Source organism: Gilliamella sp. LMG 34361 (assembly GCF_984569075.1).
The window spans coordinates 57,672-519,044 of the sequence record NZ_OZ474903.1; the positions used below are offsets into that span (position 1 = coordinate 57,672).

At 34.9% G+C, this 461,373-nt stretch carries 434 protein-coding genes, 7 tRNA genes, 3 rRNA genes and 13 pseudogenes (1 of these 457 cut by a window edge); 178 read left to right on the forward strand and 279 right to left on the reverse strand.

The annotated features are described in order from the left end of the window. Positions 1-146 precede the first annotated feature (146 nt). The 3 genes from AC5LXI_RS00275 to fmt all read left to right on the forward strand — a co-directional run bounded on the left by AC5LXI_RS00275 (position 147) and on the right by fmt (position 4,400). Positions 147-2,015, forward strand: coding sequence for an SLC13 family permease (locus AC5LXI_RS00275; RefSeq protein WP_493444325.1), 1,869 nt, complete (start codon positions 147-149; stop codon positions 2,013-2,015). A 989-nt stretch (positions 2,016-3,004) separates the two neighbouring features. Beyond that, on the forward strand, positions 3,005-3,307 hold the full coding sequence (locus AC5LXI_RS00280) for a hypothetical protein (protein ID WP_493443031.1): 303 nt from the start codon (positions 3,005-3,007) through the stop codon (positions 3,305-3,307). A 127-nt stretch (positions 3,308-3,434) separates the two neighbouring features. Continuing rightward, positions 3,435-4,400, forward strand: a complete 966-nt coding sequence (gene fmt, locus AC5LXI_RS00285) for a methionyl-tRNA formyltransferase (RefSeq protein WP_493443032.1) — start codon at positions 3,435-3,437, stop codon at positions 4,398-4,400. Positions 4,401-4,437: 37 nt separating this feature from the next. On the opposite strand, the gene tehB is transcribed toward fmt, so the two are convergent. Continuing rightward, on the reverse strand, positions 4,438-5,298 hold the full coding sequence (tehB, locus tag AC5LXI_RS00290; protein WP_493443033.1) for an SAM-dependent methyltransferase TehB: 861 nt from the start codon (positions 5,296-5,298) through the stop codon (positions 4,438-4,440). A gap of 192 nt (positions 5,299-5,490) precedes the next feature. Here tehB and fabI point away from each other — a divergent pair, with 192 nt between their 5' ends. After that, positions 5,491-6,279, forward strand: coding sequence for an enoyl-ACP reductase FabI (fabI, locus tag AC5LXI_RS00295; RefSeq protein WP_493443034.1), 789 nt, complete (start codon positions 5,491-5,493; stop codon positions 6,277-6,279). Positions 6,280-6,385: 106 nt separating this feature from the next. Here the strand turns inward: fabI and ppnP are convergent, their stop codons facing one another. After that, positions 6,386-6,676: a pyrimidine/purine nucleoside phosphorylase gene (gene ppnP, locus AC5LXI_RS00300; protein WP_493443035.1), complete on the reverse strand. Its 291-nt coding sequence runs from the start codon at positions 6,674-6,676 to the stop codon at positions 6,386-6,388. Positions 6,677-6,932: 256 nt separating this feature from the next. On the opposite strand from ppnP, the gene slyD reads away from it, so the two are divergent. The 3 genes from slyD to AC5LXI_RS00315 all read left to right on the forward strand — a co-directional run bounded on the left by slyD (position 6,933) and on the right by AC5LXI_RS00315 (position 8,592). Further along, positions 6,933-7,502 carry a peptidylprolyl isomerase gene (slyD, locus tag AC5LXI_RS00305; RefSeq protein WP_493443036.1) on the forward strand — a complete coding sequence of 190 codons (570 nt, stop codon included), beginning with the start codon at positions 6,933-6,935 and terminating at the stop codon, positions 7,500-7,502. A gap of 166 nt (positions 7,503-7,668) precedes the next feature. Then, positions 7,669-8,340 carry a RadC family protein gene (gene radC, locus AC5LXI_RS00310; RefSeq protein WP_493443037.1) on the forward strand — a complete coding sequence of 224 codons (672 nt, stop codon included), beginning with the start codon at positions 7,669-7,671 and terminating at the stop codon, positions 8,338-8,340. A 48-nt stretch (positions 8,341-8,388) separates the two neighbouring features. Then, entirely contained in the window at positions 8,389-8,592 is a 204-nt protein-coding gene (locus AC5LXI_RS00315) for a SlyX family protein (RefSeq protein WP_034902349.1), read from the forward strand. A gap of 566 nt (positions 8,593-9,158) precedes the next feature. On the opposite strand, the gene rplQ is transcribed toward AC5LXI_RS00315, so the two are convergent. From rplQ to iscR, 35 genes are all read right to left on the reverse strand, one after another. Beyond that, on the reverse strand, positions 9,159-9,545 hold the full coding sequence (gene rplQ / locus AC5LXI_RS00320; protein WP_034884211.1) for a 50S ribosomal protein L17: 387 nt from the start codon (positions 9,543-9,545) through the stop codon (positions 9,159-9,161). Between the two features lie 29 nt (positions 9,546-9,574). Beyond that, positions 9,575-10,564 carry a DNA-directed RNA polymerase subunit alpha gene (locus AC5LXI_RS00325; protein WP_493443038.1) on the reverse strand — a complete coding sequence of 330 codons (990 nt, stop codon included), beginning with the start codon at positions 10,562-10,564 and terminating at the stop codon, positions 9,575-9,577. Positions 10,565-10,589: 25 nt separating this feature from the next. Then, entirely contained in the window at positions 10,590-11,210 is a 621-nt protein-coding gene (rpsD, locus tag AC5LXI_RS00330; protein WP_065577881.1) for a 30S ribosomal protein S4, read from the reverse strand. 46 nt (positions 11,211-11,256) lie between these two features. Continuing rightward, positions 11,257-11,646, reverse strand: a complete 390-nt coding sequence (gene rpsK, locus AC5LXI_RS00335; protein WP_025314405.1) for a 30S ribosomal protein S11 — start codon at positions 11,644-11,646, stop codon at positions 11,257-11,259. Between the two features lie 15 nt (positions 11,647-11,661). Further along, complete coding sequence (gene rpsM / locus AC5LXI_RS00340; RefSeq protein ID WP_034884217.1) at positions 11,662-12,018, reverse strand: 30S ribosomal protein S13; 357 nt, start codon at positions 12,016-12,018, stop codon at positions 11,662-11,664. 171 nt (positions 12,019-12,189) lie between these two features. Then, positions 12,190-12,303 (reverse strand): 50S ribosomal protein L36, encoded by a 114-nt coding sequence (gene rpmJ / locus AC5LXI_RS00345; RefSeq protein ID WP_034884218.1) that lies wholly within the window; start codon positions 12,301-12,303, stop codon positions 12,190-12,192. A 26-nt stretch (positions 12,304-12,329) separates the two neighbouring features. Continuing rightward, the gene (gene secY, locus AC5LXI_RS00350; protein WP_493443039.1) at positions 12,330-13,667 is read right to left on the reverse strand and encodes a preprotein translocase subunit SecY; all 1,338 of its coding nucleotides are present in this window, start codon (positions 13,665-13,667) and stop codon (positions 12,330-12,332) included. 8 nt (positions 13,668-13,675) lie between these two features. Continuing rightward, complete coding sequence (rplO, locus tag AC5LXI_RS00355) at positions 13,676-14,110, reverse strand: 50S ribosomal protein L15 (RefSeq protein ID WP_034902361.1); 435 nt, start codon at positions 14,108-14,110, stop codon at positions 13,676-13,678. A gap of 5 nt (positions 14,111-14,115) precedes the next feature. Beyond that, positions 14,116-14,295, reverse strand: a complete 180-nt coding sequence (rpmD, locus tag AC5LXI_RS00360) for a 50S ribosomal protein L30 (RefSeq protein WP_025314400.1) — start codon at positions 14,293-14,295, stop codon at positions 14,116-14,118. A gap of 6 nt (positions 14,296-14,301) precedes the next feature. Further along, complete coding sequence (gene rpsE / locus AC5LXI_RS00365) at positions 14,302-14,802, reverse strand: 30S ribosomal protein S5 (RefSeq protein ID WP_025314399.1); 501 nt, start codon at positions 14,800-14,802, stop codon at positions 14,302-14,304. A 14-nt stretch (positions 14,803-14,816) separates the two neighbouring features. Beyond that, the gene (rplR, locus tag AC5LXI_RS00370; RefSeq protein WP_025314398.1) at positions 14,817-15,170 is read right to left on the reverse strand and encodes a 50S ribosomal protein L18; all 354 of its coding nucleotides are present in this window, start codon (positions 15,168-15,170) and stop codon (positions 14,817-14,819) included. 9 nt (positions 15,171-15,179) lie between these two features. Further along, positions 15,180-15,713 carry a 50S ribosomal protein L6 gene (gene rplF / locus AC5LXI_RS00375; protein ID WP_493443040.1) on the reverse strand — a complete coding sequence of 178 codons (534 nt, stop codon included), beginning with the start codon at positions 15,711-15,713 and terminating at the stop codon, positions 15,180-15,182. Between the two features lie 11 nt (positions 15,714-15,724). Next, positions 15,725-16,117, reverse strand: coding sequence for a 30S ribosomal protein S8 (rpsH, locus tag AC5LXI_RS00380; protein ID WP_034902370.1), 393 nt, complete (start codon positions 16,115-16,117; stop codon positions 15,725-15,727). Positions 16,118-16,134: 17 nt separating this feature from the next. Continuing rightward, positions 16,135-16,440 carry a 30S ribosomal protein S14 gene (gene rpsN, locus AC5LXI_RS00385; RefSeq protein ID WP_025314395.1) on the reverse strand — a complete coding sequence of 102 codons (306 nt, stop codon included), beginning with the start codon at positions 16,438-16,440 and terminating at the stop codon, positions 16,135-16,137. A gap of 11 nt (positions 16,441-16,451) precedes the next feature. Further along, on the reverse strand, positions 16,452-16,991 hold the full coding sequence (gene rplE / locus AC5LXI_RS00390; RefSeq protein WP_025314394.1) for a 50S ribosomal protein L5: 540 nt from the start codon (positions 16,989-16,991) through the stop codon (positions 16,452-16,454). 17 nt (positions 16,992-17,008) lie between these two features. Beyond that, the gene (gene rplX / locus AC5LXI_RS00395) at positions 17,009-17,323 is read right to left on the reverse strand and encodes a 50S ribosomal protein L24 (protein WP_034884230.1); all 315 of its coding nucleotides are present in this window, start codon (positions 17,321-17,323) and stop codon (positions 17,009-17,011) included. Between the two features lie 10 nt (positions 17,324-17,333). Continuing rightward, positions 17,334-17,705 carry a 50S ribosomal protein L14 gene (rplN, locus tag AC5LXI_RS00400; protein ID WP_025314392.1) on the reverse strand — a complete coding sequence of 124 codons (372 nt, stop codon included), beginning with the start codon at positions 17,703-17,705 and terminating at the stop codon, positions 17,334-17,336. A gap of 196 nt (positions 17,706-17,901) precedes the next feature. After that, positions 17,902-18,162 (reverse strand): 30S ribosomal protein S17, encoded by a 261-nt coding sequence (gene rpsQ, locus AC5LXI_RS00405; protein ID WP_025314391.1) that lies wholly within the window; start codon positions 18,160-18,162, stop codon positions 17,902-17,904. Between the two features lies 1 nt (position 18,163). Continuing rightward, a complete protein-coding gene (rpmC, locus tag AC5LXI_RS00410; RefSeq protein WP_034902373.1) occupies positions 18,164-18,355 on the reverse strand; it encodes a 50S ribosomal protein L29 in 192 nt (63 codons plus the stop codon). Further along, positions 18,356-18,766: a 50S ribosomal protein L16 gene (gene rplP, locus AC5LXI_RS00415; protein ID WP_025314389.1), complete on the reverse strand. Its 411-nt coding sequence runs from the start codon at positions 18,764-18,766 to the stop codon at positions 18,356-18,358. 12 nt (positions 18,767-18,778) lie between these two features. After that, positions 18,779-19,516, reverse strand: coding sequence for a 30S ribosomal protein S3 (rpsC, locus tag AC5LXI_RS00420; RefSeq protein ID WP_025314388.1), 738 nt, complete (start codon positions 19,514-19,516; stop codon positions 18,779-18,781). Positions 19,517-19,530: 14 nt separating this feature from the next. After that, positions 19,531-19,863: a 50S ribosomal protein L22 gene (rplV, locus tag AC5LXI_RS00425; RefSeq protein WP_034884235.1), complete on the reverse strand. Its 333-nt coding sequence runs from the start codon at positions 19,861-19,863 to the stop codon at positions 19,531-19,533. Between the two features lie 13 nt (positions 19,864-19,876). Further along, positions 19,877-20,155: a 30S ribosomal protein S19 gene (gene rpsS / locus AC5LXI_RS00430; protein ID WP_024496505.1), complete on the reverse strand. Its 279-nt coding sequence runs from the start codon at positions 20,153-20,155 to the stop codon at positions 19,877-19,879. A gap of 19 nt (positions 20,156-20,174) precedes the next feature. Next, on the reverse strand, positions 20,175-20,999 hold the full coding sequence (rplB, locus tag AC5LXI_RS00435) for a 50S ribosomal protein L2 (protein ID WP_065561019.1): 825 nt from the start codon (positions 20,997-20,999) through the stop codon (positions 20,175-20,177). 18 nt (positions 21,000-21,017) lie between these two features. Further along, positions 21,018-21,320 (reverse strand): 50S ribosomal protein L23, encoded by a 303-nt coding sequence (gene rplW, locus AC5LXI_RS00440; RefSeq protein WP_034885052.1) that lies wholly within the window; start codon positions 21,318-21,320, stop codon positions 21,018-21,020. Next, on the reverse strand, positions 21,317-21,919 hold the full coding sequence (gene rplD / locus AC5LXI_RS00445; RefSeq protein ID WP_034902381.1) for a 50S ribosomal protein L4: 603 nt from the start codon (positions 21,917-21,919) through the stop codon (positions 21,317-21,319). Before rplD ends, rplW begins: the two co-directional genes overlap by 4 nt. Before the next feature lie 16 nt (positions 21,920-21,935). Beyond that, positions 21,936-22,562 (reverse strand): 50S ribosomal protein L3, encoded by a 627-nt coding sequence (gene rplC, locus AC5LXI_RS00450; RefSeq protein WP_034902384.1) that lies wholly within the window; start codon positions 22,560-22,562, stop codon positions 21,936-21,938. Between the two features lie 31 nt (positions 22,563-22,593). Then, the gene (rpsJ, locus tag AC5LXI_RS00455; RefSeq protein ID WP_006120582.1) at positions 22,594-22,905 is read right to left on the reverse strand and encodes a 30S ribosomal protein S10; all 312 of its coding nucleotides are present in this window, start codon (positions 22,903-22,905) and stop codon (positions 22,594-22,596) included. A 331-nt stretch (positions 22,906-23,236) separates the two neighbouring features. Then, complete coding sequence (gene fdx / locus AC5LXI_RS00460) at positions 23,237-23,575, reverse strand: ISC system 2Fe-2S type ferredoxin (RefSeq protein ID WP_034902394.1); 339 nt, start codon at positions 23,573-23,575, stop codon at positions 23,237-23,239. Between the two features lie 14 nt (positions 23,576-23,589). Continuing rightward, a complete protein-coding gene (gene hscA, locus AC5LXI_RS00465; protein ID WP_493443041.1) occupies positions 23,590-25,449 on the reverse strand; it encodes a Fe-S protein assembly chaperone HscA in 1,860 nt (619 codons plus the stop codon). A gap of 31 nt (positions 25,450-25,480) precedes the next feature. Continuing rightward, positions 25,481-25,999, reverse strand: coding sequence for a co-chaperone HscB (gene hscB / locus AC5LXI_RS00470; RefSeq protein ID WP_493443042.1), 519 nt, complete (start codon positions 25,997-25,999; stop codon positions 25,481-25,483). 13 nt (positions 26,000-26,012) lie between these two features. Beyond that, positions 26,013-26,336 carry an iron-sulfur cluster assembly protein IscA gene (iscA, locus tag AC5LXI_RS00475; protein ID WP_493443043.1) on the reverse strand — a complete coding sequence of 108 codons (324 nt, stop codon included), beginning with the start codon at positions 26,334-26,336 and terminating at the stop codon, positions 26,013-26,015. Next, the gene (gene iscU, locus AC5LXI_RS00480) at positions 26,336-26,722 is read right to left on the reverse strand and encodes a Fe-S cluster assembly scaffold IscU (RefSeq protein WP_493443044.1); all 387 of its coding nucleotides are present in this window, start codon (positions 26,720-26,722) and stop codon (positions 26,336-26,338) included. The genes iscA and iscU overlap by 1 nt, the downstream gene beginning before the upstream one ends. Positions 26,723-26,737: 15 nt before the next feature. Then, on the reverse strand, positions 26,738-27,952 hold the full coding sequence (locus AC5LXI_RS00485; protein WP_493443045.1) for an IscS subfamily cysteine desulfurase: 1,215 nt from the start codon (positions 27,950-27,952) through the stop codon (positions 26,738-26,740). Between the two features lie 41 nt (positions 27,953-27,993). Then, positions 27,994-28,449 carry a Fe-S cluster assembly transcriptional regulator IscR gene (iscR, locus tag AC5LXI_RS00490; RefSeq protein WP_493443046.1) on the reverse strand — a complete coding sequence of 152 codons (456 nt, stop codon included), beginning with the start codon at positions 28,447-28,449 and terminating at the stop codon, positions 27,994-27,996. A gap of 163 nt (positions 28,450-28,612) precedes the next feature. On the opposite strand from iscR, the gene sltY reads away from it, so the two are divergent. Both sltY and trpR read left to right on the forward strand, forming a co-directional pair. Continuing rightward, entirely contained in the window at positions 28,613-30,553 is a 1,941-nt protein-coding gene (gene sltY / locus AC5LXI_RS00495; RefSeq protein ID WP_493443047.1) for a murein transglycosylase, read from the forward strand. An 11-nt stretch (positions 30,554-30,564) separates the two neighbouring features. Beyond that, positions 30,565-30,855 (forward strand): trp operon repressor, encoded by a 291-nt coding sequence (gene trpR, locus AC5LXI_RS00500; RefSeq protein WP_493443048.1) that lies wholly within the window; start codon positions 30,565-30,567, stop codon positions 30,853-30,855. Between the two features lie 31 nt (positions 30,856-30,886). Here the strand turns inward: trpR and robA are convergent, their stop codons facing one another. From robA to AC5LXI_RS00515, 3 genes are all read right to left on the reverse strand, one after another. Beyond that, positions 30,887-31,810 carry an MDR efflux pump AcrAB transcriptional activator RobA gene (gene robA / locus AC5LXI_RS00505; protein ID WP_493443049.1) on the reverse strand — a complete coding sequence of 308 codons (924 nt, stop codon included), beginning with the start codon at positions 31,808-31,810 and terminating at the stop codon, positions 30,887-30,889. Between the two features lie 85 nt (positions 31,811-31,895). Beyond that, a complete protein-coding gene (gene nfuA, locus AC5LXI_RS00510) occupies positions 31,896-32,474 on the reverse strand; it encodes a Fe-S biogenesis protein NfuA (RefSeq protein ID WP_493444326.1) in 579 nt (192 codons plus the stop codon). 102 nt (positions 32,475-32,576) lie between these two features. Continuing rightward, positions 32,577-33,248: a phosphoribosyltransferase family protein gene (locus AC5LXI_RS00515; RefSeq protein WP_493443050.1), complete on the reverse strand. Its 672-nt coding sequence runs from the start codon at positions 33,246-33,248 to the stop codon at positions 32,577-32,579. Positions 33,249-33,490: 242 nt separating this feature from the next. On the opposite strand from AC5LXI_RS00515, the gene AC5LXI_RS00520 reads away from it, so the two are divergent. Next, entirely contained in the window at positions 33,491-34,060 is a 570-nt protein-coding gene (locus AC5LXI_RS00520; RefSeq protein ID WP_493443051.1) for a peptidylprolyl isomerase, read from the forward strand. A gap of 75 nt (positions 34,061-34,135) precedes the next feature. Here the strand turns inward: AC5LXI_RS00520 and AC5LXI_RS00525 are convergent, their stop codons facing one another. After that, complete coding sequence (locus AC5LXI_RS00525; protein WP_493443052.1) at positions 34,136-35,170, reverse strand: SEL1-like repeat protein; 1,035 nt, start codon at positions 35,168-35,170, stop codon at positions 34,136-34,138. Positions 35,171-35,236: 66 nt separating this feature from the next. Next, positions 35,237-36,517: an aminopeptidase PepB gene (gene pepB, locus AC5LXI_RS00530; protein WP_493443053.1), complete on the reverse strand. Its 1,281-nt coding sequence runs from the start codon at positions 36,515-36,517 to the stop codon at positions 35,237-35,239. Positions 36,518-36,618: 101 nt separating this feature from the next. On the opposite strand from pepB, the gene AC5LXI_RS00535 reads away from it, so the two are divergent. Continuing rightward, on the forward strand, positions 36,619-37,383 hold the full coding sequence (locus AC5LXI_RS00535) for a tyrosine-protein phosphatase (RefSeq protein WP_086353756.1): 765 nt from the start codon (positions 36,619-36,621) through the stop codon (positions 37,381-37,383). A gap of 60 nt (positions 37,384-37,443) precedes the next feature. Here the strand turns inward: AC5LXI_RS00535 and AC5LXI_RS00540 are convergent, their stop codons facing one another. Next, positions 37,444-38,061 (reverse strand): 4'-phosphopantetheinyl transferase family protein, encoded by a 618-nt coding sequence (locus AC5LXI_RS00540; protein WP_493443054.1) that lies wholly within the window; start codon positions 38,059-38,061, stop codon positions 37,444-37,446. 97 nt (positions 38,062-38,158) lie between these two features. On the opposite strand from AC5LXI_RS00540, the gene metC reads away from it, so the two are divergent. Further along, positions 38,159-39,376, forward strand: a complete 1,218-nt coding sequence (gene metC, locus AC5LXI_RS00545; protein ID WP_493443055.1) for a cystathionine beta-lyase — start codon at positions 38,159-38,161, stop codon at positions 39,374-39,376. An 11-nt stretch (positions 39,377-39,387) separates the two neighbouring features. Continuing rightward, the gene (gene tilS / locus AC5LXI_RS00550; RefSeq protein WP_493443056.1) at positions 39,388-40,701 is read left to right on the forward strand and encodes a tRNA lysidine(34) synthetase TilS; all 1,314 of its coding nucleotides are present in this window, start codon (positions 39,388-39,390) and stop codon (positions 40,699-40,701) included. 299 nt (positions 40,702-41,000) lie between these two features. Here the strand turns inward: tilS and AC5LXI_RS00555 are convergent, their stop codons facing one another. The 26 genes from AC5LXI_RS00555 to AC5LXI_RS00680 all read right to left on the reverse strand — a co-directional run bounded on the left by AC5LXI_RS00555 (position 41,001) and on the right by AC5LXI_RS00680 (position 64,030). Next, positions 41,001-41,438: a tetratricopeptide repeat protein gene (locus tag AC5LXI_RS00555; protein ID WP_493443057.1), complete on the reverse strand. Its 438-nt coding sequence runs from the start codon at positions 41,436-41,438 to the stop codon at positions 41,001-41,003. Positions 41,439-42,000: 562 nt separating this feature from the next. Continuing rightward, positions 42,001-42,438: a tetratricopeptide repeat protein gene (locus tag AC5LXI_RS00560; RefSeq protein ID WP_493443058.1), complete on the reverse strand. Its 438-nt coding sequence runs from the start codon at positions 42,436-42,438 to the stop codon at positions 42,001-42,003. 561 nt (positions 42,439-42,999) lie between these two features. After that, complete coding sequence (locus AC5LXI_RS00565; RefSeq protein ID WP_493443059.1) at positions 43,000-43,437, reverse strand: tetratricopeptide repeat protein; 438 nt, start codon at positions 43,435-43,437, stop codon at positions 43,000-43,002. Between the two features lie 385 nt (positions 43,438-43,822). Continuing rightward, positions 43,823-44,260: a tetratricopeptide repeat protein gene (locus AC5LXI_RS00570; RefSeq protein WP_493443060.1), complete on the reverse strand. Its 438-nt coding sequence runs from the start codon at positions 44,258-44,260 to the stop codon at positions 43,823-43,825. A 386-nt stretch (positions 44,261-44,646) separates the two neighbouring features. Beyond that, complete coding sequence (locus tag AC5LXI_RS00575; RefSeq protein WP_493443061.1) at positions 44,647-45,084, reverse strand: tetratricopeptide repeat protein; 438 nt, start codon at positions 45,082-45,084, stop codon at positions 44,647-44,649. A 438-nt stretch (positions 45,085-45,522) separates the two neighbouring features. Further along, complete coding sequence (locus tag AC5LXI_RS00580) at positions 45,523-46,152, reverse strand: hypothetical protein (RefSeq protein ID WP_493443062.1); 630 nt, start codon at positions 46,150-46,152, stop codon at positions 45,523-45,525. A 203-nt stretch (positions 46,153-46,355) separates the two neighbouring features. Then, positions 46,356-46,985 carry a hypothetical protein gene (locus tag AC5LXI_RS00585; protein ID WP_493443063.1) on the reverse strand — a complete coding sequence of 210 codons (630 nt, stop codon included), beginning with the start codon at positions 46,983-46,985 and terminating at the stop codon, positions 46,356-46,358. Between the two features lie 203 nt (positions 46,986-47,188). Beyond that, a complete protein-coding gene (locus tag AC5LXI_RS00590; RefSeq protein ID WP_493443064.1) occupies positions 47,189-47,818 on the reverse strand; it encodes a hypothetical protein in 630 nt (209 codons plus the stop codon). A 202-nt stretch (positions 47,819-48,020) separates the two neighbouring features. Beyond that, positions 48,021-48,650 (reverse strand): hypothetical protein, encoded by a 630-nt coding sequence (locus AC5LXI_RS00595; RefSeq protein WP_493443065.1) that lies wholly within the window; start codon positions 48,648-48,650, stop codon positions 48,021-48,023. A 111-nt stretch (positions 48,651-48,761) separates the two neighbouring features. After that, positions 48,762-49,208: a hypothetical protein gene (locus AC5LXI_RS00600; protein ID WP_493443066.1), complete on the reverse strand. Its 447-nt coding sequence runs from the start codon at positions 49,206-49,208 to the stop codon at positions 48,762-48,764. Positions 49,209-49,948: 740 nt separating this feature from the next. Next, on the reverse strand, positions 49,949-50,923 hold the full coding sequence (locus AC5LXI_RS00605; RefSeq protein WP_493443067.1) for a hypothetical protein: 975 nt from the start codon (positions 50,921-50,923) through the stop codon (positions 49,949-49,951). Positions 50,924-51,351: 428 nt separating this feature from the next. Next, positions 51,352-53,196 (reverse strand): hypothetical protein, encoded by a 1,845-nt coding sequence (locus AC5LXI_RS00610; RefSeq protein ID WP_493443068.1) that lies wholly within the window; start codon positions 53,194-53,196, stop codon positions 51,352-51,354. Next, the gene (locus AC5LXI_RS00615; protein WP_493443069.1) at positions 53,196-53,537 is read right to left on the reverse strand and encodes an Imm26 family immunity protein; all 342 of its coding nucleotides are present in this window, start codon (positions 53,535-53,537) and stop codon (positions 53,196-53,198) included. Before AC5LXI_RS00615 ends, AC5LXI_RS00610 begins: the two co-directional genes overlap by 1 nt. 153 nt (positions 53,538-53,690) lie before the next feature. After that, complete coding sequence (locus AC5LXI_RS00620; protein ID WP_493443070.1) at positions 53,691-54,365, reverse strand: hypothetical protein; 675 nt, start codon at positions 54,363-54,365, stop codon at positions 53,691-53,693. Positions 54,366-54,909: 544 nt separating this feature from the next. Then, positions 54,910-55,320, reverse strand: a complete 411-nt coding sequence (locus AC5LXI_RS00625; protein ID WP_493443071.1) for a hypothetical protein — start codon at positions 55,318-55,320, stop codon at positions 54,910-54,912. A 92-nt stretch (positions 55,321-55,412) separates the two neighbouring features. Next, positions 55,413-55,904 (reverse strand): DUF7832 domain-containing protein, encoded by a 492-nt coding sequence (locus AC5LXI_RS00630; RefSeq protein ID WP_493443072.1) that lies wholly within the window; start codon positions 55,902-55,904, stop codon positions 55,413-55,415. Between the two features lie 337 nt (positions 55,905-56,241). Beyond that, positions 56,242-56,379: a hypothetical protein gene (locus AC5LXI_RS00635; RefSeq protein WP_493443073.1), complete on the reverse strand. Its 138-nt coding sequence runs from the start codon at positions 56,377-56,379 to the stop codon at positions 56,242-56,244. A gap of 145 nt (positions 56,380-56,524) precedes the next feature. Then, entirely contained in the window at positions 56,525-57,505 is a 981-nt protein-coding gene (locus tag AC5LXI_RS00640) for an RHS repeat domain-containing protein (RefSeq protein WP_493444327.1), read from the reverse strand. Beyond that, positions 57,498-57,935: a tetratricopeptide repeat protein gene (locus AC5LXI_RS00645; protein ID WP_493443074.1), complete on the reverse strand. Its 438-nt coding sequence runs from the start codon at positions 57,933-57,935 to the stop codon at positions 57,498-57,500. The genes AC5LXI_RS00640 and AC5LXI_RS00645 overlap by 8 nt, the downstream gene beginning before the upstream one ends. 176 nt (positions 57,936-58,111) lie before the next feature. After that, the gene (locus AC5LXI_RS00650) at positions 58,112-58,549 is read right to left on the reverse strand and encodes a tetratricopeptide repeat protein (protein WP_493443075.1); all 438 of its coding nucleotides are present in this window, start codon (positions 58,547-58,549) and stop codon (positions 58,112-58,114) included. Between the two features lie 176 nt (positions 58,550-58,725). Next, positions 58,726-59,163: a tetratricopeptide repeat protein gene (locus tag AC5LXI_RS00655; RefSeq protein ID WP_493443076.1), complete on the reverse strand. Its 438-nt coding sequence runs from the start codon at positions 59,161-59,163 to the stop codon at positions 58,726-58,728. Between the two features lie 12 nt (positions 59,164-59,175). Continuing rightward, positions 59,176-61,443, reverse strand: coding sequence for an RHS repeat-associated core domain-containing protein (locus AC5LXI_RS00660; protein WP_493443077.1), 2,268 nt, complete (start codon positions 61,441-61,443; stop codon positions 59,176-59,178). A 142-nt stretch (positions 61,444-61,585) separates the two neighbouring features. Beyond that, positions 61,586-62,260, reverse strand: a complete 675-nt coding sequence (locus tag AC5LXI_RS00665; protein ID WP_493443078.1) for a hypothetical protein — start codon at positions 62,258-62,260, stop codon at positions 61,586-61,588. A gap of 145 nt (positions 62,261-62,405) precedes the next feature. Then, complete coding sequence (locus AC5LXI_RS00670; RefSeq protein WP_272866961.1) at positions 62,406-62,534, reverse strand: hypothetical protein; 129 nt, start codon at positions 62,532-62,534, stop codon at positions 62,406-62,408. After that, positions 62,504-62,917, reverse strand: coding sequence for a hypothetical protein (locus AC5LXI_RS00675; protein WP_493443079.1), 414 nt, complete (start codon positions 62,915-62,917; stop codon positions 62,504-62,506). Before AC5LXI_RS00675 ends, AC5LXI_RS00670 begins: the two co-directional genes overlap by 31 nt. Before the next feature lie 78 nt (positions 62,918-62,995). Further along, on the reverse strand, positions 62,996-64,030 hold the full coding sequence (locus AC5LXI_RS00680) for an RHS repeat-associated core domain-containing protein (protein ID WP_493443080.1): 1,035 nt from the start codon (positions 64,028-64,030) through the stop codon (positions 62,996-62,998). A 756-nt stretch (positions 64,031-64,786) separates the two neighbouring features. Here AC5LXI_RS00680 and AC5LXI_RS00685 point away from each other — a divergent pair. Next, positions 64,787-64,858: pseudogene (locus AC5LXI_RS00685) on the forward strand (hypothetical protein); the annotation flags it as partial. Positions 64,859-64,917: 59 nt separating this feature from the next. On the opposite strand, the gene AC5LXI_RS00690 reads toward AC5LXI_RS00685, so the two are convergent. The 7 genes and pseudogenes from AC5LXI_RS00690 to AC5LXI_RS00720 form a co-directional block, all read right to left on the reverse strand. Beyond that, positions 64,918-65,547: a hypothetical protein gene (locus AC5LXI_RS00690; protein WP_493443081.1), complete on the reverse strand. Its 630-nt coding sequence runs from the start codon at positions 65,545-65,547 to the stop codon at positions 64,918-64,920. Positions 65,548-65,603: 56 nt separating this feature from the next. Further along, a pseudogene (locus tag AC5LXI_RS00695) lies at positions 65,604-65,855 on the reverse strand (AHH domain-containing protein); the annotation flags it as partial. A 196-nt stretch (positions 65,856-66,051) separates the two neighbouring features. Beyond that, positions 66,052-66,681, reverse strand: coding sequence for a hypothetical protein (locus AC5LXI_RS00700; protein WP_493443082.1), 630 nt, complete (start codon positions 66,679-66,681; stop codon positions 66,052-66,054). A gap of 139 nt (positions 66,682-66,820) precedes the next feature. Then, positions 66,821-67,843 carry a hypothetical protein gene (locus AC5LXI_RS00705; protein ID WP_493443083.1) on the reverse strand — a complete coding sequence of 341 codons (1,023 nt, stop codon included), beginning with the start codon at positions 67,841-67,843 and terminating at the stop codon, positions 66,821-66,823. Positions 67,844-68,008: 165 nt separating this feature from the next. After that, positions 68,009-68,677, reverse strand: a complete 669-nt coding sequence (locus AC5LXI_RS00710; protein ID WP_493443084.1) for a hypothetical protein — start codon at positions 68,675-68,677, stop codon at positions 68,009-68,011. Positions 68,678-69,332: 655 nt separating this feature from the next. Further along, positions 69,333-69,656 carry a hypothetical protein gene (locus AC5LXI_RS00715; protein ID WP_493443085.1) on the reverse strand — a complete coding sequence of 108 codons (324 nt, stop codon included), beginning with the start codon at positions 69,654-69,656 and terminating at the stop codon, positions 69,333-69,335. 732 nt (positions 69,657-70,388) lie between these two features. After that, positions 70,389-72,584: a heavy metal translocating P-type ATPase gene (locus AC5LXI_RS00720; protein ID WP_493443086.1), complete on the reverse strand. Its 2,196-nt coding sequence runs from the start codon at positions 72,582-72,584 to the stop codon at positions 70,389-70,391. A 204-nt stretch (positions 72,585-72,788) separates the two neighbouring features. Between AC5LXI_RS00720 and AC5LXI_RS00725 the strand changes: the two genes are divergently transcribed. Continuing rightward, complete coding sequence (locus AC5LXI_RS00725) at positions 72,789-73,109, forward strand: winged helix-turn-helix transcriptional regulator (RefSeq protein WP_493444328.1); 321 nt, start codon at positions 72,789-72,791, stop codon at positions 73,107-73,109. An 88-nt stretch (positions 73,110-73,197) separates the two neighbouring features. On the opposite strand, the gene suhB is transcribed toward AC5LXI_RS00725, so the two are convergent. Beyond that, on the reverse strand, positions 73,198-74,001 hold the full coding sequence (suhB, locus tag AC5LXI_RS00730) for an inositol-1-monophosphatase (RefSeq protein WP_493443087.1): 804 nt from the start codon (positions 73,999-74,001) through the stop codon (positions 73,198-73,200). Positions 74,002-74,274: 273 nt separating this feature from the next. Between suhB and AC5LXI_RS00735 the strand changes: the two genes are divergently transcribed. The 6 genes from AC5LXI_RS00735 to AC5LXI_RS00760 all read left to right on the forward strand — a co-directional run bounded on the left by AC5LXI_RS00735 (position 74,275) and on the right by AC5LXI_RS00760 (position 77,788). Further along, entirely contained in the window at positions 74,275-74,784 is a 510-nt protein-coding gene (locus AC5LXI_RS00735) for a hypothetical protein (protein WP_493443088.1), read from the forward strand. 47 nt (positions 74,785-74,831) lie between these two features. Further along, the gene (locus tag AC5LXI_RS00740) at positions 74,832-75,713 is read left to right on the forward strand and encodes a VENN motif pre-toxin domain-containing protein (RefSeq protein ID WP_493443089.1); all 882 of its coding nucleotides are present in this window, start codon (positions 74,832-74,834) and stop codon (positions 75,711-75,713) included. 12 nt (positions 75,714-75,725) lie between these two features. Then, a complete protein-coding gene (locus AC5LXI_RS00745) occupies positions 75,726-76,043 on the forward strand; it encodes a hypothetical protein (protein WP_493443090.1) in 318 nt (105 codons plus the stop codon). Positions 76,044-76,370: 327 nt separating this feature from the next. Further along, entirely contained in the window at positions 76,371-76,757 is a 387-nt protein-coding gene (locus AC5LXI_RS00750; RefSeq protein WP_493443091.1) for a hypothetical protein, read from the forward strand. A gap of 446 nt (positions 76,758-77,203) precedes the next feature. Further along, positions 77,204-77,479: a VENN motif pre-toxin domain-containing protein gene (locus AC5LXI_RS00755; protein ID WP_493443092.1), complete on the forward strand. Its 276-nt coding sequence runs from the start codon at positions 77,204-77,206 to the stop codon at positions 77,477-77,479. Positions 77,480-77,497: 18 nt separating this feature from the next. Continuing rightward, positions 77,498-77,788: a hypothetical protein gene (locus AC5LXI_RS00760; protein WP_493443093.1), complete on the forward strand. Its 291-nt coding sequence runs from the start codon at positions 77,498-77,500 to the stop codon at positions 77,786-77,788. Between the two features lie 152 nt (positions 77,789-77,940). Here AC5LXI_RS00760 and AC5LXI_RS00765 read toward each other — a convergent pair whose 3' ends face one another. Next, the gene (locus AC5LXI_RS00765) at positions 77,941-78,165 is read right to left on the reverse strand and encodes a hypothetical protein (protein ID WP_493443094.1); all 225 of its coding nucleotides are present in this window, start codon (positions 78,163-78,165) and stop codon (positions 77,941-77,943) included. Positions 78,166-78,364: 199 nt separating this feature from the next. On the opposite strand from AC5LXI_RS00765, the gene AC5LXI_RS00770 reads away from it, so the two are divergent. From AC5LXI_RS00770 to csdE, 7 genes and pseudogenes are all read left to right on the forward strand, one after another. Beyond that, positions 78,365-78,715: a hypothetical protein gene (locus AC5LXI_RS00770; protein WP_493443095.1), complete on the forward strand. Its 351-nt coding sequence runs from the start codon at positions 78,365-78,367 to the stop codon at positions 78,713-78,715. Positions 78,716-79,280: 565 nt separating this feature from the next. Beyond that, positions 79,281-79,889: pseudogene (locus tag AC5LXI_RS00775) on the forward strand (LysR substrate-binding domain-containing protein). A gap of 422 nt (positions 79,890-80,311) precedes the next feature. Next, complete coding sequence (locus AC5LXI_RS00780) at positions 80,312-80,989, forward strand: hypothetical protein (protein ID WP_493443096.1); 678 nt, start codon at positions 80,312-80,314, stop codon at positions 80,987-80,989. Between the two features lie 224 nt (positions 80,990-81,213). Beyond that, a complete protein-coding gene (gene ubiU / locus AC5LXI_RS00785; protein WP_493443097.1) occupies positions 81,214-82,209 on the forward strand; it encodes a ubiquinone anaerobic biosynthesis protein UbiU in 996 nt (331 codons plus the stop codon). Positions 82,210-82,342: 133 nt separating this feature from the next. Then, positions 82,343-83,221: a U32 family peptidase gene (locus AC5LXI_RS00790; RefSeq protein ID WP_110432298.1), complete on the forward strand. Its 879-nt coding sequence runs from the start codon at positions 82,343-82,345 to the stop codon at positions 83,219-83,221. Then, the gene (csdA, locus tag AC5LXI_RS00795) at positions 83,190-84,398 is read left to right on the forward strand and encodes a cysteine desulfurase CsdA (RefSeq protein WP_493444329.1); all 1,209 of its coding nucleotides are present in this window, start codon (positions 83,190-83,192) and stop codon (positions 84,396-84,398) included. Before AC5LXI_RS00790 ends, csdA begins: the two co-directional genes overlap by 32 nt. Positions 84,399-84,497: 99 nt before the next feature. Beyond that, positions 84,498-84,890, forward strand: coding sequence for a cysteine desulfurase sulfur acceptor subunit CsdE (gene csdE / locus AC5LXI_RS00800; RefSeq protein WP_493443098.1), 393 nt, complete (start codon positions 84,498-84,500; stop codon positions 84,888-84,890). Between the two features lie 46 nt (positions 84,891-84,936). Here csdE and dolP read toward each other — a convergent pair whose 3' ends face one another. After that, positions 84,937-85,509, reverse strand: coding sequence for a division/outer membrane stress-associated lipid-binding lipoprotein (dolP, locus tag AC5LXI_RS00805; RefSeq protein WP_493443099.1), 573 nt, complete (start codon positions 85,507-85,509; stop codon positions 84,937-84,939). A 237-nt stretch (positions 85,510-85,746) separates the two neighbouring features. Here dolP and AC5LXI_RS00810 point away from each other — a divergent pair, with 237 nt between their 5' ends. Together AC5LXI_RS00810 and AC5LXI_RS00815 are read left to right on the forward strand one after the other, a co-directional pair. Beyond that, positions 85,747-86,445, forward strand: coding sequence for a DUF1266 domain-containing protein (locus tag AC5LXI_RS00810; RefSeq protein WP_493443100.1), 699 nt, complete (start codon positions 85,747-85,749; stop codon positions 86,443-86,445). Beyond that, entirely contained in the window at positions 86,442-89,108 is a 2,667-nt protein-coding gene (locus AC5LXI_RS00815; RefSeq protein ID WP_493443101.1) for a hypothetical protein, read from the forward strand. Before AC5LXI_RS00810 ends, AC5LXI_RS00815 begins: the two co-directional genes overlap by 4 nt. A gap of 76 nt (positions 89,109-89,184) precedes the next feature. Here the strand turns inward: AC5LXI_RS00815 and AC5LXI_RS00820 are convergent, their stop codons facing one another. The 3 genes from AC5LXI_RS00820 to xthA all read right to left on the reverse strand — a co-directional run bounded on the left by AC5LXI_RS00820 (position 89,185) and on the right by xthA (position 93,139). After that, the gene (locus AC5LXI_RS00820; RefSeq protein WP_493443102.1) at positions 89,185-90,855 is read right to left on the reverse strand and encodes an Hsp70 family protein; all 1,671 of its coding nucleotides are present in this window, start codon (positions 90,853-90,855) and stop codon (positions 89,185-89,187) included. Positions 90,856-90,964: 109 nt separating this feature from the next. Continuing rightward, positions 90,965-92,308, reverse strand: coding sequence for an exodeoxyribonuclease VII large subunit (gene xseA / locus AC5LXI_RS00825; RefSeq protein WP_493443103.1), 1,344 nt, complete (start codon positions 92,306-92,308; stop codon positions 90,965-90,967). Positions 92,309-92,332: 24 nt separating this feature from the next. Then, positions 92,333-93,139: an exodeoxyribonuclease III gene (gene xthA / locus AC5LXI_RS00830; protein ID WP_493444330.1), complete on the reverse strand. Its 807-nt coding sequence runs from the start codon at positions 93,137-93,139 to the stop codon at positions 92,333-92,335. A 114-nt stretch (positions 93,140-93,253) separates the two neighbouring features. On the opposite strand from xthA, the gene tyrA reads away from it, so the two are divergent. From tyrA to AC5LXI_RS00920, 18 genes are all read left to right on the forward strand, one after another. After that, on the forward strand, positions 93,254-94,375 hold the full coding sequence (tyrA, locus tag AC5LXI_RS00835; RefSeq protein WP_493443104.1) for a bifunctional chorismate mutase/prephenate dehydrogenase: 1,122 nt from the start codon (positions 93,254-93,256) through the stop codon (positions 94,373-94,375). Between the two features lie 86 nt (positions 94,376-94,461). Beyond that, positions 94,462-95,799 (forward strand): phosphoglucosamine mutase, encoded by a 1,338-nt coding sequence (gene glmM / locus AC5LXI_RS00840; RefSeq protein ID WP_493443105.1) that lies wholly within the window; start codon positions 94,462-94,464, stop codon positions 95,797-95,799. A 251-nt stretch (positions 95,800-96,050) separates the two neighbouring features. After that, a complete protein-coding gene (atpB, locus tag AC5LXI_RS00845) occupies positions 96,051-96,833 on the forward strand; it encodes a F0F1 ATP synthase subunit A (protein ID WP_493443106.1) in 783 nt (260 codons plus the stop codon). Between the two features lie 37 nt (positions 96,834-96,870). Continuing rightward, a complete protein-coding gene (gene atpE / locus AC5LXI_RS00850) occupies positions 96,871-97,107 on the forward strand; it encodes a F0F1 ATP synthase subunit C (RefSeq protein WP_065563772.1) in 237 nt (78 codons plus the stop codon). A gap of 24 nt (positions 97,108-97,131) precedes the next feature. Next, complete coding sequence (gene atpF / locus AC5LXI_RS00855; protein ID WP_493443107.1) at positions 97,132-97,602, forward strand: F0F1 ATP synthase subunit B; 471 nt, start codon at positions 97,132-97,134, stop codon at positions 97,600-97,602. Between the two features lie 13 nt (positions 97,603-97,615). After that, entirely contained in the window at positions 97,616-98,149 is a 534-nt protein-coding gene (gene atpH / locus AC5LXI_RS00860) for a F0F1 ATP synthase subunit delta (protein WP_493443108.1), read from the forward strand. Positions 98,150-98,160: 11 nt separating this feature from the next. Next, positions 98,161-99,702, forward strand: a complete 1,542-nt coding sequence (gene atpA, locus AC5LXI_RS00865) for a F0F1 ATP synthase subunit alpha (RefSeq protein WP_493443109.1) — start codon at positions 98,161-98,163, stop codon at positions 99,700-99,702. A 9-nt stretch (positions 99,703-99,711) separates the two neighbouring features. After that, positions 99,712-100,581 (forward strand): F0F1 ATP synthase subunit gamma, encoded by an 870-nt coding sequence (gene atpG / locus AC5LXI_RS00870; protein WP_493443110.1) that lies wholly within the window; start codon positions 99,712-99,714, stop codon positions 100,579-100,581. 47 nt (positions 100,582-100,628) lie between these two features. Then, positions 100,629-102,011 (forward strand): F0F1 ATP synthase subunit beta, encoded by a 1,383-nt coding sequence (gene atpD / locus AC5LXI_RS00875; protein WP_025314341.1) that lies wholly within the window; start codon positions 100,629-100,631, stop codon positions 102,009-102,011. A 26-nt stretch (positions 102,012-102,037) separates the two neighbouring features. Then, positions 102,038-102,463, forward strand: coding sequence for a F0F1 ATP synthase subunit epsilon (locus tag AC5LXI_RS00880; protein ID WP_493443111.1), 426 nt, complete (start codon positions 102,038-102,040; stop codon positions 102,461-102,463). A 283-nt stretch (positions 102,464-102,746) separates the two neighbouring features. Beyond that, positions 102,747-105,950 carry an exodeoxyribonuclease V subunit gamma gene (gene recC / locus AC5LXI_RS00885; protein ID WP_493443112.1) on the forward strand — a complete coding sequence of 1,068 codons (3,204 nt, stop codon included), beginning with the start codon at positions 102,747-102,749 and terminating at the stop codon, positions 105,948-105,950. 8 nt (positions 105,951-105,958) lie between these two features. Next, positions 105,959-106,765, forward strand: a complete 807-nt coding sequence (locus tag AC5LXI_RS00890; protein WP_493443113.1) for a TatD family hydrolase — start codon at positions 105,959-105,961, stop codon at positions 106,763-106,765. A 43-nt stretch (positions 106,766-106,808) separates the two neighbouring features. Further along, on the forward strand, positions 106,809-107,783 hold the full coding sequence (panS, locus tag AC5LXI_RS00895) for a ketopantoate/pantoate/pantothenate transporter PanS (RefSeq protein ID WP_493443114.1): 975 nt from the start codon (positions 106,809-106,811) through the stop codon (positions 107,781-107,783). Between the two features lie 106 nt (positions 107,784-107,889). Beyond that, positions 107,890-109,272, forward strand: a complete 1,383-nt coding sequence (locus tag AC5LXI_RS00900; RefSeq protein ID WP_493443115.1) for an MFS transporter — start codon at positions 107,890-107,892, stop codon at positions 109,270-109,272. 19 nt (positions 109,273-109,291) lie between these two features. Then, on the forward strand, positions 109,292-109,924 hold the full coding sequence (locus AC5LXI_RS00905) for an MBL fold metallo-hydrolase (protein ID WP_493443116.1): 633 nt from the start codon (positions 109,292-109,294) through the stop codon (positions 109,922-109,924). Positions 109,925-110,050: 126 nt separating this feature from the next. After that, entirely contained in the window at positions 110,051-110,635 is a 585-nt protein-coding gene (locus AC5LXI_RS00910) for a biotin transporter BioY (protein WP_493443117.1), read from the forward strand. Then, on the forward strand, positions 110,605-111,189 hold the full coding sequence (locus AC5LXI_RS00915; RefSeq protein WP_493443118.1) for a YiiX/YebB-like N1pC/P60 family cysteine hydrolase: 585 nt from the start codon (positions 110,605-110,607) through the stop codon (positions 111,187-111,189). The genes AC5LXI_RS00910 and AC5LXI_RS00915 overlap by 31 nt, the downstream gene beginning before the upstream one ends. A gap of 107 nt (positions 111,190-111,296) precedes the next feature. Next, positions 111,297-111,372, forward strand: a tRNA-Asn gene (locus AC5LXI_RS00920). A gap of 273 nt (positions 111,373-111,645) precedes the next feature. Here AC5LXI_RS00920 and AC5LXI_RS00925 read toward each other — a convergent pair. From AC5LXI_RS00925 to AC5LXI_RS00960, 8 genes are all read right to left on the reverse strand, one after another. Further along, positions 111,646-111,780 (reverse strand): hypothetical protein, encoded by a 135-nt coding sequence (locus tag AC5LXI_RS00925; protein ID WP_493443119.1) that lies wholly within the window; start codon positions 111,778-111,780, stop codon positions 111,646-111,648. Positions 111,781-111,840: 60 nt separating this feature from the next. After that, on the reverse strand, positions 111,841-112,668 hold the full coding sequence (locus tag AC5LXI_RS00930) for a DUF6708 domain-containing protein (protein ID WP_493443120.1): 828 nt from the start codon (positions 112,666-112,668) through the stop codon (positions 111,841-111,843). Between the two features lie 60 nt (positions 112,669-112,728). Then, entirely contained in the window at positions 112,729-113,550 is an 822-nt protein-coding gene (locus AC5LXI_RS00935; protein ID WP_493443121.1) for a DUF6708 domain-containing protein, read from the reverse strand. Positions 113,551-113,622: 72 nt separating this feature from the next. Next, positions 113,623-114,444, reverse strand: a complete 822-nt coding sequence (locus AC5LXI_RS00940; protein ID WP_493443122.1) for a DUF6708 domain-containing protein — start codon at positions 114,442-114,444, stop codon at positions 113,623-113,625. Positions 114,445-114,498: 54 nt separating this feature from the next. Then, the gene (locus AC5LXI_RS00945; protein ID WP_493443123.1) at positions 114,499-115,332 is read right to left on the reverse strand and encodes a DUF6708 domain-containing protein; all 834 of its coding nucleotides are present in this window, start codon (positions 115,330-115,332) and stop codon (positions 114,499-114,501) included. A 15-nt stretch (positions 115,333-115,347) separates the two neighbouring features. Next, on the reverse strand, positions 115,348-116,847 hold the full coding sequence (locus AC5LXI_RS00950) for a hypothetical protein (RefSeq protein WP_493443124.1): 1,500 nt from the start codon (positions 116,845-116,847) through the stop codon (positions 115,348-115,350). Next, the gene (locus tag AC5LXI_RS00955; protein ID WP_493443125.1) at positions 116,828-119,389 is read right to left on the reverse strand and encodes a toxin VasX; all 2,562 of its coding nucleotides are present in this window, start codon (positions 119,387-119,389) and stop codon (positions 116,828-116,830) included. Before AC5LXI_RS00955 ends, AC5LXI_RS00950 begins: the two co-directional genes overlap by 20 nt. A 24-nt stretch (positions 119,390-119,413) precedes the next feature. Continuing rightward, entirely contained in the window at positions 119,414-120,361 is a 948-nt protein-coding gene (locus tag AC5LXI_RS00960; RefSeq protein WP_493443126.1) for a hypothetical protein, read from the reverse strand. 933 nt (positions 120,362-121,294) lie between these two features. Here AC5LXI_RS00960 and AC5LXI_RS00965 point away from each other — a divergent pair. From AC5LXI_RS00965 to AC5LXI_RS00985, 5 genes are all read left to right on the forward strand, one after another. Then, on the forward strand, positions 121,295-122,035 hold the full coding sequence (locus tag AC5LXI_RS00965; protein ID WP_493443127.1) for a type 1 glutamine amidotransferase: 741 nt from the start codon (positions 121,295-121,297) through the stop codon (positions 122,033-122,035). 136 nt (positions 122,036-122,171) lie between these two features. Then, positions 122,172-122,798 carry a Fe-Mn family superoxide dismutase gene (locus tag AC5LXI_RS00970; RefSeq protein ID WP_493443128.1) on the forward strand — a complete coding sequence of 209 codons (627 nt, stop codon included), beginning with the start codon at positions 122,172-122,174 and terminating at the stop codon, positions 122,796-122,798. Between the two features lie 176 nt (positions 122,799-122,974). Beyond that, a protein-coding gene (gene prfB / locus AC5LXI_RS00975) for a peptide chain release factor 2 (RefSeq protein ID WP_493443129.1) occupies positions 122,975-124,073 on the forward strand; the annotation gives its coding sequence in 2 pieces (ribosomal slippage) (positions 122,975-123,049 and positions 123,051-124,073; 1,098 coding nt in all). A 31-nt stretch (positions 124,074-124,104) separates the two neighbouring features. Further along, positions 124,105-125,619, forward strand: a complete 1,515-nt coding sequence (gene lysS, locus AC5LXI_RS00980) for a lysine--tRNA ligase (RefSeq protein WP_493443130.1) — start codon at positions 124,105-124,107, stop codon at positions 125,617-125,619. A 1,176-nt stretch (positions 125,620-126,795) separates the two neighbouring features. Then, positions 126,796-127,119 carry a hypothetical protein gene (locus AC5LXI_RS00985; protein WP_493443131.1) on the forward strand — a complete coding sequence of 108 codons (324 nt, stop codon included), beginning with the start codon at positions 126,796-126,798 and terminating at the stop codon, positions 127,117-127,119. 806 nt (positions 127,120-127,925) lie between these two features. Here the strand turns inward: AC5LXI_RS00985 and AC5LXI_RS00990 are convergent. The 3 genes from AC5LXI_RS00990 to upp (AC5LXI_RS01000) form a co-directional block, all read right to left on the reverse strand. Continuing rightward, positions 127,926-128,318 carry an IS3 family transposase gene (locus AC5LXI_RS00990; RefSeq protein WP_493443132.1) on the reverse strand — a complete coding sequence of 131 codons (393 nt, stop codon included), beginning with the start codon at positions 128,316-128,318 and terminating at the stop codon, positions 127,926-127,928. Positions 128,319-128,879: 561 nt separating this feature from the next. Beyond that, positions 128,880-130,166: a uracil-xanthine permease family protein gene (locus tag AC5LXI_RS00995; protein WP_493443133.1), complete on the reverse strand. Its 1,287-nt coding sequence runs from the start codon at positions 130,164-130,166 to the stop codon at positions 128,880-128,882. A gap of 70 nt (positions 130,167-130,236) precedes the next feature. Then, entirely contained in the window at positions 130,237-130,863 is a 627-nt protein-coding gene (upp, locus tag AC5LXI_RS01000) for a uracil phosphoribosyltransferase (RefSeq protein WP_493443134.1), read from the reverse strand. A gap of 1,109 nt (positions 130,864-131,972) precedes the next feature. Here upp (AC5LXI_RS01000) and AC5LXI_RS01005 point away from each other — a divergent pair. Further along, positions 131,973-132,323 (forward strand): DUF805 domain-containing protein, encoded by a 351-nt coding sequence (locus tag AC5LXI_RS01005; protein WP_493443135.1) that lies wholly within the window; start codon positions 131,973-131,975, stop codon positions 132,321-132,323. A 280-nt stretch (positions 132,324-132,603) separates the two neighbouring features. On the opposite strand, the pseudogene upp (AC5LXI_RS01010) reads toward AC5LXI_RS01005, so the two are convergent. The 5 genes and pseudogenes from upp (AC5LXI_RS01010) to AC5LXI_RS01030 form a co-directional block, all read right to left on the reverse strand. Next, positions 132,604-132,696 (reverse strand): annotated as a pseudogene (upp, locus tag AC5LXI_RS01010) (uracil phosphoribosyltransferase); the annotation flags it as partial. A 152-nt stretch (positions 132,697-132,848) separates the two neighbouring features. Further along, positions 132,849-133,847: a gluconate operon transcriptional repressor GntR gene (gntR, locus tag AC5LXI_RS01015; RefSeq protein WP_493443136.1), complete on the reverse strand. Its 999-nt coding sequence runs from the start codon at positions 133,845-133,847 to the stop codon at positions 132,849-132,851. After that, positions 133,847-134,533, reverse strand: coding sequence for a uracil-DNA glycosylase (ung, locus tag AC5LXI_RS01020; protein ID WP_493443137.1), 687 nt, complete (start codon positions 134,531-134,533; stop codon positions 133,847-133,849). The genes gntR and ung overlap by 1 nt, the downstream gene beginning before the upstream one ends. Before the next feature lie 96 nt (positions 134,534-134,629). Next, positions 134,630-135,769, reverse strand: coding sequence for a beta-galactosidase BglB (gene bglB, locus AC5LXI_RS01025; protein ID WP_493443138.1), 1,140 nt, complete (start codon positions 135,767-135,769; stop codon positions 134,630-134,632). A gap of 31 nt (positions 135,770-135,800) precedes the next feature. Continuing rightward, a complete protein-coding gene (locus AC5LXI_RS01030) occupies positions 135,801-137,321 on the reverse strand; it encodes an MFS transporter (RefSeq protein ID WP_493443139.1) in 1,521 nt (506 codons plus the stop codon). Positions 137,322-137,563: 242 nt separating this feature from the next. Between AC5LXI_RS01030 and AC5LXI_RS01035 the strand changes: the two genes are divergently transcribed. Next, a complete protein-coding gene (locus tag AC5LXI_RS01035; protein ID WP_493443140.1) occupies positions 137,564-138,130 on the forward strand; it encodes a DJ-1/PfpI family protein in 567 nt (188 codons plus the stop codon). A 174-nt stretch (positions 138,131-138,304) separates the two neighbouring features. After that, entirely contained in the window at positions 138,305-138,688 is a 384-nt protein-coding gene (grcA, locus tag AC5LXI_RS01040) for an autonomous glycyl radical cofactor GrcA (RefSeq protein WP_493443141.1), read from the forward strand. 133 nt (positions 138,689-138,821) lie between these two features. Here the strand turns inward: grcA and AC5LXI_RS01045 are convergent, their stop codons facing one another. The 4 genes from AC5LXI_RS01045 to dnaK all read right to left on the reverse strand — a co-directional run bounded on the left by AC5LXI_RS01045 (position 138,822) and on the right by dnaK (position 143,320). Next, on the reverse strand, positions 138,822-139,457 hold the full coding sequence (locus AC5LXI_RS01045; protein ID WP_493443142.1) for a peroxiredoxin-like family protein: 636 nt from the start codon (positions 139,455-139,457) through the stop codon (positions 138,822-138,824). Continuing rightward, the gene (locus AC5LXI_RS01050; RefSeq protein ID WP_493443143.1) at positions 139,454-139,951 is read right to left on the reverse strand and encodes a MarR family winged helix-turn-helix transcriptional regulator; all 498 of its coding nucleotides are present in this window, start codon (positions 139,949-139,951) and stop codon (positions 139,454-139,456) included. The genes AC5LXI_RS01045 and AC5LXI_RS01050 overlap by 4 nt, the downstream gene beginning before the upstream one ends. Before the next feature lie 193 nt (positions 139,952-140,144). Continuing rightward, entirely contained in the window at positions 140,145-141,275 is a 1,131-nt protein-coding gene (gene dnaJ, locus AC5LXI_RS01055; protein ID WP_493443144.1) for a molecular chaperone DnaJ, read from the reverse strand. 125 nt (positions 141,276-141,400) lie between these two features. Further along, positions 141,401-143,320: a molecular chaperone DnaK gene (gene dnaK / locus AC5LXI_RS01060; RefSeq protein ID WP_493443145.1), complete on the reverse strand. Its 1,920-nt coding sequence runs from the start codon at positions 143,318-143,320 to the stop codon at positions 141,401-141,403. Positions 143,321-143,550: 230 nt separating this feature from the next. On the opposite strand from dnaK, the gene satP reads away from it, so the two are divergent. Continuing rightward, positions 143,551-144,129: an acetate uptake transporter gene (gene satP / locus AC5LXI_RS01065; RefSeq protein WP_493443146.1), complete on the forward strand. Its 579-nt coding sequence runs from the start codon at positions 143,551-143,553 to the stop codon at positions 144,127-144,129. A gap of 86 nt (positions 144,130-144,215) precedes the next feature. Here satP and asnB read toward each other — a convergent pair whose 3' ends face one another. From asnB to polA, 6 genes are all read right to left on the reverse strand, one after another. Further along, positions 144,216-145,889, reverse strand: a complete 1,674-nt coding sequence (asnB, locus tag AC5LXI_RS01070; protein ID WP_493443147.1) for an asparagine synthase B — start codon at positions 145,887-145,889, stop codon at positions 144,216-144,218. 151 nt (positions 145,890-146,040) lie between these two features. Continuing rightward, entirely contained in the window at positions 146,041-146,385 is a 345-nt protein-coding gene (locus AC5LXI_RS01075) for a YdbL family probable chaperone protein (RefSeq protein WP_493443148.1), read from the reverse strand. A 121-nt stretch (positions 146,386-146,506) separates the two neighbouring features. After that, positions 146,507-146,692 (reverse strand): YnbE family lipoprotein, encoded by a 186-nt coding sequence (locus AC5LXI_RS01080; RefSeq protein ID WP_493443149.1) that lies wholly within the window; start codon positions 146,690-146,692, stop codon positions 146,507-146,509. Positions 146,693-146,710: 18 nt separating this feature from the next. Beyond that, positions 146,711-148,315, reverse strand: a complete 1,605-nt coding sequence (locus AC5LXI_RS01085; RefSeq protein WP_493443150.1) for an intermembrane phospholipid transport protein YdbH family protein — start codon at positions 148,313-148,315, stop codon at positions 146,711-146,713. A 51-nt stretch (positions 148,316-148,366) separates the two neighbouring features. Then, positions 148,367-149,797: a glutamate--tRNA ligase gene (gene gltX / locus AC5LXI_RS01090; RefSeq protein ID WP_493443151.1), complete on the reverse strand. Its 1,431-nt coding sequence runs from the start codon at positions 149,795-149,797 to the stop codon at positions 148,367-148,369. A 240-nt stretch (positions 149,798-150,037) separates the two neighbouring features. After that, positions 150,038-152,806, reverse strand: coding sequence for a DNA polymerase I (gene polA, locus AC5LXI_RS01095; RefSeq protein WP_493443152.1), 2,769 nt, complete (start codon positions 152,804-152,806; stop codon positions 150,038-150,040). A 204-nt stretch (positions 152,807-153,010) separates the two neighbouring features. Here polA and folE point away from each other — a divergent pair, with 204 nt between their 5' ends. From folE to ispH, 5 genes are all read left to right on the forward strand, one after another. Continuing rightward, on the forward strand, positions 153,011-153,670 hold the full coding sequence (gene folE, locus AC5LXI_RS01100; RefSeq protein WP_493443153.1) for a GTP cyclohydrolase I FolE: 660 nt from the start codon (positions 153,011-153,013) through the stop codon (positions 153,668-153,670). Between the two features lie 189 nt (positions 153,671-153,859). After that, entirely contained in the window at positions 153,860-154,798 is a 939-nt protein-coding gene (ribF, locus tag AC5LXI_RS01105) for a bifunctional riboflavin kinase/FAD synthetase (RefSeq protein WP_493443154.1), read from the forward strand. Positions 154,799-154,835: 37 nt separating this feature from the next. Beyond that, on the forward strand, positions 154,836-157,643 hold the full coding sequence (ileS, locus tag AC5LXI_RS01110) for an isoleucine--tRNA ligase (RefSeq protein WP_493443155.1): 2,808 nt from the start codon (positions 154,836-154,838) through the stop codon (positions 157,641-157,643). Between the two features lie 118 nt (positions 157,644-157,761). Next, positions 157,762-158,220 carry a signal peptidase II gene (gene lspA / locus AC5LXI_RS01115; RefSeq protein ID WP_493443156.1) on the forward strand — a complete coding sequence of 153 codons (459 nt, stop codon included), beginning with the start codon at positions 157,762-157,764 and terminating at the stop codon, positions 158,218-158,220. A gap of 1 nt (position 158,221) precedes the next feature. Beyond that, positions 158,222-159,172 carry a 4-hydroxy-3-methylbut-2-enyl diphosphate reductase gene (gene ispH / locus AC5LXI_RS01120; protein WP_493443157.1) on the forward strand — a complete coding sequence of 317 codons (951 nt, stop codon included), beginning with the start codon at positions 158,222-158,224 and terminating at the stop codon, positions 159,170-159,172. Here the strand turns inward: ispH and AC5LXI_RS01125 are convergent. From AC5LXI_RS01125 to kdgT, 3 genes are all read right to left on the reverse strand, one after another. Continuing rightward, positions 159,169-159,417 (reverse strand): YfhL family 4Fe-4S dicluster ferredoxin, encoded by a 249-nt coding sequence (locus AC5LXI_RS01125; RefSeq protein ID WP_493443158.1) that lies wholly within the window; start codon positions 159,415-159,417, stop codon positions 159,169-159,171. The two genes, ispH and AC5LXI_RS01125, sit on opposite strands and share 4 nt — an antisense overlap. A 203-nt stretch (positions 159,418-159,620) precedes the next feature. Continuing rightward, positions 159,621-160,055 carry a nuclear transport factor 2 family protein gene (locus AC5LXI_RS01130; protein WP_493443159.1) on the reverse strand — a complete coding sequence of 145 codons (435 nt, stop codon included), beginning with the start codon at positions 160,053-160,055 and terminating at the stop codon, positions 159,621-159,623. Between the two features lie 25 nt (positions 160,056-160,080). Continuing rightward, the gene (gene kdgT / locus AC5LXI_RS01135) at positions 160,081-161,079 is read right to left on the reverse strand and encodes a 2-keto-3-deoxygluconate transporter (RefSeq protein WP_493443160.1); all 999 of its coding nucleotides are present in this window, start codon (positions 161,077-161,079) and stop codon (positions 160,081-160,083) included. Positions 161,080-161,545: 466 nt separating this feature from the next. On the opposite strand from kdgT, the gene AC5LXI_RS01140 reads away from it, so the two are divergent. The 5 genes from AC5LXI_RS01140 to kdgK all read left to right on the forward strand — a co-directional run bounded on the left by AC5LXI_RS01140 (position 161,546) and on the right by kdgK (position 165,877). Further along, positions 161,546-162,490 carry a C-terminal binding protein gene (locus tag AC5LXI_RS01140; protein WP_493443161.1) on the forward strand — a complete coding sequence of 315 codons (945 nt, stop codon included), beginning with the start codon at positions 161,546-161,548 and terminating at the stop codon, positions 162,488-162,490. Positions 162,491-162,519: 29 nt separating this feature from the next. Then, on the forward strand, positions 162,520-163,524 hold the full coding sequence (locus AC5LXI_RS01145) for a zinc-dependent alcohol dehydrogenase (RefSeq protein ID WP_493443162.1): 1,005 nt from the start codon (positions 162,520-162,522) through the stop codon (positions 163,522-163,524). Between the two features lie 28 nt (positions 163,525-163,552). Then, a complete protein-coding gene (locus AC5LXI_RS01150) occupies positions 163,553-164,314 on the forward strand; it encodes an SDR family oxidoreductase (RefSeq protein WP_493443163.1) in 762 nt (253 codons plus the stop codon). A gap of 70 nt (positions 164,315-164,384) precedes the next feature. Further along, entirely contained in the window at positions 164,385-164,849 is a 465-nt protein-coding gene (locus AC5LXI_RS01155) for a NanQ anomerase/TabA/YiaL family protein (protein WP_493443164.1), read from the forward strand. A 95-nt stretch (positions 164,850-164,944) separates the two neighbouring features. After that, entirely contained in the window at positions 164,945-165,877 is a 933-nt protein-coding gene (gene kdgK / locus AC5LXI_RS01160; RefSeq protein ID WP_493443165.1) for a 2-dehydro-3-deoxygluconokinase, read from the forward strand. Between the two features lie 43 nt (positions 165,878-165,920). Here kdgK and AC5LXI_RS01165 read toward each other — a convergent pair whose 3' ends face one another. Both AC5LXI_RS01165 and AC5LXI_RS01170 read right to left on the reverse strand, forming a co-directional pair. Further along, positions 165,921-166,688, reverse strand: coding sequence for an IclR family transcriptional regulator (locus AC5LXI_RS01165; RefSeq protein ID WP_493443166.1), 768 nt, complete (start codon positions 166,686-166,688; stop codon positions 165,921-165,923). Positions 166,689-166,739: 51 nt separating this feature from the next. Continuing rightward, the gene (locus AC5LXI_RS01170) at positions 166,740-167,501 is read right to left on the reverse strand and encodes an IclR family transcriptional regulator (protein WP_493443167.1); all 762 of its coding nucleotides are present in this window, start codon (positions 167,499-167,501) and stop codon (positions 166,740-166,742) included. Between the two features lie 315 nt (positions 167,502-167,816). On the opposite strand from AC5LXI_RS01170, the gene AC5LXI_RS01175 reads away from it, so the two are divergent. Further along, complete coding sequence (locus tag AC5LXI_RS01175; protein WP_493443168.1) at positions 167,817-169,007, forward strand: efflux RND transporter periplasmic adaptor subunit; 1,191 nt, start codon at positions 167,817-167,819, stop codon at positions 169,005-169,007. A 1-nt stretch (position 169,008) separates the two neighbouring features. Continuing rightward, complete coding sequence (locus AC5LXI_RS01180; protein ID WP_493443169.1) at positions 169,009-170,973, forward strand: MacB family efflux pump subunit; 1,965 nt, start codon at positions 169,009-169,011, stop codon at positions 170,971-170,973. A gap of 91 nt (positions 170,974-171,064) precedes the next feature. Here the strand turns inward: AC5LXI_RS01180 and AC5LXI_RS01185 are convergent, their stop codons facing one another. Both AC5LXI_RS01185 and AC5LXI_RS01190 read right to left on the reverse strand, forming a co-directional pair. Further along, positions 171,065-171,799 (reverse strand): DsbA family protein, encoded by a 735-nt coding sequence (locus AC5LXI_RS01185; protein ID WP_493443170.1) that lies wholly within the window; start codon positions 171,797-171,799, stop codon positions 171,065-171,067. Between the two features lie 14 nt (positions 171,800-171,813). Further along, positions 171,814-172,083, reverse strand: coding sequence for a YihD family protein (locus tag AC5LXI_RS01190; protein ID WP_493443171.1), 270 nt, complete (start codon positions 172,081-172,083; stop codon positions 171,814-171,816). Between the two features lie 228 nt (positions 172,084-172,311). Between AC5LXI_RS01190 and mobA the strand changes: the two genes are divergently transcribed. Beyond that, positions 172,312-172,905 carry a molybdenum cofactor guanylyltransferase MobA gene (mobA, locus tag AC5LXI_RS01195; RefSeq protein ID WP_493443172.1) on the forward strand — a complete coding sequence of 198 codons (594 nt, stop codon included), beginning with the start codon at positions 172,312-172,314 and terminating at the stop codon, positions 172,903-172,905. A 212-nt stretch (positions 172,906-173,117) separates the two neighbouring features. On the opposite strand, the gene AC5LXI_RS01200 is transcribed toward mobA, so the two are convergent. Then, positions 173,118-174,149: a threonine aldolase family protein gene (locus AC5LXI_RS01200; protein ID WP_493443173.1), complete on the reverse strand. Its 1,032-nt coding sequence runs from the start codon at positions 174,147-174,149 to the stop codon at positions 173,118-173,120. A 73-nt stretch (positions 174,150-174,222) separates the two neighbouring features. Between AC5LXI_RS01200 and mobB the strand changes: the two genes are divergently transcribed. Both mobB and mtgA read left to right on the forward strand, forming a co-directional pair. Continuing rightward, positions 174,223-174,717 carry a molybdopterin-guanine dinucleotide biosynthesis protein B gene (mobB, locus tag AC5LXI_RS01205; RefSeq protein WP_493443174.1) on the forward strand — a complete coding sequence of 165 codons (495 nt, stop codon included), beginning with the start codon at positions 174,223-174,225 and terminating at the stop codon, positions 174,715-174,717. A gap of 57 nt (positions 174,718-174,774) precedes the next feature. Continuing rightward, a complete protein-coding gene (gene mtgA, locus AC5LXI_RS01210; RefSeq protein ID WP_493443175.1) occupies positions 174,775-175,467 on the forward strand; it encodes a monofunctional biosynthetic peptidoglycan transglycosylase in 693 nt (230 codons plus the stop codon). Positions 175,468-175,469: 2 nt separating this feature from the next. On the opposite strand, the gene cobB is transcribed toward mtgA, so the two are convergent. Both cobB and AC5LXI_RS01220 read right to left on the reverse strand, forming a co-directional pair. Beyond that, positions 175,470-176,159 carry a Sir2 family NAD+-dependent deacetylase gene (gene cobB, locus AC5LXI_RS01215; protein ID WP_493443176.1) on the reverse strand — a complete coding sequence of 230 codons (690 nt, stop codon included), beginning with the start codon at positions 176,157-176,159 and terminating at the stop codon, positions 175,470-175,472. Positions 176,160-176,184: 25 nt separating this feature from the next. Then, positions 176,185-176,994, reverse strand: coding sequence for a hypothetical protein (locus tag AC5LXI_RS01220; RefSeq protein ID WP_493443177.1), 810 nt, complete (start codon positions 176,992-176,994; stop codon positions 176,185-176,187). A 128-nt stretch (positions 176,995-177,122) separates the two neighbouring features. Here AC5LXI_RS01220 and AC5LXI_RS01225 point away from each other — a divergent pair, with 128 nt between their 5' ends. Next, complete coding sequence (locus tag AC5LXI_RS01225; protein WP_493443178.1) at positions 177,123-177,815, forward strand: aspartate/glutamate racemase family protein; 693 nt, start codon at positions 177,123-177,125, stop codon at positions 177,813-177,815. A gap of 9 nt (positions 177,816-177,824) precedes the next feature. Here the strand turns inward: AC5LXI_RS01225 and AC5LXI_RS01230 are convergent. The 21 genes and pseudogenes from AC5LXI_RS01230 to tsaE all read right to left on the reverse strand — a co-directional run. Next, positions 177,825-177,908 (reverse strand): annotated as a pseudogene (locus tag AC5LXI_RS01230) (hypothetical protein); the annotation flags it as partial. 78 nt (positions 177,909-177,986) lie between these two features. Then, positions 177,987-178,847, reverse strand: coding sequence for an RNA polymerase sigma factor RpoH (rpoH, locus tag AC5LXI_RS01235; RefSeq protein WP_493443179.1), 861 nt, complete (start codon positions 178,845-178,847; stop codon positions 177,987-177,989). A 162-nt stretch (positions 178,848-179,009) separates the two neighbouring features. Further along, the gene (gene ftsX, locus AC5LXI_RS01240; protein WP_493443180.1) at positions 179,010-179,984 is read right to left on the reverse strand and encodes a permease-like cell division protein FtsX; all 975 of its coding nucleotides are present in this window, start codon (positions 179,982-179,984) and stop codon (positions 179,010-179,012) included. Next, a complete protein-coding gene (gene ftsE, locus AC5LXI_RS01245; protein ID WP_493443181.1) occupies positions 179,984-180,643 on the reverse strand; it encodes a cell division ATP-binding protein FtsE in 660 nt (219 codons plus the stop codon). The genes ftsX and ftsE overlap by 1 nt, the downstream gene beginning before the upstream one ends. 9 nt (positions 180,644-180,652) lie before the next feature. Continuing rightward, a pseudogene (gene ftsY / locus AC5LXI_RS01250) lies at positions 180,653-181,576 on the reverse strand (signal recognition particle-docking protein FtsY); the annotation flags it as partial. A 162-nt stretch (positions 181,577-181,738) separates the two neighbouring features. Further along, positions 181,739-182,305: a pseudouridine synthase gene (locus tag AC5LXI_RS01255; RefSeq protein WP_493443182.1), complete on the reverse strand. Its 567-nt coding sequence runs from the start codon at positions 182,303-182,305 to the stop codon at positions 181,739-181,741. Between the two features lie 78 nt (positions 182,306-182,383). Beyond that, positions 182,384-182,499, reverse strand: a 5S ribosomal RNA gene (gene rrf / locus AC5LXI_RS01260). A gap of 134 nt (positions 182,500-182,633) precedes the next feature. Next, positions 182,634-185,532, reverse strand: a 23S ribosomal RNA gene (locus AC5LXI_RS01265). 208 nt (positions 185,533-185,740) lie between these two features. Beyond that, positions 185,741-185,816: transfer RNA gene (locus AC5LXI_RS01270), tRNA-Ala, on the reverse strand. Positions 185,817-185,869: 53 nt separating this feature from the next. Beyond that, positions 185,870-185,946: transfer RNA gene (locus tag AC5LXI_RS01275), tRNA-Ile, on the reverse strand. Positions 185,947-186,001: 55 nt separating this feature from the next. After that, positions 186,002-187,539, reverse strand: a 16S ribosomal RNA gene (locus AC5LXI_RS01280). Together the 16S, 23S and 5S rRNA genes with 2 tRNA genes alongside form the textbook arrangement of a ribosomal RNA operon. Before the next feature lie 301 nt (positions 187,540-187,840). Next, positions 187,841-189,022, reverse strand: coding sequence for a formate-dependent phosphoribosylglycinamide formyltransferase (gene purT / locus AC5LXI_RS01285; protein WP_493443183.1), 1,182 nt, complete (start codon positions 189,020-189,022; stop codon positions 187,841-187,843). Positions 189,023-189,115: 93 nt separating this feature from the next. Next, entirely contained in the window at positions 189,116-190,414 is a 1,299-nt protein-coding gene (locus tag AC5LXI_RS01290; protein ID WP_493443184.1) for an adenylosuccinate synthase, read from the reverse strand. A gap of 19 nt (positions 190,415-190,433) precedes the next feature. Then, on the reverse strand, positions 190,434-191,396 hold the full coding sequence (gene hflC / locus AC5LXI_RS01295) for a protease modulator HflC (RefSeq protein ID WP_493443185.1): 963 nt from the start codon (positions 191,394-191,396) through the stop codon (positions 190,434-190,436). 11 nt (positions 191,397-191,407) lie between these two features. After that, entirely contained in the window at positions 191,408-192,625 is a 1,218-nt protein-coding gene (gene hflK / locus AC5LXI_RS01300) for an FtsH protease activity modulator HflK (protein ID WP_493443186.1), read from the reverse strand. A gap of 16 nt (positions 192,626-192,641) precedes the next feature. Continuing rightward, positions 192,642-193,943, reverse strand: a complete 1,302-nt coding sequence (gene hflX / locus AC5LXI_RS01305; RefSeq protein WP_493443187.1) for a ribosome rescue GTPase HflX — start codon at positions 193,941-193,943, stop codon at positions 192,642-192,644. Between the two features lie 21 nt (positions 193,944-193,964). After that, positions 193,965-194,210: an RNA chaperone Hfq gene (hfq, locus tag AC5LXI_RS01310; protein ID WP_065590789.1), complete on the reverse strand. Its 246-nt coding sequence runs from the start codon at positions 194,208-194,210 to the stop codon at positions 193,965-193,967. 311 nt (positions 194,211-194,521) lie between these two features. Then, on the reverse strand, positions 194,522-195,433 hold the full coding sequence (gene miaA, locus AC5LXI_RS01315; RefSeq protein WP_493443188.1) for a tRNA (adenosine(37)-N6)-dimethylallyltransferase MiaA: 912 nt from the start codon (positions 195,431-195,433) through the stop codon (positions 194,522-194,524). Beyond that, a complete protein-coding gene (mutL, locus tag AC5LXI_RS01320) occupies positions 195,430-197,289 on the reverse strand; it encodes a DNA mismatch repair endonuclease MutL (protein ID WP_493443189.1) in 1,860 nt (619 codons plus the stop codon). Before mutL ends, miaA begins: the two co-directional genes overlap by 4 nt. A gap of 20 nt (positions 197,290-197,309) precedes the next feature. After that, a pseudogene (locus AC5LXI_RS01325) lies at positions 197,310-198,002 on the reverse strand (N-acetylmuramoyl-L-alanine amidase); the annotation flags it as partial. A 72-nt stretch (positions 198,003-198,074) separates the two neighbouring features. After that, positions 198,075-198,548 (reverse strand): tRNA (adenosine(37)-N6)-threonylcarbamoyltransferase complex ATPase subunit type 1 TsaE, encoded by a 474-nt coding sequence (gene tsaE, locus AC5LXI_RS01330; RefSeq protein WP_493443190.1) that lies wholly within the window; start codon positions 198,546-198,548, stop codon positions 198,075-198,077. 143 nt (positions 198,549-198,691) lie between these two features. On the opposite strand from tsaE, the gene tusB reads away from it, so the two are divergent. From tusB to AC5LXI_RS01345, 3 genes are all read left to right on the forward strand, one after another. Continuing rightward, the gene (gene tusB, locus AC5LXI_RS01335; protein ID WP_493443191.1) at positions 198,692-198,973 is read left to right on the forward strand and encodes a sulfurtransferase complex subunit TusB; all 282 of its coding nucleotides are present in this window, start codon (positions 198,692-198,694) and stop codon (positions 198,971-198,973) included. Positions 198,974-199,089: 116 nt separating this feature from the next. Then, positions 199,090-199,653, forward strand: a complete 564-nt coding sequence (gene tsaC, locus AC5LXI_RS01340) for an L-threonylcarbamoyladenylate synthase type 1 TsaC (RefSeq protein WP_493443192.1) — start codon at positions 199,090-199,092, stop codon at positions 199,651-199,653. Between the two features lie 4 nt (positions 199,654-199,657). After that, entirely contained in the window at positions 199,658-200,767 is a 1,110-nt protein-coding gene (locus tag AC5LXI_RS01345; RefSeq protein WP_493443193.1) for an anhydro-N-acetylmuramic acid kinase, read from the forward strand. A gap of 6 nt (positions 200,768-200,773) precedes the next feature. On the opposite strand, the gene kdgR is transcribed toward AC5LXI_RS01345, so the two are convergent. From kdgR to AC5LXI_RS01365, 4 genes are all read right to left on the reverse strand, one after another. Further along, entirely contained in the window at positions 200,774-201,568 is a 795-nt protein-coding gene (gene kdgR, locus AC5LXI_RS01350; protein ID WP_493443194.1) for a DNA-binding transcriptional regulator KdgR, read from the reverse strand. Between the two features lie 111 nt (positions 201,569-201,679). After that, positions 201,680-202,000, reverse strand: a complete 321-nt coding sequence (locus AC5LXI_RS01355) for a cupin domain-containing protein (protein WP_493443195.1) — start codon at positions 201,998-202,000, stop codon at positions 201,680-201,682. Between the two features lie 90 nt (positions 202,001-202,090). Then, positions 202,091-202,885: a gluconate 5-dehydrogenase gene (locus AC5LXI_RS01360; RefSeq protein WP_110432229.1), complete on the reverse strand. Its 795-nt coding sequence runs from the start codon at positions 202,883-202,885 to the stop codon at positions 202,091-202,093. A gap of 49 nt (positions 202,886-202,934) precedes the next feature. Next, on the reverse strand, positions 202,935-204,107 hold the full coding sequence (locus AC5LXI_RS01365; protein WP_493443196.1) for an oligogalacturonate lyase family protein: 1,173 nt from the start codon (positions 204,105-204,107) through the stop codon (positions 202,935-202,937). 247 nt (positions 204,108-204,354) lie between these two features. Between AC5LXI_RS01365 and AC5LXI_RS01370 the strand changes: the two genes are divergently transcribed. Further along, positions 204,355-204,990: an RpiB/LacA/LacB family sugar-phosphate isomerase gene (locus AC5LXI_RS01370; RefSeq protein WP_493443197.1), complete on the forward strand. Its 636-nt coding sequence runs from the start codon at positions 204,355-204,357 to the stop codon at positions 204,988-204,990. 279 nt (positions 204,991-205,269) lie between these two features. Here the strand turns inward: AC5LXI_RS01370 and AC5LXI_RS01375 are convergent, their stop codons facing one another. The 4 genes from AC5LXI_RS01375 to AC5LXI_RS01390 are packed head-to-tail and all read right to left on the reverse strand — an operon-like array spanning position 205,270 to position 211,904. Continuing rightward, complete coding sequence (locus AC5LXI_RS01375; protein ID WP_493443198.1) at positions 205,270-207,513, reverse strand: right-handed parallel beta-helix repeat-containing protein; 2,244 nt, start codon at positions 207,511-207,513, stop codon at positions 205,270-205,272. 35 nt (positions 207,514-207,548) lie between these two features. Further along, the gene (locus AC5LXI_RS01380) at positions 207,549-208,715 is read right to left on the reverse strand and encodes a pectate lyase family protein (RefSeq protein WP_493443199.1); all 1,167 of its coding nucleotides are present in this window, start codon (positions 208,713-208,715) and stop codon (positions 207,549-207,551) included. Positions 208,716-208,736: 21 nt separating this feature from the next. Then, positions 208,737-210,308, reverse strand: coding sequence for an SGNH/GDSL hydrolase family protein (locus AC5LXI_RS01385; RefSeq protein WP_493443200.1), 1,572 nt, complete (start codon positions 210,306-210,308; stop codon positions 208,737-208,739). A gap of 33 nt (positions 210,309-210,341) precedes the next feature. Next, the gene (locus AC5LXI_RS01390) at positions 210,342-211,904 is read right to left on the reverse strand and encodes an oligogalacturonate-specific porin KdgM family protein (RefSeq protein ID WP_493443201.1); all 1,563 of its coding nucleotides are present in this window, start codon (positions 211,902-211,904) and stop codon (positions 210,342-210,344) included. A 301-nt stretch (positions 211,905-212,205) separates the two neighbouring features. Between AC5LXI_RS01390 and AC5LXI_RS01395 the strand changes: the two genes are divergently transcribed. Next, complete coding sequence (locus tag AC5LXI_RS01395) at positions 212,206-213,711, forward strand: MFS transporter (protein WP_493443202.1); 1,506 nt, start codon at positions 212,206-212,208, stop codon at positions 213,709-213,711. 63 nt (positions 213,712-213,774) lie between these two features. On the opposite strand, the gene AC5LXI_RS01400 is transcribed toward AC5LXI_RS01395, so the two are convergent. The 4 genes from AC5LXI_RS01400 to AC5LXI_RS01415 form a co-directional block, all read right to left on the reverse strand. Beyond that, entirely contained in the window at positions 213,775-214,554 is a 780-nt protein-coding gene (locus AC5LXI_RS01400; RefSeq protein ID WP_493443203.1) for a Cof-type HAD-IIB family hydrolase, read from the reverse strand. A gap of 1 nt (position 214,555) precedes the next feature. Next, positions 214,556-215,239: a DnaA inactivator Hda gene (gene hda, locus AC5LXI_RS01405; protein ID WP_493444226.1), complete on the reverse strand. Its 684-nt coding sequence runs from the start codon at positions 215,237-215,239 to the stop codon at positions 214,556-214,558. A gap of 202 nt (positions 215,240-215,441) precedes the next feature. Further along, positions 215,442-215,657, reverse strand: a complete 216-nt coding sequence (locus AC5LXI_RS01410) for a hypothetical protein (protein WP_493443204.1) — start codon at positions 215,655-215,657, stop codon at positions 215,442-215,444. A 225-nt stretch (positions 215,658-215,882) separates the two neighbouring features. Next, positions 215,883-216,005, reverse strand: a complete 123-nt coding sequence (locus AC5LXI_RS01415; RefSeq protein ID WP_493443205.1) for a hypothetical protein — start codon at positions 216,003-216,005, stop codon at positions 215,883-215,885. A gap of 813 nt (positions 216,006-216,818) precedes the next feature. Between AC5LXI_RS01415 and mnmG the strand changes: the two genes are divergently transcribed. Beyond that, positions 216,819-218,711, forward strand: coding sequence for a tRNA uridine-5-carboxymethylaminomethyl(34) synthesis enzyme MnmG (mnmG, locus tag AC5LXI_RS01420; RefSeq protein ID WP_493443206.1), 1,893 nt, complete (start codon positions 216,819-216,821; stop codon positions 218,709-218,711). Continuing rightward, positions 218,689-219,288, forward strand: coding sequence for a 16S rRNA (guanine(527)-N(7))-methyltransferase RsmG (rsmG, locus tag AC5LXI_RS01425; RefSeq protein WP_493443207.1), 600 nt, complete (start codon positions 218,689-218,691; stop codon positions 219,286-219,288). The genes mnmG and rsmG overlap by 23 nt, the downstream gene beginning before the upstream one ends. 29 nt (positions 219,289-219,317) lie before the next feature. On the opposite strand, the gene AC5LXI_RS01430 is transcribed toward rsmG, so the two are convergent. Continuing rightward, entirely contained in the window at positions 219,318-220,550 is a 1,233-nt protein-coding gene (locus tag AC5LXI_RS01430; RefSeq protein WP_493443208.1) for an N-acetylmuramoyl-L-alanine amidase, read from the reverse strand. A gap of 254 nt (positions 220,551-220,804) precedes the next feature. Here AC5LXI_RS01430 and miaB point away from each other — a divergent pair, with 254 nt between their 5' ends. The 6 genes from miaB (at position 220,805) to AC5LXI_RS01460 (ending at position 228,101) form a co-directional block, all read left to right on the forward strand. Continuing rightward, entirely contained in the window at positions 220,805-222,232 is a 1,428-nt protein-coding gene (miaB, locus tag AC5LXI_RS01435) for a tRNA (N6-isopentenyl adenosine(37)-C2)-methylthiotransferase MiaB (RefSeq protein ID WP_493443209.1), read from the forward strand. Positions 222,233-222,296: 64 nt separating this feature from the next. After that, positions 222,297-222,776 carry a zinc-ribbon domain-containing protein gene (locus AC5LXI_RS01440; RefSeq protein WP_493443210.1) on the forward strand — a complete coding sequence of 160 codons (480 nt, stop codon included), beginning with the start codon at positions 222,297-222,299 and terminating at the stop codon, positions 222,774-222,776. Between the two features lie 24 nt (positions 222,777-222,800). Further along, the gene (locus tag AC5LXI_RS01445) at positions 222,801-223,835 is read left to right on the forward strand and encodes a PhoH family protein (protein WP_493443211.1); all 1,035 of its coding nucleotides are present in this window, start codon (positions 222,801-222,803) and stop codon (positions 223,833-223,835) included. Positions 223,836-223,858: 23 nt separating this feature from the next. Further along, on the forward strand, positions 223,859-225,796 hold the full coding sequence (gene mrdA / locus AC5LXI_RS01450) for a penicillin-binding protein 2 (protein WP_493444227.1): 1,938 nt from the start codon (positions 223,859-223,861) through the stop codon (positions 225,794-225,796). A gap of 2 nt (positions 225,797-225,798) precedes the next feature. Next, entirely contained in the window at positions 225,799-226,905 is a 1,107-nt protein-coding gene (mrdB, locus tag AC5LXI_RS01455) for a peptidoglycan glycosyltransferase MrdB (protein ID WP_493443212.1), read from the forward strand. Between the two features lie 14 nt (positions 226,906-226,919). Then, entirely contained in the window at positions 226,920-228,101 is a 1,182-nt protein-coding gene (locus AC5LXI_RS01460) for a serine hydrolase (protein ID WP_493443213.1), read from the forward strand. Between the two features lie 170 nt (positions 228,102-228,271). On the opposite strand, the gene fliR is transcribed toward AC5LXI_RS01460, so the two are convergent. The 13 genes from fliR to fliF all read right to left on the reverse strand — a co-directional run bounded on the left by fliR (position 228,272) and on the right by fliF (position 239,171). Then, positions 228,272-229,075: a flagellar biosynthetic protein FliR gene (gene fliR / locus AC5LXI_RS01465; protein ID WP_493443214.1), complete on the reverse strand. Its 804-nt coding sequence runs from the start codon at positions 229,073-229,075 to the stop codon at positions 228,272-228,274. Between the two features lie 5 nt (positions 229,076-229,080). Further along, complete coding sequence (fliQ, locus tag AC5LXI_RS01470) at positions 229,081-229,350, reverse strand: flagellar biosynthesis protein FliQ (RefSeq protein ID WP_493443215.1); 270 nt, start codon at positions 229,348-229,350, stop codon at positions 229,081-229,083. Positions 229,351-229,371: 21 nt separating this feature from the next. Beyond that, positions 229,372-230,115 (reverse strand): flagellar type III secretion system pore protein FliP, encoded by a 744-nt coding sequence (gene fliP, locus AC5LXI_RS01475; protein ID WP_493443216.1) that lies wholly within the window; start codon positions 230,113-230,115, stop codon positions 229,372-229,374. Positions 230,116-230,121: 6 nt separating this feature from the next. After that, the gene (fliO, locus tag AC5LXI_RS01480) at positions 230,122-230,523 is read right to left on the reverse strand and encodes a flagellar biosynthetic protein FliO (RefSeq protein WP_493443217.1); all 402 of its coding nucleotides are present in this window, start codon (positions 230,521-230,523) and stop codon (positions 230,122-230,124) included. Between the two features lie 20 nt (positions 230,524-230,543). Then, positions 230,544-230,927 carry a flagellar motor switch protein FliN gene (gene fliN, locus AC5LXI_RS01485; RefSeq protein WP_493443218.1) on the reverse strand — a complete coding sequence of 128 codons (384 nt, stop codon included), beginning with the start codon at positions 230,925-230,927 and terminating at the stop codon, positions 230,544-230,546. After that, entirely contained in the window at positions 230,924-231,997 is a 1,074-nt protein-coding gene (fliM, locus tag AC5LXI_RS01490) for a flagellar motor switch protein FliM (protein WP_493443219.1), read from the reverse strand. Before fliM ends, fliN begins: the two co-directional genes overlap by 4 nt. Before the next feature lie 5 nt (positions 231,998-232,002). After that, positions 232,003-232,473, reverse strand: a complete 471-nt coding sequence (locus tag AC5LXI_RS01495) for a flagellar basal body-associated FliL family protein (RefSeq protein WP_493443220.1) — start codon at positions 232,471-232,473, stop codon at positions 232,003-232,005. Between the two features lie 181 nt (positions 232,474-232,654). Beyond that, positions 232,655-233,884, reverse strand: a complete 1,230-nt coding sequence (locus tag AC5LXI_RS01500) for a flagellar hook-length control protein FliK (protein WP_493443221.1) — start codon at positions 233,882-233,884, stop codon at positions 232,655-232,657. Next, the gene (fliJ, locus tag AC5LXI_RS01505) at positions 233,874-234,338 is read right to left on the reverse strand and encodes a flagellar export protein FliJ (RefSeq protein WP_493443222.1); all 465 of its coding nucleotides are present in this window, start codon (positions 234,336-234,338) and stop codon (positions 233,874-233,876) included. The genes AC5LXI_RS01500 and fliJ overlap by 11 nt, the downstream gene beginning before the upstream one ends. After that, positions 234,338-235,720, reverse strand: coding sequence for a flagellar protein export ATPase FliI (fliI, locus tag AC5LXI_RS01510; RefSeq protein ID WP_493443223.1), 1,383 nt, complete (start codon positions 235,718-235,720; stop codon positions 234,338-234,340). Before fliI ends, fliJ begins: the two co-directional genes overlap by 1 nt. A gap of 1 nt (position 235,721) precedes the next feature. Then, on the reverse strand, positions 235,722-236,492 hold the full coding sequence (locus AC5LXI_RS01515) for a flagellar assembly protein FliH (RefSeq protein ID WP_493443224.1): 771 nt from the start codon (positions 236,490-236,492) through the stop codon (positions 235,722-235,724). Next, positions 236,479-237,477, reverse strand: a complete 999-nt coding sequence (fliG, locus tag AC5LXI_RS01520; protein ID WP_493443225.1) for a flagellar motor switch protein FliG — start codon at positions 237,475-237,477, stop codon at positions 236,479-236,481. The genes AC5LXI_RS01515 and fliG overlap by 14 nt, the downstream gene beginning before the upstream one ends. Further along, the gene (gene fliF, locus AC5LXI_RS01525) at positions 237,474-239,171 is read right to left on the reverse strand and encodes a flagellar basal-body MS-ring/collar protein FliF (RefSeq protein ID WP_493443226.1); all 1,698 of its coding nucleotides are present in this window, start codon (positions 239,169-239,171) and stop codon (positions 237,474-237,476) included. The genes fliG and fliF overlap by 4 nt, the downstream gene beginning before the upstream one ends. 178 nt (positions 239,172-239,349) lie before the next feature. On the opposite strand from fliF, the gene fliE reads away from it, so the two are divergent. Beyond that, on the forward strand, positions 239,350-239,661 hold the full coding sequence (fliE, locus tag AC5LXI_RS01530) for a flagellar hook-basal body complex protein FliE (protein ID WP_493443227.1): 312 nt from the start codon (positions 239,350-239,352) through the stop codon (positions 239,659-239,661). A 170-nt stretch (positions 239,662-239,831) separates the two neighbouring features. On the opposite strand, the gene fliT is transcribed toward fliE, so the two are convergent. Genes fliT through fliD form a run of 3 tightly spaced genes read right to left on the reverse strand, consistent with a single transcriptional unit; the run spans position 239,832 to position 242,020 of the window. Next, the gene (gene fliT, locus AC5LXI_RS01535) at positions 239,832-240,197 is read right to left on the reverse strand and encodes a flagellar protein FliT (RefSeq protein WP_493443228.1); all 366 of its coding nucleotides are present in this window, start codon (positions 240,195-240,197) and stop codon (positions 239,832-239,834) included. After that, positions 240,197-240,577 (reverse strand): flagellar export chaperone FliS, encoded by a 381-nt coding sequence (fliS, locus tag AC5LXI_RS01540; RefSeq protein WP_493443229.1) that lies wholly within the window; start codon positions 240,575-240,577, stop codon positions 240,197-240,199. Before fliS ends, fliT begins: the two co-directional genes overlap by 1 nt. A 9-nt stretch (positions 240,578-240,586) precedes the next feature. Beyond that, the gene (gene fliD, locus AC5LXI_RS01545; RefSeq protein ID WP_493443230.1) at positions 240,587-242,020 is read right to left on the reverse strand and encodes a flagellar filament capping protein FliD; all 1,434 of its coding nucleotides are present in this window, start codon (positions 242,018-242,020) and stop codon (positions 240,587-240,589) included. 840 nt (positions 242,021-242,860) lie between these two features. Here fliD and AC5LXI_RS01550 point away from each other — a divergent pair. The 10 genes from AC5LXI_RS01550 to AC5LXI_RS01595 all read left to right on the forward strand — a co-directional run bounded on the left by AC5LXI_RS01550 (position 242,861) and on the right by AC5LXI_RS01595 (position 251,446). Continuing rightward, positions 242,861-243,724, forward strand: coding sequence for a flagellin N-terminal helical domain-containing protein (locus AC5LXI_RS01550; RefSeq protein ID WP_493443231.1), 864 nt, complete (start codon positions 242,861-242,863; stop codon positions 243,722-243,724). A 176-nt stretch (positions 243,725-243,900) separates the two neighbouring features. Next, positions 243,901-244,617 (forward strand): RNA polymerase sigma factor FliA, encoded by a 717-nt coding sequence (locus tag AC5LXI_RS01555; protein ID WP_493443232.1) that lies wholly within the window; start codon positions 243,901-243,903, stop codon positions 244,615-244,617. 203 nt (positions 244,618-244,820) lie between these two features. Further along, positions 244,821-245,126 carry a flagellar transcriptional regulator FlhD gene (gene flhD, locus AC5LXI_RS01560; protein ID WP_493444228.1) on the forward strand — a complete coding sequence of 102 codons (306 nt, stop codon included), beginning with the start codon at positions 244,821-244,823 and terminating at the stop codon, positions 245,124-245,126. A gap of 12 nt (positions 245,127-245,138) precedes the next feature. After that, positions 245,139-245,744, forward strand: coding sequence for a flagellar transcriptional regulator FlhC (gene flhC / locus AC5LXI_RS01565; RefSeq protein ID WP_493443233.1), 606 nt, complete (start codon positions 245,139-245,141; stop codon positions 245,742-245,744). Between the two features lie 56 nt (positions 245,745-245,800). Beyond that, the gene (gene motA / locus AC5LXI_RS01570) at positions 245,801-246,688 is read left to right on the forward strand and encodes a flagellar motor stator protein MotA (protein ID WP_493443234.1); all 888 of its coding nucleotides are present in this window, start codon (positions 245,801-245,803) and stop codon (positions 246,686-246,688) included. Between the two features lie 6 nt (positions 246,689-246,694). Continuing rightward, complete coding sequence (gene motB / locus AC5LXI_RS01575) at positions 246,695-247,825, forward strand: flagellar motor protein MotB (protein WP_493443235.1); 1,131 nt, start codon at positions 246,695-246,697, stop codon at positions 247,823-247,825. Positions 247,826-247,981: 156 nt separating this feature from the next. Continuing rightward, complete coding sequence (flgK, locus tag AC5LXI_RS01580) at positions 247,982-249,625, forward strand: flagellar hook-associated protein FlgK (RefSeq protein WP_493443236.1); 1,644 nt, start codon at positions 247,982-247,984, stop codon at positions 249,623-249,625. Between the two features lie 15 nt (positions 249,626-249,640). After that, entirely contained in the window at positions 249,641-250,567 is a 927-nt protein-coding gene (flgL, locus tag AC5LXI_RS01585; protein WP_493443237.1) for a flagellar hook-associated protein FlgL, read from the forward strand. Between the two features lie 277 nt (positions 250,568-250,844). Next, the gene (locus tag AC5LXI_RS01590) at positions 250,845-251,009 is read left to right on the forward strand and encodes a flagellin (protein ID WP_493443238.1); all 165 of its coding nucleotides are present in this window, start codon (positions 250,845-250,847) and stop codon (positions 251,007-251,009) included. A 203-nt stretch (positions 251,010-251,212) separates the two neighbouring features. Continuing rightward, on the forward strand, positions 251,213-251,446 hold the full coding sequence (locus AC5LXI_RS01595; protein WP_493444229.1) for a flagellin: 234 nt from the start codon (positions 251,213-251,215) through the stop codon (positions 251,444-251,446). Between the two features lie 72 nt (positions 251,447-251,518). On the opposite strand, the gene flgJ is transcribed toward AC5LXI_RS01595, so the two are convergent. The 9 genes from flgJ to flgB are packed head-to-tail and all read right to left on the reverse strand — an operon-like array spanning position 251,519 to position 258,727. Next, on the reverse strand, positions 251,519-252,544 hold the full coding sequence (flgJ, locus tag AC5LXI_RS01600) for a flagellar assembly peptidoglycan hydrolase FlgJ (RefSeq protein ID WP_493443239.1): 1,026 nt from the start codon (positions 252,542-252,544) through the stop codon (positions 251,519-251,521). A 15-nt stretch (positions 252,545-252,559) separates the two neighbouring features. Beyond that, positions 252,560-253,663 carry a flagellar basal body P-ring protein FlgI gene (locus tag AC5LXI_RS01605; protein ID WP_493443240.1) on the reverse strand — a complete coding sequence of 368 codons (1,104 nt, stop codon included), beginning with the start codon at positions 253,661-253,663 and terminating at the stop codon, positions 252,560-252,562. Between the two features lie 11 nt (positions 253,664-253,674). Beyond that, positions 253,675-254,352 (reverse strand): flagellar basal body L-ring protein FlgH, encoded by a 678-nt coding sequence (locus AC5LXI_RS01610; protein ID WP_493443241.1) that lies wholly within the window; start codon positions 254,350-254,352, stop codon positions 253,675-253,677. A 22-nt stretch (positions 254,353-254,374) separates the two neighbouring features. Next, complete coding sequence (flgG, locus tag AC5LXI_RS01615; RefSeq protein WP_493443242.1) at positions 254,375-255,157, reverse strand: flagellar basal-body rod protein FlgG; 783 nt, start codon at positions 255,155-255,157, stop codon at positions 254,375-254,377. A gap of 18 nt (positions 255,158-255,175) precedes the next feature. After that, a complete protein-coding gene (locus tag AC5LXI_RS01620) occupies positions 255,176-255,931 on the reverse strand; it encodes a flagellar basal body rod protein FlgF (RefSeq protein WP_493443243.1) in 756 nt (251 codons plus the stop codon). 14 nt (positions 255,932-255,945) lie between these two features. After that, a complete protein-coding gene (gene flgE / locus AC5LXI_RS01625; RefSeq protein WP_493443244.1) occupies positions 255,946-257,157 on the reverse strand; it encodes a flagellar hook protein FlgE in 1,212 nt (403 codons plus the stop codon). 16 nt (positions 257,158-257,173) lie between these two features. After that, the gene (gene flgD / locus AC5LXI_RS01630) at positions 257,174-257,893 is read right to left on the reverse strand and encodes a flagellar hook assembly protein FlgD (protein WP_493443245.1); all 720 of its coding nucleotides are present in this window, start codon (positions 257,891-257,893) and stop codon (positions 257,174-257,176) included. A gap of 13 nt (positions 257,894-257,906) precedes the next feature. Next, positions 257,907-258,311: a flagellar basal body rod protein FlgC gene (flgC, locus tag AC5LXI_RS01635; protein ID WP_493443246.1), complete on the reverse strand. Its 405-nt coding sequence runs from the start codon at positions 258,309-258,311 to the stop codon at positions 257,907-257,909. A 5-nt stretch (positions 258,312-258,316) separates the two neighbouring features. Continuing rightward, on the reverse strand, positions 258,317-258,727 hold the full coding sequence (gene flgB, locus AC5LXI_RS01640) for a flagellar basal body rod protein FlgB (protein WP_493443247.1): 411 nt from the start codon (positions 258,725-258,727) through the stop codon (positions 258,317-258,319). Positions 258,728-258,883: 156 nt separating this feature from the next. Here flgB and flgA point away from each other — a divergent pair, with 156 nt between their 5' ends. The 5 genes from flgA (at position 258,884) to flhA (ending at position 263,759) form a co-directional block, all read left to right on the forward strand. Continuing rightward, positions 258,884-259,549 carry a flagellar basal body P-ring formation chaperone FlgA gene (gene flgA, locus AC5LXI_RS01645; protein WP_493443248.1) on the forward strand — a complete coding sequence of 222 codons (666 nt, stop codon included), beginning with the start codon at positions 258,884-258,886 and terminating at the stop codon, positions 259,547-259,549. A 79-nt stretch (positions 259,550-259,628) separates the two neighbouring features. After that, entirely contained in the window at positions 259,629-259,913 is a 285-nt protein-coding gene (gene flgM, locus AC5LXI_RS01650; protein ID WP_493443249.1) for a flagellar biosynthesis anti-sigma factor FlgM, read from the forward strand. Between the two features lie 35 nt (positions 259,914-259,948). Further along, positions 259,949-260,383 (forward strand): flagella synthesis protein FlgN, encoded by a 435-nt coding sequence (locus AC5LXI_RS01655; RefSeq protein WP_493443250.1) that lies wholly within the window; start codon positions 259,949-259,951, stop codon positions 260,381-260,383. Positions 260,384-260,525: 142 nt separating this feature from the next. After that, complete coding sequence (flhB, locus tag AC5LXI_RS01660; RefSeq protein ID WP_493443251.1) at positions 260,526-261,656, forward strand: flagellar biosynthesis protein FlhB; 1,131 nt, start codon at positions 260,526-260,528, stop codon at positions 261,654-261,656. Between the two features lie 15 nt (positions 261,657-261,671). After that, positions 261,672-263,759 carry a flagellar biosynthesis protein FlhA gene (gene flhA / locus AC5LXI_RS01665; RefSeq protein WP_493443252.1) on the forward strand — a complete coding sequence of 696 codons (2,088 nt, stop codon included), beginning with the start codon at positions 261,672-261,674 and terminating at the stop codon, positions 263,757-263,759. Between the two features lie 38 nt (positions 263,760-263,797). On the opposite strand, the gene AC5LXI_RS01670 is transcribed toward flhA, so the two are convergent. From AC5LXI_RS01670 to AC5LXI_RS01680, 3 genes are all read right to left on the reverse strand, one after another. Next, the gene (locus AC5LXI_RS01670; protein ID WP_493443253.1) at positions 263,798-265,174 is read right to left on the reverse strand and encodes an NCS1 family transporter; all 1,377 of its coding nucleotides are present in this window, start codon (positions 265,172-265,174) and stop codon (positions 263,798-263,800) included. Between the two features lie 43 nt (positions 265,175-265,217). Further along, positions 265,218-266,585 carry an allantoinase AllB gene (gene allB, locus AC5LXI_RS01675; RefSeq protein WP_493443254.1) on the reverse strand — a complete coding sequence of 456 codons (1,368 nt, stop codon included), beginning with the start codon at positions 266,583-266,585 and terminating at the stop codon, positions 265,218-265,220. 336 nt (positions 266,586-266,921) lie between these two features. Further along, a complete protein-coding gene (locus AC5LXI_RS01680; protein WP_493443255.1) occupies positions 266,922-267,557 on the reverse strand; it encodes an NAD(P)-dependent oxidoreductase in 636 nt (211 codons plus the stop codon). A gap of 134 nt (positions 267,558-267,691) precedes the next feature. On the opposite strand from AC5LXI_RS01680, the gene AC5LXI_RS01685 reads away from it, so the two are divergent. The 4 genes from AC5LXI_RS01685 (at position 267,692) to treC (ending at position 272,441) form a co-directional block, all read left to right on the forward strand. Continuing rightward, entirely contained in the window at positions 267,692-268,021 is a 330-nt protein-coding gene (locus AC5LXI_RS01685; protein WP_493443256.1) for a winged helix-turn-helix transcriptional regulator, read from the forward strand. A gap of 99 nt (positions 268,022-268,120) precedes the next feature. Beyond that, positions 268,121-269,083, forward strand: coding sequence for a trehalose operon repressor TreR (gene treR, locus AC5LXI_RS01690; RefSeq protein ID WP_493443257.1), 963 nt, complete (start codon positions 268,121-268,123; stop codon positions 269,081-269,083). Positions 269,084-269,258: 175 nt separating this feature from the next. After that, complete coding sequence (gene treB / locus AC5LXI_RS01695; RefSeq protein WP_493443258.1) at positions 269,259-270,686, forward strand: PTS trehalose transporter subunit IIBC; 1,428 nt, start codon at positions 269,259-269,261, stop codon at positions 270,684-270,686. Between the two features lie 78 nt (positions 270,687-270,764). Then, positions 270,765-272,441, forward strand: a complete 1,677-nt coding sequence (gene treC / locus AC5LXI_RS01700; protein ID WP_493443259.1) for an alpha,alpha-phosphotrehalase — start codon at positions 270,765-270,767, stop codon at positions 272,439-272,441. A 65-nt stretch (positions 272,442-272,506) separates the two neighbouring features. On the opposite strand, the gene AC5LXI_RS01705 is transcribed toward treC, so the two are convergent. From AC5LXI_RS01705 to AC5LXI_RS01735, 7 genes are all read right to left on the reverse strand, one after another. Next, positions 272,507-273,568 carry a nucleotidyltransferase domain-containing protein gene (locus AC5LXI_RS01705; RefSeq protein WP_493443260.1) on the reverse strand — a complete coding sequence of 354 codons (1,062 nt, stop codon included), beginning with the start codon at positions 273,566-273,568 and terminating at the stop codon, positions 272,507-272,509. 15 nt (positions 273,569-273,583) lie between these two features. Then, on the reverse strand, positions 273,584-274,339 hold the full coding sequence (locus AC5LXI_RS01710; RefSeq protein WP_493443261.1) for a nucleotidyltransferase domain-containing protein: 756 nt from the start codon (positions 274,337-274,339) through the stop codon (positions 273,584-273,586). A gap of 111 nt (positions 274,340-274,450) precedes the next feature. Beyond that, positions 274,451-274,762: a hypothetical protein gene (locus AC5LXI_RS01715; protein WP_493443262.1), complete on the reverse strand. Its 312-nt coding sequence runs from the start codon at positions 274,760-274,762 to the stop codon at positions 274,451-274,453. Positions 274,763-274,771: 9 nt separating this feature from the next. Beyond that, entirely contained in the window at positions 274,772-274,903 is a 132-nt protein-coding gene (locus tag AC5LXI_RS01720) for a hypothetical protein (protein ID WP_493443263.1), read from the reverse strand. Between the two features lie 159 nt (positions 274,904-275,062). Next, entirely contained in the window at positions 275,063-275,296 is a 234-nt protein-coding gene (locus AC5LXI_RS01725; RefSeq protein ID WP_493443264.1) for a hypothetical protein, read from the reverse strand. Continuing rightward, positions 275,297-275,962 (reverse strand): hypothetical protein, encoded by a 666-nt coding sequence (locus AC5LXI_RS01730; RefSeq protein ID WP_493443265.1) that lies wholly within the window; start codon positions 275,960-275,962, stop codon positions 275,297-275,299. Positions 275,963-276,083: 121 nt separating this feature from the next. Beyond that, positions 276,084-277,304, reverse strand: coding sequence for an RtcB family protein (locus AC5LXI_RS01735; RefSeq protein WP_493443266.1), 1,221 nt, complete (start codon positions 277,302-277,304; stop codon positions 276,084-276,086). A 263-nt stretch (positions 277,305-277,567) separates the two neighbouring features. Between AC5LXI_RS01735 and rtcR the strand changes: the two genes are divergently transcribed. From rtcR to AC5LXI_RS01760, 5 genes are all read left to right on the forward strand, one after another. Then, positions 277,568-279,190, forward strand: a complete 1,623-nt coding sequence (rtcR, locus tag AC5LXI_RS01740) for an RNA repair transcriptional activator RtcR (RefSeq protein ID WP_493443267.1) — start codon at positions 277,568-277,570, stop codon at positions 279,188-279,190. A 146-nt stretch (positions 279,191-279,336) separates the two neighbouring features. After that, a complete protein-coding gene (locus AC5LXI_RS01745; RefSeq protein WP_493443268.1) occupies positions 279,337-280,734 on the forward strand; it encodes an RtcB family protein in 1,398 nt (465 codons plus the stop codon). Between the two features lie 560 nt (positions 280,735-281,294). Continuing rightward, the gene (locus AC5LXI_RS01750) at positions 281,295-282,272 is read left to right on the forward strand and encodes an ABC-three component system protein (RefSeq protein ID WP_464320117.1); all 978 of its coding nucleotides are present in this window, start codon (positions 281,295-281,297) and stop codon (positions 282,270-282,272) included. Beyond that, positions 282,256-282,504 carry an ABC-three component system middle component 8 gene (locus AC5LXI_RS01755; protein ID WP_493443269.1) on the forward strand — a complete coding sequence of 83 codons (249 nt, stop codon included), beginning with the start codon at positions 282,256-282,258 and terminating at the stop codon, positions 282,502-282,504. Before AC5LXI_RS01750 ends, AC5LXI_RS01755 begins: the two co-directional genes overlap by 17 nt. Beyond that, on the forward strand, positions 282,491-284,272 hold the full coding sequence (locus tag AC5LXI_RS01760) for a DUF2326 domain-containing protein (RefSeq protein WP_493443270.1): 1,782 nt from the start codon (positions 282,491-282,493) through the stop codon (positions 284,270-284,272). Before AC5LXI_RS01755 ends, AC5LXI_RS01760 begins: the two co-directional genes overlap by 14 nt. 12 nt (positions 284,273-284,284) lie before the next feature. Here AC5LXI_RS01760 and AC5LXI_RS01765 read toward each other — a convergent pair whose 3' ends face one another. The 10 genes from AC5LXI_RS01765 to AC5LXI_RS01810 all read right to left on the reverse strand — a co-directional run bounded on the left by AC5LXI_RS01765 (position 284,285) and on the right by AC5LXI_RS01810 (position 294,160). Beyond that, positions 284,285-284,602: a helix-turn-helix domain-containing protein gene (locus AC5LXI_RS01765; protein WP_493443271.1), complete on the reverse strand. Its 318-nt coding sequence runs from the start codon at positions 284,600-284,602 to the stop codon at positions 284,285-284,287. Between the two features lie 56 nt (positions 284,603-284,658). Continuing rightward, positions 284,659-285,360: a transposase gene (locus tag AC5LXI_RS01770; protein ID WP_493443272.1), complete on the reverse strand. Its 702-nt coding sequence runs from the start codon at positions 285,358-285,360 to the stop codon at positions 284,659-284,661. Between the two features lie 232 nt (positions 285,361-285,592). Next, entirely contained in the window at positions 285,593-286,189 is a 597-nt protein-coding gene (locus AC5LXI_RS01775; RefSeq protein ID WP_493443273.1) for a hypothetical protein, read from the reverse strand. A gap of 12 nt (positions 286,190-286,201) precedes the next feature. Beyond that, a complete protein-coding gene (locus AC5LXI_RS01780) occupies positions 286,202-286,969 on the reverse strand; it encodes a PDDEXK-like family protein (protein ID WP_493443274.1) in 768 nt (255 codons plus the stop codon). A 111-nt stretch (positions 286,970-287,080) separates the two neighbouring features. Beyond that, positions 287,081-287,548: an STY0301 family protein gene (locus AC5LXI_RS01785; RefSeq protein WP_493443275.1), complete on the reverse strand. Its 468-nt coding sequence runs from the start codon at positions 287,546-287,548 to the stop codon at positions 287,081-287,083. A gap of 97 nt (positions 287,549-287,645) precedes the next feature. After that, positions 287,646-288,509: a pyridoxal kinase PdxY gene (pdxY, locus tag AC5LXI_RS01790; RefSeq protein ID WP_493443276.1), complete on the reverse strand. Its 864-nt coding sequence runs from the start codon at positions 288,507-288,509 to the stop codon at positions 287,646-287,648. A gap of 14 nt (positions 288,510-288,523) precedes the next feature. Continuing rightward, positions 288,524-289,804 (reverse strand): MFS transporter, encoded by a 1,281-nt coding sequence (locus AC5LXI_RS01795; protein ID WP_493443277.1) that lies wholly within the window; start codon positions 289,802-289,804, stop codon positions 288,524-288,526. A gap of 163 nt (positions 289,805-289,967) precedes the next feature. Then, positions 289,968-290,804, reverse strand: coding sequence for a PRD domain-containing protein (locus tag AC5LXI_RS01800; protein WP_493443278.1), 837 nt, complete (start codon positions 290,802-290,804; stop codon positions 289,968-289,970). Positions 290,805-290,818: 14 nt separating this feature from the next. Then, positions 290,819-292,285, reverse strand: coding sequence for a glycoside hydrolase family 1 protein (locus AC5LXI_RS01805; protein WP_493443279.1), 1,467 nt, complete (start codon positions 292,283-292,285; stop codon positions 290,819-290,821). Between the two features lie 12 nt (positions 292,286-292,297). Then, the gene (locus AC5LXI_RS01810) at positions 292,298-294,160 is read right to left on the reverse strand and encodes a beta-glucoside-specific PTS transporter subunit IIABC (RefSeq protein WP_493443280.1); all 1,863 of its coding nucleotides are present in this window, start codon (positions 294,158-294,160) and stop codon (positions 292,298-292,300) included. A gap of 801 nt (positions 294,161-294,961) precedes the next feature. On the opposite strand from AC5LXI_RS01810, the gene AC5LXI_RS01815 reads away from it, so the two are divergent. Genes AC5LXI_RS01815 through AC5LXI_RS01825 form a run of 3 tightly spaced genes read left to right on the forward strand, consistent with a single transcriptional unit; the run spans position 294,962 to position 299,122 of the window. After that, entirely contained in the window at positions 294,962-296,866 is a 1,905-nt protein-coding gene (locus AC5LXI_RS01815; RefSeq protein ID WP_493443281.1) for a beta-glucoside-specific PTS transporter subunit IIABC, read from the forward strand. After that, positions 296,856-298,277 (forward strand): glycoside hydrolase family 1 protein, encoded by a 1,422-nt coding sequence (locus tag AC5LXI_RS01820; RefSeq protein WP_493443282.1) that lies wholly within the window; start codon positions 296,856-296,858, stop codon positions 298,275-298,277. The genes AC5LXI_RS01815 and AC5LXI_RS01820 overlap by 11 nt, the downstream gene beginning before the upstream one ends. Positions 298,278-298,282: 5 nt before the next feature. Then, on the forward strand, positions 298,283-299,122 hold the full coding sequence (locus AC5LXI_RS01825; protein ID WP_034901038.1) for a PRD domain-containing protein: 840 nt from the start codon (positions 298,283-298,285) through the stop codon (positions 299,120-299,122). Positions 299,123-299,841: 719 nt separating this feature from the next. On the opposite strand, the gene AC5LXI_RS01830 is transcribed toward AC5LXI_RS01825, so the two are convergent. The 5 genes from AC5LXI_RS01830 to AC5LXI_RS01850 form a co-directional block, all read right to left on the reverse strand. Further along, complete coding sequence (locus AC5LXI_RS01830) at positions 299,842-300,384, reverse strand: D-lyxose/D-mannose family sugar isomerase (RefSeq protein ID WP_493443283.1); 543 nt, start codon at positions 300,382-300,384, stop codon at positions 299,842-299,844. 92 nt (positions 300,385-300,476) lie between these two features. Continuing rightward, positions 300,477-301,571 carry a PTS fructose transporter subunit IIC gene (locus AC5LXI_RS01835; protein WP_493443284.1) on the reverse strand — a complete coding sequence of 365 codons (1,095 nt, stop codon included), beginning with the start codon at positions 301,569-301,571 and terminating at the stop codon, positions 300,477-300,479. A 20-nt stretch (positions 301,572-301,591) separates the two neighbouring features. After that, the gene (locus AC5LXI_RS01840; RefSeq protein WP_493443285.1) at positions 301,592-301,903 is read right to left on the reverse strand and encodes a PTS fructose transporter subunit IIB; all 312 of its coding nucleotides are present in this window, start codon (positions 301,901-301,903) and stop codon (positions 301,592-301,594) included. 47 nt (positions 301,904-301,950) lie between these two features. Continuing rightward, the gene (locus AC5LXI_RS01845; RefSeq protein WP_493443286.1) at positions 301,951-302,406 is read right to left on the reverse strand and encodes a PTS sugar transporter subunit IIA; all 456 of its coding nucleotides are present in this window, start codon (positions 302,404-302,406) and stop codon (positions 301,951-301,953) included. 126 nt (positions 302,407-302,532) lie between these two features. Then, on the reverse strand, positions 302,533-303,405 hold the full coding sequence (locus AC5LXI_RS01850; RefSeq protein ID WP_493443287.1) for a ketose-bisphosphate aldolase: 873 nt from the start codon (positions 303,403-303,405) through the stop codon (positions 302,533-302,535). A 214-nt stretch (positions 303,406-303,619) separates the two neighbouring features. Here AC5LXI_RS01850 and AC5LXI_RS01855 point away from each other — a divergent pair, with 214 nt between their 5' ends. The 4 genes and pseudogenes from AC5LXI_RS01855 to AC5LXI_RS01870 all read left to right on the forward strand — a co-directional run bounded on the left by AC5LXI_RS01855 (position 303,620) and on the right by AC5LXI_RS01870 (position 308,429). After that, positions 303,620-304,384, forward strand: coding sequence for a DeoR/GlpR family DNA-binding transcription regulator (locus AC5LXI_RS01855; RefSeq protein ID WP_493443288.1), 765 nt, complete (start codon positions 303,620-303,622; stop codon positions 304,382-304,384). A gap of 367 nt (positions 304,385-304,751) precedes the next feature. Continuing rightward, positions 304,752-305,621, forward strand: a complete 870-nt coding sequence (scrK, locus tag AC5LXI_RS01860) for a fructokinase ScrK (RefSeq protein WP_493444230.1) — start codon at positions 304,752-304,754, stop codon at positions 305,619-305,621. Between the two features lie 786 nt (positions 305,622-306,407). Further along, complete coding sequence (locus AC5LXI_RS01865) at positions 306,408-306,743, forward strand: hypothetical protein (protein ID WP_493443289.1); 336 nt, start codon at positions 306,408-306,410, stop codon at positions 306,741-306,743. 611 nt (positions 306,744-307,354) lie between these two features. Beyond that, positions 307,355-308,429: pseudogene (locus AC5LXI_RS01870) on the forward strand (IS3 family transposase). A 218-nt stretch (positions 308,430-308,647) separates the two neighbouring features. On the opposite strand, the gene AC5LXI_RS01875 reads toward AC5LXI_RS01870, so the two are convergent. Then, positions 308,648-308,908: a BsuBI/PstI family type II restriction endonuclease gene (locus tag AC5LXI_RS01875; protein WP_493444231.1), complete on the reverse strand. Its 261-nt coding sequence runs from the start codon at positions 308,906-308,908 to the stop codon at positions 308,648-308,650. Between the two features lie 387 nt (positions 308,909-309,295). Between AC5LXI_RS01875 and AC5LXI_RS01880 the strand changes: the two genes are divergently transcribed. Genes AC5LXI_RS01880 through AC5LXI_RS01900 form a run of 5 tightly spaced genes read left to right on the forward strand, consistent with a single transcriptional unit; the run spans position 309,296 to position 317,174 of the window. Then, positions 309,296-312,067 (forward strand): type VI secretion system Vgr family protein, encoded by a 2,772-nt coding sequence (locus AC5LXI_RS01880; RefSeq protein WP_493443290.1) that lies wholly within the window; start codon positions 309,296-309,298, stop codon positions 312,065-312,067. Positions 312,068-312,086: 19 nt separating this feature from the next. Then, on the forward strand, positions 312,087-315,395 hold the full coding sequence (locus AC5LXI_RS01885) for a M23 family metallopeptidase (RefSeq protein ID WP_493443291.1): 3,309 nt from the start codon (positions 312,087-312,089) through the stop codon (positions 315,393-315,395). A gap of 10 nt (positions 315,396-315,405) precedes the next feature. Continuing rightward, on the forward strand, positions 315,406-316,428 hold the full coding sequence (locus AC5LXI_RS01890; RefSeq protein WP_493443292.1) for a hypothetical protein: 1,023 nt from the start codon (positions 315,406-315,408) through the stop codon (positions 316,426-316,428). A 60-nt stretch (positions 316,429-316,488) separates the two neighbouring features. Next, on the forward strand, positions 316,489-316,716 hold the full coding sequence (locus AC5LXI_RS01895; protein WP_493443293.1) for a hypothetical protein: 228 nt from the start codon (positions 316,489-316,491) through the stop codon (positions 316,714-316,716). Further along, positions 316,704-317,174, forward strand: a complete 471-nt coding sequence (locus AC5LXI_RS01900; protein ID WP_493443294.1) for a hypothetical protein — start codon at positions 316,704-316,706, stop codon at positions 317,172-317,174. The genes AC5LXI_RS01895 and AC5LXI_RS01900 overlap by 13 nt, the downstream gene beginning before the upstream one ends. A 991-nt stretch (positions 317,175-318,165) precedes the next feature. Here the strand turns inward: AC5LXI_RS01900 and AC5LXI_RS01905 are convergent. From AC5LXI_RS01905 to AC5LXI_RS01925, 5 genes and pseudogenes are all read right to left on the reverse strand, one after another. Next, positions 318,166-319,240, reverse strand: a pseudogene (locus tag AC5LXI_RS01905) (IS3 family transposase). Between the two features lie 166 nt (positions 319,241-319,406). Next, a complete protein-coding gene (mngB, locus tag AC5LXI_RS01910; protein ID WP_493444232.1) occupies positions 319,407-322,115 on the reverse strand; it encodes a mannosylglycerate hydrolase in 2,709 nt (902 codons plus the stop codon). Between the two features lie 26 nt (positions 322,116-322,141). Then, entirely contained in the window at positions 322,142-323,239 is a 1,098-nt protein-coding gene (locus AC5LXI_RS01915) for a PTS fructose transporter subunit IIC (RefSeq protein ID WP_493443295.1), read from the reverse strand. A gap of 20 nt (positions 323,240-323,259) precedes the next feature. Next, complete coding sequence (locus AC5LXI_RS01920) at positions 323,260-323,577, reverse strand: PTS fructose transporter subunit IIB (RefSeq protein ID WP_110434806.1); 318 nt, start codon at positions 323,575-323,577, stop codon at positions 323,260-323,262. Beyond that, positions 323,574-324,035, reverse strand: coding sequence for a PTS sugar transporter subunit IIA (locus tag AC5LXI_RS01925; protein WP_493443296.1), 462 nt, complete (start codon positions 324,033-324,035; stop codon positions 323,574-323,576). Before AC5LXI_RS01925 ends, AC5LXI_RS01920 begins: the two co-directional genes overlap by 4 nt. 170 nt (positions 324,036-324,205) lie before the next feature. Here AC5LXI_RS01925 and AC5LXI_RS01930 point away from each other — a divergent pair, with 170 nt between their 5' ends. After that, a complete protein-coding gene (locus tag AC5LXI_RS01930; protein ID WP_493443297.1) occupies positions 324,206-326,134 on the forward strand; it encodes a BglG family transcription antiterminator in 1,929 nt (642 codons plus the stop codon). A gap of 1,361 nt (positions 326,135-327,495) precedes the next feature. Here the strand turns inward: AC5LXI_RS01930 and AC5LXI_RS01935 are convergent. The 17 genes from AC5LXI_RS01935 to AC5LXI_RS02015 all read right to left on the reverse strand — a co-directional run bounded on the left by AC5LXI_RS01935 (position 327,496) and on the right by AC5LXI_RS02015 (position 347,027). Continuing rightward, on the reverse strand, positions 327,496-329,334 hold the full coding sequence (locus AC5LXI_RS01935) for a GmrSD restriction endonuclease domain-containing protein (RefSeq protein WP_493443298.1): 1,839 nt from the start codon (positions 329,332-329,334) through the stop codon (positions 327,496-327,498). Positions 329,335-330,082: 748 nt separating this feature from the next. Beyond that, complete coding sequence (locus tag AC5LXI_RS01940) at positions 330,083-331,180, reverse strand: hypothetical protein (RefSeq protein WP_493443299.1); 1,098 nt, start codon at positions 331,178-331,180, stop codon at positions 330,083-330,085. 1,522 nt (positions 331,181-332,702) lie between these two features. Continuing rightward, positions 332,703-334,547, reverse strand: coding sequence for an Eco57I restriction-modification methylase domain-containing protein (locus AC5LXI_RS01945; RefSeq protein ID WP_493443300.1), 1,845 nt, complete (start codon positions 334,545-334,547; stop codon positions 332,703-332,705). Positions 334,548-334,593: 46 nt separating this feature from the next. Next, the gene (locus AC5LXI_RS01950; protein WP_493443301.1) at positions 334,594-335,217 is read right to left on the reverse strand and encodes an HNH endonuclease; all 624 of its coding nucleotides are present in this window, start codon (positions 335,215-335,217) and stop codon (positions 334,594-334,596) included. Next, positions 335,218-335,865 carry a hypothetical protein gene (locus tag AC5LXI_RS01955; protein WP_493443302.1) on the reverse strand — a complete coding sequence of 216 codons (648 nt, stop codon included), beginning with the start codon at positions 335,863-335,865 and terminating at the stop codon, positions 335,218-335,220. Between the two features lie 11 nt (positions 335,866-335,876). Continuing rightward, positions 335,877-338,447: a sensor histidine kinase gene (locus AC5LXI_RS01960; RefSeq protein WP_493443303.1), complete on the reverse strand. Its 2,571-nt coding sequence runs from the start codon at positions 338,445-338,447 to the stop codon at positions 335,877-335,879. A 401-nt stretch (positions 338,448-338,848) separates the two neighbouring features. Beyond that, the gene (locus AC5LXI_RS01965; RefSeq protein ID WP_493443304.1) at positions 338,849-339,322 is read right to left on the reverse strand and encodes an antirestriction protein ArdA; all 474 of its coding nucleotides are present in this window, start codon (positions 339,320-339,322) and stop codon (positions 338,849-338,851) included. A gap of 65 nt (positions 339,323-339,387) precedes the next feature. Beyond that, positions 339,388-340,635 carry a tyrosine-type recombinase/integrase gene (locus tag AC5LXI_RS01970; protein ID WP_493443305.1) on the reverse strand — a complete coding sequence of 416 codons (1,248 nt, stop codon included), beginning with the start codon at positions 340,633-340,635 and terminating at the stop codon, positions 339,388-339,390. An 83-nt stretch (positions 340,636-340,718) separates the two neighbouring features. Then, positions 340,719-340,928 carry a helix-turn-helix transcriptional regulator gene (locus AC5LXI_RS01975; RefSeq protein ID WP_493440144.1) on the reverse strand — a complete coding sequence of 70 codons (210 nt, stop codon included), beginning with the start codon at positions 340,926-340,928 and terminating at the stop codon, positions 340,719-340,721. A gap of 209 nt (positions 340,929-341,137) precedes the next feature. Continuing rightward, positions 341,138-341,683 carry a hypothetical protein gene (locus tag AC5LXI_RS01980; protein WP_493443306.1) on the reverse strand — a complete coding sequence of 182 codons (546 nt, stop codon included), beginning with the start codon at positions 341,681-341,683 and terminating at the stop codon, positions 341,138-341,140. A gap of 54 nt (positions 341,684-341,737) precedes the next feature. After that, positions 341,738-342,364: a hypothetical protein gene (locus tag AC5LXI_RS01985; protein ID WP_493443307.1), complete on the reverse strand. Its 627-nt coding sequence runs from the start codon at positions 342,362-342,364 to the stop codon at positions 341,738-341,740. Positions 342,365-342,421: 57 nt separating this feature from the next. Further along, positions 342,422-342,721, reverse strand: a complete 300-nt coding sequence (locus AC5LXI_RS01990; protein ID WP_493443308.1) for a hypothetical protein — start codon at positions 342,719-342,721, stop codon at positions 342,422-342,424. Positions 342,722-342,730: 9 nt separating this feature from the next. Continuing rightward, positions 342,731-342,880, reverse strand: coding sequence for a hypothetical protein (locus AC5LXI_RS01995; RefSeq protein WP_493443309.1), 150 nt, complete (start codon positions 342,878-342,880; stop codon positions 342,731-342,733). A gap of 22 nt (positions 342,881-342,902) precedes the next feature. After that, entirely contained in the window at positions 342,903-344,084 is a 1,182-nt protein-coding gene (locus AC5LXI_RS02000; RefSeq protein ID WP_493443310.1) for a tudor domain-containing protein, read from the reverse strand. 571 nt (positions 344,085-344,655) lie between these two features. Next, on the reverse strand, positions 344,656-345,231 hold the full coding sequence (locus AC5LXI_RS02005) for an EcsC family protein (RefSeq protein ID WP_493443311.1): 576 nt from the start codon (positions 345,229-345,231) through the stop codon (positions 344,656-344,658). A gap of 412 nt (positions 345,232-345,643) precedes the next feature. Next, on the reverse strand, positions 345,644-346,243 hold the full coding sequence (locus AC5LXI_RS02010; protein WP_034884930.1) for a YagK/YfjJ domain-containing protein: 600 nt from the start codon (positions 346,241-346,243) through the stop codon (positions 345,644-345,646). A 529-nt stretch (positions 346,244-346,772) separates the two neighbouring features. After that, a complete protein-coding gene (locus tag AC5LXI_RS02015; RefSeq protein WP_493443312.1) occupies positions 346,773-347,027 on the reverse strand; it encodes a hypothetical protein in 255 nt (84 codons plus the stop codon). 259 nt (positions 347,028-347,286) lie between these two features. Between AC5LXI_RS02015 and AC5LXI_RS02020 the strand changes: the two are divergent. The 7 genes and pseudogenes from AC5LXI_RS02020 to AC5LXI_RS02050 all read left to right on the forward strand — a co-directional run. Further along, positions 347,287-347,562 (forward strand): annotated as a pseudogene (locus AC5LXI_RS02020) (PTS sugar transporter subunit IIC); the annotation flags it as partial. Position 347,563: 1 nt separating this feature from the next. Further along, positions 347,564-348,100: pseudogene (locus AC5LXI_RS02025) on the forward strand (PTS system mannose/fructose/sorbose family transporter subunit IID); the annotation flags it as partial. A gap of 4 nt (positions 348,101-348,104) precedes the next feature. Continuing rightward, positions 348,105-348,317 (forward strand): annotated as a pseudogene (locus tag AC5LXI_RS02030) (KDGP aldolase); the annotation flags it as partial. 469 nt (positions 348,318-348,786) lie between these two features. Next, positions 348,787-349,689, forward strand: a complete 903-nt coding sequence (gene ttdA, locus AC5LXI_RS02035; RefSeq protein ID WP_086326586.1) for a L(+)-tartrate dehydratase subunit alpha — start codon at positions 348,787-348,789, stop codon at positions 349,687-349,689. Beyond that, positions 349,686-350,300, forward strand: coding sequence for a L(+)-tartrate dehydratase subunit beta (gene ttdB / locus AC5LXI_RS02040; RefSeq protein WP_034884698.1), 615 nt, complete (start codon positions 349,686-349,688; stop codon positions 350,298-350,300). Before ttdA ends, ttdB begins: the two co-directional genes overlap by 4 nt. A gap of 104 nt (positions 350,301-350,404) precedes the next feature. Continuing rightward, complete coding sequence (locus tag AC5LXI_RS02045; RefSeq protein ID WP_493443313.1) at positions 350,405-351,688, forward strand: MFS transporter; 1,284 nt, start codon at positions 350,405-350,407, stop codon at positions 351,686-351,688. Positions 351,689-351,765: 77 nt separating this feature from the next. Further along, a complete protein-coding gene (locus AC5LXI_RS02050; protein WP_086326589.1) occupies positions 351,766-352,608 on the forward strand; it encodes a fumarylacetoacetate hydrolase family protein in 843 nt (280 codons plus the stop codon). A gap of 42 nt (positions 352,609-352,650) precedes the next feature. Here the strand turns inward: AC5LXI_RS02050 and AC5LXI_RS02055 are convergent, their stop codons facing one another. The 3 genes from AC5LXI_RS02055 to AC5LXI_RS02065 form a co-directional block, all read right to left on the reverse strand. Beyond that, complete coding sequence (locus tag AC5LXI_RS02055; RefSeq protein ID WP_086326590.1) at positions 352,651-353,292, reverse strand: GntR family transcriptional regulator; 642 nt, start codon at positions 353,290-353,292, stop codon at positions 352,651-352,653. A 5-nt stretch (positions 353,293-353,297) separates the two neighbouring features. Then, positions 353,298-353,894 (reverse strand): GntR family transcriptional regulator, encoded by a 597-nt coding sequence (locus AC5LXI_RS02060; RefSeq protein WP_110434845.1) that lies wholly within the window; start codon positions 353,892-353,894, stop codon positions 353,298-353,300. Between the two features lie 491 nt (positions 353,895-354,385). Next, positions 354,386-355,849: an MvaI/BcnI family restriction endonuclease gene (locus tag AC5LXI_RS02065; protein ID WP_493443314.1), complete on the reverse strand. Its 1,464-nt coding sequence runs from the start codon at positions 355,847-355,849 to the stop codon at positions 354,386-354,388. A gap of 270 nt (positions 355,850-356,119) precedes the next feature. On the opposite strand from AC5LXI_RS02065, the gene AC5LXI_RS02070 reads away from it, so the two are divergent. Continuing rightward, the gene (locus AC5LXI_RS02070; protein ID WP_110448775.1) at positions 356,120-357,724 is read left to right on the forward strand and encodes a DNA cytosine methyltransferase; all 1,605 of its coding nucleotides are present in this window, start codon (positions 356,120-356,122) and stop codon (positions 357,722-357,724) included. Positions 357,725-358,117: 393 nt separating this feature from the next. Here AC5LXI_RS02070 and AC5LXI_RS02075 read toward each other — a convergent pair whose 3' ends face one another. The 3 genes from AC5LXI_RS02075 to AC5LXI_RS02085 all read right to left on the reverse strand — a co-directional run bounded on the left by AC5LXI_RS02075 (position 358,118) and on the right by AC5LXI_RS02085 (position 360,390). After that, positions 358,118-359,077, reverse strand: coding sequence for a hypothetical protein (locus AC5LXI_RS02075; RefSeq protein WP_493443315.1), 960 nt, complete (start codon positions 359,075-359,077; stop codon positions 358,118-358,120). Positions 359,078-359,097: 20 nt separating this feature from the next. Further along, a complete protein-coding gene (locus AC5LXI_RS02080) occupies positions 359,098-359,970 on the reverse strand; it encodes a phosphorothioated DNA-binding restriction endonuclease (RefSeq protein WP_493443316.1) in 873 nt (290 codons plus the stop codon). Between the two features lie 344 nt (positions 359,971-360,314). Continuing rightward, a tRNA-Phe gene (locus AC5LXI_RS02085) sits at positions 360,315-360,390 on the reverse strand. 161 nt (positions 360,391-360,551) lie between these two features. Here AC5LXI_RS02085 and AC5LXI_RS02090 point away from each other — a divergent pair. The 3 genes from AC5LXI_RS02090 to groL all read left to right on the forward strand — a co-directional run bounded on the left by AC5LXI_RS02090 (position 360,552) and on the right by groL (position 363,122). After that, complete coding sequence (locus AC5LXI_RS02090; protein ID WP_493443317.1) at positions 360,552-360,989, forward strand: FxsA family protein; 438 nt, start codon at positions 360,552-360,554, stop codon at positions 360,987-360,989. Positions 360,990-361,134: 145 nt separating this feature from the next. Further along, a complete protein-coding gene (locus AC5LXI_RS02095; RefSeq protein WP_034884480.1) occupies positions 361,135-361,428 on the forward strand; it encodes a co-chaperone GroES in 294 nt (97 codons plus the stop codon). Positions 361,429-361,475: 47 nt separating this feature from the next. Next, complete coding sequence (gene groL / locus AC5LXI_RS02100) at positions 361,476-363,122, forward strand: chaperonin GroEL (protein WP_493443318.1); 1,647 nt, start codon at positions 361,476-361,478, stop codon at positions 363,120-363,122. A gap of 71 nt (positions 363,123-363,193) precedes the next feature. Here groL and AC5LXI_RS02105 read toward each other — a convergent pair whose 3' ends face one another. From AC5LXI_RS02105 to rlmN, 3 genes are read right to left on the reverse strand one after another with little or no spacing between them, the layout of a single operon-like run. Beyond that, positions 363,194-363,772, reverse strand: a complete 579-nt coding sequence (locus tag AC5LXI_RS02105; RefSeq protein WP_493443319.1) for a manganese efflux pump MntP — start codon at positions 363,770-363,772, stop codon at positions 363,194-363,196. Positions 363,773-363,822: 50 nt separating this feature from the next. After that, a complete protein-coding gene (locus AC5LXI_RS02110; protein WP_493443320.1) occupies positions 363,823-364,437 on the reverse strand; it encodes a hypothetical protein in 615 nt (204 codons plus the stop codon). A gap of 19 nt (positions 364,438-364,456) precedes the next feature. Beyond that, positions 364,457-365,635, reverse strand: a complete 1,179-nt coding sequence (rlmN, locus tag AC5LXI_RS02115; protein ID WP_493443321.1) for a dual-specificity RNA methyltransferase RlmN — start codon at positions 365,633-365,635, stop codon at positions 364,457-364,459. A gap of 103 nt (positions 365,636-365,738) precedes the next feature. Here rlmN and AC5LXI_RS02120 point away from each other — a divergent pair, with 103 nt between their 5' ends. Beyond that, positions 365,739-366,488, forward strand: coding sequence for a M15 family metallopeptidase (locus tag AC5LXI_RS02120; protein WP_493443322.1), 750 nt, complete (start codon positions 365,739-365,741; stop codon positions 366,486-366,488). Here the strand turns inward: AC5LXI_RS02120 and AC5LXI_RS02125 are convergent. Together AC5LXI_RS02125 and AC5LXI_RS02130 are read right to left on the reverse strand one after the other, a co-directional pair. Then, positions 366,485-367,789, reverse strand: a complete 1,305-nt coding sequence (locus tag AC5LXI_RS02125) for an ATP-binding protein (protein WP_493443323.1) — start codon at positions 367,787-367,789, stop codon at positions 366,485-366,487. The genes AC5LXI_RS02120 and AC5LXI_RS02125 overlap by 4 nt on opposite strands. Positions 367,790-367,807: 18 nt before the next feature. Further along, a complete protein-coding gene (locus AC5LXI_RS02130; protein WP_110424620.1) occupies positions 367,808-368,488 on the reverse strand; it encodes a response regulator transcription factor in 681 nt (226 codons plus the stop codon). A 376-nt stretch (positions 368,489-368,864) separates the two neighbouring features. Here AC5LXI_RS02130 and AC5LXI_RS02135 point away from each other — a divergent pair, with 376 nt between their 5' ends. The 4 genes from AC5LXI_RS02135 to AC5LXI_RS02150 all read left to right on the forward strand — a co-directional run bounded on the left by AC5LXI_RS02135 (position 368,865) and on the right by AC5LXI_RS02150 (position 370,726). After that, complete coding sequence (locus AC5LXI_RS02135; protein ID WP_493443324.1) at positions 368,865-370,154, forward strand: L-cysteine desulfidase family protein; 1,290 nt, start codon at positions 368,865-368,867, stop codon at positions 370,152-370,154. A gap of 123 nt (positions 370,155-370,277) precedes the next feature. After that, positions 370,278-370,353, forward strand: a tRNA-His gene (locus tag AC5LXI_RS02140). Positions 370,354-370,381: 28 nt separating this feature from the next. Next, positions 370,382-370,458, forward strand: a tRNA-Pro gene (locus AC5LXI_RS02145). Between the two features lie 130 nt (positions 370,459-370,588). Continuing rightward, positions 370,589-370,726, forward strand: a complete 138-nt coding sequence (locus AC5LXI_RS02150; RefSeq protein ID WP_493443325.1) for a hypothetical protein — start codon at positions 370,589-370,591, stop codon at positions 370,724-370,726. Positions 370,727-370,798: 72 nt separating this feature from the next. Here AC5LXI_RS02150 and AC5LXI_RS02155 read toward each other — a convergent pair whose 3' ends face one another. Genes AC5LXI_RS02155 through AC5LXI_RS02165 form a run of 3 tightly spaced genes read right to left on the reverse strand, consistent with a single transcriptional unit; the run spans position 370,799 to position 376,378 of the window. Continuing rightward, positions 370,799-372,604 carry an ABC transporter ATP-binding protein gene (locus tag AC5LXI_RS02155; protein WP_493443326.1) on the reverse strand — a complete coding sequence of 602 codons (1,806 nt, stop codon included), beginning with the start codon at positions 372,602-372,604 and terminating at the stop codon, positions 370,799-370,801. Further along, positions 372,594-374,348, reverse strand: coding sequence for an ABC transporter ATP-binding protein (locus tag AC5LXI_RS02160; RefSeq protein ID WP_493443327.1), 1,755 nt, complete (start codon positions 374,346-374,348; stop codon positions 372,594-372,596). Before AC5LXI_RS02160 ends, AC5LXI_RS02155 begins: the two co-directional genes overlap by 11 nt. Positions 374,349-374,377: 29 nt before the next feature. Next, positions 374,378-376,378, reverse strand: a complete 2,001-nt coding sequence (locus tag AC5LXI_RS02165; protein ID WP_493443328.1) for a TonB-dependent siderophore receptor — start codon at positions 376,376-376,378, stop codon at positions 374,378-374,380. A gap of 145 nt (positions 376,379-376,523) precedes the next feature. Between AC5LXI_RS02165 and AC5LXI_RS02170 the strand changes: the two genes are divergently transcribed. Beyond that, entirely contained in the window at positions 376,524-377,456 is a 933-nt protein-coding gene (locus tag AC5LXI_RS02170) for a helix-turn-helix domain-containing protein (protein ID WP_493443329.1), read from the forward strand. Positions 377,457-377,464: 8 nt separating this feature from the next. Here AC5LXI_RS02170 and AC5LXI_RS02175 read toward each other — a convergent pair whose 3' ends face one another. Together AC5LXI_RS02175 and AC5LXI_RS02180 are read right to left on the reverse strand one after the other, a co-directional pair. Beyond that, positions 377,465-378,652, reverse strand: coding sequence for an MFS transporter (locus tag AC5LXI_RS02175; RefSeq protein ID WP_493443330.1), 1,188 nt, complete (start codon positions 378,650-378,652; stop codon positions 377,465-377,467). A gap of 778 nt (positions 378,653-379,430) precedes the next feature. Continuing rightward, complete coding sequence (locus tag AC5LXI_RS02180) at positions 379,431-380,798, reverse strand: MFS transporter (protein WP_493443331.1); 1,368 nt, start codon at positions 380,796-380,798, stop codon at positions 379,431-379,433. 320 nt (positions 380,799-381,118) lie between these two features. Here AC5LXI_RS02180 and AC5LXI_RS02185 point away from each other — a divergent pair, with 320 nt between their 5' ends. From AC5LXI_RS02185 to asd, 11 genes and pseudogenes are all read left to right on the forward strand, one after another. Then, positions 381,119-381,910 carry an AraC family transcriptional regulator gene (locus AC5LXI_RS02185; RefSeq protein WP_493443332.1) on the forward strand — a complete coding sequence of 264 codons (792 nt, stop codon included), beginning with the start codon at positions 381,119-381,121 and terminating at the stop codon, positions 381,908-381,910. A 458-nt stretch (positions 381,911-382,368) separates the two neighbouring features. Continuing rightward, positions 382,369-383,088, forward strand: a complete 720-nt coding sequence (locus AC5LXI_RS02190) for a GntR family transcriptional regulator (protein ID WP_493443333.1) — start codon at positions 382,369-382,371, stop codon at positions 383,086-383,088. Continuing rightward, complete coding sequence (locus AC5LXI_RS02195) at positions 383,088-383,771, forward strand: GntR family transcriptional regulator (protein ID WP_493443334.1); 684 nt, start codon at positions 383,088-383,090, stop codon at positions 383,769-383,771. Before AC5LXI_RS02190 ends, AC5LXI_RS02195 begins: the two co-directional genes overlap by 1 nt. 12 nt (positions 383,772-383,783) lie before the next feature. Then, positions 383,784-384,251: a PTS sugar transporter subunit IIB gene (locus tag AC5LXI_RS02200; protein WP_065579086.1), complete on the forward strand. Its 468-nt coding sequence runs from the start codon at positions 383,784-383,786 to the stop codon at positions 384,249-384,251. 17 nt (positions 384,252-384,268) lie between these two features. Further along, positions 384,269-385,103, forward strand: a pseudogene (locus AC5LXI_RS02205) (PTS mannose/fructose/sorbose/N-acetylgalactosamine transporter subunit IIC). After that, positions 385,084-385,905 (forward strand): PTS system mannose/fructose/sorbose family transporter subunit IID, encoded by an 822-nt coding sequence (locus AC5LXI_RS02210; protein WP_065652021.1) that lies wholly within the window; start codon positions 385,084-385,086, stop codon positions 385,903-385,905. The pseudogene AC5LXI_RS02205 and the gene AC5LXI_RS02210 overlap by 20 nt, the downstream one beginning before the upstream one ends. A 16-nt stretch (positions 385,906-385,921) precedes the next feature. Next, positions 385,922-387,001: an SIS domain-containing protein gene (locus tag AC5LXI_RS02215; protein WP_493443335.1), complete on the forward strand. Its 1,080-nt coding sequence runs from the start codon at positions 385,922-385,924 to the stop codon at positions 386,999-387,001. 2 nt (positions 387,002-387,003) lie between these two features. Then, the gene (locus AC5LXI_RS02220; RefSeq protein ID WP_493443336.1) at positions 387,004-388,002 is read left to right on the forward strand and encodes an SIS domain-containing protein; all 999 of its coding nucleotides are present in this window, start codon (positions 387,004-387,006) and stop codon (positions 388,000-388,002) included. A 17-nt stretch (positions 388,003-388,019) separates the two neighbouring features. Beyond that, positions 388,020-388,451 carry a PTS sugar transporter subunit IIA gene (locus AC5LXI_RS02225; protein WP_493443337.1) on the forward strand — a complete coding sequence of 144 codons (432 nt, stop codon included), beginning with the start codon at positions 388,020-388,022 and terminating at the stop codon, positions 388,449-388,451. 214 nt (positions 388,452-388,665) lie between these two features. Next, positions 388,666-390,729: a prolyl oligopeptidase family serine peptidase gene (locus AC5LXI_RS02230; RefSeq protein WP_493443338.1), complete on the forward strand. Its 2,064-nt coding sequence runs from the start codon at positions 388,666-388,668 to the stop codon at positions 390,727-390,729. 178 nt (positions 390,730-390,907) lie between these two features. After that, positions 390,908-392,011, forward strand: coding sequence for an aspartate-semialdehyde dehydrogenase (asd, locus tag AC5LXI_RS02235; protein ID WP_110434768.1), 1,104 nt, complete (start codon positions 390,908-390,910; stop codon positions 392,009-392,011). Positions 392,012-392,075: 64 nt separating this feature from the next. On the opposite strand, the gene AC5LXI_RS02240 is transcribed toward asd, so the two are convergent. From AC5LXI_RS02240 to nagB, 3 genes are read right to left on the reverse strand one after another with little or no spacing between them, the layout of a single operon-like run. Then, complete coding sequence (locus tag AC5LXI_RS02240; RefSeq protein ID WP_493443339.1) at positions 392,076-393,299, reverse strand: ROK family protein; 1,224 nt, start codon at positions 393,297-393,299, stop codon at positions 392,076-392,078. Between the two features lie 36 nt (positions 393,300-393,335). Next, positions 393,336-394,478, reverse strand: coding sequence for an N-acetylglucosamine-6-phosphate deacetylase (gene nagA, locus AC5LXI_RS02245; RefSeq protein WP_493443340.1), 1,143 nt, complete (start codon positions 394,476-394,478; stop codon positions 393,336-393,338). 11 nt (positions 394,479-394,489) lie between these two features. Beyond that, positions 394,490-395,296 carry a glucosamine-6-phosphate deaminase gene (gene nagB, locus AC5LXI_RS02250; protein WP_493443341.1) on the reverse strand — a complete coding sequence of 269 codons (807 nt, stop codon included), beginning with the start codon at positions 395,294-395,296 and terminating at the stop codon, positions 394,490-394,492. Between the two features lie 249 nt (positions 395,297-395,545). Between nagB and nagE the strand changes: the two genes are divergently transcribed. Next, entirely contained in the window at positions 395,546-397,027 is a 1,482-nt protein-coding gene (gene nagE, locus AC5LXI_RS02255; protein ID WP_493443342.1) for an N-acetylglucosamine-specific PTS transporter subunit IIBC, read from the forward strand. Positions 397,028-397,179: 152 nt separating this feature from the next. Here nagE and tusC read toward each other — a convergent pair whose 3' ends face one another. Genes tusC through fkpA form a run of 3 tightly spaced genes read right to left on the reverse strand, consistent with a single transcriptional unit; the run spans position 397,180 to position 398,853 of the window. After that, positions 397,180-397,533: a sulfurtransferase complex subunit TusC gene (gene tusC / locus AC5LXI_RS02260; protein WP_493443343.1), complete on the reverse strand. Its 354-nt coding sequence runs from the start codon at positions 397,531-397,533 to the stop codon at positions 397,180-397,182. Positions 397,534-397,547: 14 nt separating this feature from the next. Then, positions 397,548-397,913: a sulfurtransferase complex subunit TusD gene (tusD, locus tag AC5LXI_RS02265; protein ID WP_493443344.1), complete on the reverse strand. Its 366-nt coding sequence runs from the start codon at positions 397,911-397,913 to the stop codon at positions 397,548-397,550. 4 nt (positions 397,914-397,917) lie between these two features. Further along, complete coding sequence (gene fkpA, locus AC5LXI_RS02270) at positions 397,918-398,853, reverse strand: FKBP-type peptidyl-prolyl cis-trans isomerase (RefSeq protein ID WP_493443345.1); 936 nt, start codon at positions 398,851-398,853, stop codon at positions 397,918-397,920. Between the two features lie 226 nt (positions 398,854-399,079). On the opposite strand from fkpA, the gene fabZ reads away from it, so the two are divergent. From fabZ to rnhB, 4 genes are read left to right on the forward strand one after another with little or no spacing between them, the layout of a single operon-like run. After that, entirely contained in the window at positions 399,080-399,526 is a 447-nt protein-coding gene (gene fabZ / locus AC5LXI_RS02275; protein ID WP_034882348.1) for a 3-hydroxyacyl-ACP dehydratase FabZ, read from the forward strand. A 41-nt stretch (positions 399,527-399,567) separates the two neighbouring features. After that, complete coding sequence (lpxA, locus tag AC5LXI_RS02280) at positions 399,568-400,347, forward strand: acyl-ACP--UDP-N-acetylglucosamine O-acyltransferase (protein ID WP_493443346.1); 780 nt, start codon at positions 399,568-399,570, stop codon at positions 400,345-400,347. After that, positions 400,347-401,498: a lipid-A-disaccharide synthase gene (lpxB, locus tag AC5LXI_RS02285; protein ID WP_493443347.1), complete on the forward strand. Its 1,152-nt coding sequence runs from the start codon at positions 400,347-400,349 to the stop codon at positions 401,496-401,498. Before lpxA ends, lpxB begins: the two co-directional genes overlap by 1 nt. Continuing rightward, entirely contained in the window at positions 401,498-402,085 is a 588-nt protein-coding gene (rnhB, locus tag AC5LXI_RS02290; RefSeq protein WP_493444233.1) for a ribonuclease HII, read from the forward strand. The genes lpxB and rnhB overlap by 1 nt, the downstream gene beginning before the upstream one ends. 2 nt (positions 402,086-402,087) lie before the next feature. Here the strand turns inward: rnhB and AC5LXI_RS02295 are convergent, their stop codons facing one another. Both AC5LXI_RS02295 and AC5LXI_RS02300 read right to left on the reverse strand, forming a co-directional pair. Further along, on the reverse strand, positions 402,088-402,687 hold the full coding sequence (locus AC5LXI_RS02295) for a YiiX family permuted papain-like enzyme (protein ID WP_493443348.1): 600 nt from the start codon (positions 402,685-402,687) through the stop codon (positions 402,088-402,090). A gap of 100 nt (positions 402,688-402,787) precedes the next feature. Continuing rightward, entirely contained in the window at positions 402,788-404,077 is a 1,290-nt protein-coding gene (locus AC5LXI_RS02300) for an NAD(P)/FAD-dependent oxidoreductase (protein WP_493443349.1), read from the reverse strand. Between the two features lie 340 nt (positions 404,078-404,417). On the opposite strand from AC5LXI_RS02300, the gene AC5LXI_RS02305 reads away from it, so the two are divergent. The 5 genes from AC5LXI_RS02305 to rraA all read left to right on the forward strand — a co-directional run bounded on the left by AC5LXI_RS02305 (position 404,418) and on the right by rraA (position 409,268). Further along, positions 404,418-405,389, forward strand: coding sequence for an HlyD family secretion protein (locus AC5LXI_RS02305; RefSeq protein WP_493443350.1), 972 nt, complete (start codon positions 404,418-404,420; stop codon positions 405,387-405,389). After that, positions 405,371-406,510 carry an ABC transporter permease gene (locus tag AC5LXI_RS02310; RefSeq protein ID WP_493443351.1) on the forward strand — a complete coding sequence of 380 codons (1,140 nt, stop codon included), beginning with the start codon at positions 405,371-405,373 and terminating at the stop codon, positions 406,508-406,510. Before AC5LXI_RS02305 ends, AC5LXI_RS02310 begins: the two co-directional genes overlap by 19 nt. Positions 406,511-406,524: 14 nt before the next feature. Then, complete coding sequence (locus tag AC5LXI_RS02315; protein ID WP_493443352.1) at positions 406,525-407,712, forward strand: ABC transporter permease; 1,188 nt, start codon at positions 406,525-406,527, stop codon at positions 407,710-407,712. A 72-nt stretch (positions 407,713-407,784) separates the two neighbouring features. Continuing rightward, entirely contained in the window at positions 407,785-408,687 is a 903-nt protein-coding gene (locus AC5LXI_RS02320) for a 1,4-dihydroxy-2-naphthoate polyprenyltransferase (protein ID WP_493443353.1), read from the forward strand. Between the two features lie 89 nt (positions 408,688-408,776). Further along, a complete protein-coding gene (gene rraA / locus AC5LXI_RS02325) occupies positions 408,777-409,268 on the forward strand; it encodes a ribonuclease E activity regulator RraA (protein ID WP_493443354.1) in 492 nt (163 codons plus the stop codon). Positions 409,269-409,387: 119 nt separating this feature from the next. On the opposite strand, the gene dprA is transcribed toward rraA, so the two are convergent. After that, the gene (gene dprA, locus AC5LXI_RS02330) at positions 409,388-410,488 is read right to left on the reverse strand and encodes a DNA-processing protein DprA (protein ID WP_493443355.1); all 1,101 of its coding nucleotides are present in this window, start codon (positions 410,486-410,488) and stop codon (positions 409,388-409,390) included. 159 nt (positions 410,489-410,647) lie between these two features. Here dprA and def point away from each other — a divergent pair, with 159 nt between their 5' ends. Continuing rightward, the gene (gene def, locus AC5LXI_RS02335; protein WP_493443356.1) at positions 410,648-411,160 is read left to right on the forward strand and encodes a peptide deformylase; all 513 of its coding nucleotides are present in this window, start codon (positions 410,648-410,650) and stop codon (positions 411,158-411,160) included. Between the two features lie 44 nt (positions 411,161-411,204). Here the strand turns inward: def and grpE are convergent, their stop codons facing one another. Then, positions 411,205-411,789: a nucleotide exchange factor GrpE gene (gene grpE / locus AC5LXI_RS02340; protein ID WP_493443357.1), complete on the reverse strand. Its 585-nt coding sequence runs from the start codon at positions 411,787-411,789 to the stop codon at positions 411,205-411,207. 156 nt (positions 411,790-411,945) lie between these two features. Here grpE and nadK point away from each other — a divergent pair, with 156 nt between their 5' ends. Then, positions 411,946-412,824 carry an NAD(+) kinase gene (nadK, locus tag AC5LXI_RS02345; protein ID WP_493443358.1) on the forward strand — a complete coding sequence of 293 codons (879 nt, stop codon included), beginning with the start codon at positions 411,946-411,948 and terminating at the stop codon, positions 412,822-412,824. Positions 412,825-412,873: 49 nt separating this feature from the next. Here nadK and AC5LXI_RS02350 read toward each other — a convergent pair whose 3' ends face one another. Continuing rightward, positions 412,874-413,374, reverse strand: a complete 501-nt coding sequence (locus tag AC5LXI_RS02350; RefSeq protein WP_493443359.1) for a phosphatidylglycerophosphatase A family protein — start codon at positions 413,372-413,374, stop codon at positions 412,874-412,876. A gap of 96 nt (positions 413,375-413,470) precedes the next feature. After that, entirely contained in the window at positions 413,471-414,481 is a 1,011-nt protein-coding gene (gene argF / locus AC5LXI_RS02355; protein WP_493443360.1) for an ornithine carbamoyltransferase, read from the reverse strand. Positions 414,482-414,748: 267 nt separating this feature from the next. Between argF and carA the strand changes: the two genes are divergently transcribed. Together carA and carB are read left to right on the forward strand one after the other, a co-directional pair. After that, entirely contained in the window at positions 414,749-415,903 is a 1,155-nt protein-coding gene (gene carA / locus AC5LXI_RS02360; RefSeq protein WP_493443361.1) for a glutamine-hydrolyzing carbamoyl-phosphate synthase small subunit, read from the forward strand. Position 415,904: 1 nt separating this feature from the next. Next, entirely contained in the window at positions 415,905-419,120 is a 3,216-nt protein-coding gene (carB, locus tag AC5LXI_RS02365) for a carbamoyl-phosphate synthase large subunit (RefSeq protein WP_493443362.1), read from the forward strand. A gap of 59 nt (positions 419,121-419,179) precedes the next feature. Here the strand turns inward: carB and AC5LXI_RS02370 are convergent, their stop codons facing one another. After that, the gene (locus tag AC5LXI_RS02370; RefSeq protein ID WP_025316813.1) at positions 419,180-419,599 is read right to left on the reverse strand and encodes a GFA family protein; all 420 of its coding nucleotides are present in this window, start codon (positions 419,597-419,599) and stop codon (positions 419,180-419,182) included. 341 nt (positions 419,600-419,940) lie between these two features. On the opposite strand from AC5LXI_RS02370, the gene AC5LXI_RS02375 reads away from it, so the two are divergent. Continuing rightward, positions 419,941-420,017 (forward strand) — tRNA-Met (locus AC5LXI_RS02375). A 38-nt stretch (positions 420,018-420,055) separates the two neighbouring features. Here the strand turns inward: AC5LXI_RS02375 and metF are convergent. From metF to AC5LXI_RS02390, 3 genes are all read right to left on the reverse strand, one after another. Next, complete coding sequence (metF, locus tag AC5LXI_RS02380) at positions 420,056-420,931, reverse strand: methylenetetrahydrofolate reductase [NAD(P)H] (protein WP_493443363.1); 876 nt, start codon at positions 420,929-420,931, stop codon at positions 420,056-420,058. A gap of 90 nt (positions 420,932-421,021) precedes the next feature. After that, on the reverse strand, positions 421,022-423,295 hold the full coding sequence (gene metE / locus AC5LXI_RS02385; RefSeq protein ID WP_493443364.1) for a 5-methyltetrahydropteroyltriglutamate--homocysteine S-methyltransferase: 2,274 nt from the start codon (positions 423,293-423,295) through the stop codon (positions 421,022-421,024). Between the two features lie 636 nt (positions 423,296-423,931). Then, a complete protein-coding gene (locus tag AC5LXI_RS02390) occupies positions 423,932-424,483 on the reverse strand; it encodes a YagU family protein (protein WP_493443365.1) in 552 nt (183 codons plus the stop codon). Positions 424,484-424,825: 342 nt separating this feature from the next. On the opposite strand from AC5LXI_RS02390, the gene AC5LXI_RS02395 reads away from it, so the two are divergent. The 6 genes from AC5LXI_RS02395 (at position 424,826) to AC5LXI_RS02420 (ending at position 431,310) form a co-directional block, all read left to right on the forward strand. Then, positions 424,826-426,178 (forward strand): Nramp family divalent metal transporter, encoded by a 1,353-nt coding sequence (locus AC5LXI_RS02395; RefSeq protein WP_493443366.1) that lies wholly within the window; start codon positions 424,826-424,828, stop codon positions 426,176-426,178. Positions 426,179-426,436: 258 nt separating this feature from the next. Beyond that, positions 426,437-428,101, forward strand: coding sequence for a DNA repair protein RecN (gene recN, locus AC5LXI_RS02400; protein ID WP_493443367.1), 1,665 nt, complete (start codon positions 426,437-426,439; stop codon positions 428,099-428,101). Between the two features lie 49 nt (positions 428,102-428,150). After that, positions 428,151-429,380 (forward strand): bifunctional phosphopantothenoylcysteine decarboxylase/phosphopantothenate--cysteine ligase CoaBC, encoded by a 1,230-nt coding sequence (coaBC, locus tag AC5LXI_RS02405; RefSeq protein ID WP_493444234.1) that lies wholly within the window; start codon positions 428,151-428,153, stop codon positions 429,378-429,380. Next, a complete protein-coding gene (gene dut / locus AC5LXI_RS02410; RefSeq protein WP_493443368.1) occupies positions 429,364-429,822 on the forward strand; it encodes a dUTP diphosphatase in 459 nt (152 codons plus the stop codon). The genes coaBC and dut overlap by 17 nt, the downstream gene beginning before the upstream one ends. A 2-nt stretch (positions 429,823-429,824) precedes the next feature. Beyond that, the gene (gene slmA / locus AC5LXI_RS02415; protein WP_493443369.1) at positions 429,825-430,412 is read left to right on the forward strand and encodes a nucleoid occlusion factor SlmA; all 588 of its coding nucleotides are present in this window, start codon (positions 429,825-429,827) and stop codon (positions 430,410-430,412) included. Positions 430,413-430,473: 61 nt separating this feature from the next. Then, the gene (locus AC5LXI_RS02420; protein ID WP_493443370.1) at positions 430,474-431,310 is read left to right on the forward strand and encodes a mechanosensitive ion channel domain-containing protein; all 837 of its coding nucleotides are present in this window, start codon (positions 430,474-430,476) and stop codon (positions 431,308-431,310) included. A gap of 50 nt (positions 431,311-431,360) precedes the next feature. Here the strand turns inward: AC5LXI_RS02420 and cysE are convergent, their stop codons facing one another. Both cysE and AC5LXI_RS02430 read right to left on the reverse strand, forming a co-directional pair. Beyond that, the gene (gene cysE / locus AC5LXI_RS02425; protein ID WP_493444235.1) at positions 431,361-432,122 is read right to left on the reverse strand and encodes a serine O-acetyltransferase; all 762 of its coding nucleotides are present in this window, start codon (positions 432,120-432,122) and stop codon (positions 431,361-431,363) included. 179 nt (positions 432,123-432,301) lie between these two features. Then, positions 432,302-433,537, reverse strand: a complete 1,236-nt coding sequence (locus AC5LXI_RS02430) for an oligosaccharide MFS transporter (protein WP_493443371.1) — start codon at positions 433,535-433,537, stop codon at positions 432,302-432,304. A gap of 195 nt (positions 433,538-433,732) precedes the next feature. Between AC5LXI_RS02430 and AC5LXI_RS02435 the strand changes: the two genes are divergently transcribed. Beyond that, positions 433,733-434,737, forward strand: coding sequence for a LacI family DNA-binding transcriptional regulator (locus AC5LXI_RS02435; protein WP_493443372.1), 1,005 nt, complete (start codon positions 433,733-433,735; stop codon positions 434,735-434,737). 35 nt (positions 434,738-434,772) lie between these two features. Here the strand turns inward: AC5LXI_RS02435 and AC5LXI_RS02440 are convergent, their stop codons facing one another. After that, positions 434,773-436,242 (reverse strand): glycoside hydrolase family 32 protein, encoded by a 1,470-nt coding sequence (locus tag AC5LXI_RS02440; RefSeq protein ID WP_493443373.1) that lies wholly within the window; start codon positions 436,240-436,242, stop codon positions 434,773-434,775. A gap of 267 nt (positions 436,243-436,509) precedes the next feature. Between AC5LXI_RS02440 and AC5LXI_RS02445 the strand changes: the two genes are divergently transcribed. After that, entirely contained in the window at positions 436,510-437,469 is a 960-nt protein-coding gene (locus AC5LXI_RS02445) for a PfkB family carbohydrate kinase (protein ID WP_493443374.1), read from the forward strand. 4 nt (positions 437,470-437,473) lie between these two features. After that, positions 437,474-438,034: a sugar O-acetyltransferase gene (locus AC5LXI_RS02450; protein WP_493443375.1), complete on the forward strand. Its 561-nt coding sequence runs from the start codon at positions 437,474-437,476 to the stop codon at positions 438,032-438,034. A 21-nt stretch (positions 438,035-438,055) separates the two neighbouring features. Here AC5LXI_RS02450 and ispC read toward each other — a convergent pair whose 3' ends face one another. The 10 genes from ispC to AC5LXI_RS02500 form a co-directional block, all read right to left on the reverse strand. Further along, positions 438,056-439,234 (reverse strand): 1-deoxy-D-xylulose-5-phosphate reductoisomerase, encoded by a 1,179-nt coding sequence (ispC, locus tag AC5LXI_RS02455; protein ID WP_493443376.1) that lies wholly within the window; start codon positions 439,232-439,234, stop codon positions 438,056-438,058. A gap of 1 nt (position 439,235) precedes the next feature. After that, the gene (gene deoR / locus AC5LXI_RS02460) at positions 439,236-439,997 is read right to left on the reverse strand and encodes a DNA-binding transcriptional repressor DeoR (RefSeq protein ID WP_065613725.1); all 762 of its coding nucleotides are present in this window, start codon (positions 439,995-439,997) and stop codon (positions 439,236-439,238) included. A 59-nt stretch (positions 439,998-440,056) separates the two neighbouring features. After that, the gene (gene deoC / locus AC5LXI_RS02465) at positions 440,057-440,722 is read right to left on the reverse strand and encodes a deoxyribose-phosphate aldolase (RefSeq protein ID WP_493443377.1); all 666 of its coding nucleotides are present in this window, start codon (positions 440,720-440,722) and stop codon (positions 440,057-440,059) included. Between the two features lie 235 nt (positions 440,723-440,957). Beyond that, positions 440,958-441,515: a ribosome recycling factor gene (frr, locus tag AC5LXI_RS02470; RefSeq protein WP_493443378.1), complete on the reverse strand. Its 558-nt coding sequence runs from the start codon at positions 441,513-441,515 to the stop codon at positions 440,958-440,960. Between the two features lie 27 nt (positions 441,516-441,542). Next, positions 441,543-442,277 carry a UMP kinase gene (gene pyrH / locus AC5LXI_RS02475; protein WP_493443379.1) on the reverse strand — a complete coding sequence of 245 codons (735 nt, stop codon included), beginning with the start codon at positions 442,275-442,277 and terminating at the stop codon, positions 441,543-441,545. A gap of 118 nt (positions 442,278-442,395) precedes the next feature. Then, positions 442,396-443,256: a translation elongation factor Ts gene (gene tsf, locus AC5LXI_RS02480; protein WP_493443380.1), complete on the reverse strand. Its 861-nt coding sequence runs from the start codon at positions 443,254-443,256 to the stop codon at positions 442,396-442,398. Between the two features lie 84 nt (positions 443,257-443,340). Beyond that, complete coding sequence (rpsB, locus tag AC5LXI_RS02485; RefSeq protein WP_065579133.1) at positions 443,341-444,078, reverse strand: 30S ribosomal protein S2; 738 nt, start codon at positions 444,076-444,078, stop codon at positions 443,341-443,343. Positions 444,079-444,434: 356 nt separating this feature from the next. After that, entirely contained in the window at positions 444,435-444,770 is a 336-nt protein-coding gene (locus AC5LXI_RS02490) for a zinc ribbon domain-containing protein YjdM (RefSeq protein WP_493443381.1), read from the reverse strand. Between the two features lie 95 nt (positions 444,771-444,865). Then, positions 444,866-445,636: a class I SAM-dependent methyltransferase gene (locus tag AC5LXI_RS02495; RefSeq protein ID WP_493443382.1), complete on the reverse strand. Its 771-nt coding sequence runs from the start codon at positions 445,634-445,636 to the stop codon at positions 444,866-444,868. A gap of 14 nt (positions 445,637-445,650) precedes the next feature. Next, positions 445,651-445,998, reverse strand: coding sequence for a cupin domain-containing protein (locus AC5LXI_RS02500; protein WP_065579136.1), 348 nt, complete (start codon positions 445,996-445,998; stop codon positions 445,651-445,653). Positions 445,999-446,213: 215 nt separating this feature from the next. Between AC5LXI_RS02500 and AC5LXI_RS02505 the strand changes: the two genes are divergently transcribed. Continuing rightward, complete coding sequence (locus AC5LXI_RS02505) at positions 446,214-446,927, forward strand: Crp/Fnr family transcriptional regulator (RefSeq protein WP_493443383.1); 714 nt, start codon at positions 446,214-446,216, stop codon at positions 446,925-446,927. A gap of 39 nt (positions 446,928-446,966) precedes the next feature. On the opposite strand, the gene AC5LXI_RS02510 is transcribed toward AC5LXI_RS02505, so the two are convergent. The 5 genes from AC5LXI_RS02510 to rpsL all read right to left on the reverse strand — a co-directional run bounded on the left by AC5LXI_RS02510 (position 446,967) and on the right by rpsL (position 453,800). Then, entirely contained in the window at positions 446,967-449,024 is a 2,058-nt protein-coding gene (locus AC5LXI_RS02510; protein WP_493443384.1) for a TonB-dependent receptor family protein, read from the reverse strand. 369 nt (positions 449,025-449,393) lie between these two features. Beyond that, positions 449,394-450,578, reverse strand: coding sequence for an elongation factor Tu (gene tuf / locus AC5LXI_RS02515; protein WP_034900851.1), 1,185 nt, complete (start codon positions 450,576-450,578; stop codon positions 449,394-449,396). 65 nt (positions 450,579-450,643) lie between these two features. After that, positions 450,644-452,746: an elongation factor G gene (gene fusA, locus AC5LXI_RS02520; protein WP_493443385.1), complete on the reverse strand. Its 2,103-nt coding sequence runs from the start codon at positions 452,744-452,746 to the stop codon at positions 450,644-450,646. Between the two features lie 108 nt (positions 452,747-452,854). Continuing rightward, a complete protein-coding gene (gene rpsG / locus AC5LXI_RS02525) occupies positions 452,855-453,325 on the reverse strand; it encodes a 30S ribosomal protein S7 (RefSeq protein WP_034883788.1) in 471 nt (156 codons plus the stop codon). 100 nt (positions 453,326-453,425) lie between these two features. Next, a complete protein-coding gene (gene rpsL / locus AC5LXI_RS02530) occupies positions 453,426-453,800 on the reverse strand; it encodes a 30S ribosomal protein S12 (protein WP_034883792.1) in 375 nt (124 codons plus the stop codon). Between the two features lie 378 nt (positions 453,801-454,178). Here rpsL and AC5LXI_RS02535 point away from each other — a divergent pair, with 378 nt between their 5' ends. Next, positions 454,179-455,378, forward strand: a complete 1,200-nt coding sequence (locus tag AC5LXI_RS02535; RefSeq protein ID WP_493444236.1) for a XylR family transcriptional regulator — start codon at positions 454,179-454,181, stop codon at positions 455,376-455,378. A gap of 75 nt (positions 455,379-455,453) precedes the next feature. Here the strand turns inward: AC5LXI_RS02535 and AC5LXI_RS02540 are convergent, their stop codons facing one another. The 4 genes from AC5LXI_RS02540 to xylA all read right to left on the reverse strand — a co-directional run. Then, complete coding sequence (locus AC5LXI_RS02540) at positions 455,454-456,689, reverse strand: MFS transporter (protein WP_493443386.1); 1,236 nt, start codon at positions 456,687-456,689, stop codon at positions 455,454-455,456. 16 nt (positions 456,690-456,705) lie between these two features. Further along, positions 456,706-458,355: a glycoside hydrolase family 43 protein gene (locus tag AC5LXI_RS02545; protein WP_493443387.1), complete on the reverse strand. Its 1,650-nt coding sequence runs from the start codon at positions 458,353-458,355 to the stop codon at positions 456,706-456,708. Positions 458,356-458,645: 290 nt separating this feature from the next. Beyond that, positions 458,646-460,103, reverse strand: coding sequence for a xylulokinase (gene xylB, locus AC5LXI_RS02550; RefSeq protein WP_493443388.1), 1,458 nt, complete (start codon positions 460,101-460,103; stop codon positions 458,646-458,648). A gap of 72 nt (positions 460,104-460,175) precedes the next feature. Next, positions 460,176-461,373: the 3' portion of a xylose isomerase gene (gene xylA / locus AC5LXI_RS02555; RefSeq protein WP_493443389.1), read on the reverse strand. 122 nt of this gene lie beyond the right edge of the window; only the last 1,198 of its 1,320 coding nucleotides appear in the window; the start codon falls outside the window, past its right edge — the gene reads right to left on this strand; it ends in the stop codon at positions 460,176-460,178.

Here is a 461,373-nt window from a genome sequence, read left to right on the forward strand (position 1 = left end):
ATATTAACCAGAGGTAGCTAGCAATAATCTTTATTTCAAAATATTCCCTATTACAATAAACCAAGGTATTATGTCGAAAATCCAATCAACTTCATGAGCTACCTTTTGTGGAACATTCGTCATCTGGGCATAGTTTTTTATCATTAATGTCTACTTATTTACCTAATTATATCATCGAATATTATCCACTCATTACTGTCTGTTTTTTGCTTTTTATAGCTATTATATTGTTTTCATTCAGTAAATTAAGAATGGATATTATTGCGCTACTGACGATAGCCGCAATCACCGTCACTGGTGTATTAACGCCTGCTGAAGCGCTTTCGGGATTTAGTGACCCCAATATTATTCTCATTGCCTTATTATTCGTGATAGGAGAGAGCTTAGTCAGAACAGGCATCTCTTATAAAATGAGTGAATATATCTTAAAAGCAGCCGGTAAAAATGATATACGGATAATTACATTCATTATGTTAGGGGTGGCTTTATTGGGCTCCATCATGAGCTCAACAGGGGTTGTTGCAATTTTTATTCCTGTCGCTATCAGTATTGCTAACCATACAGGTATTCATGTTAAAAAACTCATGATGCCACTGTGCATTGCTGCCCTAATTAGTGGTATGATGACCCTTGTCGCCACAGCACCAAACCTAGTAGTAAATAGTGAACTTAGCCGAGCAGCATTAACTGAATTTGGTTTCTTTTCAATTACCCCAATTGGCCTAGGAGTATTAATTGTAGGGGTGGGTTATTGCTTATTAACCCGTAATTGGTTACTAACCGCTGACCAAGTTACCGCCAACAATAGTCAACCGCAACGACGTAAAATTACCGATTTAATTAGAGATTATAAATTAATTGGCCGAGCGCATCGAGCCCAAATTCTTGCCGGCTCACCTTTTGTTGGGCGAACCATTGATGGGTTACATTTACGCAGTGAACATGGTGTAAATGTCATTGGTATCGAACGTTGGCGAAAATTTCAAAAAGTACTTATCCCAGTTAATGGTAATACCGAATTTCGGGAAAACGATATTCTTTTGTTGGACATGTCGCATTCTGAAGCTGACTATCGTACCTTCCTAACCACCAACAACCTTGAACCAAAGGTATTACGTGGTGAATATTTTTCAGAACAAGTCAAAGAAGTTGGCATGGCCGAAGTTGCATTACTACCAGAATCATCATTATGTGGAAAAACACTCAATGAAATTGATTTTAGGGAAAAATATTTTCTGACGGTTATTGGAATCTGGCGCAATCATGCCCCCGTTGAAACCAATAATTTATTCCAAGAACGGTTAGAAATGAGTGACACACTTTTGGTGTGTGGAGATTGGGGATCAATACAAAAACTACAAACCCGTACTAGTGATTTTGTAGTGTTAGATTATCCATCAGACATTGATGATGTTGCACCAGCAAGCTCCCAAGCTTTTATCGCACTATTCAATCTAGCGGTAATGATTATTTTAATGGTTACTGGTCTTGTCCCAAATGTCGTTGCTGCACTTATTGCTTGTTTATTAATGGGCGCGACCCGCTGCATCGATATGGCTAATGCCTATAAATCGATTCATTGGCCAACGTTAATTCTCATTATCGGAATGATGCCTTTTGCAGTTGCGCTAAATAAAACGGGAGGGATTTCGCTCATATCACAATGGCTTGAAATCCATTTACGTCCATTTGGACCTTATATGGTTTTAACTTTCATCTTTTTATTATGTTCAACGGTAGGATTATTTATTTCCAATACCGCAACAGCAATTTTAATTGCACCCATTGCGATTGATTTAGCGATAAAATTTGGTTATTCACCCTATCCGTTTGCAATGACTGTTGCGATTGCAACATCGGCTTCGTTTATTACACCGGTTTCATCACCTGTTAAAACAATGGTCGTTGCACCGGGAGGGTATAGCTTTAGTGATTTTGTCAAAGTGGGAGTACCATTAACCTTTTTGGTTATGATGGTAGATATAGCGTTAGTGCCACTATTTTTCCCATTTTGAATAAAATAAACAGAATTTTTATAATTAACTGATTATATTAAGTAACTCAGATTCAGGAATTAGAAAATGAGTGACACTTAACAATTTTTCATGTTTATAGGCATAATGACATGTCTAATTGGCGCTTTTAGTTTATTTATATATTAACTCTGTTACATACATTATTGGTAAAAACTCAATAAATAATGGTAAAACGCCCGATGAAAGATTAATCAAGTTATATAATGATACGAAAAATACTATAGATAATAAATCCAAAATTATCATAACAGCTGTTGTTATGGGCATATTTTGTGGCGGAATTATTGGTGGATTTTTTAACTATTATTTTATCAAAAAAATTTTTACCAACTCTTACGAGATTTACAAAAACGCTATGATTCAACGTAACTTACCTATATAACCAGCCAAATCCTTTATACCAAACAAAATTGATATCCATTATCGGTACAGATTTTGTAGTATAGGATTATTCATCAAATATTAACGATATTGCTCAAGCTTATATATTAATGGAACCAACTCATTGTATCGTATCGACATACCCCTAGTGCCTATAAATCGCTCCATTGACCAATTCTAATTATAGGTATTGATACCTTTCGAAGTTATTTTGAATAAAATCAGTAGAATTTCACTATTTCTAAAAGGTCTAACATCCATTTATACCAGTTTGGGCTTTATAAAACGCTAGACTTTATCTTTTTATTTGGTTCAACGTTAGTATTATTTATTTCAAGTATTACAACATCGGCTTCATTTATTACTTATTTTTTATCGTCAGTAAAAAGAATGATTATTGCGCTAGGTGGATATAACTTTAGTAGTCTAGTTTATCATCAACCTTTTTTATTATCATGTTGGTATGATGGCAATACTATTCCATTTTAAATATATAATATTTTTCATAGTTGAAAATAATGTTATAATCATTTCGCTTCAAAAACTAAAAATATCAATGGGGATATAAGATAAAGGATACACAAGAAATGTCTATGTTATTACAACTTATAACTGCAATTTTATTTGTAATATTTATTTACTTTTTAATGTCTCTATATGTGGGTTTATTAGGTAAATGGTCATATAAGCGCGTGTCAAAAAAAATCCAATCTGGAAAGATGAGCGATAAGGCTCTTATTCGTAATTATAATAAATTTAAAAAATCAAAAGATAGTAAGATTATAGCTATTTTGATTTGTGGAATATTTTTTAAATCGTTTATTAAATTACAAAATTGTACCTTTGATGCTTATAAAGAAGGAATGATTCAACGAAATCTACCACTATAGCCTATCAAATACCCTTCATAAAATACAAAAGTGATATCAATTAAGGATACACTTTTGTGTATTAAAGATTCTTAATTTAATTTAAAGTATAATATCCATAATATTTTTGATTATGGATATATTGCACATGTCACAAACTACTAACTCCTTAAATATTATTTTTGCAGGTACACCTGATTTTGCGGCCACACATTTAAAAGCCTTAATTGACTCAAACCATAATGTCATCGCCGTCTTTAGTCAACCAGATAGGCCTGCCGGTCGAGGAAATAAGTTAACGGCAAGCCCTGTAAAACAATTAGCAATCGAAAATAATCTTCCCGTTTATCAACCAACCACACTCAAAACAGAAGAAAATCAGCGGATCATTGCCAATCTTAATGCCGATATTATGATTGTGGTTGCTTATGGATTGATTTTACCTCAAGCTGTGCTTGATATGCCAAAACTAGGATGCTTAAATGTTCACGGTTCTTTATTACCTCGATGGCGAGGTGCAGCACCAATTCAGCGCGCCTGTTGGGCTGGTGATAGCGAAACCGGCATCACCATTATGCAAATGGATGCCGGACTTGATACTGGTGATATGCTTTATAAGTTAGCATGCCCAATTGAATCGTCTGACACCAGTGCAACATTATATGAAAAGTTGGCTAAATTAGGGCCACAAGCGTTACTTGAGACACTAACACTGATTAACCAAGGAAAAATAAAACCTGAAAAGCAACAACAATCACAAGCCACTTATGCCGAAAAATTATCTAAACAAGAGGCTAAATTAGATTGGAATTTATCAGCGAAACAATTGGAACGATGTGTGCGGGCATTTAACCCGTGGCCAGTTAGTTACTTTGAAGTAAATGGTGAATCCGTAAAAGTTTGGCAAGCTCAAGTTATTACAATTCAACATAATCAACCCGTCGGTACTATTTTGCAAGCTGATAAAAAAGGCATCTGCATTGCCACCAGCAATGGGGCATTAAATATGACAATATTACAACCAGCAGGTAAAAAACCAATGTCAGCCCAAGACCTACTAAACTCTCGTAAATCTTGGTTTGAAGTGGGTAAAATACTAGGTAGTAATCAATAGTCAAAAATAAAATATTACAGGATGGTATCCTGTAATATTATCGTTTTTTTGCCAATAAAGTCGCAAAACGAAGCTTTATTCGGTTACCATTAATATCCGTCTTATGCAATTCACCAACATCTTCATTATATTTTAGAATATCCCAATGTTGATAATAATTACGTAATTTATTCTCTTTAAACGTAAATGAAAACCCGACGGCACAAGGAAAATCGTCAGTTGACATGGCACATACAATTAAATTATAACCGCCCGTTTTGGTTATAGTTTGCATATTATCAATAATATCAGGAATTCTATCTGGTTGTAGAAACATCATTACAACTGTTGAAATAATTAAATCGTAATTACCTTTAAGATTAGCTTGGTTTATATCATAAATAGATGCATTGATATGCGCTAAATGATCGTTTGCAATAATTTGTTGTAAATTATTGATACTCATCTCTGATTTATCAACAGCATCAACATCAAAACCAAGAAGCTGTAAATAAAGTGAATTACGGCCGGCTCCACACCCCAAATCTAACACTTTTCCGGCCTGAATAATTTGACAAATTTCTAATACGTCAGAATGGGTTTTAGTCATTTGATATTTTTTATGTGTATAATCTTCAGGTTGGCAATAAAAAGCCAGTTGGCACTGTAAATCATCGGATACTTGAGTTATTCGATGCCATTGTTGAGGCTGAATAAATGGTGGTTGATGATTAACATCAAATACATATTGAGAAATAATCTCGGCCTGCTCGGTTAACATGTCAAAATTCACATAACCTTTAATAATGTTCAATTTTGCCCATGTACCTATTTGCGTATTATGCTTTTCACAAAACAATTTCGGTAACGTCTTTGCATCCCAAACCGGTAGCGTTTTATAGCAAACTAAATTGTCCATCATTAAGTACCAATAAAGCCATCTAATAGTTGACTATTATAGTCAACTATTAGGCAAATAAACAACTTCTTTTTTAGAAGTAAAATGATAATTAAATAGGTAAAAATGAATTTATAGTAGCGAAGTTAACTATATCAACATATAATCATCAACATTCTAGGCTATATGGTAAAAATATTAGAGGAATAATTTATGGGATTTTTAACAGGTAAACGCATACTAGTTACCGGCGTTGCAAGTAATCGTTCTATTGCTTACGGTATTGCAAAAGCGATGCACCGTGAAGGCGCAGAATTAGCTTTTACTTACCAAAGCGAAAAATTAAAAGGCCGTGTTGAAGAGTTTGCTGCTGATTTTAATTCTAAAATCGTTTTACCGTGCGATGTTGGACATGATGAAAGCATCACAGCATTATTTACCGAACTTGCTAAAACGTGGGATAAATTCGATGGTTTTGTACACGCTATTGCTTTTGCTCCTGGAGATCAATTAGATGGTGATTATGTTAATGCGGTAACTCGTGAAGGTTTTGCTATTGCCCACGATATTAGCTCTTATAGCTTTGTTGCGATGGCTAAAGCATGTCGTTCAATGCTTAATCCTGATTCAGCTTTAGTTACGCTTTCTTACTTAGGTGCTGAGCGTGCAATTCCTAACTATAATGTTATGGGTCTTGCTAAAGCATCTTTAGAAGCAAATGTACGTTATATGGCAAATGCTATGGGCCCAGAAGGTATCCGAGTAAATGCAATTTCTGCCGGCCCTATTCGAACCTTAGCAGCATCAGGTATCAAAGATTTTAAAAAGATGTTATCACATTGCGAGTCAGTTACCCCTATTCGTCGTACAGTAACGATCGAAGACGTAGGTAATTCAGCTGCATTTTTATGCTCAAACTTATCTTCAGGTATTACTGGTGAAGTCATTCATGTTGATGGCGGATTTAGCATCGCGGCGATGAATGAATTAGAACTTAAATAATCGTTTAGAACATTTTTTAATAAAGGGCTAATTGTGAAATTAGCCCTTTTTGTTGCATAAATGCTGATGTATGAATAATGATATTTTTTGAATATTAAATTCATTTCTATTTTACTAAATAACGACACAAATAAGCCGTTGGTTCGACTACTTGCACATCAAATTGACTCTCTTTAGCGACATGAAAAACTTGCCCCGCTTCGAAAATTTGCCAGTCAGTTGCGGTAGGTAACAAAACTTTGAAAGAACCGGTAATAATGGTCATTTCTTCTGGGTTATTGGTGCTAAAAACATATTCGCCCGGCATCATTACACCAACAGAAACATTACCTGTAGAGCTATTTTCAAAGCCTATCGACTTCACTTTTCCATCAAAATATTCATTAATTTTCAACATAAAAACTCCTTTCCTCAAAATTTTTTATATGCATTAAAAGAGCGTTATATACCAAAACTATGCATCATAAGCTTAATTGATTTCAATTAGCTATCCAACCTTTATTTATAATTAAAGCTATCTTTTAAACCAAAATCACAGTAGATAATAAGACAATATTAAAACTTTCTAAATTACAAAGAAAATAGCATACAGATGCATTTTTTTCCGTTAAAATTTAGCATTATTTGCTCAGTAACAGTTTGTTGGAGAAAACATGAAAATAGCAAAAAATACAGTGGTAAGTTTAGCGTATAAAGTTCGCACCAAAGATGGTGTCTTAGTTGATGAAGCAACGACCGTTGCACCACTTGAATATTTACAAGGTGCGGGAAACTTATTACAAGATCTTGAAAATGCCTTAGAAGGCCATCAAATTGGTGATAAATTTGATGTTGAATTAGTTAATCCTTATGGTGATTTTAACGATTCACTTGTACAAAATGTATCTCGTGACGTTTTTGTCGGCGTTGATGATCTTGAAGTCGGTATGCGTTTTTTTGCTGATACAGACCAAGGGTCATTACCTGTTGAAATCACTGCAATTGATGGCGATACCGTCACTATTGATGGTAATCATATGCTAGCAGGCCAAGATCTAAACTTTAATGTTGAAGTGTTAGCAATTCGTGAAGCAACACCTGATGAAATATCTCATGGTCATATTCATGGTGCACACGATCATGGACATGGTGGCTGTGGATGTGGTGGTCATGGACACGATCATGAAGATGAAGAAGATAGTGGTTGTTGTGGTGGTGGTCACGGCAGTTGTGGATGCCATTAAAATTTAGATATATCATAATTTCAAAAGCGCTGATTAGCGCTTTTTTATTTTTTGTAAAAAAGCCATCATCTTTGCGAGTCATTTCACAACTTTTCACCTTTTTGATTATGAATTAATAAAAATTAATCAATAATCTCATTTTTTAGTTAATGAGTATACTCTAATTATGTCAACACAAACTACATCTTTAATGCCCCGAGAAAAATTATTACAATTTGGTGTTGAAGCATTGTCAGATGCTGAATTGCTTGCGCTTTTTTTGCGTACAGGTACCCGTAATTTACCGGTATTAAAATTATCCCAAAAATTATTAAACGAATTCGGTTCCTTTTACAACTTAATAAATGCAAGCTATGATGAGTTTTGTAAAAAGCAAGGACTTGGAACAGCAAAATATACCCAATTAAAAGCGGTAGTTGAACTGTCTCACCGGTATTTAAAAGTTAAAGTGACTAATGAAAATTACCTTACTTCGCCAACATTAACTCATCACTATTTAGCCAATCGCTTAATGGATAAAGATCGTGAAATTTTTATGGTGATATTTTTAGATAACCAAAATCATGTGATTAATTCTGAGGAGATGTTTGTCGGAACATATAATTGTGTGGAAGTACATCCTAGAGAAGTAGCCAGACGAGCATTACAATATAATGCAGCAGCATTAATTTTAGCACATAATCATCCTTCAGGCCTAGCTGAACCAAGTCAAGCTGATCGGGTAATAACGAAAAAAATCGAACAAGTTTGTGAATTAATAGATGTTCGTATTGTCGATCATCTCGTCATTGGTAAAGGTGAATATGTTTCTTTTGCCGAACGAGGATGGATTTTATAATGACTTTTACTTACAATATAAAGTCAACTAGCCATTAAGTAAAAGACTATGAACCAACAATTAGAATTATTAGAAACAAAAGTTGCATTTCAAGAGATGACCATTGAAGAATTAAATCAAATGGTGGTTAATCTACAAGCCGATATTAGCAAACTTAAAGAACAACTAATGCTATTGTCACAAAAATTACAAGCAACGCAAACTTCAAATATTGCTAATTTATCTGAAGAAACACCACCGCCGCATTATTAAACCAATATTAATCGTTCAAAAGGTTAAACATAAATTCGCTTGGGCAAATTCATCAAAGTTGTATAAAACTATATCAACATCTCAATTTCGCAAATCATGAAAAATGAGTAACGCGGTATAGACTCCTCAATTATTTTTACAAGTCCATTACCTAAACCAAAGTAACAGTTATTTAAAAAAATATATAAACAACCGAAACAATTACGGATAGTGATGATTACTATATTTATGTAGGAAACAATAGTGATTTAAACAGCCAGTCATGGCTTCTTTAGCGATTTTCACTCATTTTATTTATGATTGGTTTCATCAAATCCAAATATTTATATAATAACCTAATGGTCAGATATATATCTATCTTAAGTTGAGCATACACTTAGTTAATTTATGTAAAACTGAGATTGGTAATTTTAAATTTATAATTTAGATGAATAGATATGAATAATAAATTATCTCATCATTTAAAGATATATAAAAATACACCTGATAGTTAAATTAAGATTAACAATATTTAGCTAATAAAAAAACCGGCTTATTAGCCGGTTTTTATACTGAGCTTTAACTATTTATTCAGCTGCTGCTTCTGCTTCTACTGCAGGGCGATCAACTAATTCAATATAAGCCATTGGAGCATTATCCCCATCACGGAAACCACATTTTAAAATGCGAACATAGCCACCTGGACGGGTAGCAAAACGTGGGCCTAAATCTGAAAATAATTTTTTTACTGTATCTTTATCACGGATACGAGCGAAAGCCAGACGGCGATTAGCTACGCTATCACTTTTGGCTAACGTAATTAACGGCTCAACAACACGACGCAACTCTTTAGCTTTAGGCAATGTTGTTTTGATGATTTCATGTTCAACTAATGAACTTGTCATGTTACGAAACATTGCTTGACGATGGCTGCTATTTCGGTTCAGTTGACGACCACTTTTACGATGGCGCATAACTTTATCCTTCTTATATAAATTTTATCTTAGTCTTCAACAATACTTGCTGGTGGCCAGTTCTCAAGACGCATGCCTAAAGATAAACCACGAGAGGCGAGCACGTCCTTAATTTCAGTAAGTGATTTTTTACCAAGATTAGGGGTTTTAAGTAACTCGACTTCAGTACGTTGTACTAAATCACCAATATAATGAACTGCTTCTGCTTTTAAGCAATTAGCAGACCGAACAGTTAATTCCAAATCATCTACTGGGCGTAAGAGAATTGGATCAAATTCCGGTTTATCTTCTTTGACTTCTGGTTGACGTACATCACGTAAATCAACAAAAGCTTCAAGTTGTTCAGCCAAAATTGTTGATGCGCGACGAATAGATTCTTCTGGATCGATAGTACCATTGGTTTCCATATCGATGACTAGTTTATCTAAGTCGGTACGTTGTTCCACACGAGCAGCATCGACAGAATAGGCAATACGCTCAACTGGACTATAACATGCATCAACTAATAGACGACCAATTGGTCGTTCTTCATCTTCTGACTTAACTCGAGCAGAAGCAGGGACATAACCACGTCCTCGTTGTACACGAATACGCATACTAATTGAAGCATTGGCATCAGTAAGATGACAGATTACTAAATCAGGATTAACAATTTCAACATCACCATCGTGAGTGATATCTGATGCGGTTACTGCACCTACGCCTGATTTGGTTAATGTCAGCATAACATCATCTTTAGTATGTACACGTACTGCTAATTTTTTCAAATTAAGCAGCATATCAAGCACATCTTCTTGAACGCCTTCTTTAGTACTATACTCATGCAGAACACCGTCAATCTCAACTTCGGTTACTGCATGTCCTGGCATAGATGATAATAAAATGCGGCGTAGTGCATTACCTAAAGTATGTCCAAAACCACGCTCAAGTGGCTCTAAAGTCACTTTTGCATGAGTTGGGCTATATTGAACAACGTCAACTAGGTGAGGTTTTAAAAACTCTGTTACAGAACCCTGCATTATGTCCTCTCTTAAGTGCTAAACTTTACTTAGAGTAAAGTTCGACGATCAAATGTTCGTTGATGTCAGCAGATAAATCTGAACGTTCTGGTAAGCGTTTAAATACACCTTCCATTTTGCTAGCATCAACTTCTAACCATGTTGGTTTTTCACGTTGTTCAGCTAACTCTAAAGCGGCTTTAATACGTGCTTGTTTTTTAGATTTCTCACGAACACTAATTACATCTTCAGGCGAAACTTGATAAGATGCGATGTTCACAACGTGACCATTAACAAGAACAGCTTTATGACTAACTAATTGACGAGCTTCGGCGCGAGTTGCACCAAATCCCATACGATAAACAACGTTATCTAAGCGACGTTCTAAAAGAGCAAGTAGGTTTTCACCTGTATTACCTTTGATACGTGCTGCATTTTTGTAGTAATTACGGAATTGACGCTCTAGAATTCCATAAATACGTCTAACTTTTTGTTTTTCGCGTAACTGAACACCATAATCTGATAAACGCGGTTTACGCGCACCATGTTGTCCAGGAGCTTGTTCTAACTTACATTTACTATCAACCGCTCGGACGCCAGATTTAAGGAATAAATCTGTACCTTCACGACGACTTAATTTGAGCTTTGGTCCCAAATATCTTGCCATTTTTTTTCTCCAATAATCCTATAAACATTCAATGTTTAATAAAAAATTAAACACGACGTTTCTTTGGTGGACGACAACCGTTATGAGGAATCGGAGTAACATCAGTAATATTAGTGATGCGATAACCCGCTGCATTTAATGCACGAATTGTTGACTCACGACCAGGACCAGGTCCTTTAACCATAACTTCCAGATTCTTAATTCCGTAGTCTTTTACAGCTTCAGCGCAACGTTCTGCTGCTACTTGAGCTGCAAACGGAGTTGACTTACGAGAGCCGCGGAAACCAGAACCACCAGCGGTTGCCCAACCCAACGCATTACCTTGACGATCGGTAATTGTTACGATTGTATTGTTAAATGATGCATGAATATGAGCTATACCATCAGAAACTTGCTTTTTAACACGTTTACGTGTACGAACAGGTGTCTTTGCCATTTATTATCACCTCAATTATTTCTTGATTGGCTTACGCGGTCCCTTACGGGTACGAGCGTTAGTCTTAGTGCGTTGACCACGGACAGGAAGTCCACGACGATGACGCACACCACGATAACAACCAAGGTCTAATAAACGCTTGATACTCATAGTTACTTCACGACGTAAATCACCTTCAACGGTGAATTTAGCGACTTGTTCACGTAACTTTTCAATCTGATCTTCAGATAGTTCTCTGATCTTAACATGTTCAGGAATACCCGCTTCAGCACAAATTGTCTTAGCACGAGTATTACCGATACCGTAAATTGCTTGTAACGCAATCACAGTATGTTGTTGATCAGGAATGTTAATGCCTGCTATACGGGCCACTATGCACTCCTTTATTGTTAATGTTGAGCAGATCCATCATACTGAAAAGCCCGTTTTCAGGATACTCAAACGATGGATCTACAAAAAAATTTTAGGCTGGCTATTCTAGCCAGCTTTATTATACTTTGGCAAGTAAAATATGCAAAAGTTCAATTTCGCAGTTAAATAATATTAACCTTGACGTTGTTTGTGTTTACCTTCAATGCAAATAACACGAACAATGCCATTGCGTTTGATGATTTTACAATTTCTGCATAATTTCTTGACTGAAGCACGAACTTTCATTTTTTTCTCCGTAACTTCTGGCTAACTTATCGGCCGTAGCCTTTAAGGTTCGCTTTCTTTAACACTGACTCATAACGATTTGGCATCATTAAAGTCTGTACTTGTGCCATAAAATCCATGATTACAACAACTACAATTAATAATGATGTTCCACCAAATTGAACTGGAACATTCATCGCACTTGTCATAAACATTGGTACCAAACATACAAAAGTAATGTAAATAGCGCCAATTAACGTTAAACGAGTCATTACTTTGTCAATATACTTTGATGTTTGTTCACCTGGACGGATACCTGGAATAAATGCACCTGATTTTTTTAACTGATCTGCCGTTTCTCTAGGATTGAAAACCAATGCTGTATAGAAGAAACAGAAGAAAATAATCGCTACTGCAAAAAAGATTATGTATAACGGTTGACCATGAGAGAAATATTGTCCTATAAGAAGAAAAATATGTCTCCATCCCTCACCATTTCCTTGAAACCAAGAAGCCATCATTGATGGTAACATAACAATTGTTGAAGCAAATATTGCAGGAATAACACCTGCCATATTAATTTTTAATGGTAAATGTGTGCTTTGTGCGGCATACACACGACGACCTTGTTGTCTTTGTGCGTAATTAACAACGATACGTCGTTGCCCACGTTCAACAAAAACAACAAAGTAAGTCACACCAACCACTAATGCTGCGACGACTAATAATAAAATCGGATGCAAATTACCAGAACGAGCTTGTTCAATTGTTTCATATATTGCATGAGGAAGACTTGCCACAATACCAGCAAAGATAATGATAGAAATACCATTACCTACACCGCGTTCCGTGATTTGCTCACCCAACCACATAAGAAACATAGTGCCAGTAACTAAGCTAATCGATGCAATAAAATAGAAAGAAAACCCTGGGTTAATAACAACTTTCTCATAACCAGGAATATTCGGTAAACCAGTCGCAATACCAATCGCTTGTACTATTGCTAAAGCTAATGTGCCATAGCGCGTATACTGGCTGATTTTTTTACGACCTGATTCACCTTCTTTCTTCAATTCTGCTAATTTAGGGTTAATTGCCGTTAATAACTGCACAATAATAGATGAAGAAATATAAGGCATTATCCCTAAAGCAAAAACTGAAGCACGGCTTAAAGCACCACCAGAGAACATATTGAACATACCTACAATACCATTAGATGATTTTGCTAGTAAGTCCGCTAACTCTTTAGTATCAATACCAGGAACCGGAACGTAAGAACCAAGACGAAAAACAATAAGCGCTAAAAGCACAAACAATAAACGTCTCTTAAGCTCACCACTACCGCCTCGTGTGCTTTGAAAATCTAATCCTGGTTGCTTTGCCATCTTTCTAATTATTCCTCAATTTTTCCGCCAGCAGCTTCAATTGCAGCTTTAGCACCTTTAGTTACTCGAATACCACGAACGGTTACTGGTTTAGTCACTTCTCCAGATAACATGATTTTTGCATATTCGATTTGTGAATTAATCACATTAGCAACTTTCAAGCTATTTAAGTCAACAATATCACCTTCAACTTTCATTAAATCTGAAAGACGAACTTGCGCTGTTACCATAGCTTTACGTGAGGTAAAACCAAATTTCGGTAAACGACGATATAAAGGCATTTGACCACCTTCAAAGCCACGACGAACGCCGCCACCTGAACGTGATTTTTGACCTTTGATACCACGAGTACCAGTTTTACCTAGCCCTGAACCGATTCCTCGGCCCACGCGCTTAGATGCATGCTTTGAACCTTCAGCAGGAGATAAAGTATTTAAACGCATTACTATTACTCCTCAACTTTAACCATGTAATAAACTTGGTTTACCATACCGCGGATTGCTGGTGTATCTTCGCGCTCAACAGTATGACCAATACGACGTAATCCTAGACCAACTAACGTTGCTTTATGCTTCGGTAGACGACCAATAGAACTACGAGTTTGTGTAATTTTAATTGTCTTTGCCATGGCTAATTACCCCAAAATTTCTTCGACGGTTTTACCACGCTTAGCAGCAACCATTTCTGGAGATTTCATATTTTCTAAGCCATCAATCGTTGCACGAACCACGTTAATTGGGTTAGTAGAACCATATGCTTTAGCTAGAACGTTACGAACACCAGCAACTTCTAATACAGCACGCATTGCACCACCGGCGATAATACCAGTACCTTCTGATGCTGGTTGCATATAAACACGAGAACCTGTATGAGCTCCTTTAACTGGATGCTGTAAAGTATCGTTATTTAACGCAACGTTAATCATATTACGACGTGCTTTTTCCATTGCTTTTTGGATTGCTGCTGGCACTTCACGTGCTTTACCATATCCAAAACCAACGCGGCCATTACCGTCACCAACCACTGTTAGTGCAGAAAAACTAAAAATACGACCACCTTTTACGGTTTTAGAAACTCGGTTAACTGCGATTAGTTTTTCCTGCAGTTCACCAGCTTGTTTTTCGATGTTTGACATCTTTAACTCCTACCTTAGAACTGTAGGCCAGCTTCGCGAGCAGCATCTGCTAGCGCCTGAACTCGACCATGATATTGGAAACCTGAACGATCAAAAGAAACTTCTTTGATATCTTTCGCTAATGCGCGTTCTGCGATTGCTTTACCAACTGCTGCTGCTGCATCTTTGTTTCCAGTGTATTTTAAACTTTCACTGATAGCTTTTTCTAATGTTGAAGCCGCTGCCAGTACTTCTGATCCGTTTGGTGCGATAATCTGCGCATAAATATGACGCGGAGTACGGTGAACCACTAAGCGAGTTGCAAGTAGTTCATGCATCTTACGACGCGCTTTAGTTGCACGACGGATACGAGCTGATTTCTTATCCATAGTGTTACCTTACTTTTTCTTAGCTTCTTTAGTACGCACAACTTCATCTGCGTAACGAACACCTTTACCTTTATAAGGTTCAGGACGACGATAAGCACGGATATCAGCAGCTACTTGTCCAATTAACTGTTTATCAGCACTTTTCAGAACGATTTCAGTTTGCGAAGGACATTCAGCTGTTACACCTGCAGGTAACTCATGATCAATTGGATGTGAATAACCAAGAGATAAACCAATTGTATTACCTTTAACTTGTGCACGATAACCGACACCAACTAGCTGAAGTTTTTTAGTAAAACCTTCAGTAACACCAATAACCATTGCATTAATCAATGCACGAGCAGTACCTGCTTGCGCCCAAGCGTCAGCAAAACCGTCACGAGGCGCAAACGTAATTTGGCCTTCTGCTTGATTAATAACAACAGCTTTATTTATTTCACGAGATAACTCGCCATTTTTACCTTTAATCGTAATTACCTGACCATTGAGTTTTACCTCTACGCCAGCAGGAACAACGACAGGTGCTTTTGCAACACGAGACATTTTTTTCTCCCTTACGCTACGTAGCAGATAATTTCACCACCAAGGCCTGCTTGGCGTGCTGCACGATCAGTCATAACACCTTTAGAAGTAGAAACAACTGCAATACCTAATCCAGCCATTACTTTTGGTAATTCATCTTTACGTTTATAAATACGTAAACCTGGACGGCTAACACGTTTAATACTCTCTACTACAGCCTTACCTTGGAAATATTTTAAAGTGATTTCCAATTCTGGTTTAGTGTCACCAACTACTTTATAGTCCCCGATATAACCTTCTTCTTTTAGCACATTGGCAATTGCCACTTTTAGCTTAGAGGAAGGCATGGTGACTGCAACTTTATTCGCAGCTTGACCGTTACGAATGCGGGTCAACATATCTGCTATAGGATCTTGCATGCTCATCTATAACACTCCCCTGATTACCAACTTGCCTTTTTAAGACCAGGAATCTCACCACGCATGGCTGATTCACGAACCTTAATACGGCTTAAACCAAACTTACGAAGGACGCCATGAGGACGACCGGTTTGACGACAACGACGACGTTGACGTGATGGACTAGAATCACGAGGAAGCGTTTGCAATTTAAGCACTGCATTCCAACGATCTTCATCTGATGCATTAAGATCAGAGATAATCGCTTTTAATTCTTGACGCTTTGCAAAATATTTTTCTGCTAGCTTTACGCGTTTCTTATCGCGTTCAATCATTGATTGTTTAGCCATTATGCCCTACCTTACTTACGAAATGGGAAGTTAAAGGCAGATAATAAAGCTCGGCCTTCTTCATCTGATTGTGCTGTTGTTGTGATAGTGATATCTAAACCACGAACACGATCAACTTTATCATAATCGATTTCAGGGAAAACGATTTGTTCACGAACACCCATGCTATAGTTACCACGACCGTCGAATGATTTTGCGCTTAAACCACGAAAATCTCGAGTACGAGGAAGAGCAATATAAACTAGACGTTCAAAAAATTCCCACATACGTTCGCCACGTAAAGTGACTTTACAACCAATAGGATACCCTTGACGGATTTTAAAACCAGCAACTGATTTGCGTGCTTTAGTGACTAGTGGTTTTTGACCACTGATTGCTGCTAAATCTGCAACCGCATTATCTAATAATTTCTTATCAGTAATTGCTTCACCCACACCCATATTCAAGGTGATCTTTTCGATCCGAGGGACTTGCATGACAGATTTGTAGCCAAACTGTTCTTGCAGTTTATTTACTACCTGTGCTTTGTAGTAATCATGCAGTTTCGCCATCGTACACTCCAAATTACTTAATTGATTAATTTATTAGTAGACTTATAAAAACGGACTTTTTTACCGTCTTCAAAACGAAAGCCTACGCGATCTGCTTTGCCTGTATCTTGGTTAAAAATTGCTACGTTAGAAACGTTAATTGGCGCTTCTTTCTCAACAATTCCACCTTCTTGATTTAATGCAGGTACTGGTTTTTGGTGTTTTTTCACCAAATTGATACCTTCAACAATCACTTTGCCAGTAGACAAAACACTTTTTACCTTACCGCGTTTACCTTTATCTTTACCGGCTAACACGATAACTTCATCTTCTCGACGGATTTTAGCTGCCATTACCCGCTCCTTACAGTACTTCTGGTGCTAATGAAATGATCTTCATAAACTTCTCAGAACGAAGTTCACGAGTGACCGGTCCAAAAATACGCGTACCAATCGGTTGCTCACTGTTATTATTTAAAATAACACAAGCATTGCGATCGAAACGAATGACAGATCCATCAGGACGACGAACACCTTTTCGAGTGCGCACCACCACAGCTTTAAGTACATCACCTTTTTTAACTTTACCACGTGGAATAGCTTCTTTAATGGTAACTTTGATGATATCACCTACCGCTGCATAACGACGATGCGATCCACCGAGAACCTTGATACACATTACGCTACGTGCGCCAGAGTTATCAGCAACATCGAGCCTAGTCTGTTCTTGGATCATTTTAATGCTCCGTATAAATTAATTATTGTCTAATCTACCTTCATCCACCTCAACTACCATGGATAAGAATAGACAACCAAAAACCCACTTACGTGAGGGCGCATAGTATAACACCACTCAAATGAAATGGATAGCATAAAATAAACGGCTGGTAGAAGCCGTTTATTATATTATGTACAGTTTTTAATCAAAAAGATTAGCTAACTGCTTTTTCAACGATTCGAACAAGAGTCCAAGATTTGGTTTTTGATAATGGACGACACTCTTTAATTTCAACAGTATCACCAATACCACACTCGTTGTTTTCATCATGTACATGCAATTTAGTCGTACGTTTAATGAACTTACCATATAACGGATGCTTCACTTTACGTTCAATAGCTACAGTAATAGATTTATCCATTTTGTCGCTAATAACACGACCTTGCTGAGTACGAATTTTTACTTCAGTAGTCATATTACGCACCCGCCTTCTCAGTTAATAACGTTTTAACTCGTGCAATATTACGACGCACTTGTTTTAACATATGAGTTTGTGTTAACTGACCTCCAGCTAATTGCATACGTAAGTTAAATTGCTCACGTAATAAATTAAGAAGTTCAGTATTTAACTCTTCAACGCTTTTTTCGCGTAGCTCTTTTGCTTTCATTTACATCACCGTCTTAATCACAAAGGTGGTTTTAATTGGCAGTTTTGCAGCTGCCAACGCAAATGCTTCACGAGCAACTTCTTCCGGTACACCGTCCATTTCATAAAGGACTTTACCTGGTTGAATCTGAGCAACCCAGTATTCAACGTTACCCTTACCTTTACCCATACGCACTTCAAGTGGTTTTTCAGTAATTGGTTTATCAGGGAAAACTCGAATCCAGATTTTACCTTGACGCTTAACTGCACGAGTCATTGCACGACGTGCTGCTTCGATCTGGCGCGCAGTCAAACGACCGCGACCCACAGCCTTAAGACCGAATGTACCGAAACTTACATCAGTACTCACAGCAAGACCACGATTGCGGCCCTTGTGCACTTTACGGAATTTTGTACGCTTTGGTTGTAACATCAGCGACGCTCCTTATTGTTTTCGGCCTTTGCGCTGCTTTTTCGGTTGAGCAGCAGGTTGTTTTTCTGCTTGTTCAACGGCAGCCATACCACCAAGGATCTCACCTTTGAAGATCCACACTTTAACACCAATAATACCATAGGTAGTCAATGCTTCTGATAAACCATAGTCGATGTCCGCTCTTAATGTATGTAATGGTACGCGACCTTCACGATACCACTCACTACGAGCAATTTCAGCGCCGCCTAAACGACCACTTACTTCAACTTTGATACCTTTAGCACCCGCCTTCATTGCATTTTGTACCGCACGTTTCATTGCACGACGGAACATAACACGGCGTTCTAACTGAGAGGTAATACTGTCAGCAACTAATTTAGCGTCTAGTTCTGGTTTACGAACTTCAGCAATATTAATTTGTACTGCAACATCACGTTTCTCTCTTTTGTCTTTATATTTATTGACAATAGAAGCTACGGCATTACGTAATTTTTCAACGTCTTCACCTTTTTTACCAATCACAATACCTGGACGAGCAGTGTGAATAGTAATGCGAACGTTAGTTTCTGCTGAACGGTCGATTACAATTTTAGAGATTGATGCTTGTGCTAATTCTTTATTTAAGAATTCACGCACTCTAAAATCACTTTCTAAATTATCAGCGAATGTCTTTGTACCCGAATACCATGTAGATGTCCAAGGCTTGACGATGCCTAGTCGGATACCATTTGGATTTACTTTTTGACCCATTGCTATTCTCCAGCCTAGCGATCAGAGACGATCACGGTGATGTGACTCGTACGCTTCAAAATTCGATCTGCACGACCTTTCGCACGAGGCATAATACGCTTCATGGTTGGGCCTTCGTCTACGAAAATTTTCGCAACTTTCAGATCATCAATATCAGCACCATCGTTATGCTCTGCATTAGCAATAGCAGACTCTAATACTTTTTTAACTAGTACAGCCGCTTTTTTATTGGTGTACGTTAAAATATCAAGTGCCTGAGACACTTTCTTACCGCGAACAAGATCTGCAACTAAGCGAACTTTTTGTGCAGAAGAACGAGCGTGGCGGTACTTTGCAATTGTTTCCATCTCTTTCTCCTACTTATTTCTTCTTAGCTTTCTTATCCGCAGCGTGGCCGCGATAAGTACGAGTCGGCGCGAATTCACCCAATTTATGACCAACCATTTCGTCGGAAACATAAACTGGAACGTGCTGACGACCATTATGGACAGCGATGGTCAATCCGATCATGTTAGGAAAGATCGTTGAACGACGGGACCAAGTACGAATTGGTTTCTTGTCCCCGCTTTCCACCGCTTTCTCTACCTTCTTCAGCAAGTGTAGGTCAATAAAAGGACCTTTCTTGAGAGAACGTGGCATAGCTAATCCTCTATATTAATTATTTCTTATTGCGACGGCGAACAATATACTTATCAGTACGTTTGTTGCTGCGCGTTTTCAATCCTTTGGCTTTTTGACCCCATGGAGACACAGGATGTTTACCAAAGTTACGACCTTCACCACCACCATGTGGATGGTCTACCGGGTTCATTGCTGTACCACGAACAGTAGGACGAACACCACGCCAACGCGTTGCACCCGCTTTACCTAGTACGCGAAGCATATGTTCTGAGTTACCCACTTCACCAATAGTGGCGCGGCAATCAGATAATACTTTACGCATTTCACCTGAACGTAGACGTAATGTTACATAAGCACCATCACGAGCAACGATTTGAACATAGCTACCAGCTGAGCGAGCAAGTTGTCCGCCTTTACCTGGTTTCATTTCAATATTATGCACGGTAGAACCTACTGGAATATTGCGCATTGGTAAACAGTTACCTGTTTTAATCGCTGCATCAACACCAGATTGGATCTGATCACCTGCTTTTAAGCCTTTAGGCGCTAAAATATAACGACGTTCACCGTCTTTATATAGAACCAATGCAATATTTGCACTACGGTTCGGATCATATTCCAAACGTTCAACAACTGCTGGAATACCATCTTTATTACGCTTAAAGTCGACAATACGATAATGTTGTTTATGACCACCACCGATATGACGGGTAGTGATACGACCATTATTATTGCGACCACCAGTTTTGCTTTTTGAATCAAGCAACGGTGCATAAGGCTTACCTTTATGCAACTCTGGGTTAACCACTTTAACAACGTGGCGACGACCCGGAGATGTAGGTTTACACTTAACAACTGCCATTGTTCTTACTCCTCCGAATTACTCAGCGACGCCAGCAAGGTCTAAGTTTTGACCTTCTGCTAAAGTAACGTAAGCTTTTTTCCAGTCGCTACGGCGACCGATTTGTTGACCACGACGTTTTACTTTGCCTTTAACAACAAGAGTATTCACGTCATCTACTTTAACTTCAAATAGTTGTTCAACTGCGGCTTTAATCTCTCTCTTAGTAGCATCTTTAGCAACTTTCAATACTAATGTATTTGTTTTTTCCATTGAAATAGATGCTTTTTCAGAAACATGTGGTGCTCGCAGGACTTTAAGCAGACGCTCTTCACGAATCATGCTAACATCTCCTCTACTTGTTTAACGGCATCAACAGTGATAACCACTTTGTCAAATGCAATCAAACTAACTGGATCAATACCTGCCACATCACGCACATCAACTTTATATAAGTTACGTGCTGCTAAGAAAAGATTTTCATCAACTTCAGAAGTAATGATTAGCACATCTTTTAGATTCATATCATTTAATTTCTGAGTTAATAATTTAGTCTTAGGTGCTTCAACAGTAAATGTTTCAACCACGATTAAACGTTCTTGACGCACTAATTCAGAGAAAATACTCTTTAATGCACCACGATACATTTTACGGTTAACTTTTTGGCTATGATCTTGTGGTTTTGCTGCAAATGTTACACCACCACTACGCCAGATTGGGCTCTTAATAGAACCTGAACGAGCACGACCGGTGCCTTTTTGACGCCATGGTTTTTTGCCTGAACCAGCGATTTCTGCACGAGTTTTTTGTGCGCGAGAGCCTTGACGAGCAGCAGATGCATAAGCAACAACTACTTGGTGAACTAACGCTTCATTAAACTCACGTCCGAAGGTAGTTTCGGAAACAGAAAGCGCTTGCGCGTCTTTTACTACTAATTCCATCTCTATCTCCTCGACGTTAAGCCTTGATTGCCGGTTTAACAATTACGTCACTATTGATTGCGCCTGGTACTGCACCTTTAATTAATAAAAGGTTACGTTCAGCATCAACACGTACAATATCTAAGTTTTGAACAGTTACACGTTCATTACCTAGGTGACCTGCCATTTTACGACCTTTGAACACTTTACCTGGAGTTTGGTTTTGACCAATTGAGCCATGACCACGGTGTGCCAAAGAGTTACCATGAGTAGCATCTTGAGTACGGAAATTCCAACGTTTAGTTACGCCAGCAAAACCTTTACCTTTAGATGTTCCAGTAACATCAACTTTTTTAACGTCTGTAAAAATATCAACGTTAATGCTTTGACCTACAGTATATTCGCCTTCTTCAAAACGGAATTCCCATAGACCACGACCAGCTTCAACGCCAGCCTTAGCGAAATGACCTGCTTCAGGTTTATTTACGCGGCTTGCTTTTTTGCTGCCAGTAGTAACCTGAATAGCTTGATAACCATCATTTTCAAGTGTTTTAACTTGAGTAACGCGGTTGCTTTGAACTTCAACTACGGTGACAGGAATAGAAACACCCTCTTCGGTGAAGATTCGTGTCATTCCTACTTTACGACCGATTAAACCAATCATTGTTTCGACCTCTCAATCATTCAGCTTAGGATTAACCTAAACTGATCTGCACATCAACACCGGCAGCAAGATCTAGACGCATTAAAGCATCAACTGTTTTTTCAGTTGGCTCAACAATATCAACTAGACGTTTATGAGTACGAATCTCATATTGATCACGCGCATCTTTATTAACGTGCGGAGAAATCAATACTGTGAAACGCTCTTTGCGTGTCGGTAATGGAATAGGACCACGAACTTGTGCGCCAGTGCGCTTCGCAGTTTCTACAATTTCAGCAGTTGATTGATCAATCAAACGATGATCAAACGCTTTTAACCGGATACGGATTCTTTGGTTCGACATGAGACCAGAGCTCCACTATTTAAAAGTTATAACAAAAGATTACTCCTCTTGCCCTGTTTCGATTGACAGGAGAGTGTAATCCGTTCTTTTCGTAATCCCCAAATCGGGAATATTGTTGATATAATTCGATATTTTTACATAAAGATTATATCTTTTTACGCATTTGCTTACATAAAGACAATAAACAAAGTGGCGGGATTATACCCCGTTGGTTAACCAACATCAAGTATTAATTATCATATAGATAGAGAAAATATGATAAATTAATAATTATAAAAAAAGTTGAGGAACGGGGTTTTTTACAGAATTATGTCGCCATCAAGATGACTGATTAATGATCTTCTTTGGCGTGATTTAGACTATATCTTGGTATTTCTACTTCAAGATCTTCATCGGCTACTCGAGCTTGGCAACTTAAGCGACTATGAGGCTCGACACCCCAAGCTTTATCTAGCATATCATCTTCTTGTTCATCACTTTCTTCAAGTGAGTCAAATCCTTTTCGAACAATACAATGACAAGTTGAACATGCACAAGACATTTCACAAGCATGCTCTATTTCGATATCATTGCGCAAAGCGACATCTAATATCGATTCGCCTTCTTCAGCCTCAACAGTTTTTCCTTCAGGACAAAGATCAGCATTTGGTAAAAAGGTAATTTTTGGCATAATAATCTCATTGGTTAAATATCATCAACGCTATGCCCGGTTAAGGCATCACGTATTGATCTATTCATACGTTTAGCAGCAAAGGTTTGCGTTGCGTCATCAACAATCTTTATTCGTTGCTCAATCAAAGAGCAATCATTAGATTCCGTTGCTTGTTGCAATTGTTGTTTAGCATTCAAGATAAGATTAAGTTCCTCTTCATCTAATAAATCGGCGTCTTTATCTAGTGCAGATTGTAATGTTTCAAGTACTCTGGCTGCCTCTACTTTCTGTTCGGCAAGCTTTCTTAATTGTTTATCTTGATTTGCATAATTGATTGAATCTTGAATCATGCTAGCAATTTCATTTTCTGACAATCCATAAGAAGGCTTTACTTGAATCGCCGCTTCAACACCTGTCGATTTTTCCATTGCAGTGACACTCAATAAACCATCAGCATCGACTTGAAAGGTAACTCGAATATGCGCACCACCTGCTGGCATAGGAGGGATCCCTCGCAAAGTAAATTTTGCTAACGAACGGCAATCGGCAACACTTTCTCGTTCACCTTGCAAAACATGAATCATCATCGCCGTTTGGCCATCTTTAAATGTGGTAAACTCTTGTGCTCGAGCGCATGGAATTGTGCTATTACGAGGAATAATTTTTTCAACTAATTCTCCCATAGTTTCAATTCCTAAAGATAAAGGAATAACATCCAACAATAACATGTCTGAATCAGGTTTATTGCCAACCAATATATCAGCTTGAATTGCTGCACCAATAGCAACGACTTTATCTGGATCAATTGAAGTTAAAGGTTCTGTTTTAAAATAGTGACCAACTAATTGCCTAACTAATGGCACCCTAGTCGAACCGCCTACCATCACGACTTCACTGACTTCATCAAAATCAATCTGTGCATCTTTTAATGCTCGACGACAAACTGCCAATGTTCGTTTAACTAAAGGTTCAATTAAGTCTTCAAATTGTTTACGAGTTATTGTGAAAGACTGCCCTTCTATATTAACTAAAGCAGAATCTTGCTGACTTAGTGCAATTTTAATTTCAACAGCTTCATCGATAATTTTCTGGTTTATATATGGGTCAGAATTGTTATTTAAACCTAACTGTGTTTTTAAATAATCAGCAAGTAATCGGTCAAAATCATCACCACCAAGTGCTGAATCACCTCCAGTTGCTAAAACTTCAAATACACCTTTATGTAGGCGTAAAATAGAGATATCAAATGTTCCACCACCTAAATCATAAACAGCAATAACACCTTCTTTACCTGAATCTAAGCCATAAGCGATAGCAGCAGCTGTTGGTTCATTCAGTAATCTTAAAACATGTAATCCAGCTAATTTAGCCGCATCCTTAGTTGCTTGTCTTTGCGCATCATCAAAATAAGCTGGTACTGTTATTACTGCACCATCAATCTCACCATCTAAGCTTTGTTTTGCTCGATCAACCAAAGCAATCAAAATCTCAGCTGAAACTTGTACTGGATTAACTTGTTGATTAGGTAAATTTAATAAAGGAACACCATTATCAGTTTGTGAAAAAGTATAGGGAAAGCGTGAACTATCAATATCAGTTAAGCTTCTTCCCATTAAGCGTTTTATTGAACTAACCGTATTCAATGGATCATTGGCTGCATTAGTTTTAGCATTTTTACCGACAGTAATAATAGTATTATCATCATGGTCAAGGCCATAATACACAACAGATGGTAATAATGCATTACCATCTAAATCTGGCAAAACTTCTGCTTGCCCACTACGAACTGTTGCGACTAAAGAATTAGTTGTCCCTAGATCTATGCCAATAGCTAATCGACGTTGATGAGGTTCTGGTGTTTGTCCCGGTTCACTAATTTGTAATAATACCATTTGATCTATCTCTAATTGACTTAATCTTAAATTATAAAGCAAATTGCTTTTCTTGTAACTTTTCGATCTGTTCAATCAACCTAGCCAGATAGCGGATTTTATAGATTTGATTAACTGCGCTTTGCCAATCTTGCTGCGAAATATAGTCCATTAATTGTTGATAGACGTTTTTTTTTCGTTGTGTTATCACCGAATGAAAATCATCTAGAAGATCAACATTATTTTGGCTTTCAATATCATCCAATTTCTCACGCAAACTAAATTGTTCCATTAAAAAATCGGCATCGTGAATAATATTTTGTTCGGTAGCAACATCAAAACCCTGCAAAGATAGCAAATACTCAGCCGCTTTTATTGGATTTTTTAGGGTTTGATAACCATCATTGATCATTGCCGATTTTTGAATAATTGCTACTTTTTCATTATCAGTTGCACCGGCAAAGTTATCGGGATGATATTGTCGTTGTAGCTGTTGATAGTTGGCCGTTAACTGACCACTATCAATAGGTAATTGGATTGGTAATTGAAATAATTCAAAGTAATTAATCACAATTCATGTCCCATTAAACATTAAAGCTTTCACCACAACCACATTCGTTTTGAGCGTTAGGGTTATTGAATTTAAAACCTTCATTTAGACCTTCTTTGACAAAATCAAGCTCAGTTCCATCAATATAAACCAAGCTCTTTTTATCAACGATAACTTTGACATCTTTATCTTCAAAAACGCTATCATCGTCATTAATAGCATCAGCAAATTCTAAAACATAAGCCATACCCGAGCAGCCAGAAGTTTTAACGCCTAACCGAAGCCCGACACCTTTACCTCTATTAGCTAAAAAAGCCTGAACTCGATTTGCTGCGCTATCAGTTAATGTAATTGCCATTAACGTTGTCCTTTCTTAGCTTTATAATCATCGATTGCCGCTTTAATTGCATCTTCGGCTAAAATCGAACAGTGAATTTTAACCGGTGGCAATGCGAGCTCTTTAGCGATATCGGTATTTTTAATCGCTTCCGCCTCATCTAAAGATTTACCTTTAATCCATTCGGTAACTAACGAGCTTGAAGCAATGGCGCTACCACAACCGTAAGTTTTGAATTTGGCGTCTTCAATAATACCATCGTCATTAACTTTGATTTGTAATCGCATAACATCACCACACGCTGGAGCGCCAACCATTCCACTACCAACATTAGGATCATTCTGATCGAAAGAACCAACATTGCGCGGGTTTTCATAATGATCAACGACTTTTTCACTGTATGCCATAATTTGCTCCTAATATTAATGGGCTGACCATTTAATTTTTGTTAGGTCAACTCCATCTTTAAACATTTCCCAAAGCGGAGAAAGCTCTCTTAATTTACCGATAGAATCTTTAATTAACTTAATCACATAATCCACTTCCTCTTCGGTACTAAATCGTCCAAATGAGAATCGAATCGAGCTGTGTGCTAGTTCATCGTTAAGTCCTAATGCTCGTAGTACATAAGATGGTTCTAAACTTGCAGATGTACATGCCGAACCTGATGATACCGCTAAATCTTTTAGCGCCATCATAAGTGATTCACCTTCAATATAAGCAAAGCTTACATTCAAGATATTAGCCACACTATGTTCTAATGAACCATTAAGGTAAACTTCTTCGATATCTTTTAAGCCATTCCATAAACGGTTTTTTAATGCCAAAAGACGCGGCATTTCTGTAGCCATTTCTTCTTTTGCTATACGATATGCTTCACCCATACCCACAATTTGATGAACTGGTAACGTACCAGAGCGCATACCTCGTTCATGCCCACCACCATGCATTTGGGCTTCAATACGCACTCTAGGTTTACGTCTAACATAAAGTCCACCAATGCCTTTTGGTCCATAAATCTTATGTCCAGAAAATGACATAAGATCGACTTTTAATTTGCTTAGGTCAATCGGTAATTTACCAACACTTTGGGTTGCATCAACATGAAATACAATACCCCTTTCACGGCACATTTCACCGATTTTTTCGATATCTTGAATAACACCGGTTTCGTTATTAACGTGCATAATTGATACAACAGTTGTGTCGCTACGCATCGCCGCAGCCAGTTTATCAAGAGCAAGAATACCATTTGATTCTGGTGCTAAATAAGTTACTTCATAACCTTCTCGTTCTAATTGACGACAAGTATCAAGAACTGCTTTATGTTCAGTTTTACAGGTAATAATATGTTTACCTTTAGCATGATTAAAATGAGCCGCACCTTTAATGGCTAAGTTATCGGCTTCTGTCGCACCAGAAGTAAATACAATTTCACGTGAATCCGCGCCAATTAAGTCAGCAATTTGATTTCGTGCGATATCAACAGCTTCCTCTGCTTGCCAACCAAATTTATGTGAACGAGAAGCGGGATTACCAAAAACACCACCTGGTGTTAAATACTGCATCATTTTTTCAGCTACTCTAGGATCTACAGGTGTTGTTGCTGCATAATCCATATAAATAGGTAATTTCATTAATTACTCCCAATTAAAAATTCTGTATTTTATTTACTTTTTTAATTAATTCTGCTGTGATGGAGATGACTTTGTCGATTTGCGACGGCTCTCACTTCTTGATTATTGACTAATTCGCTTAATGTGATGCCAGTCAAAAAATCGTTGATTCTTTCGCTTAAATCATTCCATAAACTGTGAGTAAGGCATCTTACCCCTTTTTGACATCCAGTATGTCCATGGCATTTAGTTGCATGAACGGTTTCGTCAACAGCTTTTACAATTGAACTAATCGCAATTTGATCCATACTACGACCAAGTACATAACCGCCACCAGGACCTCTAACACTTGATACTAAACCATTTTTACGCAACCGAGAAAATAGTTGTTCTAAATAAGATAGTGAGATTTCCTGACGTTCTGAAATATCAGCAAGTGATACAGGGCCTGAACCTGAATGTAGTGCTACATCTAACATAGCTGTAACAGCATAACGCCCTTTTGATGTCAATTTCATTAATCATTCCCCTATATTTAATCATAAATATTTTATATATCCTTCAATTTTAGTCAAGTATTTAGTTGACTATTTTAGTGGGATTTAAGTTGTCTGTTCTTCATCGACGAAATATAACTGAATATGCTAATCTAGTAAGCTAATTTAATACAGGAGTTAAGGAATGAATTTAGCAATACGTTGGTGTTTGATACTAAGCACTTTATTAGCAAACATGGTACTTGCAGACGAATCGCAAAATGATTTACGACAAAATTATAAAAAATGGCAAAACACTTATCAATCATTAAGCTTTGATGAGCAACAAGCATTACTAAAACAATTAAAGAACTATTCTCTTTATCCATATGCTGCTGTACAATTTTTTCAAAACAATATTAAAAAAGTATCACCACAATCAGTGAGTGAGTTTGTAAAAAAATATGATGACTTTCCATTAACTTCATCATTAACCCAAGCTTATTTAAACGAACTATCTAATCGCCAAGATTGGGATGCCATTGTCTCTTTTCCTAAAGACAATTCAATTACTGCTAATTGTCAATATCAATACGCCAAATTACAAAAAAATGACGACAAATCGGTATTAGATAACGTCGAATCCATATGGTTAACAGGAAAAGAGTTACCTTCAGCCTGTGATCCATTATTGGATGCATGGTCAAAAAGTGGAAAACTCACATCAGATCTTATTTTGTTACGCGTTGAACTGGTGCTTGAAAACAATAATGTAAAACTCGCTCGTTATTTAACCAACTTATTAGATGATAATTATAAAACAACCAAGAATCATCTATTAGCCGTTTTTGATAACCCACGAAAACTTAAAGAATTTTCAAAAAATATTAAAACCAGTTCATTTACCAAAAAAATTGTCTTAGCATCTTACCCTCGCTTAATTAAAGCAGACAAAAATTTTGCATCAACATTACTACCACAACTAATAAAGCAACAGAACCTAACTAATGAAGAGCAAAACAGATTAAAAAGTCGCTTAGCCAATAGCTACTTTAGCGATTCAGTAACCACAGAACAGAGCAAATGGCGAGATAATTACCTAACCAAAAGCCATGACACAGCATTAGTTGAAAAACGTATTCGTATGGCTATTGATGCGAATAACGACAAAGACATTGAGCATTGGATAAAACAATTAACACCAGAAGACCAATTAAAAGAAGAGTGGCAATACTGGCATGCTCGAGTATTACTTAATAGCAAGAAAACCAATGAAGCGAAAAATATCCTAAAAACTTTAACCAACAAACGCGGTTTTTATGGAATGGTCAGTGCTCAAACACTTAATCAACCATACAGCATTAATAATTTATCTAAAAAAATGCCAACTGCAGAAATAAGCTCATTAAAAACCAAATATGATCAACAACCATTTGTCATTAGAATTAAAGAGTTAAGATTTCAAGGCATGTTGGCGGAATCAAAACAAGAATGGCGCTATATACTAAAAAAACAGGCACAAGATAACGAATATCTAGATTTAGCCAAATACGCCTATCATAACGGTTGGGGCGATCTTAGTATTCAAGCAACGATATCAGGCAAACTATGGGATAATTGGACTGAACGCCTACCTATTATGTACCAAAAATTATATAATGAAGCCTTAAAAGATAAAGCAATTCCGTTATCTTATGCTTTAGCTATCACTCGGCAAGAAAGTGCATTTGACACCACAATACAATCGCCTGTTGGTGCAAGTGGTTTAATGCAATTAATGCCTGCAACAGCAAAAGAAACGGCCAAAAAAGTCACCAACATTAGCTATAACTCACCAAACCAACTATTTGAACCTGCAACTAATGTTTATTTAGGTACTTATTTTTTAAATAGCGTATATTTACAAAATGACAGCAACCGTATTTTATCCTCAGCAGCCTATAATGCCGGCCCAAACCGAGTAAAAAAATGGTTGAATAACAGTAATGGAAAACTTGATGCGGTGGCATTTATTGAAAGCATTCCTTTCAATGAAACCCGAAACTATGTCAAAAGTGTATTGGTATATGATTACATTTATCAGCACATTTTAGGGAATAAAAACCCTCATATACTAACAACAAACGAATTTAACAGACAATACTAATGGTGCATTACATGAAAACTAAAGAATGGAACCAAACGGTTGAAATATTACACCAAGCATTTAATAGTGGTTATTCACTAGATATTTTAAAACTACTGATGACATCTGATGAACGTGATGCTTTAATTACAAGAGTCAAAATTGTACGCTCATTACTCGATGGATCAATAAACCAACGTCAACTTAAAGATCAACTAAAAATCGGTATTGCAACGGTCACTAGAGGATCGAACAGTTTAAAAGAAGCTACACCCGAATTTAAAGCATGGTTAGAAAAGATTCTATTGAAATCGAGTAATTAGAATATTGTCAATATTCATGACGATAGGATCGCTATAACGATAAATTTGATTGAATATTGACTTCTTCATCAGCTACTATAGGGACACAATAATCACATTCCATACTATGGATATCTTCAAAACATTTAATAGTATTATCATGATGATTGTGATGAATTTCAATTAAACAGCTTGAGCTACGTAACCTTACTTTTAATGCCGGCATTGCTGCCAAATGAACTTGAGAAATAAAATCGCTAAAATCTTCCGGTGATCCAATATATTTAAAACAAAGATACAAACCGCCTTCGCTAACAATTGGCTCAATATGCTCAAGATTATTATTGTGCTCTAAAGCAATTGTATATAAAAGTTCTTGTTCATTGGCGTTATCTTTACTTTTTAAAATACGACTAAAAGCAAAAATTTTGTCTGGCAAACTATCACTATTATGTTCATAATGGGATAAATAATTATGAAAAAACTGCGATCTTAATTTATTTTCTTCGTCTAAAATTTGACTCAAATTACAATTATTTTTATATGAAATTCCCCAAAATGTTTGCTTTGGCATATTAACAAATTTAGGTTCAGGTAAAGAAAGTCGATTTTTATTTAATTCGATAGCTGGAGTTAACCCGGTAGGATCCCAAAATTCACCGCGGCGATAACTTGCCGGTGTTTCATTGAATTGCTTTTTAAAAGATCGAGTAAAAGTTTGTTGTGAATCAAAACGATATTGCATAGCAATATCTAAAATAGGTTTACTTGTCATTCGCAAAGATAATGCCGCATAAGTTAATCTACGGTGACGAATATAAGTACCGAGCACTTGACCGGTTACTTCTTTAAACATCCGTTGTAAATGCCACTTAGAATAACCTGATTTTTGGGCAACATTATCAATAGATAAAGGCTGCTCCAAATTTTTTTCAATCCAAACGATAAGATCTGAAATAATACTAACTTGATTCATAAAACCCCATCATAAAGTGAATTGGCAGACATCATGCGATTATGACTTAATCCCAGCAATAAGCAAGGTTTAAATCGAAAATTTTTTAACAATAAGAATGGCTTCCCGCTTGATGTTCAGTAATATCTTTAACGCCTGCCAGTTCTGGGAATTGTGCAAGCAATTGCTTTTCAATACCTTCTTTTAAAGTAAAATCAACCATTGAACAACCATTACAACCACCACCAAATTGCAATATCGCATAGTTATCCTCAGTCAATTCCACCAAACTAACATGACCTCCATGACTAGCTAATTGAGGATTCACTTGTGCTTGAATTACGTAATTTACTCGTTCAATTAACGGCGCATCATCTGCAACCCTTCTCATTTTTGAGTTAGGTGCTTTTAAAGTTAATTGTGAACCTAATTCATCAGTGACATAATCAATCACTGTTTCTTCTAAAAAAGGTGCGCTAATTTCATCAATATAGACAGAAAAATCGGCTTGTTGTGCTTCTTCAATATCACTATCTTCAATAGTATCGGCAGGACAATAGGAAACCCCACATTCAGCAGATGGTGTGCCAGGATTAATAACAAAAACCCGAATTTGAGTACCATCAGGCTGATTAGCAAGCAATTTTTTAAAATGTTGTTGCGCTGATTCAGAAATGGTAATAATAGACATAATCCCTCACTTAGACACGATTGATATTAATTCTAAATAACATCATCGATAATAGTTGACTAACTCTGTTGGTTATTATAGGGAGTGTTTTGGATTTTACAAGACTGTCCGACACAAACAAACGACCTGCACATGGGCAGCACCACAGGCTTTTAATTGCTGGCAAATGACATTTACCGTATTACCGGTAGTAACAATATCATCAATAAGCATTACCGATTGATTGGTTAAATCGAAATGACATCTAAAAATTGTTTCAACATTACTCATTCGCTGCTTAAGCGATAAGTTTTTTTGATCACGAGCAGCAAATTTTCTCGACAATAGATATGGCTGAAAATCTCGATTTAGCCATCTAGCTATTGGCTTAGCTAATAATGCCGCTTGATTAAATCCCCTAGACCAATAACGGAAATGGTGTAAAGGAACACAAGTCACTAAATCAGGTTTAGCAAGACCACGGCTCAATCGCCGTTGATACCATGCTAAAAACATCAATCTTGCTAACGCATTAGTTAGCTCGACTTTACTATGAAATTTTAAATGTTGGATCAATTTTTTTAATGGATCGACATATTCTGTTGCGGCAACCATTTCATCCCAATAAGGCCTCTTCTCTCGACATCGGTAGCACTCATTTGTTAATAATGAATGAGGAAGGCAGCATTGATGGCATACTTTATTAAATTTAGGTAAGTTTTCAACACATTGACTACAAATACCATGGTGAGTCAGCACTAAAGGCATATTACATAAAAAACAACGCATTTATCCCCCAAAAAAGTTGAGGAGCAGGGTTTTTGGGCTAAATATTGAATTAAAAATTATCATCAAATAGAATATAAACTTAATAACATCCTAAATTACATTGAATAAAATTATTCCTAACTGCTTAAGAAAATTATTGCGATCCGCCACATAAAATTTTAGCTAATTTTGCATATTAATGATTTCAATTAAACCAATATTCGGTATAATTTACCGACAATGTGATAATAAGGATTTATAAGATGGAAAAGATCAAACTATTATTTATAGGAATAATATTAAGCCTTTTTGCAACCATTACTTTAGCTGATACTAAAGTATTAATGCAAACCAGCATGGGCGATATTGAAGTTGAGTTAGATAGTCAACATGCACCAATTACCACTAAAAACTTTCTTGATTATGTCAACAGTGGTTATTATGAAAACCTAACCTTCCATCGAGTCATTCCTGGATTTATGGTTCAAGGCGGTGGAGCTGATGATCAATTAAAATTCAAAGAGGCGAAACAACCAATCAAAAATGAAGCTGATAACGGTTTGAAAAACGATCGCGGAACTATCGCAATGGCAAGAACCAATGCAGTAGATAGCGCAACTAGTCAATTTTTTATTAATGTTGTAAATAATGATTTTCTTAACTACCAATCACCAGACAAATATGGTTATGCTGTTTTTGGTAAAGTCATTAAAGGAATGGATGTCGTAGATAAAATTGTTAACGTAGCTACCAAACGCATGGGGCCACATCAAAATGTCCCTGTTGAACCAATCTATATTAAAAAAGCAACAGTGATCGAAGATAAACAATAAGTTGTTGTAAAATTAATAAACACTTCAAGCAAACCACCTTGGTGATTTAAGGTGGTTTTTTATTAAATCATAGGATTATATTTTTAATTCATCACAAGCAAGTTTATGACCTTGGCTACAAGACTGTTTTAAATAATTTTTAGCTAAAGATTTATTTTGCTTTATGCCATCACCGTACTTATACATAAGCGCTAAATTGTATTGCGCGCTGGAGTAACCTTGCTCCGCTGCTTTTGTATACCAATATACCGCCTTCTGTTTATCCTGTTTTATGCCATCACCTTGATTATACATAAGTGCTAAATTATATTGTGCGTAGGATATACCTTGTTTTGCTGCTTTTGTATACCAAAAGAAAGCTTTATGTTTATCTTGCTTTATACCTTCATCGTCATCATACATAAGCCCTAAGTTATATTGTGCGTAGGAATAACCTTGCTCCGCTGCTTTTGTATACCAATATACCGCCATCTGTTTATCCTGCTTTATACCATCACCTTTATCATGCATAAGTGCTAAATTATATTGTGCAATGGATACACCTTGCTCTGCTGCTTTTGTATACCAAAAGAAAGCTTTAAGTTTATCCTGCTTTATGCCATCACCTATATCATACATAACTGCTAAATTATTTTGTGCTTTGGAGTCACCTTGCTCTGCTGCTTTTGTATACCAATATACCGCCTTTTGTTTATTCTGCTCTATACCTTCACCTTTCTCATACATAACTGCTAAATTATATTGTGCTGTGGAGAGATTTTGTTCTGCTGCTTTTTCAAACCAATATGCTGCTTTAAGTTTATCTTGCTCTATTCCTTCATCGTCATAATATATAACCGCTAAATCATTTTGTGCGGTAGAATCTCCTTGCTCCGCTGCTTTTGTATACCAATACACCGCCTTTTGTTTATCTTGTTCTATTCCTTCACCATCATCATACATACGAGCTAGATTATATTGTGCCACTTTGTCATTTTCTTCTGCTTCTTGTGTACATTCAACAAGTGCCTTTTCATAATTTTTATTTTCAAATTCTGTTGCACAATCCCTCGCATAAGTAGCAAAAGAAAACAAGAGGGGCATAACTAATAGTAACTTTTTTATATTCATGATATTCCTTATATATTTATCAACTTTTTTAAAATTCTATTTAATGCATCATAAAATCATTACTAATCATTTTAATATAGTTAACAAATTAGCCAGCGTTCTTACCCCGATCCCTGTTGCACCAGTTGCCCATAAAGCGGTGGCACTTTTGCGGAATGTCGCTGAACAGTCAATGTGTAGCCAATTTTGTTTATAATTTTTAATAAAATGAGATAAAAATGCCGCGGCAGTGCTGGCACCAGCGGTATTGGGTAATCCTGAATTGGCTATATCCGCAAACGATGATGGAAATTGGCTACGATGAAAATCAGCTAATGGTAATCGCCAAAAAGCTTCATGTTCCGCTTGGCTACTTGCCAATAATTGATTAGCAAATTTGTCATCAAATGAGAGTAATGATTGATAATCGTTACCTACTGCAACTTTTGCTGCTCCAGTAAGGGTTGCGCAATCAATAATATAGTGAGGCTTATCACTGTCAGCACTAATTAACCCGTCAGCTAAAACTAATCGTCCTTCCGCATCGGTATTATCCACTTCAACTGTTTTACCATTACGATATCGAATAATATCACCCAGTTTAAATGACTTACCACTCACCAAGTTATCAGCGCAACATAGATAAAGTTTAATACGATGTTTGGCTCCTCGGGCAATAGCAAGTGCCAGAGCACCAGTTACTAATGCCGCGCCCCCCATATCCGATCGCATTGATTCCATAAAACTGCTTGGCTTTAAGCTATAACCACCAGAATCAAAGGTAATACCTTTACCAACCAAACAAGCAACAATTGGCGCTTTAGGATTTTTAGTCGGATTATAATCAAGCTCAAGTAACGCTGCCGGTCGATCTGATCCTTTGCCAACTGTATAAATTCCCATATAATCCTGTTCTTTTAATGCTTCGCCGGAAATAATGTTATAGGTAATATCTGAGGAATAATTGCTGATTAAGTTTGCACTTTGCGTGGCCAATTCTAGAGGACTTAATGTTTCTGCTTGTTGATTAACGATATCTCGACACCAATCAATAATCGCTAAGCGATATTTTAGTTCTTGTTTATCTTGGCTATTAAGTTTTGCCCAACTCACCTTATTATTATTTTTGGCATTACGATAACCGAGCCAAAAATGCCAACACGATTCTAGATCCCAATTATCACCACTAAGTTTAACCGACTTAATACCTTGATTATCTAATTTTCTTGCTGCTCGCTGAATGGCGCCATGTCGATGATCCGGTTGATAATGAATGGTAACAGCATCATCTGAAAAACTAAGTAACGCCTCTTTTCCCCACTTTGATGGTGCAGGTTTTTCCGAAAGTAATATAGATAAACTCGACATAATAAATTCCTCAAGCAATAAAAATGCAAAAACGATGAATCAATTCTAATCAGAAACATGTTAAGATAGCAAGCAAAGTTAAGCGTAAATAAGGACCAATAATGACATCAGTTGTACCAATCCAAAATGGCATCAATTTTCGTGACTTAGGTGGCATTAAAACCAGTGATGGTCGCCAAATTCGAACAGGAATGTTGTATCGTTCAGGTGAATTTTCACGTCTTAATGATAGTGAAAAAAACTTTTTATCTGATGAGCTTAATTTGCATTATGTATTAGATTATCGTGATCAACATGAAATTGATCGTCATCCCGATAATCTTTGGAATAACAGTCAATATATTAATGTGCCAGCAAACCCATTAAGTGATGAAATTACAGCAAGCCTAACCAGTGATGATATTTTCGTTATGAAAAAATATTCACCGTTTGATTTTATGATTAAACTTTATCAATTATTACCTTTTAATAATCTTGCTTATAAAAAGTTAACATCACTACTACTTAGTGCTAATGGAAAACCCTTAGTGCAACATTGTGCAGTAGGTAAAGATAGAACTGGTGTTGGCGTAGCTTTAACCCTATTTGCATTGGGGGTAAGTGAAGACGTAGTTATGCAAGATTACTTACTTACCGAGCGCCATTTAAATGATTATCGTCAAGCCATACTCAGCCAAAATGAAAGTAAATTATCGGCTGAAGAGTTTGAGAAACAGAAAATCATTTTTGCGGCTAAACAAGAGTTTTTAACCGCAGCTCTTGATGAAATCAAAAAACGCTATACCACCATCGACGATTGGTTAACTAAAGAGTATCAATTGGATGATAAAAACAGGAAAATTCTGCAAGATATTTATTTAATTTAATTTAATTAATCTAAGTGTATGGATAATCACCATACACTTATGATCAATTTGTCCGTAACATTAAGATTGTAAGATAAAATCGGTGATAGGTTTATTCTGATTTACAGCAAGATGAACCGATGCCACTTGCTGATATTGATAATAAAAATCCTGTCCAAATGGCGCAGTAATCAACTGGTTTGCGACATCAACTTTTACCGATTTCATTTGCCAAACGCCTTTGGCATATAATTTAAGAGCTGACTCTTTTAATGTCCAAAGTTGCCAAAATGCCGCTAATGTATCCGATTGTTTTAATATCCATTGATATTCTTCATTAGCAAAATAATTTTTGGCGACATTCAGATAATTTTTACGCTGCCTAGCAACTTCAATATCAATACCAACCCTACCATTTAAGGATATGGCAACCGCCATCCAATCTTTACTATGACTGATATTAAAATCAGGCAGATTATGTTGTAAAAAACAAGGACGGCTATTATCACCAATAATGATGGGAGGCAAACTATCAATATGACAATACTGTTTAAGTAAACTCGCTAAAATTGAACGACAGACTAAAAACTGTTTTTTTCGTGAACCACTTAATGACTCTGCATCATTAATGATTTGTGGTGATAATAGTGAATAGTTCACTTCCGCCGTATCTAAATGAGTAAGTTGAGCAATTAACATTTTATGTAAGCCAATTTAAACAAAAATTATTTTTTACTATTTTAACAGCATGCTATGCTAACTGTTATCGAAATTATTAGATCACTAAGGATGCATCATGTCATTACAAACAAAATTAGTTCATGCTGGTCGAAAAAAACGTTATACCCAAGGTGCAGTGAATTCAGTTATTCAGCGAGCATCATCGCTGGTTTTTGATTCAATTGAGGCAAAAAAAGAAGCGATGGAAAATCGCACTAAAGGAGCACTATTTTACGGTCGTCGCGGCACTTTAACTCATTTTGCCCTACAAGATGCCATGGTGGAAATTGAAGGTGGTGCTGGTTGCTATCTCTATCCTTGCGGTGCGGCCGCCATTGCGAATGCTATCTTAGCTTTTGTCAAATCAGGTGATCATATTTTGGTTTCAGAAGCCAGTTACGAACCAACGCAAGAATTTTGTGAACATATACTCAAAGATTTTGGTGTGGAAACCGATTATTTTTCTCCGCTAATTGGTCGTTATATCACGAATCATATTAAACCAAATACCAAAGTGGTATTTCTTGAATCACCAAGCTCAATCACTATGGAACTGCATGATGTGCCAGCAATTGTTAAAGCGATTCGCAAGGTAAATCCGGAAATTGTCATTATGATGGACAACACTTGGAGTGCTGGCGTTTTATTCAAAGCATTAGATCACGATGTTGATATCTCCATTCAAGCAGGTACTAAGTACTTAATCGGCCACTCCGATGCCATGTTAGGAACTGCTGTTGCTAATCAACGTTGTTGGGATCAATTACGTGAACGTTCTTATCTAATGGGACAAATGTGTGATGCCGATACCGCTTATATGGCAGCACGCGGATTACGAACCTTAGCGGTTAGATTAAAACAACATCACGAAAGTAGCTTAAAAGTGGCAAACTGGTTAGCTAATCATCCTAAAGTGGCAACTGTTAATCATCCGGCTTTGGCAAGTTGTAAGGGGCATGAGTTTTTTAAACGTGATTTTAGTGGTGCTAGTGGTCTATTTTCGTTTGTACTTAAAGATCATTTAAGCGATGTGCAACTATCTGATTTCTTGGATAATATGACTCACTTTTCAATGGCGTATTCATGGGGTGGATTTGAATCATTAATTTTAGCCAATCAACCTGAAGATCTTGCGAAAATACGCCCGGTATCAGGTGTGGATTTCACGGGTACATTAATTCGATTACATATTGGCCTTGAAGATCCTGATGATTTAATCGCCGATCTTGCCGCTGGCTTAGATAGAATTAAATTGCATAAAAACAAAGTGAATGCATTACAAAGTTTAGTATAAATGGATAACCGATGAGTCATCAAAATCAAGCTAAGACTAAAAGTATTATTGAACAAACAATCTTACAACATCTAAACGGTCGACAATCGCTACTGGTTGCTTTTAGTGGTGGTGTCGATTCGACTGTTTTACTGCAAGCATTAGTCAACTTGAGACAAAAGTTACAAAATTTACAACTTAGAGCCATTTATATTCATCACGGTTTAAGTAAAAACGCCGATAATTGGGCGGAACATTGCCAGCAACAATGCCAAACTTGGCGAGTGCCATTGATTATTGAAAAAGTCAAACTTGATAAAGCGGCGGGCAATATTGAAGAACAAGCAAGAGAAGCTCGCTACCAAGCTATTTATCGACATTTAAAAAGTGATGAGTTGTTATGTACTGCCCAGCACCTTGACGATCAATGTGAAACTTTCTTCCTAGCCTTAAAACGTGGTAGTGGCCCAACAGGATTATCCGCTATGCCTCTTGAAAGTGGTCAACATCTTCGGCCATTATTAACGATCTCGCGTGAAGAAATTGAACAATATGCCAATCAACATCTATTAAGTTGGATTGAAGATGAAAGTAATCAAGACGACCATTATGACCGTAACTTTTTACGCTTAAAGGTACTGCCAATACTTAATCGGCGTTGGCCACATTTCTCGCAAATGGTCGCTCGTAGTGCCGAGTTATGTCAACAGCAAGAAGCATTAATCCATGAGCTTTTATCGACAGAATTTAAGCAAATTACTGGCAATGCCAAACAACTTAATATTCAATCACTACGTAATTATTCAGATTATAAACGTAATGCAATATTGCGGATGTGGTTTAAAGAACAACATATCGGCATGCCAAGTCAAAAGCAACTCGCACTAATTTGGCAAACCGTTATTCAAGCGAAAGAAGATGCTAATCCACAATTTATTTTGCATAATCGACAGATTCGCCGCTATCAAAACCAACTTTATTTATTGCCTCTATATCAAGATATTGAACAGCAAATCTTGCCTTGGGATCTAAATACTTCGCTAAGCTTGCCGGATAATTTAGGCATATTACAGTCCAATTATCAAACCAAGTTAACTTGTCGTTTACCACAAAAAGAGGAAACCGTTTCGGTGCGTTTTCATGCCCAAGGTCAATTTCAAATTGTGCAGCGCAAAGGATCACGATCAATAAAAAAATTGTGGCAAGAACACCATATTCCACCTTGGATGCGTACCCGTATTCCTTTAATTTATTATAATGAACAGTTGATTAGTGCCGTCGGGGTATTTGTTACTGAACAAGGTAAGGGCTCACAAATTAGCTTTAATCTAAAACAAATTGTGTAAATAAAAGGGGATTTAACAATTAGACAATAAAAAGACGGAAAAAGTTAATTTCTTACTCGGCTATTTTATTTATATGGCAACCATAATTCAGTCAGGCAATTTATTAGGTGCCCAAACTAATTGTTTCCATTGCATAGCATTATTACTTAAGATCCCCTTTATATGATTTTCAAAACACCACTTATCATCTTTATAGGGGTAGCTTAAGTTTAAATGCCTGTTCTATCTTAGTAAATAATTCGTCAAATGAATCATCATAATCGTAGTGGTAACCATTGGATAATGATCGTTTCAGTTTGTCAGTTATGTTTTATCTTTTTCTTATTTAAATAAAAGTCCAAATATTTTCTAGGTATTCCTCTAAATGCTCGAGCTTGGCCTAAATTATATGCCTCACCAAAATATTTGTATGATTCGTCGTATTGACCTAATTCATAGCACACCATTCCCATATCAATCGCTACCGATGTATCAATATCAGATCCGCTTGTCTGTAGTGCTATTTCTGCCCAATTTTTAGCATTGGAAAAATCTGTCATGTCAAAATAAGCACTATATATACATGAAGAAATCCAGCGAGCAAATACCCAGTCTAACTTTGGTTCAGGAATTAATTTCCAAGCTTGATTATATTTATTTAAAGCACTAGAAAAATCATTTTTGTTATGGTCTCTATTGCCACTTTCTACTATAGATATTATTTCTTTCTCAAGTTTATTATCAATAGGTGTTTTCATGCTTATACTCCTTTAATTAAAAAATACGCAGCTAAAAATAAGCCGGAAAGGATTGAAATAAAACCGTTCCAGTTTTCCTTTTTAAAGATGCATTTTAATCATATTAATTAGTTCGTAAAGTTCCTTTTTCAAATCTTGATTTTTATAAAATAGTAATTTTTTTCTAAATAACTGATCAACTCATAACTAGGGTTATTACTTAATAATAAACTAGTTGTATCAAATATCTCATATTTACCAACTAACTCATCGTCTAAAATTCTTCAATGTACCGACTGCTTTATCAAACCAAAACGTTGATAAATATCGGTATGCATCTTAATTTCATCAGTCATAAGGTGATCTAGTTGGCTTCATTGGAATATGAACATCAGCAGCATGATTTGAATTTGGGGTGATTAAGCGATGTTGTAAACTCTCAACCCTCGCTTCTATAAGTTGATGTTCATGGTTATAACTAAACCACTGCGTGATGTTTTCAGCCGGTCGTTGCCGTTTAATCAGTCGACCAAAACCATCATAATCGTAGTGGTAACCATTGGATAATAGCCGTTTCAGTTTGTCAGTTATGTTTTATCTTTTTCTTATTTAAATAAAAGTCCAAATATTTTTTAGGCCTTTCTTTAAATGCTCGAGTTTGGCCTAAATTATATGCCTCACCAAAATATTTGTATGATTCGTCGTATTGACCTAATTCATAGCACGCCATTCCCATATCAATCGCTCGCGATGTATCAATATTAGATCCGCTTGTCTGTAGTGCTATTTCTGCCCAATTTTTAGCATTAGAAAAATCTGTCATGTCAAAATAAACACTATACATACATGAGCAAATCCAACGAGTCATTTCCCAGTCTAACTTTGGTTCAGGAATTAATTTCCAAGCTTGATGATATTTATTTAAAGCACTAGAAAAATCTTTTTTGATATGGTCTATATTGCCACTTTCTACTATAGATATTATTTCTTTCTCAAGTTTATTATCAATAGGTGTTTTCATGCTTATACTCCTTTAATTAAAAATACGCAGCTAAAAATAAGCCGGAAAGGATTGAAATAAAACCGTTCCAGTTTTCCTTTTTAAAGATGCATTTTAATCATATTAATTAGTTCGTAAAGATCCTTTTTCAAATCTTGATTTTTATAAAATAGTAATTTATTTCTAAATAACTGATAAACTCATTACTAGGATTATTACTTAATAATAAACCAGTTGTATCAAATATCACATATTTACCAACTAACTCATCGTCTAAAATTCTTCAATGTACTGACTGCTTTATCAAAGCAAAACGTTGATAAATATCGGTATGCATCTTAATTTCATCAGTCATAAGGAGATCTAATTGGCTTCATTGGAATATGAACATCAGCAGCATGATTTGAATTTGGGGCGATTAAGCGATGTTGTAAACTCTCAACCCTCGCTTCTATAAGTTGATGTTCATGGTTATAACTAAACCACTGCGTGATGTTTTCAGCCGGTCGTTGCCGTTTAATCAGTCGACCAAAACCATCATAATCGTAGTGGTAACCATTGGATAATGGCCGTTCCAGTTTGTCAGTTATGTTTTATCTTTTTCTTATTTAAATAAAAGTCCAAATATTTTTTAGGTATTCCTCTAAATGCTCGAGCTTGGCCTAAATTATATGCCTCACTAAAATATTTATATGATTCGTCGTATTGACCTAATTCATAGCACACCATTCCCATATCAATCGCTACCGATGTATCAATATCAGATCCGCTTGTCTGTAGTGCTATTTCTGCCCAATTTTTAGCATTGGAAAAATCTGTCATCTCAAAATAAACTCTATACATACATGAGCAAATCCAACGAGTCATTTCCCAGTCTAACTTTGGTTCAGGAATTAATTTCCAAGCTTGATTATATTTATTTAAAGCACTAGAAAAATCTTTTTTGATACGATCTAAATTGCCACTTTCTACTATAGATATTATTTCATCCTCAAGTTTATTATCAATAGGTGTTTTCATGCTCATACTCCTTTAATTAAAAATACGCAACTAAAAATAAGCCGGAAAGGATTGAAATAAAACCGTTCCAGTTTTCCTTTTTAAAGATGCATTTTAATCATATTAATTAGTTCGTAAAGTTCCTTTTTCAAATCTTGATTTTTATAAAATAGTAATTTTTTTCTAAATAACTGATCAATTCATAACTAGGGTTATTACTTAATAATAAACTAGTTGTATCAAATATCTCATATTTACCAATTAACTCATCGTCTAAAATTCTTCAATGTACCGACTGCTTTATCAAATCAAAACGTTGATAAATATCGGTATGCATCTTAATTTCATCAGTCATAAGGAGATCTAATTGGCTTCATTGGAATTGGATAATGGCCGTTTCAGTTTGTCAGTTATGTTTTATCTTTTTCTTATTTAAATAAAAGTCCAAATATTTTTTAGGTATTTCTTTAAATGGTCGAGCTTGACCTAAATTATATGCCTCACCAAAATATTTGTATGATTCGTCGTATTGACCTAATTCATAGCACACCATTCCCAGATTAATCGCTGGTCCTACATCAATATCAGATCCGCTTGTCAGTAGTGATATTTCTGCCCAATTTTTAGCATTGGAAAAATCTGTCATGTCAAAATAAGCACTATATATACATGAAGAAATCCAGCGAGCAAATACCCAGTCTAACTTTGGTTCAGGAATTAATTTCCAAGCTTGATTATATTTATTTAAAGCACTAGAAAAATCTTTTTTGATATGGTCGCTATTGCCACTTTCTACTATAGATATTATTTCTTTCTCAAGTTTATTATCAGTAAGTGTATTCATGCTTATACTCCTTTAATTAAAAAATACGCAGCTAGAAATAAGCCGGAAAGGATTGAAATAAAACCGTTCCAGTTTTCCTTTTTAAAGATGCATTTTAATCATATTAATTAGTTCGTAAAGTTCCTTTTTCAAATCTTGATTTTTATAAAATAGTAATTTTTTTCTAAATAACTGATCAATTCATAACTAGGGTTATTACTTAATAATAAACTAGTTGTATCAAATATCTCATATTTACCAATTAACTCATCGTCTAAAATTCTTCAATGTACCGACTGCTTTATCAAATCAAAACGTTGATAAATATCGGTATGCATCTTAATTTCATCAGTCATAAGGAGATCTAATTGGCTTCATTGGAATTGGATAATGGCCGTTTCAGTTTGTCAGTTATGTTTTATCTTTTTCTTATTTAAATAAAAGTCCAAATATTTTTTAGGTATTTCTTTAAATGGTCGAGCTTGACCTAAATTATATGCCTCACCAAAATATTTGTATGATTCGTCGTATTGACCTAATTCATAGCACACCATTCCCAGATTAATCGCTGGTCCTACATCAATATCAGATCCGCTTGTCAGTAGTGATATTTCTGCCCAATTTTTAGCATTGGAAAAATCTGTCATCTCAAAATAAGCACTATATATACATGAAGAAATCCAACGAGTCATTTCCCAGTCTAACTTTGGTTCAGGAATTAATTTCCAAGCTTGATTATATTTATTTAAAGCACTAGAAAAATCTTTTTTGATACGATCTAAATTGCCACTTTCTACTATAGATATTATTTCATCCTCAAGTTTATTATCAATAGGTGTTTTCATGCTTATACTCCTTTAATTAAAAAATACGCAGCTAAAAATAAGCCGGAAAGGATTGAAATAAAACCGTTCCAGTTTTCCTTTTTAAAGATGCATTTTAATCATATTAATTAGTTCGTAAAGTTCCTTTTTCAAATCTTGATTTTTATAAAATAGTAATTTTTTCTAAATAACTGATAAACTCATTACTAGGATTATTACTTAATAATAAACCAGTTGTATCAAATATCACATATTTACCAATTAACTCATCGTCTAAAATTCTTCAATGTACCGACTGCTTTATCAAACCAAAACGTTGATAAATATCGGTATGCATCTTAATTTCATCAGTCATAAGGAGATCTAATTGGCTTTATTGGAATATGAACATCAGCAGCATGATTTGAATTTGATTCCTTATTAGATAATATCGTTTTTTCTGTCATTTTCCCGATAAAATTAATTACTTGGATATATCTGAATAAGACCTTTCGGTGTATTTTCAGTGATTTTTAGCGTTGGTTCAGTTTCTATATTATAATAGTGTTCAATATATGTACCCAACCACAGACGTTCTTCTATGTTAGTGATAACATTATCTTTGTAAAGATATCTCCTTGCTGAAAAGTTATTATCATCTGAGTAAGTATAAGAATCAGTTATTATACCGTCATCTAATTTCACTAAAATCACATGATTTAGATTGGCATTATCTTTATTCTCAAAAGCGCTTCCAAATATCAAACCAATTATCTCATTGTTTTTTATAAAATAAAATTCTCTTGATACAATCCATTCTCTTCTCCAAACTGAGAATTCATTGTATATTACCATTCCAATAATATTATTATTAATATCCATAAAATATTTATGTCTATTAACTGCTGGAGAGCAGTCCTTTTTTTTAAGCATCCTTCCAGATTTAGACCCCAGTAATTCACAGTTATATGGTTCTAAAGAGTAAGCTGGCATTACTCCCATTCCCCATGATTGGCTGACAGCATTATCGCTTAACCAGATTTTCAACTCTGAATATTTGCTTTTGTATTCATTAAATATGTCAATTAGATAATCTTTCATGTTTTTCATTCTCTATTCCTTATTTTTTATTCACTGTGCTTAAGCTGGTCTGAACTGCTCGCCCTATGGATCAGTGATGATAAAGCTTATGAGATTAAATAGGCAGTGAACAAAATCCATAACGCATTAGATGAGGCAGACATTGCGTCATGATAGCAGCAAATAAAACCGGAAGGAGCAAAAGGTGATCTTCCGGTTTCTTTCAGGTAAAATCAATTACTTGGATATATCTGAATAAGACCTTCCGATGTATTTTCAGTGATTTTTAGCGTTGGTTCAGTTTCTATATTATAATAGCGTTCAATATATGTACCCAACCACATACGGAGTTCTATGTTCGTGATAACATTATCTTTGTAAAGATATTTCTTTGCTGTAAACCTATTATCATCTGAGTAAGTATAAGAATCAGTTATTATATCGCCATCTAATTTTACTAAAATCACATGATTTAGATTGGCATTATCTTTATTCTCTAAAGCACTTCCAAATATCAAACCAATTACTTCATTGTCTTTTCTAAAATAAAATTCCCTATATACAATCCATTCTTTATGCACATCTACGAATTTAGCGTATCTTACCACTCCAATAATATTCTTATTAATATCCATAAAATATCTTTGTCTATGAGCTGCTGGAGAGCAGTCCTTTTTCTTAAGCATCCTTCCAGGTTTATACCCCAATAATTCACAACGATATGGTTCTAACGAGTAAGCTGACAATACTCCCATTCCCCATGATTGGCTGACAGCATTATCGCTCAACCAAATTTTCAATTCTGGATATTTGCTTTTGTATTCATTAAATATCTCAATTAGATAATCTTTCATGTTTTTCATTCTCTATTCCTTATTTTTTATTCACTGTGCTTAAGCTGGTCTGAACTGCTCGCCCTATGGATCAGCGATAATGAAGCTTATGAGATTAAATACGCAGTGAACAAAATCCATAACGCATTGGTTGAGGCAGACATTGCGTCATGATAGCAGCAAATAAAACCGGAAGGAGCAAAAGGTGATCTTTCGGTTTCTTTCAAATAAAATTAATCACTTGGATATATTTGAATAAGACCTTTCGGCGTATTTTCAGTGATTTTTAGTGTTGGTTCAGTTTCTATATTATAATAGCGTTCAATATATGTACCCAACCACATACGGAGTTCTATGTTCGTGATAACATTATCTTTGTAAAGATATTTCTTTGCTGTAAACCTATTATCATCTGAGTAAGTATAAGAATCAGTTATTATATCGCCATCTAATTTCACTAAAATCACCCTATTTAGATTGGCATTATCTTTATTCTCTAAAGCACTTCCAAATATCAAACCAATTACCTCATTGTCTTTTCTAAAATAAAATTCCCTATATACAATCCATTCTTTATGCACATCTACGAGGTCAGCGTATATTACTATTCCAATAATATTATTATTAATATCCATAAAATATTTATGTCTATTAACTGCTGGAGAGCAGTCCTTTTTTTTAAGCATCCTTCCAGATTTAGACCCCAGTAATTCACAGCTATATGGTTCTAAAGAGTAAGCTGGCATTACTCCCATTCCCCATGATTGGCTGACAGCATTATCGCTTAACCAAATTTTCAATTCTGGATATTTGCTTTTGTATTCATTAAATATCTCAATTAGATAATCTTTCATGTTTTTCATTCTCTATTCCTTATTTTTTATTCACTGTGCTTAAGCTGGTCTGAACTGCTCGCCCTATGGATCAGCGATAATGAAGCTTATGAGATTAAATACGCAGTGAACAAAATCCATAACGCATTGGTTGAGGCAGACATTGCGTCATGATAGCAGCAATAAAACCGGAAGAAGCAAAAGGTGATCTTCCGGTTTCTTTCAGATAAAATTAACTACTTGGATATATCTGAATAAGACCTTTCGGCGTATTTTCAGTGATTTTTAGCGTTGGTTCAGTTTCTATATTATAATAGTGTTCAATATATGTACCCAACCACAGACGTTCTTCTATGTTTGTGATAACATTATCTTTGTAAAGATATCTCCTTGCTGCAAACCTATTATCATATGAGTAAGTATAAGAATCAGTTATTATACCGTCATCTAATTTCACTAAAACTACCTTATTTAGATTGGCATCATCATCATTCTCGCCAGTACTTCCAAATATTAATCCAATTACCTCATTGTCTTTTCTAAAGTAAAATTCCCTGTATACAATCCATTCTTTATGCACATCTACGAATTTAGCGTATCTTACCACTCCAATAATATTATTATTAATATCCATAAAATATCTTTGTCTATGAGCTGCTGGAGAGCAGTCCTTTTTTTTAAGCATCCTTCCAGGTTTATACCCCAATAATTCACAACGATATGGTTGTAAAGAGTAAGCTGACAATACTCCCATCCCCCATGATTGGCTGACAGCATTATCACTCAACCAAATTTTCAACTCTGAATATTTGCTTTTGTATTCATTAAATATGTCAATTAGATAATCTTTTATGTTTTTCATTCTCTATTCCTTATTTTTTATTCACTGTGCCTTGGGGAATTTCATTTCCCATCCTCTTTCCTATTTGATAGCAGATAAAAAAATAATCGGAAGAGATCTTTCCGGCTTTATTTAGATGTCTTTTAAATTAATAACCCGCTGCCACCATTGTTTATTTTCGATATCACTTGTTACAATGTTCCAGCCCAATTTTTTATATTTTTTTAGGAAAAATACCATATCCACATCAGACTTTTCTATCACATCATGAGATACATTAATCCCCAAACAAAAGAAAATATTTATTGAGTCAAATAAATGGAGAACTTTTAAAAACTCTTCATAGAGTAACTCTCCATCAGCGTAAATTAATCTGCTCATATAGTCATAAGTAATTTCAACAATATTACTGTACTTAGAGGTAACCACACTATTGATAAAATCGTTAACTATATTTTTACATATTAACTCATTGTATTCTGATGAATAATATATTTCGCAAGCTACCACTTCAATATCATGCGGCAATCTATACCCCTTTTTTATTAACTGAATAATATGATTCACTTTATTTTTCATTTAATTTCTCTCACTAATTAGACACTGAAAAACCAGGCAATTTTCTCTGGTTTTCCCTAGTTTCAGGGAAGTGAGTTAATTTAGTTGGTTTTTACCTGTTTAGTTTGACACTGTAAACAAATCCAGAGGAGCTACCTAGGTTAATGAATTTAGGTGGCTTGTAGCGTAAATAGTCCACAGTTAGGAGCATAATAACGCAACATGTTGAAATATAAAAATGTAAACTCTTGACAACGGCCACCTCAATCATGGTGAGGCGATTGGTAAGTGTGATCACCCAGTGCATACACTTCTTCAACAAAGGAACTCCATTTTTAACTTAGTTTTCATGAGGTAGTTAAATACTTATAGAAGCAAATAAGCGCATTATCTTTTACTTTTTCATTCTATATTAAACATTAGTGGCTTATTCTATTGTTTGTTGGTTATATTCAATTTTATGCGTTGCACCATAGGGAGGTCTGGATTCAATAGTATATCCTTTCGTATATTTCAACGCCTATGGTGAGTATTGTTTTGACTCGTAACTATTGGAAGTCAACAGAACCGAATTCGCTTTAATTTTATAACCGCCGTATTTACAAATTGGATATGGTTTTTTCCATTTTATTGATTGTCCGGTCTATTGCATCGTTCTAATTAGATGATTGTTTCGACACAATGGACCTTTATTAAATATGTTTTTCCCAATTATATGTATTAGGCTTTCTATGGTTTCGAAAACTATTTTTTGATTTTAATTAATCTCTATCTATTATGTACTTTTTACTGGTGTCAATTTCAAGATTTTTATAACGTTCCTCTTCTTCAAAATTAGCAATTCTATGGGATGGAACATGACCATATGTAACTTCAATTATATTTCCTTCTTTATCAAGGTGAACAATTCTACTATTACCAACACTGGGAGTATAAAAGATCTCCGTTTTGTCACCTTGCTCATTAAATAATGTGGTTTCAGAAAAATATTCATTTCCTTTGGGATAGGATTTTCTTATACTTATCGGTTTATTATTTTGGTTTTTAGTTACCGATATTAATGGCTGATCCTTTTCACCCTCTTCGTCATATTCCACATTTAAAGATTGCAATATGGTTTTCTTATCAATAGCATACTTAAAATATCGTAAATAATGGAGCTTAGCACTGTGTGGCCAGTATTCATATTCCCATTTGCTGATGGAAAGTAAGGGTTTTTTTTCAATCGCTACAATTTTATCCATCTCTTTTGTTACTTTTATATAATTAGGTAAGGTAATCGCGTTTTCAATGGTAATAGGTTGCAATTGTAAATCGTCATTTAAAATAAAAAAATGTGAACCATTTCCCAATTCTTTTAAACTGGCTTGTTGTTGATTATTAAGTAAAATATATTGGGGTTTACGTTCATAACTCCAACGTATTTTAAATTGATAATTGTCACCGACTTCGTTAATTTTAAGTTTTGTACTGAACGGATTATTAACCCGATAAGGTGCATTTTCTGCCTGTTCAAGAGTAATTGGTGAAAAATCAGGATAATTATTAGGAGTTCGGTAATGATTGAAAATAGTTTTGGTGGAACCATAATAGGGTACATGAGGTTTAATACCCATGGTGCGAATTTCAATACATTTAGCTACATCAAATGGATTAATTAAACCTGTCATCATAGCTCCTAATAAATATATTAACAATGTCAACACCATTAAGGTTAATGTCACTTTTTTTTTCATTGTTATCATCCTTATCTCGAAAATAACCGCAATCACTATTCAGGCATCCAACTACAGTAAAAGAGTTTGAAAAGGTTACTGGCTCTTGAGGATACCAGCCATAACTTTCAATAAACAGTTCACTACCGTCCATTTTGCTTAAATCGTTGATAATTTCGATCCAGTAATGACCTGATGGTGATTTAGTATCCACTTCAACACGACCGCCAAGTAATAAAGTCGGTAGTCGGCATATCCTAATTCGGGTTAATTCTTTAACACAGTTACTACTTTTTGTTCATAACTGGCCCCTTTAGAGCTATAAGGAATGGTATTTCCTATAACTGCTTTACCAAGATTTTCCCAATTAATCATATTCATCCTTATTTGTTATAAGTAATTATGTAAAATGTATTTTTACATAAAAACGATAAGCCAATCGAGTTTTATTACTTCTTATTCATGTTTAAATAGGCATTAAATATTTGTTGAATCAATTTATCCGAATAAAGCGGTAATTCATCATAAGGTTGTGGATCATTTTCATTAGTCAAATCATCTGTAATAAATAGCGTATTCCCCGCTTTGTCTAAATGACGATTTTCAATACGGGTATTACGATAAATAGTAATATGATTCGTTTTCTCCTCTTTCCGATTAAATCGCTCAATCACGCCATAAATATTATTATCATTAAATTTTGAAAAAACAGCAATTCGTTTGTTTTGACTATCTTTGATCGTTTGTGATACGACAAAAACACCAATATCATCATAGATTGTTTCAACGGTTAGTAATGGCATGCTAGGACTTTCTAACACCGTTAAAATCTCTTTGTGCATTTGGTTATTTTCGTTGTATTCATAAGCCTGTTGCGTTTTTTGGATTCGTGTTTTTTGAAGTATTGAAGCAATTTTACCCATAACTTTTTCGACTCGCACGTAGCTAGGCAATATAATTGCCTGTTCAATATCTTCTAATGGTATTAATTGACCTTGCTTATCTAGAGTAAAAAAATAGGTGCCATTTTTTAATGATTTAAATTGTTCATGTGGTATTGATAACGGGGCTTGTAGCCATTTTTCTCTGGAAATAGTTTGATATTGATAATTGTCACCGACTGTTACTTTGACTAAGTCAACATATTGTTCTTTGGGGTGTTGATATTCAGCTTGAGATAATGTCATAGTTAATTGGTGAGGATAATTTTTATAACGATCTTTTCCCCATTGTGGGAAGGGGGTTGGATGATAATAAGTACTATTTGATTGTATACCTAGAAATTTTGCTCGTGTGACAGCTTCTTGGTCAGCTAAGGTATAATTGTCCTTAGATGCCATTTGTTCAATCAGTTTGCCTACATGGGATGGATGTACTCGTAACAGATCCATCGGGATAGGTTGATAAATCGCGGATTGTGGTAAATGTGCATCTGTTGATAAGTTTGGCTCAAAATTGCTGGTATGTATAATTTGTCCAGACTCATCTAAATATTGGCTTTCCACATTACCTAATTGATCATAAAAAATTGTATGATTAACCTTAATCCCTTTCTCATTAAAAATATCCATTAATGCATAAACGTCTTGCGTGTATAAATAAGTCATAACCACTTTAGAGTGGGTTATAAAGTTATCTTCTAATAATTTTATTCTTTGTCCTGTTTGATCATATTCAATTTCATCATGAACAAGCACATTATTATTCAAATCTAGCTTTTCACTGATTTCTTGTTGTTTATTACCATTTGACCAATATGAAAATACTGTTTTGGTAATATATGTTAAGGGGCGTTTTTGCATTTTGACAACTTTCCCTTTTTCAATCACTATTTTGAGATAGCAGTCTTGTTTCCAAGCTTCTTCAACTGAATTTAAATGATGGAGTTGGTATTTTTCATCAAGAGTAAAGAAATGTTCACCATCTGAATAATCGTCAAATAAGGCAATGGGAAACAATATATCAATTAGATCTCTTTCCTTCTCAACAATATATTTATATTGATAATTATCATCTAGCTCAAAAAATTGAATGATATTATTTGAATCATTGGGAAATTTTTTTTCAGCCTCAAATAATGTTAAAAATGGTTTTGTTGGAAAATTCTTATATTTACTGTAGATATCTCCAGAGTGAATATAAGTAACATGCGGTTTAATGCCTTGTGACTTGAGTTGATTAACGATGTTATGATCGGATAAGTTCTCTTTTTGTATTGCTAATCCTAATGTTGAATAAAATACTAGCGCTAATAAACTTAAAAAATAAATGAAACTTTGACATTTTAATCTCATTAATAATGACCTTTTTTGATTATTATAGGTATATAATCATTCTGATGTCCTATAATCCGCCAATCCGCTTCTTTTTCGGCTTTCCGATCAAATAATAGCGTATAACTATCTAATACTATTGGTGCGAACATTCTCTTGGATGAAGAGATGTATTCGACCTTTATTTCGGGCGTTGATGATACATAGTTAAAAATCTCTGCAACACGACAAAAAAATAATTTTGAAATAATTCTGCCGAAAATATATTTTTTATCATTCAGTTTGACACAAAATATATCACCTGGTTTTATGAAACGTAACATTATCCTAGGTTTTATCCCATCCCCAAAATTTAAAATCATTCATTAACATTGCCTTTTTACTCTGCTATTGTAATTCCCTTTAAACAAAGTTGCCCTAGAGTCAGTTCGATTGTGTTAAAAAGAGTTATATTTATTACCTTGAGTATTTTGATAATCTATAATCTGGAAATTACTCCATTTTTAACTTAGTTTTTATGATGCTGTTAAATATTTATAAAAGCACATAAGCTCATTTTTATAATTGTTTCCCTTTAACAAATAATTATATTTTTCATTTAATTCGATAATTCGGTTTTGTTTTTTCAAAAGGTACAGAGCTGGGTACGCTGTATGGTTAATTATCCATTGTTCTGGATTAGATTGAATATCCGAAACCCATTTTTCAGTAAATAAAACACTTTGCACTAGTTGCGCTTTCCAATTAGGGATTTCATTAATATCATCAAAGACACACATCCAAATAGAAAATCGATCCCTAAAGTCAGACAAAGATTCATTTTCCTCTTTAAAATCGCGCCAATCAGTTAACATTCTTAACCTAAAATTGCTAAGTCTTAGCTTCATTGCGTATTTTATCATTTCATCACTACTGTCTTCTAGACGAATAAAATCTTCATCTAACCATACTTTTTTAAGTACTTCATTCACTTCTTTCATAAATGGTTTATTCAATAAATTTAGGCGTAAATGCAGTGAAAAATAGCCCTTCCTTTTCGAAAGACGTATTTCATATTGATATATATTTTTAGTGTTACTATCATGAAATTCAAATATATTTTTCTTTTGCACAAATCCTTTTTGTTCAAACAAAGGGCCAATTACTTTAGCCATATCTAATATAACTTCATCTTTTGGTGTTTTATTCATTTTTCCCTAACTCTTATGGCAATACTTGTATTACTTTAACGATGTTACCTTTTGTTTTTTTAGTTGCAAGTAGATTTCCATCTTTATCTTTTGGTACATTTTTCCTAAATATTCCCTATCTTTTTTCCATTTTTGCGTCCCTTACCACTCAAGCGATTGAGCTGCTACTCGCCTAAAATCAGACCGTGATTAAGATATTTTTAGATGCTTTACTGACTAAAAAGCAGATTAAGCTGCTGGGTAAATAATATCAATCTACCACTAGGACAAACGGACTTTACCGTGATACCTAAAACCGCTAACCACAACTAACTAATATGGAATTAATTATGGCTAAGCCACATTCTAAGTTACAACTCATCACAGATTGATATTAAAGGCCGCTGGCTGGAACAGTTATGATTTTTTCCGGTCTGGCTATTACCGTCACCATTGAGGAGGGCAAGCTGATTATTCAGCCTGAGATACAGATTTAATTAATCACAAAAAGAATAAGACCAGAATTCTGGTTTTCCTCAACTTAGTTGTTAAACTTATTATTAATTCACCAAGTTCTAGTTCTCATTGCTGTGGTGAATTTATTTGACACTCCGTCAAAATAAACTGTTATATTATTTTTAATAAGTAATATTTTTTGATTATCTATATACTCTTCTTCTTCATATTCAACTTTAATTTGTTTCAGATATCCTTTGAACTCATCATAATTAGTATTCTCTGTAATCTTATTTTTATTTATGTAAACTTGTTTAAGACGATCAATTTCAAATTGTATTAAACATAATTCATTCATATCAAATAGATATTCTATTCCTTGTGAATACACACCGTATAACTTATCTTCTTTACTGAGCAAATATACTTGGGGGTATTCAAGTTTAGAAATAACCGTATTTAGATCTTCACCAAAAGTAACAGGGAATGTTTCCCCTTTTAAGAATTTTTCAAAAATCATTTTATTTCTTCTTCTATTTCCGCTAATATTTTCTAAAATCTTTCTAAGCCATGTTTATTTTTTTATTTTTCTAAAGTCATAATTAAAATTATTTAATAATTAATTTTCTTCCATTCTTTGTATCTATTTTCAATAATATTTTTAATCTTTTCATAATTTTCCCAATTATCAGATTCATGGAAAATAGTTTCATTATTATCATTACAAGCATTAGCATAATCATCATAATATTGTCCTGATTCATAATATTTTTCAGCAAAACGATTAGCTTCTTCATTTAAATCATCAGATATTAATTTATAATCACAACATTCCTTAATAAATTGAGCTCCTGTTATATTTCGTTCTCTAAATTTATAAAGCTCATTACTACAATCTTCTTTTAAAAACTCACTTTCAAATCCTTTATCAATAACCCAGCCTATGAACATTCCCATATGAGTTAATGCAGCTTCTTCAGATAAATCTGAAGGGAAAGAATCATTTATATGCCAACTATAATCGTCATATTTTATTACTTTTGCTATATCGGATATAACTTCGTCTTTTGGTGTTTTATTCATTTTATTCATTTCCATTTCCATTTCCATTTCCATAGTAGAAGATGCATTTTTTAATAATTGACGACAATGAAGAGCACCCAATAATTCATTGTCTTACTTGAGTCGAAACTCTCTGTTTCGCTTAGCTTTTACGATTTAGTTAAAAATAGAAGAAATTACCATACTTAAGCAGAAATTGCTAGTTCTTACCTTCATTGCGTATTTTATCATTTCATCATTACGGCCATCTAGACGAATAAAATCCTCATCTAACCATACTTTTTTAGCTACTTTATTCACTTCTTTCATAAATGGTTTATTCAATAATTTTAGGCGTAAATATAGTGAAAAATAGCCCCTTCTTTTCGAAAGAAGTATTTCATATTGATATATTGTTAGTGTTACTATCATGAAATTCAAATATGTTTTTCTTTTGCACAAAACCTTTTTGTTCAAACAAAGGCACAATTACTTTAGCCATATCTAATATAACTTCATCTCTTGTTATCTTAACCATTCTGCTAATTCCTCTGATGATACTTTTATTACTTTAACGGTAATACTCTCTATTTTTTTACCACCAAGTGAAGTTCCATTTTTATCTGGTGGCGCATTTTCCCAAATATACCTTTCCCTTTTTCCATTCCTATATCCTTTGCCTCTTAAGGTGGTGATCTCATAGCGCCATTATATTTAACCTTGATAGCTTTTATTTTCCCTGTATTTAAATCTTGAATAAGAATATCAATCTTTCGCCCTCTACCTAGACCCAGAGTTTTTACATAAACTTGAGTACCTAAAACTTTAATATTAGTTTTTTTACCTAGTTTTTCTAAAATATATCTTTCAGCAGCATCTCCATTAGCCCTATTATCGGCTAATTGCTCTGTGCTACACTTCAATCCCCACGGGTCAATCCAAGAAAGTGTATTAGGCGCATATTGGTATAGATTAATTCCGCCCGCCAGTCCAATCGGGTCTTGTTGAGTAAATCGTCCGCAGTTAGGGTCATAATAACGCAACGTGTTGTAATGTAAACCCGTTTCTTGGTCATAATATTGCCCCGCAAAGCGCAAGTTTTGCTCTGTCTTATCCGGACTATACCACCGGTCTCGGTTGCGCTGGTGTTTCAATTGCCCAAATAACGTATATTCCCCTAACCAAATTATTTCACCTTCCTCATTGGTTAGTTCCGTCGGTAAGCTGTTAGCTAACGTATGAAAATACTCAATCTGGTAGTGAACATCTGATGTCTTAGGGTAACGGTCACTTATCACCCTAGCAATTGGCTCATAATCTTGTTCGTTATAAAGATAGCGAATTTGTTGTTGCGCATTGGCTTCACCACTTAACCGCATTCCCTGCCAACTAAAATCGGTGCCTGTTGTGGTATACCGCTGACTATACTTATCGTAATGCTCCGTCGTCTTATTAATTCGTCGACCCAGCGCATCATATTGGTAGCGGGTGATTGAGCGGTGTTGTAAACTCTCAACCCTCGCTTCTATAAGTTGATGTTCATGGTTATAACTGAACCACTGCGTGATGTTTTCAGCCGGTCGTTGCCGTTTAATCAGTCGACCAAAACCATCATAATCGTAGTGGTAACCATTGGATAATAGCCGTTTCAGTTTGTCAGTTATGTTTTATCTTTTTCTTATTTAAATAAAAGTCCAAATATTTTTTAGGTGTTCCTTTAAATGCTCGAGTTTGGCCTAAATTATATGCCTCACTAAAATATTTATATGATTCGTCGTATTGACCTAATTCATAGCACGCCATTCCCATATTAATCGCTCGCGATGTATCAATATCAGATCCGCTTGTCTGTAGTGCTATTTCTGCCCAATTTTTAGCATTGGAAAAATCTGTCATCTCAAAATAAACTCTATATATACATGAAGAAATCCAACGAGCTATTTCCCAGTCTAACTTTGGTTCAGGAATTAATTTCCAAGCTTGATTATATTTATTTAAAGCACTAGAAAAATCTTTTTTAATACGATCTAAATTGCCACTTTCTACTATAGATGTTATTTCATCCTCAAGTTTATTATCAATAAGTGTATTCATGCTTATCCTCCTTTAATCATAATTTTCTGGTTTTATCGGTGATCTGATAGAATCCTCAGGGGGCAGATATGTAACTCCTATGCGTGATGTTTTCAGCCGGTCGTTGCCGTTTAATCAGTCGACCAAAACCATCATAATCGTAGTGGTAACCATTGGATAATGGTCGTTTCAGTTTGTCAGTTATGTTTTATCTTTTTCTTATTTAAATAAAAGTCCAAATATTTTTTAGGCCTTTCTTTAAATGCTCGAGTTTGGCCTAAATTATATGCCTCACCAAAATATTTATATGATTCGTCGTATTGACCTAATTCATAGCACACCATTCCCATATTAATCGCTAGCGATGTATCAATATCAGATCCGCTTGTCTGTAGTGCTATTTCTGCCCAATTTTTAGCATTGGAAAAATCTGTCATCTGAAAATAAGCACTATATATACATGAAGAAACCCAACGAGCTATTTCCCAGTCTAACTTTGGTTCAGGAATTAATTTCCAAGCTTGATGATATTTATTTAAAGCACTAGAAAAATCATTTTTGATATGGTCTAAATTGCCACTTTCTACTATAGATACTATTTCTTTCTCAAGTTTATTATCAATAAGTGTATTCATGCTTATCCTCCTTTAATCATAATTTTCTGGTTTTATCTGTGGTCTGATAGAATCCTCAGGGGTCAGATATGTAACTCCTATGCGTGATGTTTTCAGCCGGTCGTTGCCGTTTAATCAGTCGACCAAAACCATCATAATCGTAGTGGTAACCATTGGATAATGGTCGTTTCAGTTTGTCAGTTATGTTTTATCTTTTTCTTATTTAAATAAAAGTCCAAATATTTTTTAGGTGTTTCTTTAAATGCTCGAGTTTGGCCTAAATTATATGCCTCACTAAAATATTTATATGATTCGTCGTATTGACCTAATTCATAGCACACCATTCCCATATCAATCGCTCGCGATGTATCAATATTAGATCCGCTTGTCTGTAGTGCTATTTCTGCCCAATTTTTAGCATTGGAAAAATCTGTCATGTCAAAATAAGCACTATATATACATGAAGAAACCCAACGAGCTATTTCCCAGTCTAACTTTGGTTCAGGAATTAATTTCCAAGCTTGATGATATTTATTTAAAGCACTAGAAAAATCATTTTTGATATGGTCTAAATTGCCACTTTCTACTATAGATATTATTTCATCCTCAAGTTTATTATCAATAAGTGTATTCATGCTTATCCTCCTTTAATCATAATTTTCTGGTTTTATCGGTGATCTGATAGAATCCTCAGGGGGCAGATATGTAATTCCTAATTTCGCCCCTTGAGAACGGTTATGCGAATAATGTTCCAATACATAGTTTTTATCATCTTTCATAAAATCTCTAACTTCCTTAGATTTAGCCCCGTACTTTCTACCTGTTTGATTCCACCATACAACCGCATCAGTTATATGAGCCATATCTGCATCTTTAATAGGATACCATTTACCATCAGTTGGACTTTTAAACTTCATATCATCACCGTAACCTGTAACAAGTTTTTGGTTACGCAATCGATCTATAACTTTTCGGCCTGTTGAACTATTAAATTTACCAGGAGTCTTTCCCATGTATTTTAGGCGACAACTTATTAACCCCCACGGGTCAATCCAAGAGAGTGTATTAGGCGCATATTGGTAAAGGTTAATCCCGCCCGCCAGTCCAATCGGGTCTTGTTGAGTAAATCGTCCGCAGTTGGGATCATAATAACGCAATGTGTTGTAATGTAAACCCGTTTCTTGGTCATAATATTGCCCCGCAAAGCGCAAATTTTGCTCTGTCTTATCTGAACTATACCACCGGTCTCGATTGCGTTGGTGTTTCAATTGCCCAAATAACGTATATTCCCCTAACCAAATTATTTCACCTTCCTCATTGGTTAGCTCCGTCGGTAAGTTGTTAGCTAACGTATGAAAATACTCAATCTGGTAGTGAACATCTGATGTCTTAGGGTAACGGTCACTTATCGCTCTGGCAATTGGCTCATAACCTTGTCCATTATAAAGATAGCGAATTTGTTGTTGCTCATTGGCTTCACCACTTAACCGCATTCCCTGCCAACTAAAATCGGTGCCTGTTGTGGTATATCGCTGACTATATTTATCGTAATGCTCCGTCGTCTTATTAATTCGTCGCCCCAGCGCATCATATTGGTATCGGGTGATTGAGCGGTGTTGTAAACTCTCAACCCTCGCTTCTATAAGTTGATGTTCATGGTTATAACTGAACCATTGCGTGATGTTTTCAGCCGGTCGTTGCCGTTTAATCAGTCGACCAAAACCATCATAATCATAGTGGTAACCATTGTATTGTCGCAACTGATTAGCCCGGCATACGTCACCTTGCTCATTGAATAAATTACCCGCTGGGTCATATACAAAATGCTGCTGGTTTGTATATTCGCGCTGCATCACCACTTGTTGCGCTGCATCATACTCATAACGTTGACTGTAACGGGCTCTACTATCTAGCGTCTGTGCCGGATAGTTACCGTAACCGTTAACTTGTTGTATTAAATTTCCCACTTTGTCATAGTCAAAGCGTTTGTCTATCAGCGGTAATGCATGACTACCTAAATCATTAAATGCCGTGCGTTTACTGGTCATTTGCCCCAAAGCATCAAACGTGATGCGCTGGGTCAGTTTACCTTGTCGACGACTAATCTCACGATGTAACCGGTCTCGCTCATACTCTGCAATATCATACATGGCTGTCGGCGTCTTAAAGTTCAATTGACTTAAATGACCCGAGCCATAATAGAGGTATCCTAACTGATTACCATCCGGTAAAGTGTGATTGATTACATTACCTAATGCATCATAGCTGTATTGGTGTAAACCTTCATGATTTTGTTTTGTGATGAGTAACCCTAATTCGTCAGTGGTGAAGCTTAAGGTCTGCTGTTTATCGGCACTGACCGTTTGCCCCGCTAATTGTGCAGTAGCCCAATCGTATAATTCACTGCGTGTTAGCGTGGCTTGGTTCGGTTGATAGTGATATTCAGTGACATAATCTGGACTACGACGACGAGTTAGTCGTCCTATACTATCATACTGGTAATCATAGATAATTGGATTAAGGTGTGATTCCTGATGGTTTTCAGACTCAAAATGTAGATTATGTGGATAATGATATTGGCGAATTACCCGTCCTAATCGGTCATAATCATAACATTTACGTTGTCCGGTTAAGTCAGTTGAACTGATTAACTGATGATTGATATCATAACTAAAACGGTATGCTTCATCCTTCTCATTGTACAGTGCCACCAAACGCCCAAATCCATCATAATGGTAGCGAAGGCGTTTATTGTCAGGGGATAATCTTTCTTGTAACTGTCCGCGTCCGTTATAATGATACCTAGTCACCGTGCCATCAAAATCGTGTACCGCTTTCACTAAGCCAGCTTGATTATAAATGTACTGTTGACAACTACCATCCACCCGCTCAATCATGGTGAGAAGATTAGCCACTGATAAGTGTGACTATCCAGTGCATCCACTTCTTCAATAGGGTTACAATATTTGCGCTAACACCGGTTTAAAAAGTGAAAGTTAATCATAAAGTACTTTGATAATTTATCATCTGGAAACTATTCCATTTTTAACTTAATTTTCATGAGGCAGTTAAATACTTATAAAAGAAAATAAGCTCATTATTAGATTTATATAGTGTTAAAGAATAATTATATTTTTCATTTAACTCAATAATTCGGTTTTGTTTTTTCAAAAGGTACAAAGCTTGGTATATTGTATGGTCAATTATCCATTGTTCCGGATTAGATTGAATATCCGAAACCCATTTTTCAGTAAATAAAACACTTTGCACTAGTTGCGCTTTCCAATTAGGAATTTCATTGATATCATCAAAAACAGAAAACCAAATAGAAAATCGATCATTAAAGTCAGACAAAGGTTCTTTTTCCTCTTTGAAATCACGCCAATCAGTTACCATTCCTAAATTATAATCGCTAAGTCTTACCTTCATTGCGTATTTTATCATTTCATCACTAAGGCCATCTAGACGAATAAAATCCTCATCTAACCATACTTTTTTAGTTATTTTATTCACTTCTTTCATAAATGGTTTATTCAATAATTTTAGGCGTAAATGTAGTGAAAAATAGCCCTTCCTTTTCGAAAGAAGTATTTCATATTGATATATATTGTTAGTGTTACTATCATGAAATTCAAATATGTTTTTCTTTTGCACAAAACCTTTTTGTTCAAACAAAGGACCAATTACTTTAGCTATATCTAATATAACTTCATCTCTTGTTATCTTAACCATTCTGATAATTCCTCTGATGATAATTTTATTACTTTAACGGTGATACTCTCTATTTTTTTACCACCAAGTAAAGTTCCATTTTTATCTGGTGGCGCATTTTCCCAAATATACCTTTCCCTTTTTCCATTCCTATATCCTTTGCTTCTTAAGGTGGTGATCTCATAGCGCCATTATATTTATCCTTGATAGCTGTTAATTCTCCTGTTTTCTTATTTTGAATAAGAATATCAATATACCTTCCACCTATAACTTCATCTTTTGTTGTCTTAACCATTTTGCTAATTCCTTTGGTGATACTTTTATTTCTTGAACGGTGATACTCTCTATTTTTTTCCTTCCAAGTGAAATTCCATTTTTATCTGGTGGCGCATTTTTCCCAAATATGCCTTTTCCATTTTGCATTCCTATATCCTTTGCCTTTTGAGCCGCTGATCTCTTAGCGCCATTATATTTAACCTCGATAGCTGTTAATTCTCCTGTTTTCTTATTTTGAATAAGAATATCAATATACCTTCCACCTTCTCCTTCTACTTTTACATAAACTTGACGACCTAAAACTTTAACATCAGAATCCTGTAATTGTTTCCAGTGAATATAATCTTCAGCTTTTTTTCCATTACGCCTATTTTTGGCTAATTGCTTTGGGCTACACTCCAATCCCCACGGGTCAATCCAAGAAAGTGTATTAGGCGCATATTGGTATAGATTAATTCCGCCCGCCAGTCCAATCGGATCTTATTGGGTAAATCGTCCGCAATTGGGATCATAATAACGCAATGTGTTGTAATGTAAACCCGTTTCTTGGTCATAATATTGCCCCGCAAAGCGCAAGTTTTGTTCTGTCTTATCTGAACTATACCACCGGTCTCGATTGCGTTGGTGTTTTAATTGCCCAAATAACGTATATTCCCCTAACCAAATTATTTCACCTTCCTCATTAGTTAGCTCCGTTGGTAAGCTGTTAGCTAACGTATGAAAATACTCAATCTGGTAGTGAACATCTGATGTCTTAGGGTGACGGTCACTTATCACCCTAGCAATTGGCTCATAATCTTGTTCGTTATAAAGATAGCGAATTTGTTGTTGCGCATTGGCCTCACCACTTAACCGCATCCCCTGCCAACTAAAATCAGTGCCTGTTGTGGTATACCGCTGACTATATTTATCGTAACGCTCCGTCGTCTTATTAATTCGTCGACCTAGCGCATCATATTGGTATCGGGTGATTGAGCGGTGTTGTAAACTCTCAACCCTCGCTTCTATAAGTTGATGTTCATGGTTATAACTGAACCACTGCGTGATGTTTTCAGCCGGTCGTTGCCGTTTAATCAGTCGACCAAAACCATCATAATCGTAGTGGTAACCATTGTATTGTCGCAACTGATTCGCTCGGCACACGTCACCTTGCTCATTGAATAAATTACCTGCCGGGTCATACACAAAATGCTGCTGGTTTGTATATTCGCGCTGCATCACCACTTGTTGCGCTGCATCATACTCATAACGTTGACTGTAACGGGCTCTACTATCTAGCGTCTGTGCCGGATAGTTACCGTAACCGTTAACTTGTTGTATTAAATTTCCCACTTTGTCATAGTCAAAGCGTTTGTCTATCAGCGGTAATGCATGACTACCTAAATCATTAAATGCCGTGCGTTTACTAGTCATTTGCCCCAAAGCATCAAACGTGATGCGCTGGGTCAGTTTACCTTGTCGACGACTAATCTCACGATGTAACCGGTCTCGCTCATACTCTGCAATATCATACATGGCTGTCGGCGTCTTAAAGTTCAATTGACTTAAATGACCCGAGCCATAATAGAGGTATCCTAACTGATTACCATCCGGTAAAGTGTGATTGATGACATTACCTAATGCATCATAGCTGTATTGGTGTAAACCTTCATGATTTTGTTCTGCGATGAGTAACCCTAATTCGTCAGTAGTGAAGCTTAGAGTCTGTTGTTTATCGGCACTGACCGTTTGCCCCGCTAATTGTGCAGCCGCCCAATCGTATAATTCACTGCGTGTTAGCGTGGCTTGGTTCGGTTGGTAGTGATATTCAGTGACATAATCTGGACTACGACGGCGAGTTAGTCGTCCTATACTGTCATACTGGTAATCATAGATAATTGGATTAAAGTGTGATTCCTGATGGTTTTCAGACTCAAAATGCAGATTGATAACAGTATTAATTGCCGATTCGCCATTCAGTTGAATCTCTGTCTTTATCTTAGACTGTTTAGATAGCTTAGCTATAAGAGTTAGGCTTCTTTTACGGTCGGGTTATTACTGTTTAGAACGGTAAGTTAATTATTGAATTCAAGTTAAAATGTTAAACAACAAGCACACAATTATCACTTTACCTATTATTTACCCTGATAAACTTGCGGTTATTACCATGAAGATTTCAATTATCGATTTACACGACATTAATTTAACCCACTTCAATGCAATACTATTAATCCAGTCGGTCAAGCGCCTCAGTTAGACTGAACTGCTCGTCTATGAGTCAGTGATGATAATGAAGCTTATGAGATTAAACACGCAGTGAACAAAATCCATAACGCATTGGCTGAGGCAGGTCTTGCATCATGATAGCAACAAATAAAACCGGAAGGAGCAGAAGGTGATCTTCCGGTTTCTTTCAGGTAAAATCAATTACTTGGATATATCTGAATAAGACCTTCCGATGTATTTTCAGTGATTTTTAGAGTTGGTTCAGTTTCTATATTATAATAGTGTTCAATATATGTACTCAACCACAGACGTTCTTCTATGTTCGTGATAACATTATCTTTATAAAGATATCTCCTTGCTGAAAAGTTATTATCATCTGAGTAAGTATAAGAATCAGTTATTATATCGCCATCTAATTTTACTAAAATCACATGATTTAGATTGGCATCATCATCATTCTCGCCAGTACTTCCAAATAATAATCCAATTATCTCATTGTCTTTTCTAAAGTAAAATTCCCTGTATACAATCCATTCTTTATGCACATCTACGAATTCAGCGTATCTTATCATTCCAATAATATTATTATTAATATCCATAAAATATCTTTGTCTACGAACTGCTGGAGAGCAGTCCTTTTTTTTAAGCATCCTTCCAGGTTTATACCCCAATAATTCACTACGATATGGTTGTAAAGAGTAAGCTGACAATGCTCCCATCCCCCATGATTGGCTGACAGCATTATCGCTTAACCAAATTTTCAACTCTGGATATTTGCTTTTGTATTCATTAAATATGTCAATTAGATAATCTTTCATGTTTTTCATTGATCGTACCTCATTCATTAAATATATCAATCAGATAACCTTTTATATTTTTATATTCACCGTGCCTTGCGGAAGGTCTTTCCATTTTCAAGCGCATCTTTAATGGCGGCTAGACCTGCTTCAAACTGTTCTTTAGTTTTGGCATCTTTCAATGTATCCCAGACATACTCTTTATACTTATTTCCATGGACACCCTCACCACCATGAGCAGTATTTTTTGTATTAGGTGATCTAGATTTTGCGTTTTTCGGCAACCAAATTCCATTCTCTTTCGAATTAATATCAATTTTTAACTTTTCCATTTTCCTTCTTAACCAATGATTAAGTGGTTAAGAAGGTCTGAACTGTGCATCTATAAGTCAGTGATGATAATGAAGCTTATGAGATTAAACACGTAGTGAACAAAATCCATAACGCATTGGCTGAGGCAGACATTGCGTCATGATAGCAGCAAATAAAACCGGAAGAAGCAAAAGGTGATCTTCTGGTATCTTTCAGATAAAATCAATCACTTGGATATATTTGAACAAGACCTTCCGGTGTATTTTCAGTGATTTTTAGCGTTGGTTCAGTTTCTATATTATAATAGTGTTCAATATATGTACTCAACCACAGACGTTCTTCTATGTTTGTGATAACATTATCTTTGTAAAGATATCTCCTTGCTGAAAAGTTATTATCATCTGAGTAAGTATAAGAATCAGTTATTATATCGCCATCTAATTTCACTAAAATCACATGATTTAGATTGGCATTATCTTTATTCTCTAAAGCACTTCCAAATATCAAACCAATTACCTCATTGTCTTTTCTAAAGTAAAATTCCCTGTATACAATCCATTCTTTATGCACATCTACGAATTCAGCGTATCTTATCATTCCAATAATATTATTATTAATATCCATAAAATATCTTTGTCTACGAACTGCTGGAGAGCAGTCCTTTTTTTTAAGCATCCTTCCAGGTTTATACCCCAATAATTCACTACGATATGGTTGTAAAGAGTAAGCTGACAATGCTCCCATCCCCCATGATTGGCTGACAGCATTATCGCTTAACCAAATTTTCAACTCTGGATATTTGCTTTTGTATTCATTAAATATGTCAATTAGATAATCTTTCATGTTTTTCATTGATCGTACCTCATTCATTAAATATATCAATTAGATAATCTTTTATATTTTTATATTTACCGTGCCTTGCGGAAGGTCTTTCCATTTTCAAGCGCATTTTTAATGGTGGCTAGACCTGCTTCAAACTGTTCTTTTAACGTTAACTGTAACGAGCTCTACTATCTAGCGTCTGTGCCGGATAGTTACCGTAACCGTTAACTTGTTGTATTAAATTCCCCACTTTGTCATAGTCAAAGCGTTTGTCTATCAGCGGTAATGCATGACTACCTAAATCATTAAATGCCGTGCGTTTACTGGTCATTCGTCCCAAAGCATCAAACGTGATGCGCTGGGTCAATTTACCTTGTCGACGACTAATCTCACGATGTAACCGGTCTCGCTCATACTCGGCAATATCATACATGGCTGTCGGCGTCTTAAAGTTCAATTGACTTAAATGACCCGAGCCATAATAGAGGTATCCTAACTGATTACCATCCGGTAAGGTGTGATTGATTACATTACCTAATGCATCATAGCTGTATTGGTGTAAACCTTCATGATTTTGTTCTGCGATGAGTAACCCTAATTCGTCAGTGGTAAAGCTTAGGGTCTGTTGTTTATCGGCACTAACCGTTTGCCCCGCCAATTGTGCAGTAGCCCAATCGTATAATTCACTGCGTGTTAGCGTGGTCTGGTTCGGTTGATAGTGATATTCAGTGACATAATCTGGACTACGACGACGAGTTAGTCGTCCTATACTGTCATACTGGTAATCATAGATAATTGGATTAAGGTGTGATTCTTGATTGTATTCAGAATTGTATTCAGACTCAAAATGTAGATTATGTGGATAATGATATTGGCGAATTACCCGTCCTAATCGGTCATAATCATAACATTTACGTTGTCCCGTTAAGTCAGTTGAACTGATTAACTGATGATTGATATCATAACTAAAACGGTATGCTTCATCCTTCTCATTGTACAGTGCCACCAAACGCCCAAATCCGTCATAATGGTAGCGAAGGCGTTTATTGTCAGGCGATAATCTTTCTTGTAACAGTCCGCGTCCGTTATAATGATACCTAGTCACCGTGCCATCAAAATCGTGTACCGCTTTCACTAAGCCAGCTTGATTATAAATGTACTGTTGACAACTGCCATCCACCCGCTCAATCATGGTGAGAAGATTAGCGACTGATAAGTGTGATTACCCAGCGCATCCACTTATTCAATAAGGCACAATATTTGCGCTAACACCAATTTAAAAAGTGAAAGTTAATCACAAAGTACTTTGATAATTTATAATCTGACTTTGGAAACTACTCCATTTTTAATTTAGTTTTTATGATGCTGTTAAATGCTTATAAAAGTACATAAGCTCATCTTTATAATTGCTTCCCTTTAACAAATAATTATATTTTTCATTTAATTCGATAATTCGGTTTTGCTTTTTCAAGAGGTACAGCGCTGGGTATGCTGTATGGTTAATTATCCATTGTTCCGGATTAGATTGAATATCCGAAATCCATTTTTCAGTAAATAAAACACTTTGCACTAGTTGCGCTTTCCAATTAGGGATTTCATTAATATCATCAAAGAAACACATCCAAATAGAAAATCGATCCCTAAAGTCAGACAAAGATTCATTTTCCTCTTTAAAATCGCGCCAATCTGTTACCATCCCTAAAATAAAATCTCTAAGTCTTGATTTTATTGTACTTTTTATTGATTTATCATCCCAACCTTTAAGATAATCATAATCCTTATCTAATAATACCTTTTCAAGAACTTTATTCACTTCTTTCATAAATGGTTTATTCAATAAATTTAGGCGTAAATGTAGTGAAAAATAGCCCTTCCTTTTCGAAAGTAGTATTTCATATTGATATATAGTGTTACTATCATGAAATTCAAATATATTTTTCTTTTGCACAAATCCTTTTTGTTCAAACAAAGGGCCAATTACTTTAGCCATATCTAATATAACTTCATCTTTTGGTGTTTTATTCATTTTCCTAACTTCCATAGCGATACATGTGTTTTACTAATAATCAATTGTATATTGTTCTGAAACAGACGAGCCATCAATTTTTATTATCTCTCTTTTCCAGAGCGAGTAACTTTATCTTTTAATATTTGAGTCTTTGTTTCGTTAGCGTAACCCTATTTAACCTCAATAGTTATTATTTTTTCCTGTTTTTTTACATAAAATTAGATGAAAAAACCTCAACATTAGGATTTTTTGATAACTTGTTAAAAATATGTTTTTCAGCATCGTTTTCATTTGTCCTATTTAAGACATTAATGTTGCACTATATCCAAATCCCGATTGCTTCGGTTTTTTCCTTTATGGAGTTGCAGCGTTTTTCACCTAAAATACTATATATTAATTACGGTTAAGTCAAAATTTAATTTAAAATCATGTGTTTGCAAAAATAAGTCACTGCAACTCACTGAACTATTTTCCATCATTGGTTACACGCCCTAAGGGATAAAATCCAACCCCAGATCACCGTATTAGAGGATACTTATTTGAGCTGATAGGCTTTTATGTTGGGAAAGCGGTTGTCGCCAAAATTGAAGATAATCCGTTAATTATTAAACTTGTAATGCAGATCTAGGAATAAATAAAAATAAAATCCTTAATAATTAGGTCACAATTGACTTCAGTCATCAGGCCAAATTAATCCATCATTAAATTTTTCATACCAATATCTTCTTGAATGAATATCATCTCGATCAAAATGATAGACAAAGTCTTTTAAACGATCGTTTAAATTAAATTCATATTTATACATAGCTATCGATAATTTTTGTTGAATATCATACAATTTATTAAAGAGTTCCTGACTCTCATCAAAAGTCTCTTCTTTCATCTTTAAAATAAGTTCTGAACACTCAACCTCATATTTCATCAATATTTTTCTAATAGACGAAGATAAATCACGATATCTAGTTAATTCATTTTCTAAAATAGGCCAAATTTCCACAATTACCTCTTATTCTTATCTTACCGTTACATATTTTTCGTAAATGGCATCAATTTCTTTTTTAGTTCTTCGGTATAATCAACTTCTGGATTCGCATACTGTAACCCACATCAATAGCTTTCCCGCTTATTCATTTCTGTTTAAAACAGTTTTAATACTTTTTAAGCTTGCTCTGTTGAATTTATTTATTTTCCCTAATTTTAAAAACATCAAAAAGAACTCGTTTCCCATTAGTAAATACATCATAGCCTATTCTAGTTTAGTTAATCATCCACAGTTTGGTTCATAATTATTAAACATGTTGTAGTGTAAACACTCAACAACTTCCATTCGTCGGCGCAATCATAGTGAGGTGATTGGCTGCTCAATAGTGGTAATGCTTGCTTTGACTAGTGCATTTGCTTTAATTTTATGCATCTACATTCATCATAATTCCAATAATGGCTACAACCAAAGCAGTCAACAAATCACCTAAAATAACCATTTGCTGTATAGTAAGTATGATCACCTCGTGCATTCTCTTCCGCAACCGAGGTACTCTATTTGATAAAACTGATTTAAGGAATGCTAAGACTCTACTCTCTAGAAAGTAGAGATGCAAATTGTCATTATCTTTAATTTAGAAAGATGTGCCATCATTCCATCAATGCAGATAATATTTGAATTGATGGCATGTTTTAAGATCTGTTTTATCACCATAAAGCATTTATGGCGCATTCATTCAAAAGAAAACTATTTTGCTTCAGAACGTGCTTGCCACCGCTTTAATAATAAAGCATTAGTCACTACACTTACACTGCTAAGTGCCATAGCCGCACCGGCTATCATTGGATTTAAGAAGCCGAAGGCAGCGAGTGGAATGCCAATTAAATTGTAGAAAAATGCCCAAAATAAGTTTTGTTTAATTTTATTGTAGGTTCTTCTTGAGATATCAATGGCATCAGCAATTAAAAATAGATTGCCGCGCATCAAGGTTATACTTGCTGCATGCATCGCGACATCAGTCCCCGTTCCCATAGCAATACCAATATCAGCCGCAGCTAACGCTGGCGCATCATTAATACCGTCACCCACCATTGCCACTTTATGATTGCTATTGCTAAGGTTTTGGCTCTCTTTTTGTAATTGATAAATATAATTGGCTTTATCTTGTGGTAAAACCTCAGCAATAACTTTATCTAAATGTAATTGCTGTGCTACATAATTAGCCGCTTGTTGATTGTCGCCGGTTAACATAACCGTATTTACGTTGAGTTGATGTAATGCATCAATGGCGCTTTTCGCTTCCGATTTAATCACATCGGCAAAACCAAATAAGGCTAATATCACAACACCATTTTCCGATTGCTGTTTGGCTAAAAATGAGATTGTATAGCCTTTTTGGGTAAGCTCATTAATTTTATCCTGCATATCCACAAAATAGGCATTTAACGATTTCATCCAACGTAAACTACCTAAATAATATTCATGATTGTCAATGGTTGCCATTACTCCTGAACCAGCAACCGAAGTAATATTCTGCGCATAATTATACGATTTAGCCTTCGCTAAAATCGCTTTAGCGAGTGGATGCTCACTTCCGGCTTGCATTGATGCCGCTAGTGCGAGAATTTGATCGGCAGTTTCTGTGCCCATTACATCCAGTTCAACTAATTCTGGTTTACCAATGGTTAATGTGCCAGTTTTATCAAATGCTACCGTATTAATGTTATGTAAGGTTTCAAGCGCCTCGGCATCTTTAATCAAAATACCATGGCGAGCAGCAACCCCCGTACCAACCATTATCGCCGTTGGTGTCGCCAGTCCCAACGCACATGGGCAAGCAATCACTAACACGGCGACCGCATGTAGTAAAGCTTGCTGCCAATCATGAGAAATAACCCCCCAAGCAAGCAGTGTAATCAGCGCAATCAATAAAATCACGGGAACAAAAATAGCACTAATCCGATCCACAATACGCTGAATTGGCGCTTTTTTCGCTTGAGCAGACTCGACCATAGCTATAATCTTAGACAAAGTCGAATCAGCTTGAACGGCCGTGGTTTTTACCATTAATAACCCTTCGCCATTAATCGTACCACCGGTTACGATACTATTGAGGGTTTTACTAACCGGGAAACTTTCCCCCGTCAACATCGATTCATCACAACTCGATGCGCCGTCAATAACCACACCATCTACCGGAATTCGTTCACCAGGTTTGATCACAACCACATCATCGACCTTAACCTGACTTATCGGCAAACTTACTTCTTGATCGCCTTGTCGAACTAACGCGACTTCAGGGCGAAGTGCAGAAAGTGCCTCAATCGCTTGGGTCGTTTGATGTTTGGCTCTTGACTCTAACCATTTACCAATCAAGATTAACGTAATAATAACCACCGACGACTCGAAATAGAGATGATCGTCATTACCGATAATAAGCTGATAAAGTGACAATCCATAAGCAGCACTGGTACCAATAGCCACTAACAGATCCATATTACCAGACAACGCCTTGGCAGCATTAAAACCACTACGATAAAATTTTGCACCAAGCCCAAATTGCACAACCGAGGCAATCACTAATTGCAACCAAGCTGGCATCATCCAATGAATGCCAAATGGCTCAAGTAACATCGGCAACACAAAAGGAATCGCTAAGATAACCGAGATAATAATCGGCCAGAGTGACGCTTGCTTATTTATATCTTTGGCGTGAATTTCCGGCTCGCTAATCTTTACCGCGTGGTAACCGGCTTTATCGACTGCTGCCATTAAGGTTTCTATTTGCACATTCGTATTGGCTTCAACTGTTGCCTTTTCTGTCGCAAGGTTAACACTAACATCAATCACGCCATCAATCTTTTTTAATGCTTTTTCAACACGACTAACGCATGATGCGCAGCTCATCTCTTCCACAAAAAAACTATATTCGACGGTTTTCATTTGATGTTTCCCTTGGTTTTTGATGTGATTTATATAGCTATTGTAATATTAATTATCCTTTTAACAAGAATGCACTTTTTTGATATATACTACCCCAAAAGATACTATTGAGATAATAATGTGAAAAATAATCCGATTAATACCACTTGTTGTGGAAAAGAACATCAACCTATCACCTGTTGTCCAGTTGATGCCACAATTAATATGATTGGTGGTAAATATAAATCGCTCATTTTATGGAAACTGATGACCGAAACCACCTTGAGATTTTCGCAATTACAGAAAGAAATTCCAACCGCTACCCCGAAAATGTTAACCCAACAGCTACGTGAACTTGAAGCAAATGGCCTAATTCATCGACACGTTTATCCCGTCGTACCACCTAAAGTAGAATATTCTTTAACCAACTTTGGCAAAAGTATCAAACCAGTCCTCGAATCAATGTATGTCTGGGGTAGTGACTATTTAAACAATCAAGGCTTACAAGTTAATTGTTCCATGACAGCAATAACTGATCTACAATGACCAATAGCAAATTTATTTTTTTTGATAAACGGTATAAAGACAAAATGCAGGGATAAGACAGCCCCGCATTTAGATAAAGAAAGTAAAATTAATTACGTAAATTTTCTGGCCAATCATTTTGAGTAGAAACAAGCAGATCTTTAACGATTCTTGGATTTCCAGCCACAATATTACCAGAGACCATATAGTTATTACCGCCCGCAAAATCGGTAACCACACCACCCGCTTCACGTAAAATCAATTCACCTGCGGCAATATCCCATGGTTTTAAGCCAATTTCAAAAAAGCCATCTAAGCGCCCTGATGCGACATAAGCTAGATCTAACGCGGCTGAACCTGTACGACGAAAATCACCACACTTAGTAAATAACTTTTGCAATACCGCGAAATAACAATTACTGTGTTGTTTAGCTTTAAAAGGAAAAGCTGTTGCAAGCACACTACCCTCTAAATCTTTCGCATTACTTACTCGAATACGGTAACCATTTAACTGCGCACCTTTACCGCGAGCAGCCGTGAAGAGTTCATTACTCATCGGATTATAAACGACAGCAACTTCAGTTTTACCTTTAACACGAGCTGCGATAGAAACCGCAAAATGAGGAATATTCTTAATAAAATTGGTGGTACCATCAATTGGGTCGATAATCCATTGCGTGTCAGCATCATTACCTTTAGCCAGTCCGCTTTCTTCAGCAATAATCGTATGATCAGGATACGCTTTTTTGATTGTTTCAATAATTAAAGCTTCAGCAGCACGATCGGCGTTAGTAGCAAAATCGTTAGCACCTTTAGTGTCAATTTCGATTGAAGTTGGATTTTCATAAGCCTTAATGGCCACATTACCTGCTTTACGAGCAGCACGAATAGCAATATTCAGCATCGGATGCATAATTTTCTTCCAATTGATGATGTTAAAGAACGGGTTGATTTAGCAACACAGCAAGTATTACTAAAAATTGTCGCATAGTATAAAGGTTTTATACTTACTTTGCCAGCCGAGCGACGATAAATTGAAAAATAGACACAATTAATGCAAAAAAATCAGGTTATATCAATGCCCTAATAACTATCATGGTATAGACTTCTCAATTATTTTTACAAAATAAACCTAAATAAAGCAACTCAAAATAACCATTATCTAAAAAATAATTAACCAATTAGAATGGTTGTTGGTAGTAATGTTTTTTCACCGACCAGTGGCCAACCAACCATTTATTACCACAACGATGAAGCTGCGAATATTACCCACGCGGCAATCAGTGACGGTGAGTTAATCATTCGTGACCAAGATAAACAAACACAAGATATTAATGAACTCAGTCATGATACCGAAAATGCCCATAGCAAACTCAAACCAATCTTTAATAAAGAGGATGAACAGACCAGATTAAACATTGTTACTAGCTTAAAAGAGTTAGGGGAACAGGTTAAAGAGCTCGAACGCACTATTCATAAAGATGCCGGTAAAGACTCCCAAGATGGCAAAATGGGCAATGACTTTAGTAAAGGCGTTGACTCAGCCGTATCAATTATTACCGGCATTATCACCGGCGATATGACCGGCGGCCTAGCTGGCGCCAGTGTACCATGGTTAGCTGAGCAGATAAAGATACAAGCCGGTGATAACGAAACCGCGAGGTTAGAGTTGCCCATGCAATACTTGGTGCAGTAGTCGCTGAGCTACAAGGCAACTCAGGACTTGCCGGTGGAGCCGGTGCAGTGGCCGGTGAAGTTGCAGCAGATATCATCCGCAAACAACTGTATGGCAAAGAAGTCAAAGATTTAACCGAAGAAGAAAAACAAACCATCAGCGCACTATCACAGTTAGCGGCAGGTCTGGCGGTAGCTGCCGGCGGTGGTAATATTGGTGATGCCAGTGCGGCTATTAGTAGTAGTAAAAATGCGGTGGAAAATAACTATCTCTGGCTTATACGATTGGTAATACCTAGCCGTGAGCTAAGTAGTGGAATGTTACCAATCGCAATCCAATCACCGCAATTGGCAGCTCAATTATTATTAGTTTCTGAATTGCAATTAGATACTGAGAGTGCAAAGCAATTTGTTCAATCGCTACCACCAGGTGTTCTAGATAATATAGTAACAGAATATAGAGATGAGATTTTCAAAGAAGATATGAAAGGTTTCTCTCAAGCTATAATTGCATTGTATAATGAATCATCAGAAACTGAACACAATAACAACCATCCATTAGCTAGTGGTGGGAGTGCTGCGATCGGTGGAGATCCGGGATTACCGCCTGATGATGATAAAGAGAAGTCTAAAAGAGATGATAATTCTCAATCCTCTAATTCATCAAGAGATAATGAACAGTTTCGTCAAGATACTCAGGATTTTTGGGATAAAGGAAGTTTTGATTCACCGGAAGGATCACTAGATTACCATTTTAATAAACATGGAAAAGAGGTTGGAGCCACAACTCCTCAGCAATATCTTCGTAAAGCAATAGAATTTGCTAAAAATCTGAAGGGGGCTAAAAAAGTTGATATTAAAGGCGCAACAGAAAATGTAACAAGATATTATAAAAATGGTAAATATATTGATATGTTAGGTAAAAAAATAATCTCATTTGGAAAACAATAAAAGGTATGATATATGTGGCGTAATTTAAAATTAGATAGTGTGGAAATTGAAAAACTTGTTGCAGAATTTATTGTTTGGATGCCTGTATTGCCCTATGCAAAAATGAAAGTAAAAATTTATGAAAACCAGTCAGGAAGATTTTCAGGAACTACAGATTTACGTATAAAACGGAAATTCGATAGTTGTCCAGAAAGTGCTTTAGGGACAGGTAATACAATTGAAGAAACATTAAAAAATACCATCAAATGTTTCAATGATATACTAAAAGAAGATGGTTTTGAGGAATTAACACCTGAAGATATTGAATATTCAGAGTGGTCTGATTTTTAGTATTCACTAAAAAGGATCCCAACCTAAAAGTTGGGATCTTTTAAATTTGTGTTTTGCTTATCAGAACTGAAGTAACTATTTATCCACTCTGCGTTTTATTTCGCAATTTCAATAATCAATTTACTTTTTTAGTGGTAATGATGACAGGCTTACCTGTGGTGAAGCCGAGTTGATTTAAACAATTGCCCTTAACGGTAAATTGTTGAATAGAAACTACTTTACCAAGGTTATGGTTATAACCAACGGGGTAATTGAATGGTTAATATTTAGGTTTTACTTTTTTGCGTAAAATAAAATTTAAATATAATAAATACTACATTTATTATTGTGCTTAATAGTCCAAAAGTAGTAGAACGTAATGAATTATTAACTTTAGTTGGAATTAATACTGATAATATTAGTGATGAAGTTCTGGTTCAAAATGCAGATCAAATTGGAACAATGGTTGCTAGCGTTGTTATGACTGGCGGTGGTGTTAAAAGTAATGCAGAAAAAAATAAAAATGTGCAACAAGGTCCAATGTTGGGAGCTAATGGAGTACAAGTTGCAAGTAAAACAATATGGAAAGGTAAAGAACGAATAGATGTGGAAAATCCTAATTCAGGTCAAAGAACTGGGCAGATTCATTATCAAAATAATAAATATTATTATGACCCAAAGAGGTTTCTTATATTGATATTGATAAATTGGACAATTTTGATGAGCCAATTTTAGTCATAAGGAACCAATTTTCTCTAACTCTGCGATTTCCATCGCAGAACTGAACTAACTATTTATCCACTCAGCGATCTAGTTCGCAAGTTAGACAATTAACTTACATTTTTTAGTGGTAATGGTGACAAATTGTCATGTAGTGAATCCAAGTTCATTTAGTTCATTGCTTTTGATAGTACTTTTAAAAGTTATATTGATAAGGTTGCGGATGTTTGAAAAACATGGGGTAAAAGGTGTAACTATTCATAATTTTGTTAGAAGTCCGCCAGAAGGAACTCTAAAAAGTTAGAAAAAATGGAGATACTTTATATTACAATCCAAAAACAAATATATTTGCTATAAAAAATGCAGATGGTATTGCCAGCAACTTAATTGCTCATGCAATACTTGGTGCGGTAGTAGCTGAGCTACAAGGCAACTCAGCATTATCTGGTGGAGCGGGTGCAGTGGTCGGTGAAGTTGCGGCAGATATCATCTGCAAACAACTGTATGGAAAAGAAGTCAAAGATTTAACCGAAGAAGAAAAACAAACCATCAGTGCACTATCGCAGTTAGCAACAGGTCTTGCCGCTGGCGGTGGTAGTGTTGGTGATGCTGGCGCAGTTATTAGTAGTAGTAAAAATGCGGTTGAGAATAATAATTTTGGTTTAGCTATTGTTAAAGCCGCACAAGCGGCATGTAACGGAGATACGGCTTGTGAACAGCAGGTTATCAAGGAATGAATAGATAGTTATAATGAAATGATAATAGAAGGTGATAAGCCACAAGTAATAGTTTTGGGTGTGCTTATTGTCTCTCCAGCCGCTATTGCAACAGCAGAAGCGGGAATGGCAGCTTGTTCCGTTAATCCAGTATTATGTGCAAATCAAGTAGCAATTTGGGTGATGGAAACTATTGGCGCAGAAGCAATGCCTGCTGCCGGGTTGGGAATGAGTGCGGCTGAATTAGCTAAGTCATTATCTAAAGCGCAATTAAAAGAACTATTAGCGTTAATGGCATTGGAAAACAGTGGGGAACTTAGGGTCACTTAAGAAATAATCAAAGACGTAAAGAAATTTCTTAATGAAACACCAGAAACAAAGAGAATTTATAATCAAATAGAAAATACTGTTGTAGCTAATCTTGAACCTGGTAATAAGGCTAGTACAAGCATTATCAGGAATGGTGAACGCTTAGTCTTAAATCAAGGTAATTTACCTACTTGTGGAGCTAATTCATGTGCGATGGTATTAGATACAGCAGGTATTGAATATGATCTGAATAAGCTTATGATTGATTCAAAAGTGGGATCTGATGGAGCACGAATGACTGATTTGATTTCAGCTTTAAATAAATAAGGTCTAAATGATGCTAGGTTTATTTCAAAGGCATCAATAGAAACACTTTCATCCGTAACTTCTAATGGCAATCCAGCTATTGTAGCGATGAAATTAGATAGAGGTTATCACGCTGTTGTTGTTGATGGAATAACAGTCAGAAATGGACAGCCCGTTATAGCAATCAGAGATCCAGCAGGAGGCCCCAATATTTTACTCCAATAGCTGAATTTAAAAGTAAATTCACAGGACAGACAATTTTTACTAATTCTAAATGAAAATAGGGGGGACATGTTATTGTCAATTGAGGATGCCATTTTAAAGAAAATCAATGGTTTTATTGAATTAAAAGCTTATTTTTATATTTTAGGTGGTATAAATGAGATGGCTTTTTTAAGTGATAACAATGATGGTGATTTTGGAAAGATAATAACCTTACCAAAAGATATTATTCCTAAAGTAATAGAACAAGATGAAACTTTTGGGATTTTAGTTGGAGGAAAATATGCTTATTATGCTATGAAGGCTATTGTTAAGGGAATTATTGTTATTGTGAATGATCAACAATTTTTTAGTAAAGTAGATGAATTAACCTTGATAGAAAATGATCGACGTCAGGTTTTTACATTTAGCATCAGTTGATTGTCATTAAATACCATTAGTTTATATGTGTAATACATACTTTATTAGCTTACCTCTAATACCCTTTTCCCTCAAAATTTTAAGGAAAGGGGGGGATAGATATTATTACTGATTTTAATTTCACATTAATGTTGCATTATTTAGTTCGTTTAGTCTAGTATTTCCAATATCCTGATGTCTAAAATTATTTTCAGCGACTTATTATTGCTTTATTACCTGCCAACTCATACTCAAATATCAATAAGACGGTATACACTCCTCAATTATTTTTACAAATACATCTCAATAAACCAAATAAGAATAACCATTATCTAAAAAAATAATTAACCAATTAGAATAGTTGTTGGTAGCAGTGTTTTTTCACCAACAAGTGGCCAACCAACCATTTATTACCACAACGATGAAGCCTCGAATATTACCTATGCGGCAATTAGTGACGGTGAGTTAATCATTCGTGACCCACGATAAGCAAACTGAGAGATATAAAGGTCGTTTACAAGGTTTAACCCCTACCGGTGAGCTTTTTTACGAACAAGTTCAAAAACTAATTACTCAATATAACGATATGTTGACTGTCATTCGTAAGGGTGCCGGTCAATTGAAAGGTAAAGTAAGAATAGGTATTCCGCCATTAATTTTAGGTGTGATGTCTTCTTCAGTGATCGCTGATTTAATTATTAATCATCCCAATATAGAAGTTGAAATTATCGAAAAAGCCGCTTATCAATTAAGTCAAACGTGTATGGTTGATGAGCTTGATTTTGCTATTTTGCTCGACCCCACTAATATTAGTTCAACTATCATTGATGAACACCTTATACAGCAAAGTGAGTTATCTGTCTTTTTTAATCACGAGCATCCCCTTGCATAAAAGCAGACGCTAACATGGTCAGATTTAAATGATCAAATGTTAGCAATTTTTGAACCAAGTTTTATGATCCATCATAAATTAATGAAAGAATTTAGCGAATATAATATTCAGCCACAAAAATATACGATGTTTGCATCTTGGGACTTTTTATTACTTTTAGCAACCAATTCTAAATTTATAACTATTTTACCATCACCAATCTTAGATATTTACTCTAACCAAAATATTGTTGAACGTCGTTTTGATGATCCAATTTATTGGAAAGTCTTACTCTGTCATACTAAAAAAACAGCGTTATTCTAGGTTGCATCAGTTTGTCTTTAACTATATTTTAAGTCATTTTGAGGATAAAAAATAAATTCACAATATTATGACGCCAACCTAGTTGACAAAATTTGGAGGCAAATTTTTACTTTAAACAAATCTGGACATATAAGTCGATTACCATAATAATGTATAACTCCATTATTAAACAATAGTTTATTCATTATAATTCTTATAACTTTAGCAAATGGAGAATAGGAAAAATATCTATACCAACTTTACCTATTGGGTAAGCAATGAGATCGGTAACAATAAAACCGAAACAGTGATGTCAATAATCAAGTATCGATTTAACTTATGGGAATAATTTAAAAGGTACGAGATGAAAATAAGTAATCTTGCTTTTTATGAAGTTTCGATTTTTATATATACAACAAAATAATTTATGAAGGGTAATACTAATGAGATCTTTTTTGTTAATAGTAAGTTTGTTTTTCTTAGCCTCGTGTTCTAACCGTTTACCTAGATCAGCAATTGTTAATACGGATACCATTGTTTTAAATAATGGCTCAAAGATCACTATTTTAACTGAGCATGCGATTAATGGTGATGTCGTTTACGATACAAACAACCATTTAAATGTTGTAACCAGGGGCGATACTGCACAAGTTGTGGGATTAAAAGTGGCTCAATTTGCGATAGGATTATTTGGAGGCGTTGGCGGTTCGGTTAATGGATTTACCAAAGAGGATTTAAAAGGTACCTATATAACATCGGTTCCTAATCAAACAATGGATATATTAAAACCACAGTTCTATGTAATTTTAAAAAAATTAAAAGCGAATAAACAAAAAGAAAATACCATAACCATTCGACCGTATAAATTTAAGCTAATTTATGACGGGTTAACTGATAATAAATATAATTTTATCTATAACACAACTATCCGTTCTGATCATTACAGTTTTGAATGTTCTAGTGATGATCTTGTTGAAGACGATAAATCAAAACCATATACTGACTGGGAAGAGAATAATTACCAGTTAGTACAAGATGTGACGTCCAAAGCGATAACTGCTTGTATGAATCGTTTAAAATCAAGTAAAAACATCAGTGATCTTGAAAGAGCATTAAATTAATTTTCTAACCTAAGCCAAAGTATTATGAAAATTGATACTTTGGTTTATCAAATTACTAACGATTTTCCATCTGTTATCTAAATTATATCTTTCAATTTATTTGTATTATGTAATTGTTCAAATTTCCATTAGTTTTTTGCTTTCACAAACTGCTTTCTATTCGCATTAAAACAAGAATTATTGCATAATACATAACGAATAATGCAGAATCTAAAGGTATAAATATGGAACTTCTTTGCCCTGCCGGCTCGTTACCATCATTAAAAATAGCAATCGATAACGGTGCTGATGCCGTTTATATTGGTTTGAAAGATGATACCAATGCTCGTCATTTTGCTGGTTTAAATTTTAATGAAAAGCGACTAGTTGAAGCATCAGACTATGTTCATAAACGCGGTAAAAAGTTACACATAGCCATTAATACTTTTGCTCACCCGGAAAACTTCGAACGTTGGCAATATGCCGTTGATACCGCTGCCAATATTGGTGCTGATGCATTAATCATTGCCGATTTGGCGATGCTTGATTACGCTGCTCAAAAGCATCCAAATCTTGAACGCCATGTATCGGTGCAAGCTTCTTCAACTAATGAAGAATCAATTAAGTTTTATCATAATAACTTTCAAGTGCATCGTATTGTGTTACCTCGGGTGTTATCTATGCATCAAGTAAAACAATTATCACAGGTTTCGCCTGTGCCTTTGGAAGTTTTTGCATTTGGTAGTTTATGTATTATGGCTGAAGGTCGCTGCTATCTATCGTCATACTTAACCGGCGAATCACCCAATACCGTTGGCGCTTGCTCGCCAGCCAAGTTTGTCCGTTGGGAAGAGACCGATAAAGGACTTGAATCAAGACTCAACAATGTTTTAATCGATTGTCATAAAAAAGGGGAAAATGCCGGCTATCCAACCCTTTGTAAAGGGCGCTATTTTGTTGGCGATGCGCTTTATCATCCGATTGAAGAGCCAACCAGTTTAAATACCATTGAACTGTTACCAGACCTATTTGCGGCCAATATTGCTTCGGTTAAAATTGAAGGAAGACAACGCAGCCCGGCTTATGTTGAACAGGTCACGAAAGTATGGCGACAAGCTATTGATCGCTATAAAGCGAATCCTCAAGCCTTCCAAGCTGAAAAAAAATGGATGGATACTTTAGGATCTGTTTCCGAAGGGACCCAAACAACATTAGGTGCTTATCACCGTAAATGGCAATAATTGACCAGCTTTAATATTAAAATTTACAACCAAAATAAAACTCGATACTCATCTAGGTGATTTTTCACATTAGTATCAGAGATTAGCTATAAAAAATTGACTATTTAGAAATTTAAATATAGTGAGCAAAACTATGAAATACGCATTAGGACCAATACTTTATTATTGGCCTAAAATCGAAACCGAAGCCTTTTATCAAGCCGCTAAGGAAAGTGAAGCGGATATTATTTATATGGGCGAAACAGTTTGTACCAAACGCCGTGAAATGAAAGTACCTAATTGGCTAGATTTAGCTAAAGAAATTGCTAAGTCAGGTAAGCAAGTGGTACTTTCTACTCTTGCGTTACTTGAAGCGCCTTCAGAGCTGACTGATTTAAGACAGTTAGTCAATAATGGGGACTTTCTAGTTGAAGCGAATGATTTGGCAGCAATTAATATTGCCCATGATAATAACTTACCGTTTGTCGCCGGTCCAGCTATAAACTGTTATAACGCATTAACGCTGAAATTATTACAAAAACAAGGTATGGTGCGTTGGTGTATGCCTGTTGAACTGTCTCGTGATTGGCTGAGTAATGTGCTAAAACAATTTGATTCCTTAAAAATTGATCGTAATTTTGAGGTCGAAGTATTTAGTTATGGCTATTTACCCTTAGCTTACTCTGCGCGCTGCTTTACCGCCAGATCAGAAGATAGACCAAAAGATAAATGTGAAACTTGTTGTATTAAATATCCAGTTGGACGAGAAGTGTTTTCGCAAGAACAACAGAAAGTGTTTGTATTAAACGGTATTCAAACTCAAAGTGGTTATTGTTACAATTTAGGAAACAATCTAAAGGATATGCATGGCTTAGTCGATATTGTGCGTATTTCACCACTTGGTATTCAGACGCTTGATATCGTGAAACAATTTAGAGCCAATGAAGATGGCACAAACCCACTACATATTGAACATAAACGAGACTGTAATGGTTATTGGAATGGGATTGCAGGACTTGAACTTACACAATAAACATCCGCTAGCTGAAATTTTTAGAGCGGATTTTCCCGCTCTAGATAACAATGTGTATCTTGATTCGGCCGCTACTGCGTTAAAACCGCAAATCATGATCGATGCAACCATTGAGTATTATGCACATAACACTGCAACAGCTCAGCGCAGTTTACACCAAGACGCCTTAAAAGTGACGGCTACTATTAATGAGGCTAGGCAAAATGTTGCCGATTTAATTCATAGCCAATCAAGCCATCAAATTGTCTGGACACGTGGAACTACTGAATCAATAAATATAATTGCTCAAAGCTATGCAAGGCCTTTACTGCAAGTTGATGATGAAATTATTGTCAGTGAATTAGAGCACCATAGCAATCTATTACCTTGGCTCATCGTCGCGAAACAAACTGGGGCAAAACTCATTAAATGGTCTGCTGAAGTTAATGAACTTTCATCATTACTATCAAGCAAAACCAAAATTGTAGCTATCACCCAAATGTCTAATGTCACAGGTTTTTGTCCTGATTTAGCGAAAATTAGTCAGTTAGTCCACCGATATAATGCGATTTTAGTGGTAGATGGTGCACAAGGCGTGGTACATCAGCCAATTGATGTTACCGCATTAAATATCGATTTTTACGCTTTTTCTGCCCATAAGTTATATGGCCCAACGGGACTTGGCGTACTATACGGAAAACAACATTTGCTTGAGCAGATGGACGTTTGGCAAGGTGGCGGTAAAATGTTGAAAAATGCTTCATTTTTAGGATTTGAAGTCGAACAACTGCCTTATAAATTCGAAGCCGGCACGCAAAATATCGCCGGAATTCTCGGCTTTCAAGCAACATTATCATGGTTAAAAAAATGGGATGAAGCACAATTAGATTGTTATTTAAAACAGTTGGTAAATTATGCCGAATCAAAATTAGCGCAATTAAAACATATCGAGTTCTACCAAGTTAAAAATAGCCCAATAATAAGCTTTACTATAGAAAATATTCACCATAATGATATCGCTATTTTATTAAGCGAACAAAATATTGCCATCCGAACCGGTGAATTATGTGCCAAGCCACTGATGGATAAACTTGGTTGTCATGGGGTTATACGCATTTCACTAATGCCATATAATAATCAGCAAGATATTGATAGTTTTATTAGCGCACTGCAAAATGCTATTGAGTTATTAACATAGCTTCATATGTTAGTCGTTAACGATTATCTTATAATAACGACTATATATTAATAACTATTATCTTTAAACCAAATCTCCAACTTATAACTGGTTTTAATTATGCTATCACAACAAACACTATTTGAATTATTCTCCAAACAACATAACTGGCAAGATCGTTATCGACAATTGATAGCTTTAGCAAAACAATTACCGGATTTTGCTGATGAAAAAAAAATTGAGGCTAATCAAGTTTATGGTTGTGAAAACCGAGTATGGCTAACGGCCAATAAACAATCTGATAATACTTTTATTTTTCAAGGTGATAGTGAGGGTAGAATTATTAAAGGACTACTCGCAGTTTTAATTATTATTGCCAATAATAAAACAGCAGAACAGATTAAAGCGCTTGATTTTCATGCGATATTAAAGCAGTTAAAAATCACTGATGAATTGAGCCAATCTAGGTTACAAGGGCTGGATAAATTGATTGAACGAATTAAGAGTCAATGATATAGAAAAGGGAGAATTAATTCTCCCTATTAACAAATCTAAATAATTACCGTTGGGTAAATAATGTCACCACTTTCCTCACACCAGCAACTTTACTTGCCAACGATGCGGCTTCTTGCCCTTCTTCACTGTTTACAATACCGATTAAAAATACTTCGCCATTTTCCGTAACGACTTTGATATTACGTGCTTTTGTTTTGGAATTTAGTGTAAGTTGGGATTTAACTTTGGTGGTTATCCACATATCATTGGCGATAGTCCCTGCACCAACCGGCTCTCCGGTACGAATTTGGTTATAAACTTTCTTTACACCTACAACATCATAAGCAAGACGCTCAGCCTTCTCAATTTGTTCGGCATTCGCTTGGCCAGTTAAAATAATGTTACCATTATAAGTACTTGAAGAAATACGAGAGCCTATAAAGAAAGGACCATTTTCACTTAACTTATTATTCATTCTGGTATTGAGTGTTGTATCATCAACTTGCGTTCCAGCTGTACGCGGATCAGTAACCACTTTTGCTGTAGCGCCAGCACCGACACCAAGAACAGCAGCAACACACCCCTGTAGCATTAAAGCACTTGATGCTAATACGGCAATTAAGACAACTTTTTTCATTATTACTCCTTTTATTTACAGCTAAGTCAAGTTCAAATACTGATGAATACTTTTTATTATGCCTTGTAGATAATGATTTGCAAAATAATTTTCTGTAATGTAAAAATTACATAATTGTTTTTAATTAACATAATATCAATAAAGAAATTACTCCATTTGCTAGTACAAACATTTATTTTTTTTAAAAATCTGCTATCTTTTAATAGAAAGTCATATAAAAATTAATGGAATAAAACTATGAATCAAGATTATATCGATTGGTTATATGGTCTATCGGCACCAATGGTTGCCTTAAATAAAGAGTGTGGCGCAAGTTATACATCACCCTTTTTTTTTCCTGAGGATAAATATACCGATTTGAAAAAAGACTGGGACATTGATTCGCGAGAAACGCTATTAGCAATGGTCTTTAATATGGTCGACGATGGTCATGCACCAGCTTTATCTAAACATTACTTTATGTATCCTCGTCTATCAGCAATCGACTGGTTAAAATATACCGAGAAACATACCGATTACCAAAAAGTCTTACTAGAATTTGTTGAAAAGAGCTATTTAGAATGTGGTTTTGGTGGCATTCGTAGTTGGGATTATGCTCGTATGGGCTATATATTACGTAATGGCACCACTAATAAATTTATTACTGAACAAGAAGCCCTTTGGATTTTTTATCGAATTGCACTGCGCGCACAATACTATTATTCGTCCTGGCAAAGTTATTTTTCTGGCTGGTTTATTGGTTATCAATATTGGAAATCGCTCTCTAACAAAGAAGATTTAGAAAGATTACGTTGTGACTTATGCCGTTCATCGCAAACATGGGCTATGACTAATTTATATAACAATGAAGATTCCCCTTATCATCACCTGCCTTGGCATATTGAGATAGAAGAATTGGAAAAACCAGAATCATTAATGGAGTATGCTTGGTCATGAATAACAATTTTTGGCAATTATTAGCAATTGAGAAAACTACTGATATAACGGTGATTCGACAAGCTTATCGAGCAAAACTACCAGAATATCATCCGGAAACCGATCCTGATGGTTTTAAAGCACTACGCGAAGCTTATGAATTAGCTATGCAGTATGCAAAATCACCAGAGTCAATGGCTGATGAGTTAAATCAAGAACACCCTGCTGAAGAAATTGTAAAACCACTTACAGAAGAAGAACGGCAAGTCAAAGAAATCTGTGATAATTATCAAGCGTTACTTGATGATCCTGCTCGATGTCATAATGTTAATGAGTGGCACAAATTTATTGCGTCATTTTATGATTACCCAATGTCCATTCTGGAGATTGCTAAATGGAAGATGTTAGACATCAGTTACGACACACTAACGATATCACTATCTTGTGTAAAGATATTAGCAGATAATCTACGCTGGCGTCAGGAAGTAATTAATCATTCTCCCAACAACGCTGATATATATGAGAATTTTTTCGAACATATTGATCATGGTGACTTTTTTGATTATGACAGCTTACCAAAAACGAATAAAGCCTTACAAAATGTAACCATAGATTATGCCCATTGTGCTAGACGGATTTTTTGGGAAAAAACATCAGTTGAGTTAAACATATATTTATCTATTCATACCGTAGTTTACTTACCTGATAATCCAGAGTTTATGCAAGAGCTAGCCAATTGGTATTATTTTGCTAAAATGCCAAATAGAGGATTATTAGACTATGCTTTAACTTGTATAGCAGATCCAAATCAAGATCAGCAGATACAAGAACAATGGAAAGCGATCGCCGCAATGCAATATTCCCTGCTTGAAGACGAACAAAATGCCTTATTGCTTTGGTTAGAACTCTATCATCTACCACAATATCAAGAAAAAAGCATCAATTGGTTAATATTATGGTGTGCCAAAAATCAGTCTGATTATCTACCATTATTAATTCTAGCATTAAACCAATCTTATTGTTTAACGCCAGAAAGCCATGAAAATTACGTATATAGTATTCCGCAACTTACACCATTAACAATTTCTCGACTACTCAAATTAAGAAAAGAAAATTACAGCAATGAAATTGCAGCTATTATAACCTGGGCACTAGATAATAACTGGAATTATCGTCAAGTGTTACATGCATTATTATGTGATGATGGTAACAGTCGGTTATATCGCTTATATCGACATGCGATCATGCTACGTCACGGAAATAAAACACTATTGCAAGAAATCTTAGCTGAATCAAGTGAAGATAAATTTGAACAATTTATTTTACAAAATCTGCAACGTCAAGCTAAACAACACCTTGAATGGCTAACCAATCTACCACCAGTACAAGAATTCAAAGAGTGGTTGTACCAAAGCGATGAAAACGCAATTATTCCGGCTAAATTTGATCCGGATGATGAAGAGGAGAATCAGTTTTTTTATAGCCGGTTATGGCTCGATAGATTCGATGATATCCCATTTGTCGCTAAATTACATTTATATAACAATGTAGCTTACCAAAATATGGAGATGTTTGATTGGCCAGTATATTGTCAATTCAGAGGAAATTACAATTTACCCAAATCACCTGCTCAATCAATTATTGCTACTGATAAAAATGCTTATTGGCATTGGTATCGTTACTGTCTATTAGTCATCACCATTGCTAATTCACCAATTAAAGCAGCCAACTTTATTCGAGAAAAAAATAGCTTATTTTTACTTCCTAGAAATGATCCGCTTACATCGCTTATAGATACATTTAAGTCTAACGAATGGCAAAATGATATTGAATTATATAATCTTATTGATAGTGATCTGATTGGTAGTCTCTTGATTAATTATCCAAATTCAATTGAGGCTTTTATCAACTTACCCGCGGAGGTTAATTGGGATGAAATTGAACAAATAGTAGAACAAAGATGGGCAAATAAACTAGCAAACAAATCTGTCGCTGGTTTAATGTTACTGTATTCAATTGTTTTTGACAAAGCCAATCAAAAAACAAAACTAAAAGAAATACTACAAAAGCTAGCTGGTGATAATACCCAGTTACAAAAAATCGTCGAATCATTTAGGTTAAAAATATCCATTCCATCATCTCTCAAAAAAAATAATGATGAATTGCAAAAAATAGACACCTTAAAAAATTTAAATCAAAAACTCAATAAAGATGATGCGATATATGAAAAAGAAGATATCGAAACACTTGTAGAAATTAAACAAAATAATGATATTACACTTAAATTATGCTCAACATTGCTTTTAGCCAAAAATATGGATCACCAGAAAAAACTTAAATCTAAAGCGTTTCCACCCAATAAGTGGTGGCAAATTTGGCGTTGGAATGGTCGAACCAATTTAATTGGCTTCTTAAAACAGATGGGCTTTTCTTGTTTACTTCTTCTTTTACTACTAATAAGTGCAAGCCAAACAAATTTAGATAATTCTATTATTGATATATTATGGGGAGTTGCAATAATCAATATTAGCTTTGCGATAAAACGACGCTTAAATGACTGTTATTATAATAGTGGCATCTATTTTTTTGTATCAGCCTCACTTGTACTACCAATTCTATTGTTGCCGTGTTGGCTCCCTTCTGCCGATGAGACCAACCGTTACGGACCACCAATAACAGAATAAGAAGAAAAGATAAATCATCTCAATATCCCCTTTACAATGCTATTTTCTAATTATTAAAGGGGATAATTTTACAAAACTATCGATTAAGCTCGCTAAGATTTACCTCTATTTCGCTACGTATTTGCTCGATTTCTTCTGGATTTTGCTGTTCCAAGACTTCCATAAAAACTTGGATATATGAGCCGATGAGTAGTCGCTCATCACCCAATGACTGAGCCCATGCTTGCTCTAATCGTGCTAATAAAGTACGATTTGGCATTTCATCACGCGGATGAATTTTAAGTGCAGCTAATCTATCATGGCTTTCTTGTTTTTGTTTATCGGTTAATCCAATCGGACTATGATCAATTACTTTGCCATGAAATGTACCGGTTTCCAATAACACAACATCAACTTCAAGCAACCCATTTAAATCATAACTAAAGCGAACATCAATCCCTTGAATTTTATCCATAGGAGTTAATGGCACTTCAAATTTATCAATTAGAACATTATTTTCAACTCGAGGATTTTCACCCTGATAAACCGAAAGTATAATATTTTTCTGCTGTGGGCTTAAAGTATAAAACCTTTTTACTTTTGAAGTTGGCACAATCGTATTGCGTTCAATAATCGGTGAGAACAAACCATTAATATTGCCAGAACTACTTTCGATTCCAAGTGTATATGGACAGACATCGGTTAAAATAACCTCTTCGACATCAGCATCACGCAAACGGCAAGCAGCCTGAACGGCGGCACCTTGTGCCACAATAGTCGTTGGATTGATATGACGATAAGGGAGTTTGCCAAATAATTTTGTCACTAACTCACGAACCACCCCCAATTGTGATGACCCGCCAACTAAGACAATATGTTCAAGTTCATTAGGTTTTAAGCGAGCATCACTTAATGCCTGTTCTACAGGTGCCCGTAAACGATTAAGTAAAGGTAACCAAATTGATTTAGCTCTTACTTCATTTAATGAAAATTGCCATTGCTTATCTTGCCAAGACCAGGTCAAATTATGCATTTGTTCACTATTTAGCTTACATTTTAATTGTTCAGCCAAATCCCATAAACGCGCATAATCATCAACTGGAATATCTGGTTGTTTAAGTTCCCATTCACTTAAACAAGCTTTAACAAGTTCATGGGTAAAATCTTCACCACCTAAGTAATTATCACCTGCTGATGCATGCACTTCAATGATAGGCATTGCATATTCCAATACAGTGACATCAAATGTACCACCACCTAAATCAAAAACTAAGGTATTTCCGGATTGTTCTTCATGTAATCCATACGCCATAGCAGCAGCGGTTGGTTCATTAATTAAACGCACAGCATTTAAGCCAGCTAGCTCAGCGGCAAAGCGAGTCTGTTTACGCTGCTCATCATTAAAATAAGCAGGTACAGATATTACTACATCACGAATTTGTTGTTTTAAGAAAGCTTCGGCATCGGCTTTTAGTGATTTTAAAACTAATGCAGAAAGTTCGGTTGGGGTAAATTTTTGATCGCCTAACGCAATAACTTTACTTGAGCCTAAAAAACGTTTGAATGCCGCTGTGCTACAACTAGGATGAGTGGTTAAACGAGATAAAGCAGCATGACCAACTAAAATAGAATTATCCTCATCAACACTGACGGCTGAAGGTGTAACAACTTCACCTATCGAGTTAGGAATAAGCGTTGAGCGACCATTTTGCCAAACACAAATTAAACTGTTGGTAGTACCTAAATCAATACCTATTGGAGGATGCATAACCACTTTATTCTCTTAGTATTTTTTAACAAATTTGTCAGATATTATAGCCTTAATACTAATTGAGGTGCAATTTATCTTCACTGAACTTTTTTGAAAAAAGCGATTTTTAATTCGTTTTTTTATCAATCTGAACAATTTGGCTTATTAATTTGCCGGTTTTAAGTTGTGTTAAAATAAAGTCACCGATTGATACCTGGTCAAGGGTTCTTATTACTTTTTGTTGCTGATCAATCGTTACTGAATAACCACGATCTAAAGTAGCTAGTGGGCTTACACTATTAAGCTGTGACGCTTTTAATATAAATTGATGCTTAGCATCGGTTAATCTTTTTTGCATCAGATTAATCAGTTGCAGCTGTCTTTTCTCTAGGTTTTGACCACAATAGATTACATTATGTTGTGGCGAGACACGTAACAAACGTTTATCAAGTAAATTATGAAGATAAGATTGCCTTGATAAATATTGTTGCATATTTTCAAATAAAGCATGGCGACTGGTTAATAGACGATTTAATTGTTTCGATAGTTTGGTTTGAGGATGCTGTGATTGTAATCGTTGATAGGGCTTATTTAATAATTCTCGTCGACGCATTAAATAGTAATCAATTGCCATACATAAGTATTGCTCTTGAACTTGTAAACTTTTTAGCTGTTCTAACTTATCACGACTAACCAGCTCAGCTGCTGCCGACGGTGTAGCTGCACGTACATCTGCAACAAAATCAGCAATAGTAAAATCAACTTCATGACCAACAGCACTGACAATCGGTAACTGACTTGCAAAAATAGCTCTTGCAACAACCTCTTCATTAAATGCCCAAAGATCTTCAAGTGCCCCCCCACCTCGACCAACAATTAATACATCACATTCTTGGCGAACATTGGCAATTTGGATCATCTTAGCTATTTGGGCGGGCGCTTCGTTACCTTGTACGGATGTCGGATAAATAATCAAATTTAAACTTGGATCACGTCGGTTTAATATCTGACAAATATCATATAGTGCAGCACCTGTTGATGAAGTAATAATGCCAACCGTACGAATATTATCAGGCAATTCCTTTTTATAAATTGGATCAAATAATCCTTCTTCTGACAGTTTTTGTTTTAGTTGCTCAAATTTTTGTTGTAACAATCCAGCACCAGCAAGTTGCAATTGATTAATAACTAATTGATATTCACCGCGAGCTTCATAAAGTGTTACCGATGCATTAACTAAAACTTGTTGACCATTTTGCGGCGTAAACCCAGTACGATAATTATTATTACGAAACATGGCACAACGCACTTGCGCAATATCATCTTTTAACGTGAAATACCAATGTCCAGAAGTTGGGCGAGAAAAATTTGAAATCTCGCCTACCAACCAAATTTGTCCAATAGCATCAGAAAGCAGATCTTTAACTATTTGGTTAAGATCTTTTACCGATAAAATCGAATTATTCTGCATACTATTATCCTCATGGTAAAAATTTTAATTTAAATTAAAATCGGCCCAAATTGGCGCATGATCAGAAGGTTTTTGCATACCTCTAATATCGTAATCAATTCCTGTTTTTTCACAATATTGCATCAACTTTTGACTAGCCAGAATAAGATCGATTCTTAATCCAGTTTTTGCACTAAAACCTCTGGAACGATAATCAAACCAAGAAAACCTTTGAGTATCTGGATTGGCATCACGGTACGTATCAGTATAACCTGCTGCCATTAAATTATTTATCCATTCGCGCTCTTCAGGTAAGAAAGAGCATTTTCCAGCATTTAACCAGCGTTTCTGATTATTTTCATTGATACCAATATCTAAATCAGTTGGGCAAATATTCATATCCCCCATAATAAGGGATAATTGATTATTAAGTTGGCGAGTTTGTACATAATCAATTAAATCTTGATAAAATTTGCGTTTAGCGGGATATTTTATTTCATGATGTAAACTATCACCTTGCGGAAAATAACCATTAATTACCGTTAAATTACCTTGACTAGTTGGAAACTCAGCCGTAATTAATCGACACTGCGCACTATCTTCATCTGTTGGAAAGCCACATTCTACTGACAACGGTTTTTGCTTAGTCAGCAATGCTACGCCATAATGCCCTTTTTGACCGTGATAATATAAACGATAACCGAATTGTTCAAGTTCTCCGACTGGAAATTGGTCATTATGAACTTTAGTCTCTTGTAAACCAATTATATCGGGTTGGTGTTTTTCAATGATTGCGGCTAATTGATGGATACGAATACGAATACTATTAATATTAAATGAGATAAGTTTAATCATAAATTTATTGTATTTGATTTAATTTTGCAATTAACCCATGCTATCAAAAATACGTTATACTGTTAAGCAATTACAGCGAAAGCTATCTTTTGTGATTAAAGGATCAACAATATGCCTAAGGAATTACTTTCATTGCGTGATAAAATTGATGAAATCGACAAATCAATTTTATCTTTAATTAGTCAACGGCTAGCATTAGTTGCCCAAGTTGGTGAAGTAAAAAGCGAGCATGGAATTCCTATTTATGATCCTAAACGTGAAGCCGATATGTTAGCTAAACGTAAACAAGAAGCCGAAAATGTAGGCATATCACCCGCTTTAATTGAAGATATTTTACGCCGCTTAATGCGTGAATCTTATATAAGTGAAAACGACAAAGGTTTTAAAAAAGTTTACAGCGGCAAAGGCTCGATTGTCATCATTGGTGGTAATGGACAAATGGGTAGATTATTTACCAGATTATTTACCCTATCAGGTTATAAAGTCAAAACCCTAGGTTCAAAAACCATGCATCAAGCAGCCGAAGTTGTCGCTGATGCAGCAGCCGTTATTGTTACGGTACCTATCAACAAAACATGTGAAATTATCGAGCAATTACCACCTCTACCTAAAGATTGTATTTTGACGGATTTTACCTCAATCAAAGTCAAACCATTACAAGCAATGTTAACTAAACATAATGGTCCTGTCGTTGGATTACATCCAATGTTTGGACCTGATGTACCGAATTTAGCCAAACAAGTTATTGTCTACTGTCAAGGTCGATATCCTGAACATTACCAATGGTTAATTGAACAGATGCGAATTTGGGGGGCCAATTTGTGTGCGATTGATGCCAAAGAGCATGACAAATGTATGTCGTTTATCCAAGCATTACGTCATTTTACCTCATTTTCATATGGCGTTAATTTGCAACGGGAGCACGCTGATTTAGAACAATTAATTACCCTTTCATCGCCTATCTATCGACTTGAATTGATGATGGTAGGTCGCTTATTTGCTCAAGATCCAGTTCTTTACGCTGATATCATCATGGCGTCTGATGATAATATCGAATTAATCAAACGTTATTACCAATGTTTTGGGGAAATGGTTAAATTAATTGAACAAAGAGATAAAGCAAAATTCATTGACAATTTTAATGAAGTTACTAAATGGTTTGGCAGTTATGCCGAACGTTTTATTAAAGAGAGCCAAGTACTGTTAAAGTTTGCTAATGACAATCGAGAATAATTTTACTTTGCTCGCTTTGTTAAAATAAAAATTACTTTATTAGTAAGGCAATTGGTCAATAAAAAATGTCAAAATGAGGAAATAACATGTCTAATCGGAAATATTTTGGGACAGATGGTATTCGCGGAAAAGTTGGAGAGTTTCCTATCACTCCTGATTTTGCGCTCAAATTAGGCTGGGCAGCAGGACGAGTACTAGCTAAAGATGGTGTTAAAAAAGTCATCATCGGTAAAGATACCCGTATTTCAGGTTATATGCTTGAATCGGCATTAGAAGCCGGGTTTGCCTCAGCTGGGGTTGCAGCTGCTTTTACAGGACCAATGCCAACACCTGCTATTGCTTATCTAACTCGCACATTTCGTGCTGATGCTGGCGTGGTTATATCAGCTTCCCATAATCCTTTTTATGACAATGGCATTAAATTTTTCTCAACTGAAGGGCGAAAACTCGATGATGCTATTGAGTTAGAAATTGAAGCTCAGCTCGAAAAACAGATCGACTGTGTTGAATCAAAACAACTTGGCCGTGCCAGCCGAATCACTGATGCCGCTGGTCGATATATCGAATTTTGTAAAAGTACCTTTGATCACTCTTTAAGTTTAGCTGGATTAAAAATTGTGGTCGATTGTGCCAACGGTGCCACCTATCATATCGCACCAAAAGTACTACGCGAACTTGGTGCAACAGTAATAAAAATTGGTTGTGATCCTGATGGCGTTAATATTAATCAAAATTGTGGTGCAACTGATGTTAAAGCGTTAACCAAACGTGTTCTTGAAGAAAAAGCTGACTTAGGTTTTGCTCTTGATGGTGATGGTGATCGCATTATTATGGTTGATAACGAAGGGAATAAAGTTGACGGTGATTTAATTATTTACATCATTGCCCGCGAGGCTTTGAGGCAAGGTCAGCTTAAAGGTGGTGTTGTCGGAACCTTAATGAGTAATATGGGGCTGGAAATTGCCCTTAAAAATCTTGGTATTCCGTTTATAAGAGCAAAAGTTGGCGACCGCTATGTACTTGAAATGCTAGTTGAAAAAAACTGGCGATTAGGGGCAGAAAACTCAGGCCATGTCCTATTACTTGATAAAACCACCACTGGTGATGGAATTGTTGCGGGACTACAAGTTCTTGCCGCAATGATAAGAAATAACATGTCACTTGCTGATTTATGTCAAGGCATGACAATGCTGCCACAGATATTAATTAACGTCCGTTTTGCAGGCAAGTATGACCCATTAACCAATGTAGCGGTAAAATCTGCAATTGAACAGGCAGAAAATCAACTCGGCAATGAAGGTCGGGTATTGATCCGCAAATCAGGCACTGAACCGCTTATCCGTGTAATGGTTGAAGGAAGCAATCAATCTCAAGTGCAAAAATTAGCGGAACAAATTGCCAATGCCGTTGAAGCATCAAATTAGCCTATTTTTTCTTCATTAATTAGGCTATTAATGAACAATATTTCTAATATAATATTTGGCTGAGCTATTATTCTTTACACAAAATTAGTAAAGTGTGTCTAAATTCTTTATTTTTTTAATCAGTTGTTGACTTATTATAGGGAATTAGGTTTAAAATAATAGCTTCGGTTATTGCAGTGATTGTTTATATTTTTTTAAGTTAAAGCAAAACATCTGTAATGTTCATTTCTAGAAATAGGTAAGAGGGTTATATGGCAGTTTCCTCTCCAGCTTCACCGCAAGCTTATATAAAACACCATCTGGAGAACTTGCAAGTCGGTTCTGGTTTTTGGACCTTTAATCTTGATTCCCTGTTCTTCTCCATTTTACTTGGTGTACTTTTCTTGTGGATCTTCCATCGTGTAGCAAGAAAAGCGACAAGTGGTGTACCAAGTAAACTCCAATGTGCGGTAGAGATGATCTTTGAATTTGTCAATAATACCGTCAAAGACATGTTCACTGGTCAAAATAAACTCATTGCCCCTTTAGCACTTACTGTGTTTATCTGGGTATTCTTAATGAACTTAATGGATCTTATCCCGGTTGATTTTCTACCTTACGCAGGGCAATATTTAGGTCTATCGCATTTAAGAGTCGTACCGACAGCTGACGTTAGTATCACAATGTCAATGTCACTAGGTGTATTTGCACTCATCATTATTTATTCAATTAAATATAAAGGGATATCTGGGTTTATTAAAGAATATACCCTGCATCCATTTAATCATTGGGCATTTGCACCGATCAACTTAGTCCTTGAGCTTGTTAGCTTATTAGCAAAACCTGTTTCGTTAGGATTACGGCTCTTCGGTAATATGTATGCTGGTGAACTTATCTTCATCTTAATCGCCGCATTATTACCTTGGTGGTCACAATGGGTATTATCACTTCCGTGGGCTATCTTCCATATTTTGATAATCACCTTACAAGCATTTATTTTTATGGTGTTGACTATTGTCTATTTAGCGATGGCCTCAACAATAGAAGATCATTAATTTTAACTTTTCTTTAGATAATAAACTGGAGTATATAATGGATAGTATGAGTATGTTATTTGTAGCCGCTGGCATAATGATGGGATTAGCTGCAATCGGTGGTGCAGTTGGTATTGGTCTATTAGGTGGTAAATTCTTAGAAGGTGCTGCTCGCCAACCAGAATTAATGCCTATGTTACGTACACAATTCTTTATCGTTATGGGCTTAGTTGATGCGATCCCTATGATTTGTGTGGGTATTGCGCTATATGTCATTTTTGCTGTTGCTGGTTAATAATAATTTAAGAGGAATTGTCTCATGAATATGAACGCAACTCTCCTCGGCCAAGCAATTACATTTGTATTGTTTGTTTGGTTCTGTATGAAGTTTGTTTGGCCTCCGGTTATCCGTGCGATTGAAAAACGCCAAAAAGAGATAGCAGAAGGACTTGCTTCAGCAGAAACAGCAAAAAAAGATTTGGAATTAGCCAAAGCAAATACATCTGACATAATGCAACAGGCTAAGGTTGAGGCTAATGCAATTATTGAGCAAGCGAACAAACGCAAAGCAGCCATTCTTGAAGAAGCGCAACAAGAAGCTTCTCGTGAAAAAGAAAGGATCGTTGCTCAAGGACTTGCTGAAGTTGAAGCTGAGCGTAAACGCGCTAGAGAAGAGCTTAAACAACAAGTCGCTACACTCGCTATTGCCGGTGCAGAAAAAATTATTGAACGTTCTGTTAATGAAGCCGCTAACGGCGACATCATTGATAAACTCGTAGCTGAACTATAAGGAGAATAGAGCAATGGCTGACTTAATTACGATTGCTCGCCCTTATGCTAAAGCTGCTTTCGACTTTGCTGTTGAAAAAAATAGCATCGAATCATGGCATAAAATGTTAGTGTTAAGCGCTGAAGTGAGCAAAGATGCTCAAATCAGAAGTGTTTTAACATCTGACATGAAAACCGATTCAGTGGCTAACTTACTCATCAATATCTGTAAAGATGTACTTGATGAGTATAGCACTAATTTTATTAAGGTTATGGCTGAAAACAAACGCTTATCGCTTCTTCCTGAAGTGTTAACGTTGTTTGAACAATACTGTTTAGATAAAGAAGCACAAGCAGACGTTGATGTAATTTCTGCCAATGAGCTAACCGAAGAACAACTTAATAAAATTTCTGTCGCTGTCGAAAAACGTTTATCACGAAAAGTAAAACTAAATTGTCATATTGATAAATCGCTAATTTCTGGTTTTATTATTCGTACGGGCGATATGGTTATTGATAGTAGTATCAGAGGGCGTCTAAATCGACTAAATGACGTTCTACAGTCTTAAGGGGACTGATAATGCAGCTAAATTCAACTGAAATAAGTGAACTAATTAAAGAGCGGATAGCTCAGTTCAATATTGTGAGCGATGCTCACAATGAAGGAACAATCATCTCAGTAAGTGATGGTATCCTTCGAATCCACGGATTAACTGATGTAATGCAAGGCGAAATGATTGCTTTACCAGGTAACCGATATGCAATGGCATTAAACCTTGAAAGAGATTCTGTTGGTGCAGTGGTCATGGGACCATACGAAGATTTATCTGAAGGGATGAAAGTGCAATGTACTGGTCGTATTTTACAGGTACCAGTAGGCGATGGTTTATTAGGCCGTGTTATCAATACACTTGGTGAGCCAATTGATGGTAAAGGTTCGATTCAACATGACGGGTTCTCACCTGTTGAAGTTGTTGCTCCAGGCGTTATCGACCGTCAATCAGTTGACCAAGCGTTACAAACTGGTTATAAGGCAGTTGACTCAATGATTCCAATCGGTCGTGGTCAACGTGAACTTATCATCGGTGACCGTCAAACCGGTAAAACTGCATTAGCAATTGATGCCATTATTAATCAACGTGATTCTGGCGTTAAATGTATCTATGTAGCAATCGGTCAAAAACAATCAACTATTGCTAACGTAGTGCGTAAACTTGAAGAGCATGGTGCGCTAAAAAATACCATTGTGGTGGTTGCATCAGCATCTGAATCAGCAGCGTTACAATACTTAGCGCCATACGCTGGTTGTGCAATGGGCGAATACTTCCGTGATCGAGGTCAAGACGCGCTTATCGTTTATGATGATTTATCAAAACAAGCCGTTGCTTATCGTCAAATTTCATTATTACTTCGTCGTCCACCTGGACGTGAAGCTTATCCGGGTGACGTATTCTATCTTCACTCTCGTTTACTTGAACGTGCTGCTCGGGTTAACGAAACTTATGTTGAAGAGTTCACTAAAGGTGAAGTAAAAGGTAAAACTGGTTCATTAACGGCGTTACCAATTATCGAAACCCAAGCGGGTGACGTTTCAGCGTTCGTACCAACTAACGTAATTTCGATTACTGATGGTCAGATCTTCCTTGAAACTAGCTTATTTAACTCAGGTATTCGCCCAGCGGTAAACCCAGGTATTTCGGTTTCTCGTGTTGGTGGTGCTGCGCAAACTAAAATAATGAAAAAGTTATCAGGTGGTATTCGTACCGCACTTGCCCAATATCGTGAATTGGCCGCTTTCTCACAATTTGCCTCTGACTTAGATGAAGCAACAAGAAACCAATTAAGCCACGGTGAAAAAGTAACTGAATTACTCAAACAAAAGCAATACTCACCAATGACTGTTGCCGAGCAATCAATTGTACTTTATGCCGCTGAACGTGGTTATCTAGAAGATGTTGAACTTGCAAAAGTATTATCATTTGAAACAGCACTTCTATCTTACGCCCATAGTCAATATGCCGATTTTGTAAAACAAATCGATGAGACAGGCAATTACAACGATGAGATTGAAAGTAAGTTAAAAGCAATGCTTGAAAGCTTTAAATCAACTCAAACTTGGTAAGGGTGACAAATGGCTAATGCAAAAGAGATTAGAACGAAAATTGCCAGTATCCAAAGTACGCAAAAGATCACTAAAGCGATGGAAATGGTAGCCAATTCTAAAATGCGTAAAACGCAGGACAGAATGGCAGCTAGCCGTCCATACGCTGAAATGATTCGTGAAGTAATTGGACATTTAGCGTTAGCTCAAATAGGCGCCAAACATCCCTATTTAGAAGAAAGGGATGTTAAGCGAGTTGGCTATCTTATCATTTCGACCGATCGTGGTTTATGTGGTGGATTAAATATCAATCTTTTCAAAACCGTCATTGCTGACATGTCAGCATGGCAAGAGAAAGGTGTTGAAGCCGATGTGGCTTTAATTGGTTCACGCGGAGTGTCGTTTTTCTCTTCAGTAAAAACGAATATTTTAACCCAAGTAACTAATTTAGGTGACGAACCAACTTTATCTGATCTAATTGGTCCGGTAAAAACCATGCTAGAGGCATATGACAACGGTAAAATTGATAAATTATATATTGTAACTAATAAATTTATTAATACCATGTCGCAAAAGCCGACAATACAGCAGTTATTACCATTACCACCTTCAGAGGATAAAGAACTTAAAGCTTCATCGTGGGATTATATTTATGAGCCAGATGCAAAATCACTATTAGATGTGATTTTACGTCGTTATATTGAATCACAAGTCTATCAAGCGGTGGTTGACAATTTAGCGAGTGAACAAGCAGCAAGAATGGTGGCCATGAAGGCAGCAACAGATAATGGTGCAAATTTAATTAATGAATTACAAATTGTGTATAACAAAGCCCGTCAAGGTGCTATCACAAATGAATTGATTGATATTGTATCTGGTGCAGCTGCTGTTTCAGGTTAGTGCTAAATATTGGCTTATAGTTAAGAAAAAGACGTAGAGGAATAAAAATGGCTACTGGAAAGATTGTCCAGATCATCGGTGCGGTGGTTGATGTCGAATTCCCAGAAGATGCAGTACCAAAGGTATATGATGCATTAGAAGTGGAAACTGGCACTGAAAAATTAGTTCTGGAAGTTCAGCAACAATTAGGTGGTGGCGTTGTATGTTGTATTGCAATGGGCTCATCTGATGGTTTAAGACGTGGACTTAAAGTAGTAAATACAGGTCACGGCATTGAAGTTCCTGTTGGAACAAAAACACTTGGCCGTATTATGAACGTACTTGGTGATCCTGTTGATAAAGCAGGTCCAATTGGTGAAGAAGAGCGTTGGGCGATTCACCGTGCGGCACCAACATACGAAGAGTTGGCTAACTCAACAGAATTACTTGAAACTGGTATCAAAGTTATCGACTTAATTTGCCCATTTGCAAAAGGTGGTAAAGTTGGTCTATTTGGTGGTGCCGGTGTTGGTAAAACCGTAAACATGATGGAACTAATTCGTAACATCGCCATCGAGCACTCAGGTTATTCAGTATTTACTGGTGTGGGTGAACGTACTCGTGAAGGTAACGACTTCTATCATGAAATGAAAGAATCAAACGTACTGGATAAAGTATCGTTAGTTTATGGTCAGATGAATGAGCCACCAGGAAACCGTTTACGCGTAGCGTTAACTGGTTTAACTATGGCGGAAAAATTCCGTGATGAAGGTAAAGACGTACTATTATTTATCGATAATATATACCGTTATACCTTAGCCGGTACTGAAGTATCTGCACTATTAGGTCGTATGCCATCTGCGGTAGGTTACCAACCAACATTAGCAGAAGAAATGGGGTTATTACAAGAACGTATCACCTCAACTAAAACTGGTTCAATTACCTCAATCCAAGCAGTATATGTACCTGCCGATGACTTAACTGACCCATCACCGGCAACTACCTTTGCTCACTTGGATGCAACAATCGTATTAAGTCGTCAAATCGCATCATTAGGTATTTACCCAGCGGTTGACCCACTTGACTCAACCAGTCGTCAGTTAGATCCTCTTGTTGTTGGGCAAGAACATTACGATTGTGCTCGTGGCGTACAGTCAATTCTTCAACGTTATCAAGAATTAAAAGATATTATTGCGATTCTTGGTATGGATGAATTATCAGAAGACGATAAATTAACTGTTGCTCGCGCACGTAAGATTCAACGTTTCTTATCTCAACCATTCTTCGTTGCGGAAGTGTTCACAGGTTCACCGGGTAAATACGTACCATTAAAAGATACCATCAGTGCATTTAAAGGTATTATGAACGGTGATTATGACCATATTCCTGAACAGGCATTTTATATGGTTGGTTCAATCGACGAAGCGATTGAAAAAGCAAAATCTCTCTAAGAGATTTATAGAACGGAGAGAGCATTATGGCACTAACTTCCTATCAATTAGAAGTTGTTAGTGCTGAATCTCACCTTTTTTCAGGTGATGTTCAGCGAATCAGAGTCACAGGACGGGAAGGTGAACTTGGGATTTATCCAGGTCACACTCCGTTACTGACAACCATTAAGCCGGGAATGGTCGGGATTGTAAAAGCAGATGGTGAAGAAGAGTTTATCTATCTATCTGGTGGTATTTTAGAAGTTCAACCTACTATAGTAACAATCTTAGCTGATACCGCGATTCGTGGTGAAGACTTAGATGAAGCAAGGGCGCAAGAAGCAGTAAGACAAGCACAAGAACACATTAATCATCCTAGCGATGATATGTCTTTTGCTCAAGCATCTGCTGAACTTTCAAAAGCCTTAGCAAAAATACGCGTTATTGAATTAACTCGTCGTATGGGTCAATAGAATATGCGTTTGATCACTAAGTAAAGCAATAAAGGTTACAACTGAATAAATTGTAGCCTTTTTTATTAAAAGGCTTAACAATATTGTCTAATATCGAGATCTAAAAAACACAGCTTTTACCCTCAAAAACCCCGTTCCTCAACTTTTTTTAAAACCTATCTGGATTTTATAAAAATAATCGCACTATAAAAAGCACGACCGATTGGTAGCTGGATTTATTAATAGTAATCAGCGATAATCAATCCAATTAGATTAATACTACTGTAACTATGTTTATGTGACTATGTTTACTATTTATCATTCAAATCAAGTCGATTTACTCAAATCAATAGTTAGTGAGTTAATGCGCAGAGAGCCATTAGAACAGGTGTTTACACCTGAAATGGTAATTGTGCAAAGTCAAGGCATGGCGCAGTGGTTACAAATTGAATTGGCCAACGATCTTGGTATTGTGGCTAATGTCGATTTTCCCTTTCCGAGTCAATTTATTTGGCAGTTATATCAAACCCTTCTGCCTGAGGCACCGATTGAAAATAGCTATGATGTTGAATCAATGACTTGGCGTTTATATTATCTATTACCGAAAATTATTGAGCGACCTGAATTTGATACCATCAAACATTATCTTAATATTGATAAAGAAGAACGAAAACAGTACCAATTAGCAACGCGCATAGCTCGATTATTTGACCAATATTTAGTCTATCGACCTGACTGGCTTGCCAAATGGGAAGCTAATCAAACGGTAATGGAATTAAACAATCATCCAGATGAAAAATGGCAAGCAGAATTATGGCGTCAACTCATTTCAATCAGTCAACTTTATCATCGAGCCAATATTTATCAACAGATGCTTGATATTATGTTAGATAGTCATTTTGATAGCTCACGATTGAACCATTTACCTAAGCGGGTTTACATTTTTGGCATAACCTCATTACCACCTATCTATCTGTCATTATTATCCGCACTTGGGCAACATATTGATGTCCATTTAATGTTTAACAACCCTTGCAAATGGTATTGGGGTGATATTGTTGAAAAACAGTTATCTGATATGCAAAATAGCCCCGACAATATTCCCAACCCACTATTAACATCATGGGGAAAATTGGGGCGAGATAACCTATTTTTTTTGCAAGAGTTCAATAATAAACAAGATATTGATATCTTTGTCGACAATGAACGCCAATGCCTACTACAGGCTATTCAGCAAGATATTTTAGAACTCTACCAAACCAATGAAACCAAAACAGCAATAGACAAAACAGATAGATCGATAACATTTCATGCCTGCCATAGCGAACAGCGTGAAGTCGAAGTGCTTTATGATTATCTCTTATCGGCCTTCGATGCCGATCCAACACTGGAACTACGTGATTGTATTGTCATGGTTTCAGATATTGATAAGTATATTCCTTACATTCGGTCGGTATTTGGTAATGCCGAAGGACAACGTTATTTACCGTTCACGATTTCCGATCAAAAAGCCCGCAACATTGATCCAATCGTGCAAGGATTTTTTGCTATTTTAAACTTCACGACAAGCCGTTTTACCGCCGAAGAGCTATTTAATCTATTAGAAATCCCTGCCATTGCGGAGAAATTTGCCATAAGTGAGCCACAACTAACCTTATTACATACTTGGATTATAGAGTCTGGTATTCGCTTTGGTCTAGAAAATTCCCACAGTTGGCTATTTGGCCTTGAGCGTTTATTACTCGGTTATACCATGAATAGCGAACAAGGTGGTTGGCAGCAGATTTTACCTTATGATGGTGCAACCGGATTAGATGCCGAATTAATCGGTCAATTAGCTGAATTTATAAAATCAGTGCGTAAATGGTTAACTATTTTAAGTGAAGACAAACCGTTATCAGAATGGCAAAGTTGCTGTATTGAGCTTATCAATGACTTTTTTGTTAGCGATGCTTCGCGCGAGTCAATTTTGCTAATGATTCAAGAAGAGTGGCAAAAACTGATCAGTAGTGGTTTAAATGCCAATTTTACCGATCAAATTTCAATAACTATTTTACATGATGCAATGCAATCACGCTTGGAACAAAATCACTTAGCCCATCGATTCTTAGTCGGTAAAATAAACTTTTGTACCATGATGCCAATGCGCTCTATTCCGTTTAAATTGGTTTGCTTGTTAGGTATGAATGATGGTGATTATCCAAGAACCTCTTTGCCTTTAGATTTTGATTTAATAGCGCAAAATCCAAGACGAGGCGATCGTAGCCGACGTATTGATGACCGTTACCTATTTTTAGAAGCGATCTTATCAGCACAAAATCAACTCTATATCAGTTATATTGGTCGGGATATGAAAGATGATAGCGAGCGTTACCCGTCGGTATTAGTCGATGAACTTTGGGATTATATTGTGCAGTATTATGCTACTGATATAGACAGCAATAAACAAACTCAGCTAATTGATGGCTTAAGAACATTGCATACCCGCACACCATTTAATCCACAAAATTTTTTAAATGAACCAAAAAGTTATGCCGATGAATGGTTACCAGCCGCGTTAAAATCAGGGGCTAGCCAATCGTTTATCAGTGATATTAGCAATATAGTTATTGATAGTATTAATCTGGATGAATTGAAGCGTTTTTATCAACATTCTATTCGATTCTTTTTACAAAAACGCTTTAATTTTTATGTCAATTATTTAGATGAAACGTTGCCCGATGCTGAAAACTTTAGTTTGGATAACTTAAAACGCTATCAACTCAATTTACAGATTTTAAATGAAATGATCACCAAAGAGTCGCAAGGCTCTGATAATTTCTATCAACGCCTTACACTAACGGGTGAATTACCGGATGGTGCTTTTGGTGAGATTATTTATGATGAACTATGCGAATCATTACAACCGTTAGCCGATAAAATTCTCAAAGAGAGAATCAATCCGTCAACATTAGAGGTGAATTTAACTATTCCGATAGATGGCCAACATTATCCATTACAAGGATGGTTAACCCATATTCAAGAAGATGGAATTTTAACTTGGCGACCAGCCAACCTTTCTATTCGTGATGGTATGTCATTATGGATCGACCACTTAATTTACTGTATTTTAAATTGGGATAAAACCGAAAGCCAAAGTCGGCTATATGGGCGAGAAGATAACCAATGGCGTTTTTTACATATTGATGCTAAGCAAGCTTTAACTATATTGACCGATTTAGTTAAAGGCTATATACAAGGTATTAATCAACCGCTGTTAATACCATTACAAAGTGCATGGAGCTGGTTAATTACCGCATATAATCCCAAAACAGCAGAAATTGAGCCTAGCGAAAAAGCCATCAGCAAATTATTAAATACTTGGCAAGGTGGGCAATTCCACTCGGCTGAATGTGACAGCTATTACGCCAGGCTATATCCAGAATTGAACGATTCATTAATTGAGCAAATAACCCATTTTGCGCAGCGCTTTTTACTGCCGATATTAATACATCAAGTCGAACAATAGGAGGCACTATGTTTATCGATACGCATTGCCATTTTAATTTTCCTACTTTTGTTACCGATTTAGATAATTCAATCAACCATATTCGACAAGCTAAGATTACTGGTCTAATAATTCCTGCGGTATTAGCCGACCATTTTAATGAAATTTTACAACTCGCAGAGCAGTACAATGAACTTTATGCAGCACTTGGCTTACACCCTATTTATCAACACACTGCTGCTGATCTTGAAAAGTTAGTGGCAATCGTAAGTGAAGTTAGTACTCACCCTACAAAGCTGATTGCTATTGGCGAAATCGGTTTAGATCGTTATGACCAATCTGTTGAGTGGCAACAACAGCTTGCGTTTTTTCGAGGGCAATTGGCTATCGCCAAACGTTATGATTTACCGGTCTTAATTCATTCACGCAAAACTCACGATGTTATCTATCATGAATTACATCAAGCAAATTTGCCGTGTCGTGGCGTGATCCACGGTTTTTCTGGCAGCTATGAGCAAGCCATGCAGTTTATTAAATTGGGCTATTATATTGGTGTCGGTGGGGTAATAAGTTATGCCAGAGCCAATAAAACTCGTCATACCATCGCCAAATTACCTCTCGAAAGTTTAGTGTTAGAAACCGATGCACCTGACATGCCGTTAAGTGGACGGCAAGGACAAATCAATAGGCCGGAAAACATTGTCGATATTTTTAATATTCTTTGTCAATTACGCAGCGAAGATCCTCTGCTAATACGCGACACAATACTAACAAATACCTTGACGCTATTTAGTAGAATCAATAAAATGGAAATTCCAAATCCAATAAAAAGATAAATATATAATAATTAATAATTTATCAAGCCACAAGGTGGTACTTATGTCGCAACGCTATAGTCAACTTTTTGTGCAATCCCTTATTTCTCTTACGCGATTATTTCCATTATGGGCAATTCTTTGTGCGATAGTCGCCTATTTTTCACCTAACGTCTTCCTTTCGGTTAGTCCATATACCTCACAATTATTAATGTTTGTCATGTTTACTATGGGGGTAACGTTAAGTATTGATGATTTTAAACGCGTCGTCACCAAACCTAAAGCAGTAATAATTTGTACCCTACTGCATTATATTGTTATGCCACTGACTGCTTTAATCTTATCTAAATTATTTACTATGCGACCGGAATTATTAGTCGGCATGGTTTTAGTCGGCAGCGTCGCCAGCGGTACCGCCTCGAATGTGATGATTTATCTCGCTAAGGGGGATGTCGCGTTATCGGTCACCATCTCATCGGTATCAACCCTAGTTGGCGTTGTGGTAACCCCTATTCTTACGCTTTTACTCGTCGGTACCACCGTTGAAGTGCCGGTCTGGAAGATGTTAGTGCACATTATCCAAATTGTACTCATTCCAATTGTTTTAGGCTTAATGGTTCACCACTTTTTATATTCAGTGGTAAAAAAATGTGAACGCTTTTTACCATTATTATCCATGTTATGTATTTTATTAATTATTTGCATTGTTGTTGCGGGTAGTCATGATCGCATTGCACAAGTGGGGATAACGGTGATTTTTGCGGTAATCATCCATAATGGTATTGGTTTGCTTGGTGGTTATTGGGGAGGGCGTTTATTCGGATTTGATGAATCGACTTGCCGAACCATGTCACTAGAAGTGGGAATGCAAAATTCTGCATTAGCCGCAACACTTGGTAACACCTATTTTTCAGCCTTATCTGCACTGCCGGCAGCCGTGTTTTCTGTTTGGCACAATATTTCAGGCTCACTATTGGCCGGTTATTGGCAAGGAAAACCGGTTAAAAATAAGCAAAAAGCAAATAATCAGTCATCGTAATCTAGCATTCATCAATTCTCTTACCTCATAATAAAAGGGTAAGAGAATATAAACTTAGCACTAAGCACATCGTGTGTGCATATTAATCAATATTAGGCTGAATACCATGAATAGCAAATTACCACCTTTTGTCTATCGAATATTACCTTGGATTGCAGCATTTGCTTTTTTTATGCAATCACTTGATACCTCGATTTTAAATACTGCACTACCAACCATGGCTAAAGATCTTAATGAATCGCCATTAAATATGCAATCAGCGGTAATCTGCTATGCGTTAACCTTGGCGCTGTTTATCCCGGTAAGTGGCTATTTATCTGATAAATTTGGTACTAAAAACATCTTCGTTATGGCTGTATCGCTTTTTACATTAGGATCATTACTGTGTGCTTTATCCAATTCCCTAATATTCTTAGATATATCTAGGGTAATCCAAGGTATTGGTGGCTCAATGATGGTGCCCGTTTCACGTTTGGTGTTGATTAAGGCATTTAAGCGGAATGAGTTTTTAGCCGCATTAAATACCGCAACTATTCCGGGGCTAATTGGGCCGGTACTCGGGCCGGTATTAGGGGGTTATCTGGTTGATATGGTAAGTTGGCATTGGGTCTTTTTGATTAATTTGCCAATTGGTATTTTAGGAGTGCTTGTCAGCTTAAAATATATGCCAAACCTAAAAGGTGAACGTCTACCTTTTGATTCATTTGGATTTATTTTTATTGTTATTACCTTTGTCAGCGCGACGCTAAGTATTGAATGTTTAAATCAAGGCCAACAATATTATTTGCCATTAGCACTGGCTATTATTAGCTTAATATTTCTATTTATTTATCGCCTCTATGCAAAAAAGAGACAAGCACCACTGTTTCCACTCTCATTATTTACTATCCGCACCTTTAAAATCGGCATTATCGGTAACTTAGTCTGTCGCTTGGGTATTTCAGGCGTACCTTTTCTAATTCCACTATTTTTACAAGTTGGTTTTGGCTATTCGGCGATGTTTGCCGGAATGATGTTAATGCCAATGGCAATCGCTTCAATTTTTACCCGATTCTTTATTACTAAAGTACTTGCTCGGTTAGGTTATCGTTTTGTACTGGTGGCAAATACTATTTTGGCAGGAATTTTGATCCTTCTCATGTCATTATTAAATCTAGCGACACCACTTACCGTATTAGGGGTATTGCTATTTTGTATTGGTGGCGTTAATTCTATGCAGTTTACCTCAATGAATAGTATAACTTTAGCTAACTTACAAGGTGAAAGCACCAGCAGTGGCAATAGTTTGATGGCTGTTAATCAACAATTAGCCATCAGTTTTGGTACTGGTTTTGGTGCGGTATTAGTAAGATTATTTAGCAATTCAACAACTACCATTCACGCATTTCAATTAACCTTTGTTATACTAGGCATCGTAACTATGCTATCAAGTATAATCTTTGCGCAATTAAACCAAGAAGATGGGCAAAATTTAACAGCTCGGCACTAAGCAACAAGGAGAAAACACTATGTTTCAGTATCAAATCATTCCAGTTACCCATTTTCAGGAAAACTGTAGCATTATTTGGTGTGATGAAACAAAGGAAGCCGCATTTATCGATCCGGGTGGCGAAGCTGAACTACTTAAAAAAGCAGTTGAAAAGCTTGGTGTTAACATCAAACAAATACTCCTAACTCATGGCCATTTAGATCATGTTGGCGCAGCGATTGAATTAGCGAAACATTATAATGTTGAGATCCTTGGCCCTAGCCAAGAAGATGAATTTTTATTGTCAAGCTTACCACAACAGTGCATGCAATTTGGGTTTCCATATATTGACAGCTTTTTACCGGATCGTTGGTTAAAGGAAGGTGAACAAGTGAAAGTCGGCAATATCACTTTAGATATTCTATTCTGTCCCGGCCACACTCCCGGTCATATCGTATTTATTAATGCTAAAGATAAAATTGCTTTTGTTGGTGACGTATTATTCAAAAGCAGTATTGGGCGAACCGACTTTCCTCGTGGTAATCATGCAGATCTCATCTCATCAATTACCCATAAACTCTTTCCTTTGGGGGATGATTTTATCTTTGTTTCCGGTCATGGGCCTATGTCGAGCTTTGGTAATGAACGGATGACCAATCCTTTCTTAGTGTAACACCGCTATTCATTTAAATGATAACCAAGGAACTTTTAATGTAAACCTTTTTATCAATAAATAGTTTACATTATAAATCTTTGTATTATCATGGCACTACTATTTATATTTTAATGGTAGAAAATAATGAAATTAACAACTTTTTATCCAACTTATCTCAACACACTAGTTAACTTAACATCCTGGCAACGCAAACTGTGTGCAACCACAGGGGCGGCACTACTACTTGGGCTTGCAGCGAATATCAGCATTCCCACCTACCCAGTACCATTTACCCTTCAATCGTTAGCCGTTTTATTAATTGGCGCTTTTTTAGGACGTAAACTAGGTGCATTAGCCATCGTACAATACCTCTTTTTAGGTGCAATGGGATTACCACTATTCGCCAATGGTAGCGGCGGCATTATGGCACTAATCTCACCATCATCAGGTTATTTATATGGTTATGTATTTAGTGCCTATTTAGCCGGATTTGCGGCAGAAAAAGGTTACGATCGCCGCTTTATTCTTGGCTTAATCGCCTTCGCTTGTGCACACCAACTATTATTTGTTTTTGGTGTCCTCTACCTAATGAGTTATTTGCATATTTCACTTATTGAAGCGCTACAAGTGGGCTATTTGCCTTTTGTCGGTGTGGATGCACTTAAGTTTATTATTGCAACTTGCGTTATGTTCTCATTATGGCGCCATCACGCAAAAAAACATCAATAACAATGCAAATTGGCGATATTATTTTCCAATCCCAGAATGAAGCAAGCGAATTCAATAGCGCGATTATCCATTCTGGTGCTCACGCTGATGACATTATCAATCGGATAAGCCATGTTGGGTTATATATTGGCAATAATATCGTCATTGAAGCCACCCAAAAGCATGGAGTGATTCAACAACCGCTTAACGACTTTTTAGCTAACACTCAATATAATCTGCTCGCAACCATCTATGATGATACCGTCATCAAAAACGCATTAACGCGAGTTAAAACCTGCCTAGGGTTGCCTTATAACCATAGTTTTCGTGAGGATGATGAAGGCTTTTACTGTAGTGAACTAATTACTTATGCCTTCAAATACCCATCTGGTAAAGACTATTTTCAGCTCTATCCAATGAATTTTAACGATTTAGCTACAGATCAAATTCTTCCTTATTGGATCGAATATTACCGAAAACTCAAAGCTCCCATTCCTCAAGGTGAACTCGGCTCACATCCACAACAGTTATTAAGACAAAAAGAACTTTTTAAGACAATCCTGACACTTAAATAATATCAAATGACGATAATTAGTTAAAAATTAAACAAAAAAAGCAAGTTCAGATAATTAACTATTGACACCGCGCCATTAAGTCTATAATATGCGCGCTACATTTCGGTTCCTCCATAGTTCAGTCGGTAGAACGGCGGACTGTTAATCCGTATGTCACAGGTTCAAGTCCTGTTGGAGGAGCCAACTTCTCACATAATGTTATCTGCCATAGAAACGCTAGTTTTCGATTATTATTCTAACTTTTCACTATTAATCAATATTTCAGAAATAATAAATAAACGAGTAAATAAAAATTACTGACTCCACACTATAGTTACATTTATTCAATATGTTAAAAATAGATGGATCTGCATAATTTATCATTTTTATCAGTTTTGTGTCCAATATGGCAATTTTTTGCTTAATCTAACCCTGATTGTTTTATTCAGATCACAGAGCAAATCTTAGTTATAACCATTATATTTTACCAAGAAAAGCGCAATAGTTATCGTTGGCATACAGTAAGTGATCATCAGCACCTGAAAAGTAATTCGTACCTTTACCTAAATCCCCTATCCAGCCTAATATTTGTGGGCGATATTGTGATGGCATAATTGCTCCTAATTATTCCTTTTCCTCTTCCATTTGCTTTGTTTTTATTGGCTAATCTGGTTATTGCACATGATATTTTTGTTTAATCTCTGCCAGATGTTCCGGCGATAGGGCGTTAAACGCTTCAACCATCCATTCCGGCCAACCTTGACCTTGAATGATATCCTTTTTAAAAGGTGTTTCTTGCTCCCAGCTATATTTTCCGTCGTTTAAACTAATTAAATCGTTAAAGCACATAAAATTATTGACCCATCCCCAGACCAGATAACTACCAATACCGTAACGCAGTGGATCTAATAGCACATGGTCAATGGTTTTATGTGTGCCCGGTTCACACACCATTAAAATAGTGGTACAGAGTGGATAGGTGGAAAAGTTATGCACCACAACCCCATGTAAATCGGCCCAATCATACTCTTTTATCCGCTTTTTATTGGGGTGTAAAAAATGAATCGGATTTTTAAACGAGGTAAAATTAAAGAAATAGCTTTCATTAATATACACTTTCTTGGTTTTACGATTAAGAATTATTGGACTACCTTTCCGTGTAAAAAGATTTTGGTATAATTCGGGAATCATTAAATATAGAGTAATAACAAAGCAAATAACAATAATATACGGAATCAGAAATATAGCCATATGATTAATAGAATCTATTTTTATTAATGTAAGTAAATATATTGATATTGGTATAACGAAAATCAATAAAATTGTAATAATCCCACTAACACATAAATAAAAAATCTGATCAGATGAGGTTTTACGAAGAAAAGCACAGTAGTTATCGTTGGCATACAGTAAGCGATCATCGGGACCTGAAAAGTAATTCGTACCTTTACCTAAATCCCCTATCCAGCCTAATATTTGTGGGCGATATTGTGATGGCATAATTGCTCCTAATTATTCCTTTTCCTCTTCCTTTTGCTTTGTTTTTATTGGCTAATCTGGTTATTGCACATGATATTTTTGTTTAATCTCTGCCAGATGTTCCGGCGATAGGGCATTAAACGCTTCAACCATCCATTCCGGCCAACCTTGACCTTGAATGATATCCTTTTTAAAAGGTGTTTCTTGCTCCCAGGTATATTTTCCGTCGTTTAAACTAATTAAATCGTTAAAGCACATAAAATTATTGACCCATCCCCAGACCAGATAACTACCAACACCATAACGCAGTGGATCTAATAGCACATGGTCAATGGTTTTATACGTGCCCGGTTCACACACCATTAAAATAGTGGTACTGAGTGGATAGGTGGAAAAGTTATGCACCACAACCCCATGTAAATCGGCCCAATCATACTCTTTTATCCGTTTTTTATTGGGGTGTAAAAAATGAATCGGATTTTTAAACGAGGTAAAATTAAAGAAATAGCTTTCATTAATATACACTTTCTTGGTTTTACGATTAAGGATTATTGGACTACCTTTTCGTGTAAAAAGATTTTGGTATAACTCAGGAATACAAATGTATAAAGCTAAAATACAAGTAATAAATAAAATGAGAAAAGTAATAAATAAAAAACTTTCAGTTTCGGGATTAAACTCAAAAAGTAACAGAAAAGATATATAAATCGCTGGAAATGAACATATAATGACAATTGTAGAAACACATAAATAAAAAATCTGATCAGATGAGGTTTTACGAAGAAAAGCGCAATAGTTATCGTTGGCATACAGTAAACGATCATCAGCATCTGAAAAGTAATTCGTACCTTTACCTAAATCCCCTATCCAGCCTAATATTTGTGGGCGATATTGTGATGGCATAGTTGCTCCTAATTATTCCTTTTCCTTTTCCTTTTCTTATTCCATTTGCTTTGTTTTTATTGGCTAATCTGGTTATTGCACATGATATTTTTGTTTAATCTCTGCCAGATGTTCCGGCGATAGGGCGTTAAACGCTTCAACCATCCATTCCGGCCAACCTTGACCTTGAATGATATCCTTTTTAAAAGGTGTTTCTTGCTCCCAGGTATATTTTCCGTCGTTTAAACTAATTAAATCGTTAAAGCACATAAAATTATTAACCCATCCCCAGACCAGATAACTACCAACACCATAACGCAGTGGATCTAATAGCACATGGTCAATGGTTTTATACGTGCCCGGTTCACACACCATTAAAATAGTGGTACTGAGTGGATAGGTGGAAAAGTTATGCACCACAACCCCATGTAAATCGGCCCAATCATACTCTTTTATCCGTTTTTTATTGGGGTGTAAAAAATGAATCGGATTTTTAAACGAGGTAAAATTAAAGAAATAGCTTTCATTAATATATACTTTCTTGGTTTTACGATTAAGGATTATTGGACTACCTTTTCGTGTAAAAAGATTTTGGTATAACTCAGGAATACAAATGTATAATGCTAAAATACTTGCAATAAATGAAATGAGAACAGTAATAAATATAAAACTTTCAGTTTCGGGATTAAACTCAAAAAGTAACAGAAAAGATATATAAATCGCTGGAAATGAACATATAATGACAATTGTAGAAACACATAAATAAAAAATCTGATCAGATGAGGTTTTACGAAGAAAAGCGCAATAGTTATCGTTAGCATACAGTAAGCGATCATCGGGACCTGAAAGGTAATTCTTACCTTTATCTAAATCATCTATCCAGCCTAATATTTGTGGGCGATATTGTGATGGCATTGTTGCTCCTAATTATTCCTTTTCCTTTTGCTTTGTTTTTATTGGCTAATTTGGTTATTGCACATGATATTTTTGTTTAATCTCTATCAGATGTTCCGGCGATAGGGCATTAAACGCTTCAACCATCCATTCCGGCCAACCTTGACCTTGAATGATATCCTTTTTAAAAGGTGTTTCTTGCTCCCAGGTATATTTTCCGTCGTTTAAACTAATTAAATCGTTAAAGCACATAAAATTATTGACCCATCCCCAGACCTGATAACTACCAATACCGTAACGCAGTGGATCTAATAGCACATGGTCAATGGTTTTATGTGTGCCCGGTTCACACACCATTAAAATAGTGGTACAGAGTGGATAGGTGGAAAAATTATGCACCACAATCCCATGTAAATCTTCCCAATCATACTCTTTTATCCGTTTTTTATTGGGGTGTAAAAAATGAATCGGATTTTTAAACGAGGTAAAATTAAAGAAATAGCTTTCATTAATATACACTTTCTTGGTTTTACGATTAAGGATTATTGGGCATCCTCGCCGTGTAAAAATATTGTGATAAATTTCGGGAATAGATATATATAATCCAAGAATAGAAGCAATAAAAAAAACAATAAAAATGATAAATGCTAAAGTGTCTTCATCAGAATCAAAATCTAAATCTAAATCTAAAATTGCAATTATAGATATAGACATTAAAACTATTGAAAGAATAAAAGCAATAGTAAAAATGCATAAATAAAAAATCTGATCAGATGAGGTTTTACGAAGAAAAGCGCAATAGTTATCGTTGGCATACAGTAAACGATCATCGGGACCTGTAAAGTAATTCGTACCTTTACCTAAATCCCCTATCCAACCTAATATTTGTGGGCGATATTGTGATGGCATAACTGCTCCTTTTCGTTAATTAATTTTCTTAGACTTTTTGGTAATGATTAGTGGGACTGCTTCACGGTTATTATACTCAATGATTATTTGGTATTTTTCTATACCAATACCATTCATTGTGCCTGCAATCCATTTATTAATAATCAACCCATCTCTATCAATACTATCATCTTGTTTAACCATAACATTTTCAACATCACTAAATTTTGGTTCGCTTTCGATCACTATTGTTCCATCTTCTAGAGTATGTGTTAATTGAAATTCAACTGGCTCATGGATATGACTCTGGCCAGCTAGGGAAGGAGAGTTACTTTTCATTGCCGGCAGTTCATATTTATTGAAAAACATTTTTTTATCAGTGCAAATATCTTTGTCGGTTTCAGGACCATTTTTAATCTCTAAAACTTCAATACCATTGGTTGATACGCGGTATTTTAAATCGATATATTTATCGGTTATTACAGTTGATTGGTTTGTAGGAGGTTGCCAGTTTTTACGATATAAACGAATGGAAACCGTTAGCACTTCGTTAGAATCGGCTTTAGCAAAATCAGGAATATCCAGATAAAAATAGAGATGATTCTGGAAAACGCGGACAGAACTTTCTATTAAAGATCCATCAGGGCCAACATTATAAAGCGGTATCTTACGAATAAAGGTTTGGATGCCATAGATGGCAATAGTATAGTCATTGAGCGCTAAACCAAAACCACTGTGTGAACGGCGATCATCTTCATGATAAGCGTCATAACCTAAATGTTCGAACTCTGCGTGTTTGCCAAAATAGCAACGATTTAACCAATGCTGAATAGGCGTGTATTTATCATACTTTTTACTAAACAAAATGGCAAATCCACCTGCAACCATAAAAATAACACCGATAATAATGGTGATTAAGGTACCGATTAAAGCTATGGCTGCACCAATAATTAAACCAATAGAACCAAGAAATCTATAAGTAGCATAAGTTTTATCTTCCATATCCAACATATCAAACGCACTATTTAACTCAGTAATAGCATCAAGGACGGTGATTATTGTTGTTACTCTGGTAACAGTTTTACTAATTAGAGTATTTAATTTTAATTGGCTATTGATGGCTTGAGTATTAGCATTGATAACCATAGCGTCTTTTAACTTCATCAAGAGTTTAATATTATGGTATTGATTAATTATATCAACCCCCAGCGTTGCCAGATATACCACATCTTTTATTAATTGTACTTTTACTTGTTGTTCGCCACTGCCCTCTTTTGCAACGCCCCACTCTTTAAGCGTGTCGTTTATATTCATCAAAGTGATAACACCTGATATCGAATTCACTGTCAGATTAATGGCAAAAGTTATTTTTCTAACATTGATTTCGTTATTAACGTTTCCTAACACAATTTCATTATTGGTATTTTCTAAATCAATTTTAGTTTTGTTTGAAACATTTTCTATATTTTCTTTTTCTTGATTTATTTTTATGATTTCATTGTTACGATTTCTTGAACTAATTTTTATTTTTTTCATCTTGGGTTGACTTCATGCCTTCGGCTGCATTACCAAGCTGAGCTCGAAGGTTTTTTTGTTTATAAATTAGCTTAAAATAGTCTTTATACGCATTTTCAACAAATTCTTTTAATTTGCGGGGGCTTAATATCCCATTGGTTTGCTTAATAAAATCGACAAATAAGCTTTTTGTTATTTTGTCTGGAAAACAGAGCGTAAATTTGGCTTTTTGGGTTTTTATTGTACCTGTTTTGGTCACCTCTTCATCAAGGTCAAAATTTTGCAAAAACTCCAGTTCATGCGGATGATAGATACCTCGATTAAAAAAACCTCGCTGCATTTGGGTTAATAAATTTTGGATTTTAGCGTAATTTTTTGGTCTTATTTGTATAGTAATTTCAACTGGCATCGCTCCGATTCTGGCTAGTTGATCAAAAGCGTTAAGTCGCATCCACGGTGATTTGGCGGTATGTAATTTATCTTTAATTAGTGCTGCCTGCTTTCCTAGGGCGGTGCTATTTAATAAATGTTTTATATTAGCGCTATGGCCTGAGTTTGACGTTTTTGATTGAGCTATTTCTGACATCTGTTGATTGACTTTTTCAAGCTCTTTATTTAATTTTTGAATTTCAGCCTTGTATTTGCTTTTGTCCTTTATCAATTTTTTAGTTTCAGTTTTAGCTTTCTCATTGTCTGAATTTTTCGCATTTTCTTTTTTCAGTTCTTCTATTTTTTGCTGATTGCTTTTAATTTTAGCTTCATAATTTGCTTTATGCTGTTCTAATATATGTAGTTTTCTTTTTAGTTCTACTTCGCTTACTTCTTCAATTGCTCTAGATATGATTGCTCCAACTCTTAATGCATTTGATATAATATCTCTGGGTTTTAGTAGTCGATTATCCGCCAGATCAACATACACTTCTTCATCACGATCAATACCTTTAGGGTTATTATAGTCAATAATGTAATAGATGCTTTCTGGATTGCTAAGCAGTTCATCCCACAAGGCAGTATCAGCACCTAACTTTATTTCTGAATGGGTTGAGTCTAATAGTATTTGCGTAACTTCATTTATATGCGCTATCGAGGTTGTTTCAACTGAAAAATCAAATTCACGTTGCCAAAAATGGACTGGGTTAAAACTGCTTGGTTTTACTTGATCAAAGTCCGATATAAACTCTGGCTTACCAAACAACCAGCGGACATAAGTAAAATAATCTTGTGACCATTCTTTACAATAATCAACGACTTCGTTATAAGCTGCCTCTAATTCGGTATTAAAGTTCTTAACTGTTTGTTGATTAACACAATCATCAAAATCGTCTAATGCTTGCTTTTTGTCTGACTTTATTTGACTTATTTTAGTGTACATTTTTGTTGATGGAGGGATCTCGTAATAACCAACTTTATCCTTACCAGAATTTTTAAGTTTTTCAATTTCTTCCTTTACTTTATCAATTTCACGATCATAATACATTACAATTGACTGACGGTACTGCGTCATTAATTCAAATATCATCCGTTTTTTTAACATTCCAGCATCATAATATTTAAAACGTTGCTGCAATTTTGGATTGACTGTTTTGAGCATATTTTTGGCGCGTTGTTCATAAATTTTAGTTTCTTTATCGATGTCATCCAAATTATCAATAACTTCTTCAGCAAGTTTTAGTTCGTCATCAGTCAGAGGTTTTTCATTAAATATATGCAAATGTGAAAGCCGCTGAGAGTTTAGCTCTTCAGCAATACCAAAAGTGTCTTCCACAACGACACCACATGAAGAACCTGATAATGGATTGACGTGGTAGGCAAATGAACGTTTTTGATCATAAAGACTGATAAAAGGATGTGCCGATTGGAAGTTTGGCAACAGGTCTTTTTTTATTCTAAATTCAAGTACGTTACTGACACTTTCGGTATCATCTGCTTTGCCAAAAATATCCACAAAAGGTACTGCTCGATTGTTGGTTGCTTGATCGGGATCGTCTTTCAATTTGGTTATGTCAATGTGGGTAAAACGAGATAGCGCCAGTTTGTCTTGTTCATTAATATATTGATCAATTGTTTCGCTAGACCAAGGTTGTGAAACATATGCTACCCATGCATTGGTAAAGATTCGATCATCCAAATTAATAAATGAGGCTGGAATGGAGTGGCAGGCATTGTAACATGCTTTTGATAATGGTCTTGGTTCTGTACCACTTAAACTATAAGCATCTTTTAAACGTAATACACCATTAAAACACTCATAAGCTTCAAGCATTCGTGTATTAATATCATCTCCTTTTTGTTGCATCACATAAACATAACCTTTGCGCAGAGTACGCAAAATATAGCCATAATCTTTTAACTGTTCGTCAGGCATGCGATTTTTAAAGTTTATTTTTTGTGCATAATTAGCTAACGATTGATAATCTACATCACTTTTTGCGCCTTTAAACGGCGCTAATTTAATAACCGCCTGACGCAATAAAAACACCGGAATACCTTTTCGTTCACATGCAGGACATTTTCCAGCCGCTTGTCTTTTGTTTTGATTGCCTATATTTATTTCTTTTTCCATGTTGGTTATTCCTTATTATTTTATTTATCTAATTTCCTTAATGTTTGTACTTTCAATAGCAATATTGGCATTATTAATTTGTGTTGATAGTGTTCCAGGTGTTTTTTTAGCAAGCTCAATTAGCATTAAAACTTTGGGATTTTGGGTAAAGGCTTGATGGTGCCTTAAACCACAAATTCCCCAAAATAAGATATCACCAGCGTCAACTAAGCCTAATTGTATAGCTTGCTTAACCAATTGTGTCGCCTCGGCGATAATATCTTTTGATAGTGGTAAAGATTGTTGCTCTTCAAATTGTAATCGGTTATTTGCCCAAGCATTAACCAAAGTACGAACTATTCGAATATTTTTAATAAGCAGATTGTCATCAATATCCCAACTTTTTTCTGGCATGGGTTCGTTTTTAGCAGTAAATTGAACAAATTTACCATTATGAATTGAAGGATAATAATAGTTGTAAATTTGAGAAAATTGCGCTTTTAACCACGCTTTACTTTGATTGGAACCCACTTCATCCAAAAATTGCATCCGAAAAGGCTCAAAAAAAGGATAATATGGTTCTTTTAAAGTCCGACCAATTGAATTGCCGATATTAACTAATTGTTTTGCCAATGCTGAGGGTTTTTGGTCACTAACCAGATAAGCACAGATATAACGTTGTGACCAAAAACACTCTAATGCCGCTTGTCGGCTAATGTCATCAATTATGACATCATCGGTCAATATACTTGGCTCAGCCAATTGAATCAATGTCGGGCAAACACTTGGATCGTAATCCAGATCAGTACGTAATACTGTTGTTAGTTTTTTTTCACCAAAAGCTTTATTTTCACCAAAAGCTTTATTTTCACCAAATTGATACGTTAGTTTTTCAAGTGATAACGGACTTGCCCAATGAAGTACAACTCTATTATCAATTAACAGATAACGATATCGTCTAAAATTCTCGAACTCATTTAATTCCTCGAACATTTTTAACCTTTTTTCCTACCGCGTTTATCATTAATTTCACTCATCTTTAGTAAAATAGTTATTTTTTGTTAACGCCTGTTTTCTCATAGCATTACATTTTAAGTAGACTTCATCGACGAGGCCCCTAATCAATGACCTTTTCGTTGATTTTAATAAATGAATTACTTTGATCTAATATTGGGTTGAACGATAGCTTTTGGTAGCTGAAAGTGGAAATAATTGAATAATCGCAAAGTTGATTTAATTGTTCATCTATTGAAGCTAGATAAATAACAATCAATCTATTGTTTATAATATCAATTCTAAGCGAATAACGATTTTTTAAAACCGTTTTAGAGATTGCGTTAACACTGGCTAATGTTATTTTTAAAACGATGTTTCCATTACTTCCTTACATATCCTAACAAGCTAAATTCTATTTATTATTTTTATAAATTAAGTACTTACCAACATTATCCTTAATATAAGTAAGTTACATTTAGTTTAAAGAATATAATTTATTTGTATGATTTTCAACCTGTTATTGTGTTTTTTAACTTAATTATGGGTTCTTTTTTATCAATTTATAGTCAAATAACCATTATTAGCATGATTAAAATTACTCTTAGCAAGCTAAATAAGGGAGACAAAATATCAATTACATTTATTCATTTAATTTTAAGGTTAGAAATTAGCATTTATTAAAAATAATGTTGCAGATTAATTTATATAAAAAGGATAACGTTACTTCTCTTATCTCAAAATAATATGATTGAAGATGACTATAATGGCATAAATTGAAATTATCATTACAATTGACAATGATTGAAATACTAATATTTTGTTTTTATAACTGTTATTGCTTACTATATTGTTAAGTGTTTTTGAGATAATTAATACTGAATTTATTGTTTATTAATCTAATAAATTTAACACACTAGGAATTAGGAACCTATGCATATACATTTTATTATCCACGAAGATTTCGAAGCACCTGGCGCCTATGAACAATGGGCAAAAATGCACCATCATACCATCAGCTATTCTCGAGTTTATCTTGGTGAACCACTTCCCGATAAGATAGATAAAATTGATATGTTAATTATTATGGGCGGCCCTCAATCGCCAGCTACCAGCAAACGAGAGTGCCCGTATTTTGATTCGTTAGCAGAGCAAGCTGTCATATTATCGGCAATCAAATCGAAAAAAATCGTTATTGGCGTCTGTCTTGGTTCGCAACTAATCGGTGAGGCATTAGGTGCACCGCATGGCCATAGTCCGGAAAAAGAGATCGGTAAATTCCCTATCACCTTAACTGAAATTGGCCAAAATCATCCCCTCTTTGCCGATTTTGGCAATAGTCTAGCCGTCGGTCATTGGCATAATGATATGCCGGGTTTAACTAAAGAGGCACAAATTATTGCTTATAGTGAAGGTTGTCCACGACAAATCGTTGCTTATGATCAATTAGTATATGGTTTTCAATGCCATATGGAGTTAACCCATGCGGTGATTGAACAACTTATTGCTCATTCTGAAAAGGATCTTAAAGAGGCCACAAAATACCGTTTTGTAGATACGCCAGATCAACTTCGTTCTCATGACTATTATGAAATGAACCAAAAACTGTTTGGATTTTTAGACAAATTAAGTGTTAATTATCTATCACAGATAAAAAACAATAATTATAAATGACCCGTATTTTATTCTAAAACCTAAATTAGGATAGCCATCGACTATCCAAGTAATAGTTTGAGAGATGTATCGATAGTTCGTATACTCGATAGTATAATGTAGTTAACAATTCCTAATAGATGAAAGGAGCAATCTCATGGCTTATACACTACCTTCACTACCTTATGCTTATGATGCATTAGAGCCTTATATTGATACTCAAACCATGCATCTTCACCATGATAAACATCATCAAACTTATGTAAATAATGCTAACGCACTATTAGAAACTCTACCTAGAGAATTGAATGAATTTTGTCCCGAAACGTTACTAAAAAATCTAGATAAAGTCCCTGCAGAGAAAGTGACTGGTGTAAAAAACAATGTTGGTGGTCATGTCAATCACACTCTTTTCTGGGAATTGCTTAAAGTCGGAACTGAACTTAAAGGTGAACTAAAAACTGCCATTGAAAAAGATTTTGGTTCGGTTGATGCGTTTAAAGAAAAATTCTCAGCCGCCGCTGCAACTCGTTTTGGCTCAGGTTGGGCTTGGTTAGTACTAAAAAACGGCAAACTTGAAGTGGTTTCAACCGCCAATCAAGACACCCCAATTATGGGCGAGAAGTTTGCCGGTGTTTCAGGTACACCAATTTTAACCCTTGATGTTTGGGAACACGCTTACTACTTAAAATACCAAAACCGTCGTGCCGATTATATTGGGGCGTTTTGGAATGTCATTAACTGGGACAAAGTTGCGGAATTATACGCAGCAGCAAAAAAATAATCATCGCAAATTAGCCTAAAAAATGACGCATAAAGCGTCATTTTTTATTTTTGTGCATTTCTATAATTCACCGTATTTACTTAAATGGCGCAAGCAAAATAATTGCTAAGTTATACTTAAATCCGTTACAATGTAGGATTAGTTAAAAAACTTAAAAATCAACAAAACAGCGCAATATGTTTGAAATTAATCCTATCAAATCGAAAATAGCCGAATTAACCGAGCGAACAGATGTGATTCGGAGGTATCTTTGACTACGATCTCAAGAAAGAACGTCTTGAGGAAGTCAATGCCGAATTAGAACAATCGGAAGTTTGGGCTGATCCTGAAAAAGCACAAGCGTTAGGTAAAGAACGCGTTACGCTTGAAGAGATCATCAATACCATCGACTCTTTAGACCAAGGTCTAGACGACGTTGAAGGTCTACTTGAACTTGCTATAGAAGCAGAAGATCAAGATACTTTTGACGAGGCCAATCAAGAATTAGAACAACTAGAAAAAAAACTAGCCGGTCTTGAATTCCGCCGCATGTTCTCAGGTGATTATGATAGTGCTGATTGTTATTTAGATATCCAATCTGGATCAGGTGGCACTGAAGCACAAGATTGGGCGGAAATGCTACTTAGAATGTATTTACGTTGGGCTGAATCGAAAGGGTTTAGCACCGAAGTAATGGAAGTATCAGACGGTGATGTGGCCGGTATAAAATCTGCCACAATTAAAATATCTGGTGATTATGCTTATGGTTGGTTACGTACCGAAACCGGCGTCCATCGCTTAGTACGTAAAAGTCCATTTGATTCAGGAAATCGACGTCATACATCATTTGCATCAGTATTTGTCTATCCAGAAATTGATGATAATATTGATATTGATATCAACCCTGCCGATCTACGTATTGATGTTTATCGCGCATCTGGTGCTGGTGGTCAGCATGTTAATAAAACCGAATCTGCTGTTCGTATTACCCATGTGCCAACAGGGATTGTGACTCAATGTCAAAACAATCGCTCTCAACATAGTAATAAAGATCAAGCGATGAAGCAGCTCAAAGCGAAACTTTATGAGCTGGAAATGCAGAAAAAGAATGCCGAAAAACAGCAGATGGAAGAAAATAAATCCGATATTGGTTGGGGTAGTCAGATCCGTTCATATGTACTTGACGACTCAAGAATTAAAGATTTACGTACCGGCGTCGAAACCCGTAATACTCAAGCCGTTTTAGACGGTGATTTAGATCAATTTATTGAAGAAAGCTTAAAAGCAGGTTTATAACCCTGTTTGGTGATAAATAAAAGGTAATATTATGTCAACACAGCAAGAGCAACAAAACCATATTGAAGAGTTAAACAACGAGCTTACAATACGTCGTGAAAAGCTGGCTGCAATTCGCGAACAAGGTATTGCTTTCCCAAACGATTTTCGTCGTGACGCAATCTCAAGCGATCTTCATAAATTGTATGATGATAAAACTAACGAAGAGCTAATCGAAAATAAAATTACCGTAACAGTTGCTGGTCGCATGATGATGCGCCGGATTATGGGTAAAGCTTCATTTGTATCACTACAAGATGTGACTGGACAAATCCAACTTTATGTCACTCGTGATGATCTACCAGAAAATTACTATAACGAACAGTTTAAAAAATGGGATCTTGGTGATATTGTTGGTGCTAAAGGTTATTTATTCAAAACCAAAACAGGTGAGCTTTCAATCCATTGTCAAGAAATTCGCTTATTAACAAAAGCACTACGTCCATTACCAGATAAATTCCACGGCTTAGCTGACCAAGAAATGCGCTATCGTCAACGTTATCTTGATTTAATTACTAATCAACAATCTCGAGATACCTTTATTGCCCGTTCAAAAGTGGTGACTGAAATTCGCAACTTTATGCTTGAAAACCACTTTATGGAAGTTGAAACACCAATGATGCAAGTGATTCCTGGTGGGGCATCAGCTAAACCATTTATCACTCATCATAATGCGCTAGATTTAGATATGTATTTACGAATTGCGCCAGAACTTTACTTAAAACGTTTAGTTGTTGGTGGATTTGAACGAGTATTTGAAATCAATCGTAACTTCCGTAACGAAGGGGTATCACCACGACATAATCCAGAATTCACAATGATGGAAATGTATATGGCTTATGCCGACTATAAAGATCTGATTGTATTAACCGAAGCTTTATTCCGTCGCTTAGCTATCGCAGTAACGGGTGATGCAGTTGTACAGTATGGCGAACATTCTTTTGATTTTGGAAAACCATTTATCAAAATGACGATGCGTGAAGCAATTTGTCATTATCGCCCAGAAACGAATAATGCCGATTTAGATGATTTTGATAAAGCATGTGCGATTGCCAAAGATGTGGGCATCAAAGTAGAAAAAGGCTGGGGATTAGGTCGAGTTATAACTGAAATTTTCGAAGAAGTTGCTGAAGCTAACTTAATACAACCAACTTTTATCACCGAATATCCAGCTGAAGTATCACCACTGGCTCGTCGTAATGATGAAAACCCGTTTGTCACTGACCGCTTTGAATTTTTCATCGGTGGTCGAGAAATTGGTAATGGATTCTCCGAACTTAATGATGCCGAAGATCAGGCGCAACGTTTTGCCGATCAAGTATCACAAAAAGATGCTGGTGATGATGAAGCAATGTTCTATGATGAAGATTACATCACAGCACTAGAACATGGTTTACCGCCAACAGCAGGACTAGGGATTGGTATTGACCGAACTGTAATGTTATTTACCAATAGTCATACTATTCGTGATGTGATTTTATTCCCGACAATGCGACCTGTTAAATAGTCATTACTAATTTAATAAAACTCACTTATTTTTTAATAAGTGAGTTTTTTAGTTTCACAAACCTCATTCCGCAACTTTCTTAAAATCTATTCAACGTTTAACACTACCTCGCAATGACGTTTATGCCAGCATATATAGATTATGATGTTATTAGTAATAAATAATCATTAACTCCAATTGGTAAATTAACATATGGATAAGAGGCTTTTTAGCAAAGTTGTTACTTACTGGCTTAATTAAGAAACCAGATATTGAACGACAAAAACGGCGTTTCTCAATTTTTTGCTATAAAAAATTGCCTTAAAATAAACCTGAGTAGTTGGGGCTGGTGGTTGAGGCTAGGCTAAAAATCACTTTTTATTATCCTTTTCGTCAGTTTGGTTGACTCTATGAGTCAACCATGTCTCTAGCAAACTTACTCTATTTTCTTGTCTATAATTTTGTTGTATGAAAAAGTGTAGACTTTCCAGTATTAATTGGCATGATCATACTAATATCAACAAAAGTTTCACCTACTGTAGGCAGTTCAATTGGATTTGTCATACTAGAACTATTAGTGGTGGGGGGGTAAATCTTGTGCCATCTGAAAGGGTTATAGTGTAGAGAAATAACCGAACGTATAACGCCCACGCAAAAGCGTAATTAATGAATTTGATAACTCATTATTAACTAACTATTTTCCAAAAAATTATATATTTATTGCAATCCTTCATACCCAATTGTAAAATCTGAACGTTCAAAAAAATTTGCTAAATCAAGATTAAATGAAGTAACAAAAAAAGAGGCAACAAGAAAAATCAGTATTTTTTAGATCGTTTCCCAATAATATTCATGATTTAGCGATGTGTGATGATCGGGGGGAGAAATGACCGAACATTAGTTTATAATATAGCATTACGAATGTTCTGTAAGTTATTTAAAATTAATACAGTTGTTCATCTGGTAAAATTCACTAGAGGCAATTTTGATGTTAATCAACAGGGTCATGTATTAAGTAGGAAAATATTATTACTAAATTGTATAATGAAGATATAGATAAACTTCATCAAACTAATATTAATGATAAGTATCAATTTGCTACAGATCTAAAAGCCGCATTATCATAGTTTTATGAATTATCTGATGAAGTTAAATTTAAAAAAATTGAAAACAATATAAATTAAATTGGAGAAAATAATGATGTTAAGAAAAGTAATTGCAGTTTGCCTTTTTTCTGTTGCCCTAGTTGGTTGTAATGATAATGTATCAGGAAAATTTTCCGGGACGTGGGTTGAGCCTAATGCTAACTCTAAGTCGAGTATAGTTACAATTACAGCAAAAGGGGATCATTATGAGGTCAATCATGTCGCCCCTATGATAAATAGAAATTCAACATTTGATGTAAAAGAAGATTCTAATTATTTAAGAGCTACAAATAGTAATCGTATCGAATACACGTTAATTTCACCAAATGAACTGGCGTTCGGTAATAATAAAAAAGTGAAGTGGATCAAGAAGTAGAGTAAGTATTTTCAAGTCGAATAATAATTGTGTTCATAAATGGTACTTGTTACTATTTATGAGTAACTAAATTATTAATAAAAATTTGTTACAATCACCACAAATTAACCTTGCTGTATGTTTAGCCCATGCATTTTGTCCGCAATCTGGACATGTAAACTTACTTCTGGTTCCTGTGCTTTTAACCATCGGTTTTTTAATTGTTATTGTGTTCTCTTCATTCGACATTTAAATTTCGTTACCATTTACTGTTTATATTAATTTATTAATTCGATGTTATCTGCTAGTGTACTGGTTATCTAGTCTATTAGTATGTCATGATTAGCTTTTGATATCGAGGGCACTTTCTGAATATTTATCATTGGAATGTCTACACTTTTTCATACAACAAAATTAAGGGGTAACTGTTTATTAAATGCCATCGGCGTCAAATAATCTAATGATGAATGCAGCCGATTGTTCTAGTACCAATATGCATAAACAGAAAAACGTTGTCTAGGTTCATTGTTTTAGCTCATTAGTATTGGTGAATATCTCATTTTTGACAAATTCAGTTTTAATTGTCTTGAATGTCGCTTCAGCAACGGCATTATCGTAAGGATATTCTTTATGGCTCAATGAGCGAGTGATATCAAATACCTCAAAACAACTATCGAGTAATTGATTATCAAACTCTTTTCATTGGTCTGAATGAAATATAGTGCGATTGAAGATAATGGTGCTTTAATTTGGCTTAATGCTTGCATAACAAGCTCGGCTGTTTTGTGGTGTCCGACACTGAATCCGACTATCTTTCGTGGTGAGAGTTATAGTAATAAACACAGATAATTCCATTTTTGCCCCACTTTTATATAAGTCAAATCAGTGACAATATTATTTGCTTTTACGTCCACGGTAAAATTTCGCTGTAATACCTTGGCAATTGCTACTGAATTAACTTCTTTAGAACGGTTTTTATACCATTTTAAGGTATATTTTGATTTCAATGATAATGCCTTCATGACTTTAGCCACATCACAACGCGATACGATTATACCTTGATTTGACAACGCTTTTCGTATCCTTCGCGTACCATAAGATTGATAGCTACAATTAAAAATAGATTGAATCTCTTGTGCATACTTTAAAACTTTTTTCTCAAGGCGCGTTTTGCACTGATAATAAAAGTAATGCCTTGATATACCTAAACATCGACACAACCTGAATGGCGATGTCGATTTGATTGTATCACTGCGATTTTCGTCCCATTATCAGTGCGGCTTGCTTTAGGATTTCGTTTTCCATCAATAACTGTTTATTCTCTTTGCGCAGGGCGAGTAACTCATTATCTTCAGTACTTCGATTATCTTTAGTTTTGAATGAACCCGTTGTGGAGTATTGTGTTATCCATCTATCTAATGCTGATGGCGTTAACTCATATTGTAAAACTAATTCACTGCGGGTTTTAACTTGTTGCTATAGCGTTACCATCTGCTGTTTGAAATCATCTGTATAGGTTCGTCTTTCTCGTCGTTTTATTTTCTTCGTATTTTCCTTTTTTTGGGTAGTGTATCTTATCCCTTAAAAAAGTTGTACGAATTAGTGTAGCCTATCCAAATTTATCGTTATTCGAAAGGGTTATCCCGAGCAGATCTTCGAGGTTAGTCAAACGTGTGCGACCACCATCAATGGCAAAAACGGTATGGCGCAATTTTTTTGAGAAACGTCATCTACACTTTTAGCCGTTAATCAATTTAATGATTAACGGCCACTTGACTTAATTAGTCAGCTGATTTGGTTTTATGAGGTAAGATTAAATTTAACACAATCGCTAAAATTCCACATAAGCTTATACCTTGCAGTGCATAAGATCCAAAGTCAAAAATCATGCCACCAATACCAAATACTAGTACTAACGAGACGATACACATATTCCGTGATACAGAAAGATCAACTTTATGTTTAACTAAAATATTAATACCAACCGAAGCAATTGAACCAAATAGTAGCACCATGATTCCCCCCATTACGACAGTTGGAATTGAGCTTAAAAATGCCCCTATTTTACCAATGAAAGACATTAAGATTGCCCAGATTGCTGCCCATGTCATTACTTGAGTTTTGAAATTTCGAGTTAAGGTAACCGCGCCAATCACTTCAGCATAAGTTATGCATGGCGGTCCACCTAAGAATCCAGCTGTGGTTGTAGCTAGTCCGTCGCCTAATAATGTACGTTGTAAGCCTGGATCGCGGGTATAATCTCTACCTGTCACCGCTCCAATTGCCATAATGTCACCCACATGTTCGATGGTCGGTGCAATAACAATTGGGATCATGTATAAAATAGCTTGCCATTGAAAATCAGGAAAGGTGAAATCTGGTATCTTAAACCATGGAGCATCAATTACTGGTTGAAAATTAACAATACCAAAAGTGCAAGAGAGCGTGTATCCAACCACAATACCGGCAATAATCGGTACCAGCCTAAAAAAGCCTTTTGCCCAGATAGCGACAATTAGCGTAGTTAATAAAGATCCCATTGAGATAATAATAAGTTGGTAATTTTCGGCTTGAAGTCCACTGTTTTTACCCATTGCCATCCCAACTGCAACTGGCGCTAGTGATAATCCGATTACCATAATAATTGGTCCAGTTACTACCGGTGGTAAGATCCGGTCAATGACATTGTTACCATTAATTTTTACTAAAAAAGCAAAAAACATAAACACTAAACCTGCTGCCACTAATCCACCTAAAGTTGCAGGTATCCCCCATTGGGCTACCCCAAAAGATATTGGGGCAATAAAAGCGAACGAAGAAGCTAAAAATACCGGTACTTTATTTTTGGTTGCTAATTGAAATAATAGCGTACCTGCACCAGCAGTAAATAGTGCTACGTTTGGATTTAATCCTGTTAGTAGTGGTACTAAAACTAAGGCGCCAAATGCCACAAATAGCATTTGCGCACCAGTGAAAATATCTTGCCAAGACGGTTTTAGTTGCGAAATATCTTTTTGTATATCATCATCAGTGTTTTTAGCCACGTTATCCCCTCTTTTGAATTCCATCTTTAATATTATGTCATTGTTAACTAGCAGACATAAAAAAACCGGATAAACCGGTCTAAAATTTGAGATTTTATTTAGTGCCAAATATCTTGTCGCCAGCGTCACCAAGTCCGGGCAGGATATAACCTTTATCGTTTAGTCGTTCATCAATTGATGCGGTATAGAGTTCAACATCAGGATGGGCTTGTTCTAATACTTTAATACCTTCTGGCGCAGCAACTAATACAAGTACTTTGATATTTTTACAACCAGCTTTTTTAAGCAGGTCAATAGTTGCAACCATTGAGCCACCAGTTGCCAGCATTGGATCAACAACTAACGCCATGCGTTCTTCAATATCAGAAGTCAGTTTTTGGAAATAAGGAACAGGTTCGAGAGTTTCTTCGTTACGATAGAAACCAACAACACTAATTCTTGCACTTGGTATATGTTCTAAAACACCATCCATCATACCTAAACCTGCACGTAAAATAGGAACAACGGTAATTTTTTTACCTTTAATTCGTTCGACTTCAACTGGTCCACACCAACCTTCAATTGTAACTTTTTCCGTCGGTAAGTTAGCTGTTGCTTCATAGGTCAATAAACTACCAACTTCACTGGCAAGGTCTCGGAAATCTTTTGTGCTAATATCGTGTTCACGCATTAAGCCAATTTTATGGCGAACTAGAGGGTGTTTTACTTCAACAATTTTCATGGGGAGCCTCAGTGTTATTCTTTGATGATCTAATTAGTAGGTATAAATAACCACTGAGAGCTAATTATAGCAGAGATATCAAATCATGAAAACCTGAAAACAACAAGAACGCTTATAAGGTAACCATATAAATTAAAAAAAGAAAAACTAATTTCAATGATAAAAATCAGTTTTATTTTCACTTTTTTTATAAAAAATCAAATCTAAAGGTTTTTTTCTAATTACATTAAAAAAGATTATGTAATTTTTAATGGAAGAGCTTGTCGAAAATAGTATTGGATGTATATTATATTTACTATCATTGTTACTTTTTTTAAAATAATGCTTGATATTTCTTTGGAACTTGATTCAATTGTGACTACGGTATATGCATTAGCAATAATACTTCCACTTTACTATTTAAGTAAGATGCTTACATGATATAAAAAATCAGGTTGGTGGTTATTGCTGAAATTAGTTTCATTTGGCAGTATTATATTACTCATTTTTTTCTTAATGGACTCGACTTCAGGTTTCAACTAATAAAGCCAATATCCCAAAAAATTACGATTAACCCGTGCTCTGTAATCTCATTACCAAATGTAATGAAGTTAACTAATTTTCAGTGTTATCTAATATGTTATTAAATACGTTCCCCGTCTAAATAATCAACTAGAAAATCAATTTGTTGAAATACATCTTTCATCATAATTAATCTTTCACGCAAAATTGAAAATATAGAAATTTTTTTCTTTCGGTACCGACTATTTGCAGAATCACATCAGTTTTCAATAATTACAATCTAAATCGAGGTATTTGTAGCTGCTTCTGTAGGTGAATAAGCAACCAACTTAATTAACAAATATCGAAAATTTTTTCATGATAAAATCATGTTTACTCATTAAGCTATTATTATTTCTATGACATTCAAAAAGATATTTTACTTATATAATTTGCATAAGTTTTATTTTATGAAAACCTAAAATCAACATAAATGTCAATAATATAAGTATCAATTACAAAAATAATGGGCTTAATGATTAAAATCTGTTTTATTATTGTTTTTTTTCATTAAAATAGCTAACTCAAATTTTAGTTTCATTATTTAAATTATAAAGGAATACATAAGGATGAATTGGTTTATTGATTGTATTACAAAAAATTATGCAAATTTTAGTGGAAGAGCTCGTCGGAAAGAGTATTGGATGTTTGTTTTATTTAGCGTTATTTTAGGCATTATTACAGTAATCATTGATATGATGATTAGGGGGGCATTCATAGTCACTATGATCTTTTCCTTGGCAATATTCCTTCCTAATTTAGCTGTTACTGTACGACGCTTACATGATACAGATAAATCAGGTTGGTGGGTGTTATTACAATTTATTCCATACTTAGGTGGTATTATAATACTTATCTTTTGTTTAATAGATTCGACACCAGGTACTAACCAATACGGTGAAAATCCTAAGGAACTATAATTTGTCATTAACCTCATTACCAGATGTAATGAGGTTAATTCAACTTCAGAATTATCTACTATTTTATTTAATACTTTCGTCGCCTAAATACTCAACTATAAAATCAATTTGTAGAAAAACATCATTCATCATAATTAATCCTGCACACAAAATTGGAAGTATAGAAATTTTTTCTTTTAATGCCGACTACTTACAGGATCACATCAATTTTTAATGGTTACAATCTTAATCGAGAAATTTACACTTGCTTCAATAGGTAAATGGGTAACCAACTTAATTAACAAATATCGAAATCTTTTGTGCTAATATCATGTTCACGCATTAAACCAATTTTATGGCGAACTAGAGGGTGTTTTACTTCAACAATTTTCATGGGGAGTCTCAGTGTTATTCTTTGATGATCTAATTAGTAGGTATAAATAACCACTGAGAGCTAATTATAGCAAAGATATCAAATCATGAAAACCTGAAATCCCAACAAAGCGAATCGATGATGAAGATTTTTAAAATTAAGGTTTTACTTTTTTATAAGCTTCCACCTTCAAGGTATTCAACAGGTAAATCGATCACCTTTTGGGCTATCTTTTCACCATTGATGCGTTTTAGGAGTAATTCGGCAGCAATTTTGCCCATTTCGATTCTTGGCGTTTGTATGGAGGCTAACTTTGGATTCATATATTGGCCAATTTTATGTCCATGGAATCCGACTATAGCTATCTGTTTAGGTATTTCAATACCAATACGTTGACATTCAAGTAATACCCCCAAAGCCAAATCATCATTAGTACTAAAAATACCATCAACGCTTGGGTTTTCTTCTAAAACTTGGTGTAAAAATCTTGCGCCTAGTTCATAAGATGATGCTTCTTTTGTCGCTAATGTTTTTGGCGTTAAGCCTGCCTCTTGCATGGCTTTCTCATAACCTTGCTGACGGATGATGCTTCGCTGATCTTGTCTGGCACTAAAATAGACTATATTGCGTCGGCCTTTATTTATCATATGATGGATCATATTTTTGGTGGCAGTGAAATTATCAAAACCAACGGCCATATCTATGCAGGGCGAAACACTGTCCATAATTTCAACTACCGGTACCTCTGATATTTCGATCATTTTGAGTGTGGCTGGGTTGTGTATTCTTTCGGTCAATATCAGTCCATCAATATTGTAAGATAGTAATGAACGTACCCGTAATTCTTCTTTATCGGCGCTGTATCCGGTATGAGTGATCATGGTTTGGTACCCTTTTACATCCGTGACCATTTCGATACCTTTTAAAATATCAGCAAATACTTGGTTGGTTAACGAGGGTAATACTACACCAATGGCATAACTTTTAGCATTTGATAGCATATCAGGCGCTTTGTTAGGAATATAGCCCAGTTTATCAATAGCAGATGAGATTTTTAAACGTAATGATTCAGATACTAGGTTAGGATCTCGTAAAAAGCGACTAACTGTCATTTTACTGATGCCAATTAAGTTGGCGATTTCTTGTAAGCCTGGACGACGTTTTTTATTCATTACTTGTTTTCCGGTAATCTTGGTTGCCAATCGATAGGCGTTTTACCATGCTGTAAAATGAAATCATTCGCTTTTGAGAAGTGTTTACATCCAAAAAATCCACGATGAGCAGATAATGGCGAAGGATGTACAGCGGTTAATACGTGGTGTTTTTGGCGATCAATAAATTGCCCTTTTTTTTGTGCCGGCGAGCCCCAAAGTAAAAATACTACACCTTGTAAATGTTTATCTATCGCTTCAATAACATGATCGGTAAAAGTTTCCCAACCTATTTTGGCATGAGAATGTGCCTGACCAGCCTCGACGGTTAATACATTGTTTAGTAGAAGTACCCCTTGGGTTGCCCAGTAACCTAAATAACCATGATTTGGAATCGTAAAACCTTCAATATCAGTTGAGAGTTCTTTGTAGATGTTCAATAGCGATGGAGGCGGTTTAATTCCCGGTAAAACAGAAAAGGATAAGCCATGAGCTTGACTTGGACCATGATAAGGATCTTGCCCTAAAATCACAACTTTAATGTTATTAAATGCTGTGAAACGAAAAGCATTAAACACATCGCGCTGAGGTGGATAGATGGTTTTACCTTCAGCACGCTGTGCGGCAACAAACTGCATTATATGTTGAAAATAAGGCTTCTCTTTTTCAGAGCCAATAACATCGTTCCATGTTAATTGATTACTCATATTTTACCTTTACTATTATTCTTACTAGTATTGAGATGATAATAATTATACCTAAAAATAATAATAAACCTAATGCTAATCAATAGTTAGACTATATTAAATAAAAACCCTTAAATATTCAGTTAAACACAAAATCGCCATGGATTGACCATATGGCATCGATGTTAACGGAATATTTTTATAATATTCCAAATTGCTTCCCATTGCGGTGCCAAATGAAACATTTAAGAGTGTTCCTTTATCGTCAATATTTGTCATCACGCCTTTGATTGCTTTTTCTGCCATTAATGCATAATCTACCGAGATATAACGTTTTCTTATTGATTTTAAAATACCATAAGCAAAACCAGCCGTTGCCGATGTTTCTAGGTAAGAATCGGAATCATCTATAATGGTATGCCATAATCCACTTTCATCTTGGTATTTAGCAAGTGATTCTATTTGCGCATTGAGTACTTCAATAAGTAATTTTCTAAAAGGGTCATTTTGCTCAAGTTCAAGTAATTCAATAAATTCCGGAATGACAATTGTCAACCAACTATTTCCCCTTGCCCATCTTGCCTTAGCAAAATTATGGTTACCTTCAAATGTCCATCCATGAAACCAAAGTCCAGTTTGGCGATCCATTAAATATTGGATATGAATGAGTATTTGATAAATTGCTTCTTGTATATATTCAGGTTTGTTAAGTAATTTACCAATTTTGGCGATAGGTAATACACTCATCATGAGGGTATCATCCCAAAGTTGTTGGTGATTTTCATTGTTATAAACGATGTGTTGTAAACCACCAAATTTGGTTCTTGGCATTTCATACATTACCCAATCAGCCCAGCGTTCCAAATAGGGTCGGAAAACCGGATTTTTGGTTTCTTCATATCGATAAGCTAAGGTTAAAAATGGGCAAACCGTATTAACATTTTTGGTTGGTGTCCCTTCTGATAAACGCTGTATAAACCATTCGTCAATAATGTCGAGAGTCGGTTTATCACCAGTTTGTTGATAAAATTGATACATACCATAAAGTCCAATCCCATGAGTCCATTCCCATCCATTCCAGCCTTTGGTATCAATTACGCGCCCATCATCTAATCGTAGTAAAAATTCACCTGTTTCATCTTTAATATTAATGAGATTATTAACAATTTTATGAATCAGTTGTTTCAAATCAGAACGCGAAATTATATATTCGGGTTTGCATAGTAATTTGCTATGTTTTACAGGAAATATCTGCATTTTTTACCTCTACTAATCGTTAAAAACGAATTTATTTATTTTTATAACCTATATTGTTATTTCCCCAAAGTTGGGAAACCGGCATGCCCGTTAACATTTCAACAACAGGTTTACCTTCATCACTAATTCGTTTTTCAGAACTAGAACCAATACCTTTTATATTATTAATTTCATTGATTAAAATTTTGTGAGTTGTTAAATTCAATTTGAATTTTAATGAAATTAAGAATCCTAATGAGAGAACAAATATTGTTCCAATCACTAATAAAAATAAGATTATTAGTGAAACTTGTTCTGGTTGTTGATTTTGACCACTAACAAAACCAGACCATTGTAAACACACACCAATCAACATTACCGCACCAGCTTGTGACGCTTTACGTGTGAAAGTCATTACGCCAGCAAAAATACCTTCACGGCGTTTACCAGTGATAATTTCATCAACATCGGAAATATAGGTATAGATATTCCAAGGAACGTAATTAATACCGCCTCGACCTAGGCCTGCAATGGCTGAGATAGTAACGAGTAAGGTATGAACATGGCTTAAGTTGTAATACCAAATAATGCCATACGATAGGCAGCTTAGCCCAAAGATAGTAATGACAGCTCGGTATGCCGGTGCTGGACCATATTTAATGCATAATGGCATCATACAAAGTACAGCAACGAATTGTGTGATAGACATTGTTCCAATTAGCATTGAGGCCACGGTTGGTTCTTGTAATAGGACAAAAATTACATAATAGGTGAATACCGCATTAAAAACATCCTGCGCAATATATCCACCTAAGTACATACCTAAATGCTGTCTAAAGATTTTTATTTTGAATGTAGATAATAATTCAATGACTAAATGACGGATACTTTCTTTAAATGGTAATGAAGCAGCGAGTTGTTCGGCAAGTAACGCTTCTTTTGATTTGAGTTCATTCGGTCTTTCCCAAGTAAATAAGTATACCATGCAAAGAGCAAATGAACATAAGATTGCGAACACTAAACTGGCATAAAAGAATGATATTGCATTATCTTTACCGAAATAGTTGAGCAAAATACCGGGTAAGAATCCAGCTAATATTGCCGACAATTGTGCCATTGAAATTCTGGCACCAGAGAATTTTGTCTTTTGTTTAAAATCATCAGTCATTTCAGGAACTAAGGTTTCGTAAGGAACAAGCACCATGGTGTATACCATGTCGAAGAAAAGGTAGGTGATTAAGTAGTAGAGATAATTCATGCCAGGCGCCCACATCACGCTATAGCTGAATATGAGAGGGATACCAAGCAATATGAAGAATTTACGACGACCAAAGCGTTTACCTAAACGAGTTCGACCAAAGTTATCGGTTAAATACCCCATTAATGGACTAATTACCGCATCAAGAACCCTTGCTGCTGCGAAAATAAATGTGGCTTCAATCGGCGTTAGCCCACAAAAATTGGTATAAAAATATAATAACCACACCGCTGTCAATGCTGTTGTGCCCGCACCCAAAAAATCACCCGCACCATAGGCTAAGTAATTTTTTAATCCTATCACTCTTTTTTTCATAATTTCCCCACTCATTTTTCCTTATTTCAAAAGATAAATATCTCTTTTAATCACTGTAACTAGTCTATGGTGGGTGCTTTGCTTAAACTTTAATATACATGCCAACTTTTTATAAAAATGGCAAAATTTTGAAAGTCGATGTGATTTTGTTCACATATATTTTATTTTTATAAAATAAATTCCATTTTCAAAAAAAATTTATGAAACAATGATTCAAACTTCAACCGTTATTGTGAGTATTTATGATGAATGTCCCAAAAGTAGCCATTTTGTTAGCTGAAGGTTTTGAAGAGGCCGAAGCCATTATTATTTATGACGCGCTTTGCCGAGTGAAAATAGATGTACATCTGTTAGCTTGCGAAAATAATATTAAGGTAAAAAGCTACCATGGTATTGAAATGAGATCTCATGGGTTACTTAAGGATAAACAAAACACACTATACGATGCGGTGATTTTACCGGGTGGTCCTGATGGTACGGTTAATTTGGGTAATAATATCAATGTGATTGATTTCATTAAACACCACGATAAAGAAAATAAGTGGATTTGCCCGATATGTTCAGCAGCAGCAAAGGTTTTGAGTAAGAACAATTTATTAAATGGTCGAAAATATGTCTGTTCAGGTGATTTATATAAAAACGTGCAGGATGGTATTTTTGTTGATCAAGATGTTGTCTGTGATGCTAACCTTTTTAGTGGTAAAGGATTGGGCATGGCATTTAAATTTGCTTTTACGCTCGCAGAATTATTGAAATTAGATGAAGAAGAGATACGCTTTCAAGCCAAACATATTTATATCGATTATTAAATACCTGATAATTTCTATTTTGATATTTATACCGATTAGTTCATAAAAAGTTAATCAACGGTAAAACTTATCGGATTAATAGCTTTTTTTGACTTTAATCAAATTTTGAAAGTGCTATATTAATCTTAAATAGTTTAGGACAATAAGGTCCCAATCCATTAGGAGGATTTAAAAATGATTACAGGCATCCAAATTACTAAAGCTGACAACCAAGCACTACTTAACTCATTTTGGTTATTAGATGATTCAACAAAAGAAGCACGTTGCGTCGCTGCTAAATCAGTTTATAAAGAAGATCAAGTTATCCCAACTGCTGAACTTGGTCAAATCGAGTATCGTGAAATTCCATTAGATGTCGCTCCAACAATTAAAGTTGAAGGTGGTCAACATTTAAATGTAAATGTACTTCGTCGTGAAACTTTAGAAGATGCTGTACAACATCCAGAAAAATATCCACAATTAACAATTCGTGTTTCTGGTTATGCAGTTCGTTTTAACTCACTAACAGCTGAACAACAACGCGACGTTATTGCTCGTACCTTTACGACTAAAATGTAAGTTTATACGTTTAAATAAATTTAATACTAAAAAGGATAATATATAATATTATCCTTTTTTCATGTTATTAATAAATTCAAATCTTTCTATATTATTAAGTATATTTAATACGAAATTATGCGCCAAGTTTATCTTAGTTTATTACATTTATTAATTCAGATATATCAGCTCGTTCCATATAATTAGCATTAACATAAGCAAAATGAATTTTTTTATCCTGCCCAATTAAATAAGTTGCTGGTATTGGCAATGTATAGCTATCATCATCATTAAAATCCAATAAATTAGCACCTAAACTCTTATATAATTCCCTCACTTTTTCAGGTAATGTGAATACTAAACCAAATTTATTAGCTATGTTGTTTTTAGTATCAGTTAGTATCGTTATTGACATTGATTTTTCTTTTTTTAACTGTGCACTAATTGAAGATTTCTGCGGTGAAATAGCAATGAAATGTGCATTTTTTTGAATCAATTCTAAATTATTTTGAAAATGTTCCAATTCTTTTACACAAAACGGACACCAACTACCTCGAAAGAAACTAATGATTACCGGTTGAGTTTCCAGTAATTGGTATAAATTAATTTTTTCATTGTCAGTTGATATTAATGAAAAGTCAGGTGCAATATCGCCACATTGTAAAGCATGACTATCTAGTTTTTCATTTAACATATCAGTTAATGAGTTATTTAACATATTTAGTACATCTGGGGGTAATTGTGTTAATAGATCTTGTCTTAATATTTTTAAGTCTTCAATTACTTTCATTTAATAATTTCCTTTTTTGATACATTTTCATGAATTTGGCTTAGTACTTTTCTGAATATAGCAACATCATTATCAGATAAGTTATTAGTGATTTTTTCGATCCAAGCACTGTGTTCGTTTAACGTTTCCGTTAATAAATCCATTCCTGCTGGGGTTAAACAAATGATTGAAATTCTTTTATCATTTTCATCATTTCTCTTTAACACTAGCTCATCACTAATTAAAGAGCTGACAAGTGTGGTTGTCGAAGCTTTAGTTATTCCTAATAATTTGGCAATTTCTTGCAAAGACAATTCTTGGTATTCTTTCAGTAAAACTAAAATAATTAATCGACTTTCTGAAAGATGATATTTATCAAGACGTTTAGCACACTCTATATCGATCAGATTAGCAACAGATAATAATGTAAAGCATGTTCTAATCTTTTCTAAATCAATCGTATTTTGTTTTTTCAAAATATTGCAAAAAGATAAATAGCGATTTTCGAGCTGCATGTATTATCCTCCAAATTAGTTAGCCCCCTTACTAATTAGGTATATTAAATATTATATGACTTAATGTCAAATTATGAATATTTAATAATAAAAGGAAAATTCAAGATAACTGTAGTGAACTTATTAAAATATCAATAAGATAAAAAAATTGAGCCTTGATCATAAGGCTCGATTGTATTATTAACGATTTATGTTATCCAAAAAACTTCTTCACTTTATCAAAGAAACTTTTTTCTTTTGGACTATGTTTTGCGTTTTTATCGGCTTTAAAACTGTCACCTAACTCTTTGAGTAACTCTTTTTGTTTGCCAGTTAAGTTTACTGGGGTCTCAACCACGACATGGCAATACAAATCACCTACTGCGCCACCTCGTAATGATTTAATACCTTTTCCACGTAATCTAAACATTTTACCGGTTTGCGTTTCTGCCGGTATGGTTAAACTAACTTTACCATTTAGAGTTGGCACTTCAACTTCCCCACCAAGGGATGCTAACACAATATTAATTGGTATTTCACAATGTAAGTTAGTACCATCTCGCTCAAAAATTGCATGTGGTTTTACTTGTACCTGAACATATAAATCACCCGCTGGTGCGCCATTTAGTCCAGCTTCACCCTCACCTGAAAGTCGAATACGGTTTCCTGTATCAACCCCGGCTGGAATAGTAACGGATAACGTTTTCGTTTTTTGGATTCGTCCTTCACCACGACATTTTTTACATGGATTTTTAACAGTTTTTCCACGACCGTGACAGGTTGGACACTCTTGCTGCACAGCAAAAAAGCCTTGCCGCATTTGGACAACACCAGCACCATGACAAGTGTCACAGGTTACCACGTCAGACGATTTTTCAGTCCCTTGTCCATGACAGACATCACAAGTTACCCATGTTGGTACTTTGATCTCTTTACTTACGCCACTTGCTGCCTCTTCTAGCGTTAAGGAGATATTGTATTGTAAGTCATTGCCTCGTGACGCTGTTTGCCCTCGTCCTCGACCACCGCCGAAGAAATCACTGAAGATATCATCAAATGCCGAACCGCCACCAAAACCGCCAAAACCACCGAACCCTCCAGCACCTCCGTGCCCTTGTTCAAAAGCAGCGTGGCCATACTGATCATAAGCGGCTTTCTTTTGCGGATCGGTTAAGATTTCATAAGCTTCTTTGATTTCTTTAAATTTTGCTTCAGCTTCTGCTTTATTATCCTGATTTTTATCCGGATGATATTTCATGGCTAGGCGTTTGTAGACTTTTTTTATCTCAGCTTCAGTGGCACTTTTACTTACACCTAATGTTTCGTAATAATCTTTCTTCGCCATAATTAACCTTTACTTTAATCATTATATAAACAACTAAACGGGCTTGAGTTACCTCGCGCCCGTTTGATGTTTTACATGTTTAAAACTCGTTGAAATAACTCATTAGAAAACATATTAGTTAATGCTTATTTTTTCTCGTCATCAACTTCTTTGAAGTCAGCATCCACAACATCATCTTGCCCTGCTGAACTTCCGCTATTTGCTTGACCAGCAGATTGATCAGCTTGAGCTTGTTGTTGTGCTAACTCAAGTAATTTTTTTGACGCTTCCATTAATGCATTAATTTTAGCTTCGATCTCTGCTTTATCTTCACCGCGGGCAGCATTTTCTAAATCACTTACCGCGCTTTCGATAGCAGTTTTGTCATCAGCTGATAATTTATCGCCAGCTTCAGTCACTTGTTTACGAGTTGAGTGAACAAGGTGATCCGCTTGGTTACGAATTTGTGCTAACTCTTCAAATTTACGGTCAGTATCGGCATTTGCTTCCGCATCATTTATCATTTTTTGGATCTCTTCTTCACTTAATCCTGAAGAAGCTTTAATGGTAATGTTTTGCTCACGACCAGTATTTTTATCTTTTGCAGATACATGCAGAAGACCATCAACATCGATATCAAAGGTTACTTCAATTTGTGGCATACCGCGTGGTGCAGCTTGAATACCATCAAGGTTAAATTGACCCAATGATTTGTTATCACTTGCACGCTTACGTTCACCTTGTAACACATGAATAGTTACCGCGGATTGATTATCTTCAGCAGTTGAAAACACTTGACTATGATAAGTTGGAATAGCTGAGTTTTTCTCAATCAAGGTAGTCATGACACCACCCATGGTTTCAATACCTAATGATAATGGTGTTACGTCAAGTAATAATACGTCTTTAACATCACCACCTAATACACCACCTTGCACTGCAGCACCAACAGCTACTGCTTCGTCAGGGTTAACATCTTTACGTGGCTCTTTACCAAAGAAATCGGCAACGGCTTTTTGTACCATTGGCATACGTGTTTGGCCACCAACTAAGATCACATCTTTAATATCAGAAACAGAAAGACCTGCATCTTTTAATGCTGTTTTAACTGGTTCCATTGAACGTTTAACTAAATCTTCAACTAATGATTCAAGTTTAGCGCGAGTCACTTTGATATTTAAGTGTTTTGGTCCAGTTGCATCAGCTGTGATATAAGGTAAGTTAATATCAGTTTGTTGAGCTGATGATAATTCGATTTTCGCTTTTTCAGCCGCTTCTTTTAAACGTTGCATCGCTAGTGGATCATTTTTAAGATCGAAACCTTGTTCACGTTTAAATTCATCAACTAAGTAGTTAATTAAGCGTGAGTCAAAGTCTTCACCACCTAAGTGAGTATCACCATTAGTTGCTAATACTTCAAATAATTTTTCACCATCAACTTCATAAATTTCGATAATTGAAATATCGAAAGTACCACCACCAAGGTCATATACGACAATACGATGGTTATCCACATCTTTATCTAGGCCATAAGCAAGTGCGGCAGCTGTTGGTTCGTTGATGATACGTTTTACATCTAAACCAGCAATACGACCAGCATCTTTGGTTGCTTGACGTTGTGCGTCATTAAAGTAAGCTGGAACAGTAATAACTGCTTCAGTAACCGGTTCACCAAGATAATCTTCTGCGGTTTTTTTCATTTTCTTTAAAACTTCAGCAGAAATTTGTGGTGGCGCAATTTTTTGACCTTTAACATCAACCCAAGCATCGCCATTATCTGCTTTAACAATTTTATATGGCATAATACCAACATCACGTTGTACTTCAGCGTCTTCATAACGACGACCGATTAAACGTTTAATTGCAAATAATGTATTTTGTGGATTTGTTACTGCCTGACGTTTAGCTGGTTGACCAACTAGAATTTCGCCATCTTGTGTGTAAGCAATAATCGATGGGGTTGTGCGATCACCCTCGGCATTTTCTAATACTTTTGCTTGACCGTTATCCATTACTGCAACACATGAATTTGTTGTACCTAAGTCGATACCAATAATTTTACCCATAATCGTTTCTCCTCAAACCTGTATTTTATTCTCTGTATATAAGTCTTAAATATTCAATTTCAAGCCCTTATTTTGACAAAGATATGTAATTGTTTTCACATAAATGGGAACATTATTGTTAATATCAAGGGGGCAAATAAAAATAATTTTTTTATAGACCTTGATTCCAATAATCTCACCTCTTATTATTGCAATCCATTTTTATCATTGTGTTTAACAATAGGAAATATATGCAGCAAACTAAACTTGCCAATCCAGGACCATTGGGGCTTATGGGATTTGGTATGACAACAATTTTATTAAATATTCATAATGCAGGCTTTTTTTCGGTTACCACAGCCATTGTTGCTATGGGTATTTTTTATGGTGGACTGGCTCAAGTGATCGCCGGAATTTTAGAATTCCGTAAAGGCAATACCTTTGGCACCACAGCTTTTACTTCATATGGTTTTTTCTGGATAGCATTAGTCGGTATTTGGTATTTACCCACTTCATCAGCAACGGTAAACACGGATGCAACTTTTTTAGGTATTTTTCTAGCACTGTGGGGAATTTTTACCGCCTTTATGTTTATCGGCACTTTAAAAGCAAATCGTGCATTGCAATTTGTTTTTGCTAGCTTAACGGTTTTATTTGCTTTATTAGCAATCGGTAACATCTCTGGTAACCATGACATTATTCATATTGCCGGCTTTGAAGGCATTATTTGTGGTGCAAGTGCAATTTACCTTGCTATGGCTGAAGTGCTCAATGAGCAATACGGCCGTACAATTCTACCAATTGGCGCGGCAAAAGGCGCAACACATTAAGCAATACCCTTTTGTGATGATAGCATTGTGAGCATAAAAAAACGGGGAAATATCCCCGTTTTTTTTATTTTTCTTTATGATACTATTTATTTTTTATAAGCATCATTATGGACACCAACTGCTGCACGACCAGAAGGATCATTTAGATTTTTAAATGACTCATCCCATTCGATCGCTTTAGCTGTTGAACAAGCTACTGTTGGACCACCAGGTACGCAATGTGCCGCACTTTCAACTGGGAATAATTCGTCAAAAATCTCGCGATACATATACGCTTCTTTTGAGGTTGGTGTATTGTATGGGAAGCGGAATTTTGCGTTTTCTAGCTGTTGATCAGTAATTTTGCTTTCAGCAATCTCTTTTAAAGTATCGATCCAACTATAACCTACACCGTCAGAGAATTGCTCTTTTTGACGCCATACTACTGAGGCAGGTAAGTAAGATTCAAATGCTTCACGAACAATGTGTTTTTCCATTTTACCGTTACTGCCACACATTTTATCCTTAGGATTAATGCGCATTGCAACATCTAAGAATTTTTTATCTAAGAATGGTACGCGTGCTTCTACACCCCAAGCAGCCATAGCTTTATTAGCACGAGCACAATCATACATATGAAGCGCAGCTAATTTACGTACGGTTTCTTCATGGAACTCTTTGGCATTTGGTGCTTTGTGGAAATAGAGATAACCACCAAATACTTCATCCGCACCTTCACCCGATAACACCATTTTGATTCCCATTGCTTTAATTTTTCTTGCCATTAAATACATTGGAGTTGAAGCACGGATGGTTGTTACATCGTAAGTTTCGATGTAATAAATAACATCACGAATCGCATCAATACCTTCCTGAATGGTGAAGTTAATTTCGTGATGAACGGTACCTAAATGGTCAGCAACGGCTTGTGCTGCTTTAAGATCCGGCGCTCCTTTTAGACCAACCGCAAAAGAGTGCAATTGTGGCCACCATGCTGCTGATTTTTCATGATCTTCAACACGACGAGCTGAGAATTTTTTTGTAATCGCTGAAATGACTGAAGAATCAAGTCCACCTGATAATAAAACCCCATAAGGCACATCAGACATAAGGTGGCTTTTAACAGACTCTTCTAATGCAACACGAAGTTCATTGATATCAGTTTTGTTATCTTTAACATTATCGTACTGCATCCAATCGCGTTTGTAATAGGTTTTAATTTCACCTTCAGTACTAGATAAATAACAACCAGGAGGGAAAGCCTCAATTGTTTTACAAACTGGAACTAGTGCTTTCATTTCAGAGGCAACATAAAATGTGCCATTTTCATCATATCCCATATACATCGGAATAATACCGATATGATCACGACCAATAAAATAAGTACCTTTATTAATGTCATAAAGGATAAACGCGAACATACCTTGTAAGTCATCAAGACAGTGAATACCTTTTTCTTGGTATAAAGCTAAGATCACTTCACAGTCAGATCCGGTCTGAAATTCATAACGATCTTTATACTGATTTCGGAGTTCTTGATGATTATAGATTTCGCCATTAACCGCTAAAACTAGCGTTTTGTCTTTATTATAAAGCGGCTGAGATCCTGTATTAACATCTACAATTGATAGACGTTCATGAGCTAAAATAGCTTTATCAGAAGCAAAAATGCCAGACCAATCAGGGCCACGATGACGTTGCAGGCTTGATAGCTCTAACGCTTTTGTTCGTAGCTGTTCCGGATCTGATTTAATATCAAGAATACCTAAAATCGAACACATTGAATTTCTCCATTTAAATTCGCTAAAACGAAACTATTTACTAATAAAATTTATTTTAAATATTATTGCAAGCAAATCACAAAAATAACAGGATACACATTATTGATTAACAATTAAAGTACAATATCGGTTATCCTGTAAAAGATAGCTTTTATTTTTTTATCCATTGTCCTTGCTGTTTTATATACTGCCCAGCAGGTGTTTTTTCTTGTGCTTTAGTTCCTGCCCTGTTTTGAACTTCAACTAGTGGCACATTACTTTGAGCTGATACTTTTTGATACTCTTGTTTACGAGCCTGATTAATTAACTGAGCAATTTCGCTAGCATTACCTTCATTTTTTACAACACCTAAATAACCATCGGCTTGTTCTCCCACTAAACCATTGGCTTTGGCTTGGCCTAATGAATTAATCGCTTGATCTAAATTTAAAGCAAATACAGGCAAAGCTAATAAGATTGACAATAATGTTACTGTTGCTTTTTTATAGATATTCATGACAGACTCCTTATTAAATGCATCATATTAAGATGAATTGAATATGTGTAAAAACGGTTAAAAATTAAATCTTTTGCTGTAAAAGTCATTTTTATGCGCTCATACTAATAATATCAGTAATTTAATATAAACCTGATTTATTGATAATATTATCTAGCGCTTTATCTACTTTGATATTAATTTCATGATCAATCTTAACATTCAAATTGATATTGATTGGTTCATTAGGCGCTTGTACCTTAACCGTTGGCGTACACCCCATTAATACAGCACTACACACCATAATGGTAATAATATTTTTAAGCATAGAATAACCTCTTATCTATCAAGATTTCCTTTTTAAATACGCTTCAATACGTTTTCGAATAGGTTCGTTAATTTGATCGGAAAGTTGTAAACTCATTAATAATTTTGCAATATTTTCTTCAAGATTAATATTTAAATTCACTGCTTTACCATTCTCAACATCACGGTTACTACCTTGGATGTTTAATCCTAATTTAGCAATTTCATTAGCATAATTAACGGTACCAGATAATTTAGTATAATGAAAATTCTTGATAATATCAGTGAGAATTTTCATATTAGGGTTGGCTTGCGCATAATTTTTTAGCGCTGAGTTCTCAAACTGCAAATATCCTTCGTTAACAGTCACTAATTGACCGTTTTTTATAATGATTTCAGTTAAAGCTGTCCCTTTTTTACTTGATGGTAATACTGTTATCGGCAAAATTCCATCAATAGCGCCATATCCAGCCAGACCTTCAGCTGGGTATTTATCAAAGATATCCTTTAATTGTATCTTTTTTAACCTTAAATTAAATTGTTGGGGTAATTTTGCTAAATTCAATTGCCCTTTATCAAGAGAAACAGAGCCAGAAAAAATAGTGGCTTGTGCTAATTGCCATTTTACAACTCCTTTATTTGGCGCAGCTAAAGATGCTGAATAACTTCCAGCTAATTTTATTTTTTCAAAAATAACACCAATATTCACTTGTTGAATGGTTAATGCTGAAGTTGTAACAGTAAATTGATTATTGTTAAATAAAAGATTTATATCCCCCAAGGCGGATTTAAATTCGCTAGCTTTATATATGCCGTCAAATTTATTAATTGTTAATGTTGATTTGACATTAACTTGATTTGTTTTAAATGGGATAGGCAATGCTGCATCAAGAGTTAATTTTCCGATCAATGGTTTAATAATTAAATCATCAGAGAAGTTCGCTTTTTCAATATTAACTAGTGCATTATCGGTACTTTTTAGAGTAAATAGCTTATCGGTTAAAACACCGCTGAATGGTAAAGTTAAACTACCTTTTTCAAAACCAAAATACGATAAGGAAATGGTCAAAACACCATTTTCAATTTCAACCGATGAATTTGATTGATTAAATGAGATATCAGCAGCAAGCGTTGCCATATCCTGAGAATTACTGGCTAGATTGAGTTGCAAAGTATTTTGATTTTTAACCACTGCAACTTTCAGATTAAATAATTCACTATCTTGCTGGTGTAATGTTAAATGTTCAATGTTAATATTTGTTGGTAACCAGGCAATGATAGTCGAGATCAATGAAGGTTCAAAAGTAGATTGATCAAGTTGTTGTAATTGATCATCAGCAACCTTTGCTACTGCTTGTGTATTGGTTAAATCGGCTTTTTGCCAATAGATATCGATATTTTTAGCGCTTAGCTGTGACCATGATATTTTCACATCGCTGGCCGTTACTGATAATTGTGATTGCTGAGCAATATTTAGTTCAGCAAAAGATAAACCATCCCAGCCGATGTTGATACCTTGCCAGTCTATCGAAAGATTATATTCATCCTTAAATGCTATCCAATATCGCCAACCATATAAGCTCACTATCACTATAATAAGTAATATAATGGCTGGAATCCAATAACGTTTCTTTAAGCGAGTCATTATAAACTCTCTATAAATGAATCGCCGAATAATATCGGCGATTGAATGATATTATGCTTGGACTTGTTCTCTGTTAGCAATATAATCCAATGCTTTGTCAATTCTAGCTAATGTCCGTTTTTTTCCAACGGCGTAAACCGTTGCATCAACAGAAGGAGATTGACCGATTCCTGTTACGGCAACACGAAGTGGCATACCAACTTTTCCCATACCTACTTCAAGTTCGGTGGCTGTTACCTCAATAGCCTGATGAATTTTATCAATTTGCCAATCAAAATCGGAAATCGATTCAATTTTGGCTTTGATTGCTTCTAAAGGTTCTTTGGCAACCGGTCGCAAATGCTTTTTAGCGGCGTCAGCATCAAACTCATCAAAATCTTGATAGCAATAATTACATGATTCAGCCATTTCTTTTAATGTCTTACAGCGTTCACCAAATAGTTTAACGATAGTAATCAAATCTGGACCGTGGGTTAAATCATAACCTTGCTGATTCATATGCCAAACTAAATGTTGAGCGACATAATCAGCATCTAAATGGTTAATATAATGATGATTTAACCAGAGTAATTTTTCAGTATTAAATGCACTCGCTGATTTGCTTACTGCATCTAACGAGAAGAAATCTATCATTTCTTGTACTGAAAATATCTCCTGATCCCCATGAGACCAACCAAGACGAACTAAATAATTAAGCAAGGCTTCTGGCAAATAGCCATCATCACGATATTGCATCACGCTCACTGCGCCATGACGTTTCGAGAGTTTCTGACCATCATCACCTAAAATCATCGATACATGACCATATTCAGGCAGTGGTGCACCTAATGCTTTAAGAATGTTAATTTGACGAGGCGTGTTGTTGATATGATCCTCACCGCGAATCACATGGGTGATTTCCATATCCCAGTCATCAACAACGACACAAAAGTTATAAGTTGGAGAACCGTCAGTACGACGAATGATGAGATCATCAAGCTCTTTATTGGCAATTTCAATTGGTCCTCGAATTAAATCGTTGAAAACGACAACGCCATCAATCGGATTAGCAAAACGAACAACATGCGGTTCGCTATGGGAATGTTGTTTTTGTACTTCATCACAACGACAATGGCCGTCATAACGCGCTTTTTCGCCTTTAGCCATTTGCTCTTCACGCAATTTTTCTAAGCGCTCTTTTGAGCAATAACAACGATAAGCCGTTCCATTCGCCAACATTTCGTCAATAACTTGATTGTAACGATCAAAGCGTTTAGTTTGAAAATAAGGGCCTTCATCCCATGATAATTTTAACCAATTCATACCTTCCATAATCGCGTCAATCGCTTCTGGTGTTGAACGTTCAAGGTCGGTATCTTCAATACGCAATACAAAGGCGCCATGCGCATGGCGGGTATAAAGCCAAGAATAAAGCGCAGTACGAGCACCACCAACATGTAAGTAACCTGTTGGGCTTGGCGCAAAACGGGTTTTAATTTTCATGAAATAATCCTATTAATAAAGAACATAAAAACGTCAATTCGTCACTCACGCTCTTTTTTTATATAACCGCTTTCCACAAAATTAGGAAAGACTATTGCAATAAATTCAATTTATCTACTTATTTTAGCACGCCAAAAGGTTTCGGCAAGCCATCAGTAATAGACAAAATTAACGACTAATTTAATTAGTTATTCAATGTATGATTGTATATAAAAATCAAAGCATAAATGTTCAAAATGATTAGTGAGCTTCATCCCAATTATTACCAATACCGACATCCACTTTTAATGGTACTGAAAGTTGGTAACAATTTTCCATAATGGATTTAATAGATACACTATATTCACTAACAAATTCTTCTTTAACCTCAAATATTAGCTCATCGTGTACTTGCATTAACATTCTGATATTACCGCTAGGCTGGTTTTTAATCCATTCACTCATCTTGATCATCGCTGTTTTGATAATATCTGCTGCGGTACCTTGCATTGGTGCGTTAATTGCCGCACGTTCAGCACCTCGTTTTTCATTAACTCTCGATGACGTTATTTTTGGTAGATATAACCGTCTTCCCGATAAGGTCTCAACATAGCCTTGGGTCGATGCTTGATTACGAATTTTTTCCATATAGGTTTGTACGCCAGGATAACGTTCAAAATAACGATCAATATAGAATGTTGCCTCTTTTCGAGGTATATTAATTTGTTTAGATAACCCAAAAGCACTCATACCATAAATCAATCCAAAATTTACGGCTTTAGCTCGTCTTCGTTCTTCAGAAGTAACTTCTGACTCTGGTTTACTTAAAATTTCGCTAGCTGTTACTCGATGAATGTCTTTATCATGGGCAAACGCATTTAACAGACTTTTATCCTGCGATAAATGCGCCATAATACGAAGCTCTATTTGTGAATAATCAGCTGAAATGACTTTATAACCTTTCGGCGCAATAAACGCTTGACGAATACGACGTCCTTCCTCGGTACGAACAGGGATATTTTGTAAATTAGGGTCATTTGATGACAATCGTCCTGTTACCGTACCAATTTGGTTATAGTTGGTATGAATTCGGTGATCGATTGGACTAATCATCAATGGTAATTTATCTGTATAAGTATTTTTTAATTTCGCTAACCCTCGATAATGTAAAATTTTACGAGGTAATACATACGTATTGGCTAGTTCGCTTAATACTTCTTCACTGGTTGAAGGATCACCTTTAGGTGTTTTCTTTAACACAGGTAATTGATGTTTATCAAATAAAATAGCTTGAATTTGTTTTGGGGAACCTGGATTAAATTTCTCACCAGCAAGAAATTGCAGCTCATCTTCGGTATCTTTCAATATTTTACTAAGTTCTTTTGAATAGTCATTTAACTGTTTAGCATCAACAAGAACACCTGTTCTTTCCATATCAGCTAAGATAAGCGCCAGAGGCATTTCGATGTCTGAAAATAATTTTGTCAGTTTTTCATTTTTTTCGAGCTCTGGCCATAATTTTTGGTGCAATTGGAGAGTAATATCTGCATCTTCAGCGGCATATTGTGTCGTTTTTTCAACGTCAATGGCATCAATACTTAATTGGCTTCTATTAACTTTAGTTAATTCATCATAGGTAATCGTATGATATTTCAAATAACGTTTTGCCATACTATCCATATCATGTCGCTCAGTACTATTTAATATATAGGACTCTAACATGGTGTCATAAGCGATACCTTGTACTTGAATACCATAATTAGCCAATACACTGTAATCAAATTTAGCATTTTGGGCAATTTTTTTGATTTTGGGATTTTCTAATATTGGTTTTAATTTGGCCAATACATCATTAATTGGTAACTGTTCTGGAACACCGAGATATTGATGCGCTATAGGAATATAAGCGGCTTGATGTGGCGCAACACTTAGTGATATCCCAACAAGTTTAGCATGGACATGATCGATATTGTTAGTTTCAGTATCAAATGCAAATGCTTCACAACGAGTTAATTTAGCAATCCATTCATCTAATTGCGTATTAGTTAAAATGCAATGATAATCCTTTTCGTCTAATTTACTCGCTGGCTCTGCTTGGCTTGATAATTTCTCATCAATATCGATAGAAATTTGACCTTGTTGATTTAAAAAATTGCCTGTAATTAAGTCTTTTTGCCAACGATGGAAATCGTAATAATCAAATAATTCAACCAATTTTTTTGCATCAATATCACCAATAAGCAACTGTTCAGTCGTAAAATCTAATGGAACATCTGTTTTGATGGTTGCTAATAAATAACAAAGATCCGCTTCTTTTTTATGATCGACTAATTTTTGTTTTAATGATTTAGCACCACGAATTGGCAATTTTTCGATCTCATCTAGGTGACTATAAATATCATTTAAACTATCAAAATGCGTTAATAAATTTAGTGCTGTTTTTTCACCAATGCCCGGAACACCCGGAATGTTATCGGATGTATCACCTCTTAACGCTAAGTAATCAATCATTTTTCTAGGCGGCACACCAAATTTTTCCATTACACCTTTCGGATCAAGGATCGTGTTATTCATAGTATTAATTAGCGTGATTTTATCACTCACTAATTGTGCCATGTCTTTATCACCAGTACTGATTAATACCTCAAGATTTTCTTTTTCTGCTTGTTTAGCTAATGTGCCTATCACATCGTCAGCCTCGACACCGTCTACGCAAAGCAGCGGTAATCCCATTGCTTTTAAAATAGTGTGAATTGGTTCAATTTGCGGCCGTAAATTTTCAGGCATTTCTTGACGAGTAGCTTTATATTCACTATAAATTTCATTACGAAAAGATCCACCGCTAGCATCAAAAACAACAGCAATATGTGTAGGATCATATTGATTGATTAAACTGCGTATCATATTAACAACACCAATAATAGCCCCTGTAGGCTCTCCTTTGGCATTAGTTAACGGAGGACATGCAAAAAAAGCACGATAAAGATAAGAAGAGCCATCAATTAGAATAATTGGCGTATTATTTGGCATTTATAGTTACCCAAATGTTATTTAATACAATTATTATCAGTATAACCTAATTAGAAACAATATTCTTGTGAACACCGATAATATAGTGTAAAAATATTCGATACAGCATATATTTTTAACCTAAATTGATTTGTTAAAAATACTATATGTCGTTATATCTGTATTATATAATACGGTATCTATTTCAGTCTGAGTATTAAATAAATGACAGAATTAAGTCTTGCTGCGCAAGAAGTCAAAAAAGCACTAGCAGCTAAAAATCTTGAAACCCCATCATGTCGTTTACCTATGGATAGTTGCGAGCGGAAAACCAAAATTGAAGAACATTTCCAAGAAATAATGAAACTTATGGAATTAGATTTGAGTGATGATAGCCTTAGCGAAACACCACATCGTGTTGCAAAAATGTATGTTGATGAGATCTTTTCCGGACTTAACTATCATAACTTTCCCAAAATCACCCTGATTGAAAACAAAATGCAGGTTGATGAAATGATTACCGTTCGGGATATTACTTTAACCAGCGTTTGTGAACACCATTTTGTAACAATCGATGGAAAAGCCACCGTTTCTTATATCCCTAAAGATAAAGTGATCGGTTTATCGAAAATTAATCGGATTGTTGAATTTTTCTCCCAGCGTCCGCAAGTGCAAGAAAGATTAACGCAACAAATTTTGGTTGCTTTGCAAACATTATTAGGAACAGTCAATGTTGCCGTTTCGATTGACGCTACCCACTATTGTGTTAAAGCGCGTGGTATTAAAGATTCCAATAGTTTAACCACCACAACCGCATTAGGTGGGGGATTTAAAACGAATCCTAGCACTCGACAAGAATTTTTAAGAGCGCTAAAACACTATTAATAAAATCATCAGAAACATACAGTAGTAAAAATACAAAAACGCTTGGTATCCACATCAAGCGTTTTCAATTTACACATCACAAAATATTCCTTATCTAAAAGCCCTATTGATATTAGGTGCATCTTTGCGAAAGATTGGTATAATTCACAGCTATTTAAGTTAAAACATCACAATTAATAACACGCTTTCATGAAGATAATCCGCGGTATAGCTAATTTAAACAATCAATTTTCTCAATGTGTACTTACATTGGGAAACTTTGATGGCGTGCATTTAGGACACCAACAATTAATTAACCATTTAATAGAGCAAGGTAAGCGATTGAATTTGCCAACAGTTGTGATGTTATTTGAACCTCAACCTTTAGAGTTTTTGGGCAAGAAAAATGCTCCAGCAAGATTAACATCATTTAAAGAAAAGACGCAGTTAATTGAAAAACTCGGTATCGATTATATTATTGCTGTCCCATTTACTCTTACCTTTGCCAATATGTCAGCCCCAGATTTTATTCAAGATTGGTTGATAAATAAATTACAAGCTAAATATATTGTTATTGGTGATGATTTCCGATTTGGCTGTGAGCGTAAAGGTGATATCAAACTTTTACAAATGTATGCTCATAATTATCAATTTATAGTTGAAAGTATGCCAACGTTTGTATGGAACGATTTAAGAATCAGCAGCACAGCGGTTCGTGAAGCATTATTTAATAGCGATTTTAAATTAGCTCATTACCTTTTAGGCCGCGATTATGCCATTCAAGGGAAAGTCGTTCACGGAAATGCATTGGCAAGACAGTTAGGTTTTCCAACAGCCAATATTCATTTAAATCGAAGTAAACCTGCCTTGCAAGGCGTCTATTTGGTTAAAGTCAGGAATTGTTGTTATGATCAACATTATCATGGCATTGCCAATATCGGTATCAGACCAACTATTCAAGGCAAAAAAGCCATTTTAGAGGTGAATCTATTTGACTTTTCAGGTGATATTTATGGACAATATTTAGACGTTACCTTTGTTCATAAATTACGCGACGAGAAAAAATTTGATTCTCTAACTGATTTAAAACAACAAATTGCACAAGATGTTTGCACTGCGAAACAGATCAGTGCAAAATTAACCAATTAAAAAGTAGTATCAACAAAATTAACTGGAATAAATTAGCATGACAGACTATAAAAATACATTGAATTTACCGGAAACCGGATTCCCTATGCGAGGCGATCTTGCTAAACGTGAACCGGCGATGTTGCAAAATTGGTATGATAAAGAACTTTATCGCAAAATCCGTCAAGTAAAAAAAGGCAAAAAGGCTTTTATTTTGCATGATGGACCTCCTTATGCAAACGGAAAACTTCATATCGGTCATGCCGTTAATAAAATAATTAAAGATATTATCATTAAATCTAAAGGTTTAAGTGGTTATGACTCCCCGTATATTCCAGGATGGGATTGTCATGGTTTGCCGATTGAGCAAAAAGTTGAAGAACAAGTTGGTAAACCTGGCGTAAAAGTAACACCGGCCGAGTTTCGCCAGATTTGCCGCGATTACGCTGCTTCACAAGTTGAACTACAAAAAGCTGATTTTATTCGTATGGGTGTACTTGGCGATTGGCAAAATCCATATCGTACAATGAACTATGATACTGAAGCGAATATTATTCGGGCTTTAGGTAGAGTAATTGAAAATGGTCATTTGATCAAAGGGGCTAAACCAGTTTATTGGTGTACCGACTGTATGTCAGCCTTAGCGGAAGCCGAAGTTGAATATTATGATAAATCATCACCGGCAATTGATGTCAAATTTAAAGCAACTGACAATCAAGCAGTAGCAAACAAATTCGGGATTAATACTGATTTAACTATTTATGCGGTTATCTGGACCACCACACCATGGACATTACCAGCTAGCCGAGGAATTGCACTTAATGCAACGGTAGAATATCAATTAGTCCAAATCAACGATAAAGAGTGCTTAATTTTAGCTGCTGATTTAGTTGAATCAGTTATGAAACGTGCTGATATCACTGATTGGAAAATCTTAGGTTCTTGCCAAGGTGATGCGCTTGAATTATTACGTTTCAAACATCCGTTCCTCGATTTTGATGAGCCAATTGTACTTGGTGAACACGTTACTGTTGATGCGGGTACTGGTGCTGTTCATACCGCTCCAGGTCACGGTGCTGAAGACTTTATCGTTGGCCAAAAATATGGCCTTGAAGTCGCCAACCCAGTTGGAGGTAATGGTTGTTATTTACCAGGAACAGGCGCTGGTTTAGATGGTTTATTCGTTTTTAAAGCCAATAAAGTAGTTATTGAGCTATTAAAAGAACACAATGCACTATTACACTTTGAAAATATTGAACATAGTTACCCGTGCTGTTGGCGACATAAAACACCTGTTATCTACCGTGCAACACCACAATGGTTTATCAGCATGGATAAACAAGGTTTACGTGCCCAATCATTAAAAGAGATTAAACAAGTTCGTTGGATCCCTGATTGGGGTCAAGCTCGAATTGAAACCATGGTGGCAAATCGTCCTGATTGGTGTATTTCACGTCAACGTACATGGGGTGTACCAATGACGTTATTTGTACACAAAGAAACTGAAGAGTTACATCCAGACACACTACAATTAGTCGAAAAAGTCGCTAAATTAGTTGAGAAAAATGGTATTCAAGCATGGTGGGATGCCGATATTAAAGATCTATTAGGTCCCGATGCCGATGATTATCGTAAAGTACCAGACACGCTAGATGTATGGTTTGATTCAGGTTCAACATTCTACTCAGTTGTTGGCGTACGTCCTGAGTTTGAAGGACATGAAGCGGATATGTATTTAGAAGGTTCAGATCAACATCGGGGTTGGTTTATGTCTTCGTTAATGTTATCAACTGCAATTGATAACAAAGCACCATATAAACAAGTATTAACACATGGCTTTGTGGTCGATGGACAAGGTCGTAAAATGTCTAAATCGCTAGGTAATATCGTTACACCACAAGAGGTAATGAATAAATTAGGAGCCGATATTCTACGATTATGGATTGCTTCAACCGATTATTCAGGTGAAATGAGCTATTCAGATGAAATCATCAAACGTGCAGCTGATAGCTATCGTCGTATCCGTAATACTGCGCGTTTCTTATTGGCTAACTTAAATGGTTTCGATCCAGTAAAAGATATGGTTAAACCTGAAGATATGGTGGTACTCGATCGCTGGGCGGTTAGCGTGGCGAAAGAAGCACAAGAACAAATTATTCAAGCCTATGAAAACTACGATTTCCATAGAGTGGTACAACGCATAATGCAATTCTGCTCAATTGAAATGGGATCATTCTATTTAGATATTATCAAAGATCGTCAATATACGGCGAAAAGTGACAGTATTGCCCGTCATAGCTGTCAAACAGCGTTATACCATATTGCGCAAGCAATGGTTCGTTGGATTGCACCTGTTTTATCATTTACTGCAGATGAAATTTGGCAATATCTACCGGCAACAGAAAAATCAGAATTTGTGTTTGAAGATGAATGGTACACATCACTATTTAGCCTGTCTGAGAGTGAAACACTAAATAGCGCTTACTGGGCACAAATTTTAACTATTCGTAGTGAAGTGAACAAAGTGTTAGAGCAAGGTCGTAATGATAAAGTCATTGGTGGCTCGCTCGAAGCAGCAGTTACACTTTATGCCAATATCGAAATTGCCACAGCACTTGCGAAATTAGAAAACGAATTACGTTTTGTATTATTGACGTCACAAGCAAGTGTTAAACCGTTAGACAATGCATCACAACAAGCAGTACAAAGTGATATTCAAGGTCTTAAAATTGAGCTTGCTAAAGCACAAGGCGATAAATGCCCTCGCTGCTGGCATTATACTGTTGATAACAATCCAACCACTCACTTATGTAAACGCTGTGAAGAAAATATTCATGGCAATGGTGAAGTAAGACATTTTGCTTAACCACTAACAGTTAGTGTTAGGTATAGAAAAGAGCTATAAAAATAATCTTATAGCAATTAACTAAGTACATTTACCGCCGACGATTGTCGGCGGTATTATAATTATGAGCATAGACTATATGAAAAAAGATAACGGACTTTACTGGTTAATATTAGCGGTTGTGGTTTTTGTTATAGATATCGCAAGTAAATTTTGGATTGTGAATAACTTTTTCCTTTTTGAATCAGTAAATTTACTACCCTTCTTCTCGATCACTTATGTCCGTAATATTGGTGCCGCTTTTAGTATATTTGAAGGCCAACGCTGGATATTGGCAGCAATTGCTTTTATTGTCAGCACGGTAATTGTTTATTTGCTATATCGCAATAAACAAAAATTAGAAAACGTTTCATTAGCATTCATTTTAGGTGGTGCATTAGGAAACCTTTTTGACCGACTTTATCATGGCTTTGTTGTCGACTTTCTAGATGTCAATTTTGGCGATTGGCATTATCCGACTTTTAATATTGCTGATTGTGCGATTTGTTTAGGTATTGGATTATTCATTCTAAGCAATTATGCAAAAAAGACCACCTAACATGCAGATTATATTAGCTAATCCTCGCGGCTTTTGTGCCGGCGTTGATCGAGCTATTACAATCGTTGAACGTGCATTGGAACTATTTGGTTCTCCGGTTTATGTTCGCCACGAGGTTGTGCATAACCGTTACGTGGTTAACCGTTTAAAAGAGCTAGGCGCAATATTCATTGAAGAAATCAATGAAGTACCTGACGACAGTATCCTTATTTTTTCTGCCCATGGCGTATCTAAAGCCGTTCGTGATGAAGCAAAACGTCGTCAACTACGCATATTCGATGCAACATGCCCTTTAGTAACCAAAGTTCATATGGAAGTCGCCAGAGCAAGCTATCGAGGTGAAGAAGTTATTCTTATAGGCCATGCTGGCCACATTGAAGTTGATGGTACGATGGGGCAATACAGTAACCCAGCAGGTGGCATTTATTTAGTTGAATCAATTGAGGATGTACAAAAATTACAAGTCAAAAACGACAATCATCTCTGTTTTACAACACAAACCACCTTATCGGTTGATGATACAGCAGAGATCATTGAAGCGTTAAAAAATCGATTTCCCCATATTCGTAGTCCACGTAAAAACGACATCTGTTACGCTACCACCAATCGTCAGCAGGCGGTTAAACAGTTATCATCACAAGCCGATATTGTTTTAGTTGTTGGATCTAAAAATTCGTCAAACTCAAACCGATTGGCTGAACTTGCACAGCGAAACAGCAAAAATGCCTACTTAATTGATTATGCATCTGACATTAACCTTGAATGGTTAGAGAATGTTAGAACAATTGGCGTAACCGCTGGCGCATCTGCGCCAGATATTTTAGTTAAACAAGTTATTGATCATCTAAAAAGTCTAGGTTGTACATCGATGATTGAAACCGAAGGTATTACTGAAAATATTACTTTTGAAATTCCTAAAGAGTTACGTATAGAAGTTAAAACAACATACTAAGAAGACAGTTGTTTAAATTTTTCCAATAACTCTTCTTGGCTTTCGACATGGTCAGGATCAGCGATAATCGCATTTTGAATCGGACAAACGCGTTGACAAGTTGAATGATCATAATAACCTACGCATTCTGTGCATTTATTGGGATCAATTTCATATGTATCAAACCCCATCGAGATGGCCTCATTTGGACACTCTGGTTCACACATATCACAATTAATACACTTATCAGTTATTTTTAACGCCATTGCTTAATATCTTTAACGAGTAAAAAATTTGCGCCATTATAGCGCAATAGCGAATAAATCCTAATATGGATCTACGTTAACATTGAGCATTGACCAAATTTTTGCAAAAAATTTTGAGGAACGGGGTTTTTGAAGTTCTAAAATTGAACAAAATAAGCGTTACTAATCAAACAAATATAGATCGTAACGCTCATTGATATTTATTATTGTGGAAGTTTATAGGCTTGACGTGCAAGTAGTTTCCAATCACTATCAACTTTTTTGAAGACTAACATCACACCAATTTTTACTTTACCGATTTTACCACTATTGTTGGTATCAGCAGAAAAAACGTGTCTAACAATGGCGGTATCACCTTCAGTCGTTATGGTTTGGTCTTGAAATTCTAGCGTGGTAAAACCAGAACGTCCACTGACTATTGCATCAACAAATTCTGCTTTATTCTCAATCACAGCACTAGAATGGCCATAAGTTAATGAAGGTAATGCAACATTTTCTAACTGTGCTTTATCGGCACTAAGCATGGCTAATCGCATAGTTTCTACAGCTTGTTCTACCGTGCTTTGGTTTGGAGTAGCGGCATAACTACTGCCAATTGATAACACGATAATTAACATAAAACTTAAAATTTTTTTCATACTATTTCTCCTTAATTACTTTTGTTTATTCACTTTTTGTTGAAAGAACTAACTCTTCTTCATTTTTAATTGAATTTGGATTGAATTTTTTTGCCCAAATTGAAGTGATAATTGGTACAACAACTGATGTAACAATCACACTTGTGGCAACCATTGCCGTTGCCGCAGAAGCAACAGGAGCAAATTCAGGCACCATCTCAGCAATCAATAAGGGTGTTGCCACAGCGGCCCCCGCAGAACTTGAGGCGGCAACCCCTGCGGTACCATTTCCTTTACCAAGAAATTTATCAGATAAGATAAGTGGAATACCGGTAATAACGATGACTAATAAGCCTAATAAAATTCCGGCTACACCTGTTTCAAAAATAACCTGTAGTTTTATGCTATTACCTAGTGCAAAAGCAAAGAACGGAATTAATGTCTGTACCGCGTTACCAAATAATTTTCGAAGATCAGAGTCTAAATTTCCAAGCATAAAACCAATTAAAAAAGGTAATACGGCACCAATAAATAATCTTGGTTCAAATGAAGCAACGCCAGAAGTCCCCAAAATGACCATTGTCATCAAAGGGCCTGATTCTAAAGACATTAATACAAAAGCACCGGCTTCTTCTTTTGAACCATACTGATTCATCAAAGCCGCATATAAACCACCATTAGTCATATCCATTGAAGCAACTAAGGCAAGAATTGAGAAACCAGCAAATATTCCGCCTTCTACCATATAACCATTGGTCCAAAAAGTACCAGCAATAAGGGCTACAAACCATGCGGTCGCGATTTTAGTTACCACTAATACACCTGATTTTCTCAACATCATGCCGGTTGCTTTAAGCTCAATAGAAGCTCCCATACAAAAAAACCAAACGGCTAATATAGGCACTGTTCCTGAAATTAAACCATTAGAAAAAGATCCTAAATATTTTCCTCCACCAGGAAAAATCGTATTACATAAGGCGCCAAGAAAAAGAGGAATTAACATTAATCCTCCTGGGACTTTATCAATAAACTTTTTTATTTTCATTTATACATTCCTAAAAATTAACAATATGATTTAAATAAATTAATTTAACTTATATAAAAAACACTTTAAGCAAAATTATATATTCGGAATACCATTCCTTTTTTGAATATACAAAATAATAAAATAAAATCAATTTTGATTCTTAATTTTGTGATAAATATCACCAATTAAAAATCAAACCTATATTTTTTAATATTATTTTTTTCATTGATAAATTGACTAAATTAACAAACTAGATTGAATATTGTTTATAAAGGATAGCGATAGAAAAAATAGTAAAAAAACACCAAACAATAAAATATATAAATAAAAATAAAATAAACAAATAGTTAATATTTATGATGTTAATAATGGATTAAAATTTTATGTGACGCAGATCACAATAAATAATAAATGAAATATCATTCTTTTAAATTCTTAATTATGATTCTTTCGGAATGATATTCCATTTAATAGAGGTAAACGAATGAAGATTTATATTACAGATTGTGACCATGAATCCATGGACATTGAAAAAAAGACTTTTACTAAAGAGGGTGTGGATTTTGAAATCTTAAACGTCACACAACCCGAAGATATTATCCGAGCTTGTCACAATGCAGATGCATTGATTTTACAATATGCGACTATTTCCGATAACGTACTGAGTTCTTTAAAAAATTTAAAAGGTGTTGTTCGTTATGGTGTTGGTGTTAATACCATTGATATTGAGTCAGCAACTAAAAATAACGTAGCGGTTTGTAATGTTCCTGATTATGGAACAAATGAAGTTGCTGATCACGCCTTGGCACTTATTATGGCTTTAGCCAGAAAGTTACCATTATTGATAAAAGATACAAAAAGCAATATTTGGGCATATGAAAAAGCTATTCCTATTTATCGATTACAAGAACAAACTGCTGGCATTATTGGTTTAGGAAGAATTGGCTTGTCATTAGCCAAAAAACTTCATGGCATTGGATTAAAAGTTATTGGTTTTGACCCGTTAGCTAAAAAAGAGCAACTTCCAGATTATATCAACTTTGTTAGTTTAGACGAGTTATTAAGCCACTCAGATATTATTTCGCTTAATTTACCATTAACAAAGAGCACCGAGAACTTAATTGATAGTAAAGCGTTCTCAAAAATGAAAAGCAATTGCTATTTAGTTAATACCGCAAGAGGCGGCATTGTAAATGAAGAAGCGCTTTATCAAGCATTATTAAATCATACCATTGCTGGTGCTGCGCTTGATGTATTTAAGCAAGAACCGCCAACAGATAGAAAATTATTCAGCTTAGATAATTTCATTGCAACGCCTCATGCAGCTTGGTATTCAGAACAATCTCAACAAGATTTAAAAAGAAAAGCGGCTGAAGAAGCAATCCGCTTAGCAAAAGGTGAAAAACCACTCTATTGTTTAAACAAATAAGAATATCTATCAATTACAGGATATAAAACATGAAAGCAATAATTTATAAAGGTCCAAATGATGTAGTTTGTGAGCAAACCGTTGAACCGGTAGTTAATGAAAATGAAGTATTAATAAAAGTAAGTCATGCGGGAATTTGTGGTTCAGATCTTAATATTTATTTAGGCGTACATCCTAGAGCCAAAGCACCATTAGTATTAGGTCATGAATTTTCAGGTTATGTCGTTAATGGCGATGAGCAATTACCAACTGGAACTAAAGTATGTGTACGCCCACTTATTTCTTGCGGTAAATGTTCTGCTTGTGAATCAGGTAATAGTCATGTCTGTAAAACACTTAATCTTTATGGCATTGATACCGCTGGGGGGATGGCTGAATATGTGAAAGTAGATAGAAGTAAAATTCATGTTTTACCAAATGATTTTCCGATGGATTTGGGGGCATTTGTTGAACCATTAGCTGTCGGTATTCACGCTGTAGCAAGAACACCTTTTAAAATAGGTGATAGCGTTGTTGTGTTTGGTGCAGGCACAATTGGCCTTTGTGTAGCAAGTGTTCTGAAACTAGCCGGCGCCAAACAAGTGATTATTATTGAAACCAATGATTTTCGCATTAATTTAGCTAAAGATCTCGGTTTTACGGTGATCAACCCGCAAAAAGATGATGTATTAAATACAGTATTAAAATTAACCAATCAAGTCGGTGCTGATATTGTTTATGACTGTGCTGCGCACCCAACTGTTGCTTTGCAATTAACTGATTTAGTCAGAGTTCAAGGTACGATTGAAATTGTTGGTTCATATAAAAAACCTACAGAATTTAAATTACTCGACATTGAGTTTAAAGAACTCAACATCATTGGTACTAGAGTGTATGAAGCAAGGGATTTTGAAACTGCAATCCAATTCATACAACAAGATTTCCCATATAAAAAATTACTCACCATATTGCCTCCAGAGGAAGCAAAACAAGGATTTGCTAATGCTTTAACCGGTGAAAACGTAATTAAAACAATATTTAAATTTTCTGATTAATAAGATTATAAATTTAAGGTATACCATTATGAAAAATAAAAACCCTTTTGACTTAACCGGTAAAAACGCCATAGTGACAGGAGCCTCTCGCGGAATAGGTAAATCTCTAGCAATGAGCTTAGCTAATGCCGGCGCTAATATTATTATCATTGATGTTGCTCGTGATGAACAAACTGAGTTAGCAATAAAACAATATAACGTATCTTGTGAAACGATTATATTTGACCTAGCTAACTTTGATAAATATGAAAATCTTATTTCAGATATCATAAAAAAATATCAACATATTGATATTTTAATCAATAATGCTGGTATACAGCGTCGTCACCCTTCCGTTGATTTTCCGAAAAATGATTGGGATCTCGTCATTAATATTAATATGAATGCAGTATTTTTTATGTGTCAACAAGTGGGTAAACACATGATTGAGCGAGGTTACGGAAAAATAGTCAATATTGCATCTTTACTGGCTTTCCAAGGCGGTTATACCATCCCGGCTTATACAGCTGCTAAATCGGCAGTGGCTGGTTTTTCAAAATCACTATCCAATGAATGGGCATCTAAGGGGATTACCATCAATTGTATCGCCCCTGGTTATATTGCTACAGAAATGAATACGGCATTGATGAATGACGAAACGCGTAATCGTCAAATTCTAGAGCGGATTCCAGCCGGACGATGGGGAAATCCTGAGGATTTAGGAGGTACCGCAGTATTCTTATCCTCTAGTGCATCTGATTATATCAATGGTTTTACCATTGCTGTTGATGGTGGATGGTTAGGTAGATAGTCGCTTTTTTAAATTAATTTTATCTTAATTATTGATTAACAACAATAATTAAGATGTCTAGGAGGACATTATGATTATTGGCAATATTGAACATCTTGAGTTAATCCCTTACTTACCAAATAAACTCAAACATGCAATAGAAACAGTAAAAAAAGAGGTCAATGATAATACAGAAAATGGACGTTATACCATTGATGGTGATGATGTTTTTTACATGGTTTCAGAAACCTTATCGAGAACTCAAGAAGAAGGTAAATATGAATATCATGCTAAATATATTGATATTCAAATTGTATTGTCTGGACAAGAAGGTATGGCAATATCTACGCTTCCACCTCATTCTGAGGTAATTGAAGATAAACTAATTAATGGGGATATTGCATTTGTAAAAGCGCCAGTAGAAGAAACAATGTTTGTTATGCAACCTAAGGATTTTGTCATTTTTTATCCTAAAGAAGTACATAAACCACTGTGTATTGTTGGTGGTAAAGCAGAAAAAATTCGTAAAGTGGTTGTTAAAGTCGCTATAAATTGACTTGTAACTAATTGTAACAATAACTAAAACAGGTTCATATGACTTCACCTGATTTGGTTATTTAGATTATCAACAATACCTGATAAGGAATAGTGATGAGTATAAATATCGCGGTAATCGGAGAGTGCATGATTGAACTCTCAATTAAAGATAATTTAACAACTAGAAGTTTTGGTGGAGATACTTTAAACACCTCTGTTTATTTGTCTCGTTTATTTCCCAATGATCAAACCGCTATTCATTATGTCACCGGGCTTGGTATTGATCCATTTAGCCAAGAGATGTTAGAACAATGGCAAAAAGAGAACATCAAAACCAATCTTATTCAACGATTAGATAATAAAATACCGGGATTGTACGCCATTATGACTGATAGTAATGGTGAGCGATCATTCTATTATTGGCGTAATGATGCTGCGGCAAAGTTTTGGTTAAAAACGGAACAAACTGAACAGATCTGTGAAGAAATAACCACATTTAATTATATTTACTTAAGTGGAATTAGTATTGCCATTTTAGATGAATACAGCATAGATAGACTGATTGAATTATTGGAAAAATTTAAAGCCAATGGCGGTAAAGTGATTTTTGATAATAACTATCGCCCTCGATTATGGCGTAGTCAGGAATATGCCCAAAATGTTTATTCTAAAATTCTTTCTTATACCGATATAGCATTTTTGACTCAGGATGATGAGCAGATGCTTTGGGGCAATACCCACTATCAAGATAGTATTATTCGTAGTAAAAAGTTGAATGTTTCTGAAATTATTATCAAAAGGGGAAGTGAAAGCTGTATAGTCGAAACCTTAAATGAACGTGTAGAAGTACCAGCTAATATTATTACTAAAGATAAAATCGTTGATACTACCGCCGCCGGCGATTCATTTAGTGCCGGTTATTTATCCGTTCGATTAAAAGGTGGAACAATTGAAGATGCGATCCAAAAAGGTCACGATTTAGCGGGAACCGTTATTCAACATCGAGGAGCCATCATTCCTCCTGAAGCTATGAATAATTTAATTTAAACGATAAACGTTTTAACAATAAAATGAAAACCACCTAATCAGGTTATTTGGTTGCAATATATCCTAATCTGGAAGAAATTGAATTAGTCGTCTCTTTTAATAAAGAGGCGCATTTTTTCATTTGGTTTTGCATCCGATGACTTGGGCCAGTAATACTTAATGCTGCAACGACATCATTGCTGTAATTAAAAATACCTGATGCTACGCAAATAAGTCCTTCTTCAACCTCTTCCCAATCATAAGCAATATTTTCTCGGCGAACTTCATCTAAAATATCATAAAGCTTTTGGGTATCTGTTATGGTGTTTTTAGTATGTTTTAATAGTGGAGAAAGCAATACCCTATCGATCTCTTGTTGAGATTGATGTGAAAGTAATATTCGACCTAATCCGGTACAGTATGCTGGGCGCATATGGCCTAAATTGGAGCTGGTGTGAATAGCATTATTCCCTTCACTCTTATATAAATAGACAACATTACCGCTATTATAGACCCCTAAAAAACAGGTTTCATTTATTGTATTTGAAAGTGATTTGATAAATGGAATAACAACATCAACAATATTAACATTTACTAAACCTGATATACCTAGTTCAAGTGATTTGAACCCTAATGTATATTTATCTGATTTTTCATCAAAAAAAACATATTCTCGATCAAGTAATGTTTTTAATATCTTCTTAATAATAATTTTGTTTAGTTTGGTTGCTTCAATGATTTCATTAATTGTCACACCTGCAGCGCAATTACTGATCACATCTAAAACAGAAATAGCCTTATCAATTGCTGATGTTGCTTCTTTTTGAATCATAATTTTAAACCTTTATAAAATAGCCACCAATTAATCCACATGTCGATCACATTAATTTTTCTCTTTTAGTTCAATGGAAATTAATGATGAAATATTTTTTAACTCATTAATAATTAGCTCTTTTTTCTGTATAATTCTAAAAGAAGACCCCGCAACACTAATTGCCCCAACAACTTTATTTTGTTTTATGAAAATAGGAACTGCAATACAAGTTAATCCTTCTTCCACTTCTTCATCATCCATGGAATAACCGTCAATACATACTTTGGCTAAACTGTTGTGAATCATTTCACGATCGATAATGGTTTTGTCTGTAAATTGAACTAAGGGACGGCTCAACACTTTATTAATTTCAACTAATGGTTGGTAAGCTAATAATGATTTGCCAAGTCCTGTACAATAAACTGGCATCCGGCTTCCTATATGTGAGTTAGTTTTAACAGCAAGCTCTCCCTCTGCTTTATATAAATAAATAACACTTCCGTCATGATAGACGGCAAGAAAACACGTTTCATTAATTTTTGAAGCCAATTTTTTTAAAAAAGGAATTGATATACCGACCAGAGAGATATTCATTAATCCCTTTACACCTAATTCAAAAGCTTTGACATCTAAAGAATATTTTTCAGTATTCGCATCATAACTAAGATATTGTCTTTTTTTGAGAGTATCTAAAATTCTAAATACTGTTGTTTTTGCCATTCTGCTTAATTTGACAATTTCAGCTAAAGAAATGCCTGATGAATAATGGCTAACTATTTCAAGCAAAGTTAAGGCATTATCTAAAGTGGATTGTTGTTTTTGAAATGACATTTATTAAACTCCACACCATAATATTATCTATCCAATAGATTGATTAAAAACAATACAGTAAATAATTAAGATGCACTTTAAAAAGGGAATTTTTAGAATACAGTTTTTATCTAATTATATGTATACATTAAGCTTCGCGGCTACATATTACTAGAATAATCATTTTTTTTCTATTAATTCAAAAACATCTTTAGTATTTTGTATAATTAATAAATTTTCATAAAAATTACAATTTATTATCTTTAGTTATCATTGCAAATTTAATTAATGCGATACAATGCTCAAAAAATAACAAAAAAAGAAAGGAAGAAAAGATTGGCAAAATTCTTTAGATTCAAATATATCGTTAGCTCGATTGCCATTTTAGTTGTGCTTTATATTGGAAAGTTAATTTTTTTTCCTTCACAGCAGGCTATTAATTATATTACGTCACCAGTAACTAAAGGAAATGTCGAGAAAACAGTTCTTGCTGATGGCACTATAAGTGCTTTTAAACAAGTTAGCGTAGGTGCGCAGGTTTCTGGACAAATTAAAAAACTGTATGTTGAACTTGGCGATGAAGTTAAACAAGGTGATATGATTGCTGAGATTGATGATCTTAAGCAAAGCAATGATCTTAAACAATCCGAAGCGTCGCTTAATAGCCTAGAAGCACAGCGAACGTCAAAGAGAGCTAAATTAGTCAATTATCAATTAACTTATGAACGCCAATTAAAGTTGGTTAAAAAAGGAGTTGGTGTCCAATCAGATTTAGATTCTGCAAAAGCCGATCTTGATGCGATTAAAGCCGATATTGCAGCCCTTGATGCTGATATTGTTAGTGCTCAAGTGGCAGTTGATACAGCAAAAGTCAATTTAGGTTATACCAAAATACGGTCGCCTATTGATGGTGTTATTGTCGCCATTCCAGTAGATCAGGGACAAACGGTAAACTCGGTACAAAGTGCGCCGACTATCGTTAAAGTGGCCCAACTGGATAAAATGACCATTGAAGCGCAAATTTCAGAAGCCGACGTTATTGGTGTTAAAAAAGGTATGCCGGTTTATTTCACAATTTTGGGACAACCCAATAAGCGTTTTGATGGATTAACATTGAGAGCGATAGAACCGGCACCAGATTCAATTAATACTGAAAGTTCGACTTCAACCTCATCATCTACCACCAAAAGTGCAATTTACTATAATGGATTGTTGGATGTTGATAATCCTGATCATATTTTACGAATTTCAATGACGGCTCAAGTGTATATTGTTTTAGCTGAAGCGAAAGATGTACTCAATATTCCTTCCCAAGCCATTCAAAAAAATATAGACAATAATAAAGCCATTGTTTATGTGATTGATAAATCCAATAATATTGAAGAACGTGAGGTTAATTTAGGTATTAATAATAATATTAATGTTGAAATTAAATCTGGTTTGAAAGAAGGCGAAGTTGTCGTTGTTAGTAGCGCAAATGGCGCAACATTTAATCCAAATAGTAAAGGACCAAGGATAAGATTCTAAAATGACCAATACGCCATTAATAAAACTCGAGAATATAATTCGCGAATTTCCTGCTGGAGATTCTACAATACAAGTTCTTAAAGGTATCAATTTAACCATCAATGCTGGTGAAATGGTAGCAATTATTGGTGCTTCTGGCTCAGGTAAATCGACATTAATGAATATTCTTGGCTGTCTAGATAAGCCATCTAGAGGAACTTATTCAATAAATGGGCGAAGCACCAGTCAATTATCACCGGATGAATTAGCCGAGTTACGTCGTGAACATTTTGGTTTTATCTTTCAACGTTATCATTTATTAACTGCATTAACTGCACAAGGTAATGTAGAAATACCCGCAATCTATGCCGGCGTTACCAATGAACAACGGCAAGGCCGAGCAGCTAACATATTAGCACGTTTAGGCCTCGCTGATAAAATAAATAATAAACCTAATCAATTATCTGGTGGACAACAACAACGAGTCAGTATTGGCCGCGCGTTAATTAATGGCGGACAAATTATCTTAGCTGATGAGCCAACGGGTGCGCTTGATCGTAAAAGTGGTCTAGAAGTCATGGCTATTTTACGAGAGCTGCACCAACAAGGTCATACTGTCATTATTGTTACTCATGATCCAAACATTGCTCAAAGTGCCGAGAGGATTATTGAAATTAGTGATGGTAATATTATTTCTGATTCAATTAATCCCAATTACTCACCTGATCAAGTTGCTAATCGACAAGTTAAGCAAATCGAAATAACCAAAACTCAAGATAATTTTTCAGCTAAGTATTACCGTTTTCGTGATGCGTTTAAAATGGCAATATTATCTATGTTGTCACAACGATTACGAACGTTTTTGACTATGCTTGGGATTATTATTGGTATTGCCTCTGTGGTATCAATGGTTGCTTTAGGCGAAGGAACAAAACAGAAAATACTATCCAATATTAATTCGTTAGGCACAAGTACCTTAGAAATTTATGCTGGTAGCGGTTTTGGTGATCGTAACGCAGATAAAATCACGACATTACGTTCCTCAGATGCTGATTTTCTTGCGCAACAAAGCTTTGTTCATAGTACGACCCCAAATCTTTCCACTAGCGTCTATTTTCGAATAGATAATTTAGCCGTAACCGGAACGGTAAATGGTGTAGGTGAACAATTTTTTGCCGTACGAGGCTATACCATTAGTCAAGGAATAGCCTTTAATCAAGAGGCAGTAAACGCATCAGCTCAAGAAGCCGTAATTGATGAGAACACCGTTAAAAGGCTGTTTAGCGATCAAAATCCAGTAGGCAAAATTCTCATGGTTGGTCAATTACCGGTTAGAATCATCGGAGTTGCCACTAAACAACAGCAAGGATTTGGTAATAACGAAAGTCTTAATATTTGGTTACCTTACACCACAGTGATAAATCGTATGGTAGGGCAAACATCATTAAAAAGTATTACCGTTCGAATAAATGATAATATTGATTTAAGTATAGCGGAACAAGCGATTAATAAAATTATGCTGCAACGCCATGGAACTAAAGATTTCTTTATTTTTAATTCCGATAGTATCCGAGAAACCGTCAATTCATCAGCTTGGGTTTTAACTTTGCTGATCTCAACTATTGCTTTAATTTCTCTTGTTGTTGGTGGTATTGGGGTAATGAATATTATGCTGGTATCAGTAACAGAAAGAACGCGAGAAATTGGTGTTCGTATGGCAGTTGGTGCTCGTTCGAGTGATATTTTGCAACAATTTCTTATTGAGGCGGTGTTAGTTTGTTTAATTGGTGGTACATTAGGGATTATTTTGTCATTTGCGATCGGTTTTATTTTTAATTATTTAGTTACCGCATTTGCCATGAGTTTTTCTATCGTTTCTATTATCGCTGCATTTAGTTGTTCAACTATGATTGGTATTATTTTTGGCTATGTTCCAGCAAAACGAGCAGCAAAACTTGATCCAATTTATGCACTAGAAAGAGAATAAAAAAACTTCGTTAAAAATAAAATCCCTTTGTGCTATTAACTACAAAGGGATTTTCAATTTTTCTTAATAAACGGTTAAAAACTTGAACGGCTTATTTTTTTGCTTCGCCTTCAGTTTCTTTATTATTCTCTATCTTAATATTCGGATCTAAATCCACTAAATAGGCTGTTACTCTCGCATAATCGTTTACATAATCAGTGGAATTATCGGTATTAAGGCCACGGGAATTCACAAAAAACTTACGATTAACAAAAACTGTAGGAATTGATCCAGGACGTAATTGCTTAATTGCATCAGATTGTTGAGCCATAAACGCCTTAAATAAGAAATTTTGTTTAGTTTTATCGAACTTTTCGGCATCAACACCTAAGTCAGCAAAGACGGCTTTGATATCATCAGCGGTTTTTATTTTACGTTCGGTTTGTATCGCTTTATAAAGTGCATCAGATACTTTATCTTCAATACCTAAAATGTTAGCAACCGCCCATGCTTCAGCTAGCTCTTTCGCTAAAGGACCAAAATCTTCTAAATGATAACGTCTAAATTTCGTATCCTTTGGTAATGCTTTAGCAATCGCATCTGGTGCATGATATTCGCTTTCAAATTTAAAACAACTAGGGCAGTTAAATGAGAAAAATTCTACAACTTCTTTATCTGGAGAGGGTTCTAATGGTAAAGCAAAATATTGTTTATCTAGTTCAATTGGCGCTGCTTGAGGGGCTGTACTTGCTGTGGTCGTATTATTTTTAGTATCTGCTGGTGCTTCTTGCGCAAAACAAGTTATAGAGCTTAGTAATACTCCAATAGCAATAAGCGTTTTTTTCATTTAGTTCATTCTCCTTATTCTTTAATAATTCCGCGAGCTTTCAATAATGCTGATTTAAAATCATCTTCATAATCTTTCTTTAATCCAGGTATGGCTTCATTTTTATCTGAATTACGCATTTTTAAATGATAAATTAAAACTTCATCACTTAGATCTTTTAAATCACCATCAAAACCAGCTTCTTTACCCAATTTATCTAATAGCTGTAATAAATTGAGATCGGAATCGTTTTCCCAAGCTGGTTGTAATAACTCGATTAACTCATCAATACGATGACATTTCATAATAACTACCTTTTTAATTATTCAACTAAATTGAAGATGATGATATAAACCTTTATGTTAATCCTAACATTGCAATATATATTAAAAAGCTTCTAATATATACTCGGCTTTAATTCTAAATAGTGCATTTAGAAAGATTCATAAACGAATATATTTTATGCCTAAAAAATAACTTTGCTATATAGTAATGTTATTTTGTTTTTTGGCAATGTAAAAGAGGAAGAATTTATGGAAAAACTGCCTATTACTGCCATTATTTTAGCGGGTGGGCAAAGTAACCGTATGAATGGTGTGGATAAAGGGTTGATGTTATTAGCTGGAAAACCACTTTTTCAACATGTCATTAATCGAATTAAACCACAAGTCGATTTGTTAATGGTTAATTGTAACCGTCATGTTGATCAATATCACTCGCTAGGTTATCCAGTATTTTGTGATGATTTGAAGGGATTCTTAGGACCTCTTTCCGGAATTTATAGTGGTTTATTACGCAGCACTACCACTTGGAATTTATTTGTTAGTTGTGATACTCCTTTTTTACCCAATGATCTTATCGTTCGTTTAGTAAAATTTACCGCAACTCATCAAGCTATCTATCCGTTTGATGGGGGAAAGGACCACCCAACCATTTTATTAATTAATAAATCCATTACCCCACAATTAAAAAATTATTTAGAAGAGGGCAATCGCAAACTGATGTTATTTTTACAGCAAATTAATTCAATTGCTGTTGATTTTAGTGACAAACCAGCTAGTTTTACCAATATTAATACCGTTGAAATGCTCGAAAGTGCCAGTTTTGCAATTAAAGCCAATATTTGAGACTTAAAAAAACATCTAAAGTAGTAATAAATCGATGATTTTGAGAATTAAAAACCCTGTTCCTCAACTTTTTTATATTACTGTTTAGTTTTTCTGATTAGATCGTTGCAAAACTAAGCAGATGTAAGTGGGATTTTCAGTGATTTTATGCTTCAAAAACCCCATTCCTCAATTTTTAGCTCATAAATCAATTGCTAAATAAAAACGTGCTATTATTTGTTAAGCAATTTCTTTAGCTGTTTAGCAAAGTTGTCTATTTCAACGTCCTGTGTTGACCATGAAGTACAAAAGCGTAAACAAATGTGGGCTGGATCACTTTGTCCTAAATTATCCACGGCATAAAGCGAAATAATTTTTTTGGCTAGTTGATTTGGTAGATTAACAAATAGTTGATTGGTTTGTGGTTTTGCTGCAAAGGTAAATCCTTCGTGTTCAAATAAGCTACTTAGTTTTTCAGCCATAGCATTACTATGTTTACCTAATGAAAGATAGAGATCATTTTGCATAAACGCTTTAAACTGTACGGCTATAATCCAACTTTTTGCTAGTATCGCTCCTTTTTGCTTCATATTAAACCGGAAGTCATGATTGATAGCGTGATTATTAAATACCAACGCCTCACCTGCAAAAGCACCAACTTTAGTACCACCAATATAAAATACATCAGTATATTTAGCTAAGTCAGGGAAAGTAATATCATTATCTTTCGCACTTAATGCCATTGCTAAACGTGCACCATCCAAATAGAGATAAAGCTGATTATTTTGACAAAATTGATACAGTTTTTTCAGTTCTTGCTTGCTATATATAGTACCTAATTCGGTGGTATTAGAAATATAAACTAATTTCGGTTGAACCATATGTTCGTCACAATGATAATCTAAAACGGGTTTTATTAATTCCGGCGTTAATTTACCATCTTCGGTTTTAACTGTTATCACTTTATGCCCTGTCGCCTCAATAGCACCGGTTTCATGCACATTGATATGTCCGGTCTCGGCTGCAATCACTGCTTGATATGGTTTTAAAATATGGGAAATTGCCGTTAAATTGGTAATAGTTCCTCCTGCCATAAAATGGATATCGGCATCCGGTGATTTTAATATTTGCCTAATATGATTGATGGCATCATTACAACAGTCATCTAAGCCATAACCACTCAATTTTTCATTATTGATATCGATAAACTCTTTTAATAATTGAGGGTGAACCGTTTGGTTATAATCATTTAAAAAATCGTACATACCATTACCTTTAATCTTGTATAAAATGATGTAATATTTGCACTTAAATATAACATGATAATGTTGAAAATCTATGAATAGTAAAAAAATTATTGGTATTACTGGATATAGCGGATGTGGTAAAACAACTTTACTAAAAAAGATCATCCCATTAATGGTTTTGCAAAATATTAAGGTAGGTTCATTAAAACATGCCCATCACGATATTGAGTTAGATATCCCAGGTAAAGATAGCTATGAGTTACGCAAAGCGGGAGCACAACAAACGATTATTGCCTGTGATAAGCGTTATGCATTGATTAAGGAAACACCAGATATTCCTACCGATTTAAAAACCTTGATTAATCAATTTACCGATGTTGATGTCATTTTGGTTGAAGGATTTAAAGATGAACAAATGCCTAAAATTATGTGTCATCGAGAAAAAAACCAAAAACCATTATTTGTTGATGATTTTACCATCGCCATTGCTAGTGATGAGCCATTAATAACATCTTTGCCAGTATTAGATATCAATCAGCCAGAACAAATTGTGAATTTTATAAATAGTTATTTATTTAAATGTTAATATATCGTATCTTAATTAACTATTTTTTAACTAAAATTTCTAACTCATATTATCATTATGAAATTAACACTAAGAAAAACACTAAGCGTCACCGTAAAAATCCTGATAGGATTAATGCTTCTCTCTGTTTTTCTTGTTCTCATAATGCGATGGATTAATCCTTTTGGTACTATGTTAATGGTGGAAAGGAAGATCACCCACTGGAATACTACTCAACAGCGGACATGGAAGGATTGGGATCAGATTTCAGATAATATTAAAATTGCTGTTATTGCCGCTGAAGATCAAAAGTTTGCTGATCACTGGGGCTTTGATTTTAAAGCCATTAACCGCGCATTAATTCATAATCAAAAAAATAAAAAAATCCGTGGCGCCAGCACCATAACTCAACAGGTGGCAAAAAATATTTTTTTATGGCCATCGCGAAGTTGGATCCGTAAAGGTATTGAGTCATGGTTTACGGTTTGGATTGAGCTTATTTGGTCAAAACAACGCACACTTGAGATTTATTTAAATAGCGTTGAATGGGGGGAAGGGATCTTTGGCATTGAAGCAGCCTCTCGTCGCTATTTTAATGTCAGTGCAAATCAATTAACGCCATATCAAGCGAGTTTACTAGCCGCGACACTTCCAAATCCAAGAAAATGGAGCCCTATCAATCCGGATGATAGGATACAAAAAAGAGCCGAATGGATTAGGGGACAGATGTCCAATTTAGGTGGCCAAAACTACCTTAAACAGCTAAAATAATATTATTGAATAAATTGTTTAATATATTCTGGTACCACTTGGCTGGCTGGGCCGTAAATTTTAGTTTGAAATAAATTTTCACCTAAACTTGGCTCTAAATTGAGTTCAACAGTTTTTACACCAAATTGATTCGCCATTTGCACAAAACCAGCCGCTGGGTAAACATTTCCTGATGTACCAATTGAAATAAAATAATCAGCATTAGAAAGTGCATCATAGATTTCATCCATCTGTAATGGCATTTCTCCAAACCAAACAATATGTGGGCGGATTAGTTTGTTTTGTCCATAATTTACGTTCTTATAACAATCAAAAATCTGCCCTGTTTTTTCGTTGCGCACCTTTAATAAGTCACCATGCATGTGGATGATACTTTGAGAACCAGCTTTTTCATGAAGATTATCCACATTTTGAGTAACAATTAGCACATTATCGGTACCCAATTTCTGTTCTAACTGCGCTAGGGCCAAATGAGCAGCATTAGGTTTTACCTCAGGATTTTGTAGTTTATTGCGTAACATATTATAAAAATTATGCACGGCAATCGGATCGCGCAAATAACCTTCGTAAGTCGCAATATCATTCACATCATGCCCTTCCCACAATCCATTTTGCGCGCGGAATGTTGATAACCCTGATTCTGCAGAAATACCTGCACCAGTTAAGATGACTATTTTTGGTGTTTTCAACATATTAATTTGCCTTTTTATTAATAAGTTATTGGCTATATTCGGTAGTAAATATATGTAAGGCTGGTTTGTTTAGCTTTTGATATTGGCTGTAAGCACTAGCTACTTTAAGCCTTATTTCATCTTTTGATTCACCATCCAACCAACTGTTTATCATAGCATGAATACTATAAGCTTCGGGCGCCATACGGTGCGAAGTTAAAATCAATGGATTGATACCTAAACGAGATAATGGCGGTGTGAAATATTTCTGACTTTTACAGGCAAATACCGCCGCATAGCGTGATTTTTGTTTTTCTTGCGCTTCTTGAGGCAAGGTATCCCAACGTAAACTATCGGGCAAATAATTACGCCAAGACCACTCCATTAAGGAGTCATGACCAATATAAACAACTAAATTGGCTTTTCCTCCAGCAGCTATTTGGGTTTTATCGCTAAAAAACAGTGCTTCTTTTTTTCCAGCCGAATAACTTAAAAAATCATTAACTGTATCATCGATATACTTACCATCATATGCCTGGGCAACAAGATAGACATCCTTGCTTTGATGTTTATAAATTATTTCTTCTAAGATTTTTCCTTTGGTCGGTTTATTAACTTGAACCACTTGCCACTCTTTTTGCTTAGCAAAATAGGTTTTAAAGCCATAAGCGGCACCCCAATAAAGATTATTTTTAGGGTCTTGCCCATTACCAATTGCTGCAGGGACTGGTGCAATTGCCTGATACTTATTATCACATAATGCAACAAGGACATGGATCACCTTCGGTTCAGCTAAGCACGAAAATGATAAAAATCCAAATAAGAGAAAACATAAATAATTTCTGTATTTTTTCATTAATAATAAATTTCCATTTAATAACAAATTAATTTCAATATTCGATGATATTTTATTCTAATTTAGTATCATTACATACTAATAATTAACGATGAATTAGTAGTGAAAGATATTATGGAGCATTAATAATGAGAACAATTGGATTAATTGGTGGCATGAGCTGGGAAAGTACCGTTACTTACTATCAAATCATTAATCAATTTATTAGCAAATCACTTGGTGGATTAAATTCGGCTAAAATACTATTATATAGCGTCAATTTTCAGGAAATAGAAAGTTGCCAAGCCAATAATGAATGGGATAAAAGCGCCATTATTTTAACTGATGCAGCTAAGAGATTAGAATTGGCAGGTGCTGATTTTATTATTATTTGTACTAACACTATGCATAAGGTTGCAGACCAAATTCAAAAAGCAATTACAATTCCTATCATTCATATCGCCGACGTGACCGCCAAACATTTGATCAAAAATAAAATAAAATCGGTTGCTTTATTTGGTACTAAGTACACCATGGAACAAGACTTTTATAAATCAAAATTAATTGAAAAAGGTTTACATGTTTTAATTCCTAATGAACAAGATAGAATCATCATCAACGATATTATTTATGATGAACTTTGTCTTGGGCAAATTAAAGCAGAATCTAAGCAAGCTTATCTCAATATTATCGATAAACTAGTTAAGCAAGGTGCTGAAGGGGTGATTTTAGGCTGTACTGAAATTGGTTTATTGATATCCCAACAAGATTACCCCATTCCTTTTTTTGATACAGCCCTATTACATGCCCAAGAAGCTGCATGGTTAGCGATTAATTCGTAACCTATTCCTTTATATATTCCAATATATACTAGGTTGGCAATCTAAATAGTTACAGATTATCTCTAGTGTTGCTAGCCTAAATTCTTTTAATTTATCTTGTTTAAGTAAATCAGGTTATAAAAAAGCCCCACTTTAACTAAAGTAGGGCTTATATATTATTAATAAAAGCAATTATGCTTCAATCGCGACGCGTAATTTTTTCATTGCATTTTTTTCAAGTTGACGAATACGTTCAGCAGAAACGCTGTATTTATCGGCCAATACTTGTAATGTTGATTTACTGTCATCTGCATCTAACCAACGTGCTTTGATAATATCTTGGCTACGTTCGTCTAATTGAGACAAGGCATCATGTAACTTGTCAGTTGCGTCATTTTCCCAATTATCGTTTTCGATCGATTTTGAAAAATCAGAATTACCATCTTCTAAATAAAGCGCTGGTGCGACAATTGAATTATCATCGTCATCATTATCAATATCGAATGACATATCTTGGGCTGACATACGTGATTCCATCTCTAAGACGTCTTTACGACTTACACCTAGTTCATCAGCAACCATATCGACTTCAGCACTATTAAACCAACCTAAACGTTGTTTATTTTTTCTTAAATTAAAAAATAATTTTCTTTGTGCTTTGGTGGTCGCAACTTTAACAATCCGCCAATTTTTTAGTACGTATTCATGAATTTCAGCCTTTATCCAATGTACGGCAAAAGAGACTAAACGCACACCCATTCCGGGATTAAAACGACGTACCGCTTTCATTAGACCAATGTTACCTTCTTGAATCAAATCAGCTTGTGGTAAACCATAACCAGAATATCCGCGTGCAATATGCGCAACAAAGCGTAAATGAGACAAAATTAATTGTCTTGCCGCATCTACATCATCATGATAATAAAGTCTTTCACCTAGAGACTTTTCCTCCTCAGCAGTTAGCATCGGATAAGTATTTATCATGCGAAGATAAGATTCTATATTTCCTTGTGGGATTAAAGCACCTGCTTGCATTTTTAAATCAGTAGTCATTTAATTCCCCCTTAAATTAAACTAATTTTGCTACACGCTATTAATGTAGCTATTTAAAATCTTTCTGTTTAGTTAGACCACCAAAATGTGATTTAGTTCACATTTTTATCATTATATTTGCAGTAAAGCATCCAATAAAAATCGTAGATAATTAATTTACAATTAGGAAGCTATCACCATTTTATTCAAATATTTTTTAGTGGCAATAAATGCTGAAAACCAGCCTATAATCATCGAGAATAAAATAATCAATAAGCTTTCATCCCATGAAAGACCTTTTATATTAATTATTGTTCCAAAAACATCCGATACATGCAACATGGTTGAATCTATTTGAAGGATAAATACTTTCGATAGAATCAAAGCCAAAATAGCACTAATTAGCCCAGTAAAAATACCATTGTATAAAAAAGGTCGTAAAATAAAACCTTCCGTTGCCCCAATTAGTTGCATAACAACAATCGTCTGCCTACGTGCAAAGATATTTAATCGAATACTATTCCCTATTACTAGTGATACGGCAATAATCATAAAGATTGAAATCGTCCATACTATGGATTTTACCATATGGGTTAATGCTGTTAATCGAGTAAACCAACTGTCATCAAGTTGCACATCATCAACACCATCTATTTTACGTAATTGTGATTGTAGATCGTGTAATTTTTTAGTTTGTTTAGCTTCTTCAATTGGAAAGATAATTGCAACTGCGGGTAATGGATTTTCATCGAGTAGGTCAAGAGCATCATCAAATCCAGACCAAGTTTTAAACTCTTCTCGTGTATCTTCACGAGAAAGATAAGTCACATTTTCAACTTCAGCAATGGCCTTAAATTTATCAATTAAATCGTTAGTTTGTTCTAAATCTAAAGTTTTATTAATATAAACTGTTAAATTAGGCGTCGGATACCACTGTTCCGCCGCTTGATTGGCGTTTTTCAATAATAAATAGCCTATAGTCGGCAAAGTAATTGATATAGCAATAACTAAAATTGTCAGCAAAGAGGCAAATATATTTTGGTAAAAATAGTTAAACACATTATGCCATGCGTAGCTGATCTGCCTTTGCCAGCGGCCCAAAAAGCTATTATTGTTTTTGGTTTTTTGTTTAGATGGTTTAACCTTCGCATTTATCATCAACTTTTAACCTCTAAACGTCCTTGATTTAAATTTAGTATTCGATGATGTTTTCGACGAATAAGCCCCATGTTATGGGTTGCCATTAATACAGTTACACCGGTTTGATTAAACTCTTCAAATAATTTCAAAATATCTTCTGAGAGTTTGTCATCTAAATTACCAGTTGGTTCATCAGCAAGTAAAACCGTTGGTCGATTGACGATTGCTCGAGCTATCCCTACTCGTTGCTGTTCACCGCCAGATAGCTGTATTGGATAAAATTTCATTTTATCAATCAAACCAACTTTATCTAATGCCGCAGAAACTCGTCTTTTAATTTCTTCAACAGGTTTACCTAAGATAATTAATGGAAAAGCAACATTATCATAAACAGTATGATCAAGTAATAGTTGATGATCTTGGAAAATCATACCAATGGTACGACGCAGAAAAGGCATTTGATGTTTTTTCAAACTGGAAACATCAACGTCATTCAGTAATACCTTGCCGTCATTTGCTTTTTCTAATCCACAAATCAAACGCATTAACGTGCTTTTACCCGCGCCGGAATGACCGGTTAAAAAGGCCATTTCTCCTTGCGCTAAAGTAAATGTTATATTTTGTAAAGCTGGTTTACCACCCGAATAAACTTTACTAACGCGTTGAAATTGGATCATGATTTATCTCTATTCTTCCGTTTCGTCAAATAGGGCATTAATAAAATCATCAGCAATAAAAGGTCTTAAATCTTCAATTTTTTCACCTACGCCGATATAGCGGATCGGAATATTAAATTGATCAGCTATGCTAAATATAATGCCACCTTTTGCGGTACCATCTAACTTAGTTAATGTCATCCCTGTTACACCGACAGCTTCATTAAATAATTTCGTTTGACTAATGGCATTTTGACCAGTTCCAGCATCAATAGTTAGCATAATTTCGTGTGGCGCAGTTTCATCTTGCTTTTTAATTACTCTGACTATTTTTTTCAATTCGTCCATTAAATGAGATTTATTTTGCAAACGACCAGCAGTATCTGCAATTAAAACATCGATATTTTTTGCTTTTGCAGCCTGAATAGCATCGAAAATTACCGATGCAGAGTCAGCATTAATATGCTGAGCAATAACAGGAATGTTATTACGTTCACCCCAGACTTGCAATTGTTCAACCGCGGCAGCACGAAAGGTATCGCCAGCGGCAAGCATCACTGATTTGCCTTGTTGTTGAAATTGACGTGCTAATTTACCAATGGTTGTCGTTTTCCCAACACCATTGACGCCAACCATCAAAATTACAAAAGGTTTATGACTTTCTATATTAAGTGGTTGCTGAGCACCATCTAAAATAGATTTCATTTCATTTTTTAATAGATCATGTAATGCATCCGCATCTTTTAATTCTTTTCTTGAAGCTTGTTGTGTTAACGAACTAATCAATCTTTGTGTGGTATCGAAACCGACATCAGCAATGATCAACTGTTCTTCTAATTCTTCAAACAACTCATCATCGATCTTTTTGCCTTTAAATAAGCTTAGAAAACCAGATCCAATATTTTGTTTAGTTTTAAAAAGACCTTTCTTTAAACGAGAAAAAAAACCTTCTTTCTTTTGTTCAACCATAAATAATCTATCCTACGATCAATATTAATGATCATTTTATCTTATTTTACAATAAAGCCCAAAGGATTCGATCAAAGAGAATCATATAATTGATCCTTTTGATCTTTCAAAAAATATAATTCTTTTAGAATTGTCTGTTAAATGAGGTTAGCGGAGATAAAGATCACCAATAGCAATCGAACGCCATTCGCCTAACGGTAACTGATGAGTGAATAAATTATATTTGCCAATCTGAACACGAACTAAGCGTAAACACGGGAATCCAACCGCAGCACACATTCTTCTAACCTGTCGATTTTTTCCTTCTGTTATGGTAATACTTATCCATGAAGTAGGAATAGTTTTGCGTTCTCTAATAGGGGGTATTCGTTGCCATAAATTAGTTGGCTCTGCAAGTGATATCACGATTGCTGGAGCAGTATGAAACTCTTTCAATTGCACACCACTAGTTAATTTATCTATGGCTTGTCGATTTATTAATCCTTCTACCTGCACCCAATAAGTTTTAGGTAATTTAAATTTTGGTGAGCTAATTTTTGCTTGTAGTTTACCGTCATTAGTAAGCAGCAATAAACCTTCACTATCGGTGTCTAAACGACCAGCAGGGTAAAAACCAGGTAAAGCCATATAATCTTTTAATGTTTGATATTTTTCATGTGCAGAAAATTGTGTCACAACATTAAACGGTTTATTAAAAGCGATTAATGAATTCATCTCACCCTCAGAAGAATTTTTAACTATTCTTAGAATGCAAAAAAGCCCAGCATTGCTGCTGGGCTCGTATATTTAAAAGTCTGGCGGCACCCTACTCTCACATGGGTAATACCCACACTACCATCGGCACTACGGCGTTTCACTTCTGAGTTCGGCATGGGGTCAGGTGGGACCACCGCGCTATTACCGCCAGACATATTCTGTCTTCTCTTCTCTCAATTGCTGTGCATTATCTCATATCCACAACAATCCCTCAATCCGGAACAAACTGTTCGAGTATCTATTAATCTATCTCTACCTTCGCGTATCCAAAACAACTCCGAGTTGTAAGGTTAAGACTCTCGGTTCATTAGTATCAGTTAGCTCAATGTATCACTACACTTACACACCTGACCTATCTACGTCTTAGTCTCAAACGGACCTTACTGATTCTCATCAGGGAAAACTCATCTCGAGGCTAGTTTCGTACTTAGATGCTTTCAGCACTTATCTATTCCGCACGTAGCTACCGGGCAATGCAATTGGCATCACAACCCGTACACCAGCGGTGCGTTCACTTCGGTCCTCTCGTACTAGAAGCAAACCCTCTCAATTTTCCTACGCCCATGGCAGATAGGGACCGAACTGTCTCACGACGTTCTAAACCCAGCTCGCGTACCACTTTAAACGGCGAACAGCCGTACCCTTGGGACCTACTTCAGCCCCAGGATGTGATGAGCCGACATCGAGGTGCCAAACACCGCCGTCGATATGAACTCTTGGGCGGTATCAGCCTGTTATCCCCGGAGTACCTTTTATCCGTTGAGCGATGGCCCTTCCATTCAGAACCACCGGATCACTATGACCTACTTTCGTACCTGCTCGAGCCGTCACTCTCGCAGTCAAGCTAGCTTTTGCCATTGCACTAACCTCCTGATGTCCGACCAGGATTAGCTAACCTTCGTGCTCCTCCGTTACTCTTTGGGAGGAGACCGCCCCAGTCAAACTACCCACCAGACAGTGTCCCTTACCTCGATTCAGAAGTATAGGTTAGAACATCAAACATTAAAGGGTGGTATTTCAAGGTTGACTCCACACACACTGGCGTGCATGCTTCTTAGTCTCCCACCTATCCTACACATTAAGGCTCAATGTTCACTGTCAAGCTATAGTAAAGGTTCACGGGGTCTTTCCGTCTTGCCACGGGTACACCGCATCTTCACGGCAAGTTCAATTTCACTGAGTCTCGGGTGGAGACAGCCTGGCCATCATTACGCCATTCGTGCAGGTCGGAACTTACCCGACAAGGAATTTCGCTACCTTAGGACCGTTATAGTTACGGCCGCCGTTTACTGGGGCTTCGATCAAGAGCTTCTGCTTACGCATAACCCCATCAATTAACCTTCCAGCACCGGGCAGGCGTCACACCGTATACGTCCACTTTCGTGTTTGCACAGTGCTGTGTTTTTATTAAACAGTTGCAGCCAGCTGGTATCTTCGACTGATTTCACCTCCATCCGCATGGGACTTCAATTACCATCAGCGTGCCTTCTCCCGAAGTTACGGCACCATTTTGCCTAGTTCCTTCACCCGAGTTCTCTCAAGCGCCTTAGTATTCTCTACCTGACCACCTGTGTCGGTTTCGGGTACGATTAACTATAACCTGAAGCTTAGAGGATTTTCCTGGAAGCAGGGCATCAATTACTTCAGCACCTTAGTGCCTCGTCATCACGCCTCAGAGTTTCAGTGACCGGATTTGCCTAATCACACCCCTACACGCTTAACCCACCATCCAATAGGTGGTAAACCTAGCCTTCTTCGTCCCCCCATCGCAGTTATAGCCAGTACGGGAATATTAACCCGTTTCCCATCAGATACGCCCTTCGGCCTCTCCTTAGGGGTCGACTCACCCTGCCCCGATTAACGTTGGACAGGAACCCTTGGTCTTCCGGCGAGCGGGCTTTTCACCCGCTTTATCGTTACTTATGTCAGCATTCGCACTTCTGATACCTCCAGCACACCTCACAGTGCACCTTCTACGGCTTACAGAACGCTCCCCTACCCAACGTATTTACATACGCTGCCGCAGCTTCGGTGCATAGTTTTAGCCCCGTTACATCTTCCGCGCAGGCCGACTCGACTAGTGAGCTATTACGCTTTCTTTAAATGATGGCTGCTTCTAAGCCAACATCCTAGCTGTCTAAGCCTTCCCACTTCGTTTCCCACTTAACTATGACTTTGGGACCTTAGCTGGCGGTCTGGGTTGTTTCCCTCTTCACGACGAACGTTAGCACCCGCCGTGTGTCTCCCATGATTAAACTTGTCAGTATTCGGAGTTTGCATCGGGTTGGTAAGCCGGGATGGCCCCCTAGCCGAAACAGTGCTCTACCCCCAACAGTTACTCATGAGGCGCTACCTAAATAGCTTTCGGGGAGAACCAGCTATCTCCCGGTTTGATTGGCCTTTCACCCCCAGCCACAGGTCATCCGCTAATTTTTCAACATTAGTCGGTTCGGTCCTCCAGTTAGTGTTAACCAACCTTCAACCTGCCCATGGCTAGATCACCGGGTTTCGGGTCTATACCCTGCAACTTTACGCACAGTTAATACTCGGTTTCCCTTCGGCTCCCCTATTCGGTTAACCTTGCTACAGAATATAAGTCGCTGACCCATTATACAAAAGGTACGCAGTCACTATTACCCAACGGCAACAGCTCCCACTGATTGTACGTACACGGTTTCAGGTTCTATTTCACTCCCCTCCCGGGGTTCTTTTCGCCTTTCCCTCACGGTACTGGTTCACTATCGGTCAATCAGGAGTATTTAGCCTTGGAGGATGGTCCCCCCATCTTCAGACAGGATATCACGTGTCCCGCCCTACTCTATAAGCTTCCACATAACGCATCTTCGTGTACGGGACTTTCACCCTCTATCGTGCGACTTTCCAGACGCTTCCACTAATACATTATGCTACCCGCTTGGGCTACTCCCCTTTCGCTCGCCGCTACTTAGGGAATCTCGGTTGATTTCTTTTCCTCGGGGTACTTAGATGTTTCAGTTCTCCCGGTTCGCCTCATCTGACTATGGATTCATCAGATGATAGTGTAGTCACCTACACTGGGTTTCCCCATTCGGACATCAACGGTTATAGCGCCTTTTATCGGCTTACCGTCGCTTTTCGCAGATTAACACGTCCTTCATCGCCTCTGATTGCCTAGGCATCCACCGTGTACGCTTAATTTCTTAACCTTACAACTCACAGTTGTCTTGGTTTTCATTACGCTTTTTTCTCTTTCTTATCTCAATCCAATATACTTTCATATATCAGCTTGCCATAAAAACGAGAACTCGTTTCTTTCAGCTTGTTCCTAATTGTTAAAGAGCTTTATCTTTCTATTCATTCGAATATCAAATAAATACAAACATAATTTTTTATAGATAAAAGAGATTTCTTTAATGGTGGAGCTAAGCGGGATCGAACCGCTGGCCTCCTGCGTGCAAGGCAGGCGCTCTCCCAGCTGAGCTATAGCCCCATTGTCTCACTTCATCAACCAATCAAGCCAACAATCAGCTTAAGCAGTCGAATTGGTGGGTCTGAGTGGACTTGAACCACCGACCTCACCCTTATCAGGGGTGCGCTCTAACCACCTGAGCTACAGACCCAATAAAGTGACTCTTTCTAAACAAACAATCTGTGTGAACACTTACGAGCACTTCGTAAGGAGGTGATCCAACCGCAGGTTCCCCTACGGTTACCTTGTTACGACTTCACCCCAGTCATGAATCACACCGTGGTAAACGCCCTCCCGAAGGTTAAGCTATCTACTTCTGGTGCAACCCACTCCCATGGTGTGACGGGCGGTGTGTACAAGGCCCGGGAACGTATTCACCGTGACATTCTGATTCACGATTACTAGCGATTCCGACTTCATGGAGTCGAGTTGCAGACTCCAATCCGGACTTAGACGTACTTTGTGAGGTCCGCTTGCTCTCGCGAGGTCGCCTCCCTTTGTATACGCCATTGTAGCACGTGTGTAGCCCTGGTCGTAAGGGCCATGATGACTTGACGTCGTCCCCACCTTCCTCCGCTTTATCAACGGCAGTCTCCTTTGAGTTCCCGGCCGAACCGCTGGCAACAAAGGATAAGGGTTGCGCTCGTTGCGGGACTTAACCCAACATTTCACAACACGAGCTGACGACAGCCATGCAGCACCTGTCTCACAGTTCCCGAAGGCACTCTCGCATCTCTGCAAGATTCTGTGGATGTCAAGACCAGGTAAGGTTCTTCGCGTTGCATCGAATTAAACCACATGCTCCACCGCTTGTGCGGGCCCCCGTCAATTCATTTGAGTTTTAACCTTGCGGCCGTACTCCCCAGGCGGTCGATTTATCGCGTTAGCTTCGGAGCCCATCACTCAGGGCAACAAACTCCAAATCGACATCGTTTACAGCGTGGACTACCAGGGTATCTAATCCTGTTTGCTCCCCACGCTTTCGCATCTCAGCGTCAGTATCTGTCCAGAAGGCCGCCTTCGCCACCGGTATTCCTCCACATCTCTACGCATTTCACCGCTACACGTGGAATTCTACCTTCCTCTACAATACTCTAGTTAACCAGTTTTAAGTGCAATTCCTAGGTTGAGCCCAGGGCTTTCACACCTAACTTAATTATCCGCCTACATGCCCTTTACGCCCAGTCATTCCGATTAACGCTCGCACCCTCCGTATTACCGCGGCTGCTGGCACGGAGTTAGCCGGTGCTTCTTCTGTAATTAACGTCAATTGATGCACCTATTAGATACACCACCTTCCTCATTACCGAAAGTACTTTACAACCCGAAGGCCTTCTTCATACACGCGGCATGGCTGCATCAGGGTTCCCCCCATTGTGCAATATTCCCCACTGCTGCCTCCCGTAGGAGTCTGGACCGTGTCTCAGTTCCAGTGTGGCTGGTCATCCTCTCAGACCAGCTAGAGATCGTCGCCTTGGTAAGCCTTTACCCTACCAACTAGCTAATCCCATATGGGTTCATCAAATGGCGCATGGCCCGAAAGTCCCATGCTTTGGTTTCTCAACATTATGCGGTATTAGCAGTCGTTTCCAACTGTTGTCCCCCTCCATTCGGCAGATCCCCATACCTTACTCACCCGTCCGCCACTCGTCATCAAGTGCAGGCACTCATGTTACCGTTCGACTTGCATGTGTTAAGCCTGCCGCCAGCGTTCAATCTGAGCCATGATCAAACTCTTCAATTTAAAGTTTGATGCTCAATAACTGTCTCTGACATATTCAAATGAATCTTCAGTGTCACTTATCAAGACTTAATTTTTTGAGTCCGTAGACTTTTAATTTTTCGTCTCGCAAGTGCCCACACAGATTGTCTGTTTCTTCTTTTTAAAGAGCTGACAGCGTTTTAATTTACTTCACAATTGCTTGTTTTAGTTTGCTGTCTCAAGGGTTGCGTATGTTACGCATTTCACTTGCCTACGTCAACCCCTATTTTACAAAATTTGCTTTTTTTTCTTCAACCGATTGCTTTTTAATCAAAAAGGCTATTTAAAAGGTTATTTTTAGCTGTTTAATAGCATTAACAGCCTTTTCAACCGCTTTTTCTACAGTTGGTGCTTTAGCTAATACAACCCCCATTCTTCTTATACCTTTTACTTCAGGTTTACCAAATAAACGTAGATCAGTGCCTGCTTCACTTAGTACTTTATCTAAATTCGAGAATGTAACCTTGTCAGAATCACCATTTGCAATTAATACCGCTGATGCACTAGCACCATATTGTTCTATTAAAGGTATAGGTAACCCTAAAATCGCTCTAGCATGTAATGCAAACTCAGAAAGATTTTGTGATATTAATGTTACGATGCCGGTATCATGTGGTCGCGGAGATACTTCGCTAAACCAGACTTGATCACCTTTAACAAACAATTCAACGCCAAATAATCCATAACCACCTAAAGCTTCGGTTATTTTGGTAGCAATATCTTTCGCTAAAGACAATGCATTAGATGACATTGGCTGAGGTTGCCATGATTCTCGATAATCACCATTTTCTTGCCGATGACCAATAGGCTGGCAATATGAAACACCACTAATATGTCTAACGGTTAATAACGTTATTTCATAATCGAAGTCAACAAAGCCTTCAATAATAACTTTACCACTTCCGGCACGACCGCCTTCTTGAGCATATTTCCATGAAGATTCAATATCAGCTTCACTTCTTAATAAAGATTGCCCTTTACCAGAAGAGCTCATAACCGGTTTAACTAAGCAAGGAAAACCGATTTCCTTAACCGCAAGTTTATATTCGCTTTCAGTTGCAGCAAACCGATATGGAGAGGTTGGTAATTTAAGTTCTTCAGCAGCAAGACGACGAATACCTTCACGACTCATGGTTAATTGCGTCGCTTTAGCGGTAGGGATAACAGTAAAACCTTCTTTTTCTAATTCTACTAGGGTGTCAGTAGCAATTGCTTCTATTTCAGGAACAATATAATCCGGCTTTTCTACTTCAATTATTTTTCTTAGCTCATTTCCATCTAGCATATTAATAATATGACAACGATGGGCTACTTGCATAGCAGGTGCATTAGCATAACGATCAACAGCAATAACTTCACAGCCAAAACGCTGCAATTCAATAACAACTTCTTTGGCTAATTCACCTGCACCACAGAGTAATACTTTTGTTGCACTAGGTGATAACGGTGTCCCTATTTTTGCCATAATATCCTCTTATAGGTTTAAATCATTATACTTTATTAATAAGCTTAAAATAAAAAAATCGGGATAGTTTTCCCGATTTTTCTTAATTTAAAATTATACTGAATATGGATCACGTAGAATCATAGTTTCACTTCGATCTGGTCCAGTTGATATAATGTCAATTGGTGTTTCAGTTAATTCTTCAATTCGCTTAATATAAGCTTTAGCTGCAGGTGGCAATGCGTCATAACTTTTGACACCAAAAGTTGATTCACTCCAGCCAGGCATTGTTTCATATACTGGTTTGACTAAACTCCAATCTTCAGCGGCAGCCGGTGCATTTTTAATCACATCACCATTTGGTAAATGATAACCAACACAAATTTTTACCTCTTTAAGACCATCTAAAACATCAAGCTTAGTTAAACAGAAGCCTGAAACTGAATTAAGTTGTACCGCTTTGCGTACCGCAACAGCATCAAGCCATCCAGTACGGCGACGACGACCGGTGGTTGCCCCAAATTCATTACCTTGTTTACAAAGATATTCACCTACATCATCAAATAATTCCGTTGGGAAAGGGCCGGCACCAACACGAGTTGAATAAGCTTTAACAATACCTAATACATAACCAACATAACGAGGCCCAAAACCTGAACCTGTTGCTACACCACCAGCAGTGGTATTTGAAGAAGTAACAAAAGGATAAGTACCATGATCGATATCAAGCAAAGTACCTTGTGCACCTTCAAACATGATTCTTTCGCCTTTTTTACGAGCATCTTCTAAAAGAGTCGGAATATCGGCAATCATCGCCACTAAAATATCGGCAATCGATAAAGTTTCATCAAGAACTTTCTGATAATCAACAGCTTCTGATTTGTAGTAATTAACTAATTGGAAGTTATGATACTCCATGACTTCCTTCAATTTTTCAGCAAATGCTTGGCGATCACGTAAATCACCAACACGTAATCCACGACGAGCCACTTTGTCTTCATATGCAGGACCAATACCACGACCAGTGGTACCAATTGCCTTATCACCACGAGCTTTTTCTCGGGCTTGGTCTAATGCTATATGATAAGGCAAAATTAAAGGACATGATTCTGAAATAAGAAGTCTCTCTTTAACCGGAATACCATTATCCTCTAGCTCTTTCATCTCTTTCATAAGTGCATCTGGGCAAAGCACAACACCATTAGCAATGATACTAATAACATCATTACGCAAAATACCCGATGGAATCAAATGTAATACTGTTTTTTCACCATTAATAACTAAGGTATGACCAGCATTATGTCCACCTTGATAACGTACTACATATTTTGCTTTTTCTGTGAGTAAATCAACAACTTTACCTTTGCCTTCATCACCCCATTGTGTACCTAGCACGACAACATTATTACTCATAGTTTATTTACTCATTGTATTATTTGTTAGACTTTAGTTTCATGTATTGAAAAAATTCACTATCAGGACTAATGACCATAACATCATTACCTGTAAAGCTTTGTTCATAAGCTTTTAAGCTGCGAATAAAGCTGAAAAACTCAATATCTTTACCAAAAGCATCTGCATAAAGTTTAGCTGCATTTGCATCACCTTCACCACGAATAGAACGAGCTTGGCGCTCTGCTTCTGATATAATTTTAGTTTTCTCAAATGTAGCTTCTGCTCTTATTTCTTCGGCCGTTTTTTTGCCTTCATAACGCTTTTCACGAGCTATAACACCACGTTCAGCTCGCATGTTAGCATAAATTGATTCTGATACTTCAGCAGGGAAATTAATTTGTTTGATTCGAACATCAATCACAACTACCCCGAAAGCCCTTAAACTGGTTTTACTATTTTCAGGATCTTTTTTCGCATCAGTGACTAATTTATCAATAGGTAAATTTTCGTCAACATCTTGAAGTGAGCCATTTAATGCATCTTTAACACTTGTCATCAACGAATTTCTTGATTTAGTATCAGCGTTAGAATCATTAATGATATCTCGGTTACTTAATTTACCAATTTCAGAACGCAAACGGCCATTTAAACGAGCCAAGATTAAGTCATTGACATCATTACCACCAGCAATAGTTTCATAATAGCGATTAAAATCAACAATTTTCCATTGCACAAAATAGTCAACAATTAACTCTTTCTTTTGAACATTAAAAAAGCGCTTTTCATTATTATTATTTGAACTATTAGTAGTTTGTATTTTAGCGTCAATGGTTTTAATACTATCAACCAGTGGCATTTTAAAATGCAAACCAGGTTCTGATAACCCAATAATCTTATTAAAACGTAAAACAACACCGCGCGTGCCTTCCTCAATAACATAAACACTTGAATAAAGCCCAACAATTAAAAATAAAACTATAGGAATCAATAATTTTCGCATCTTTTTTCTCCTTATCGCCCCATAGTTCGTGTACTACGTTTAATAGAACTGTTATTATCAGTTGGTCGGTTTTGTGCTTCATTATTATTTTGAGATGCACTACCAACTTCCTCTGGTGTAGTGGTTGGTGGAGTTATATAATCACTATCTAAATTTGAGACGTTAGCTGATTCAGGTGATTGTTCGCTTTTATTTTTCATTAATTGCTCTAACGGTAATACTAATAAATTACCACTCTTATCATTAACAATAACTTTTTGGGTTTTAGTTAATACTTTTTCCATCGTTTCAATATATAAACGATCTTTAGTAATTTCAGGCGCGGCTTTATATTGCGGTAATAATTTTTCAAATCGTGCAACATCACCAACAGCCTCTAATTCAACTTTGACTTTATAAGCATTTGCATCAGCTAAAATAGTGGCAGAACGACCTTCGGCTTGCTGAACTAACTGAACTTTATCGGCTTTAGCTTGTTTTATTTCTCGTTCACTATCATTTTGAGCTCGAATAGCATCAGCGTAAGCATCTTGTACTTCCACTGGAGGACGAGCTACTTGGAAGTTAAGATCAACAATAGTAATGCCCATATCATAATGAGAAATAACATTGATAAGTTCTTCTTTAGTACTGTTCTCTAAAACTGAACGTCCATCTGAAATAATTGCATCAATATTAGAACTCCCAATAGATGTTCTAAGCGCACTATCTGCGGCTTGGCGTAAACTATCCTCAACATTAGTTACATTAAATAAATACTTGATAGGATCGCCGATTCGATATTGTACATTCATTTCAACAAAAACTAAGTTTTCACCTTTATCATTAGTAGTAATGATATCGCCATGCACATTAAAATTATAAGTACCTTGAGTATCGACTTTATAAACTGTATCAATAAATGATGGATTCCAATTTAAGCCTGGTTGGATAATTTCTGGTTGGACTTGCCCAAAACGAGTTATTACACCTCGTTGATTTTGGTTAATGGTATAAAAACCACTTACTCCCCAAATTAGGATAAGCACAAAAATCACAGACATAATGATTTTTGAGAAACTCATCGGCAGTTTAATATCTGAAGAACCTCGATTATTTCCTGAATTCCCTTTTTTTAAGAGATCCTTGATTTGATCGAGTAACCCTCCCGACGAAGAATTGGAAGGTTTTTTGTTATTTCCCCATGGGTCGTTATCTTGTCCGTTATTTCCGGGCTGATTCCACGCCATATTTTATATGCTCCATTTAACAATTAGTTGTTATTCGCGTATTGATTAAGTATAACAGATCTGGCTCTTGTTTACAGAGGCGATTCCATTCAATTAGAGGTATTCTTATATTTAGACGAAAACTTCCGTCTTCTTCAATAACTTCATTTTCCACCGCATTTAAGTTATATAACCTGCCTCTCAGCTTAGCTAAATAGGGAGGTAAGTTTAATTGACAAACTTGAATTTGCCCTGCAAGTCTCTCTTTTAATGCGGTAAATAAGAGGTTTAATCCTAAACTATCTTGAGCTGAAATCCAAACCCGAATTGGTACTCCATTCTCATCCCGATCAATACTTGGCTGCTTACCTTCTATTAAATCAATTTTATTCATTACTAACAAAGTAGGAATATTATGTGCATCAATTTCCAGTAAAACTTCATCAACAGCTTGAATATTATCTAATAAATTAGGATCAGAAGCATCAACGACATGTAATAGCAACGATGCTTCTTGTGTTTCAAGTAAAGTGGCTTTAAAAGCAGCAATAAGATCATGAGGTAAATGACGAATAAATCCGACGGTATCTGCTAAAACAACTTCCCCAACATCTTCAACATTAATTCGTCTTAAAGTCGGATCAAGAGTTGCGAACAATTGATCTGCAGCATAAACTTCAGCATTAGTTAGCGCATTAAATAGTGTCGATTTACCCGCATTGGTATAGCCAACTAGCGATACTGTTGATAAATCTGCCTTTTGTCTAGATTGACGATTTTGGTTGCGTTGTTTTTCAACTTTCGTAAGTCTTGATAAGATTAACTGAATACGATGACGAATTAATCGTCTATCGGTTTCTAGCTGAGTTTCCCCAGGACCTCGTAAGCCTATACCACCTTTTTGACGTTCTAAGTGAGTCCAACCTCGAACTAAACGTGTTGACAGATATTGTAATTGCGCTAATTCAACTTGCAACTTACCTTCATGGGTTCGAGCACGTTGAGCAAAAATATCCAGAATCAATCCTGTTCTATCCACTACACGACATTCACATAGTTGTTCTAAATTTCGTTCTTGAGTTGGGGTTAAGGTATGATTGACTAGAATAACTGAAGCATTCAGTTCTTTTACTTTATCGGCAATTTCTAACGCTTTTCCTTCACCAATAAAATATTTAGCTTGCGGAGACTTTCTTGAGGTTGTCACAACATCGAGAATTTCAATTTGAGCAGAAGAAACAAGTACTTCAAACTCTTTTAAATCCTCGATATCGTTTTCTTGAGGGAAGAATACATGGACTAATAAGGCAGCCTCGCCACCTTTATATCGCTCAAACAATCACATTCTCCACTCAAATAATTAGCTTTCGCTTTCCTCTTCAGATTGAGATACCAATCCAGAAATTGGTCTTGAAGGTACCACTGTTGAGATTGCATGCTTATACACCATTTGGCTAACAGTATTTTTTAATAAAATAACAAACTGATCAAATGACTCAATTTGCCCTTGTAATTTAATACCATTAACTAAATAGATTGATACTGGAATATGCTCGCGACGAAGCAAATTTAAATAAGGATCTTGTAATGACTGCCCTTTTGACATGAGTTTATCCTTTAAGATGAAATAAAAATATAAAGATAAAATAAATTTGCAATCATCATAATAATTTAGCTGATTGCAACATAAAATACTTATGTAGTGCTTATCAAAATAACATAAAAAACCCAGCTCTTAAACTAATCAACGGCAATTTATGCACAAATAACTAAAAATTTAATAATTTAACGAAATTTATACAAACAAGCAACCTTAAGCATTAAAATAAGCTGAAAGTTATTTTAGGAATGAAAAACTTTAGTCTATTATTATAACCAATAGAAAAAATATCAAAAGCTATTACTACAATTTATAACTTATAAAATCTGATCAAAAACTGATTCCATATTATCATTATTTATCCAAGTTATCGATTGTTTCCAACCTCTAAGCCAAGTAATTTGCCGTTTTGCTAATTGGCGAGTTGCACAAATTCCTTTGAAAACCATTTCATCATAACTGGTATCGCCATTTAAATACTCCCACATTTGACGATACCCAACACAACGAATGGAAGGTAGATTCAAATGAAGATCGGCTCGCTGCATAAGCTTCTTCACTTCATCTTCAAAACCTTGATCTAACATTTGTAAAAAGCGTCGCTCAATACGTTGGTGCAATTCGGCTCTATCTTCCGGCATAATGGCTAATTGTATTATATCATAAGGTAGTACTTCACCACTTTGTTGAGTTAATTCGGTTAAACTTTTGCCAGAAATAAGATAAACCTCTAATGCTCGATTAAGACGTTGTGGATCATTAGGGTGGATTCGCTCAGCTGACACAGGATCAACCTTTTTTAACTCTTCATGAATCGCTTGCCAACCTAATCTATTGGCTTTTTCCTCGATTTGTTGGCGAATATCACTATTGGCAGCCGGTAACGGCGAAAGCCCCTCAATTAACGCTTTAAAATATAACATTGTTCCACCAACTAATAATGGTATTCGATCATTAATTAACGATTTTTCAATTTCTACAATGGCATCATGCCGAAAATTAGCCGCAGAATAACTCTCTGCTGGATCACAAATATCAATGAGTTTATGTGGGTATTTCAGTTGTTCTTCTTTCGTTGGCTTAGCACTGCCAATATCCATACCTCGATAAATAAGTGCTGAATCAACACTGATAATATCAATTGGATATTTGTCATAAAGGGCCATCGCAAAAGCGGTTTTACCCGATGCCGTTGGCCCCATTAACGAAATAACTTTTGGTTTATTCATGATAAAATTGATTGTGAAAACGATTTAAGATCAATCGGATATAAAAAAATATCTTGCTGTAATAAATTATTATCTATCTGCTCCAATTGCGCTAATAACTCAATAGTTTTGGCTATACTCCAATTTTCAGCATAATTATCGTCACCATTTTCAACTAACCAGGTTGCGATTTGCGTCGGGTCAAGTACATCTTTGCCTGATGATAAAAGCAACACAATTAACATGGGTAATAATTTTTGCCAATTTGTGGTTCGTAACATTTTCGGTACATTATGCAAATGTAGTTTGGCTTTATCAATATAAAAATCAAAACCTAAAAACTTCAATTGCTCTTGATAATCATTTAATGCTTTTTGTTCTTTCTTGTTAACTAAAATTGTTAAAGGAATAAGTAATTTTTCAGACTCATGAGATAATAATTTAATGGCATTCACTTTTTGTTGAGCAACCGACAACTTCATCAAAACAAAGTGTTGTTGATTATTTTCAGTCTTCTCAAGTAAAGCTATATCAGGTTGAATGACCGTTAATACTCGACCAAATTGTATTAATGACGAACTATCAACTTGCTGATGCAGTGTTTGTAATGGTACATTTCGTTTAGGAAACAACCCCTCAATAACCGCCTGTTGTGGCGCGGTTATTGAACTATCCTCATCAGCTAATTCAAGTGATTTTAAAAGCGTTTTTTCGATTGAATCTTTTAGCTTTGTATCAACCAACTTGCCATAAAGTGCATTTTCTTTAACATGGTTAGTTGGTTTTTTAGGTAATTCGCTAGTTGGTGAATAAATTTTATGCTCAGCGTGTTTTTTTTGATTAAAAATATTCTCACCAGCAGCTTGTCGATTAGGAATCATTACCGTTTTTTCTTCATCCGCAAGTTGTTGGCTAGATTCAAGAGCCATTACAATGGCTTGATATACAAAGTCATGAACTAATCTTGCTTCATGAAAACGCACTTCATGCTTAGCAGGATGAACATTTACATCGACTTGTTTAGGGTCAATCTGTAAAAAAACCACATAACTCTGTTGTTCATTGGTTCGGCTACTATAAGCTTGACGCAAAGCATGATTGATTAATTTATCTTTTATTACTCGACCATTAACATAAAAATATTGTAGTTCACTCACTTCACTACTACTAACCCACCCTTGGATTAGCAAATCATTATGCTGCCAATCTAATTTTATTGCTTTTTGAACAAATGCACGACCACAAACTAATTCAACCCGTTTTTCAAGTGGGGATTGACGATACTGTTTGACGAGTTTGCCATTATGCTGCAAATTAAAAGTGACGTCAGGGCGAGCAAGGGCAATACGTCGAACAAATTCCTCGATATGCATAAACTCTGTTTTATCGGTCTTGAGGAAGCGACGTCTAGCTGGTGTGTTATAAAATAGATCAAGAACTTCAACAGTCGTTCCAACCGGGTGCGCGGCTGGCTTAATCGTTGGTTTCATATCTCGACCTTCAGCATAAACTTGCCATGCTTCAGATTGATCGGCAGTGCGAGAAGTTAGCGTTAACCGAGCAACAGAGCTAATACTTGCTAGCGCTTCACCACGAAAGCCTAAGCTCATTATGCTATCTAAATCATCTAATGTATTAATTTTGCTCGTTGCATGGCGAGCTAAAGCTAATGCTAATTCAGCTTTAGCAATACCACTACCATTATCGCGAATACGGATTAATTTACTACCACCTTGTTCAACATCAATATCAATTTGAGAACTACCAGCATCAAGACTGTTTTCAACTAACTCTTTGATCACCGAAACCGGCCGTTCTACCACTTCACCAGCAGCGATTTGGTTAGCTAATTGAGGTGATAGAATATGAATTGCCATTAATGATGCTCCCCAAATTTAGGATTCTGTCTGACATAATTTTTTATACCTTGATAAATCAATTTAGCAATTTTATCTTGATGGGCATTACTTGCTAACAAACTTTCTTCAGTTTCATTAGTAATAAATCCAACTTCGATTAATATCGAAGGAATATCAGGTGAGCGCAATACACCCAAACTTGCATGTTCAGGTCTATTCTTATGCAATTTAATAACTCCTTTCATCTCTTTTAATACCTGAGTTGCTAATTCATAACCAACTCGCTGAGAATAAGAAAATTGTAAATCTAAAACCGCCTGACTCAAATTCTGATCATGATCATCACTTAATGCATCACCCGCACCACCTAATAATTGCGATTGCTTTTCATCTTGTTCCAACCAGCGACCCAATTCTGTATCGGCTCGCTTAGTTGATAATACCCAAACTGATGCGCCAGACGCACTACGATTAGGTGCGGCATCAGCATGGATAGAAATTAGTAAGTTTGCTTTATTTTTACGAGCAATATCTGAGCGCTGATGAACAGAAATAAAATTGTCCGTACTACGAGTTAATACTCCCTTAAAATTAGGATCTTTATTTAATAAATTAGTTAACTTTTTCGCTATTGAAATAGTGACATTCTTTTCATATAACTTAGTTTTACCAACTGCACCCGAATCCTTACCGCCATGGCCGGCATCAACGGCAATGACAACTTTCGATGCATAAACTGAGTTACATAGCATTAATAATATAAAAAAAGTAAGTATTTTCTTCATAGTTTTTCTGCTAATTTTTTATTGTAATTGGTTAATAATAGCTTGCCCTTTTTCACTATTTACTTGCACACAAACAGTACGTTCAAGCGCTAAATAAGCCAAATGAATTTCAATATCGGCAGTGGGCAAAATACCTTTAGCCTGCATAGGCCACTCAATCAAACAAATTGATTTCGAAGAAAAATATTCACGAATTCCCATAAATTCTAACTCTTCTGGATCACCAAGGCGATATAAATCAAAATGATAAACGAAAAATGTATCAAATTGATAAGGTTCAACTAAAGTATAAGTTGGACTTTTAACATTGCCAACATGGCCTAATTGTTGCAAAAAACCACGACTAAACGTGGTTTTACCCGCACCAAGATCACCTATCAAATAAATGACTATTGCATTATCATGATTTGACAAATAATTTAAACACTGTGTTGCCAATTGTTTACCAAACAAAATTGTCTCTTGTTCATTGGCTAAAATAATTGGTTTCATAATGAATTCTTTGCTCAATAAATAGTCCTTATTATATACTAATAACCATTAAAGATGTACCAACTAAGATTAACTTGAATTTTTGTCAAAAAAAGTTGAGGAACGGTGTTTTTGAGGGTTAATTTAAGGGTAAAAAGGGAAAAATGTTACATACCATCGCAACAGCTAATCAATCAACAATCGATCCAAAGCTTATTTCAGCACAAGACGCAGTGCTATTTTGGCAAAATGGCGTAATTATAGCCTGCCAAAATAACCCTATATTAAATGCGATTTTGCAAAATTCGCAAAATTGTTATGTGCTTGATAATGATATTAACGCTCGTGGTTTAGGCGAACTAATCGATTCACGAGTCAAGATTATTAATATGCGACAGGTTGTTGATTTAACCGTTAACTATTTTCCTCAAATGAATTGGGAGTAATTTGGCGGATTATCTCAAACCAATACCTATTACCATTTTCATCATCGTCAATTTGCAAATAGGCCGACCTCAGTTTAATATAATTTTTAACAATAGTTGGTGAACAGACAAATTTGATGGCAAACTTATTAACTCAATTAGAAATCAATCAATTATTAAAAAAAGGTGAAGTCGTTGCTTATCCAACTGAAGCCGTTTTTGGTATAGGTTGTGATCCTGACAATGAATCAGCTGTGTATAAACTATTAAATCTAAAACAACGTTCAGTTGATAAAGGCTTAATTTTAATTGCCAGTCATTATCAACAATTAATCCCTTATATTGATCGATCGGTAGTTACGAAAGAACAAATACAAATGGCTTTTAACAGTTGGCCAGGACCCAACACATGGGTTTTTCCCAAAAATGTTAACACTCCATATTTTTTGAGCGGAAAACATCATTCGATTGCCGTTCGAGTTACCGATCATCCCTTAGTATGTCAACTTTGTGACTTATTTGGTAAACCATTAGTTTCGACCAGTGCAAACCTTTCTGGTCATCCATCTTGTAAAACAGCAATTGAAGTAGCTAACCAATTTGGTAAGAGTTTTCCAATTTTAGATGGTAAAACTGGAAAGCGCTTACAACCATCAATCATTCGCGATGTCCAAACTGGTACAATCATTCGGCAAGGATAATATTATGCAAAATTTATATATAGGCGTAATGTCAGGTACCAGTATGGATGGTGTTGATATTGCATTAGTTGATATCACTGATGGAATCATTACTTCAATTGCTAGTGATTGTTATCCAATGCCAACCGAAATTAAAACCCAATTATTAATGCTTTGTAATAGTAAACAAACTACATTACAAGATTTGGGTGAGCTTGATCATCAACTTGGTATGCTTTATGCAAAAAGCATCAATCAGTTTATAAAGCAAAATCATATTGATAAAAAACAAATTAACGCTATTGGTTGCCATGGGCAAACCATTTATCATTCACCCAATGGTGATAATCCTTTTACTATGCAAATTGGCGATGCCAATATTATTGCAGCTCAAACAGGCATTACAACCATTGCCGACTTTCGTCGTAAAGATATGGCTTATGGAGGTCAAGGTGCACCATTAGTACCCGCTTTTCATAAAGCAATATTCTTAAATCCAGCAATTAACTGTGTTGTTTTAAATATTGGCGGAATCAGTAATATTTCAGTTTTAATTCCTGATCAACCGGTAATTGGTTATGACACAGGGCCTGGTAATGTTTTACTTGATAGTTGGATAAATAAAAATCTAGCAAAAAATTACGATAAAGATGGTTTATGGGCCAAATCAGGAAAAGTAAATCAAACCTTATTAAGTACGTTATTATGTAATGAAGATTATTTCCAGCTACCAGCGCCCAAAAGCACCGGTAGGGAACTATTTAATTTAACTTGGTTAACTCAAAAATTAACTGACTTTGCTTTAAGTGCCGAAGATATTCAAGCAACATTGGTTGAATTTACTGCTACCACAATTGCCCATGAGATTAATAAATTATCAATAAAAATGCATTTACCATGTCAATTGTTAGTCTGTGGAGGTGGCGCAAAAAACCCACTCATTATGGAACGCTTATCAGTATTATTACCCAAATGGCAAGTTTTAACGACTGATGTTAAAGGGGTGAACAGTGATGATATGGAAGCGATTGCTTTTGCTTGGCTTGCTTATTGTAGAATGAATAATATTCCATCCAATATCCCAGAAGTAACCGGCGCAAACCAAGCAGTAAGCTTAGGGGTTATTTACCAATAATAACCTTTAATCTGATGATTTTGATTGCTTATTATAACCAATTAATTCAGATATTTTATCGGCAGCTTGACTAATTTCTCCGACAAGTTTAGCTTCATCTTCGGCTGTGCTACATCTAAAAATAGAAGTTGATAAGCTTAAGGCTGCAATAATGTTACCTAAACGATTATAAATTGGTACCGCAAAACAACGCAAACCAAGTTCTGATTCTTCATCATCTTTGCCATAACCTAAACGTTTAACTTCATCAAGTTCAGCAAAAAAAGCTTCTTTACTGGTAATGGTTTTAGGTGTGTATCGAACAAAATTAATGCCGTTTACTAAGCTTTTTTGACTTTCATCATCTAACCAAGCCAATAAAACCTTACCTAATCCACTTGCATGTACCGTCGCTTGATTACCGATTTTAGAGGTTAAGCAAAGACTATACTGTTCCGATGCCACTTTATTAATATAGATAATTTGGTCACCTTCACGAACGGCTAAATGGATCGTTTCTTTCGTTTTATCTCTTAGCTTTCTCATTTCTAAATCAGCAATAGCTAAGAAATTTTGGTGATAAAGCACACGGTTGCCTAAATCAAGCAATTTTAAATTAAGAGAATATTTATCTGAATCTTCTTCTTGATTGACATAACCTAATGATTTCATGGTTTGTAAAAAACGATAGGCAGTGCTTTTGGGCATCATTACTTTTTGGGATAATTCTGATATAGCAATGTCTTTAGATTCAGATAAAGCTTCTAAAATTCCGAAAACCTTTAAAACCGAAGCGACAGATTCTGGTGAGCTATCATTCATGATTAGCGCATCTCCTTACTAAAAAATAGTCATTATTCTATTATTAAATGATCACTTAGAACAAATAAAAACTATCGAAAGTATATCATAATTAATAATGAACTAGCTATTTTATAAAAAATCTAATCGTTGCGGAGTAAACATATCAAGCAAAACGCCAGCTTGTTTACAAACACAACCATGTTCAATATTAGGTTTTTTATATAATGTATCACCAGCGCGAACAATTTTAGTCTCGTCACCAATAGTAAATTCAAATTCACCAGATAAAACATAAGTAAGTTGTTCATGTGGATGATGATGCTTTGTACCAATAGCACCAGTTTCAAAATGAACTTCAACCGCCATCATATTACCATCATGAGCTAAAACTTTACGTTTAACTCCATTCCCTAAATCAATTAATTCAATATCTGAATTAAAACAGAACATGACATCACTCCTAAATTTATAAAATAAGATAATAAAAAAATCCCTTTATTTTATTATCTCTTAAATCATTTAATTTTTAATCTTAGTTTATTAAGGTTGTTTACCAATATAAGCTAAGATACCACCATCAACATAAAGAATATGGCCATTAACAAAATTTGAAGCTTCCGATGCTAAAAATACTGCTGCGCCCGCTAAATCATCAGGTGTACCCCAACGTCCTGCCGGTGTTTTAGCAATAATGAACTGATCAAATGGATGACGAGAACCATCTGCTTGTTTTTCACGTAATGGGGCAGTTTGCGGTGTTGCAATATAACCTGGGCCAATACCGTTACATTGAATATTGGCATGACCAAATTCTGAACAGATATTTTTGGTTAACATTTTTAAGCCGCCTTTAGCTGATGCGTATCCAACAACAGTTTCACGACCAAGCTCACTCATCATTGAACAAATGTTAATAATTTTACCGCTACCTTTTTTGATCATTGAAGGAAGCACCGCTTTTGCCATAATAAATTGACCTGTAAGGTCGATATCAATAATTTTTCGATAATCTGCAGCACTGGTCTCCAACATTGATTTACGTTGAATAATACCCGCATTGTTAACTAAAATATCAATTACACCATGTTCTTTTTCAATTTGGGCAATGGATTTTTCAACAGTAGCTTCATCTGTAATATCAAATAAATAGCCATGAGCATCAATGCCAGCGGCTTTATAAGCTTCAAGTCCTTTTTGTAAATTTTCAGGCACGACATCATTAAATACGATTTTCGCTCCTGCACCAGCTAACGATTTTGCTATTTCAAAGCCGATGCCATAAGAAGCGCCGGTTACCAGCGCTATTTTATTGTTGAGTGAAAATTTATTTAAAATCGACATAATTATATTCTCCGTTCTAGTTATGATAGACAAAACGGGTCTATCACATTTCTTCTAATATGTTAGCTGGCACTCTAGTTAAATAAAGTGCGGGTTCATCTTGTGCATCACATGAGTATAAAACGTATTTATTATCAGGCGAAAACGATGGATGAGGATGAGTAACTTGACGATCACCATCTAAAACTCGCCAAGTACTATTATGCTTAACCAGCTTATGCGCTGTTTTGGTCTTAGGTGCTAAAATATAAAGCCATGGATCATTCTCTATTTTATAACCACTAGTATCAATAACGTCAACTGGGCTTCCTGTCCCATCACCAATATAGAGCGTACCATCAAAATTACTCATTAAGTGAGAGCACGCTGGCATTTCCATGATCTCTTTATCTTCATTAGTTACTGGATTATAAAGGCGAATATAACGTTCTTGTTGACCTTTCATATAAGATACATAAGCTAATCCTGAACCATCTGGTACCCAAAATTCATGAGTACAACTTTCACCAGGTAAGTTATCATGCGCTTTACGCTCATTTTTACCATCACGATCGACTAACCAAATTCTGGCATCAACTAAATCATGAGGTCCTTCATGACAAAAAGCGATAGTATTATCATCAAAAGGTCTAAAGATTGGGTGACCTAACCATACATTTTGATCAATAACCGTTTTAGCTACGCCGGTTTCAATATCAATTTTGATTAAACGACAGTGCGGGTTTTTATCATAAAATGCTTTAAATATTGTCCAATCAGTAAGTGGCGTCCAATCTTTTTTATCAATCTCAATACCAACAATTTCGTTACAATCACTATTAGCAACCCATGTTCCATAACCAACCCATTCATCTGGAACAGTATAAACATTTTTTTCTTCTAACGTTTCAAGATTAACTTGTTGTAAGTTGCGTTCATTTTTAACGTAGTACAAAAATTTATCATCTGGTGATAAAAAGCCACCAAAAGTATTATCACCGGGTCCTTCAGTAAGTTGTTTTGCTGTTTGGTTTTCAATATCGAGTAAATAATAGTTGCGATTAGTATCAAATTCACCAGCAAAAAGTAGCTTTTGACCATCATTAGTAAAACATTTTTGATAAAAATAATTACGATGACATAAAATACCTTCTGGCGTTAACCGAATAATTTCATTTTTTGAATCTTCATCAGTAAATGATGAATAAGATAGCTTTACGATATTTCCCTTAGCCATATAAAACTCCCTGCATATAAATATTATTAAATGTTTAAAAGATGTTAATTTATTAAATATAGTAATATAAAAACCAAGACAATTTTGTGACTTTCATCACATTGCAACAAATTTATTAAAACATCGTTTTATTTTAGTTAAAAAAATTGATATATTTTTTTGCGGGCTTATAATGAATAATGTATGTAACAGATACTAATAACCATCATGTGTTTGGTTATTATTTCACACAAAATAGAGGGAAATCATGAAAATAGCACTAATGAACGAATTTAGCCAAGCAGCTAAAAATCCAATTATTTTAAATGAATTAAAAAACGCAACTGAGAAATATGGACATACTATTTTTAACGTCGGCATGGATGGCGACAATGATAAAAAATTAACTTATGTTCATTTAGGTATTATTAGCGCTATTTTATTAAACAGCAAAGCAGTTGATTTTGTTATCACCGGTTGTGGAACAGGCCAAGGCGCTTTAATGGCGTTAAACGCATTCCCGGGCGTTAACTGTGGTTATTGTATCGAACCTACTGATGCTTATTTATTTGCACAAGTAAATAATGGTAATGCGTTATCACTTGCTTTTGCTAAAGGCTTTGGTTGGGGCGCTGAACTTAATGCGCGTTATATTTTTGAAAAAGCATTTGATGGCGAAAAAGGATTAGGCTATCCACCTGAGCGTCGTGAATCGCAAAATGCTAATGCGGTAATATTAAATGATATGAAAAACGCAGCAGGAAAGAGTTTAATCGAAGCATTGAAATCAATTGATCAATCATTACTTAAAGATGCGATCCGAGGTGAACGTTTCCAAAAATGTTTATTTGAAAACAGCCAAGACCCAGAAATCACAGCTTATATCAAAAGTCTGTTAGCTTAATTTAGTATCTACACCTTCAACAAAACTTGTGTTATTTCAGCTTAATTGATGAAATAACACATTTCATTACTTCTAATAATTGCTATTCAATAAATAAAAGTTATCTTTAAATATAATTTTTTAACTGCAATATATTTCTCAACAACATATTATTAAACAAACATAATAATGTATTGGCAATCAAAATTGAGTAATAAGAGTTGAAAACATAAATTGCAAAGATGAGTTGTAAAGATGAAAAGCGCTAAATCTAATAAGATTTAGCGCGTTATTATTTAATTATTTAACTTTATTTTTTTCAATTAATGTTTGTAATTCTTTTGGTAACACAATATTACCGTTTTTATCTCGAGTGATTTTAAAGTCAACATTGCCCTGCCATAATTTATTACTGGTCACTGATTTAAAATCTATACTTTTAATTTGTGGCCCAAATGAATCATCTATTGCTGAATCCCAACTATCTCGAATAGAATAATTATGTTCAAAAGTAACCTCTGGTTTTAAAAACTCATAAGGGTTAGCTCGTAAAATATAATTATATCGCGCACTATTAATTGATATATTATTGCTCATGATATAAGAACCCGTATTAAAGTTATCAGTAAATCCATCCATATTATTGTTTAATGAAATTGAGTTGATAATTTTATGATTTACCGGTTGCCCTTCAGCACCTAATTTAAAGCCATTACCAATACTTCCCTTAGCAATATTAGGTTTTGAGAAAGGAAAACCATTTGAATATGTTACGGAACTATCAATTAATACCGGGTCATTCGGGCCATCTTCAATCTTGTTATAAAGATCAAAACCGTCATCGGTATTATTATGGGCAATACATCCTCTAAAGACATTTCCTTTACCCACCCCTAACTTAGCAGCAAAACCATCGGCATTTTTTCCTGATTTATCCATATTATTATATGAATCAGAATTAATAATTAAGTTATAAGATGGCCAGTAAATACGATTTTGATTTTTCTTTTTTGCTGATATTGCCAGTCCAGTATCACTATTATTACGAGTAATCACTTGATCAATCATATTATGACTACCAGAAATTCTTAAATAAGCGGGCTTATTGTCTTTATTATCAATATTTCCATCAAAGATGACGTGTTTAATAGACCAATAATGGCTATTTAAATTAAACGTAGTGTTGATAAAAATTGCTTTATGCTTATTAATGGCTTGTATCGTTTTTAATTTACCCGGTAAACCACTTAATTGCTCAGGTAGGGTAACACCATTATAATAACCATCCATCAAATAAATAACCCCACCAGGCTCAACACTATTAACCGCGGTCTCAAAATCAACCGGTGATTGATTAGTACCTTTATTATCCTTTTTACCTTCTGGTGAAACGACAATTTTAGATAAATTTTTAATCGATGATTTATTTAGATTAATGGTAAAAGTTTGGGTACTAATATTTGCTTTATCTTTAAACTCAACAGTAAAGGTATTACTTCCGTCTTTTAACTGAGTTGGAAACTGTAATAATTTACCAACTTCGGCATTCAACGTTTTATTAATTTCCTTAACCAATACGGTACCAGAAGTATTTGGGAAAAATTGTAATGTATAGTCTTTACTATAGGCATTTTGCGGTGAGGACAAAATTAATGTTGGTTTAATATCCACTATTACTTCTGGTTTAGCGGGTAATTTATCATAATTAACTTTTTCATCCTTGAGCGTTAAGGTAGAATTTTTAAACTCAACTTTCGCGTTTCTCGAAGCAAAAAAGCCAACATAAATATTTTGATTATCTTGTTGATTTAAAAATCCAGAATAATCATTAGTTGCCCACTGTTTCTCTTCACCTGTGGCATTATTTTTCATCGATAAGATAAATTGATCTGCCGTTCTAGTCATTGTTAAATGCATACTTTTTACATCAACATAATTAACATTTTCAACATAAGCAACTTTCTCAATGGATATACCTTCATTCCCCCATGCTTTTTTAACCCCATCACGCACTAAGCCGGTTACTTTTACTAAATTATCATTTTTCTGATTTTGCGTAATTAACGCATTCATAATAACATTTGAAGCATTTGGAAATTCTTCATAACCAGCAGGTTGTGGTTCACTTCGAGCAATACCAATAGTATCACGAGCAAATAAACCAACCGCTTCTTGAGCAGCAGGGGTTTTACCATCAACTTCCGGCCCTATTTGTTCTAAGGTAACATCACTTTCTAAAGTAAATGTTTGATTAACGGGTAATTGGGTATAAAGCACCACCATTCCATCATGCGAGTTAGCAATTTTACCACCTCGACTTTCTAGGTAGAAATCTGATGGTAATGGATAAGGTTGATTTGAAACTAAAAAATCTTTTTGCCCGGCAATCCATGCATTATTGGTCCCCACTTTTTCTGGTTTGATAAGTGAGGCAAAATTTAAGTCTGTCGATTGGCCAAATGCTATCGCTTTCCACTCTTGTGCGGAAGCTGCGCTAACATAAAGCGTAGATAGACAAAGTATTGAAGTTAATATTTTTTTCATTATAGACCCTAACATTTTTGTTTATTTCAATAATTCTAAAGTTTTCCACTACCAACTAATCGGCTGTAACTTTTACTAAATTGTTTAATATCATCCACGCTATATTGATAAGGGACAGACCAATTCAAGTTATCATCTAAATTACATGATGATAATTTCAACTTAGATTGATTAAATAGAGAGTTTTTATCTAAAAAATTATTACCTTTAAATTGTTTAGTCACTTTGCAATTATCTTTTAGATCATCAATCAAAAATAGATTATTTTCGGAAAGCACGCTGCCTTTGTAGCCTAAGCCAATAGAGTATTGATATGGATATATTGTTTTAGATTTATTTACAGTCCCTTTAAAAAGGTTGTTATACATGTGGATTTTACCAAACCTTACCCTTGGCGCGCGTTGAGTGATATCAGTGAAGACATTATGATGAAGGGTAATATTTAATTTATTCTCATCCTGATCAGCATTTTTATCACTGTGACCAATTAACATTGTCTTATCATGGTTTTCAAATAGACAATAAGAGATAGTAATAAAATCACTACCGCGCTTAATATCTAACAAACCATCATGTTGCACATATTTCCAGCCATCTTTTTCATGATACATATTGTCGGTAAATGCACCATCAGTTAAAGTGACGTGATCAACCCAAACATAAGTTGAGGAGATAATGTTGATACCATCCCATTCAGCATTCCATCCATCACCCTCTTCAAATTTTGGTTCAACATCAATTGGGGCTTCAATTTTTAAATTACGAATAATGACATTATTTACTTTAGATAACATTATTGAACCATTGATAAAACCAGCATTATCGCCAACACCGATCAATGTAGTATTACTAGGAATTTTGATTAACGAGCGTGATTTTTGATCATCAAAGTTTTTGTAAGGTTTGTTTTCACTAATATCAATCACCCCTGAAACTTGAATAATACGAGGTTGATCTTTATTTATATTAATAGCTTCTAAAAGATCTTTCTTATTGTTAACTAAAAAGATCATCTCTTTTTTAGCTTTTGACCCACCTGTTGTTCCACTGTTGGTAGCTAAATTGAAACCAGCAAAACCATTTGCAGGCGCAACATCAAGTGCCTGTTTTATTTTTATTGGTGCTGGTGATAACGCATAGCTTGTAAAACTATATGAGTTAATGGCTAATGGAATTAACAGCGCTATTAGTCGTTTTTTCATTTTAATTGATACCTTAATTTTTTATTGACGAATTTTATTAAGATCAACAATATCTTGTTTTATATCAGGATGATTGCTGATTGCTATGGCTATAATTTCAGCTATCGCTAGCGCGCCTTTTTCTTGAAAATGCGTTGCGTCAGGATTACCTATCACACCTGAAGATTGCTTTTTATAATAGGGATATTTAGGATCATTAGGATCAACAACTAACCAGTAAGACTGCCAGTCATCTTTATGCTGATTAGCAAAATCAATACTCAAGGATTCCAAATCAATTAAAGCAACTTGGTTAACTTTAGCGGTATGTTTGATGGTATTGGAATAATCTCCCCAATAAGCAAAACCTGATTTATTTGTGGTGTAATGAAGATGGCTAACAGGATTTTTATTCTGATCTTGATAAGCTATTTTATTATTGTGATCTTTATAACGGGTGACAGGAGTCATTAAAATTGGTGTCATATCTAACTCTTTCGCAACAGCTAGGTAACTTTCTAATGAAGCTTGAAATGACATATTTTCTTGTTTTGATGGATATTGTTTTTGATTATTATCATCATTCGGATAGGTACATAAATTAGCCACATCCACTTTACCGCGTTTTGGATTGCTACCATCACATTTTTCATCATTATGCCCAAAAGCGATGATCATATAATCGCCTTTTTTCATAAAAGGCTTCATCAAATGAAACCAACCTTCCGTTTTGAAACTACGGCTTGAGCGGCCAGATTGCGCACCATTAATGACAACGATATCAGCCTTATCATTAATAAAGCGATCAAAAACTTGCCCCCATCCCATTCTTGGATAAACTTTTTTATCATAATTAGAGGCAGTCGAATCGCCTAAAATAAAAATACGTTGTTTAGCATTTATATTTTTTTCTTGTTGCTTAACCGCTTGGGAATAATTAAAAGGCGAATCTTGGCTAATTGGTATTAAACGCATATCAAACAATACGGTTCCACTCACTTTACCAGTAGATGAATCGTAACCTCGATTAAAGAGCATCACATTAAGTAGCTGGTTGATATCTTGATTAACTGTGGTAACTGGATCAAACGATTTAGCGATAATGCCTACTTGAGGTAATGCATTATCAAACAATAAATGAAATTTTCTATAAGCATTGCTTAATGCAGCATCGTTTATTAAAAAAGGAAATTGATTATTAACAAACTCTTCTGGACCTAAAAGATTTACTTGTTTAGCTAATTCACTAGCCAAAAAATCAGTTAATGGATTAATATTAACGGTATTTTGCTGATCGTTTTGTAAACTATGAACGTATGAAACCAAACAATTACCGTTACAAGTCTGGGCGCTATCCCCTGTTCGCACTAGTGAGTTTTCATTACTAAAAACAATTAGTGGTGGAGTCAGTTCAGAAACATCTTGTTGATAAAACCCTTCGCTATTGGTTATAGTTTTTAAAAATTTGTTATTAGCATCACGGATTATTACCGATGAAATAATAGGTTTATTTACATAAATATAACCTTGTATAACCGTACTTGCCATTACTAAACTGGTTGGCGAGACAACCAATAAAAGTCCGAAAATAGTTTTCTTTATTTTCTTTAACATGTTTCCACCACTTTTAACATCTTTCTTTATTGATTAAAATTGATAAGATAATCCTAGTGCTAACTTAGCTTCACGTGCGTCAGAGTGGAGACTTTTCGCCACATCCTCAGCAGCCAAGTTAACCTGCCAAGCTTTAGTTGCTTGCCAATTTATATCTAATTCTTGTTGATAATCATGCTTTTTATCATTATGTAATACATAATTTCCTTTTAAATATGAGAAGCGATAGCCAACATTCCAATCTGGAGATAAATTAATATCAGTACCTATATCAAAACGATTACGCGCTCGGTTATCAACATAACCTTGGACACTATCTTCACGTTTACTTCTTGAAACTTTGCGATATTCAAACCGATATTGACTATAAAACGATACATCATCACTTTGTAACCAAGTCAATTTTAAAGCTGGAGAATAACGAACACCTGGACGTTGTGAGTCACTCACATCACCCAACTGATAATGAGGTAAGTTTTCTTCACTTTTTGCTTTATAACCACCACCAGAATAGAATCTAACTTCCATATTTGGAGTCAGTACCCACTGATCAGCCAAATAAAAATTGTAACCACCATATAGTTGATAATGGCTTGAAACAACATCATCAAAAAATAATCTATTTTTCAATTGGTTATAGGTATTTACACTAATACCAACATAACCTTTTTTATCAAAATCAGTATATAAACCAAAGCTATCGCCATGATAATGCGAGCTTAAACCATAATGATGCGCATATTTAAAATAGGTTTTGTAAGCAAAATCAGAATTTTTACTATTTGATTGACCAAAAGCATAATTGAAACCGACTTTAAACTTAGCTTGTCTTGTATCTGTGGTTTTATTTTTTGACACATCAGAAATAGAAAAATAAGGACGGAATAATTTGGAGTAATTATAGGTAATTTTAAATTCTTGCTCATAATCCGTTTTTTTATTGTTATAAGCTTTATATTCATTTTTAGAAAAACCTTTCTTCAAGGCCTTATAAGAATTGTTGGTATAATCACCAATATAATAATTAAAGGTATAATTAAAGTTAAATGCCTTAATGCCAGAATATATTAATGCCCAATCTAAACGGTTCCTTCCTGTATTGCTACTTGCAACATATTTAACTTTTTGACCAGATACTTTCGCTGTTTTATAACGTTCAGCATGAGATATTTTTTTCCATTCATAGCGATAACGTAAACTTGTCGACCAATCATTATTAATTTTATAACTATATTTTAATCCAGGTTGATAAAGCGTTGAATCTTTACTAAATCCTAATTCTAATGATGGAATAATTGAACCCCAGCCGTCTTCAAGCGTAAACGTTTTTTGAACGACAACACCGCCCGAACCACCTTGCATATCATCATACAAAACATCACGTTTATTTCCACCACCTTCTGTAACACCAAATTTGAATTCATATTGCCAACTATCATCGGTCTTATGAATTAACTTAATAGTATCACCATGAATTCTATCCATTGATTTCCAGTTATGTTCATACTGAAATGTTGTTTGACCAGCAAAGGAATAAATAGGGAAGCTAGACAGAAGCATTAAAAGCGGTATTTTTTTTAATTTAAATTGACGCATTATTGTTTTCCTAAATTTTAAAAATTATTTTTTGAAATCATGTTTTATATTTTTTATTTTTTTATTATTTTTTTCTGTTAATAAGATCACAAATTCAGAAAACAATTCAAAAAAAACAATATATATTTGATATTTATCATTTTATTTAAAATAATATTAATATATTTAACTTATAAAGCAAAATAATTTGTTACCAACGTCACATTTCTTAAAAAAAATTAAAATAAACTTGTATAAATTTAGTATTATTTCGATAATAATTTTAAAACAGTATTTCATAATTATTAAAGGAAATAAATTTATGGCTGATAATCAGAAAAAAATAACCACACTAACTCGATTTTCGTATGGTAGTGGTAATTTGATAGGTAGTGGTGCTCTAGCAATTAGTGCGGCTTGGTTATTATACTTTTATACAACTTTTTGTGGACTTTCGGCTTTTCAAGCAACATTAATTTTTTCTATTGCAACTTATCTAGATGTTATCTTAAATCCGTTAATGGGATTTATTACTGATAACTTTAATCATACAAAACTAGGACGTCGTTTTGGTCGCCGTCGATTCTTCATCTTATTTGCTATCCCATGTATGATTATTTACCCATTACTTTGGGTAGATGGCATGAATTTCTGGTACTACTTAACTACCTATATTTTATTTGAATTCATCTATACCATGATTATGATCCCATATAATACTTTACCGGTAGAGATGACCAAAAACTTCGATCAACGAACTTATTTAGCGGGTTCAAAAGCGATGTTTGGTAAAGTAGCTAACTTCTTAGCTGCCGCTATCCCAGGTGTATTTTTCTACCTATTTGATGGTAAAGACTCACCACTACCATTCTTATTAACAGGTATTACTTATGCATCTATCATGGCGATTGCATTGATTCTACTTTACTTAAACAGTTGGGAAAAATCAGTTGATGAAATTGAAGATGAAACAACCTCTGGTCTTCTAGAAAGTATTGTTAAATTATTCTCTGATGTCTTTTCAACCTTCCGTTTAAAAACATTTAGAAATCATTTAGGAATGTACCTATTTGGCTTTGGTGCTGAATGGTTATTTGCGGCAACATTTACTTATTTCGTGGTATTTAATTTAGGACAACCAAAAACCTTTGTTTCACAAATGAATAGTTTAAGTAGTATCTGCCAATTAATTTCAACTGCTTTCTTTATGGCTTGGTGTGTAAAACGTGGATTCAAAAGACCATTTGTAATTGCAATATTAATCGTAATATCCTCGGTAATCGGCTATATCGGTGTCTACTACTTTAACATGCCACATGTTACCTGGATTGTTATTGGTATTACTATTTGGTTCGGATTAGGAACTGGTGGTGTTTATTATATTCCTTGGAGCGTATACACCTTCTTAGCAGATATCGATGAGGTACTAACAGGAAGACGTCGCGAAGGTATCTATGCTGGTGCCATGACCATGGCTGGTAAATTAATGCGTGCAACTATCGTCTTTGTCTTAGGTATTGTATTGAAATACTCTGGTTTTGTATCTGGTGTAGATGCTGTTCAACCAGAAAGTACGGTTACTGCAATTAACTTAGTATTAGTCTTTGGTGTATGTGGAATGGCATTATTAGGTATCTTCTTCACTTACCGAATGAAATTAGACAAATCGACTCATGCACTTATTATTCAAGAAATTGATAGATTAAAAAATGGTGGTAAAAAAGAAGACGCAACACCAGAAATAAGAAGTTTAGTTAAAGAGTTAACTGGATTTGACTATGACAATTGCTTTGGTAACAACAATGTTGGTTTTAAACAACACCACTAAATAAAAATAATATAATCAAACTTAAAATCATCTAATCTAAACAATTAGATGATTTTTTTATCTTTAAATTAATCCAAATTTCTTTAATGCTTTAGCTATACCATCATTATTATTGTTATCAGTGACATATTCAGCTTCATTTTTTAAGGCATCAACGGCATTATCCATAGCAATTGGATGATCAACAGTTAAGAACATTTCAAAATCATTCATACCATCACCAAATGCATAAGTAGGTACATCCTCAAAACCTTTAGTTTTTAATAATTCATTAATCCCTTTACCTTTAGATCCACCATGATTAAAAACATCAACACAGTAAGGTGTGTTACGAATAAATGTTAATTCAGGAAAGACTTCTCGATAAGGTGATTCTCCTTGCTCACAAAGCAATAACAACATTTGAATAGGTTCTTTTAAATAGATTTGATCATCAACAGGTGGAACATCTTGTTTTAAATGGTGATAAAATTTTTGTGCAGGTTGACCATTTTCAGATACTCGCATCATTTTATAATTATAAAAAGCCAAAGGAATATTATTTTCCCTTATTGAATATTCATACAATCGAGTAATAACATTTTTATCTATATTATTAGTAAAAACGACTTCCTTTTCATAAATAACAACTTGGCCATTCATACCAATAATTGAATCTATACCCGTATCTCTCATCAAACCAACAACTTCAGGTGGTGTCCTACCTGTTGCAATCATTGGTATAATATTATTTTGTTTCAGCTTTCTAATTGCATCATAAGAACTAGGTAACACATCTACATCTTTATTGAATAAAGTGCCATCTAAATCGAAAAAAACGATAGCTTCAGGTTTTTTTATCATTTCATAAATCCAAAATATGTTTAATAAAAGGAATGGTTAATTTACGTTGTTGAGCTAACGTTGCAACTTCAAACTTTTCCATCAAAGAAAACAAAGTACGCATATCACGATTAACACGTTTTAACAAAAATAAACCAACTTCTGTTGATAACTCAAATCCACTTAATTTTGCTCTAAGTTGTAAAGCTTTTAGCTTATCCTCATCGTTTAACTCTTTTAACTGATAAACTTGTCCCCACGTTAATCTAGATGCTAAATCAGGTAATATAAAAGGAATTTGTTTCGGAGGTGCACTAGCAGTTATCAATAATTTACTAACGCTCTTTTCAGTTAAACGATTAAATAGATCAAATATAGCTTCTTCCCAGTCACGATGACCTGCTATTGCATCAATATCATCTAAACAAACCAAATCGTAATTATCTAAACCTTGTAAAATCTCAGGTACTAATAAAAAATGTTGTTTTAAAGGAATATAACTGGCTAATTTATTTTGGCTTGAAGCATGTAATAGATGCGTACGACCAGCAGCACTTGCTGACCATATATAAAAGACATTAAAACCTTTCCTATCAAGTAAGGTTTGCAGAGAATCAAACAATAGCTGATTATCACCTACATAGAAACTATCAAACGTTTCGTTATTAGGTAATATAAAAGGTAAGGGCAACTGTGAAAGAGTAATAAAATAACCTCACAATAAAAATACAATCGTACTAAGTATAAATTTGCTTTCACAAAAATCAATCACTTTTATAGAGAACTAAACAAGCTAGCAAAAGCAACTATTAAAAATCGATATATAAAAACTAGTTAACCTACAAAAAACCGAATAGTAACATAGCTAAAATGCTATTTAGGTATAAACTTTAACTTATTATTATTCATTAATAATAAAATAAATTATTTTCATCTTTTCCAGGATAGAACATTTTAGAAGGTTTCATACAATTATGCTGCTTTTTTTGTTTTAATTTAGCGACTTTTTTATTAGTAAAACGTCTTAAATCCATTCTAGCTATTTTCGGCAGATTTAAAATTTTAAAAATTTTCTCGGCTATTTTTGCTTTTTTATTAAAATTAGGTATAGATTCAATAATCATACAAATACAACAAAAAATACTACTACCAAAAAATATAGGTTTCATTAAAAGAGATATATTTAGCTGTTAAATGAAGTAGTTGATAGACACTGCCCCAAGCTAACATATAAAGAATATTAAAAAAATCATAAAAAAAGGATAATAAATAATGTCGATTTAGCTTGATGGATTAAATAAGCTATTCGCACTTTACTGCAATTAGGACATATACTAATAATCCTTTCGTCAGGTATAAAGTTCATAATGATCTTCTTGCCACTGCGCTATAACAGCGACTTCTTCACCCGCTTGAAAAGAGCAATCATCTATCCAACCTCGATAAATAACACCATCAATTTGAACATTCACAAAATTAGCCTTAATTAAAAAAGGATTAATTTCTTTTGCTAAGACGTGTTTTTTTAAATCCTCAAAATTAGAATAATGATGTACAACATGAGTATGAGCACTAATTATACTATTATACTATGTTCAGTTGCACTTTGAGAAACAAATTCAAAATAATCATACTCTTCTTCTAAATCTATACACTCAATTATTCCCTTAGTGCTGACAAATTCAGTCTCCCAACTCGGTAGAACAGGATAAGTTGGTTTATGGCGCCAAGTTCGACCGACTATCTTATTTTGAATTTTGTAAAACTATTTAATACTCATAACAATATTTCTATCTATACAACTTTTACTATTATAAATTGTTTATAACTAAGATCCTCTAATTAACTCAAGTAAGCATGCTTAATTTATAAACAATAAAAGATAAAAATTTAGGCAAACAAACTTATTTTTTGTGGATAACTCTGTGATAAACAACGATCATAAGCTGTTATGATCGCATTAATAACTTTAATTGAAATAAATACTGTGGATAAATAAGATAGTTATAAACAAGTTTAATAAAAAAAAGATCCGATCAATTAACAGCATTAGACGATCGATAAGATCCTATAAAATAATCACAAAAAATGGTTATCAACAAAAAAGATCCGATCTAATAATAGTAAAAATAAAAAGATCATATAAAAGATCTTATTTTATTTAGATCGTGATCAAAATAGATCATTTGACGTAATAAAAAAGATGAGTACAATTCCTTACGCTAAATAGAACTAAATCGCTTGATCAAAATAATGATCATCTAAAATGAAAAACGAGGCTTTATATGTTTTACCCAGATCTTTTTGATGTCATCGTTGTTGGTGGCGGTCATGCTGGAACTGAAGCAGCAATGGCGTCAGCTAGAATCGGCAGAAAAACATTACTTTTAACTCATAATATCAATACGTTAGGACAAATGTCATGTAATCCTGCTATTGGTGGGATAGGTAAAGGACATTTAGTCAAAGAAATTGATGCTATGGGTGGATTGATGGCTCATGCTATTGATCTTTCAGGGATCCAATTTAGGATCTTAAACAGCAGTAAAGGTCCAGCTGTAAGAGCTACTCGTGCTCAAGCGGATCGATCTTTATATCGTAAAGTAATAAGAACAGCACTTGAAAACCAAGAAAACCTAATGTTATTTCAACAATCAGTTGAAGATCTGATCATTGAAAACGATCAGATCATCGGTGTTGTTACCCAAATGGGCGTCTCTTTTAAAGCAAAAGCTGTCGTACTTACAACAGGTACCTTTTTAGATGGTAAGATCCATATAGGTTTAGATAATTATAGTGGTGGTAGAACCGGCGATCCCGCTTCGATCGGTTTGTCCAAATCTTTACATCAATATCCATTTAGAATGGGACGATTAAAGACAGGAACACCACCACGTATTGATGCCAGAACAATAGACTTTTCGAAATTAGGCACTCAATATGGTGATGATCCAGTGCCTGTATTTTCATTTTTAGGCGATGCTAAGCAGCATCCTAGACAGATCCCTTGTTATATAACAAGTACTAATGAAACAACCCATGAGATCATTCGAAATAGCTTAGATCGTAGTCCTATGTACACAGGTGTGATTGAAGGTGTTGGCCCTCGATATTGTCCGTCTATTGAAGATAAAATAATGCGTTTTGCTGATCGTAATTCTCATCAGATCTATTTAGAACCAGAAGGATTAGATAGTAATGAGATTTATCCTAATGGGATCTCGACCAGTTTACCGTTTGATACGCAATTAGCCTTTGTCCGTAGTATGAAAGGACTCGAAAATGCGAATATAGTAAGACCTGGTTATGCTATTGAGTATGATTATTTTGATCCGCGTGATCTTAAACCAACTTTAGAAAGCAAAGTGATCAAAGGTTTATTTTTAGCGGGTCAAATAAATGGCACTACCGGCTATGAAGAGGCTGCTGCTCAAGGTATGTTAGCAGGTTTAAATGCGGCAAGATTTGTATATGATCAAGATCAATGGTTCCCTACTCGCGATCAAGCTTATTTAGGGGTGCTAGTTGATGATCTTTGTACTTTAGGCACAAATGAACCTTACCGTATGTTTACTTCGCGTGCTGAATATCGCTTAATGTTACGTGAAGATAATGCCGATATTCGTTTAACTGAAATAGGCCGACAATTAGGCATGGTTGATGATTATCGTTGGCAACGATTTAATGAAAAATTTGAAGCTATTGAACAAGAAAGAGCACGCCTTCGTGATATTTGGGTTCACCCTCATATTGAAACCATTGACGAAGTCAATGCTGTTTTAAGTGCTAATCTCACCAAAGAAGCCAATGGTGAAGAATTACTGAAACGCCCTGAAATGAGCTATAAAACACTACAATCATTATCGCTTTTTGCGCCTGGTTTAACTGATACTCAAGCCGCTGAACAAGTTGAGATACAAGTAAAATATGATGGTTATATAAAATTACAGATTGAAGAAATTGAAAGACAAAAACGAAACGAAGAAACCCTTATACCTGAGCACATTGATTATACAGAAATATCAGGGTTATCTAATGAAGTCGTTGCTAAATTAAAACAGCATAAACCTGTTTCAATTGGCCAAGCTTCACGTATTTCTGGCATTACGCCAGCGGCAATTTCAATGTTATTAGTTTATTTAAAAAAGAAAAACTATGTTAAAAAAGAAACTCATTAATCTTATTGATCAAACGGATCTTTCGATCACTTCACAGCAAATTGATCTGCTGATCGATTATGTTGAAATGCTTAATAAATGGAATAAAGCTTACAATTTAACCGCAGTGCGCGATCCTAGTGAAATGTTAATTAAACATATTATGGATAGTTTAGTTGTTTCACCTTATTTGGTTGGCAATACTTTTATTGATGTGGGAACTGGCCCTGGATTACCTGGGATCCCTTTAGCAATAATTAATCCAGATAAACAATTTGATCTGGTGGATAGTTTAGGTAAAAGAATTCGTTTTTTAAAACAAGTTCAATTTGAATTAAAATTAACTAATATTCAACCTATTCAAAGCCGTATAGAAGAATATAATGAGAAAAAATTTGATGGAGTCATCAGCCGGGCATTTGCTTCTTTGCAAGATATGCTAACTTGGTGTAAACATCTTCCTAACCAGCAAGGATCATTTTACGCATTAAAAGGTAGCGATCTTGATGCGATCCCTGAAGGGTTTACTCTTAAACAAAATATTAAACTGACTATTCCGGAATTAAATGCTGAACGACAATTAATGATCATTGAGTAAAGGTAAAATTGATCTAAAAAATTATTAGATCAATTTTTACGACGTTTTAAATAATCTTTAATACCATCAACTATTGCTTTAGATACTTGATTTTGGAAAGAAGCGGTCTTAAGTTTTTGCTCTTCATTGATATTACTAATAAAGGCTGTTTCAACTAAAACTGATGGGATATCTGGCGCTTTTAATACCGCAAAACCCGCTTTTTCAATCGATGGTTTGTGTAGTTTATTCACGTTTTTCATTCGATTTAAAATAGCTGAACCTAATAATACCCCATTAGATAACGTTGTTTTTTGTACTAAATCTAAAATCGTATTATCTAAATATTTATCACCACTTCTACTCACCCCACCTATTTGGTCGGCATCATTTTGGGTTTGTGCTAAATAACTGGCTGCTGAACTACTGGCACCACGGGTTGATAAAGCAAATACCGATGAGCCTTTAACAGAGCGATTAGCAAAAGCATCTGCATGAATCGAAATAAATAGATCTGCATGTAAAGATCGCGCTTTCGCTACGCGAACTTTTAAAGGTATAAATACATCTTCATTACGAGTCATATATACTTTGATATTGGGTTCTTTTTTTAGCAAATTGTAAGTGCGTCGAGCAATTTGCAACACAATATCTTTTTCTCTAGTCTTTTTATAACCAATAGCGCCAGGATCTTCACCACCATGACCCGGATCAAGCATAACAATAATGGGTGAATTTTTCTTCTTATTGGATGGTGATTTTATTTGAGATTGTTTTTTATTGAGATCGCCTTTTTGATACTCTTCTAAGAGTGCTAAAAGGGGATCATCATCAGTTATAGCTGGTTTAGATGGATAAAGATCAACGACTAATCGATGTTTGAATTCAGCAATTGGTGGTAGTGTAAATGTATTTGGATCAATACCTTGTTTTAATTCAATCATCAAACGAACAGTTTTCGGATCTAACTGCAACGCACGAATAGATTTAATAAAAGGATCTCGGCTTAGTACTTTTGTTGAAATCGTTTTTAGAGTTGGATTTAAATTAAGATTATTAATATCAATAACAATACGATCGGGATTGTACAAATTTGCGTGTTTATAGTTAAGTTTAGCGTTTGATTCTAACGTTATTCGTGTATAAGTTGATGATGGCCAAACACGTACAGCAATAACCTGAGCCATTGCCGCAGCAAAGCCAACTCGAGTGACAGACAATAAACAAGTCGCAATAATGCCTTTAATTAAAAAGCGCTTTGTTGGACTAAATGTTTTTGACATACCTAAATACTTATATTGTTAAAAATATTAATAAGGCGAGAATAATAACATAAAATAAACAGAATGATTATCATAATCAGTTGTTTTTTCGATAAATATATTACTAATTGTTTATTTTTTATATATAAAGCAATAAATATAGTTTTTTATATTTATTATAGACCCTACAATCACAAAGGATTACAATATGGCTCGCTAAAATCGCGGATTTAAACCCGTTTTCATTTTAACAATTAAATATAGCTGAGTTATTGATGAGCAAAAAATTACATATCAAAACTTGGGGCTGCCAAATGAACGAATATGATTCAACCAAAATGGCAGATCTCCTTGAATCCACTCATGGTTTAACCTTAACAGAAAATGCTGAAGAAGCGGATATTTTACTTTTAAATACTTGCTCTATTCGAGAAAAAGCCCAAGAAAAAGTTTTTCATCAACTAGGCCGTTGGAAGAATTTAAAACAGCATAATCCTAATATTATTATTGGTGTTGGTGGTTGTGTGGCATCACAAGAAGGTGCCCATATTCGTAAACGTGCGCCTTTTGTTGATATTATTTTTGGACCACAAACCTTTCACCGTTTACCAGAAATGATCGAACAAATTCGCAGTGGTAATGGCCAACATGTGGTTGATGTGAGTTTTCCTGAAATTGAAAAATTTGACCGTCTACCCGAACCACGTAGTGAAGGCCCAACGGCATTTGTATCCATAATGGAAGGATGTAACAAATACTGTACTTATTGTGTAGTACCTTATACCCGAGGAGAGGAGGTAAGTCGACCTTGTGATGATGTTATTTATGAAATAGCTCAACTTGCTGAACAAGGTGTTCGTGAAGTGAATTTATTAGGACAAAACGTAAATGCCTATCGCGGACCAACCTTTGATGGTGATATCTGTTCTTTTGCTGAATTATTACGTTTAGTTGCTGCTATTGATGGTATTGATCGTATTCGTTTTACCACTAGCCATCCAATTGAATTTACAGATGACATTATTGATGTTTATCGTGATACGCCAGAACTGGTTAACTTTTTACATTTACCGGTACAAAGTGGTTCTGATCGAGTTTTAAATTTAATGAAACGAACTCATACGGCAATTGAATATAAATCAATTATTCGCAAATTACGTAAAGTTCGCCCTGACATTCAAATTAGTTCAGATTTTATAGTTGGATTCCCAGGTGAAACTCAAGAAGATTTTGAGCAAACCATGAAATTAATCGCTGATGTTAATTTTGACTTAAGTTATAGCTTTGTCTATTCAGCTCGCCCAGGTACACCAGCTGCTGAAATGGAAGATAATGTCTGTGAAGATGAGAAAAAACAAAGACTCTACATTCTTCAAGAACGAATCAATCAACAAGCCATGCAATTTAGTCGTCGTATGTTAAATACCGTACAACGTATTTTAGTTGAAGGCCCATCTAAAAAGGATCTTATGGAGTTAACTGGTCGAACAGAAAATAATCGTATTGTTAATTTTGAAGGTCATCCAGATATGATTGGTAAATTTGTTGATGTTGAAATTACCGATGTTTATCCTAACTCGTTGCGTGGTAAAGTAGTGAGAACGGAAGATCAAATGGATTTACGGATAAGTGAATCACCAATATCGGTTATATCACGTACTCGTAAAGAAAATAATTTAGGCGTTGGTATTTATCAACCATAATTATAAAAAGTAGAGTAATTAAAATAATAATAAAAGATGATAATGGATAAGTAAGGAAAAGAAAATGTTTATTATATTTGGTAACAAAGGACGTGAAGTCACTGAAAATACAGGGCAATTTAATTGTCCAAACTGTTGTGCACAACAAAATATTACGGGTGATGAAAAGCAGCATCAATATACACAAATAAAAGTAGCTAAATATTTTACGCTATTTTTCATACCTATTTTTGATTATAAAACTTTAGGTCGATATATTAAGTGCCAACATTGTAATACAGATTATAATGAAAAGGTTTTAGATTATATCCCGCCAACATTTGAACAGCAAGTTGCCTCTTATATTGAACAAGAGTTAAAAAGTGGGACGCCGATTTCTATGCTAGTAAATAAATTGAAAAGCCAAGGATTAGATAACGACCAAGCAACTAGCGCGGTGGATAATGTCGTTAGTGGCAATATTGTTACTTGCCATAATTGCAATATGGATTTCCTAAAAGGTGTTGAAAAATGTCCTTTATGTGAAGGGCGTATTGGTAATTAAAATAAACAATTTGAGGACATATCTTTGAATATTATGACATATGAAACAATGCTTGAACCAGCAGACAATCAGCGGCTTAATAGTCTTTGTGGTCCTTATGATGACAATATCAAACAACTTGAACGCCGATTGGGTATTGAAATAAACCATCGTGGCAATCTATTTGCTATTACTGGCGATGCAATTTGTGCCAAAGCGGTAACAGAAATTTTACAATCGCTTTATAAGCAAACTAAAGTAAAAGATAAGATTGTCGATATCGAGCCGGAACAGATTCATTTAGCAATCAAAGAATCAGGTGTACTAGAAAAAGCTAATGAGCACTTACCTTCCTATGTTGATTTGTATGGCAGTAAACAAGTGATGATAAAGACTAAGCGAGGTGTAATAAAACCACGCACGCCTAATCAAGCACAATATATTGCCCATGTATTAGATTATGACATTTCATTTGGTATTGGTCCGGCTGGTACGGGGAAAACCTATTTAGCGGTAGCTGCAGCAGTTGATGCACTGGAAAAACAGCAAGTTCGACGAATTGTGCTAACACGTCCAGCGGTTGAAGCTGGTGAAAAACTGGGTTTTTTACCAGGTGATTTAAGTCAAAAGGTCGATCCTTATTTACGTCCACTTTACGATGCTTTATTTGAAATGCTTGGTTTTGAAAAAGTTGAAAAACTGATTGAAAAAAGTGTAATAGAAGTTGCACCGTTAGCCTATATGCGTGGGCGTACACTTAATGATGCATTTATTATTCTAGATGAGAGCCAAAACACAACAATAGAACAGATGAAGATGTTTTTAACACGCATTGGTTTTAATTCTAAAGCTGTCATAACTGGTGATATCACCCAAATAGATTTACCACGTCATCAAAAATCGGGATTACGCCACGCGATAGAAGTATTAAGCGATGTTGATGATATTAGTTTTAATTTTTTCAAGAGTGAAGATGTGGTTCGCCATCCTGTCGTGGCTAGAATTGTTAATGCTTATGAAAAATGGGAACAAAAAGAACATAAAGAACATAAAGAACATAAAGAACACAAGCAACCATAATTTAGAGGAGCTAGATTATCTCTATTTCAGGTGAAACAAAAAAAGGCAATATTCGCGATCACTCGGCAGAAACAAACTTATTTTTGCGTAGAGCGCTGTTTGCATTTGTGGTAATTATTTTATTAATCTTTGTATTAATAGCCAATTTAGCTGATTTACAAATATCAAACTTTAGTTATTATAGTACCAAATCAAACAACAATCGGATCGAAATTATCCCTATTCCGCCTAGTCGTGGAATGATTTATGATCGTAATGGTACGCCATTGGCGATAAATAATATTACCTATCAATTAAATATTGTTCCTGATAAAACCAAAAACCTTAACGAACAGTTTGAACAATTAAAAAAAATTGTTGATTTAACTGATGAAGATATTGAGAATTTCCAAAAGGAACGCCGTAATTATCGAGCTCATCGACCCGTACCACTAAAAGAAAATCTAACCGAAAAACAAATAGCGCGTTTTATTGTAGATCAGCATCGCTTCCCGTTTGTATCGATTGTTAAAATTCAACATCGATATTACCCATATGGCGCGTCGCTTACCCATATTCTTGGTTATATATCTAAAATAAATACTCAAGATAAACAACGCCTAGAAGAAGAAAATAAAGCTAGTGATTACGTGGCTACATTCAACATTGGTAAAATGGGGATTGAGCGTTATTACGAAGATGTATTACACGGTACGGCAGGTAACGAAAAAGTTGAAGTAAATAGCCGAGGCCGTATTGTTCGTTTACTTGAACAACACCCACCTCAAGCAGGTGAAGATATCTATTTATCTATTAACCTTAAATTACAACTCTATATTGAATCTCTGCTTGCAGGACGTAAAGCATCAGTCGTTGCTATTGATCCTAATAATGGTGAAATATTAGCAATGGTATCAAGCCCAAGTTATGATTCAAACGATTTTGTCGATGGTATTTCCAGTAAAAAATATAGCGAATTACTTAATGATCCAAGTAAACCTCTCTATAACCGGGCCTTACTCGGTGCCTACCCGCCTGCTTCAACGGTTAAACCATTTATTTCGATAGCAGCATTAAGTGAAGGCGTTGTTTCACCGAAAAGCGTAATTAATGATCCGGGTTGGTGGCAACTGCCAGGTACAGAAAGACGTTATCGAGATTGGCTAAAATGGGGGCACGGCCATGTAGATGTATTACGAGCGATTGAAGAATCGGTTGATACCTATTTTTACCAAGTTGCTTATGATATGGGCATAGATCGCTTAAATTCATGGATGACCAAGTTTGGCTATGGTGAGCGAACCGGTATTGATATTTCGCCAAGTGAAGAAACGCGAGCAGTCATGCCTAGTCGTGAATGGAAAATGAAACGCCATAAAAAATCTTGGTTACTAGGCGACACTATTCCGGTTGGTATTGGTCAAGGTTATTGGACAGCAACACCAATGCAAATGGTTAAAGCATTAACGACACTAATTAATAACGGTAAAACCTTTACACCACATTTTTTATTATATAAAAAGAGCGATATTATCAATACCAACCAAAACCAACCAACGATTGATCCGTCTAAATATGTTGAAAAAAACAGTTTAGTCGATGTTAATCCGGCCTATTGGACATTAGCAAAAGAAGGTATGCATCGAGTAATGTTTGGTGCGCGAGGTACAGCTCGTAAAGTTTTTGCGGGGGCAAAATATCAAGCCGCCGGTAAATCAGGTACCGCTCAAGTTTATAGTTTAAAAGTAAACGAAACCTATAACGCGCATAGAATACCAGAACATCTACGTGACCATGCTTTGTTTATTGCTTACGCACCTTATGATAAACCGAAAATAGCCTTAGCTATTGTACTTGAAAACGGTGGTGGAGGAAGCTCCAATGGTGGTGCGGTTGCACGTAAAATACTTGATTATTATCTTGAAGGAATTAACTCAACAGAATTAGATGATGGATCATCCAATACAGGACATGAAGATTAATTATGAATAATATTAAGAGATCTTTTTGGCAAAAGATACATATTGATCCGCTTTTTTGCTTATTTATAACCTTACTCCTTGGTTATAGTCTTTATATTTTATGGAGTGCTAGTGGTCAAGATATTGATATGATGCAAAAAAGGGTGATTCAAATATTACTTGGTTTTTTTGTAATGATTGTCTTTGCCCAATTTTCACCACGAAGTTATGAAAAGTGGGCTCCTTCACTCTATATTGTCTGCATTGTTATATTGCTATTAGTTGATATTTTTGGCTATACCAGTAAAGGTGCTCAGCGCTGGTTAGATTTAGGTGTTATTCGCTTTCAACCGTCCGAAATCGCTAAAATTGCCGTTCCTCTAATGGTAGCCAAATTTATTCATCGTGATGGCTGTCCTCCACCACTAAAAACCACTTTGCAAACATTAGCAATTATTGGTGTGCCAACACTATTGGTGGCCATGCAACCAGATTTAGGTACTGCTATTTTAATTGTTATGTCAGGTATTTTTATTATCTTCTTGGCTGGAATTAATTGGCGATTTATCGTTGTTGCGTTGATATTGATGGCCATATTCTTACCGATTATGTGGTTTTACCTAATGCACGATTATCAGCGTGAACGAGTATTAACTTTATTTAATCCAGAACGCGATCCTAATGGTACAGGCTATCATATTATCCAATCTAAAACCGCAATAGGATCGGGTGGAATATGGGGCAAAGGCTGGCTTAAAGGTACTCAATCACAGCTAGAATTTTTGCCTGAACGGCATACCGATTTCATCTTTTCAGTTATTGCTGAAGAGTTTGGTTTTATTGGCTCTATTATCTTACTAGTCTTATTCTTATGCTTAATTGTTCGTGGCTTGATTATTGCCTCCCAAGCACAAACGACCTTTGGTCGAATCCTTTCTGGAGGCTTGATTTTGGTCTTTTTTGTTTATGTATTTATTAATATCGGTATGGTCAGTGGAATCTTGCCAGTAGTTGGTGTACCATTACCATTAATAAGTTATGGTGGCTCATCATTAGTCGTTTTAATGGCAAGTTTTGGCATTATGATGTCTATTCACACTCATCGATACATGTTATCTAAAAACATTTAACGGAATTTTTATAAATGAAAAAGAAATTTAAATTATCTTTTGGCTTGTTGGTGCTCGCAATATGTTCTTCTGCCTCTGCAGAGATGGCTTTTCCTATTCCAGCTATCCCACAATTAGATGCTGAAGCATACATCTTAATTGATGCCAAATCTGGCGAAATTTTAGCGCAATATAATGCTGAACAACAACGTGATCCAGCAAGTTTAACAAAAATGATGACAAGTTATGTTGTTGGTCAAGCATTAGCATCAGGCCGAATTAAAAATGACGATATGGTACTGATCAGTAAAGATGCTTGGGCAACAGGCAACCCGGTATTAAAAGGCTCGTCATTAATGTTTTTAGAAGTAGGTAAAACTGTTTCAGTGTCTGATTTAAATAAAGGTATCATTATTCAATCGGGTAATGATGCATGTATTGCCATGGCCGAACATGTTGCTGGTAGCCAAGGTGCATTTGTTAATTTGATGAATGAATATGCGAAAAAAATTGGATTACAACACACTCATTTTGAAACCGTACACGGGCTTGATGCACCAGGTCAGTATACCACCGCTAAAGATATGGCATTATTAGGTCAAGCGTTAGTCCGTGACTTACCAAAAGAATATGCGATTTATAAAGAAAAAGAATTTACCTACAATCTTTCTAAACCACAAATGAACCGTAATGGATTACTTTGGGATACTACATTAAATGTAGATGGCATCAAAACCGGACATACTAATGCAGCTGGTTATAACCTTGTTGCATCAGCGGTTGATGGTAATACTCGTTTAATTTCAGCCGTGCTTGGTGGTCGAACATTTAAAGGTCGTGAAGAAGAGAGTAAAAAATTACTTACTTGGGGATTCCGATTTTTTGAAACGGCAAATCCTGTTAAACCAAATGATCCATTAGCTATTGAGTCAATTTGGTATGGTGATGAAAATAAAGTTAAGTTAGGTGCAATTAATGGTGCATATATCACAGTACCAAAAGGTCGCTCAGCAGATGTTAAAGTACAATACACCATTGATGATTATATTTATGCACCAATTACCAAAGGAACTGCAGTGGGTAAAATCCAATTTTTATTGGATGATAAAGTTATCAATGAACTACCTTTAGTAGCACTTGAAAATGTTGAAGAAACAGGATTCTTCGGCGGAATTTGGGATTGGATAGGCTTACAATTCCATAAATTATTTAATTAACTTTTTCTTAATAACCGCTGTGTAACTTTAGTTTACGCAGCGGTTTTTTTATTGGCTATAAGCAAATTTTAAATCTATGAAGCGTCAATTAAGGTTAATTTAGGCATTAAAAAACCCCATTCCTCAACTTTTTTATTAAAAATTATAGATAGCCATTAAGAATTATTTTGCTAAGAAGAAGTATCACCAAGATAGAGTAAAATTTGTGAAATAGATGAAAATATCTGCTCTAAAATAAATTCAATAAACGAAGGTAAAGACGAGATTAAGTAACTTAACATTATTAACCCACAGAACAATGTAAGTGGATAGCCGACTACGAAAATAGAGAGTTGTGGAGTGATTCTGTTTAACAAGCCTAACGATAGATTAATAATAAGCAATAGTGTCATTAATGGTAATGCCAACATAATACCATTAGTAAACAGTAAACCACTTATCTCAATTAATTCTAAATAGCCATTTTGTCTTAAAGGATAAAGACTTATAGGGATAATATTAAAACTGTTAGCTAAACCATAAAGTAACCATAAATGGCCATCTAAACTGAGAAATATTAATAATGCGATAATATTTATTAAACGCGATAACACCGAAGTAGACGGTCCTCCAATAGGATCATAAAAAGTAGCCATACCTAATCCCATTTGCATACCAATTAACTCGCCTGAAAATCTAACCGCCATAAATGTAAGTTGTATGGTAAAACCAATTATGATACCAATCATTATTTGTTGAGCAATAATCCAAATGCCCATTAACGAATAGATAGTAAGATTATTGTCTAACTGAGGTAAAGGTAAAACTATGACTATTAGTATGGCTAAACCTATTTTTATGCGACTAGGGACCTCTTTTTCGCCGGTAATAGGTGCGACCATAATTAGAGCAAAAATACGAACAAAAGGAAGGAAACTTGATCGAACCCAAGCAAAAAAATCAATATTAAACAGTTCTTGAATAGCTAAATCCATTAAAGTTAACTAGTTAAGTTTGGAATAGAGGTAATGACAAAACGTATATAGTCGGTCATTGTTGTAAGCATAGATGGACCTAAAATAATTAATACCACAATAACAGCTAAAATTTTCGGAATAAAAGATAAGGTCATCTCATTAATCTGTGTTGCTGCTTGTAGCAAACTGATAATTAATCCGGTCACTAACGCTGCTAATAATAAAGGGCCAGCAAGTGATGCCGCCACTTTGATGGCTTGCATCGCGAAATGACTAATATATTCTGACTCCATATAATTCCTTAACTTTTCAAGTTAACTAAAAAAGCTTTGCGCTAATGAGCCTAACAATAAATGCCATCCATCAGCCATTACAAATAACATAATTTTAAATGGAAGTGATACTGTTGCTGGGGGTACCATCATCATCCCTAATGCCATTAAAGTACTAGCGACAACTAAATCAATGACTAAAAAAGGAATAAACAGCGTAAAACCAATTTGAAAAGCCGTTTTTAGTTCACTAACTACAAACGCAGGGACTAAAACTCGCAAAGGGATCTCTTCTCGAGTTTGAATATCATCAGTATGTGACATATTTACAAATAATGCCAAATCGCTTTCTCGAGTTTGAGTTAACATAAATTCACGAAGCGGTTTAGTTGCATTATCTAAACCCTCTTGCATAGTAATTTTTTCTTGCGAATAAGGAACATAAGCATCTTGATATATTTTATCAATTGTAGGTGACATAATGAAAAACGTCATAAATAATGCAATGCCTAATATGACTTGGTTCGGTGGTGCAGATTGAGTGCCAAGTGCGCTGCGCAATAAGCCTAATACTATAATGATCCGAGTAAAGCTCGTCATTAATAATAAAATAATAGGGATAAAAGTTAGTAGAGTTAAAAAAACTAAAGTTTCAACAGGTAACGACCAACTTTGACCATCTTCAAGAGGTGTTTGAGTAACAACCGTCAACGGTGATAATGCGGCAAAACTATATTGGCCAACAAACAAGAGGCCTAGTAATATAATGAGTTTTAACCGCAGCATGATGAATTACTCCTTCTTGTTGGTATTTAACACAGACTGCAACAGCTGCTTAAAAAGATTATTTTTTGATATTTGTTCAACATCAACTCGATCATTTAATAACATTTCCGTTTTTTGTTCACTTATAGTATGTAGTAACGTCATTTGTTGGGCGGTAACGCCAACTACCAATAATTGGTTATCTACATGAACTAGTAAAATACGTTCTTTGGCACTTATGTTATATATTGCTTTAATTTCAATAAATTGTTTGCTAGATTTTTTCCAACCTATCCGTTTTATTATCCATCCTAAACATAAAATAATAGCAATTACACTAAAAAATGCCATACCAAGTTGGCTATATATACTAGATGTTGAGTTAGACGAGAATGTCTGTACACTGTCGGTTATAGTTGGAACGGTCATTATTGTCTCATTAATTACAGTTAACGACTTAATCTACGTACACGTTCTGAAGGGGTAATAATATCGGTAATTCTTACACCATAATTATCACCAACAACAACGATTTCACCTTGTGCAATTAAGTAACCATTAATGAGAATGTCTAATGGTTCACCGGCTAAACCATCTAAGGAAATAACTGATCCTTGAGTTAAATTTAAGAGATCTTTAATGGCCATTTTGGTTCGACCAAGTTCAACGCTTAAATTAACTGGAATATCCAAAATAAGATTAATATCTTGTTTTTTTACATCAGTTGATTCTGGTGATAAGGTTTCGAAAATAACCTCTTTAGTCAAAGATTCATCATCAACTACTACATCGTTTGGTTGGCTATCGTCATTATTATTTAGGCTATCACTCATTGATTGAACTCCCCTTCATTCAATTGTTCTAATACAGGACTACTTATTTGCTCTACTTGAATTGCATATTGTTTATTCATACTACCGTAACGGCCTTTTAACACCGGTACACCACCAATGGTAACATCAATGCTAGTGGGTTTTTCGATATCCAAAATATCGTTTACTTTTAATGCTAATAATTTGGCAACTGTAGTTTGAATGTCAGCAAAATTAGCGACTAATTCGACGGTTGATTGTTTAATACCACTAGTAAGTGAACTAATCCAGACATTATCATCTTTATAAGATTGAGCTTCGATAGGTGGTTTAATTAATAGCTCTTTGATTGGTTCAACCATTGTATAAGGAATGCAAATAGAAAAATTTGCTTTTAAGCTACCAACTTCAACCGTAAATGATGAAACTAAAACAACATCATCAGGTGAACTAGTAATATTAGTAAATTTGCTCTCTACTTCAGAACGAACGTATTCGGTTTCAATACTGTAAACATCATTCCAAGAATTTTGATACGCGTGTAAGGCAATATTTAATACACGTCTAATAATTTCTTGTTCGGTATGGGTAAATTCTCGGCCTTCAGATCCAACATTGATAGTATGACCATCGCCGCCAAAAAGGGTATCAACAACAATAAATATTAGTTCGGGTGAAAATGAAAATAAACAACTACCTCGTAGAGGGTTAAGATGGACTAAATTTAAATGGTTGTTTATCGAAGTTTGAGAAAACTCTTTAAACGTTTTAGGTTCAATGACAGATGTAATAATATCAGTATTATGGCGTAGTAAGTTAAATAACCCAATTCTAAATTGACGCGCAAAGCGTTCGTTAATAATCTCTAAAGCGGTTAATCGTTCAGGAATAAAGCTATGTTTAACTGATATATCATAAGGTTTAACTTCTGTTCGTTTATTTAACGGTGGTTGATAACTTTGTTCTGCTTCTTCTGTATTATTAGTAGATTTAGTATCTATCTCAATATCCGTATCTATGACTGAAGCATCTAGTGGATCCTTAACTAGAGGATCACTTGTATCGGTATTAGATTGAAGCTTATCTGACATAATAATTACCTTACAATGAAATCGGTGAATAACACTTCATCAATTTTTATTGAATGTTTTGCATCGTATTGACGAGATAATGCTGCTTTTATTTGTTCTTTTAATTCAAGCTTGCCGGACTCTGTCTTTAAATTATTAATATACTGTTTTGATGTTAACAACAATATATCACTTCTTATTTCTGGTAGATATTCTAACAATACGCTTTTTTGTTCTTCGTCTGCAATTCGTAATACCATACCAATATATAGAACTTTATTTGCCTCTAAATTATTTTCAGAAGGTGGTAGTGAAAGGGTAAATGGTTTTAATGTTAAAAAGACTGGAGCTAACACTTCCGGCTCCTCTTTTTTTATCTCAGCCGTCTTGTTAGGTTGCTTGTTAAACCATAAATAAGCAGCGAAACCGATTGCTAATAATGCAATTAGAATAAGTATTAAATTTAAAATACTTATTTTTTTTTTGTTAGTTGGCATATTTATTATCGTCTCAGTGAAATTAAATGAAATGGCTATAGCTGTTTGAATAGCCAAAAAACGTAAAAATGATAAATCATCGTTTAAGAATTAATTCAATGAATAGGCAATAAAAACAGTACTTATTCAATCTTTTTAATTCTCAATTATCAACCCTTCGCATCATTGTCATAACTATTATTTAGGCAAAAATACTTAATCCTGATTGAATAACATCCGTATTATGGCTAGATTCTTGTTTAGCTTGTTTTTCGTCATCTAAAAATAGTTCAGGTTCAAATTGTTGTTTTTGCCTATAAGATGTCGACTGTTTGGAATCATCCATCATTGAAGAATCACTAATATTTGTTTGTTGTAATGTAATGCCCTGTTCTTCAAGTGAAGTTCTTAATTGTGGCAAAGCTAATTCTAAAACGCTTTTAACCACATTATGAGCAACGGTCATATGAAGATCCATTTTCTCATCTATCATTGCTAACTTAATATGTAATGAGCCTAATTCTTCCGGGTGTAATTTTATTTCCGCATTTTGAATACCCTGCCGAGTAATTAAACTAATTTGTTCATTTAATGACGCTTGCCATTTAGCAATATCCATTGGCATGGGTAAAGTCATATTTAATTGAGCAACAGCTACTGATGGTGAAGAGGGCGATGGAACCTGGCCGTTTACTACAGTTGTTAATAACGTCGATTCTTGATGAGAATTAGTAATATTACTATCAGATTGATTATCATTGATAGATTGTTCTAAAACTGTATTAACAACACTTGTCTCGATATTTTTAGGATGACTTTCTTGCGAAATTTGTTCAGTTTTTACCGTTTCGAATAAATTTGTACTTTTGGTTGTTTGATGTTCAATATTTTTAGTCGGTAGCAAATTGTTGTCGTTATGTTCATTTGTTTTGGTGATTAATTGTTCACTATTATTAATTGAGGTAAGAATTTCTGAGGCTTTGTTATCAAAAGCAATATCGCGATCAATATCAATAAGTTGCTTATCCGCCTCAGATGGATTGACCTCTAATAGTCTATCAATTTTTTTTAGATTAGTTTCCAATAAAGGTTTGTTATTATCTATTTGCTCAGTTTGCTCAGTTAATTGCTCCTTTGCTATCAACAACGTGGATGGTTGTTCAAGTTGTGAATTTAACAATGGTGGAACAAACAACGTAATTAATGCATCACTATCGTTTTTATCTTCTTTATTGGATTTTTCCTCTTTAAGCGTTGGGAGTAAGTCAGCTACATCTTCGTTATCTTGCTTGTCTAATTGTGGTTTTTCATTGTCATTGAATTGTAATAACTGTTGAAAAAAGTCACTCTCAATAACCGATAAATTATTATCATTTAATTCTAATAATTGAGATGATATCAATGGAGTAATGCTAAACGGATTAATATTCATTCTGTATTTTCCTTGCAAATTGCTGCTGAGCAAACTCGTCCGTTAGTTTTTGTTGTAAACGATTTTGCTGTACTAAATGCGCTTTATGTTGTTTATCTAGCAAAGTAGTATAAGTATTGAGACTTTTTTGTGATTGATTAAGCTCATTAGTAAGTTGTTTTTGTTTTATATCCAAAGTTAATAATAACTTTTTCTGTTGTACTATACCTTGCTCTATGGCGTTAATGAAGGCGTTAAAATTACTAAGTTCAGATCCTTTAATGCCATTTGTTAGTGCGTTATTTAGGCGTTGCTGGTATTCGTTATAGTAATTATTTAAAACATCTAGTTGTGATTGCGTATTAAGCTTATTATCATGCATACGTTTTAATTTAATCAAATTGTCATCGACTGATTTTTCAGCTAGCTTTTTTAATGTTAAAAAGGCTAATTTACCATTATATTGATTAACCATTATTCTTTCCTAACTTCTCCGTTTTGATCAACAATATTAACTAATTGTTGATAAGCATCTTGATAACTACAATGCTCATTAATTCCTTGTTGTAAAAATTGCTGCATAGCAGGAAAAAGTAATATCGCTTTATCTAATAAAGGATCGGTTCCTGCTACATAAGCGCCAACATTAATCAAGTCACGATTTCGCTGGAAACTTGAAAATAATTGTTTAAATAATCGTGATTTTTTTTCATCCTCAGGTTTAGTTAAATCTGTCATTACACGACTTATTGATGCTTCAATATCAATAGCGGGATAATGACCCGATTCAGCAAGAGAACGGGATAAAACAATATGACCGTCAAGAATCGCTCTTGCCGAATCAGCAATAGGATCTTGTTGATCATCACCTTCGGTTAGTACGGTATAAAAAGCGGTAATTGCTCCTTTACCTGTTGCGTCATTACCTGCTCGTTCAACTAATGCGGGTAATTTTGCAAATACTGAGGGTGGATATCCTTTAGTGGCTGGCGGTTCACCAATTGCTAAAGCTATTTCACGTTGTGCCATGGCGTATCGCGTTAATGAATCCATGATAAGTAACACATTAAATCCTTGGTCGCGAAAATTTTCGGCGATCTTAGTTGCGTATGCCGCGCCTTGCAGACGCAATAATGGCGATACATCCGCTGGTGCGGCAACGACAACCGAACGAGCTAGGCCTTGTTCACCTAGAATATTTTCGATAAAATCCTTTACTTCCCGACCTCGTTCACCGATTAAACCAACCACGATAATATCGGCTTTGGTATATCGAGCCATCATACCTAATAACACACTTTTACCGACCCCAGAGCCGGCAAAAAGCCCCATTCGTTGACCTTGACCGACAGTTAATAAGGCATTAATAGCTCGAATACCAACATCTAAAACTTGATGAATTGGAGTACGAGCTAGAGGGTTTAATGATTTATTGATTAATCCCTCAAATTCAATATGTTCCGGTAATGGTTTACCATCAAGAGGTTTGCCCATTGCATCGACAACTCGACCTAATAAACCAATGCCAATGGGTAGAACTTTATGGCTAAAATGGGTTAAATCATACTGTGATGTATACACTCTAGCATCTAATAATATGCCATCAGTGGATTCAAATGGCATTAGATATAAGGTTTTTCCATTAAAACCGATAACCTCACACTCAACGGCTTGGATTTTACCTTCTAATTGCCGTTCAACAAAACAATTAGAACCTAAAGGCAGTTTTAAACCGACGGCTTCTAAAACTAGTCCAGATGCTTTAACCAATCGACCATATTGACGAATTAATGATACTGGTTGTAATTTTTGAATCGCATTATCTATTTTAGTTGACCACTGCCTACAAAATTCCACCTTAACTCTCATCTCCATGCACACTATCTGAAATAATTTGCCAGTGATTATTGACACTTGCATCGATCTCATTAGTTTGAGTAAATATTTTGCAACCACCCAATTCAATACTTGCATCGGCGATAAACTGCCACTCATTTCGCTCAATTTCATCATTCAGCAGTGGTTCAAGCCATACAAAGTCATTTGGATTTAATCGAATCGTCATTGGCGGATCGACGATTAGCGTTTGTTCAATAACTGCTTTAATGGTATGCATCAATTGTTTTTGTTTTACATTCGGTAGTGAACCAACCGTCTTTTCGGCAGCAAGTAAAGCTAAATCGAACAATTTTGGAGTAACAGTTTCATTAATTTGATTAACTGATTGCATAAAGCTATTTGCTAGCTTTTTGATTGAATTTGCACTATTTAACTTTTCTTCATTTAATTGTTGTTCTATTTTTTCAAGACCTTCTTGCTTGCCTATTGCTAATCCTTCCTCATAACCTGCTTGTTTACCAATATTAAAACCTTCTTCTTTACCCTGATTAAATCCTTCCTGGTAGGCTTGTTCTCTTGCTTGTTGTTTAATATTTTCGAGTTCTAAAGCAATTTTAGGATCGTCAGTATTAATACTAATCTTATCTTCTTCTTGCTCGGATTGCTGCTTATTTTCCTGCAAGTCTTCCAACTCAGATTGACTTGCTAATGGTGATAATTCCATCCGCGCCAATTCTTGAAAATGTAATGGTTTCCAACCCAATGTATGGGGTTGATTACACATATTCATCATCACCACCATTTATGATTATCTCACCTGCCTCGGCTAAACGTCGTGCAATAACCACAATTTTCTTTTGTTCGGTTTCGACTTGCGACATGCGCACTGGTGGTCTATTTTGTAAATCTTCACGCATTATTGAAGCAGCACGTTGTGACATATTGGACAAGAGTTTCTCGCGTAATTCTTCTGATGCACCTTTCATCGCAATGATCAAGGTTTCATTATCTATCTCTTTAAGAAGACGTTGAATACTTCTGTCATCCACTTCAATAAGTGTTTCAAATAAGAACATTTCATCAATGATTTTTTGTGCCAGATCGTTGTCATAATCTCGTAACGCATTGATAACAAGCTCTTCTTGTTGTGATTTCATTAAATTAATGATTTCTGCAGCGGTACGAACACCACCCATATTATTAAGTTTAATATTTTGTCCATGCAATAAAGTTGATAACGATGTCGATAGGACGTCTAACGCGGAAGGCTCTATTCCTTTGAAAGTAGCAATACGCAGTGTAACATCATTACGTAAATCGTCATCAAATAGATTTAAAATTTCGGCGGCTAAATCACGATTTAAATGAATTAGTATGGTGGCAATAATTTGTGGATGCTCTTTTTTGATTAAATCAACTGCTCGAGCCGCATCGACAAAGTTAAGCATTTTTAAACCATCAGTTGTATCCTCTTCATAGGTATCTAATAGTTCATCAAGCAGGCGAGCGGCCCTATCACTACCTATAGACTTTTCTAGAACGGATCGCAAATAACTATTGGTATCTGTGTTTAATACCGCACAATGATCAAGCGTTGTTCTACATTCACCAAGAACATTTTTAAGATCCTCTTGCGTTAACTGAGGTAACCCTACCATGGCGCTACTAATTTGTTGAACTTCTCTACTATTTAATAATTGCATAACTTGCGCAGCGAGCTCTTCGCCCAAGACCATTATAATTGTTGCTGCTTTTTGTGCGTCGGTAAAATTCATTTTTTCTTATCCTTTTTACTCATCCAACCACGTATAATAAGTGCCATTACGCGAGGATCTTTTCCAACAATTTCACGGATACGTTGCTGTTGTTGTACATTATCTTCAGTGGTTAAGACAATCTCAGATGGCTTACTATCAGGTTCTTTTTTGTCAAAAATCTTCAAATATTCAGCTTTTAATCTCATCCACAATGGACGTAGTACTTTGCGCCATGCATACCATGCTACTAAAATGTAAATTAAATATTTAAGACCTGTTTTTACCATATCGTATAATTCATGTTTTTCCCAAAATAGTATTTTGTCACTTCCTTCATCTAAAATTTGATCGGTAAATTTCAAATTAGCTACGGTTAAAGAATCACCTCGTGCATCTGAAAATCCCATAGCTTGGCGCGCAAGCGCTTCAATATTAGCAAGTTCTTCTTGATCGAGTTTTACCCATTTTTCAGTTGTGTTATTATCTTTATCCTCATTATTTGAACTTTCTTCATTTGAAGATTGTGTTTCATTGGTTGTGACAAATTTATAATTAACTAAAATCGCCACCGATAAGCGCTTGATGCGTCCCTCTGGAATCTTGCTATGAATTACCTGACGATTAACTTCATAATTTAATGTACTATTCGATTGCAAATGATACATTTTTTGCTGTTCGTCTTTATCGTTATCTTTTGGTTCATTTTCACCATCAATTGGTGCACTAGGGGTTGGAACAGGTTGATTCGTTAAAGCACCTGGTACACCACTACTAGTATCGCTTGATGTTAATTGACGATTATCAACTTCTTGTTTGCTACGAATCGTTTGATTGGCAACATCACTATTAGGATCATAGATTTCCGCTGTTGATTCTTGCCGACTAAAGTCAATGTCTGCATTAACTTGCACTTTAACATTTTGCTTACCTAATATAGGTATGATAATCCTTTCGACGCGTTCACGCGTTGAATTTTCTATTCGTTCACCATACTCCAATTGGGCAATATTAATGCTATTGTCACGGAATTGCTCACCAGTCAGTAAATTACCTTTTTGATCAATAATCGTTACTTTATCTGCTTGTAATTCCGGTACACTGCTCGAAATCAAGTGAATAATAGCGTCAATTTGGCCTTGAGATAAACTACGACCAGGTAATAACGTTAATGCGACAGATGCAGAAGGGAATTTTCTTTCTCTAACAAATAAAGAAGGTTTAGGCATGGCTAAATGCACTCGGGCTTCATCAACACTGCTAATAATCGAAATGGTCCTCGATAATTCGCCTTCTAAAGCTCGTTGATAGTTAATTTGTTCATTGAATTGACTCATACCGAAACTTTCTTTGTCGAGCAACTCAAAACCAATAGATCCGCCTTTTGGTAAACCCTGTTGGGCCATTTTCAAGCGAGTATCATAAATTTTGTCATCCGGAATCAAGATGGTCGTGCCAGCGGAAGAAAATTTATAAGGGATGTTCATCTTTTCAAGTTGGCTGATGATTTCACCACCATCTTTATCATTTAAATTACTATATAGTACGCCGTAATTATCATTTTTAATCCATAAATAGATAATACTACTAATAGCAATTATAATTACTCCTAAAATAAGGAGTAGCATTTTACGATTTTGTTTTAATTGATTGATAAAAGGTAACTTATCTAATACTGATTCGCCTTTGTTGTTACCCGCAGTTTGGCTATCCATATATATCCTAATTCTAAACAGGCTAGATTAATTCTATAGTCTATTATCTGTCCATTTAAAAAAATCAATAGCTAAAAAAGCACACGCTTTACCCTTTAGTTATCGCTTTTAGATAATTATCTTTATGATAATTTAATTTTCAATTTAATTAAAAAGATGAAAATAGGCCTTTATTATTATGGACAGCATTAATGCCTTTAGTAGCGCAACATTAGCTAAATTAGACTTTCCAGAACAGCAGTTGAATAATCAACCAATAAACAAAGAACCGAGTTTTATAGCCGAATTTAAAATGGCATTAGATAAAATCAACCAAGTTCAATTACAGGCTAGCAAACAGGCTCAAGCCTTCGAGATGGGTGAACCTAACATCTCGTTGAATGAAGTGATGGTGAATATGCAAAAGTCATCTATTTCATTACAATTTGGTATTCAATTTCGTAATAAATTAGTGGCTGCATATCAAGAAATCATGAATATGAATATTTAAACAGCTTTTAAAGTTAACTTATCAATTAACTATTTTAGTTAAAAAGCACAGTATTTTAGGGATTAATTTACAGCAGATTAGCTTAATTGGTCCCTACAACTTAGCAGTATAATTAATTGTCGTTTAGATTTTAGATAGCAAAGAAAGCTAAATGACATTTAATGCTCTATTCAAATTAAATTCGCGATTTCATGATAGCTAGCAATTTTAGTTTGATAATCCACCTGTTCGCCAATGACTTTGCTCAGTTCGACATGTCGAGTACGAATCAATTGTTGTAATTGTTGCTGATAAGTAAGGATATTATTGATATACATTTGAATGGTATCATGTTGTGGCAATGATATATCATCAATATCAGTAGTTATATCATCAGTTAATCGAATATCTTCTGCTAATTGATGATATTTAACTTGCCAACTGATTAATGACTCCCAATTTCCTTGTTGAGCATCAACTAACATTTGTTTAACAATCTCATCAAGTTGTGCATATTGCCCTAACAACGAAGACGTTTTCAAAGTTGAAACTCCCATTATTCTGCTATTTCACGCCATGCTTGGGCAATATTATCAAGTAAATCAAAACAAGTTTGCAGTTTTTTGCTATCATTATGCAAATTAGCCAAAACAAGTTGCTGGCTAATATATTGATAAAGTTGATCCAGATTTTCGGCAATTTCACCGCCTTGATTTAAATCAAGGCTGCTTTTAAGTCCATTATCAATGATATTAATAGCTTTCGAAATCGCTTTACCTTTATCAGGAATATTACCTTTTTGCATATGTAAATCAGCTAAACGAATAGCATTAAGCGCCCCATCGAATAATAACACAATTAATTGATGAGGCGATGCTTGACTAACACTAGTTTCTAAATTCACTTGCTTATAAGCGTTAGAACCTACTTTATACATAACTGTCCCTTATTTCTTCTTTAAATTTGCCATCATTTCAAATTGGGTAGTTAGGTAAGTACTTGTGCTATTTAATTCATTGACTAATATATCCAGTCTAGTAAATTGTGCTCGATAACGATCAATGGTTTGTTCAATAGAGTCGCTAATTTGATCATAACGCTTATCTAATGATCTTAACGTTGTATTTAAACCTTTTGTTGCTGTATCAATTGCACCATTACTATCAATAAAGCTACTTACTTTAGCAAATACTTCGTTAGCAATACCGGTCGTTTCACCATCCCCAGTAAACAAAACTGCGACAGCTTCATTGTTTTCGCTAAGCGCTTTTTTCAGCTCATTTTCATTAATCGTTAACGTACCTTCTTTAGTCATATTAATGCCGATTTGTGATAGTACGGAAAATTCTCCTGATTGACCTTTAGAAAAAATAGAACGAATGCTCTGATCGACATTACGCAGTGTTGAATTACCAATTAGTGGGCCATTACTATTATTTGAGCTACTAGAACTACTATCACTGACCGTGTATTTGGTTAATTCCGATATTGTTGATTGTAATTGATTAAATGCATCGACCCATTCTTTAAGTGCTTCTTGAGTTTTTTCATTATCAGCACCGATGGTTAAATTCTGTGTCGTAGTCGTAACGGCTTTTAGAGTAATATCTACGCCCGGAATAATATCCTTAACTGTGTTCGATGCATTTTCGATGGCAATACCATTAAAGGTAAATTTCGCGCTCTGTGCTCTGCTTACCTCATGCATTGGCGATGATGCGTTATTAATATTAAAGCCAATGGCCGAATTTAACGCATCATCATCATCGGATGAAATCGACGTAATGGTTTGTTGTTCACCCGTTTCCTTTGATGTAATAACTAATTGATAGCTGTCTGCACCAGAACGGACAATAGTCGCATTTACGGTTGAATCGCTGATTGAGCCATCTGGATTAGTGATTTTAGCTTGATTTATTGCATTAGCGATAGATTCCAACGATGTCTCGTTTTGTGACAAAGTGACATCTAACTTTTGCCCATTAGCTTGCTCAATCGAAAGCGTGCGGGTTGCGTTGTTATTACCTAATGCGGTTGTTTTGTTAAAATTGTTAGTTGCAACGCTATGAGCGGTAGCTAGTTGCTCAACATTAATAGTGTAATTCCCCAATTGAGCATTACTACTTACCTTTGTGGTAAAATAGTTGTCATTCCCTACTACCGTGCGCGGTTGGAAGATCTCTTTTTTTTGGAGTTTTGCTGTTGCACTATTAAACGTCGATAACGCGCTCTTTAATTTGCCAAAACCACTTATTTTGTCATTTACGGCTTTTTGTTGCGCTTTGATTGGCGTAAGACGATTTCTTTCAACTGCTTCTAAATTATCTAATACTTCATTCAAATCAATACCGGAACCAATTCCTAATATACTCATTCCCATGATAGTTATCCTAATATAAATTAATCCATCTGTTATATTATCGACCAATTTAATAAAAAGTTTAAGTATTTTTAATTTAATCTCTGTTTATAAATAATTGGGGTTTGGCAATGAGAATTTCGTCATCTATTTTATCTATTAAAAAGTAAGTTAGTTTAAAAAGTAAGTTAATTATCCTATGATAAATGATGTAGTCAATAAATCGTCGTATTAATCGTTTGAGCTATGATAATGACAGTAACGATATAACCAAGCTGTAGAATTACTCATTATTAAATAGATGAGGGATTATTGAAAATAAAGTGCTTTTTATTAGCACAATCAAAGTGATTATTAACAAAATTAATGAAATTCTTGAGCCGGTTAATCATCATTATTTTGCTTATATAATCTGTTTTTATGCGTTCAACCATAAAGACTATTATCTTTACAAGCATCAGCAATTATTGATTTGTTTTATGCAAACTCGCCACAAGGCTTTACTTATTTTAATAATAATAGCTGTCTTTTGCGTAGTTTATAATCAACAATATCACTAATATTGATTCATGAGGAAATGTATCTTAATTAAGTAGGGACAAGCTCCTTGTCGCCATTTGAAAGAAGGCTACCAACTGCCCTATTCAGCGATATATCAACGACTATAAATATGTATTATGATCTTTAATCGTTTTGATCAAACAGTTTAGCTACTTGGTTTAATTTGACGACATAAAATAAAAATTCAAAAAAAATTAAAGTTTCGGTTTTTACTTCCGATAATTAGACCATCAGTAACAATATTGAATATATCTTCAATATCAGGCTGATGTTGCTAATAATATAAAAAAGGAGATAAAAATGGCACAAGTTATTAATACTAATACTATGTCTTTGGTGACACGAAACAATCTTAACAAATCACAAGGTGTTCTTGGTACAGCAATCGAGCGTCTATCATCTGGCTTACGTATCAATACAGCAAAAGATGATGCTGCTGGTCAAGCGATTGCAAACCGTTTTTCATCGCAAATTCGCGGTTTAAATCAAGCTTCACGTAATGCTAATGATGGGATTTCAATTGCTCAAACAGCAGAAGGTGCATTAAGCGAAATGAATACTAACGTGCAACGTATCCGTGAACTAACTGTTCAAGCATTGAACGATACTAACTCAGCAAGTGATCGTGTTTCAATACAAGCTGAAATTACAGAACGAATAGGGGAAATCAATCGTATCTCAAAACAGACTGATTTTAATGGTACTAAAGTATTGATGGGTACAGCTGATCTCAATGATCCTAATGCTATTGCGGTAGGTACTGCTAAACTTCGTATTCAGGTAGGTGCAAACGATACTGAGTTTCTCACCATTGAGATTAAAGGGATAGATGCAGCTTCGTTAGGTATTGCTAGTTTGGATGTTGCTAAGCCGCATGCGGAAGATATAAGTGCAGGTGTGTTACATACCATTGATGATGCATTAGGAATGATTGATACGGCTCGTGGCGCACTTGGTGCATTACAAAATCGTTTTGAATCAACTGTTAATAATCTTAACAACACTTCAAATAACTTAAGTGCAGCTCGTAGCCGTATTGAAGATGCAGATTATGCTGAAGAAGTATCTAACATGACTCGCGGTCAAATCTTGCAACAAGCTGGTACCTCAGTATTAGCACAAGCTAACCAAGTACCGCAATCTGTTTTATCTTTATTACAATAAGTATATAAATTAGATTATTCGGTCACTCTAATTTTGTTCTTTAGCAATAATGGCGTTTCTAACGTCATTATTGCTAATTATATTAATTACCTATTTTTTAGTTCCTTATTCTTGCCATTAATTTAGGTAATTATTGCAATAATATGCGCTAGCATTTTTTCAACATCGGGTCAGAAATGAGTGATAGCCTGTATAACTCTCAAGGTGTAGTAAATCGAATTGATTGGCAACAGTATATCTATTTAGTTCGTAATGAAGCGCTAAAATTGGCGGTTCGTTTACCAACTACCGTTCAATTAGATGACTTGTTACAAGTTGGTTACATTGGTTTGTTAGACACCATAAAACGTTATGATGCGTCACAAGGTTATACGTTCACTACCTTTGCCATTCCTCGCATAAAAGGTGCAATGTTAGATGAGCTGCGTAGCCGAGATTGGCTACCAAGACAAACACGTAAAAAGATCAAAGATGTGGCAAATGCTATTAACGAATTAGAACAAAATCTTGGCGTTCCCCCTAATGATCATCAGATTGCTACGCATTTGCACTTATCACTTGATGAGTATCGTAAAGTGTTACTAGATTCCAATTACGGTCAAATCTGCTCTTTCGATGAGATACAAACCAAATTAGGCGACAATGTGGACGCGTTGATCGATTCTGATACGGACAATAACCCATTTTCATCGCTTATTAACGATGAAACTCGCGATATTATTGTTCAACAAATTAGTAAATTACCAGAAAAAGAAAAAATGGTTTTAACCCTCTATTATCAAGAAGAGTTAAATCTAAAAGAGATTGGAAAAGTGATGGGTATCAGTGAGTCTCGAATTAGTCAATTGCATAGCCAAGCAATTAAACGAATTCAAAGTAAAATTGATCTATAACTTAGAATAAAAGCAGTAAATTATATATAAATAAATTGAAAATAAATAGAAATTATTTTTTAGTTGACCTTTAGCTTTTAAAAATGTAACTTTAATTAAAAAAGCAAGCATAATCTGGTTTTTATTAAATTTGCGTTTATTTATCAATCGCAAGCAAATTATGGATAGTGGTGGTTAAATTGGGAAATATACAAGATGATGATATGTTGAAGTGTATCCATCATTTAAATCTTTCAGCGCTTTTATTAAGCCAGCGAATGATTGAGAAAGATAAAGTGATGGCAATGTATCGATTGGGAATTGATGAAAAAACAGCTGATATCTTGAGTAATTTAAGTGCTTCTCAAATGTTAGTTTTGTCTGAAACAAATCAACTAACGTTTCAGTTTCGTTTTAAAAATTCGGCAATGATGGAAAAATTGACTGAAGAGTCTCGCGTAAGTGATATAAAACAGATGCATACAGGGATCCTTTTATCAAGTTTACTTTTAGATTCAATTAATAAGTAGGTAGTGATAAAAATGAGTAGCGAAAGCATCATTCAAACGTATAAAGAAGTTCAGTTAGCCATTCGATTAATTGAACTCGGTGCTAGAATTCAAATGTTGGAAAGTGAAACCAACCTAAGCCGAGGCAAGTTAATCAAATTATATAAAGAGATACAAGGATGTCCCCCCCCAAAAGGTCTACTGCCGTTTTCAACCACGTGGTTTATGACTTGGGAACCCAATATCCATTCAAGTATATTTTATAATGCCTACTATTATTTAGTTAAACATGGTACTAAATCTGGTGTTCAAGCCATTGTAAAAGCTTACCAACTTTATTTAGAGCAATGTTCTTTATCTAAAGATGAAGAACCAGTATTAGGGTTGACTCGCGCGTGGATCTTAGTCAAATTTGTTGAAAGCAAGGTTATGCAACAATCGTGCTGTAAGGTATGTAAAGGTCGATTTATTACCCATGCTTATCATCCACACAATAGCTTTGTTTGCAGCTTATGCCAACCGCCTTCAAGAGCAGAAAAAAATAATAAAACGCATAAAGATAGCCAAGCAAAATGCTTACAAGTTTTATCAATACCTAGTGCATTTAATTTAGTTACGGCAAATCAGCTAAAGGTTTAGTGATAGTAACAAAAAAGAACAATTTTAATTATATTTAAGGAGACAAAGGAAAGCCAATGTTAATAATTATAGGATATATTGTGGTTATCGCTTCTGCCTTATTGGGCTATGTATTAAGTGGAGGATTTCTAGCAGTACTTTTTCAGCCGTTAGAGTTTCTTATCATTGGTGGTACAGCTATTGGTGCTTTCATTGTAAGTAATGAAAAAAAAGCAATAAAATCAACACTTAAATCATTAGGCGGTTTATTTAAAACCTCAAAATATAACAAAACCCTTTATCTAACATTAATTAATTTAATGTTTACTCTTTTAACTAAAGTGCGCCAAAATGGTGGATTATCTATCGAAGAAGATATTGATAATCCTAAAGAAAGTGAATTATTCAAACGATATCCCCTCATTTTAGCCAATCCTCAAATCTGTGATTTTATTACTGACTATTTACGCTTGATCATTAGTGGCAATATGGAAGTGTACGAAATTGAGGCATTAATGGATGAAGAAATCGAAACTTGTACTCATGAACTGGAAAAGCCAGCCGATGCGGTTTCAAATGTTGGTGATGGGCTACCTGCTTTTGGGATCGTAGCGGCGGTTATGGGCGTGATTAATACGTTAGCGCAAGCAGATAGGCCAGCAAGTGAATTGGGTGAGCTTATTGCTCATGCTATGGTTGGGACATTTTTAGGAATTTTGCTGGCTTATGGCTTCGTTTCGCCACTGGCTGCTTTGTTGAGACAAAAAAATGCGGATAGAGTAAAAATTCTAGAATGTACTAAGGTCATTTTAGTGGCAAGTATGCATGGTTATGCACCACAAATTTGTATTGAATTTGGCCGAAAAACGATTTTTTCACATGAACGTCCTTCTTTCTTTGAATTAGAAAAATATATTCAAGAAGTGAAAGATAAAAATGCTAATGCAAAACAAAATAATGAATAATAAAAAATGAATGATAAGTCAGTAAGGATAATTGTTTCCAAAAAAAAATCAGGGCATGGAGGTGGTCATCATGGCGGTTCATGGAAGATTGCTTATGCTGATTTCATGACCGCAATGATGGCACTTTTTTTAGTTATGTGGTTGATTTCTAAATCAACACCACAAGAATTAAAGAGCATTGCTGAATATTTTAGAACACCTTTGATATTGGGTTTAAATGGTGGCAATAATTTGAGTGATAGTAACAGCGCTATACCTGGTGGTGGTGATGATGCTAGTAAAAGCGAGGGGGAAGAAAAAGACACGATAATAAATGAAATACAGATAAAATCTGATCCTAACGAAATTGAAAAAGCGCAACTTAATGAGACTGCACGTAAAATTAAAGAGATGTTTGAAATTGATCCGAGACTCAAGAAATTTGCGGCTAATCTTATTATTGAACTTACCGAGATGGGTTTAAGAATTCAAATTTTAGCAACTGATGATAAACCAATGTTTGATGTAGGGAGCGCTAAAGTTCATCCAAATATGCAAGAAATCTTATATGCGTTAGCACCAATTATCAATTCATTACCCAATAAAATGACGTTATCTGGTCATACCGATGAGCGTCAGTATATAACAGGTGATCGCGGTTATAGTAATTGGGAATTGTCTGCTGATCGAGCAAATTCGTCAAGACGAGAGCTTATTGCCGGTGGATTAGATTCAAACAAAATCATTCGAATTATTGGATTAGCTGATACTGTTGGTTTAAATAATCCTAATTACTCTGAAGATGCCAATCGACGTATTAGTATTTTAATCTTAAATAAAGTAGCCCAACAATATATTGAAAATGAAAATATGATGACGGGAACTGAATTTTTAAAACAATTACAATCAATTGAGTTAGAACCAGCAGAATCAGAACCAGTAGGGCCGATAAAACCAGTAGAAGAAGTGAAACCAGTAGAAGAAGTAAAATCAGTAGATGAAGTAAAACCAGCAGAAGAAGTAAAATCAGTAGAAGAAGTAAAACCGGCAGAAGAAGTAAAATCAGTAGAAGAAGTAAAACCAGTAGAACCTGTGGGCCCTGAACAGCCAGCAGTACAGCCGGTAGAAACAATACAACAATCTACTGGGTCAGAATAATTTCAGCACAGATAAATTGATTGGAATAATTAAAACTAACAAAATTTAATTATTATTGAGAAAAACTAAAGTTTGGTACTTTTTGGTCGATACATAAGAATAACTTTTTTATTTTATTATTATTGACTGAAATTATATTTAGGATTAGGAGCTTTTATGTCAAATTCATTGATGAATACGGGTATTAGTGGATTAAATGCAGCACAAAATATGCTTAATGTAATAAGCAATAATATAACGAATGCACATACGGCTGGTTATAATCGTCAGCAGCAAATTTTGAGTCAAGCAAATGGCACTAAATATAACTTTGGTTTTGTTGGTAACGGTGTATTAGTTTCATCTGTTAATCGAGTTTATAATAATTTTGTGGTTGGTCAACTACGCCAAGCACAATCACAAAATGGATCGATAAAGACTTATTATAATGAACTGTCGAAAGTCGATAATTTATTAGCAGAAGACGAGAGTAGTATTTCCTCACAATTAAGTAATCTGTTTGCCAGCTTAAATAAGCTTAGTTCGAATGCTGGCGATGCAGCGATAAAACAGAATGTTGTTAATGATCTTAGTGCTTTAGTTAGTCAATTCAATAAAACAGAATTAAATCTGAAAAATCAGATGGCTAATATCAATACTGAAATTGTTGACAATGTTAATATGGTCAACTCTTATACAAAACAAATTGCTGAACTTAATCAAAAAATTTCAAGATTACAGGCTGTAAGTGGTGGTCAAGAACCTAATGCACTACTTGACGAACGAGATCAATTAGTTAATGAATTAAGTGAAATCATTGGAATAACTGTTACTGAGCAAAATGGACAATATAATATTTCGCTCCCTAATGGTTTGACCTTAGTGCAAGGGACGTCTACTAACCAGCTATCTGTACAACCATCTACAGAAGATCAATTTCTAAATACCATTATTTACACACATCCTTCTGGCGCAACTCAGGAATTGACAAGCCAGAATATTGCATCAGGTCGTTTAAATGGATTATTAACTTTTCGTGAAGGACCTCTTCTTGAGGCGCGTAATCAATTAGGTTTACTTGCTCTAAATTTAGCAGAGCGCTTTAATGAAGTCCATATGTCAGGAATTGATATTAACGGCGATGTAGGTGGACCATTATTTGATTACAATCATCCTAGTAGTATAGCTAATGCCAAAAATCGAGGTGATGCAACGGCTACAATTAATTATCAATCTGTGACAGACATGAAAGCGTCTGATTATAAAATTGAGTTTAATGGTAGCGATTGGGTGGTAACAAGATTGTCTGATAATCAAGAAGTTACCCCACAGGTTATAGGTGGTAGTCTAGTTTTTGATGGGTTATCTATTGAAATAAACGGTTCCCCCGCCGCTGGTGACAGTATTTTACTTAAGCCTGTTGCTGATGTTGCTTCATCTTTACAATTATTAGTTAAAGATGTTAATAAATTAGCAACAGGTATCGATGATGCTGAAAATGGTAACGGTGATAATCGCAATGTCGCAAAATTGCTTGATATTCAAAATGAAAAATTGGTTAATGGTACAAAGACGTTAAGTAGTGCCTATACTGCATTAGTTAGTTATGTCGGCGGTGAAACACAAACAGCGAAAATTTCAGCACAGTCTAGTCAAAATATTACTCAAGAAATCAATGATCAAAATCAATCGATATCGGGTGTTAATATTGAAGAAGAATATATTTCTATGCAAGTTTATATGCAGTATTATCAAGCCAATGCAAAGATCATCGATGTTGCAACGACAATATTCGATACCATTTTAGGTTTAGCCAAATGATAAAAGGATTTTAATATGCGTCTTAGTACTAATTCAATGTATCAAAAAAATTTAAATAGTATTTTAAACACCAATACTAAATGGCAAAAATCAGGACTACAGTTGGCTACCGGTAAAAGAATACTATCGCCTTCTGATGATCCTATGGGTACAGCACAAGCATTAATATTAAAACAAACTCAATCAAGAAATAATCAGTTCCAGGCTGCACGTGAAAGTGTTGATATATCATTAGGTCACCAAGATACTGTTCTTAAAGAAGCAAATACGGTTATGCAGTCGATTAAAGAGACGTTAGTTTATGCGGGTAATGAGACGTTAAGCGATGGAAATAGACGAGATTTAGCCAATACCTTGCAAGGATTAAAAGATCAGTTAGTCTCTTTAGCTAATGCGCAAGATACTGATGGTAATTACCTTTTTGCTGGTAATAAAAATGATACGCCTCCGTTTGTTGTTGATCCGACCGGTAAGGTTAATTATGTTGGCGGTTCGACAACAATAAATGTTTTTATTGATGAAACACGTGAAGTGGCATTAAGTTCTACTGGTGATAAGGTTTTTTTGTCGGGTTATAATACAAATGCAGAAACGGATGTATTTGCTAGTATTGATTATGCAATTGAAGTACTAGCTCCTAGTAGTCCTATTACGATTGAACAATTTAGAGATGGTTTATCTAAAGCTAGTCAAGGTGTTGATAATTCGTTTGATAACATATCGACGGTTAGAGCGACTGGAGGCAATGTATTAAATGAGGTTGAACGACTAATTGCACACGGTAAAACACTGGACATCGAATATGAAACGCAAATTGGGCAAATCGAAGATGTTGATTGGTACGAGGCTATTTCAAATTATGTAATGTTACAGGCTAATTTGCAGGCTGCACAATATACTTTTATGAGTATGCAAAACATGTCATTATTTCAGATGAAATAATTTATCATTTAAAAAAATATAGGGGGGGTTAACCCCCCTTTTTATTAATCAATTTCGTAATTTGTTCGATTATATTATTTATAGGCAATTTGCCTAAAACCTGAATTTACTAGTATTGATTATGCAATTGAAGTACTAGCTCCTAGTAGTCCTATTACAACTGAACAATTTAGAGATGGTTTATCTAAAGCTAGTCAGAGTGTTGATAATTCGTTTGATAACATATCGACGGTTAGAGCGACTGGAGGCAATGTATTAAATGAGGTTGAACGACTAATTGCACGAAACACTGGACATCGAATATGAAACGCAAATTGGGCAAATCGAAGATGTTGATTGGTACGAGGCTATTTCAAATTATGTAATGTTACAGGCTAATTTGCAGGCTGCACAATATACTTTTATGAGTATGCAAAACATGTCATTGTTTCAAATGAAATAATTTATCATTTAAAAAAATATAGGGGGGGGTTAACCCCCCCTTTTTATTAGTCAATTTCGTAATTTGTTCGATTATATTATTTATAGGCAATTTGCCTAAAACCTGAATTTGCTAGTATTGATTATGCAATTGAAGTACTAGCTCCTAGTAGCCCTATTACGACTGAACAATTTAGAGATGGTTTATCTAAAGCTAGTCAGGGTATTGATAATTCGTTTGATAACATATCGACGGTTAGAGCGACTGGAGGCAATGTATTAAATGAGGTTGAACGACTAATTGCACGAAACAATGGACATGAAACGCAAATTGGGCAAATCGAAGATGTTGATTGGTACGAGGCTATTTCAAATTATGTAATGTTACAGGCTAATTTGCAGGCTGCACAATATACTTTTATGAGTATGCAAAATATGTCATTGTTTCAAATGAAATAATTTATCATTTAAAAAAATATAGGGGGGTTAACCCCCCTTTTTTGTTAATCAATTTCATAATTTGTTCGATTATTATTTATAGGCAATTTGCCTAAAACCTGATATTGTTTTTTGCGGTGTATTTTTAGCAATTTCTTCGATGCGACTTATAATTTGAATCAGTTTTTCACTATAATTAGGATCAGTTGCATATTGCGCGTCTTGTAATGCCTTAGCGGCTGTTCTTGCATCTGGTGCATTGATAACAGCACGATAGCGAGGACTTTTGGTTAGTAAATTAAGATAATCAGCTAATGCATGTTGCTTACTGTTATAAACTCTAAATTGATCTTGAATTTTAACCATTCTGTTATTTAAAAATTCTTGAGTAGTCAACCGAGTAGCGTTGCCATTCCATGATGATGTGGCTTTTATACCAAAATAGTTATAACTTGGTTGATTGTCTGCTGTTTTTATCTGCTTTTTACCCCAACCTGATTCCAAAGCGGCTTGAGCGATAATAACTTCGTAAGGTATACCGGAAACTTTAGCGGCTTGTTTAGCTGGTTCAATCCATTCACTTATAAATTGCGTAATATCATCTTTATCAATGTTATTCAATAGTGCTTTCTGTGATAGTTCATTGATATTAGTTTTGGTTAGATTATTTGCTTTATGTTGTTGATAGAGCATTTGACCTAATGCTGCTGGTGATATACTTGATGAGTTATCACTAAATAATGATTCTGCCAATTTTATGTTTGTTTGACTATTATTTACTTGAGATTGCGCATTAATATTCATCGAAGAATGAGTCTGATTATTTAATTGCTTAGCAATAACATTGGCAAGCCCTAATCCTTTTCCAGCAGTTTGTTGAGCAATTTGCTGATCAAACATCGAGGTAAATAATTGCATTGCAGATTGATTAAATAAACCGCCATTAGGAATGGTTTTGCGCATCGATTGCATCATCATATTGACAAATAGTGTTTCAAACTGGTCAGCAACTTGTTTGATGCTTTCAGTTGATCCACTAATTGCATTACGCCTTAATTGGTTAATGCTTGAAAAATCATAAGCAAAGCGATTAATAGACTGGTTTATTAGATTTTTCATATCATGATTTCTGCTCTAGATAGTTTCCAATGCGGCATGTAGACAACCTGCAGTTTTTAATGCTTCAAGTATCGACATTAATTCTGTAGGATTTGCGCCTAACAAATTAAGTGAATTGATAACTCTATTTAAATCAGTACCTTGAGCTAAATTATGTAGTGTGCCGCCATTTTGTTCAATACTAACTTCATTTTCTGGTACGACAACAGTGTTGCCACCCGCCAATGGTGTATCGGGTTGACTAACGTTTAATTTATTATTTACCACAACTGATAAATTGCCATGGGCAACAGCACAATTGTCTAACTGAACCCTTTGGTTCATGACGACAACGCCTGTGCGAGTATTTATCACGACTTTCGCCGAAATTGGGGTGGCACTAATTTGTAAATTTTGAATTTTAGATAATAATTGAACTCTTGCTTGGCTATCTTTAGGCATGTTTAATTTAACGGTCATGCCATCTAAGGCGATAGCTGTATTTTTTTTGGTTTTGTTTATTGTGTCGGCTATTTTTGATGCTAAAGTAAAGTCAAAGTGATTAAGGTGTAAGTCAATAGCGTTATTTTCATCTAAACGTACAGCTAATTCTCGTTCAATTGTCGCGCCATTAGGAATGGTAGCACCTGCCAATTGGTTTACTGCTACACTGCTACCTCCACTACTGGCCCCCATTCCACCAACAAAGAGATTTCCTTGTGCAATAGCATAGACTTGGTTATCTGCCCCTTTTAGTGGTGTCATAACTAACGTACCACCACGTAAGCTTTTGGCGTTACCTAATGAAGAGACAACTACATCAACTTGCTGTCCAATTCGTGCATAGGAAGGTAATTTTGCGGTTACCATTACTGCAGCAACATTTTTTAATTGCATGTTACTACCTGTCGGAACGGTGATACCTAATTGTGATAGCATATTAGTTATACTTTGAATAGTAAAAGGCGTTTGTGAGGTTTGATCCCCTGTACCATCAAGACCAACAACAATACCGTATCCAACTAATGCGTTTTCGCGAACACCTTGAATAGTAACTAAATCTCGTATTCGCTCTGCATAGCTATAAGGTACAACTATTATCATCAATAACACGATGAAAGTACGTAATTTATTAAGCATAATCAGACTCATTAAAATGGTGAAAGATTGAAAAATAAACGTTGTAACCACCCCATAGTTTGCGCTTCATCAATGTAACCATTACCTACATATTCAATACGCGCATCGGCAACTTGGGTTGATATAACAGTATTGTTACCGCTGATTGTTCTTGGGTTAACAACGCCTGAAAATCGAATAAATTCGGTTCCCTGATTTATTGCAATTTGTTTCTCCCCAATCACTTTTAAATTGCCATTAACCATAACGTCTTGGACGGTGACAGTGATGGTGCCACTAAATGTGTTTTTTGCATTAGCACCACCAGAACCTTTAAAATCATTACTGCCTGAGATATCAGTATCTACCTTGCCACGACCAACCAGTCCATCTAAAAAATGAGGAACAGTTTTTACCCCCAAATTTACGTCACCATTACGGCCGGCATTAATTGATGAACTTTTGCTAGCACTAACATTTTCTTGTAATACAATAGTTAGTACGTCACCAATGTGACGCGGCCGACGATCTTCGAACATTGGTTGATAACCATAGCTACTTGGTTGTGTGGCTTGATAAATGGAGCCACTTGAATTAACAATTACTGGCATTTGTGGAACAATACTCGTTTGCCCTTCTACTAATGCTTTTTTAGGTAATTGACTACAACCAACTAACAACAACGTTATGAAAATATAAAGATATTTCATTATATCCATCACTCTGTTAGATTTATAATTGATTTAACCGTTGTAACATTTGGTCAGAGGTGGATATGGCTTTACTATTAATTTCGTAAGCACGCTGAACTTGAATCATGTTAACCAGCTCTTCTGCAACATTGACATTAGACGTTTCAATATAACCTTGATATAACAAACCGGCACCATTTAAACCTGGGGTGTTTTCAGTCGGTGCACCTGAACTTTCGGTTTCTAAATATAGATTTTCACCAACACTTTCTAGTCCCGTATCATTGATAAATGTATGTAATGTCAATTGACCAACTTGCACTTGGGTTGATTGATTGGCTAAGGTAACATTGACGATGCCATCTCTTGCTACGGTCATTTTTATCGCATTTGATGGAATGTTAATTGTTGGTTGAATTTCATAACCCGCAGCCGTTACTAACTGACCATTTTGGTTAACTTGGAAAGCACCACTTCGAGTATAAGCTTGCGTTCCATCAGGCATCAGAACTTGGAAAAAACCTTGTCCGTTAATGGCAATGTCACTGCTATTGTCAGTTAATTCTAAGTTACCTTGGCTATGAATTCGTTCAGTAGCAACTGGTCTTACGCCGGTACCAATTTGTAATCCTGAAGGTAATGTTGTTTGTTCTGATGATTGAGCGCCAGGTTGACGAATGGTTTGGTATAATAAATCCTCAAAAACAGCGCGTTGGCGTTTAAATCCACCGGTACTTACGTTGGCTAAATTATTGGATATAATATCCATATTCATTTGTTGCGCAGTTAAACCGGTTTTTGCAATCCATAATGATTTAATCATTGCTAATTCCTTTTTTAATTAAGTTAACGATAATATTTGATTTGCTTTTTGAGCATTTTCATCAGCTGTACTAATTTGCTTCATCTGCATTTCAAATTGGCGAGAGTGACTAATTAAATTCACCATTGCAGTAACAGGATTAACATTACTGCCTTCTAATACCCCAGACATTATTTTTGCGTTAGGATTATCCGGTAATACAGCACCGCGATCATTAAGTGTATCTTGCGTTGCATGAAAAAAACCATCATCGCCACGTATAATTTCGTTACGTTCAAGGTGAACTTTTTTTATTTTTCCCACCTGCGCAATGGTTGTGCGTTTATCACCAGCACCTAAAGCGGAAAGTGTACCATCTGCACTGATGCTAACTTGAGATCGTTGCGGAACTGTTAATACGCCGTTATCACCAAGCAAAGGATAACCTTGGATATTAAGTGTACCGTCTTCATCAATTTCAATTGCACCATTTCGAGTATAGCCCTCACTACCATCGGCTAACTGTACAGCTAACCAATCATCTTGAGATAAGGCAACGTCTAAATCTCGCCCAGTGTAATTAAATGCACCCATTGTTGAGTCATAAGTAGGTGTTGTTGCCGTGACCATGGTTCTTGTTGGCATACTATTACCTACAATGGGAACGGCTTTCATTGCCATTAATTGAGCACGAAAGCCTACCGTTGATACATTTGCTAAGTTATGGCTGGTTATGGATTGTTGAATCAATGTTTGGCTTGCACCAGACATTGCAGTATAAATAACGCGATCCATAAGTATTCCTTAAATTATCTTAAATTCACTAATGTATTAAGTATTTGATCTTGAGTTTTAATTGTTTGGGAATTAGATTGATAATTACGCTGGGCAACAATCATGTTAACTAATTCTTGACTCATATCGACGTTGGATGATTCAACCGCACCACTCGTTAGTGATCCAAACGTTCCTGTATTGGCTGAACCTAATACCTCTGCACCAGAATTAAGTGTAGAACGCCAGTTATTGTTACCAGCTGATTCCAATCCATTCGCGTTGGCAAAATCAGCCATGACTATTTGACCTAACAACATGGTTTGTTGATTAGAATAAACGCCATGAATGGTGCCATCATCGTTAATAGTATAACCAACCAGATCACCTGGTGCATAACCATCAACGATAGGGGTTTTAATGCTACCGACTTCTTTACCCATATTTTGTTGAGTACTATTTGCTAATGATAATGTGAAGCTATTATTTGCTGAACCATTTAACCCATTAATATTAATTGTCATATTTGGCTCGCTAATTAATTTGCCTGATGAATCAAATTCCATTGCCCCTAATCGTTGTAGCGTAGCGCTAGGATCACTGCTATCAAGATAGTGAACATCCCATTGATTATCGGCTGTTTTAACGTAAAAAAGTTGAACATTACGCTGATTGCCTAAAGAATCATAAGTTGTGATAGTCGTTGAATAGTTGAATGTATCTGCATCGGTTGCATTAACAGGAGTTCTTGATGGTATAGTACTATTTGAATTTAAATTTGTTTGTAAAGATGCTTTACTCGTTGCTGTCGCATTTAGCATTTCTTGCGATATCTTTAATGGGCCTGGTGCGGTACCTTGTTGGATTTCCGGTGGATTGCCTGTTGCAAGATAGCCTGTTAACTGCAAACCATCAACAGATATAATATTACGTTCAGCATCTAATTGAAATTGGCCGTTACGGGTATAATAAACTTGTCCACTACTATCAACTAATCTGAAAAATCCATTGCCTGAAATCGCTACATCTAAACTATTATTGGTTGAGGTTGTTGTGCCATCATTAAAATTTTGCATAACAGCAGCTACTTTAACGCCCATTCCTACTTTTGAACCGGCATAAATATCAGCAAATGAGATGCTAGCACTTTTAAAGCCCACTGTTGCAGAATTGGCAATATTATTACCAATAACATCTAATTGTTTTGAAGCGGCATTCATGCCGGTAATTGCTTGAGAAAATCCCATATAAACTTATTCCCCTTTAAAGAATTTGACGCACTTCGTCAATACTAATTGAACCGAGTATTCCTAAATCAAGTAATACTTTATTATTAACTTTACTATTAATTACTCCGTATACAAGCGAGTAAGATAATGATGTTGATGACACTTTTTGCCCGTCATAAGTGGCATTAACTGAAAACGTGTAGCTGCCATCTGGCGCTAGTGTTCCGTCGTTTAGCTCGCCATCCCAAGTAAAAGAGCTGACTCCAGCAGGAATCGAACCGAGATCAACCTCACGCACAACGTTACCGTTTTCATCTTTTATAGTGATAACGACTGAATCAGCATCACGCACAAGTTCAAAACCAAATGGTGTGGTAACGGTCTCTTTTTCACTTTCTGAACCTTCAACTTCTGATGTGGCGACTAAAATTTTGTTACCAGGAACCATAACACCTTTACCAATCATATTGCTTGCGTTGACTGATAAGCTATCGTCCATTTGACCAGAAACCATGCCTAATGTGGTATTAAGTCGTTCAATACCCGCTAAGGTATTAATTTGAGCAAGTTGAGTGGTTAACTGGCTATTGTCCATTGGATTAGTCGGATCCTGATTTTTCATTTGGGCAATGAGTAATTTCAAGAAGTTATCTTGTAATTCTTGACTAGAGTTACCATCAGATGCCGCTTTTTTTACCATTTGTGGGTTTGTTACATTTGATGGTTCTGATACCGCTACATTTGAAATACCCATGAATTACACCCTTTTATTGACCTAAAGTAAGTGTTTTTAGCATTAAACTTTTCGCGGTATTAATGACCTCGACATTCGCTTGGTAACTACGAGATGCTGAAATGGTATTGACCATCTCTGCTACTACATCAACATTGGGTTTTTGAATGTAACCATTTTCATCGGCTAAAGGATGACTCGGTTCATAAACTAAATTCATTGGCGCGGGGTCTTCAATAACCTGTGATACTTTTACGCCTGCGATGCTATTTGGATAACCATTATCATCAACTTTAAAAACAACTTGTTTGGCTCGATAAGCTTGGCCAGAAGTACTAGTAACACTATCTGCATTAGCTAAATTACTAGCACTAACATTCATTCGTTGTGTTTGAGCCATTAAGGCTGAACCAGAAATAGAAAAAATAGAAAAGCTCATAACGGTTATCCTTGCTGTAATACGGCGATTAGATTTTTAAATTGTTCACCCAAAAATGTTAAACTACTTTGATAGTGGATACTGTTGTCCATAAAAGCGGTTCGTTCTTGATCCATTTCAACAGTATTGCCATCTGCAGACGATTGATAGGGGATACGATAAAGAAGATTATAATTTGTAGATCCCATAGCATTTAATTGAAAATGATTCGGTGATGTGGCATTTAGCTTTATATTATTGAAAGCATGTTGACTATTGATAGCTTTATTTAATTCTACTTTAAAGTCAATATCCCTAGCTTGATAGTTAGGTGTATCACTGTTAGCAATATTTGCTGCAAGTATGTTTTGTCGATTTTCACGAACATTCAATGCTTGTTGGTGAAAATTAACGAAGGTGTCTAATTTGTTAAGCATAAAATTATCCCATCTTTTTTAATGAGGACAATTTTAAGCATATTCAAAAAAAATCATCGTATAAATAACGATAAAAATAGCCCTTATTTCAACATTCAACCTTTTAGTAAGTAAAGTACAATCTAGTCATAATTTCAGTTATTAAATTGTTTAAACATGTCTCAACTTATTAAATTAATATGTCTTTTTTGTGTATTGTGTAGTTCTAAAGTAATTTATGCAAACGCGCTAGAAAAGCAAATTAATGATCTAATCTATCAACAATTAAGCGATATTGCTGTGAATGATGATGTTGAGATTAATTATCGTACTTTAAAATCTAATTTAAACTGTAATTCACCTACCTTAACTGTACTAAATAAAAATAAACTATGGGGTAATTTAACGATTACTGCCAAATGTGAAAATATGACTAAATATCTGCAAGTTTATGTAGCAGTTAAAGGTAATTATGTCGTTGCTAATCAGTCAATTAGTGCTGGAACTGTAATTACAGAACAACTAATAAAAACACAATCAGGCCAATTAGATAAATTACCATCAACTATCATTTTAAATAAATCTGAGGTTATCAATCATATTGCTTTACGTAATATTAACAATGGTGAACCAATAAAAAATTCGATGTTACAGAAAAACTGGTATATTAAAGCAGGCCAAACTGTAAAGGTCATAATTGATGGTGAAGGTTATTCAGTGACATCTAATGGTAAAGCGCTTACCAATGGGGCTTTGGGTGAATCGATTAATATCAAGTTAAATAATGGCAATATTATCGAGGGTGTTGTTAGCGTAGAAGGCATCACAATTTTAAATAAATAAAAGTTAATGTTTTTTGATTTTTGCCGATAATTAGAATAAACTTACATTATAAACCTTGACATTGAATTGAAGGATTCTTATGAGTATCGATGCAACAGAATTGATTACAACAGTATCAGGATTACTTAGTCGTGATGTGATGAATGAGCAAAATAAAAAAATTAAAGCATCTGTGCAGCTCTCAAGTAACTTTAATTCGGACAGTAATGTTAATTTAAGCCAAAATATCGCATTGTTACATTCAACTGAGAATGACATTGATATGGGTAAAATTGAAAAAATAAAACAGGCTATTGCTGATGGAAAATTAGTCATCAATCCTGATAAAATTGCAGATGAAATTATTAAGCAAGTTCTTAGATAATATTGAAGGCTAGTTGATCTTGAGGGAATGTCGTCATGTTAGAATTAGATAGTATTTTTGATAATGTAGCGGTTATGTTGCAAACCCTTTCAGATATTTTAGAATCTGAGCAACGAATATTAATTGAAAATAATTCTATTAGTCATCTAAATGAAATTATAAACCAAAAAAGCCAATTGCTTATTGAATTGAAATTACTTGATGAAAAACGGTTAAAAACAGGTAAACAATACAATATTCAACCACCCTATAATGAAGATCCACAGTTAATGTTGAAATGGCAAGCAATTACAAATACCACTCAGCGATTAGCGCAGCTCAATCGAGAGAACGGTATAATTATTCAAAATCGTATGAATATGACTCAACAATCGATTGACTATTTAAAAAGTATCAATAATCCCGCTGTTTATACTTATAACGGTTACCAACAATCTGAAACAATTTCATCCAAACGCGCTAAAGTCTAATTATTTTGCTGTTGTCTTACAGTAAACGAGATAAATAACTATTAAATTAGGGTCTAATTAAGCCAATGACTTTATTAAGTTGAGTTCATACTGTGTTACTAACGTAAACAGTAATTAGACGATGAATTGGTTTAATTAAGATATGGCTGATGACAGTGATCTAGATAAAAGCGAGCACCCTACCGAAAGTAAATTAAAAAAGGCTAAGGAAAAAGGGGAGATCCCTCGATCTCGCGAATTAACGTCGTTAATCATATTGCTGGTTGGTATCCTATTGTTTTGGTTAATGGGCGCTAATTTTGTTGCTAATTTAAAAACAATTATTCAGCAGGCTATGTCTGTTTCATATAGAACGGATGACGATAAACAGATTATCTTCAATTTTATTAATTTATTAACAGCAGGATTTTGGGCGATCGTGCCTATTTTTCTCGGATTAGTGATTATTGCTATTATTGCGCCACTTGCTATTGGTGGTTTGCTTTTTAGTTTACAATCACTTAAACCAAATTTCCAAAAACTAAATCCTATCAGTGGATTCAAGCGGTTATTTGGCGTTCGGATTCTTTCGGAACTATTCAAAGGTGTTCTTAAAGTTAGCTTGATCTTTTTTACTGCAGCACTTTTTTTAATTCATCAATTCCCAAATATGCTTTCGCTTCCAACCATGCATTTAAATAATGCGTTATTCAATGCTATGCAAATGATTATTTATTCTGGTTTATTAATGGTTTTAGCTTTAATTCCGATGGTTGGATTTGATATTTTTTATCAAATTTGGAGCAATTTGAAAAAATTGAAAATGTCCAAACAAGAAGTTAAAGATGAATTTAAAGAGCAAGAAGGTGATCCTCAAATTAAAGGGCGTATTCGCCAAATGCAACAAGCAATTGCAAGACGTCGAATGATGGCTGATGTACCTAAGGCAAATGTTATTATAACCAATCCAACCCATTATGCAGTTGCCTTACAATATGATGAAAAAACTATGTCTGCCCCTAAATTGTTAGCTAAAGGAACCGATAATATTGCTATTAGAATTAAAGAAATTGCCAAAGAATATCGTATTCCACAGTTAGAGGCGCCTCCTCTAGCTCGTGCATTATATCGCCATGGTGAAATTGGCAAAGCGATACCCACTGAACTTTATACTGCTGTAGCACAAATTTTAGCTTGGGTTTATCAGTTAAAACGTTGGCATAAATATGGCGGTGATAAACCGCAAAAACCAACAAATATATCGATTCCCGAATCTTTATCTATGAATAAATAAAAGTAAAACACTATTATGAAATCAAAATTTACTAATTTGCTATCAATAAATGTATTAAAAAATGGACAATATCGAATTTTAACGGGTCCATTACTTATTTTATTGATTCTTTCAATGATGGTATTACCTTTGCCAGCATTTGTTTTGGATCTGTTTTTTACTTTCAATATTGCATTATCAATTATCATTCTAATTGTTGCACTGTTTACTAAGCGAGTTTTGGATTTTGCCGCATTTCCTACCGTTTTGCTTTTTGCAACATTATTGCGATTGTCACTTAATGTTGCCTCAACTAGAATTGTGTTACTAAAAGGGCATACAGGTAGTGATGCTGCTGGTCGAGTTATTGAGGCTTTTGGGCATTTTTTGGTGGGTGGTAATTTTGCTATTGGTATCGTTGTCTTTGTTATTTTAGTTATTATCAACTTTATGGTAATCACTAAAGGTGCAGGCAGGATAGCTGAAGTTGGTGCTCGCTTCGCGCTAGACGGTATGCCCGGTAAGCAGATGGCAATTGATGCAGATCTTAATGCTGGATTGATTGGTGAAGAGGAAGCCAAAGCACGTCGAGCAGAAGTCACGCAAGAAGCTGATTTTTATGGTTCAATGGATGGCGCGAGTAAATTTGTGCGTGGTGATGCTATCGCAGGTCTACTAATTATGGCCATTACCATTGTTGGTGGTTTAATAGTTGGAGTAATGCAGCATGGTATGACGTTATCAGATGCGAGTAAAACTTATGTGCTATTGACTATCGGTGATGGTTTAGTTGCACAAATTCCTTCACTAATTATCTCAACTGCCGCAGGTGTTATCGTGACTCGTGTTACCTCACAAGAAAACATCAGTGATCAGATGCTTAAACAGTTATTTAATAATCCACAAGTGTTAATATTAACTGCGGTTGTTATTGGTTTACTTGGACTTATTCCTGGTATGCCAAACATGGTGTTTTTGATGTTTACAGCTGTACTGGCAGTAATTTCTTGGTGGTTAACTAAACAAAAGAAAGCAGAAAAATCGGCTACTACCCCTCAAAATAATGTACAAGCCACTAAACCAGCAAACATTGAAGCTTCATGGTCTGATGTTAATATTGAAGATATTTTAGCGATGGAAGTTGGATACGGATTAATTCCTATGGTTGACCAAACCCAAAATGGTGAATTACTTGGACGGATTCGTAGCTTGCGCAAAAAGTTTGCTCAAACGTTAGGTTTTTTACCGCCTCAAGTTCATATTCGCGATAATCTTTCTTTGCTTCCTTATCAATATAAGTTTTTTATAAAAGGGGGCGAAGTAGGTCAAGGAGAGATCTTAAATAATAAATGGTTAGCGATTAATCCTGGCACTGTGACCGAAACAATTGAAGGTGTCGTAACCACAGAACCAGCTTTCGGTCTACCTGCTGTTTGGATAGATAAGAATAATATTGAAAATGCGCAAATATTGGGTTATACCGTTGTTGATACCAGTACCATGATTGCCACCCATTTTAATCATCTGTTACAACAATTTGCTAGTGATTTATTGGGACGATTAGAAACACAAGAATTACTGGATCGAATCAAACAGGATATTCCTAAATTAGTTGAGGATTTTATTCCTGACGTTGTGCCTTTAACCACTTTTCATAAAATTCTACAAAATTTGTTAGCTGAAAAAGTATCTATTCGTGATATGCGCACTATTATTGAAACAATTTGTGAACAAGCGCCTAATCAAAATGATCCATACCATTTACTCAGTATTGTTAGAATAGCCTTGGGTCGAGTGATCACTCAACAGTGGTTCCCAGGAACAGAGCCTATAAAAGTTATAGGATTAAATATCAATTTAGAACGTATATTATTACAAGCTTTGCAAAATACTAGTAATGTTGAGCCGGGGTTGGCGGAACATATACTTGAACAACTTAAACAAGCGCTTAATCAGCAAGACGCGATAGGTGCACCGCCAGTTTTATTAGTTAATCACACATTAAGAGCTATGCTCGCCCAGTTTTTACGACCTAATTTTCCACAATTAGCGGTGTTATCAAATTTAGAAATTACGGATAATCGAGAAATTAAAGTGACATGTCAAATAGGCAGTGAATCATGATAAATTTACTGCCTAATTTTGATTGTGATTTAATTAATCTATTTGTTTTCAAAGATAGTCCCTTTTTTGAAAGGAGAGTCTTTAAATGAGAATTTAGTTAATAAGATATAACTTATTCCACCAACAACAAAGCCGACAATCCATGTTAGGCTTACTTCATAAAATGCAGCCGCCGAGCCAATAAGCATTGCTAAAATCGCAGCTGGGTTAAAGCCAGCAAATTGACCATTATTATCATATAGCGTATTAACATCAATTTTTTGACGACGTAACAGATAATATTCCACCAATAAGATTGCCACAATCGGACCTAAAAAAGCGGAGTAAATTAGAATAAATAAACCTAATCCTTTTGCTGACGTATCTTGAACTAAGACCCAAGGAAAAGAAGCGATAGCTAATAACCCGGTAATGGTCACCGCCACTTTATATTTAGCTTTTGTTAATAACGTAATTACGTAAGCTGGCGGGATGATGTTAGCAACGATATTTACGGCAACAGTACCCAACACAATGAAAGATGATACCACAATGGTGATATATGGATTATTTACTACAATTGCAAAGGCTTTAACTGGATTAGAGTTACCTGTAACTGACGCCAACATTACACCAATAGTAATAATAAAGCCGTAAGCGACAAAAATAGGTAAGAAGTAGAGAAGACCTCTTTTGCGATTGCTAAAACCAGTTTTTAGTTCTCGCGAATAATCTGCGGCACTTAGGAAGATTGCGGCGTAATTACCTAAGAACATCATAATAAATCCGCAAAATGGTAATCCCCAAGTTCCTTCGGCATTTACCCATTTATCGATAATAATCTCTTGGTGATTGTTGAGTAATAGAATAAAGACATAAACTAATGCACAAAGAATCACCACTGAAATTAGGGTTTCGACCCATTTAATGGCATGAAATCCATATAGTGATAAAGCGATTTGGAAAAATTGTAAAATAAGGAAACAGATAAATACATTATCAAAATCACCATTAGATAATATTTTAACAATCTCATTGAGTGCAGTTGCACCGATCCAACTTTGAAAACCATACCAAACAATAGCAGGAATACCGCGGAGCAATGAAGAAATAATAGCACCTTTTATCCCAAATGACATGCGCAGTTGTACCACGTAAGGAATACCTGTGCGATACCCTAAACGATCATTAAAGACAAAAATGGTAGTAATAATCAATATGGCAATAAATGTTGCGGCGAACGTTTGGAAAATATTCATGGTGGCGACACCGGCGACTACTAAGCTTGCACCTAAGGTCATATTACCCAAATTCATACCATCACCAATCCACATAAAAGAATAGGCCAAAGGATTCATAGTTCTATCTTTGCTAGATTTGGGTAATAGCGAACTATCAATCTGCGTAGTTGATGATTGTGCAGTGTTGTTCTTCATGGTTTTCCTTTCCTACTTATTTTTTATCGTTTTAATGTAATGATTAACGTCGAATAAATGTACCTCTTGGTATTGAATCAATACCTGAATCTATCTGATAAATGGTTTCACCTCGTAATAATGTTTGCACAACTTGAGCACCAATTTTTCGTCCTACATAAGGGCTAAATTTATTACGATACTCAAGATCTTGTTCTTTTAATACATAGTTTGAATGAGGTTTAATAAAGATAATGTCAGCGTCTTTACCAACTTGAATTGAACCTTTGGTTGGTAAGTTGTATCTTTCAGCTGGATTTTTAGCGATGATGTCGGCAAATTGTTTTAATGACATACCCCGTTTTTGTACGGCTTCATCAAACATGATATCGACATTATTTTGCACACCAGAAATTCCGCCCCAAGCATCAAAAGCATTGGTTTTATCTTTTAGATCATAAGTACATGGAGAATGGTCAGATACGGCTGTGATAATGTGACCAGCAAAGAGATACTTCCATAATCCTTCTTGAGCTTGTTGATCACGAATGGGTGGAGAGCATTTTGCAATTGGTCCAATGGCATCTAACTGGTCAGTGGTAAAATAGAGGTAATGAATACAGGTTTCACAAGTGACATTAACGCCTTCTTGACGTGCTTTTATTACTTCTTCAACCCCTTCTGGACAAGCTACGTGGCAAATATGAATTGGGCAACCGGTTTGTTTGGCAAAAAAGATAGCTCGTCGAATAGCTTCTACTTCAGTGAATGCTGGACGAGTTGCTACGTATTGTGATAATGTGCTTTCGCCTCGCGCTTTAGCTTGTTGTCCTAAAATATCAGTAATTGCGGCATTTTCTGCATGAATGGCTAACACTTTACCGGTTTTAGCAATTTGGCGCATCCCTTCCCATAAGGCATAATCATTTACATTAGCAAAATCACCATCAAGATTGGGATCCCCACAGGTTGCCATAAAGCATTTAAATGCCGCGACGCCTTCTTCAACTTGTTCGGCAATACCATTATTAATCAGGTTATAAGGTACTAATCCACCATAAGAAGCAACATCGACATAGAGTTTTCCTTCACCGGCTGCATATTTAGTGCGAAGTGTTTCACCACTGGTTGTTGCAGGAAGTTGATTCAGTGGCATTTCAACAAAGGTTGTTACTCCCCCTTTTGCACATGCTTTGGTTCCTGTGACATAGCCTTCCCATTCGTGACGTACACCACCCGGTTCACTAATATGAACATGAATATCAACCATTCCGGGACTAACAATCAAACCGTCAGCATCAATAATTTTATTGGCTTGCACTAAATTAGGGCCAATTGCTGCAATTTTGCCTTTTTTTATTGCAACATCGCTATAGATCTCGCCAGATTCAAGAATAACGAGACCATTTTTAATAATTAGATCGTACGGCATAATAGTTTTCCCAAGTAAAATGATTATAAATTGAACGCATAATAATTTATATTATCAATGTTATTTGTTTTATCAAATTTTCATAATAATCTTTGATTTATGCAATAAACGTGCCAATAAATAAGCAACTAAGTAATAACAGGTATGATTTTATTTTCTTTGATTGATGATGCACTAAAATGATCCATTAAAATCTATTTGGTTAATTTTTTTGCACCATTTTGGCTAATTAGGAAGGAAAATCAAATTAGACATTGAAAAGATTAAATTATGTGCCTTACATCAAAACTAACCATTTGGTTATCGGCCCTTTTAATGTAAGGCTTGATAAAAATATTATTCAGTAGCTACAGTAAAACGTTGTTTAACGTGTTTAGCTTGTTCTGCCTCGTCAATCATCGCAATCGCATAGTCAGCGTAGCTGATTTGACTTTTACCTTGGCTGTTAACTAAGAATTGCTCACCACCGACAATATAATGACCAGTTCTTGCTCCATCAGCAATAAACTCAATGGCTGGGCTTAAATAGGTCCATTGTACGTCGTTACAAGTTCTTAATTGATCTAAAGCTTTCGCCATATTATTCGCTAGTGGTTTAAATTCATCAGGGAAATCAGGTGAATCAACTAAACGAACAGTATGTTCTGGATTGACATATAAGCTGCCTGCACCACCAACAACTAATAAACGATTAGGTTTACCGCTTAAAATATCGGTTAAATGTTTTAGACTAGTTTGATGTAATGGTAGTGATTCAGGTGTCCATGTACCAAATGCATCAATGATCACATCAAATGGTTTTAAATCGTCATAAGTTAATTGAAACAGATCTTTAACTAATACCTTCGCTTTTGCGTCGCTATTTGAACTTGGTTTACGTACGATAGCTGTGACATCATACCCTCGTGATAATGCTTCTTTAACCAATAGTTGTCCTGATTTACCATTTGCACCAATTACTGCAATTTTCATCTTATTCTCCTTATTACTATCTAGATAAATTAATTTTTTTAGCTTAGTATCCTAAGTTTCTATTGTAAAGTAGGTACTAAGTAGTAATATAGTTACTATTTAGATACTATTGTTGAAATTAAAGGAAATTTATTATGCCGGCAATTGAAAATTTACCGCCATGTCCCGTTGAAACTACCCTATTATTAATGGGTGACAAATGGAAAGTGCTAATTGTGCGAGATTTACTGACAGGTACCAAACGTTTTGGTGAACTGAAAAAATCACTCAACGGCATCTCACAAAAAGTTCTCACTTCGCATTTAAGAACGATGGAAAAAAATGGCCTAATCACTCGCAAAGTGTATGCCCAAGTGCCACCTAAAGTGGAATATACCTTAACCGAGGTTGGACAAAGCTTAAAACAAGTGCATGATGCGATGTTAGATTGGGGAAGTATCTACAAATTAAAATATAGCAAATAAAATCTGAATTAGCGATGATCTTATCATTGATATGATTATCGCTATTTTCTTCAATCTATATTACTATGATTTAATTGATATTCATTGTGTAAATTGATTATGAGCAAACCGTCAACGAATTTAACCATTAAAGATATCGCTAAATTGAGTGGTGTTAGTAAATCCACTGTTTCGCGAGTCATTAATCACGATCCAATGGTGAAGGAGTCAACTCGCGATAAAGTGATGGCAATTGTTGAACAATATCAATTTACGCCATCGAAATCGGCTAGAGCAATGCGTGGTTATGGCAATAAAGTGATAGGCATTATTGTCACTCGCCTCGATTCCATCTCTGAAAATCATGCTGTTCGAAGTATGTTACCGATTTTTTATGCTAATGGTTATGATCCGATCATTATTGAGAACCAATTTAGTGCCAAAAAAGTTGAAGAACACTTAACGATGTTAAAAGAAAAACAAGCTGACGGAGTAGTGGTTTTCGCTTTTACTGGATTGGATAGTACGCTATTGTCATTTTGGCAAGATAAATGTGTGGTTATTGCAAGACCTTTTTCTGAGTATTCTTGTATTTGTTATGATGATATAGGGGCAGTAAACAAAGCACTAACCTATTTATATCAAAAAGAAAAGCACCAAAAAATTGGCTATATCGGTATTACTAAACAAGATCAAACCACAGGTGAATTACGTTATCAGGCCTATACTGATTTTTGTCATACCCATAAACTTAAGCCGAATGCGGTACTTGGCAAATTAAGTTACTATTCAGGTTATGAACTTGCCGAATCAGTATTGCTTAACTCACCAACAGCGATCGTTTGTGCCACCGATTCAATTGCTTTAGGCCTAAATAGATATTTATCTGAAAAAAATATTAATAATATTGTTGTTATTAGCATCGGTAGTAGCGATCTGCTTAATTTCTTATTTGCCAAAACGATTACAGTCGATCTTGGTTTTGATAAAGCTGGTACTTATGCCGCCAATGAACTTTTGCAAATGCTGCAAAGTGAAGTAAAACCACAAATAATTACGGTGCCTTCACAAATACTCAATTAACTATTTTTTATCTTTTAGCGCTATATTGCCGCAAAACTGTGAGGTTTATCACAAAAAGGGAACGTTCCCATTTATTTAAATAGTCATTCCATTTATACTTAATCTCTATCAAATTAGGCTCGAAATAATTTAACTAAAAAATATTGGCTAAAATTGAAAATAAGGAGACTTAACAATGGCAAAGGCACCTAAAGTTTCAACAAAATCAATTATACAATTGATTGAACTTATTGGAGGAAAAGAAAACATTGCTAGTGTAACCCATTGTTTGACAAGATTAAGGTTTGCGCTAGCTAATCCAAAATTGGCCAATGTTGATGCCATTGAGGAACTCCCTTTTGTCAAAGGTTGTTTTAATAATGCTGGGCAATTTCAAGTTATCATCGGTACAGATGTTGATAATTATTACAAATTATTGATTGAACAATTAAATATTGATGAAGCGACTAAAGAGCAAACCAAAGCCGCAGCTAAACAAAATATGTCATGGTTTGAACGGTTAATTTCAAACTTAGCTGAAATCTTTGTGCCATTATTACCCGCACTTATTGCGGGTGGTTTACTACTTGGCTTACGTAATGTGATTGGTGAAATGCCAACCATTGACAATCAACCACTGACACACACTTTTAGTTGGCTGATACCAATTAACGATTTCCTATGGTTACCGTGTGAAGCTATCTTTCACTTCTTACCGGTAGCTATTTGCTGGTCTACGGTGAAAAAAATGGGCGGATCACCGGTTTTAGGCATTGTATTAGGCATCACATTAGTTTCACCACAACTGATGAATGCTTATGATTTGGGTAAGGCCATTCCCAAAGTATGGGATTTTGGTTGGTTTACCATTGCTAAAGTTGGCTATCAAGCACAAGTTATACCGTCAATTTTTGCCGGTTTAGCGTTAGGATGGATTGAAACGCGTCTTCGCAAAATTGTACCTGATTATTTAAATCTAGTTATCGTGCCAATCGTTGCCTTAATGGTATCAGTCGTCTTAGCTCACTTTGTTTTAGGGCCAATTGGCCGTATGCTTGGTGATGGTATTGCTTATGTGGTTAAGTATTTAATGACCGGTGATTATGCCTTTATTGGCTCTGCTATTTTTGGCTTCTTCTATGCTCCTTTGGTTATTACAGGTATTCACCACACCACATTAGCTATCGATATGCAGATGACCGAAAGCATGGGTGGCACACCTATTTGGCCAATTATTGCTTTATCCAATATCGCCCAAGCATCAGCGGTGGTTGGTATCATCTTAATAAGTAAAAAACATAATGAACGAGAAGTATCTATTCCTGCGGCAATATCTGGTTATCTCGGTGTGACAGAGCCAGCGATGTATGGTATCAATTTACGCTATAAATTCCCGATGTTTTGCGCCATGATTGGTGCCGCTTGTGCTGGATTAATCTGTGGTTTATATGGGGTATTATCTAATGGTATCGGCGTCGGTGGATTACCCGGTATCCTATCGATAAAACCAGTCTTCTGGTCAATTTATGCCTTAGCAATGTTGGTAGCGATTGTAGTACCAATAGTATTAACCGTCATTGTTTACAAAATAAAACAGAAAAAAGGCACGTTAAATATCCGATAACGGTTATAAATAGGGGATTCACCACGGTTTTGACCGCTGGTGAATTTGAATCTACTGATTAAAAATAAAGAGCGAGCAATGAATAAAATAGCTATTCCATGGTGGCAAAACGGTACTATTTATCAAATCTATCCTAAAAGTTTTCAAGCCAGTCAAGATCAGGCAACCGGTGATTTGTTAGGTATTATCCGTCGCTTAGATTATCTAAAAAAACTCGGCATTAGTGCAATTTGGTTAACGCCGATCTACCCATCACCGCAAATAGATAACGGCTACGATGTTGCCGATTATTACGATATCGATCCGGCTTATGGCTCAATGGCGGATTTTGAATTATTAGTCAAACAGGCGCATGAACGTGGAATCCGCATTATGATGGATATGGTGTTTAACCATACCTCAACCGAGCATCCATGGTTTAAATCAGCCTTAGATAAATCTAGCCCTTATCGCTCATTTTATATCTGGAAAGATGCTAAAGCCGACGGCAGTGAACCCAATAACTGGCGATCCAAATTCGGCGGTAAAGCGTGGCAATGGCATGAACAGTCAGGGCAGTATTACTTACACTTATTTGCCAAAGAGCAGGCGGACCTTAATTGGGAAAATCCGCAAGTTCGCTTTGAAATTAAAAAAGTGTGTCAGTTTTGGTCAGACAAAGGCGTGGATGCCTTAAGGCTAGATGTGATTAATTTAGTCTCCAAACAACAAGATTTTGCCGATGATAAAAACGGGGATGGTCGCTGCTTTTACACTGACGGGCCTAAAATCCACGAGTTTTTACAAGAAATGAGCCGAGATGCCTTTCAACCCAATGATCTAAAAACGGTGGGGGAAATGTCTTCGACCTCGTTAGCTAACTGCTTAAAATATGCCTCGTTAGACGGAAAAGAGCTAACTATGACATTTAATTTCCACCATTTAAAAGTCGATTATCCAAATGGCTATAAATGGGCATTAGCCAAACCTGATCGACTCCAGTTAAAAAATATTATCGGCGAGTGGCAAACCGGGATGCATAATAAAGCTTGGAATGCTATTTTCTGGTGTAATCACGACCAACCGCGAATTGTGTCGCGCTTAGGCAATGAAAGCCAATATCACACAGAATCCGCCAAAATGCTTGCCATGTTGCTATATGGATTACAGGGTACGCCATACCTTTATCAAGGCGAAGAGATCGGCATGACCAATCCACATTTTGATAATATTAATCAGTATCGTGATGTTGAAAGCCTAAATATCTACCACGAAAAAATAGCCGAAGGTATGGATAAAGCGGAAATCTTAGCCATATTAGCGAGCAAATCGCGCGACAATAGCCGAACACCTATGCAATGGGATGATAGCTTAAATGCCGGTTTCACTAAAGGTAAACCATGGATCGAAGTGGCAGGTAATTATCAACAAATCAATGTCAAAGCAGCACTTGAAGACCCTAATTCTATCTTTTACTGCTATCAAACGTTAATTAAATTACGCCAAGAATACCCAATATTTATTTTAGGTGATTATCAGGATTTAACCGCCAATGTTGCTGATTATTGGTGCTACCTACGCCGTTGGAACAATCAACAATTATTAGTCATCATTAATCTAACTGAACAACCCGTTAACTGGCAGTTACCAAAAACCTTACAAGGTACTAATTGGCAAAGATTATTGAGTAATTATCAGCAAGCAACAGCGTTCGACGCTGAAATCCAATTAAGACCATACGAAGCATTATATTTATTGGCTGGTGATGATGAATAATAAGCTTTAGTAAAATTGAATGTAAAAAAGCGCCGTTATTAAAATGAGCGCTTTTTTAATAATCATTATGATTGATATAAGTGATTACGCATAGTTAGTAGAACCGCTAATGCTTTTTGGCGATTAGCTTGGTCAGGTAATCGCGATGATAATGATGCGGTTTCGATTTTTGCTAATAGTGATTCAGCAAGTTGCATAATCTCATCATAACTTAATTTACCCTGCTTAATGGCTAACAGTTCGTCGCGATTAGGTCGTTTATTGGTAATGGTTCCTTTTGTCATGATTTCGTAGGCAACTTGCAATAACCGAATAGTATGCATCATGTTTTTAGCATCAAAGTCATTGCCATTTTCAATATTATTTTTATAACGTTGTTGATTACGATTGGCGACCCATTGCCAATACGCTTTATAGTCACGGCAATGCGATGAGAAGCCATCACGATTAAAACTCAAATAAGCCATTACAGGGGTATCGATTTTCACCGAAGATAAACAGAGTTCCGTTGAATCTTCATGCTGAATAATGCCATGATAACCACAACTACCTGACTCATCATAGAAAAGGGCATATAAATCCTTACCATGAGGTATATTAACTAAACCACAACACTGTTGCTGTAAACCATTTTTTGTTAACCAGTTGGTCATTGGATAAGTATGTTGCCCTTGAATAATATAACAAAAATCCAGTACTGTTTTTCGTTTAACTTCTACTGGATTATTGATTTTTTTATTCAACCCTTTAGCTTTTTTTATTTGCGATATTGCATAGTGAGCAAATGTTTGTTCGGTTTGTTTAGATAAAAAAAGATCGAGGGTCAACTGCTGCATAATCGGATGTTGATATAAAATACATTCCGAGCTGGAAGCTAACACTTCTAATATATTAGGGTTATTTTTAAGCAGTAATTCAACAAACCGGCCTAATTCATAATAGACAATATCATTCGAGGCATTACTAATTTGCGGAATGTATTCAAGTCCATAAAATTTTTCTTTTGGTAGGTAAAATACCCCTTTGATATCAGTATCGGATGTTTCAGTGGCTAATCCAAAAGCACGGCTACCACTGATAACTTCAAATAAGATTAAATTTTGCCTTTTTAAATCATCAATTGTCATTTGATATTCTTTTCCCTATTGCAAATCCATCAATGTTTTTATGAAAAATTGATCTAATTTAGCCGGTTTAAAATGCCGCTCTGTTATTGGTGTAACCTGTTGCAAGATATCATTCATCGATTGTTCAATAAATAGTAATATTTCAGGATCGATAGCGATAAGTTGTGATTCAGCCATGGTTGCTTTTTGATCAATAATCTTATTGATTTTGTTACGTAAATTTTCGGGCAATAGCGTCAATAATGGTGCTATTGCCATCGGCGCGATTTGCTGTTTTTCCAAACACCATTTAGCACATAATAGTGGTCTTAACACATAAAATAACTTTTTGACACCAATTTGTTGCCCTTCACTACTTTGCCAAGCACTTTTCGCTATACCTAAATAGTGAAAAATATTACCGCGGGGATTAAAAAATTCTGCGCATAATTGCCATAATGGCTCAGCAATTGCAGCATTTTGCTGATAAATAATTGGTGACTGCAACCACTCAAATGGCGTAGTATTGGATTTGCGAATTAACTGTAATGTTTTTTTCAAATCCCACCCATGTAAATCCAACTCATCGTCGATTGGGAAAGTCAGATGAGAAGCAGGATTATCAATTGATAAATATTTATCAAGTGGATGAATATAAATAAAACGAACATCATAATCACTATTTGGTGAGGGAAATCCCCATGCTCGGCTACCAGATTCACAGGCAAAAATGATGTTAATGTTATATTGTTGTTCTAATTCAATAAGTTTTTCTTGTATACGGTTTTGCATTTTCAATAACATCCTTATTAATTTTTATAATAACCATCAATTGAACAAAATTTTTAATCATTCATTTCAGCTATTAATGCGGCTAAATCTTCTTTAATCTCGTCATCAGGTTCAATGATTACCAGTTCTTGTATTGCCGTTTTGATCTTGGCTGACCATAATGGACTGTTCCCAAGCTTTTATAGCATTTAATGCCATAGTTCGATGTCGTATTAGCGGGCTTTTTAAAGCGACTAATAATAAATCTTCACCAACCTCAGGAAAACAAACAAGTTCTTGTAATATCAGTAATAATATATAATGTGCAGCATCTTCGCCGAATCCATCATCCAATGTAGGTCCGGTTGCGAGTTTAGCAAAATCATATTGTTGATTAGCTAATTGAATAACTTGTTGGATTCTTGATATTGAATCACTTTTCATCAAATCATTCTACTGATCACCATTATATTTTTTCTGATATTTGAATCGTGCTGGCCATGCATCAAAACCATATTGAGAATAAAGTTCTGCTGCTAGCGAAAATTGCTTCTCATTGTCAGCCGTTAGGTTTTCTTCAATCAACTCTAGCCATTTATCTTGTTGAATAAATTAATTAGCTTTTTCGATTATTTTATTTTTTATTTGTTCTTGCCAGTTAGGCGTATTTTCATCTAGCTCTTTAGCAACAAAATTATGTATTAATTTGACCGTTCGTAATATATTCAGATCGACTAAGTTTGGTTATTTAAGTAGATGAGTTAAATAATAGGCACAAACTTGAGCACCAACATCATAACAATATATATCCTCAGCAGACCCACCGTTAATTAATGCTGCTAGAATTTCACCGATTGAGCTAATTAATTCATTATCAATACTCTCTTGCTCTAATACCTTATCTAATTCACCAGCTACTGCGCAGGTATAAGCAAGATATTCATGCATAATACTATTTTGATAACCGGCTCTTAACAATCAATCTTTGCTTGCTGGTGATAATGGATAGTTGGTTAACCGCTCGATGATTTGAATACGTCCCCAACCATCAACTTTTTCGGCTAGTTTTATTAAGGTATTTTCAATATCACTTTCAGATGATAATGTATTTTCTAATGCAATAGCAGAATATAAGCTAAACTCATTATGCATACCGAATAACGTAAATAGTTTGGTTTGTTCGGTGGTAAAAGATCCCAATATAGCAATACTAAATTTAATGATTTCACGATCAGGGCTATTAATGGCTAACCAATAGACAAACTCATATAATTTATCAACATCAATGTTCGGTATTGCTGCAGCTAAATCATCAATAAAGCTTAATGTCCGTTCAGTGGTGACTAAATTATACAGTTGCTCGATATCTGACTGATTAGGTTGTATTGTTATTTGTTGAAGCAACATTAGCATATTTTCTGCACAATTTTGTTCTGTCGATGCGCCGTGATGATTGATAACACCATCCATTGCTCCTGCTGCCCATTTTAATTCGTTATTATCTAAAGATTCATCAGGAAGCGTTTGCGTTATCTCTGGTAATTTATCAGCATTTTGATAAGGGAGTAAAAACTGATAAATACTGATTCTATCCCATACTATTGGGAATGGTTGCTCAGTTGTTGTGTTTAAATTCGTTGTCATTGTTTATCTTTAAAATATCTTATCGTGAATGATTAATTGTTTATATAAAAATGCTATAAGTAATCATTAGTTATTACATTATTACCATTATGATCATCGAGGAAGTTATCCTCGATATCATTTATCCTTTCACACACACCACTTGTCGTAGTTGATGAACAATCTCAACTAATTCATTTTGTGCCGTCATTACTGCATCAATATCTTTATATGCCATTGGAATTTCATCAATCACATTGGCATCTTTACGACATTCAACATGTGCAGTTGCTTTAATTTGATCTGCGATGGTAAATTTCTTTTTCGCTTCAGTGCGACTCATAACCCGTCCCGCACCATGAGAACAAGAGCAAAAGCTTTCTTCATTCCCTAGTCCGCGAACAATGTAGCTTTTCGCACCCATTGATCCTGGAATAATCCCTAATTCCCCTTTACGGGCTGAAACCGCTCCTTTACGAGTAACAAAGATCTCTTCACCAAAATGATGCTCTTTTTGCACATAATTATGGTGACAGTTAATTGCCGACATATGGGTTGTAAATGGTTTAGTAATGATTTTACGCATAGCTAAAATTACATTGGTCATCATTGCTTCACGGTTAAGTCGAGCAAACTCTTGTGCCCAATGAACGGCATCGACATAATCCTGAAAATGTTCAGTACCTTCTTTTAAGTAAGCTAAATCTCTATCTGGTAGATTTTTTATATGGACTTCCATATCTTTCCTCGCCATCTCAATAAAAAAGCGACCAATGGCATTACCGACACCACGTGATCCACTATGCAACATGATCCAAACTCGGTCGGCTTCATCTAAACAGATTTCGATAAAATGGTTACCTGTACCAAGTGTTCCTAGATGTCGATAGTTATTGGTATTTTCCAAATGAGGATACTTGTCAATTAGCTTCTGAAAACCTGGTAATAATTGTTGCCAATATTGGTCGATCAAAGCCGGTGGATTATGCCAACTACCATTATCTCGTTTATGATTTTTTGGCGCGATACCATGAGGAACTGCCTTTTCTATTTCGGTTCTTAACGGTAATAAATTATCTGGTAAATCTGTTGCCATTAATGATGTTTGTACGGCTATCATCCCACAACCAATATCCACACCGACGGCAGCAGGAATAATGGCGCCCATTGTTGGTATTACACTACCAATAGTCGAACCTTTACCAACATGAACATCTGGCATTACAGCAATATGTTTAAAAATAAAAGGAAGTTGTGCAGTTTTGCTTAATTGCTCTTTAGCTCCTAGCTCCACAGGTACTCCTTCTGTCCACATCTTAATAGGTTTGGCATTTTCGGTTTGTAATAAATGATATTGAGTCATTTTTAATTCCTTTTCTCTTTTTCATCTCATTTAACAAGTTATCACTTGCTAATAAATTTAGTTTTATAAAAATATTTTTTGCATCAATATATTAATTACTGCGAAAAGTGTGCCAATTAATAAAAAAAACTAAAATTATTTTTTAATTATATGTTTTTAAATGAAATAAAATAATTTCTTCAAGATTAATTAAAATTCGCATAGTATTTTTAAATAGTATTTTTTATAATTTTAAATATTAATTTATAAAAATAGATAAATTTATGAAAAAGAATGTGGTGTTTGGTTTTCTCGGAAATGTCCTTGATCAACGAGGCAAAGGTAAACGACGTTGGAGGCATTGGCGACCAACTATTGCTTTATGTCATCATGCCGATAAACCGATTACTCGTTTAGAGTTACTTTATTATCAAAATGATTATCATCTGCTTTGTGAAATTATTAAAGATATTAAACTGTTATCACCACAGACTGAAGTTCGACCAATAGTCATAGACATAGCCGATCCGTGGGATTTTGAGCAAGTCTACACCTGCTTATTTGATATTGCCGGAAAATATACCTTCGAACCTGATAAAGAAGAATATTATGTTCATATTACTACTGGGACACATGTTGCGCAGATTTGCTGGTTTTTATTGACTGAATCACGCTACTTTCCGGCCAAATTGCTCCAAATGTCACCACCACAACCAAAAGATATTAGCGCTAGCAATAATGAGTTAAATGATGATGACATATTGGCAATGACTCCTCGTGGCACAATGAATCAGATCGATTTGAATCTACATCGATATGATAAGATTTTGACTCGTTTCCAACACTATGCATCTCAGGCCACCGATCTTTTAAAGTCGGGTATTGCCACCCGTAATCAGCAATTTAATCAGATCATAGCCGAAATAGAACAAGTGGCGAGTCGTTCCCATGCGCCTATTTTATTATGTGGACCAACGGGGGCCGGTAAATCATTTTTGGCAAAACAGATTTATTTACTCAAACAAACCAATCATCAGTTCAAAGGACAATTTGTTGAAATCAATTGCGCCACTCTACGCGGTGATAGTGCAATGTCAACCTTGTTTGGCCATGTTAAAGGCGCCTTTACCGGCGCCAATCTTGCGCGCACTGGATTACTTAAAAATGCCGATGGTGGCTTACTGTTTTTAGATGAAATTGGCGAACTGGGACTTGATGAGCAAGCAATGTTATTAAAGGCCATTGAAGAAAAACAATTTTATCCTTATGGTAGTGACAAACCGATTCAAAGCAATTTTCAATTAATTGCCGGTACTAATAAAGATCTTAAACAGGCTATAGCACAAGGCGAGTTTCGTGAAGATCTGTTTGCTCGAATCAATTTATGGAGTTATCAACTGCCGGGCTTAGTGGATAGAAAAGAGGATATCGAACCCAATATAGATTTTGAGCTAGCCCGTTATGCCAAAGAATACGGCATTATGCCACGCTTTAATCAACAATCCCGTAATGCTTATCTGAAATTTGCCACCTCACCACAAGCCTTATGGCAAGGTAACTTTCGAGAATTAAATAGCTCAATTATTCGCATGGCAACCTTAGCACCGCAAGCTAACATTACCATTGAACAGGTCGAACAGGAAATTAAACGGCTAAATCAAAATTGGACTTCTACCCAAAATAGTTATGATGACTTAATACCTGTAGAAATTGATGAATTTGACCGTTATCAACTGGAAAAAGTGCTCGAAATCTGCCAAAAAAGTAATAGCTTATCCGAAGCAGGGCGACAATTATTTGCCATATCCCGAACCAAAAAACAACGCAGCAACGATGCCGATCGCTTAAAAAAATATTTAGCTAAATTTGGGTTGAGTTGGGAAATCATACACAGCAAGAACGGATGATCTAATAAAAAATGATTTATCCGTTTACATCTTAATAAACTTTGGTCTAGAATACGCCCACTTTCCTGAATAGTGCTGCTGCAGGAAACAGTAATTATCCTCTCAAATTGAGAGGACGGTATTTTATTGTTTTCTAGGTGGCTATTATGTCTACATTTACCCGTTTGCAAAAACGTTTATCCCGAAGTGGGATTGAAACTCATTTTAATAATGATATTTACACATTTAATAAACAAGATATTACAGCGCAAGTATTATTACCCAATCCATTACCTTTAGAAGAAAAAGCAGTTGAGCAGTTACTTGATTTTGCATCGGTAACAATGCCCAATAGTGATGGCAAAGTTTGCGCGGCAAGGGCTACACCGGACTTTCATCCTGGTGCGATTGCACCCGTTGGGAGTATTGTTGCCACTACCCCTAATTTAATTATTCCCGCAGCGGTTGGCACGGATATTAATTGTGGTATGCGCCTGTTTACGACAGGTTTAAGTCTTAATGAGGTGGATGAACAAAAATCAAGACTCATTGCACAATTGAAACAGGTGTTATTGCATGATGAGCGCGATGTACCGGTTACACCCACATCTTTTCAGGCGCTCTTTGATGAAGGTCTTACCGCTTGGTTGAGTGCTTTACCGCAACAAGGGTTATGGAATAGTGTCAATTTTGATCGACTAACGCATGAGATTAGTAAAATTTCTGGCAATGATTTACTTTCAGCGGATAGCCAGTATGCTCCCGAAGCCTTTTTTGAAAAACGAGCGATTATTCGTCCGTCAAGTTTAGGCACAGTAGGTTCCGGTAACCATTTTGTTGAATTACAAATTGTTGATGAAATTATTGATCGCCATACCGCTTATCAATTAGGTTTAAAGAAAGATGCTATTGTGGTTATGATCCATACTGGATCACGTGATGTCGGTTTTTATATTGGCAAGCGTTGGCAAGATAAAGCCAAAGCATTATGGCCTGCTGATCAAAAATATCCTAAATCAGGTTTATTTGCTTTGACTGACAATCATGCTCAAGAGTATTTGCAAGCGATGGGCGTTGCTGCGCGTTATGCTTGGATAAATCGCATTGTGATCACAGAGCTGGTGCGTAAAACCTTTAACACACTCTTTAAGCAGGATGCGAGTCAATTATTGGTCGATATATCACACAATGTTATTTTTCCTGAAAATGGCATGAATATTCATCGTAAAGGCGCAACGCCGGCACACTTAGGTGAAATCGCGTTAATACCCGGTTCTATGGGTGATTATTCTTATGTTGCAATAGGAAAAGGTCATCCTGATTGGTTATGGTCTTGTTCGCATGGTGCTGGACGAGCAGAAAAAAGGCAAACGATGCGCAGTAAGAAATTGGCTTCTGATAACGCTTTATTGCCATGGCAATGCGTTACTTTGAAACAAGAGCGACTATTTGAGGAAGCGCCTGCTGCATATAAACCTATTACGCCGGTCATTCAAGCGCAAGAAAATGCCGGTTTGATCCAAACCGCAGTCAAACTTAAACCTTGGATAACGTTTAAAGTATGATGTAAAAAAGATGTCAGTTTCTCCAAAAATTGGCATCGCTATAGAGAGTAAATAAAGATAATGGCTGATGTCATTATCTTTATTATGTTAGTTCTATTATTGCTGATTTGATCTCTTATTTTCATCAATCATCAATAATCCGCAGCTAAGCCATCACCACGAGGATCGGTTGCACGCATTAATCTGTGATTATCACCAGTAATTAAAATTGCTCAACATAACCTTATTGTGTTTTATCGCATCTATTTTCTTATTAAAAAATTAAGACGGTATAGACTCCTCAATATTTTTTACAAAAATTTGGGGGAAGGTAAAGGACTGGTAGAGGGATATTATGCTTAAATGTTTGATTGAAAACTATCTTAGTTTAGATTGTACTAGAGAAATTCTTAAGATATTTAATCAAAATATCGAAAAAACGAATTAGATAAAATTATTAAAAAATAAAAGAAAAGTAATTTTTAAATTTGTGAGATAGATCTTAACATAGTTAACTTACTATTGTTATGTATATAAACACAGCTATAATGTTTGAAATTTTAGCACTAAGGAATACGTACATGGCAGTATATAGTTATGAAAATATGAGTGATGATCAATTTGAAAAATTAGTTGTTGTTATTTGCCAATGTATTTTTGGTAAATCTGCTCAAGGATTTGCCAAAGGTCCTGATGGAGGCCGAGATGCTAAATTTATTGGGAAAGCTGAATTATTTCCAAGTAAAAGTTCTCCTTGGGATGGAATAACAATTATTCAAGCTAAGCACACCAATGGCTATAATCGTAATTGCTCTGAATCTGATTTTTATAATAAAGAAAATAAACATAATCCAAACTCGGTTATTGGTGCTGAACTTATTCGTATTAAGAAGCTAAGAGATAATAATGAGCTAGATAATTATGCTTTATTTACTAACCGTCGCTTAACAGGTAATGCAGAAAGTGAAATATGTAAAACGATTTCAGAATATATTAATGTTAATATTGCTTCAGTAAAAATTATAGATATTAATCAAATTGAACTTTACCTGAAATGGTACCCAGAAATAGTTAAAGTTGCTGATCTGGATCCTATCGATAGTCCTTTAATTGTTAGTCCTGATGATTTAGCTGAGGTTATACAAGCTTTTGCTAATCAAGCTAGTTCTGTAATAAAAAAAATTTCTGATAAAGATATTAAACGCACTTCTTATGCTAGAAAAAATGAACTAAATAATATGACTGAGGCGTATTCTAATGAACTAAAACGGCGTTACCTAAAAGATGTTGATGAAATTGAATCTTTTCTATCCGCACCTGAAAATAGTGAATTACGTGAGCGTTATAATTTAGCTGCAGAAGAATTTTGTTTAAATATTATTTCAAAAAGAAAACATTATCAAACTTTTGATGAGGTAATGAATTATTTATCAAAACTTTTAGTTGATAGAGATCCAATCTTAAAGCAAACTAAACACAAACGATTAGTTAATACTATGTTATTTTTTATGTATTGGAGTTGTGATATCGGTGAGAATGAAGATGTTGAGACCAAATAAACATACGCACCCAGATAAAACTATCATTAATATGTCTTTTTTGTTGCTTTCTTATATTAAGAAAAAGAGACTAGAAAAGTATGATAGTTTATTGGAATATGCTAAGAAATCTATTGAAGGTGGTCACGTTTTATTTTTACCAGCTCTTAATCTTCTTTTTCTATTAGGCTTAGTTGAGTATCACGCCAAAACTGATTCAATTGAATATGTGGGAATAAATGAAACTATCTAAATTATATTCAAATAAACCCGATTTGTTTGAAACAATTTTTTTTTCATCAGGCTTGAATGTCATTCAAGGCGAGATTCGTTTACCTGAAAATAAGGGAAAAGATACCCATAATCTAGGTAAATCGATATTAGGTAAATTACTTGATTTTTGTTTTTTATCCAAAAAAAATGCTAACTTTTTTTTATTTAAACATAAACAATTGTTTAACCAATTTGTGTTTTTTTTAGAATTGGAATTAGAAGATAAATCTTATATTACTATTCGACGAAGTGTCTCTAATGCAACTCGTATCAATATAAAGAAACATAACGATTCACATCAAGATTTCACTCAATTAACGCATTGGGATCACGAAAATTTGCCATTCGAAAAAGCGAAAGGGATTTTAGATAGTATACTGAATTTTTATTGTTTAAAACCATGGCATTATCGCAATATTCTAGGCTATCTATTACGATCTCAAGATGATTACCGTGATGTTTTTCAATTAGAAAAATTCGCATCTAAACATAAACACTGGAAACCCATTCTTGCTCATATTCTTGGTTTTAATTCTGATTTAATAGAAAAACATTATGAACTCGAATCTCAACTTAACGATGCACAAAATAGAGAAAAATTAGTAGAACAAGAATTGGGTGGCTCAATTGAAGACATTAGTCAGATTGATGGGCTTTTATTATTAAAACAACAAGATGTTAATGAGCGACAACGACTATTAGATAAATTTGATTTTCACTCAGTTGATCAAGCAAAAACAAAAAAGATAATTGATGAATTAGATTTAGAAATAGCTACATTGAATAAAAAACGATATTCATTAGAGTTCAATCGAAAAAAAATAGAATTATCTTTAAAGAAACAACAGATATTATTTGATCCTAATGAGGCTGAAAACTTATATAGAGAAGCGGGTATACTTTTTCCAAAGCAGTTAAAAAAAGATTTTGATCAACTTATCACATTTAACCGCGCTATTACAGAAGAACGAAATAAATATTTAAAAGAAGAACTATCATCCATAAAAAATGAGTTAAAAAACATTAATCAGACCTTATTGCAATTAGGAGAGGAGAGAATACAAACTTTATCATTTTTATGTGAAACAGATGTTTTTGATAAATATAAACAAATATCCAATGAGTTAATTACTTTGAAAGCTGATATCAGCTTTTTAGAAAGACAAAGAGAATTTATTCATAAGTTGCAAGTCTTGAGGTCTGAAATTAGGCAAATAAGAGAACAATATCAAAACATTCAAATTGATATAGAAAGAGATTTAGAAGAGCAGAATAAAAAAGAGACAAGTTTGTTTTCAGAAGTAAGGCTGTATTTTAGTCGTATTGTTGAAGATGTTATTTCTCGAAAAGCATTACTTAATGTCAAAATTAATCAAGAAGGTCATCTAGACTTTAGTGCTGATATTTTAGATGAAGCCGGTCGCTCAACAAGTGCTGATGATGGTCATACTTATAAAAAGTTATTATGTGTAGCTTTTGATTTAGCTATATTGCGTGCTCATCTTAAAGATAATTTCCCGCGTTTTGTTTATCATGATGGAATATTTGAATCTTTAGATGATAGAAAAAAGGTTAATCTTCTTAATGTGATAAGGCAGTATTCTGATTTTGGCCTCCAACAAATTATTACTGTGATTGATTCAGATATTCCACTTGATAATGATATCTTTTTTAATAACAATGACATCGTATTGGTATTACATGATGAAGGGATGCAGGGAAGGTTATTTAAATTACCTTCTTGGTAATTAAATACTTTATTATGAGCTTAAATGTCTCTCTTGATGATTATTGTTAAAGCAATCTATCGAGTTAGTATGATTGTTGTTTTGTTGGGATATTAAGGCTCGTTTGGGTTCTGATGGTTTTAATCCAAAACTGGATAAACAGGTGCGACTAAAACGTGCCGCGTCGGCAAATCCCATATCATTGGCTAATGTGGTTAGATTGAATTTTGTATCAAGATGATTAATGACATCTCGTAGTCTTTTCCATAAAAGATAACCATGAAAATTAATACCTAAATTAGCACGAAATATATGTAAAAAATGGCTTTCTGAAAGATAAACTTTTGCCACAAGTTCTTTCGATGAAATTATAGATGTTGCCTTTATTTTTTACAATTATATTAATATTATTTTGCATTAATATCTAACCAGGTTTGACGATAACGCTGGCGTCGCTTTGTTCGGCAATAGTTAACTAAAAGTGTAAATCCTTGTTCTTCCATCAATGTAAAAAAATAGCGCTGCCATTTAGCTGCGGTATTGGTATTAATGTCTAATTGTTGCTGAATGGTTTTATATGTTTCACCTTGGAGTAATAAATCAATAAACGGCAACCATCGTTCATGGTGAGATAACTTATTAAGTTGATATTTTTTCAGTGGATTAAAGGTTCGTCGACAGGTTTTACAACGGAAATTAAGCCGATGGCCAATGCGAATAGTATTCAAAGAGTGGCAATAATCGCAAGGCATGACAGACGTCTTAAGTAGTCCAGTAAGCCACGACTTAAAAGCCTTAGCTTGCTGAAAAACTTCTGTTGGTTTTGCTTGAGCAAGGTTAAGAATCGCTTGATAAAGATCTGGTTCATATTGTGCTAACAACTGACGAATAACATTATCCCACCGCCGTGCTGCTCGTGCTGAAAGGTTAAACTTATCTGCAATAAAGCTATGTGGTTGATTGCTTAACGTCATTGGCGCAATATTTATGAATAATGAAGCTGGTTTAAAACGTCGACATAAAGGCGTTGTCGCCACCAAATCCGGCAATGCTAGCAAAAAACGCTCAGCGGCAAGATGTTGCTCAATCGGTAATAGAGAATGATACATTATCGTTGTCCTTTTGATGGCATAGACTCCTTAATTATTTTTACAAATAATATGGTTGAAGGTACTGCAAAGTCTAAAAGATTTTATTTAAAAATAAGAATCGTCACTAAAGCGATTATACCAATTGTGCTTTATTCCTATTTAATCTACACACTAAACTAATACATATTATATAGCCTTGTATATTAATATATCGCTAGAGTTTTTAATTATATTGATAACTTAAATTAAATCAGTTTATTAGTTCTTTGTATATTTTATCTATAGCTGGGAAAATATTATTTAAACAATTTAATGCTTCATTGATAGGATCTTCAAGAACAGTATCCATATCATTAGGATAATTCGCTACTAATTCATTTATATTTTGCGTTATAGGTATAAATAAATTTCGACCATTATAAACAATTTTTGTATTATTTTTTTCAAATAAACTTCGATTATTGTCATAATGTTTTTTAAGTTCTCTTTGCCATTCTTGCCGTTTATATTTATTGCCGTAAGAAAAATACCAGAAAAGCCCTAATTTTGTATGTTCAGTACCATTTAAATAAGATAACCAACTGATATTTTCATTCTTTATATCATCATCTAAATCAAACGTAAAATAGGAAAGAGCTTTATCCCAATTTTCTGGGTAAAATATTTGAGATTTTGTACTCCAAAATTTACCTTCACACTGCCAACGGTTTTGGTTTGCCCAATCAAGAATATACTTATCTATACGATTAAATATAGTTTCCTGAATTTCATCTAATATACCGTTTGTTTGCTCAATCATTTTTAAATTTTTAATGATTAATTGATAAACTCCATTATTTTCTGACATTATTGCCTCCGTTTATTGAAACATTCTTTTTATATAAATACAGTATTGATTGAGAACTTTTTGTAGAAATGGGCGTGAGTTTTGGATGGCTGAAAATCGCCTTAGTAATACGGCGATTTCTTGCCACGATAAACAAATCACTTTATTTAACATTGAGTTATAATCATCATCTTGTTGATCCTTAGGTTGTCTACCATCTTTGGTTAGAAAGATTAATTCCCAAGGTTTATTTTTATTCTGCGCAGATTCTTTTTTGCCTAATCTATAATATCTAATTAATTGGTTATTGGTTTCGGATGCTTGCACTTTTGCTTCTATAAAAATCAGAAAGCGTTCATTTGCTATTTTAATATCAACGCGACTACTTTTTTCATCTTCATCACTTTTATAATGTACTTCAGTAGAGGTATAGTAAGGAATATTGATATCGTCTTTCGTTATAGTGAATTGAAATTTCGAGCGATTATATAAATAATCGATAAAGTAGTGGAAAAATTCATTACCAAAACCGTGCGATCCTTTATCATCTAATAACCATGATAGAACATTGCAGTGTTTTACTTCATCAAAGCCAATACAACAAATATCCCAAATATTAATTGCATAACCTTCATTTAAATAGGTTTTATAATGTGATTCAAATTGCTCGGTAAACGCAATAAACTCATTGCTATTAATAGTAGGTTTTATTGTTACATTAGGATGATATTTTAGTTTCTTCCATTCGTTAAAATAGTTAACTAAATGATTGTATAAATGTTTATTTGATGCAGTATTCAACTACTATTCCTTCCATTTCTATCCAATTTTCTTTTTTAGCTAAAATTAGTATTATTTCTTATTACAATTGTATTTAAATAAGTTAAAGCGCTTAATATTAAACAGTGGAACTTACTCCACTGTTTGCAATTTGCTGGTACTACAGATAAGTTTGGCTGTTATGTGTTGATTTTTATCATTTAAATAATCCGCCCAGCAACTTTTCATCGATGGATCGATTTTTTTTACTAATTGGACTTCATCGCCATTATAGCTACAACTAACGTAGTTTCCATTTTCATCATAGGCTGAATTGATTTGCCAAGTAAGGTCATGTTTTTTGCCATCAATAATGCCAATTTCAGGTTTTAATTGAAATAATTTAACTGGCTCATCGGAATAAACACCAATACCACTGAGTAGTAAACTACGGTTTTTTTTCATTGAAACTTGCCAACCCTCAGGAGTTGCTTCAAGTTCGGGATGATCGGATTTAATATTGATTCGGGTTGGGCAATCAAGTTCATAAGCAGTAGCTACTCCAATAGTTGCCAACCACGCTATTACAATCAAACTAATATTTATTCGGTAACCTTTCATATCATACATCCTGTTTATATGGCATATTAATCTATTATTAGCGCTTTTAATTAATTATGCCAATAATCTAGATCAAATTATTTTTAAAATGCTGTTTTTATAATAATGGTGTTGCTCGATACTGTAAATCAGGTTTTTTTAGCCAGTCTTGTGAATCAATAATCGCTAGTTCTCTAGCCTCTTTTTGTTTGGTAACAGCTAATACGTGATTCGCTGCATTGGCGGCTAGTTCAAATGCATTTAATTGTGATTTGCCATTAATTAAATGAGCAGTGAACAAACTACAGATTAAATCGCCAACACCTAATGGGCGATAAGGAAAGTCATATAATGGTCGTGCAAGATGATAGTTTTGCGATTTGGTCGCCAAAATCATCTCAAACAACTCTGTGGTTTTGCCAGCATGAACTAGATTTTTAACTAATACCGCTCGGATAGGTTGATTTTGCAGTTTTTTAATTGCTGTTTGTACATCGCTAAAGGTTTTAATTTCGATATTCGATAATATCTGTAATTCTAATAAATTCGGCGTAATATAGTCTGCGTGTTTAATCGCTTGCTTAGTGAAAAAATCAATAATATTTTGCGGTAGCGAACTCCCTTTATTAATATCTCCGCCCATAACCGGATCGCACACATAAATGGCGTTAGGGTTATAATATTTTATCTTTTTTACTGCTTCGATAATTTCTTCACCTTGTTCGGCAAGGCCAATGTAACCTGATATGACGGCATCAATTGATTTTAAAACGCCAATTTTTTCGAGACTATTTACGATCCGTGTAATTTGCTGAGCCCCTAATACAATACCATCATAATCGGGATAAACCGTGTTACTCGATAGTTGTACTGTGTGGATCGGCATGACTTCAACGCCTTGTAATTGCATGGCTAATGTGGCAACTTTGTTGCCTGCATAGCCATAAACAACATTAGATTGAATTGATAAAACGGTTTTCATAAGTAGTTGCCTTTTTATTCATCATAATAGTGGTAATGGCTTAAAAGATAGATGCTGATAATGGATAGCACTGCTAATCCGCAATAAAATAGCGCTAATGGTAACCAATAAGTTTGGTAGGTAAAGATAATATAACCCCCGATCAATGGAATAAGGCTACCAAAAATAGCTGCGCAACCTTGATAGCTCATGGATAAGCCGGTATAGCGAATTCTAGCAGGAAAAATTCGGCTTAAATAACCCGCTATTACGCCATAGAAACCACTGTAACAGATCACATTTAATGAAATACCAATAATAAAACTGGTTTTTGTTCCTGCTTGAATAATTGGGAATAACAAAAATACGGATGCCATCGCTAATATTGCTGAAATAATTAAAAAGCGTGTTGCTGAAAACTTTTCTGAAAAATAAGAGATAAATGGTTGCGCAATAAAGTGTACCATTGCAATCCAAAATAGTGCATCAACGATGATCTTCTTCTCAACCCCTAGTGCCATTGTGGTATAACCAATCATTAGCGTATTAGAAAAAATACCACTAAATGACAGTACATTGGCGCATATAGCTAATACCAGTATTGGCGTTGCCCGTTTAAATACCTCAATAATTGGCACAGACTCTTTTTGTTTCAAGCTAGCTTGCTTTTTAGCTGATTCGATAAATACGGGTGACTCGGTTAAGGTAATTCTGGCAATAATTCCAACAATTAATAAAACAAAACTGACTAAAAATGGGATGCGCCAATAACCGCTATCTATAAGTATATCAGTAGGCAAACTAATGATATAAGAAAAAACCAATAATGCGAGGATATTACCAGCCGGACTACCCCACTGAGCAAACGATGAGAAGAAGTTTTTTAAGCCTTTGGGAGCATGTTCATTGGCCATTAATACTGCGCCACCCCATTCACCACCGACAGCAATACCTTGTAAAATACGTAATCCAACTAACAGTATCGGTGCGATGATTCCTGCTTGTTGATAAGAGGGTAACAAACCAACACACGTTGTAGCAATCCCCATTAACAGCAAGGTGATAATTAGCGATTTTTTTCGCCCTAATCGATCGCCAATATGACCAAAAATTATTGCGCCTAATGGTCGAGATAAAAAACCAACTGCAAATGAGGCAAACGCCCCTAAAACTTGCACAAATTGATTATCAGAAGGAAAGAAAAGCTGACCAAAAATTAAGACTGATGCTAACGCATAGATATAAAAATCATACCATTCAATGGTAGTACCAATAAAAGCAGCAAAAGCAACTTTTTTAGCAGATGAATTGGGCATAGTTAGACCTTGGCAAAGCCAATAATGAATGTAGTTAGTTGAGACAAAGAAACTAACACAAAACCATTAATATCACAATTTGTTATCTGATAAGATAAGAAAAATTATCTAAAAAGGATTGCTTACTTTAGCGTAACCTGTTTAGATAAAAATCAAAGACTATTCATTTGGTATTGCGTATTAGTCTATTAATATGGATCCCCAAATAGACCACCTCATCATCAGATATTGAGCTATGATAAGTTTGATCGATGTACTGTTTTACTTTTTCTGCAATATGCATCGCATAAGGATAAAGCGAGGATATTTGTTGATAAAGATCATTATTATCTTCTTGTAATTGATTATTGGCATAAAATCGTTCTACAAAAAATTTAATATGGGTAATAAAACGGCTATAGTGAATTGATGAGGTATCTATTGGCACGCCGACGGAATACTTCACCAAATTCACTATTGAATTTATCATTTTGGCATATTGAAACGTATTAAGATTTTGCGTGGTCGTGGTTTGAGCGTTAATGAGATGAAATGCAATATTACTCGCTTCTTCTTCGGGAAAAGCGAGATCATATCTGGCATTGAGTAACTCAATAGCTTGCTTAGCGATATTAAACTCTTGCGGATAATAATTTTTTATTTCCCAATATAATTTATTGGGTATAAACAGACCTTGCTTAACTCGTTCAACCGCAAAGTAAATATGATCTGTCAGTGTTAAATAAATATTATTATTCAGTTTTCTGTTTAAGTTGTTTTCAGCTAATGTGATAATTTCTTTGGTTATCTGAAAAAATTGAAAAGGGACTTCTTTCGCTAAATCGGTGATATAGGAAAGTTTAATATTTTTTTCTAAAAATATTTTATCCACTCGCTCATCATCAATGGTATCACCAGGCTTTTTACCAAAACCAATGCCTTTCCCTAATACGATTTTTTCGATACCCTCTTCTTCAACTAAAACGACACTAGAATTTAATACTTTTACCACCAAAATCATTATTCACACTCCAGCTATTTGTCGTAAATAGCTTTACCATTGGTTTCAATCACTTTTTTATACCAATAAAATGATTCCTTTTTATATCTAGTTAAGGTGCCATTACCTTCATCATCTTGATCTACGTAGATAAAACCATAACGTTTGGACATCTGCGAAGTACTGGCGCTGATTAAATCTATTGGTGCCCAACTGGTATAAGCGATTAAATCCACGCCTTCATCAATGGCTTCTTTCATTTGTTTAAAATGTTCTTTAAAGTATTCGATTCGATAATGGTCATGAACGGTGTCGCCCTCTAACTTATCAACCGCGCCAATCCCATTTTCGACGATCATCATTGGAATATTATAGCGGTCATAGAGTTCAATTAGTGAAATTTTTAACCCTTTAGGATCGATTTGCCAGCCCCACTCTGTGGATTTTAAGTAAGGATTTTTAACACCGATAATTGTATTACCGGGTATACGGTCAGCATCAGGATTTGTCGATTCAGCTTTTGACATATAGTAACTAAAAGATAAGAAATCGACGGTATTTTGTTTAAGAAGTTGCTTATCGCCCTCTTCAAACTTAATATCAATTCCTTTTTGTTTTAAATTGGTCAATATCAGTTTTGGATATTCGCCTTTAATTTGCACATCTGTATAAAAGTAATTGTCTAAGGTTTTTTGCAACGTCAATTCCACATCCTCTGGCTTACACGTCAATGGATAAGTGGTTAATTTAGTGAGCATACAGCCTATTTTACAATCTGGGATTTTTTCATGGGCGATTTTGGTAACCAGTGCACTTGCTACAAATTGATGATGTAAAGCTTGATAGATATCTTGTTCAAGCTGCCCGTCTTTACATTTATCCGGAATAATTCCGGCTGTGGTAAATGGGTGTCGATAAATACTATCTATTTCATTAAAGGTTAACCAATATTTTACATAAGCGCCAAACTGGTCAAAACAAACGGTAGAAAAACGGACAAAATCATCAATTACTGAACGTTTTACCCAACCATTATATTTAATACTTAATGCTACTGGCATTTCATAGTGCGATAACGTAACGATTGGCTCTATTGAAAGTCGTTTCATCTCTTTAAAGACATTTTTATAAAATTCAATTCCTTTAGGATTAGGTGTAAGTTCCTCACCAGTAGGAAACAGCCTTGTCCAAGCAATGGATAAGCGTAATGTCTTAAATCCCATTTCAGCAAAAAGCGCTAAATCTTCTTTATAACGATGATAAAAATCAATACCTCGTCGTTTAGGGTAATTTTTATCAGAAAGATCGTTTATCGCAGCCATTACACCTTCACTAGTTACCGCCACATGCGCAACATAATCTTTGACATCAACATTTGGTTTATACGTTGCCATATCCGCAACAGAAAGTCCTTTGCCGTCAATATTCCATGCGCCTTCAATCTGATTGGCGGCTATCGCTCCGCCCCATAAGAAATTATCTGGAAATGCTAAATTCTTCATATGTTACTCTCCTTAGCTTAATATCTTTGGCTTAATTTCTAAAATAGTATCGTCGTTAGTGACTTGTTTATTTTCATTAAAAGTAGAAATAGTATAGTCTTCTGGATTGGTGATTAAAAATATTACAGTAGGATCTAGTTGTTTATTTTTGATGATGTTGATATCAAATTTAATTAAATCATCACCAATATCGACAATATCGCCAACATTAACCAGTGTCTCAAAGCCATCTCCATTGAGTTGTACCGTATCGATTCCTATATGAAAAAGCAGATCAGCACCATTATTTAATTTAATACTCAATGCATGTTTAGTATGGAATATCATAGCGATAACCCCTTTACAGGGTGATTTTAAAACGCCATCATTGGGAATAATACCGATACCTTGACCAACAATACCAGTAGAGAAAACATTATCGTTAATTTCCGTCATTGGTATCACTTTACCCTTAATCGGGCTTCTAATTTGGATAACTTCATCTTTAGTCATATTTTTAGTGTTGTTATTTATCTTTTCATCATCAATCTCAACACTATCTTTGAATAGTATGGCGGAAAGAATAAATGCCACTAAAAACGATATCCCTAAAGTCACAAATGCCCAGACTATGTTCATCGCATTGTCTTTATCAATGTACATGGTCATACTGGCTAAACCTGGACCTACCAGAACAAATGCTTTTAATAAAATAATGCCAGCAAAAGCGCCACCAATTAAACCAGCGGTCATCACGCTATAAAGAATTTTTTTATTTACAATTGTCACACCATATAACGCAGGTTCGGTAATACCAAAAAGAGCCGATAATCCGGCAGATAAAGCAATCGATTTTAATTTACTATTTTTAGTTTTAATACTTACGCCAAAACAAGCACCTGACTCGGCAATATTATGTGCTAAAGAAGCCGGCATATATAACATTTCACATCCAGTTTTACCCATTGCATCAATGGCATAAGGCAGCATTGCTTTATGCATGCCGGCAACAACCATAAATGGGAGTACCGCGGCTAATAATCCGGTGGTAATCCATGAAAAATGGGTATAAAAAAATATAATAAATTTAGAAAATATCACACCGGCGTTATAGCCAAGGGGACCAAGTAACAGTAGTGAGACCGGTACTGTTATGATTAAACTCATCATTGGCACAAAGAACAGACGAATAACTTTAAATGAATATTTCGTGAAAAATTTTTCAACAACAGAATAAAAAAGGATGGTTAAAATGGCTGGAAATATTTGAAACGCATAATTGATATTCTCTAAAGGCAAAGAGAAGAGGGTGCTGTCTTTTTGTAGTAGAGCTACCATATCAGGAAGGATTAATGCACTTACCGCGGATGCCGCTACTAATGGATTCGCTTTTAGTTTATTCGCGGTGGTAAATGCGACCAGTATCGGTAAAAAATATAAGGGCGCACTACCAATTAATTGCAAAATTTTATAGTTCGATCCATTCTCATCAATCAATCCGAGCATGGCAAACAGTATTACAAAAGATTTCAACAGACCGCCGCCAGCAATTGCTGGAATTAATGGTTGAAAAATTGAAACAAGAAAATCGAGTAAAATAGCACTTATTTTTTTCTTGCTATTAGGCTGATGGTTAACGCTATTTTCGTTAATGTTGCCAATTAATTTAATTATTTCGTTATAAACTTCAAACACATCATTACCAATAATTATTTGGCATTGAACGTTTTGCCGTACGCCTATAACACCCTCAATTTTTTCTAAAGCCGGAATATTAATCAGGTTATCATCTTTTAAGGTAAATCTTAGCCTTGTTGCACAATGTTCTAAATGCGCGATGTTACTTTTGCCACCAATATTATCTAGAATGGTTTCCGCTATTTTTTGATAATCCATTACTATCTCCTATTGCTTTTGTTAGTGGTAAAAAAAAAGCAGAACCTAATAAAATGCTGTTTTACCTACGCAATTTATTAAGGTCCTGCCTGCTCTACCAGTCACATGCCTGTTTAATAGCATACAAACATACAATTGGCGTTGAGTCAATTTTGATTTAGAAGAACTGTGAACTAGATCTCAATCACTACCGCAGAATAACTGTTAAGTTAACTAATTGTTTTAATTTATTAAGATATGAAGTAAATAAACTATAAAAGAATCATTTACGAAGTTAAAAATAAAGGACAGAAGATTAAAGATAGAATCTGTCCATTTTAGGTTTTGATTGGAGTAGAGGATCTTGGTTACTTAGATATTAATATACTGGTTCCGGTAAAGGGTATTCAACACCATTATAACGTAATGTGTATTTTCTTTTTGCTGATTTAGTTATCTCTTCAATACATTCCCCTAAAGATGATTAGTGATTATTCACAGTGGATTATTTGGGTTATTTTATTCAATAAAGAGTTCAATTGATTGTACAAAACTGAAATTGAAAGCACCTTAAAAATTAGTAAAAATATTAAAGTTCACGGTTAATTAACGTATAGCAATGTAATTATTTAAGTTGTATAAAATAAGATATAGATCACATTTCTTGAATTTTAATTTGAAATAAATATTAGTTATATATACTATCGGATCCATTAAGGCATGTTACTGATTTAATTCAGGCAGGACCAAAACAAAAACTTATCTAGAAGGTGAGTTTTTGTTTTGGTCTTTTTTTTTGGATCTTTTAGAGTGAGTGTATATATGGATTATCAACAGTTAGGAATACAAATTTTGCGGTTAGTTGGGGGAAAAGGTAATGTTAATTCCTTGACTCATTGTGCAACTCGTTTACGGTTTGATCTTTTTGATAAAAATATCGTTGATTGTGATGCAATCATGAAATTGACTGGTGTTATTAGTATTGTAGATAGTGGTGGGCAGTTCCAAGTAGTGATTGGTAACGAAGTCCAACAAGTGTATCAAGCTATTAGTCAGAATTTATCTAACCAAGAACATGGCAAGGTAAGAAGCAAAAAGAAAGAAGGGATACTTTCATATATTATTGGCATTATATCCACTTCATTTACTCCTGTAATTCCTGCATTAACTGGTGCGGGGATGATTAAAGCGTTATTAGCTATATGTAAGTTAATGGGGGTGTTATCGCCAGATAGCCATACCTATTATTTGTTGGATATGTTGGCTGATGCGGCATTTTTCTTTATGCCTATTTTGTTAGCCTATGGTGCTGCAAGTAAATTTTCGTGTAATCCTATTTTAGCTATGACTATTGCAGGTGCAATGTTACACCCCAATTTAGGAAAATTAATGGCGTTGGGTCAAGATGTTTCTTTTATCGGTATCCCGGTTAAATTAGCCGATTATGCAGGTTCTGTATTACCTATCATTATTACCGTATGGGCAATGTCTTATATTGAGCGCTTTGCTGAAAAAGTGACTCCATCAATGATAAAATTTTTTATCAAACCAATGATTATTCTATTGATAGCAGGGCCATTAGCATTAGTAATTATTGGTCCATTTGGCATCTTACTAAATGATTTAGTTGCACAAGGGGCGGGTTATATAAATAGTAAAGCTAGTTGGTTAATTCCAATGTTAATGGGCGGATTACAGCCATTTTTAATTATTACCGGTACAGCTTGGGCAATGACACCAATTGCAACAGGACAATTAAGCCGTAATGGTTCTGAAATGATTAATGGCCCTGGTATGCTAGCCTCAAATATAGCACAAGGTGCAGCTACATTATGTGTAGCAATCAAAACTAAAAATAAAAATCTAAAACAACTTGGGTATTCTGCTGGTTTCACCGCATTATTAGGTATTACTGAACCATCATTGTATGGCGTAACCTTAAAGCTAAAACGCCCATTAATCGCTTCAATGATAGGTGGTGGAGTTGCTGGCGTTTATGCAGGGGTATCTGGATTATTACGTTATGCTTTTGTATCACCAGGATTAGCTGGTTTACCTGCTTTTATAGGCGATAATCCGATGAATATTGTTCATGCTCTGGTGACATGTTGTATTGCGATAGTCGTAACATTTGTATTGACATGGTTTATGGGATTTGATGATCCAATTGATGAGGATGATTTGATTAAAACTATTGATACAGAATCAACATTATCTTCAACAAATAACCCTGTCGCTGCTGATTTGAGTAATGTTATCTTAAGCAGTCCTTTAACAGGAAAAGTAATACCATTATCAGAAGTAAAAGATGATGTTTTTTCAAAAAATTTGATAGGTGATGGTATAGCCATTGAGCCTAATCAAGGTAAAGTTGTTGCACCAATTAGTGGTAAGGTTGTTAGTTTACTTGAATCAAAACATGCGATCGGTATAAAAAGTGATCAGGGTATTGAAATTTTGATCCATATAGGACTAGATACCGTTAAGTTAGGTGGCCAATTTTTTACAGCTAAAGTTGAACAAGGTCAGCGGGTTAATATTGGTGATGAGTTAATTGAATTTGATTTAGCTGCTATCAATCAAGCTGGTTATATGACAACTACCCCAATAATTATTTTACATTCAGATCAGTATTTTGTTGAAAATTTTAAGAAAAATATGGTGGCAATAGGTGATGATCTGATATTAGTTAAAAAAGCAAATCAAGGTGATAATCATGCTCTATAAAACATTAAAACCGTTTCCTCAAAATTTTTTATGGGGAGGATCAACATCGGCTTATCAGTTTGAAGGGGCATGGGATGAAGATGGAAAATCTCCGTCAATTGTCGATATGTATTGTCATCCTGAAGATGTAGCCGATTTTAAAGTAGCAAGTGATCACTATCATCATTATAAAGAAGATGTACGGCTTTTTGCCGAATTAGGCTTAAAAGCCTATCGTTTTTCTATTGCTTGGACGCGTATTATTCCAGATGGTATTGGTGACGTTAATCAACAAGGATTAGATTTTTATCATAACTTAATTGATGAACTTAAACGTTATGATATTGAACCGATAGTAACTCTATATCATTTTGATTTACCCTATAAATTGGACAAACAAGGTGGATGGAGCGAACGCTCAACCATTGATGCTTTTGTCCGATATACTGAAGTTCTATTCCAAAATTTTGGTAAAAAAGTTAAATATTGGTTAACAATTAATGAACAAAACACCATGATTCTTCATCCTGGTGCAATTGGTGTTCCTGAAAATGGTAAATTACCAGATAAGAAAACACTTTATCAACAAAATCACCATATGTTTATCGCTCAGGCTAAAGCTATGCAGCTATGCCACACTCTTTGTCCCAATGCTAAAATTGGGCCAGCATTAAATATTACTTCAATGTATGCTGAAACTTGCCGACCTGAAGATGCTATTGCTGCTCATAATTGGGAAACTATTCGATGTTGGAGTTTCCTCGATACCGCTATTTTGGGGCGTTATAATGCGTTATTTTTAAGTTATTTACAGGATAGAGGACTTTGCCCAACAATTTTGGCAGAGGATCTCGTTGTATTAAAAAATGCTCAACCTGATTTTATTGCCATAAATTATTATTCAACAGCAACAATTGCCGCCAGTAAAGGAAATGCTTCCGATATATCAGCCAGAGCTGGCGATCAACAAATCATGCTGGGTGAACAGGGCGTTTATCGAGCAGCGGAAAATCCTTTTGTCGACAAAACGGCTTATGGATGGGTAATTGATCCTGTTGGGTTAAGATTAACCTTAAGAAAAGTTTATGAACGTTACAATTTACCCATTCTAATTACTGAAAATGGCATTGGTGCTCCAGATAAACTTAATGCAGATAATACTGTTAACGATGATTATCGCATCGACTTTATTAGCCAACATATAACCCAAATGCAATTGGCTATCACTGATGGTGTTGAACTTATTGGTTACTGCCCATGGTCTGTTATTGATGTGGTAAGTACTCATCAAGGTTATGGTAAGCGTTATGGTTTTATCTATGTAAATCGTGGCGAATTTGATTTAAAAGATATGAAACGTATCAAGAAAAAGAGTTATTTTTGGTATCAGAAGTTAATTAAGGCTAATGGGCAGTTGGATAAATTGACGTAACCGTTATGATAACATTTAAAGTTGATAAAATTTTAAATAACAGCCTAGTATTATCCAAAAATAGTGATAATAACGAGGTGATCCTGATGGGAAAAGGGATCGGTTTTAATGCTAAAGTTGGTGATCTGCTTGATGCTGAGCAGATTGAGAAATGTTTTGTTTTACAACAAATAACAGATATTCAAGGTTATCTTAACTTAATTGAATCATTACCTGATGATTACATCGAGTTAACGAGATTTTTGTTAGACTATGCGAGCAAAACATTACAAACTACCTTTAGAGAAACGCTATTTTTTACCTTATTAGATCACCTCAATTATGCTATTGAAAGATATTATTCAGGAGTGGTTATTCAAAATCGCTTGTTATACGAAGTGAAAAGCTTTTATCCTAAAGAGTTTGAAGTTGCAAAGTACGGCATAACCTATATAAACCAACGTCTTAATATTAGTTTACCTGAGGAGGAAGCCGGTAACATAGCCTTTCATTTAGTTAACGGCCAATCACATCAACAAACTATGCAGCACACGTTATTGTCCGTTAAAATGTTGAAGGATATATTCAATATTATTCAATTTAATTTTGCAATTCGAATAGATAAACAATCGTTACATTATTCACGCTTTTTAACTCATATGCAGTTTTTTATTCAGCGTATTTTTGAGCAGAAGCAGCTACAATCTGATAATGATTTTGTTTTTCAACAGGTGATTAGGCAATATCCAGATGAGTTTAAATGTGCAAATGTCATTAAAAAATATTTAATCAATCAGCTTAATATCACGATTTCAAATGAAGAAATCCTCTATTTAATACTACATATCATTCGTATTGTACATTAAATCAAGCAAACAAAAGTCAGCTTTAATGTGTATATCGATAATTAATACCAAAATGAAAGATTATTGCTAATAATCGTTGTGCAACTTTATCATTTGCTTTTAATATTCGATGGTTAATTGTTCATTTAGATCTGTTTCAATATTCTGCAAATATGAAACAATCGGTAAATCAGCTTCAGCCCAATCAAGATTATTTAGTTCATTAATATCTAGCCAACAAATTTTATTATGTTCTAAACATATTGGATCATTATTAATTAGCTGACAAAGAAAATTTGTTGGAAGGTAGCTTTAAAAATGTTTTTCAATACTATCAAAAAATAAATAGGTATATACCTTTCGAATAATAATTAAAGAAGTTTTTTAAACAGTTTAAACTGGCTACCAATAGGATAACGTTTTAATTTGATTAGATTTTACAGATACAATGTTGTTAATATGATTTATCGGTAGTTATTTTTTTAACACAGCAGTACTTTTAATCTGGATTGCTTGTCTTTTGTTTTTAGATTGATTGCTTAATGTAATTGTTAATAGTCAATAGTCAGATTTAGTTAGTAGCTAATGTTATTAATCTGTTGGTTACCTAATGTGTATAGGGTCTATTTAATCTTATTTTTACGGATAATTATGATAAATAAACCCTTTATTATGGTTGTTCTTAGGTTGCTTTATAGTACGGTAAAATTTAAGTCATTATCATGACATGTTCATTTCACTTATGTGATTTGGTCTTGGCAAACTCTATTGATATTTGGGTTGGTAAAAATATCAAATTCATCATAACTGGTTGATGAGAATTCACTTATTACAGCACCTTCAGGCCCAGCTTTAAACCAATGTTTAATATTTGGGTCGATGGTATATTGCTCACCAGGGAGTAATTCAATCTCTTGGCGAGCAGTGTAGTATTGTTGATTACCACCCTGTGGTAAAGTACAAGATATACTGCCTTTATTTTCACCTTCAACATATAAATATACTTTACCCCATCGACAACGAAATGTTTCTTGTTTTCCTCTGCTGTCGTTGATGTCAGGATGTCGATGTTCAGGGCAGGTTTGGTTAGGTAGTAATACCATTTCTTTGGCACAATATCGGTCAGTATTAATATAAATAATTAAATTTAAACCTTCATTTTCAATATTATTTAAACCGAAATCAGCAAACTCTATATTATTTAACTCTTGTTCAGTTAGAATAAGTTGAGATTTTTTATATAACTCTTTGACATTATTCTTATAATCTTCACTAACTAACATAATACACCTCATATAACTAAGTCTATATTTAGTATTTAGATGGCTATGGTTTAATCGATAATGTCTTGCATAACCATCCAATTTTTATAGATTTAGCTGATTTTTATTGAATCTAAGTCAATATCTTTCTCGTCATCAATAGTGAGTTCGTTATTATCATCTAGATTGACTCGTTTTTTCAGTACAAATAATATAATTGCGGTAGCAAGTGAGCCAGCCATTAAGGCAATAAACCATTGGATAGGATTGACCATTGTCACCATTGCAAATAGCCCACCAGCAGGTGCTGGTGTCGCACTACCACATGCCATACTAATTGCACCACCAACAGCACCACCAACGCCAGTTGCTATTAAACATCTGAGTAAGTCATTAAAGATAATCGGATAACAACCTTCTGTGATTTGGCAGACCCCCATTGGAAATGCCGCTTTTAATGTTTCAACTTCATTGTTGGTATAAATATTTTTAGAAAATATTTTTTGCATAAAGTAAGCGATTGTCATACCAAAAGGCGTTACCATTGAGGCTAAAATCATAACCGCCATTGGTTCATAACCATTTGGACCTAATGAAAGTAAAAACATGACCACGGTTTTATTGATTGGGCCACCATAATCAATTCCTGAAAGAACACCAATAATTAATCCATATACAATTTTTTCACTCGTATTAAGATTTTTTAAGTAGTCCATAAGTAATTCAGTGAATGCAGCAATTGGGGTGCCGACAACGTAGTACATTATGAGACCCATGGCAAACGCCGATAATAAAGGAATAATTAAAACTGGTCTTAGCCCTTCCGCCCAATGTGGTACTTTAATTTTCTCTCTGAGAAGTAAAGCAATATAACCAGCAATATAGCCACCGATAAAACCACCGATAAAGCCTGCGCCGATATTAATCGCAATTAGTCCGGTCAAAAAACCGGGAGCAATACCTGGTTTATCAGCGATTGAATAAGATATACCCGTAGATATAACCACCGGTAACATTCCAAGAACCAGAACCCCCATTGTTGAAAGCGCATCAACTAATCGGAAATCATCATGGAAACTATTCATTACTTGCCCACCAAATAAACTACCTATAGCAAGACAAAAACCAGCACTGACAACAATGGGTATTAAATATGATATAGCTGTTAGAGCATGACGCTTTAACTCTATTAATTTGAACATCTTCATGTGCAACCTCACCTGTAAGATTATTGAGAAATAGCTTCTTCGATCTTCTTAATTAATTTATTGGGGGACTTTATGGCAATTTCTGTGGGGACCTCAATGATTTTTTTGTTGGCAAATCGTTCTCTTCCAGATACTTTTACATCAATAGCTAATATAACAATATCAGCACTTTGAATTAACTCATCGGGAATTTCATCTTGTACGCCTATCGTACCTTGAGTTTCAATATGTATGTTATGCCCAGCATTTTTGGCGGCAGTGATTAATTTTTCCTTTGCAATATAAGTATGTGCAATTCCTGCGGTACAGGCAGCGATTCCAATAATATTCATAGCCTTTGTCCTATTTTTATTACAATTCCTTGTTGATAAATTTGTTATTAGTAACTAGTGAAAATTTGTTTAATTTCCTGACTATCATTTGCTTCTAACAATCTATCAATAACATCATCATTACCAAGCTTACCGGCTAGTTGTGCTAACAACATGAGATGTTCATTCGCACCGTCATTATTAGCGCTGACCGAAAATAAAAATATTAATTTAACTCCTTTATCATCAAGAGTTTCCCATTCAATTTCTTGGTTGAATTTCCCGATAGCAATACCATTTCGTAGTACGCTATTGCTTTGACCATGAGGAATTGCAATATAATTACCTATACCTGTTGCTCCCAATGATTCTCTATAATAGATATCTTCCAGAAATGAACTAATATCATTAATATAGCCAGCATTAAGTAGTTTCTCTGATAAAATCAGTAATGCTTCATTTTTATTTTTTGCATCAATATTTGTGGCAATGACTTGTTCATCTAAAATTTTATTTAATGACATAAACTCTTCCTCTTATTAAATGTAATAATCCGTTGCTTGTTGCCGGTCGACAATTAACCGGCTTTTAGCTTACATTTATTAATATGAACAAGCATTTAGCTATTTGTTCTTATATAGTCTTAAAACTTATCGATAATATAATGATGCTTTATTATCTGCTTTAAATAATTTAATTTTTTGCTCCGCGACTTTTTGCGTTTCTAGCATGCAAGGTGGGAATAAAACATTAGGCTCTCTAATCTCGTTATTGCCTCCATTTAACATCTCGCGTAATTTATTAGCAAAACAGATTTTTATATCACTAGAGATGTTTATTTTGGCAATGCCTAAATCTAGCGAAGCAGCAAGTTCATCATCAGCATTACTAGACCCCCCATGAAGTACTAATGGGATTGAGACCAGCTTATAAATTTCTTCTAGAATATCTAAACGTAATTTAGGAACTAAGTGTTTTGGATAAATACCATGTGATGTACCAATGGCTACCGCAAGAGAATCAATTTTTGTTTCTTCAACAAATTCTTTGGCTTTTAGTGGATCGGTGTAGATAATTTCACTGGCTCCCCCTTCCACGGTAGAACCGGTGTCACCAATGGTGCCTAACTCTGCTTCCACTGACACGCCAACGCTATGTGCTAATTTTACGACTTCTTTAGTAATTCTAATATTTTCATCAAATGGTTGATGTGAACTGTCTATCATTACTGAGGTGAAACCCAATTGAATGGCATGGGCGACTTGTTGCATGTTGGCGCCATGATCTAAGTGAATACAAATAGGGATTTTACTGTGATTAGCTTCATAAATAACTTGACTGATAAAACTATCTTTTAAGAAAGCAAGTTCATCAGGGTGAATAGCCATTATAAATGGTGCGTTAAGGCGTTCAGCCGTTTCCATGACTGCGGTAAGTAATTGCCCACTACCCGCATTAAAAGCTGGAACAGAAAATTTATTTTTTCTTGCTATATTTAGCATTTGTTTACCAGTGATTAACATAAACTACTCCTTAAATTGCTATTATTAACATTTTTCTTTTTTTCTTTTTCTTCTCTTTCTTTTATTATTTTATTCTTTCTTATCGGTGTCAATTGTTTTTTTTATTTTCTTTTTATGGCTGTTTTGTTTTCTTATGTTTATTGGTTTTTTTTGTTTTATTTTATTTTGTTTTTTGTGTATTATTCAGATAAATCAAAATTTAAGGTAACTAATTATGTTTGCTGAAGAAAGACAACAGATTATTTTGAAAACAGTAATAGAAAATAAATCGATTACTGTTAAAGAGTTAGCCGCGTTATTAGACGTATCAATGCCGACTATACGTAGTGATATTGATATAATTTGTGCAAATTTTCCTGATATAGAGCGAACACATGGCGGGATTGTGTTATCGAATAAATTTATACATCAAACACCTTATGAAGAAAGAAAAGCTCTCAATTTGAAGGAAAAACAGAGCATTGCTAATTTAGCGATATCTTTAATTAAACACAAAGATACAATTCTTATTGATTCTAGTTCAACAAGTAATGAAATCGCCAATAAATTAATAAATATTAATATCAAAATTACGATTATTACTACCGGTATCAATATCGCAATTAAGTTAAAAGAAAATCCGAATTTAACGGTTATTATCATTGGCGGTGTTTTAAAACCAAAATCAAATACCATACAAAACTCTTTTGATGATAGCGTTATTAATGCTTTTAATATTGATAAGTTTTTCTTTTCAGCTTCAGGTGTTTCACTAAAAAACGGGTTCTCTGATTATAATTACAATGAAGTTGTCGACAAAAAAAGATTTTTAGCTAAATGCCAACAATCTATTGCGCTAATTGATTCAAGTAAATTTAATATTGATTCAAAATCTAGCTTTGCTCAATTGAAAGAGGTCGATTATTTAATAACAACTCAAGCTGTCGATAAAATGGTTATTGACCAATATAAAAAGTATGTAAAAGTTCTAACAGCTTGAAGATAAAGAGAGTTTAAGATGGTTTGGTTTAACAATATGAGGGCTAAAGAGCTGCTCTGCTATGTTGGTGATATTAAAAAAATTGTTGGCGTAATGAGAGCCATTTTAGTCGAATCAATTTGCTGAAAATAAATATATTCTCGATATTCAACCTGATTTAGGCTGACCAATGAATAAGCAAAAAGGTGGATTGATTTAAGTACCATTAGAGAGCTTTATCTGGTGGCTCTATTTTGATGTAGCTAATATATAATATACAAAAATAATGTAAGGTATTTTGATGATTACTAGGATGAAAAATTTACATTTTAATTTAGTTAGCTGCTAGTTCTAATTGAATGTAATGAATAATATTTAATGGAGATAAATAATGAAACGATATGGTAGTGTTGAGGCGGGAGGCACCAAATTTATTTGTGCTGTTGGTAATGAAAATAATGAGATCATTATTAGTGAGGTTATACCAACCACAACTTATGAAGAAACAATAAAAAAGGTCATTGTGTTTTTTGAAAAAAATCGCGTTGATGCTTTAGCGATAGGTAGTTTTGGGCCAGTAGATCTTGATATTTCTAGTGAGCAGTATGGATGTATATTAAATACCCCAAAACAGGGTTGGACTAATGTAAATATTGTTTTACCAATACAGAAAGAACTCAATATACCTATCTTTTTCACAACGGATGTTAACTCAAGCGCTTATGGTGAAATGTATTTAAACTCATGTAATAATTTGGTTTATTACACAATTGGCACTGGAATTGGAGGAAGCGCTATTCAAAATGGTATATTTATAGGTGGTGTCGGTCACCCAGAAATGGGGCATCAATTAATAAAAAAACATTCGTTAGATGTCAATTTTAAAGGTGTTTGTCCATTACATGGTGATTGTTTAGAAGGGCTGGCATCAGGACCAAGTATTGAAGCAAGAACGGGTAAAAAAGGCCAAGAATTAGATGCTAGTTCAGATGTTTGGGATATTCAAGCATACTATATTGCTCAAGCTATTTTGAATACGACCTTAGTGATTAGACCTGAGTTAGTCATTGTTGGTGGCGGAGTAATGAGCCAACATCACATGCTAGATCGAATAAAAATGCATTTTAAAAAATTGTTAAATAATTATGTTACCATTGAAAATATTGATAAATATGTAAAAACCCCGTCAGTTGAAAATAATGGTAGTGCAACAATAGGTAACTTTTTACTCGCCAAAAACTTATTAATTAAAAATTAAATTATTCGCATTATATATAATTAGGTTGTTATTTCTTCAGGAATAACAACCAACTAAGTAATATTGTCATCTTCTCCTTTAATTATCCACCTTCACTAGGCTACGACTAGCAATGTTATTAGCTAAATTAGCTTTAAATGATTATACTGGTGAATTAAACGCATCCTTAAATTGAGTATTTATAAAATTAGTTTAAATGAAATATTTTATGCTAAAACATAGAGCATTCGAGGAAATTACAGCAACAATCTGATTTATTTATAGGATCTATTACTGTAACTATTATCAACATATCTAAAATTATATCTTTGGATGAAACGAGTTGTATGCCAAACAAAATAATTAATCTCAATAATAAGTTATATAAAGATGAGCAATTGAATCGTGACTATCAGGTTACTGATATTTCAGAAAGCAACATAAGAAAACAATTGCCTGAAATATTCAACATATTATTAATTGATAGAACGAATCTACAGCCGATGAGATAAATAATATTATTTGGGCCAATGATAATTATAGCCAATATAACCATATAGCCTATGCACCATCTGCTCAGATAAGACCTGAGTTAATCACCGGTAACATGGCAAAAATCATCATGCCACGGGCGTTAAAACCGCGAGAGCAGCAAAAAAACGAACGAAATCAAAAGCGGAAGTATTTACACCAATTTGGGTTGTGCAAAAACAAAATGATATTCTTGACAAAGAATACGCTAATGATGATTTGGACACTTATATTAAGCGAAAATAGTTAGAAATATCATGTGGTGAAGCGCCGTATATGGTTACTCGCTATGATATGAATTCTGGGCAAATGATACCACTGCAAAAAAGAGTAGGTTTTGTTGATAGGAAACTAAAACGTATCAATGCCGAAATAAATTTGTCTTTAGATATATACACCAGAATTTTTATCAATGACAAAGTAACAACAGATGATGGCAAAAAAGTCTTTATCGGTTATCTATTGGGATATGTTTTAGGGTATCAGTTTTATGAAAATCTTAAAATTATGAACTTTCCTTCTAAAAAATCTAGCAAAGCGATTTATGTCACTTATCCAATCTCAAATACAACAAGTTTTAACCGCTTATTTGATGATAAAAAACTGTGGTAAATACAACAAATTGTAGTCAAAATCCCTGAAACTTTGTTGTATTGTTACTTATGATACCGCTTGAATCCTTAGCTTCTCGACAATGAAAATAGAGCAACAGAAGTAACTTCATATACACCAATATTACCTATTATTTATATCACTACAATCGCATTGGATTTAACTTTTTAGTTAATAGTGTTAAATAATCACTATTGTTGATTATTTAGTCAGTTAGAAACCTCAATGCTTATCGTCAAGATTATAAGCGTCTTGATAAAGTTTTAACGGATTAAATTAGTTAACAATATTTATAGATACACGCCATTATCGAACCAAATGTATCCGGGTTTGTATCCGATTTTACACTTCATATGGAGGGAATCTCAGTTGATGTTTGACAAAGAAAATTCTTTGAAAGGTAGCTTTGAAAAGGAGTTAGACATAAAAAAACAGCTTTAAGCTGGTATCTTTTTTGGAATTGGTGCTAGGACGTGGAATCGAAATAAAACTATAACAAATTAATATTAAATAACTTTAATTTAAATAAAAGCTATCTTGTAACTATCCCCTAAAATAGTACAGCAAAAAAGTAGAAAGTTCTCTATGATAAAAGTAAAGGGGATTTAATTATGAAAAAAATGACTGAACATCAAATAGTAGCTATTTTAAAAGAAGCTGAAGCAGGTATTCCTGTCAAAAAGCTCTGTCGTAAATATGGCATGGGTAATTCAACTTTCTATAAATGGCGGGAAAAATATGGCGGAATGGAAACATCGGATATCAAACGCTTAAAGGAGCTTGAGGCTGAAAACCGTAAGCTTAAGCAGATGTTTGCCGAACTGAGCTTAAAATCCCAGCTTCAGGAAGAAATTATAAAAAAGCTTTAGTGCCCACAAAAGCACGTAAAACGTGGGCACAGCAACTACAACAAAATCATTCTATTAGTATTGCTATGAGTTGTGCCATTGTTGGCTTAAGCCGTTGTGCTTACTATTATCAACCTAAGTTACTGGATGATTCGGTGATTGTTTCGGTGTTGAATGCTATCACAGACCGGCATTTACGCTGGGGCTTTCCTAAATGCTTTAATCGTATCAGAAAGCTCGGCTATAAATGGAATCATAAACGAGTATATCGGGTGTATTGTGAATTAAAGCTTAATCTCAGGGTAAAGCGTAAAAAACGCATTCCTCCACGAACCCCAGAAAGGCTATCAGCACCCAATAAACAAGGTGAATGTTGGTCAATGGATTTTATGAATGACAGTAGTTGTAATCAACGTCACTTTAGGACATTCAATGTCATCGATGACTTTAATCGTGAGGCGCTAGGCATTGATATTGCTGTAAGCTTACCAGCAGGGAGAGTTACTTAGATAAATTGGCTGAATATCATGGGTATCCATTAAAAATACGAGTCGATAATGGGCCAGAATTTACAGGAAAAACCTTTATAAACTGGGCTAAATCCCATGATATAGCCATTGATTATATCCAGCCCGGTAGTCCTTATCAAAATGGCTATATTGAACGATTTAATCGTACCTATCGTACTGAAGTACTCGATTTATATCTTTTTAACAACTTAGCACAAGCAAGGAGAATAACCGAAGAATGGTTAACGATTTATAATACCGAAAGACCGCATGAGGCATTAAATAACATGACACCGATTGAGTATAAAACACTAAAACAAGCAGCATGATTTTCTACTTGAATCTTGTACTAGGTTTGGGGTATTTACATTTATCTTATCCCTTAAAAAAGTTGTACGAATTAGTGTAGCCTATCCAAATTAATAATTTCACCTATAGACATACTTAAATTATCAGTTTTTATTTATTTGCGAGCTACTTCAACTTCTGCTGTCAACTGTACATTTTGATCTTGAATTCTCTTTTCCAGCATATATTTTCCCTTATATTAATCATGAGGAGCTAAAAATCTATCACCATTAAAATGAATCATATGTGTAGGTGCTTCGGCAATCCAAACTTCTGTTCCCCAAGAAATTTCACATAAATATTTACTCATAATTTTTCTATCAGGGAAAGCTGTAACAAGAAAAACAACCGAAGAGTGGTTAAAGATATATAACACAGAAAGACTGCATGAAGCATTAAATAATATGACACCAATAGAAACATGAAACCAATAGCATGATTTTCTATCTGGTTTGTGCACTAACAATGGGGGTATTTACAGATTTTTATAGATATAACTTTTAATAAAAATATTCAATAAAAAATCTAAAAAAGTAAAATTTTGTTAATCCTTGCTTGAACATGTTTAGGTAACAAGTTTTTAATACTATTTTATTTATTAACAGTATCACCGAGTTATCTATTTAATTGAAATTCAAAGAAATGTAAAGCATATTGAAAAATACGCACAACAGTGTATTTTATATTCATATTTAGATTATTTTTTTAATGTAAATTCATTAAATCGTTTTACTTATAATAATAAATCCTTAGTGAAAAATTACACTAAATAACTATTAATAACCTTAAAATAATTCAATAAAACACAGTTGTATTTGCTATATACATAAAATATATTGAGGATAACATGGATAAAGGATTAACCAATTTGATTAGTCAGTTGGGCAATGATTTAAGTCGTGGTCGAAAGCATGGTTTAGTTAATGGAGCAGGTCACAATCGTTATACATTAAATATTGATGGTTTATCGGCTGAGCTTTCAGTCTTGCAGGTTGAAGGGAATGAGCAACTTAACCAGCCTTGGCATTATACCATTACCTTCACTAGCTCGAATAAACATCTGTCTGTTGCGTCATTTCTTAATCAAAATGCCCATTTAATTTTTAACCCGGCTATTCCCAACAATTTAAGTGGTTTTGCTAATAAAGGACTTAAGGCACTTAACTCTCTTTCCTCTCTCTCCTCCGTTAATCCTTTAGATGCACTAAAACCGCCTGAGTCATTAAAGCAGCTAGATAAATTTCTACCATCCAATCCACTTGATTCAATTAACTCTTTAACCCAACTCAACCCGCTCAATTTATTAAACTCACTCTTCTCTCAAGGTGGCTCACGCACGCTGTATGGTGTGATAACCCAGTTCAGTCAATTATCAGTCAGTAAAGATGAGGCGCGTTATCAAGTTGTTTTGTCCTCGCGATTGGCCAAACTGGCATTAAGTCATAACTGTGCCATTTTTCAAAATCAAAGCGTTATTAGTGTGGTTGAAGAGGTGTTGCGTGGTCATGGTTATACAGGGATTGATTATCATTTAGCGCTTAAAGAGCAATATCCGGAGCGAGAGTTTATCACCCAGTGGCAGGAGAGTGACCTTGAGTTTATTCAAAGGCTGCTTGCTGATGTGGGGGTCTATTTCCGCTTTGAAGCACATGGTGAACACAATTGTGATGTGATGGTTATCAGTGATTATGAACAAGGTTATCAGCAGGTGGCGGATATTGTCTGCAAACAACCGAGTGACACACTGGATAACGGCGTTGAAAGTGTCTGGGATATGTCATTACACAGTCAAATGGTGGAAACTTCGGTAAAAGTACAGGAGTATAACTATCGAGATGCATCGGCGAATTTACTGGGTGAAGTTAACAGTCAACTGAAAGATAACACCACTTATGGCACCGATTATCGTTATGATGAGCACTATAAAGGGTTAAATAGCAATGGTAACAGCAATAATAGAATTGATAGTGCCCCTCTAAATAATGATGACGATGATGAAAACAGTGACAATATCGATACCGACGACAGTCAAGACAGTAACGACAATAATAACGATAATAGTCGTTCTATTAGCACTAGTTTTGTTAGTGCAAGTAATACGGATAGTATAGGTAATATAGGTAAGGCGGGTAAGAGCGTTGAAAGTGGTGAATGGTATGCCCGTATTCGTCATGAGCGAGCAATAAGCCGTCAAATTCTTATCCGGGGTAAGAGTAACCAAGCCAATTTAGCGCCGGGACAACATATTCGCATCAAAGGCAGTACCATTGCCGGAATAGATGAAGGGATAATGATATTGACGGTGCAAGGTCAGGGAAACCGCAGTGATGCATATGAACTGAGTTTTACCGCCATACCTTACCAGCCATCAAAATCTTACCGCCCGGAGCCAATTCCTTTCCCGACCATTGATGGCACCTTACCGGCACGGGTGACCAGTCCGGATAATGACACGTATGGTTATATTGATACCCAAGGGCGCTATCGGGTTAAATTTAACTTTGACTTAAAAGAGTGGCGAAACGGTAAAGAGAGCTTATGGCTAAGGCTAGCTAAACCGTATGCCGGTAGTACTTATGGTTTTCACTTTCCATTGATTGACGGTACAGAAGTTGCGGTTGCCTTTACTAATGGTAATCCTGACCGACCTTATATCGCGCATGCGATGCATGACAGCACTCACCCTGACCATGTGACCACCATAAACAAACATCGTAATGTGATTCGCACACCGGCGAATAATAAGTTACGGATGGATGATAAGCGCGGACAAGAGCACATCAAGTTAGCCACCGAATATGGTAAATCTCAGCTTAATATCGGGCATTTAGTTGACCAAAACAAAATCCGACGTGGTGAAGGGTTTGAGCTGCGTACTGATGAATGGGGGGCGATTGCTGCCAATAAAGGCTTATACCTAACCAGTCAGACCACGCCTAAGGCACAGGGCAAACAGCTTGATATGCAAGCAGCCATTACTCAGCTGGAAAATGCGCTATCGATTGCCAAAGCCTTACAAAATGCCGCCACCGAATCTGAAGCCCATGGTGCGGATACCGACAGTCAAGAGCAACTTAAAGCGACATTAACCCAGTTATCCCAAAGTGGCATTATAGCTTATGCACAAGAGGGGATAGCTTTAACCAGTCCGGAAAACATCCAACTGTCAACCTCGAACAGTGTATCGGTAGCCAGTGAAAACCAAACTGACATTAATGCATTAAAAAATATCACCATCTCGTCAGGTGAATCCATCGGTCTATTTGCCCATAAATCAGGAATGAAAATCTTTGCCAATCAGGGCGATGTTGAGGTACAGGCACAAAATGCCGACCTGAATATGGCTGCCAAACAAGATATTCAAATAGACAGTGTTGATGGAGAAATGACAATTACCGCCAGTGAAAAAATCACATTAATCTGCGGTGGTTCATATATCAAAATCAGCAGTTCCGGGATTGAGCTGGGCACGGCTGATAATGTTTATATAAAAAGTAATGCATTGCAGAAAATGGGGCCTACTACACAAGATAACGAGAAGCGTAATTTTACCAAAAATGAACTAGAAGTGTCTATAGTACGCTTAATAAACAGTCATTATGTTAATTTTTCGGGATAATTAATAAAGGAATAATAAAATGTCCATAAAAAAAACAACGAAATTCATTTTTCCAGTAGGTGAAAAAGAATTAAGCCAAGATACCTATTATAGGGCATTATCCGAAGCTGATCATGGTTTTTATCCATTTGGAGAAAATGGTTTATGGCATGGCGGCATTCATCTTGATAAAAAAGTGTTAAACAAACTTGGTAATGATGAGCAATTACATTGCATGGCTAACGGTGAAGTCATTGCCTATCGTATAAATGATGTTTACCCTAAAATAACTTATCCAGAAGAAAATTTAATTTTTGCCAAGCTAGAAAAAGTTTCTTATTTTTCCACTGGTTTCACATTAGTCAGACACCTATTACAAATGCCAAAAGCAATTGATGCAAAAGATGAGCCTCCGGCAATAACCTTATACAGTTTGTATATGCATCAGCTCGATTGGTATGGTTATCAGAGAAAAATGAAAGATGAAACAACAAACGTACAATATCCTCACTATTGGGACCTTGAATCAGGAAAAGCTGACGAGAATAAGGGGGATACGGTTTGTGGTAGTGTAATTAGAACCGATGGCAAAGGAACCGAAGTGGTTGGTCTGTTGTTAAAAGGGAGTAAAATTCGTTTAGGTGAAAAACACAGAAAAGCAGGCTGGTATAAAATTGTTTCGATATCAAAAGGGACATTGGTAACCACAACCGAATTTAAACAACAATTAGGTAATATTACCGGTTATGTTTGGCATAAGGACCTATCGCCGCTACCAACCGGAAACACAGCAGATGCCAATCAAGATTATGAAGTTTTAAAAGAAGACAATAACACTGTTGGTAAGTCAAATGTGCAGGTAAAGGGCATAGCGGTATATGAAACTGCTGATGATAAACAAAAATTGACTTATTTACCACTAACGGCAACATTTGAATTAGATGGCCAAGAAAACGGCTACGCTAAAATTCGTAAAATTGAAGGATGTGAAGTTCCAGACCTATTAAAAAAAGAAGATGGCAGTGAAGATGCACCGCATAAAGGTTATGTCAAAGTGACCTCACTGACTTCATTCACGTTTAAACCTGAAAAATTCAATGATATTGTGGTATTAAAATCACCGATTGCGATTTCAAGTGGCGATTTTATCGGTTATATTGGGCATAATCAACGCCAAAAAGACCATATTGAGGCATTAAAAAGCTTACCGATACCAAAGTTAAAACGGCCATCAGATAAAAAATTACCGCCTTTGTTACATGTTGAATTATTTACCTGTGATGATTTACCAACATTTATTACCAAAACACGAGAATTAGCCGATAGTTTACCGGAAAGTGAAAAAAATCTAGTTCTAGTTGAAAAAAAGGCAAGATTGATAAAAGAATCAAAAGCAAATGGTAACTTAAATTCAGGATTAGGGATAAAGTTTATTAGTGATAAAGATAATTATTACGTTAAAATTAATCTGGAATATACTTTAAATTCAAAGGAATACTATGCTGAAAATAATCTAATAACACAACGATATAGATTGATAAATATTGAAGAACTTGCGGGCTCGTTGTCGAATAAGAATGAAGAAATTAATTTAACTGCCGACCAAAGATATTGGTTAAAAAATAGATATAATGACATTTATCCGCAGTTAACCATTTCAGATATTCCAGATAAGGTTGAACTGATTGAAATTGATCACACTAGCTCATCTGTCAAAATACGTTTTTGTGTGGAAACTAAACATTATTGGGTAACGTCAAAAGATGTCTCTCACTTATTTGGACAAATTGGAATATTCAATAACGCTATTCCTTTTTGGAATAATTTTCCATTATCACTTGATAATCTACCTCCTGCAACCAAAGATAACACAGTACATTATCCACGGACGGTGTCATTAAATTCATTAAGTAATGAGAATTTAATCGCTATAGAAGATGAAAGCACGGGTTCAATATGGGTAAATGTGACCGCAGGAAATGAAGAGGGTATGCCAATAAAAGGTTGGGTAAACATCAAAAAAGATGCTCAAGAGCACGTTAAACGAATCAGCCCCTGGCATTGGCAAGGATTTGAGACAGTAATCGAAAAAGCTGCTGTGGGAGAATTTTATACTAAAGTCAACGACAACCGAGCAGCAACATTGGATATTGAAGATTATACCGATTCAATGAAGAAGCTGCATAAAATATTGACTCAATCCCTTTTATATTCTGTTCAGCGAAAAAAAGCACTGCCGCCTTTTACTGTTGAATATCTGAAAGACGGTCTTCGCAACAGTTGGACAGCTGAAATGATAGGTCACTTAATAATAAAATATGAAAGTGAATGGTATGCAGACGAAGCGCTAACCAAATGGAATGAAATAGATGATTTATTTGAGGAGGAAAAACAAAAACAAAGAAATTTAATTGAAAAACAGTTAGATGAAAATAACATAACGATACCTTATAAGCGAGATTATGCCTTAAACATGGTGGATGACGTGCATGAGAAAACTAATTCAATTTGGCAGTTGGAAAAAGAGCAACGTATTAAACCCTCCCTTTGGTGGCGAGAAGTAGCACAATCCCAGCAAGCCCAATCATCAAACAACCAAGCCCCACAAACACCTGAACTAAGCAATCTTTCTGCTGATGGTAAAGCATGGTTTATACACCCGATAATGTTAATTAACTATTTTAAGATTAAAACCAGCCCTTGGCATGAACCTTTAAAAAATCCGCAACGGACTCTTTATAACAATTATAAAAACCAAAGAGCTTGGAATGGTGCTTTTGGACTTGTCAGAAATAACGGTTATAAATCTCATGCTGGTTTAGATATATTTGCCCGTCTTGGTACACCATGTTTTGCTTGTTTAGATGGTGAAATTGTTCAAGATAAGAGCGAAAGTGGTTATGGCAATGTCATTGTATTAAAAGTCAAAGGTGATGATTTACGTGCATCAAGAAATAATTATACATTAGAGTTTTCGGGTAAAGATAAAAATGAAATAGTCCAAGCCGATAATTTTGATATTGATAGTGATTATTTTTATATTAGATATTGTCATTTACATGATACTAAAAAAGTATCAGGAATAAAAGTTGGTTGCAAGGTTAAAGCAGGTGATCATATTGGATATACATCTGACACAGGTAATGCAAAAGACCTTCCAAATACACATTTGCATTTAGAAATCGCCATGAAAATTACTGGTAATAAAACTGAGAATGAAACAAATACAGAAATAAGAAGATTAGGTTATAAAATAAACCCCGCTTTCTTTGTCAACCTAAATCCAATAGATGAAACAGATCAAAAAGACGCAGTAATAAAAGGTAATAAATTTTATAAACAAAACTAAAGGCAAGGATATGAACATTGTAAAATCTTTATTAATAATTATGTTTCTTATTCCGCATGTAACAGAGGCAATCTATAGAGTTTACAGCGGAAATATGGGAGAAAATAAAGTTGAATTTTATTTGTTTGCCACATACGATAGTATCTTTGATATTATTTATATTGAAGATAAAACATATGAAGTTGGATATATTGGAGCACCTCAAAAAAAAGAAAACGATTATCATTTTAAAGACTTTACAACAATTGATACAGTTAGTGATAAAGATATTTTAATTATTAAAAATTTTGATTTTAGCTTAAACAAGGTGAAATCAGAAAGTAATTATTTATTTGGGTATTCAGAGACATTTGGTGATTTTAAATTAAAAAAAGAATTTGAATATAATGTTGTTAGTGAAAACGGTTATGGGAGAAATCAAGTAGAATCTAAAACGTTATTTGATAATACTGAGTTTAAAAATATCGAATTTTTACAAAGAAGCTCAACCAAAGATTTTTATTTTAAAGTTATATTATCCAAAAAGAAAAAAGAAGATATTAAAATTACTGGCATCAATGTTTACAGTAAAAAAAGTGGCGAGCTATTACAAACCATAAAGAATTCAAAAGGGTATATTTTCTATACTTTTCATGCTGTACAAATTGGTGATTTTGATTTTGATGGTAATGAAAATGATTTTTTTCTTCAGGGTGCCGAGTCCTTCGCCCCCAATGTTCCGCAAATATATTACATCTATGATGAGTCACAAAATAAATATATTGAAGCGAATTTAGAAGGATATTCAATTAAGTTCGATCCAGAAAATAAAATAGCAACCAGTACAAAAACATGTGGTGATGTAGTTCTTTATTCATATAATGTTTTATTAAAAAAATTATATTATTTTAATAAAAAAGAAAAAAAATTTACTTATATAGATAAGTACTGTGAATCCATTCCAGATGGTGATGATTATTATTTAAGGCAGTGTACCAAAAAAGAAAGATTGGATTGCGAAAAAGCTGTAGTAGAGGTTGGAGATGAGCCTTAAAACAAATAATTAACTTGTTTAAGGTGGATAAATTGTTAAAAAACTAAGATAAATATCATAATGAATACAATAAAATATATAATGATAATAGTTTTTCTTATTCCGCAAGTAACAGAAGCAGTCTATCGTGTCTACAGCGGAAATATGGGAGAAAATAAAGTTGAATTTTATTTGTTTGCCACGTACGATAGTATCTTTGATATTATTTATATTGAAGATAAAACATATGAAGTTGGATATATTGGAGCACCTCAAAAAAAAGAAAGCAATTATCATTGTTTAAGCTAAAATCAGAAAGTAATTATTTATTTGGGTATTCAGAGACATTTGGTGATTTTAAATTAAAAAAAGAATTTGAATTTAATGTTGTTAGTGAAAACGGTTATGGGATAAATCAAGTAGAATCTAAAACGTTATTTGATAATACTGAGTTTAAAAATATCGAATTTTTACAAAGAAGCTCAACCAAAGATTTTTATTTTAAAGTTATATTATCCAAAAAGAAAAAAGAAGATATTAAAATTACTGGCATCAATGTTTACAGTAAAAAAAGTGGCGAGCTATTACAAACCATAAAGAATTCAAAAGGGTATATTTTTTATACTTTTCATGCTGTACAAATTGGTGATTTTGATGGTAATGAAAATGATTTTTTCTTCAGGGTGCCGAGGCCTTCGCCCCCAATGTTCCGCAAATATATTACATCTATGATGAGTCACAAAATAAATATATTGAAGCGAATTTAGAAGGATATTCGATTCAGTTTGATCCAGAAAATAAAATAGCAACTAATACAAAAACATGTGGTGATGTAATTACTTATTCATCTAATGTTTTATTAAAAAAATTATATTATTTTAATAATAAAGAAAAAAAATATACTTATATAGATAAGTACTGTGAATCCATTCCAGATGATGATTATTATTATTTAAGGCAATGTACCAAAAAAGAAAGACTGGATTGCGAAAAAGCTGTAGTAGAGGTTGGAGATGAGTTTTAAAAAAACATCTTATTTGTTTAAGATAATTAAATAATATGTGCTTCAATAAAATTGTGATTGATCACATTATAAGCTAGGTAAATACATAAGAAATAGAAGAAAGATATAAGCGTACTGCATAGCATTAGACTGATAATGATCAGCCAAAACTAGAAGCAGTTAATCAACTTTGTCCCATCAAAAAAATAATCTTATATAGAATTGTTTGAATGATGAATATTAAAAATATTATTTATATAGTGAATTTTAAAATAAATAAGCTATGCAAATATTTAACCAGAAAAATTGATAAATACCTTAATTAAGTTCAAATACATATTGGCTTCACTGTTCCGCTATTGATGCTTGTGTCTCAGATTAATAAAAAAACTCGAACGACAAGATAAATTTTTAAAGTTAACTTATTGCAAATCCGAATTTGGTTGTTGCAAAAGATTGTTTATTATTAGGTGTTTATTTCTGGTTATCTAATACCATTTATAAACAAGCAGATAAGGGTAACAAAGGCGAAAATGTTGATAATGTAATAAAAAAATCAATTTGGTGACTAATTCTTATGCCGAATGACGAACAAATTTTGAGAAAATAAATAAAGCAAAAGCATTTAATTCGGTTTCTTTCAAATAAGGTTGATGCAATGAAATATAAAATAGTACTGTTTATGTTATTAAGTTTAATTTTTACCATGTCAAATTGTAAATACCCCAAACCTAGTACAAGATTCAAGTAGAAAATCATGCTGCTTGTTTTAGTGTTTTATACTCAATCGGTGTCATGTTATTTAATGCCTCATGCGGTCTTTCGGTATTATAAATCGTTAACCATTCTTCGGTTATTCTCCTTGCTTGTGCTAAGTTGTTAAAAAGATATAAATCGAGTACTTCAGTACGATAGGTACGATTAAATCGTTCAATATAGCCATTTTGATAAGGACTACCGGGCTGGATATAATCAATGGCTATATCATGGGATTTAGCCCAGTTTATAAAGGTTTTTCCTGTAAATTCTGGCCCATTATCGACTCGTATTTTTAATGGATACCCATGATATTCAGCCAATTTATCTAAGTAACTCTCCCTGCTGGTAAGCTTACAGCAATATCAATGCCTAGCGCCTCACGATTAAAGTCATCGATGACATTGAATGTCCTAAAGTGACGTTGATTACAACTACTGTCATTCATAAAATCCATTGACCAACATTCACCTTGTTTATTGGGTGCTGATAGCCTTTCTGGGGTTCGTGGAGGAATGCGTTTTTTGCGCTTTACCCTGAGATTAAGCTTTAATTCACAATACACCCGATATACTCGTTTATGATTCCATTTATAGCCGAGCTTTCTGATACGATTAAAGCATTTAGGAAAGCCCCAGCGTAAATGCCGGTCTGTGATAGCATTCAACACCGAAACAATCACCGAATCATCCAGTAACTTAGGTTGATAATAGTAAGCACAACGGCTTAAGCCAACAATGGCACAACTCATAGCAATACTAATAGAATGATTTTGTTGTAGTTGCTGTGCCCACGTTTTACGTGCTTTTGTGGGCACTAAAGCTTTTTTATAATTTCTTCCTGAAGCTGGGATTTTAAGCTCAGTTCGGCAAACATCTGCTTAAGCTTACGGTTTTCAGCCTCAAGCTCCTTTAAGCGTTTGATATCCGATGTTTCCATTCCGCCATATTTTTCCCGCCATTTATAGAAAGTTGAATTACCCATGCCATATTTACGACAGAGCTCTTTGACAGGAATACCCGCTTCAGCTTCTTTTAAAATAGCTACTATTTGATGTTCAGTCATTTTTTTCATAATTAAATCCCCTTTACTTTTATCATAGAGAATTTTCTACTTTTTTGCTGTACTATTTTAGGGGATAGTTACAAAATAAATTCAATATCATAAATAAACTTATTATGATTTATATTATTTTAGATAATATATATATAAATAATTTAGCCAACATCATCCATATTGGCTAAATTTTATTCGCTTTATTAAATTTATTTTCAAATTCGATATAAATCGTAACAAACTTAGCATGCTCAATACCTTTAATATCAATACTATTATTAAATATATCTATATTATCTAAGCAATGTTCTTGAAGATTAACTTTTTCAGCTAGTTTAATTTTATGCTTAAACTTAATTGTTGAATGACTAATCTGTTTATATTTACCATTATAAAATCTTAAAATATAACCCGGTCTCTCTTCAGCTTTTTTTATAACACTTAAAATTAAATCTCCACTGGTTTCCAGCATACTAAAAGTAACAGGAAGTGTTTTATCTACATCTGATAATGTAAATATTAATCTTGAGTTTAAAAAATCTGTTATTTGGTAAACTTGAACTGGTGATAATATCTGTTTTGCTAATTCCGCAACATTTGAAGAGTTAAATGATTCAGAATAATAAAAAACCGAAAACGAATATGTCATATATTTATGGCATTGGGCATCAGGAGTTTTAATAGTTGTTTCACCAGAAGCTCGTCCTGGTCTGTACATTAAATTCTCTTTTCCCATAAAACCATATGTTCTAAATATAGTTAATCGGATAATACTGTAATCATCGCCAATGATTTCATATTCTCGAACACCTTTGGGTACGACTGCAACCCCTTTATTTTCATCAGATAAAGTTACAAAAGTTTGGCAAGTTTCGATTGCTATAGGTTGCTCACTCCAAGAGTTTTTATTTTGCTCCCATAAGCTCATTTCTTTTTCAAATAGAACCGGTCTTTTTATTACACCAAATTGATGATCTGCCGTTGAAAATTTAGATGCAATACTTGTATCAAAAGATACACATACTCGATGGCTATCAACTAATGTATTATCTACTTGTAATGAAAAATCAATTACAGGAGAGTCTTTTTTAATGGTTAAATTTAATGTGATTGGTAATAAAGTTGTACATTTTCTTTGTGATCTTTCTTGTAGATTTTTAGGTACTAACATTTCAAAATCTATACAAACCATACTAACGATATCTGATTCTTTTATCGTTATCGTAGGTGAAAAATCTGTAGAATAAACAACTAAGTCGTTAACCGGAGGCGAATAATTAAAGGAATCCCCATTATCACCATTATCTTCTATAATAGCTTGATTTTTATAGGTTACATTTGATTTTTTATCTAAAATGTCTAAAGAACCATTGTTATTCACAGTAATTTTATAGTAAGTATTTTCAATTACATTAGTAGATTTTTGTTTGATTTTTTTATGTGTACTACCATTCAAATCTAGCGTTAGTTGGTTATAACCTAAGCCAGGTAGATTAGATGATTCTAACGCAATTTTTGCTTTATATACTTTCTCTGGAATATATATTTTTTTACTTGGGTTAAGAATATTTCCTTGATTAAGAACATATTTTGTCTGATCTACTAATTCTAAAATTGTATAGGGAATCTCCATACCTTGCTGATCTAATATTCTAAAATCTTCTTGTGGTAAATAAACATCTGCTTCAATAATTCCACTTCTAGATTTATTAAAAGTATTAAATACAGTTAGAGTGATTTCTTTACCAGAAAAATTATCAATTCTCATCGATATATTTCTCATTGTAAGCTCTATCAAGTTCTCCGAAATATCCCTAATTTGTTTGTAGCGCATATAGATATCTTCATTAGCCGAATCAGATACACACGAACCTATCGAATCATGCGCAGCGTTTTCAAACATCAATTTCCATATTTCACGAACTGTTTCTACTGGATATTCGAAACCTAATGACATAGAAATACTTAAAATAGGTTCCATTATATTAACAAGATAGTTTTGAGTTTGTGTATTTAACTGTTTTAAATCTGATCTTGAAGAAAAAATAGTTTTATGAATTCTCATTAATTTTCCATTAATTAATTCACCACTAATTTCTTCTAAGTCCGGATTTTCATTTTTTATAGCATTTATATAGTTTTCTATAGTAGATATTTCTAATTCAAACTCATCTTTATATAATTCATTCATTCTAGCTATTAATTCTAATAGATTTTCTCTTGGTGGAGCTTGATCAAATCCATTAGGGAAAAAAACATGATTAGTTGAACTTCTTGCCCATGTTTTTTTAAAAGGATCTTGTTTCAAATAAGTTGCTAGTTCTTGCGAATCCTCAGGAATAGCTCCGCCAATGTAATAACCACTAGGAATTTGGAATACATTTACAATTGAACCATCTTCTCCTTTCCATCTATACTCTGTTTTTTTGACTTCATCATCACTAACTCCGCGCCAAAACATTGTATCTTTAATGCCGAATTCTAAGTAAATTTGAGGCATGCTTGACGATTGACCAAATGAATCTGGAACATAACCAACTGGCATATATCCACCAAATTCACTACAAATTCTCATACCATATTGCATATTTCTGATAATACTTTCACCAGATATCACTAACTGATCTGTTTGAGTATACCAAGGACCTATAATTAACTTACCTTTTTTTACTAGTGATTCTATTCTATGTTTATCTTGTGGTCTCCATTTGAGATAATCATCTAAAAGAGATGCTTGACCATCTAATAAAAATGAATCATATCCATTTTCATCTTCTAATAATTCAATGACTCTTTTAAAATCATGCATCAAATATACTTTAGAGCGACTAGTTGTGAAATACCACTCTCTATCCCAATGAGTATGTGGAACTACATGTACTTTTTTCATTATCTTGGCCTATTTAATTTAAATTAAGTTTAATTTTCAATGCTGATCTCAATATCATCAATATCTATTAATTCTTGCTCATCATCTCTTTTAAAGTTAACAAACAATGGCGCAAAAAAACCGATGAAAGCAGCACCAACAAATAGACCTAGTAAATATGCCCAGCCATTTCCGACAGTAAAGAAACCATAAACACCGCCAACAGGTGGCATCTTGTCAAACATCCCTAATAAAACCCCTAAACCTGATGCTATAGCTCCACCAATAATATTAATTGGTACTAACTTTAATGGGTTTACTAAAGTAAATGGTATTGCACCTTCGGTAATACCAATAAATCCCATCACAAAATTATTCCGGCCTGCATCTAATAATTCAGCATTAAATTTTTTCTTATGGAATAATGTTGCAAAAGCATATCCCATAGGAACAGCACAAATAGCAATATTAACCATGATTGCTGGCATATAAATCTGTTCAATTAATAACACATTTCCTGCCATCCATGCAGCTTTATTAATTGGGCCACCTAAATCTGAAGCAATCATTCCCCCAAGAATAATAGCTAATAATAATTGGCTGACATCATTCGCTATCATACTTCTGATCCAATTAACTAATCCTGTATTAATCAAAGATAATGGTTCAGATAAAACAGCTCCCATAATGATAGCTACAGATAAAGTAGCAATTAAAGGTAGAATAACCAGTGGCATTACGCCTGAAAATGAAGCTGGTAGATGAATTTTATTTTTTGCCAATTTAACTAAATAGCCAGCTAAAAATCCAGCAATCACCGCACCTAAAAATCCAGCATTAGTTGAACTAGCAACAGCTCCACCAATAAATCCAGCACCAATTGCAGCCTTATCACCAATAGAATATGCAATAAAACCAGCTAATACTGTATTTATTAATGCTATACCTACCCAACCGACTTGTTCTATCAAATAAAGAGAGTGCTCAAAACCAGAACTATCTTTAAAAATATCTAGACTAGTAATACCCATAGATAATGCTATCATTTTGGGAATAGCAATTACTAAAGAAGCTCCGATAATTAATGGTAGAACAAAACTAATGCCACTCATCAAATGCCCTTTCAACTCAAACATTATTTTTTTCATATTAATTTTCTCTTATTTAGTTATTTTCTACTTTCTATGATATTCACACATTTTTTTAAAACTGCTTCAGGAGCTTTAATACAAGTGGCAATACTAACTTTTAATTGAGGCTTATCTTTAAATCTATCCATATCTATTACTTTTTGATCGGTTGCTATTAAAACAAAATCAGCTTCATCAACTTCAGCTTGTGAAATTTTATTAACTTGCCCTAAAGATCCTTGTTGCTCAATTTTTACATCATAACCTAATTTTTTACCTGCATTCTCTAATGCTTTAGCTGCCATAGGTGTGTGCGCTAGTCCTGCTGGGCAGGCTGAAATACCAACAATTTTCATACTAATACCTCGCTTGTCATTTCCTTACTGATTAGTGATATAATTTTATTTATATCTGTTGAAGCTTTTATTTCATTTTTAAAATCATCTTCCATTAAAGCAGTAGCTAGTTTACTTATCATCATAATATGGGTAGTGCCAGCCTCATTTTTAGGCACGAATAAGGCAAAAACATATTGAACATTACTCTCATCAAATGTTTCCCATTCTATCGGTTTAGCTAATTTTGCAAAAAATACAGTTGGAGTAATAACAGCGTCATCTTTTGCATGAGGAATTGCAAATCCATCAATCAATCCTGTCGATGATTCTTTTTCTCTATCGATAAATGCTTCCATAGTTTTTTTAATATCATTGACGTAATTATGTTTAAAAGCATTACTTGATAAAAAATCAAATAACTCATCTCTACTTTCTACGTTTAAATTCAAAAAAATATTATTTTCTGAAAGATTCATTACCTTAGTACCTTTAATTAAATAAAATGGATTAATTAATATAATAAGAGATGTTATGAAAAAGCATATCCATACATTTTCATTTTATTTTGGAAAATTAATGTACTATCTTTTTTTCTAGAAGTAATATCATATTGGTAGTGATTTTTTAAATGAGGTCTCTTATTACTATGAGTAAATTTTCGTACCAACGGTTAGATGATTTATTTGATTTTTTTTTACTTAAAAAAGAGCCCATCTTAATTAAAGATATTGCGTCGACAATTAATGTGTCTGAACGAACTATTCGCACGGACATTTCTAACCTAAATGATTATTTAATTGATAAAAATGCCAAAATAAAATTAATAAGACAAAAAGGTTATATCTTAGATTGTGAAGATGAAAAAAAAATCATCGACTGGTGGGGTAATTTTAATAAAACTGAAGGCTATAGTTTATTAGGCTCTTTAGAAGAACGTCAGAATTATTTATTCGCTTTATTATTGAATGAGCTAAAATATTATTCCGTTTATGAATTAATGGAACATTTATGTATAAGCAAAAATACATTATATATGTACTTGAAAAATATACGTAAAACATTATCAAACTATAATTTAAAACTAATTAATAATACAAATACTGGATTTAAAGTTATTGGCACAGAATACGATAAACGAAAAGCTATATTAGATTTATTTTTGATTAACGATTTACAATCTTATTTGGTTGGATTCACGGACTTAGAAAAGTTATTTTTAACAAATATTGATTTAGATTTATTAAATACATTAGAATCAAAACACTTATATTCTCTACAATTATTGGACTCTGATTTTTATCATAAAAATATAATATCGACTATTGCATTGGCGATAGCTAGAGTAAAAGAAGGGTTAACAATTAATGAAATATCCATTGAAGTTCCAAAGTTAATGGATCATGCATTAGATGCAATATATTCATTTCTTAAGGAAATAGAAAACGCATTCTCAATCACATTACCCATTAATGAAATCAACTATTTTATTCTAACTTTATCCATTAATGTACCTAGATTAATCAAAAACCCTAAAAATCACCCATCTGAATCGTCGATCATCGTTGATGAATTATTAACATCAATATATGAGACATCTAATCTTAATTGGACAAAAGATGAGATCTTATTTGAAGATTTAGTTAACCATATTGAGAATTTTATTAAAATTAGTTCAATAGATAAAGAAAGAAAAAATCCAATACTCACTACAATAATAAATTCTTTCCCATTTGCCTATAGTTTAAGTTTAACCCATCTAGGCGTAATTGGTAAAAAATACAATATCTTTTTTTCTGAAGATGAAGTCGGATATATAGCACTACACATAGCTGGCGCCATTGAAAGACATAAAGCAAAAACTCAACAGCTTAATGTGATTATCGTCTGTGGTGGTGGCTTTGCGATGAGTAAAATTATAGAATCAAAAATAAATAAAAAATTCCCAAATAAATTTAATATAAAAAAAACATACTCCTATGCTGAATTTCAATTAGCAAATATAAGTGACATAGATCTAACAATTACCACACTTCCATTTACTCAAGAAAATACTCCCACTGCTTACATTGATATGTCAAATATAGATAAGGCAATTGATGATTTAAAATATTATCTAACCGATGATCAAATTAATAATAATGTTATGCAACTTTTTAATCCTGAAAATTTTTATTACTTTGACACTGATAAATTATCTAAAAAAGACTTATTAGTAAAAATGACAGTTGATCTAGAAAAACAAAATATTGTCTCAGCGGATTTTGTGTCTAGTGTGTTAGAAAGAGAGAGCTTACAGACAACATTGATTAATGATGTCATTGCTATACCTCATTCTATGACAATGAGTGCAAACAGATCAAGAGTATCAGTTGCTATATTTCCGAATGGGATACAATGGGAGAAAGATAAAAAATGTAATTTTATATTTTTACTTGCAATATCGAAAACTGATAATGAAATTACAGATAATTTATATGATCTAATATTAAATTTAATTGATGATAAAGCCATGACAAAACAATTATTAAAAGCTTATACATTCCATGAATTTAAAAATTTACTAAGTATTTTATAGGTTAATTATAATTCATTGTGAATGGACTTTATTGTAACCATCAATATTTTATTACGATGGGTCAACACGTTGGACTAGATGAAAATCTGGCCAGAGGAATGTTTATTGAGTTTAAATCGCTCATGCCTAGTGTTATTTCACAGATCAAATCTCTCTTACCAAACCATCACCCTTTACATATTAGTGATGCAATTTTTAGTGGCCTTGCAAAACAAGCTAAAAAGATCCCGGATTTTTAAAAGAAGTTTTCTATATTAAGAGATACTTTATTTTATCTATTCCCGTATACGGTATAGATAATAAACTTTAACCTATTGCTATAAAATAATTAATTATTAATCAATAAGATATTTTTATCTGGGGTTGTATCCGATTTTGCACTTGATATGGGTAATCTCAGTTGATGTCTGTTGACAAAGAAAATTCCTTGAAAGGTAGTTTGGAAAAGGTTTTAGACATAAAAAACTAGGCTTTAAGCTGGTGTCTTTTTTGGAATTAGCACCTGGACGCGGAATCGAATAAACATTTCAATTTATTGATCTATATAAGTATATAATAAAATAAAAAGCTAATTATCCTATATTTTTCCTTTTTTCCTCTAACTAAGAGCTGTATGACTTTCGCTTGTTTTAGTAGAATTAGGTGTTAAGCTCTTGTCTAGCACATGTAGGTTAAATGGCAAAATATTAACTATCGAATCAGAGCTTGCTTCAGGACTTCAACTGCAAATTAAAGTGAATATGCTATTCAACAAGGCGTTCTCACTTTCAATACGGTGCAAAAGTTAACGAGGCATTGTCAATAAGCAGCTAGTTAACCTCTGTCCCACTTTTAGAGCTTAAATTGCTTTTTGAGTTTACCTAAACGGATTAATCAATCCAAAAGTAGTTTAATAATTAAACTACCTTTACAGCTCTGTTTATTAATATTTGAGAGCTCTAGTGAGCCAAAAACTTGCAAGATGAAGTGAAATTGATTTTGAACATAAAACATGAACTATTCTTGCTGAAAAAGCTTGGTAGTTTAGCTAAATGCTTTGATTTTAAAAATATAGACATAATATTGCCTTTCAACAAGGTGGTACTTTATGTTCTTATGTTTATGATACTAGTGAGTAGTTTGTTGAAGATTATAATGGAAGCTCTATAACTAATGAATACAGTATGTTAAGTAATTTATAAACCTTGAATAATTAGTTAATAACTCTACAAAGTTTTAATGTAAACTTTGTAGAGTGAATTTATTGATGAGTTCCTTTTGTTGGTAATTTACAATAGTGATTAACTTAAGTTAACAGATAATATACTTACCTAAATTTAAAAACGGATTTCAAAATATGCAAACACATTCTTATTATATTTTTAAAACTGACCATTCCAGATACGCTCACAAATAGTTTGGTATAGTTTTTGACGAGCATCTATATCAGCTTTTTTAAATTGATCATGTGGCTTAAATGGTAAATGGTATTCTGTTATCAATTTAGTGAAATTAGGGTTATTTTCATACGTTTTTTCACATAAAGATTTTGCTAATAAATTTTCTTTTAAATAGTGAGGCATTTTCTGTTCAAATTCCATATCACTATAGGATTGATTTGTTCCTTTAGGCAATAAAATTAAATCGCCTAACTTATTGCGATAGTTTTCAAATTCATATTCTTGTGCAAACTCATCTTGATGTTGTGTAAATTGTTTAGCCCAAATATGCTCAATTTCAAAAGATTTCCCTTGTTCTGGAAAACAATATGTTTCCAAAGTTGTATTTATCCCAGCGAGATTATCTATATACGCAGTAATACGAGATAGCAAAAATTTAATAAAGTTTCTATTATTATAAAGGCCTACATTATAAAAATTTTCAAATTTTTCTGGAATTTCTTTTGCTTTTTGACTTAAAATGAGCTTAAGTTCCGATAATGATTTCCCTCTAATCTCTTTCACCAAAGTATACATTGTGTAACGGATTGAGCTAGCTGCAAATCGACGATTATTTAAAGTACGTAGTACAGCAAACAGTTCGATATAACGAGCTACTAAATCTATTTTTTTTCGCACAACATCAGAAGAATCATCTAGTAGTAAAGGAGCTAACATTAAAGGATAGCTTAATGTTGGTGCAATTCCCCAGCAATCAATATAATAAACATGCTGTAGTGCCGGAGTAAAAGTCCATTGGGCAGCTAAAATTTCTAGGTAAGCCCGCAAGTAAAACTGAAATTCTTGCTCAATAAAGCGTTCAAAACTGGTATGATCTTTTGGGTCTAAATTCATAATTGCCAGATTATCACGAACCCAACTATGAAACCGAGTGCCAATTTTTTCAAAATCCTCATTTTGAGCGCCTACCTGCCCTTGACGAATTGTCTGAGCGTATCGAGCTCTAAGTAATGCCTGAAAGAAACGTAAATCTTCATCTTTTTCGTATTCATGCAAACGTAACATCGATTGACGCCAAAGATCATCCGCTTTTTTTCGTTTATCTGTATTTTTATAATGAGATAGCAAGAAACCTTTAAGCATATCTGATGGCGTTAAATTTAGTCCTCTATCATTCATAGTTTCAAAAATGGTATAAGCATTTTCATCAGAATAAGCAATAATTTCGACCATAATGACGTTGTATTTGAGCCAGTCAATAAAAAAAGAGAATGCCTCATTTTTTAATTCATCAGGGAATATTTCAACAATATTTTGATAACGCTGAGCCATATTACAGACTGAAGCATCATCATTATCTTGTATCGTATACATTCCTGTAGTGAAGAGATTATTAAGACAAGTGATACGCTCATCAACCGTAATATTAAAAGACTTGTCCCCACGGTGCTCAGAAAAAATCATAGGCTCTATTTTTTCTTCTATATTTAACTCTTTTTGTAAATTATTCAGATAAATCAGTAATAGTGTCAGTGAGGTGAGTCGTTGTTGCCCATCAATAATACTACGTTTACCACCTTCTTTAATGCTGACTACAAAAGGGCCCAAATAATAGTTATTATAATTGGTACCGTCAGAACGACTATCACCCTTAGTATATTCATTCATAAATGCTGTAGTTAAGTCGGTCACCAGTTGCTCAATATGCTTTTGTTCCCAGCTATATTCACGCTGAAAATAATCAACAGTATATTTTTGGGCATTGAGTACATCAAATAAACAGCGGTGCTGTGCTTCTATTTTGTTTTCCAGCTTACTCATAACTATCTCCTTACATATGTCATTCCGATTAAAGCTTATTATAAGAGAATCTGCAAAACATTTATATTCAAATTATTTATTGCTTATTGAATCAGAGATTACTCCCTACATTAAAAAATCTAGCGATTGATGTAGATACACCAATTAAGCAATCGATTTTAAAAAGTGTTTATGAAGTTACTTTGATAGAGAGTCTAAACAAACATACCAATGCTCAGCATGTTAGTTATGAGGATGCCGATGTACCACCAAAGATGATAATTATTATTTACAAATAAAACCAAGTATGAATAACTTAATGATTAACATTTATTATGATTTTGATACCGGAACTAACTTTAATCTGTATGTATCATTGGATGTTGGCGCAGTATATACAATATTAACGTATGGAGTTAATTGTCAATGGAGATAACTCAGACGGCTGATATGGAATCTAACAGCAAAAACCGCAGCTAATGCTGGTATATCTTATAAAATAATTGAAATTGGGTTGCTGATGTAATGGCTCGTTATATTTATGGTGGTAAAATCAATGTTACAACTGTAGATGATAATACTATGTCTGAATTGAAATTCATTACAATGGACTGATTGATCGGTGTTTGTTATAATTTTTAACCAATAAAAAGGCAGAAAGCCTTATTATCTGATTTCCTTAAGTATTGATGTTCGCATTTTAACATCTTTAATTATTAACCAAATCATATAAACAAGATAATTGGTTTAAAAGGAATTATCTATCTAATTATTTTTCATTAGTGTTATCAAAATAGCTTGATAATTCGTTTTCAATAAAATTTACAGCCACATCTATACATTCAGTAAAATTTGAGGGAGTACCTTTAGTTGATTGTTCTCTGAATCCAAGCACATCTAGAGCAAGACGATCGACATTTTTCCAATAGGGAAATGCTGAAAGTTCATCTTCTCTAACTGTACTTAGTCTTTTCATTGTTGCACCCTCATGATATATATGATAAATATCCTTTGCTATATGGTATAATTTAAGATCATTAGTCCCTAGCCAATTCTCTACAGGAAATTTTTTGTCTCCAATGATAATATCTAAGTTAATATCCTCTGATAAATTTGCTCCTGTTAACCAATGCAGATCCATCGCAGCATCAAAAGCATGATTGCGACATTTTTCTAAACTACTTCCATTTCTCAAAAAATTTTTCTTTATATATTGTCGCCGTTGTTTGATTTTTTCTGGTAACTTATTAATAGTGTTCGAATCAATACTCCAGAAAGCATATTTAGCAATTTCGAGATCATAAGCACTAACAATACCAATGAAATTAATAATACTATAAAGGTATGTCTCAAATTTTTTTTCAGGGCTAAAACACTTGTAATTTAATCTGATATTTTGTATCTGAAGCATGGACACATAATGAAAACCATAAACTGTTCTAGAATCATCTGGTAAACTTTTAAAAATAACTTTATTTTTCTCAGGATCAGAAGAGTAATCTCTAAACGTTGCTTCTGGATCATCAACATGACTTGGCCAAAATAGGCGACAAAAATTTTGATAAGCTTTGATGGATTTTTCAACCCATGAATCAGGCATTTCATTCAATCCAATTGCAGTTAAACATACTGGTGCTGTGTTTAATAATTTAACTAATGGTAAAAGCCCAACTCTTTGTACATCATCCAAAGTAGCAGTTGATGACAACTTTTCCATCCTCTGTAAGGAACAGTTATCTAAGTTAATTTGAACTATTTTATTTTCTTTAAAAAACAGCTGTGATGCGTACTCAGGTGTAAGTATTTTTTCATCTTCATATCTAGAACGACAAGGGCGTATAAATACAATATCAGAACATTTATCCATTTGCAGATCTCACTTATAAAGTACCGTTTAGGATTAAATTAAACAATTTAATCAACAGAAATTATTTAATTTTCTTTCTAAAATAAAGCATACTAATACTTGAAAAAATTCAGATAAAATAGTCAATTTATATTTCTATATGCTAGATTATATAGCCAATTTTTTTGATAAACCAAACTTTATGTTATCCTTCATAAAGGATAACATAAAATGACTGAATGACAATTTCTCTATGATTTTTTTGTCCAAATTCAGTTAGTTTTAGGTAAAACAATGACAAAATCAAAATCACGAATAAACTATACCAATAAAGCTCATTTAAAACTCATTTAAAGCTTTATTAGGGGATGAAATAATTATCAATAGTCATTTTACTTTATCAAAACACAATACTCCTCTATTTAGGTTTAGGTGTAAAGGCATAAAACGTAGCTGGGATTGTTGGAGTCAGGATGGAAAAATTAGGTCTTTTTTAGTTTGTTAAGTCGAAGGCTTGTTTAATATTTAGTAATAGATGAATCTATTACTGCTGATTTATTTAATATATTATTGAAACTTATTATATTAATCTTCACGAGGTTAATTAAGTTAAACTTAATAGGATTATTGCTAGTATTTTCTTTGTTGCTATAGTAATCAGGTGAATGTCTTCTCCTATATTTACTTAATGATGTATTTTACACGATAAAAGCGTAACGCTACAGATTATAACCAGTAGTCAATTCTTTATGTTATAACTTGTCTGACGTTTCCTATTTTTGTCGGTAAAATACTTGATGCTGACGGCGCTTTCTCTTTATATATTGCTATGTTTATTTTTACATTGATATTCAAAGCTTACATTAAATATTTGATACAAAATACACATCACGATTTATTTAGTTTGTAGATTTATAGATTGTTATCTTCAAATATCTGCTTTATTTTCCTTGTATATGTTTAATTTTTTAATAGTTAAAATAAAAAACTAAGCAATTCTTTTAAAATTTTTGTAAATAAAAACTTTAAAGTCATTCTATGAAAACACGCCATTATTGAACTAAATATATCCTTTTTTCTTGAATTGGGGTAATTTTAGTTGAACTAGGGAAGTAGTGAAATAAGTTTAAAGGCTTATCTAAAAAAGCTTTAGACATAAAAACCTGCTAGAAGCAGGTCTTAAAATTTGGTGATTGGTGCCCGGACGCGGAATCGAAGAGACAGCTTAAGGTATTGGTATTATTGGGCTGGGGGATTTGAGGTTGGCAGATGTATCCGTGTTTTTATCCATGATTATACTTATTTGCTTTAATTCACACTTCATCCATCACTTTTATGATTATTAAATAGTTACTAATTATAATGTCAGTTATATTCTAAGGGTACATACTTTTTGATATAAAATATAATGTAAATTTGTTTATTAGCACAAGTTAATGCTTATAATTGGCACAGATTTAGTACCATAGCATGCCATATAACACAGCTTAGTCTTCAGGAATTATTTACTAGTTTTTTGCCTTATTCTTAACTAAATTAATTACTAAAGTTGAATACCGTATTTATTTTCAATAAATAGATCTAACTTTTTTTGATTCTTTTCTTTTAAAATATAATTGATTTCTTCATCTGAGAAATTGTAGACTCCAAAGTTATTAATATAGTTTCCATTTAATGAATAATAATCAGAAGAATAGGGTTTACTTGTTGTTTTGATATAGTACCAAAATAATCTTGATTCAATAATACGTTTTATAAGTAACATTTCTTTTTCAGTATGTCCGACTATTGCTATTCCATTATAGAATAAAAGATCCTTATCGGTTGAGATAATACTGCATGGGGTCTTATTAGACATTTTAGGGAGAAATAATTTATTACCAATTACATTTAGTGACTGTGTTCTACCAAACGCGAACCAATCTTCATACTTACCTGCACCTTTATCTCTTTTAGCAAGAATATCTTTTTTACTCAAAAGGTATCGATAAGCTTCTGGATATTTTGTCTTCAATATATTTTCTTTAATTAATTTTGCACTAGAGTGTGTATCTCTATTATAGGGAAATATTATTTTTTCTTCTAAATCTTTTAATGAATATGAGCTACTTAATTTATTTGAATTAATAATACTTTTGCATAATTCTTTTTCTATTTTGTAATCTTTATCTTTATTAAAATAATAATATTTTGCATCCTCATAAATAGGTTTAAAAATATATATATCATTTTTTAATGTTGCTAATCCATGACTAGTTTTATATTTTTCACCAAAAGGGCTTCCTATTGCTTCAATCTTAGAGATTATATCTGTATCTTTCAAATTCCATCCTTTTTTAGAATTTAAGAGAGAGTATTTTATTTTATTGAATTGTTTTTTATCATTTAAATTATTACTTTCTGATTTGTAATATTCTAAATAGCTAGAAATTTTATTTTTAATAAAACATATACATGTATAAGTATTTCTAGATCGAAAAATTTGCTCACAACCAAAATCAATAATTTGAAAGTTCAATTGTTTATTTTGGAAATATTCACGTAATGCACGCCCATTCAAACTTTTGAAAAAAGTATTCATTGTAATATAACCAAGAATACCTTCTGATGCTAAATTTTCGATCGCAATTTGAAAGAAAGGTATATATAAATCAGAATTTCCTGTGGAGCTTACTGACCAGTTTTTTAATAATTTTTTAGTTTCAATATTTAAGTTACGGGCACAAACATAGGGGGGATTTCCTAAGATAATATTAAAACCAGAAAAATCACTAATATAGTCATTCCAGTTAAATATTAATGCATCACCAACAAATAAATTAAATTTGAATTCAGGTATATCTTCACCATTTATTAATGCTAAAAGAGAAAGTAATAATTTTGTTCTTTGTATTGAATATTCTTGAATATCTAAACCAAAAATATTTTTTTCAAAAATATTTTTATAGGTTTCATTAGTTAATTTTTTTAAATTTTGTGCTGCATTAAACAAAAAACCGCCACAACCACAAGATATATCAGCTATTTTTATAGTGGAAAGATCTTTTCTCTTTTTAAGGGCTGTATTGGTAATGTATGTTCGAATATTTTCGGGGGTATATACTGCACCGTTAACAATTCTATCTGAAGGAGATATGACATATTCAAAAAGCTTGATTAGTTCTTCAAAATTATAATCATTAATTTCTTTATTTATTAATTCAATAAGATCTCTAAGAATAATAGTCATTTGTGAATCATCAGTACCAATTAAATATTTTTTAATTAATATATTATTTTTAATAAAAAAATTGTTACTAATAATAAATGAAGAAATTAGTAATTTATCAACATCAATAGGGTTTGTAATTTTTTTATTTTTTAAATAAGATACAATTTTTTTTTTCATGGATATAGTTGATATTGATAAAGTTTTGTGTTGTATTACTTTTAAGCTATTTATCTAAAACTTTTAAAGCATCATAATACTTATTTCTGAATATTTCTAATTTAGAGATTATCTTCTTTATTTCCCAAAAAATTGGTAAGCTAGCATCATCCATTCTATCAAAATGTTGCTTTAATTTATTCAATATTTCATTTAAATATTCAAACAACCAAAATACTTCATGCCTTTTCAATGAAAATTTTAGTCGCTTATGCATATAAATTCCTACGGAATAATTAGGATGATTTTCTGAAACGCAAATTCTACCATAAGTGTCACGATAAAATATATCATCATATGTGCTATCACGTGGGTTTATAAAACCTTTTCCATTTAGATAACAAACTTTGGCATCTGAGCTGCACCAGTCATCACTTTTTGCTTTGTTACATATAGGACATGAATAAATTAAATTATTATAATCACATTCTAACGCAGGGAATTTTGATTTAGGGGCAAAATGATCTATGTGAAAACCATCTCTATGTCCAAAAAACATATGATGTATTCCACAATATCCACAAGAATAATAAAAATCACTAGCCAAAGAAGTTTTATATTTAGTATAATTTTTATAATTTTCTGTTCGCTTTTCTCTTTTCGGTGTGTGTTTTCTTATTGGATGCTTCATCTATTGTAACTCGTTAAGTAAACGTTGTACTTCATCTATTAATTGTTTTAATTCTTTATTATGGTTTTCTGTTTTTAAAATTCGCGGAGTAACAGACGGAATCCCTAGGTTAGCTTCTATAAATTCATCGGATAAAAGAAGAGAATTCTCTTCTTCAATTGACAAATTTTCTCTATTATTCAATTCGTTAATTGTATTCTCGGCTTCATTTAATTGATTTATGTACTTTTCTATACTTTTTTTAATTTTTTTAAAAAATATATCACCATCATCTTGTCCTGATTGAGCAGTGATAATTTCTTTATCATAAACTATATGAGAATCTAAAGAATAATCTAGAGCCTCATATGGATGAGAGGTGAGAAGAATACAAGGGAAATCCCTTCTTTTTTGATGTAAATAATCTATTAAATCAGAACCCTGATAATTTATATTTGAATATTCATTCAAACGGTAATCAACAACCAATATATCTAATTTTTCATTATTGATTTTTTGGTATAATTCATCAATTGTTTCACTTTCTGGTATGAAATCTATTACTTCAATAACGGAGTCATACTTATCCATAAAGTCATGAAAATAAACAATATCATTCTTAAATTCATCAACATAACCTACTCTATATTTTCTCTCAGCAATATTCATAGTTTTTTAACCTAATTTAGGGATGGAAAATCCATTTCAACTGCAAATCCACTACAATTATCAATAATATTAATACCAGCGTCATAAGCGTCTAATGATTTTTTAACAAGCCACATTCCTAATCCAGTACCAATTTGTTTTCCATGTTTATCTCTTTTTGTTGAAAAATTCAGTTTAAAAATATCCTCCCTATTATCTATATCTTTATTTAATCCAGGGCCTTTGTCTGAGTAAATAATTTTAAATCTATCATCTAATTTATTTAGTTCAATATTTATAACTTTACTTTCATAATCAGCATTTTTTTGATTAAATGCTTCACAAGAATTAATAATTAAATTATTAAATATACAATCTAAATCAATCTCAAAGACTTTTAATCTATATGATTCAGTATTACTTATTATGTTGAGCTCAATCTTTCTTTCTCTTAACGTTACTAACCAATTTGTTCTTAACTCTTTTAAATATTCTACAAAATCAATCAGTTTTATTGTTCTTCTATCTCTTCTTATTGTTCTTAAACTATATTGTAACCAGCTCTTCATCTTAATATCTTCTTGGGCTATGAGCTCTAATCTATAATAAGGATTTTTTGAATCTTCTTTAACAAAAGAAGATGAAGATATATAATTTTCTAAAATGTTGGTAATAGCTTTAAAACGATTTTCTCCTAGTTTTATTTCAAGGTTACGTAATTCATGAGCAAACGCAGCAATAGTTATTCCACTTGAGGCAAAAACTCTTAATAGAGAATTTTGTTCTTTCATTTCTATTAACTCTTGAAACATACCTTCTTTTTCTGCCTTTTCTTTTAATAAGGATAGAGAAAGAAGTTCTTCATTAGATTTATTTTTATCAACAATATTAGTATTTTTTTGCTTTTCTTTATAAGTATTATAGAGTTGATTGGCTAAGTATTCCGCCTTTTTTTGTTCTTTGTTGGATAAATCATTTTCTTTAGGGGTTTTACTATTATCTCTAAAAAAGCTATCTAATTTAGAATAGATATCACTACGATCATCTTCAAATATTTTAATTAAAGCAATAATTAATTCTTTAAATATAAGAAAAGTATCATTTTCTTGTAAACCTTCTCGGCTAGATTTATCAACTAAAAAACCATTATTCAATCTTGATATATTAATAATGCCAGATATATTATGAGGAGTGACTTTCCACTGTCCTTTTCTACTTACTTGTGCTGGATTTTTTGCATAACGATCTCCTAAACCTAACCAATCCCAGCTACTATTATTAATTTCTCCATATGGCCTTACTCTAAAATAATCTCTGAAAATTTTTATTCCACTATTGTTATCTAACCAATTACTCCTATTAGAAAAATCATGATTTTTCTGATAATATTTTTTTTGATCCTCTTTTTTTGATGCTAGTTTCTTTAAAAAATATAGTGAAAAAGAAAAATCACCAATTGAAGAAATATCGCTATTTACATCAGAAATTCCTGGTAATATTTGTCCCAATTTTCTGATAAAGCTAATAGATGTATTTAATCCATTAGGAAAATATTTTTTCATACATTCTAATGGAATTTTATCAATATCAAATTCATTTCTATGTAATTGAATGTGAAACTCATCATCTCTTGTATTGATATCTAATTTATAATCATAATTATCACAAACAGAAGGACTTAATAAACCATCTAAACTTTCTTTTTTATTGTTGAACAAAAAGATTTGGAATGAATCATCTTCCGAAGGAGGAACCAAAGTTTCTAAACTATCTTTTAATTTTGTTAATAAGCTATCATCCCAATTATCCCTAATATATGAAGCTTTGATAACAGAACCGTGACTAAAATATTCATTATCATTCAAATTAATACTTTTTTCTCTATTTAAAAGAGCATTGGATAAAGTATCCCACTGTTTTGGTGAAAGAACATTCTTTACTATTTCTTTTAAATTGAAATCATCATAATGAATAGTTGCTTTAATATCATTAATTGTTTTGTTTTTTTGACTAAAAATTTCCCAATCAACAGACCATATAATTCCTAAGTTATCATCTTTTTTTGACCATAGTTGACATGTTTCCCCTAAACGATCAAGTGCAAAACGCCCTATTCCTTTTGCTCCTGATTTTGTTCTTTTCTTATTACTTAAATAATCATCTACTTTATTATCCGTCCCGATGGTCATCCAATGTTTTTTGATTATTTCAGAATTCATTCCATGACCATTATCAATGATATATATATTAGTAAAAGAACAAAATAATCTATCAAGCTGTTTTTCACTAAAATTAATATTGTTTTTAATTATATTCGAATTATTTTTATACCAAATATTATTCTTTATGCTATAAAAATCAGTAAGAAGTATTCCATGCCTTTGCGCTTTACTATTTATAAGCAAAAATTCATTATTAGATAATGAGGTAGGGGATTCAATATAAGGTATATCAAAATAGATAACACAAAAATCTGAATCTGCGTCATAAGTATTCTTGACCAACTCAATTATTGCACCTTCAGCAGAAGCAACATTTTCTCGTCCAATAAGTCGAGCAGTTCTAGCTGAAACATTAAAACTTAACTCTTCATTTTGTATCATTATGACGCCCTATTTACTTATAATTAGGATAGATAAAAATTTATTTGTATTATTTTTATAATAAGTATATTTAATTATTTATTATAAATACATAGAACAATATTATTAATAATTGGTAAAAAATCAATATAAATTCAAAAAATAAAATCAGTAACAAAATACTCCAATAAAACATTTAATTAAATGTTTTATTGGAGTATTAACTACTAATCAAATGAATTATTTTAAAGTATTTAAAACACAATACTCTTCAGGAATACTTTCACCATCGTAATCGGAACTAAAAGTTTCACCTGTATAATAGATGTAATTACCAGAATAAAATGTACCACTTTGTTCAAGTGCAATATCATGGCCATATCGTTCGTAATCAAAGTAATTAGCTAAGTTACCAAGTTCTTTTAAACTATTTCAGCAATCCAGTAGAAACCTAAATCATATTCATTGCTGATGTTATATAGACATTGAAAGCAATCTAGATTATCTGCTAGGTTAATTAAATCAGCAATTGAATTAACGTATCCGCCAATATCAATTGCTGCTTCATAGATTTCCATTTCATCATGACTTAATTCGTCAAGTTTATAGGCTAAATAATTTAGTTCATTAAGATTGCTATTTTCAGAGATATAATTTGTTATGCCATATATAGACGATTTGTAACCACTTAAAAAGAACTCTTTGTAATTAACACTATCAATGCCAATTTGTTTAAAGCATTGTTTTACTTTTTCTGGTGTTGTTGGTAGCTCTAGCCATTCACCGATCAATTTTCCTTCGTTATATTTTTCTAAATTGGTGATAAATACTGAGATCATACCAGAACCCACCGTAGTGGATTTTAGGCATGATGATACACTAGGTAATGTTTGCATAAACAATTCCTTAATTTTTTGATATTAATTGATATTGAGAAATGAATTAAACAGTGAGGTGTTTTTTAATTTGTTTTGAACTCATAAGGCATAATAAACTCAGTGCGGATTGAATCTAAGTAATCAGCCCACCACTGAATCATTTTTGTCCGTTCAATAATGTGCTGTGCTTTATGAATATAAGCAGCCCTTACGCCATTACGTTCTTGATGACTCATCTGGCGTTCCACTGCATCTCGTGACCAGAGATTAGATTCAACCAAAGCACTACAGGCCATTGTTCTAAACCCATGCCCACAAAGTTCTGTTTTGGTATCATAGCCAATAGAACGTAATGCTTTGTTTATTGTGTTTTCGCTCATTGGCTTTCTTGCTGAGTGATCCCCAATAAATACTAGTTCGTACATGCCACTAATTTCATGAATCTGTTTTAAGATTTCAATTGCTTGATCACTTAGTGGAATTAAATGAGGTGTTCTCATTTTGGAACCTCGTTGAGAATGAGGTACACCATCAATTTCTTCCCTTTCAGCAGGAATAGTCCAAATCTTTTTATCGAAATCAATTTCTAACCAACGAGCAAACCGTAGCTCACTAGAACGAATAAATATAAGTAGAGAGAGTTTTATTGCTAATTTGGTTAACTCTCGTCCTTTAAAATTATCAATGCGTTCTAAAAGTTCAGGTATTTTTTCGAGTTCAAGTGCAGGCCGATGATTCACTTTTACTTTACTCACTACCCCTTTTAGATCTTGAGCAGGATTATAAGAGATGTAACCATTTTGCACTGCATAGCGCATTATTGCTGAAGTACGTTGCTGTAATCGGCTAGCGACTTCAAACCGACCATTTTCTTCAACAGCTTTAATTGGAACAATTAACTGACGGGTAGTTAATGCTGAAATAGAATAAGCTCCAATTTTAGGAAATAAATACAATTCTAATGTTCGTAGTACTTTTGCTCTATGTAGCTCAGACCAAGTTTTGTTATTGGTACACCATTTACGTGCAACTTGCTCAAAAGTAACTTGTATTTCATCTTCAAACTGTTTTGCTTTCTTTTCTACCTGCGGGTCAACATTTCTAGCTAGTAATGATTTGGCTTCATTTCGTATCTTTCTAGCTTCGCTTAATAAAACATTAGGATATTGGCCTATAGACATTAATTTTTCTTTACCATTGAAATAATAGCGAAAACGCCAATATTTAGAACCATTTGAATGAACAAGTAAGAATAAACCATCACCATCAGAAAGTTTATATTGTTTATTGTATGGTTTGGCGGATTTGATTTTTAAATCGGTCAAGGACATAACGAATTCCTCAATTATAAAAATTTAGATATAAAAAAAGCCACATATTTGACTATGTGGCTTGGGTGATAGAAATTTAACTGTTAATTAGTTTTAGTCTTTATCCATGCTTCAACTTCTTTTAGGCGCCAACGCGAGGATCTTCCTAGTTTTATAGGGAGTGGAAATTTATTCTGCTTTATCAAAGTATAAAACCATTTATCAGTCATGCCTGTAAGTGTGGTGATATATTTCATATCAACTAGGTAATCAGGATGTATTTGTGCATCCAAAGGGGGTAAGAATGTTGACATTGTTGTACCTCTATTGAGTGATGTGGATTAATTACATTCAATAGATAGGTATCAACAATATTTTTTTACTATTTGATAATAAGAATATCCATTAATGGCTTTAATTGATGTGCAAAACAGGAATACATTATTTACCACGTAATAATAGGATTGTATTTATAATAATTTTTTTCAAGGTCACTTAGTCCTTATCTAAAAATTAAGTAAGATTAATAATTATTTATAAGTTTTTCATCTGGATATAAGTTAGGATCGGTAATGGTGAATTTTTCGTAAGATACTAAAATGGGTTGAAAACCAATCACATAGGCGGGTGTATTATTTTTCTTAAAATAATTTTTAGCTAGATTGGTATAATTGTAAACCATTTCACGAGTTTCACTATAGCCAACGGTTATATCAGTATCACCATCTGCGTCAAATCTTTCTTTAATATAATTTGTTAAACCATCGATGACTTCAGACTCCCAAGCTTTAAGTGAGCCATCTTTTGATTTTTCTTCCCAAAACTTATCTTTTTGTTCTTTATTTAAAAAGCCATAACGTAATTCAAATATAACTGTAACAATATCAGCATTATTATAATAGTCACGTATCCCATTAAACTTAACAGGAACAAGTATAGTATCAACTCCATTTTTGATAACCGCTAAATGTCGATTTAATCTTTCTTGTTTAATATCATCGTTGTTTTGTGCATTTGCTATACTAATTGAAAATACAATAGATAAAAGTAATATAATTAAATGTTTCATAATTTTGTTCTATTATTCTGTTTTTATTAATTTAGTAAATTTAAATAACCAAGATTAAAAAGGGCTTTTCTCGTATTGGTTTGCATCATCTACTCTAGATAACCCTGGTTCAGTATATTTATAAGTTATATATTCAACTTTTGTTGGTTGTAGGCCAACAACGTAAAATGGCGCATCTTTATACCATTTCCTAGCTTCTAAAGTTAAAGCAAATACATGATCACGACTTGAACGAATTGGAAGCCCATGAGTGTTTAACCAGCTATCAAGATCGTCTTCAATAATATCAATAAATGCATCTCGTCTATCAGTATTATCCATATCCCATAGTCGAACATCTTTTTCGGTTTTACCATCAATAAGAACATAACTAAGATCGAACTCCAATCTAACAACTACTTTTTTAGGTTCACATAACCCTCCTTCATCAACATCAATACATTGAACGTGGTCTAAAGTAATCTTTTTATGTTGTATTTCCCTTTTAAGTAATTCATTAAAAGTTTTTAAACGTTCAGGATAGACTGGAACATAATTATATTGTGGTATTGGTTGCATGTTACTTAATTGAGATTCATTCGTATATATTTCGCTATCATGGTAAGGATTGTTATTTGCTAATGAACTTCCTGCAAATAGTAGAGATATAGCTATGAGTAAATTTGAGAATATTTTAGACATTTTGTTATTCCTTTCATCTTCTGTAGATTATAATTAGCTAAGTAATACTTTTTAAAATTAGTATTGGCATTTTGATTCTAAATTTTTTCCTGTTATTTTTGAAAAAATTTCTTGAACGTGTATAAGATCTTGTTGTGTAAATTTATTGGTTGCTTTATTAAATATTTCAATTTCTTCTTCGTTTAATTGAGAAACTGAATTCTCAGCTGTACATTCACAATATTTAATTGAACGATTTGAATAATCGGTTGCAAGAATACAACCATCTTTCATATTTTTGATAGCATCTGATTTTGGATCAGAACATCCTTGCAATAGCAAACAGGATAAAATGATTATTAGAATTATTTTTTTCATTTTATACCTTTAAAATAACCTGAATAACCACGAAATTCCTTTTGCTGATGCAACTCCAAGCATATAAGGAGTGTTACCATTAGAAGGAAGAGTAAAGTAGTTATAAATCGCAACTAAGAAAGCAATAACAAGATAAGCGAAAATAATTTTTTTAAACATTTTTTATTCCTTATTCTAAAAATTAATAATAATTAAATGTGTTAAATATTTGACTAACAAAATTTGAAATTTGATTAGTCGACTGATTAATTAAACTGCTAAATTCTGGATCAAGATTTGAAGATAAAGTAATAAGGCTCTTTTCGATTTCAGTATCTGTATAATGTTCTTTAATGCTTGATAAATCAGAAAGTGATTTTTCTAGCAAATTAGTAAAAGTCAAACGGACAATAAATTTAAAAATAATTTCTTCTTCTTCATTGATATCGTCATATGTTTGGATAATAGATAAAAAATGTTGTGAGTATCGTCTATTATTCATACTTGGCAATGATCTTATACTTTCATTAGCTATTTGTTGACATAGCCTTTCATCAACACCTCGATATCGAATATTAAAGATAATTAAAAAACAAGCAAAAGCTTGCATTTCAATGGTAGCAATATCATTTTTTAATTCTCTAATTTGTTTTTTTTCTATAATTTTATTTCTAAATTGTTTTATAAATGAAACAACAATACTTATAAATTCATTACAAATGTAAGTATGAGGGCTTTCTCTTTTATCTAAAAAAAAGATTGTTGAAATTGAGCTGATTAATTTTATCTTACATAATAAATTATAGATTTCATCGGATGGAATATACTTGAATGTTACATCTTTATCTATTTGATTTAATGAATCTTTAGTGGATTTTTCAATCTCATTAGATTCAATGGTAGAGTTTGTATAGCTTTTATTATTTATATATTGGCAGTTTTGATCGGAAAAAATTGTTGTTTGTGAAGTGTCTAGTGATTCTTCTTGTTTTTCATTTTGTTGTTCAATAAATAATTGTAACAGTAAACATAAACGGTAAATATCGGCTGCACTAGGCATTGATAAAGAGATTAACTTAGAACCATTAATAAATATATTAGATTTTTCTGAGTAAATTTTTTTTATATCAGAAAAATTTATTCTAATAGGAGATTCAAAAGGTTCTTTAAAAATTATTTGATCATTTGTAATTAATACACCATCTTTAGCTCCACCAAATACAGTATTATCAATTAATATATAAATTTCTTCAGCCCTTAATCCTTGACCATAACAAGATAGTGCATTTGATAACTTTGTATTTGGTATTGTTGGTGCTAAATAAATTTTTTCAGTACCATAAAAATTATTTTTAGTTAAAAACTCCAGCAAGGTATTTTTCATAATAAAAATACTCTCCATTATCAATTTTTTATTCAAAAATATTTCAATTTAGTTTTTTTAATTTTTACTGATCGTTACACTAAAGTCATATCGTTTAAACAGATCAATAAGATCTTATTGATCGTTAAAAACGATCAATAAATCTTCAAAAATTACCCTTTCACTTGTTATGCAAAATAAAAATACGATCACGAACTGATCTAATATTCGGATATTAACGATATTTAATATTTTTGTTAACTTTTGATTGATATTACAAACTGCATTACTAGATTACGATTTACCTGATGGATGGTTATGGAAAAAATAACAGCTACTGCATTATACTTAAGTACTTGCTTAATTATTTCTCAGTGATGGATTTACACAGAGTTAACTGTACTCATAAAATGGTTACTATTTTAATTAACTGATGTTGATTATTTAGATACCTAGCAACAAAGAGTACTCTTTCATTTTTCTCCTGTTAAGTTTGGTTAAAGCATGATTTCTTTATGTAAAAAACGAAAATGAATCAGATAAATTCATAATTAGATGAATTTTTGCATAAATAATTATTAGTGTTATTTTTCTAATTGAATTGATTAAATTGATTTTTAGCAAATTGGCCAATACGATGAACTACAGCTCCCATCACACCACCAAAAATCGGGATTACTTTAATTAACTTTAAGCTATGCTTTACACTTATAATACTAATAAGCTGTTTAATGACTGATAGGCTTATTTTACGGATTACTTCATTTGGCTGTTTCATTAATGTAGCTAAACAAAACTGCTGTAATTTTGACTTACTTGCCATCACACATAATGATAAGAAAATTAAGATTTTGATTCTTTCATCATACACATCATGACTTTGCAATATAGCAATGGTTGTAACGAGCCTCATTTGAATAAACAAGACACTTAAGTCGTTTGTTGGGAAAGTTATAGGTAAACTTAGAACTCTTCCTAACCCTGTGATAAAACCTGTAACTATTGCTTTGTCTGCTTCATCTTTGATAAGTTTATTTAGATTATCTGAATGTAGCGGAAAATTGGCTTTATGTTGCTCAGCTAAGGTATAAGCAGATGAAAAACCATAACCACCGGTCAAACAAAGCTGAAAGAGTTTATCAAATAGTAAAGGTAATTCATTTGACATATCATAATTCCTTATTTGTCGACTTAAATAAATAATGAAAATGATTGTAATAAGGCCCTGATAAATAAAATAAGGTATTTTGTAATATTTGACGATCTAACATGATACTCTCCTTATAAAAATGTTAATTGAACGAACATATTGGTGTGTTCAATTAATAATATCTATCTAAAATTATTTATAATAAGAGTGTAGTTAATATATTGGAGAAGTATGATGCATACATTATAAATGAGTTTGCCTTACGAATAAGATTAACGATTATTGTTGTTACTTCTTCTTTTTTCCATAACATATAAATAACGATTTATCATGAGCTTTTAGCTTATTTAGTATTAGAGCATAATATTTATCTATTTTTTGATTCCTCTATATGAATTGGAACTATATCAATGAGCCTGTTTTTGTATTATTAAATAGAGAGAGGTATTAAAAATTTACTTACACCAAGTGTTCTTGGTTTTCCACGATGGCTAGGTGGAGGAACTTCACTTAAAAAGAGACAATCACTATAACGTTTTTTAAATGGCTCTTTTTGTTCTGTTTTAGCTAAATAACTTAGCATATAACAAGCCGAACGAAATGCTTCATGATCATGATGGTTTATCATTTTTAACCCATTTATACAATAATTATTGCGTTGACAGTCATATAAGTAACCATTAGTCAGTTCATGCCATGCACGTTCTAGTTCAACATAAACAGGATAGTATTTTTGTCTTTTTTGACCATTTACATAAAAAATAGCATGGAAATGAATATGTTTATTTTGATTGAACTCCATAACAACAGCATACCCTACAATATCTAGCTCAAATTGCATTGCTTGAAAAAGTAAGCATGTGATTTCTTGTTTAGCGATATGAATATTTGTATTGAATTTATCATCCTTAGCATAATGAATGTCGATTCGAATCGGTAAAATTTTTGAGTATCTATCTTGTAATTTATTTAGGTGTGTCATTAGTTGCTGATTGAGTTGGGTATGAATAGTAAAGTTTTTATTTTTCATGTGATGGCTCTTATCAAATTAGAATCATTTGATAAGAGCTAAAATTATTTTTTTACTGTTTTAGTAACTGATGGTTTACTCAGATAAGGGGGTATTGGTGTTATTTATCTAATAATTTTCTTTTATATAATAATATTAATTAACCTTTAATGATTATTTTTTTATCTTATCTTTAGCCTTAATAAAACATCGAAAACATTTGATAGAAATTAATATTTTAAATTGCAAAATAGTGAAACGCTAATGTAATAATATTATTGTCATAAAACGATCAATCCATCAGAATATGAATGGATGAAGATGAATAGTGCATAATTCTTTTATGATTAAACAACCGGTGTAATGTAAATAAATATTTACAAAAAGAATAAAGTAGTAACGGTATCAATTGAAAGTAACAGTACAAATAATGAATACATAATCATTTGGCAAGCAATTCTCTATAGCCCTTGCAAATAAAGGCTTTAAAGTTATTTCTAGGATACACGTCATTATCGAACCAAATGTATCGGTTCCCAATGATGAGTTATCAATTTACTACTTTGCGTATCAACAAGTAATACATCAAGATCATATAAAATAGAATCCTATGATCCACCAGGAAGCGGTAAAACCACAATTGTTTTACTTTCATCAGTAGGCATATTTTACAAACCGGCATATCACTTTCACGAGAAGAGTGGTATTTTTCAAGTAATTGATCAATCCATTTTTCACAATCAGCACTACTTACCATAGGCAAACAAAGCGTAATGAGTAGTAGTAATTTTTTTATGTTTTTCATTGGGGGGATCCTTAATTTTATATCAACTGATTTTAAGTTATTCCATTAACCTTTATTTTTATCAAGAAGTTTGCGAATGGTTACGTGTACCACAATACTGTATTTTATTTCTATAATATTATCATTTACTATAAAATCACTGTAGATTTCTATATTATTTGTAGCTATCTTATTGTGAAAATTGAAAATAAAATCCAGTTAAAAAATATTATCACCCACTTTATTCGCAATATCAATTCGAATTGCTTTACTGTTGTTTTTTGCAGCGAATTTCTTTGGTTAGCCAGTAGTAGAAAAATTCTTAAGTTTAATGCCGACATGGTTAACCCACTCCTTTGAAATTATCGGTGGAATTTTACCTGCGTTAGGTTTTGCTATCACCATCATGGTTATCGGTAAGAAGAGTTTATTACCTTATTTTATTGGTGGTTTTTTCGCTGTTCTTTACTTAAAAGTTGATGTAATGGCTATGGCTATATTTGGAACCTGCTTAGCATTTTTAATTAAAGGTTTCGCAAATAAAGAGGATGTATAAGATGAATGGAAATCAAGTTAGTTCTGGTACTATGCAAAATGAATTGATTGAAAAAGCTAAACAAAGTAGTCGTTTAACTAAAAATGATATTCGTAAAGCTTGGCTTATCTACTATTTAGGTGCTGAGTTATCAAGTTTTTATGAACGTTTACAAAGTTTAATATTTTGTGCATCGATGACACCAATTATTAAAAAACTCTATCACACCAAAGAAGAGCAAGCAGAAGCATTAAAACGTCATTTGAACTTTTTTAATACTGAAGCAACGTTTGGCTCAATGATTCAAGGCATTGCTATTGCAATGGAAGAGCAAAAAAGTTTGGGTGAGAATATATCTGATAGTTCAATAACCGGCATCAAAACAGGATTAATGGGACCGCTTGCTGGTATTGGTGATTCTATTATTTGGGCTGCTATTATGCCTCTTTTAATTGCACTATTTATCCCTTTTGCCGCTAATGGTAGTGCAATGGGGGGAATTATGCCATTAATTCTATATCCGGCAATTACCTTAATTTTGAGCTATGGTTTGATTAATATATGTAGCAAAATGTTGTGCTGAACTTAATTTTGCTCTTGAACCGACTGGCGGAATTGACTTAAACAATTATGCCACCATTTTAAAAATAGCCTTAGATGCTGGGGTTAAAAAAGTGATTCCTCATATTTATAGCTCAATTATTGATAAAAACAGTGGAAAAACAAAGCCTCAAGATGTAAAAACATTAATGGATATGACAAGAGAGTTGTTATAAATGCTAAAATTAACTTAACAGTATTGACTGTTAAGTTAAGTCCACTTTAAACCTAAAATTCAATAAAATAACCTCATTTAATAAAAAATCACTCATAGCAAAATCTGTCAATTTTAGTTTTATGGCTATGTTAGCCTGATAATAAATCCAATAAATTCAATAAAGTAAACTCAAATTAAGCATTAGAAATTAATAACTGAAATTCCATCGGAAACTAATTTGGTGAGAACTTGCTCACAAATAATTGGATACATTATTAAATACATTGAATTAAAAATAAAATTTATATAATTTAATAATGACTAAGTAATTGGGTCAATAATTCTCATATTACTTAGTGTTAGGAGATTAAAAATATTAGATGGAAGCATGTTCTTTTAGGAAAACACCTCATAGATAGGCAATTAATTTTCTCAGAATATATTTTTCTAAATATCTAAATCTATCACCATCAACTAGGAGATAATTTATGTCAGATAAAGATAAACTTGTGACTAATATGACCGAAATAATGAGCAAGTTTGTAGCCCTTGTAGGTAAGAAATTACCTGACGATGTTGAAAATAAACTTCAAGATCTAAGCAAAAAGGAGACAAGTCAATTAGCAAAAGTCATCTATAGCACTATGCAGGAAAATCAAAATCTTGCGATGAAATTGAATCGGCCGTGTTGCCAAGATACGGGCGTTTTACAGTTTTCGGTAAGATGTGGTACGAATTTTCCTCTTATTGGTGAATTAGAAAACATTTTAACTAATGCAGTATTTCAAGCCACAATTACCGCCCCTCTTAGACACAACTGTGTTGAAACATTTGATGAAAAAAACACTGGCAAAAATATAGGTACAAATGCGCCTTATATTTTTTGGGATATTATTCCTGATAGTGATGTCGTTGAAATTGATACTTACATGGCTGGAGGCGGATGTACTTTGCCAGGTAAAGCAATGGTACTCATGCCTGGTGCTGGTTATGAAGGGGTAACTAAATTTGTTTTAGATGTAATGACCAGCTATGGATTAAATGCTTGTCCTCCGCTACTTGTTGGTGTTGGTGTGGCTACTTCAGTAGAAACAGCAGCACTTTTTTCCAAAAAAGCGCTTATGCGCCCAATCGGTTCTCGAAATGCCAATGAAAAAGCCGCTAAATTTGAACAGCTGCTTGAAGATGGTATAAATAAAATAGGATTAGGTCCTCAAGGTATGTCTGGTAAATATTCAGTTATGGGAGTCCATGTTGAAAATGGTGCACGTCATCCATCGGCGATTGGTGTGGCAGTAAATGTTGGTTGTTGGTCTCACCGTAGAGGAACAATTGTATTTGATAAAGAGTTGAATTACCAAACGATAAGTCACAAAGGAGTAACACTATGAGCCAAAAGAAAATATTAACCACCCCAATAAAATCTGAGGATTTAGAAGGAATTAAAGCTGGGGATATCGTTTACCTAACTGGCTATATTGTAACTTGTCGTGATGTGGCTCACCGTCGATTAATTGAACAAGGATTAGATTTACCGGTTGATATAAATGGTGGTGCAATTTTTCATGCAGGACCAATAGTTAAAGCATTATCTGATAATGAATTTCAAATGATATCTATTGGACCAACAACCTCCATGAGAATGGAAAAATTTGAGAAAGAATTTATTGAACAAACAGGCGTGAAATTAATAGTTGGTAAAGGTGGAATGGGGCCAAATACTGAAGAGGGTTGTAAAAAATATAAAGCAATTCATGTCGTTTTCCCGGCTGGATGTGCTGTTGTTGCTGCAACACAAGTTGAAAAAATAGTTGATGCTAAATGGCGAGATCTTGGTATGCCTGAAACATTGTGGGTATGTAAAGTAAAAGAATTAGGTCCTTTGATTGTATCAATTGATACCGAAGGGAATAACTTATTTGAAAATAACAAAATCATTTTCAATCAACGCAAGGAAGAAGTTTATCAAGAAATTATTCCGCAAGTCAGGTTTATTAAATAACGGTAACTATCCATAAGTAACATCAAAATTATAAAGGTTAACGTTATGTTGGAAGTTTTAATAAAAGACAAAAAATTTGTCTTTAGTGAGAAGGATGAAATGTAATGAAACAAAATTTAGAGCAAACAGCATTAAGAAAAATCACATTACGAATAGTTCCTTATGTCATGCTAGTCTATTTCATTGGGTTTTTCGATAGAATAAATATTGGTTTTGCTGCTTTAACGATGAATCAGGAGTTGGGATTTTCTGATGCCGTTTTTGGACTTGGGGCTGGACTTTTTTTTCTTGGTTATTTTATTACTGATGTCCCATCTAATATTATTTTGCAAAAGGTGGGACCTCGTATTTGGTTAGCTAGAATATTGCTAAGTTGGGCTGTAATCACAGCATGTATGATTTATGTTGAAACAGTTACTGGTTTTTATATTATTCGTTTTTTATTAGGAGTAGCTGAGGCAGGCTCTTTTTCTGGAATCATATTGTATTTATCCACATGGTTTCCAATAAAGAAACGCGCTCAAATGATAGCGTTCTTTATGGCTGCGGCACCAATTTCAGCCATGATTGGTTCACCTTTAGCCGGAATCATTATGAGTTTACACGGCGCATTTGGATTTAAAGGATGGCAATTAATGTTTTTAATGTGTTCGATTGCTGCCGCGGTAATGGGGATATTTACATTATTTTATGTTAATGACAAACCAGAAAAAAATAGCTGGCTAACAGAAGACGAAACTAAATGGTTAGTCGATACTCTTGCAAAAGAGAAACAAGGGGAAAAAGCAGTAATAAAAACCAGTATATGGAAAGGATTAACTGATATTAGGGTATTAACCTTAGCGATTGTTTATTTTGGTACTTCTGCTGGACTTTATTCGATCAATATTTGGTCTCCAATGTTTTTTAAATCTTTTGGCTTATCCACAATTCAAGTCGGTTATATTAATTCCATACCACCGGCATTAGCTGCAATCACGATGATCCTGTGGGCGAAACATTCGGATAAAACAAATGAACGAACCTGGCATGTTATTTGTGCGTGTTTACTTGCGTGCGTTGGTTTCATTATTGCCGGCCTTGCTACAGCGTTAATTATTGCAACCATTGCCTTAGTTATGGCTAATATTGGTATATCATCTTGCAAACCACCATTGTGGAGTATTCCATCTCAATTTTTAAATGGACCAGCTATTGCTGCCGGATTAGCGGCGATAAATGCCATAGGTAATTTAGGTGGATTTGCTGGACCGGCATTAATTGGTTGGTTAAAACAGGCAACGGGTGATTTTTCTTATGCACTTTATTTTGTTGCCGGAATGTTAATGATTTCAGCCTTTTTAACGTTAATTATTGGTATCAATAATAAAAAACGACAAGCTCAATAACAAAATTGTTATATGAATTTAAATAAAAATGCCACTTTAGTCAGAAGTGGCAATTAAATTTGAAAAAGGAATTTATTATGAAGCTATTAAGCTTTTTGTCGCCACTAACACATGAAAAAACATGGGGTTGTGTTAAAAATGACAATGTATATGACTTGAAAAAACAGTTAGGTGACAACTATCCAGATCTAAAATCAGCCATTTCTAACAATATTTTAAGTGAATTAAAACAATTGAAATTGGAGCATCCAGATTATGCGCTAAATGAAATTCATTTCTTACCTGTTATTGATAATCCAAATAAAATAATTTGTGTGGGAATGAATTATCCAGAAAAAAGAAAGGAATTTGAACAATCTACTAATGCCCCAACACTTTTTATTCGATTTCCTGATTCGCTTGTTGCACATAATGAATTCATGCATAAACCCAATTCAACAAATGAATTTGATTATGAAGGTGAATTAGCAGTAATTATTGGTAAAACGACCAGTAATGTATCAAAGGAAAATGCTCTAGAGCATGTTGCTGGTTATAGCTGTTTTATGGATGGTTCCGTCAGAGATATGCAATATACTTGGTTTACTTCAGGTAAAAATTGGCCAAAAACGGGTGGGTTTGGGCCTTGGCTAGTCACATCTGATGAAATTACTGATCCGCAAAAACTGCACATTACAACTTCATTAAATGGACTCCAAGTTCAAAGTGAATCTACAGGAAATATGATCTACTCTATTTCTTATTTAATTGAGTACATCTCAAGATTCAGTAAACTTGAAGCCGGTGATGTTATCATAACAGGTTCACCAGGAGGCGTTGGCAAAAAAAGAACCCCCCCGCTGTTTATGAAAGAAGGAGATATTATTGAAGTTGAAATTAGTCAAATTGGTAAATTAAAAAATAAAATTTTGGACTGTTAACCTAAACTTCTGTTTTTCCTTACTTATGTAAAAAATTAAAATTTAAAAACGTGTTAGCATATCTTCCATGCTGCGAATGATATGCTGATACATAAGATTTTTTGCCAATTCTGCATCATATTCAATCATTGCATTCAAAATATTACCGTGTTCTTTAGATGAAAGAATAGCGTATTCTTGTTCAGAAATATTCGAACCTAATGATAATCCATTCCACATTTCCGATAAGATAGAATTAATTTTATTATTGCCACATGCGGCCCAAATTGCCATATGAAATGCTTGATTATAATTGGTATAATCAACGTAATTATCATTTTCAATAGCATTTTTTCCACATTGATAAGCATCAATAATTTCGGATAGATCGGCTTTATTTTGGCAAACTTCAGCGACAGCTTCGCGTTCTAAAACTGCGCGAGTCACATAGTGATCTTTGATAAATTTCTTAGTAATTCCTAAAACTTCTGCCCCTTTATTATGGCGCAATTTAATAAAACCATCTCTAGCCAAAATCTGAAAAGCTTCTCTGACTGGGGTATTTGAAACTTCCAATTGCGATGCAACACCATCAAGCGTCACAATTGTGCCTTCTTGTATCTCTCTGGTTAAAATGGCTTTGCGTAAAACCGAAGCTATTCGTTCTCTCATTGGTAGTAACTTCAGTGGTTGCAATTGATTCATCTAGGTTAACTCCTATTTAACTTTTTTGTTAAACTATCAGCTAATGAAAAATAATATTTGTATACAAATTTGGCTATTGCTTTTAATTCATGTGTCTGAATTGATGTTATTAAACTATTATGTAAATCTTCATCACTAGATTTTTTTTCAATATTATCCCAAACATATTGTGGATAACCCACTAATAATCTTGAATAATTTTCTTTAATAAAATAATTGTCGATTTCGGTTAATAAAACTTGTCGAAATTGTTTGGCATCTGCAACAAGTATATTTCTTATATCTTTTTTTGAATTTAACAATATTTTGATAATTTGGATCTCAACCGATGCGATTAATTCAAAAATATCTTTTAACAAATCAATCTTCGGACCTACTACTAATACGTGTCGATTAGGTAATCGCGATAAAAATCCTTCTAATTCTAATATAAGAAACGCTTCTCTAACGGGAATCCTAGATGTATTAAGATATTGGGCTATCTGTTCTTGAGTGAGCTGTTCACCATTTTTGAACCTACCAGATATGATCTCCTGCCGCAATATCTTTGCTATTCGATCTTTGGTTTGAGTGTTATCCAGCTTTGGTAAAATATTATCCATTATATTATCGGTTTCAAATAAAATTAGAACAGAGATTATTCCTTAGATTATCTGTTAGTACAAGCCTTCAAATTCTAAAATAATTTTTAAAAAGTATAAATATAAGATTATTTTTACAATTAAATATAATTAAAAAATCATATTTAATTAAATTATTAAAAATACTTAATCAATCTCAAGTTACGTTAAAAATAACCAAATATGCTTTTATTATATATGTTTCATTATTTATGGCGTTATTTATAAATTTAAAGTAATAAGTTAAATAGTTTACTTAGTAGTTATTAATATATTTATTTTGAAATGCAAGAATAAACTTTATTGTTACTAAAAAGTGTGGATAACGATAATTAACTATAATGGAGAGAATAACTGATACAAGTTTGTATAGACAGAGAAACTAACACAAAAATAATAGTATAAAAACTAAAGTCAAATAATAATTTGAACAATAGTTTTTATTAATTAATAGAACAATAATATTGCTAAAGTTAATTTAAATCATACTTTATAGGTTTTGGAAATAGTAACTCTAAATTGCGTTTATCTATTTTAAACAATGGTCCTTTTTCTGAAACACGATTATTTTTGGCATTTCTTTTAATTAGGTGATCCATTGTAATTACTCCATTCTCAATTAAAGGCATTAATTGATTTAATAATGGCATTTTAGTATGAATTACTGATTTGAGATTAAAATACTCTTCACCATTTATAAAAGTGCTCTCGGCTTCAATCCAGAATGTTTCTGAATGTTTTTCATGTAATCTAGAGCGTAATGTTGAACCATTCCAAATCGCTACATCTTGTTTTTTTATTTCACAACCTTTTGGAGAAATATATTCGTGTATTTCGCATAATAAATCATCTCGTATTTCAAATTTTAAACCTTGACTATTTTTTTGCTGAGTACTTAATGTGCAGTATAGTTTAAAATCTTTTTCCCTTTGGTAGCCATATTTATCTAAGATTTCGGCACTGCTTTTACAATGACTATTTGACCAATTAGCCACTTGAGCAAAAAGTGTAGTACGAGTTTTATTTTTATTTCCTCTACCGGATTTTAGTTCAATACCTTTATAATCAGGTTGCCTACTTGAGTTAGGCGGGATGCCAAGCGCACATTCAATTGACATTCCTATAGTAGTATCACCATGTCCGATCGCTTTTATAGGCTTTTTCGCGAGTTCCTTTAACTTAGCTAATAATTCATCTGCAATGGTATTTGTCTGTTTTGTATATTCACAAATAAAGCCATTAATTTTACTTTTAAATTCTTGTAATTCATTATCTAGATTAATTTTACTTAGGTTTAGTAAGTAAGGAACTTGATTAAAAATAATGATAGCAATTTGATCACCGGCCTCAGCAAAAGTACCTAAAGCAGTAAACCACATTCTTGGGTCACCTTTTTTCGTCACTGGTCGATATAAACTCATTTTGGTTTCACGAACAGTCGAGGAAGATAAAAAGAACGCTGTAGATATTTTCTTATAATCTATTCCTTGTTGCTGTTTAGAGTAGTCATGAAACTTTGCGAGTTCAAAATGGGTTCTCACTGGTTGTGTTGCATCAAGAATTGATTTTTTCAATCCTGTTTTTGTTGGTTCAAAAATAGAATAATCAATAGAATGGAAAGCCAATGTTTTTTTGTTCTGTAATACATTAAGTTTGATCTCTGATGAAAGTTCATCTTTACGCTCTTCAGCTAATAATTCATAATCGTCTTCATCAAGCTCAATATCATCACTTTCAACAAAAGTTGTTGAAACTTTAGCTGTTGGCGTTTTTATCTTTTGAGTTTTATCGAACTCTCTAAGTAAAGCGGTCCAATTGGAGTGGCCTTCTTGTTTTGCTATTTCATCTAATGCTCTTGCACTAATAATATTTTTTTGTTTTTTAAGTATCTTGGCTTGTTTTTTTAAGCGAGCAATATAAGGATGTTCTTTAGGCATGTTTTCCCCTCTGTAATAAAAATTTTCAAAGAAATACATGCACTAAACTTACTGCCCACAAATAAGTTAAAAGTGCAAACGAAAAAATTTTTATTACAGAGAGGACGAATGAGTCTTTACGAGCGTGGGCTGGCGGCTTCTCTCTAAGCCTTGTTTTTAAGAATATCGAGATAACTCGCAAAAGTCAAATTCTATATTGTTAAGCCCTGGACTTTTGTTCTTTTCTAGTTTAGAATTCACCCCTAATATATTTTTATCTAGGTATTGCAATTGAAGTCTCAAAAAAAGTTTAATCATATTGAATTATTTGCCGGATGCGGAGGTCTATCATTAGGCTTAGATAAAGCTGGGTTTAAACTCACGCTGGCTAATGAGCTATCGCCAATGGCAGCAGAAACATTTGCTTATAACTTTTTTAATGAAAACTTTGAACAACTAGCAAAAAAAAATAAAAAGCCTAAAAAAGCCTTCTGGCTTTCAAGTCAATTTGATACCTTAACTGAACGCTTGAGAGAGAATCCTTTTAATTATCCCTCTCTTCATAAAGGGTTCAGTGACATCCCAAATAATAAAAAGCAATTAGAAAACTCCCTTATCATTGGTAATATCATTGAATTAAATCATTTGATTGAACAAGATAACGAGCTTTTACTCGCATTAAAATCAGCATTTAATAATACTGAGGTTGATTTAATCTCTGGTGGTCCTCCATGCCAAAGCTTTAGTATGGCTGGTTTACGTGAGAAAGATAGTGACAAAAATACCCTTCCTTGGGAATTTGCTAACTTTGTTGCCAAAATTCAACCTAAAATTGTTTTACTTGAAAATGTCACAGGTATTTTACGTGCATTTAAGGATAAAGATGGTTCTCTATATCACGCTTGGTTTGAAGTCGCTAAAGTATTCGCTACCCAAAAATACATTCCACTTTGCCTACATGTAAATGCAAGATTTGCAGGTGTACCACAAAACCGACCACGCTTTATCATGTTAGCTATACGTCATGATGTTTTCCTAAAATTGACACCATTTTTTAAAAAAGGAAGTGCAGAAGAAACATTATTTGCACCTTCTCTTAATTTTTATACTTTAGTTCAAAAAAACGTCAAAAAAGTAGCTTGGGGTTCTCTCCCATATTTTGATGTATCAATTGAAGAACATTTTAATTTATTTAAAAATTCTTTTTTAAAACACTTGGTTAATCAAAAGGAAGTTAATGTGAAATCAGCTATTGATGATCTTAAAATAAATAATCCATCGTATCCTTCCCTTTTTGTTAGGAATTTAAATGATAAATTTAAAAATATTTTAGCAACAAGAAAAGAAATTTATAATCATGACTTACGTAATAATAGTCAGCTCGTAAAATGCCGATTTCGTATTTACCAGATATTACAGCAATGTGATAGGCGTGATATTACAAATGCTGTATTTGATATTTTAAAAGGTAAAGAAGATAGGTTGCCTGAAGATATTTGGAATGTACTGAAAAAATTTGAATATCTACAAGACGATAACCAGATGAAAGTATTTGAACACAAAATTGAGTTTGAAGAATTTTTAAAATTACATCCAACCAAAAAGCAAACCCAAAAAGCTTTAAATAAAGATTGTCCTGCTCCAGCCGCACTTTCTATTCCAGATGATGCTTGTCATTATGATGAAAAAGAATTGCGAGTTTTGACTGTTAGAGAAATGGCAAGAATACAATCATTTCCAGATAACTTTGTGTTTCGCTCTAAAATTACAACTGGTGGACAGATGCGAAAATTTGAGGTGCCCCAATATACTCAAGTAGGAAATGCTGTCCCTCCACTACTTGGTTTGGCGTTAGGAAAATCTGTTACTGAGTTATTAAGATTACTCGAAAAATGAGTTAATACTACCATTTTAGCAGTTTAAATCTGCATAATATAAAAAACATATTCTGAATTATGAGCAATAAAATTTTACCCTTTTCAAACATAATTCAGAACTTTCATTTCTACTAGTTAGAAATGAATTATTTGACGAAAATTCAAGTGATTTTGTAACATACTCATCCTCTAACTTACCGAAATCAAATCCTTCAGATTTCTGAGTTGTATGTCCAATTAATTTAACAATGGCTTGGTTTAAGCAAGAAAAATAGTTTAATTTTGTATTTGTTTACAACTTGGAATGTTATTGTTTATCAATATGAATATTTTTTCCAAGACTCATTTTTGAACTGGATTTTATTCCTTATTCCTAAAAGATCATTGGTTTTTATATTTTTTTTATAATTAATTATGTTTTAGGTTCAACAATCAAAAAGAAATTCTTCAACTGATTAATTTCAATCTGATAACTCTTATAACCTTTCCCATTCTCATATAATTCAATTTTGTCAGGAATAAAATAGACCGTAATATAACGAATATCATCTCTGCTAAGTTCCATATCAAAGTAACGACGATAACGATATTTTTCCATTTTCTCTTTTGAGATATACAAAATAACATCACAGTCATTAATTTTATCGTAAAAGGTCATACGAAAACCTAGTCCATAACGCTTAAAATCAGGTTTGACACCACCATACATAACACCAAAATGCTCAGTATTCCAAGCATAATTAAAACGTTTAAAATAGTTACATAATTTTAATTTTCCTATTCCTACAACATTAAGTTTTAATTGTTCGAATTCTTTTTTGGGTAACTTATTCTTTGCTTCCCTCCAAGTCTCAATTAAACGACTAAGTTGGTTAGTTCTTCTACAACCTGATTTTGAGGATTCATTTTTTGTATTATTGTTCAAAATAGTATTTTGTTGTTCGGGAAATCGAGGAGTTGATGAAATGAAAGAATCTTCATTTTTTATATCATCAGAATCTTCCGTTGGGTCAAAAACATCAATCAGGTCAGATAACTTTTGACGAATTTGCCTTAATTTAGCTTCTTCCTCTGTTTCATTAGGTAGTCGACCTTGTTGATTTTCTTTTAAAGTATCAATAACCCAAGCACAATTAGGTAAGTGTTCATCTTGTTTGCGAAAATGCGGGATCTTATATTTTTTAGATTCTTCTGCACTATAGTGATAGTTAACCCCAATAACTCTAACCTTATTAGCAAAGCAATCAGGACTTGAACAATAGAAATGATACCTTGATGGATGATCTTCAGATAAATATTCAAGCCGAGCTTGATCAATTGACACTTCATGTCCAAGTTGAACACAATATGCCGAAAGAATTCTTATTTTCATATTTTTCCACTCTATAATACTTACGTTCTAAACACTTCTCTAACATGCCATTCAATAAATCTGTCATGTAAATAATCATTTTTCATTCGAGGTAGTAAGATGTTTTTGCCGTCGAAATCCCAAAATAGTTTTTCAACTATGTGGTTTCCATTTACCCCACTTGATACTTTGATTTTTAGATTACAATCAAGCCCGATAGCGCCCATATCGAAGGCGGAATGATGTAGTGAACATAGTGCTAAGCCATTATTTACAATGCGTGGTCCGCCGTGTTGTTTCCATTTTACGTGAGCAGCTTCAAGACCAATTGATACTGAGTCATGCCTTAAATCGTAACCACAGATGGCACATTGATAGTTGTATGCACGTAATACGATTTGTCTGAATTTAGGATCTCGGTATTTATTGGTCTCTGTTAGATTGAAGCCAAATCGATTAAGTAAGTTTTCTTGCACACTTTCTGTAAAATGCTGACTTAAAATTTGTTCGGCTAATTGATCAATAATGGAAGGATTTGTTTTTATCAGTCGATACGTTTGTTCATCAAAACCACCGAGTACTTGGTGTGAAGCAAGGGTTTTGCTAGTTGGTTCTTTACTTGTCGAAATTGGATTAGTGCAGTTTTCAAAATTAATGAGTTGCCAAAACCCATCATTTTTCAAACGCCAAAAAGGCATATTGGGATAATAGTGTTTACGCTGAGGACCAAATCGGGCGAGTAAATCATGTAAAGGTTTTTCAATTTCTTTTTCATAATCAAACAAGCGATCATGACCTTGCTTATATTGTGCTAATACATAAAGTAATAATAAAGGTTTATGTGGAGCACGCTGATCGCCTTTTTTCCAGATAGTGATATTAGTAATTTTTTGTTGTAATTGTTTAATATCCATTAACACAGAAGAAATAAATGTAATAAGTGAGAAAATATTATAAATATCGTATTATTTTTGTGATCTGCCTCACAAAATTTTGAGTTAGTGTGAAAAAAATATTAATCATAAATGGTAGCGCTCAAGCAATTCTCTATAACCCTTGCAAATAAAGGCTTTAAAGCTATTTTATGGATACACGCCATTATCGAACCAAATGTATCCGGGTTTGTATCCGATTTTCCGCTTGATTTGAGGTAATTTCAGTTGAATTCGGTTGAGTAGTGAAACAAGGTGAAAGGCTTATTTGAAAAGGCTTTAGGCATAAAAAAACCTGCTAGAAGCAGGTCTTAAAATTTGGTGATTGGTGCCCGGACGCGGAATCGAACCACGGACACGGGGATTTTCAATCCCCTGCTCTACCGACTGAGCTATCCGGGCAACAATGGAGGTGTATTAAACACGATTCGCGATTATCCGTCAATCCCTTTTGTAAGATATTTTGAAAAATATATGCTGTTTGGTTGAAATTTAACTAGTCACCACTATATTAGTCACTAATTATGACGTAATATCGCTCTATAATTTAGAGGAATTTTTGTATGCGAGTTTTTGGTTTTATTATACTTTTTATTTATGCTTATTTGGAACTGAGTCTGTTCATAAAAGTTGCAGATTCAATAGGTGTTTTTCTTGCTCTAATCGCCATTATTGCTAGTTCGGTTATTGGACTTTATTTAATTACAAAGCAAGGTTTAAAAAACTTGAGTATTATGCAACAAAAAATTGCTAATCGACAAAGCCCTAAAGATGAAATTATTAAGAGTGTGTCTTTACTTTTTTCGGGCTTTTTATTACTGATTCCTGGCTTTTTAACAGATATACTTGGCGCGATTTTGTTAATCCCTCGTGTTCAAGAGTATATTGTCCGATTTATTGTTGGGAAATTGCCTTTTAAAGTACGTTCATTCTCGTCAAGTAGCAATGTGCAAATTAATGATGTTATAGAAGGGGAATTTGAGCGTAAGAATGATGAATAATTAATCAATTAAAAATTTTTTAATTTTATTCTCTTGAAGATTTTAAAATAACCCCCATGTAATGTGCACTATATCATATACATCATAATTTTATGATTTATTGTTAATAATTATTTAAGTGAAAATTAGTGCTAGGAGATAACTAATGAAAATTCGTCCATTGCATGATCGTGTGATCATCAAACGTAAAGAAGTAGAATCAAAATCAGCTGGCGGTATTGTGTTAACTGGTTCAGCTGCTGGTAAATCAACACGTGGTGAAGTTTTAGCTGTTGGTAATGGTCGCATTTTAGAAAATGGTCAAGTTCAGCCACTAGATGTTAAAGTTGGTGATATCGTAATCTTTAATGAAGGATATGGCGTTAAAACCGAAAAAATCGATAATGAAGAAGTGCTTATCCTATCAGAAACTGATATTTTAGCCATTGTTGAAGCATAATTGGCAGATAATTTAACTTATATACAGAATTTAGGAGATATACGAAGATGGCAGCTAAAGATGTAAAATTTGGAAATGACGCTCGCGTTAAAATGCTTAAAGGCGTTAATGTATTAGCTGATGCAGTTAAAGTAACGCTAGGTCCAAAAGGGCGTAATGTAGTTTTAGATAAATCTTTTGGTGCACCAACTATTACTAAAGATGGTGTTTCAGTTGCTCGTGAAATCGAATTAGAAGATAAATTCGAAAACATGGGTGCGCAAATGGTTAAAGAAGTTGCTTCAAAAGCAAACGATGCAGCTGGTGACGGTACCACTACTGCAACTGTACTTGCTCAAGCTATTGTTAACGAAGGTTTAAAAGCCGTTGCTGCTGGTATGAATCCAATGGATTTAAAACGTGGTATTGATAAAGCAGTTGTTGCAGCAGTTGAAGAGCTTAAAAAATTATCTTCACCATGTGCTGATTCTAAAGCGATTGCCCAAGTTGGTACTATTTCAGCAAACTCTGATGAAACTGTTGGTACTTTAATTGCTCAAGCAATGGAAAAAGTTGGTAAAGAAGGTGTTATCACTGTTGAAGATGGTACTGGTTTACAAGACGAGCTTGATGTTGTTGAAGGTATGCAGTTTGACCGTGGTTATTTATCACCATATTTCATCAACAAACCAGAAACTGCGACTGTTGAATTAGATAGCCCGTATATTTTATTAGCAGATAAAAAAATCTCTAATATCCGTGAATTATTACCAGTATTAGAAGCCGTTGCTAAAGCAGGTAAATCACTATTAATTATCGCTGAAGATGTAGAAGGCGAAGCATTAGCAACGTTAGTTGTCAATACTATGCGTGGTATCGTTAAAGTTGCAGCGGTTAAAGCACCTGGTTTTGGTGATCGTCGTAAAGCTATGTTACAAGATATTGCAATCTTAACTGCTGGTACTGTGATTTCAGAAGAAATTGGTTTAGAACTTGAAAAAGCAACACTTGAAGATTTAGGTCAAGCAAAACGTGTGGTTATCAATAAAGATAACACCACTATCATCGACGGTGTTGGTGAAGAATCATTAATTAATGCACGTGTTGAACAAATTCGTAAACAAATCGAAGAATCAACTTCTGATTACGATAAAGAAAAACTTCAAGAACGTGTAGCTAAATTAGCTGGCGGTGTTGCAGTAATTAAAGTTGGTGCGGCAACTGAAGTTGAAATGAAAGAGAAAAAAGCACGAGTAGAAGATGCATTACATGCAACTCGCGCAGCGGTTGAAGAAGGTGTTGTTGCTGGTGGTGGTGTTGCGTTAGTTCGTGCAGCAGCTGCAATTTTAGACCTTAAAGGTGCAAACGAAGATCAAAACGTTGGTATTAAAGTTGCTCTTCGTGCAATGGAAGCGCCATTACGTCAAATCGTTACTAACTGCGGTGAAGAAGCTTCTGTTGTGGTTAATGCGGTTAAAGGCGGTGAAGGTAACTATGGTTACAATGCCTCAACTGAAGAGTATGGCGACATGATTGCTATGGGTATTTTAGATCCAACTAAAGTAACTCGTAGCGCATTGCAATATGCTGCATCAGTAGCTGGTCTTATGATCACAACTGAATGTATGGTTACTGATTTACCTAAAGATGATAAAGCTGATTTAGGTGCTGCTGGTGGTATGGGCGGCATGGGAGGAATGGGCGGAATGATGTAATTCTCCTATTTATTCAATAAAAATAAAAAACCACTCAAATATGTGAGTGGTTTTTTTATCTAAAGTGAATATTAGCTTATTAAATGTTGGTAAAGTGTTATTGAACCAATAATAATTAGAACAATGCCACCAATAAATGATGCTTGTTTGCCAATTAAACAGCCGAGTTTTTTCCCTAATAACAATCCTAGTGTAACCATAATACAGGTTGCTAATCCAATCATTGTAGATGCAAGATAAATGTTGACACTGGCAAGCGCTAATCCGATGCCAACTGCAAATGCATCGATGCTGGTCGAAACTGCTGTAAGAATCAATATTAAAAATGATTTTTTTGTTGAGGAACAGGGTTTTTGATCGTCATTTTCATCGTTTTCTTCTTTAAAACTATGATAAATCATGTTAATACCTAAAAATAACATGACGGTGAAAACAATCCAGTGATCCCATTTTTCAATATATTGAAGTGCAATATAACCAATTAACCAGCCTAATATCGGGGTAATGGCTTCAACAAAACCAAATAATATCCCCACTTTCAATGCCCCTAGAAATGGTGTCGATTTGAGTGAGACGCCTCGACAAATCGCTACCGCGAAGGCATCAGTAGACATGGCTAATGCTAATAATAAAATAGCCAAAAAACTCATGATATTTACTCTTGCTTCTAATGAATGATATTTCTTTTAATTTTTATAGTTTATTTTTTTAATATTAAAAAAAGATAGTTAGCTATCTTTTTATCGCCTTTATTTTTATAAAGTTCTGCCGTTTTTATCACGTTGTTTCGACGGCTTGAATCATATGCGAAAAGTTGTTTAAACATAAGATCTGCGGTTTTCTTATCGCCATTTTGGATAGCACAATAACCATATTGCTCGTAGGCATCCGCCTTCCATCGATGGCGATCGAGTTCTAAACTTTTACTAAATTGTTCTTTGGCTTCTTGATAACGATTTCTGCCACATAAAAAGGAGCCGTAGTGAATATGAAATAGGCCATTACCTGGTTGCATTAAGGTGATACGTTTATAAATCATTTCCGCTTCATTATATTCACCAACATGTTGGTCAAACATTGCCATTGCTAGCATCACCTGTGGATTTTTAGGTGAATATTGAGCAGCTAATTTTAGATTGTAATGTGCGGCTTTGACATTATCCTCAGATTCATTGGCTTTAGCTAAATAGCCTAACCCCAACCGCATTCTTGCTAATGCCGCGGCTTCAGGATCAAATTCTTCTCGGGCACTCGTCTGGCAACCTGCTAGCATGAGTATGATTAAACCGCTTAATGCTATTAATGCACCTTTCATGCATCACTCCTTCACTATTTTATGCTGTTTGTTGAATAAGATTCTGCTTTTTGTACAGTGTTCGTTTAGTACGATCAACGACTTCCCCCGCCAGTTGGCCACAGGCTGCATCAATATCGTCACCACGAGTCTTACGAACAATTACCGTAAATCCATAGCCCATTAATGTTTTCATAAACCGATCAATTCGGGTATTTGAACAACGAGAATAAGGTGCTCCAGGGAAAGGGTTCCATGGAATTAAATTGATTTTACTTGGTACATTTTTCAGGAATTTAGCTAGTTCATGGGCATGTTCGACACTATCATTGATTTGGTTGAGTAATACATATTCGATGGTCACTTTACCATGATTAGCATTCGAGGTTGAAAGATAACGTAAAATTGAATCACGTAACATTGCCATATTATATTTTTGGTTAATTGGCATAATCTCACTACGAATTTCATCATTTGGTGCATGTAATGAAATAGCTAATGCTACATCAATCATGCCAGCTAATTTATCTAAAGCGGGTACGACACCAGAAGTAGAAAGCGTCACGCGTCTTTTGGATAAACCATAACCAAAATCATCTAGCATAATTTCCATTGCTGGTGCGACATTGGATAAATTAAGTAAAGGTTCACCCATTCCCATCATAACAACGTTAGTGATAGGTCGATCGGCTAATTTACCTGTTACACCAATGGCATTTGATGCGCGCCAAACTTGGCCAATAATTTCAGAAACGGTTAAATTGCGATTGAAACCTTGTTGAGCGGTTGAACAGAATTTGCATTCTAAAGCACAGCCTACTTGTGATGACACACATAAAGTTGCGCGATCACGTTCAGGAATATAGACCGATTCAATCATCTGGTTATTACCAACATCTAATGCCCATTTTATTGTGCCATCAGATGAACGTTGCTCTATTGCAATTTCAGGAGCTTTAATTTCAGCTAATTTTTTTAATTGTTCACGTAATTTTTTGTTGATGTCGGTCATCAGATCAAAATCATCTATCCCAAAATGATAGATCCACTTCATTACCTGATCCGCTCTAAATGGTTTTTCACCTAATGAAATAAAAAACTCTCTTAACTGTTGTCTTGTGAAGTTAAGTAAGTTAATTTTTTCATTAGTTGTGGTGTTTTGATTAGTTGTCACATCTGAACAATTGTCAGACGATTTAGGTGTAGCTGGTGTTAACATATGGCCTCGTTTTTACACATTATGGCTATTTCAATTTTTAGGGAAAGGATTATACTGGTTTTCACCCTGTCTGGCTAATATAATATTAATTAGAATCTAAATGATGAAAAATATAATAACATTGAAAACAGTTACTCATTTTAGCTCAACTTTAACTTTACTCTTATGTTCAACATTTGCTATGGCACAATCTATTCCATTAAATAAACTAACTGGGCAATTTGATGAAAAAAAAGATAGCGATTATATTGCTCTTGACTCAACAATATTACCCGTAAACAAAAAAGGTATGTATTTACAGAAGGAGCCAACTGAGCAGTTGATTAAGGCTTATAATGATTTTAAAAAATCTCATCCTGATATTCCTTTTATTGTAGTGAGTGCTACGCGTAATTACACCTATCAAAATGGTATTTGGCAACGTAAGTGGGATGCATTATTACCTAAGTTGAATAATCCACAAAAAATTGCCGAACAAATTTTAAAATTATCTTCAATGCCGGGTACATCAAGACACCATTGGGGAACAGATATTGATATTACTAGTGTATCGTCTGAATATTTTAAAAATGATAAACAGGGAATTATTTTGTATCAATGGCTTCGTGAAAATTTACCGAAATATGGTTTTTGCCAACCGTTTAGTGAAGGGCGAGACGGCGGATATTTGCCCGAAGAATGGCACTGGTCGTATAAACCAATTGCTAAACAATATATAGCTCAATACAAGACAATACTTGAAACCAATCCACAAACGATTTTACAAAATTTGAATTTTACTGGCTATGATAAAATTACCCTAGAAAACCTTGTAAAAGAGTATGTATTAACTGTTAATTCAGAGTGTTATTAGTGTTTTCGCCAATAAGGTAGTTTTATTGTTACCACTAAACCACCACCATCGCGATTATTAGCTTGTATAGTACCGTTATGCATAATAACGGTCTTTCTGGCAATCGCTAAACCTAAGCCGTAGCCTTTACCTAATTGTGCCGATTGAATACGGACAAAAGGCTCAAAAATACTTGATAATTTGCTTGAATCTACACCTGGACCGCGATCTTTGACTTCTATTTGTAAATATTTTCCTGCTTCTTTTAATGATACTTCAACGGTTTGACCTGCTTTAGAGAAGCGGATAGCGTTACGAATAATATTCTCAATCGCTCGTCGTATCTGTTCCGAATTACCTTTAACAATAGAATGATTGATAGATGATAAATTAAATTCTACTTCTATAGATTGGTGATTGGCTTCATAGTTAGCATCATTAACCACGACACCAATTAACTCTTTTAAATCGAAATATTCATCGGTTCGATTATTCATTTCGGCGCGTGAATAATTCAATATTTCACCAATTAGTTGGTCTAATCGCTCTGACTCTAATTCAATTCTAGCTAACGAAGTATCGATGTTTTGTTTATTTTGTTGTGCAAGGCCGATTGCCAGTTGTAAGCGTGCCAGAGGGGTTCTCAGTTCATGGGAAACATCATGAAGTAGCGCTTGACGATCAGATATTAAGATGTTGAGTTGCTCAACCATCATATCAAAATCTTTACCTAATTCACTCAGTTCATCACGACGAGGTTTTAATTTTTTAAATAACCGAACCGACAGATCGCCTTGCGAGACGCGGAAAAATCCTTCTCTTAGTAACTTCATCGGTCTGGTTAAGTTCCAGGCTAAAAATAGACTGAACACTAAGCCAACACAGATCCCCATTAGTACAATGGGTGTTGGCATAGTAAACAGGGTTTTTTTAGTGTTGTTGCTGTGATCGGTTTTATCATCTTTAAATGATACCGAGTAAAGCGTACCATCTGGTGCAACTGCCATTCTTTGGTAGATATAAGTGGTCGGTTCAAGTTCATCGGTAATGATATTGACTTGATCATTTTGCGGAGAGACCAATTTTATCGACAATAAAACTCGCTCACGTTCGGGTAGATGGGCGATAAAATTGAGTGTCTCATCTTCACCGGCAACATGTAATAATTGTGCAATCATATCCACTTTGGTCGGCATATGATTTAAGAATCGTTGATTTTTATTCTCTAGATAATAAGAGAAGGCAATCCAAGTTAATTGGAAGGTAAGATAAAAGATTACCCAAAATATAATCAGTATTTTCCAAAATAATCGACGATTCATATTAGACCCATTGAATGGTTACCGAATACGGTAACCAACAGCTCTTATCGTTTCAATGGTTACATCATTTTGTGCAACTTGATGTAATTTTTGGCGAATATTGCTAATATGAACGTCAACACTCCGATCATATAGCTCACGTGCTCGGCCAAGACCTATTTCAGATAATTCTTCTTTAGTGACCACTCGTTCGCTATGTTTAACCAGTAGAACTAACAAGTTAAACTCGGTAGAAGTTAAATCAATAGGTTGACCATTCCAAGTACATAGTCGTTGTGGAATATCCAAGGTTAAACCATTGAAATGATATTTTTTATCATCAACTAGTTCAACCGAACGTTCATCGAAACGACGTAAAACCGCTCGCAATCTTGCTAATAATTCACGTGGATAACATGGTTTTGGTATGTAATCATCAGCGCCTAATTCTAACCCCAATACACGATCAATATTGTCACCTTTGGCAGTTAGCATAATAACTGGCATATTACATTGTTGACGAATGCTTTTAAGGACATCAATGCCATTAATATCAGGTAACATTACATCTAAAATTGCTGCACGATATTTACCTGACAGCGCTTCATCAATACCATCTTTACCCAAGTAAACACTTTTAATATTAAAACCTTCATTGGTTAAATATTCGCTAAGCATTTGTGATAATTCTACATCATCATCAATTAATAAAATATTTATCATATCTCGCCATTATTATTTAATTTTAGATAGTTACATTATTGCAATAATAAAAAAAAAGTCAGGTGGATTTACTAAAATATTACATATTTTGAACTATTCCTGATTAATTTATTTACTATGCAACCAAGTATAGAAATTTCAGATTTACTCTATTTTTATAGTGTGTATTTCAATCAAAAAACGATTAAATAAGGACCTGTTAGTAGTGATGTAATCTATTAATAAAATCAGTGTTTCATTAATATTTTTTACTTAACTTGATATTCAATATGTGAGCGGTACATTCTGTTTTCAAGTTAAATAGAATAAAATAGTTGCTTTATTTATTGATTGAACGTTTCACTATCTATTGTTAGCTATATGGAGATAAAAAATGGAACAACAAGTAATGTGGCAACAATTAATTAAATTGGTGAAACATGAGGTTTTACCCGCTCTTGGTTGTACTGAGCCTATCTCGCTTGCTTTAGCGGCGGCTATTGCTACTAAATATATTAATAAAAACAATATTAATCGTATTGATGCTTATGTTTCGCCAAATCTAATGAAAAATGGCATGGGGGTTACTGTTCCTGGTACAGGTATGGTGGGATTACCTATTGCAGCAGCGATTGGCGCCATCGGTAGTGATGCTGAGGCTGGTCTTGAAGTATTAAAAAACATCTCACCCAAACAAATTAATCAGGCCAAAACGCTACTTAGCGAACATAAAGTGAATGTGCAGATTGCTGATAATAATACCGCTATTTATTCTCAAGCCAATATTTATACAAATACCGATCATGTTAGTGTATGTATTGAAAACTCACACACTAACGTAATTTCAATCGAAAAAAATGGCAAAATTATTTTTAAAACCGATAAGAAAAAGCCAAATGAGTCTAATGACAAATCGATCATAAACCATATGTCAGTCAAACAGATATATGAGTTTGCAACTCAAGCTAATTTTGATGATATCGAATTTATATTACACTCTGCAGAATTAAATGATGCGTTATCTCAAGAAGGATTAAGACGAGAATATGGTCTAAGTATAGCTGCAACATTGCATGAACAAACAAAAACGGGATTGTTGGCTGATGATCTGTTATCTAAAGTGATTATTCGCACCACTGCTGCATCAGATGCTCGAATGGGTGGGGCGACATTGCCGGCTATGAGCAATTCGGGTTCTGGCAATCAGGGTATTACTGCAACTATGCCAGTCGTAGTGGTTGCAGATTATTTAGATTCTACCCCAGAGCAATTAGCAAGAGCATTAATTTTATCTCATACCATTGCGATTTATATACATAGCAAATTTCCACCTTTGTCGGCACTTTGTGCTGCATCAACCGCCGCAATGGGATCAGCTGCGGGTATGGCATGGTTGCTTAGTAAAGGTCAATATGAGCCGGTGGATATGGCAATATGTAATATGGTTGGTGACTTGTCTGGAATAATATGTGATGGGGCCTCAAATAGTTGTGCAATGAAAGTTTCAACATCGGTTTCATCAGGATTTAAAGCGGTATTGATGGCTGTAAATCGAATCCGAGTTAATGAAGGTATTGTCTGTGATAGTGTTGAAACAACCATTAATAATCTGGGAGCGATTGTCAGTAATAGCATGAAAGTAACGGATACTCAGATAATTGATATTATGTCGCATAAAGCCTAATTTTTTCCAAAATGGTAAAAGATTAGGTCTTTAGCGCTTTTAATATAATCAATTAGTATTTTTTTTCAAAAATATGCTGGACAATATTATTTTTTATGCGTAATATTTCGTCCTGCATCTATGGTGGCTATAGCTCAGTTGGTAGAGCCCTGGATTGTGATTCCAGTTGTCGTGGGTTCGAATCCCATTAGCCACCCCATTTTGTATCATATATGAAGCAACTCTAACGGCGAGTAGCGCAGCTTGGTAGCGCAACTGGTTTGGGACCAGTGGGTCGGAGGTTCGAATCCTCTCTCGCCGACCAATTTTATGTAAAAAAGCCTATTCAAACGAATAGGCTTTTTTATTATCATAAATATATTCTTGATTCTAACCAACAAGAGGGTCGAGTATTACGAGACAGCGTTGCTTTAGCAACGACCCATAGAGCAAGCATGAAATGCAAGTCAATCCTCGTTCACATAACGAATATACCCGAAGACCCTAATGTAAAATGGTGCGAAACGGGTAATATGGCAAGATATACACAGTCTTCGTTTAACTGGTATACCGTTATCGAAAAACAAGCATGATCAGTATGTATTTGCGGAGTTAACCTTGGCACTCCCGTTATATCACCCAATATAACATCACATTATATAAAATTATTTAATTTTGCCTGCGTTAGAATAGTCATCGCGTTGTAATTCCTTATTTGATGGAGTAAGCTGCCATGAAAGCGATTGCTGTTGACGTTGCCACAATTGAGCGTAAAGGCCATTTTGGCGAAGCAGGGTGTCATGATCCCCTTGTTCCAGCAAACATCCAGCGTGCATAACCAGTATTTTCTGCGCTTTTTGTATTGTGTTTAAACGATGAGCAACAACTACAACAGTACAATGCTGAGATAAATTTTCTAATACGCGATGTATTGCCAGTTCTGTGGACGCATCAACACTGGCAGTTGCTTCATCCAATAATATGATAGGGGCTTTTTTTAATAATGCTCTGGCAATTGAAAGTCGTTGACGTTCTCCTCCTGATAATGAGTAACCGTTATCACCAAGAATTGTTTGATAACCGTCGGGCAACTGTTGAATAAATTCATCAGCTTGAGCTAATTTAGCGGCCTGAATCACTTCCTCAGTTGTTGCGGTCTGATTACCCATCAAAATGTTGTCAAATACTGATGCAGAAAACAAAACCACATCTTGAAATACCATAGCAATATTGCGATGTAAGATCTCACTAGAAATTATCTTAGTATCATGTTCACCCCAAAGAATCTGACCGGAGTCTGGTATCCACATTTGACCAATCAGCTGCAACAAAGTACTTTTACCTGAACCACTTGGACCAACAATAGCCGTTATCGCATTACTCTGAATGTGACAGTGAATATTTTGTAAGGCCGGACAGGATTGCTCAGGATAGGTAAAACTGACCTGTTGCACCGTAATTTCATTGGAGCTAGGAATGATAGAGGTGTTCCCATCATTATATGTGGCAACCGGTGTTTCACTCATTAGTTCTTTGATACGTTCCATAGCACGTGAGCTAAATCGAAGTTTTATTAACCCATCGCCAAGTGTTTGTAATTGACGATAGACAATGAGTGAGAAAAAATTGAGCAAGATAAAGTGCTGAATATCTAAACGTTCCTGAAACAATAGATATCCGCCTGATACAAGTAATAATATAAAACTGAACTCACTGACAAAACCAAACAGCGCGACTAACGCAGCGGGTTTAGTTTCCAGCAGCAGATGTGCTTGATATTGTTGAAACAACGTATTAGAAAGGCGCTTCCAAGCTGTACCAAACTGGCCAAAGCTGCGAATAACGCTAATGCCCTGTATATAATCATATATCTCTGCTTGTGCATCACTGGCAGTATCCAACATTTTCTCATCATAACGATTAATGACACGCTGAGTTAATGTCATAACCCAAAAGGAAAAGGGAATGGATATAATGACCAGCAAAGCTAAAAAAATATCAATCCAGCATAGAAGTGCCAATATTAATAACATTGAGACGATTGTGCTGGTAAAGATAGCTAAAAAATGCGTCCACAGCCCTTCAATTAGCTCAAGATCGGATGTTAAACGAACACTTAAATCACCTGTTCGTTTTGCTGAAAACCAACCTAGTGGTAAAGCATGTAGATGGTTAATCACTTGAATTCTAGCTTCAGCCATCATGGCATAAGTACCACCAAAAACGTAGCTTAATGCCAAATTACTTAAATAAATTCGCCCCAGCAAGCAAGACAATAAACCGACCGCGCTTAGTAGGATCATCTGTAACGAAATAGTTGTATTGAAAACGGACACGATAAGTTGTGCAACAATGTAATAACTTACTGTCAATAAGCAACCATCAAGTGCCGCCAGAGATAATCCTTTTGTTAACCGAGGATCTTGATAACCCGCCAACCGATAACCGTCACGAATAAGTTTAATGATCATCTATTTTCTCTCCACCCAATCCGGCATCTTGCCAGAGTTGACAATAACAGGGACAATTCAGAAGCAATTCGTCGTGGCGTCCTTGACCTACCACTTTTCCTTGATCGACAACGATTATTTGATCTGCATGAATAATCGTTTTGAGGCGATGTGCAATCATTAGGATACTTCGTCCATTACAAAGACGGGAGATAGCTTGCTGAATAAACCACTCGTTCTCACTATCTGCATAAGCCGTTGCTTCATCCAGAATTAAAAGAGGAGCATCTCTTAATAACGTTCTAGCAATGGAAAGACGTTGGCGTTCGCCTCCCGATAAGCGAGCGCCATTTTCACCAATTTGGGTGTCATATCCTTGTGGTAGAGAGAGAATAAATTCATGAGCACAGGCTGCCTGTGTTGCTGCAATAACCTGCTCAATATTGGCATCCGGTCGGCCGAGTAATAAATTTTCCATAACTGTACCATTAAAAAGGTATACATTCTGAGATACCATTGATATCTGTTTGAACAACTCTTCTAAAGGCCAATGTTGGATATTGAGCCCTCCCAAGGTAATTTCACCGTGATCACAATCCAGTAATCGTGTTGCTAAACGTGCAATCGTTGTTTTCCCCGCGCCACTGGGTCCAACAATAGCTGTTAATCCATGTGGCAAAGTATTAAAGGTTACTTCTTGAAGGCCTGACTTTTGATGATCGTAATGGTAAGAAACGTGAGAGAACGACAGCACAAGATTTCCCGTTGGTAAACTCGCTTTATCAATCACATGAGGTACCGTTATCTGTGAGGCATTAACTATCTGGTTAAGACGATCTAACGAACCCTGTCGTTGGGCTTGCTCCGTTAATGCAAATACAAGGCGTAAAAAGGGCTGAAGTATCACAGGGGCGACTAATAAACACAGTAACCAATTAACTGGCGCTAAATCACCTTGATAACAGCGCCAAGCTCCAATAGGAGCCACTAGAACTAAATTGCTTGAAAGTAAACAATTGAAACAATTCCAGCCAAACATATTCTTTTTACAATAGTTTTCTACCCAAGGAGCTACATCACGAATTGTCTGACTGAGTTGACGAAACGAATCAGATCTCAATCCAAAGCTTTTAATCACTGCAATACCTCGGATATATTCACTCACCTTTTGGGCTATATTGATCTGTAATTCTCCCCACTGACGTGCTTGTTCAGCACTACGTCGCATAGATAACCACTGACACCAAATCGCCACTGGCAATAATAAGATCGCAATAAACGCCATCGGCGTATCGACATAAAGTAACAATGATAATCCGACGATCGGTAGAGTAAGAGCTGAAGCCACATCAGGTAAAAAATGAGCCAGAAAACCTTCTAATGCGGCGATATCATCATTGATTACTTTACGTAAATCACTTGCTGTATGAGTGCTGAAAAACGATAAGGGAGCTAATCCTAGCTTTTGGGTTAAATGCAACTTTAAATGATAAGCTAGCTTTAATGCGCCATGATGAGCACTAACATGGCTAATCACAATTAATCCCCAGCGAAGCAACATGGCAATGAATGCCACTGCCAAGCATGAATAGATAAGTTCAAGAGACAATGTGGCAACAGTCAGTTCTTCTACCATGAGGTAAAGTATCCAAATGGGTACTAGCGTCATAATGGTTGAGATGATTGCTGTTAGTATTGATATCCAAAAAGCCTTACCCATTAACTTTACTAATAGAATAAAACGAAGTGGTTCAGAAATGTTCATAACCTTCCTCGAACTTATCTAAGCTAAACTTAAAATAAGTCAACTTTTATGTTAACGCCTGCAGTTAATCCTTCGTTGAATTGCGCAAAAGCACTATTACCACGAGCGTAACCATATGTGCGGTATCGTTTATCAAAAATATTGTTGATATAACCGGACACCGTAATTCGTTCACTCGTTTGCCAACCCAGACTAATATCAGTTGTAGTATAACCACCTTGACGTAGTTGATTACTTCCATCAAAGTAAAGAGGGCCTGTCACATTCATAGCTATTCTAGGCATTATCGCGCCTATTGACGTTGCAACCATGCCATCTACACTAAACCCAGCGCCAAATTTAGGAATAAAAGGAACTCGATTATTAGCATAATCATCAGCAGTCACATTACTGGCAAACTTAGAGTGGGCGAGATTGCCATTTAGTGTTGCAACCCATCCGGTTGTAAAAAACCATTTTGCATCAGCTTCAATACCAAAGGCATTTGCACTACCCGCATTTTTTAATGTTTGAAAACCCATCGGACCTGAGTAAAGCTGCATATCCTTAGTATGGGTATAGTAGATGGCACTTTGAAGTTGGAAATCATCTATTTCATAGTGTGATCCAATCTCATAGTTAATCGATTTTTCAGCAACAAAAGGCTTTGCTTGAGAACTAGTTTGTGGCGTGATAGTAAAGCCGGCAGACTTATATCCTTGTGCGACGCGCGTATAGATACGCCATTCCGGTGTTAGAAGGTAGCCCACTGAAAACTGACCCAATACTTGATTATCGCTATTATTCCCAGCGGACCAAACGTTATTTTTACCAAAATGCGTCTTCGCTTTATCATGAGAAGCGCGTAAACCTGCTCCTAGATCAAATTGGGAAACATGCAAAGTTCCATCCATATAAGTGGCTAATGATTGCGAGGAGACGGAAGAATTTGTTGAACTGGATTTGCGACTTTGATCAATATCCAGTCGGTATAATCCCAATACACCATCCCATAAGCGGTTATCGCCTTGTGTTGCTGCGCGAATTTCCTGTGTATTTTGATTCCAATGCTCTGAGGATTGTGCTGAGAAAGGACCATAAGGAAAACGACGCTCATATTTCAGTCGTTGCCAGGCACTATTAGCCGTCAGTAACCAATCGCCGAAATCATAACTTCCACTTAGAGTTTGACTATGTGTATGACGATGCATACGTGGATCTAAACTCCCCGGAGACGTTAATAGTTTACGGCTGCGTGTATTTCTATAGTCTAAATACGTATCCTGTGTTGAGTGAGTGCTATCTTCAGTTGCACTAAAATTGATTTCCCAAGGTGCGGTTATCGGTGCCAACCTTAATTTAATATTACCCGTATTTTCATCGGAGCCCCCCAATCTTTTCGAACCAGTGGATGGGTTATTGAATGCACCTGGTTGTGATTGGCGCAATAATGTGACACTTCCATAAAATACATCCTCTACCAATGGACCACTGAGATTAAAATGGCTCTGGTAACCGTTTCGGCTAGCAATACCACCATCAATGTAACCACGAAATAGGTTATTAGGCTTTGCAGTGGTAATATTAACTATACCACCTTGTGCGCTGCGACCATAAAGAGTGGCTTGTGGACCTTTCATCATGGAGATATGATCTACATCGATCAAAGACTGGATTAAAGTAGTCGACAATTGTGGTACGCCATCAACATAAAATGTGATTGCCGGTGTATAAAAATCCTGAGCAGAAGAGATACCTCTTAGCGATATCGCAGGATAGAGCAAATTACCACTATTTTGTATATTCAAGCCGGGTAATACTCGAGAGAGTTTTTTAGTATCATCTACCCCCGCGGCTTCGAGTTTAGTCTTGGAAATAGTCTGAGTTGATACATTCAGTGAAGAGGCTGCATTATTAGATTGTTTACTTGCAGTTACAATAATAGTATCAAAGTCATTTTCTCGATCGCTTTGTTTAGATATTTGTTCTGCCAGTAATTCTTCATTATATAACAAAGCTAACACACTCAAATATATAAGTTTTCTTTTCATCAATTATTATCCACAGTTATTTTTTTGTACTAAAAATTCATTTTAAAATAGAAATTGGATAATGCTGGTGTACAAAATCTTCAAAAAAAGTATAATCAAGGATAATGATAATTATTATCATTTAACTATAATAAAGAGGTGCCTGATGAAAACCATTCACTATAGTAAAAACACCCCCAAACTGGCAATCAAAGATAAACAACTTACTGACAGTACTGAATGGTTTAATATAAAAGGGTTACTTAATGCTGGCTTCGTAGAAATGGCGCCGTTACAAGATATTCGAAATGATACTAAGGTAGATAAGCATTTATCACTGGTATTTATGCTCAATGGGGCAGTGCATCATCATATACGTGGTTCTCAATCAATTGTGTCTTATCAACCAAATGGGGTCTATCTTTCTTATTCACACGATACCATATATGGCACTGATTTTTTCCCTGCTAATTACTGCTATAACATCATATTGTTACAATTCCGTCCTGATGATCTATTAGAGATATTTAATGAGCGCTCACTAAATAGCTATCGTGCTAATATGCAATTTTCTTCACCAAATTTCTGTATTTGGCGATTAACACTTACCCCGGTGCTCAAAGATATAGCACAACGATTGCAAGCAGCCAGAAGATCTTCTGATGCTTTATCACAACTCAATATACAGAGATTAAGTCTTAACGCACTATGGTTAACATTAGAGCAATTAAAGTGCTCCTCATCAACAGATAGCGAACCGATGAGGAGCAACTTAACTGGTCGAGATCGCAAAAATGTAATTAATGCACAATTATTTATACACGAGCACTTTCAAACTCATTTAATTATAAAAGATATTGCCAGAGTTATTGGAGTAAGTGAATCTAAATTAAATAGAGACTTTAAAAAGATGTTTGATATTGGTATACACCGTTACATTATTAACTATCGTTTACAACAGGTGACAAAATTACTCAATGAAAGCACATTAACCATTAGTGACATAGCTATTCGATGCGGCTTTACCTGTGCCGGTCATCTTTCCAGACGATTTGTTGAGGTGTTTGGTACTACACCTCGTGCTTATCGTTGCAATTAATACAAAATCTATACTGCTTTTAGAATTGAGCTTCGATACAAAAAAATAAGTACGAATAAAGCACAGCCTAAAGTGAGATTAAAGAGTGTAACGTAACCCATATAATGAGCGACTATACCACCGATATAACCAGAACATCCGGCAGCAAGCGCTGCTCCGCATTGAAATAATGTAAAATCTAATCCTGCTTGCTTCAACGACGCTTGTGTGGTTAGGAACGAGTAAAGACAAACTAAGCCCACGGAAAAAGTGTAGTTAAAAAACAGATAGCTAACAATAAGCCATATTGGATTTATATTAGGCTGAAGACTTAATATGATAAAGCAGCTAATTGACAAGCATTTAAATAGGGTCGCCAATAAGAGTGCCCAGCGATAGCCTATAATCCGGATAAAGAGCATACCTGATAAAGTGCCTAGCATCCCACAAGCAGCACCGCCAAAACTGGTTACTTTGCCTAAATTCTCGAGAGAGAGTCCGGCGTCAATCGCAAAAGGAGATAGCATAGATGAAATTAAACGACCACTAATCTCAAAGAAAAAGACTAAAACGATCGCCTTTAGCATCATTGGTTGCTTTAGTGTTTTAATGAGAGATGGTCTCTGATAGCTTTTTTCTGTAACAGGAAGCTGATTGATACTCGGCGCTAATAACAAAGGTAGCAATAAAAAGAGTAGTAATGCACTATAAACAAGCAAGGAGGATTGCCATCCCCATTTATCATATAGATAGATTAACCCACCACCGCCTACTGCCATTCCTAAATAACCACATCCAATCCGTAATCCATTGCCGATACCGTATGATTTTGAATTTAAATTCTCAATCATATAAGCATCACAAGCAATCTCACTCGTGCAACAAACTAATGATAATAAAATTAATAATGAGATTAGTGTGATGAACATATTTTCATGTATGAATGATAAGCCAATTAATATCACCGCCAGCGCCACTTGTCCTGCAATGACAATTTGTTTGCTTCGAATTTTTCCTGATTCAGTGACTCTATAACGCTCAACGCCACCCGCCCAGATGACCCGAAGTGCCCAAGGAATCATAGCAAGTGACACTAAACCAATCGTGTCCAAATCAACCTGATGACTACGTAGCCAAGCCGGTATCGCTTGAAAGGCAATACCACCGATTAATGTTTGAACAAAATAAAACGAGCCAATTGCAAATATAATTTTCAAAAGAATTCCACCATTAAATATGAAAATACACACCAAAATACAAGGTATTTTTCATCGATTATTATCCACTGTTACTTTTCTTTTTGAGCCAAAAACTCATTCTAAAATAGAAATTGGATAATGCTGGTGTACAAAATCTTCAAAAAAAGTACAATCAAGTATAATGATAACTATTATCATTTACCTGTGATAAGCATTACTCTGTTTTTAGTCGATATTTTTATATGAATAGTAATGATTAAAATGATAAGGCCTTCCTGTGATGTGGGTAGCAATTATCAGATTAATCTGGCTCAGCAATATATTTCTTAAACAGCACATTAATAGTACTATATTAGAAAAGTTTTTTATCTTATTGATAGATTGTGACAAAATTACAGCCGATATGTTTCGACGCTCGTCCACTGTCATGCTTTAACGAACCCTTTGGTATATTCGATTGGCCTAAGGATTGCTGCCGTTTTCTATATTTTTTGGGGATTATCCTGAGACTTGAGCAAAGGTAAAAAAATCTTAGGGTCATTTTTACATCCATCTGGTTTGGTAAAGACTAAAATTTTGATTGGTTTGATGCCGTGTCTTCTCTTGATGCAAAGCAAGGTAAATTTACAGCTGACAGATTGCTAAGTCCATTTTGCCACAATGTGATTTAGCAATAACATTAACAGACGATTAGTTGGTAAGATGGCGGCGTTTTTAGTCAATCTGTGTACTAGTTGCAATGCAACAGGTTCGTTAACTGGCTAGCAAAATTCATATAAATCAATCAAGTCTTACATTAGTAGGTAATTTTATTCTCTCGACTAAAGAAAATATAGGCAATAACGGCAATAACACCGAAAACAAGAGAGATCAAAAACATGATATAGTAACTATTGTTTACTGAAATTAGTTGAGCTTGCGTCAGATAGATCAGTATTCCTGATAATACTCCCCCAAATGCGCCGCCAATCTGCTGTACAACACGCGTGATAGCACTTGTGTCCTTGATTTGATTTTTATCGCAAAATTCGAATGGAGAAGAGAGAACCGCAATCGTCGCAATACCCAACCCTGAACCTCGGATAATAAAACCAATAATTTCTGATAAGTTTCCGCCGATTTGAATTATCAATATACTTATGGCAGAGAATATTAATCCAATGCCAATAATTAAAAATGAATTTATCTCACTTAAACTTTGATAAATAAATTTTCTAGCTAGCCAAGCACCTACACCCTGTAAAGCAAGTAGCAAACCAATATACGTGATAGCAACATTATCATTTATAGCCTGGATTAAAGGAAAAAAAATCATGAAACCAAAAAAGATAAGCGACGTTAGAAATCCCACAATTATTGCTAGTGAATATTGAGCGCAACTAAAGGCACTTAAGTCGACCAGTTTAATAGCCGACCTACTATTAACAAGAAGCGAAACCATCATCAAGCCAATCCCTAAAATCAGCATAATAATATTAGACATATCAAAAAAATGACCAGAAGCGATATTTTTAATCGAGATAAAAAATAATATTAAAGCGATTAGGAATGTCATAAATACATAAATATTCATATTGTATTTAGACGTTTTATTATCAGGTACTGTCGTCCTACCAAAGAAAGCCGCCATAAGCACTAAGGGTACGTTGATAAAAAAGGCCATTCTCCAATTTAACTGTTCAGAGATAATCGCGCCAAAAATTGGTCCTAGTGCAGGAGCAAAGACTGATGGAATAGCAATTAATGCCATAATTGATTTTAGTCTTTGTTTACCAAAATAAGTCGCTATTATTGATTGAGTAATAGGAATTAAAATCCCCGCACCAAAACCTTGGACACCTCTAAATAAGAGCAAAGACACCAGATTATATGAGAAGCCAACCAATACGGAGCCAACAAGAAAAATGATAATTGAGTATAGCCATGCTTTTTTGAGTCCAAAATTCTCATGTATATAAGGAGATAGTAATATCCCCGTAGCACAGGCCAACATATATACAGTTACAGCCCATTGTATATAAGCATAAGAGGTATTAATGTCATTGGAAATTTCGGATAAAATAACATTAACAATGCTATTATCTAATAATGGCAACACGCTAGATAGCGTCATAGCAAACACTAACTTTTTTTCTGAGGCCGTCAGCTCAACAGTTTGACTCATGACAAACTCTCTCTAAACGATATTTAGTTGCACCGCGTGTATATATGCCATTAAAGATTGTTGGCATCACTTCTTTATAATTTATATATTTTCCTTTCATTCATCTATTACCTTCTCAAAACCAGACTATTAAACAATGAATAAATTTGCAAATTACTCATTAATTTGTATAACAAACGATTATTTAGCTCATTTACAACTTATCTATTTATTGCTAACTTGTTATCTTGAATTTAATTAAGAGGATTTTTAGGATAGCCAGTAGAATAGCGTTTTACTAGCCAATTTAAGCCACAAAATATCCCATCGGGGCCACATAAATGAATACGCCACTTATTTCTCCACAGCTCGCTTCCTCTGATAGTGAACCGATGATCATATCGACAGTCAGCCACTCGTCTCAAAGAGTGACTCAGCGTCATGGTCATTCGAGAGGGCAATTACTCGGCACATTACAGGGTTTAATTTCAATTGAAGCTGAAAGTTGTCAATGGATAGTACCTGCAACTCATGGTGTCTGGATACCACCAAATGCACAACATAGTCTTCTTGGAGCACATGGGCGATTCGAGCGATGGAGTATCTATATACAAAAAAACGCATGCATTGAACTACCTGTTAAACCATGCATTTTAGAGTTATCTGGCTTATTGCGCGAAGCAATTACCCGAACCATGTCATGGTATAATTTAAAATTGGAACCGGAACAGCAGCGATTAATTGCCGTGATCCTTGACGAGATTAGAACAATGCCTCAAGTTGAGCTAGCACTTTCAATGCCAAAAGATATGCGTCTGTTAAAAATCGCTTTAGCTTTGTCTGATAATCCTGGTGATGATAGAAATATTAATGACTGGGGCGTTTGGGCGGGTATTTCCCGACGCTCATTAACACGTCGATTTACCAATGAAACTGGGTTTAATTTCACGCAGTGGCGTCAAAAACTGCGTATGTTAAAAGCGTTAGAATTACTTGCTGCTGGAAAATCAACCACCGAAATATCTTTATATTTAGGTTATGACAATATTAGTAGATTTATTGCTATTTTCCGACGAAATTTCGGGGTAACACCGGGAAACTATCAAAAAGCCATGATAAACCGTCGCTCATAGCGAAACTTTACGAACTAAGATGATAAGAACCTTTCTGAGGTCTGCGATGAGTGCAGCGAGACTACTTTTTACTTTAGCAACGATCAGCAAGATGAATATAAGATGCCTGTTAATCGTCTCCCGCCGACTATGTTTATAAAAAGTCTGCTTATTGAGTGGAATTTTTTATTAATGCCATTATGTATTTGATACAAATCTCGCACCGCGAGACAAAGCAAATTTCTGACTATATTTACCTATCTATTTATTCTGATAATGATTGATTCACCCCCTAAAATCCCTACATTGGTATTTATTCTATTGATTTAATTAAGTTAATAATAAAAATTGTGATCTACACAACAGTTTTGGTACTTAAAATTGACAACATGTATCTTTTTGACTATTTTTTAACAATAGCTACGTTAATTTAACGTATATCTGTTTTATAAAAAAGTCCAACCATGGAGTATGATTTTTTGGAATATCGTGATATTGCTTCAAAAACTTATGTTGAAGAACAAATTAAAGCTAATCCGACTATTGCCAGTCAAAAATTGACAGAACGGGCACTAGCAGAACATTTTGGTGTAAGTCGTACAACAATAAGAAATGCTTTAAATGATTTAGCTATGGAAGGTCATGTATTCCAAGCTGAGACTGATGTCGAACAGCATAAAATTTTTGAGATTAACATGTTAAAAATGTCTTCTTTTAGTGAAGAAGTTAAAAAAGAAGATGATATTGACATTAATATAAAAGTTCTCAGTAATCAAATTATTAATATGCCGGCTGAACTAAGAGCCTTTTTTGGTTCAAGCGAAAAATTGATTAGAATTATTCGACAAAGGATATTAAACAAAACCCCGCTTTCCTACGAAATAACCTATTTATCATCTAATAAGTTCAAAGGTTTAGAGCAAGTCGATTTAAATAATGTCTCTCTTTATCAATTTTTAAAAGATCATTATCCAGTTAAACCTAGTCACGGTCGTGAAGAAATAACCTATGAGTTAGCAGCTGAAGATAAGGCTAAATATTTACAAGTTATTGATGGCACACCAATTTACAAAGTTTCTAGTAATAATTTTGATGATAATTTTCAACCATTTGAACATACCGAACAATATCTAGTAGGCAATCGATTTAAATATCATCTATCGGCTAAAAATATCTTCAATTACGGAGAAAAAAAATAGTGAAATTGTTTGAAAAAATAGCCGATCATTTAATCGAGAAAATTAACACCGGCCAATATGGTGTGGGTTCGGAATTACCTCCAGAAGTCCAATTACAGAAAGATTATGATGTTAGCCGAACAACTGTGCGTAAAGCCATTGATCTATTGGTAGAAAAAAATATGGTTGTTCGAAAGAAAGGTGTTGGTTTATTTGTTGCGCCAATGCTTTCTACGCAAAATATTTTAGAGATGACCGGTATTATTAAACCGGGTACTTATCAACATCACAAAAAAATTATCAAAGAAGCTTATTTAAGACAAGCGGGCTGTTATTACAGTCAATTACTGAAAATAAAATCATCAGAATTGATTTATTACATTAGTTTTTTAGAAATAGCAAAAAATAGTGTCGTGAAAGAAATTTTTATTTTACCACTTAACCATTTTCCTGATTTTCAAGTTTCAATAATAAAAGTGCTGTCAGCACTTGAAATCACCAATTCAGGTAAGAAAAAAGTCGATAAATTAGAACAAGATTTACAGCTTATTGTCGCCAATGCTGAATTAGCCAAGCAACTACGCTGCCAAATCAATGAACCATTATTTAAAGTGTCTAATCACTATTTTGATATAAATAGCGAACCGATTGCTATTGAATACAAATTCGCTAGTAATACTAAATATGTGGTGGATTTCACCTAGGAGGAAAAACCAATGATTAAATTATTACGTGTCGATCACCGCTTATTGCATGGTCAGGTTGTTGTTTCATGGTTTGATAATGTTGGCGCTAATACTATCTTAGTTGCCAACGATGCTGTTGCTAATGATGAGTTTCGTAAATCAGCGATTCGATTAGCTAAACCTGAAAATTCCAAACTGGTTATGAAGTCAATTGATGACAGTATTGGTGCTATTAATTCTGGTGTAACAGATAAATATCAGATGTTAATTGTGGTGGAATCGGTAGAAGATGCAGAAAAACTCATCCGCGGAACTCAGGGACAAATAACTAGTCTTAATTTAGGAGGAACTAAACCTCGTGAAGGAACCAAAAATTATTCTAAAACAATTAATTTGACCGAGTTAGAAGCGGACTTATTAGCTGGATTACAACAAGATGGTGTTGAAGTGTATATACAACAGATCCCAAGTGAATCTAAGCAAAAATTTGAAAAATAGACAAAAAGGAATACAAAATGAGTATTGTTATTACAGCAATTATTTTGGCCTTGATTGCTATGTTAGCCAATGGTGAATACTTTTTAGGTTCATCTATGTTATCAAGACCTTTAGTTACTTGTACCTTAGCTGGGCTAGTAATGGGGGATGTTACACAAGGAATTATCATCGGTGCGACATTAGAGTTGGCGTTTGTTGGTTCTTTTTCTATTGGTGCATCTATCCCTCCAGAAATTATTTCAGGTAGTGTATTAGGAACCGCGTTTGCGATTGGTGCCGGTAAAAGTACGGCAGTTGCCTTAACCTTAGGGATTCCAATTGCTTCTTTGGTTTTAGTGGTTAAAAACTTATGTTTCTTGTTCATTTTACCTTACTTTGTGCATAAAGCAGATAAGTATGCTCGTGAAGGTAATGGTAAAGGCGTTGATCGCATGAATATTTTCGGCGGTTTCTTTTCTATCAACCTACCAATTGGCTTAGTTGTTGGTTTTTCTTACTTATTTGGAAGTGAAGCAATAAAAAGCTTACTTGATGTGATCCCTGAGTTCGTCATTAACGGTTTGGGAATTGCAACAGGCTTATTACCTGCATTTGGTTTTGCTATTGTTAATGAAGATTATGATCAAAAAAACCAATGCAACATTCTTTATTCTTGGTTTTGCTGTAGCAGTATATATGAAAGTACCTGTCACTGGTGTTGCTGTTTTTGGCGCATGTATGGCGTTAATTCTTACCGGTTACTCTTCATTTACCGGCAAAAAACTTACCACCTCAGACAATCAAGAAGTTAATAATCAATCAGGCAATGCTTTAGTAGGACAGGAGATCAATTATGAAGATGAAGAATTCTAATTTAATTACTAAAAAGGATTTAATGCGAACATTTTGGCGCTCTTTCACTGCTGAGTGGTCATGGAACTATGAACGACAAATGAATCTAGGTTATTCTTTTGCGATTCGTCCTGCTTTAGAAAAAATTTATAGCCAAAAACCAGAACAATTAACTACTGCTTATCAACGACATTTAGAGTTTTATAATGTTACACCATGGTTAATTACTTTCCCATTAGGTATTTCTATTGCTATGGAAGAGCAAAATGCCGTAAATGAAAATTTTGATGAAAGTTCAATAAATGACGTCAAAATTGCATTAATGGGACCACTAAGTGGTTTGGGAGATTCATTCTTCTGGGGAACATTACGGGTTATTGCAACTGGTATTGGTACTTCACTGGCGATGCAAGGTAATATCTTAGGGCCACTGCTATTTTTACTAATTTTCAATATTCCAGCCATTATTGCTCGTTATTTTGGTCTATTTATTGGTTATAACATTGGTGCATCTTTTATTGAAAAAGTGCAAAAAACGGGCTTGATGGATAAATTGTCTTATGGCGCATCTATCTTGGGGCTCTCAGTGGTAGGAGCCATGGTGGCGACGATGGTGACATTAAATATGCCACTAACCATTGGCTCAGGCTCTGATGCTACGTCATTACAGGATATTTTCGATGGTATTGTTCCGCAAATATTGCCGTTATTATTTACTTTATTTATCTTTTTATTAGACAGAAAAGGACTAAAAGCACATTGGATCTTATTAATGATTGCTGGTATTGGTATCTTTGGTGCTTGGAGTGGATTACTAGGTTAATAAAAAGGAAGATGTAATGAAAAGTATTGCTGATTATGTAGCATTAGAACCTGAATACTATCAAAGTATTTTAGACAATTATCAAACATTGTTTGTTGATCCTATTGATTTAAGTAAAGTTAAACAATTTAACTCAATTGTTATCTTCGCTACTGGTTCAAGTTCTAACGCAGCTTATGGGGCAAGACCTTTAATGAGTAAAATCTTAAAGGTTCCCGTTTATATTGAAGATCCTTCAATCGCTGCTAATTATTTACATTACAGCGATCCTAATACCCTCTATTTTGCTATTTCACAAGGGGGTGAAAGCTATTCAACGATTCATTTAGTTGAAGAGTTTATCAAGAATAATCAAACTATCTATACACTTACCAGTAATCCTGATAGCCCATTATATAAAATTAGTAATAATGTGTTATCTATGGGCATTCCTATTGAGGAAATGCCTTATGTCAGTGCTGGTTATAGCGTTACGATTCTAGATTTGATAATTATTGCTTTAGTCATTGCACAAAAAAATGGCAGCATGGATGATCAACAATTTGCTAGTTATTTCGATCAACTTAGAAAAGTTGCAGGTTTGCTACCTAAAGTTATTGAACAATCCCAAGCTTGGGTAAATCAATATCAACACAAATTTTATCATTCTCAACGAGTCATATTTATTGGCTACGGTGCAACCTATGGTATTGCTCGAGAAGGTGAAACAAAGTTTACCGAAACTATACGTAATAGTGCTTTTGGTAAAGAGCTCGAAGAGTATATGCATGGCCCATATTTAGGTTTACATGAGAATGATAATATCGTTTTTCTTGAACCACATGGCGTGTTATCTAACCGTGCTGAATTGTTAAAAGTATTTTTAACTAAACATGTTAAAAATATTTCTACAATTTACGCCAATAATAGTAGCAACGTTAAACAAGACGATTTGTGTCTTAATATTGATATAGATGAACTGTACGCATCATTATTTATGACAATACCAATTCATCTATTAAGTTACCAAGTTTCACGATTAAAAGGCCATAACCTTGAAAAATCAACCTATCCAGAATTTGATGAAATAACTAGCTCGAAAATTAAGAGGATTTAAAAATGAGAAAATATGACGAAAAGAAAGAATTAGACAGCATGAATGGTGCATTAGCATTAAGACCACAAATTAATGAATTTATTGATAAAATCCATGCGCGTGGTTATAGCAACGTTTGTTGGTTAGGTATTGGTGGTACTTATGCATCATCAATGCAAGCAGTTGTACATATGAAAGAAAAAATAGCGATTGAGACTTTTGTGCAACACGCTGCTGAATATTTAGTAACTGGTAACAAACGTATTACTAAAGATACGCTTATCATTATTTCATCAGTAACTGGCACAACACAAGAAGTGGTTGCTGCTATTGAAAAAATTCAAAAAGAAGTGGGTTCAACTGTATTTGCTTTCATGGATAAAGCTGATACTCCATTAGGAAATATGGCTGATCATGTAGTTGTTTATCCAATGAATGAACAATTAAAATTCTTTATGACTGCTGATCGTTTAATGTTTTTAGCTGGAGAATTCCCTGATTATGACGAGTTCTACCAACAAATGGATCAACATTTTGCTAAAAATATTGTTGCCGTTGCGAAAAAAGCCGATAAATTTGGTCAAGAAGTTGCTGAAAAACATCATAATGATTCAATGCACTATTTTGTTGGCGCAGGTAATCAATGGGGGGCAACTTATTCTCATGCTATGTGTTATTGGGAAGAACAACACTGGTTACGTTCAAAATCAATTGAGTCAGCAGAATTTTTCCATGGTACATTAGAAGTTATTGATCGTGATACTGCGGTAACCGTCTATGTCGGTGAAGATACTCAACGCCCATTAAGTGAAAGAGTCGCTAAGTTCTTACCGCAAATTTGTGGTAATTATACTATTATTGATACCAAAGATTATGAATTACCAGGTATATCAGAAAAATATCGTGGAAATCTTTCACCATTTGTTTTCCGTGCTATCAATAATCGTATCGATGCTTATGTTGAACATTTAAATCGTCATCCAATGTCAATCCGTCGTTATTATCGTTGTTTAGATTACTAAAATAGGAACTTAAATCGATGATTTCTGTATTAGTCAGTACACATGGTTCAACAGCGAAAAGCTTAATTGAAACGACTGAAATGATTTGTGGTAAACAATCTCAGTGTGAAGCGGTTTCGTTTGCAATGGGGCAATCAACAGATGATTTTCAACAACAACTGCAACAAAAGCTAGAAGCGTTACAGCATTTTGGCTCCGAAATTGTCTGTTTTGTTGATTTAAAAGGTGGCACACCATTTAATACTTTAGTTAGGTTGATGGCTGATTTTCCTACTATAGAAATAGTCACTGGTGTAAATGTCCCTATGTTGTTAGAAACCTTTATGCAACGCACTGACGCAGATCTAGTAACATTGTTACCCGATATTATACAAGCCGGAACTCAAGGCATTGAGCGGTATAATATGGCCGCAATGGCAGTAGATGAACCAAGTAATGAAGATTTCTAAAATTGCCAACGCACAAAACTACAATAAGCCCGATAATTCGGGCTTTGTTTTATCAAAAACTAATTATCTAAATTGCAATAATAATCTATATCTTAGACGAAGAGTAAGCCAAAACGAATGAATAATAATCATTTGATACATTAAGATATAAATGATAGAACTAGATAATTATTCTAGCTTTGTTTTTATAGAGCATGATAAAAGGAAATCAATAATGTTCTGGTTAAAAAAAATTTTTTTTATCATTATCGTCTTTTTATCATTAGTGAACTGCATTAGTTGTGTATCTAACAACTCTTATTCATCAGTTGACAGTTATGGTTGGATGGAAACAGAAAAGGATCTAACTAATAATTGGTTATTATCTGAATCAAATCGTTCAATTAAAATTCTTGAAAAACTTGATTTGTTCTCATCGATTGAAAAACGATTCAGTGAATTAACAGATTATGGAACTGAACCAATAATTCATAATATTAGACTAAAGGGTGATAATACTTTTTACTTGAAACGAACAAATAAGCATCCTTATAACCGTTTGTTTGTTAAAGATCGATTCGGCAAAGAAAGATTATTAGTCGACCCACCAGTTGGTTATATATATAATTTGTACCCTTCAAATGATGGTAAGTATGTTGCTTATGCTATTTCTGAAAATGATTCTGAAATTTCATCAATCAAAGTGATTAATGTAAAAACTAGAGCACATCTAGCCGATAGCTTATCCGGCATAACTGTCTCAAATTTAGTATGGGCGAATGATAATTTATCTTTTTTCTATCATCGTAATAATTTTGCTGATTCCGGTAATCGAAAGTCAGGAACGGAAGAACTTTATCTTCATCGTTTAGGCTCCAATAGTGACAAGGATTTGGCTATTTTTGGTAAAGCTAATATTGAGAATTATCAAGCTAATATTGACCAATATACCTACTTATCGCTATCAGCCAATTGGGCAGTTGTCTCAGTAGAATCTTCGATATCCGGTGATACCATAGATTTGTATTTAACCGACTCTAACTCTCTTAATCTGGAAAACAAATATTGGAAAAAGATCATCAATAGAAAACAAAATGTAGAGGATTTTTTTGTACGAGATAATTGGCTTTATTTGGCTAAATATAATAACTTTTCAGGTTATACCATTTCTCGACTAAACCTTAATCATATCCATTCTCCAGAAGAAAAAATAATTGAATGGAAAAAAGGCGAATTGAGTCGGTTTACAGTCAGTAAAGATGCTATTTATCTTGCTTATTATGAATCTGGAAAGTATAAATTTGTTATTATTCCTTTTGCTGATCTGCATAACATCAAATCGATTCCTGTTAGTGATGGTAATAAGGTAACGGCTATTTTTTCTAGTTCAGATCATAAAGAGATTTTATTTACCCAACAAAATTGGAATATACCACCAAAAATATGGCAATATGATCCTGATAGTCAGTTAATAGAAGATTCTAAAATAATAAAGACTGATGCATCACTATTTGCAGATTATGAATCAGAGCAAAAATGGGTTAAATCCAATGATGGCCAGCTTATTCCAATTACACTTATTCATCGAAAAGGAATTAAACTTGATGGCAATAATCCAACTTGGTTAACGGCTTATGGCGCTTATGGCGAAAATAGTTATCCTAATTATTATGATACCACTCGTTTAATTTGGCTTGAGAAAGGTGGTATTATTGCCATTGCCCATATTCGTGGTGGTGGAGAACTAGGACCTAAATGGCATAATGATGGAAAAGGAAAAAATAAGATAAATTCAGTCAATGATTTTATTAAATGCGCAAAATACCTGATTGATCATCGTTACACCAATTCATCCAAGCTAGTTATAAGTGGCGCGAGTGCAGGTGGTATTGTAATTGGCTCTGCATTAGCCAGAGATCCGCAACTTTTTGCCGCCGCATCAATTACCTCAGGTATGTTGAATATGAGCCGTTTAGATCAAATACCAATTGGTAGTGTGAATTTTGCGGAATTTGGTTCGCCTTTTAATAAACAGGAATTTAAAAATCTGCAAACTATCGATGCTTATCTTAATCTACGTAAAGGTGTTAACTACCCACCAGTGATGCTTTCAGTTGGTTTACAAGATGCACGAGTATCTCCTTGGCAGAGTGCCAAATTTGCAGCCCGACTCGGTGAGATAAATCGTTCTCAAAATGAAAACGTCTTTATTATAGCTAACCAAGAAGATGGTCATTTTATTAATTATTTTGTCGATATGATGGTGTTTTTTATGTGGAAAACAAATATTAGTGACTAGTTTATGATGAGCTAGTTTTTGTGTCACCTTCAGTTTTGTCTATAAAATTATATATAACATCACGTTATCATATCCGCGACTACAAAAATAATTCTTATCTGACTTGTTTTATGATGATATTTTGCTTTAATAGTCAGTAAATATTTCTTTATATAACATCTACCTTTGGAAATAAACTATGAAAAATGTTGGTTTTGTTGGTTGGCGAGGAATGGTTGGTTCTGTTCTTATGCAACGAATGGTTGAAGAACATGATTTTGATTATATCAATCCTGTTTTCTTTTCTACATCACAAGCAGGTCAAGCTGCGCCTACTTTTGGCGGTAAAACAGGAACATTGCAAAGCGCAGATAATATTGATGCTTTGAGCGCATTAGATATTATTGTGACCTGTCAAGGTGGTGATTATACTTCTGATATTTATAAAAAATTGCGGGCAACTGGCTGGCAAGGTTATTGGATTGATGCGGCTTCAACCTTGAGAATGGAAGATGAAGCAATCATCGTTCTTGATCCAGTCAATAAAGCGAATATCCAAACCGCTTTAGACAAAGGAATAAAGACCTTTGTTGGTGGTAACTGTACGGTAAGTTTAATGTTGATGTCGCTTGGTGGATTGTTTGCTGAAAACTTAGTTGATTGGATTTCGGTTTCCACTTATCAAGCGGCTTCCGGTGGCGGTGCACGTCATATGCGTGAGTTACTTACTCAAATGGGAATGTTAAACGCCGAAGTGGCTAAAGAACTTCAAGATCCTAACTCTTCTATTTTAGATATTGAACGCAAAGTGACGCAAAAAATGCGAGATGGTAGTTTACCAACTGATAATTTTGGTGTGCCATTAGCAGGTAGCTTAATTCCTTGGATTGATAAGGCTCTTGATAATGGCCAAAGTCGTGAAGAGTGGAAAGGTCAAGCGGAAACCAATAAAATTCTAGGAACGAGTCAGATTATTCCAGTCGATGGACTTTGTGTACGAGTTGGGGCATTACGTTGTCATAGTCAATCGTTCACGATTAAGTTGAAAAAAGATATCAGTGTTGCGGAAGTTGAAAAGTTACTGGCAGCACATAACGATTGGGTTAAAGTTATTCCTAATGATCGTGAGCTTTCAATGCGAGAACTCACTCCAGCAGCGGTTACGGGGACATTAACTACTCCTGTAGGACGCTTACGTAAATTGAATATGGGTAAAGACTATTTATCTGCCTTTACGGTTGGCGATCAGCTATTATGGGGTGCTGCTGAACCATTACGAAGAATGCTACGCATCTTAGCTTAATGATGAATAAAAAAGCCCTGTTTATGGGCTTTTATATTTTTATTATCAAACGATACTCGTGTTATTAGATTGTTTCTAATAAGGTCATTAACAGTGAACCGTTAAATAACGCTTGTTGTACTAAGGCAAATGCACCAATTGCTGAACGGTCATTAAGTGTTGAACAATTGATAGTTAGATTGTTTCTTAACTCTTCTAAACTTTGAGCATTTAACGCACTAGTTACTGCATTTAATAATACATCGGGTGATTTTGTTAATTCGCCAGCTAATACAATCCGTTGTGGGTTAAAAATATTCACCATTATCGCGACAGCTCTACCCAGATTTTCACCGGCATCTTTAACTAACTTAAGTGCTAACTCATCTCCTTGATTGGCATATTTGCAAATATTGCTGATATTCATGTTATCTAAACTTAATTTAGTTGGATAACCTTGCTCTATCATCTGTTTTGCTCGTGCCTCGATGGCCTTGTGAACTACACGATTTTCTAAACAGCCAAAATTTCCACAATGGCAACGTTCACCTAATGCATCAATTTGGATGTGTCCAACTTCACAAGCTGTTTGGTTATGGTTAGTAAGTAATTGTTGATTAATAATTACTCCTGAACCAACACCACGATGTACACGAATTAAAATTGAATCATCTACATCTTGAGTTGAACCGAAATAACTCTCAGCTAATGCCAAACTTTGAATATCGTTACCAATAAAAATCGAAACATTAAACTGATCACGTAATACATCCGCTAAAGGCCATGCTTTAACTTGAATATGTGGGGTATAACGAATGATCCCTCGCACTGAATCAATTAAACCTGGTAAAACCACTGAGATCGCAACAAGATGTTTAACTTTTTTATTATTTTTTTCGATGAACTGTTTAATTAGTGCAATTAAATATTCTTGTGCTAACTGTTGCGTAAAAGTAGTAAGTGGATAAACTTCAAATGCTAGACTATTGGCTCCTAAATCATAAAGTTCAATCGTGACATGCGAACGGCTCAATTGTATGGCAATTGTCTGATAGTAACCAAATTTTGCTTGTATTGAAACCGCAGGTCGTCCCCCCGTCGATTGTTGTGCATCAACTTCTTTGATCATATTCTTTTTGAGGAGTTGGCGTGTAATTTTGGTTATACTAGCGGGTGCTAATTGACTGATTTCGGCAAGTTGTATACGTGAAACAGGGGCTTGCTGAACAATCAAACGGTAAATCATAGCATAATTTAATTGTTTGATTAGTTCAGCATTGCCAACAAGGTGTAGATAATTAAAGGTCATATTTTATCTCAATACTTTCATTAACTATCTCACATTCTAGCGGGTCATCTCTCCATTAACAACCGTTTTCACGTTTGAAAAATCACGATCAAAAATAACTAAGTTGGCAATTTTATTTTCGGTGATGGTGCCAAGTTGTTTATCAACGCCAATTGCTTTTGCTGGATAAAGCGTTGCCATTCTTAATGCTTCATCTAAAGCAATACCAACATAATCTACTGCATTTTTTACTGCTTCAATCATGGTTAATGCTGATCCACCTAGCGTGCCATTTTCATCAACACAACGGCCATCTTTGTAATAGATAGTTTTGTCAGCAAATACCCCTGAAGTTAAATCAGAGCCGGCTAATAACATCGCATCAGTAATCAAAATTAAATGGTCTTGTTTAATTTTATGGCTATTACGAATATTCGCCCAACTTACATGTTGTCCATCAGCAATAATACCAACATAAACTTCTGGCTCATCATAAATTGCACCAACAACACCGGGTTCGCGACCAGTAATATAAGGCATAGCATTAAATAGATGTGTACCTAGGCGGATACCAGCATTGAAACCACGACGGCAATCTTCATAGTGGCCGTTAGAATGTCCAACTGAAACGTGAATTCCGGCATCGCATAATTGTTTAATATGTTTAGCATCAACTTTTTCTGGGGCTAGAGTAATAATTTTTATTACATCAGCATTTTCACAAAGAAAGTCGATCATTTTTTGCGAAGGTTGACGGATATAATTCACATTATGAATACCTTTCTTTTCAGGATTAATGTAAGGACCTTCAAGATGTAAACCTAATGCTTGGTTTGGATGTTTAGCCAAATACTCACGCATCACATTTACTGCTTTAATCATAAATTCATCGGTTGAGGTGATTAAAGTCGGTAAATAGCTCGTACAACCATAAGTAAGATTGGTTGCTTGCATTTTTTCTAATGTTTCAACACTTAACGCATCAAGTGTTTCATTAAATTGTACACCACCACAACCATTGACTTGAATATCAATAAGACCAGGTGCAACGATGGCACCTTGTAAATCTTCAATAGTGATGTCAGCTGGTAATTCTTCTTGTTTACAAATTTTGGCAATCTTATCGCCGTCGATAACAACGGCGTGATTTTCAAGAATTTCATAACCAGTATAAATACGACAATTTGTTAATGCGTACATTGAATTATCCTTTATAAAACGGTCACTTTAAGGTTATCAGCTTCCATTTGTTGGAAATATTTAAGTGTTTTCACTTTAAGATCATCAGTACTTGGCTCATCACAAACAATAATTGATGCTGGATGCATTTGCAATGCGGTAACGGTCCAAAGATGATTAACGCATCCTTCAACACCTGCTTGTAATGCTAAACTTTTGTTATGTCCACAAACTAATAAGATCACTTCTTGTGCATCCATTAATGTAGCTACACCAATAGTTAACGCGTGTTTTGGAACTTGTTTGATATCATTATCAAAGAAGCGTGAGTTTGCGATAATTGTATCTTCAGTTAAGGTTTTAATACGTGTTCTTGAACAAAGTGAAGAACCAGGTTCATTAAAGGCAATGTGCCCATCTTGACCAACACCACCAACAAAAATATTGATTTTACCGTAAGATTTGATCTTTTCTTCATATTCACGGCATTCTTGATCGATATCAGGCGCATTACCATTTAATATATGGATGTTGTTTTTATCAATATCAATATGATTGAAGAAATTTTCATACATAAAAGTGTGATAACTTTGCGGATGATCTTCAGGAAGACCGACATACTCATCCATATTAAAAGTAACTACATGTTTAAAACTGACTTTACCGGCTTGGTATTGTTTGATGAGTTGTTGATACATGACTAATGGTGAACTTCCTGTCGGTAAGCCCAGTAAAAACGGACGTTCCGCTGTCGGTTTAAATTGATTAATTTTATTTACAATACGCTGCGCAACCCAAGCGCCGACTTCTTGCGCATTTTGTAAAGGAATAAGTCTCATAAAATATAGCCTCTTCTGATATAATTAAATAAAAACTTTTTTTTTAAAGTAAAAAATGTTGAAGGTATTCTACTATATTAAACTAATTAATCAAAAAAAAATCGTGATATAAATCACAAAAAGCAAATATTTAATTTGCGAAGTAAAATAATATAATGTCAAATATAGTTGACTTACTCACTTTTACTTAACGATGTGAAATTTCACTATTTTTAAGTAACTCCCAAAAAATAATATGAGGTAAAACTTATGGGGATTTTAGCTTATTTACAACGAATTGGGCGCTCATTAATGGTGCCTGTGGCAGTATTACCGGCTGCTGCAATTCTTTTAGGTATTGGTTATTGGATTGATCCAGATGGTTGGGGAACAAACAATATTGCTGCAGCATTTTTGATTAAATCCGGCGGTGCTATTATCGATAATATGCCAATCCTTTTCGCAATTGGTGTGGCGTATGGTATGTCTAAAGATAAAGATGGTGCAGCGGCATTATCTGGATTGGTAGGCTTTTTAATCATTACTACACTATTATCACCAAATACTATTGCCCTATTTGAAGGGGTTGATACTAGTGTGGAAGGTTGGAATTCACAAATATCCCCTGCTTTTGGCAAGATAAATAACCAATTTATCGGTATTTTAGTTGGGATTATTTCTGCTGAACTATATAACCGCTTTAGTTCTGTCGAACTACATAAAGCATTAGCCTTTTTCAGTGGTAAGCGTCTTGTTCCAATCATTGTTTCCATTGTTATGCTATTTGTTTCAGTGGTGCTATATTTTATTTGGCCTATGGTATTTAGCGCATTAGTTTCTTTTGGTGAATGGATCAAGAATTTAGGTTCAGTAGGTGCGGGTATTTATGGTTTCTTTAACCGTTTATTAATTCCTGTTGGTTTACATCATGCGTTAAACTCAGTATTTTGGTTTGACGTTGCTGGTGTTAATGATATTCCTAACTTCTTAGGCGGACAAGGTTCTATTGATTCTGGTAAAGCGATTGCAGGTATTACTGGTCGTTATCAAGCAGGTTTCTTCCCTATTATGATGTTTGGTTTACCTGGTGCTGCACTGGCAATTTATCATACAGCTAAAAAAGGTAATAAAGATAAAACGGCATCAATTATGTTAGCAGCATCTTTTGCGGCCTTCTTTACTGGTATTACTGAGCCATTAGAGTTTGCCTTTATGTTCGTTGCACCAGTGTTATATGTAATTCATGCTGTTTTAACGGGTATTTCTCTATTTATTGCTGCAACAATGCAATGGATATCTGGATTTGCATTCAGTGCAGGGCTAATCGACATGTTGTTACAATCTCGTAACCCATTAGCGGTACATTGGTATATGTTGATTGTGCAAGGTATTGTATTCTTCTTTGTTTACTACATTGTATTCCGTTTTGTAATTGTGAAACTCAATCTTAAAACGCCGGGTCGTGAGGTCGATACTACGACAACAGCTGAAGAAAACGTACCAACAGTAGGCGATGTTTCTAAACTTGCTGAACAATATTTAGTTATTGTCGGTGGTAAAGAAAATCTAACTAATATTGACTCTTGTATCACTCGGTTACGATTAAATGTTCATGATTCAGATTTGATTGATGAACAAGCTGCTAAAGCACTTGGTGCCATGGCTGTTATAAAACTAGGTAAAACTGGTGTGCAAATTGTTGTTGGTCAACAGGCTGAAAAGATTGCTGATCACATGAAAAAGTTAGTTTAATATAAATTTTATCTACTAAGTTTGTTCGAAATTATCCTCGTGGCTTAGCCACGGGGATTTTTATTATCACTTGCAAAATTAGATTAAGTATCAATAGGGTGGTTATAAAATCAGAGAATAAAAAAGTTGAGGAACGGGGTTTTTGAAGGTAATTAAAAGTGTAAAATAGCGTCTTGACTGGCTAGCAATTGTTTAAGTTGTCTATTTTCAATTAGTTGGCTGGGAATGTTGATCGCTATCTGGTTTAAATTACGTTCACCTAACGAAGTTTTACAAACATAAACATCTTCAATATCATAAAGTTCTAACATATTAAATGTTGCTATGTAATCTCGCATCAATATATCTTCTGGATGTTGATTGGGTAATAGATGAAAAACACCATCCCCCATAAAAAAGACAGAAATATGATTAAATGCTGAAAGTGCTAATGTAGTATCCAATGCTTCTCGACCTTTGGCATTGCCATGTGGTGGGGCACTGATAATAATGGCGACATTTTTCATATAAGTTGCCTTTTTTAAAATTGTAGAACTCGATCAGCTCTTGCTACCGCTTCACTTAAGTCACCAAGGCCAGTTAGTTCAAAATTTGTGGCTAGATTTTCTATACTGATACCTCGTCTTTGAGCTGCTGCCACGCAAACCGCAAGGTTTAAGCAATATTGTTTTGCTAATTTTTGCCATGCTTTGACGAGATCAAACTCATCATTGGCTGGATCAGTATAACAGTTGGCGTTATAAACACCGTCAGCATAAAAAAAGACGTTATCAATTGAATGGTTAGTATTTGAAAGTAGCGTTTGAGCAAATTGATAAGCACAATAAGCAGATTGGGTCCCATAAGCGGGACCCATAATAACCAATGTATAACTTAATGGATTCATCAAATTATTCTTGTGCAGGTTCAGTCGCTGGAGTAGCTTCGTTAGTGTTCTCTTTATCGTTATCAATACCAAGTAACTCAACTTCAAACACTAACGTTGACGCTGGGGTAATTGTTGCTTTGTCGCCTTGGCTTGGGAAGCTTTGATCACCATAAGCTAATTCTGGTGGAACAACTAATTTAATCTTACCACCAACACCGATGATTTGGATGCCTTCAGTCCAACCTTTGATTACACCGTTAAGTGGGAAAGTTGCTGTTTCGTTACGGTCATAAGAGCTGTCGAATTTACGACCATCAGTTAGTGTACCGACATAGTGAACAATAACAGTATCATCAGCCTTTGGATGAGCTCCAGTACCTTCGTTAATAACTTTATATAATAAACCTGATTTAGTTTTTATTACGCCTGGTTCTTTTGCAAACTCTTCACGGAATTTTTCACCAGCTTCGATATTTTCCGTTTTTTGTTTTTCAAAACGAGCTTGGCTTTCTTCCTGTATACGTTTAGTGAAAGCATCTAAAATTGTTTTCACTTGTTCTTTACTAAGTTGTGAAGCCCCTTTCATTGTTTCATCAAAGCCGCTGATTAAATATTCTTGGTCAGCTTTTATATAATTTTCTTCTAAGTTTGTTTTTAGGTAATCAGCAAATGAAGAACCTAATGCATAGGACTCTTTTTGAGCTTCAGTTGTAATATTGGCTTTAGTGCTTTGAGTATCTGTTTTTTCAGTTACTTGTGCATCTTTGTTTTCTACATTATCAGCTGCATTAGCTGTTTCTGCCTTATTTTCTGCTTTGTTTTCTGCTGAGGCAGTTTCAACAGTATTTGTCGTAGCAGTAGCAGCAGGTGTTTCTTCCGTTGTTTTTTTCTCATCACAACCTGCAAGCGCTAATACGATAGCACTGCTTATTAATGTCATTTTAATAAATGATTTCATTTCACTCTCCAAGTTAAAAGATCTTTTTGCTAAAAAACGGTTATATTATATATTGATCTAATAGTATAATATAGTTTTTACGTATCATTTATATAATTAATTTATATTGAATTAGATTTATTTGTTATTGGAAACGATAAAAACAAGGTGAAAAATCACTCCTTGAGTGAAAGTGGTATCCTCAGTTATAATAAACTTAGTTTAATAATGTATAAGGATAGCTATTTTGACTACCGAACTTAATACTCTTGATATTGAAGAAATCATCAGTTTACTGCCGCATCGTTACCCATTTTTAATGGTCGATCGCGTACTTAGTTATGAAAAAGGCAAAACATTAAAAGCCATTAAAAATGTCACTTTTAATGAACCATTCTTCCAAGGTCACTTTCCTAATAAACCGATTTTTCCTGGTGTTTTAATTTTAGAAGCAATGGCTCAAGCGACTGGTATTTTAGCTTTCAAAAGTATTGAAGAGTTATCCCCGGGTCAACTTTATTATTTTGCGTCAATTGACAAAGCGCGTTTTAAACGTCCTGTCGTGCCAGGTGATCAAATCGTACTTGATGTAGAATATATTAAAGAGCGTCGTGGTATTGCATTGTTCCATGGTGTTGCAACAGTTGATGGTAAACTGGTTTGTGAAGCCGAAATGATGTGTGCGCGTAAATAATAATGATTTTTGAAATATCCCAAAAGTATTAAGGAATTGCTATGGCAACGGAAATACACCCAAGTTCAGTAATAGAAAAGGGGGCAAAGATTGGTGATAATGTCAAAATCGGACCTTTTTGTTATATTGGTGAGCATGTTGAAATTGGTGATGGTAGCTTTTTAAAATCACATGTTGTCGTTAATGGACACACCAGAATTGGTCAAAATAATCAAATCTATCAATTTGCTTCAATCGGTGAAGTTAACCAAGATTTAAAATATCGTGGCGAACCTACACGCACTGAAATTGGTGATCGCAATCTGATTCGTGAAAGTGTGACCATTCATCGAGGTACTGTTCAAGGTGGTGAGTTAACTCGCATTGGTAGCGATAATTTATTTATGATTAATGCGCACGTTGCTCATGATTGTATTATTGGTGATCGTTGTATTTTAGCCAATAATGCCACACTTGGTGGCCACGTGCAGTTAGATGATTATGTCATTATTGGCGGCATGACAGCTGTGCACCAATTTTGCGTAATCGGATCTCACGTAATGGTTGGAGGTTGTTCAGGCGTTGCCCAAGATGTCCCTCCTTATGTTATTGCTCAAGGAAATCATGCAACACCACATGGTGTTAATTATGAAGGATTGAAACGTCGAGGTTTTGGTAAAGAGGCGCTACAGGCCATTCGTAACACTTATAAAATTCTTTATCGAAACGGCTTAAGCCTTGACGATGCCAAAGTTCAAATTGAATTGCTGGCTAAACAGTATCCTGAAGTTCAACTGTTTATTGATTTTTTTGCTCGTTCAACCCGGGGCATTATTCGTTAATGACAGATAAACCCTTAACCGTTGCCCTAGTCGCTGGTGAAACATCTGGCGATATTCTTGGAGCTGGTTTAATTCGTACTCTTAAAAAACACCATCCTAATATTAAATTTGTCGGTATTGCTGGTCCACTAATGCAAGCGGAAGGTTGCCAAGCTTGGTATGAAATGGAAGAGCTATCAGTAATGGGCATTGTTGAGGTATTAGGTCGATTACGTCGTATTTTAGCTATTCGTCGAGATATCACTAAACGTTTTATCGAGTTAAAACCTGATATTTTTATCGGTATTGATGCCCCGGATTTTAATCTTGCATTAGAAGGCAAACTTAAACAAGCTGGAATTAAAACCATTCATTATGTGAGTCCTTCGGTGTGGGCTTGGAAGCAAAAACGCGTATTTAAAATTAAACGCAATACCAATCTTATTTTAGCTTTTTTGCCTTTTGAAAAAGCCTTTTATGATAAATTTGGTGTTCCTTGTCGTTTTATTGGTCATAAAATGGCGGATGATATTCCCCTCGAACCCGATCAAACAGCTATGCGTCAACAGTTAGGTATTCCTGTTGATTGCCAATGCTTAGTCTTATTGCCTGGTAGTCGCCATGCCGAAGTGACATTATTATCTGAGCCTTTTTTAAAAGCAGCGCAATTGTTACGTGATAAATTCCCTGATTTACATATTGTAGTTCCATTAGTGAATAGCAAAAGAAGAGCGGAATTTGAACAAATAAAGGCAGAGATTGCACCAGAGCTTAAGCTGCAATTATTAGATGGTCATGCTCGGGAAGCGATGATTGCCAGTAATGCTGCAATTTTGGCTTCTGGCACGGTTGCTCTTGAGTGTATGTTAGCCAAATGTCCAATGGTAGTGGGGTATAAAATGAAAACCTTTACCTTTTGGTTGGCAAAAAAAATCATCAAAACCCCTTATGTTTCTCTACCCAATATTCTAGCAGGTAAAGAAATCGTCCCTGAATTATTACAGCACGACTGTACACCAGAAAATATCGCTAATCATGTTCTTCCTTTTTTAGAAAGTGATAATGCCGAACTAAAAGCAACATTTTTGGCTCTACATAAACAAATTCGCTGTAATGCTGATGAACAAGCTGCCCAGGCGGTATTAGATGTATTAGAGGATTCCTCTTGTTAATAGAGTTTACTTACCCGGATGCGACATTAATCGCCGGTGTTGATGAAGTTGGTCGCGGGCCACTTTGTGGCGATGTCGTAACTGCTGCGGTGATTTTAGATCCGAATAAAACGATTGAGGGATTAACGGATTCTAAAAAGCTGACAGAAAAAAAACGTGAAGCCCTCTTTGATATTATTAAGCAAAATGCATTAGCATGGTGTGTTGGCAGAGCATCAGTTGATGAGATTGATAAGCTCAATATCCTACATGCTACCATGCTAGCAATGCAACGCGCGGTGGCAGGCTTACCAATCAAACCAAATTATGTTTTAGTTGATGGTAATCGTTGCCCTAATTTTGGTATCCAAACTCAGGCGGTGGTTAAAGGTGACTTATTAGTTGCAGAAATCAGTGCCGCCTCGATTTTAGCTAAGGTGACGCGTGATCGCGAAATGGTCGAGCTTGATAAGCTATACCCTCAGTATGGCTTAGCTAAACATAAGGGTTATCCAACGAAAGACCATTTAAGGGCAATTGAAGAACATGGTGTGAATCATTTATATCGAAAAAGTTTTGCACCAATAAAAAAATTGTTACTTATTTAAGATCACCAGTTCTTATCAACAGTGGTTAATAGTGGTGAATTAAACATCGCAACCGGCGAAATTACCGTTTCTTGATAAGGGATCTTATCGCCATAACGTTGTTTTAATTTTTGTTTAACTGCTGGTGATGTTAGGTTAAAATCTTTAACCGTTTGTAATTTTCCAATTTTTAAATTAAGCGCTTTATTGTAAATTTTCCAAACTAATTCTGAGCAGTAAATATAATTATCATCCCAACCAAACCAAATATCGTAAGGTTTGTTTTCAAATGTGTGGGCAACTTGCTTTAACTTGGTAATTTCTTTAGCTGATAAAGTACGATCTTTTAACCGTTTAATCACATATTTTTTATTTTTTCCGCGATTTATCCATTTATCTAATGGCGTATAAACCACTTTACTCGCCGCTTCAAAAACATAAGGTTTACCATTTTTAGTAAAAATGATACCCATATGACTATAAGGTGAATTGGTTGCTTGCTCAACAGCTTTGCTTTGATTTGATTGAGAAGATTGGAAAATGATATCACCATCTTGAGGTAGATAACCTGCTATAGCCGTGTAGCTAGTGAAAAGTAATCCAATAATGAAAATAAAACGCATAAACTATTACTTATAAAATTTAATCAATTAAGATAATAGTATAATATAAAACAGCTAATTAAAAATCTTTTAACTAGCTGTTAATGGTGTGATTGAGTACTTAATCGCGATTACTAAAAATGGAACTAGCTTTCGTTTTGTACATAAATTTGCTGGCACGAGCAAAGCGGATCGTTTTGAAAATACCTAACAAACTAGCTTGATGCATTCGATACAACAATCGATGAATAATGAGTGCAAACCAGCCTTTTACATTCATTTCACTCTTTCCTGCTATTTTCACCACACCTTGTGCGGTATCGTGTAAAGAAATGATTGTGCCATTATCGGTATACTTAAATGATTTTAATGGATTGTTATTTAGTATATTGATGATGTTTTCATAACAGATTTTTGCCATTTGATGTGCAGCTTGAGCGGTAGGTGGTGAGGCACGACCATTATCTTGCATCGCATAAGCACAGTCACCAATAACAAAAATACTATCATCACGTGAAGTTTGCAATGTTGGTTTTACCACCAATTGATTAGAACGGCTTGATTCTAACCCAGCAATTTCTTTCAAATAATCCGGTGCTTTAACTCCCGCAGTCCAGATCATAATATCTGCTTTAAGGGTATCGCCTTCTTTTGGATAAAATCCATCACTTTCAGCTTTGGTAATCATGGTTTTAGTTAATACATGAATACCTTGTTTCTCAAGTGTTTTAGTGATGCTTGCAGCGGTCTTTTCAGGAAGAGCAGGTAAAATTCGATCGGTTGCTTCAATAACGGACACATCCAACAGATCGGAACACATTTTATTATGGCCGCAGGCGCCAAATGCTTCCACCATGTGTGGCAGTTCAGAAGCTAATTCAACACCGGTCGCACCACCACCAACGATAGCAATCCGGATTTTATCTTCATCACGGCTTTGATCATCATCGATGATGGAGCAAAAACTGGTGAATTTATTGATTAGGGTTTCTCTCAACCGAATAGCTGCATTTTGGTCATCTAAGAAGATACAATGTTCTTTTACACCTGGAGTACCAAAATCGTTAGAAGTACTACCAATGGCAATAACTAAAATGTCATAATTAACAGCTACTGTTTTGTTTTGATGATTGATGATAGTAATTTGTTTTTTGTCACGATCAAGGTTTGTGAAAGTTCCTTGGGTAAATTCGAAATTATGCTGTTGTCCTTGAGAGGCGTAAAAGATATTATCAACTTGTTCATCAAGTACACCAGTTGCAACTTCATGCAATAATGGTTTCCATAGATGATAACTGTTTTTATCAATTAAGGTTATTTGAGCTTTATCCGTTTTGCCTAACTTATCACCTAGGTCGGTAGCGAGTTCTAAACCGCCGGCTCCACCACCAATAATAATTATTTTTTGCATATTTCAAGCCTTATTATTTCAACTAAAAAATATCATACTAAATAAGTAGGTTTTTATCTATTTCTTTTGACTGATAACATTTATAAATGAAATCTATTGAAATGGTGGTTTACAATTATTGAAATTTATTTAAGGGTGCAATAGAATATCCTTTAATGTAGTTGTAAATAATCCCATGTAGTAGCTTTACTTTGTTATAGAAATATAGTTTTGATTGTTTAAGTAAAGCACTATATCCTGTGATATAGTAATCATTATTGATGTATATTAACTCTCGATTGCATACAATTATCCTAGTTCTTTTAGGCCTTATCTTACAAATGTCACTCAAAATGAATTTATGAATAAAAAAATATTTATTGTTATTGCATTGATTGTTATTTTAATTTCGATGACGATCTTAATACGTGCTCATAATAGCCAGCTTATTTTGCAAGGCGAAGTTGACGCACCCAATGTTAGCATTTCCTCAAAAGCCAAGGGGAGAGTGCAAGTTATTCATGTCAATCGAGGCGATGATGTTAAACAAAATGATGTTTTAATTACGCTCGATAGTCCTGAACTTTTAGCCCAAGTTAAAGCAGCTGAAGCGGGGCGGGATCAAGCTAAAGCGCAAGTTGAACTTTCGCAAAACGGCACTCGTGAAGAAAGTATCCGCTATTATGAAGCATTACTTGAACAAGCTAAAGTTGCTTATGACAACGCCTCGAAAGAGTACAATCGCAATAAAGCAATTTCTGCAAAAGGCTTTGTATCGCAATCAATATTGGATAATGCCCTTAAGACGCGTGATGCGGCTCATCAACAAGTTTTATCCGCTCAAGCAAATTTAGACCAAGCGCAAAATGGTGATCGCGTTGAACAACGCGAAATCTATAATGCTAAATTAAAAGAGGCTCAAGAGCAGCTTAAACAACTACAGATTCAATATGATGATCTGCAAGTTAAAGCGCCTGTCGATGGTGAAGTTGGTTCAATTCCTGCTGAAGTCGGGGAATTGTTTAATGCAAATAGCCCACTATTAACGGTTATTCGCTTACCACAAGCCTATTTTGTGTTTAACATTCGTGAAAATATTATGCCAAATATTCATAAAGGCGACCATGTTAAGCTGGAAGTTCCAGCGCTTGGTAATAAAGAAGTTGAAGCTGAGGTGCGTTTTATTTCACCAATGGGTGATTATGCCACCAAACGTGCTACGCGGGCGACAGGTGATTTCGATTTAAAAACCTTTGAAATTAGACTTTATCCAACTAAACCTGTTGAAGGCTTACGCGCAGGTATGAGCACATTATGGAAAATAGACAACTAATTTCAGACTTTTGGCATCGGTTTAAAGATGCATTTAATGATGAAATCCCCGTCATATTTAAGCGTTTTACTTTCCATTGGTTAATGTGGATATTACCACTGATTATTTTTGTTATTATCAGCAGTATCTTCTATCGAGGTGTACTATTTGATCTGCCGGTAGGTTTTGTTGATCAAGATAAAAGTACCTTATCTCGTGAAATTATTCGCGATCTTAACGCTGGAGCACATGCAAATCTAACAAATTATGATAATCAGCTAAAAATGGCTGAACGTGATTTAGAGAAAGCTAAAATATACGCCATTCTCTATATACCGCCTAATTTTGAAGCCGATGTGTTAGCCGGTCATCAACCAACACCGATGCTTTATTATAATGCCTTATATTATAGTGCTGGTTTATATTCCATCATGGATTATTCTGGGTTAATTGCCTCATTAAACACTCAATATCGTACCACTATGGCAACCAGTATTGGTTTACCGGTACCGAAACTTGCGCAAGTTAATTTCAATTATGATGGGTTATTTAATGCTAGTGGTAACTCAATGTACTTCCAGCAATTTTCTGCGGTAGTACATCTGTTACAATTATTTGTAGTGACCACAACGATTCATATTCTGTCGCGATTACCTAAAAGGACTCGGCCTAATTATCCGTTTGTATTAGGTAAATTAGCCCCTTATACCATTTGGTATACCATGTTATTGATGTTTGAAATAGCTATGCTGGTATTATTTTCGGATGCCCGGGTATCTGGTTCGCCATTCGCTATGATGTTGGTCGTGTTCTTCTATGTGATTGCGGCGCAAAGTATTGGTATTTTGCTTTATACATTTACTAAAACAGTATTAGATGCCTATACCTATATCGGTGTATTGGTTGGATTGGCATTAACCTATTCGGGGGTAGTGGTGCCTGAATTATCGATGCCTTGGATAGCAAGGTTTATCTCATCACTAGAGCCTTTAACCTATGCGCTCAATAAATTGTTCGATCTCTTTTTGAGACATTCTAGTTATCTATCCGTATTAAAAACCTGTGGTATTTTAATGATCTATCCAATCATTATTACAGTATTAGTTAGAAAACGTTTAGTCAAACGTTTACATTCACAGTAAGAGGCAATATTGGGATGCTTAAGCTATTTTTATCTTCAGCTGTAAAAATGTTTTTCTATATGCTCATGCGACCAATGTGGTTATTGCTATTAGTATCTGTTTCGTTAATGAGCTTGGTTTATATTAATGGCACTATTACCAATTTGCCGGTTGCGATTGTGGATCAGGATCATACTGCCACCAGTCGAAGTTTGATTCGCTCTTTAAATACCAGTTCTAAAATTGATGTCATTACTTATGAAAGTTCTTTAGAAGCTTATGATGATATTAACAGTCGGAAATTATTTGCGGTATTTACCATCCCAAGGGATTTTGAAAAACGTCTTTTAAACGGTCAAGACGTGACCATTCCTGCCTATGGAGATGCCTCTAGCCGTTTAGCTAATGGTTTGATACAAGTTGATATTCGAGGAATATATCAACAAATATTAACCGAATATAATACCCGGGTAATGCGTAATGCCGGTTTTTCTGATCCGCAAATTAATATCATCTTATCGCCGATAAAAGGGCAAACTATGCCTCTTTATAACGCCGGCATCAGCTTTGCGGCAATAACTTTTCCTGGATTATTAGTCATGTTGTTGCAACACTCCTTTTTGATAGCCTCAACTCGTACTAATATCACCTTACACTCCTTGCCACAAGGTAAGCCGCCAAGGATTGTTATCTTCGGAAGTTTATGCGGTCTTATTCCAATCTGGCTATTTTTGTCTTTAGTCTTGTTTGGATTATGGCCTTGGGTGCTTGGTTATCGGCAATTAGCTAGCATACCGGCGATTTTGGTGATGACATTTCCACTATTATTAGGCGTGTTAGGTTTAAGTAAATTACTCACTGAATGTTTACACCGAACCGAGATGATCTATCTCACTTTGGCCTTTCTGACTACACCCGTATTTTACTTATCAGGTACCATATGGCCGCTTGATGCTATGCCGTTATGGGTACAGACAGTATCGCGAATGTTACCATCAACTTGGGCGACCAATATGATTGCCGGTGTCAACCAGATGGGATTAGGTTTATCAGATAATTTATTTAACATATTTATGATTCTCTTTCTTGGGGCAATATATGGCTCGTTAGGCTTTTTTATTGCTGCACTACGAGAAGGCAAAGTGAGAAGATATTTCAAAAAAATAAAAAAATTGATGCGCTCAAGTAATCAGAAAGTTAATAATAAACCTTCAATTAGTTAGTCTAAAAACGTGAATATATTATTGATTACTGATATGATGAATGCTTGATTTTTTAAATAAATAATATGTTGTATGTCCAATAAATATTATCCATGGATGATTAGTTTACGCCCTAAAACATTAGTATTATCACTTTGTTCCATTTTGATGGGTAATGTGCTTGCGTATTGGAGTTGGTCTTTTGATCCACTGATTATGCTCTTATCAATTATTACCGCATCATTGCTGCAAATTTTATCGAATCTAGCCAATGATTATGGTGATGCGATTAAAGGCAGCGATGATCAAAACTTAACTGAGCATAAACGGGGGTTGCAGTTAGGTTTAATTACGCTTAATCAATTAAAAAAAGCATTATGGATTAATACTTTTTTATGTATTTTATTTGGACTGACTTTAATTTATTTAGCTTGTAATAATATTTATGAAATTTTAAGTTTTATACTATTAGGAATATTATCTATTATTGCAGCAATAACTTACACGGTAGGTAAAAAACCTTATGGTTATATAGGTCTTGGAGATCTATCTGTTCTTATCTTTTTTGGTCTAATTAGTGTAACAGGAAGCTATTATTTACAAACCAAAACATTACCAATACCGATTATTTTGCCAGCTTTAGGCTGTGGATTATTGTCCGTTGCAGTACTTAATATTAATAATCTTCGTGATATAGACAGTGACAGAATGAATCACAAACGAACACTGGTAGTTTTAATGGGCAAAGATCGTGGGCGAGTTTATCACCTTCTATTATTGGTGATCTCATTATGCTCATTTAGCATGTTCTCCTATAGTTATCTAAATCCTCGTTGGGGTTGGCTATTTATGCTCAGTCTACCTTTGTTAATTGAACATATTTATGCCGTTTTTCAATTTAAAACAGCAAAAGATGCTTTCCCGTTACTATTACAAATGGTCAAACTTGCTTTATTAACTAATTTACTTTATTGTTTGGGTATTATTTTGAGCTAGTTCACGTTTATATCAAATTTATATCGTTTTACTTAATGTTGGCGTTATACTAGAATTGAATAGATATTACAGTTAAAGGAGACTCGACCATGGAGTTTGAAACATCAATTCTATGCGATTACTACCCAGAAGATGTTAACGTTGTAGAACCGATATTTAGTAACTTTGGTGGTGTGACTTCGTTTTCAGGTCAGGTTGTCACAGTGAAATGCTTCGAAGATAACGGCATATTGTACGAAGTGTTACAATCCAATGGCGCAGGTAAAGTACTGGTTATTGATGGCGGTGGTTCGGTACGTCGAGCTTTAATCGATGCTGAATTAATCGATATAGCCCTGCAAAACCAATGGGAAGGTATCATCGTTTATGGAGCTGTTCGCCAAGTTGATTATATTGCCGATGCTGAAATCGGTGTACAAGCATTAGCAGCAATTCCGGTTGGCTCTGATGATCAAGGCGTTGGTGAAATTGATCTTCGCGTTAACTTTGGCGGTGTGACATTTTTCTCTGGCGACTTTATTTATGCTGATAATACCGGCATTATCTTATCTGAAATCGCTCTTGAAGTAGACGATAAATAAAACGCTTAGCATATTTATAAACCGCTTAATAAAAGTGTCCAACTTTATGGGGTCACTTCATTTTTATAGCGGTTTTTATGTTAAAAAACCTCGTTCCTCAACTTTTTTATTATAGAATTTTATTTGGTCCGGTTACGAATGTAGCCACCAGTGACAGTGATAATTAATCCTGCTATTTCCATGTCTAATAATTTAATGGTTAGTTCAGGAATAGGTAAATCAACAAGGTTTGCAATGGTATCAACTGGAATTGGGTGATGGTGGATAACAGCGAAAATTTCAGGATATAAAATAGTAGCACTCTCTTTGTTTGCAAGGTTACTTTGTCTATCAATTGTGGATAAAAAGCCACTATAGTGTTCTAAAATATCAGTCGGTTGAGTGACTAAATAGGCGCCCTGCTTAATTAAGTAGTGGGTGCCATGACTATTTTGATTATCGATATCACCCGGCAATGCAAACACATCGCGATTTTGTTCAAGCGCATAACGAGCGGTAATAAGTGATCCGCTTTTTTCCGATGCCTCAACTACAAATGTCCCTAAACTTAATCCACTAATAATACGATTGCGACGAGGAAAATATTCGGATCTTGCTTTTTCAGATGGATAAAATTCTGAAATGATTGCACCATTTTGTGCCAAAATATCATTTGCTAATCTAAGATTCGAACGTGGCGAAATTTGCGCTAAACCGCTACCCAAAACAGCAATAGTATTTCCTGATACCTCAAGTGCACCGCGATGGCAAATAGCGTCCAACCCGAGGGCCAGTCCGCTAGTCACTGTTAAACCATTAATGGCTAATTCGCCAGCAAAATACCGTCCCCATTGTGCGCCATACTCACTAAATTCACGACTACCCACCATTGCAATTTGCGGTGAATGTAATAACTGTTTATTGCCCATAACAAATAACAATAATGGTGGTGAACTAATCTGCTTTAGTAACATTGGATAATCGGGATCACAATAAGCAATCAAATATTTGGCAGGATGTGGTGTTGCTAACCAATCAAGTATTGGTTCAAAATGAAGATAAGAGGTTTGAAAAAAGCGCTCTTGAAGTGTTTTTGATAAGCCTATTTTTTCTAATAATAACGCGACATCATTGATGTTATTCGGCAGACCATTGCTAAAGCAAAGACTAATTCGCTCAAAACAGCCCATTCTTTTATGACCAAGCATTGAAATTCGTAATAAAAATTCATATTTACTCATTACTGTCCTTTTTATTTATATTGTTGCTTGGTGCCATATCTAGAATTGATTAGATATATTTTACCAATAGTCAACTAAGGCTATTCACCGGCATCATAAATGTTTACAATGTAGGCGAATCTGAAAAAACACAAAATTGAGGAGTAGATCGAAGAATTTATGGCTATTTTACCGGTATTACGTTTCCCAGACGAACGACTTCGCAAAATCGCAAAGCCTGTCTCTAATTTTACACCAGAGCTACAAGAAATTATCGATAACATGATGGAAACCATGTACGCTGAAAATGGTATTGGACTTGCAGCGACACAAGTGGATGTGCATGAGCAGATCATTGTGATTGATGTATCAGAAGATCGAAGCCAACCTTATGTAATTATCAATCCTGAAGTGATAAACCAAGAAGGCGAAACTGGCATTGAAGAGGGATGTTTGTCGATACCTGACTGCCGTGGATTTGTGCCAAGATCAGAAAAAATCAAGATCAAAGCGTTAGATCGGGAGGGTAATCCTTATGAAATTGATGCCGATGAACTATTAGCAATTTGTATTCAGCATGAAATGGATCACTTAAAAGGTAAACTGTTTGTTGATTATCTCTCGCCATTAAAACGTCAACGTATTGAACAAAAGATGAAAAAGCTAGCTCGTGAAGAGCAAAAGAATCGATAGCATAAACCGCCACTAAGTTGGCGGTTTTTTTATTAAACTTGCTATTATTTAGCGACAATCACCATCGCCGGTCGGATGAGTCGGCCATTAAGTGTATAGCCTTTTTGGATAGTATTTACAATCTGTCCAGACTGATGTTCTGGCGATTCAACCATACTAATTGCTTGATGTAGATCAGGATTGAGCTGGGAATCAGTAGTATTGATCACATCAATACCAAATTTCTTGACCGTATCTAAAAATGATTTCAAGGTTAACTCTAACCCCTCTACCGTTGCTTGATGTTCTGGATTATTTTTATCGGTAGATTCTAACGCACGCTCAAGATTATCAATCACTGGTAGCAGCTCATTTGAGAATTTTTCTAGCGCAAATTTACGTGCTTTATCCACATCTTGCTCAACACGTTTGCGAACATTATCAATTTCAGCTCGAGCACGAATCATTGCTTCGCTTTCATTTTTCTTAGCAAGTTGCAGTGCTTGTTCAAGTTCGCTAATGCGTGCATCTTTAGCCTTTAACTGCTCTTCAATACTTGGTTGTGATGGGGTTTGTTCTTCAGTTGTTTGCTCAGTAGCGGTTTGAGTGTTTGTCTCATTTTCTGACATATTGTTCTCTTGTTCAGTCATAGGGTACTCCAAATTTAGTCGAAAACTTAGTGAATAACAGTTATTATGGGGATAATTTTTATTATTACAAGTTTAACGATAAGATGATATCGTGTTTTTTTAATCGGTAACTAAAAAAATAATTGTACTTAAGTCTAAAATGAACAAGGATATTTTATGGGTAGACCATTTAAATGTGTTGGTTTGGTTGGGATTCCGCGTAAGTTAGAGGCGATTGAAACTCACCAGGTACTGTATGACTGGCTAGTTAACTTAGGTATTGAAGTTTTAGTTGAAGATCAATTAGTGCAATATATTAAATTTCCAAGCAATATATATGCATCATTAGATGCCATCGGTGAGCAAGCCGATTTAGCCATTGTGGTGGGTGGCGATGGCAATATGTTGCGTTCAGCCCGTCACTTATCACACTATAAAATCAAAGTCATTGGCGTAAATCGTGGTAATTTAGGTTTTTTAACTGATATTTCTCATGATCATGTCATCGAACAATTAACCCCAGTTATCAAAGGTGAATATGATGATGATCCTCGGTTTTTGCTGGAAGTATCTATCTATAGTGATGGTCAGTTAATTAATTCTGGTTTTGCGGTAAATGAAATAGTGGTTACCCCAAATACGGTTGCCCATATGATTGATTATGATGTCTATATCAACGAGCGTAACGCATTTTCGCAGCGTGCTGATGGTTTGATTATTGCAACGCCGACCGGTTCGACTGCGTACTCACTATCGGCAGGTGGCCCAATCCTTGCACCACATTTAGATGCATTAATTATTACACCAATGTTTCCACATTCGTTAGCGGTTAGACCATTAGTAATAAAAAGTGATAATCCTATCCACCTTAAATTTCCTACTACTGCTTTGGATCTTAATATTGCTTGCGATAGTCAAATTATTTTACCCATTAGACCGACACAAGATGTGATTATTCGCCGCTCAGATTATGAATTTAATTTAATCCATTCTAAAGATTATGATTATTTTAATAATCTCTCGAGCAAACTAGGTTGGTCACAGAAAATGTTTTAGTCGTAAATTATTACTTCAAGTAAATTATCATTTAAAGATAAATCTATCTTTAAATGATAAAGGTTAAGGCATAAACCGATAATGATGAAAAGATTGCGGCGATCACATCATCGACCATAATACCAAATCCACCCGGCACGCGTTTATCAAACCAGCGGATTGGCCAAGGTTTTGCCATATCAAAGACTCTAAAAGCAACAAAAGCAATAGCAACCCATAAAACGCAGAGCTGTGGAATAAAAAATAGGGTAATCCACATACCGACAAATTCATCCCATACTATATGGCCTGAATCATGAGTGTGGGTATCATCCGACGTTTTTTGACATAAAAAACAACCAAAAATAAAAGCGACAACTATTAACACCCAATATAAAAACGGTTGCAAACCATCAAATAGAAACCAAATGGGAATAGCCATTGCTGATCCCATCGTACCGGGCATAATAGGTGACATACCAGACCCTAAACCCACCGCGAGTAAATGGATAGGATTAGTTAATTGCACATATTTTTTAAAGTCTCTATTTCGCTCTTGTTTTGTAGTCATTATATTAAAGGTCTTTTAGATAAAATAATGCCGACTTAAAGTCGGCAAAAAACAGCTTAGCTAAATCAAGCTAAGCATTAGTGATAATCAACTATATTATTCGTCTTTAGTTAACGTTGCAACCATTACCGCTTTTATCGTATGGAGGCGGTTTTCCGCTTCGTCAAACACGATGCTGTGTTTTGATTCAAAGACTTCATCTGTCACTTCTAAACCATTTTGCAAACCATATTGGGCAGCCATTTGTTTACCCACAGTAGTATTCATATCATGGAAAGCAGGTAAGCAATGCATAAATTTAACATCTGGGTTGCCTGTCAATGTGATCACATTTTGATTGACTTGATATGGTGTTAATAATTTTACTCGTTCGTCCCACACTTCTTTCGGTTCGCCCATTGATACCCATACATCGGTATAAAGAAAATCAACATCCTTAACACCTGAAGCAACATCTTCAGTTAAAATAATTTTGGCGCCGGTGGTTTTGGCGATTTCTTGGCATTTTTTTACTAACTCTGCTTCTGGTTGGCAAGCTTTTGGGGCAACTAAGCGAATTTCCATTCCCATTAATGCAGCACCTTCCATTAAGGAATTGCCCATATTATTTCTTGCATCACCTAAATAGGCAAATTTAACACTGTTTAATGCTCGCTCACCAATATGTTCTTTCATCGTCATAAAATCAGCTAAAATTTGCGTTGGATGTGCTTCGGTAGTTAAACCATTCCATACCGGCACGCCAGCATATTTTGCTAAAGTCTCAACTATTTCTTGCCCATAACCACGATATTCAATGCCATCATACATTCTACCTAATACCCGAGCGGTATCGGCAATCGACTCTTTGTGTCCGATTTGACTACCACTTGGCCCTAAATAGGTAACTTGTGCACCTTGATCAAATGCACCAACTTCAAATGCACAGCGAGTACGAGTTGAGTCTTTTTCAAAAATAAGGGCAATATTTTTACCCGCTAAATATTTTTTTTCGCTACCGTCTTTTTTGGCTTTTTTTAATTTGATAGCAAGCTGAATCAGCTGGTTAATTTCTTCAGGTGTAAAGTCGAGTAAACGTAAAAAATGACGTTGATAAAAACCGTGCATATTGAGCTCCTAATAGCGGTGAATATTGTTATGATTCTATTTGAATAATTATGCAATTTCAAGTTAAACATTTTAAATTTAGTTAATATTATTTTTTAGCCTTTGAATTGTCTAAAAAATTAGATTTTATTATTCAATTATTTTTTATAATATTGCTTTTTTTGTTCAAAAAAGTGTAATAAAATGACCAAACATCAGATCTTAAAAAAATAATTAAATGAATTATTATTCATAATTATTGATTATTTAATCAAAGGTTGTTTAATCATGCAAACTTATGCCCTCCTTATGTTACAAGACGGTTCACAATTTATCGGTAAGTCAATTGGTGCTAACGGACAAACCGTTGGTGAAGTGGTGTTTAATACGTCAATGACCGGTTATCAGGAAATCCTTACCGATCCGTCTTATAGTGAGCAAATCGTTACATTAACTTATCCGCATATTGGTAATGTTGGCACCAATAGTGCCGATGAGGAATCTAATCGCGTTTATGCAAAAGGATTGATTATTCGCGATCTACCGCTAATCGCGAGCAATTATCGAAGTGAAATGGATCTTTCCAGTTATTTAAAAAAGCATAATGTAATTGCTATTGCGGATATTGATACCCGTCGTTTAACCCGTATTTTACGTGAAAAAGGGGCACAACATGGTGTGATTATTACCGCAAATGATAAACAGACCTTATTAGATAAAGCCGAAAATGCCAAACAAGAGGCACTAAATTATAAAGGGTTAAGTGGATTAGATTTGGCTAAAGAAGTGACTTGTAAGGAAAGTTACACATGGACTTATGGTATTTGGACCAGACAGCATCCTATACCAAAAGCGGAAAGTGAATTGCCTTACCATGTGGTTGCTTATGATTTTGGCGTGAAACAAAATATATTACGGATGTTAGTTGCGCGTGGATGTAAGTTAACTGTTGTTCCCGCTAAAACGCCAGCAAATGAAGTGTTGGCACTGAATCCAGATGGAATCTTTTTATCAAATGGTCCAGGAGATCCGGCGCCTTGTACTTATGCTATTGAAGCGATTAAGCAGTTTCTGACTACTGATATTCCAGTTTTTGGTATCTGTTTAGGGCATCAATTGCTAGCACTAGCCTGTGGAGCTAAAACTATCAAAATGAAATTTGGTCATCATGGTGGTAATCATCCTGTTAAGGATCTAGAAAATAATCGTGTCATGATTACCGCACAAAATCACGGATTTGCTGTCGATGAGAGCACCTTGCCAGCACATTTACGCGCCACACATAGATCGTTATTCGATGGCTCATTACAAGGGATTCATCATAATCAGAAACCTGCATTTAGTTTTCAAGGACACCCGGAAGCCAGTCCAGGTCCACACGATGCTGCGCCACTTTTTGATCACTTTATCGAATTAATTAAAATTTATAAGCAGGAGCAATAATATGGCTAAACGAACAGATATTAACAGTATTCTAATTATTGGCGCTGGTCCAATCGTTATCGGTCAAGCTTGTGAATTTGATTATTCCGGTGCTCAGGCATGTAAAGCATTACGTGAAGAGGGCTATCGAGTCATTTTAGTTAACTCGAATCCGGCAACCATTATGACCGATTCAGAAATGGCTGATGCTACCTATATTGAGCCTATCCACTGGACATGTGTGCGTAAAATTATTGAGAAAGAGCGACCTGATGCCATTTTACCGACAATGGGGGGGCAAACGGCATTAAATTGTGCATTAGAGCTTGAAAAACAGGGTGTATTAAAAGAGTTTAATGTTGAAATGATCGGTGCTACTGCCGATGCGATTGATAAAGCGGAAGATCGCAAACGCTTTGATCAGGCGATGAAAAAAATTGGTCTTGATACAGCTCGTTCTGGTATTGCTCACTCATTAACAGAAGCTTATGCGGTACTAGAACAAGTCGGATTTCCTTGTATTATTCGTCCTTCTTTTACAATGGGAGGAACCGGTGGCGGTATAGCATACAATCAAGAAGAATTTGAGGAAATATGTACTCGAGGCCTTGATTTATCGCCGACTAATGAATTACTTATTGATGAATCATTGATTGGATGGAAAGAGTATGAAATGGAGGTCGTGCGGGATAAAAACGATAATTGTATTATTGTTTGTTCGATTGAAAACTTCGATGCAATGGGCATTCATACCGGTGATTCAATCACGGTTGCACCGGCACAAACCTTAACAGATAAAGAGTATCAAATCATGCGTAATGCCTCAATTGCGGTATTGCGCGAAATTGGTGTTGAAACTGGCGGTTCAAACGTGCAATTTTCGGTTGATCCACAAACGGGACGATTAATTGTCATTGAGATGAATCCTCGAGTATCTCGTTCTTCAGCGTTAGCATCTAAAGCAACTGGTTTTCCTATTGCTAAGATCGCGGCTAAATTAGCGGTTGGTTATACACTTGATGAACTCTGCAATGATATTACTGGTGGAAAAACACCTGCTTCTTTCGAACCTTCTATCGATTATGTCGTGACTAAAATCCCACGTTTTAATTTTGAAAAATTTGCTGGCTGTAATGATCGCTTAACTACTCAAATGAAATCAGTTGGTGAAGTGATGGCCATTGGCCGAACATTCCAAGAATCCATGCAAAAAGCACTACGAGGTTTAGAAGTTGGCGCCAGTGGATTGGACGAAAAAATCGATAATTATAGTGATGAAAAGAATCTAACTAAAATTCGTTATGAATTGCAGGAAGCTGGTAGTGAGCGTATTTGGTATCTAGCTGATGCGTTTCGTGCTAGTTTCACGCTGGATGAAATCTTTTTATTAACCCATATTGATCGTTGGTTCTTAGTGCAAATTGAAGAGTTAGTCCAAATAGAAAATCGCTTAAAACAGCAAATGATTGAAAATCTTGATCAAGAGGCATTATGGCAGCTTAAGCGTAAAGGATTTTCGGATCTTCGTATCGCCAAACTCCTAGGTTGCCAAGAACAAACAGTGCGAGATCTACGTTGGCAATATGATATTCACTCAGTTTATAAACGAGTAGATACTTGTGCTGCTGAATTTTCAACCGATACAGCCTATCTTTACTCAACATATGAACAAGAGTGTGAAGCACAACCACAATTTAATCGTAAAAAGATTATGATTTTGGGCGGTGGGCCTAATCGAATTGGTCAAGGCATTGAATTTGATTACTGCTGTGTGCATGCTGCATTGGCTTTACGTGAAGATGGTTTTGAAACCATTATGGTAAATTGTAATCCAGAAACTGTTTCAACCGATTACGATACTTCCGATAGACTCTATTTTGAGCCAGTTACTCTTGAGGATGTACTTGAAATTGCTCATGTTGAAAAACCTGATGGCGTAATCGTACAGTATGGTGGACAAACTCCGCTGAAATTGGCACGAGCCCTTGAAGCAGCCGGAATTCCAATTATTGGTACTTCACCTGATGCCATAGACAGAGCCGAAGATCGCAAACGCTTTCAAGAAGTAGTCGATAAATTAAAGTTAAAACAGCCAGTTAATGCCACCGTAACCGATATTGATGAAGCGGTAATCAAAGCAGAACAAATCGGTTATCCACTCGTGGTGCGCCCATCTTATGTATTAGGCGGTCGAGCAATGGAAATTGTTTACAATGAACAAGATTTACGCCGTTATTTTAAAACTGCGGTGAGTGAGTCAAATAATGCGCCAGTATTACTTGACCACTTTTTAGATGATGCCATTGAGGTAGATATTGATGTGATTGCCGATGGCGAACAAATCGTTATTGGTGGCATTATGGAACATATTGAACAAGCCGGTATTCACTCGGGTGATTCAGCTTGTTCGCTACCAACGTATACATTAAGTCCTGAAATTCTAGCTGAACTGCGTAAACAAGCTAAACAGTTAGCATTCGAGCTAAACGTAAAAGGTTTAATGAATGGACAGTTTGCTGTCAAAGATAATCAAGTTTATCTGATTGAAATTAATCCGCGTGCAGCCCGTACGGTGCCATTTGTCTCGAAAGCGACAGGCTTACCACTGGCTAAAATTGCTGCCCGCGTCATGACAGGGCAATCGCTGGCCAAGCAAAATGTCACTCAAGAAGTGATTCCGCCTTATTATTCCGTTAAAGAGGTGGTATTACCATTTAACAAATTTAGCGGTGTTGACCCAATTTTAGGACCAGAAATGCGCTCAACCGGTGAAGTTATGGGAATGGGTAAAACATTTGCTGAAGCCTTTGCTAAAGCACAACTTGGTAGCTTGTCGAATATGAAAAAATCTGGCAAAGCGTTACTTTCTATTCGTGAACAAGATAAACCACGTTTATTAGAAGTTGCTAAACGATTAATCGCTCATGGATTTAGCATTGATGCCACACTTGGCACGGCAAAAGCATTGCAACAAGCAGGAATTGCCTGCCAAATTGTCAAAAAAGAGAATGAAGGTCGGCCCAATATTCATGACCATATTAAAAATGGCGAGTACAGTTATATTCTTAACACAACGTCAGGGCGAGCAGCCATTGAAGCCTCTAAAATCCTGCGTCGTAGTGCTATCCAATATAAAGTCCATTACGATACCACCATGAATGCTGCTTATGCCACAACGTCGGCGCTAGATTACGATCCTGCTCACAGTGTGATACCATTACAGGCACTTTATCAATAACCAAAAAGACGAGCAATGCTCGTCTTTTTTTACAAATACATCAAGTTATAATTTATTTTTTAAGCCTTTCCTTCCGCCATTGCTAAAATATCTGCTTCGGTTAATTTATGAGTCTGATTAGCAAACGCATAGCAAGTTGGTTTTTTATCAATAAAGACTTCAGCCGTGAATTTTAAATCCTTAATATCGTCAAAGATCCAAGCGGCAATATAATAATTTTGCGTACCTTTTAAATGATAATAAAGATGAGAGCCACACTCTTTACAAAATGCTCTTTCCGCCCATTGTGATGAGTTAAAATGGGTAACATTCTCTTGTCCTTCTATCGTTAAATCACCACTGTGCGCTAAAGTCATTAAAGGTCCAGCACTCCATTTACGACAAGTTTGGCAATGGCATGCACTAAAATCCGTATTAGCAAATGGAACAGATAATTTAACTTTTCCACATAAACAAGATCCATGATATTGAGTTGACATATTTTTTCCTTTTCCAATTAAATGTACATTATGTAATTTTAATGATGTTAGCATAATGAATAATCAACGAAAATAAATTTTTTTGTAAAAAATATTGAGGAGTGTATACCGCATAAACATATAAATTACCTATTATCTGTTAATAACATCCACATGTTAATTACAGCAAACTATCATTAATCGGTGGGTTATATAAGGAATGCTGTAAAAAATATTGAGAAGTGTATACCGCTTCGTATGTAAATCGCTATTATTTGTTAAGCAATGTGTAAAAATATGGATTTTAGGCAATAAGGGTATTGCATTATTATTTTATTACTATAATATAGCCATCACTCTGACGCGGGGTGGAGCAGCTTGGTAGCTCGTCGGGCTCATAACCCGAAGGTCGTTGGTTCAAATCCAGCCCCCGCAACCAATTCTACCAAACCTTTCTATTTTCTTATTAACAATTAATCACGCTGATTTTGGCACAGCGAGTAATGTTGATACTGCTTCGCAAATACGTCTGGCAATATAACTGTTGTTCATGGTGTATAAATGAATACCATCAACATTTTGTGAGACTAAATCAACAATCTGATCGATAGCATAAGCAATACCAGCATCACGAAATGCATCCGGATGATGTTCATATTTCTCCATCATCTGTTTGAACTTTTTAGGTAAATTAACTCCGCACATTGAAACCATGCGTTCAATTTGATTTTTATTGGTGACCGGCATAATTCCCGCTTCAATCGGGACGTTAATGCCCATATCATGTGCTTTATCTACAAAGGTATAAAAATAGTCGTTATCAAAAAACAGTTGTGAAATTAGCTGATCAGTGCCGGCATTCACTTTTTCTTTTAAATGGATTAAATCTTGTTTTATTGTGGTAGCCTCAAGATGTCCTTCTGGATAACAGGCACCAATTACGTTAAAATCACCATTTTCTTTAATAAATGAAACAAGTTCACTTGCAAAACGAAAATCATCTTTGGGGGTTACGTTTGGATTGATATCTCCGCGTAACGCAAGCACGTTATCAATTCCCGCACATTTAAGGTCATGGAGGATTTTTGACATTTCTACTTTATCAAAGTTAATTCCTGGCAAATGGGCAACACTTTCAATCCCATAGGTATGTTTAACTGAGTGGGCAATGTCGATTGTGGTTTGACCATTCAAACTACCACCTGCGCCATAAGTGACACTAATAAAATCCGGTTTGAAGTAACCTAATTCACGTAAGGTACTGTAAATTGTCTCTAATGGAGAGGTTTTTTTAGGTGGAAAGACCTCGAATGAGAACACTGTTTTTTGGTTAAAGAGTAAATTTGTTTTCATTAGTATCATCCATTTTTGTTATTGAGCTTTATTGACCTCGCTTATAAAAGCAATCAGTCAGATAAAGCTCATTCACTTTTTAAAACAGTATTAATTAAGTGTCTTTCTTACTGCTAATGTCGCTTGAACTAAATGTTCTAAGCTTTCGACTACTTCTTTTTCACCGCGAGTTTTTAAACCACAATCTGGATTAATCCACAATTTTTGCTTATCAATTTTGGCCACTAATTTTTCAATGGTTGCTTTGATTTCCGCAACTGGCGGTACACGTGGTGAGTGGATATCATATACACCTGGACCTACTTCTGTTTTGAAGTTATTGGCTTTAAGTACATCAATTAACTGTAAATTAGAGCGTGATGCTTCAAATGAAATGACATCGGCATCCATCGCATCGATATCTTTGATGATGTCAGCAAATTCGCTATAACACATATGAGTATGAATTTGGGTATCGGCTTGTACTTTGCTGTGAACCAATCTAAATGCCGGAATTGCCCAATCTAGATATTCACTATTCCAATCAGCTTTACGTAATGGTAATTTTTCTTTTAATGCCGCTTCGTCAATTTGGATGACTTTAATGCCAGCTGCTTCAAGATCTAATACTTCATCACTGATCGCTAACCCAATTTGGAATACCGATTCTTTTTGTGAGATATCTTCACGAGGGAATGACCAGTTTAAGATAGTCACAGGGCCAGTTAACATACCTTTAACAGGTTTATCAGTTAAACTTTGCGCATATTTTGAATATTCAACCGTAATTGGTTTAGAACGGGAAATATCACCCCAAACAATTGGTGGTTTAACACAGCGTGTACCATAAGATTGTACCCATGCTTTTTCAGTAAAGACAAAGCCATTTAAGCTTTCACCGAAGTATTCCACCATGTCATTACGTTCAAATTCACCGTGAACTAATACATCAATACCGATCTTTTCTTGTAATTTGATACATTCAGCAATTTTTTTCTTATTAAATTCAGTGTATTCATTTAGGCAAATTTCGCCTTTTTTGAATTTAGCACGATTTAAACGTACATCCGGTGTTTGTGGGAATGAACCAATGGTGGTAGTTGGTAATAATGGCAGATTAAAGGCTTTTTTCTGTGCAGCTTCACGCACGGAAAACTCAGGTAGACGGGTAAAATCAGACTCTTTTAGTGCTGTCACTTTTTGGCGAACCGCTTGGTTAGCCCCTTCACGTTCGCGAGTAAACAGAGTTTGGTTAGCTTTGTAAGCTGCGTTGTTATCTCGATTGGTTTCATTAATTAATTGACCTAGTTCAGCAAGTTCTTGCAGCTTTTCTTGAGCGAAAGCAAAATAAGCACGTTGTTGAATAGTCAATTTGGTCTCATTTTGTAATGTGTAAGGCACATGCAATAAAGAACATGAAGTGTTAACTACCACGTTGACTGCTTGTTGTTTGATTTTGGTTAATAATGCCAAGGTTTTTTTGTAATCATTTTTCCAGATATTTTTACCATTAACGACACCAGCAAATAAGACTTTATCAGCAGGGAAGCCATTATTTTCAAGTAAAGTTAATGTTTGCTTACCTTCTACAAAATCCAGACCGATACCATCAAACGGTAATGCAACAAGTTCTTTATAGCAGTCACGGACATCACCAAAATAGGTTTGCAACACAACTTTGGTTTTGCCTTTAACTGATAAGATAGCTTGATAAAGTTCGTTAAATAGTGCGATATCTTGTTGAGTAAGATCAGTGACTAAAATTGGTTCATCAATTTGGATCCAGACAGCACCAAGTGTAGTGAATTTTTGGATGATTTCTTGATAGGCTTTAATAATGTCTGCTTTAAAATCAACTAGCTGTTTGCTACCTAAATATTGGGCTAATTTGAAAAAGGTTAATGCCCCAATAATAACCGGTTTGGTTTGGATACCTAACGCCTTAGCCTCTTGGTATTCATCAAAAGGTTTTGTACTGGCGATTTTAATTTGTAGTGAATCTTCAATTTCAGGCACTAAGTAGTGGTAATTGGTGTTAAACCATTTTTTCATTGCTAACGCACGCACATCTCCTTTATCGCCTTGATAACCTCGCGCCATAGCAAAATAGCGGTCGAGTTCAGGTAAACCTAAATCCTGATAACGTTTTGGAATAACATTAAGTAAACATGCAGTATCAAGTACGGCATCATAAAATGAAAAATCATTTGATGAGATAAATGCGATTTTTTGTGAAGCTTGTTGTTGTAGATGTTCAGCACGCAGTGCTTTTGCCTCACTCAATAATTCAGTTTGGCTTTTGTTGCCTTTAAAATAAGCTTCGGTGGCAAATTTTAATTCTCGAAGCTTACCAACACGGGGATATCCAATAACAGCAGTATTCATTTTATTTTCCTTTCATCACATTTGGTTAATAATAGGAAAGATAACAAAAAAAAATGCTATTGAATAATTCTAGTTTTTTATTGATTGATATAGATTTTAACTATACCCAATTGTTTTTTTATTGCTATAACTAATAATTAGTTGATGATTTTAATGATAGCAGTATAGTATAAAAACTGTTTCTTTACAGGAAGTATAAGAATGAAATTTATATATTGTCTTTTTATTCTTGAAGTTATTTTAATTTTTCCTATGTTGGGTGATAACAATAATGTCGTCTTATCTTCAAAAATAATTCACAATATTATTATTACCATTATTTTTGGTTTTAACTGTGTGGTGAATTTATATTACTGTATATTTAAATCGAACAAGCAACGAATTGATTATATTGGGATTACATTATTATTTTCAGTTATTCTTTTTGTACCCATTAACAATATTATTATTGCAATTAAATAAAAATATCATTGCTCAGCACGGGTTGAACAAAAAATAATGTTATCAGTGCTGACAGCATGGCTAGGTTAATCTGGATGTTTAACCTAAATAAATGTTAAAAAATATAATTAATATACTTAAGATTAGCAATCCTTCTATTTTTTATTAGAATAGAAGGATTGTAGAATAGGTTAATTATTCACGCCATTCACCATAGATCGGTCTTGAAAAGTGAGCTAGCACAGCAATCATACAGATCTCGATTGATACGCCCCAATAAATATGGCCTAAGATTTCACTCCACAATTCATAGCCGTTTAAATTCCATAACCAGCCAACAGTACCCTCTGGATCATAAACTGGATTACGGAAGCCTAATAATGGAATAAAAAAACCATGCATAACAACAGTAATAATCAGACCATAAAAAGCACCATACCAAAGTCGAATTTTATTCCAAAAAAAAGCAATAAATACATAAACAAAGGCAAAAGCAAAACTAAATAGCCAGTGATAAAGTGTTACGGCACCTAAAACACGGGTTCCTTGATAAACATAATCAAGGGAGTGCGAATTAATACCCAACCAACCAAGCCAAGCATCAATATGTGCCGCTGGTGGTGAAATTTCACCGGGAACTCGAGGTGGCATATTAACTTCAGATCCCCATTTGACTAATGAACTGATAAAACCACCAATAATTGTTGTCCAGATGATAATTTGACGATTTGTTTTATTTCCAAACATTTAAGTTATTCCTTACTATATTTAATAGATTTGAAATTAAATAGCCAATAGTATAAATAAAATAAGTTCTATCTAAGTTTAAAAGAACGTTTTATATATTAAAATTAGATTGCTCAGCATAACTTTTGGGGTGGACTAATATAGCTTTAATCAGTCATAATGGTTAGATGTCGACATACCGATTTATAGACTAATTACGGTTAAATAATATACGCCTTTAAATCTAAATAATACACATTATCCCGATCATAATTTTTAAAAACACCTAAAATGATTATTTTAATTGATAATGATTCTCATTATCATATATAATGGCAATATATCAATTTTGAGGTTTTAATTATGTTGAAAATATCCACAGTAAGTTTGGAAGAGATCAATAATACTGTTCATATTCCCGATCCGAATGCGAGTTTTCTTCGAAAACTGTGGGCTTTTTCTGGTCCGGGGGCTTTAGTGGCGGTTGGTTATATGGATCCCGGTAACTGGATCACCTCAATTCAAGGCGGTGCGCTTTATAGTTATTTGCTGCTATCAGTGATATTAATCTCTAGCTTGATAGCCATGTTATTACAGGCCATGTGTGTCAAAATCGGTGTAGTCACCGGCATGGATCTTGCTCAAGCAACTAAATCAATGGTGGGTAGAAAAGTAGCATTTTGTTTATGGATATCGACTGAATTAGCAATTATAGCAACCGAAATTGCCGAAGTTATTGGTAGTGCTGTTGCCTTGAACCTGTTGTTTGATATTCCATTATTGATTGGTGTTTTATTAACGGTTTTTGACGTTGTTATACTGTTAATTTTAATGCGGTTTGGTTTTAGAAAAATAGAAGCGATCGTCTTTTGTTTAATTGCGACGATATTTATTATCTTCACTTATGAAGTGTTAAGAGCTTCACCGGCATTAAGTGACATTATAAATGGTTTTATACCAAGGACTGATATTTTTACTGCGTCAATTAAAGGACATGATTCAGCATTGGTTATTGCGCTAGGGATTGTTGGTGCGACTGTTATGCCACATAATTTGTATTTGCATTCATCTATCGTTCAAACTAGAAAATATGATAGAAACAATCGAACTAGCTTAAAAGATGCGATTAAATATGCCACCATTGATTCCAATATACAGTTGTCATTTTCGTTTATCATCAATTGTCTATTATTGATTCTTGGCGCCGCCCTTTTTTATGGCAATAATCCTGATGATCTTGGTCGATTTACGCAACTTTATGAGGCTTTGAAAGATCCACATATGGTTGGCCCGGTAGCTAGCTCGATTATGGCAACATTATTTGCTGTGGCGTTACTAGCCTCAGGTCAGAATGCCACTATTACCGGCACATTAACCGGGCAAATCGTGATGGAAGGGTTTATTCATCTCTCTATTCCCCTTTGGGCTAGACGAATGATTAGTCGAGGATTGGCAGTGACTCCGGTAATTTTATGTATCTATATTTGGGGAGATAAGGAAAATATTGTTGAGAATTTATTAATCTATACTCAGGTCTTTTTAAGCATTGCTTTACCGATATCAATGGTACCTTTAATTTTAGTTACTTCAAATAAGAAAATCATGAAAGAGTTTGTTAACAGTAAACTAACATTCGTTTTGGGGTGGATAGCAACTATTGCACTTGTAATTTTAAATCTGCAATTAATTTATGAAGTTATTAGCTCATTATATTAATTAGTTATTGATTAAAGTCATTGAGATTTTTTAATCAATGACTTTTTTCTACCCCAATTAATTATTCACAGTTGGTTTTTTGCTTATCTATTAAAAAATGAGTGAGCGCTAAAAACTCGCGAAAACCTAGTTAGCACAATAACTCGATTAAATACAGTAAAATAAAATGGTTATTTTATTTAAAAAGCTGTATTTATTTACAGTATTTTTATTGATATACTCGCATTAATTTTAATCAGCTGCATGTATTTAATTATAATGATAACTCAACTTACTATTAATAATTTTGCTATTGTCGATCAGTTATTAGTTGATTTTACAACAGGAATGACGGCAATTACGGGTGAAACAGGCGCAGGTAAATCGATTGCGATCGATGCTTTAGGGCTTTGTTTAGGAAATCGTGCTGATGCTTCAGCCATTCGCAATGGTACAAATCGGGTAGATATTTCAGCGAGCTTTGTTCTTGATGATAATACCCCAGCAGCATACTCGTGGTTAACCGAAAATCAACTTGATGAAGGTAATGAATGTATTTTAAGGCGAGTTATTAATCAAGATGGGCGTTCTAAAGCATTTATTAATGGCCGCGCTGTGCCTATTTCGCAGTTAAAAGATTTAGGACAAATGCTAATTCAAATTCATGGACAACATGAACATCAACGTTTATTACGAAGTGATTATCAAAAAATTTTACTTAATCATTATATCAATGAGCCCGCATTATTGGCACAAATGCAGCAAGCTTACAAGCAATGGAAATCTGCAAGTCGAGCATATCAGCAATACCTCTCTTCCAAACAGGAGCGAGATGCTCACGTTCAGTTATTGCAATATCAATTAAAAGAGTTAAATGAATTTTCACCAATTGAAGGTGAATATCAACAAATCGATGAAGAATATAAAAAGTTATCAAATAGTGAACAGTTAATTAATCTTAGTCAACAATCTATTATGCTATTAGATGAAGCAGACGAATATAATGTTAGCAATATGCTCAATAATGTTAAACAGAGTATTGATGATCTAGTAACATTAGATCCGTCGCTAAATGGTGTTTTAGTAATGTTAGAAGACGCCTCTATTCAAATTAAAGAAGCTAGCTATGAATTACGTCATTATAGTGAAAGCTTAGAACTTGATCCGGCTAGAGTGATGCAACTTGAACAACGATTATCAAAGCAAATTGCTTTAGCGCGTAAGCATCATGTTTCTCCTGAGGCGTTACCTGAGTTACATCAAAATTTATTAAATGAGTTTAAACATATTAATCAACAAGATGAACAGAGTGAACAATTAAAAGAAGAGATTAAAAAGTATCAACAAATTGCGGTAGAACTTGCCAGAAAACTGCATCAAAAACGCTTAACCGTAAGTAAAACGTTAGCTAAAAAAGTCATGGCCATTATGCATGAATTATCTATGCCAAACGGTCAATTTTGTATAGATGTCGTGTTTGATGAAAATCGATTGAGTGAAGATGGTGCCGACCAAGTTTCTTTTTTAGTAAGTACTAATGCTGGGCAGGAGGTGCAGCCTTTAGTAAAAGTTGCCTCTGGCGGTGAATTATCACGTATGGCACTTGCAATACAGGTTTTAACCGCGCAAAAAATGGATACGCCAGCGTTGATTTTTGATGAAATTGATGTCGGTATTAGTGGACCGACTGCGGCTAAGGTCGGGCAGTTATTAAGGCAACTTGGTGAATCGACGCAAGTCATTACTGTGACGCATTTGCCACAAGTTGCCGGCCAAGCTAATCAACACTATTTTGTTAGTAAACAAACGAATGGTAAACAAACATCGACAGATATGCAAAGATTAGATAAAAATGGACGTTTAAATGAGCTTGCTCGGTTGTTAGGTGGGGATAAAATTACTGATGCAACACTTGCCAATGCGAAAGAGTTACTTATTATCTAATTTAATTATGGTAATATAACGCCTTTAATTGGGATCGGAGAATAACGAGATCATGAGTTTATCTGGTAAACATATTTTATTAGGGATAACGGGTGGTATTGCTGCTTATAAATGCCCTGATCTTGTCCGTCATCTAAAAAAAGCGGGTGCACAGGTACGTGTAGTAATGACTGAATCAGCGAGCCATTTTGTCACGCCAATGACACTGCAAGCGCTAACTGGTAATGCAGTATCAAGTGATTTATTCGATCCTTCTGCCGAACTTTCGATGAGCCACATTGAATTAGCCAAATGGGCTGATTTGCTAATAATAGCCCCTGCTACAGCAAATATTATAGCAAAAATGGCAAATGGTATTGCTGATGACCTTTTATCGACCATTTGCCTTGCAACACCCGCTAAGATCGTCATTACGCCAGCGATGAACCAACAAATGTACAAAGCAGCGGCAACTCAACAGAATTTAGCGACTTTAGCTTCACGTAATACCTTAATTTTAGGTCCCGATGATGGTTTTCAAGCTTGTGGTGATTTTGGGCCAGGGCGAATGGTTGAACCTGCAACCATTGTAAGTCATGTTGAGTACTATTTTTTAGCAAATTCAACTCTTGCTGGAACTGAAATTACTATTACCGCTGGCCCAACCATTGAAGAGCTTGATCCAGTGCGTTATATCAGCAATTACAGTTCAGGTAAAATGGGCTATGCTATTGCTCAAGCTGCCGCTGAATTGGGAGCAACAGTAAATCTAATTAGTGGACCCGTTAATTTAGCGACGCCAAATAATGTAAATCGCATTAATGTAAAAAGTGCTAATGAAATGTATGATGCAGCATTAAAGCATGCTAAAAAATCATCGATTTTTATCTCTTGCGCGGCTGTTGCTGATTATCGAGCTGAAACGATTGCTAAGAAAAAAATTAAAAAAACCGATGATAATAATGAACTTGTTATTAAATTGGTTAAAAATCCTGATATTGTTGCCAATATTGCTGCATTAAAGAAAGGTCGCCCATTTGTGGTAGGCTTTGCCGCTGAAACCAATAATATTAAGGCTTATGCCCTTAAGAAGTTATCCACTAAAAAATTAGATTTGATTTGTGCTAATGATGTGTCAGACAAGAATATTGGCTTTAATTCTGATCAAAATGCATTAACCCTTTATTGGCAAAATGGTGAACAAACGTTACCATTAAGCAGTAAACAACAACTAGCAAAAGAATTGCTTCAAGTAGTTATAACACGATATAAAGCGAGTCATGATGAAAAGAAAAATTGATATTAAAGTATTAGATAAACGTTTAGGTAACGAGTTTCCATTGCCAACTTATGCAACCGAAGGTTCAGCAGGTATTGATTTAAGAGCGATGTTTGATAAAACAACTGAAATCAAACCGGGTGAAACAATCTTAACTCCAACCGGCTTATCAATGCATATTGCTGATCCATCTTTAGCGGCATTAGTGTTACCACGTTCAGGACTTGGTTCAAAAAACGGTATTGTACTTGGTAATTTAGTTGGTTTAATTGATTCTGATTATCAAGGTCAATTATTTGTGCCAGTTTGGAATCGAAGCCAAACTCCATTTGTTATTGAACCTGGCGATCGTATTGCTCAATTAATTATTGTGCCAGTCGTGCAAGCAGAATTCAATATTGTTGAAGATTTTGTTGAATCAGCACGTGGTGAAGGTGGATTTGGGCATTCAGGTAAGAAATAATCGTGAGTAGCAAAAATAAAAATCGTAAAGAAGATATACTCCAAGCATTAGCAACTATGCTTGAATCCAATGAAGGAACACAACGGATAACCACAGCTAAATTAGCAGCAACGGTTGGAGTTTCTGAAGCGGCATTGTATAGGCATTTTCCAAGTAAGACAAAAATGTTTGAAAGTTTAATTGTTTATATTGAAGACATTTTGCTTTCTCGTATTAATGTAATTTTGCAAGATGAACCAAAAACATTTATGCGACTTCAACTTATTTTGGCTTTAATTCTTGGTTTTTCTGAAAAGAATCCGGGACTGACAAGAATTATGACCGGACATGCATTAATGTTTGAACAAGATCAATTACAAGAACGAATTAGTCAATTGTTTGAACGCATTGAAACGCAGATAAAGCAAGTTATACGGGAAAGGAAGATTCGTGAAGGCGTGGCCTTTACCACTGATGAGCGTATTTTATCTAGCCAGTTACTGGCTTTTTGCGAAGGAATGATGGCACGCTATTCTCGTTCTGGTTTTAAATATCTACCAACAACAAATTTTGAAACCCGTTGGGCTTTATTAGCCAAACAATTAATTTGAACCTATTTAATTGCAATTATTCACTTAACTATTTCTGTTATTTTTTACAGAGGATAATTTCATGAATTTTGAAAATATAGCAAACCGAATTTGGTTGTTTATTGAGAAATATGATGGGGTGGTAATTAGTTATATTGCCCATTTTTGTTTTGCCATTGTTATTTTTTTCATTGGTCGAACCATTGCTAAATTTGTTGCTCGCCAACTTCGAAGAATTTTAACTAATCGTCATGTTGATCCAACGGTAGTTAAATTTGTTAGTTCTTTATCTTATTACGCCATTATTGTTATGACATTAGTTGCTGTGTTAGGGCAACTTGGTGTGCAAACAGCATCGATTGTTGCGGTAATTGGTGCAGCTGGCTTAGCAGTAGGTTTAGCTTTACAAGGTTCATTGTCAAACTTTGCAGCAGGCGTGATTTTAATTATTTTTCGCCCTTTTAAAGTAGGGGAAACCGTGGTTATTAATAATCAAAAAGGGGATATTGATTCAATTCAAATTTTTTCAACCACTATTGTCACACCAACAAATGAAGTAGTGGTTATTCCAAACGGCCAAGTAGTTAGTGCAAATATTATTAACTATACTCGCTTGCCAGAAAGGCGTTTAGATTTGGTCGTTAATGTGGGGTATGATTCAGATATTCAAAAAGTCTATCAAGTATTAAGTGAGGCCGTAAATAAAACCGATAATATTTTAAAGAGTAAAGCGCCAACTATTCGTCTAGATTTGCTCGATGCTTCATCCATGAATTTTAATGTTTTAGTTTGGACGTTAAATGCTAATTACGGATCAGTTAAAGCGGTATTACTTGAAAATATTAAAAATGGGCTAACTGAAAATGGTATTAATATTCCATACCCAACTATGGATATAAATCTTAATAACCAGTCCTAAATTTCAATATGGTATTCCGTTGGCAATCAGCAACGGAATCACCTACTAGATCAGATATCTTGATCCATGTTTAATGCTGGTTTATCACAATCAGGGCAACCAACAACTTTCGCAGGAACACCAGCAACTGTGGTATGCTCCGGAACGGGCTCTAAAACGACTGAACCAGCACCGATTTTAGCACCTTTACCGATTTCAATATTACCTAAAATAGTTGAGTGGGCACCAATCATTACACCTTCGCGAATTTTAGGGTGACGATCGCCATTTTCTTTTCCGGTTCCACCTAATGTGACTGATTGTAAAATGGAAACATCATTTTCAATAACTACGGTTTCACCAATGACTATCCCTGTTGCATGATCAAACATAACACCACAACCAATTTTAGCTGCTGGATGGATATCAACGCCAAAAACAATGGCAATTTGGCTTTGTAAGAAGGTTGCTAATGATTTACGATTTTGTTTCCATAGCCAATGCGCAATTCGATAAGCTTGTAGTGATAGAAAACCTTTATAATAAAGTAGTGGTGTTGAATAGTAATTGGTTGCTGGATCGCGAATGTAAACAGCAAGTATATCGGTAATAGCCGCATAGATAATGTTGTCATCTGCCAGATAGGCTTGTCTAGCAATTTCACGAATTTCCATTGCAGGTACAACTTGAGTCGCTAGCTTGTTAGCAAGAATGTAACTTAATGCATCACCTAAATTCTCATGATTAAGTAACGTTGCATGGAAATAACTCGCTAACATTGGCTCACTTTCAACGAGCTTGGATGCTTCTTGTCGGATTGTTTGCCATAACATATCAGGTTTAATTACTTTTTTGCTCGTATTCACACCAAATACCTATATCGATTTAAATGTTAGTCTTAATAGTTTATATTGTTTCGCAAACCAAGAATAGAAGCAAGCTTTCTCTACTGAGATTAAAAAATGGGAACAATTTGTTCCCATTTTTATAACTTAACTGAACGATTGTATAGTTATTTTTCTACTTTTTGCTTATTGTCACTTAACGTAAATGTTGCGATAAATAGAATGACAAATACTATTGCGGCAAGAATATAAAAAGTGGTTGAATATCCAGTATTATCAAATAATTTACCGACCATCCATGACAATACAATTACCCCAACATTGGATGAAATATTAAATCCAACTAAATATAAAGTAGATGACAGTCTCGCATCAAAGTTAGCAACAGCATATTTAAATACCGCTAAAATAAATAATGGTGTTTCAATTGCATGGAAAAGTTTAACGAATGAAATTAGATAAACATTATCTAAGGTTGCTGATAAGGAGATTCGACAAACCATTACCAAAGCAGCGGTTAGTAATGCCTTTTTAGCGCCAATTTTGTTAATAAAATAAGGGGCTAAAATCATACAAGCTGCTTCTAAAAAGACTTGAAAGGAATTTAAATATCCATAAACTTGATAGCCATTTTCAGGTTTATCAAAGAAACTGGTGTAAAAATTTGGAAATAGTTGCTGATCATAAATGGTGTAAAAGCTATTAGTTCCAATTATAAAGAAGACAAATAACCAAAACTTTTTCATACCAAATAGTGAGAAAATTTCACTCATGGTTGGGATGGTTGGCTTTTGTACTACTGCTTTACCGTTTTTTGAAAATTGTTGTTTAGGTTTGAAAATTAAATTGATAGTGAAATAGATAGCTGCAATGCCAGATGCCATCCAAAAGTTAATATGTGGGTCGATACCAAATAAAATCCCAGCAACAAAAGTTGCAGCGGCATAACCAAATGATCCCCAAAATCTTGCAGGACCAAATTCAAAGCCAAATAATCGACTAATTCGCTCGATAAATGAGTCAATCAAAGCACATCCAGAAATAAAACCTGCACTTAAAACCGGAGCACCAATACAAACGCCCAAAATAAAATCATTTCGTAATAAAGGCTCATAGACATAGATTAAAAACGGACCAATGAGTAGCATAATAATACTTTGGAAGGTAATTACTGCTTTGCCTATCTGCAATTTATCTTGGATAATGCCATAAAAAATCATAAAAAACATGGCGGCAGCAGAGTTAGCAGAATAAACAACCCCTAATTGTTCACCAGATAAACCAATTTGACTTTTTAGCCAAATGGCATAAAAAGACCACCAAAGTGACCATGCAGCATAAAAGGTAACAAGGTAGCCTGATGAGAACCAATAATTTCTATTTTTTATCATATCTATATTCATTTTTATTCTCTTTTATTGTCGAAGTTTAACGTTAACATGTTAATGTTAACATTATTGTCATAATTGGAATAAAATAGAAACAATCAATTGTCATAAATGTTACTTACCTCACACTTTTTATCATTTTTATTTGTGGTATCATCACACTAAGTAAAAATTAATGATTATTTTAATGTTGAGCAAAAGGATTAAACTATGGCTTCACTAAAGGATGTTGCTAGATTGGCATCAGTTTCATTGATGACGGTATCTCGAGCAATCAATAATCCTGAGAAACTAAATAAAGAAACCTATAAAAAAGTGAAGAAAGCTATTGAGACGCTTAATTATGTACCGGATTTATCGGCACGCAAGATTCGAGGAGATGGTTCTGGTCCTCATGCTATTGGTGTGCTGGCATTAGAAACCGCAACGACACCGTTTTCAGTCGAATTACTTCAGGCAATAGAAAAAACCGCCCAGCAACATGGTTGGAATACGTTTATCGTTAATTTATTTGATGATAAGGATGCTGATCATGCGATGAATACCCTTTTATCTTATCGACCCAATGGCATTATCTATACCACCATGGGATTAAGAAAAGTTCAACTTCCCGATAAATTACTTAGTAAAAATGTGGTATTAGCAAACTGTATTAGTGATTCAGAGCAGCTAGCTTGTTACATTCCAGATGATTATGCAGGTCAATATCAAGCGATGCAAAATGTGATAAATAAGGGTTACAAAAGACCTTTATGTATCTATTTATCAGAAAATACCTTAGCTGGTAAGATTCGGCGTAAAGCTGCTGAACAAGCGTGGTTAGATGCAGGTAATGATTTAAATGATATGAAGAGTTATCATACCTCGATGTCACCTGAAAACCTTGCTTTAGAATATATGATGACGATTGAAATTTTGGCAAAGCACTGTATTAAAAAACCGGATTTTGATGTATTAGTTTGTGGTAATGACCGAATCGCCTTTGTAGCTTATCAATTTTTACTTGGTAAAGGTTTTCATATTCCTAAGGATGTTGCAGTGCTTGGTTATGACAATATGGTTGGTACCGGTGAACTTTTTTATCCTTCGCTAACGACCGTGCAATTACCTCATTACGAGATAGGTCAAAAAGCAGCCTTGCATATTATCAATGGTGAAAATGAAAAAAACATTATTCATATACCATCACCTTATTTAGAAAGAGAATCTTTATAACAAAAAACCACCATGCCTGGTGGTTTTTTAATAAACTATTCATAAATTGATTTTAATTGCCAGCTATCCAATTTGGTTATTTTGGCTTGTCCATTTTCGGCAAATAAGTTAATTACTCTTTTTGCGGGTAATTTAGGGTAAATACGGCTTGAAAGACTATATAAATCTTTGTTGACGAAAACTTCGACTGATGAAGCATCGACAAAAATATGCAGTGACAGCTTTTTAGTTTTTGGTAAGGGCACGCTTCGATAACCTTTTAAGTCAATTCCAGAAAGACTTCGATCGAGAATAATACGGTTAGCTTGTTGGTCAATATACAATAATGTCGCTTGTTTACCATCTGGCGTTGCAGCAAGTTGTAAGCCAAAACGCTCAGCATTACTATTGGTTAAATCAATTTCAACATTAAGTTCACAACTGATTGATTCAATTTCGGTATTTTTTAATTCACTATTTAATTCAATAGTAGTCAATGATTTTGGTTTTTCACGAAGCTCAGCTAGCTCTTTAATTGGTCGATTACGAACTCTATTTTGGCCATCTAGAATTAATTCGCGTGGTAAAGTAAAGGCCCCCATCCACTTATCGTGTTTACTTGGCATTTTTGATTCCCACATATCCATCCAACCAAACATAATACGGCGACCATCAGCCGCAAGGAATGATTGTGGTGCATAAAAATCGTGCCCAAAATCCATCTCTTGGAACGATTTAACTACTGAGAATGGTTTACCCGGTTGCCAATCACCGACAATATACCCTGATTGGAACCGATTTCGATATTGATAACCTTTTGCCTGCATACCTTGTGGTGAGAACATTAATATCCATTTATCGCCTAACGGGAAAAAGTCTGGACATTCAAGCATATAAACATCTGGATCAATATCACTAATAAGTACCTGATCGAATTTCCAATCTTTCAAATTAGTTGAATGATAAAGTAACACTTGACCGACATCATTAGTTTCTCGTTGGCCAACTACCATCCACCATTTACCATTTTGTTGAAAAACCTTTGGATCACGAAAATGCATAATCCCTTCTTTAGGAGTAAGTACCGTGCCATGCTTTTTAAAATTGACACCGTCTTTACTTGTGGCAAGGCATTGGGTTTCTCGGATATGTTCATCATTACCTTGACCATTTAACCAGATGTGGCCAGTGTAAATTAAGCTTAATTCGCCGTTATTATCGACGGCTGAACCTGAAAAACACCCGCTTTTGTCATAATCATGATCTGGTGCAATAGCAATTGGTAACCTTCGCCAGATAATAAGATCATCACTTACTACATGTCCCCAATGCATTGGTCCCCAATTTTCATTATAAGGATGGTGTTGATAAAAGGCATGATATTGTCCTTTATAATAGACTAAACCATTTGGATCGTTCATCCAACCAGCTTGAGGTGATAAATGGAAATGAGGATAATATTGTTTATTCATTTCTTTTTCTAATTTTTTTACTGCTTGATTAGCTTTATCAATTGCATTTGTCATAACATTCCCTTCTTTCATCATGAGTTAGGTTAATATGATTACATACTACATTAAATTAATTGTTAACGTTAACTTATAATGAAATAAACGTTAAAATATGTGATGATAGTCACATATTTTTAACGTTAACAACAATTTTTTTTATAAATGACTTAGTTTATTGCTAATATTGACTATCAACATATCAGCCAATTAGTGTTCAATGAACTAATTTAAGTATGCTGAATTAATAATTCAATCCTGTTCAACGATAATATGAGTGACAAAATGAATAATACAAAAGTATGGTCTCTTGGTGATGCTGTTATTGATTTATTACCATTTGGTGAAATGAATTATCGAGCTTGTGCTGGTGGTGCTCCTGCAAATGTTGCTATTGGTATTGCTAAGTTAGGTCTTCCTTCAGGTTTTATTGGTAGAGTTGGTAATGACCCATTTGGGCATTTTATGGAAAAGACTTTTGGTGAATATCATGTTGATTGCCAAAGTCTTGAAAAGGATGATGAACATAGAACCAGCACTGTTGTTGTTGATTTAGGCGAAAATGGCGAACGAAGTTTTACCTTTCTTGTTTCATATTCTGCTGATCAATTTTTATCTGAACAAGCACTTCCCGATTTTAATCAGGACATTCTGCATTTTTGTTCTTTAGCGTTAGTAGGATCAACTTGTCGACAAACATTAAAAGCCGCTATTGAAAAACTGACTGCCAAAAATGGCTTAATTAGCTTTGATATTAATTTGCGCGAACAAATGTGGCAGAATAAAAATGAAATGCGCACTATTATTACCCAATTTTGCCACGATGCAGATATTCTTAAGCTTTCAGATGAAGAGTTATTCTGGTTGACTGAAAGCCAAAATTGGCATGTAGCACTTAATAAGCTTCAACAACATTATAATGCACCACTTAAATTAATTACTAAAGGTAAAGACGGTAGTATTGTGTTATGGCAAGGCAAAACGTTTAGTTTTGACTCTTTCCATGTTAATAGTATTGATACAACAGGCGCTGGTGATGCATTTGTTGCTGGATTGCTTAGTAGTATTGCTTCATCAGGGATGCCGGAAGATAAATTAATGTTAGAAAGTATGATGACGATAGCCAGTGCTTGTGGGGCATTGGCTACTACCAAAAAAGGAGCATTAACCGCCTTACCGGATAGTGCATTTTTACAGTCATTTATTAGTGATAATCCTGCACTAATTGCAAAACAGATGGGATAGCAATATGACTGAAAAAGAGAAAATGTTAACAGGGTTACTTTATAATCCTTGCATTAATGAGCTTGAAACGGAGCGGCTTTATGCACAAGACCTTTGTTTTGAGTTAAACCAACTACCACCGTCAGCTGCACATAAACGGCAACAACTTTTAAAAAAATTATTGGGTAAAACTACTGAGCAATTTACTATTATGCCCGGTTTTCAGTGTGATTATGGCTACAATATTGAAATTGGTGAGAATTTTTTTGCTAATTTTAATTGCATTATTTTAGATGCAGCCAAAGTAACCTTTGGTCATAATGTACTTGTGGCGCCTAATTGTGGCTTTTATACCTCAGGTCATCCACTTGATAGCCAAACACGAAATAGTGGTTTAGAGTTTGCCAAACCAATAACAATCGGTAATAACGTTTGGATTGGTGGTAATGTTATTGTATTACCAGGGGTTACAATTGGTGATAATAGCGTTATTGCTGCTGGGAGCATTGTCGAACGTGACATACCTAGCAATGTTATCGCCATGGGCACACCTTGCCGGGTACATAGAAAATTAGAAGCGCAATAATATTAAACGTTTGAGGTATTGCTATAATTTTAAACAGGACTTTCTTGACCATAGATCAATAGCAAATACTTCTTCGATCGTTGTTGGTTGAGGAAAATTAAGAGTTTCTAAAACCTTTGATACTTGTTTAGCAATATCCATAAAGCCGATTTTGTTTTGTAGAAATGCTTCTACAGCAATTTCATTCGCTGCATTAAGTGCCGTAGTGGCAGCTTGTCCTTGATTAAATGCATCAATTGCCAACTTTAAACAAGGATAGCGATTAAAATCGGGCTGAGTAAAAGTGAGTGATGAAATTTTAGTAAAATCTAAAGCAGGAATAGTTGATGAAATTCTATCAGGATAAGACATTGCATAAGCAATTGGCGTACACATATCTGGAATGCCGAGCTCGGCAATCACACTGCCATCTTGGTAACGAACCATCGAATGTATGATTGATTGAGGATGAATGATAATTTCCATCTCTTCTTCACTGGCATTAAACAGCCAACGAGCTTCAATATATTCTAGTCCTTTATTCATCATGGTAGCTGAATCGACAGAGATTTTCTTACCCATTGACCAATTAGGATGAGCAACCGCTTGTTCAGGCGTAACTGTGGTTAATTGATTTAACGGTAAATCTCGAAATGGTCCTCCTGAACCGGTTAGGACAATTTTGGTGATGCCATAATCGGCTAAATTAGCAAATCCTAAATTTTGTTGAACTTCTGATGGGAGGCTCTGAAAGATTGCATTGTGCTCACTATCAACTGGTAATAATTGTGCTCCATATTGTTTAACTGCCTGCATAAATAAATGGCCACAAGTTACCAAAGATTCTTTATTCGCTAACAAAATCCGTTTGCCTTTTTTAATGGCGGCAAGGGTAGGTTTTAATCCTGCAGCCCCGACTATAGCTGCCATTACCATATCTACTTCAGTAAGCTCTGCTAAATCGCATATAGCTTGTTGACCATGAAATACTTCAATATTTAATTTTAGGTCTACGAGATTTTTTCTAAGTTGCTGTGCTGCTTCTTCATCAGCCATTGCGACATAATTTGGCCTAAATTCCAAACATTGTTCAGTCATTTTGCCAACATTCTGCCCACCAGTTAAAGCAAATGCTTTAAATAAATCTGGATTTTGTCGAATAACGGCCAAAGTGCTGCAACCTATTGAACCAGTTGAGCCTAAAATTGTGATATTTTTCATATTAGTAAATTAAACTTATGTTGTTTTCATTAAAAAAAGAGACAAATCTCTCATCGGGCAGTTTATCAGTAATTATCTGATCGAACAAAGTCAATTCACTAATAAATGCCGGCTTTATTTGATTAAATTTAGTATGATCGGCAATCAATATTTTTTGCGCTGATTTTTTCATTGCTTGTTGCTTCATATCTAATTCTTCAAAATGATAACAAGTTACTCCTTGTTGCAAATCAATACCTGCTGCTGAAATAAAGGCTTTATTCGGACAGATAGAATCTAACTGGTTGGATTGATGTAAACTTGTAAAGATAGCATTATTTGGTTGGAATTGACCACCGCATAAAATGATCTTACATTTAGGTTTATGTTGTAGTGCCAATAAACTATTTAATGAATAACAGATAGCAGTAAATGCAATATCATTATCTATTGCATTAATGATAAAAGGCATGGTGGTGCCACAATCAAAAAATATTGTATCGTTTTCATTGATAAATTGACTAACAAGTTTTGCAATATAAGCTTTTTCTTCAACTTGCTTATCCTGCTGATCTGAAACGAAATACTTTGCGATTGAATGACGATCTTCATTGACAATATAGCCACCTAAGACAATTAATGAGGAGGGGCAATTGTTAAGATCACGCCTGATAGTCATTTCTGACACTGCTAATTTTTCTGCCGCTGCTTTTAGGTGAATCTTGTCAGTGTTTTTTAGGATTTCAAGGAGTTCATTTATTCTTTTTTGTGGTTGAGTTTCCATTGTTTTTCCTAAATAACAATAAGCTACATAATATATATGTAACTTATTGTTATGATTGATTAGTAATTGCTAGATGATGTACTGTTACCTGAAACGATTGCGATCCCAGCACTTGCGCCTAAACGATTTGCGCCAGCTTGAACCATTTTTTCGGCAGTCATACGATCACGAATACCACCAGACGCTTTTACGCCCATATTTTCACCGACAGTTTCACGCATTAATTTTACATCTTCAACTGTTGCGCCAGAAGTACTAAAGCCGGTAGATGTTTTGACAAAAGCAACGCCAATATCTTTACAAATTGTACAAACTTTAACAATTTCTTCTTTGGTTAATAAGCAAGTTTCTAAAATAACTTTTAATGGTACTGAACCGCAGGCTTTAAATACTGCTTCAATATCATTTTTAACTGCATCCCAATCATTGCTTTTTAGCCAACCGACATTGATTACCATGTCAATTTCTTCTGCGCCAGCTTTAATAGCCATTTCTGTTTCATAAGCTTTAGCTGACGTAAGCATAGCACCAAGTGGAAAACCGACTACTGAACATACTTTTACATTACTACCTTTTAATAACTCTGCCACTAAAGGTACATAGCCAGAATTAACGCAGACAGAATAAAAATGATATTCTTTTGCTTCGTCACACAATTTTTTTATCTGATCTTTTGTGGCATTCATCGCCAGTAAAGTATGGTCGATATACTTTGCATAATCCATAAAGGTTTCCTTAAATATTTTAGTATTAATGTTAAATCTAATTAATCATCTGTAAATAGATGTAATGTTATTAAAATAACAAATATTAGCAAGTTATGTTACTTTAGTAACATTATATCGCTAATTCGTCAAAATTTGAAATATGAGAAGATGAATTAGCCTTTTTTATAAACTAATAAAAAACGCCCTGTTTGGCTAAACAGGGCGCTTTTATCTGATTAATGGGCTTTAAAAATTAAAATTCCATTAATTCCTTTTCTTTATCAGCAAGTACGCTATCTAATTTTTTAATCGCTGCATCCGTTGCTTTTTGGATGAGATCTTGTGATTTACGTTCATCATCTTCAGAAATTTCTTTATCTTTCAATAATGCTTTAATCTGATCATTGGCATCACGACGGATATTACGGATTGATACCCGTCCTTGCTCTGCCTCACCACGAACAATTTTAGTTAAATCACGACGGCGCTCTTCAGTAAGCGGTGGCAGAGGAACTCGAATAACGGTACCCGCTGATGCCGGATTTAATCCTAAATCTGAAGTTAAAATTGCTTTTTCAATTAATGGTGTTAATGATTTATCAAATACTGTAATTGCAAGGGTTCTTGCATCTTCAGCAACGATATTGGCTAATTGACGAAGTGGTGTTGGGCTACCATAATACTCAACCATAATGCCATCTAATAAACTTGGCGATGCACGACCAGTTCTAATTTTAGAAATATGATTCTGAAACGCATCAATACTTTTTTCCATGCGCTCTTGCGCTTCTTTTTGAATCTCATTTAGCATAATAAAAACCTTTTTAAATAAATAAGACTAGCAGCTAACTGTAGCCTGATTATTGATTAATGTTCCTTCTGATTCGCCTAGAATGACGCGACGTAATGCCCCCGGTTTATTCATATTAAACACACAAATTGGTAGATTATGATCACGTGCTAATGTAAATGCGGCTAAATCCATTACTTTTAATTCATCATCTAACACTTTTTCGTAGTTAAGTGTTTTATAGAGTGTAGCATTGGGAACTTTTACTGGATCGGCAGAATAAACGCCATCAACTTTGGTCGCTTTTAAAACCACATCAGCTTCAATTTCAATACCTCTTAAACAGGCTGCTGAGTCAGTTGTGAAAAATGGGTTACCGGTTCCAGCCGAAAGGATAACGACCTTACCATGTTTAAGCAAGCTGATTGCTTCAGTCCAGCGATAATCATCACAAACGCCGTTTAATGGAATTGCCGACATCAAACGGGCATTAACTTCAATTCGGTGCAATGCATCACGCATAGCAAGACCGTTCATTACTGTGGCAAGCATACCCATATGGTCACCAACAACACGGTTCATGCCTGCTTTAGCAAGTCCTGCACCACGAAATAGATTACCACCCCCAATAACAACAGCAACCTGAACATTCATGTCGATAAGTTCTTTAATTTCTTGAGCCATACGATCAAGAACGGTTGGATCAATACCAAAACCTTCATCACCTTGCAATGCTTCACCACTGAGTTTAAGAAGGATACGTTTATAGAAAGGGGTTATCATATGAAGTCTCACTATTTCGTTATTTAATTACTTAAAAGCTAGCATAACTAGCTGGCAATCATTTTAAAATATTTTGTGGATAAACAAAACCGCCATGACGGCGGTTTTGATAAAACAATTAAGATTGTTTCGACATCGCAGCAACCTCGGCTGCAAAGTCAACTTCGACTTTTTCGATACCTTCACCCACTTCAAAGCGGATAAATGATGCAACAGTCGCTTTTTTCTCAGCAAGTAAATCACCAACTGTTTTGCTTGGATCCATTACAAATGGTTGACCAGTAAGTGATACTTCACCAGTGAATTTACGCATACGGCCTTCAACCATTTTTTCTGCGATTTCACGAGGTTTACCAGATTGCATTGCAATATCGATTTGAATATTACGTTCATGTTCAACCACATCAGCAGGTACATCACTTGGGTCAACATATTCTGGTTTACTTGCCGCAATGTGCATTGCAATGTGTTTAACTAATTCTTCATCACAACCGCTATTTGCTGCAACTAAAACACCAATACGTGCACCGTGTTGATAACTACCAACTACATCGCCAGTAATTTGTTGAACACGACGGATGCCGATGTTTTCACCAATTTTAGCAACTAATGCAGTACGTTCTTCTTCAAATTTTGCTTGTAAAGCTGCAATATCAGTGATTTTATCATTTAAAGCAGCTGTTGCTACTTTATCACTGAATGCTAAGAAACCAGCATCTTTAGCAACAAAGTCAGTTTCACAGTTAATTTCTAAAATAACACCCACTTTTTTATCTGCTGAAATTTTAGAAATAATTACACCTTCAGCTGCCACACGACCTGCTTTTTTAGCTGCTTTGGCTTGACCTGATTTACGCATGTTGTCGATAGCAAGATCGATATCACCATTTGCTTCAACTAATGCTTTTTTACATTCCATCATACCTGCGCCAGTTCTTTCGCGCAGTTCTTTTACCATAGAAGCGGTAACTTCAGCCATTTTAAAATCCTCTATTTAACCATTATGATGATTTTCATTAGAATGGGTCGATGTTATTACCGACCCTGAAAATATTTGAGTTTATTATTCTGCTGCTGGAGCTTCTTCAACAAAGCTTTCTTCAGATACTGGAGATTGATTTTGTTCACGACCAGAACGAACTGCTTCAGCAACCGCATTTGCATATAATTGAATTGCACGGATCGCATCATCATTACCTGGAACAATGTAATCAATACCATCTGGATCTGAGTTAGTATCAACAACAGCAATGACTGGAATACCTAAATTGTTAGCTTCTTTGATTGCGATATGTTCATGGTCTGCACCAATAACAAAAATCACATCGGGTAAGCCACCCATATTTTTAATTCCACCCAAGCTATTTTCTAATTTAGCCATTTCACGAGCACGCATAAGTGCTTCTTTCTTGGTTAATTTATCAAATGTACCATCATTAGCTTGTGTTTCTAAATCTTTTAAACGTTTAATTGATTGACGTACTGTTTTCCAGTTAGTCAACATACCACCTAACCAACGGTGATTAACGTAGTATTGTCCACAGCTTTCAGCTGCTTGTTTAATTGCTTCACTTGCAGCACGTTTTGTACCAACAAATAAAATTTTACCTTTACGCGCAGCAACTTTGTTTAATTCAGCTAATGCTTCATTGAACATTGGTACTGTTTTTTCAAGATTGATGATGTGAACTTTGTTACGAGCACCAAAAATAAATGGTTTCATTTTTGGGTTCCAATAACGAGTTTGGTGTCCAAAGTGTACACCTGCTTGTAACATATCGCGCATTGATACTGTAGTCATGATTTCCTCATTTTTACGTTGGGGTTATGCCTCCACATATCCGCTTTATCCGACCTTATTACTTTAAGTAAAAGGCACCCCGGCAAAGAGTAATGATATGTGTGTGTTATAACGTTAATTAATTATTAAATTTTATGCTGATGTTTCATTATTATTTTCAATAAAAATAATCTGAAATATAGCGCGCGTTTTATACCACATTTAAATTAAGATTACCAGAAGTATTTATTTTTATAGGTGATGAAATATTAGTTTTTTATTAAAGGTTGTAGATTTGGTTTGGAAAAATAACGATATAAGCTAACAAAGTCAATTTATTAGCTTATATTAAAAAAGTTGCATGTTGCTTTAAATTATTAAGCCTTTTTAACAAAACAAGCTTTAAGCATTACTTTCATGCCATCGATTTTACAATCAATTTCATGATCGCCCTCTACCAAACGAATGCCTTTAGCTTTAGCTCCTTTTTTGAGGACGGTTGATGAGCCTTTTAATTTTAAATCTTTAATCAAAATAATATCATCGCCATCAACTAACAAATTGCCATTGCTATCTTTAACTTGTAATTCATCGGTTGTCGAAGTTTCTTGATTTGGATCCCATTCGTGTGCACATTCCGGACAAACATAAAAAGTACCATCGTGGTAAGTGTGTTCAGATTGGCAAGCCGGGCAATTAGGTATAGATTCCATAGTTTTTCATTAATCCAAATTAAATAAAATGGTGGTTACTATAGCAAAAAAAGACTGTTTAGTCATGATATTCAGCTATACCTAATAGTTTTTTATTATTTCGGTTTGACACTACAGATAGCAATGTAATTAAGGTATTTTTTATTTTTTCTAAATGTTTTAAACATTTTGATAAATTGTGGTCGATTTTGTTTATGTAATGCATTACCAACAATTTTGATTGCACCAAAAAATCCTTCATCGGTAATCATACCTCGTGGTGACATTAACGTCATAGCGGCATGTTCTGATTTTATATTGATAAATCCTATAGTTGAAAAAAGATTAATCCATTCATCATGACTCATAGGCTGTGCATTAACATTGATCGCATTATGAATCTGTGCCGTGACGTCTTGAGAGTTTTCTGGATTTACTAACATAATGTCATGGGTTAATAATTTTCCACCTGGTTTTAATACTCGAAAATACTCGCTGAGCAGGCGAGCTTTCGCCTTGTCTGCATACATGGTTAACATCGCTTCATTAATAACAATATCAAAGCTGTTATCAGCGAAAGGTAATTTGGAAGCGTCGGCTTGTTGTATATCGACTAACTGACTAACATTATTTTTTATAACATTTTGTTTAGCTTTCTCTAATGCCATTTTATCCATGTCGATACCAATAATATGGCAATTAAATCGCTTAGCTATTTCGATAGAGGTTGTACCCATATTGCATGCGATCTCTAACACTTGGCTTTGTGGCGTAAATTCTGCTTGTTTAAATAACCATTCCGTAGCTTTCTTTCCGCCTGGTCTTAAACGTGTTTTACCGAGACGGGCCAAAAATTTATGGCCGGCTTCTTTTTTAATTTGTTCCATTGTCTATCCTTAGTTTAATTAGTCTTTAATGTGATTTCTCTCAACATAATTAATAGCATTTTTGCTGGTATTGGTGCTTCAACAGCATGAGGGATATTAGCTGGCATTTTTACTATCGTTCCTGGTTCAGCTTTAACTGGTTTGCCATCAATAATTAAATTTAATTGCCCTTCTATGACCATAACGATCGCATCAAATGGTGCACTATGTTCAGAAAGCCCTTGTCCTTTATCAAAAGCAAATAAGGTTAAGTTACCACCAGATGTTTTAGCTAACACTCGACTAGCAATACCTTGCTCCGTTTGTTTAATTAATGAAGCTAAATTTAGTTCTTGTGCTGGAGGAATAGTATTATTTGGCATAAGATGCTCCTGTTTTTCAGTAAGTGCAAAACAAAATATAATTGTTATTTTGGTCAATGCTTATGATATAGGTTATAAGTGGTTAAATTATTATTGTTAAAAAACATTATATTTCATATGGTTATTGCTAATTAATAATAAGGCTTTATTTATTTAAATAAGAATTATTATCAATTATATTGAAGTCATTCTAAAGTTATTATTAGGCAATCCCTATGACATTTGTCAAAAATATACCAACTCAAGATGAGATTTTAACTTGGTTAAATAATGTAAAAATGTTTGATGGGCTAACCACTGATGCATTAATACCGATCATTGAAAATGCTAGTTATATGGAATTTAGTACCGGTGAGCTAATTAGTTATGAAGGTATGCCTTTTTCTGGTTGTTCGTTGGTTCTTGCTGGTAAAGTTGAGGTATTTAGAAATACTTATTTAGGTGAAGAAAAAGTTTTTGGGATTTTTTCGCCTTATGAATTAGTTGCCATTGCTGCAGTGTTTATGCCTCATAATCGCTTTCCCATGACAATTCGAGCAAAAACTAATTGCTCATTATTATTACTTGAAAAAAATAGCGTATTACAAGTTTGTATGAATAATCCTATTGTTATGCAACGCTTGTTAGTGCAATTTAGTACTAAACTATACGAACAAATTAATAACATCGATTGGTTAACATCCAGTTCGGCAGAACAGCGTTTAGCTGCTTATATTTTATCGTTATCTTCGAAACAAGATACAAGTTTTGTGTTACCAATATCACGCAGTCAATTGGCAACTAAGCTCGGTATCCGTTATGAAACGTTAAGCCGACTAATTTCTAGTTGGCGTAAACAAAAAATAATTGAAATTAAATTGAATCAGGTAACAATTTTAAAGAGAACCTATCTTCACCAGCTTACGCTTCCTTCACAACGTTCATTTTAAGTAGCGGTATCTGACAGCATTACTGTCAGATATACTTTTTTAGAAGTGATAAACAAGCCCACTATTGAGATTGAATCCCATAGCTGGGAATAAAGTATTTTCTTGTTTTGATTTTACTACATCATTAGCAACCGAGGCGGTAGCATAATGTTTGTTGGTTAGGTTATCTGCAGTTAAATAAGCCGACCAACCATTAGGATTTTGATAATTAATTTTAAAGCCTAAAGCTACATATTTATCTCGGTATTGAACATTCATATTATTGGCATGATCAACCGGCGTATTAGTTGGAGACCAGTGAATATTGGGGCTAAGTGTCCAGTTATCATATTTATATAAAATTTCTGCAGTAATCGTATTTCTTGGGATGCCGGCAATATAATTACGATTATATTCGCCACCCATAAAACGAAAATCGTTATACGTCCAAGCTAGACGATATTCAATATCACCAGAAATAAAAACTGAAGGTATTAGTCCTTTTAGGCCTGCTTCTATCCCTTGATGACGTGTTTTGGCGCCATAATTAAATACCCCTATTGCCGTTCCACTTGTGTCGTAAGTGGTAATATATTCATCTTTAATGATGCTTCTATATAAAGCAATATCCCAGTTTAATTCTTGGGTTATCTTACCATTACCACCAATTTCAGCAGTAATGCCTTTTTGACGATTTAATTTGTTAATTTTGGCTTTCATGCCATCGCTAGTAATAATTTCACGAAAGGATGCGGGTTCGTTACTGGTGCTTAAATTGGCATAAAATTGCGTATCATTTGTTTGATTCCAAATTACCCCTAATTTAGGTGACCAAAATGTCCATGCTTGATCAAGGGCGTTTTTATTGTGCCGCGCATCAACCTCTCGTTTGGCATGCGTAATTTTAGTATCTAAATTGAGTTGCCATTCATTGTTGATTTGCCATGAGGAACCAATGGATCCATATACGTTTTCTGCGGTAGCATCATATTTTCCCAGTGAACGTTTATTCATTTTGGTATGACGTCGATTCATCAATAATTGACGATCAAGATTGGTTTTATCCCATGCTAGAGCTGATCGATAGCTAAAATTATCAAAGGTCATATTATAAGTTAATTGACTACCAATAGTGTTACTATCACTTAAAACATAATCGGTTGGCGTAACAAAATTATCATGTGTACGCTGATACCATAATCCTAGCTCAATGGCTTGGTTATCTAGGGTCCAATTTGCGCGGTTAGCAATACGCCCCTGTTGAACATTACGATGCGGATCTCGCATTTGCACAACTTTAAAAATACTCGTTGGATCACTTTTGCTTTTACGTTGCGATAAAGGTCCTGGAATATCAAAACGTAAATCTGTCCAACTTAACCATGTTCTATTTTCAAAGTTTTCATTACTATAACCAAAGTTAGATCGAACTGTTTTCCGTTGCGAGGTTGAATGATCTCGATAACCATCAAAATGGTCATAAGATAGGCTAATGCGACCATCCATATCATAACCGCTATGACCTAATGCGATTTGCGCGGCTTCTCGACCAAATGCTCCATATTCATAACGAGCACTACCAAGTTCATCTTTTCCTGTGTATGAGATGAAATTCAATTCTCCCCCTAAACTATTAGCTTGAGGATGGGTATTATTGGCTCCACGGTAAACTGAAATTAACCGAGCTTCACGCATATCTAAGGTACTAATATGGAAATCACCATCAGCATCCGTGATAGGTAGCCCATCTTGTAATAGTAAGACACCTCGTGATAGCGGGGCACTTTGCACTCCTGAACCGCGAATGTTTAATCTTGGTTGATCTGTACCGCCAAAAAAGTTTTGAATAATAATTCCAGGTTGATAATCAAGCGCATCTTGTAGTGTGGATAATCTATTTTCCTGTTCTGGAATGATTAAGTTAGTTGCCCCAGCAGTTTGTTTCTGTTTAACTTGTTCCTGCTGAAAAGTCGGAGACAATGAATTTTTTCTATTATCACTATCATTAGGGGTAATTGTATCATGACTGGTCTCGGCGAATGTATAACCGCTAAACATCATGGGCGAATAGAATAGGGTTAATATACTTATTTGAATAACTTTATTTTTTCTGCACATAACATCTCACTTCTCATTCGATTTAATGATAATGATTATTATTTACAAAAAAAACAAGAAACACTATGACATTTGTCAAATATAACAAAAAATAAACAATAAAAGTTTAAGGAATAGATTATCTCAGGCTTTTGTCAATCAAGAATAATAGTGTAAATTATTTTTCTTAGTTTAGGTAATGCCTTTAGCTGCTATATGCACATCAGCATCTTCACAGATATCGCTTTTATCTTGATACATTAGATTAAATAGGTTAATTAACCTGTTTAATTCGTTTAGTTAAATATTGAGGACAATAAAAAAGGTGCACAGAGTGCACCTTTTTGGAACTGATAAGAGCATTTAACATGCTCTTTAGTTACGCTTAAATTATTTGATAACTTTAGCAACAACACCAGCACCAACAGTACGACCACCTTCACGGATAGCGAAACGTAAACCGTCTGCCATTGCGATTGGGTGAATTAATGATACTGTCATTTTGATGTTATCACCTGGCATTACCATTTCTACGCCTTCTGGTAATTCAATAGTACCTGTTACGTCTGTTGTACGGAAGTAGAACTGTGGACGGTAACCTTTAAAGAATGGAGTATGACGACCACCTTCATCTTTACTTAGAATATACACTTCTGATTCGAAATCTGTATGTGGAGTAATTGAACCTGGTTTCGCTAATACTTGACCACGTTCGATTTCTTCACGTTTTGTACCACGTAGTAACACACCTACGTTCTCACCAGCACGACCTTCGTCTAGTAATTTACGGAACATTTCAACACCAGTACAAGTTGTTTTAGTTGTTGGTTTGATACCAACGATTTCAACTTCTTCACCAACTTTGATTACACCGCGCTCTACACGACCTGTTACTACTGTACCACGGCCTGAGATTGAGAATACGTCTTCGATTGGTAATAAGAATGGTTTATCAATGTCACGCTCTGGTTCTGGAATGTAGCTGTCTAATGCTTCTGCTAATTCTACAATTTTGTCTTCCCATGCTGCATCGCCTTCTAACGCTTTAAGCGCTGAACCACGAATTACTGGTGTATCGTCACCTGGGAAATCATATTGAGATAGAAGTTCACGTACTTCCATTTCAACTAATTCTAATAACTCTTCATCATCAACCATATCACATTTGTTTAAAAATACGATGATGTAAGGTACACCTACTTGACGACCTAAAAGAATGTGCTCACGAGTTTGTGGCATTGGACCATCAGTTGCTGCTACTACTAAGATAGCGCCGTCCATTTGTGCCGCACCAGTGATCATGTTTTTAACATAGTCAGCATGGCCTGGGCAGTCTACGTGTGCGTAGTGACGAGTTGGTGTATCGTATTCAACGTGTGAAGTATTGATGGTGATACCACGAGCTTTTTCTTCTGGTGCGTTATCGATTTGATCGAATGCACGAGCTTGACCACCGTATTTTTTAGATAATACTGATGTGATCGCTGCAGTTAAAGTTGTTTTACCATGGTCAACGTGGCCGATTGTACCAACGTTAACGTGGGGTTTTGTACGTTCAAATTTTTCTTTAGACATCTTAATGTTCCTTTATTAAATCACTTCCCTAACAATAGGGAAGTGTTACTTATTTATATAAATAATTATTTCGCTTTACGAGCTTCAATAATTGCAGTTGCAATATTGGTTGGCGCTTCATTGTACTTCAAGAACTCCATTGAGTAAGAAGCACGACCTTGGGTTTGTGAACGAAGGTCTGTTGCATAACCAAACATTTCTGAAAGTGGAACTTGTGCTTTAACTGTTTTACCAGTTGCAGTATCTTCCATTCCTTCGATCATACCACGACGACGGTTTAAGTCACCGATAACGTCACCCATATAATCTTCAGGGGTTTCAACTTCTACTTTCATGATCGGTTCTAAAAGCACAGGTTTAGCTTTCATGAAGCCTTCTTTAAATGCCATTGAACCGGCAATTTTAAATGCCATTTCTGATGAGTCAACATCATGGTAAGAACCATCATAGATAGTGACTTCAACATCAACAATTGGGTAGCCAGCAAGAACACCGTTTTTCATTTGTTCCTGACAACCTTTATCAACTGCAGGGATGTACTCTTTAGGAACCACACCACCAACAATTTCATTGTTGAATTTGTAGCCTTCGCCACCAGCTTCCAATGGTTTGATTTTTAACCATACATGACCATATTGACCACGACCACCAGACTGACGAACAAATTTACCTTCTTGTTCAACTTCATTACGAATAGTTTCACGGTAAGCAACTTGTGGTTTACCAACATTTGCTTCCACTTTAAATTCACGTTTCATACGGTCAACGATGATTTCTAAGTGAAGCTCACCCATACCAGAAATAATTGTTTGACCTGATTCTTCATCGGTGTGAACACGGAATGAAGGATCTTCTTGTGCTAGCCGACCTAAAGCAAGTCCCATTTTTTCTTGGTCAGCTTTAGTTTTTGGTTCAACTGCAACAGAAATTACCGGCTCTGGGAACTCCATTCTTTCTAGAATAATTGGTGCGCTCTCAGCACATAATGTATCACCAGTTGTTACATCTTTAAGACCGATTGCTGCAGCAATGTCACCCGCGTGAACTTCTTTAATTTCTTCACGTTTGTTAGCGTGCATTTGAACGATACGACCAAAACGTTCTTTTTTATCTTTAACAGAGTTAAGAACAGTATCGCCAGAGTTAACTACACCAGAGTAAACACGGAAGAAAGTTAAGTTACCAACAAATGGGTCAGTTGCAATTTTAAATGCTAATGACGAGAATGGTTCATCATCACTTGAATGACGTTCAGCAGCTTCACCATCAGGTAATTCCCCTTTGATTGCAGGAACATCTGTTGGTGCTGGTAAATATTCAATTACAGCATCAAGCATGAATTGAACACCTTTATTTTTAAAGGCACTACCACAAGTTACTAAGATGATTTCGTTAGCAAGTACGCGTTCGCGTAGTGCTGCTTTGACTTCTTCTTCGCTTAACTCTTCACCACCAAGGTATTTTTCCATTAACTCTTCATTTGCTTCAGCTGCAGCTTCCATTAAGTTTGCACGCCACTCTTCGACTTGCTCAACCATGTCTGCTGGAACATCTTCATAAGTGAAAGTTACGCCTTGATCAGCATCATTCCAGTTAATTGCTTTACGTTTAAGTAAATCAACTACACCAGTAAAGCCTTCTTCAGCACCGATAGGTAATACTAATGGAACTGGTACAGCGGCTAAACGTGTTTTGATTTGATCAACAACGCGTAGGAAGTTAGCACCCATACGGTCCATTTTATTAACGAAAGCGATACGTGGAACTTTATATTTGTTTGCTTGACGCCATACTGTTTCTGATTGAGGTTGAACACCACCAACCGCACAGTAAACCATTACCGCACCATCTAAAACACGCATAGAACGTTCAACTTCGATTGTGAAGTCAACGTGTCCCGGGGTGTCGATGATATTGATTCGGTGTGGTTCATATTGTTGCCCCATACCAGACCAGAAAGCTGTAGTTGCTGCTGACGTGATAGTAATACCACGTTCTTGTTCTTGTTCCATCCAGTCCATGGTAGCTGCGCCATCATGAACCTCACCAATTTTGTGACTTACGCCAGTGTAAAACAAAATACGCTCAGTAGTCGTCGTTTTACCTGCGTCAATATGTGCACTGATACCGATATTACGGTAGCGTGCTATAGGGGTTGTACGAGCCATATTAATCCTCTATTTAGAATCGTTTGCTTATAAAATATCTTTTCAGGTTGACTGATAGTAGATATGCGCTATCAGTCTAATTTCAAGCGACTTATATAAACGCTCAAATTACCAACGATAATGTGCAAACGCTCTATTAGCTTCAGCCATACGATGAACATCTTCGCGTTTTTTCACAGCGGTACCTTTGTTTTCAAAAGCATCCATAAGTTCATTCGCTAGGCGTAACGCCATTGATTTATCGCCACGTTTACGTGCAGCATCTACAATCCAACGCATTGCAAGTGCATTACGACGGACAGGGCGCACTTCAACAGGAACTTGGTATGTAGAACCACCAACGCGACGAGACTTAACTTCTACAGTTGGTCTTACATTATCTAATGCAACTTCAAAAGCTGCTAAGTGGTCTTTTCCACTACGCTCAGCTAATTTATCAAGAGCTGAATATACGATTGATTCTGCGATAGATTTTTTACCATCTATCATTAAAATATTTACAAATTTCGCCAGCAAATCTGAACCGAATTTCGGATCAGGTAAAATTTTTCTTTGACCGACAACATGACGACGTGGCATTGGAATACTCCGTTTATATGTTATAAATTTTCAGGTTTACCCAAAACTCAAATGAGTTAAATGGAATTATTATAGTTTGGCCTTACTTAACGGAGTTCCATTAAGCTTTAGGTCGTTTCACACCGTATTTAGAACGGCTTTGTTTGCGATCTTTAACACCTGCGCAGTCTAATGCACCACGAACAGTGTGATAACGAACACCAGGTAAATCTTTAACACGACCACCGCGAATTAAAATCACGCTATGTTCTTGCAAGTTATGACCTTCACCACCGATATAAGAAGTCACTTCAAAACCGTTGGTTAAACGTACACGGCATACTTTACGTAATGCTGAGTTTGGTTTTTTAGGTGTAGTGGTGTAAACACGTGTACAAACACCTCGTTTTTGCGGGCATGCTTCAAGTGCAGGAACGTTACTTTTCGCTTCCTTTAGTGCTCTTGGTTTGCGTACCAGCTGATTAATTGTTGCCATTAATAAGCTCCTGATTAATTAAAATAAATTTAAAATTGCTTTTTAGATACGTAATTAATAACTGTAGCCCAAAGCCTATTTATATAAGTTTTGGGTCGCAAGATTCTAGACCTCAATAGCTATAATGTCAAGTATCAGCATAAGATCTTTATGTTATTTAATAATAATTTATATGGTCTTCAGATGTCATATAAAAATGAGTTTTTCTCTGAATTTTGATAGCGTCTTGAGCAAACGTTGTTGAGAAAATTTAGGTTGAATATGATTGTTATTTGCACTATACAAATTGATATTTTATGTAACACTGGTTTATTCTAATAAGTAGACTACAAATTAATGCTAATAAGTTAAATATATTAGTAAGTGATAATGATCGAGATGCAGAATAAGAGTTACCGAGTTGTTTTGCTATTTAATGCAAATAATATTTATGACCGGCAAATACTAAAAGGTATCGGCAATTTTTTAAAAGCGAATAATATTCATTGGAATATCTATATTTCTGAAACGATGCGCTATGATACTAATACACCTTTCTATTTTGATTGCGATGGTATTATTGCTAATTTTGATGATCCAGATATTCAAGATTTGCTCGCTGATGTAGATATACCAATAATTGGCGTAGGTAGTTCGCATCACCATGATTCAAATTATCCTAAAGTGCCGTATGTTGCAGCGGATAATTTTGCCATTATAGAGAGTGCTTTTAATCATTTATGTTCGAAAGGAATTAATCAATTTGCCTTTTATGGTTTACCATCACATCGATCTTGTCGTTGGGCGGCAGTAAGAGAACAATTTTTTGCGCAAATTGTAAGCCAAAAGGGTTATGAAGGATTTATTTATCAAGGAACCCCCACATCACTTGATAATTGGCAAGATAGCTTAGATAAACTCTCTAAATGGTTATTATCCTTACCTGTTAACACCGGTATTATTGCTGTAAATGATGCTAGAGCTCACCATATTTTACAAGCTTGTGATAGAGTTGAAATAAAAATACCTGAAGAGTTATGCTTAATTGGTATAGATAATGAAGAAGTAATTAATGATCTGTCGATGGTTTCCTTATCTACCGTTAAACAAGGAACTGAGGAGATGGGTTTTGAAGCAGCTAAACTGTTGCAAAAAATATTTAATAAAGGAAAGGTCTCTACCTCGCCACGGTTAATTTCACCGAAAAAAGTCATTGAACGTCGTTCGACGGATTACCGTTCAATACAAGATCCTTATGTTATACAAGCTATTCATTATATCCGTGATTATGCTTGTAAAGGCATCAAAGTGGACCAAGTAACTTCTGAATTGCAAATATCTCGTTCCAATTTAGAACTTCGCTTTAAAACATCATTAGGTAAAACCATTCACACGGTCATTCATGAAGAGAAGTTTAATCGAGCCAAATATCTATTAATTGAATCTTCATTGTCTATTCAGGCTATTTCTGAGCAGTGTGGCTATCCATCGGTTCAGTATTTTTACTTTTTATTTAAAAAGCTATGTAGAATGACCCCAAAAGATTTTAGAAATAAATTTTTAACGCCTAACTTTTATAGTAATAATGTTATTAAATAAGTTGACTATAATGTGGTACAGAATAAATAGGAAAATGTGGTTAACTACATTTTCCTATTTTTAATGTGTTAATTCTTATCTTTTTACTGAGCGGATTGAAAGTATTGATATTCCGCCTAACATGGCAAAAACAAAAGAAGTAATAAATATTGCGCCAAAGCCGAATAGTGATATTACACAAGCGGCAATTATTGGTGCTAAAGCTTGAGTTGCAGTATTACCCAAATTATAAACGCCTAGAAAGAATGCAACTCTATTTTTGTCGGGAATAACTTCTAAATTTAATAAATTATCTAAAGAGTTCCATACCCCCATACCAATTCCAGCCGCGAATGCATAAATCAAAATACCAATATGATTAGGAGCAATAACTAAACTTAACGCCCCAATACCTAAAAATATTGTTGATAACCCAACTGGAATTTTGAGGATTTTCAATTTATCGGATATTGGTCCAGCAATGAATCCCATCAAAATGCCAAATATAAGCATAACCAAATTAATTAACTGAATTGAGTTTTGTGTTTCAGATGAGTCAGTATGTATAAAATCAGTCATAATAAATAGCAAATATCCCGTGATTGTAAAATTACCAATTCCTTGAAAAAGTTTACCTATTAATGCTAAGTAGTAATCACGGCCAATTGACCATCTCGGAAATATAGCTAACGAGCTTTTTTGTTTATTCTCATTTTGTTTTACCTGATTTTGGTTTTTTTTGTCCAAATTAGAAGGTTCACGAACAATAAAGACTGATATTAATGTACCGATAAAAGTGATGACCCCAAATACAATGAAACCTAATCGGAAACTACCTAAGAACATTGCTGCAATAATGGTAAATCCATTATTACCCAGTGCCATACCCAGGCCACCATAAGCACCTGATGCGGTTCCTTTTTTATCATCTGCCGCAAAATCAAGCCAAGCAACCATTGGCGCCACAATAAAATTTAAGGCCGTTTGCGCTAATATCCAACAAAACAATAAAAAGGGTATACTGTTGGCGGTTGATGTTAATATCATTGATAACATAAACCCAATTGCTCCAATTATAATCCATGGTGTGCGACTGCCAAATCTAGAATAAGTCCTATCAGATACATAACCTGCCAACATATTTGATATTGTTGCAGAAACCATACCACAACTTGAAAATAGCGCTAATAATGTAATTTTATTGGTTTCATCAAGTAGTTGAATTAAAGCGGGTAAAAATAGACTTGCGGCGGCAATGTAGGGACCTAACCAAGTGGCAGGTCCAATAATAAGTCCAGGAACTAAGCGAGTTAATGGAATTGTTATTTTCATGATGTCTTCCTTAATATTATTGATTATTTATCACGTAGTAATAATCAAAATCAGCATAGGATTGATGTTGGTAGGTATCAACTGAGGCGATAAAATTAAACAGTCCGGTAAAACCACCAATTTCTCCTGGTTCTCCATTTACTCCTTCATCCGACAAATAGGTAGCATCTATCTGATTAATGATATTATTCCACTCCTCTTTCTCCATGCGGTAAAAGAGTGAAACAAATCCATCTCGATATGATAATTTGAGTTCAACTTGTCCATTAAGTATGACTATTCTATGATTAACAAATTCAATTCGAGTTCCAAGTTTTGCTTGTAAAATAGTAAGGATGGTAGCGTTTAGTTGTTCACTGTGAGTTAAATGTAAGTAGATCCAATTATTAGAATCATAATAAATTCCAACGCCAGCCGTTTGTGAATAATGCTCAGGATGAAACTCTACTTTAGTTTGAATATCATAATTAAAAGATGTTGCTCTTGTTGCCATAATTGATGGATTAAATTGGGAGAAGAGTGAATTTTGTCCATATATTCGCAAATGTCCTGGTCGTTCATGGGTATTTACCCAATTAGGTGTTTGCGCTCTATAGGGTGTCATAAATTCTAATTGATACTTTTTATCAAAATCATCAATAACATCATGGCTTACTTCATTACCAATAGGTAATGAATAATCAAACTCCATTTTAGCTAAATTTGTACCGTCAGCCATTTCTAACCAGCCATCATCGGTCCATCTCATCTTTTGTATGGACGTTTCGCGACCCAAAGGATTTAATAATGTCCCACTAAGCGGTCTAGACATTAAGTGAGCAATGTACCACTCACCATCTTGTGCCTCAAATAATGAACCATGACCGGCTTTTTGCATTATTGAATTTGGATTGTACATTTCAAAATGACCAGCATCGGGGTCACCTAATGAAAATAAATGATTGGGTGATGACGTGACTATTGGTTCTCTTGACGGATGTGGTTCATAAGGTCCATAAATATTTTTAGAGCGACCGATTTCAATGCCATGAGCATAACCCGTTCCACCGGCAGCAATGATTAGATAATAGTAGCCAAATTTTTTATAAATTTGTGGTGCTTCACAACAACCTCGAGTAGTAAATCCATTGGTCACTCTTGTCCATGGGCTAATGACTTTACCTGTATTTAAATCTACTTCTGCTATTACTATATTTCCAGGTGCTTGATAACCTTGGCGAGTTTCCCATTCTAAGATCGTTAAATAATGTTTGCCATCATCATCGTGAAATAATGCAGGGTCAAAACCAATGGAAGTAAAATAAATAGGATCTGACCAAGGACCTTTTATGTTATCTGCATGAATTGCATAAGCATCAGCATTAAATTCTCTTCCAGCCATGCTAACCATGTGAGAATAAATTAACCAATATTTTTTATTGATCGGATCATAAGATAAATGAGGAGCCCAAATACCCGCAGGTGTATTGGTTCCAGAAAGTTTGATTTCACCATTTTTAAAAATATAATCAATTAGTTTCCAATTTGATAAATCATTAGATTGAAAAATTTGTATTGAAGGGTGCCAATGGAAAGTTGATGTAGCAATATAGTAAGTATCATTGACCCGTATAATTGATGGGTCAGGTGACATGCCAGGTATAATAGGATTTTTTATTTTAGGCATTTTTAATAACTCCTAGTGTTATTGTAGTGATAAGAAAAAATGTTTATGTCTATGATCGAAATATAAGTTATCTGTTGAAACTTTTTTATTATCAAATTTGGTTTTCGGTTTACGAAATTTTGTTAATGGGAGATTGATCACATTCTTAATGTAATGTTAATAAAGGTAAGGATTTATTAATTTATGATTTTAACTTATTAAATATTAATTAAATTTTTTTAAATATCATTTAATTAGTGAAGATTCTAGGTTAATAGCAGAAAATCATACGATTTTCTGCTATTCTAATATCAAGACATTAATGGTTTTAGTTGTTGATAAATTCTTCTAAAAATTGAACGTTGTTGTTGGAATTCTGCATGTTTTTTCATATCGGGTTGGTGGGTTTGAACCATTGGTAATGGTGGTAACAGCACCTCTAAGTGAGTATTGGGATTACAGGCAATTTGTGCCAGTTTCGCTGCTCCTAAAGCAGGTCCCACTTCGCTCCCTTCACAATATTCAATATGGTAACCTGAAATATCACTGATCAATTGCCGCCAATAGCCACTACGGGCACCGCCACCAATAATCAGGATTTTATCCGGCGAAGTTCCGGTTTGATGAACAACATCAATACCATCGGCAAGCGCATAGCTGACGCCCAATAATATTGCTTTTGCTAGATCTACCTTGTTATGTTGATAAGTTAGACCAAAAAATACGCCTTTGGCTTCAGGGTTATTATGTGGTGTTCTCTCACCAGATAAGTAAGGTAAAAAGTAGACAGGTGGTTTATCGTCAGATGGTTGTTCCTCAATCAAACTCAATAACGTAGCAACATCTTTAATGCCTAACAATTGACATCCCCAATCAAGACATGAAGCACAACTTAACATCACTGACATCAGATGCCAGCGATTAGGTAATGCATGACAAAAGCTATGAATTGCTTGTTCAGGCTGGCTGATAAAACGATCGGTGACCGCGAAATAAACCCCTGAAGTACCTAGTGAAAGCATTGCTTGTCCAGAACGATAAAGCCCGACACCGATAGCACCTGCCGCATTATCGCCACCACCGGCAATCACTGGAATTGAATTGATATTCCAGCGTTTAGCAATATCATCAGTAACATAACCAGTTATTTGATTGCCTTCAAATAAGGCTGGCATATGTCGTCGACTTAAACCACAAGCATTTAACAATTGATCGTTCCAATCACGTTTTTCAACATCTAACCACATGCTGCCAGCAGAATCAGACATATCTGATGCATATTCGCCTGTAATTTTAAAGCGTAAATAATCCTTTGGTAACAGTACTTTATCTATTTTGGCAAATATTTCTGGCTCGTGTTTTTGCACCCATTTTATTTTGGGTGCAGTAAAACCTGCCATCATCAAATTGCCAGTAATTTTTCTGGAATTTGGCACTAATTGTTCTAATTCATGACATTCAATATCACAACGACCGTCATTCCATAAAATTGCAGGCCTTAATACTTGAGATGAACTATCTAATAATACAGCGCCATGCATTTGTCCACTTAGGCCAATTGCCTTGACTTGGGTTAAGTCATGCTTATGACTAAGTTCTTGTATTGCTGAATCGGCTGCTTGCCACCACTGCTGCGGATCTTGTTCGGACCATAATGGATGAGGACGCGATACAGTGAGTGGCTTGGTATTTGACGCCACAATACGCTGTTTTTCATCCATTAAAATTACTTTGACACCGGAAGTGCCTAAATCAATACCAATATACATATCTGCCTCCATTATGCAGCTATCAGAACTATAAATATAATAGTTCTGATAGATAAATACACAATGATTTTTTTAGCCAAAAATAGCTTTATTAACAATATTTTCTAATTGTTCTTGTGCACCGCTACGCGCTTTAGGTTGTAGATTATTTACCAGGCTATATTGAGCAATTTCTTGTAGCGACATATTCCCTTGTAAAATGTCTTTACCTAGATTTTTGTCCCAATCGGCATAACGCTCAGCTACTTTTTGATTTAATCGCTTATCTTCAATCATTTTCGCTGCACATTTTAATGATAATGCCATGGTATCGATGGCACCAATATGGCCATGGAATGCATCGTATTTATCAATGCTTTGTCGTCTTATTTTGGCATCAAAGTTAAGTCCACCAGTGGTAAATCCGCCACTTTTTAATATTTCATACATAACCAGTGTGTTTTCCTCGATACTATTTGGAAATTGATCGGTATCCCATCCCAATTGTGGATCCCCTCGATTAGCATCAAGTGAACCAAATATATCTAAGGCAATAGCTGAAGCTACCTCATGTTGAAATGAATGGCCGGCAAGTATTGCATGATTTGCTTCAATATTGACCTTGATTTCTTTTTCTAAGCCGAATTGTTTTAAAAAGCCATAAATGGTTGCAACATCATAATCATATTGATGTTTGGTTGGCTCTTGTGGTTTTGGCTCAATGAGTAATGTGCCGTTAAAACCAATCTTATATTTATTTTCGACAACTAATTGCATGAATTTACCAAGTTGTTCACGTTCTTGACGTAAGTTGGTATTTAATAGTGTTTCATAACCTTCTCGACCACCCCACAGTACATAATTTTGACCACCTAACTTATGAGTAGCATTCATTGCATGGACAACTTGAGTGGCCGCACAGGCAAAAACTTCTGGATCAGGATTGGTGGCCGCACCAGCTGCATATCTTGGATTTGTGAAACAGTTAGCGGTTCCCCATAATAAATTAACACCGGTTTCTTGTTGTTTTTGTAACAAGATATCCGTCATCATGGATAAATTAGAGATGTATTCTTGAATTGAATTACCTTCTGGGGCAACATCGACATCATGAAATGCATAAAAAGGAACATTCATTTTATAAAAAAATTCAAAAGCAATATCTGCTTTTGCCTTGGCATTAGCGAGTGGGTCAGCCCCCTTTTGCCACGGATAATTAAATGAATTTGCACCAAACATGTCGGTGCCAGCCCAACAAAAAGTGTGCCAATAACAGATAGAAAAGCGTAAG

Coding starts and splice junctions, on each gene's coding strand:
- AC5LXI_RS00275 (WP_493444325.1), top strand. CDS start 147: ATGTCTACTTATTTACCTAATTATATCATCGAATATTATCCACTCATT.
- AC5LXI_RS00280 (WP_493443031.1), top strand. CDS start 3,005: ATGTCTATGTTATTACAACTTATAACTGCAATTTTATTTGTAATATTT.
- fmt (WP_493443032.1), top strand. CDS start 3,435: ATGTCACAAACTACTAACTCCTTAAATATTATTTTTGCAGGTACACCT.
- tehB (WP_493443033.1), bottom strand. CDS start 5,298: ATGGACAATTTAGTTTGCTATAAAACGCTACCGGTTTGGGATGCAAAG.
- fabI (WP_493443034.1), top strand. CDS start 5,491: ATGGGATTTTTAACAGGTAAACGCATACTAGTTACCGGCGTTGCAAGT.
- ppnP (WP_493443035.1), bottom strand. CDS start 6,676: ATGTTGAAAATTAATGAATATTTTGATGGAAAAGTGAAGTCGATAGGC.
- slyD (WP_493443036.1), top strand. CDS start 6,933: ATGAAAATAGCAAAAAATACAGTGGTAAGTTTAGCGTATAAAGTTCGC.
- radC (WP_493443037.1), top strand. CDS start 7,669: ATGTCAACACAAACTACATCTTTAATGCCCCGAGAAAAATTATTACAA.
- AC5LXI_RS00315 (WP_034902349.1), top strand. CDS start 8,389: ATGAACCAACAATTAGAATTATTAGAAACAAAAGTTGCATTTCAAGAG.
- rplQ (WP_034884211.1), bottom strand. CDS start 9,545: ATGCGCCATCGTAAAAGTGGTCGTCAACTGAACCGAAATAGCAGCCAT.
- AC5LXI_RS00325 (WP_493443038.1), bottom strand. CDS start 10,564: ATGCAGGGTTCTGTAACAGAGTTTTTAAAACCTCACCTAGTTGACGTT.
- rpsD (WP_065577881.1), bottom strand. CDS start 11,210: ATGGCAAGATATTTGGGACCAAAGCTCAAATTAAGTCGTCGTGAAGGT.
- rpsK (WP_025314405.1), bottom strand. CDS start 11,646: ATGGCAAAGACACCTGTTCGTACACGTAAACGTGTTAAAAAGCAAGTT.
- rpmJ (WP_034884218.1), bottom strand. CDS start 12,303: ATGAAAGTTCGTGCTTCAGTCAAGAAATTATGCAGAAATTGTAAAATC.
- secY (WP_493443039.1), bottom strand. CDS start 13,667: ATGGCAAAGCAACCAGGATTAGATTTTCAAAGCACACGAGGCGGTAGT.
- rplO (WP_034902361.1), bottom strand. CDS start 14,110: ATGCGTTTAAATACTTTATCTCCTGCTGAAGGTTCAAAGCATGCATCT.
- rpmD (WP_025314400.1), bottom strand. CDS start 14,295: ATGGCAAAGACAATTAAAATTACACAAACTCGTAGTTCTATTGGTCGT.
- rpsE (WP_025314399.1), bottom strand. CDS start 14,802: ATGTCAAACATCGAAAAACAAGCTGGTGAACTGCAGGAAAAACTAATC.
- rplR (WP_025314398.1), bottom strand. CDS start 15,170: ATGGATAAGAAATCAGCTCGTATCCGTCGTGCAACTAAAGCGCGTCGT.
- rplF (WP_493443040.1), bottom strand. CDS start 15,713: ATGTCTCGTGTTGCAAAAGCACCTGTCGTTGTTCCTGCTGGCGTAGAG.
- rpsH (WP_034902370.1), bottom strand. CDS start 16,117: ATGAGCATGCAAGATCCTATAGCAGATATGTTGACCCGCATTCGTAAC.
- rpsN (WP_025314395.1), bottom strand. CDS start 16,440: ATGGCTAAACAATCAATGATTGAACGCGATAAGAAACGCGTAAAGCTA.
- rplE (WP_025314394.1), bottom strand. CDS start 16,991: ATGGCGAAACTGCATGATTACTACAAAGCACAGGTAGTAAATAAACTG.
- rplX (WP_034884230.1), bottom strand. CDS start 17,323: ATGGCAGCTAAAATCCGTCGAGAAGATGAAGTTATCGTGTTAGCCGGT.
- rplN (WP_025314392.1), bottom strand. CDS start 17,705: ATGATCCAAGAACAGACTAGGCTCGATGTTGCTGATAACTCTGGCGCA.
- rpsQ (WP_025314391.1), bottom strand. CDS start 18,162: ATGACTACTGAAGTAAAAATTCGTACTCAGCAAGGTCGTGTTATTAGC.
- rpmC (WP_034902373.1), bottom strand. CDS start 18,355: ATGAAAGCAAAAGAGCTACGCGAAAAAAGCGTTGAAGAGTTAAATACT.
- rplP (WP_025314389.1), bottom strand. CDS start 18,766: ATGTTACAACCAAAGCGTACAAAATTCCGTAAAGTGCACAAGGGCCGC.
- rpsC (WP_025314388.1), bottom strand. CDS start 19,516: ATGGGTCAAAAAGTAAATCCAAATGGTATCCGACTAGGCATCGTCAAG.
- rplV (WP_034884235.1), bottom strand. CDS start 19,863: ATGGAAACAATTGCAAAGTACCGCCACGCTCGTTCTTCTGCACAAAAA.
- rpsS (WP_024496505.1), bottom strand. CDS start 20,155: ATGCCACGTTCTCTCAAGAAAGGTCCTTTTATTGACCTACACTTGCTG.
- rplB (WP_065561019.1), bottom strand. CDS start 20,999: ATGGCAGTTGTTAAGTGTAAACCTACATCTCCGGGTCGTCGCCACGTT.
- rplW (WP_034885052.1), bottom strand. CDS start 21,320: ATGATTCGTGAAGAGCGTCTGCTTAAAGTCCTGCGAGCACCACATGTT.
- rplD (WP_034902381.1), bottom strand. CDS start 21,919: ATGGAATTAGTAGTAAAAGACGCGCAAGCGCTTTCTGTTTCCGAAACT.
- rplC (WP_034902384.1), bottom strand. CDS start 22,562: ATGATTGGTTTAATCGGTCGTAAAGTAGGAATGACACGAATCTTCACC.
- rpsJ (WP_006120582.1), bottom strand. CDS start 22,905: ATGTCGAACCAAAGAATCCGTATCCGGTTAAAAGCGTTTGATCATCGT.
- fdx (WP_034902394.1), bottom strand. CDS start 23,575: ATGCCAAAAATTACCTTTTTACCAAATGCTGATCTTTGTCCTGAAGGA.
- hscA (WP_493443041.1), bottom strand. CDS start 25,449: ATGGTATTATTACAAATTAGTGAACCGGGACAAACACCAGAACCTCAT.
- iscA (WP_493443043.1), bottom strand. CDS start 26,336: ATGGCAATTACATTAACTGATAGCGCAGCAAATCGAGTTCAGGCTTTT.
- iscU (WP_493443044.1), bottom strand. CDS start 26,722: ATGGCATACAGTGAAAAAGTCGTTGATCATTATGAAAACCCGCGCAAT.
- AC5LXI_RS00485 (WP_493443045.1), bottom strand. CDS start 27,952: ATGAAATTACCTATTTATATGGATTATGCAGCAACAACACCTGTAGAT.
- iscR (WP_493443046.1), bottom strand. CDS start 28,449: ATGAAATTGACATCAAAAGGGCGTTATGCTGTTACAGCTATGTTAGAT.
- sltY (WP_493443047.1), top strand. CDS start 28,613: ATGAATTTAGCAATACGTTGGTGTTTGATACTAAGCACTTTATTAGCA.
- trpR (WP_493443048.1), top strand. CDS start 30,565: ATGAAAACTAAAGAATGGAACCAAACGGTTGAAATATTACACCAAGCA.
- robA (WP_493443049.1), bottom strand. CDS start 31,810: ATGAATCAAGTTAGTATTATTTCAGATCTTATCGTTTGGATTGAAAAA.
- AC5LXI_RS00515 (WP_493443050.1), bottom strand. CDS start 33,248: ATGCGTTGTTTTTTATGTAATATGCCTTTAGTGCTGACTCACCATGGT.
- AC5LXI_RS00520 (WP_493443051.1), top strand. CDS start 33,491: ATGGAAAAGATCAAACTATTATTTATAGGAATAATATTAAGCCTTTTT.
- AC5LXI_RS00525 (WP_493443052.1), bottom strand. CDS start 35,170: ATGAATATAAAAAAGTTACTATTAGTTATGCCCCTCTTGTTTTCTTTT.
- pepB (WP_493443053.1), bottom strand. CDS start 36,517: ATGTCGAGTTTATCTATATTACTTTCGGAAAAACCTGCACCATCAAAG.
- AC5LXI_RS00535 (WP_086353756.1), top strand. CDS start 36,619: ATGACATCAGTTGTACCAATCCAAAATGGCATCAATTTTCGTGACTTA.
- AC5LXI_RS00540 (WP_493443054.1), bottom strand. CDS start 38,061: ATGTTAATTGCTCAACTTACTCATTTAGATACGGCGGAAGTGAACTAT.
- metC (WP_493443055.1), top strand. CDS start 38,159: ATGTCATTACAAACAAAATTAGTTCATGCTGGTCGAAAAAAACGTTAT.
- tilS (WP_493443056.1), top strand. CDS start 39,388: ATGAGTCATCAAAATCAAGCTAAGACTAAAAGTATTATTGAACAAACA.
- AC5LXI_RS00555 (WP_493443057.1), bottom strand. CDS start 41,438: ATGAAAACACCTATTGATAATAAACTTGAGAAAGAAATAATATCTATA.
- AC5LXI_RS00560 (WP_493443058.1), bottom strand. CDS start 42,438: ATGAAAACACCTATTGATAATAAACTTGAGAAAGAAATAATATCTATA.
- AC5LXI_RS00565 (WP_493443059.1), bottom strand. CDS start 43,437: ATGAAAACACCTATTGATAATAAACTTGAGGATGAAATAATATCTATA.
- AC5LXI_RS00570 (WP_493443060.1), bottom strand. CDS start 44,260: ATGAATACACTTACTGATAATAAACTTGAGAAAGAAATAATATCTATA.
- AC5LXI_RS00575 (WP_493443061.1), bottom strand. CDS start 45,084: ATGAAAACACCTATTGATAATAAACTTGAGGATGAAATAATATCTATA.
- AC5LXI_RS00580 (WP_493443062.1), bottom strand. CDS start 46,152: ATGAAAAACATGAAAGATTATCTAATTGACATATTTAATGAATACAAA.
- AC5LXI_RS00585 (WP_493443063.1), bottom strand. CDS start 46,985: ATGAAAAACATGAAAGATTATCTAATTGAGATATTTAATGAATACAAA.
- AC5LXI_RS00590 (WP_493443064.1), bottom strand. CDS start 47,818: ATGAAAAACATGAAAGATTATCTAATTGAGATATTTAATGAATACAAA.
- AC5LXI_RS00595 (WP_493443065.1), bottom strand. CDS start 48,650: ATGAAAAACATAAAAGATTATCTAATTGACATATTTAATGAATACAAA.
- AC5LXI_RS00600 (WP_493443066.1), bottom strand. CDS start 49,208: ATGAAAAATAAAGTGAATCATATTATTCAGTTAATAAAAAAGGGGTAT.
- AC5LXI_RS00605 (WP_493443067.1), bottom strand. CDS start 50,923: ATGAAAAAAAAAGTGACATTAACCTTAATGGTGTTGACATTGTTAATA.
- AC5LXI_RS00610 (WP_493443068.1), bottom strand. CDS start 53,196: ATGAGATTAAAATGTCAAAGTTTCATTTATTTTTTAAGTTTATTAGCG.
- AC5LXI_RS00615 (WP_493443069.1), bottom strand. CDS start 53,537: ATGATTTTAAATTTTGGGGATGGGATAAAACCTAGGATAATGTTACGT.
- AC5LXI_RS00620 (WP_493443070.1), bottom strand. CDS start 54,365: ATGAATAAAACACCAAAAGATGAAGTTATATTAGATATGGCTAAAGTA.
- AC5LXI_RS00625 (WP_493443071.1), bottom strand. CDS start 55,320: ATGATTTTTGAAAAATTCTTAAAAGGGGAAACATTCCCTGTTACTTTT.
- AC5LXI_RS00630 (WP_493443072.1), bottom strand. CDS start 55,904: ATGGAAATGGAAATGAATAAAATGAATAAAACACCAAAAGACGAAGTT.
- AC5LXI_RS00635 (WP_493443073.1), bottom strand. CDS start 56,379: ATGGTTAAGATAACAAGAGATGAAGTTATATTAGATATGGCTAAAGTA.
- AC5LXI_RS00645 (WP_493443074.1), bottom strand. CDS start 57,935: ATGAATACACTTATTGATAATAAACTTGAGGATGAAATAACATCTATA.
- AC5LXI_RS00650 (WP_493443075.1), bottom strand. CDS start 58,549: ATGAATACACTTATTGATAATAAACTTGAGAAAGAAATAGTATCTATA.
- AC5LXI_RS00655 (WP_493443076.1), bottom strand. CDS start 59,163: ATGAATACACTTATTGATAATAAACTTGAGGATGAAATAATATCTATA.
- AC5LXI_RS00665 (WP_493443078.1), bottom strand. CDS start 62,260: ATGGTTAAGATAACAAGAGATGAAGTTATATTAGATATAGCTAAAGTA.
- AC5LXI_RS00670 (WP_272866961.1), bottom strand. CDS start 62,534: ATGGTTAAGACAACAAAAGATGAAGTTATAGGTGGAAGGTATATTGAT.
- AC5LXI_RS00680 (WP_493443080.1), bottom strand. CDS start 64,030: ATGTATGATATTGCAGAGTATGAGCGAGACCGGTTACATCGTGAGATT.
- AC5LXI_RS00690 (WP_493443081.1), bottom strand. CDS start 65,547: ATGAAAAACATGAAAGATTATCTAATTGACATATTTAATGAATACAAA.
- AC5LXI_RS00700 (WP_493443082.1), bottom strand. CDS start 66,681: ATGAAAAACATGAAAGATTATCTAATTGACATATTTAATGAATACAAA.
- AC5LXI_RS00705 (WP_493443083.1), bottom strand. CDS start 67,843: ATGATTGAGCGGGTGGATGGCAGTTGTCAACAGTACATTTATAATCAA.
- AC5LXI_RS00710 (WP_493443084.1), bottom strand. CDS start 68,677: ATGAATAAAACACCAAAAGATGAAGTTATATTAGATATGGCTAAAGTA.
- AC5LXI_RS00720 (WP_493443086.1), bottom strand. CDS start 72,584: ATGAAAACCGTCGAATATAGTTTTTTTGTGGAAGAGATGAGCTGCGCA.
- AC5LXI_RS00725 (WP_493444328.1), top strand. CDS start 72,789: ATGATTGGTGGTAAATATAAATCGCTCATTTTATGGAAACTGATGACC.
- suhB (WP_493443087.1), bottom strand. CDS start 74,001: ATGCATCCGATGCTGAATATTGCTATTCGTGCTGCTCGTAAAGCAGGT.
- AC5LXI_RS00735 (WP_493443088.1), top strand. CDS start 74,275: ATGGTTGTTGGTAGTAATGTTTTTTCACCGACCAGTGGCCAACCAACC.
- AC5LXI_RS00745 (WP_493443090.1), top strand. CDS start 75,726: ATGTGGCGTAATTTAAAATTAGATAGTGTGGAAATTGAAAAACTTGTT.
- AC5LXI_RS00760 (WP_493443093.1), top strand. CDS start 77,498: ATGATAATAGAAGGTGATAAGCCACAAGTAATAGTTTTGGGTGTGCTT.
- AC5LXI_RS00770 (WP_493443095.1), top strand. CDS start 78,365: ATGTTATTGTCAATTGAGGATGCCATTTTAAAGAAAATCAATGGTTTT.
- AC5LXI_RS00780 (WP_493443096.1), top strand. CDS start 80,312: ATGAGATCTTTTTTGTTAATAGTAAGTTTGTTTTTCTTAGCCTCGTGT.
- ubiU (WP_493443097.1), top strand. CDS start 81,214: ATGGAACTTCTTTGCCCTGCCGGCTCGTTACCATCATTAAAAATAGCA.
- AC5LXI_RS00790 (WP_110432298.1), top strand. CDS start 82,343: ATGAAATACGCATTAGGACCAATACTTTATTATTGGCCTAAAATCGAA.
- csdA (WP_493444329.1), top strand. CDS start 83,190: ATGGGATTGCAGGACTTGAACTTACACAATAAACATCCGCTAGCTGAA.
- csdE (WP_493443098.1), top strand. CDS start 84,498: ATGCTATCACAACAAACACTATTTGAATTATTCTCCAAACAACATAAC.
- dolP (WP_493443099.1), bottom strand. CDS start 85,509: ATGAAAAAAGTTGTCTTAATTGCCGTATTAGCATCAAGTGCTTTAATG.
- AC5LXI_RS00810 (WP_493443100.1), top strand. CDS start 85,747: ATGAATCAAGATTATATCGATTGGTTATATGGTCTATCGGCACCAATG.
- AC5LXI_RS00815 (WP_493443101.1), top strand. CDS start 86,442: ATGAATAACAATTTTTGGCAATTATTAGCAATTGAGAAAACTACTGAT.
- AC5LXI_RS00820 (WP_493443102.1), bottom strand. CDS start 90,855: ATGCATCCTCCAATAGGTATTGATTTAGGTACTACCAACAGTTTAATT.
- xseA (WP_493443103.1), bottom strand. CDS start 92,308: ATGCAGAATAATTCGATTTTATCGGTAAAAGATCTTAACCAAATAGTT.
- tyrA (WP_493443104.1), top strand. CDS start 93,254: ATGCCTAAGGAATTACTTTCATTGCGTGATAAAATTGATGAAATCGAC.
- glmM (WP_493443105.1), top strand. CDS start 94,462: ATGTCTAATCGGAAATATTTTGGGACAGATGGTATTCGCGGAAAAGTT.
- atpB (WP_493443106.1), top strand. CDS start 96,051: ATGGCAGTTTCCTCTCCAGCTTCACCGCAAGCTTATATAAAACACCAT.
- atpE (WP_065563772.1), top strand. CDS start 96,871: ATGGATAGTATGAGTATGTTATTTGTAGCCGCTGGCATAATGATGGGA.
- atpF (WP_493443107.1), top strand. CDS start 97,132: ATGAATATGAACGCAACTCTCCTCGGCCAAGCAATTACATTTGTATTG.
- atpH (WP_493443108.1), top strand. CDS start 97,616: ATGGCTGACTTAATTACGATTGCTCGCCCTTATGCTAAAGCTGCTTTC.
- atpA (WP_493443109.1), top strand. CDS start 98,161: ATGCAGCTAAATTCAACTGAAATAAGTGAACTAATTAAAGAGCGGATA.
- atpG (WP_493443110.1), top strand. CDS start 99,712: ATGGCTAATGCAAAAGAGATTAGAACGAAAATTGCCAGTATCCAAAGT.
- atpD (WP_025314341.1), top strand. CDS start 100,629: ATGGCTACTGGAAAGATTGTCCAGATCATCGGTGCGGTGGTTGATGTC.
- AC5LXI_RS00880 (WP_493443111.1), top strand. CDS start 102,038: ATGGCACTAACTTCCTATCAATTAGAAGTTGTTAGTGCTGAATCTCAC.
- recC (WP_493443112.1), top strand. CDS start 102,747: ATGTTTACTATTTATCATTCAAATCAAGTCGATTTACTCAAATCAATA.
- AC5LXI_RS00890 (WP_493443113.1), top strand. CDS start 105,959: ATGTTTATCGATACGCATTGCCATTTTAATTTTCCTACTTTTGTTACC.
- panS (WP_493443114.1), top strand. CDS start 106,809: ATGTCGCAACGCTATAGTCAACTTTTTGTGCAATCCCTTATTTCTCTT.
- AC5LXI_RS00900 (WP_493443115.1), top strand. CDS start 107,890: ATGAATAGCAAATTACCACCTTTTGTCTATCGAATATTACCTTGGATT.
- AC5LXI_RS00905 (WP_493443116.1), top strand. CDS start 109,292: ATGTTTCAGTATCAAATCATTCCAGTTACCCATTTTCAGGAAAACTGT.
- AC5LXI_RS00910 (WP_493443117.1), top strand. CDS start 110,051: ATGAAATTAACAACTTTTTATCCAACTTATCTCAACACACTAGTTAAC.
- AC5LXI_RS00915 (WP_493443118.1), top strand. CDS start 110,605: ATGGCGCCATCACGCAAAAAAACATCAATAACAATGCAAATTGGCGAT.
- AC5LXI_RS00925 (WP_493443119.1), bottom strand. CDS start 111,780: ATGCCATCACAATATCGCCCACAAATATTAGGCTGGATAGGGGATTTA.
- AC5LXI_RS00930 (WP_493443120.1), bottom strand. CDS start 112,668: ATGCCATCACAATATCGCCCACAAATATTAGGCTGGATAGGGGATTTA.
- AC5LXI_RS00935 (WP_493443121.1), bottom strand. CDS start 113,550: ATGCCATCACAATATCGCCCACAAATATTAGGCTGGATAGGGGATTTA.
- AC5LXI_RS00940 (WP_493443122.1), bottom strand. CDS start 114,444: ATGCCATCACAATATCGCCCACAAATATTAGGCTGGATAGATGATTTA.
- AC5LXI_RS00945 (WP_493443123.1), bottom strand. CDS start 115,332: ATGCCATCACAATATCGCCCACAAATATTAGGTTGGATAGGGGATTTA.
- AC5LXI_RS00950 (WP_493443124.1), bottom strand. CDS start 116,847: ATGAAAAAAATAAAAATTAGTTCAAGAAATCGTAACAATGAAATCATA.
- AC5LXI_RS00955 (WP_493443125.1), bottom strand. CDS start 119,389: ATGGAAAAAGAAATAAATATAGGCAATCAAAACAAAAGACAAGCGGCT.
- AC5LXI_RS00960 (WP_493443126.1), bottom strand. CDS start 120,361: ATGTTCGAGGAATTAAATGAGTTCGAGAATTTTAGACGATATCGTTAT.
- AC5LXI_RS00965 (WP_493443127.1), top strand. CDS start 121,295: ATGCATATACATTTTATTATCCACGAAGATTTCGAAGCACCTGGCGCC.
- AC5LXI_RS00970 (WP_493443128.1), top strand. CDS start 122,172: ATGGCTTATACACTACCTTCACTACCTTATGCTTATGATGCATTAGAG.
- lysS (WP_493443130.1), top strand. CDS start 124,105: ATGTCAACACAGCAAGAGCAACAAAACCATATTGAAGAGTTAAACAAC.
- AC5LXI_RS00985 (WP_493443131.1), top strand. CDS start 126,796: ATGATGTTAAGAAAAGTAATTGCAGTTTGCCTTTTTTCTGTTGCCCTA.
- AC5LXI_RS00995 (WP_493443133.1), bottom strand. CDS start 130,166: ATGGAATTCAAAAGAGGGGATAACGTGGCTAAAAACACTGATGATGAT.
- upp (WP_493443134.1), bottom strand. CDS start 130,863: ATGAAAATTGTTGAAGTAAAACACCCTCTAGTTCGCCATAAAATTGGC.
- AC5LXI_RS01005 (WP_493443135.1), top strand. CDS start 131,973: ATGAATTGGTTTATTGATTGTATTACAAAAAATTATGCAAATTTTAGT.
- gntR (WP_493443136.1), bottom strand. CDS start 133,847: ATGAATAAAAAACGTCGTCCAGGCTTACAAGAAATCGCCAACTTAATT.
- ung (WP_493443137.1), bottom strand. CDS start 134,533: ATGAGTAATCAATTAACATGGAACGATGTTATTGGCTCTGAAAAAGAG.
- bglB (WP_493443138.1), bottom strand. CDS start 135,769: ATGCAGATATTTCCTGTAAAACATAGCAAATTACTATGCAAACCCGAA.
- AC5LXI_RS01030 (WP_493443139.1), bottom strand. CDS start 137,321: ATGAAAAAAAGAGTGATAGGATTAAAAAATTACTTAGCCTATGGTGCG.
- AC5LXI_RS01035 (WP_493443140.1), top strand. CDS start 137,564: ATGATGAATGTCCCAAAAGTAGCCATTTTGTTAGCTGAAGGTTTTGAA.
- grcA (WP_493443141.1), top strand. CDS start 138,305: ATGATTACAGGCATCCAAATTACTAAAGCTGACAACCAAGCACTACTT.
- AC5LXI_RS01045 (WP_493443142.1), bottom strand. CDS start 139,457: ATGAAAGTAATTGAAGACTTAAAAATATTAAGACAAGATCTATTAACA.
- AC5LXI_RS01050 (WP_493443143.1), bottom strand. CDS start 139,951: ATGCAGCTCGAAAATCGCTATTTATCTTTTTGCAATATTTTGAAAAAA.
- dnaJ (WP_493443144.1), bottom strand. CDS start 141,275: ATGGCGAAGAAAGATTATTACGAAACATTAGGTGTAAGTAAAAGTGCC.
- dnaK (WP_493443145.1), bottom strand. CDS start 143,320: ATGGGTAAAATTATTGGTATCGACTTAGGTACAACAAATTCATGTGTT.
- satP (WP_493443146.1), top strand. CDS start 143,551: ATGCAGCAAACTAAACTTGCCAATCCAGGACCATTGGGGCTTATGGGA.
- asnB (WP_493443147.1), bottom strand. CDS start 145,889: ATGTGTTCGATTTTAGGTATTCTTGATATTAAATCAGATCCGGAACAG.
- AC5LXI_RS01075 (WP_493443148.1), bottom strand. CDS start 146,385: ATGAATATCTATAAAAAAGCAACAGTAACATTATTGTCAATCTTATTA.
- AC5LXI_RS01080 (WP_493443149.1), bottom strand. CDS start 146,692: ATGCTTAAAAATATTATTACCATTATGGTGTGTAGTGCTGTATTAATG.
- AC5LXI_RS01085 (WP_493443150.1), bottom strand. CDS start 148,315: ATGACTCGCTTAAAGAAACGTTATTGGATTCCAGCCATTATATTACTT.
- gltX (WP_493443151.1), bottom strand. CDS start 149,797: ATGAAAATTAAAACCCGTTTTGCGCCAAGCCCAACAGGTTACTTACAT.
- polA (WP_493443152.1), bottom strand. CDS start 152,806: ATGCCAAATAATACGCCAATTATTCTAATTGATGGCTCTTCTTATCTT.
- folE (WP_493443153.1), top strand. CDS start 153,011: ATGACAGAATTAAGTCTTGCTGCGCAAGAAGTCAAAAAAGCACTAGCA.
- ribF (WP_493443154.1), top strand. CDS start 153,860: ATGAAGATAATCCGCGGTATAGCTAATTTAAACAATCAATTTTCTCAA.
- ileS (WP_493443155.1), top strand. CDS start 154,836: ATGACAGACTATAAAAATACATTGAATTTACCGGAAACCGGATTCCCT.
- lspA (WP_493443156.1), top strand. CDS start 157,762: ATGAAAAAAGATAACGGACTTTACTGGTTAATATTAGCGGTTGTGGTT.
- ispH (WP_493443157.1), top strand. CDS start 158,222: ATGCAGATTATATTAGCTAATCCTCGCGGCTTTTGTGCCGGCGTTGAT.
- AC5LXI_RS01125 (WP_493443158.1), bottom strand. CDS start 159,417: ATGGCGTTAAAAATAACTGATAAGTGTATTAATTGTGATATGTGTGAA.
- AC5LXI_RS01130 (WP_493443159.1), bottom strand. CDS start 160,055: ATGAAAAAAATTTTAAGTTTTATGTTAATTATCGTGTTATCAATTGGC.
- kdgT (WP_493443160.1), bottom strand. CDS start 161,079: ATGAAAATAAAAAAGTTTATTGATAAAGTCCCAGGAGGATTAATGTTA.
- AC5LXI_RS01140 (WP_493443161.1), top strand. CDS start 161,546: ATGAAGATTTATATTACAGATTGTGACCATGAATCCATGGACATTGAA.
- AC5LXI_RS01145 (WP_493443162.1), top strand. CDS start 162,520: ATGAAAGCAATAATTTATAAAGGTCCAAATGATGTAGTTTGTGAGCAA.
- AC5LXI_RS01150 (WP_493443163.1), top strand. CDS start 163,553: ATGAAAAATAAAAACCCTTTTGACTTAACCGGTAAAAACGCCATAGTG.
- AC5LXI_RS01155 (WP_493443164.1), top strand. CDS start 164,385: ATGATTATTGGCAATATTGAACATCTTGAGTTAATCCCTTACTTACCA.
- kdgK (WP_493443165.1), top strand. CDS start 164,945: ATGAGTATAAATATCGCGGTAATCGGAGAGTGCATGATTGAACTCTCA.
- AC5LXI_RS01165 (WP_493443166.1), bottom strand. CDS start 166,688: ATGATTCAAAAAGAAGCAACATCAGCAATTGATAAGGCTATTTCTGTT.
- AC5LXI_RS01170 (WP_493443167.1), bottom strand. CDS start 167,501: ATGTCATTTCAAAAACAACAATCCACTTTAGATAATGCCTTAACTTTG.
- AC5LXI_RS01180 (WP_493443169.1), top strand. CDS start 169,009: ATGACCAATACGCCATTAATAAAACTCGAGAATATAATTCGCGAATTT.
- AC5LXI_RS01185 (WP_493443170.1), bottom strand. CDS start 171,799: ATGAAAAAAACGCTTATTGCTATTGGAGTATTACTAAGCTCTATAACT.
- AC5LXI_RS01190 (WP_493443171.1), bottom strand. CDS start 172,083: ATGAAATGTCATCGTATTGATGAGTTAATCGAGTTATTACAACCAGCT.
- mobA (WP_493443172.1), top strand. CDS start 172,312: ATGGAAAAACTGCCTATTACTGCCATTATTTTAGCGGGTGGGCAAAGT.
- AC5LXI_RS01200 (WP_493443173.1), bottom strand. CDS start 174,149: ATGTACGATTTTTTAAATGATTATAACCAAACGGTTCACCCTCAATTA.
- mobB (WP_493443174.1), top strand. CDS start 174,223: ATGAATAGTAAAAAAATTATTGGTATTACTGGATATAGCGGATGTGGT.
- mtgA (WP_493443175.1), top strand. CDS start 174,775: ATGAAATTAACACTAAGAAAAACACTAAGCGTCACCGTAAAAATCCTG.
- cobB (WP_493443176.1), bottom strand. CDS start 176,159: ATGTTGAAAACACCAAAAATAGTCATCTTAACTGGTGCAGGTATTTCT.
- AC5LXI_RS01220 (WP_493443177.1), bottom strand. CDS start 176,994: ATGAAAAAATACAGAAATTATTTATGTTTTCTCTTATTTGGATTTTTA.
- AC5LXI_RS01225 (WP_493443178.1), top strand. CDS start 177,123: ATGAGAACAATTGGATTAATTGGTGGCATGAGCTGGGAAAGTACCGTT.
- rpoH (WP_493443179.1), bottom strand. CDS start 178,847: ATGACTACTGATTTAAAAATGCAAGCAGGTGCTTTAATCCCACAAGGA.
- ftsX (WP_493443180.1), bottom strand. CDS start 179,984: ATGATAAATGCGAAGGTTAAACCATCTAAACAAAAAACCAAAAACAAT.
- ftsE (WP_493443181.1), bottom strand. CDS start 180,643: ATGATCCAATTTCAACGCGTTAGTAAAGTTTATTCGGGTGGTAAACCA.
- AC5LXI_RS01255 (WP_493443182.1), bottom strand. CDS start 182,305: ATGAATTCATTAATCGCTTTTAATAAACCGTTTAATGTTGTGACACAA.
- purT (WP_493443183.1), bottom strand. CDS start 189,022: ATGGCAAAAATAGGGACACCGTTATCACCTAGTGCAACAAAAGTATTA.
- AC5LXI_RS01290 (WP_493443184.1), bottom strand. CDS start 190,414: ATGAGTAATAATGTTGTCGTGCTAGGTACACAATGGGGTGATGAAGGC.
- hflC (WP_493443185.1), bottom strand. CDS start 191,396: ATGCGAAAATTATTGATTCCTATAGTTTTATTTTTAATTGTTGGGCTT.
- hflK (WP_493443186.1), bottom strand. CDS start 192,625: ATGGCGTGGAATCAGCCCGGAAATAACGGACAAGATAACGACCCATGG.
- hfq (WP_065590789.1), bottom strand. CDS start 194,210: ATGTCAAAAGGGCAGTCATTACAAGATCCTTATTTAAATTTGCTTCGT.
- miaA (WP_493443188.1), bottom strand. CDS start 195,433: ATGAATAAACCAAAAGTTATTTCGTTAATGGGGCCAACGGCATCGGGT.
- mutL (WP_493443189.1), bottom strand. CDS start 197,289: ATGGCAATTCATATTCTATCACCTCAATTAGCTAACCAAATCGCTGCT.
- tsaE (WP_493443190.1), bottom strand. CDS start 198,548: ATGAAACCAATTATTTTAGCCAATGAACAAGAGACAATTTTGTTTGGT.
- tusB (WP_493443191.1), top strand. CDS start 198,692: ATGTTACATACCATCGCAACAGCTAATCAATCAACAATCGATCCAAAG.
- tsaC (WP_493443192.1), top strand. CDS start 199,090: ATGGCAAACTTATTAACTCAATTAGAAATCAATCAATTATTAAAAAAA.
- AC5LXI_RS01345 (WP_493443193.1), top strand. CDS start 199,658: ATGCAAAATTTATATATAGGCGTAATGTCAGGTACCAGTATGGATGGT.
- kdgR (WP_493443194.1), bottom strand. CDS start 201,568: ATGAATGATAGCTCACCAGAATCTGTCGCTTCGGTTTTAAAGGTTTTC.
- AC5LXI_RS01355 (WP_493443195.1), bottom strand. CDS start 202,000: ATGTTCTGTTTTAATTCAGATATTGAATTAATTGATTTAGGGAATGGA.
- AC5LXI_RS01365 (WP_493443196.1), bottom strand. CDS start 204,107: ATGGCTAAGGGAAATATCGTAAAGCTATCTTATTCATCATTTACTGAT.
- AC5LXI_RS01370 (WP_493443197.1), top strand. CDS start 204,355: ATGAAAATAGCACTAATGAACGAATTTAGCCAAGCAGCTAAAAATCCA.
- AC5LXI_RS01375 (WP_493443198.1), bottom strand. CDS start 207,513: ATGAAAAAAATATTAACTTCAATACTTTGTCTATCTACGCTTTATGTT.
- AC5LXI_RS01380 (WP_493443199.1), bottom strand. CDS start 208,715: ATGAAAAAACGACTAATAGCGCTGTTAATTCCATTAGCCATTAACTCA.
- AC5LXI_RS01385 (WP_493443200.1), bottom strand. CDS start 210,308: ATGTTAAAGAAAATAAAGAAAACTATTTTCGGACTTTTATTGGTTGTC.
- AC5LXI_RS01390 (WP_493443201.1), bottom strand. CDS start 211,904: ATGCGTCAATTTAAATTAAAAAAAATACCGCTTTTAATGCTTCTGTCT.
- AC5LXI_RS01395 (WP_493443202.1), top strand. CDS start 212,206: ATGGCTGATAATCAGAAAAAAATAACCACACTAACTCGATTTTCGTAT.
- AC5LXI_RS01400 (WP_493443203.1), bottom strand. CDS start 214,554: ATGATAAAAAAACCTGAAGCTATCGTTTTTTTCGATTTAGATGGCACT.
- AC5LXI_RS01410 (WP_493443204.1), bottom strand. CDS start 215,657: ATGATTATTGAATCTATACCTAATTTTAATAAAAAAGCAAAAATAGCC.
- mnmG (WP_493443206.1), top strand. CDS start 216,819: ATGTTTTACCCAGATCTTTTTGATGTCATCGTTGTTGGTGGCGGTCAT.
- rsmG (WP_493443207.1), top strand. CDS start 218,689: ATGTTAAAAAAGAAACTCATTAATCTTATTGATCAAACGGATCTTTCG.
- AC5LXI_RS01430 (WP_493443208.1), bottom strand. CDS start 220,550: ATGTCAAAAACATTTAGTCCAACAAAGCGCTTTTTAATTAAAGGCATT.
- miaB (WP_493443209.1), top strand. CDS start 220,805: ATGAGCAAAAAATTACATATCAAAACTTGGGGCTGCCAAATGAACGAA.
- AC5LXI_RS01440 (WP_493443210.1), top strand. CDS start 222,297: ATGTTTATTATATTTGGTAACAAAGGACGTGAAGTCACTGAAAATACA.
- mrdB (WP_493443212.1), top strand. CDS start 225,799: ATGAATAATATTAAGAGATCTTTTTGGCAAAAGATACATATTGATCCG.
- AC5LXI_RS01460 (WP_493443213.1), top strand. CDS start 226,920: ATGAAAAAGAAATTTAAATTATCTTTTGGCTTGTTGGTGCTCGCAATA.
- fliR (WP_493443214.1), bottom strand. CDS start 229,075: ATGGATTTAGCTATTCAAGAACTGTTTAATATTGATTTTTTTGCTTGG.
- fliQ (WP_493443215.1), bottom strand. CDS start 229,350: ATGGAGTCAGAATATATTAGTCATTTCGCGATGCAAGCCATCAAAGTG.
- fliP (WP_493443216.1), bottom strand. CDS start 230,115: ATGCTGCGGTTAAAACTCATTATATTACTAGGCCTCTTGTTTGTTGGC.
- fliO (WP_493443217.1), bottom strand. CDS start 230,523: ATGACCGTTCCAACTATAACCGACAGTGTACAGACATTCTCGTCTAAC.
- fliN (WP_493443218.1), bottom strand. CDS start 230,927: ATGAGTGATAGCCTAAATAATAATGACGATAGCCAACCAAACGATGTA.
- fliM (WP_493443219.1), bottom strand. CDS start 231,997: ATGTCAGATAAGCTTCAATCTAATACCGATACAAGTGATCCTCTAGTT.
- AC5LXI_RS01495 (WP_493443220.1), bottom strand. CDS start 232,473: ATGCCAACTAACAAAAAAAAAATAAGTATTTTAAATTTAATACTTATT.
- AC5LXI_RS01500 (WP_493443221.1), bottom strand. CDS start 233,884: ATGAATATTAATCCGTTTAGCATTACTCCATTGATATCATCTCAATTA.
- fliJ (WP_493443222.1), bottom strand. CDS start 234,338: ATGGTTAATCAATATAATGGTAAATTAGCCTTTTTAACATTAAAAAAG.
- AC5LXI_RS01515 (WP_493443224.1), bottom strand. CDS start 236,492: ATGAATATGTGTAATCAACCCCATACATTGGGTTGGAAACCATTACAT.
- fliG (WP_493443225.1), bottom strand. CDS start 237,477: ATGAATTTTACCGACGCACAAAAAGCAGCAACAATTATAATGGTCTTG.
- fliF (WP_493443226.1), bottom strand. CDS start 239,171: ATGGATAGCCAAACTGCGGGTAACAACAAAGGCGAATCAGTATTAGAT.
- fliE (WP_493443227.1), top strand. CDS start 239,350: ATGGACAGCATTAATGCCTTTAGTAGCGCAACATTAGCTAAATTAGAC.
- fliT (WP_493443228.1), bottom strand. CDS start 240,197: ATGGGAGTTTCAACTTTGAAAACGTCTTCGTTGTTAGGGCAATATGCA.
- fliS (WP_493443229.1), bottom strand. CDS start 240,577: ATGTATAAAGTAGGTTCTAACGCTTATAAGCAAGTGAATTTAGAAACT.
- fliD (WP_493443230.1), bottom strand. CDS start 242,020: ATGGGAATGAGTATATTAGGAATTGGTTCCGGTATTGATTTGAATGAA.
- AC5LXI_RS01550 (WP_493443231.1), top strand. CDS start 242,861: ATGGCACAAGTTATTAATACTAATACTATGTCTTTGGTGACACGAAAC.
- AC5LXI_RS01555 (WP_493443232.1), top strand. CDS start 243,901: ATGAGTGATAGCCTGTATAACTCTCAAGGTGTAGTAAATCGAATTGAT.
- flhD (WP_493444228.1), top strand. CDS start 244,821: ATGTTGAAGTGTATCCATCATTTAAATCTTTCAGCGCTTTTATTAAGC.
- flhC (WP_493443233.1), top strand. CDS start 245,139: ATGAGTAGCGAAAGCATCATTCAAACGTATAAAGAAGTTCAGTTAGCC.
- motA (WP_493443234.1), top strand. CDS start 245,801: ATGTTAATAATTATAGGATATATTGTGGTTATCGCTTCTGCCTTATTG.
- motB (WP_493443235.1), top strand. CDS start 246,695: ATGAATGATAAGTCAGTAAGGATAATTGTTTCCAAAAAAAAATCAGGG.
- flgK (WP_493443236.1), top strand. CDS start 247,982: ATGTCAAATTCATTGATGAATACGGGTATTAGTGGATTAAATGCAGCA.
- flgL (WP_493443237.1), top strand. CDS start 249,641: ATGCGTCTTAGTACTAATTCAATGTATCAAAAAAATTTAAATAGTATT.
- flgJ (WP_493443239.1), bottom strand. CDS start 252,544: ATGAAAAATCTAATAAACCAGTCTATTAATCGCTTTGCTTATGATTTT.
- AC5LXI_RS01605 (WP_493443240.1), bottom strand. CDS start 253,663: ATGCTTAATAAATTACGTACTTTCATCGTGTTATTGATGATAATAGTT.
- AC5LXI_RS01610 (WP_493443241.1), bottom strand. CDS start 254,352: ATGAAATATCTTTATATTTTCATAACGTTGTTGTTAGTTGGTTGTAGT.
- flgG (WP_493443242.1), bottom strand. CDS start 255,157: ATGATTAAATCATTATGGATTGCAAAAACCGGTTTAACTGCGCAACAA.
- AC5LXI_RS01620 (WP_493443243.1), bottom strand. CDS start 255,931: ATGGATCGCGTTATTTATACTGCAATGTCTGGTGCAAGCCAAACATTG.
- flgE (WP_493443244.1), bottom strand. CDS start 257,157: ATGGGATTTTCTCAAGCAATTACCGGCATGAATGCCGCTTCAAAACAA.
- flgD (WP_493443245.1), bottom strand. CDS start 257,893: ATGGGTATTTCAAATGTAGCGGTATCAGAACCATCAAATGTAACAAAC.
- flgC (WP_493443246.1), bottom strand. CDS start 258,311: ATGAGCTTTTCTATTTTTTCTATTTCTGGTTCAGCCTTAATGGCTCAA.
- flgB (WP_493443247.1), bottom strand. CDS start 258,727: ATGCTTAACAAATTAGACACCTTCGTTAATTTTCACCAACAAGCATTG.
- flgA (WP_493443248.1), top strand. CDS start 258,884: ATGTCTCAACTTATTAAATTAATATGTCTTTTTTGTGTATTGTGTAGT.
- flgM (WP_493443249.1), top strand. CDS start 259,629: ATGAGTATCGATGCAACAGAATTGATTACAACAGTATCAGGATTACTT.
- AC5LXI_RS01655 (WP_493443250.1), top strand. CDS start 259,949: ATGTTAGAATTAGATAGTATTTTTGATAATGTAGCGGTTATGTTGCAA.
- flhB (WP_493443251.1), top strand. CDS start 260,526: ATGGCTGATGACAGTGATCTAGATAAAAGCGAGCACCCTACCGAAAGT.
- flhA (WP_493443252.1), top strand. CDS start 261,672: ATGAAATCAAAATTTACTAATTTGCTATCAATAAATGTATTAAAAAAT.
- AC5LXI_RS01670 (WP_493443253.1), bottom strand. CDS start 265,174: ATGAAGAACAACACTGCACAATCATCAACTACGCAGATTGATAGTTCG.
- allB (WP_493443254.1), bottom strand. CDS start 266,585: ATGCCGTACGATCTAATTATTAAAAATGGTCTCGTTATTCTTGAATCT.
- AC5LXI_RS01680 (WP_493443255.1), bottom strand. CDS start 267,557: ATGAAAATTGCAGTAATTGGTGCAAATGGTAAATCAGGACAACTATTG.
- AC5LXI_RS01685 (WP_493443256.1), top strand. CDS start 267,692: ATGCCGGCAATTGAAAATTTACCGCCATGTCCCGTTGAAACTACCCTA.
- treR (WP_493443257.1), top strand. CDS start 268,121: ATGAGCAAACCGTCAACGAATTTAACCATTAAAGATATCGCTAAATTG.
- treB (WP_493443258.1), top strand. CDS start 269,259: ATGGCAAAGGCACCTAAAGTTTCAACAAAATCAATTATACAATTGATT.
- treC (WP_493443259.1), top strand. CDS start 270,765: ATGAATAAAATAGCTATTCCATGGTGGCAAAACGGTACTATTTATCAA.
- AC5LXI_RS01705 (WP_493443260.1), bottom strand. CDS start 273,568: ATGACAATTGATGATTTAAAAAGGCAAAATTTAATCTTATTTGAAGTT.
- AC5LXI_RS01710 (WP_493443261.1), bottom strand. CDS start 274,339: ATGCAAAACCGTATACAAGAAAAACTTATTGAATTAGAACAACAATAT.
- AC5LXI_RS01715 (WP_493443262.1), bottom strand. CDS start 274,762: ATGAAAAGTGATTCAATATCAAGAATCCAACAAGTTATTCAATTAGCT.
- AC5LXI_RS01730 (WP_493443265.1), bottom strand. CDS start 275,962: ATGACAACGAATTTAAACACAACAACTGAGCAACCATTCCCAATAGTA.
- AC5LXI_RS01735 (WP_493443266.1), bottom strand. CDS start 277,304: ATGACTCAATATCATTTATTACAAACCGAAAATGCCAAACCTATTAAG.
- rtcR (WP_493443267.1), top strand. CDS start 277,568: ATGAAAAAGAATGTGGTGTTTGGTTTTCTCGGAAATGTCCTTGATCAA.
- AC5LXI_RS01745 (WP_493443268.1), top strand. CDS start 279,337: ATGTCTACATTTACCCGTTTGCAAAAACGTTTATCCCGAAGTGGGATT.
- AC5LXI_RS01750 (WP_464320117.1), top strand. CDS start 281,295: ATGGCAGTATATAGTTATGAAAATATGAGTGATGATCAATTTGAAAAA.
- AC5LXI_RS01755 (WP_493443269.1), top strand. CDS start 282,256: ATGTTGAGACCAAATAAACATACGCACCCAGATAAAACTATCATTAAT.
- AC5LXI_RS01760 (WP_493443270.1), top strand. CDS start 282,491: ATGAAACTATCTAAATTATATTCAAATAAACCCGATTTGTTTGAAACA.
- AC5LXI_RS01770 (WP_493443272.1), bottom strand. CDS start 285,360: ATGTATCATTCTCTATTACCGATTGAGCAACATCTTGCCGCTGAGCGT.
- AC5LXI_RS01775 (WP_493443273.1), bottom strand. CDS start 286,189: ATGTCAGAAAATAATGGAGTTTATCAATTAATCATTAAAAATTTAAAA.
- AC5LXI_RS01785 (WP_493443275.1), bottom strand. CDS start 287,548: ATGAAAGGTTACCGAATAAATATTAGTTTGATTGTAATAGCGTGGTTG.
- pdxY (WP_493443276.1), bottom strand. CDS start 288,509: ATGAAAACCGTTTTATCAATTCAATCTAATGTTGTTTATGGCTATGCA.
- AC5LXI_RS01795 (WP_493443277.1), bottom strand. CDS start 289,804: ATGCCCAATTCATCTGCTAAAAAAGTTGCTTTTGCTGCTTTTATTGGT.
- AC5LXI_RS01800 (WP_493443278.1), bottom strand. CDS start 290,804: ATGATTTTGGTGGTAAAAGTATTAAATTCTAGTGTCGTTTTAGTTGAA.
- AC5LXI_RS01805 (WP_493443279.1), bottom strand. CDS start 292,285: ATGAAGAATTTAGCATTTCCAGATAATTTCTTATGGGGCGGAGCGATA.
- AC5LXI_RS01810 (WP_493443280.1), bottom strand. CDS start 294,160: ATGGATTATCAAAAAATAGCGGAAACCATTCTAGATAATATTGGTGGC.
- AC5LXI_RS01815 (WP_493443281.1), top strand. CDS start 294,962: ATGGATTATCAACAGTTAGGAATACAAATTTTGCGGTTAGTTGGGGGA.
- AC5LXI_RS01820 (WP_493443282.1), top strand. CDS start 296,856: ATGCTCTATAAAACATTAAAACCGTTTCCTCAAAATTTTTTATGGGGA.
- AC5LXI_RS01825 (WP_034901038.1), top strand. CDS start 298,283: ATGATAACATTTAAAGTTGATAAAATTTTAAATAACAGCCTAGTATTA.
- AC5LXI_RS01830 (WP_493443283.1), bottom strand. CDS start 300,384: ATGTTAGTTAGTGAAGATTATAAGAATAATGTCAAAGAGTTATATAAA.
- AC5LXI_RS01835 (WP_493443284.1), bottom strand. CDS start 301,571: ATGAAGATGTTCAAATTAATAGAGTTAAAGCGTCATGCTCTAACAGCT.
- AC5LXI_RS01840 (WP_493443285.1), bottom strand. CDS start 301,903: ATGAATATTATTGGAATCGCTGCCTGTACCGCAGGAATTGCACATACT.
- AC5LXI_RS01845 (WP_493443286.1), bottom strand. CDS start 302,406: ATGTCATTAAATAAAATTTTAGATGAACAAGTCATTGCCACAAATATT.
- AC5LXI_RS01850 (WP_493443287.1), bottom strand. CDS start 303,405: ATGTTAATCACTGGTAAACAAATGCTAAATATAGCAAGAAAAAATAAA.
- AC5LXI_RS01855 (WP_493443288.1), top strand. CDS start 303,620: ATGTTTGCTGAAGAAAGACAACAGATTATTTTGAAAACAGTAATAGAA.
- AC5LXI_RS01865 (WP_493443289.1), top strand. CDS start 306,408: ATGGTTACTCGCTATGATATGAATTCTGGGCAAATGATACCACTGCAA.
- AC5LXI_RS01880 (WP_493443290.1), top strand. CDS start 309,296: ATGGATAAAGGATTAACCAATTTGATTAGTCAGTTGGGCAATGATTTA.
- AC5LXI_RS01885 (WP_493443291.1), top strand. CDS start 312,087: ATGTCCATAAAAAAAACAACGAAATTCATTTTTCCAGTAGGTGAAAAA.
- AC5LXI_RS01890 (WP_493443292.1), top strand. CDS start 315,406: ATGAACATTGTAAAATCTTTATTAATAATTATGTTTCTTATTCCGCAT.
- AC5LXI_RS01895 (WP_493443293.1), top strand. CDS start 316,489: ATGAATACAATAAAATATATAATGATAATAGTTTTTCTTATTCCGCAA.
- AC5LXI_RS01915 (WP_493443295.1), bottom strand. CDS start 323,239: ATGAAAAAAATAATGTTTGAGTTGAAAGGGCATTTGATGAGTGGCATT.
- AC5LXI_RS01920 (WP_110434806.1), bottom strand. CDS start 323,577: ATGAAAATTGTTGGTATTTCAGCCTGCCCAGCAGGACTAGCGCACACA.
- AC5LXI_RS01925 (WP_493443296.1), bottom strand. CDS start 324,035: ATGAATCTTTCAGAAAATAATATTTTTTTGAATTTAAACGTAGAAAGT.
- AC5LXI_RS01930 (WP_493443297.1), top strand. CDS start 324,206: ATGAGTAAATTTTCGTACCAACGGTTAGATGATTTATTTGATTTTTTT.
- AC5LXI_RS01935 (WP_493443298.1), bottom strand. CDS start 329,334: ATGAGTAAGCTGGAAAACAAAATAGAAGCACAGCACCGCTGTTTATTT.
- AC5LXI_RS01940 (WP_493443299.1), bottom strand. CDS start 331,180: ATGGATAAATGTTCTGATATTGTATTTATACGCCCTTGTCGTTCTAGA.
- AC5LXI_RS01945 (WP_493443300.1), bottom strand. CDS start 334,547: ATGAAAAAAAAAATTGTATCTTATTTAAAAAATAAAAAAATTACAAAC.
- AC5LXI_RS01950 (WP_493443301.1), bottom strand. CDS start 335,217: ATGAAGCATCCAATAAGAAAACACACACCGAAAAGAGAAAAGCGAACA.
- AC5LXI_RS01955 (WP_493443302.1), bottom strand. CDS start 335,865: ATGAATATTGCTGAGAGAAAATATAGAGTAGGTTATGTTGATGAATTT.
- AC5LXI_RS01960 (WP_493443303.1), bottom strand. CDS start 338,447: ATGATACAAAATGAAGAGTTAAGTTTTAATGTTTCAGCTAGAACTGCT.
- AC5LXI_RS01965 (WP_493443304.1), bottom strand. CDS start 339,322: ATGCAAACATTACCTAGTGTATCATCATGCCTAAAATCCACTACGGTG.
- AC5LXI_RS01970 (WP_493443305.1), bottom strand. CDS start 340,635: ATGTCCTTGACCGATTTAAAAATCAAATCCGCCAAACCATACAATAAA.
- AC5LXI_RS01975 (WP_493440144.1), bottom strand. CDS start 340,928: ATGTCAACATTCTTACCCCCTTTGGATGCACAAATACATCCTGATTAC.
- AC5LXI_RS01980 (WP_493443306.1), bottom strand. CDS start 341,683: ATGAAACATTTAATTATATTACTTTTATCTATTGTATTTTCAATTAGT.
- AC5LXI_RS01985 (WP_493443307.1), bottom strand. CDS start 342,364: ATGTCTAAAATATTCTCAAATTTACTCATAGCTATATCTCTACTATTT.
- AC5LXI_RS01990 (WP_493443308.1), bottom strand. CDS start 342,721: ATGAAAAAAATAATTCTAATAATCATTTTATCCTGTTTGCTATTGCAA.
- AC5LXI_RS01995 (WP_493443309.1), bottom strand. CDS start 342,880: ATGTTTAAAAAAATTATTTTCGCTTATCTTGTTATTGCTTTCTTAGTT.
- AC5LXI_RS02000 (WP_493443310.1), bottom strand. CDS start 344,084: ATGAAAAATACCTTGCTGGAGTTTTTAACTAAAAATAATTTTTATGGT.
- AC5LXI_RS02005 (WP_493443311.1), bottom strand. CDS start 345,231: ATGTCAAATGAATTACCTTTACTATTTGATAAACTCTTTCAGCTTTGT.
- AC5LXI_RS02010 (WP_034884930.1), bottom strand. CDS start 346,243: ATGAAAAATAAAAACTTTACTATTCATACCCAACTCAATCAGCAACTA.
- AC5LXI_RS02015 (WP_493443312.1), bottom strand. CDS start 347,027: ATGAAAAACATAAAAAAATTACTACTACTCATTACGCTTTGTTTGCCT.
- ttdA (WP_086326586.1), top strand. CDS start 348,787: ATGTCAGATAAAGATAAACTTGTGACTAATATGACCGAAATAATGAGC.
- ttdB (WP_034884698.1), top strand. CDS start 349,686: ATGAGCCAAAAGAAAATATTAACCACCCCAATAAAATCTGAGGATTTA.
- AC5LXI_RS02045 (WP_493443313.1), top strand. CDS start 350,405: ATGAAACAAAATTTAGAGCAAACAGCATTAAGAAAAATCACATTACGA.
- AC5LXI_RS02050 (WP_086326589.1), top strand. CDS start 351,766: ATGAAGCTATTAAGCTTTTTGTCGCCACTAACACATGAAAAAACATGG.
- AC5LXI_RS02055 (WP_086326590.1), bottom strand. CDS start 353,292: ATGAATCAATTGCAACCACTGAAGTTACTACCAATGAGAGAACGAATA.
- AC5LXI_RS02060 (WP_110434845.1), bottom strand. CDS start 353,894: ATGGATAATATTTTACCAAAGCTGGATAACACTCAAACCAAAGATCGA.
- AC5LXI_RS02065 (WP_493443314.1), bottom strand. CDS start 355,849: ATGCCTAAAGAACATCCTTATATTGCTCGCTTAAAAAAACAAGCCAAG.
- AC5LXI_RS02075 (WP_493443315.1), bottom strand. CDS start 359,077: ATGAAAATAAGAATTCTTTCGGCATATTGTGTTCAACTTGGACATGAA.
- AC5LXI_RS02080 (WP_493443316.1), bottom strand. CDS start 359,970: ATGGATATTAAACAATTACAACAAAAAATTACTAATATCACTATCTGG.
- AC5LXI_RS02090 (WP_493443317.1), top strand. CDS start 360,552: ATGCGAGTTTTTGGTTTTATTATACTTTTTATTTATGCTTATTTGGAA.
- AC5LXI_RS02095 (WP_034884480.1), top strand. CDS start 361,135: ATGAAAATTCGTCCATTGCATGATCGTGTGATCATCAAACGTAAAGAA.
- groL (WP_493443318.1), top strand. CDS start 361,476: ATGGCAGCTAAAGATGTAAAATTTGGAAATGACGCTCGCGTTAAAATG.
- AC5LXI_RS02105 (WP_493443319.1), bottom strand. CDS start 363,772: ATGAGTTTTTTGGCTATTTTATTATTAGCATTAGCCATGTCTACTGAT.
- AC5LXI_RS02110 (WP_493443320.1), bottom strand. CDS start 364,437: ATGAAAGGTGCATTAATAGCATTAAGCGGTTTAATCATACTCATGCTA.
- rlmN (WP_493443321.1), bottom strand. CDS start 365,635: ATGTTAACACCAGCTACACCTAAATCGTCTGACAATTGTTCAGATGTG.
- AC5LXI_RS02120 (WP_493443322.1), top strand. CDS start 365,739: ATGAAAAATATAATAACATTGAAAACAGTTACTCATTTTAGCTCAACT.
- AC5LXI_RS02125 (WP_493443323.1), bottom strand. CDS start 367,789: ATGAATCGTCGATTATTTTGGAAAATACTGATTATATTTTGGGTAATC.
- AC5LXI_RS02135 (WP_493443324.1), top strand. CDS start 368,865: ATGGAACAACAAGTAATGTGGCAACAATTAATTAAATTGGTGAAACAT.
- AC5LXI_RS02150 (WP_493443325.1), top strand. CDS start 370,589: ATGAAATGCAAGTCAATCCTCGTTCACATAACGAATATACCCGAAGAC.
- AC5LXI_RS02155 (WP_493443326.1), bottom strand. CDS start 372,604: ATGATCATTAAACTTATTCGTGACGGTTATCGGTTGGCGGGTTATCAA.
- AC5LXI_RS02160 (WP_493443327.1), bottom strand. CDS start 374,348: ATGAACATTTCTGAACCACTTCGTTTTATTCTATTAGTAAAGTTAATG.
- AC5LXI_RS02165 (WP_493443328.1), bottom strand. CDS start 376,378: ATGAAAAGAAAACTTATATATTTGAGTGTGTTAGCTTTGTTATATAAT.
- AC5LXI_RS02170 (WP_493443329.1), top strand. CDS start 376,524: ATGAAAACCATTCACTATAGTAAAAACACCCCCAAACTGGCAATCAAA.
- AC5LXI_RS02180 (WP_493443331.1), bottom strand. CDS start 380,798: ATGAGTCAAACTGTTGAGCTGACGGCCTCAGAAAAAAAGTTAGTGTTT.
- AC5LXI_RS02185 (WP_493443332.1), top strand. CDS start 381,119: ATGAATACGCCACTTATTTCTCCACAGCTCGCTTCCTCTGATAGTGAA.
- AC5LXI_RS02200 (WP_065579086.1), top strand. CDS start 383,784: ATGATTAAATTATTACGTGTCGATCACCGCTTATTGCATGGTCAGGTT.
- AC5LXI_RS02210 (WP_065652021.1), top strand. CDS start 385,084: ATGAAGATGAAGAATTCTAATTTAATTACTAAAAAGGATTTAATGCGA.
- AC5LXI_RS02215 (WP_493443335.1), top strand. CDS start 385,922: ATGAAAAGTATTGCTGATTATGTAGCATTAGAACCTGAATACTATCAA.
- AC5LXI_RS02220 (WP_493443336.1), top strand. CDS start 387,004: ATGAGAAAATATGACGAAAAGAAAGAATTAGACAGCATGAATGGTGCA.
- AC5LXI_RS02225 (WP_493443337.1), top strand. CDS start 388,020: ATGATTTCTGTATTAGTCAGTACACATGGTTCAACAGCGAAAAGCTTA.
- AC5LXI_RS02230 (WP_493443338.1), top strand. CDS start 388,666: ATGTTCTGGTTAAAAAAAATTTTTTTTATCATTATCGTCTTTTTATCA.
- asd (WP_110434768.1), top strand. CDS start 390,908: ATGAAAAATGTTGGTTTTGTTGGTTGGCGAGGAATGGTTGGTTCTGTT.
- AC5LXI_RS02240 (WP_493443339.1), bottom strand. CDS start 393,299: ATGACCTTTAATTATCTACACCTTGTTGGCAATGCTGAACTAATCAAA.
- nagA (WP_493443340.1), bottom strand. CDS start 394,478: ATGTACGCATTAACAAATTGTCGTATTTATACTGGTTATGAAATTCTT.
- nagB (WP_493443341.1), bottom strand. CDS start 395,296: ATGAGACTTATTCCTTTACAAAATGCGCAAGAAGTCGGCGCTTGGGTT.
- nagE (WP_493443342.1), top strand. CDS start 395,546: ATGGGGATTTTAGCTTATTTACAACGAATTGGGCGCTCATTAATGGTG.
- tusC (WP_493443343.1), bottom strand. CDS start 397,533: ATGAAAAATGTCGCCATTATTATCAGTGCCCCACCACATGGCAATGCC.
- tusD (WP_493443344.1), bottom strand. CDS start 397,913: ATGAATCCATTAAGTTATACATTGGTTATTATGGGTCCCGCTTATGGG.
- fkpA (WP_493443345.1), bottom strand. CDS start 398,853: ATGAAATCATTTATTAAAATGACATTAATAAGCAGTGCTATCGTATTA.
- lpxA (WP_493443346.1), top strand. CDS start 399,568: ATGGCAACGGAAATACACCCAAGTTCAGTAATAGAAAAGGGGGCAAAG.
- lpxB (WP_493443347.1), top strand. CDS start 400,347: ATGACAGATAAACCCTTAACCGTTGCCCTAGTCGCTGGTGAAACATCT.
- AC5LXI_RS02295 (WP_493443348.1), bottom strand. CDS start 402,687: ATGCGTTTTATTTTCATTATTGGATTACTTTTCACTAGCTACACGGCT.
- AC5LXI_RS02300 (WP_493443349.1), bottom strand. CDS start 404,077: ATGCAAAAAATAATTATTATTGGTGGTGGAGCCGGCGGTTTAGAACTC.
- AC5LXI_RS02305 (WP_493443350.1), top strand. CDS start 404,418: ATGAATAAAAAAATATTTATTGTTATTGCATTGATTGTTATTTTAATT.
- AC5LXI_RS02310 (WP_493443351.1), top strand. CDS start 405,371: ATGGAAAATAGACAACTAATTTCAGACTTTTGGCATCGGTTTAAAGAT.
- AC5LXI_RS02315 (WP_493443352.1), top strand. CDS start 406,525: ATGCTTAAGCTATTTTTATCTTCAGCTGTAAAAATGTTTTTCTATATG.
- AC5LXI_RS02320 (WP_493443353.1), top strand. CDS start 407,785: ATGTCCAATAAATATTATCCATGGATGATTAGTTTACGCCCTAAAACA.
- rraA (WP_493443354.1), top strand. CDS start 408,777: ATGGAGTTTGAAACATCAATTCTATGCGATTACTACCCAGAAGATGTT.
- dprA (WP_493443355.1), bottom strand. CDS start 410,488: ATGAGTAAATATGAATTTTTATTACGAATTTCAATGCTTGGTCATAAA.
- def (WP_493443356.1), top strand. CDS start 410,648: ATGGCTATTTTACCGGTATTACGTTTCCCAGACGAACGACTTCGCAAA.
- grpE (WP_493443357.1), bottom strand. CDS start 411,789: ATGACTGAACAAGAGAACAATATGTCAGAAAATGAGACAAACACTCAA.
- nadK (WP_493443358.1), top strand. CDS start 411,946: ATGGGTAGACCATTTAAATGTGTTGGTTTGGTTGGGATTCCGCGTAAG.
- AC5LXI_RS02350 (WP_493443359.1), bottom strand. CDS start 413,374: ATGACTACAAAACAAGAGCGAAATAGAGACTTTAAAAAATATGTGCAA.
- argF (WP_493443360.1), bottom strand. CDS start 414,481: ATGCACGGTTTTTATCAACGTCATTTTTTACGTTTACTCGACTTTACA.
- carA (WP_493443361.1), top strand. CDS start 414,749: ATGCAAACTTATGCCCTCCTTATGTTACAAGACGGTTCACAATTTATC.
- carB (WP_493443362.1), top strand. CDS start 415,905: ATGGCTAAACGAACAGATATTAACAGTATTCTAATTATTGGCGCTGGT.
- AC5LXI_RS02370 (WP_025316813.1), bottom strand. CDS start 419,599: ATGTCAACTCAATATCATGGATCTTGTTTATGTGGAAAAGTTAAATTA.
- metF (WP_493443363.1), bottom strand. CDS start 420,931: ATGAAAACAAATTTACTCTTTAACCAAAAAACAGTGTTCTCATTCGAG.
- metE (WP_493443364.1), bottom strand. CDS start 423,295: ATGAATACTGCTGTTATTGGATATCCCCGTGTTGGTAAGCTTCGAGAA.
- AC5LXI_RS02390 (WP_493443365.1), bottom strand. CDS start 424,483: ATGTTTGGAAATAAAACAAATCGTCAAATTATCATCTGGACAACAATT.
- AC5LXI_RS02395 (WP_493443366.1), top strand. CDS start 424,826: ATGTTGAAAATATCCACAGTAAGTTTGGAAGAGATCAATAATACTGTT.
- recN (WP_493443367.1), top strand. CDS start 426,437: ATGATAACTCAACTTACTATTAATAATTTTGCTATTGTCGATCAGTTA.
- dut (WP_493443368.1), top strand. CDS start 429,364: ATGAAAAGAAAAATTGATATTAAAGTATTAGATAAACGTTTAGGTAAC.
- AC5LXI_RS02420 (WP_493443370.1), top strand. CDS start 430,474: ATGAATTTTGAAAATATAGCAAACCGAATTTGGTTGTTTATTGAGAAA.
- cysE (WP_493444235.1), bottom strand. CDS start 432,122: ATGTTATGGCAAACAATCCGACAAGAAGCATCCAAGCTCGTTGAAAGT.
- AC5LXI_RS02430 (WP_493443371.1), bottom strand. CDS start 433,537: ATGAATATAGATATGATAAAAAATAGAAATTATTGGTTCTCATCAGGC.
- AC5LXI_RS02435 (WP_493443372.1), top strand. CDS start 433,733: ATGGCTTCACTAAAGGATGTTGCTAGATTGGCATCAGTTTCATTGATG.
- AC5LXI_RS02440 (WP_493443373.1), bottom strand. CDS start 436,242: ATGACAAATGCAATTGATAAAGCTAATCAAGCAGTAAAAAAATTAGAA.
- AC5LXI_RS02445 (WP_493443374.1), top strand. CDS start 436,510: ATGAATAATACAAAAGTATGGTCTCTTGGTGATGCTGTTATTGATTTA.
- AC5LXI_RS02450 (WP_493443375.1), top strand. CDS start 437,474: ATGACTGAAAAAGAGAAAATGTTAACAGGGTTACTTTATAATCCTTGC.
- ispC (WP_493443376.1), bottom strand. CDS start 439,234: ATGAAAAATATCACAATTTTAGGCTCAACTGGTTCAATAGGTTGCAGC.
- deoR (WP_065613725.1), bottom strand. CDS start 439,997: ATGGAAACTCAACCACAAAAAAGAATAAATGAACTCCTTGAAATCCTA.
- deoC (WP_493443377.1), bottom strand. CDS start 440,722: ATGGATTATGCAAAGTATATCGACCATACTTTACTGGCGATGAATGCC.
- frr (WP_493443378.1), bottom strand. CDS start 441,515: ATGCTAAATGAGATTCAAAAAGAAGCGCAAGAGCGCATGGAAAAAAGT.
- pyrH (WP_493443379.1), bottom strand. CDS start 442,277: ATGATAACCCCTTTCTATAAACGTATCCTTCTTAAACTCAGTGGTGAA.
- tsf (WP_493443380.1), bottom strand. CDS start 443,256: ATGGCTGAAGTTACCGCTTCTATGGTAAAAGAACTGCGCGAAAGAACT.
- rpsB (WP_065579133.1), bottom strand. CDS start 444,078: ATGACTACAGTATCAATGCGCGATATGTTACAAGCAGGTGTACACTTT.
- AC5LXI_RS02490 (WP_493443381.1), bottom strand. CDS start 444,770: ATGGAATCTATACCTAATTGCCCGGCTTGCCAATCTGAACACACTTAC.
- AC5LXI_RS02495 (WP_493443382.1), bottom strand. CDS start 445,636: ATGGAACAAATTAAAAAAGAAGCCGGCCATAAATTTTTGGCCCGTCTC.
- AC5LXI_RS02500 (WP_065579136.1), bottom strand. CDS start 445,998: ATGCCAAATAATACTATTCCTCCAGCACAAGAACTAAATTTAGCTTCA.
- AC5LXI_RS02505 (WP_493443383.1), top strand. CDS start 446,214: ATGACATTTGTCAAAAATATACCAACTCAAGATGAGATTTTAACTTGG.
- AC5LXI_RS02510 (WP_493443384.1), bottom strand. CDS start 449,024: ATGTGCAGAAAAAATAAAGTTATTCAAATAAGTATATTAACCCTATTC.
- tuf (WP_034900851.1), bottom strand. CDS start 450,578: ATGTCTAAAGAAAAATTTGAACGTACAAAACCCCACGTTAACGTTGGT.
- fusA (WP_493443385.1), bottom strand. CDS start 452,746: ATGGCTCGTACAACCCCTATAGCACGCTACCGTAATATCGGTATCAGT.
- rpsG (WP_034883788.1), bottom strand. CDS start 453,325: ATGCCACGTCGTCATGTTGTCGGTCAAAGAAAAATTTTACCTGATCCG.
- rpsL (WP_034883792.1), bottom strand. CDS start 453,800: ATGGCAACAATTAATCAGCTGGTACGCAAACCAAGAGCACTAAAGGAA.
- AC5LXI_RS02535 (WP_493444236.1), top strand. CDS start 454,179: ATGCAGAATAAGAGTTACCGAGTTGTTTTGCTATTTAATGCAAATAAT.
- AC5LXI_RS02540 (WP_493443386.1), bottom strand. CDS start 456,689: ATGAAAATAACAATTCCATTAACTCGCTTAGTTCCTGGACTTATTATT.
- AC5LXI_RS02545 (WP_493443387.1), bottom strand. CDS start 458,355: ATGCCTAAAATAAAAAATCCTATTATACCTGGCATGTCACCTGACCCA.
- xylB (WP_493443388.1), bottom strand. CDS start 460,103: ATGTATATTGGTATTGATTTAGGCACTTCCGGTGTCAAAGTAATTTTA.